This is a genomic window from Xanthobacter sp. ZOL 2024 (genome assembly GCF_052932325.1).
Map to the genome: position 1 here is coordinate 4,020,056 of NZ_CM128808.1, position 453,979 is coordinate 4,474,034.

Annotated in this window: 407 protein-coding genes, 10 tRNA genes and 3 pseudogenes (1 of these 420 only partly in view); 202 read left to right on the forward strand and 218 right to left on the reverse strand. The window is 67.6% G+C overall.

Annotated elements, in window-relative coordinates; genetic code table 11:
* Positions 1-629, reverse strand: partial view of a UPF0280 family protein gene (locus tag ACU4E7_RS18420; RefSeq protein ID WP_447021665.1) — the 5' portion only. It extends 307 nt beyond the left edge of the window; the window shows 629 of its 936 coding nt (coding positions 1-629); it begins with the start codon at positions 627-629; its stop codon lies beyond the left edge, outside the window.
* 47 nt (positions 630-676) lie between these two features.
* Positions 677-2,173 (reverse strand): 6-hydroxynicotinate reductase, encoded by a 1,497-nt coding sequence (locus tag ACU4E7_RS18425; RefSeq protein WP_447019743.1) that lies wholly within the window; start codon positions 2,171-2,173, stop codon positions 677-679.
* 308 nt (positions 2,174-2,481) lie between these two features.
* Here ACU4E7_RS18425 and ACU4E7_RS18430 point away from each other — a divergent pair, with 308 nt between their 5' ends.
* From ACU4E7_RS18430 to ACU4E7_RS18455, 6 genes are all read left to right on the forward strand, one after another.
* The gene (locus tag ACU4E7_RS18430) at positions 2,482-3,018 is read left to right on the forward strand and encodes a (2Fe-2S)-binding protein (RefSeq protein WP_447019744.1); all 537 of its coding nucleotides are present in this window, start codon (positions 2,482-2,484) and stop codon (positions 3,016-3,018) included.
* On the forward strand, positions 3,011-6,565 hold the full coding sequence (locus ACU4E7_RS18435) for a molybdopterin cofactor-binding domain-containing protein (protein WP_447019745.1): 3,555 nt from the start codon (positions 3,011-3,013) through the stop codon (positions 6,563-6,565). Before ACU4E7_RS18430 ends, ACU4E7_RS18435 begins: the two co-directional genes overlap by 8 nt.
* 175 nt (positions 6,566-6,740) lie before the next feature.
* Complete coding sequence (gene fdxA / locus ACU4E7_RS18440; protein ID WP_238122541.1) at positions 6,741-7,070, forward strand: ferredoxin FdxA; 330 nt, start codon at positions 6,741-6,743, stop codon at positions 7,068-7,070.
* A gap of 25 nt (positions 7,071-7,095) precedes the next feature.
* Positions 7,096-7,869 (forward strand): ferredoxin--NADP reductase, encoded by a 774-nt coding sequence (locus tag ACU4E7_RS18445; protein WP_447019746.1) that lies wholly within the window; start codon positions 7,096-7,098, stop codon positions 7,867-7,869.
* Positions 7,870-7,986: 117 nt separating this feature from the next.
* Positions 7,987-9,186: an amidohydrolase family protein gene (locus ACU4E7_RS18450; RefSeq protein WP_238122539.1), complete on the forward strand. Its 1,200-nt coding sequence runs from the start codon at positions 7,987-7,989 to the stop codon at positions 9,184-9,186.
* A 161-nt stretch (positions 9,187-9,347) separates the two neighbouring features.
* Positions 9,348-9,424, forward strand: a tRNA-Pro gene (locus ACU4E7_RS18455).
* A 122-nt stretch (positions 9,425-9,546) separates the two neighbouring features.
* Here ACU4E7_RS18455 and ACU4E7_RS18460 read toward each other — a convergent pair.
* Positions 9,547-13,413: an SIR2 family protein gene (locus ACU4E7_RS18460; protein WP_447019747.1), complete on the reverse strand. Its 3,867-nt coding sequence runs from the start codon at positions 13,411-13,413 to the stop codon at positions 9,547-9,549.
* 129 nt (positions 13,414-13,542) lie between these two features.
* On the opposite strand from ACU4E7_RS18460, the gene ACU4E7_RS18465 reads away from it, so the two are divergent.
* Positions 13,543-14,157, forward strand: coding sequence for a recombinase family protein (locus ACU4E7_RS18465; protein ID WP_447019748.1), 615 nt, complete (start codon positions 13,543-13,545; stop codon positions 14,155-14,157).
* Positions 14,158-14,224: 67 nt separating this feature from the next.
* Here the strand turns inward: ACU4E7_RS18465 and ACU4E7_RS18470 are convergent, their stop codons facing one another.
* From ACU4E7_RS18470 to ACU4E7_RS18500, 7 genes are all read right to left on the reverse strand, one after another.
* The gene (locus ACU4E7_RS18470) at positions 14,225-14,521 is read right to left on the reverse strand and encodes a HigA family addiction module antitoxin (RefSeq protein WP_447019749.1); all 297 of its coding nucleotides are present in this window, start codon (positions 14,519-14,521) and stop codon (positions 14,225-14,227) included.
* Between the two features lie 11 nt (positions 14,522-14,532).
* Positions 14,533-14,814: a type II toxin-antitoxin system RelE/ParE family toxin gene (locus ACU4E7_RS18475; protein WP_447019750.1), complete on the reverse strand. Its 282-nt coding sequence runs from the start codon at positions 14,812-14,814 to the stop codon at positions 14,533-14,535.
* A 143-nt stretch (positions 14,815-14,957) separates the two neighbouring features.
* The gene (locus ACU4E7_RS18480; RefSeq protein WP_447019751.1) at positions 14,958-15,539 is read right to left on the reverse strand and encodes a hypothetical protein; all 582 of its coding nucleotides are present in this window, start codon (positions 15,537-15,539) and stop codon (positions 14,958-14,960) included.
* Positions 15,536-15,745, reverse strand: a complete 210-nt coding sequence (locus ACU4E7_RS18485; RefSeq protein WP_447019752.1) for a hypothetical protein — start codon at positions 15,743-15,745, stop codon at positions 15,536-15,538. Before ACU4E7_RS18485 ends, ACU4E7_RS18480 begins: the two co-directional genes overlap by 4 nt.
* Positions 15,742-16,044, reverse strand: a complete 303-nt coding sequence (locus tag ACU4E7_RS18490) for a hypothetical protein (protein WP_447019753.1) — start codon at positions 16,042-16,044, stop codon at positions 15,742-15,744. The genes ACU4E7_RS18485 and ACU4E7_RS18490 overlap by 4 nt, the downstream gene beginning before the upstream one ends.
* Positions 16,045-16,092: 48 nt before the next feature.
* Complete coding sequence (locus tag ACU4E7_RS18495) at positions 16,093-16,353, reverse strand: hypothetical protein (RefSeq protein WP_447019754.1); 261 nt, start codon at positions 16,351-16,353, stop codon at positions 16,093-16,095.
* Positions 16,354-16,404: 51 nt separating this feature from the next.
* Positions 16,405-16,767, reverse strand: a complete 363-nt coding sequence (locus ACU4E7_RS18500) for a hypothetical protein (protein ID WP_447021701.1) — start codon at positions 16,765-16,767, stop codon at positions 16,405-16,407.
* Between the two features lie 82 nt (positions 16,768-16,849).
* Here ACU4E7_RS18500 and ACU4E7_RS18505 point away from each other — a divergent pair, with 82 nt between their 5' ends.
* The 10 genes from ACU4E7_RS18505 to ACU4E7_RS18550 all read left to right on the forward strand — a co-directional run bounded on the left by ACU4E7_RS18505 (position 16,850) and on the right by ACU4E7_RS18550 (position 26,094).
* On the forward strand, positions 16,850-17,119 hold the full coding sequence (locus ACU4E7_RS18505; RefSeq protein ID WP_447021666.1) for a helix-turn-helix domain-containing protein: 270 nt from the start codon (positions 16,850-16,852) through the stop codon (positions 17,117-17,119).
* Positions 17,116-17,445 (forward strand): type II toxin-antitoxin system HicB family antitoxin, encoded by a 330-nt coding sequence (locus tag ACU4E7_RS18510; protein ID WP_447019755.1) that lies wholly within the window; start codon positions 17,116-17,118, stop codon positions 17,443-17,445. The genes ACU4E7_RS18505 and ACU4E7_RS18510 overlap by 4 nt, the downstream gene beginning before the upstream one ends.
* Positions 17,445-18,611, forward strand: coding sequence for a hypothetical protein (locus tag ACU4E7_RS18515; protein ID WP_447019756.1), 1,167 nt, complete (start codon positions 17,445-17,447; stop codon positions 18,609-18,611). Before ACU4E7_RS18510 ends, ACU4E7_RS18515 begins: the two co-directional genes overlap by 1 nt.
* Before the next feature lie 216 nt (positions 18,612-18,827).
* Positions 18,828-19,088, forward strand: a complete 261-nt coding sequence (locus tag ACU4E7_RS18520; protein WP_447019757.1) for a helix-turn-helix transcriptional regulator — start codon at positions 18,828-18,830, stop codon at positions 19,086-19,088.
* An 86-nt stretch (positions 19,089-19,174) separates the two neighbouring features.
* Positions 19,175-19,825 carry a hypothetical protein gene (locus tag ACU4E7_RS18525; RefSeq protein WP_447019758.1) on the forward strand — a complete coding sequence of 217 codons (651 nt, stop codon included), beginning with the start codon at positions 19,175-19,177 and terminating at the stop codon, positions 19,823-19,825.
* Between the two features lie 65 nt (positions 19,826-19,890).
* Positions 19,891-20,229, forward strand: coding sequence for a hypothetical protein (locus ACU4E7_RS18530; RefSeq protein WP_447019759.1), 339 nt, complete (start codon positions 19,891-19,893; stop codon positions 20,227-20,229).
* A gap of 115 nt (positions 20,230-20,344) precedes the next feature.
* Positions 20,345-22,435, forward strand: coding sequence for a phage tail tape measure protein (locus ACU4E7_RS18535; protein WP_447019760.1), 2,091 nt, complete (start codon positions 20,345-20,347; stop codon positions 22,433-22,435).
* Between the two features lie 16 nt (positions 22,436-22,451).
* Positions 22,452-24,191 carry a hypothetical protein gene (locus tag ACU4E7_RS18540; protein WP_447019761.1) on the forward strand — a complete coding sequence of 580 codons (1,740 nt, stop codon included), beginning with the start codon at positions 22,452-22,454 and terminating at the stop codon, positions 24,189-24,191.
* Between the two features lie 1,253 nt (positions 24,192-25,444).
* Positions 25,445-25,801, forward strand: coding sequence for a type II toxin-antitoxin system RelE/ParE family toxin (locus ACU4E7_RS18545; RefSeq protein WP_447019762.1), 357 nt, complete (start codon positions 25,445-25,447; stop codon positions 25,799-25,801).
* A complete protein-coding gene (locus ACU4E7_RS18550; protein ID WP_447019763.1) occupies positions 25,798-26,094 on the forward strand; it encodes a helix-turn-helix domain-containing protein in 297 nt (98 codons plus the stop codon). Before ACU4E7_RS18545 ends, ACU4E7_RS18550 begins: the two co-directional genes overlap by 4 nt.
* A gap of 46 nt (positions 26,095-26,140) precedes the next feature.
* Here ACU4E7_RS18550 and ACU4E7_RS18555 read toward each other — a convergent pair whose 3' ends face one another.
* Both ACU4E7_RS18555 and ACU4E7_RS18560 read right to left on the reverse strand, forming a co-directional pair.
* Positions 26,141-27,523, reverse strand: a complete 1,383-nt coding sequence (locus ACU4E7_RS18555) for an integrase arm-type DNA-binding domain-containing protein (RefSeq protein WP_447019764.1) — start codon at positions 27,521-27,523, stop codon at positions 26,141-26,143.
* A 258-nt stretch (positions 27,524-27,781) separates the two neighbouring features.
* Positions 27,782-28,699 carry a LysR family transcriptional regulator gene (locus tag ACU4E7_RS18560; RefSeq protein WP_238122538.1) on the reverse strand — a complete coding sequence of 306 codons (918 nt, stop codon included), beginning with the start codon at positions 28,697-28,699 and terminating at the stop codon, positions 27,782-27,784.
* Positions 28,700-28,921: 222 nt separating this feature from the next.
* Between ACU4E7_RS18560 and ACU4E7_RS18565 the strand changes: the two genes are divergently transcribed.
* From ACU4E7_RS18565 to ACU4E7_RS18575, 3 genes are all read left to right on the forward strand, one after another.
* Complete coding sequence (locus ACU4E7_RS18565) at positions 28,922-29,224, forward strand: DUF485 domain-containing protein (RefSeq protein WP_447019765.1); 303 nt, start codon at positions 28,922-28,924, stop codon at positions 29,222-29,224.
* Positions 29,221-30,723, forward strand: a complete 1,503-nt coding sequence (locus ACU4E7_RS18570; RefSeq protein WP_337927143.1) for a sodium:solute symporter family transporter — start codon at positions 29,221-29,223, stop codon at positions 30,721-30,723. The genes ACU4E7_RS18565 and ACU4E7_RS18570 overlap by 4 nt, the downstream gene beginning before the upstream one ends.
* Before the next feature lie 92 nt (positions 30,724-30,815).
* Positions 30,816-32,306, forward strand: a complete 1,491-nt coding sequence (locus ACU4E7_RS18575) for a CoA transferase (protein ID WP_447019766.1) — start codon at positions 30,816-30,818, stop codon at positions 32,304-32,306.
* Positions 32,307-32,507: 201 nt separating this feature from the next.
* On the opposite strand, the gene ACU4E7_RS18580 is transcribed toward ACU4E7_RS18575, so the two are convergent.
* Complete coding sequence (locus ACU4E7_RS18580) at positions 32,508-33,902, reverse strand: LLM class flavin-dependent oxidoreductase (protein ID WP_447019767.1); 1,395 nt, start codon at positions 33,900-33,902, stop codon at positions 32,508-32,510.
* Positions 33,903-34,052: 150 nt separating this feature from the next.
* Here ACU4E7_RS18580 and ACU4E7_RS18585 point away from each other — a divergent pair, with 150 nt between their 5' ends.
* From ACU4E7_RS18585 to ACU4E7_RS18700, 24 genes are all read left to right on the forward strand, one after another.
* Positions 34,053-34,712, forward strand: a complete 660-nt coding sequence (locus ACU4E7_RS18585; protein ID WP_238122534.1) for a cysteine dioxygenase family protein — start codon at positions 34,053-34,055, stop codon at positions 34,710-34,712.
* Positions 34,709-36,343, forward strand: coding sequence for a rhodanese-like domain-containing protein (locus tag ACU4E7_RS18590; RefSeq protein WP_447019768.1), 1,635 nt, complete (start codon positions 34,709-34,711; stop codon positions 36,341-36,343). The genes ACU4E7_RS18585 and ACU4E7_RS18590 overlap by 4 nt, the downstream gene beginning before the upstream one ends.
* 240 nt (positions 36,344-36,583) lie before the next feature.
* The gene (locus ACU4E7_RS18595; RefSeq protein WP_447019769.1) at positions 36,584-37,579 is read left to right on the forward strand and encodes a Bug family tripartite tricarboxylate transporter substrate binding protein; all 996 of its coding nucleotides are present in this window, start codon (positions 36,584-36,586) and stop codon (positions 37,577-37,579) included.
* Positions 37,576-38,073, forward strand: a complete 498-nt coding sequence (locus ACU4E7_RS18600) for a tripartite tricarboxylate transporter TctB family protein (protein WP_447019770.1) — start codon at positions 37,576-37,578, stop codon at positions 38,071-38,073. Before ACU4E7_RS18595 ends, ACU4E7_RS18600 begins: the two co-directional genes overlap by 4 nt.
* Before the next feature lie 71 nt (positions 38,074-38,144).
* The gene (locus ACU4E7_RS18605) at positions 38,145-39,632 is read left to right on the forward strand and encodes a tripartite tricarboxylate transporter permease (protein WP_447019771.1); all 1,488 of its coding nucleotides are present in this window, start codon (positions 38,145-38,147) and stop codon (positions 39,630-39,632) included.
* Between the two features lie 14 nt (positions 39,633-39,646).
* Positions 39,647-41,008, forward strand: coding sequence for an MmgE/PrpD family protein (locus ACU4E7_RS18610; protein ID WP_447019772.1), 1,362 nt, complete (start codon positions 39,647-39,649; stop codon positions 41,006-41,008).
* A gap of 23 nt (positions 41,009-41,031) precedes the next feature.
* Entirely contained in the window at positions 41,032-42,375 is a 1,344-nt protein-coding gene (locus ACU4E7_RS18615; RefSeq protein WP_447019773.1) for an LLM class flavin-dependent oxidoreductase, read from the forward strand.
* Between the two features lie 587 nt (positions 42,376-42,962).
* Complete coding sequence (locus ACU4E7_RS18620) at positions 42,963-44,015, forward strand: ABC transporter substrate-binding protein (protein WP_273546315.1); 1,053 nt, start codon at positions 42,963-42,965, stop codon at positions 44,013-44,015.
* Positions 44,016-44,026: 11 nt separating this feature from the next.
* Positions 44,027-45,055 (forward strand): ABC transporter permease, encoded by a 1,029-nt coding sequence (locus ACU4E7_RS18625; RefSeq protein WP_447019774.1) that lies wholly within the window; start codon positions 44,027-44,029, stop codon positions 45,053-45,055.
* Positions 45,049-45,852 (forward strand): ABC transporter ATP-binding protein, encoded by an 804-nt coding sequence (locus tag ACU4E7_RS18630; protein ID WP_447019775.1) that lies wholly within the window; start codon positions 45,049-45,051, stop codon positions 45,850-45,852. Before ACU4E7_RS18625 ends, ACU4E7_RS18630 begins: the two co-directional genes overlap by 7 nt.
* A 98-nt stretch (positions 45,853-45,950) precedes the next feature.
* The gene (locus ACU4E7_RS18635; RefSeq protein ID WP_447019776.1) at positions 45,951-47,060 is read left to right on the forward strand and encodes an ABC transporter substrate-binding protein; all 1,110 of its coding nucleotides are present in this window, start codon (positions 45,951-45,953) and stop codon (positions 47,058-47,060) included.
* Positions 47,061-47,257: 197 nt separating this feature from the next.
* On the forward strand, positions 47,258-48,601 hold the full coding sequence (locus ACU4E7_RS18640; RefSeq protein ID WP_447019777.1) for an LLM class flavin-dependent oxidoreductase: 1,344 nt from the start codon (positions 47,258-47,260) through the stop codon (positions 48,599-48,601).
* A gap of 281 nt (positions 48,602-48,882) precedes the next feature.
* Positions 48,883-50,118: an acyl-CoA dehydrogenase gene (locus ACU4E7_RS18645; protein ID WP_447019778.1), complete on the forward strand. Its 1,236-nt coding sequence runs from the start codon at positions 48,883-48,885 to the stop codon at positions 50,116-50,118.
* A gap of 77 nt (positions 50,119-50,195) precedes the next feature.
* Positions 50,196-51,836, forward strand: a complete 1,641-nt coding sequence (locus ACU4E7_RS18650) for an ABC transporter substrate-binding protein (protein WP_447019779.1) — start codon at positions 50,196-50,198, stop codon at positions 51,834-51,836.
* Positions 51,837-51,839: 3 nt separating this feature from the next.
* Positions 51,840-52,844 (forward strand): ABC transporter permease, encoded by a 1,005-nt coding sequence (locus ACU4E7_RS18655; protein WP_447019780.1) that lies wholly within the window; start codon positions 51,840-51,842, stop codon positions 52,842-52,844.
* Positions 52,841-53,746 carry an ABC transporter permease gene (locus tag ACU4E7_RS18660; RefSeq protein WP_238122519.1) on the forward strand — a complete coding sequence of 302 codons (906 nt, stop codon included), beginning with the start codon at positions 52,841-52,843 and terminating at the stop codon, positions 53,744-53,746. Before ACU4E7_RS18655 ends, ACU4E7_RS18660 begins: the two co-directional genes overlap by 4 nt.
* Complete coding sequence (locus tag ACU4E7_RS18665; RefSeq protein ID WP_238122518.1) at positions 53,743-54,735, forward strand: ABC transporter ATP-binding protein; 993 nt, start codon at positions 53,743-53,745, stop codon at positions 54,733-54,735. The genes ACU4E7_RS18660 and ACU4E7_RS18665 overlap by 4 nt, the downstream gene beginning before the upstream one ends.
* Positions 54,732-55,742 carry an ABC transporter ATP-binding protein gene (locus ACU4E7_RS18670; protein WP_238122517.1) on the forward strand — a complete coding sequence of 337 codons (1,011 nt, stop codon included), beginning with the start codon at positions 54,732-54,734 and terminating at the stop codon, positions 55,740-55,742. The genes ACU4E7_RS18665 and ACU4E7_RS18670 overlap by 4 nt, the downstream gene beginning before the upstream one ends.
* Before the next feature lie 94 nt (positions 55,743-55,836).
* Complete coding sequence (locus tag ACU4E7_RS18675; protein WP_238122516.1) at positions 55,837-56,988, forward strand: LLM class flavin-dependent oxidoreductase; 1,152 nt, start codon at positions 55,837-55,839, stop codon at positions 56,986-56,988.
* Between the two features lie 48 nt (positions 56,989-57,036).
* Positions 57,037-58,644 carry an ABC transporter substrate-binding protein gene (locus ACU4E7_RS18680; RefSeq protein WP_447019781.1) on the forward strand — a complete coding sequence of 536 codons (1,608 nt, stop codon included), beginning with the start codon at positions 57,037-57,039 and terminating at the stop codon, positions 58,642-58,644.
* Positions 58,645-58,909: 265 nt separating this feature from the next.
* Positions 58,910-59,797 (forward strand): ABC transporter permease, encoded by an 888-nt coding sequence (locus ACU4E7_RS18685; RefSeq protein ID WP_238122514.1) that lies wholly within the window; start codon positions 58,910-58,912, stop codon positions 59,795-59,797.
* Between the two features lie 43 nt (positions 59,798-59,840).
* On the forward strand, positions 59,841-60,584 hold the full coding sequence (locus ACU4E7_RS18690; RefSeq protein ID WP_443267083.1) for an ABC transporter ATP-binding protein: 744 nt from the start codon (positions 59,841-59,843) through the stop codon (positions 60,582-60,584).
* A 23-nt stretch (positions 60,585-60,607) separates the two neighbouring features.
* Positions 60,608-61,612: a PhnD/SsuA/transferrin family substrate-binding protein gene (locus ACU4E7_RS18695; RefSeq protein WP_238122513.1), complete on the forward strand. Its 1,005-nt coding sequence runs from the start codon at positions 60,608-60,610 to the stop codon at positions 61,610-61,612.
* A 33-nt stretch (positions 61,613-61,645) separates the two neighbouring features.
* On the forward strand, positions 61,646-63,121 hold the full coding sequence (locus ACU4E7_RS18700; protein ID WP_447019782.1) for an FAD/NAD(P)-binding protein: 1,476 nt from the start codon (positions 61,646-61,648) through the stop codon (positions 63,119-63,121).
* A gap of 92 nt (positions 63,122-63,213) precedes the next feature.
* On the opposite strand, the gene ACU4E7_RS18705 is transcribed toward ACU4E7_RS18700, so the two are convergent.
* Positions 63,214-64,875 (reverse strand): rhodanese-like domain-containing protein, encoded by a 1,662-nt coding sequence (locus tag ACU4E7_RS18705; protein WP_447019783.1) that lies wholly within the window; start codon positions 64,873-64,875, stop codon positions 63,214-63,216.
* A 168-nt stretch (positions 64,876-65,043) separates the two neighbouring features.
* Here ACU4E7_RS18705 and cysE point away from each other — a divergent pair, with 168 nt between their 5' ends.
* From cysE to ACU4E7_RS18755, 10 genes are all read left to right on the forward strand, one after another.
* Positions 65,044-65,883, forward strand: a complete 840-nt coding sequence (cysE, locus tag ACU4E7_RS18710) for a serine O-acetyltransferase (RefSeq protein ID WP_447021667.1) — start codon at positions 65,044-65,046, stop codon at positions 65,881-65,883.
* A 36-nt stretch (positions 65,884-65,919) separates the two neighbouring features.
* Entirely contained in the window at positions 65,920-67,314 is a 1,395-nt protein-coding gene (locus ACU4E7_RS18715) for a family 2B encapsulin nanocompartment shell protein (RefSeq protein ID WP_447019784.1), read from the forward strand.
* Complete coding sequence (locus ACU4E7_RS18720) at positions 67,301-68,998, forward strand: SufS family cysteine desulfurase (protein ID WP_447019785.1); 1,698 nt, start codon at positions 67,301-67,303, stop codon at positions 68,996-68,998. Before ACU4E7_RS18715 ends, ACU4E7_RS18720 begins: the two co-directional genes overlap by 14 nt.
* A 12-nt stretch (positions 68,999-69,010) precedes the next feature.
* Complete coding sequence (locus tag ACU4E7_RS18725) at positions 69,011-69,553, forward strand: rhodanese-like domain-containing protein (protein WP_447019786.1); 543 nt, start codon at positions 69,011-69,013, stop codon at positions 69,551-69,553.
* Between the two features lie 169 nt (positions 69,554-69,722).
* On the forward strand, positions 69,723-70,304 hold the full coding sequence (locus ACU4E7_RS18730) for a thermostable hemolysin (protein ID WP_447019787.1): 582 nt from the start codon (positions 69,723-69,725) through the stop codon (positions 70,302-70,304).
* A complete protein-coding gene (locus ACU4E7_RS18735; protein WP_447019788.1) occupies positions 70,288-71,736 on the forward strand; it encodes an AMP-binding protein in 1,449 nt (482 codons plus the stop codon). Before ACU4E7_RS18730 ends, ACU4E7_RS18735 begins: the two co-directional genes overlap by 17 nt.
* Positions 71,737-71,764: 28 nt before the next feature.
* A complete protein-coding gene (locus ACU4E7_RS18740; protein ID WP_447019789.1) occupies positions 71,765-72,475 on the forward strand; it encodes a TenA family transcriptional regulator in 711 nt (236 codons plus the stop codon).
* Positions 72,465-73,250 (forward strand): SDR family NAD(P)-dependent oxidoreductase, encoded by a 786-nt coding sequence (locus ACU4E7_RS18745; protein ID WP_447019790.1) that lies wholly within the window; start codon positions 72,465-72,467, stop codon positions 73,248-73,250. Before ACU4E7_RS18740 ends, ACU4E7_RS18745 begins: the two co-directional genes overlap by 11 nt.
* A 56-nt stretch (positions 73,251-73,306) precedes the next feature.
* Complete coding sequence (locus ACU4E7_RS18750) at positions 73,307-74,005, forward strand: tetratricopeptide repeat protein (RefSeq protein WP_447019791.1); 699 nt, start codon at positions 73,307-73,309, stop codon at positions 74,003-74,005.
* A complete protein-coding gene (locus ACU4E7_RS18755; protein WP_447019792.1) occupies positions 74,005-74,673 on the forward strand; it encodes a class I SAM-dependent methyltransferase in 669 nt (222 codons plus the stop codon). The genes ACU4E7_RS18750 and ACU4E7_RS18755 overlap by 1 nt, the downstream gene beginning before the upstream one ends.
* Before the next feature lie 75 nt (positions 74,674-74,748).
* Here ACU4E7_RS18755 and ACU4E7_RS18760 read toward each other — a convergent pair whose 3' ends face one another.
* Together ACU4E7_RS18760 and ACU4E7_RS18765 are read right to left on the reverse strand one after the other, a co-directional pair.
* Positions 74,749-76,110: a HAMP domain-containing sensor histidine kinase gene (locus ACU4E7_RS18760; protein ID WP_447019793.1), complete on the reverse strand. Its 1,362-nt coding sequence runs from the start codon at positions 76,108-76,110 to the stop codon at positions 74,749-74,751.
* Positions 76,107-76,784 carry a response regulator transcription factor gene (locus ACU4E7_RS18765; RefSeq protein ID WP_447019794.1) on the reverse strand — a complete coding sequence of 226 codons (678 nt, stop codon included), beginning with the start codon at positions 76,782-76,784 and terminating at the stop codon, positions 76,107-76,109. Before ACU4E7_RS18765 ends, ACU4E7_RS18760 begins: the two co-directional genes overlap by 4 nt.
* Before the next feature lie 162 nt (positions 76,785-76,946).
* Here ACU4E7_RS18765 and ACU4E7_RS18770 point away from each other — a divergent pair, with 162 nt between their 5' ends.
* The 3 genes from ACU4E7_RS18770 (at position 76,947) to ACU4E7_RS18780 (ending at position 79,431) form a co-directional block, all read left to right on the forward strand.
* Complete coding sequence (locus tag ACU4E7_RS18770) at positions 76,947-77,252, forward strand: ETC complex I subunit (protein ID WP_238122499.1); 306 nt, start codon at positions 76,947-76,949, stop codon at positions 77,250-77,252.
* A gap of 17 nt (positions 77,253-77,269) precedes the next feature.
* Positions 77,270-77,346, forward strand: a tRNA-Arg gene (locus ACU4E7_RS18775).
* 864 nt (positions 77,347-78,210) lie between these two features.
* Positions 78,211-79,431: a hypothetical protein gene (locus tag ACU4E7_RS18780; RefSeq protein ID WP_447019795.1), complete on the forward strand. Its 1,221-nt coding sequence runs from the start codon at positions 78,211-78,213 to the stop codon at positions 79,429-79,431.
* Between the two features lie 827 nt (positions 79,432-80,258).
* Here ACU4E7_RS18780 and ACU4E7_RS18785 read toward each other — a convergent pair.
* The gene (locus ACU4E7_RS18785) at positions 80,259-80,720 is read right to left on the reverse strand and encodes an Lrp/AsnC family transcriptional regulator (protein ID WP_447019796.1); all 462 of its coding nucleotides are present in this window, start codon (positions 80,718-80,720) and stop codon (positions 80,259-80,261) included.
* A gap of 145 nt (positions 80,721-80,865) precedes the next feature.
* On the opposite strand from ACU4E7_RS18785, the gene ACU4E7_RS18790 reads away from it, so the two are divergent.
* A complete protein-coding gene (locus ACU4E7_RS18790) occupies positions 80,866-82,131 on the forward strand; it encodes a D-amino acid dehydrogenase (RefSeq protein WP_447019797.1) in 1,266 nt (421 codons plus the stop codon).
* A gap of 28 nt (positions 82,132-82,159) precedes the next feature.
* Here the strand turns inward: ACU4E7_RS18790 and ACU4E7_RS18795 are convergent, their stop codons facing one another.
* Positions 82,160-82,966: a hypothetical protein gene (locus tag ACU4E7_RS18795; protein WP_447019798.1), complete on the reverse strand. Its 807-nt coding sequence runs from the start codon at positions 82,964-82,966 to the stop codon at positions 82,160-82,162.
* Between the two features lie 187 nt (positions 82,967-83,153).
* Complete coding sequence (gene nifH / locus ACU4E7_RS18800) at positions 83,154-84,032, reverse strand: nitrogenase iron protein (RefSeq protein ID WP_447019799.1); 879 nt, start codon at positions 84,030-84,032, stop codon at positions 83,154-83,156.
* Between the two features lie 610 nt (positions 84,033-84,642).
* Here nifH and ACU4E7_RS18805 point away from each other — a divergent pair.
* On the forward strand, positions 84,643-85,440 hold the full coding sequence (locus ACU4E7_RS18805; RefSeq protein WP_238122494.1) for a TOBE domain-containing protein: 798 nt from the start codon (positions 84,643-84,645) through the stop codon (positions 85,438-85,440).
* Positions 85,441-85,667: 227 nt separating this feature from the next.
* Here ACU4E7_RS18805 and ACU4E7_RS18810 read toward each other — a convergent pair whose 3' ends face one another.
* Entirely contained in the window at positions 85,668-85,928 is a 261-nt protein-coding gene (locus tag ACU4E7_RS18810; RefSeq protein ID WP_447019800.1) for a hypothetical protein, read from the reverse strand.
* A gap of 246 nt (positions 85,929-86,174) precedes the next feature.
* Here ACU4E7_RS18810 and ACU4E7_RS18815 point away from each other — a divergent pair, with 246 nt between their 5' ends.
* The gene (locus tag ACU4E7_RS18815; protein ID WP_447019801.1) at positions 86,175-87,398 is read left to right on the forward strand and encodes a hypothetical protein; all 1,224 of its coding nucleotides are present in this window, start codon (positions 86,175-86,177) and stop codon (positions 87,396-87,398) included.
* 16 nt (positions 87,399-87,414) lie between these two features.
* On the opposite strand, the gene ACU4E7_RS18820 is transcribed toward ACU4E7_RS18815, so the two are convergent.
* The 12 genes from ACU4E7_RS18820 to ACU4E7_RS18875 form a co-directional block, all read right to left on the reverse strand.
* Positions 87,415-88,290 carry a FecR family protein gene (locus ACU4E7_RS18820; protein ID WP_447019802.1) on the reverse strand — a complete coding sequence of 292 codons (876 nt, stop codon included), beginning with the start codon at positions 88,288-88,290 and terminating at the stop codon, positions 87,415-87,417.
* A 12-nt stretch (positions 88,291-88,302) separates the two neighbouring features.
* Positions 88,303-89,694 (reverse strand): tetratricopeptide repeat protein, encoded by a 1,392-nt coding sequence (locus ACU4E7_RS18825; RefSeq protein ID WP_447019803.1) that lies wholly within the window; start codon positions 89,692-89,694, stop codon positions 88,303-88,305.
* Positions 89,695-89,910: 216 nt separating this feature from the next.
* Positions 89,911-90,696: an SGNH/GDSL hydrolase family protein gene (locus tag ACU4E7_RS18830; protein ID WP_447019804.1), complete on the reverse strand. Its 786-nt coding sequence runs from the start codon at positions 90,694-90,696 to the stop codon at positions 89,911-89,913.
* A 342-nt stretch (positions 90,697-91,038) separates the two neighbouring features.
* Positions 91,039-91,115: transfer RNA gene (locus ACU4E7_RS18835), tRNA-Asp, on the reverse strand.
* A gap of 268 nt (positions 91,116-91,383) precedes the next feature.
* Positions 91,384-91,459 (reverse strand) — tRNA-Val (locus ACU4E7_RS18840).
* A 345-nt stretch (positions 91,460-91,804) separates the two neighbouring features.
* The gene (locus ACU4E7_RS18845) at positions 91,805-92,083 is read right to left on the reverse strand and encodes an HU family DNA-binding protein (RefSeq protein ID WP_238122488.1); all 279 of its coding nucleotides are present in this window, start codon (positions 92,081-92,083) and stop codon (positions 91,805-91,807) included.
* 211 nt (positions 92,084-92,294) lie between these two features.
* Complete coding sequence (gene lon / locus ACU4E7_RS18850; RefSeq protein ID WP_447019805.1) at positions 92,295-94,712, reverse strand: endopeptidase La; 2,418 nt, start codon at positions 94,710-94,712, stop codon at positions 92,295-92,297.
* Positions 94,713-94,724: 12 nt separating this feature from the next.
* Positions 94,725-94,865, reverse strand: a complete 141-nt coding sequence (locus ACU4E7_RS18855) for a hypothetical protein (RefSeq protein WP_238122486.1) — start codon at positions 94,863-94,865, stop codon at positions 94,725-94,727.
* 136 nt (positions 94,866-95,001) lie between these two features.
* Positions 95,002-96,270: an ATP-dependent Clp protease ATP-binding subunit ClpX gene (clpX, locus tag ACU4E7_RS18860; RefSeq protein WP_238122485.1), complete on the reverse strand. Its 1,269-nt coding sequence runs from the start codon at positions 96,268-96,270 to the stop codon at positions 95,002-95,004.
* Between the two features lie 419 nt (positions 96,271-96,689).
* Positions 96,690-97,325 (reverse strand): ATP-dependent Clp protease proteolytic subunit, encoded by a 636-nt coding sequence (locus ACU4E7_RS18865; protein WP_238122484.1) that lies wholly within the window; start codon positions 97,323-97,325, stop codon positions 96,690-96,692.
* A gap of 126 nt (positions 97,326-97,451) precedes the next feature.
* Entirely contained in the window at positions 97,452-98,804 is a 1,353-nt protein-coding gene (gene tig, locus ACU4E7_RS18870; protein WP_447019806.1) for a trigger factor, read from the reverse strand.
* 204 nt (positions 98,805-99,008) lie between these two features.
* A tRNA-Leu gene (locus ACU4E7_RS18875) sits at positions 99,009-99,093 on the reverse strand.
* Between the two features lie 347 nt (positions 99,094-99,440).
* Here ACU4E7_RS18875 and ACU4E7_RS18880 point away from each other — a divergent pair.
* Positions 99,441-100,652 carry a multicopper oxidase family protein gene (locus tag ACU4E7_RS18880; RefSeq protein WP_238122482.1) on the forward strand — a complete coding sequence of 404 codons (1,212 nt, stop codon included), beginning with the start codon at positions 99,441-99,443 and terminating at the stop codon, positions 100,650-100,652.
* 15 nt (positions 100,653-100,667) lie between these two features.
* On the opposite strand, the gene ACU4E7_RS18885 is transcribed toward ACU4E7_RS18880, so the two are convergent.
* Positions 100,668-102,128 (reverse strand): NAD(P)H-hydrate dehydratase, encoded by a 1,461-nt coding sequence (locus ACU4E7_RS18885; protein WP_447021668.1) that lies wholly within the window; start codon positions 102,126-102,128, stop codon positions 100,668-100,670.
* A 251-nt stretch (positions 102,129-102,379) separates the two neighbouring features.
* On the opposite strand from ACU4E7_RS18885, the gene ACU4E7_RS18890 reads away from it, so the two are divergent.
* The 3 genes from ACU4E7_RS18890 (at position 102,380) to ACU4E7_RS18900 (ending at position 104,530) form a co-directional block, all read left to right on the forward strand.
* Positions 102,380-102,718: a P-II family nitrogen regulator gene (locus ACU4E7_RS18890; RefSeq protein WP_238122481.1), complete on the forward strand. Its 339-nt coding sequence runs from the start codon at positions 102,380-102,382 to the stop codon at positions 102,716-102,718.
* A gap of 48 nt (positions 102,719-102,766) precedes the next feature.
* Positions 102,767-104,182: a type I glutamate--ammonia ligase gene (gene glnA / locus ACU4E7_RS18895; RefSeq protein WP_238122480.1), complete on the forward strand. Its 1,416-nt coding sequence runs from the start codon at positions 102,767-102,769 to the stop codon at positions 104,180-104,182.
* 273 nt (positions 104,183-104,455) lie between these two features.
* Positions 104,456-104,530 (forward strand) — tRNA-Glu (locus ACU4E7_RS18900).
* 341 nt (positions 104,531-104,871) lie between these two features.
* On the opposite strand, the gene glsA is transcribed toward ACU4E7_RS18900, so the two are convergent.
* The 7 genes from glsA to ACU4E7_RS18935 form a co-directional block, all read right to left on the reverse strand.
* The gene (glsA, locus tag ACU4E7_RS18905; RefSeq protein WP_238122872.1) at positions 104,872-105,819 is read right to left on the reverse strand and encodes a glutaminase A; all 948 of its coding nucleotides are present in this window, start codon (positions 105,817-105,819) and stop codon (positions 104,872-104,874) included.
* Positions 105,820-105,897: 78 nt separating this feature from the next.
* Positions 105,898-107,424 (reverse strand): glutamate:gamma-aminobutyrate antiporter, encoded by a 1,527-nt coding sequence (gene gadC / locus ACU4E7_RS18910; protein ID WP_447019807.1) that lies wholly within the window; start codon positions 107,422-107,424, stop codon positions 105,898-105,900.
* Positions 107,425-107,616: 192 nt separating this feature from the next.
* Positions 107,617-109,023, reverse strand: coding sequence for a glutamate decarboxylase (locus ACU4E7_RS18915; protein WP_443267817.1), 1,407 nt, complete (start codon positions 109,021-109,023; stop codon positions 107,617-107,619).
* Between the two features lie 482 nt (positions 109,024-109,505).
* A complete protein-coding gene (locus tag ACU4E7_RS18920; protein ID WP_238122874.1) occupies positions 109,506-111,050 on the reverse strand; it encodes a TolC family protein in 1,545 nt (514 codons plus the stop codon).
* Positions 111,051-111,055: 5 nt separating this feature from the next.
* Entirely contained in the window at positions 111,056-112,942 is a 1,887-nt protein-coding gene (locus tag ACU4E7_RS18925) for an FUSC family protein (protein WP_447019808.1), read from the reverse strand.
* The gene (gene mdtN, locus ACU4E7_RS18930; RefSeq protein ID WP_238122876.1) at positions 112,926-113,975 is read right to left on the reverse strand and encodes a multidrug transporter subunit MdtN; all 1,050 of its coding nucleotides are present in this window, start codon (positions 113,973-113,975) and stop codon (positions 112,926-112,928) included. The genes ACU4E7_RS18925 and mdtN overlap by 17 nt, the downstream gene beginning before the upstream one ends.
* A 3-nt stretch (positions 113,976-113,978) precedes the next feature.
* Entirely contained in the window at positions 113,979-114,272 is a 294-nt protein-coding gene (locus ACU4E7_RS18935; RefSeq protein WP_447019809.1) for a YtcA family lipoprotein, read from the reverse strand.
* Between the two features lie 495 nt (positions 114,273-114,767).
* On the opposite strand from ACU4E7_RS18935, the gene ACU4E7_RS18940 reads away from it, so the two are divergent.
* The 4 genes from ACU4E7_RS18940 (at position 114,768) to ACU4E7_RS18955 (ending at position 119,114) form a co-directional block, all read left to right on the forward strand.
* A complete protein-coding gene (locus tag ACU4E7_RS18940; RefSeq protein WP_238122878.1) occupies positions 114,768-115,877 on the forward strand; it encodes a linear amide C-N hydrolase in 1,110 nt (369 codons plus the stop codon).
* Positions 115,878-115,952: 75 nt separating this feature from the next.
* On the forward strand, positions 115,953-116,813 hold the full coding sequence (locus ACU4E7_RS18945) for a hypothetical protein (RefSeq protein ID WP_447019810.1): 861 nt from the start codon (positions 115,953-115,955) through the stop codon (positions 116,811-116,813).
* A gap of 117 nt (positions 116,814-116,930) precedes the next feature.
* A complete protein-coding gene (locus ACU4E7_RS18950; protein ID WP_447019811.1) occupies positions 116,931-117,803 on the forward strand; it encodes a polyphosphate kinase 2 family protein in 873 nt (290 codons plus the stop codon).
* A gap of 63 nt (positions 117,804-117,866) precedes the next feature.
* Entirely contained in the window at positions 117,867-119,114 is a 1,248-nt protein-coding gene (locus ACU4E7_RS18955) for an ArsB/NhaD family transporter (RefSeq protein ID WP_238122881.1), read from the forward strand.
* Here ACU4E7_RS18955 and ACU4E7_RS18960 read toward each other — a convergent pair.
* Both ACU4E7_RS18960 and ACU4E7_RS18965 read right to left on the reverse strand, forming a co-directional pair.
* Positions 119,108-120,760 (reverse strand): long-chain-fatty-acid--CoA ligase, encoded by a 1,653-nt coding sequence (locus tag ACU4E7_RS18960; RefSeq protein ID WP_238122882.1) that lies wholly within the window; start codon positions 120,758-120,760, stop codon positions 119,108-119,110. The two genes, ACU4E7_RS18955 and ACU4E7_RS18960, sit on opposite strands and share 7 nt — an antisense overlap.
* 194 nt (positions 120,761-120,954) lie before the next feature.
* Positions 120,955-122,268, reverse strand: a complete 1,314-nt coding sequence (locus ACU4E7_RS18965) for an OmpP1/FadL family transporter (RefSeq protein WP_447019812.1) — start codon at positions 122,266-122,268, stop codon at positions 120,955-120,957.
* 445 nt (positions 122,269-122,713) lie between these two features.
* Here ACU4E7_RS18965 and ACU4E7_RS18970 point away from each other — a divergent pair, with 445 nt between their 5' ends.
* The 5 genes from ACU4E7_RS18970 (at position 122,714) to ACU4E7_RS18990 (ending at position 129,032) form a co-directional block, all read left to right on the forward strand.
* Positions 122,714-123,151, forward strand: a complete 438-nt coding sequence (locus tag ACU4E7_RS18970; protein ID WP_447019813.1) for a MerR family transcriptional regulator — start codon at positions 122,714-122,716, stop codon at positions 123,149-123,151.
* Between the two features lie 101 nt (positions 123,152-123,252).
* Positions 123,253-124,398, forward strand: coding sequence for a thiolase family protein (locus tag ACU4E7_RS18975; protein ID WP_447019814.1), 1,146 nt, complete (start codon positions 123,253-123,255; stop codon positions 124,396-124,398).
* Between the two features lie 11 nt (positions 124,399-124,409).
* Positions 124,410-126,740, forward strand: a complete 2,331-nt coding sequence (locus tag ACU4E7_RS18980; RefSeq protein ID WP_447019815.1) for an FAD-dependent oxidoreductase — start codon at positions 124,410-124,412, stop codon at positions 126,738-126,740.
* Between the two features lie 131 nt (positions 126,741-126,871).
* Complete coding sequence (locus ACU4E7_RS18985) at positions 126,872-128,662, forward strand: acyl-CoA dehydrogenase C-terminal domain-containing protein (protein WP_447019816.1); 1,791 nt, start codon at positions 126,872-126,874, stop codon at positions 128,660-128,662.
* Between the two features lie 58 nt (positions 128,663-128,720).
* Positions 128,721-129,032: an SCP2 sterol-binding domain-containing protein gene (locus ACU4E7_RS18990; protein WP_238122888.1), complete on the forward strand. Its 312-nt coding sequence runs from the start codon at positions 128,721-128,723 to the stop codon at positions 129,030-129,032.
* Between the two features lie 82 nt (positions 129,033-129,114).
* On the opposite strand, the gene ACU4E7_RS18995 is transcribed toward ACU4E7_RS18990, so the two are convergent.
* Positions 129,115-131,163 carry an acyltransferase family protein gene (locus ACU4E7_RS18995; RefSeq protein ID WP_447019817.1) on the reverse strand — a complete coding sequence of 683 codons (2,049 nt, stop codon included), beginning with the start codon at positions 131,161-131,163 and terminating at the stop codon, positions 129,115-129,117.
* Positions 131,164-131,358: 195 nt separating this feature from the next.
* A complete protein-coding gene (locus ACU4E7_RS19000; RefSeq protein ID WP_238122890.1) occupies positions 131,359-131,595 on the reverse strand; it encodes an Lrp/AsnC ligand binding domain-containing protein in 237 nt (78 codons plus the stop codon).
* A gap of 137 nt (positions 131,596-131,732) precedes the next feature.
* On the opposite strand from ACU4E7_RS19000, the gene thiD reads away from it, so the two are divergent.
* Both thiD and ACU4E7_RS19010 read left to right on the forward strand, forming a co-directional pair.
* Complete coding sequence (gene thiD / locus ACU4E7_RS19005; RefSeq protein ID WP_238122891.1) at positions 131,733-132,548, forward strand: bifunctional hydroxymethylpyrimidine kinase/phosphomethylpyrimidine kinase; 816 nt, start codon at positions 131,733-131,735, stop codon at positions 132,546-132,548.
* 111 nt (positions 132,549-132,659) lie between these two features.
* A complete protein-coding gene (locus tag ACU4E7_RS19010) occupies positions 132,660-133,274 on the forward strand; it encodes a helix-turn-helix domain-containing protein (protein WP_447019818.1) in 615 nt (204 codons plus the stop codon).
* A 10-nt stretch (positions 133,275-133,284) separates the two neighbouring features.
* Here ACU4E7_RS19010 and ACU4E7_RS19015 read toward each other — a convergent pair whose 3' ends face one another.
* Positions 133,285-133,725, reverse strand: coding sequence for a DUF1489 family protein (locus ACU4E7_RS19015; RefSeq protein ID WP_447019819.1), 441 nt, complete (start codon positions 133,723-133,725; stop codon positions 133,285-133,287).
* Positions 133,726-133,897: 172 nt separating this feature from the next.
* Here ACU4E7_RS19015 and ACU4E7_RS19020 point away from each other — a divergent pair, with 172 nt between their 5' ends.
* Together ACU4E7_RS19020 and ACU4E7_RS19025 are read left to right on the forward strand one after the other, a co-directional pair.
* Positions 133,898-134,122: a hypothetical protein gene (locus ACU4E7_RS19020; RefSeq protein ID WP_447019820.1), complete on the forward strand. Its 225-nt coding sequence runs from the start codon at positions 133,898-133,900 to the stop codon at positions 134,120-134,122.
* Between the two features lie 222 nt (positions 134,123-134,344).
* A complete protein-coding gene (locus ACU4E7_RS19025) occupies positions 134,345-134,659 on the forward strand; it encodes a DUF3253 domain-containing protein (RefSeq protein ID WP_447019821.1) in 315 nt (104 codons plus the stop codon).
* A gap of 3 nt (positions 134,660-134,662) precedes the next feature.
* On the opposite strand, the gene ACU4E7_RS19030 is transcribed toward ACU4E7_RS19025, so the two are convergent.
* The 6 genes from ACU4E7_RS19030 to ACU4E7_RS19055 all read right to left on the reverse strand — a co-directional run bounded on the left by ACU4E7_RS19030 (position 134,663) and on the right by ACU4E7_RS19055 (position 140,363).
* Positions 134,663-135,466, reverse strand: coding sequence for a YdcF family protein (locus ACU4E7_RS19030; protein ID WP_238122895.1), 804 nt, complete (start codon positions 135,464-135,466; stop codon positions 134,663-134,665).
* Between the two features lie 109 nt (positions 135,467-135,575).
* Positions 135,576-136,748 (reverse strand): isovaleryl-CoA dehydrogenase, encoded by a 1,173-nt coding sequence (locus ACU4E7_RS19035; RefSeq protein ID WP_238122896.1) that lies wholly within the window; start codon positions 136,746-136,748, stop codon positions 135,576-135,578.
* Positions 136,749-136,874: 126 nt separating this feature from the next.
* Positions 136,875-138,026: a tRNA guanosine(34) transglycosylase Tgt gene (gene tgt / locus ACU4E7_RS19040; protein ID WP_447019822.1), complete on the reverse strand. Its 1,152-nt coding sequence runs from the start codon at positions 138,024-138,026 to the stop codon at positions 136,875-136,877.
* Positions 138,023-139,096, reverse strand: a complete 1,074-nt coding sequence (gene queA, locus ACU4E7_RS19045; RefSeq protein ID WP_447019823.1) for a tRNA preQ1(34) S-adenosylmethionine ribosyltransferase-isomerase QueA — start codon at positions 139,094-139,096, stop codon at positions 138,023-138,025. The genes tgt and queA overlap by 4 nt, the downstream gene beginning before the upstream one ends.
* Before the next feature lie 69 nt (positions 139,097-139,165).
* Positions 139,166-139,768 carry an exopolysaccharide biosynthesis protein gene (locus tag ACU4E7_RS19050; protein WP_238122899.1) on the reverse strand — a complete coding sequence of 201 codons (603 nt, stop codon included), beginning with the start codon at positions 139,766-139,768 and terminating at the stop codon, positions 139,166-139,168.
* A gap of 289 nt (positions 139,769-140,057) precedes the next feature.
* Entirely contained in the window at positions 140,058-140,363 is a 306-nt protein-coding gene (locus ACU4E7_RS19055; protein WP_238122900.1) for an usg protein, read from the reverse strand.
* A 419-nt stretch (positions 140,364-140,782) separates the two neighbouring features.
* Here ACU4E7_RS19055 and groES point away from each other — a divergent pair, with 419 nt between their 5' ends.
* The 7 genes from groES (at position 140,783) to rpmG (ending at position 148,341) form a co-directional block, all read left to right on the forward strand.
* On the forward strand, positions 140,783-141,097 hold the full coding sequence (gene groES / locus ACU4E7_RS19060; protein WP_238123141.1) for a co-chaperone GroES: 315 nt from the start codon (positions 140,783-140,785) through the stop codon (positions 141,095-141,097).
* 61 nt (positions 141,098-141,158) lie between these two features.
* Positions 141,159-142,790, forward strand: a complete 1,632-nt coding sequence (gene groL / locus ACU4E7_RS19065) for a chaperonin GroEL (RefSeq protein ID WP_447019824.1) — start codon at positions 141,159-141,161, stop codon at positions 142,788-142,790.
* Between the two features lie 494 nt (positions 142,791-143,284).
* Positions 143,285-145,591 (forward strand): ribonuclease R, encoded by a 2,307-nt coding sequence (gene rnr, locus ACU4E7_RS19070; RefSeq protein WP_447021669.1) that lies wholly within the window; start codon positions 143,285-143,287, stop codon positions 145,589-145,591.
* Positions 145,592-145,598: 7 nt separating this feature from the next.
* Entirely contained in the window at positions 145,599-146,096 is a 498-nt protein-coding gene (locus ACU4E7_RS19075; RefSeq protein WP_447019825.1) for a DUF983 domain-containing protein, read from the forward strand.
* Position 146,097: 1 nt separating this feature from the next.
* Positions 146,098-146,832 carry an NUDIX hydrolase gene (locus ACU4E7_RS19080; RefSeq protein WP_238122903.1) on the forward strand — a complete coding sequence of 245 codons (735 nt, stop codon included), beginning with the start codon at positions 146,098-146,100 and terminating at the stop codon, positions 146,830-146,832.
* 47 nt (positions 146,833-146,879) lie between these two features.
* Positions 146,880-148,040: an MFS transporter gene (locus tag ACU4E7_RS19085; protein WP_238122904.1), complete on the forward strand. Its 1,161-nt coding sequence runs from the start codon at positions 146,880-146,882 to the stop codon at positions 148,038-148,040.
* 133 nt (positions 148,041-148,173) lie between these two features.
* The gene (rpmG, locus tag ACU4E7_RS19090) at positions 148,174-148,341 is read left to right on the forward strand and encodes a 50S ribosomal protein L33 (protein ID WP_238122905.1); all 168 of its coding nucleotides are present in this window, start codon (positions 148,174-148,176) and stop codon (positions 148,339-148,341) included.
* Positions 148,342-148,441: 100 nt separating this feature from the next.
* Here rpmG and ACU4E7_RS19095 read toward each other — a convergent pair whose 3' ends face one another.
* Positions 148,442-148,813: a gamma-butyrobetaine hydroxylase-like domain-containing protein gene (locus ACU4E7_RS19095; protein WP_447019826.1), complete on the reverse strand. Its 372-nt coding sequence runs from the start codon at positions 148,811-148,813 to the stop codon at positions 148,442-148,444.
* A gap of 195 nt (positions 148,814-149,008) precedes the next feature.
* Between ACU4E7_RS19095 and moaA the strand changes: the two genes are divergently transcribed.
* Both moaA and ACU4E7_RS19105 read left to right on the forward strand, forming a co-directional pair.
* A complete protein-coding gene (gene moaA / locus ACU4E7_RS19100; RefSeq protein WP_447019827.1) occupies positions 149,009-150,064 on the forward strand; it encodes a GTP 3',8-cyclase MoaA in 1,056 nt (351 codons plus the stop codon).
* 274 nt (positions 150,065-150,338) lie between these two features.
* Positions 150,339-151,316, forward strand: a complete 978-nt coding sequence (locus ACU4E7_RS19105) for a DMT family transporter (protein WP_238122908.1) — start codon at positions 150,339-150,341, stop codon at positions 151,314-151,316.
* A 601-nt stretch (positions 151,317-151,917) separates the two neighbouring features.
* On the opposite strand, the gene ACU4E7_RS19110 is transcribed toward ACU4E7_RS19105, so the two are convergent.
* Positions 151,918-152,286 (reverse strand): response regulator, encoded by a 369-nt coding sequence (locus ACU4E7_RS19110; RefSeq protein ID WP_238122909.1) that lies wholly within the window; start codon positions 152,284-152,286, stop codon positions 151,918-151,920.
* A gap of 87 nt (positions 152,287-152,373) precedes the next feature.
* Here ACU4E7_RS19110 and ACU4E7_RS19115 point away from each other — a divergent pair, with 87 nt between their 5' ends.
* From ACU4E7_RS19115 to purB, 3 genes are all read left to right on the forward strand, one after another.
* Positions 152,374-152,697: a DUF3572 domain-containing protein gene (locus tag ACU4E7_RS19115; protein ID WP_447019828.1), complete on the forward strand. Its 324-nt coding sequence runs from the start codon at positions 152,374-152,376 to the stop codon at positions 152,695-152,697.
* A 20-nt stretch (positions 152,698-152,717) separates the two neighbouring features.
* Positions 152,718-154,013, forward strand: a complete 1,296-nt coding sequence (locus ACU4E7_RS19120) for a DNA polymerase IV (RefSeq protein WP_447019829.1) — start codon at positions 152,718-152,720, stop codon at positions 154,011-154,013.
* 125 nt (positions 154,014-154,138) lie between these two features.
* A complete protein-coding gene (gene purB / locus ACU4E7_RS19125; protein WP_447019830.1) occupies positions 154,139-155,446 on the forward strand; it encodes an adenylosuccinate lyase in 1,308 nt (435 codons plus the stop codon).
* 73 nt (positions 155,447-155,519) lie between these two features.
* On the opposite strand, the gene ACU4E7_RS19130 is transcribed toward purB, so the two are convergent.
* The 8 genes from ACU4E7_RS19130 to purC all read right to left on the reverse strand — a co-directional run bounded on the left by ACU4E7_RS19130 (position 155,520) and on the right by purC (position 161,017).
* A complete protein-coding gene (locus ACU4E7_RS19130) occupies positions 155,520-155,819 on the reverse strand; it encodes a hypothetical protein (protein WP_447019831.1) in 300 nt (99 codons plus the stop codon).
* A 10-nt stretch (positions 155,820-155,829) separates the two neighbouring features.
* Positions 155,830-156,168 (reverse strand): Grx4 family monothiol glutaredoxin, encoded by a 339-nt coding sequence (gene grxD, locus ACU4E7_RS19135; RefSeq protein ID WP_238122914.1) that lies wholly within the window; start codon positions 156,166-156,168, stop codon positions 155,830-155,832.
* 146 nt (positions 156,169-156,314) lie between these two features.
* Positions 156,315-156,548 (reverse strand): BolA family protein, encoded by a 234-nt coding sequence (locus ACU4E7_RS19140; protein ID WP_238122915.1) that lies wholly within the window; start codon positions 156,546-156,548, stop codon positions 156,315-156,317.
* A gap of 39 nt (positions 156,549-156,587) precedes the next feature.
* Positions 156,588-158,783 (reverse strand): phosphoribosylformylglycinamidine synthase subunit PurL, encoded by a 2,196-nt coding sequence (gene purL / locus ACU4E7_RS19145; protein WP_447021670.1) that lies wholly within the window; start codon positions 158,781-158,783, stop codon positions 156,588-156,590.
* Positions 158,784-158,829: 46 nt separating this feature from the next.
* Positions 158,830-159,528, reverse strand: coding sequence for a phosphoribosylformylglycinamidine synthase subunit PurQ (purQ, locus tag ACU4E7_RS19150; protein ID WP_238122917.1), 699 nt, complete (start codon positions 159,526-159,528; stop codon positions 158,830-158,832).
* A gap of 6 nt (positions 159,529-159,534) precedes the next feature.
* The gene (locus ACU4E7_RS19155; protein WP_447019832.1) at positions 159,535-159,762 is read right to left on the reverse strand and encodes a hypothetical protein; all 228 of its coding nucleotides are present in this window, start codon (positions 159,760-159,762) and stop codon (positions 159,535-159,537) included.
* A 41-nt stretch (positions 159,763-159,803) separates the two neighbouring features.
* Positions 159,804-160,043: a phosphoribosylformylglycinamidine synthase subunit PurS gene (gene purS / locus ACU4E7_RS19160; protein ID WP_238122919.1), complete on the reverse strand. Its 240-nt coding sequence runs from the start codon at positions 160,041-160,043 to the stop codon at positions 159,804-159,806.
* A gap of 179 nt (positions 160,044-160,222) precedes the next feature.
* Positions 160,223-161,017: a phosphoribosylaminoimidazolesuccinocarboxamide synthase gene (gene purC / locus ACU4E7_RS19165; protein ID WP_238122920.1), complete on the reverse strand. Its 795-nt coding sequence runs from the start codon at positions 161,015-161,017 to the stop codon at positions 160,223-160,225.
* A 432-nt stretch (positions 161,018-161,449) separates the two neighbouring features.
* On the opposite strand from purC, the gene ACU4E7_RS19170 reads away from it, so the two are divergent.
* Complete coding sequence (locus ACU4E7_RS19170) at positions 161,450-161,773, forward strand: DUF1476 domain-containing protein (RefSeq protein ID WP_238122921.1); 324 nt, start codon at positions 161,450-161,452, stop codon at positions 161,771-161,773.
* 100 nt (positions 161,774-161,873) lie between these two features.
* Here ACU4E7_RS19170 and rpsD read toward each other — a convergent pair whose 3' ends face one another.
* Positions 161,874-162,491, reverse strand: coding sequence for a 30S ribosomal protein S4 (gene rpsD, locus ACU4E7_RS19175; protein WP_447019833.1), 618 nt, complete (start codon positions 162,489-162,491; stop codon positions 161,874-161,876).
* A 356-nt stretch (positions 162,492-162,847) separates the two neighbouring features.
* On the opposite strand from rpsD, the gene ACU4E7_RS19180 reads away from it, so the two are divergent.
* On the forward strand, positions 162,848-163,558 hold the full coding sequence (locus tag ACU4E7_RS19180; protein WP_447019834.1) for a type 1 glutamine amidotransferase: 711 nt from the start codon (positions 162,848-162,850) through the stop codon (positions 163,556-163,558).
* A gap of 6 nt (positions 163,559-163,564) precedes the next feature.
* On the opposite strand, the gene ACU4E7_RS19185 is transcribed toward ACU4E7_RS19180, so the two are convergent.
* The 3 genes from ACU4E7_RS19185 to ACU4E7_RS19195 all read right to left on the reverse strand — a co-directional run bounded on the left by ACU4E7_RS19185 (position 163,565) and on the right by ACU4E7_RS19195 (position 166,089).
* Positions 163,565-164,809 carry a lytic murein transglycosylase gene (locus tag ACU4E7_RS19185; RefSeq protein ID WP_447019835.1) on the reverse strand — a complete coding sequence of 415 codons (1,245 nt, stop codon included), beginning with the start codon at positions 164,807-164,809 and terminating at the stop codon, positions 163,565-163,567.
* 17 nt (positions 164,810-164,826) lie between these two features.
* Positions 164,827-165,699 (reverse strand): glutamate racemase, encoded by an 873-nt coding sequence (gene murI / locus ACU4E7_RS19190; RefSeq protein WP_238122925.1) that lies wholly within the window; start codon positions 165,697-165,699, stop codon positions 164,827-164,829.
* Between the two features lie 69 nt (positions 165,700-165,768).
* Positions 165,769-166,089 (reverse strand): 2Fe-2S iron-sulfur cluster-binding protein, encoded by a 321-nt coding sequence (locus ACU4E7_RS19195; RefSeq protein ID WP_238122926.1) that lies wholly within the window; start codon positions 166,087-166,089, stop codon positions 165,769-165,771.
* Between the two features lie 362 nt (positions 166,090-166,451).
* Here ACU4E7_RS19195 and ACU4E7_RS19200 point away from each other — a divergent pair, with 362 nt between their 5' ends.
* Positions 166,452-170,756: an apolipoprotein A-IV repeat region-like domain-containing protein gene (locus ACU4E7_RS19200; RefSeq protein ID WP_447019836.1), complete on the forward strand. Its 4,305-nt coding sequence runs from the start codon at positions 166,452-166,454 to the stop codon at positions 170,754-170,756.
* 163 nt (positions 170,757-170,919) lie between these two features.
* A complete protein-coding gene (locus ACU4E7_RS19205; RefSeq protein ID WP_238122928.1) occupies positions 170,920-171,693 on the forward strand; it encodes a hypothetical protein in 774 nt (257 codons plus the stop codon).
* A gap of 225 nt (positions 171,694-171,918) precedes the next feature.
* On the opposite strand, the gene ACU4E7_RS19210 is transcribed toward ACU4E7_RS19205, so the two are convergent.
* The 4 genes from ACU4E7_RS19210 to ACU4E7_RS19225 are packed head-to-tail and all read right to left on the reverse strand — an operon-like array spanning position 171,919 to position 175,533.
* Entirely contained in the window at positions 171,919-172,608 is a 690-nt protein-coding gene (locus tag ACU4E7_RS19210) for an ABC-type transport auxiliary lipoprotein family protein (protein WP_238122929.1), read from the reverse strand.
* Between the two features lie 8 nt (positions 172,609-172,616).
* On the reverse strand, positions 172,617-173,540 hold the full coding sequence (locus tag ACU4E7_RS19215) for an MlaD family protein (RefSeq protein WP_238122930.1): 924 nt from the start codon (positions 173,538-173,540) through the stop codon (positions 172,617-172,619).
* Between the two features lie 45 nt (positions 173,541-173,585).
* Positions 173,586-174,395 carry an ABC transporter ATP-binding protein gene (locus tag ACU4E7_RS19220; RefSeq protein WP_238122931.1) on the reverse strand — a complete coding sequence of 270 codons (810 nt, stop codon included), beginning with the start codon at positions 174,393-174,395 and terminating at the stop codon, positions 173,586-173,588.
* Positions 174,396-174,405: 10 nt separating this feature from the next.
* Entirely contained in the window at positions 174,406-175,533 is a 1,128-nt protein-coding gene (locus ACU4E7_RS19225) for an ABC transporter permease (RefSeq protein WP_238122932.1), read from the reverse strand.
* Between the two features lie 346 nt (positions 175,534-175,879).
* On the opposite strand from ACU4E7_RS19225, the gene dgcA reads away from it, so the two are divergent.
* A complete protein-coding gene (gene dgcA, locus ACU4E7_RS19230; protein WP_447019837.1) occupies positions 175,880-176,872 on the forward strand; it encodes an N-acetyl-D-Glu racemase DgcA in 993 nt (330 codons plus the stop codon).
* Here the strand turns inward: dgcA and ACU4E7_RS19235 are convergent.
* From ACU4E7_RS19235 to ACU4E7_RS19250, 4 genes are read right to left on the reverse strand one after another with little or no spacing between them, the layout of a single operon-like run.
* Positions 176,824-178,047 carry an MFS transporter gene (locus tag ACU4E7_RS19235; protein WP_447019838.1) on the reverse strand — a complete coding sequence of 408 codons (1,224 nt, stop codon included), beginning with the start codon at positions 178,045-178,047 and terminating at the stop codon, positions 176,824-176,826. The two genes, dgcA and ACU4E7_RS19235, sit on opposite strands and share 49 nt — an antisense overlap.
* Before the next feature lie 32 nt (positions 178,048-178,079).
* On the reverse strand, positions 178,080-179,063 hold the full coding sequence (locus tag ACU4E7_RS19240) for a threonine/serine dehydratase (RefSeq protein WP_238122935.1): 984 nt from the start codon (positions 179,061-179,063) through the stop codon (positions 178,080-178,082).
* On the reverse strand, positions 179,060-180,127 hold the full coding sequence (locus ACU4E7_RS19245) for a glycosyltransferase family 4 protein (RefSeq protein WP_273546341.1): 1,068 nt from the start codon (positions 180,125-180,127) through the stop codon (positions 179,060-179,062). Before ACU4E7_RS19245 ends, ACU4E7_RS19240 begins: the two co-directional genes overlap by 4 nt.
* A complete protein-coding gene (locus tag ACU4E7_RS19250) occupies positions 180,127-180,936 on the reverse strand; it encodes a UDP-2,3-diacylglucosamine diphosphatase (RefSeq protein WP_238122936.1) in 810 nt (269 codons plus the stop codon). The genes ACU4E7_RS19245 and ACU4E7_RS19250 overlap by 1 nt, the downstream gene beginning before the upstream one ends.
* 536 nt (positions 180,937-181,472) lie before the next feature.
* Here ACU4E7_RS19250 and ACU4E7_RS19255 point away from each other — a divergent pair.
* On the forward strand, positions 181,473-182,321 hold the full coding sequence (locus ACU4E7_RS19255; protein ID WP_447019839.1) for a fumarylacetoacetate hydrolase family protein: 849 nt from the start codon (positions 181,473-181,475) through the stop codon (positions 182,319-182,321).
* 56 nt (positions 182,322-182,377) lie between these two features.
* On the opposite strand, the gene ACU4E7_RS19260 is transcribed toward ACU4E7_RS19255, so the two are convergent.
* From ACU4E7_RS19260 to ACU4E7_RS19270, 3 genes are all read right to left on the reverse strand, one after another.
* Positions 182,378-183,499, reverse strand: coding sequence for a carboxylate-amine ligase (locus ACU4E7_RS19260; RefSeq protein WP_238122938.1), 1,122 nt, complete (start codon positions 183,497-183,499; stop codon positions 182,378-182,380).
* Between the two features lie 257 nt (positions 183,500-183,756).
* Complete coding sequence (locus ACU4E7_RS19265; RefSeq protein WP_238122939.1) at positions 183,757-184,488, reverse strand: 16S rRNA (uracil(1498)-N(3))-methyltransferase; 732 nt, start codon at positions 184,486-184,488, stop codon at positions 183,757-183,759.
* Between the two features lie 478 nt (positions 184,489-184,966).
* Positions 184,967-186,082: a polysaccharide deacetylase family protein gene (locus tag ACU4E7_RS19270; protein ID WP_447019840.1), complete on the reverse strand. Its 1,116-nt coding sequence runs from the start codon at positions 186,080-186,082 to the stop codon at positions 184,967-184,969.
* A 342-nt stretch (positions 186,083-186,424) separates the two neighbouring features.
* Between ACU4E7_RS19270 and ACU4E7_RS19275 the strand changes: the two genes are divergently transcribed.
* Positions 186,425-187,318, forward strand: coding sequence for a tRNA nucleotidyltransferase (locus ACU4E7_RS19275; protein ID WP_238122941.1), 894 nt, complete (start codon positions 186,425-186,427; stop codon positions 187,316-187,318).
* 42 nt (positions 187,319-187,360) lie between these two features.
* Here the strand turns inward: ACU4E7_RS19275 and ACU4E7_RS19280 are convergent, their stop codons facing one another.
* The 3 genes from ACU4E7_RS19280 to ACU4E7_RS19290 form a co-directional block, all read right to left on the reverse strand.
* Positions 187,361-188,644, reverse strand: a complete 1,284-nt coding sequence (locus ACU4E7_RS19280; RefSeq protein WP_447019841.1) for a hypothetical protein — start codon at positions 188,642-188,644, stop codon at positions 187,361-187,363.
* Between the two features lie 60 nt (positions 188,645-188,704).
* The gene (locus ACU4E7_RS19285) at positions 188,705-189,496 is read right to left on the reverse strand and encodes an ATP-binding cassette domain-containing protein (RefSeq protein WP_447019842.1); all 792 of its coding nucleotides are present in this window, start codon (positions 189,494-189,496) and stop codon (positions 188,705-188,707) included.
* A 76-nt stretch (positions 189,497-189,572) separates the two neighbouring features.
* A complete protein-coding gene (locus ACU4E7_RS19290) occupies positions 189,573-190,406 on the reverse strand; it encodes an ABC transporter permease (RefSeq protein WP_447019843.1) in 834 nt (277 codons plus the stop codon).
* 807 nt (positions 190,407-191,213) lie between these two features.
* On the opposite strand from ACU4E7_RS19290, the gene ACU4E7_RS19295 reads away from it, so the two are divergent.
* The 14 genes from ACU4E7_RS19295 (at position 191,214) to ACU4E7_RS19360 (ending at position 206,697) form a co-directional block, all read left to right on the forward strand.
* Positions 191,214-191,522, forward strand: a complete 309-nt coding sequence (locus tag ACU4E7_RS19295; protein WP_238122945.1) for a DUF485 domain-containing protein — start codon at positions 191,214-191,216, stop codon at positions 191,520-191,522.
* On the forward strand, positions 191,522-193,252 hold the full coding sequence (locus ACU4E7_RS19300; protein WP_238122946.1) for a cation acetate symporter: 1,731 nt from the start codon (positions 191,522-191,524) through the stop codon (positions 193,250-193,252). Before ACU4E7_RS19295 ends, ACU4E7_RS19300 begins: the two co-directional genes overlap by 1 nt.
* Positions 193,253-193,384: 132 nt before the next feature.
* Complete coding sequence (locus ACU4E7_RS19305) at positions 193,385-194,773, forward strand: putative nucleotidyltransferase substrate binding domain-containing protein (protein WP_447019844.1); 1,389 nt, start codon at positions 193,385-193,387, stop codon at positions 194,771-194,773.
* Complete coding sequence (locus ACU4E7_RS19310; protein WP_447019845.1) at positions 194,770-195,132, forward strand: hypothetical protein; 363 nt, start codon at positions 194,770-194,772, stop codon at positions 195,130-195,132. The genes ACU4E7_RS19305 and ACU4E7_RS19310 overlap by 4 nt, the downstream gene beginning before the upstream one ends.
* Positions 195,129-197,804 carry a sodium:solute symporter family transporter gene (locus ACU4E7_RS19315; protein ID WP_447019846.1) on the forward strand — a complete coding sequence of 892 codons (2,676 nt, stop codon included), beginning with the start codon at positions 195,129-195,131 and terminating at the stop codon, positions 197,802-197,804. The genes ACU4E7_RS19310 and ACU4E7_RS19315 overlap by 4 nt, the downstream gene beginning before the upstream one ends.
* A gap of 12 nt (positions 197,805-197,816) precedes the next feature.
* Entirely contained in the window at positions 197,817-198,245 is a 429-nt protein-coding gene (locus tag ACU4E7_RS19320) for a response regulator transcription factor (RefSeq protein WP_447019847.1), read from the forward strand.
* On the forward strand, positions 198,242-200,398 hold the full coding sequence (locus ACU4E7_RS19325; RefSeq protein ID WP_447019848.1) for an exonuclease domain-containing protein: 2,157 nt from the start codon (positions 198,242-198,244) through the stop codon (positions 200,396-200,398). The genes ACU4E7_RS19320 and ACU4E7_RS19325 overlap by 4 nt, the downstream gene beginning before the upstream one ends.
* Before the next feature lie 289 nt (positions 200,399-200,687).
* A complete protein-coding gene (locus tag ACU4E7_RS19330) occupies positions 200,688-201,560 on the forward strand; it encodes a branched-chain amino acid ABC transporter permease (protein ID WP_238122952.1) in 873 nt (290 codons plus the stop codon).
* Positions 201,560-202,408: a branched-chain amino acid ABC transporter permease gene (locus tag ACU4E7_RS19335; protein ID WP_447019849.1), complete on the forward strand. Its 849-nt coding sequence runs from the start codon at positions 201,560-201,562 to the stop codon at positions 202,406-202,408. Before ACU4E7_RS19330 ends, ACU4E7_RS19335 begins: the two co-directional genes overlap by 1 nt.
* Entirely contained in the window at positions 202,408-203,166 is a 759-nt protein-coding gene (locus ACU4E7_RS19340) for an ABC transporter ATP-binding protein (protein ID WP_238122954.1), read from the forward strand. The genes ACU4E7_RS19335 and ACU4E7_RS19340 overlap by 1 nt, the downstream gene beginning before the upstream one ends.
* Before the next feature lies 1 nt (position 203,167).
* Entirely contained in the window at positions 203,168-203,896 is a 729-nt protein-coding gene (locus ACU4E7_RS19345; protein ID WP_238122955.1) for an ABC transporter ATP-binding protein, read from the forward strand.
* A 75-nt stretch (positions 203,897-203,971) separates the two neighbouring features.
* The gene (locus ACU4E7_RS19350) at positions 203,972-205,141 is read left to right on the forward strand and encodes an ABC transporter substrate-binding protein (RefSeq protein ID WP_447019850.1); all 1,170 of its coding nucleotides are present in this window, start codon (positions 203,972-203,974) and stop codon (positions 205,139-205,141) included.
* Between the two features lie 96 nt (positions 205,142-205,237).
* Positions 205,238-205,924: a DUF2848 domain-containing protein gene (locus ACU4E7_RS19355; protein WP_238122957.1), complete on the forward strand. Its 687-nt coding sequence runs from the start codon at positions 205,238-205,240 to the stop codon at positions 205,922-205,924.
* 68 nt (positions 205,925-205,992) lie between these two features.
* Complete coding sequence (locus ACU4E7_RS19360; RefSeq protein WP_238122958.1) at positions 205,993-206,697, forward strand: GntR family transcriptional regulator; 705 nt, start codon at positions 205,993-205,995, stop codon at positions 206,695-206,697.
* Positions 206,698-206,752: 55 nt separating this feature from the next.
* On the opposite strand, the gene ACU4E7_RS19365 is transcribed toward ACU4E7_RS19360, so the two are convergent.
* From ACU4E7_RS19365 to ACU4E7_RS19410, 10 genes are all read right to left on the reverse strand, one after another.
* The gene (locus ACU4E7_RS19365) at positions 206,753-208,141 is read right to left on the reverse strand and encodes an amidase (protein WP_447019851.1); all 1,389 of its coding nucleotides are present in this window, start codon (positions 208,139-208,141) and stop codon (positions 206,753-206,755) included.
* A gap of 63 nt (positions 208,142-208,204) precedes the next feature.
* The gene (locus ACU4E7_RS19370) at positions 208,205-208,585 is read right to left on the reverse strand and encodes a cupin domain-containing protein (protein ID WP_238122960.1); all 381 of its coding nucleotides are present in this window, start codon (positions 208,583-208,585) and stop codon (positions 208,205-208,207) included.
* Positions 208,586-208,620: 35 nt separating this feature from the next.
* Entirely contained in the window at positions 208,621-210,105 is a 1,485-nt protein-coding gene (locus tag ACU4E7_RS19375) for a 4-hydroxyphenylacetate 3-hydroxylase family protein (protein ID WP_447019852.1), read from the reverse strand.
* Positions 210,106-210,180: 75 nt separating this feature from the next.
* Entirely contained in the window at positions 210,181-210,693 is a 513-nt protein-coding gene (locus ACU4E7_RS19380) for a flavin reductase family protein (protein ID WP_447019853.1), read from the reverse strand.
* A gap of 229 nt (positions 210,694-210,922) precedes the next feature.
* On the reverse strand, positions 210,923-211,759 hold the full coding sequence (locus ACU4E7_RS19385; protein ID WP_447019854.1) for a hypothetical protein: 837 nt from the start codon (positions 211,757-211,759) through the stop codon (positions 210,923-210,925).
* Between the two features lie 3 nt (positions 211,760-211,762).
* Entirely contained in the window at positions 211,763-213,184 is a 1,422-nt protein-coding gene (locus tag ACU4E7_RS19390; RefSeq protein ID WP_447019855.1) for a hypothetical protein, read from the reverse strand.
* 4 nt (positions 213,185-213,188) lie between these two features.
* Entirely contained in the window at positions 213,189-215,582 is a 2,394-nt protein-coding gene (locus ACU4E7_RS19395) for a hypothetical protein (RefSeq protein WP_447019856.1), read from the reverse strand.
* The gene (locus ACU4E7_RS19400; RefSeq protein ID WP_447019857.1) at positions 215,563-218,346 is read right to left on the reverse strand and encodes a hypothetical protein; all 2,784 of its coding nucleotides are present in this window, start codon (positions 218,344-218,346) and stop codon (positions 215,563-215,565) included. The genes ACU4E7_RS19395 and ACU4E7_RS19400 overlap by 20 nt, the downstream gene beginning before the upstream one ends.
* Positions 218,339-219,535 (reverse strand): S1 family peptidase, encoded by a 1,197-nt coding sequence (locus tag ACU4E7_RS19405; RefSeq protein ID WP_238122967.1) that lies wholly within the window; start codon positions 219,533-219,535, stop codon positions 218,339-218,341. Before ACU4E7_RS19405 ends, ACU4E7_RS19400 begins: the two co-directional genes overlap by 8 nt.
* Positions 219,532-220,629 carry a hypothetical protein gene (locus ACU4E7_RS19410; protein ID WP_447019858.1) on the reverse strand — a complete coding sequence of 366 codons (1,098 nt, stop codon included), beginning with the start codon at positions 220,627-220,629 and terminating at the stop codon, positions 219,532-219,534. Before ACU4E7_RS19410 ends, ACU4E7_RS19405 begins: the two co-directional genes overlap by 4 nt.
* 164 nt (positions 220,630-220,793) lie before the next feature.
* Between ACU4E7_RS19410 and ACU4E7_RS19415 the strand changes: the two genes are divergently transcribed.
* The 3 genes from ACU4E7_RS19415 to ACU4E7_RS19425 all read left to right on the forward strand — a co-directional run bounded on the left by ACU4E7_RS19415 (position 220,794) and on the right by ACU4E7_RS19425 (position 224,274).
* The gene (locus ACU4E7_RS19415; RefSeq protein ID WP_238122969.1) at positions 220,794-221,432 is read left to right on the forward strand and encodes a hypothetical protein; all 639 of its coding nucleotides are present in this window, start codon (positions 220,794-220,796) and stop codon (positions 221,430-221,432) included.
* Entirely contained in the window at positions 221,432-222,034 is a 603-nt protein-coding gene (locus tag ACU4E7_RS19420) for a hypothetical protein (protein ID WP_238122970.1), read from the forward strand. Before ACU4E7_RS19415 ends, ACU4E7_RS19420 begins: the two co-directional genes overlap by 1 nt.
* Positions 222,035-223,011: 977 nt before the next feature.
* Positions 223,012-224,274, forward strand: a complete 1,263-nt coding sequence (locus ACU4E7_RS19425; protein WP_238122971.1) for a hypothetical protein — start codon at positions 223,012-223,014, stop codon at positions 224,272-224,274.
* A 74-nt stretch (positions 224,275-224,348) separates the two neighbouring features.
* Here ACU4E7_RS19425 and ACU4E7_RS19430 read toward each other — a convergent pair whose 3' ends face one another.
* Positions 224,349-224,741 carry a c-type cytochrome gene (locus ACU4E7_RS19430; protein ID WP_238122972.1) on the reverse strand — a complete coding sequence of 131 codons (393 nt, stop codon included), beginning with the start codon at positions 224,739-224,741 and terminating at the stop codon, positions 224,349-224,351.
* 213 nt (positions 224,742-224,954) lie between these two features.
* Between ACU4E7_RS19430 and ACU4E7_RS19435 the strand changes: the two genes are divergently transcribed.
* Genes ACU4E7_RS19435 through ACU4E7_RS19455 form a run of 5 tightly spaced genes read left to right on the forward strand, consistent with a single transcriptional unit; the run spans position 224,955 to position 228,889 of the window.
* Positions 224,955-225,590 carry an amino acid kinase family protein gene (locus ACU4E7_RS19435; protein WP_447019859.1) on the forward strand — a complete coding sequence of 212 codons (636 nt, stop codon included), beginning with the start codon at positions 224,955-224,957 and terminating at the stop codon, positions 225,588-225,590.
* A 16-nt stretch (positions 225,591-225,606) separates the two neighbouring features.
* Positions 225,607-226,179 (forward strand): flavoprotein, encoded by a 573-nt coding sequence (locus tag ACU4E7_RS19440; RefSeq protein ID WP_447019860.1) that lies wholly within the window; start codon positions 225,607-225,609, stop codon positions 226,177-226,179.
* Between the two features lie 4 nt (positions 226,180-226,183).
* Entirely contained in the window at positions 226,184-227,605 is a 1,422-nt protein-coding gene (locus ACU4E7_RS19445; protein ID WP_447019861.1) for a DUF6513 domain-containing protein, read from the forward strand.
* Position 227,606: 1 nt separating this feature from the next.
* Entirely contained in the window at positions 227,607-228,167 is a 561-nt protein-coding gene (locus ACU4E7_RS19450) for a DUF447 domain-containing protein (protein ID WP_238122976.1), read from the forward strand.
* Positions 228,164-228,889, forward strand: a complete 726-nt coding sequence (locus ACU4E7_RS19455) for a (5-formylfuran-3-yl)methyl phosphate synthase (RefSeq protein WP_447019862.1) — start codon at positions 228,164-228,166, stop codon at positions 228,887-228,889. The genes ACU4E7_RS19450 and ACU4E7_RS19455 overlap by 4 nt, the downstream gene beginning before the upstream one ends.
* 9 nt (positions 228,890-228,898) lie before the next feature.
* Here the strand turns inward: ACU4E7_RS19455 and ACU4E7_RS19460 are convergent, their stop codons facing one another.
* The 5 genes from ACU4E7_RS19460 to mgtE all read right to left on the reverse strand — a co-directional run bounded on the left by ACU4E7_RS19460 (position 228,899) and on the right by mgtE (position 235,506).
* Positions 228,899-229,972 carry an NAD(P)H-dependent flavin oxidoreductase gene (locus ACU4E7_RS19460; RefSeq protein ID WP_447019863.1) on the reverse strand — a complete coding sequence of 358 codons (1,074 nt, stop codon included), beginning with the start codon at positions 229,970-229,972 and terminating at the stop codon, positions 228,899-228,901.
* A 229-nt stretch (positions 229,973-230,201) separates the two neighbouring features.
* The gene (locus ACU4E7_RS19465) at positions 230,202-230,582 is read right to left on the reverse strand and encodes a 4a-hydroxytetrahydrobiopterin dehydratase (protein ID WP_238122979.1); all 381 of its coding nucleotides are present in this window, start codon (positions 230,580-230,582) and stop codon (positions 230,202-230,204) included.
* 35 nt (positions 230,583-230,617) lie between these two features.
* Positions 230,618-231,490, reverse strand: coding sequence for a bifunctional methylenetetrahydrofolate dehydrogenase/methenyltetrahydrofolate cyclohydrolase FolD (gene folD, locus ACU4E7_RS19470; protein ID WP_447019864.1), 873 nt, complete (start codon positions 231,488-231,490; stop codon positions 230,618-230,620).
* Positions 231,491-231,808: 318 nt separating this feature from the next.
* Positions 231,809-233,935: a putative bifunctional diguanylate cyclase/phosphodiesterase gene (locus tag ACU4E7_RS19475; protein WP_447019865.1), complete on the reverse strand. Its 2,127-nt coding sequence runs from the start codon at positions 233,933-233,935 to the stop codon at positions 231,809-231,811.
* 155 nt (positions 233,936-234,090) lie between these two features.
* Positions 234,091-235,506 carry a magnesium transporter gene (gene mgtE / locus ACU4E7_RS19480; protein ID WP_238122982.1) on the reverse strand — a complete coding sequence of 472 codons (1,416 nt, stop codon included), beginning with the start codon at positions 235,504-235,506 and terminating at the stop codon, positions 234,091-234,093.
* Between the two features lie 248 nt (positions 235,507-235,754).
* On the opposite strand from mgtE, the gene ACU4E7_RS19485 reads away from it, so the two are divergent.
* A complete protein-coding gene (locus tag ACU4E7_RS19485) occupies positions 235,755-236,600 on the forward strand; it encodes a polysaccharide deacetylase family protein (protein ID WP_447019866.1) in 846 nt (281 codons plus the stop codon).
* Positions 236,601-236,695: 95 nt separating this feature from the next.
* On the opposite strand, the gene ACU4E7_RS19490 is transcribed toward ACU4E7_RS19485, so the two are convergent.
* Positions 236,696-236,780, reverse strand: a tRNA-Leu gene (locus ACU4E7_RS19490).
* 221 nt (positions 236,781-237,001) lie between these two features.
* Here ACU4E7_RS19490 and lipB point away from each other — a divergent pair.
* Positions 237,002-237,733, forward strand: a complete 732-nt coding sequence (lipB, locus tag ACU4E7_RS19495; RefSeq protein ID WP_447021671.1) for a lipoyl(octanoyl) transferase LipB — start codon at positions 237,002-237,004, stop codon at positions 237,731-237,733.
* A 442-nt stretch (positions 237,734-238,175) separates the two neighbouring features.
* Here lipB and gatB read toward each other — a convergent pair whose 3' ends face one another.
* Positions 238,176-239,669, reverse strand: coding sequence for an Asp-tRNA(Asn)/Glu-tRNA(Gln) amidotransferase subunit GatB (gene gatB, locus ACU4E7_RS19500; protein ID WP_447019867.1), 1,494 nt, complete (start codon positions 239,667-239,669; stop codon positions 238,176-238,178).
* Between the two features lie 493 nt (positions 239,670-240,162).
* Between gatB and ACU4E7_RS19505 the strand changes: the two genes are divergently transcribed.
* Entirely contained in the window at positions 240,163-241,473 is a 1,311-nt protein-coding gene (locus tag ACU4E7_RS19505; protein WP_447019868.1) for a capsule biosynthesis protein, read from the forward strand.
* Positions 241,470-242,255, forward strand: a complete 786-nt coding sequence (locus tag ACU4E7_RS19510; RefSeq protein WP_447019869.1) for an SDR family NAD(P)-dependent oxidoreductase — start codon at positions 241,470-241,472, stop codon at positions 242,253-242,255. The genes ACU4E7_RS19505 and ACU4E7_RS19510 overlap by 4 nt, the downstream gene beginning before the upstream one ends.
* Before the next feature lie 22 nt (positions 242,256-242,277).
* On the opposite strand, the gene oxyR is transcribed toward ACU4E7_RS19510, so the two are convergent.
* The 7 genes from oxyR to ACU4E7_RS19545 all read right to left on the reverse strand — a co-directional run bounded on the left by oxyR (position 242,278) and on the right by ACU4E7_RS19545 (position 250,679).
* On the reverse strand, positions 242,278-243,186 hold the full coding sequence (gene oxyR, locus ACU4E7_RS19515) for a DNA-binding transcriptional regulator OxyR (protein ID WP_447019870.1): 909 nt from the start codon (positions 243,184-243,186) through the stop codon (positions 242,278-242,280).
* Positions 243,187-243,246: 60 nt separating this feature from the next.
* Entirely contained in the window at positions 243,247-244,824 is a 1,578-nt protein-coding gene (gene ahpF / locus ACU4E7_RS19520; protein ID WP_447019871.1) for an alkyl hydroperoxide reductase subunit F, read from the reverse strand.
* A gap of 102 nt (positions 244,825-244,926) precedes the next feature.
* Entirely contained in the window at positions 244,927-245,490 is a 564-nt protein-coding gene (gene ahpC, locus ACU4E7_RS19525) for an alkyl hydroperoxide reductase subunit C (RefSeq protein ID WP_238122988.1), read from the reverse strand.
* A 327-nt stretch (positions 245,491-245,817) separates the two neighbouring features.
* Positions 245,818-246,747: a DMT family transporter gene (locus ACU4E7_RS19530; protein WP_447019872.1), complete on the reverse strand. Its 930-nt coding sequence runs from the start codon at positions 246,745-246,747 to the stop codon at positions 245,818-245,820.
* 260 nt (positions 246,748-247,007) lie between these two features.
* On the reverse strand, positions 247,008-248,378 hold the full coding sequence (locus ACU4E7_RS19535) for a glutamate--cysteine ligase (RefSeq protein WP_447019873.1): 1,371 nt from the start codon (positions 248,376-248,378) through the stop codon (positions 247,008-247,010).
* 137 nt (positions 248,379-248,515) lie between these two features.
* Positions 248,516-249,514, reverse strand: coding sequence for an AI-2E family transporter (locus ACU4E7_RS19540; RefSeq protein WP_238122991.1), 999 nt, complete (start codon positions 249,512-249,514; stop codon positions 248,516-248,518).
* Between the two features lie 145 nt (positions 249,515-249,659).
* Complete coding sequence (locus tag ACU4E7_RS19545; RefSeq protein ID WP_238122992.1) at positions 249,660-250,679, reverse strand: LysR family transcriptional regulator; 1,020 nt, start codon at positions 250,677-250,679, stop codon at positions 249,660-249,662.
* Positions 250,680-250,918: 239 nt separating this feature from the next.
* On the opposite strand from ACU4E7_RS19545, the gene ACU4E7_RS19550 reads away from it, so the two are divergent.
* From ACU4E7_RS19550 to guaD, 4 genes are all read left to right on the forward strand, one after another.
* Positions 250,919-251,752: an FAD binding domain-containing protein gene (locus ACU4E7_RS19550; RefSeq protein WP_447019874.1), complete on the forward strand. Its 834-nt coding sequence runs from the start codon at positions 250,919-250,921 to the stop codon at positions 251,750-251,752.
* The gene (locus ACU4E7_RS19555; protein ID WP_447019875.1) at positions 251,749-254,478 is read left to right on the forward strand and encodes a molybdopterin-dependent oxidoreductase; all 2,730 of its coding nucleotides are present in this window, start codon (positions 251,749-251,751) and stop codon (positions 254,476-254,478) included. The genes ACU4E7_RS19550 and ACU4E7_RS19555 overlap by 4 nt, the downstream gene beginning before the upstream one ends.
* A gap of 78 nt (positions 254,479-254,556) precedes the next feature.
* Positions 254,557-255,855, forward strand: coding sequence for an NCS2 family permease (locus ACU4E7_RS19560; protein ID WP_447019876.1), 1,299 nt, complete (start codon positions 254,557-254,559; stop codon positions 255,853-255,855).
* Between the two features lie 71 nt (positions 255,856-255,926).
* Positions 255,927-257,264 (forward strand): guanine deaminase, encoded by a 1,338-nt coding sequence (gene guaD, locus ACU4E7_RS19565; RefSeq protein ID WP_447019877.1) that lies wholly within the window; start codon positions 255,927-255,929, stop codon positions 257,262-257,264.
* On the opposite strand, the gene ACU4E7_RS19570 is transcribed toward guaD, so the two are convergent.
* From ACU4E7_RS19570 to ACU4E7_RS19585, 4 genes are all read right to left on the reverse strand, one after another.
* The gene (locus ACU4E7_RS19570) at positions 257,261-258,883 is read right to left on the reverse strand and encodes an ABC-F family ATP-binding cassette domain-containing protein (RefSeq protein ID WP_238122997.1); all 1,623 of its coding nucleotides are present in this window, start codon (positions 258,881-258,883) and stop codon (positions 257,261-257,263) included. The two genes, guaD and ACU4E7_RS19570, sit on opposite strands and share 4 nt — an antisense overlap.
* 105 nt (positions 258,884-258,988) lie before the next feature.
* Complete coding sequence (locus tag ACU4E7_RS19575) at positions 258,989-259,528, reverse strand: DUF924 family protein (RefSeq protein ID WP_447019878.1); 540 nt, start codon at positions 259,526-259,528, stop codon at positions 258,989-258,991.
* On the reverse strand, positions 259,525-261,360 hold the full coding sequence (locus ACU4E7_RS19580; RefSeq protein WP_447019879.1) for a monovalent cation:proton antiporter-2 (CPA2) family protein: 1,836 nt from the start codon (positions 261,358-261,360) through the stop codon (positions 259,525-259,527). Before ACU4E7_RS19580 ends, ACU4E7_RS19575 begins: the two co-directional genes overlap by 4 nt.
* 299 nt (positions 261,361-261,659) lie before the next feature.
* The gene (locus ACU4E7_RS19585; RefSeq protein WP_238123000.1) at positions 261,660-262,433 is read right to left on the reverse strand and encodes an SDR family oxidoreductase; all 774 of its coding nucleotides are present in this window, start codon (positions 262,431-262,433) and stop codon (positions 261,660-261,662) included.
* Between the two features lie 135 nt (positions 262,434-262,568).
* Between ACU4E7_RS19585 and ACU4E7_RS19590 the strand changes: the two genes are divergently transcribed.
* Positions 262,569-263,468: a LysR family transcriptional regulator gene (locus tag ACU4E7_RS19590; RefSeq protein WP_238123001.1), complete on the forward strand. Its 900-nt coding sequence runs from the start codon at positions 262,569-262,571 to the stop codon at positions 263,466-263,468.
* 28 nt (positions 263,469-263,496) lie between these two features.
* Here ACU4E7_RS19590 and ACU4E7_RS19595 read toward each other — a convergent pair whose 3' ends face one another.
* Both ACU4E7_RS19595 and ACU4E7_RS19600 read right to left on the reverse strand, forming a co-directional pair.
* Positions 263,497-264,549: a helix-turn-helix domain-containing protein gene (locus tag ACU4E7_RS19595; RefSeq protein WP_447019880.1), complete on the reverse strand. Its 1,053-nt coding sequence runs from the start codon at positions 264,547-264,549 to the stop codon at positions 263,497-263,499.
* Between the two features lie 26 nt (positions 264,550-264,575).
* Positions 264,576-264,827 carry a hypothetical protein gene (locus ACU4E7_RS19600; RefSeq protein WP_447019881.1) on the reverse strand — a complete coding sequence of 84 codons (252 nt, stop codon included), beginning with the start codon at positions 264,825-264,827 and terminating at the stop codon, positions 264,576-264,578.
* A 66-nt stretch (positions 264,828-264,893) separates the two neighbouring features.
* On the opposite strand from ACU4E7_RS19600, the gene ACU4E7_RS19605 reads away from it, so the two are divergent.
* The gene (locus ACU4E7_RS19605; protein ID WP_447019882.1) at positions 264,894-266,528 is read left to right on the forward strand and encodes an arylsulfatase; all 1,635 of its coding nucleotides are present in this window, start codon (positions 264,894-264,896) and stop codon (positions 266,526-266,528) included.
* A 75-nt stretch (positions 266,529-266,603) separates the two neighbouring features.
* On the opposite strand, the gene ACU4E7_RS19610 is transcribed toward ACU4E7_RS19605, so the two are convergent.
* Entirely contained in the window at positions 266,604-267,743 is a 1,140-nt protein-coding gene (locus ACU4E7_RS19610; RefSeq protein ID WP_447019883.1) for a helix-turn-helix transcriptional regulator, read from the reverse strand.
* A 343-nt stretch (positions 267,744-268,086) separates the two neighbouring features.
* Positions 268,087-269,007, reverse strand: a complete 921-nt coding sequence (locus ACU4E7_RS19615; RefSeq protein WP_238123005.1) for a LysR family transcriptional regulator — start codon at positions 269,005-269,007, stop codon at positions 268,087-268,089.
* Positions 269,008-269,164: 157 nt separating this feature from the next.
* Between ACU4E7_RS19615 and ACU4E7_RS19620 the strand changes: the two genes are divergently transcribed.
* The 7 genes from ACU4E7_RS19620 (at position 269,165) to ACU4E7_RS19650 (ending at position 274,528) form a co-directional block, all read left to right on the forward strand.
* Positions 269,165-270,181 (forward strand): ABC transporter substrate-binding protein, encoded by a 1,017-nt coding sequence (locus ACU4E7_RS19620; RefSeq protein ID WP_447019884.1) that lies wholly within the window; start codon positions 269,165-269,167, stop codon positions 270,179-270,181.
* The gene (rutB, locus tag ACU4E7_RS19625) at positions 270,178-270,903 is read left to right on the forward strand and encodes a pyrimidine utilization protein B (protein ID WP_447019885.1); all 726 of its coding nucleotides are present in this window, start codon (positions 270,178-270,180) and stop codon (positions 270,901-270,903) included. The genes ACU4E7_RS19620 and rutB overlap by 4 nt, the downstream gene beginning before the upstream one ends.
* 15 nt (positions 270,904-270,918) lie before the next feature.
* The gene (gene rutC / locus ACU4E7_RS19630; protein ID WP_447019886.1) at positions 270,919-271,305 is read left to right on the forward strand and encodes a pyrimidine utilization protein C; all 387 of its coding nucleotides are present in this window, start codon (positions 270,919-270,921) and stop codon (positions 271,303-271,305) included.
* A gap of 36 nt (positions 271,306-271,341) precedes the next feature.
* Entirely contained in the window at positions 271,342-272,133 is a 792-nt protein-coding gene (locus ACU4E7_RS19635; protein ID WP_273546342.1) for an ABC transporter permease, read from the forward strand.
* A 25-nt stretch (positions 272,134-272,158) separates the two neighbouring features.
* Complete coding sequence (rutD, locus tag ACU4E7_RS19640) at positions 272,159-272,956, forward strand: pyrimidine utilization protein D (RefSeq protein WP_447019887.1); 798 nt, start codon at positions 272,159-272,161, stop codon at positions 272,954-272,956.
* Positions 272,953-273,738 (forward strand): ABC transporter ATP-binding protein, encoded by a 786-nt coding sequence (locus ACU4E7_RS19645; protein ID WP_447019888.1) that lies wholly within the window; start codon positions 272,953-272,955, stop codon positions 273,736-273,738. The genes rutD and ACU4E7_RS19645 overlap by 4 nt, the downstream gene beginning before the upstream one ends.
* A gap of 118 nt (positions 273,739-273,856) precedes the next feature.
* Positions 273,857-274,528: a VIT1/CCC1 transporter family protein gene (locus ACU4E7_RS19650; RefSeq protein ID WP_238123012.1), complete on the forward strand. Its 672-nt coding sequence runs from the start codon at positions 273,857-273,859 to the stop codon at positions 274,526-274,528.
* Positions 274,529-274,589: 61 nt separating this feature from the next.
* Here ACU4E7_RS19650 and ACU4E7_RS19655 read toward each other — a convergent pair whose 3' ends face one another.
* Positions 274,590-275,606, reverse strand: a complete 1,017-nt coding sequence (locus ACU4E7_RS19655; protein ID WP_447019889.1) for an HAD family hydrolase — start codon at positions 275,604-275,606, stop codon at positions 274,590-274,592.
* Positions 275,607-276,371: 765 nt separating this feature from the next.
* On the opposite strand from ACU4E7_RS19655, the gene ACU4E7_RS19660 reads away from it, so the two are divergent.
* The 11 genes from ACU4E7_RS19660 (at position 276,372) to ACU4E7_RS19710 (ending at position 286,972) form a co-directional block, all read left to right on the forward strand.
* On the forward strand, positions 276,372-277,325 hold the full coding sequence (locus ACU4E7_RS19660) for a glycine reductase (protein WP_447019890.1): 954 nt from the start codon (positions 276,372-276,374) through the stop codon (positions 277,323-277,325).
* Between the two features lies 1 nt (position 277,326).
* Entirely contained in the window at positions 277,327-278,520 is a 1,194-nt protein-coding gene (locus ACU4E7_RS19665; protein ID WP_238123015.1) for a CaiB/BaiF CoA transferase family protein, read from the forward strand.
* 78 nt (positions 278,521-278,598) lie between these two features.
* A complete protein-coding gene (locus tag ACU4E7_RS19670; RefSeq protein ID WP_447019891.1) occupies positions 278,599-279,621 on the forward strand; it encodes an ABC transporter substrate-binding protein in 1,023 nt (340 codons plus the stop codon).
* Positions 279,622-279,631: 10 nt separating this feature from the next.
* Positions 279,632-280,414, forward strand: coding sequence for an ABC transporter ATP-binding protein (locus ACU4E7_RS19675; protein WP_238123017.1), 783 nt, complete (start codon positions 279,632-279,634; stop codon positions 280,412-280,414).
* Entirely contained in the window at positions 280,407-281,270 is an 864-nt protein-coding gene (locus tag ACU4E7_RS19680; RefSeq protein WP_238123018.1) for an ABC transporter permease, read from the forward strand. The genes ACU4E7_RS19675 and ACU4E7_RS19680 overlap by 8 nt, the downstream gene beginning before the upstream one ends.
* 129 nt (positions 281,271-281,399) lie before the next feature.
* Positions 281,400-282,206: an IclR family transcriptional regulator gene (locus ACU4E7_RS19685; RefSeq protein WP_447019892.1), complete on the forward strand. Its 807-nt coding sequence runs from the start codon at positions 281,400-281,402 to the stop codon at positions 282,204-282,206.
* Positions 282,207-282,267: 61 nt separating this feature from the next.
* On the forward strand, positions 282,268-283,455 hold the full coding sequence (locus ACU4E7_RS19690; protein ID WP_447019893.1) for a CaiB/BaiF CoA transferase family protein: 1,188 nt from the start codon (positions 282,268-282,270) through the stop codon (positions 283,453-283,455).
* The gene (locus ACU4E7_RS19695; protein ID WP_238123021.1) at positions 283,452-284,081 is read left to right on the forward strand and encodes a cysteine dioxygenase family protein; all 630 of its coding nucleotides are present in this window, start codon (positions 283,452-283,454) and stop codon (positions 284,079-284,081) included. Before ACU4E7_RS19690 ends, ACU4E7_RS19695 begins: the two co-directional genes overlap by 4 nt.
* A gap of 7 nt (positions 284,082-284,088) precedes the next feature.
* On the forward strand, positions 284,089-284,856 hold the full coding sequence (locus tag ACU4E7_RS19700) for an enoyl-CoA hydratase/isomerase family protein (RefSeq protein WP_238123022.1): 768 nt from the start codon (positions 284,089-284,091) through the stop codon (positions 284,854-284,856).
* A gap of 254 nt (positions 284,857-285,110) precedes the next feature.
* The gene (locus tag ACU4E7_RS19705; protein ID WP_238123023.1) at positions 285,111-285,464 is read left to right on the forward strand and encodes a hypothetical protein; all 354 of its coding nucleotides are present in this window, start codon (positions 285,111-285,113) and stop codon (positions 285,462-285,464) included.
* Positions 285,461-286,972 (forward strand): sodium:solute symporter family protein, encoded by a 1,512-nt coding sequence (locus tag ACU4E7_RS19710; RefSeq protein WP_238123024.1) that lies wholly within the window; start codon positions 285,461-285,463, stop codon positions 286,970-286,972. The genes ACU4E7_RS19705 and ACU4E7_RS19710 overlap by 4 nt, the downstream gene beginning before the upstream one ends.
* Before the next feature lie 33 nt (positions 286,973-287,005).
* On the opposite strand, the gene ACU4E7_RS19715 is transcribed toward ACU4E7_RS19710, so the two are convergent.
* Positions 287,006-287,959, reverse strand: coding sequence for a LysR family transcriptional regulator (locus ACU4E7_RS19715; RefSeq protein ID WP_447019894.1), 954 nt, complete (start codon positions 287,957-287,959; stop codon positions 287,006-287,008).
* A gap of 137 nt (positions 287,960-288,096) precedes the next feature.
* Here ACU4E7_RS19715 and ACU4E7_RS19720 point away from each other — a divergent pair, with 137 nt between their 5' ends.
* The 4 genes and pseudogenes from ACU4E7_RS19720 to ACU4E7_RS19735 form a co-directional block, all read left to right on the forward strand.
* On the forward strand, positions 288,097-289,161 hold the full coding sequence (locus tag ACU4E7_RS19720) for a carbon-nitrogen hydrolase family protein (RefSeq protein ID WP_447019895.1): 1,065 nt from the start codon (positions 288,097-288,099) through the stop codon (positions 289,159-289,161).
* 260 nt (positions 289,162-289,421) lie between these two features.
* Positions 289,422-289,496 (forward strand) — tRNA-Gly (locus tag ACU4E7_RS19725).
* A 123-nt stretch (positions 289,497-289,619) separates the two neighbouring features.
* Positions 289,620-289,724: pseudogene (locus ACU4E7_RS19730) on the forward strand (IS481 family transposase); the annotation flags it as partial.
* 69 nt (positions 289,725-289,793) lie between these two features.
* Positions 289,794-290,980: pseudogene (locus ACU4E7_RS19735) on the forward strand (IS3 family transposase); the annotation flags it as partial.
* 182 nt (positions 290,981-291,162) lie between these two features.
* Here ACU4E7_RS19735 and rplQ read toward each other — a convergent pair.
* From rplQ to fumC, 36 genes are all read right to left on the reverse strand, one after another.
* Positions 291,163-291,588 (reverse strand): 50S ribosomal protein L17, encoded by a 426-nt coding sequence (rplQ, locus tag ACU4E7_RS19740; protein ID WP_447019896.1) that lies wholly within the window; start codon positions 291,586-291,588, stop codon positions 291,163-291,165.
* Between the two features lie 72 nt (positions 291,589-291,660).
* The gene (locus ACU4E7_RS19745; protein WP_238121435.1) at positions 291,661-292,683 is read right to left on the reverse strand and encodes a DNA-directed RNA polymerase subunit alpha; all 1,023 of its coding nucleotides are present in this window, start codon (positions 292,681-292,683) and stop codon (positions 291,661-291,663) included.
* A gap of 137 nt (positions 292,684-292,820) precedes the next feature.
* Positions 292,821-293,210 carry a 30S ribosomal protein S11 gene (gene rpsK / locus ACU4E7_RS19750; protein WP_234050032.1) on the reverse strand — a complete coding sequence of 130 codons (390 nt, stop codon included), beginning with the start codon at positions 293,208-293,210 and terminating at the stop codon, positions 292,821-292,823.
* A gap of 121 nt (positions 293,211-293,331) precedes the next feature.
* Positions 293,332-293,700 carry a 30S ribosomal protein S13 gene (gene rpsM, locus ACU4E7_RS19755; RefSeq protein ID WP_447021672.1) on the reverse strand — a complete coding sequence of 123 codons (369 nt, stop codon included), beginning with the start codon at positions 293,698-293,700 and terminating at the stop codon, positions 293,332-293,334.
* Between the two features lie 329 nt (positions 293,701-294,029).
* Positions 294,030-294,617, reverse strand: coding sequence for an adenylate kinase (locus ACU4E7_RS19760; protein WP_447019897.1), 588 nt, complete (start codon positions 294,615-294,617; stop codon positions 294,030-294,032).
* Positions 294,617-295,951: a preprotein translocase subunit SecY gene (gene secY / locus ACU4E7_RS19765; protein WP_447019898.1), complete on the reverse strand. Its 1,335-nt coding sequence runs from the start codon at positions 295,949-295,951 to the stop codon at positions 294,617-294,619. Before secY ends, ACU4E7_RS19760 begins: the two co-directional genes overlap by 1 nt.
* 248 nt (positions 295,952-296,199) lie before the next feature.
* Positions 296,200-296,685, reverse strand: a complete 486-nt coding sequence (gene rplO, locus ACU4E7_RS19770) for a 50S ribosomal protein L15 (RefSeq protein WP_238121352.1) — start codon at positions 296,683-296,685, stop codon at positions 296,200-296,202.
* 11 nt (positions 296,686-296,696) lie between these two features.
* Entirely contained in the window at positions 296,697-296,885 is a 189-nt protein-coding gene (gene rpmD, locus ACU4E7_RS19775) for a 50S ribosomal protein L30 (protein ID WP_238121351.1), read from the reverse strand.
* A 30-nt stretch (positions 296,886-296,915) separates the two neighbouring features.
* Entirely contained in the window at positions 296,916-297,473 is a 558-nt protein-coding gene (gene rpsE, locus ACU4E7_RS19780; RefSeq protein ID WP_238121350.1) for a 30S ribosomal protein S5, read from the reverse strand.
* 17 nt (positions 297,474-297,490) lie between these two features.
* Complete coding sequence (gene rplR / locus ACU4E7_RS19785) at positions 297,491-297,853, reverse strand: 50S ribosomal protein L18 (protein ID WP_238121349.1); 363 nt, start codon at positions 297,851-297,853, stop codon at positions 297,491-297,493.
* 12 nt (positions 297,854-297,865) lie between these two features.
* The gene (rplF, locus tag ACU4E7_RS19790; protein WP_238121348.1) at positions 297,866-298,399 is read right to left on the reverse strand and encodes a 50S ribosomal protein L6; all 534 of its coding nucleotides are present in this window, start codon (positions 298,397-298,399) and stop codon (positions 297,866-297,868) included.
* 16 nt (positions 298,400-298,415) lie between these two features.
* On the reverse strand, positions 298,416-298,814 hold the full coding sequence (gene rpsH / locus ACU4E7_RS19795) for a 30S ribosomal protein S8 (protein WP_238121347.1): 399 nt from the start codon (positions 298,812-298,814) through the stop codon (positions 298,416-298,418).
* 10 nt (positions 298,815-298,824) lie between these two features.
* Positions 298,825-299,130, reverse strand: a complete 306-nt coding sequence (rpsN, locus tag ACU4E7_RS19800; RefSeq protein ID WP_238121346.1) for a 30S ribosomal protein S14 — start codon at positions 299,128-299,130, stop codon at positions 298,825-298,827.
* A 141-nt stretch (positions 299,131-299,271) separates the two neighbouring features.
* Positions 299,272-299,826: a 50S ribosomal protein L5 gene (gene rplE / locus ACU4E7_RS19805; RefSeq protein WP_238121345.1), complete on the reverse strand. Its 555-nt coding sequence runs from the start codon at positions 299,824-299,826 to the stop codon at positions 299,272-299,274.
* Positions 299,819-300,136, reverse strand: coding sequence for a 50S ribosomal protein L24 (rplX, locus tag ACU4E7_RS19810; RefSeq protein ID WP_238121344.1), 318 nt, complete (start codon positions 300,134-300,136; stop codon positions 299,819-299,821). The genes rplE and rplX overlap by 8 nt, the downstream gene beginning before the upstream one ends.
* Complete coding sequence (rplN, locus tag ACU4E7_RS19815; RefSeq protein WP_138398138.1) at positions 300,136-300,504, reverse strand: 50S ribosomal protein L14; 369 nt, start codon at positions 300,502-300,504, stop codon at positions 300,136-300,138. Before rplN ends, rplX begins: the two co-directional genes overlap by 1 nt.
* 203 nt (positions 300,505-300,707) lie before the next feature.
* Positions 300,708-300,956, reverse strand: coding sequence for a 30S ribosomal protein S17 (rpsQ, locus tag ACU4E7_RS19820; protein ID WP_238121343.1), 249 nt, complete (start codon positions 300,954-300,956; stop codon positions 300,708-300,710).
* 7 nt (positions 300,957-300,963) lie between these two features.
* Positions 300,964-301,176 carry a 50S ribosomal protein L29 gene (gene rpmC, locus ACU4E7_RS19825; RefSeq protein ID WP_238121342.1) on the reverse strand — a complete coding sequence of 71 codons (213 nt, stop codon included), beginning with the start codon at positions 301,174-301,176 and terminating at the stop codon, positions 300,964-300,966.
* Positions 301,177-301,186: 10 nt separating this feature from the next.
* Positions 301,187-301,600, reverse strand: a complete 414-nt coding sequence (rplP, locus tag ACU4E7_RS19830; protein ID WP_238121341.1) for a 50S ribosomal protein L16 — start codon at positions 301,598-301,600, stop codon at positions 301,187-301,189.
* Positions 301,601-301,629: 29 nt separating this feature from the next.
* On the reverse strand, positions 301,630-302,373 hold the full coding sequence (gene rpsC / locus ACU4E7_RS19835; RefSeq protein WP_238121340.1) for a 30S ribosomal protein S3: 744 nt from the start codon (positions 302,371-302,373) through the stop codon (positions 301,630-301,632).
* Entirely contained in the window at positions 302,373-302,753 is a 381-nt protein-coding gene (rplV, locus tag ACU4E7_RS19840) for a 50S ribosomal protein L22 (protein ID WP_238121339.1), read from the reverse strand. The genes rpsC and rplV overlap by 1 nt, the downstream gene beginning before the upstream one ends.
* Positions 302,754-302,759: 6 nt before the next feature.
* Positions 302,760-303,038 carry a 30S ribosomal protein S19 gene (gene rpsS / locus ACU4E7_RS19845; protein ID WP_238121338.1) on the reverse strand — a complete coding sequence of 93 codons (279 nt, stop codon included), beginning with the start codon at positions 303,036-303,038 and terminating at the stop codon, positions 302,760-302,762.
* Positions 303,039-303,049: 11 nt separating this feature from the next.
* On the reverse strand, positions 303,050-303,883 hold the full coding sequence (rplB, locus tag ACU4E7_RS19850) for a 50S ribosomal protein L2 (RefSeq protein WP_238121337.1): 834 nt from the start codon (positions 303,881-303,883) through the stop codon (positions 303,050-303,052).
* Between the two features lie 25 nt (positions 303,884-303,908).
* Positions 303,909-304,214: a 50S ribosomal protein L23 gene (locus ACU4E7_RS19855; RefSeq protein ID WP_238121336.1), complete on the reverse strand. Its 306-nt coding sequence runs from the start codon at positions 304,212-304,214 to the stop codon at positions 303,909-303,911.
* Entirely contained in the window at positions 304,211-304,831 is a 621-nt protein-coding gene (gene rplD, locus ACU4E7_RS19860) for a 50S ribosomal protein L4 (RefSeq protein WP_238121335.1), read from the reverse strand. The genes ACU4E7_RS19855 and rplD overlap by 4 nt, the downstream gene beginning before the upstream one ends.
* Positions 304,831-305,562 (reverse strand): 50S ribosomal protein L3, encoded by a 732-nt coding sequence (gene rplC / locus ACU4E7_RS19865; RefSeq protein ID WP_238121334.1) that lies wholly within the window; start codon positions 305,560-305,562, stop codon positions 304,831-304,833. The genes rplD and rplC overlap by 1 nt, the downstream gene beginning before the upstream one ends.
* Before the next feature lie 23 nt (positions 305,563-305,585).
* Positions 305,586-305,894, reverse strand: a complete 309-nt coding sequence (rpsJ, locus tag ACU4E7_RS19870) for a 30S ribosomal protein S10 (RefSeq protein WP_012113701.1) — start codon at positions 305,892-305,894, stop codon at positions 305,586-305,588.
* 83 nt (positions 305,895-305,977) lie between these two features.
* Positions 305,978-307,168, reverse strand: a complete 1,191-nt coding sequence (gene tuf, locus ACU4E7_RS19875; RefSeq protein WP_238121333.1) for an elongation factor Tu — start codon at positions 307,166-307,168, stop codon at positions 305,978-305,980.
* 75 nt (positions 307,169-307,243) lie between these two features.
* Positions 307,244-309,319 carry an elongation factor G gene (gene fusA / locus ACU4E7_RS19880; RefSeq protein WP_447019899.1) on the reverse strand — a complete coding sequence of 692 codons (2,076 nt, stop codon included), beginning with the start codon at positions 309,317-309,319 and terminating at the stop codon, positions 307,244-307,246.
* Positions 309,320-309,337: 18 nt separating this feature from the next.
* A complete protein-coding gene (gene rpsG, locus ACU4E7_RS19885) occupies positions 309,338-309,808 on the reverse strand; it encodes a 30S ribosomal protein S7 (protein ID WP_238121331.1) in 471 nt (156 codons plus the stop codon).
* Positions 309,809-309,833: 25 nt separating this feature from the next.
* Entirely contained in the window at positions 309,834-310,205 is a 372-nt protein-coding gene (gene rpsL, locus ACU4E7_RS19890; RefSeq protein WP_012113697.1) for a 30S ribosomal protein S12, read from the reverse strand.
* Positions 310,206-310,784: 579 nt separating this feature from the next.
* Positions 310,785-311,768, reverse strand: a complete 984-nt coding sequence (locus ACU4E7_RS19895) for a malate dehydrogenase (RefSeq protein WP_238121330.1) — start codon at positions 311,766-311,768, stop codon at positions 310,785-310,787.
* A gap of 234 nt (positions 311,769-312,002) precedes the next feature.
* The gene (locus ACU4E7_RS19900) at positions 312,003-312,662 is read right to left on the reverse strand and encodes a TPM domain-containing protein (RefSeq protein ID WP_238121329.1); all 660 of its coding nucleotides are present in this window, start codon (positions 312,660-312,662) and stop codon (positions 312,003-312,005) included.
* Between the two features lie 188 nt (positions 312,663-312,850).
* Entirely contained in the window at positions 312,851-313,684 is an 834-nt protein-coding gene (locus ACU4E7_RS19905) for a TPM domain-containing protein (RefSeq protein WP_447019900.1), read from the reverse strand.
* 10 nt (positions 313,685-313,694) lie between these two features.
* Complete coding sequence (locus ACU4E7_RS19910; RefSeq protein WP_443266667.1) at positions 313,695-314,309, reverse strand: LemA family protein; 615 nt, start codon at positions 314,307-314,309, stop codon at positions 313,695-313,697.
* Between the two features lie 211 nt (positions 314,310-314,520).
* Positions 314,521-315,909 (reverse strand): class II fumarate hydratase, encoded by a 1,389-nt coding sequence (gene fumC, locus ACU4E7_RS19915; RefSeq protein WP_447019901.1) that lies wholly within the window; start codon positions 315,907-315,909, stop codon positions 314,521-314,523.
* Positions 315,910-316,238: 329 nt separating this feature from the next.
* Here fumC and ACU4E7_RS19920 point away from each other — a divergent pair, with 329 nt between their 5' ends.
* The 6 genes from ACU4E7_RS19920 to ACU4E7_RS19945 all read left to right on the forward strand — a co-directional run bounded on the left by ACU4E7_RS19920 (position 316,239) and on the right by ACU4E7_RS19945 (position 320,952).
* Positions 316,239-316,430, forward strand: a complete 192-nt coding sequence (locus tag ACU4E7_RS19920) for a DUF4169 family protein (protein WP_238121432.1) — start codon at positions 316,239-316,241, stop codon at positions 316,428-316,430.
* Positions 316,411-316,689, forward strand: a complete 279-nt coding sequence (locus tag ACU4E7_RS19925; protein ID WP_238121326.1) for a ribbon-helix-helix domain-containing protein — start codon at positions 316,411-316,413, stop codon at positions 316,687-316,689. Before ACU4E7_RS19920 ends, ACU4E7_RS19925 begins: the two co-directional genes overlap by 20 nt.
* Positions 316,690-316,927: 238 nt before the next feature.
* Positions 316,928-318,064 (forward strand): FtsH protease activity modulator HflK, encoded by a 1,137-nt coding sequence (gene hflK / locus ACU4E7_RS19930; RefSeq protein ID WP_238121325.1) that lies wholly within the window; start codon positions 316,928-316,930, stop codon positions 318,062-318,064.
* Positions 318,061-318,960 (forward strand): protease modulator HflC, encoded by a 900-nt coding sequence (gene hflC / locus ACU4E7_RS19935; protein ID WP_238121324.1) that lies wholly within the window; start codon positions 318,061-318,063, stop codon positions 318,958-318,960. The genes hflK and hflC overlap by 4 nt, the downstream gene beginning before the upstream one ends.
* A gap of 18 nt (positions 318,961-318,978) precedes the next feature.
* Entirely contained in the window at positions 318,979-319,173 is a 195-nt protein-coding gene (locus ACU4E7_RS19940) for a DUF2065 domain-containing protein (protein ID WP_238121323.1), read from the forward strand.
* Between the two features lie 285 nt (positions 319,174-319,458).
* Positions 319,459-320,952, forward strand: a complete 1,494-nt coding sequence (locus ACU4E7_RS19945) for a Do family serine endopeptidase (protein WP_238121322.1) — start codon at positions 319,459-319,461, stop codon at positions 320,950-320,952.
* A gap of 20 nt (positions 320,953-320,972) precedes the next feature.
* On the opposite strand, the gene serB is transcribed toward ACU4E7_RS19945, so the two are convergent.
* On the reverse strand, positions 320,973-321,872 hold the full coding sequence (serB, locus tag ACU4E7_RS19950; RefSeq protein WP_447019902.1) for a phosphoserine phosphatase SerB: 900 nt from the start codon (positions 321,870-321,872) through the stop codon (positions 320,973-320,975).
* Here serB and miaA point away from each other — a divergent pair.
* Positions 321,871-322,821 carry a tRNA (adenosine(37)-N6)-dimethylallyltransferase MiaA gene (miaA, locus tag ACU4E7_RS19955; RefSeq protein ID WP_447019903.1) on the forward strand — a complete coding sequence of 317 codons (951 nt, stop codon included), beginning with the start codon at positions 321,871-321,873 and terminating at the stop codon, positions 322,819-322,821. The genes serB and miaA overlap by 2 nt on opposite strands.
* Here the strand turns inward: miaA and ACU4E7_RS19960 are convergent.
* The 3 genes from ACU4E7_RS19960 to ACU4E7_RS19970 form a co-directional block, all read right to left on the reverse strand.
* On the reverse strand, positions 322,806-323,672 hold the full coding sequence (locus tag ACU4E7_RS19960) for a sulfite oxidase heme-binding subunit YedZ (protein ID WP_447019904.1): 867 nt from the start codon (positions 323,670-323,672) through the stop codon (positions 322,806-322,808). The genes miaA and ACU4E7_RS19960 overlap by 16 nt on opposite strands.
* 113 nt (positions 323,673-323,785) lie before the next feature.
* Entirely contained in the window at positions 323,786-324,862 is a 1,077-nt protein-coding gene (locus tag ACU4E7_RS19965; RefSeq protein ID WP_447019905.1) for a tellurite resistance TerB family protein, read from the reverse strand.
* 81 nt (positions 324,863-324,943) lie between these two features.
* Entirely contained in the window at positions 324,944-325,738 is a 795-nt protein-coding gene (locus tag ACU4E7_RS19970) for a thymidylate synthase (RefSeq protein WP_238121317.1), read from the reverse strand.
* A 187-nt stretch (positions 325,739-325,925) separates the two neighbouring features.
* On the opposite strand from ACU4E7_RS19970, the gene ACU4E7_RS19975 reads away from it, so the two are divergent.
* Positions 325,926-326,002 (forward strand) — tRNA-His (locus tag ACU4E7_RS19975).
* Positions 326,003-326,152: 150 nt separating this feature from the next.
* A complete protein-coding gene (locus ACU4E7_RS19980; protein WP_447019906.1) occupies positions 326,153-332,179 on the forward strand; it encodes a DUF3320 domain-containing protein in 6,027 nt (2,008 codons plus the stop codon).
* A 22-nt stretch (positions 332,180-332,201) separates the two neighbouring features.
* Here the strand turns inward: ACU4E7_RS19980 and ACU4E7_RS19985 are convergent, their stop codons facing one another.
* Complete coding sequence (locus tag ACU4E7_RS19985) at positions 332,202-332,831, reverse strand: TetR/AcrR family transcriptional regulator (RefSeq protein WP_238121315.1); 630 nt, start codon at positions 332,829-332,831, stop codon at positions 332,202-332,204.
* A 299-nt stretch (positions 332,832-333,130) separates the two neighbouring features.
* Between ACU4E7_RS19985 and ACU4E7_RS19990 the strand changes: the two genes are divergently transcribed.
* Both ACU4E7_RS19990 and ACU4E7_RS19995 read left to right on the forward strand, forming a co-directional pair.
* Complete coding sequence (locus tag ACU4E7_RS19990; RefSeq protein ID WP_447019907.1) at positions 333,131-334,894, forward strand: acyl-CoA dehydrogenase C-terminal domain-containing protein; 1,764 nt, start codon at positions 333,131-333,133, stop codon at positions 334,892-334,894.
* A gap of 49 nt (positions 334,895-334,943) precedes the next feature.
* Complete coding sequence (locus ACU4E7_RS19995) at positions 334,944-336,596, forward strand: long-chain-fatty-acid--CoA ligase (RefSeq protein ID WP_447021673.1); 1,653 nt, start codon at positions 334,944-334,946, stop codon at positions 336,594-336,596.
* 263 nt (positions 336,597-336,859) lie between these two features.
* On the opposite strand, the gene ACU4E7_RS20000 is transcribed toward ACU4E7_RS19995, so the two are convergent.
* Positions 336,860-338,302: a hypothetical protein gene (locus tag ACU4E7_RS20000; protein ID WP_238121313.1), complete on the reverse strand. Its 1,443-nt coding sequence runs from the start codon at positions 338,300-338,302 to the stop codon at positions 336,860-336,862.
* A gap of 268 nt (positions 338,303-338,570) precedes the next feature.
* On the opposite strand from ACU4E7_RS20000, the gene ACU4E7_RS20005 reads away from it, so the two are divergent.
* A complete protein-coding gene (locus ACU4E7_RS20005; protein WP_447019908.1) occupies positions 338,571-341,267 on the forward strand; it encodes a hypothetical protein in 2,697 nt (898 codons plus the stop codon).
* Here ACU4E7_RS20005 and yidD read toward each other — a convergent pair.
* Both yidD and ACU4E7_RS20015 read right to left on the reverse strand, forming a co-directional pair.
* Positions 341,212-341,634, reverse strand: coding sequence for a membrane protein insertion efficiency factor YidD (gene yidD / locus ACU4E7_RS20010; RefSeq protein WP_447019909.1), 423 nt, complete (start codon positions 341,632-341,634; stop codon positions 341,212-341,214). The genes ACU4E7_RS20005 and yidD overlap by 56 nt on opposite strands.
* A 2-nt stretch (positions 341,635-341,636) precedes the next feature.
* Positions 341,637-342,095: an iron-sulfur cluster assembly scaffold protein gene (locus ACU4E7_RS20015; RefSeq protein ID WP_238121311.1), complete on the reverse strand. Its 459-nt coding sequence runs from the start codon at positions 342,093-342,095 to the stop codon at positions 341,637-341,639.
* A 484-nt stretch (positions 342,096-342,579) separates the two neighbouring features.
* Between ACU4E7_RS20015 and folE the strand changes: the two genes are divergently transcribed.
* The 6 genes from folE (at position 342,580) to ACU4E7_RS20045 (ending at position 349,529) form a co-directional block, all read left to right on the forward strand.
* Positions 342,580-343,299, forward strand: coding sequence for a GTP cyclohydrolase I FolE (folE, locus tag ACU4E7_RS20020; protein ID WP_238121310.1), 720 nt, complete (start codon positions 342,580-342,582; stop codon positions 343,297-343,299).
* Between the two features lie 135 nt (positions 343,300-343,434).
* A complete protein-coding gene (gene hisI, locus ACU4E7_RS20025; RefSeq protein ID WP_238121309.1) occupies positions 343,435-343,911 on the forward strand; it encodes a phosphoribosyl-AMP cyclohydrolase in 477 nt (158 codons plus the stop codon).
* A 578-nt stretch (positions 343,912-344,489) separates the two neighbouring features.
* Positions 344,490-345,584, forward strand: coding sequence for a patatin-like phospholipase family protein (locus tag ACU4E7_RS20030; RefSeq protein WP_238121308.1), 1,095 nt, complete (start codon positions 344,490-344,492; stop codon positions 345,582-345,584).
* A 115-nt stretch (positions 345,585-345,699) separates the two neighbouring features.
* On the forward strand, positions 345,700-346,329 hold the full coding sequence (locus ACU4E7_RS20035) for a flavin reductase family protein (RefSeq protein ID WP_238121307.1): 630 nt from the start codon (positions 345,700-345,702) through the stop codon (positions 346,327-346,329).
* Between the two features lie 282 nt (positions 346,330-346,611).
* Positions 346,612-346,953, forward strand: a complete 342-nt coding sequence (locus ACU4E7_RS20040; RefSeq protein ID WP_447019910.1) for a hypothetical protein — start codon at positions 346,612-346,614, stop codon at positions 346,951-346,953.
* Positions 346,872-349,529 (forward strand): HD domain-containing phosphohydrolase, encoded by a 2,658-nt coding sequence (locus ACU4E7_RS20045; RefSeq protein ID WP_447019911.1) that lies wholly within the window; start codon positions 346,872-346,874, stop codon positions 349,527-349,529. Before ACU4E7_RS20040 ends, ACU4E7_RS20045 begins: the two co-directional genes overlap by 82 nt.
* A gap of 6 nt (positions 349,530-349,535) precedes the next feature.
* Here ACU4E7_RS20045 and ACU4E7_RS20050 read toward each other — a convergent pair whose 3' ends face one another.
* Positions 349,536-350,318, reverse strand: coding sequence for an NAD kinase (locus tag ACU4E7_RS20050; protein WP_238121305.1), 783 nt, complete (start codon positions 350,316-350,318; stop codon positions 349,536-349,538).
* 197 nt (positions 350,319-350,515) lie between these two features.
* On the opposite strand from ACU4E7_RS20050, the gene cutA reads away from it, so the two are divergent.
* A complete protein-coding gene (gene cutA, locus ACU4E7_RS20055) occupies positions 350,516-350,878 on the forward strand; it encodes a divalent-cation tolerance protein CutA (RefSeq protein WP_238121304.1) in 363 nt (120 codons plus the stop codon).
* Positions 350,879-351,446: 568 nt separating this feature from the next.
* Here cutA and ACU4E7_RS20060 read toward each other — a convergent pair.
* Positions 351,447-352,454, reverse strand: a complete 1,008-nt coding sequence (locus tag ACU4E7_RS20060; protein WP_447019912.1) for an MBL fold metallo-hydrolase — start codon at positions 352,452-352,454, stop codon at positions 351,447-351,449.
* 270 nt (positions 352,455-352,724) lie between these two features.
* On the opposite strand from ACU4E7_RS20060, the gene ACU4E7_RS20065 reads away from it, so the two are divergent.
* Complete coding sequence (locus tag ACU4E7_RS20065) at positions 352,725-354,665, forward strand: autotransporter outer membrane beta-barrel domain-containing protein (RefSeq protein WP_447019913.1); 1,941 nt, start codon at positions 352,725-352,727, stop codon at positions 354,663-354,665.
* A 75-nt stretch (positions 354,666-354,740) separates the two neighbouring features.
* Here ACU4E7_RS20065 and ACU4E7_RS20070 read toward each other — a convergent pair whose 3' ends face one another.
* Complete coding sequence (locus tag ACU4E7_RS20070) at positions 354,741-355,751, reverse strand: amino acid ABC transporter substrate-binding protein (RefSeq protein WP_447019914.1); 1,011 nt, start codon at positions 355,749-355,751, stop codon at positions 354,741-354,743.
* A gap of 46 nt (positions 355,752-355,797) precedes the next feature.
* Complete coding sequence (locus ACU4E7_RS20075) at positions 355,798-356,430, reverse strand: L,D-transpeptidase (protein WP_447019915.1); 633 nt, start codon at positions 356,428-356,430, stop codon at positions 355,798-355,800.
* A gap of 381 nt (positions 356,431-356,811) precedes the next feature.
* Between ACU4E7_RS20075 and thrS the strand changes: the two genes are divergently transcribed.
* On the forward strand, positions 356,812-358,785 hold the full coding sequence (gene thrS, locus ACU4E7_RS20080) for a threonine--tRNA ligase (protein WP_238121299.1): 1,974 nt from the start codon (positions 356,812-356,814) through the stop codon (positions 358,783-358,785).
* A 222-nt stretch (positions 358,786-359,007) separates the two neighbouring features.
* On the forward strand, positions 359,008-359,877 hold the full coding sequence (locus ACU4E7_RS20085; protein ID WP_447019916.1) for an outer membrane protein: 870 nt from the start codon (positions 359,008-359,010) through the stop codon (positions 359,875-359,877).
* Between the two features lie 20 nt (positions 359,878-359,897).
* Here the strand turns inward: ACU4E7_RS20085 and ACU4E7_RS20090 are convergent, their stop codons facing one another.
* The gene (locus ACU4E7_RS20090) at positions 359,898-360,266 is read right to left on the reverse strand and encodes a c-type cytochrome (protein ID WP_238121297.1); all 369 of its coding nucleotides are present in this window, start codon (positions 360,264-360,266) and stop codon (positions 359,898-359,900) included.
* 96 nt (positions 360,267-360,362) lie between these two features.
* Positions 360,363-361,445 carry a hypothetical protein gene (locus ACU4E7_RS20095; RefSeq protein ID WP_447019917.1) on the reverse strand — a complete coding sequence of 361 codons (1,083 nt, stop codon included), beginning with the start codon at positions 361,443-361,445 and terminating at the stop codon, positions 360,363-360,365.
* A gap of 193 nt (positions 361,446-361,638) precedes the next feature.
* On the opposite strand from ACU4E7_RS20095, the gene ACU4E7_RS20100 reads away from it, so the two are divergent.
* Positions 361,639-362,202 carry a nitroreductase family protein gene (locus ACU4E7_RS20100; protein ID WP_238121295.1) on the forward strand — a complete coding sequence of 188 codons (564 nt, stop codon included), beginning with the start codon at positions 361,639-361,641 and terminating at the stop codon, positions 362,200-362,202.
* A 9-nt stretch (positions 362,203-362,211) separates the two neighbouring features.
* Here the strand turns inward: ACU4E7_RS20100 and ACU4E7_RS20105 are convergent, their stop codons facing one another.
* Complete coding sequence (locus ACU4E7_RS20105; protein WP_238121294.1) at positions 362,212-362,805, reverse strand: DNA-3-methyladenine glycosylase I; 594 nt, start codon at positions 362,803-362,805, stop codon at positions 362,212-362,214.
* 13 nt (positions 362,806-362,818) lie between these two features.
* The gene (gene ygfZ, locus ACU4E7_RS20110) at positions 362,819-363,703 is read right to left on the reverse strand and encodes a CAF17-like 4Fe-4S cluster assembly/insertion protein YgfZ (RefSeq protein WP_447019918.1); all 885 of its coding nucleotides are present in this window, start codon (positions 363,701-363,703) and stop codon (positions 362,819-362,821) included.
* 172 nt (positions 363,704-363,875) lie between these two features.
* Between ygfZ and ACU4E7_RS20115 the strand changes: the two genes are divergently transcribed.
* The 3 genes from ACU4E7_RS20115 to folK all read left to right on the forward strand — a co-directional run bounded on the left by ACU4E7_RS20115 (position 363,876) and on the right by folK (position 366,225).
* A complete protein-coding gene (locus ACU4E7_RS20115) occupies positions 363,876-364,697 on the forward strand; it encodes a bestrophin-like domain (RefSeq protein WP_238121292.1) in 822 nt (273 codons plus the stop codon).
* 140 nt (positions 364,698-364,837) lie between these two features.
* Complete coding sequence (gene folP, locus ACU4E7_RS20120) at positions 364,838-365,674, forward strand: dihydropteroate synthase (RefSeq protein ID WP_238121291.1); 837 nt, start codon at positions 364,838-364,840, stop codon at positions 365,672-365,674.
* A 56-nt stretch (positions 365,675-365,730) separates the two neighbouring features.
* The gene (gene folK, locus ACU4E7_RS20125) at positions 365,731-366,225 is read left to right on the forward strand and encodes a 2-amino-4-hydroxy-6-hydroxymethyldihydropteridine diphosphokinase (protein ID WP_447019919.1); all 495 of its coding nucleotides are present in this window, start codon (positions 365,731-365,733) and stop codon (positions 366,223-366,225) included.
* A 213-nt stretch (positions 366,226-366,438) separates the two neighbouring features.
* On the opposite strand, the gene ACU4E7_RS20130 is transcribed toward folK, so the two are convergent.
* Complete coding sequence (locus tag ACU4E7_RS20130) at positions 366,439-366,645, reverse strand: CsbD family protein (protein WP_238121289.1); 207 nt, start codon at positions 366,643-366,645, stop codon at positions 366,439-366,441.
* Positions 366,646-366,783: 138 nt separating this feature from the next.
* Between ACU4E7_RS20130 and meaB the strand changes: the two genes are divergently transcribed.
* The 8 genes and pseudogenes from meaB to ACU4E7_RS20170 all read left to right on the forward strand — a co-directional run bounded on the left by meaB (position 366,784) and on the right by ACU4E7_RS20170 (position 374,440).
* A complete protein-coding gene (gene meaB, locus ACU4E7_RS20135; RefSeq protein WP_447019920.1) occupies positions 366,784-367,773 on the forward strand; it encodes a methylmalonyl Co-A mutase-associated GTPase MeaB in 990 nt (329 codons plus the stop codon).
* Between the two features lie 30 nt (positions 367,774-367,803).
* A pseudogene (locus ACU4E7_RS20140) lies at positions 367,804-368,073 on the forward strand (pyroglutamyl-peptidase I family protein); the annotation flags it as partial.
* 16 nt (positions 368,074-368,089) lie between these two features.
* The gene (locus tag ACU4E7_RS20145) at positions 368,090-368,395 is read left to right on the forward strand and encodes a hypothetical protein (RefSeq protein ID WP_447021702.1); all 306 of its coding nucleotides are present in this window, start codon (positions 368,090-368,092) and stop codon (positions 368,393-368,395) included.
* Between the two features lie 141 nt (positions 368,396-368,536).
* Positions 368,537-369,463, forward strand: a complete 927-nt coding sequence (locus ACU4E7_RS20150; protein WP_238121286.1) for a sulfite exporter TauE/SafE family protein — start codon at positions 368,537-368,539, stop codon at positions 369,461-369,463.
* On the forward strand, positions 369,460-370,302 hold the full coding sequence (locus ACU4E7_RS20155) for a TIGR02186 family protein (RefSeq protein WP_447019921.1): 843 nt from the start codon (positions 369,460-369,462) through the stop codon (positions 370,300-370,302). The genes ACU4E7_RS20150 and ACU4E7_RS20155 overlap by 4 nt, the downstream gene beginning before the upstream one ends.
* Before the next feature lie 418 nt (positions 370,303-370,720).
* Positions 370,721-371,503, forward strand: a complete 783-nt coding sequence (locus ACU4E7_RS20160) for an enoyl-CoA hydratase-related protein (protein WP_238121284.1) — start codon at positions 370,721-370,723, stop codon at positions 371,501-371,503.
* Positions 371,504-371,590: 87 nt separating this feature from the next.
* Positions 371,591-371,665: transfer RNA gene (locus tag ACU4E7_RS20165), tRNA-Gln, on the forward strand.
* 363 nt (positions 371,666-372,028) lie between these two features.
* Positions 372,029-374,440, forward strand: coding sequence for a diguanylate cyclase domain-containing protein (locus ACU4E7_RS20170; protein WP_447019922.1), 2,412 nt, complete (start codon positions 372,029-372,031; stop codon positions 374,438-374,440).
* A 33-nt stretch (positions 374,441-374,473) separates the two neighbouring features.
* Here ACU4E7_RS20170 and pap read toward each other — a convergent pair whose 3' ends face one another.
* The 4 genes from pap to ACU4E7_RS20190 form a co-directional block, all read right to left on the reverse strand.
* Positions 374,474-375,970, reverse strand: a complete 1,497-nt coding sequence (gene pap / locus ACU4E7_RS20175) for a polyphosphate:AMP phosphotransferase (protein WP_238121282.1) — start codon at positions 375,968-375,970, stop codon at positions 374,474-374,476.
* A 61-nt stretch (positions 375,971-376,031) separates the two neighbouring features.
* Positions 376,032-376,481, reverse strand: coding sequence for a MaoC family dehydratase (locus ACU4E7_RS20180; protein ID WP_238121281.1), 450 nt, complete (start codon positions 376,479-376,481; stop codon positions 376,032-376,034).
* A 94-nt stretch (positions 376,482-376,575) separates the two neighbouring features.
* Positions 376,576-377,535, reverse strand: coding sequence for a DnaJ C-terminal domain-containing protein (locus tag ACU4E7_RS20185; protein WP_238121280.1), 960 nt, complete (start codon positions 377,533-377,535; stop codon positions 376,576-376,578).
* A gap of 110 nt (positions 377,536-377,645) precedes the next feature.
* Positions 377,646-378,047: an RT0821/Lpp0805 family surface protein gene (locus ACU4E7_RS20190; RefSeq protein ID WP_447019923.1), complete on the reverse strand. Its 402-nt coding sequence runs from the start codon at positions 378,045-378,047 to the stop codon at positions 377,646-377,648.
* A gap of 111 nt (positions 378,048-378,158) precedes the next feature.
* On the opposite strand from ACU4E7_RS20190, the gene pdxH reads away from it, so the two are divergent.
* Complete coding sequence (gene pdxH, locus ACU4E7_RS20195; protein WP_238121278.1) at positions 378,159-378,800, forward strand: pyridoxamine 5'-phosphate oxidase; 642 nt, start codon at positions 378,159-378,161, stop codon at positions 378,798-378,800.
* A 439-nt stretch (positions 378,801-379,239) separates the two neighbouring features.
* On the forward strand, positions 379,240-381,036 hold the full coding sequence (locus tag ACU4E7_RS20200; RefSeq protein ID WP_447019924.1) for a diguanylate cyclase: 1,797 nt from the start codon (positions 379,240-379,242) through the stop codon (positions 381,034-381,036).
* Positions 381,037-381,385: 349 nt separating this feature from the next.
* Here ACU4E7_RS20200 and ACU4E7_RS20205 read toward each other — a convergent pair whose 3' ends face one another.
* The 4 genes from ACU4E7_RS20205 to ACU4E7_RS20220 all read right to left on the reverse strand — a co-directional run bounded on the left by ACU4E7_RS20205 (position 381,386) and on the right by ACU4E7_RS20220 (position 386,605).
* A complete protein-coding gene (locus tag ACU4E7_RS20205; protein ID WP_238121276.1) occupies positions 381,386-382,300 on the reverse strand; it encodes a c-type cytochrome in 915 nt (304 codons plus the stop codon).
* Positions 382,293-383,639, reverse strand: coding sequence for a cytochrome c (locus tag ACU4E7_RS20210; protein WP_238121275.1), 1,347 nt, complete (start codon positions 383,637-383,639; stop codon positions 382,293-382,295). Before ACU4E7_RS20210 ends, ACU4E7_RS20205 begins: the two co-directional genes overlap by 8 nt.
* 259 nt (positions 383,640-383,898) lie before the next feature.
* On the reverse strand, positions 383,899-384,687 hold the full coding sequence (locus ACU4E7_RS20215; RefSeq protein ID WP_447019925.1) for an alpha/beta hydrolase: 789 nt from the start codon (positions 384,685-384,687) through the stop codon (positions 383,899-383,901).
* A gap of 121 nt (positions 384,688-384,808) precedes the next feature.
* Positions 384,809-386,605, reverse strand: coding sequence for an acyl-CoA dehydrogenase (locus tag ACU4E7_RS20220; RefSeq protein WP_447019926.1), 1,797 nt, complete (start codon positions 386,603-386,605; stop codon positions 384,809-384,811).
* A gap of 172 nt (positions 386,606-386,777) precedes the next feature.
* Here ACU4E7_RS20220 and ACU4E7_RS20225 point away from each other — a divergent pair, with 172 nt between their 5' ends.
* The 3 genes from ACU4E7_RS20225 (at position 386,778) to ACU4E7_RS20235 (ending at position 389,287) form a co-directional block, all read left to right on the forward strand.
* Positions 386,778-387,794 carry an L-threonylcarbamoyladenylate synthase gene (locus tag ACU4E7_RS20225; RefSeq protein WP_447019927.1) on the forward strand — a complete coding sequence of 339 codons (1,017 nt, stop codon included), beginning with the start codon at positions 386,778-386,780 and terminating at the stop codon, positions 387,792-387,794.
* Positions 387,791-388,240: a GNAT family acetyltransferase gene (locus ACU4E7_RS20230; protein ID WP_238121271.1), complete on the forward strand. Its 450-nt coding sequence runs from the start codon at positions 387,791-387,793 to the stop codon at positions 388,238-388,240. Before ACU4E7_RS20225 ends, ACU4E7_RS20230 begins: the two co-directional genes overlap by 4 nt.
* A gap of 117 nt (positions 388,241-388,357) precedes the next feature.
* Positions 388,358-389,287: a histone deacetylase family protein gene (locus ACU4E7_RS20235; protein ID WP_238121270.1), complete on the forward strand. Its 930-nt coding sequence runs from the start codon at positions 388,358-388,360 to the stop codon at positions 389,285-389,287.
* 41 nt (positions 389,288-389,328) lie between these two features.
* On the opposite strand, the gene ACU4E7_RS20240 is transcribed toward ACU4E7_RS20235, so the two are convergent.
* On the reverse strand, positions 389,329-390,027 hold the full coding sequence (locus ACU4E7_RS20240; protein ID WP_447019928.1) for a TIGR00266 family protein: 699 nt from the start codon (positions 390,025-390,027) through the stop codon (positions 389,329-389,331).
* Positions 390,028-390,275: 248 nt separating this feature from the next.
* Here ACU4E7_RS20240 and ACU4E7_RS20245 point away from each other — a divergent pair, with 248 nt between their 5' ends.
* From ACU4E7_RS20245 to ACU4E7_RS20255, 3 genes are all read left to right on the forward strand, one after another.
* Entirely contained in the window at positions 390,276-391,430 is a 1,155-nt protein-coding gene (locus ACU4E7_RS20245) for a hypothetical protein (RefSeq protein ID WP_447019929.1), read from the forward strand.
* A gap of 108 nt (positions 391,431-391,538) precedes the next feature.
* Complete coding sequence (locus tag ACU4E7_RS20250; RefSeq protein WP_447019930.1) at positions 391,539-393,035, forward strand: protein adenylyltransferase SelO; 1,497 nt, start codon at positions 391,539-391,541, stop codon at positions 393,033-393,035.
* Positions 393,036-393,125: 90 nt separating this feature from the next.
* The gene (locus ACU4E7_RS20255; RefSeq protein ID WP_447019931.1) at positions 393,126-393,875 is read left to right on the forward strand and encodes a carbonic anhydrase; all 750 of its coding nucleotides are present in this window, start codon (positions 393,126-393,128) and stop codon (positions 393,873-393,875) included.
* Between the two features lie 95 nt (positions 393,876-393,970).
* Here ACU4E7_RS20255 and rpsA read toward each other — a convergent pair whose 3' ends face one another.
* Positions 393,971-395,674: a 30S ribosomal protein S1 gene (rpsA, locus tag ACU4E7_RS20260; RefSeq protein ID WP_238121266.1), complete on the reverse strand. Its 1,704-nt coding sequence runs from the start codon at positions 395,672-395,674 to the stop codon at positions 393,971-393,973.
* A gap of 682 nt (positions 395,675-396,356) precedes the next feature.
* On the opposite strand from rpsA, the gene ACU4E7_RS20265 reads away from it, so the two are divergent.
* Positions 396,357-396,776, forward strand: coding sequence for a hypothetical protein (locus tag ACU4E7_RS20265; RefSeq protein WP_238121265.1), 420 nt, complete (start codon positions 396,357-396,359; stop codon positions 396,774-396,776).
* Positions 396,777-396,817: 41 nt separating this feature from the next.
* The gene (locus tag ACU4E7_RS20270) at positions 396,818-397,423 is read left to right on the forward strand and encodes an OmpA family protein (RefSeq protein ID WP_447019932.1); all 606 of its coding nucleotides are present in this window, start codon (positions 396,818-396,820) and stop codon (positions 397,421-397,423) included.
* 519 nt (positions 397,424-397,942) lie between these two features.
* Here the strand turns inward: ACU4E7_RS20270 and ACU4E7_RS20275 are convergent.
* The 3 genes from ACU4E7_RS20275 to glmU all read right to left on the reverse strand — a co-directional run bounded on the left by ACU4E7_RS20275 (position 397,943) and on the right by glmU (position 402,556).
* On the reverse strand, positions 397,943-399,085 hold the full coding sequence (locus ACU4E7_RS20275) for a diguanylate cyclase (RefSeq protein WP_447019933.1): 1,143 nt from the start codon (positions 399,083-399,085) through the stop codon (positions 397,943-397,945).
* A 132-nt stretch (positions 399,086-399,217) separates the two neighbouring features.
* Positions 399,218-401,041, reverse strand: a complete 1,824-nt coding sequence (glmS, locus tag ACU4E7_RS20280) for a glutamine--fructose-6-phosphate transaminase (isomerizing) (RefSeq protein ID WP_447019934.1) — start codon at positions 401,039-401,041, stop codon at positions 399,218-399,220.
* 168 nt (positions 401,042-401,209) lie between these two features.
* Positions 401,210-402,556 carry a bifunctional UDP-N-acetylglucosamine diphosphorylase/glucosamine-1-phosphate N-acetyltransferase GlmU gene (gene glmU / locus ACU4E7_RS20285; RefSeq protein ID WP_447019935.1) on the reverse strand — a complete coding sequence of 449 codons (1,347 nt, stop codon included), beginning with the start codon at positions 402,554-402,556 and terminating at the stop codon, positions 401,210-401,212.
* A gap of 178 nt (positions 402,557-402,734) precedes the next feature.
* Between glmU and ACU4E7_RS20290 the strand changes: the two genes are divergently transcribed.
* Complete coding sequence (locus tag ACU4E7_RS20290) at positions 402,735-403,133, forward strand: hypothetical protein (RefSeq protein WP_238121260.1); 399 nt, start codon at positions 402,735-402,737, stop codon at positions 403,131-403,133.
* Here ACU4E7_RS20290 and ACU4E7_RS20295 read toward each other — a convergent pair.
* On the reverse strand, positions 403,093-404,718 hold the full coding sequence (locus ACU4E7_RS20295; RefSeq protein ID WP_447019936.1) for a glycoside hydrolase family 17 protein: 1,626 nt from the start codon (positions 404,716-404,718) through the stop codon (positions 403,093-403,095). The two genes, ACU4E7_RS20290 and ACU4E7_RS20295, sit on opposite strands and share 41 nt — an antisense overlap.
* A gap of 270 nt (positions 404,719-404,988) precedes the next feature.
* On the opposite strand from ACU4E7_RS20295, the gene ACU4E7_RS20300 reads away from it, so the two are divergent.
* The 4 genes from ACU4E7_RS20300 to gltA all read left to right on the forward strand — a co-directional run bounded on the left by ACU4E7_RS20300 (position 404,989) and on the right by gltA (position 410,620).
* A complete protein-coding gene (locus tag ACU4E7_RS20300) occupies positions 404,989-405,468 on the forward strand; it encodes a hypothetical protein (protein WP_238121258.1) in 480 nt (159 codons plus the stop codon).
* Between the two features lie 300 nt (positions 405,469-405,768).
* The gene (locus ACU4E7_RS20305; protein ID WP_447019937.1) at positions 405,769-408,414 is read left to right on the forward strand and encodes a glycosyltransferase; all 2,646 of its coding nucleotides are present in this window, start codon (positions 405,769-405,771) and stop codon (positions 408,412-408,414) included.
* Positions 408,415-408,541: 127 nt separating this feature from the next.
* Positions 408,542-409,207: a molybdenum cofactor guanylyltransferase MobA gene (gene mobA, locus ACU4E7_RS20310; RefSeq protein ID WP_447021674.1), complete on the forward strand. Its 666-nt coding sequence runs from the start codon at positions 408,542-408,544 to the stop codon at positions 409,205-409,207.
* A gap of 102 nt (positions 409,208-409,309) precedes the next feature.
* Positions 409,310-410,620, forward strand: a complete 1,311-nt coding sequence (gene gltA, locus ACU4E7_RS20315; RefSeq protein WP_238121255.1) for a citrate synthase — start codon at positions 409,310-409,312, stop codon at positions 410,618-410,620.
* 257 nt (positions 410,621-410,877) lie between these two features.
* Here gltA and lpxB read toward each other — a convergent pair whose 3' ends face one another.
* From lpxB to dnaE, 15 genes are all read right to left on the reverse strand, one after another.
* Positions 410,878-412,095, reverse strand: coding sequence for a lipid-A-disaccharide synthase (gene lpxB, locus ACU4E7_RS20320; RefSeq protein ID WP_447019938.1), 1,218 nt, complete (start codon positions 412,093-412,095; stop codon positions 410,878-410,880).
* Positions 412,092-412,949, reverse strand: a complete 858-nt coding sequence (locus ACU4E7_RS20325; protein WP_238121254.1) for an LpxI family protein — start codon at positions 412,947-412,949, stop codon at positions 412,092-412,094. The genes lpxB and ACU4E7_RS20325 overlap by 4 nt, the downstream gene beginning before the upstream one ends.
* Positions 412,950-413,002: 53 nt before the next feature.
* Positions 413,003-413,809 carry an acyl-ACP--UDP-N-acetylglucosamine O-acyltransferase gene (lpxA, locus tag ACU4E7_RS20330; protein WP_447019939.1) on the reverse strand — a complete coding sequence of 269 codons (807 nt, stop codon included), beginning with the start codon at positions 413,807-413,809 and terminating at the stop codon, positions 413,003-413,005.
* A 2-nt stretch (positions 413,810-413,811) separates the two neighbouring features.
* Positions 413,812-414,297, reverse strand: a complete 486-nt coding sequence (fabZ, locus tag ACU4E7_RS20335) for a 3-hydroxyacyl-ACP dehydratase FabZ (RefSeq protein WP_238121252.1) — start codon at positions 414,295-414,297, stop codon at positions 413,812-413,814.
* Positions 414,294-415,379, reverse strand: a complete 1,086-nt coding sequence (lpxD, locus tag ACU4E7_RS20340) for a UDP-3-O-(3-hydroxymyristoyl)glucosamine N-acyltransferase (protein WP_238121251.1) — start codon at positions 415,377-415,379, stop codon at positions 414,294-414,296. Before lpxD ends, fabZ begins: the two co-directional genes overlap by 4 nt.
* 76 nt (positions 415,380-415,455) lie before the next feature.
* Entirely contained in the window at positions 415,456-417,981 is a 2,526-nt protein-coding gene (gene bamA / locus ACU4E7_RS20345) for an outer membrane protein assembly factor BamA (protein ID WP_238121250.1), read from the reverse strand.
* Between the two features lie 186 nt (positions 417,982-418,167).
* Positions 418,168-419,325, reverse strand: a complete 1,158-nt coding sequence (gene rseP, locus ACU4E7_RS20350; RefSeq protein WP_238121249.1) for an RIP metalloprotease RseP — start codon at positions 419,323-419,325, stop codon at positions 418,168-418,170.
* Between the two features lie 52 nt (positions 419,326-419,377).
* Positions 419,378-420,595 (reverse strand): 1-deoxy-D-xylulose-5-phosphate reductoisomerase, encoded by a 1,218-nt coding sequence (dxr, locus tag ACU4E7_RS20355; RefSeq protein ID WP_447019940.1) that lies wholly within the window; start codon positions 420,593-420,595, stop codon positions 419,378-419,380.
* Positions 420,596-420,650: 55 nt separating this feature from the next.
* The gene (locus ACU4E7_RS20360; protein ID WP_447019941.1) at positions 420,651-421,466 is read right to left on the reverse strand and encodes a phosphatidate cytidylyltransferase; all 816 of its coding nucleotides are present in this window, start codon (positions 421,464-421,466) and stop codon (positions 420,651-420,653) included.
* Positions 421,466-422,230 (reverse strand): isoprenyl transferase, encoded by a 765-nt coding sequence (locus tag ACU4E7_RS20365; protein ID WP_447019942.1) that lies wholly within the window; start codon positions 422,228-422,230, stop codon positions 421,466-421,468. The genes ACU4E7_RS20360 and ACU4E7_RS20365 overlap by 1 nt, the downstream gene beginning before the upstream one ends.
* A gap of 44 nt (positions 422,231-422,274) precedes the next feature.
* Positions 422,275-422,838, reverse strand: coding sequence for a ribosome recycling factor (gene frr, locus ACU4E7_RS20370; protein ID WP_238121247.1), 564 nt, complete (start codon positions 422,836-422,838; stop codon positions 422,275-422,277).
* Between the two features lie 129 nt (positions 422,839-422,967).
* Complete coding sequence (gene pyrH / locus ACU4E7_RS20375; RefSeq protein ID WP_447019943.1) at positions 422,968-423,741, reverse strand: UMP kinase; 774 nt, start codon at positions 423,739-423,741, stop codon at positions 422,968-422,970.
* A 19-nt stretch (positions 423,742-423,760) separates the two neighbouring features.
* Positions 423,761-424,684, reverse strand: coding sequence for a translation elongation factor Ts (tsf, locus tag ACU4E7_RS20380; RefSeq protein WP_238121246.1), 924 nt, complete (start codon positions 424,682-424,684; stop codon positions 423,761-423,763).
* A 109-nt stretch (positions 424,685-424,793) separates the two neighbouring features.
* Positions 424,794-425,798 carry a 30S ribosomal protein S2 gene (locus ACU4E7_RS20385; protein WP_447019944.1) on the reverse strand — a complete coding sequence of 335 codons (1,005 nt, stop codon included), beginning with the start codon at positions 425,796-425,798 and terminating at the stop codon, positions 424,794-424,796.
* A gap of 221 nt (positions 425,799-426,019) precedes the next feature.
* Positions 426,020-429,481 carry a DNA polymerase III subunit alpha gene (dnaE, locus tag ACU4E7_RS20390; RefSeq protein WP_447021675.1) on the reverse strand — a complete coding sequence of 1,154 codons (3,462 nt, stop codon included), beginning with the start codon at positions 429,479-429,481 and terminating at the stop codon, positions 426,020-426,022.
* Positions 429,482-429,737: 256 nt separating this feature from the next.
* Between dnaE and ACU4E7_RS20395 the strand changes: the two genes are divergently transcribed.
* From ACU4E7_RS20395 to ACU4E7_RS20405, 3 genes are all read left to right on the forward strand, one after another.
* Positions 429,738-430,523 carry a hypothetical protein gene (locus tag ACU4E7_RS20395; protein ID WP_238121243.1) on the forward strand — a complete coding sequence of 262 codons (786 nt, stop codon included), beginning with the start codon at positions 429,738-429,740 and terminating at the stop codon, positions 430,521-430,523.
* Positions 430,524-430,689: 166 nt separating this feature from the next.
* On the forward strand, positions 430,690-431,424 hold the full coding sequence (locus ACU4E7_RS20400) for a hypothetical protein (protein WP_447019945.1): 735 nt from the start codon (positions 430,690-430,692) through the stop codon (positions 431,422-431,424).
* Positions 431,425-431,505: 81 nt separating this feature from the next.
* On the forward strand, positions 431,506-431,940 hold the full coding sequence (locus ACU4E7_RS20405; protein WP_238121241.1) for an EamA family transporter: 435 nt from the start codon (positions 431,506-431,508) through the stop codon (positions 431,938-431,940).
* 27 nt (positions 431,941-431,967) lie between these two features.
* On the opposite strand, the gene thiL is transcribed toward ACU4E7_RS20405, so the two are convergent.
* The 22 genes from thiL to ACU4E7_RS20515 all read right to left on the reverse strand — a co-directional run bounded on the left by thiL (position 431,968) and on the right by ACU4E7_RS20515 (position 453,853).
* The gene (gene thiL / locus ACU4E7_RS20410; RefSeq protein WP_447019946.1) at positions 431,968-432,978 is read right to left on the reverse strand and encodes a thiamine-phosphate kinase; all 1,011 of its coding nucleotides are present in this window, start codon (positions 432,976-432,978) and stop codon (positions 431,968-431,970) included.
* 1 nt (position 432,979) lies between these two features.
* Complete coding sequence (gene nusB, locus ACU4E7_RS20415) at positions 432,980-433,459, reverse strand: transcription antitermination factor NusB (protein ID WP_447019947.1); 480 nt, start codon at positions 433,457-433,459, stop codon at positions 432,980-432,982.
* Entirely contained in the window at positions 433,456-433,947 is a 492-nt protein-coding gene (gene ribH, locus ACU4E7_RS20420) for a 6,7-dimethyl-8-ribityllumazine synthase (protein ID WP_238121238.1), read from the reverse strand. Before ribH ends, nusB begins: the two co-directional genes overlap by 4 nt.
* 123 nt (positions 433,948-434,070) lie before the next feature.
* Entirely contained in the window at positions 434,071-434,682 is a 612-nt protein-coding gene (locus ACU4E7_RS20425; RefSeq protein ID WP_447019948.1) for a riboflavin synthase, read from the reverse strand.
* Between the two features lies 1 nt (position 434,683).
* Complete coding sequence (gene ribD / locus ACU4E7_RS20430; protein WP_238121236.1) at positions 434,684-435,835, reverse strand: bifunctional diaminohydroxyphosphoribosylaminopyrimidine deaminase/5-amino-6-(5-phosphoribosylamino)uracil reductase RibD; 1,152 nt, start codon at positions 435,833-435,835, stop codon at positions 434,684-434,686.
* Entirely contained in the window at positions 435,832-436,347 is a 516-nt protein-coding gene (nrdR, locus tag ACU4E7_RS20435; RefSeq protein ID WP_238121235.1) for a transcriptional regulator NrdR, read from the reverse strand. The genes ribD and nrdR overlap by 4 nt, the downstream gene beginning before the upstream one ends.
* 27 nt (positions 436,348-436,374) lie before the next feature.
* A complete protein-coding gene (glyA, locus tag ACU4E7_RS20440; protein ID WP_447019949.1) occupies positions 436,375-437,688 on the reverse strand; it encodes a serine hydroxymethyltransferase in 1,314 nt (437 codons plus the stop codon).
* Between the two features lie 256 nt (positions 437,689-437,944).
* Positions 437,945-438,796: a TonB family protein gene (locus ACU4E7_RS20445; RefSeq protein ID WP_447019950.1), complete on the reverse strand. Its 852-nt coding sequence runs from the start codon at positions 438,794-438,796 to the stop codon at positions 437,945-437,947.
* Complete coding sequence (exbD, locus tag ACU4E7_RS20450) at positions 438,793-439,302, reverse strand: TonB system transport protein ExbD (protein WP_238121232.1); 510 nt, start codon at positions 439,300-439,302, stop codon at positions 438,793-438,795. The genes ACU4E7_RS20445 and exbD overlap by 4 nt, the downstream gene beginning before the upstream one ends.
* Positions 439,303-439,325: 23 nt before the next feature.
* On the reverse strand, positions 439,326-440,417 hold the full coding sequence (gene exbB, locus ACU4E7_RS20455) for a tonB-system energizer ExbB (protein WP_447019951.1): 1,092 nt from the start codon (positions 440,415-440,417) through the stop codon (positions 439,326-439,328).
* A 225-nt stretch (positions 440,418-440,642) separates the two neighbouring features.
* Positions 440,643-441,374: an ABC transporter ATP-binding protein gene (locus ACU4E7_RS20460; protein WP_238121230.1), complete on the reverse strand. Its 732-nt coding sequence runs from the start codon at positions 441,372-441,374 to the stop codon at positions 440,643-440,645.
* The gene (locus ACU4E7_RS20465; RefSeq protein WP_238121229.1) at positions 441,374-442,672 is read right to left on the reverse strand and encodes a lipoprotein-releasing ABC transporter permease subunit; all 1,299 of its coding nucleotides are present in this window, start codon (positions 442,670-442,672) and stop codon (positions 441,374-441,376) included. The genes ACU4E7_RS20460 and ACU4E7_RS20465 overlap by 1 nt, the downstream gene beginning before the upstream one ends.
* On the reverse strand, positions 442,669-443,991 hold the full coding sequence (gene proS, locus ACU4E7_RS20470; RefSeq protein ID WP_238121228.1) for a proline--tRNA ligase: 1,323 nt from the start codon (positions 443,989-443,991) through the stop codon (positions 442,669-442,671). Before proS ends, ACU4E7_RS20465 begins: the two co-directional genes overlap by 4 nt.
* Before the next feature lie 691 nt (positions 443,992-444,682).
* Positions 444,683-444,955: a DUF1467 family protein gene (locus tag ACU4E7_RS20475; RefSeq protein WP_447019952.1), complete on the reverse strand. Its 273-nt coding sequence runs from the start codon at positions 444,953-444,955 to the stop codon at positions 444,683-444,685.
* Positions 444,956-444,965: 10 nt separating this feature from the next.
* Positions 444,966-445,370, reverse strand: a complete 405-nt coding sequence (gene mce, locus ACU4E7_RS20480) for a methylmalonyl-CoA epimerase (protein WP_238121226.1) — start codon at positions 445,368-445,370, stop codon at positions 444,966-444,968.
* Between the two features lie 54 nt (positions 445,371-445,424).
* Complete coding sequence (locus ACU4E7_RS20485) at positions 445,425-447,095, reverse strand: ribonuclease J (protein WP_447019953.1); 1,671 nt, start codon at positions 447,093-447,095, stop codon at positions 445,425-445,427.
* A 159-nt stretch (positions 447,096-447,254) separates the two neighbouring features.
* Complete coding sequence (locus ACU4E7_RS20490) at positions 447,255-448,022, reverse strand: biotin--[acetyl-CoA-carboxylase] ligase (protein WP_238121224.1); 768 nt, start codon at positions 448,020-448,022, stop codon at positions 447,255-447,257.
* Positions 448,023-448,025: 3 nt separating this feature from the next.
* Complete coding sequence (nuoN, locus tag ACU4E7_RS20495; protein WP_447019954.1) at positions 448,026-449,456, reverse strand: NADH-quinone oxidoreductase subunit NuoN; 1,431 nt, start codon at positions 449,454-449,456, stop codon at positions 448,026-448,028.
* A gap of 13 nt (positions 449,457-449,469) precedes the next feature.
* On the reverse strand, positions 449,470-450,981 hold the full coding sequence (locus ACU4E7_RS20500) for an NADH-quinone oxidoreductase subunit M (protein WP_447019955.1): 1,512 nt from the start codon (positions 450,979-450,981) through the stop codon (positions 449,470-449,472).
* Between the two features lie 5 nt (positions 450,982-450,986).
* Positions 450,987-452,912 carry an NADH-quinone oxidoreductase subunit L gene (nuoL, locus tag ACU4E7_RS20505; protein ID WP_238121221.1) on the reverse strand — a complete coding sequence of 642 codons (1,926 nt, stop codon included), beginning with the start codon at positions 452,910-452,912 and terminating at the stop codon, positions 450,987-450,989.
* A 4-nt stretch (positions 452,913-452,916) separates the two neighbouring features.
* Entirely contained in the window at positions 452,917-453,225 is a 309-nt protein-coding gene (nuoK, locus tag ACU4E7_RS20510; RefSeq protein WP_234052269.1) for an NADH-quinone oxidoreductase subunit NuoK, read from the reverse strand.
* A 10-nt stretch (positions 453,226-453,235) separates the two neighbouring features.
* Positions 453,236-453,853 carry an NADH-quinone oxidoreductase subunit J gene (locus ACU4E7_RS20515; RefSeq protein WP_238121220.1) on the reverse strand — a complete coding sequence of 206 codons (618 nt, stop codon included), beginning with the start codon at positions 453,851-453,853 and terminating at the stop codon, positions 453,236-453,238.
* Positions 453,854-453,979 lie beyond the last annotated feature (126 nt).

Here is a 453,979-nt window from a genome sequence, read left to right on the forward strand (position 1 = left end):
GGATGACCCGGTAGATTGACCGCATTGGCGATGATGGTCGCCGCGGCATCGGCGGCCGCGGCGGTCGGCGCCAACACCGTCACCGCATCGGCGATGCCGAGCGAGAAGGACCGGCCACGCCAGCCGCTGGTGGCAATGCCGCGCACCGGCGACGCCTCCACGATGCGCGCCGTGCCGATCAGCCGGGGCTGATCGGGCCGATCCACCAGCCCCACCACATAATCCGAGCCAGGGGCCAGATAGAGCGCGATGTCGCCGCCATTGTTGACGAAGGCGCGGGTGATGCCAGGCCGCACCAGCGCTGCCAGCACCTCCTCGGCTACCGCGCCGGCCACCGCCGCCATGGGGGTGATGAAGGCGGCGCGGGCCAGAGGCGAGACCGCCGCCCACATGCGCTGCGCCGCCGGATCCCGCAGCGGGCATGGCCCGGGATAGGCCGGCCGCCGCAGCAGCGGCAGCTCCTCGCACAAGCCGTCGAGCAACCCCGCCAGGCGCCCGGCAGCGGCCCGATAGCCCGCCGCCACAGCCTCCGGGGCCCCGTTGGCCTCGATGATGAGGTCGATGGGGCCATCCTGGAGATGCAGCCGGCGACCGTCGGGCAGCATCGCCACATGTGGCGCGCGCGGCACCAGCGGTACGGCGGCAATGGACGGAAGCGGCAGGGCCATGACAGCGATCAACCGTTGTTGCGGTGGGCGGGACGCCACGCCAGGGGCCAGGGATTGTCCTGCATCGGCGCCAACTCGCGCAGGCCCTCATGGCCCGCCAGTGACGACACGGGACGCACCGCATCCATGTGACCACCCAGTGCCGCGTAGTCCTCCAGCGTCAGGGTGAACTCGATGGGTGCCACCAGCGCCGGGGTCGGCACATAGCCGAACGCATTCTCCGGCACCCGCGTCACATCCACCATGAAGGTGATGCCGCCACCCGGCCACACATAGACCGGCGCGCCGCCACAGGTGACATTGGTGATGGCCTCCTTCACCGAGCGGGTGAGGCGGACGGGATTCTCCGTCACGCCCGCCCGCAGCGAGCCGCCGGCACCCGCCATGAACAGCACCGAGCACAGGGCCGGTTCGCAATTCTCGCGGATCCGCTCCACCGAGGGGGCCAGATCATCGGGAATCGGCGTTTCGACCGGGACCAGATCCTCGTTCAGCACGTAATAACCGTAGTGCTCACCAGTGGTGGACACCAGCAGCATGCGCAGGCCGGGCCATGCCACTTTCGGATCGAACGGGCCGAGGATGGACAGGGGATCGGAAATATTGGTGCCGCCCCAACCCGAGCCCGGCTCGGCCACCTGGAAATAGCGACCGGGCGTGGAGCGCCGGCCCTTCATCTTGATGCCGGTGTCGCGGATCCCCAGAAGCTTGCCCGCCTGATGCTCGGAGAGCACGCCGGTGATGTGGTCATCCACCACCACCACCTCGTCGGCGTGGCCGAACCACTGCTTGGCGAACATGCCGATGGTGGCGGAGCCGCAGCCCACCCGCATGCGCTCTTCCTGCACCCCGTTGACGATGGGCGCCTTGCCGGCCTGAACAACCAGCGTGGAGCCGCCATCGATGGTCAGCTCCACGGCCTTGCCGTTGGACAGGTCGAGCACCGCCTCGCAGGCGACGCGCCCTTCCTTCTTCGAACCGCCGGTGAGATGGTGCACACCGCCCAGGGACAGCATCTGCGAGCCGTATTCGCTGGTGGTCACATGGCCGATGGCCTCTCCCGCCACCCGGACCGTCGCCTGCTCGGGGCCGATGAAGCGATCGGTATCGATCTTCACCTTCACGCCGCCGTAGCTGAACACGCCCTCGGTGACGACGGTGACCATATCGACCCCGTTCACCTCCGCCGAAACGATGAACGGCGCCGGCTTGTAATCGGGATAGGTGGTGCCCGAACCCACCGCGGTCACGAACTTCTCGGCGTCGGACAGCAGCCGACCGTCCCAGTCGCCATCACGATGGAAGGGCACCACGGCGCCGCCGTGGGCGAGGGTCCGGTCCAGCACCACATGGGGATCCACCCGCACCAGCTCGCCATTGTTGTTGGCATAGCGATCGCAGGCGCCCGTCATACCCGGCTTGATGTAGCACATCACCGGACAGGCATCGCACCGGATCTTCTCGTCACCCGTGGGTCGCGCCCCGGCCGTCGTTTCGTTACCCATGTGGCCCTCTGCTTAGAGCACGCGACAGCGGCCTTCTCGGCGTCCCGATGGCCCAGCGCAGTTCATATGTATACTAATGAAATCTGAGGCCGCCATCCTGTCAAGCACAAGGAATAGGCACGCTGCCTTAAAGGGCATCTTTGCCCTCACCGCCCTTGACGGCATTCATTGGTATAGAAACAATCTAGACGAACGATCGCCCTGCGCAAGCCATCGAGGGGCACTTATGAATCTGAAGAAAACCGCTGCACTGCAATGTTTTGCGTGCGTTGCGGCAAACCGCATGCAAGCGGCGGAGCGGGATCGAGATGTCACTGCCTGAACATGCAGCGCCGGTGTCTTTCGAGGTCAACGGCGTCGCCCACAGCTTCGATCTGCCCCGCGAGACACGGCTCATCTATGTGCTGCGCAACGACCTGCAGCTCAACGGCCCCAAGTTCGGCTGCGGGCTGGGCGAGTGCGGCGCCTGCACGGTGCTGGTGGACGGCGTGGCCGCCCGCGCCTGCGTGCTCACTTTAAAGAGCGTCGAGGGGCGCAAGGTCACCACCCTGGAGGGCCTCGGGACCCTCGATCTGCCGCATCCGGTGCAGGCCGCCTTCATCACCGCCCAGGCCGCGCAATGCGGCTATTGCCTCAATGGCATGATCATGACCGCCGCCGCCTTCCTCTCGCGCCATCCCGCCCCCACCCTCGACGAGGCCCGCGAGGCGCTGCGCTACAATCTGTGCCGTTGCGGCACCCATGTGGAGATCCTCCGCGCTGTGATGCTGGCGGCGCAGGCCATGGGCGCCGGCTCCACCGCCGCGGGCGCCGCGACCACCCTTGAAGGCGCCGACCATGACTGAGCCGACCCCCACGCCCTCCGCCCTTCTCGAACGCACCGGCACCCTGGCGATTCTGCGCCCGTCCCAGCATGTGCGCGGGCTGGTGCCCACCGCCCCGCCCCCGGAGGGCGCGCTGGACCTGTTCCTGTTCCTGGACGACGCCGGCGCGGTGATGGCCTTCAACGGCCATGTGGACCTCGGCACCGGCATCCGCACCGCCCTCGCGCAGATCGTGGCGGAAGAGCTGGACCTGCCGCTGGCGGCCGTCACCATGGTTCTCGGCCACACCGGCGGCACCCCGAATCAGGGTGCCACCATCGCCAGCGACAGCATTCAGGTCTCCGCCATTCCGCTGCGCCGCGCCGCCGCGCAGGCCCGCCATCACCTGGTGGCGCTGGCCGCCGCGGCCCTGGGCGTGCCGGCGGACGAGCTGATCGTCAGCGATGGCGTGGTGCATCCGCGCGCCAGCGGCAGCAACGCCGGCATCTCCTATGCCACCCTCCTCGCTGGCCGGCAGGACCGGCTGATGCTGGAGGACAGCGTCGCCCTGAAGCCCGCCGGCGATTATCGCATCGTCGGTCAGCGGGTGCCGCGGGTGGACATTCCCGCCAAGGCCACCGGCGCTTTCGTCTATGTGCACGACGTGCGCGTGCCCGGCATGCTGCACGGCCGCGTGGTGCGCCCGCCTTATGCCGGCGTCGACGCGGGCGACTTCATCGGCCACAGCCTCATCAAGGTGGATGAAGCCTCCGTCGCCCACATTCCCGGCCTGGTGGCGGTGGTCACCATGGGCGATTTCATCGGCGTGGTGGCGGAACGCGAGGAGCAGGCGGCGGAAGCCGCGCGCTGCCTCAAGGTGGAGTGGAAAGCGCCGCCGCCCTTGCCGGAGCTGAAGGACCTCGCCCATGCCCTGCGCGCCAATCCCAGCACCACCCGCGTCCTCGCCGACCAGGGCGATGCCGATGCCGCCCGCGCCGCCGCCGCCATTCCCATGGACCGCACCTATGTGTGGCCCTACCAGATGCACGGCTCCATCGGCCCGTCCTGCGCGGTGGCGGAGGTGCGGGACGGACAGGCCACCATCTGGTCCGGCACCCAGAATCCCTTCCCCCTGCGCCTCGACATCTCCATTCTTTTGGGGATCGAAGAGGCCGACATCGAGATCCTGCGGTTCGAGGCCGCCGGCTGCTATGGGCGCAACTGCGCCGACGATGTGGCGGCCGATGCGGCTTTGCTGTCACGCGCGGTGGGCCGCCCGGTTCGGGTGCAGCTGACGCGCGAGCAGGAACATGCCTGGGAGCCCAAGGGCGCGGCCCAGCTGATGGAGGTAAAGGGCGGGCTGAATGCGGACGGTACCCCGGCCGCCTACGATTTCGCCACCTCCTATCCCTCCAATGCGGCCACCACGCTGGCGCTGCTGCTCACGGGACGGGTGCCGGCGAACAATCCCGTGTTCGAGATGGGCGACCGCACGGCGATCCCGCCCTATGCCTATGACAATCTGCGGGTGAAGGTGCACGACATGGCGCCCATCGTCCGCGCGGCGTGGCTGCGTGGCGTCTCGGCCCTGCCCAATTCCTTCGCCCATGAGAGCTATATCGACGAGCTGGCCGCCGCCGCCGGTGTCGATCCGGTGGAGTATCGCCTGCGCTACTTGCACGATCCCCGCGCGGTGGATCTGGTGAAGGAAGTGGCCGCCCGCGCCGGCTGGGAGCATCACACCGCTCCCCGGCAGGAAGTCGTGGACGGCGACGTGGTGCGCGGCCAGGGCTTCGCCTATGCCCTTTACGTGCACTCCAAATTCCCCGGCTATGGCGCGGCCTGGTCGGCTTGGGTGGCCGATGTGGAGGTGAACAAGCGCACCGGCGACGTGGCGGTGAAGCGGGTGGTGGTGGGCCAGGATTCCGGCCTCATGATCAACCCCGCCGGTATCGAGCACCAGATCCACGGCAACGTCATCCAGGCCACCAGCCGGGCGCTGAAGGAAGAAGTGAGCTTCACCGAGACCGCGGTGGCAGACAAGGAATGGGGCGCCTACCCCATCCTCACCTTCCCGGAAGTGCCGGTGATCAACGTGGTGCTGATGCCGAGGCCGGACGATCCGCCCCTCGGCAGCGGCGAATCCGCGTCCGTGCCCTCCGCCGCCGCCATCGCCAACGCCATCTTCGACGCCACCGGCGTGCGCCTGCGCGAACCGCCCTTCACGCCAGAGCGGGTGCGCGCGGCATTGGGCAATCCGCTGCCGCCCGAGCCGCCGGCCCCGCCCGCCAAGAAGCGCCCCTGGTTCGCGCTGGCGGGTGCGGCCCTTGCCGGCGCCTTGGGCATGGCGGCGGTGGCGCTGCCGATCCGCGGTGCCATCGCCCCCATCACGCGCCCCGATCCATCCTCCTTTTCCGCTGACATGATCGCCCGCGGCCGCCAGCTGGCGGCGCTGGGGGATTGCGCGGTGTGCCACACGGTGCCCGGCGGCGCGGTGAACGCGGGCGGCCGCGCCCTGGAGACCCCATACGGCACGGTCTATTCCACCAATCTCACGCCCGATCCTGAGACCGGCATTGGCCGCTGGTCCTATGCGGCGTTCGAGCGGGCCATGCGTGAAGGCATCTCGCGGGATGGCCGGCACCTTTATCCAGCCTTCCCCTACACCTCCTTCACCCGCACCTCGGATACCGACCTGCAGGCGCTCTATGCCTTCCTGATGTCGCAGGCGCCGGTGGTGGCGCCGACCCCCGAGGCCAAGATGGCCTTTCCCTTCAACATCCGCCCGCTGATGGCCGGCTGGAACACCCTGTTTCTGCGTCCCGGCCAGATGCAGGCGGACCCGGCCCGCACGCCGCAATGGAATCGCGGCGCCTATCTCGTTGAGAGCCTCGGCCATTGCGGCGCCTGCCACACCCCGCGCAACCTGCTGGGCGCGGAAAAAGCCGGCGCCGCCTATCTCGCCGGGGGCATGGTGGACGGCTGGGAGGCTCCGGCCCTCACGGCGCTGTCCAAGGCGCCGATTCCCTGGACCGAGGCGGAGCTCTTCTCCTATCTGCGCACCGGCTTTTCGCGCTTCCATGGCACCGCCGCCGGCCCAATGGCGCCGGTGGTGGAGGAATTGGCCGCCCTGCCCGATGCGGACATCCGGGCCATGGCGACCTATCTCGCCTCCTTCTCCGGCCCCGTTCCCGCCGACCCGGTCGCGCAGGCGGCGGCGCTGCAGGCGGAGGCCACCGCGTCCCTGCGCCCCCTCGATTCGCTCGGCGGCCGGCTTTATGAGGGTGCCTGTGCCGCCTGTCATGCGGAGAGCGGGCCGACCCTGTTCGGCGTGCGCCCAGCCCTCGCCCTCAACACCAATGTGCACGCGGCACGCCCCGACAACCTGATCCGCGTGATCCTGGATGGCATCCCCAAGCCCGCCGCCCGGGACCTGGGCGACATGCCCGGCTTCCGCGACAGCTTCGATGACGGCCAGGTGGCGGCGCTGGTGCGCTATCTGCGGGCCAAGTTCGCGCCGAACGCGCCCGCGTGGAGCGGTGTCGACGAAGCGGTGGCCCTGGCCCGCGCCAATCCCGGCAGCCATTAACCCCTTTGAGCAGGGCGCGACGCCGCCCTGCTCAAATCATCGGCACCATTGCTCGAAAACTCCGCACGCCGAAGCCTTGTGCGTCATTGACAGCGCCGGTCGCCGATTTTATTTTCATTTGTACACAAACAAAAAGACGAGGCCGTCTGACGGCCCTGCCGAGCGAGATCCTTCCATGGCCTATGTGGTGACCGAGAATTGCATCCGCTGCCGCTACACCGACTGTGTCGCCGTGTGCCCGGTGGATTGCTTCTATGCCGGCGAGAACATGCTGGTGATCAATCCCGACGAGTGCATCGACTGCGGCGTGTGCGAGCCGGAATGCCCGGCGGAGGCCATTGTCGCCGACAGCGATCCGCGAGCGGCCACATGGACCGAGCTGAACGCCACCTATGCCACCCAGTGGCCCAACATTACCGAGAAGACCGACGCCCCCGCCGATGCCGACGACTGGAACGGCAAGGACGGCAAGCGCGATCTGCTCTCGTCCGCCCCCGCCGCCTGATCGACGACCTATCCGGAGCCCTCCCGTGAGCAATCTGATGGAAGAGCGCGTGCTCAGCGTGCGCCACTGGACCGACCGCCTGTTCTCCTTCACCACCACCCGTGACGCCGGCTTCCGCTTCCGCAACGGCGAATTCACCATGATCGGCATCAAGGTGGATGGCCGGCCGCTGATGCGGGCCTATTCGGTGGTGAGCCCGAACTATGAAGAGACCCTGGAGTTCTACTCCATCAAGGTGCCGGATGGCCCCCTCACCTCCCGCCTCCAGCACCTGAAGGAAGGCGACCCCGTCATCGTCGGCCGCAAGGCCACGGGCACCCTGGTCATCGACAATCTGCGCCCGGGCGAGAACCTCTATCTGCTGGGCACCGGCACCGGCCTTGCCCCGTTCCTCTCCATCATTCGTGATCCGGAAACCTACGAGCACTTCAACAAAGTGGTGCTCGTGCACGGCTGCCGGCAGGTGGGCGAGCTCGCCTATGGCGAGGAGATGGTGAACGCTCTCAAGACCCATGAATTCCTGGGCGACGAGGTGAACGCCAAGCTGATCTATTATCCAACCGTCACCCGCGAGGAGTTCCGCAACCAGGGCCGCATCACCGATCTGATGGACAGCGGCAAGCTCTATGCGGACATCGGCCTGCCGCCCATGGACAAGTCCCGCGACCGGGTGATGCTGTGCGGCTCGCCGCAGATGATGGTGGATCTCAAGAGCCGTCTGGTCGGCCTCGGCTTCGAGGAAGGCAACCACGGCGAGGCCGGCGACTTCGTGCTCGAGAAAGCATTCGCCGAGCGCTGAAAAAATTACCCCCGGCGCGGTTTTCAAGGATCGCGCCGGGGCTTACCATTCATATGCTTACAAATAAACGGCCGGGGCTCCCCGTGTCTCCGACCGTCGCTTCCGGAGACTTCGCACATGGCTCACGACGCACCGGCAGGCCCCAAGGGCCCCACCAAGCTCGTCATCCGCAATATCGGCCTTCTGATCAGCGGCGCCCTTGAAAACCCGATCCTCGATGCCGACACCATTGTCGCCGAGAACGGCCGCATCACCGCCATCGGCCGCCTGAAGGACGTGGATGTCGAGGGTGCCACCACCACGGTGGATGCCAATGGCGCCGCCGTCACCCCCGGCCTCATCGACAGCCATGTGCACCCGGTGGCCGGCGACTGGACGCCCCGGCAGAGCCAGATGAACTGGATCGATTCCTCGCTCCATGGCGGCGTCACCACCATGATCTCCGCTGGCGAGGTCCACTATCCGGGCCGTCCGCGCGATGTCATCGGCATCAAGGCGCTGGCCATTACCGCCCAGCGCACCTTCTCCTCGTTCCGCCCCGGTGGCGTGAAGCTCCACGCCGGCGCGCCGGTGATCGAGCATGAGATGGAAGAGAACGACTTCAAGGAGCTGGCCGCCGCCGGCGTGACGCTCCTGGGCGAGATCGGCCTCGGTGGCGTGAAGGATGGCCCCACCGCCAACAAGATGGTCAATTGGGCCCGCAAATACGGCATCCAGTCCACCATCCACACCGGCGGCCCCTCCGTCCCCGGTTCGGGCCTCATCGACAAGGATGTGGTGCTGGAAACCGATGCCGACGTGGTGGGCCACATCAACGGCGGCCACACGGCGCTGCCCGATGGCCAGATCCGCTGCATCTGCGAAGGCTGCAAGCGCGGCCTGGAGCTGGTGCACAACGGCAATGAGCGGGCCGCCCTGTTCACCCTGCGCACGGCGCGGGAGATGGGCGAATTGCACCGGGTGATCCTCGGCACCGATGGGCCTGCCGGCTCGGGCGTCCAGCCCCTCGGCATCCTGCGCATGGTGTCGCTGCTCTCCTCCATGGGTGACCTGCCGGCGGAAGTGGCCTTCTGCCTCGCCACTGGCAACACCGCCCGCATGCGCAAGCTGGATTGCGGCCTGATCGAAGTGGGCCGCACCGCCGATTTCGTCATCATGGACACCGCCCAGAACTCCGCGAGCGCGAATCTGCTGGAGAGCGTGCAGCTCGGCGACCTGCCCGGCGTCGGCATGACCATCATCGACGGCATCGTGCGGACCGAGCGCTCCCGCAACACCCCTCCGGCGACCCGCCTTCCGTTCGTGGTCAAGGCCTGAACAGGCCTTCAATCCATCAAATGAAGGGGCGCCGCTGATGCAAGGTGGCGCCTCTTTTCTTTTGAGCACCCGTCCCGTGGTGCAGGTCCGGAACAAGAGAACCCGCCCCCTTGCGCCGACGGGGGAACGGATGCCATAACGGCGCGGCGTAAAGCGTGTGTCGGAGCATAGCGCAGCCTGGTAGCGCATCTGCTTTGGGAGCAGAGGGTCGCAGGTTCAAATCCTGCTGCTCCGACCATTTAAGTTATTGATTTTATGAATTTTTTCAGAAATTCGCGAAGCAATAACGGATCTTCAGATGATGCCGTGTCGCCACGGTGTCGCCACCGAAGCCAAAATAGATTTTCGTCGGTGGGATAGCTATCGGTTCTGTTCGCGGCGGAGGAGCTCCGCGAGCCTCGAATCTCCGCTCACCTCAGGCCGTGCGCTAAGCGCGTCGAGAGTGCGTCGCGTCTGGTACGGCCACTGCCATGGATCGTCCGGAAGGGCCTTCCACAGCAGGTCGAGAAGCTGGAGGGGGTGTCTGTTGGCAACCCCCTGTTCGACGTCGATGAATGGGGCCATATGCAGCGAGCCTCCGACGATCGGACCGAACAGCGGAAGGATCAGTCCGACGATCTCCGGGAATCGGTCCGGCACACCCAGCGCGAGGTTCACGAGACTGGCGGAGGTGCGCGGGGTGCGGATGGCACGCTGGCGCGGCCACACATTCGTCAGGAATGGAACAATCCGTTCGCCCCATCTGGAGCTTGGCTCCTTGGACCACTCCTCCAGATACCTAAGCATCTGGGCCCGCAGTTCGTCCTCGGCGTGTATCAGGACCTCGCGCATCTCGACGTCCGGAATGAGCGCGTCGCTCGCCGACGGATCGTCGCCGCCAGCCCAGCCCACCAGAAGCATGCCCGCCAACTTGTTAGCGTGCTTCCTTCGGTTAGCGCTGGACCGCGCGAGCGAGATGAACGCCGGCTTCAATCTTTTGTATAATGGGAACTGCGGCGGTTGCGCGGCCCAAAAGTAGCCGTCCCAGAAGGCCTGCGCATCGGGACCGTCGCCATCCGCAACGGCGAGCACGCGACTCTCTGACCATTCGGGATCGACATGGTAGAGCCAGTTCAGGTGAAACGAAATCATCGCTATGGCGTGTCGGCAGGCATCGCCGGGAAGCGCCAGAAGCTGGTCGAGCCGTTGCTTCCATTCCTGCGGGAGGCCCTGACCACCCTTCAGGTCGGCCTTCGTCGGGTCTTCGAACAGTGCGTCAACCAAACGGCCAGCTGGTTGGTTGAGGGCATCGTCGACCCAGCTCTGATCAGGCCGCCTGAAGCGCTTCTTCGGAGGATGGGCGGCCAGAGCTGCGGTAAGGGTGTCCCATATGGTTTGAAACGCCTTGGGCTGCTCGACGATGAGCGTCTCTGCTCGGTCACGCGTCCACTCGCTGATCGGGTGCCGAAGCTCCGCCACGTGCTCTGGCGCTAGCCGCGCTAGCCTCGCCACGATGGCCTGGAGCAGCCTCTTCTTGACCGGGACCTTGCTCGTCGCACGAAGGAGCGCGACCCACTCGCGTTCCGGAAACTCGCCCTTGCGGGCTGCGTCGGTCAGGACCGCCAGAGCGAAAACGGGACGCCTCTCCGCGAGCCCGAGGAAGGGTTCGTGGTTGACGCAGGCCTCGAAGTCGCGGCCAGCCGCATCTCTGGCACCGGCCAGAACGCGGCCGACAGGCAGTCCCTCGACCTTCGCGGGGTCCGTATCGGTCAGGATGCTCCTGACCTGGCCGACGCGTGGCTGGGCAGTGTGGCTCGCGAACCTCGGCTCCCATTCGGGCGCAATCTGCCGGAGCGTCGCCATCTCTTGTTCAAGGTCGAATCCGAACGCCACGCCGCGCTCGCTCAGCCACTGAAGCCTGTTGAGACGGTAGTGCGCGTTTATTGCGGCCAGGTCGTTGCGCGGCTCTGGCCATGGGAGCGAGCCTGTCAGCAGCCGCTGTTCCAGCCGTCCGCGATCGGCCTCGCTCAACTCAGACCACCGGTCGCAGATGGCGTACAACAGGTCGCGCTCTTGCCGCTCAGTCCAGAACGTCTCCTCGTCGAGCGAAAGGAAGACGGCGGCCGCCTGGTCGGGGTTGAGGATCGCGGGGTGGCCGGCTACCCAGATGCGTAGGCGGCTGAACACTTGGTTGTCGTTCGATGGCCAGCGGTCGAACTCGGCTTTGGCCGCGACGGGATCTGCGTGCGCCAGCCTCGTCATCATGTTGAGGAAGGTGGCAAGGAGGCCGGTCACCTGGAAGCCGTCCTCATCGGGCGGCTTCCCGTCCTCGGGTCGAGTGGTATCCAAGTAAATGAGATCGTGTCCGCTGATCTCCCGATTCAGAGCGATCGCGTGCTCAAGTTGCCCTCGAAGGAGAGTGAGAGCGTAGGGAAGGTGCTCCGGCGGAATGACCAGCGGCGCGTGCGGACGCGGATACTCGACGTGCGGTCGCAGGATACTTTCGGCCGAAATATCCTCCTGGCCGGGTGGGAGCGGCGTTCTGAAGGGAGGGGTGACGACGAGCACCGGCCGATACATGTCGATCGTCGCCCTGACCGTCTCGGTCGACCAACCCGACTGCGCAACAATCGCCTCCAACTCGTATCGTCGGATGTTCGGGTCGAGCCTCTTCTCGCGCCATGCCGCGATGAGCAGCCGCCACCCCTTTAGGACGCTGGCGGGAAATCGATCCGCCTGGTTGAGCAGCTCCCACTCGAGCTGCCCGATGATGTCCGGGTGCATGTTCGCCTGGTGCGCGGCCCACCAGATCGCCGCAGGCTGATGGGCCACGCGGACCAGATAGCTGCCGAGGTGCGAAAGTCGTATCGGCAGCTTCGAGGCCATGGCCGCATCCGAGCCCCGCAGGCGGCCGGTCGCCTCAAAGGGCAGGCGCTCGCGGTCCGCTTCTGTCGAGGCGAAGAGGTCCAATGCGTCATTCGGCACCTCACGGCGTGTGAAGTGGTCGTCCGGATCTGTCGGCAGCGGCGGACTGTCGGAGTCCAGTCCGAGCGCGTCAAACGGATCGACACGCTCGCTCGTGTCCTCGTAGGGATCAATGGGGCCCGGTGCGGTGTAGCGCATTTGCGGGTCGAACACGCTCAGCCATTCCGCCGGAAGGGGGTTGCCCTTGTTGGCGAGGCGCCGTGCTCCGTCACGCGTGGCCGCCAGGTGGGCGACGATTCCGCGCTCGTGGGGGAGAAGAGCTGCCGGCCCGTCGGCAGCCCTGGCTATTATGCCGTCGTGCCAGGCATCCAAATCTCTTGCGCGCGCGGCCCAGGCGCGAAGCGTTTCCCAGAGCGCTGCGTGCCTGTTGGCGCTGTTGTAGGGGATCGGCTGGACGCCCTTGTGCTTCCACTGCGCCGCTGCTTGATCGACGCTGCCCGCGTGAAAAGCGTAGAGGTCATTGCGCGGTTCATCGCTTCGGCTCAGCGCTTCGAGAAGATACTGGACCGGTGGATCGTCAGCCGAATATCCGACGAAGACGATCTTGAATCGCTGGAGGAGCAACTGGATGTAGCGCGTGGCCCAACCGTCGGCGAGATAGGCACGTCCGAAGTCCGCACTAGAGAGAACGAACTCGTCGTCGCAGGCGCGCTCGTAGCCGGCATCCACGCGGCCATGGATATGGATGACGCCCCTGAAGTCCTTCGGGCGACGGGGATCTGGTAGATGCGGCGGATTGGACGAGTCGATTCCGTGGTCACAGTCCTCGAAGAGCTGGTCGAAGTTGGTGGTAATCAACCTAGGTACGCCGCTTGCGTCGCGCGACAAGTCAAGCAGAACGCGGTGAGCGCCTAATCCGTAGCCTCTCGGTGGTCTGAGGGCAGTGGCTACCGCCTCGCGAACCTCCGCGGGATAGAACTCCTGCTCGAGCAGGCCGAAGATCCGATCGGCAGCGACGGCTCCCTTGAGCTTGGTGAGATTCGCGAATTCCTGGCTTGCATTGAAGAGGCACCGGGCGGGGCTATCCAGCGCTGAGCCTAGCGAAGCCAGCACCCTGCCCGCGAGAGCGGTGAAGTCGGGCAGGTGGGCCTCGGCCAGCGAGACACCCGCGCCGCAGAAGAACAGTACTTGTCCCGCGTCGCGGGCGGTCAGCAATTCGTCGGGGATCTCGGGGCCATCGGCAATGAATCTCATCATTGCACTGTAGGGGGCAATTGGGGCGAGCGGGAAGTTCCCATCTGATGGAAGGAGGGGAACTGTCATCCTCCGCGCCAGTATCTTTAGAGCATACCCTAACTGCACCAGCCAAAAGCCGGTTCAAAATTGCCATATTGACCATTCAAAATGAACTGATAAAGTGAAACCATCCTAAGTGAACTGAGGTGGTTTCCGATGCTCGCGCGTTGCTATCTCCGGGCTTCCACCGATGAGCAGGACGCGACGCGCGCCAGAGCGCAGGTGGAGGCCTTCGCGGCCGAGCGCGGCCTCACCATCGCGGGCACCTATGTGGAGAATGAGAGCGGGGCCAAGCTTGCCCGTCCCGAGCTGTTCCGCCTGTTGGCCGACAGCCGCCCGGGCGACGTGCTGCTGATCGAGCAGGTGGACCGGCTCTCGCGCCTCACCTCTACCGATTGGCAGAAGCTGCGAGGCGAGCTTGACGCACGCCAGGTCCGTGTCGTCGCCCTCGATCTGCCCACGTCATGGATGCTCGCCACCCCCGCGGATGAATTCACGGGCCGCATGTTCGCCGCCGTCAATGCCATGATGCTCGACGTTCTCGCCGCCGTGGCCCGCAAGGATTATGAGGACCGCCGGCGTCGGCAGGCCCAGGGGCAAGCAAAAGCCAAAGCTGACGGGCGATACCGCGGCCGGATCGAGAACACCGCGCGCAATGACGGGATCGCGGCCATGTTGCGGGCGGGCGCCTCCTGGACCAGCATACAGGCCGCCACCGGGTGCAGCCGGGCGACTGTCGCAAAGATCGCGAAACGGCTGCTGCCCGCCTGAGGATGCCCCCTGCCCGTCTATCGGCCGCGGAAGCGCTCGTCTCGTTTGGCCCCTTGCAGCCGGGGCCTCACGCCGCGGCCTGGTGCGGCTTGATCGTCGCGAGGCTGGGAATGTTCGGAGCCGTCGTCACCAGATCATATGCGGCCTGAAGGTTCATCCAGAATTCGGGGCCCGTGCCAAGATAGCGCCCGAGACGCAAGGCCGTGTCCGCCGTCACCGGCGCTTCCTCGCGGGCGAGGCGCTCAATGCGGGTGCGCGGCACACCCACCGCCTTTGCCACGCCATAGGGCGTGAGGCCGAGCGGCGCCAGGAACTCTTCGCGCAGAATCTCACCGGGATGAATGGCAGGGCTGGGGCCGATCATGGCATCACTCCTCAGTGGTAATCAGTGATTTCGACATCGGCGGCATGGCCGTCGCGCCAGACGAAACACACGCGGAACTGATCATTCACGCGAATGGAATGCTGCCCCGCGCGGTCGCCCTTCAGCGCCTCCAGGCGGTTGGCGGGCGGGGCACGCAAGGCGTCGAGGGTGACGGCCGCGTTGATCATCGCGAGCTTCCGCTGGGCAATCCGCACCAGCTCAGAAGGAAAGCCTTTTCCGACAGTGCCGGCCCACACCGCTGCGGTGATCTTGTCCTTGAAATTGAGGATCATCGGCAGTCCCGTTCGACGCCCGAAACGTATCGCACGAAGATACGATCCGCAAGCAAAAAGTATCGCGACGCGATACGCATAATGAAAAACCACCGCCCTGGCACGGGGCGGTGGTTTGGTCACGTGGCCGGCTGCAGCGGCGCTTAGATGCTCGGCGCGGCCAGGGCAAGGATGTCGGCCAGCAGGGCGTCAACGTGGCGGGGCTCCATTTCGTCGAAGGCATCGCGCTGGCGGTGGAGGGTGTGCGCCTTGGCGGCAAGATCGGCGAGGCTGCGCGCCGGCGTGGTCAGCAGGCGTTCTTCCAGCAACTCCAGCGCATCGTCGGCCGCATCCTGCTCGGCTTCGGCAGCGGCAAGGCCTGAGGCCTCGCGCTGGCGCGCCTCCGCAGCCTCAGCCGCTTCGATGGCGGCGAGCCGGGCACGGGCCCACCCCGCCTGCTTGGGGGTGCACGGGTGCTCGCGCAACATGTGCCGAAGCAGCGTTGGGTTGGTGGTGACCAGCGCGCCGCCGCCCTGCAGGCGCAGGGTGGTGCGGAACTGCGGCGGGCAAAGGCCCTCGGCAACTTCGTCGAGGCTCAGGGTTTCCGGAGATCTGCTCACCGCGCAGTTGAAGGAGGGGTGCAGCGCCAGCACCGCATTGAGCGTTTCGCGCGCCGCCGTCGCTCGGGTGAGGAGCGCCTGGCGTTGGCGCCAGAGGACGGCGATCGGGGTTGGTGCGCAGGTCATGGGGCAGTCCTTTGCAGGCGGGCCTCGGCGAGCAGGATCTCGCGCAGCTGGGCGAGGTGGCGGGAAGTGTCCTGCGCCACCTCGGCGAAGGCGGCCCCATAGGAGGGATCCGCCATGCGCTTCAGGCCTTCGGCCATCATCTCGATGCCGGTCAGCCGGTCGCCGATGGCGAGGAGGAGGGTGAAGGCGTTGGGCTCGCTGTTCATTTCGCGTCTCCCGGGGGGGTGTCGTTGAGAAAGTCCTCGTCGGTGCCGAATTCGCGGTGGGCGGCGCGGATGATGCCCGTCAGGCGGTCTTCGGCGCTCATGATCAAGGCGCGGAGGGATTTGGGGTCGATGTGGTTGGTCAAGGAGTCCGCCCCGGCCAGCAGGTCATCGATGGCGCCGAGATGAGCGCGAAGCCAATCGAGCTCCATCACGAGGTCTTCGCCCTCCTTCCTGGCCGCAAAGTCTTGGGTGATCTGGCAGCGGCCCGCACTCGGGCGCACCTCGGCTTTGGCAGGCATGTGCTTTCCTTCTGAGATGAGGGGCGCGCCACGGCGCGCGGTGGGGGATCAGTCCGCGTGCTCGCGGTGGGCGGCGCGGATGATGCCCGTCAGGCGGTCTTCGGCGCTCTGGATCAGGGCGCGGATGGATTTCGGGTTGATGTGGTGGGGCAGAGAGTCCGCCCCGGCCAAGAGGTCATCGATGGCGTTGAGATGGGCGCGGAGCCAATCCAACTCGGTGATCATGTCTTCGTCGCCCTGCTCCGCGGTGAAGTCTTCGGTGAACTGGCAGTGGCCCTCGCGCGGGCGTGCTTCGGCTTTCGCAGACATTGCGTTTCTCCTTCGGTGGTGATGGGCGCGCCATGGCGGTGCGGCGGGGAATCAGGCGGCGAGTTCGCGAGCCAGCAGGGCTTCGAGGTTGGCAACGCGCATGATGTCCTTCGACCGATAGCGGGCAGTGGCCCAGTCCCGCGGGGTGCCGGCGCGGCTGTAGCGGGCCGCGTTGGCACGGGCCACCTTGAGGGCGGAGTCGAGCCGCGCGATCACCTCGCTGCGCGGCATGCCGCGCATGAGGATGGCGCCGCTCCGCATCAGAGCGTCCCAGCTGTTCACCGGGGCGTTTTTCGCCTCGGTCCAGGCCTGGCGCAGGGCAGCGCCGAAGGCCGGCCGGCTGAAGCGCTGCATAGAGAGGCGGAAGATGGTCCAGGCCCGCTTCATCACGCTGCTCCGATCGATCTTGGCCATCTCTCGCCTCCCCCTCAACCTTGTGTTAATAGTATCTGGTTATCCGATTAAGTCAATCTCAATCGAACAAGGTTGTTCCAAAATGTTACTCACGGCAGAGCAAAGCCGCGCCGCCCGCGCCCTGTTGGGGTGGTCACAGGATGAATTGGCCGGGCGGGCAGCAGTGGCGAAGCCGACCATCGCCAGCTTTGAGGCGGGGCGGCGCCAGCCCTATGCGCGAACGCTGGCCGACATTCGGAAAGCATTGGAAGGCGCAGGCGTGTCCTTCATCGCCGCCGGCGAATCCTCCGCGACGGGCGGCCCGGGGGTGCGCTTGGAGGTTATCCCCACCGATGAAGGCGCAGCGTCATGAGCCACCTCATCGGCGCACGCCCGCGCTATTTCGCCCGGCTGGAGCGTGAAGGGCCCTGGTGGTGCGCTGAATTCAGGGACTGTCCCGGCTGCCTGACCTTCGGCCGTGGCCGCACCGAGGCGCTGCGGAAGGCGGCTGACGCGCTCGCGACGTGGTGCGCTGGCATGCCGCCGCGCCGCCTGCCGCGCCCGTCCGGCCCCCGCCCCGGCGAAGTGCTGGTCCAGGCCCGCTTTAGCCGGTCACCGCACCCGCTGGAATACTGGGGCGGCACCCGCTTTCTCGCCCCGCTCGCCGCGCACTGGGCAATGATCGGGCGGGGGCGGTGATGAGCAAGATGAAGCGCCGCGAAATGCGCGATTCGGATCTGGATTTTCTCAGGCATGGGGCAACGGGTGATCTGCCCAATTGCTCGCGGGAGATGGAAGCACGGATTCAGGCTGGGGAGTTGGAGCGCAAACCTTGGTCGGAACCGGTGGAGCGGCTTCCGATTGATGATGTGTTGGCGGGTCTGATTGACCGCAGGGACGCGCGCGGACGCGCGCTTCACCCGCGTATCACGAGGGAATCGGCAGGCGACAGGTGCCCTTTTGCGCTGGCGCGGTGGTTCATCCCTTTCGCGGTTAATTCCGGCAACATGCGGTATCGCATGGTGGCGGCGTTGGCCAAAGAGCGCGCCACCATAGAGAGACGGCTGAAGGATGTGGCGGCGGCGCGCGAGGCCTTGGCGGCGATCGCGTTATGGGATGAGGAGAGCGCCGCGCGAGATGATCAAATTGACGTGCAGGGTTACTTTCGCGGGGATCGGGCCATATGGAGGCAAGACAAGCGCAGTGAAGATAAGGGCCTCGAACGCGCGCAACATTATGATGACGCACACACACGGGCGGTTGGCGGGTTGCAGGATCTGCGTATTGTTGCCGCTATTCTTAAAGAGCGGCATGGTGAATTGGAGTCCCCAAGGGGTGCCCCCCACCTGATTTGGCGCCGAGAGTTCATTGAGGGAATGGGCTTTCTCTGGCGCCGTCTCACAGGGTCCAATCCGCCGCGCAGTGATCACTTCTATGAGTTCGTGGCATCAGCGTTTCATTCAATCGGAGGCGCGCAAGATCTGGAATGGCATCGCGCGGTGCGGACCACCCTCGCGGAAATTGATGAGCGGCCAGCGGGTGAAGGCATAGGCGCGGAGTTCGAGCGGGCTTTGAGCGAGAGCGAGCTGAGCACCGCGCGCGCGGGCAGCGGAAGTGGTGGAATGCTGATCCCTCGCTCATCAAAGGTCGGGAGGCGGATGCCGCCGGCTGCCGCCACGGCGCCTGCGCCCGCGCGGGCTCTCAATGGGGTGAGCGTAGCGCAGCTTGATGCGGTGGTGACGTATCTGGCCGCCAAGGGTCAGCAGGCGGAATTTGAGCGGCTCGCAGCGCTTGTTGATGATGCAAAGGTCATGGAACGCTTGAAGAAGCGCATGGCTGCGGCGCAGGCCACGAAAAAAATCTAAGGACGCTGGGGACACTTCAGCCGCTTCCGCCGCGCGGAAAGTGTACCGAGCGCCCAGGCTACGGACACTTTGCCCCCTCCACACAGTCCCAAAGTGTCCGGCTGACACTTTGCGGCCGATTTCGCGCGCGGAAGTGTCCGTTACAAGCCGCTGAAAACACGCTGTCCTGATGGCTCCTAGGGCCTGCTGTTGGCAGGCCGGATAAGGATCTATCCGATGATGCAAACAACGTCCTGCGGCGCCGCGACGCCGGCTCATGTGGAAGCGATGATCGACACGGCCGCTGCGGCCGCGCTTCTCGGCCTCGCGCCCATCACTCTCTGTAAAATGCGCGTGCGCGGCGATGGTCCCGCCTACGTCCAGCTCGGCCGAGCGGTGCGCTACCGCCCCTCGGTACTTATGGAATGGGCCGACTCGCGCAAACGCACCTCCACCAGCGCCGCAACCATCGCGGCCGAAGCTGGGGAGCGCGCGTGATGAAATCGCCCCCCTCACCGTTCATTCTGACCGAAGACGAAGGTGCTCTGTTCCTGCGGCTTCTTTCGGGCGCGGATCGTGGTCGCGTGACCGTGACCGAGCTCCTGGCGCAGGCGCTCACGAAGGCCATTTTCCCGATGGCAGCTGAATATCTCGCGGCCCTCGCGCCGATGACGCGCCTTGGCGGCGGCCTCGTCTCTCTCGCCGGCCCGTCGGAAGCGGCGTGCTGGCCGGCTGGTGCGGAGCAAACCGCAGATCTGCGCTTCGCCCCGGGCGAGGTCAGGGTAGATGCACTGACCGGCACATGGGAGGACGGAAACGGTCGTCAGGCTGCCTTCGCCTGGGCAGAGGCGGTGGCCGGACGGCTTTGGCGCCGGCCGGATGACCCCTGCGGCCCGCAGGATGCGTTTCGCCGGCTCCTCGCCCTGCTGGGCGCGGCAATCCTCCTCACACGGATGCGCGAGCGCGGCTACCCGCTCCCGGCGATAGCGTCCCCGCCCATGGCTGCGGAGTTGCCCCCGGAAGCCGCCACCACCGAAGAGGTGGTGAGTGTTCCGGTGGTGGTGCTCGGCGGACTGGTGACCACCGCCCGGGCGCTGGAAGCGCTGGTGCGCGATCTCAAGCGCTCAGAAGCCGTCGAATTCTCGGGGGTTAGCCTGTCCGAGGTCCAGGATTCCGCCGCCGTCTTTGCCGCCTATGGCGAGGCCGCCCTGGCGGCGCTTAAGCCCCGCAACTGAGCCGGGTACGCGCCCCGGCGCGGGCTCCCATCAATCCCCTCTTCCTCCACCCCAAAGGAACCCCCATGTCCGAAACCATCACCATCACCCTGCGCCGCTGCATCGTCACCCATTCCGGTCAAGTCGATAGGCTGACCGTGCGCGAACCCCGAGGCGAAGAGCTCTTTCGCTACGGCGAGCCCTTCTCAGTGGCGAAAGGCGAAAATGGCGTCCTGATGAGCGCGGAGAATGACGAGACCATCAAGAAATACGTCGACGCCTGCGTTGTTGATGTTGATCCGATACATCTCGCCCAGCTCTGCCTCGCTGATGCGATCGCGCTGAAGGAAGCGGTGCTCGGTTTTTTTACCGCTGCCCGCCTGTCCAACTCCTCCAAATCTGCGACACCCTCGTCTTCGACCTGAAGATTGTGGACGCTCACACCTGCGGAAAACTCACCTTCAGTGAAATCATCTTTTGGACGATCCGCGCGGGCAACCGCGCGAAGCTGATTGAAGCCGCGAGACGGAGATCCGGACGATGAGAACCATCGAGGCGCGGGCGATTATTTCCGCCAAAGACAATACCGGCCAGGTCTTCGAAAGCATCGCCGGCAAGATTCGCAAGCTTGAACAAGCCACCCGCTCCGCCTCGGGCGGCGCGGGCAAGGCCCTGGGCCAGGTGGCCGGGCCGCTCGCGAAGATCGACCACGCGGTTCACAAGATCTCTGGTGCGGTGGGGGCGAGCTATGCCGTCCACCGCACCGCCCGGGCAGTGGAAAACGTCGCAGAGCTCTACAAAACCTATGATGACCTGGTCCGCTATCAGCGCGCCATCCTCGGGATTACGGAAGAGCAACAGAAATCCTTGATCAAGCAAGCCACCAGCGGCGAAATCAAGGGATTCAACGACATCGAAATCCTGCACGCGCAGACGGATCTGGCTCAACGTGGCCTGCCGGCCGACGCCATCGCCGCCATCACGGACGCCTCGGCCAAGTTCGCCTTGGCGCTGGGCACCGACCTGCCCACCGCCGCCAAAACGCTGGAAGGCATTCTGTTTTCCACCGGAAAGGACCTGAAGGACACCTCGGCCGCGGTGGAGGCTGCAAACAAAGCGGCCTCCTACGCCACCAAGCTCGCAAAAATTAGCGGGCTCAATGAAGAAGACGTGCGGCAGTTCTTCAAATATGGTGGCGCGCCGGGCTCCGTTGCAGGGTTTTCCGATGAAACACTGGGCGCGATGGCCGCGATCCTGCGCAAGTCGAATATTCGCGGCGACGAATCCGGCGTTGCGGTTCGGGCTTTCGCGGGAAAGCTGGTGTCGCCCACCAAGAAAGGTATCGAAGCGCTCGGCGCCCTGGGGTTAAACTATGGCGATTACACCAAAATGCCCGGCGCGCTCTCCGCGGAGAACCTGAGCGGCTCGGTCGCCCGGAACCTGGGAAAAAAGCTCTCAGCCGACCAGATTGCGGCCCTGAAGACCCGGCTCGAAGACCCTGAGGTTGTGGGCGATCAAGGCGCTTTCACAGATGCGGTGGTGGACATCGTGGGCCAAAGCTTTGCCAAAGCCAAGAACGGCGAGCTGAAGGCGGTCGATTCCAAAGCAATCGCCAAGGTGGCCGGCGGCTTTTATAAGCTGGCGGTGGAGAGCGTCGATGTTGAGAAGCTGCTGCGCGATATTCTCGCCGCCAATCCCACACTGGCGCAGGCGAATGCTCTCTTCACGGACCGGCAGGGTGCGCGCTTTTCCATCCTCGCCAAGGGCGGCCTGCCCCTCTTCAACGACTATGTGCAAAAGCTGCTGACCGCCGGCGGCGACTTCCATTCGAAAATCGCGGAGGAGCGCACCGCCGGCTTTTCCGGCGCCATGCAGCAAGCCGAAGCGGCAGTGCTCAACTTTACCACCGCAGTGGGGCGCGCCTGGGATCCTCAGATGACGGCGGCGGTCAGCACGTTTGGCGGCGCGCTTCAGCACCTCTCCGAGCTTGATCCCACCATTCTGAAAATCGGCACCGCCGCCACCGCCGCGGTGGCCGGCCTGGTGGCCTTCGAGATCGCCGCCAAGGCCGGCGCCGCCGCCATGGGCCTGGTTCGTCTCGCTTCGCTCGGGGCCGCCGGTGCGGGAGCCGCCGCCGGCGTGGGCGCCGCCGCGGCGGGTGCCGGCGCGGTGGCCGGTGGAGCCGGTGCGGCTGCCGCCGGCGCGGCCGGCGTGGGGGCTGTGGCCACCGGCGGCCTCGTCCTCGGGGCGGCTGCAGCCGGCTATCTCGGGTACCTCGCGTACAACGCTTTCGGCGACGCCTTCAAAGACAGTGAACCCAGCAAAGCGGCTGCGGATGCGCTGAATTCCTTCGCGCCGCCCCCCAACGCCCCGGGGCGGCCCGCCCTCCCTGGCGGTGGGGCTGGCCTCACCGGCCCGGGCCTGACTGACCTCGGCGGCGGAAACTACAAAATCGAGTCGGAAGTCACGGGCCGCGCCGATGTGAATGTGACCGTCCGGGTCGAGCCCTCGGCCCTGCTCGAGGCAACGATGAAAAGGGCCGAAGGGGTGCTGCGGATCCAAAGCGCCGCGCCCACGGGCCGCTCGATGCCGGAAGCGGCGCCTACCACCAGCACCGTGACCGGCCCCTGAGGAAGCGCGAACAACCATGACCGAAGACAAAAAGGCGCCCCCATCGACCGTCGCCGCCCACATTGCCGCCATTGTCACCGGGACCGCCGCCGGTGACGATGCCACCCCACCGCCCAACGACCTTCCCACCATCGATAGCCCGCCGCTCGCTGCGGATGCCGCGGAAGGCGACGCCGGCCAGCCGCTGGGCGACGATGCCCCCGCCACCACATCGCCCGCCAGCGCCCCGCGCAAGCGCCGCGGGCGGCCCCGGCGGCGGCGAGAAGGCGATGCCGAGGGCGAGGCGGGCGGCGAAGAAGATGCCGCCCCCCGCAAAGCGCCCCGGCGGCGCTCCACCGCGGCCGACACCATCGGCGAAATCGCCGAAGGCGCGGAATTCTGGCGCGCGCCCAGCGGCGACGGCCACGCCACCATCGACGTGAACGGCCACCGCGAGAACTGGCCCCTGGAAAGCCGCGGCTTCGAACGCTGGCTCGCCTCCCGAATTTTCGACGTCACAGGCGTGGCGCCCACCTCCAGCGCCCTCAAGGATATTGCCCGGCTGTGCGATGTGCTCGCCCAGCGGGGCCCGACACATCAAATTTACCGCCGCGTGGCGCGCGTGGGCGATCGCATCTTCATTGACCTATGTGACGATGCATGGCGCGCGGTGGAGGTGACCGCGCAGGAATGGCGCGTCATCGACGCCTGCCCAGCCAAGTTCCTCCGCTCGGCCGGCATGCTGCCGCTGCCCGAGCCGGAGGCATCGGATAGCGGTCTGAGCGAGCTACGGGGGCTGGTCAACGCCGATGGCGAGGACAATTACATCCTGACGGTAAGTTGGTTGGTGGGTGCGCTCTCTGGCGAAGGCCCCTTCCCGATCGCCGTTCTCTCGGGCGAGGCGGGCACTGGCAAAAGCCGGCTCGCGGTGCGCATGCGCTCCCTGGTTGATCCCTTTGTGGCCGCCATGCGCTCGCCCCCGAAAGACCTGCGCGACCTGTTCGCCGGCGCGGCGAACGAGTTTGTCGTGGTCCTCGACAACATCTCGTCCATGCAGGCCGAGCTTTCCGACGAACTGTGCCGCATCGCGTCCGGATCTGCCTCTGCCGCCCGCGCCCTCCACACGAACACAGAACAGGTTTTCCTGACCGGAGCCCGCCCCATCATCTTGAACGGCATCGGCGGGCACTTCGGCGCCCAGGCGGACCTCATGTCGCGCGCCCTGGCAATCCGCCTCGCGCCCATTCCCGAAACGGCCCGCCGCACCGACCGAGAGATGGACGCGGAGTTCGCCGCTGCGCAGCCGCGCATCATCGCCGCGCTGCTGGACGCCGTGTCCGCCGCCCTGCGCAACGCCCCCACCACCACCCTGGCCAGGCTCCCACGCATGGCCGATTTCGCCCTGTGGATGACGGCCGCCGAGCCGGGCCTGGGCTGGGAACGGGGGACCTTCGTGCAGGCGCTGGAATCCGGCCGGGAAGAGACCATGGAAGCGGCCTATGACGCTGACATCGTCGCCAAGGCCATCGTCGCGTGGATCGAGGATGAACACCCGACCAGCGGGTGGGAAGGCACCCCCTCCCAGCTCCACGAGATCCTCACCCGCCGCACGCCCGAGGAGGTCCGCCGCTCCCGGTCATGGCCGGCCACGGCCATGGGGCTCGGCACGCGGGTGGATCGGGTTGCCGACCTGCTGCGCTGGAAGGGGCTCACCTTCGTCCGCCGCCGGGGCGAGCGGCGCACCTTGATCATCGCGCCATCGTATCCCCAGCGGTGACCGCCTTTCCTTCCGCGCCCGGCACCCTCTGCCTTCCATTCCGGGGGCCGACGGCGGACGTTCTCACCCCCCGCTGAGGGGGGGGCAGCGCGGCCACACTGTGCCCCCATCGCCACGCCTACCCCCCTATCTAGGGACCGTACACGCATCGGCCCCCCGCACGGGGCCGCAGCCTCCCGAGATGTCGCCAGTGGGTGCACACGCACGCGGTACACGCATCACGCATTTTCAAGCATTTATCCCGTGCCGCACACGTGTGCGCGCGCCCTGGTTGCACGCGCGCGCGGCCAGCCGAGGCCGGCGCCCTCAGCGCGCCCGGGTCCTTCCGAACACCCCCACCCTGCGCGGGCCCGCGGCTCCCGAGCATTCGGCAGTCCGACGCGCAGGGGATCACGGTTGACCTGGTTGACGATCCGCAGCGCCAGTTGACGGGGTGATTTTGTGCGCCAAAAAATCGAATTAAATGGCTCGAAAATGCGATTCTGCGCGCCCGAAAATCGGCGTAAGGGGCCAAATCCCACACTATTACACCTCAGACGAGGTGTTCACGACGGCTCCCGTCGGCAGCACGACGGCTTCGCAATCCCCCGCAACGCCTTCAAATATAAGGCGTCACGACGCCTCGACGCTTTCGACGGCTCTATTTTACGTGCGCGAATTTAGAAAAAAGGAAAAGAAAAAGGTGTCGCAGGCCGGCGAGTGGAGAGGCGCACATGGATATGTGAAAAAATGGGCTATATAAGAAGCCGTCGAAGGCGTCGAAAGCGACTTTGTTGTTATATATCATGTACTTATGGGAATTTTCTGGCCGTCGTGCCGCCGACGGGAGCCGTCGGGAGTCCACCATAAGCGGTGCTATGGTATAGTTTTTAGGGCTTCAGCGGCCCATTTTCACACATCAAACACAATACTAACACTTTGTTGCCACATTTGGCGGCAGGCCTGGCCATCGGCCTTTTCCGCCCCCCTGCGCGCTCTTGGACCTGCCGTGCGGTGGGGGCCGTGGCACCCCACCGCACGGCGCAAAGCCTCCACCCCACGCCCCTCAAGCGCCGCTCGCGCTCGCGGAGTGCAACCCATTGGTGCCTTGGGCGCCGGCGCCCCTTCCTCTGGGGCCTTGCGTCATTCTCCGCCGTCTCGCGCGAAGAGCGACAGGAGGGAGGCGGGGTGAAAAAGGTTGCTCTGCAAGTGGGATTGCAGAGGGAGCGGCTTGGAAGGATATAGTTAAACTGCTATACTGCAGGAACAGGAGCATGAGCGCGTTGAAGGCGGTGGAGTGGATCGGGTCTTCCCTGGCCGACCTTCGGACGTTTCCGGAAGATGTGCGCCGTGGCTTCGGGCAGGCGCTTTTCGAGGCGCAACAGGGTGGAAAGCACCCCGCGGCGAAGCCCCTCAAGGGGTTCAACGGCGCGGGCGTTCTGGAGATTGTCGAAAACCATGAAGGCGACACATATCGTGCCGTCTACACCGTGAAGCTGGCGGGCGTGGTGTATGTGCTGCACGCCTTCCAAAAGAAATCGAAGCGCGGCATCGCCACGCCTCAGCACGAAATCGACCTGATCCGCCAACGCCTGCGCATGGCGGAGGAACTGCATGGGGCCAAACCATGAGCGATAACGTCTTTGCCGATCTCGGCTTTGCCCATCCGGAGGAAGAGCAACTCAAGGCGCAGATCGTGCTCAAGCTGCGAGAGGCCATCAAGCGGCGCCGGCTCACCCAGGCTGCCGCGGCGGATGTCCTCGGCATCGCCCAGCCCGATGTCAGCCGGCTGGTGAACGGCCGGGTGCTGGGCTACTCGCTCGAGCGGATGCTCGGCTTTCTCGTAGCGCTCGGGCATGACGTCGAGATCCGCACCAAGCGCAAGCCGGCAAGCCGGCCCGGACGGATCACCTTGGCGGCCTGAGAGCTCCGTGGGCGGCCCTCGGACGCCCTCGGCGCTCTTCGACCGGCTACACCTTCCGCCCGCCGCCGTGTAGCGGCACCACCGCGCCTGAGGGCTTCTCAGGCGCCTCGCCCATGGCCTCGGCAAGGCGCGCACCGATGGTCTCAGAGGCCCGCCGCAGGGGATCGTCGGCAAGGTGAGCGTAGCGCTGGGTCGTGGCCGCCTGGGTGTGGCCCAAGAGGCGCCCAATCATCGGCAGCCCCAGGCCGGCGCCGGCGCCCACGCTGGCGTGGGTGTGCCGCAGATCATGCAGGCGCACATTGGTGCGCTCTTCCATCACCGGCTGCCCCTTGCGATCGAGCACCGGCTGGCCATCGGCGCCGCGCTTCTCCACCAGCGCCGTGAACCCGGCCCGCCGCGCCACCAGCGCCCACGGCTTCTTGAGGTCCGAGCGCGGCTTCTTCGGATCGTCGCCGGCGATCACATAGTCACCCAGGCGCGGGAGCTCGGCCAGGATGGTGGCTGCCGGCGCGTTGAGGATGATGGTTTTTCGCCCGGTCTTCGAATCGGGTAGCAGCAACAGGCCCCGCTCGAGGTCAACCTCGCTCCACTTGAGGTGGAGAATCTCCCGCAGCCGGGCCCCGGTGAAGATGAGCAACCGAAGCGCGGCGGCGGCGTGGGGGTGAATCCGCGTGCGCCGGTTTTCTTCACGCGGCAGGTGTTTCACCTGCTTGCCGGGGTTCGGTGGGTTCCATGGGATACCGTCGGTCTCGGCCTCGCGGATCGCTGCGCCCAAGCGCTCCAGTTGATCGCTGGTAAGGTAGGTTTCGCGTTGCCGTTCACGGAACCGATCAATGCCCCCGCAAGGGTTCGTTTGCTCCGGAACCTCGCCCGATTTCTCCGCCCAGCTGTAAAGGGAAGAGAGCGCCGCGATCGCTCGATTGGCGGCAGTTTGCGCGTTCACCCCGATCTTGCGGTGAAGTCGGGCAACGTCTGCCCGTGTGATGGTGTGCGCCTTCCTTTTGCCAAGCACAGGAAGGATGTGGCGTCTGAGGGCCAGCTCGTATGCGATTACGGTCTTGGCTTTGCGTTTCGGCTCGACCTCTTCAGCCAGCCAGCGGGCAGCAACCTCTTCCAGCATCGGCGCCGCGCGGTCATGGGCGCGGTCTCCCGCGGGATCTTGGCCACATCGTACAGCCGCAAGCGCATCTCGCGCCATGTTGCGGGCCTGCTCCGGCGTGATCTCGCCATAGGTCCCGAGCTTCATTCGCCGCTTGGCAGTTCCGCGGCCACCACCGCCAGGCCGGTATTCGACGATGAAGGTCTTGGCTCCGGTGGGCGTCACCCGCAGGCCAAAGCCCTTAACCTCCGCGTCATAGAAAACGCGCGGCCTATCTGCGACGGACAGGCCATCCACGACCCGTTTTGAAAGGCGAAATCCATCAGCCATCCCCGTTTGCTCCGAATTTTTTGTCGCCACCCTGTCGCCACCGTGGATGAAAATGCAGGATAAGCACGGAAACGGTAATATACAAACTTTCGTTTAAAATGAATGGCTTATATATTTTGCTACACCTATAGATATTCCCGGAAAACTGGTATTTTCGGATTTGGGAGCAGAGGGTCGCAGGTTCAAATCCTGCTGCTCCGACCATTTCAGCCCCTTGGCACTCAATCCAAATTTGCCCCGCCGGTGCGCTTGTGAGCATCAGGATTGGCCCGTCGCTCCGACTTGACCTGCGGACGGGAAAGGCGCGCCGCCCATGGCCAACTGCGCGACATCCAGAAAGGCAGTGAGGGCAGGGGATACATAGACCTGCGCCCGGCGGATGAAGAGCGTCTCCACCTTCCCCTCCTCCTCCGGCAGGGACAGGATGGATAAGGCGTGACTGCGCGCGTGGGATGCGACGAGATCCACCGGCAGCAATGTCAGCCCCATGCCCGCGGAGACGCAGGCGAGAATGGCATCGAGGCTGCCATATTCCAGCGTCCGCCCCACCGCGATGTTCCGGCGCGCAAGCAGCTGTTCCAGGCGCTGACGATAGGAGCAGCCCCGCCGGAAAACGAAAATGTTGGCTTGTCCACGCTCAACGAAGGGGTCCAGCGAGCGCACGTCCGGCCCGGCCAGCACCGCGAGTTCTTCCAGGAATGCGCGGCGCGCCACAAGGCGGGGATGCGCCACCGGCCCACAGACATAAGCGCCCTCCAGCTCCTGTTGCAGCACCTGCTCCGTCAGCTCGGCCGAAGTACCGGTGCGCAGAGTCAGATCCACATCGGGATGCAGGCTGGAGAAGTTCACCAGGCGTTCGCTGAGGCGCAGCGCCATCGTGGTCTCCATGGCGCCGATCTGAAGGGGGCCGCGCGGTCGGTCGGACGCTGTCACCGACATCCGCGCTTCACGCAACAGCCGGCTCACTTCGGCGGCGAACGGCAGCAGTCTCTCGCCCGCCGCCGTAAGCTTCACACCGCGCGAATGCCGCTCAAACAAGATGACACCAAGGTCCGCCTCAAGCTTCTTGATGCGATTAGTGACATTGGATTGGGCGGTGTTCAGGCGCGTCGCCGCGCCGCCGATCGACGCCTCCCGGCTCACCGCGATGAAGAATTCGAGATCGGCACTCTGCATCAGACATCTCATTTTCAGATGACTACGATCGCATCAAACCATTTTTGGAATACAGAAGCCACTGCTAGCCTCGATAATGATCAGGGCAGCACTCTGATCAGAAATGAGGCAGCCACCGGCCGGACCCGTTCCCAACCGTGACGCCGCATTCCGTGACACGCCTGCGCCCCGCTTGGGAGGACGGGGCCATGCGCGTCAGCCTTCCAAGACGGGAACAAAAACATGACCCTCCAGCCCCATCCGCCACACCCCTCCTCAGGGGGCAGCGGCCGCCTGGGCCTTGCGGCCACCGCAATCCTCGCCGGCGTCTATCTCACTTTCACGGCGCTTGGCGCCTTTGCGCCGCAACTTCTGGCCGCGCCCATCCAACCGGGCGGCATCTTCACCTGGGCCTTCGCACTGGGCCTCGGGGTGATCGGTCTCGGTTTCGTGCTCACGGCCATCTACGCCGTGATTGCCAACCGGCGCGAAAGCGTCGCGCTCGCCGCCCGCGCCCTGGTCCCGGCAGAAGGGGGCGCGCGATGAATATGATCGCCATCTCCTGCTTCCTCGCCATCGTTGCGCTGTCGCTGGCCATTACCTGGTGGGCCGCGCGCAACACGAAGGGAACCAACGATTTTTATGCCGCAGGCGGCAATGTCACGAGCCTGCAGAACGGCCTCGCCCTGGCTGGCGACGCCTTGTCCGCAGGCGCTTTTCTGGGTCTCACCGGCCTCATCTTCGCCAACGGGTTCGATGGCTACATCTTTGCCATCGGCTATTCCACCGGCATGCCCATCGTGGTGTTCCTGCTGGCGGAACGGCTGCGTCAGATGGGCAAGTTCACCTTCTCGGACGTGGTGAGCGTCCATCTCGACGAAACACCGATGCGCATCTTCGGCGCAGCGGCCTCTCTGGTGGTGATTGCGTTCTACCTGGTCGCCCAGATCGTCGGCGCCGGCGCCCTCATCGAGCTGTTGTTCGGCATCGATTTCAAGGTCGCAGTGGCGCTCGTTGGGGGGCTCATGATCTGCTACGTCATGTTCGGCGGCATGATGGCCACCACCTGGGTGCAGATCGTCAAGGCCTGCCTCATGCTGGCCGGCGGCGCGCTGATCGCCGTGCTGGTGCTGCAGCGGTTCGGCTTCGATCTCGCGGCCCTGCTCTACGGGGCGGCGTCGGTCCGCCCCAACGGCGCCGACCTGCTTGCCCCGCAGGCGGCGGCACGGTCCCCTTTCTCTGCTTTGTCTCTGGCCCTTGCGCTCATGTTCGGAACGGCTGGCCTGCCGCACATCCTGATGCGCTTTTTCACGGTCCCGGATGCGCGGGCCGCGCGCAATTCGGTGGTGTGGGGCACGGCCTTCATCAGCACCTTCTACGCCGCCACAGCCATCTTCGGCTTTGGCGCCATCGTGATCCTGTCGGGCGACGCCACGGCCGTCGGTGCCGGCGGCAAGGTGATCGGCGGCATCAACATGGTGGCCATCCATCTGGCCCGCGTGCTCGGTGGAGACATCATGCTGGGCCTCGTCTCCGCGGTCGCCTTCGCCACCATTCTCGCGGTGGTGGCCGGGCTGACCCTGGCCGGGGCCTCCGCCGTCAGCCACGACCTTTATGCCCGCGTGGTGCTGAAGGGCCATGTGGATGAGGCGCGGGAACTGAAGATCTCACGCATGGCCACGGTGGCGCTCGGGATGCTCGCCATCGCCCTTGGCATCGCCTTCCAGGGGCAGAACGTCGCCTACATGATCTCGTTGGCCTTTGCCATCGCCTGTTCCTCCACCTTCCCGGTGCTGGTGCTCTCCATCTACTGGCGTGGATTGACGACGCGCGGCGCCATCGCCGGTGGCAGCATCGGCCTTCTTGCAGCGCTCGGGCTCACCGTCCTTGGGCCATCCATGTGGGTGAAGGTGTTCGGCTTCGCCGCTCCGGTGGTCAGCCTCGATCCGCCCACGCTCATCTCCATGCCGCTGGCGTTCCTCACCTGCTGGTTGGTTTCGATGACGCAGCGGCGTGGCGCGCAGATGTTGCCTGGCGTGGCCTGATCAACGCGGCCGGGGGCGCCATGTCCCCGGCCCCCTCCGCCCATGGCGGGAGCGGTCGCTCGCCGTCGCGCCCCGCTTGAAGAGACTTTGGAATGCCCATGACCACCATCGATCCACAAACCCTCAACACCTTCCGGGAACTGATGGACATCCGCTCCGGGACAGCACTGCCCGCCGATGAGGTGACCCTCACCGGTAGCGACCCTTTCTACCGGACGCCGTTCCGCATCGGCGAAGTGACGGCGGCGGTACTCGCCGCGCGCGGGGTGGCCGCCAATGACCTGTGGGCGATGCGCACCGGGCGCCGCCAGAAGATCTCCGTGGATGCCCGCGCCGCCGCGGCCACGTCCCTCTCCGGCGGCGAGGAGACCCTGCTGAAGGGCGAAGATGGGCTTTACCATTCCATTCCCACCTCAGCGGCCATGAAGCACATGGTGGCGCTGACCCAACCCTGGGCCACCGCCGACGGCGGCTGGGTGCTGCCGCATACCAACCTGCCCCATCTGGAACGCCGCGTGCTTCACGTGCTCGCCTGCAACAGCACGGTGGAGGATGTAGCGGCCGCGGTAGGACGCTGGGACGCCGACGCGCTGGAGAACGCCCTTGCTGACGCCCGCGCGTGCGGCGGCAAAGTCCGCACCCCCGAGGAATGGCTCGCCCATCCGCACGGCGCCTATCTCGCCGCGCGCCCGGTGGTGGAGATCACCAAGGTGGCAGACAGCGCGCCGGAGCCGCTGCCGAAAGGTGGCAAGGCGCCGTTGTCTGGTCTGCGGGTGCTCGACCTCACCCGCATCCTCGCCGGCCCCACGGCGGGCCTCAGCCTGGTCGAGCATGGTGCCGAGGTGCTCATGGTGACGGCGCCAGAGTTGCCCCAGGTCCCCGCCTTCGTGCGCGATACGAGCCATGGCAAGCGCAGCACCTTCCTCAACTTCACCCGTCCGGAGGAGGCAGATCGTCTGCGCGAGCTGGTTGAGATCGCCGACGTGTTCATCGACGGCTACCGGCCGGGCCGACTTGCCGCCTATGGGTTCGGCGCCGAGCAGCTCAGGGCCCTGCGACCCGGCTTGATCCATGTTTCCGTGAACTGCTTCGGCTCCGGTGGACCCTTCGCCGATCGGGCGGGATGGGACCAGGTGGCGCAGGCGGTTACCGGCATCTGCCATACCCAGGGCGAGCTGAACGGGTCCGGACGCCCAGAGCTGACCCCGGTCTTCATGTGTGACTTCATCACCGGTTTTCTCGGCGCCTATGGCGCCATGCTGGCGCTGGCCCGCCGGGCGCGTGAGGGCGGCAGCTACCGGGTTCAGGTCTCCCTGTGCCAGTCGGCCATGCTTCTGCAACGCGAAGGACTGATCTCGGACTTCGCCGACGCCCCCGGCCACCTCTCGCCGGAGGAGTTCGAGGCGCTCTCGGTCCGTGTCGACGGCACCTGCTACGGCGATTTGAAAACCCTCGCCCCCGTGCTGCGGATGTCAGACACGCCCTGCACCTGGCCGCGCCCCACCCCCGCCCTCGGCAGCGATCGGCCCGAATGGCAGCACCGGGTTACGCCGGCGCCTAAAGCCGCAGGTGCAGTCCGCTAGGCGCACAGCCACCCCTGTGACTTGCCCTCGGCGCGTCATAGGGGCGTCGATCCTACAGGGATGCGCGGCGTGTGCCCACCTGGCTTCAGTGCAGCGAGGTGAGGTGATGGCCCGGCCCTCCTTCGCCTGCAGATGGACGCGTTCACACACCCAGCGGACCGTGATGAAGCCCGCACACGCTTAGGCAGGAGGGGACGACCGTCACGCCCCCACTGCGGCCTCGCCACGAGAAAATTGGACGCCATCTGCCCTCGGTGGACACGGGGATTCGGATGGAGAGGGCGAAATCGGCACCGGTGGAAGACCATAGCGGGCGCGCAGGGTCTCCTCCTCATATTCCTCGCGGAACAGCCCACGGCGTCGCAGCAGCGGAAGTACATTGTCCGCGAAGCGGTCGAACTGGTCCGGCAGCACCGGCGGCATGATGTTGAAACCGTCGGCGGCCCCACCCTCGAACCAATCGATCATCAGGTCGGCGATCTGCTCAGGCGTGCCCGCCATGGTGAAATGACCACGGGCGCCGGCAAGGCTCGCCAGCAATTGTCGCAAGGTGGGCCGGGTGGCGGCCACATGGGCGACGATGGCTTCCGCCCGGCTGCGCGAGGCCTCCACCGCCTTGGGATCGGGCAGATCATCCACGGTCAGCGGGTGATCCAGAGGCAGATGGGAAAAGTCATGGCCGCCGAAGCGGTTCTTCAGGCGCTCCAGGCCAACGCTGGGGTGGGCGAGCGCGTTCAGCTCTTCGAGCACACGGCGGGCTTCCGCCTCAGTGGAGCCGATCGCGGCCGAGAGACCGGGCAGCACCACGATCTGCTCCGGCGGGCGACCGAAGGCGCCGGCCTGCTTCTTCAGGTCCCCATAGAAAGCGGTGGCGCTCTGCTTGCTCAGATGGGCGGTGAAGACCGCATCCGCATGGCGGGCGGCGAACCGGCGCCCATCTTCAGATGAGCCGGCCTGCACCAGCAGCGGCCGGCCTTGCGGCGAGCGGGGCACGTTGAGGGGCCCTTCCACGTCGAAATGCGGACCGTGATGGGCGATGGCACGCACCCCATCGCGCCGCGCATAGATGCCACCGGCACGATCGTCCCGCACCGCATCAGGCGCCCAGCTGTTCCATAGCGCGCGGGCCACGGCAACGAACTCATCGGCCCGCGCATAGCGCTCCGCCTGCGTGTCCTGGCCCGTGCGGCCGAAGTTCGCGGCGGCGGCCGCCATCCAGGAGGTGACGATGTTCCAGCCCACCCGGCCGCCGCTCAGGTGATCGAGGGAGGCGAACTGGCGGGCGAGATTGAACGGCTCGCCATAGCTGGTGGAGGCGGTGGCGATGAGGCCGATGTGGCGGGTGGAGGCCGCCAGCGCCGCGATCAGCGTCAGCGGCTCCAGCTCCCCGCGCGCGGCATGGTCCAGATCATCCGCCAGCGCCAGGTGATCGGCGAAGAAAATGGAATCAAGTTTGGCCGCCTCCGCCTTCAGCGCCAGCTCGCGATAATAGGCGAGGTCGGTCAGCGCGCGCGGCGTCGCCGCAGGATGCCGCCAGGCCGCCTCGTGGTGGCCCCGGCCATTGATGAACAGATTGAGGTGCAGCTTTCGGGTCATGGCCTGCATCAGAAATGCACGTGGGGGAACGCTGAGCTGCGCCACGAGGCTTGTGGTCCGCTCCGCTTCGCATTAAGTACACTATATCGATTAATTTATGGAAGTTAAATCGAGATCCGGTCGCCAACGATCGTTAGGATGCAAGAAGCCATGTCCACGCAGCCCTCCGCCCTTCGTGAGCCGTCGCGCTCCACCCCCATCGAATCATTGAGCCCGCTACGGGATTTCGTGGTGGCATTTGGACGGCTGCTCGATGCCCAGCCCGACGAACCGTGCATCCTGCGCGAAGGCGGCGCGCTGCTCACCACTTTGGTGGCGAATGACAGCTGGCTGCCGCAGGCCTATGCCCAGCCCCATCCGAATTACTACCAGCAATATCTGCTGCATGCGGATTCCACGGAGCGCTTCAGCGTGGTGAGCTTCGTGTGGGGTCCCGGGCAGGCGACGCCCATTCATGACCACACGGTCTGGGGTCTCATCGGCATGCTGCGCGGCGCCGAATATAACCAGCCCTACGCCCTCGATGCCGCCGGCCGGCCCCTGCCCCAGGGCGCGCCGAGCCGGCTGGAACCGGGCACAGTGGAAGCGGTTTCCCCCACCATCGGCGACCTGCATCGGGTGAGCAACGCTTTCGCCGATCAGGTCTCCATCTCCATTCACGTCTATGGCGCCAACATCGGCGGCGTGCATCGCCACACCTACCCCGAGCAGGGCGCGCCCAAGCCTTTCGTTTCGGGCTACAGCAACACCACGTTGCCCAACCTGTGGGATCGCTCCAAGGACGGGCTCAAGGATCGCGTGCCGGCATGACCTTTCAAGACACCGCCATCTTCCCCGTTCTGTCGTTCGCCGAAGTGCGCGCGCGGCTGCTGGCCCGCCAGGAAACCGCGCTGCTCGACGTGCGCGAGGAAGCCCCCTTCGCCGAGGCCCATCCCCTGTGGGCCGCCAACCTGCCCCTGTCGCGGCTCGAGCTCGACGCCTGGCGACGCATTCCGCGTCGCGACACGGTGCTGGTGCTCTATGGCGACCACGACGGAGAGGACATCGCGCCCCGCGCCGCCCGACGCCTCGCCGCGCTTGGCTATACGGCGGTCCATCTGCTGGAAGGCGGCCTGGAGGGCTGGCGCGCCGGCGGCGGCGAGTTGTTTCGTGATGTGAACGTGCCGTCCAAATCGTTCGGCGAGTTGGTGGAGCATGAGCGGGCCACGCCCTCGCTGCCGGCCGAGGAACTGGCACAGCTGATCGCCGATCAGGCCGACGTTGTGGTGCTGGATGCCCGGCGCTTCGATGAATATCGCACCATGAGCATCCCCACCGCCACCTCGGTGCCGGGCGCCGAACTGGTGCTGCGGGCGCGGGCGCTGGCGCCGGATCCGCACACCCGGATCATTGTCAATTGCGCCGGTCGCACCCGCTCCATCATCGGCACCCAATCCCTGGTGAATGCGGGCCTGCCCAATCCCATCGCGGCACTGCGCAACGGCACCATCGGCTGGCTGCTGGCCGGCCAGACCCTCGACCACGGCGCCGATCGCCGGCCGCCGGAGGCACCCCCCGCCGCCCGCGCCCAGGCCCAGGCCGACGCGCGCGCGGTGGCCGAACGCGCTGGCGTGCGCCCCCTGCCCTATCCCGAACTTGTGGCATTGGACGCGCCCGATCGCACCACCTATCGGCTCGATGTGCGCACGCCCGAAGAATATGCGACAGGCCATCTCCCCGGCTTCCTTAGCGCCCCCGGCGGCCAATTGGTGCAGGAGACAGACCACCACGCCCCGGTGCGAGGCGCCCGCTTCGTGCTGGATGATGACGATGGCGTGCGCGCCCGCATGAGCGGCTCCTGGCTCGCGCAGATGGGCTGGGAGGTGCATGTGCTCGAAGGGGTGACGGCCGACGCCCGCAGCGCCACCGGCGACGCGCCCGTCAATCGCCCGCCTCTGCCCGAGGTGCCTCTGATCACCGCCGAAACGCTGGCCGCCCGGCTCGCAGCCGCCGAGGGTGATCCGGCTGCGCTCCAGGTGATCGACGTCAATCCCGGCATCGACTATGTGCGCGGGCACATTCCCGGCGCTTGGTATGCCATCCGCGCCCAGCTCCCGGCGGCGCTCAAGGCGGTGCCCCGCGCCCGGCATTATGTGGTCACCTGCGGCCGCGGCATCCTGGCGCGTTTGGCCGCGGCAGACCTGATCGCGCTCCTCGGACAGGAGGCCGAAAAGGAGGCCGCAGTGTCGGTGCTGGAGGGCGGCAATGCGGCCTGGGTCGCGGCGGGGCAGCCGCTGGAGAGCGGCGAGACCCGGCTCGCCGTGCCGCGCACCGATCGCTATCGCCGGCCCTATGAGGGCACCGATGCGCCGCGCGCCGCCATGCAGGCCTATCTCGATTGGGAATTCGGCCTGGTGGACCAGCTGGCCCGGGATGGCACCCACCATTTCCGGGTGATCTGACCTCCACACCGCATCGCCTGCGACACCTGAGCATGCGTCGCAAGCCGTCGCTCGGGGCGCCGGTCCGAGCGCTCCCTGTGACGCGTCTCGCCGTGTGCACGGCGCGTCCCCGTGCGCCCTGACACCCTGCCACCTGACATCTCGACAGCGCTCCGCGCCGCCGCCGAGCGCTGGGGAAAGTGCGCTTGACTTCATTCTATATTTGATCAATCAGTTTAGTGTGTTTTAGAGAGATCCACCATGCTCCTTACCCGTCGCGGCGTCCTCAAGGGCGCCTTCGCCGCCACGTCTGCCCTGGCTCTGCCGGCCCTGCTGTCGCGCCCGGCGGGCGCCGCCGGCGACTATCCGACAAAGCCCATCACCCTGCTCTGCCACACCGCTCCCGGCTCGGCGGCGGATGTCTATGCCCGCGAACTGGCCCATGCCATCGAGCCGGTCCTGGGCCAGCCGGTGGTGGTGGTGAACCGGGTGGGCGGCAACGGCATGGTGCAGATGGCGGCGCTGCAGGCGGCCCCGGCGGATGGCTACACCCTCGGCATCAACACCCTTTCCCATCTGTCGATTCTGCGGACGGGCGGCAAGGACGTCTACACCCTCGACAGCTTCTCCTGGATCGCGCGGGCGCAACTGGAAGGCTTCTTCACCGTGGTGCGGGCCGACTCGCCCTGTAAGACGCTGCCGGAATTCGTCGATCACGCGAAAAACGCGAAGACGCTGGTGAATATCGGCGGCCAGGGCGCGCCCGGCTCGGCCCATAATATCCATTTTCACCTGCTAGCTGACGCTGCGGGATTCAAGTTTAACTGGATTCCCTTCCCCGGTGGCATCGAACATCTGACGGCCCTGTTGGGCGGCACCCTCGATGCCACCAGCAACAACCCGCAGACCATTGTCCAGTTCGCCGAGGCCAACCGGGTGCGGCCCCTGGGCGTGGCCAGCGAGACCCGGCTCGACGCCTTCCCCAAGGTGCCCACCTATATCGAGTCGGGCTATGCGGTGGACCCGGCCTGGAACCAGATCCGCGGCATCATCGGCCGCAAGGGCCTGTCGACGGAGATCCAGCAGAAGCTGGCGGACGCCGTGGCCAAGGGCACCCAGTCCGACGGCTGGAAGAGCTATATGAAGAACGCCAGCCTGACGGAAGGCTTCCTCGGCCCCGAGGACTACACCGCCTTCATCGTCAAGCAGGACGCGCTGACCTATGCGTGGCTGAAGAAGCTCGGCCTCGCGGCATGACCACGACGAACGCCAACACGCCAGACCCCGCGCCGCGCCCGCTGCTCTCGGCTCGCGGCGCACGCATCAGTGCCGGACTTGCGGCCGCCGGGATCGCGAGCTGGTTCCTCTGGCAGAGCCTGCTGCTGCAGGGGGCGGCCGGCAGCGATGCGGTCGGCTCCGGTGCCTTTCCCGGCCTGGTGGCGGCGCTGATGCTGCTTGCCGCTGTGGCGCTGATCCTCGGCATCGGCGAAACGACGGCCAGCGACGATGCGGAGGCCGAGGAGGGCGTCTCCATTGACCATCCCGGGGCGGTGCTGGCCCTGTTCCTGGCGGTGGTGGCGCTGGTGCTCTCGTTCGATCGGCTGCCGGTTTATCTCGCCATCGCCGGCTTCACCTTCATTGTCCAGTTCGCCTTGGGCGAGCGCCGGTGGGCGCTTCTGATCGGCGGCAGCATCGCCCTGGCTGCTTTGGTCTGGCTGCTGTTCGCGCAGCTGTTGCGCGTGCCGCTCTGAGCGCCCGCAAGGCGCGCCCCTCTCCCGCCGGAGCACGACCTCTGGCCTGATGTTCCGCGAAAGAAGACGCCGTGTTCGAACAGCTCGCCCTCGCCGCCGGCCATGTGCTCCAGCTTGGCCCCCTGCTCGCCATCCTCATCGGCACCGTCATCGGCTATGCCATCGGCGCCATGCCGGGGGTCGGGCCGCTGCTCACCATCGCCCTCTTGATCCCCTTCACCTACGGCATGGACCCGTCCACCGCCGTCGTCGGCCTGATCGCGCTCTATGTGGCGGCCGAATATGGCGGCGCCATCACCGCCATCCTCCTCAACACGCCGGGCGAAGCGGCCGCGGTGGCCACCTCGTGGGATGGCTATCCCATGGCGCGCAAGGGCGAGGCGGCCAAGGCGCTGCACATCTCCATGATCGCCTCCGGCATCGGCGCGCTGATCAGCGCCGTGCTGCTGATCTTCACCGCCGTGCCGCTGGCGGAACTGGCGGTGCAGTTCGGGCCCAGCGAGTATTTTGCCCTCGCGCTGCTCGGCCTCACCCTGGCCGTGGGGCTCGGCCGCGCCGGCGCCGCCCGGGGCATCATCGCCGTGACGCTGGGATTGCTGCTCGCCACCGTCGGTGTCGATCCCATCTCCGGCGTGCCGCGCTTCTCGCCCACGCCCGGGCTTTACGACGGCATTCCCCTGGTGGCGGCCCTGACCGGACTCTACGCTTTGTCCGAAGCGCTGCTGCTGGCGGAAGAAGCCCGCCGACCGGCGCCGCGGCCGGCACCGTTCGGCTCGCTGCTGCATTTCCCCCTATCGCTCTACCGCGGGCTGATGGGCACCATCCTGCGCTCGTCGGTCATCGGCTTTGTGGTGGGGGTCATCCCCGGTGCCGGCGCGGTGATCGCCTCGCTGGTCGCCTATAACGAAGCGGTGCGCACCTCGCCGGAGCCGGCGAGCTTCGGCAAGGGCAATCCCCACGGCGTCGCCGCCGCCGAAGCGGCCAACAACGCCGCCGTGCCCGGGGCGCTGGCGCCGCTGCTGGCCCTCGGCATTCCCGGCTCGTCCACCGCCGCGGTGCTGGCCGGCGCGCTGATGATCCAGGGCATCCAGCCAGGGCCGCTGCTGTTCGCCAAGCACCCGGAAATTCCCTACGCGGTGTTCGCCTCGCTCATCATCTCGGTGCCCATCATGGTCATCACCGGCCTTGCCGGCGCGCGGCTGTGGGCGCGGGTGATCGAGGTGCCCAAGCCCCTCTTGGCGGCAGGCATCGCCGTCACCTGCCTGGTGGGGGCCTATTCCACCACCAACGATGCCTATCCGGTCTATGTGACCCTGGCGTTCGGCCTCATCGGCTGGGGCTTGCGCAAATGGGGTATCCCGCTCGGGCCCCTGGTGCTCGCCTTCGTGCTTGGCGACATGCTGGAGATCAATTTCCACCGGGCGCTGATGGTCGCCCAGGGCGATCTGTCCATCTACCTCCACCGGCCCATCACCCTGGTGCTGCTGGCGCTGGTGGTGGTCTCCCTCGGCCTTGCCCTGGCGCGCCGCCATCGCGCCAAAGCCGCCCTCGCCGATTGAGCCGGAGGCCTATCATGCCCCTGACCGCACACTTCGCCCGTCACATCTCCGAAGCCCGGCCGGAGAGCGCGCCGGAGGCGCTCGCCGCCGCCCGCGACGGGGTGCTCGATTTTCTCGCCTGCGCCTTCGCCGGGGCTGAAGATCCCTCCACCAGCCAGCTCCGGCGGGTGCTGGCCCCGGCGGCGGGCGCGCCGGTGGCGCAGCTCATCGGCCGGCCGCAGCGGGTGGATCTTTACACGGCGGCCCTCATCAACGGCCATGCCGGCCATGCCCTCGATTATGACGACGTGCACGCCAGCGTGCGCGGCCACCCCAGCACCGTGATCCTGCCGGCGCTGCTGGCCCTTGCCGAGGCGCGTGGGGCAAGCGCCCGCGCCCTGCTCAGCGCTTATGTGGTGGGGGTGGAGGCCATGGCCCGGCTGGGCCTCGCCCTCGGCAGCCGCCACTATGAGCTCGGCTTCCATTCCACCGCCACCCTGGGCACCATCGGAGCCGCGGCGGCCGCCGCCCATCTGCTCGGGCTCGATGCCGCCGCCACGGCCAATGCGCTGGGGCTCGCCGCCACCCAGTCCGCCGGCCTGCGACTGCAGTTCGGCACCGATGCCAAGCCGCTGCACGCGGGCCTCGCGGCGCGCTCCGGCCTCCTTGCCGCGAGCCTTGCCGAAGCGGGCCTTGCCGGCTCATCCGCCTTCGCCGATGGCCCCATCGGCTTCCTGGCGGCCTACGGCGCGGGCGCCGAGGCGCCGGAACGGCTGGTGGAGGGCTTTGGCGCACCCTGGCAGATCGTGGCGCCCGGCCTGATCTTCAAGGAATTCGCCTGCTGCACCGGAACCCATTGCGCCGCCGAGGCGACCCTGGCGCTGCGGACCGAACACGCCATCGATCCGGCCCAGGTGACGGCGGTGACGGTGACCTTCCCACCCGGCGGCGACGCGCCCCTGGTGGTGCAGCGGCCCGCCACCGGCACCGAGGGCCGTTTCAGCGTGGAATATGTGGTGGCCCGCGCCCTCATCGACGGCCGCCTGCCGGTGGACGCCTTCGACGAGCGGCCGGTGGAGGCAGATGCGGCGCGCCTGCTCACCAAGGTGCGCCGCCGCACCGATGCGGCCGCCCTGCCCATGCGCAATGACGCGCACACCCGCTTTTCGGTGGTGGAGATCACCTTGGCCGATGGTCGCAGCGTTTCCCAGCGGGTCGCCAAGGTCCGCGGCGCCTCCGATCTCAGGGCCAAGTTCCTCGATGCCGCCGGCCCGGTGCCGGCCCGCCAGGCGCTGCCCGACCTCATCGCCCGGATGGAGAGCGCGGCCGATCTCGCCGCCCTGTTCACCGGCCTTGCTTCTGCCCCCTCGTCCTCGCGCCGCACCGCCGCGGCCTGATTGATCGCAAAAGGACTTTCCCCATGGCGGACGCTCCCCGACATCTCCACCTCGGCCTGTTCCTGCAGGGCGCCGGGCACCATGTGGCCGGCTGGCGCCTCCCCGATGCCCAATCCGGCTCGGAGAATTTCGCGCTGCTGCAGCAGGTCGCCCGCACCGCCGAGCGCGGCAAGTTCGACATGGTGTTCCTGGCCGATGGCCTGTCCACCACCACCGACGCGCACCCCTCCATGGTGGTGCGGCTGGAGCCGCTGACCCTGCTGTCGGCCCTGGCCCTATCCACCAGCCGCATCGGCCTGGTGGCGACGGCGTCCACCACCTATGGCGAGCCGTTCCACACCGCCCGGGTGTTCGCCTCCCTGGACCATATTTCCGGTGGCCGGGCGGGTTGGAACGTGGTGACCACCTCCTACGCCCGGTCCGCCGCCAATTTCGGCCGCGCCCACCCCTCCCATGCGGAGCGCTACGCCATTGCCGGCGAATATGTGGACGTGGTGAAGGGCCTGTGGGACAGCTTCGAGACCGGCGCCGTGGTCGCCGACAAGGCGAGCGGCGTCTATGTGGATCCGGAACGGGTGCATGTGCTCGAACACGAGGGCGCCTATTTCTCAGTGAAGGGCCCGCTCAATTCCTCCCGCAGCCCCCAGGGCCAGCCGGTGATCATCCAGGCCGGCTCGTCCGATCCCGGCCAGGAGCTGGCCGCCCGCACCGCCGACGTGGTGTTCACGGCGCAGACCGACGTTTCTGAAGCCCGCACTTTCTATCGGGGGCTGAAGGACCGCCTCGCCCGCCATGGTCGCCGGCCCGAGAGCCTCGCCATCATGCCGGGCCTGTTCCCGGTGATCGGCCGCACGCCGCAGGAGGCGCGGGAGAAGCTCGACCTGCTGCAGAGCTGGACCGATCCCACCTCCGCCTATCCGCTGCTCAACGAGCGCCTGGGCGCGGATGTCTCCGGCTATCCCCTCGATGGGCCTTTGCCGGACTTGCCGGACAGCGACCAGATCAAGAGCCGGGCGCGGCTGCTGATCGAGCTGGCGCGGCGCGACAAGCTGACGATCCGCGATCTGCTGAATCGCGTGGGCGCGGCCCGCGGCCATTGGATGGTGGTGGGCACCCCGGTGGATGTGGCGGATGCTGTGGAAGCCTGGTTCAAGGCCGGCGCCGCCGACGGATTCAATGTGATGCCGCCCTATTTCCCCGGCGGTCTCGACGATTTCGTCGATCACGTGGTGCCCATCCTGCAGGAGCGGAACCTGTTCCGCACCGATTACGAGGGCTCTACCCTGCGCGCGCATCTGGGCCTTGCGGCGCCGGAGAACCGCTACACCGCCGCCCGCACGCCCGCGCCCACCAGCGCAGCCTCCTGAGGCCGCCGCGACAGCGAACCCGGCCGCGCCTTGCGCGGCTGGTCCCGGCGGTCGGCCGACAGGTGCCAAGTGGCCCGCCAAGCGCTGCCCCATGCTGGCATCGACCAAGCTGGGGCCGCCTCCTGCCGCAATAGTCCCACATCGCCCGCGCGTCCCCGTCTCTGCGGCCCCATATGCGTCGGCCGCACTTACCGGCCTGCGCCGATCCGGCCCGACCGCCGCTCAACAGACGTGCCCCACTGACAGGGCCACAAAAGGCACGCTGACAGCCTCCCGCACGACCCAGCCGGCAATCCCAGCCCCTCTCCCGCATCGCCCCGACGAACCGGAGGCCAGCCGCTGGCTTCGGGCTGTGCCCGCGCACCGTCGCAACTGCTGCGCCAAACACCACTGGACAAAGGTCGATGAGATCATCGCTTGACTCATAGTTTATTATTTCAATAAATTTTGTAAACTAATAACGCACCGTGGAGATGTCCGTGCCCCGACCTCCCGTCCCACCCAACGGCCGACCACCACAGGCGGTCGCCACGTCCACCCCCACCAGCCGGCGGGCGCTGCTGCGTCTTGGCCTGGGTCTCGGCGCCATGACCGCCTTGGGCGGCGCTGGTGGCCACGTGCTCGCGGCCAATCTTTTGCGCGCACCGGCAGCCATCCGGCCCGCCATCGATGCCCAGTTCCCGCTTTGCCGCACCGCCGCCGACGGCACCACGCCGACTGGCCCGCTGCGGCCGCTGAAGCTTGCCTGGACGGCGAGCGGCATCTGCACCGCCGCCGCGCCTGTGGCGAAGGAAACCGGCATTTTCGCCCGCCACGGCCTCGACGTGGATTTCGTCAATTTCGGCGCCTCCACCGAAATGCTGCTGGAGGCACTCGCCACCGGCAAGGCGGACGCCGGCCTCGGCATGGCCCTGCGCTGGCTGAAGCCACTGGAGCAGGGCTTCGACGTGAAGATCACCGCCGGCCTCCATGGCGGCTGCATGCGGCTTCTGGGTGCGCCGCAGGCGGGGGTGAGCGATCTGCAATCCCTGCGCGGCAAGACCATCGCCATCGCCGATCAAGCCGGGCCGGCCAAGAACTTCTTCTCCATCTACCTCGCCGAGCGCGGCATCGACCCGTTCAAAGAGGTGGAGTGGCGCCAATATCCCGGCGAGGCGCTCACCCTGGCGGTGGACAAGGGCGAGGCGCAGGCCATCGCCCATTGGGACCCCTTGACCTGGCTGTTCCTCAAGGAGCGGCAGGCGGGTGGCGAGAGCGCGCGCTTCGTGGAGATCGCCTCCAATCTCTCAGAGAAATATGCCACCCGATCGTGCTGCATCATCGGCGTCAACGGCAGCCTGATCCGCAATGACAAGCCGGTGGCCACCGCCCTCACCCGCGCCATCCTGGAAGGCGGCCATGTGGTCCACCAGGACCCGCGGCGGGCCGCCGAGATCTTCTCGGCGTATGGCGGCAAGGGCTCGGTGGACGAACTCGCCGAGATGCTGCGCAGCCACACCCACAATCACGCCCCCGTCGGCCCTGCCCTGAAGCAGGAGATCGCCCTCTACGCCGAGGAATTGAAGGTGGTCCAGGTGTTCCGCCCCACCACCAACACCCAGCGCTTCGCCGAAAAAGTCTATGCGGACGTGCTGAGCTGAGGAGACATGTGATGACCGACCAGCTCGTCGAAACCGCCGCCGGCCGCGCCGTCGCGGCCACGCGGCCACCACGGGCGCAGCGCATTGGCGCGCGGCCCGGGATCTGGGCCACCGGCCTTCTCGCCGGCGCCGTCTGGCTCGCCACCGGCGCCTATTCCGGCCTGGTGCCGGATGCGGACGATTTCCCCTACACCTTCGATTTCGCCGTTGGCCTCAGCGTCATCGGTGCCATCCTCCTCGGCCTCGCGCTGCTCGGTCCGACAGCCCGCATCCCCCTGCGCACCCTGCGCTATTGGGGGCCCTGGCTGGTGGTGGTGCCGCTCGGCCTTCTGGCGTGGGAGATCGTCACCGCCAAACTGGAGCTGCTGCCCCGCCCCTTCTTCGTACCGCCGCAGGCACTGGTGGAAGTCTATTTCGATGATTGGGAAAAGCTCGGCCTCAGCACCGTTGCCTCGCTGAAGCTGCTGGCCTGGGGCTATGGCATCGGCGCCGTGGTCGGGGTGGCGCTGGGCGTCGCCATCGGCTGGTGGCGGGCGGCCGGCTACTGGGCCCACCCGGTGCTGCGTTTCATCGGCCCGCTACCCGCCACCGCGTGGCTGCCTGTGGCCTTCTTCCTGTTCCCCTCCAGCTGGAGCGCCAGCGTGTTCCTGCTGGCCCTGGCCACCGGATTTCCGGTGACCATCCTCACCTGGTCGGGCATCGCCAGCGTCAACAAGGACTATTACGACATCGCCCGCACCCTCGGCGGCAACCAGCGCTTCCTGGTGCTGAAGGTGGCCATTCCCGCCGCCCTGCCCCACGTGTTCGTGGGCCTGTTCATGGGCCTCGGCACCTCGTTCGCGGTGCTGGTGGTGGCCGAGATGCTGGGCGTGAAGGCCGGCCTTGGCTGGTACCTGCAATGGGCCCAGGGCTGGGCCGCCTACGCCAACATGTATGCCGCGCTGATCGTGCTGGCGCTCATGTGCTCCGGCCTCGTCACCCTGCTGTTCCGCGTCCGTGACCACGTCCTCGCCTGGCAGAAGGAGCTCGTGCGGTGGTGACCGAAACCCTTTCCCGCGACATTCCAGCGGTATCTGCGGCCTCCGGCATCCGGCTCACGGTGGAAAACGTGAGCCATGCCTTCACCCTCAAGGATGCGCCCCTGCCGGTGCTGAGCCAGGTGAGCTTCACCGCCGAGCCGGGGGAGTTCGTGGCGCTGCTCGGCCCCTCCGGCTGCGGCAAGTCCACCCTGCTGCGCCTGGTGGCGGGGCTTGAGCAGGCCACCGAGGGCCGGGTAGATGCCGAAGGCGCGCCCATCCGCACGCCTGATCCCTCCCGCATCCTGGTGTTCCAGGACCCCACCCTCTACCCCTGGCGGACCGTGGGGGACAATGTGGCCCTCGGCCTGGAAGCCCGCGGCATCCTGCGGCGCGAGCGGGCACGGGTGGGCAAGGCGCTGTCGCTGGTGGGGCTGGCGAGCTTTGCGGGCGCCTATCCCCGGCAGCTCTCCGGCGGCATGGCGCAGCGCGTGGCCCTCGCCCGAGCCCTGGTCAACGACCCGCGCCTGCTGCTGCTGGACGAGCCTTTGGGCAAGCTCGACTCCCTCACCCGCATCACCATGCAGGCTGAGCTGCTGAAGCTCTGGGAGGACGCCCGCTTCACCGCGCTCCTGGTGACCCACGACGTGGAGGAAGCCCTGTTCCTGGCGGAGCGGGTCATCGTCTTCTCCGAGCGCCCGGCCCGCATCAAGGCCGATGTGAAGGTGGACGTGCCCTACCCGCGCCATCGCGGCGACCCGCGGCTGGCGGAACTGCGCCATCACCTGCTCGGCCTGCTCGGCCTCGACGCCGCTTGGTGAGGCGCCGCCCACGCGCTCGCCCCCAGCCCACGCGCGCCGCGGCCCCCGACGGCCCCGGCGCGCTGCCCGTTTGCCCCTCCCTCACCCAGGAGCCCCTGATGTCCCGTGATACCGAAGATCGTTCCACCTCCCGCCGCGCCCTGCTGCGCTATGGCCTTGCCGCCGGTGCCGCCACCGCCCTCGGTGGGCTCGGCGGCCGCGGGCTGGCAGCCAATCTGATGGGCGCGCCCGGCGCCATCGGCACCGCGGTCAATGCTGAGTTTCCGCTCTGCCTCACCGCCGCCGACGGCGCCGCCCCCACCGGGCCGCTGCGGCCGCTGAAACTCGCCTGGAATGCCAGCGCCATCTGCACCGCGGCGGCGCCAGTGGCCAAGGAGACCGGCATTTTCGCCCGCCATGGGCTCGACGTGGATTTCGTCAATTTCGGCAGTTCCACCGAGCAATTGCTGGAAGCCATCGCCACCGGCAAGGCGGATGCCGGCATCGGCATGGCGCTGCGCTGGCTGAAGCCCCTGGAGCAGGGCTTCGACGTGAAGATCACCGCCGGTGTCCATGGCGGCTGCCTGCGGCTGCTGGGTGATGCCGGCGCCGGCGTCACCAGCGTGGCGGCGCTGAAGGGCAAGACCATCGCGGTCTCCGATCAGGCCTCGCCGGGCAAGAACTTCTTCTCCATTTATCTCGCCGAACTGGGCATCGACCCGGTGAAGGACGTGGAGTGGCGGCAGTATCCGCTGGAGGCGCTGCCTTTGGCGATCCAGAAGGGCGAGGCCCAGGCGCTGGCCGATGCCGACCCGCGCACCTGGATCTGGATCAAGGAATCCAACGGCAAGCTGGTGGAAATCGCCACCAACCTCTCCGGCAAATATGCCGACCGCACCTGCTGCATCATCGGCGTGCGGGGCAGCCTGGTGCGCGATGAACGGCCGGTCGCCACCGCCCTCACCCGCGCCATCCTGGAAGGCGCGCACAAGGTCGGCGCCGACCCCGAACTCGCGTCGCGGGTGTTCGCGGGTTACGGCGGCAAGGGCTCGGTGGATGATCTGGTGGCCATGCTGAACAGCCAGGATCATCACCACAGCCCCATCAACACCGCCCTGAAGCAGCAGCTCGCCCTCTATGCCGACGAACTGAAGCTGGTGCAGGTAATGAAGCCCACCACCAACAGCCAGCGCTTTGCCGAGAAGATCTATGTGGATGTGTTGAGCTAAGCCCCGGCCATCACGCAGGTGCGACGGCGAGCGGCATCGGGCACCGCTCGCCGCATAAATTTATATAATTTCGATTGATTAAGTGGATATATATTCTAAGCTGACTTTGACCGATCGTCAGTCGTTGCCCGACCTCTCCGGGGATCTCCCGCACGGAGCCGAAGCACGGGCCAGGCTTCAAGCCGAGGAGCAAGACCATGAGCAGGCGCGAGCTGCATCTCAATGTGAACACCCTCAACTCCGGCTTCTACGGCTCAGCGTGGCGCACGCCCGGCGCGGATCCGGCTGCGTTCATCGATGTCCGCCATTATGTGCGGGTAGCGCAGGTCGCCGAGCGGGGCACCTTCGATGCCATCTTTCTCGCCGATGTGCCGAGCTTCGCCGACCGGCCCGAGCATCGCCCCTTCCAGGCCCTGGAACCGACGATTGTGCTCGCTCACGTGGCCGCCGCCACCGAGCACCTGGGGCTGATCGGCACCGCTTCCACCAGCTACAATCACCCCTACAATCTGGCCCGACGCTTTGCCTCCCTGGATCTCGCCAGCGGTGGCCGGGTGGGCTGGAACATCGTCACCACGGCCGATCCCGCGGCCTCGCGCAATTTCGGCGCCGATGCGCTGGAGGCCCATGCCACCCGCTACGAGCGGGCGGCCGAATTCGCCCAGGTGGTGACCGCGCTGTGGGACAGTTGGGAAGACGACGCGCTGGTGGCCGACAAGGCCAGTGGCCGCTTCATCGATACCGCCAAGGTCCACGCCATCCACCATTCCGGACGCTATTTCCGGGTGGAGGGCCCGCTGAACGTGCCACGCTCCAGCCAGGGACGCCCGGTGCTGGTGCAAGCTGGTGGCTCCGCCGACGGACAGGCGCTCGCCGCCCGCACCGCCGAGGCCATCTTCAGCGTGGCCCATTCCAAAGCCGACGCGCTGGCCTTCGCCCAGGCGATCCGCAGTCAGGCACGCGCCTTCGGGCGCAGCGGAGACGATATCGTCATCCTCCCGGGCCTCGGCACCATCATCGGCTCCACCGAGGCGGAAGCCCGGCGCCGCGAGGAGGAACTCTGGGAGCTGATGCCCGGCGACTATGGCCTGCGCCGGGTGGCGGGCATTCTTCGCGTGGATCCCGCCAGCCTTGATCTCGACAGCCCCCTGCCCGACGTCCCCCGCCCGAGCGATGGCATGCAGACCTTCTTCGATGCCCTGGTGAGCGCCGCCCGCCGGGACAAGCTGACGGTTCGCCAGCTCATCCGCCAGTTCGGCGGCAGCACCGGCCATCGGGTGGTGGTGGGCACGCCCGAGCAGATCGCCGATGATATCGAGGACTGGTTCCGCACCGGCGCGGCGGACGGCTTCAACCTGATGCCGGACGTGCTGCCCGATGGGCTCGAGGTGTTCGTGGATCATGTGGTGCCGCTGCTCCGCCGGCGCGGCATCTTCCGCACCCACTACCAGGGCCGGACCCTACGCGGCCATTTCGGCCTCGAAGTGCCACAGAGCCGCTTCGCTGCCAGCACCTGCACACCCGCCGCAGCGAACGCCTGAAAGCGGCCTGTCGCGCCTCACCTCAACGGGACCGGTCGCCGCCTGGAGCCTCACGCACCAAGCCAGCGGGGGGCTCATATTTATTGCCAGAACAGCGTTTTGGCCTGCCTCGCGACCCAACCTCGCGAACCAGAGGATTGGACGATTTATTTATTTGACTTAATCCATCTATTTAATGATTAATGGCGTTACACCGACGCGCGCCAGGAGCGGCGACGCTGCTTTCGACGCCAATCCCGCGTCACACGAGATCCCCCACGACATCGCCCGCGAGAACACCCATGAATGAAATCGTTTCCGCCGCACGGACGGCCCCTTCGGCACCCCTTCGTCCTCAGTCTCCGGCGCTCGATGCGCTGATCGAGGTCATCGCCGAAGGCGCGCTGAAGCGTGAGGCCGAGCGCATCCTGCCCCACGAGCCGCTGGCCCTGGTTCGCCAGGCCCGGCTCGGGGCCCTGCGGCTACCGGTGGACGCCGGCGGCGCGGGAGCATCATTCCGCGAGCTGTTTCAGGTGGTGCTGAAGCTCGCCGCCGCCGATCCCAACGTCACCCACATCCTGCGCAACCACTTCACCTTCGTGGAGCGCTACGCCCGCACCCCGAAGAATGAGGCGGAGGCGCGCTGGCGCGAGGCGGTGGCGGGGGGCGCCATCGTCGGCCTCGCCAATACGGAGAGCAACGCCAAGGTGGTGGGCGGCTCCCCCTTCGCCACCGTGCTGGAGCCCGATGGCGATGGCTGGCGCATCACCGGCCGCAAATACTACTCCACCGGCACCCTGTTCTCCGATTTCGTGCTGGTGCGCGTCGCCACCCCGGACGGGCGCAACGCCTCGCTGGTGCTGCCGGTGAAGCGTGAGGGAATCGAGCTGGTGGACGACTGGGATGGCATCGGCCAGCGCCTCACCGGCTCCGGCACCACCGTGTTCAACAATGTGCGGGTGGAGCCCGACGAGGTGGTGGTCGACGCCGACGGCATCGGCTACGGCGCCTATTACACCAGCACCCTGCCCCAACTGTTCCTCACCACAGTGAACGCCGGCATTCTGCGCGCGGTGCTGAAGGACGCCACCGCCCTCCTGAAGAGCCGCACCCACACCTTCTTCTTCGCCCCGGCCCCGGTGCCCACCGAAGACCCCATCCTGCAGCAGACCATCGGCGAGCTTTCGGCCTATGCCTTCACCGCCGAAACCCTGATCCTGGCCGCCGCCGATGCCCTCGATGTGGCCGACCGCCAACGCAGCGCCGGCGCCAGCGAAGAGGATCTGCGCGAGGCCGGTCACGAAGCCGCCGTACGGGCCGCGCGCGCCAAGGTCATCATCGACGACTTGGTGCTGCGCGCCGGCGGCCAGCTGTTCGATGTGGGAGGCGCCTCGGCGGCCCATCGCGACGCCAATCTGGACCGCCACTGGCGCAACGCCCGCACCATCGCCTCGCACAATCCGCGCGCCTACAAGGCCCGCCTGCTCGGCAAGCTGGAAATCGACGGCACGCCGCTGCCCTCCGCCAGCTTCTTCTGAGCCGCCCGCACCCCACATGCGCCGGCCAGGGCCGTTCTCGGCCGGCACCTCCTCATTCGTATCGAGCCTCCCGCGTCATGCCCCATTTCCCGTCCCGCCTGCCTGCCCTCTCCCGCCGCACGCTGTTGTCCGGCGCCGCCGCAACCTTGCTGGTGCCGGCCACCGCCCGCCTTGGCGCTGCCGCGACGACCTCCAGCGAAGCCCCCGCGCCGAAGGCCGGCGGAACACTGGTGGCGGTGCTCGATCCCGAGCCCGCGGGCCTGGTGGCCGGCATCACCATCTCGGCCCCGGCGGTGGCAGTGTCCTCAAACATCTTCGACGGCCTCGTGGATTATGACGAGGGTTTCAAGCTCCGGCCGGCGCTGGCGAAATCGTGGGAGACTTCGGCCGACGGCACCACCATCACCTTCCGCCTGCGCGATGACGTGACCTGGCACGACGGCACGCCTTTCACAGCGGCGGATGTCCAATATTCCCTGATGGAGGTGACGAAGAAGACCCATCCACGCGGGAATGCGGTGTTCGCCAACCTCACCGCCGTGGAGACGCCGGATCCCTATACGGCCGTATTCCGGTTTTCCCGACCCTCTCCGGTGGTTTGGTCCGCCTTCAACGGCACCGAAACCCAGATCCTGCCCAAGCATCTCTACGAGGGCACCAACCCGCTCACCAACCCGTGGAATTCCAAGCCCATCGGTACCGGCGCCTTCATCTTCAAGGAATGGGTGAAGGGCGACCGGATCGTGCTGGAGCGCAACCCCAATTATTGGGACAAGGGCCGGCCCTATCTCGATCGGGTGGTGTTCCGCATCATCCGCGATCCCGCCTCCCGCGCCACCGCCCTGGAGACAGGGGAGGCCCAATACATTCCGCTCAATCCGGTGCCGCTCGCCGACGTGGCCCGCATCCGCGCCTCCAAGGATCTGGTGGTCGAAACCCGCGGCTTTGAAGGCCCGGCGCAGATGTATTTCTTTGACTTCAACCTGCGCCGCGAGCCGTTTGGCGATATTCGCGTGCGCCAGGCTTTTGCCCACGCGCTCAACCCGCAGGCGCTGGCGGATACGGTGTTCTACGGCCTCGCCAAGCCGGCCACCGGGCCGGTGCCGAGCTATCAGACCCAATTCTATACCGCCGACGTGCCGCAATACGACTACAGCCTCGCCAAGGCCGAGGCGCTTTTGGACGAGGCCGGGCTACGCAAGGGGCCGGACGGCGTGCGCCTGCGCATCGATCACATCCCCTCCGCTTATGGCGAGGACTATCGGCGCGCCGGCGAATACTTCAAGCAGGCACTGAAGCGCATCGGCATCGAAGTCACCCTGCGCAATTACGATCTGCCGAGTTATGTGAAGGTGGTTTTCACCGATTACGACTTCGATACCCATAGCGCCTGGTATTCCGCCTATCCCGATCCGCAGATCGGCGTTCAGCGCCGCTATTGGAGCCAGGCCATCAAGAAGGGCACGCCTTCTTCCAACGCCTCCGGCGTCGCTGATCCCGAGATCGATGCGGTCATCGCCCGCATCCAGACCGAAGGCAATGTGGAGGCGCGCAATGCCCAGATCCGCGAGCTGCAGCGCCTTGCCCAGGCGAAGCTGCCTTCGGTGAACCTGCTGGAACTCAGCTTCTTCCGCGTCTATTCGCGCCGGCTCGCCGGCATCGAATATGGCCCGTTCGCCGGCTACCAGTCCCTGAAGACCGTGTGGCTGGAGAGCTGACCCATGCCCCGGATCGCCCTTTGCCTGCCCGATGGACGGGTGCTGCGCTATCTCGGCCTGAGGGTGGTGCAGGTGGTGCCCACCATTCTCGCCATCGTGGTGCTGAATTTCTTCTTCCTGCGCCTCGCCCCCGGCGACCTCGCCGAGGTAATGGCGGGGGAGGCGGGCTCGGCGACGCCGGAATACATGGCGCTGCTGCGCCAGCAGTTCGGCATCGACGAGTCGCTGCCGGCGCAGTTCGCGAAATACATGGGGCAGCTGCTGCAGCTGAACCTCGGCTATTCCTTCCGCAACTCCATGCCGGTGCTGGAGCTGATCTTGTCGCGCGCGCCCAACACCGCCCTGCTCATGCTCTCCAGCCTGCTGGTGGCGCTTTTGCTTGGCATGCTGTTCGGCGCCATCAGCGCCCATTGGCGGGGGCGCTGGCCGGACGGCATCCTCTCCGCCCTCACCACGGTCGGCTTTGCCACGCCATTGTTCTGGGTGGGGCTGATGCTGATCGTGCTGTTCTCGGTGGAGCTGCGCTGGCTGCCGGCCGGCGGCATGTCCGACCTGCAGAACGTCCACACCGGCCTTGCCGCCGTGGGCGACGTGGCGCGGCACATGGTGCTGCCGGTGCTGTCGCTCGCCTTCTTCTACATCGCCATCTACACCCGCCTGACCCGCTCGGCGATGCTGGAGGTGCAGGAGCTGGACTTCGTGCGCACCGCCCGCGCCAAGGGCATCGCACCTCTACCCATCGCCGTGCGCCACGTGCTGCGCAACGCGCTGTTGCCCATCGTCACCATGACCGGCCTGCAGCTCGGCGCGCTGCTGTCGGGCTCGGTGGTGATTGAGACCGTGTTCGCCTGGCCCGGCATGGGGCGACTGGCCTTCGATGCCGTGTTCCAGCGCGACATCAATCTGCTGCTCGGCGTGCTGTTCTTCTCCTCGTTCCTGGTGATCGTGTCCAACCTCGCGACCGATCTCGTCTATGCCCTGCTCGACCCGAGGATCGACATCCGATGAGCCTCGACGCCACTTCAGCGCCACTGGCGCTGGCCCCCGCGCGGTCGCGCCGCAGCTGGCGGCTCAACCCCTCCTCCTTCACCGCCCGCTTCCTGCGCAGCCGCACTGCGCTCATCGGCACCACCGGCCTCCTCCTGGTCTCCCTGGCAGCGGTGTTCGCCGGCGTGCTGTTTCCCGGCGACCCCCTCGACATGGTGGCGCGGCCCTTCATCTGGCCCTTCACCACCTGGACCTATCCGCTGGGCACCGACATGCTCGGCCGCGACATCCTGGTGGGTCTCGTCTATGCCGCCCGCGTTTCGCTGGCGGTGGGGCTTGCGGCGGCGGCGCTGGCGGTGGGGCTGGGCGTTCTGTTCGGCGCCCTCTCCGGCTATTTCGGCGGCTGGGTGGACCAGGTGCTCACCCGCATCACCGAAGTGTTCCAGACCATGCCCTCGCTGGTGTTCGTGGTGGTGGTCGTGGCCATCCTCAGCCCCTCCATCACCTCCATCGTGCTCGGCATCGCCATCACCTCGTGGCCGCAGATCGCCCGGCTGGTGCGGGCCGAGACCCTGCGCCTGCGTGATGCCGAATTCGTGCAGGCGGCGCGGGTGATGGGCATGGGCCACGGCCGCATCATCCTCACCCACATCCTGCCCAACGCCATCTCCCCGGTGATCGTGGCCGGCTCCATCCTCGTCGCCCACGCCATCCTCACCGAGGCGGCGCTGTCGTTCCTCGGCCTAGGCGACCCCAACCTGATCTCCTGGGGGTCCATGATCGGCTCCGGTCGCGAGGTGCTGCGCACCGCCTGGTACATGACGGCGCTGCCCGGCATCGCCATCTCCATCACCGTCATGGCCCTCAACCTCCTGGGCAATGGGCTCAATGATGTTCTCAACCCGCGGGTGGCGCTGACATGAGCCCCGCCCTCCTCGATGTAGCCGACCTCACGGTGCGCTTCCGCACCCCGAGCGGCCGGCTGACGGCGGTGGACCGCCTCTCGTTCCAGGTGGCCGCGGGCGAAACCCTCGCCATCGTCGGCGAAAGCGGCTGCGGCAAGTCGGTGACCGCCATGGCCCTGCTGCGGCTGCTGAAGGCACCGCCGGCGGAGATTTCCGGCACCCATGTGCGGTTCGACGGCACCGACCTGTTGCCCCTCAGCGAGCGGGCCATGCGGGATCTGCGCGGCAACCGCATCGCCATGATCTTCCAGGACCCGCTTTCGGCGCTGAACCCAGTGCAGACCGTCGGCACCCAGATCATCGAGAGCCTCAAGCGCCATACCGCCCTGCGCGGCGCCGCTTTGCGGTCCCGCGCGGTGGAGCTTCTGGACCTGGTGCGCATTCCCGAGCCGCAGCGGCGGGTGGATGACTTTCCCCACCGCTTCTCCGGCGGCATGCGCCAGCGGGTGATGATCGCCATCGCCATCGCCGCCCGTCCGGCCCTCTTGATCGCCGACGAGCCGACCACCGCCCTCGACGTGACAGTGCAGGCGCAGATCCTGAAGCTGCTGGTGTCGCTGCAGCGGGAATTCGGCATGAGCCTGGTGCTCATCAGCCACGATCTCGGGGTGGTGGCGGAAACTGCCGACCGGGTGCTGGTGATGTATGCGGGGCGCAAGGTGGAAGAGCGGCCGGTGGCCGACCTGTTCGCCCGCCCGCTCCACCCCTACACCCGCGCCCTCATGCGGGCGCGGCCGACGCCCGGTGTCACCCGGGCATTTCTCGATGAGATTCCCGGCATCGTGCCCTCCCTCGCCGATCTCCCCGCGGGCTGCGCCTTCGCGCCCCGCTGCGGCTTCGCCATCGATGCCTGCCGGCTGCGCCCGCCGCCGCTGGAGCCTCTGGCGGGAGCCGGAGCCGTCGCCTGCATCCGCACCCACCACGCCCCTGTGGAGGAGCCCGCATGAGCGCGCCCGCCCTCGCCATCACCGACCTCGTGGTCACCTACGCCACCGCGCGCGGCCGCCTCACCGCCGTGGACGGCCTTTCCCTCACCATCGCGCCGGGTGAAACCCTTGGGCTGGTGGGCGAAAGCGGCTGCGGCAAGTCCTCCCTCGGCAAGGCCGTGGTGCAGCTGGTGGAGCCGCACTCGGGCGCACTCGCCGTGGATGGGCAGGACCTCACCACTCTCTCCGCCCGCGCGCGCCGCGCCCTGCGGCCGAAGGTGCAGATGGTGTTCCAGGACCCCATGGGCGCCCTCGATCCGCGCCAGCGGGCACTCACCATCCTGGAAACGCCACTGAAGCTCAACGGCGTTCGGGACAAGGCCGAGCGCCGCGCCCGGGTGCTGGCGCTGATGGAGGAGGTGGGCCTACGGCCGGAGCTGGTGGACCGGCTGCCCCATGAATTCTCCGGCGGCCAGCGCCAGCGGCTCGGTATCGCCCGGGCGCTGGCCCTCAAGCCCTCGGTGATCGTCTGCGACGAGCCGGTTTCCGCGCTCGACGTGTCGCTGCAGGCGCAGGTGCTGAACCTGCTGCGCCGGGTACAACGCACCACCGGCGTCGCCTACCTCTTCATCAGCCACGACCTCTCGGTGGTGGAGCACATCGCCGATCGCGTCGCCATCATGTATCTGGGCAAACTGGTGGAAATCGCCCCCCGCGACCGGCTCTGGCGAGCCCCCGCCCACCCCTATACCCGGGCGCTGATGGATGCGCTGCCGCGCATGGACCCGGCCCATAGCCGCATCGCCGACAAAGAGGTGATCGGCGGCGATCTGCCGAGCCCCTTCACGCCGCCGCAGGGCTGCCGCTTCCACACCCGCTGCCCGCTGGCGGTGGCGCGCTGCGCCGCCGAGGCGCCAGCGCTGAGACCCATTGCCGACGGCCATTTCGCCGCCTGCCATTTCGCGACGCCGGCGACGCCACAGCCCGCCCCCGCCGCGCCCCAGCGCCATCTCGTGACACCCGCCTGAGCGCGCCACGCCCCGCTGCCGACCGCATCTGCCTGCCCCCATTGCCTGCCCCGCCCGGCGCAGCCTCGTGCCCGCCGATCCGGAGACCCGACCCATGAATGCACGCATCACCCTGTCCCCCGCCGATTATCCCGACAGCCCCCTGTCGCAGGCATTGAAGCAGCCCCTGCTGCTCGGCCTGTTCCTACCCATCCAGAACGGCGGCTGGTCGCCCTCGACCCTGCCGCGCACCACCGACTGGACCTTCGACTACAACAAGGCCCTCACCCTCAAGGCCGAGGAGTTGGGCTTCGACCTCGCCTTCGGCCTCGCCCAATGGGTGGGCAAGAACGGCTATGGCGGCGCCCTCAAGTATCGCGAGCAGACCATCGACCCGTTCGTCACCGTGGCGGCGCTCTCCTCGGTCACCTCGCGCATCCTGCTCATCTCCACCATCCATGTGCTGTACGGGCCGTGGCATCCGCTGCACCTCGCCAAATTCTCGGCGACGCTGGACCACATCTCCGGCGGGCGGTTCGGCATCAACATGGTCACCGGCTATGCCCCGCGCGAACCGCGCATGTTCGGCATTCCCCACATCGAGCATGACGCCCGCTATGCCCGCGCCGACGAATTCATCGGCATGGTGGAGCGGCTGTGGGCCTCCAGCGAGAATGTCACCATCGACGGCCAGTATTGGAAGCTGGAGGAGGCCTTCGTCTCACCCCGCCCGAAATATGGCCGGCCGATCCTGGTCAATGCCACCGGCTCGGCGGCGGGCTTTGCCTATGCCGCCCAGCATTCGGATCTCGTCTTCATCACCAGCCCGGCGGGCGCCGAGATCGAGGCAGCGCTGGCAGCCCTGCCGGCGCATGTGGGCGCCCTGAAGGCCAAGGCGCGGGAGGTGGGCCGCGAGGTCAGGGCCATCATCAACCCCATGATCGTCTGCCGCCCCACCGAGCAGGAGGCGCGCGAATATCACGCCGCCATCCTCGCCCATGCGGATACCGAGGCGCTGCAGGGCTTCCTCGACCACCATGCCGCCGGCGACAGCCAGGCCTGGCGCAACCACAAAGGCGAGCACCGCATTCTGGGCGGCAACATCCAGATTATCGGCTCGCCGGAGCAGGTGGCGGACAAGCTCATCCGGCTGAAGCAGGCGGGCGTGGACGGCGTGCAGCTCGCCTTCTTCGATTTCCAGCCCGACCTCGATTATTTCGGCACGGCGGTCCTGCCCCTGCTGAAGCAAGCCGGCCTGCGGCTCTGATCCCTCCCACAACACGCACAGCACGACACGAACCGCAAAGGCTGCCCCATGTTCAATCGACGCGATCTCCTCCGCCTCGCCGCCGCCGGCGTCTCGCTAGCCACCATGCCCGTGGCCCGCGCCGCCGACGGCACGCCCGTGCGCGGCGGGCATCTGGTGAGCATCGTCGTGCCCGAGCCGCAAAACCTCGGCATCGCGGTTTCGAACCCCACCATCGTCATCGCGGCGAACATCTTCGATGGCCTTGTGACCTATGACGAGACCGGGACGCCCCAGCCCCGCCTCGCCGAGCGGTTCGAGCAATCCCCCGACGGTCTCACCCTCACCTTCCACCTGCGCCACGGCGTAACCTGGCACGATGGCGCGCCCTTCACCGCCGCCGACGTGAAATATTCCATCCTGGACGTGGTGAAGAAGACCCACCCGCGCGGGCGCGGCACCTATCAACATCTCGAGGACATCGAGACGCCGGACGATCACACGGTGGTGTTGAAGCTGGCGAAGCCCTCCCCGGTGATCTGGGCGGCGCTTTCGGCCAACGAAACCCAGATCTTCCCCAAGCATCTCTATGAAGGCACCGACCCACTCACCAATCCGTGGAACGTCAAGCCCATCGGCACCGGTGCCTTCATCTTTAAGGAGTGGGTGCGCGGCAGCCACATCACATTGGAGCGGAACCCCAATTATTGGGATGCCGGCAAGCCCTATCTCGATCGCATCACCTTCAAGGTGGTGCCCGATGCCGGCACCCGCGCCGCCGCGCTGGAGACCGGCGAGGTGCAGTACATTCCCCTGAGCCCGGTGCCCCTGTCCGATGTGGAGCGGCTGGCGAAGCGTGGTGACGTGGTGGTGGAAACGCGGGGCTGGGAGGCGGTGTCGCCGATCTTCTTCTTCGACTTCAACCTTCGCCGCAAGCCGTTCGACGACATCCGGGTGCGGCGCGCCATCGCCTATGCCATCGACCGGCGCGCCCTCGCCCGCAACGTCTGGTACGATTTCGCGGTGCCGGCCACGAGCCCGGTGCCGGCGAGCCAGAAGCAATTCTACGCGCCGGACCTGCCGCAATATGAATACGACCCCAAGAAGGCGGAGGCGCTGCTGGACGAGGCGGGGTTGAAGCGCGGCCCGGACGGCGTGCGCCTGCGCTTCACCCACCTCAACCATACCTATGGCGACGACTTCAAGCGCTCGGGCGAATTCATCCGCCAGCAGTTGAAGCGTGTCGGCGTCGAGGTGGAGCTCATCAATTACGACCTGCCCACCTTCCTGCGCAAAGCCTATACGGACTACGATTTCGACACGCTGAACGTGTTCTATGCCGCCTTCTCCGATCCTCAGCTCGGCGTGCAACGGCGCTTCTGGAGCCGCAACATCCAGCCCGGCTCGCCCTGGAGCAATGCTTCCGGCTATTCCAACCCGGAGTTCGACGCGGTGGTGGAAGAAGCCGCGGTGGAAGCGGACGTGGCCAAGCGCAAGGCGCTTCTGGCGCGCCTGCAGTTGATCGCCCAGACCGATATTCCCTCCATCTCCCTGCTGGAGCTGAAGCAGTTCCGCGTCTGGTCGAGCCGGCTGAAGGGCGTGGATGTGAGCCCGGTCGGCGTCTACGGCAGCCTCGGCTCCGCCTGGCTCGAACCGGTGCCGAGCACCAGGGGCTGAGCCCCCGTCGCGGGCGGGCCCGGCGGTTCAACCCAGCCGCCGGGCCTTGCACGCCCGGTGCCGCTTCGGAGCGCTTGCCCGCTTCATGACGACCGCACGGGCCCGAATGACAGCCCGCACGACTTCCACGCACCATCACCCAACCTTCGCCCATCTCTTTTGTGGCAACGCTCAAATTTTAATTGAGTTATTTTATCGATTTTATTAAATTAAGAGGATCGACACCTCAGCAGGGCGCTCCGCCCCGCCTCTGAGAGAGGATCCCTTGCCCCTGCATCCGTCCCAGCTTGCGTCCGCTGCCGCGGCCGTTTCCCCCTCCACCGCACCGCCGCTGGTGCTGGTGGATCTCAGCCGCCCGGCCCGGCCGAACCGGGCCCGCTCGGGCCTCACCAAGACTCTGCGCCTGCTGCTGCGCGCTTTGGTGCCGGCGGTGCTTCTAGTGGTGTGGCAGGGGGTGTGCGCGCTGCATCTGGTGAGCCCGGAAACCCTGCCCTCTCCGGCCGACATCATCGCCGCCTTCGCCGAGCTGATCCGCACCGGCGAGCTACAGAGCGCCATTCCCGCTTCCCTGGGGCGGGCGCTGGTGGGCCTGGCGCTGGGCGCCACCACCGGCCTCATCCTCGGCCTGTGCGCCGGCCTGTGGCGGCTCGGCGAGGAATTGTCCGACGCGGCGCTGCAGATGCTGCGCACCATCCCCTTCATCGCCATGATTCCGCTGTTCATCATCTGGTTCGGCATCGGCGAGCAGGCGAAGATCGCGCTCATCTTCGGCGCCACCATCTTCCCCGTCTATCTCAACACCTATGCCGGCGTGCGCGGCGTGGACGCCAAGCTGGTGGAGGCGGCGCAGGTGTTCGGCCTCTCGCCCCGGCTGATCGCGCAGCGGGTCATCATCCCCACCGCCCTGCCCTCCATCCTGGTAGGCCTGCGCTATGCCGCCGGCGTGGCACTGCTGGCGCTGGTGGCCGCCGAGCAGATCAACGCGCGCTCCGGCATCGGCTTCATCCTCATTAACGCCAACCAGAACCAGCGCACCGACATCATCATCGCCGGCATCATCGTCTACGCGCTGCTCGGCATTCTCATCGATCTCGCCATGCGCGTGGTGGAACGCCTCGCTCTGCCCTGGAGGCCCAGCCTTGTCCCTGCATAGCTCGTCCCTGCATCACCCCGCGCCGGTGCGCGCCACCTCCTACATCCCCGCTCCCGATCCGTTCGCGGATAACCCGGTGGCGGTCCATCTCGCCGGCGTGCGGCGGGTGTTCAACGGCCGCGCGGTGCTCGACGGCATCGATCTTGACGTGCGGCGCGGCGAGTTCATCTCCCTGCTCGGGCCCTCCGGCACCGGCAAGACCACCCTGCTGCGCATTCTCGCCGGGCTCGACGGCGCCGATGGCGGCCGGGTGCAGGTGGCCGCCGCCCGCTCGGTGGTGTTCCAGGAGCCGCGCCTCGTCCCCGCCAAACGGGTGTGGCAGAACGTGCTGCTCGGCGCGCCACAGACCGCCGCCACCCGCACCGCTGCCGCCCGGGCTTTGGAAGAGGTGGGCCTCGGCCGCCACACGGACGCCTGGCCGCGCACCCTCTCCGGCGGCGAGGCGCAGCGGGTGGCGCTGGCCCGGGCGCTGGCCCGCGAGCCTCACCTCCTGCTGCTGGACGAGCCGTTCGCCGCCCTCGATGCCCTCACCCGCATCCGCATGCATGATCTGGTCGCCCAGCTGTGGCGGCGCCATCTGCCGGCGGTGGTGCTCGTCACCCACGACGTGGACGAGGCCATCCTCCTGTCCGATCGGGTCATCGTGCTGGCCGGCGGCAAGGTGCGCTTCGACGCGCGGCTCGATCTCGCCCGCCCCCGCCAGCGCGGCGACGACGCCTTCGTGGCCCTGCGCGCCCGCCTGCTCGCCGAGCTGGGCGTCGCCCCCTCCATCCCCCACCACGCCTGACCCTCTTCTGCGGAGCCCTCACCGTGACCTTGCCCGTTCTATCCCGCCGCCTGATCCTCGCCGCCGGCCTCGTGTTGTCTGCCACCCCCGCCTTCGCGGCGGAGGAGAAAGTGAAGCTCTTGGTCGGCTACCAGGATCTCACCGTGCCCAGCACCGTAGAGGCGTCCAAGGTGCTGGAAGGCGCGCCCTATGAGGTGCAATGGGTGATCCTGCCCGGCCCGGCGGCGCAATTGTCGGCGCTCTATTCGAAGAATATCGATGTGGGTCATATGGGCGACACCTCGCTCATCATCGAGCAGGGCAAGGCCAAGGAAGACTGGGACCCGGCGCGGCCGCCGCTGCAGATCGTCGCCGGCTGGCGCGCCACCGATGCCAAATATCCGCCCATCGTCACCGTGGCCCGCGCGGATGCCGGCATCAATACTTTGGCGGACCTGCGCGGCAAGACCTGGGCCTATAATTTCGGCGGGTTCAACTATCTCCAATACGTTCTCTCCGGCATCAAGGCGGGGCTGACGCCGAAGGATTACGAGCCGGTGCAGCTCGGCGATCAGAACGCCTCGGCCGCCGCCTTCAACTCCGGCCGGGCGCAGGCCTATTCCGGCTCCATCGCCCCGGTGGCGGAAGGCATCGAGAGGGGCAGCGCCAAGGTCATCGTCACCAGCGACGCCCTCGACATTCCCGCCCTCAACGTCTTCACCGCCCGCGGCGATGTGCTCAAGGACCCGGCCAAGGCCGCCGCTCTGGCCGATTTCCTGGCCCGCGTGCGCAGCCATTGGACCTGGTATGCCAACAATCTCGATACGGTGGAAAAGCTCTATGTGGAGAAGGTGAAGCAGACGCCCACCCGCGCCAAGCTCACCACCGCCTATCAGAACGCCACCTTCCAGCCGCTGGATGACAAGCTGGTGGAACGTGAGCAGAAGATCGCCGACATCCTGTTCGAGGCCGGTGCGATCCCCAAGAAGATCGACGTCAGCGTCGAGTTCAACCGCGCCTTCAACACCGCCACGGTCGGCGGCAACTGAGTCGGGGCGCTCGTTCAACAGGAGGATCACGCCATGACTCTTTCGTCCCCGGCAATCCCTCTGCCGGCCGCCGACACCGCCGCGCTGGCGCGCCTCGCCGCCGAGGTGCGCCAGGATCTGGAGCGCATCGGCGAGACCGGGGCCGACTGGGTGCCCGCGCCCGACGGCATCGATCACAACGTGGTGGTGGTGGGCGCCGGGCAGAGCGGCCTTGCCATCGCCCTCGGCCTCAGGCGTGCCGGCATCGGCCGTGTGGAGGTGGTGGATCAGGCCCTGGCGGGAGCGGAAGGCATCTGGCGCGGCCCCGCCCGCATGAACGTGCTGCGCACCCCCAAGGTGCCGCCGGGCCCGGAGCTGGGATTGCCCAGCCTCTCATTCCAGGCCTGGTTCGAGGCCGCCTACGGCCGCGAGGCCTATGCCGCGCTGCCGGCGATCCCGCGCACCCTCTGGGCGGACTATATCGACTGGTTCCGCACCGCCGCCGACATCCCCGTCCGCAACGGCGTACGCCTGGAGCGGGTAGAGCCGCAGGCGGGGCACCTCAACCTCCATTTCAGTGCCGGCGAGGCGCCCTTCACCCACACCGCCCGCAAGCTGGTACTGGCCACCGGCATTGCCGGCTCCGGCGGCCCGTTCATTCCGGAGGTGGTGCGCCAAGGCCTGCCGGCCACCCTCTATGCCCACACGCACGCCTTCGATCCCGCCGCCCTCAAGGGCCGCACGGTGGCGATCCTGGGCTCGGCGGCCTCGGCGTTCGATGCGGCGGGCGCGACGTTGGAGGCCGGCGCACGGGCGGTGCACCTGTTCGCCCGCGGCGACGATCTCGCCCGCGGCTCGGCCATGAAACCTTTCTCCTTCTTCGGCGCCTGGGAGCATTTCTACGCGCTACCCGATGCCGACCGCTGGCAGGTGATGCGCCATTTCCGGCGGCGCGCCGCGTTCCCGCCGGTGCCCGCGGTGAAGCGAGCGACAGCCTTCGCCAATTTTCACATTCATCTTGACGCCGATTGGGGGCGCACCGCGCCCCACGACAGCGGCGTGCGCATCACGCTGCGCTCTGGCGAGACCTTCGATGCGGACCATGTGCTGCTCGGCACCGGGTATCTGGCCGATCCGCGCCTCACCCCCGCCTTCGCCGATTTCGCCACGGACATCGCCCGTTGGTCCGATGTGGTGCCGAGCGCCAGCACCGACGATGAGGCGCTCGCCGCCGCCCCCTATCTCGGCGCCGGTTTCGAGCTGGTGGCACGGCCGGGGCAGAACGCGCCGTTCATCGCCGACATCCATTTCATGGCCTTTTCGGCCATGACCTCCACCGGCCGGCCGGTGGGCGACATCGCCAGCCTGCGCCACAATGTGCCGCGCGTAGTGGCCGCCATCGGCCGCGATCTCTTCCTGAAGGATCGGGCGCTGCATCTCGGCCGGTTCCTGGCGCCCGTGGCGGACACCGATCTGCCGCGCGACGCCTATGCGGCCGCGCTGGCCGCGCCCGCGGAAGCGGCGGAATAAACCGGCCTGGGCGGAGCGAACCAGTCCCCGCCTGTTCCTTCGCCCACGCCAAAGCGGCGGGCCGGCCCCCAGGACCGGCCCGCCGTCTCATGTCAGCCCCACACCTTGAAGGAGACCGTGTCGTCGGCCTCGATCTGGCGCAGCAGGTCCACCTCCCAATCCAGATAGCGCTGGAACGCGGCATGACGGTCGCCGTCTTCCTGATAGGGGGAGCGCCAGACGTCATCGGCCGTGTGGAGCAGGCGCGAAAGGCTGCTTTCCAGCGGCAGACCCGCCGCCTGCCAGCCCAGCGTGCCGCCATCGAGCACCCACACCTCGCGGCCGGCGCCGGCGAGGTCCGCCACCGCCAGCGCCGCCAGCCGGCCATCGGCGGAGGTAAGCACCAGCGGACGCGGCGGCAGATCGGCGATGCCCACAGGAAGGCGGGAGCGGACGGCGAAATGCGCCCCGGGCACATGGCCGCGCTCGTAAGCCAGGCTGGAGTCGAGATCGAGCACCACCACCGCATCCTGCGCCAGCAATTGCTGCAGCCGCTCCGGGGTCAGCCGGGGCACCGTGGGCAGAGGCCCCAGCACCGGAGGGGCATCGGGCCCGCGGTCGAGGCCGGACGCCCGCGGATCGAGGGTGGTGACGAACACCTCGCCGATGCCGAGCTGGATCAGCCAGGACGCGGTGATGGCGGCGCGCACCCTGTCGGCATCGTCCACGAGCACGATGCGGGCATTGCGGGTGCCGATCCAGCGATCGGTGGCCTGCACCAATTGGCCGCCTTCCGCCCACCGGCTGTCGGGCAGGTGGCCCGCCTCATATTCCGCGCGGGTCCGCACATCCAGAAGGTAGAGGCTGCGGGCCTCCCGCTCCGCCGCCAGCCGAGCGAGGCCTGCGGCGTCCAAGTGGCGGATGCCGAAGCGCGCGGCAAGCCGCGCCACTGTGGCGCGTGCCTTCTCCAGGGCGTCGCCTTCAGGCGCCGGAGCGGGGCGCTGGGCGCCATGGGCGAGGCCATAACCCTCGAACAGCCAGGCCATGGTGCCGTTTTCCAGGGCCACCACCGGGTTGGGCAGGCCGGCATTGATGAGGGCCTGGGCGCCGATGATAGAGCGGGTGCGCCCAGCGCAATTGACCACCACGAGCGTGTCGTCGGAGCCGACCAGCCCATGCACGCGATAGGGCAGCTCGGCATTGGGCACCGCATGGGCGCCGGGAATGCTGAAGGCCTCGAACTCCTCCAGCGTGCGCCCGTCCAGCACCACCAGATCCTCGCCCCGGTCGATCCGGGCTTTCAGATCCCGCGCCGAGAGGTGCGGGGTGCCGTAAGCGTGCTCCACGAACTCGCCGAAGGCCTTGGAGAATACGTTGGCGCCGGTGTAGAGCGCACCGCCCGATTCGGCCCAGGCGGCGGTGCCCCCGTCGAGCACCGTGACATCCCGATAGCCGGCGGCCTGGAGCCAGTGGGCCGCCCGCGCCGCCAGCGTGCCCTCGCCGTCGTCCACCACCACCACCGGCGCATCGAAGCGCGGCAGCAGGGCGCCGGCGCGCAGCTCGATCTGGCTCAAGGGCAGCGGCACCGATTGCAGGATGTGGCCGGAGCCGGAGCGCACGCCCTCCTCCCGCACATCGACAACGGCGATCTCGCCCGATTCCAACAACAGCTGGCGCAAGGCCGCGGGAGTGATGCGCGCCACCACCTCGGCGCCGGACAGGCGGTCGGCAAAGGCGGATGGGTGGGTCGAAAAAGCAGCAGGGACGGCGCTCATAGCAGAAGCTCCTGTGGGGGATGGCGCATGGTCTTCGCTTCGATTTATTATTTCAATTGATTTTATTGACTAATGCAAAAGCGACTGCTTACCTAAGCCTCCGATCGCCGCCGCACCGGGTTGCCGCGCCCGGAGCCCGCATCGCCGGAGAGTGAAATGAACTTTGCCATGCCCCATGGACCTGGGACGACATCCGGGAGCGGAACCGGCGGTGGCGAGCAATTGCTCTGGTCGCGCCTGCGCCGCGAGGCGCGGCTGGCGGTGGACGAGGAGCCACTGCTGGCCGGCGTGCTGCAGGCCACGATCCTCGATCAACCCGATCTCGCCCACGCCTTCGCCTATCGGCTGGCCAACCGCCTCGGCGGCGGCGACCTGAGCCGGCTGGCGGTGCGCGACATCTTCGCCGCGGCGCTCGCGGCGCGGCCTTCCCTGCGCATCGCCTTCGCCGCCGATCTCGCCGCCATCTATGATCGCGACCCAACCTGCCGGCGCTATCTGGACCCCTTCCTCTACTACAAGGGCCTGGCGGCGCTCGAAGCCTACCGCATCGCCCATTGGCTCTGGGCGGATGGGCGAACAACCCTGGCCCTGCACTTCCAAAGCCGGATCTCGGAAGCGTTCCAGGCCGACATCCACCCCGCCGCCCGTATCGGCACCGGCGTGTTCATCGATCACGCCACCGCGGTGGTGATTGGCGAGACCGCCGTGGTCGCCGACGACGTGTCCATCCTCCAGTCGGTCACCCTCGGCGGCAACGGCAAGGACCGGGGCGACCGGCACCCCAAGATCGGCCGCGGCGTGCTGCTCTCCGTGGGCGCCAAGGTGCTCGGCAACATCCGCGTGGGCGAAGGCGCGCGGGTCGCTGCCGCCGCCGTGGTGCTGCACGACGTGCCCGATTTCGCCACTGTCGCCGGCGTGCCCGCCAAGGTGATCGGCCAGGCGCCCGCGACAGGCCCGTCCCAGTCCCCCGCCTTCACCATGGATCAGATGTTCGGCGACGGCATCTGATCCCCCAACGACCCAGCCACCACACAAGGCCCCATCATGAGCGCCCAAAGATTGAGTGTCAGCGCGGCCGCCGCCCGGAATCTGGCGACCGCGAGCGTAACCGTCGTCCAGAATTCAGAAAATACGCCGCGTTGGCTGCATCGCCTTCTGCCCTGGGTGGACGTCGCCGGCGGCGTCTATCGCGTCAACCGCCGTTCGGTGCTGGTGCCGAAGCCGGGCCGGGTGGCGGTGGCCGACACCGATGGCGCGACCCGCATCGTGCCGGAGAGCCTCGCCGCCATTCCCCTGCTGAGCGATCTCGACGCGGATGCCGCCCGCACCCTCGCCGCGGCCTTCACCGTGAGCCGCCACGGCGCCGGCGAGGTCATCGCCGCGCCTGCGGCAGATGGCCAGAAACTGCTGGTGGTGGCCGATGGCACCCTTGAATATTTCGTCACCGGCCCGTTCGGCGGCCTGTTGCGCCAGGGACTCGCCACCCGCGGCGACTATTTCGGCGATCATGCCCTGGTGGGTGAAAAGCGCCATGTGCCGGGCATCAAGGCCCTTTCCGACGTGACCCTGCTGAGCCTCGATGTGGCCACCCTCGCCGGCCTCAACGCGGTGCGCGATGCCATCGCCGCCACCGCCACCCGGCTGAAAGCCCTGGAGGCCGTGACCAACCCCTATGGCGAGCCGCGCATCAAGCTGCTCTCCGGCCACACCGGTGAGCCCGAGCTGCCCACCACCTTCGTGGATTATGAGGAGCGTCCGCGCGAATATCACCTCTCCACCATCCAGACCGTGCTGCACACCCACACCCGCATTACCGATCTTTATTCCAACGAGATCGACCAGCTGCGCGAGCAGATCCGCCTCACCGTGGATGCGGTGAAGGAGCGGGAGGAATGGGAGCTCATCAACAATCCCGATTTCGGCCTGCTGGCAGAGGTGGCGCCGCGCTTCCGCATTCCCACCCGTTCCGGCCCGCCGACCCCCGACGATCTCGATGAATTGCTGACCCTGGTGTGGAAGCGCCCCGCGTTCTTCGTGGCCCATCCGCGCACCATCGCCGCTTTCGGCCGCGAGGCGACCCGGCGCGGTGTGCCGCCGGTGGTCATCCATCTCTATGGCTCGCCGTTCCTGACCTGGCGCGGGGTGCCGCTGGTGCCCTCCGACAAGCTGCCCATCACCGTCGATCCCGCCAGCGGCATCGCCTCCTCCTCCATCCTGCTGCTGCGGGTGGGCGAGGCGGAACAGGGCGTGGTGGGGCTGCAGAAGGCCGGCGTCACCGGCGAGGTGGAGCCGGGCCTGTCGGTGCGCTATTCGGGCACCAACGAGCACTCCATCGCCTCCCACCTGGTCACCCGCTACTTCTCGGCGGCGGTGCTGATCGAGGATGCCATCGCCCGTCTCGATAACGTGCTCATCGGCCGCTACCATGACTACGCCTGAGGCCCCCGCGAACCGGTCCGGCGCCGCTGAGGCGCCGCTCACCGCCGATCCGTTCCACACCACCCTCATCACCCGCCTCGCCAACGCCCTCTACCGCGAGGGCGAAGGCGGACAGGCCGCCGGACCGCTCTGGGAAGATCAAAGTCTCCCCAGCACCCCGGATCTGCGCACGGCGGCGGTGCCCGGCGTCACCGGCCGGGTGCTGGCAACCGATCCATCGGCACACAGCCGCGATCACACGGCACCGGTGCATCCGGTGGCGGAGCCCTTGGCGCTGACGCCGGCGCCAACTCCACCGGTGCCGGCCTCACCGGCATCCTGGCGCCGGATCTCAGTGGTGGACACGCCGGCGGGCATCGGCCGCGATGATCCCTTCGCCACGCCCGATTTTTATTTCCTCACCCCCGGCACCTCGCGCACGGCGCCGGGCCGCGCAACCGCCGCCCGGGTCGGCCCCACGGGCACGCCGCTGGGCTTCGACCCTTACGTGGTGCGGCGGGATTTTCCCGCCCTCCACCAGAAGGTGAACGGGCACCCGCTGGTGTGGCTGGACAATGCCGCCACCACCCACAAGCCGCAGAGCGTCATCGACGCAACGTCGGATTTCTACGCCCACGACAATTCCAACATCCACCGCGCCGCCCACACCCTGGCGGCCCGCTCCACCGACCTGTTCGAAGGCGCGCGGGACAAGCTCGCCCGCTTCATCAACGCCGCCAGCGCACGGGAGATCATCTTCGTGCGCGGCACCACTGAGGCCATCAATCTGGTGGCCAACACCTTCGGCCGCAGCCAGATCGGCGCCGGCGACGAGATCATCGTCAGCGCCATCGAGCACCACGCCAATATCGTGCCCTGGCAGCTCCTGGCCCAGGCCACTGGCGCGGTGCTCAAGGTGGCGCCGGTGAACGACCGGGGCGAGATGATCCTGGAGCAGTTCGCCGCCCTGCTCACCGGCCGCACCAAGCTGGTGTCGGTGACCCACGTGGCCAATGCCCTGGGCACCGTGCTGCCGGTGGCGGAGATCATCGCCATCGCCCACGCCCATGGGGTTCCAGTGCTGCTGGATGCAGCCCAGTCCTCGCCCCACATGCCGCTCGACGTGCGGGCGCTCGACGCCGACTTCCTGGTTCTGTCCGGCCACAAGATCTTCGGCCCCACCGGCATCGGCATCCTCTACGGCAAGGCCGAGATCCTGGAAAATCTGCCGCCGTGGCAGGGCGGCGGGCACATGATCCGCGACGTCACCTTCGCCCGCACCGCATTCCAGGGGCTGCCCGAGCGGTTCGAGGCCGGCACGCCGGACATTGCCGGCGCGGTGGGTCTCGGGACGGCGGTGGATTATCTCCAAAGGACCGGCCTACCCGCCATTGCAGCCTATGAGCACGCGTTGCTTGACTATGCCACGGCGGGGCTTGAGGAGGTGCGCGGCCTCACCCTGATCGGCACCGCCCGCCACAAGGCGAGCGTGCTCTCCTTCGTGATCCGCGACAAGGATCCCCAAGACGTGGCAAAATTCCTTGATCGCCGCGGCATCGCCGTACGGTCGGGGCATCATTGCGCGCAGCCGGCCCTGCGCCGGTTCGGCGTGGAGGCGACGGTGCGTGCCTCCCTCGCTTTCTACAACACCCGCGAGGACGTGGATGCCCTGGTGGCGGGCCTCCACGCCTTGCCGAAGAGCTGAACAGGAGGCCCCATGGCCGAGATCATCTCCATCGCCGCATTGCGCAGCCGGCTTGAGAGCGAACCGGACCTCGTGCTCATCGACGTACGCACCCCGGCGGAATATGCGCAAGTGCATATTCCGCAAGCCTTGAGTGCTCCCCTCAGCGGGCTCGCCCCCGAGGCGCTGGCCGTGAGCGGCCGCGCCCCGCGCGACCGGCGCATCCATGTCATCTGCCGCACTCAGAACCGCTCGAAGCTCGGCGCCGCCGCCTTCGAGAAGGCCGGATTTCCCGACGTGACGGTGGTGGAAGGCGGTACGGCCGGCTGGGAGGCCGCCGGCTTTCCGGTGACGCGCGGCGCGGTGGCGGTGATTTCGCTGGAACGGCAAGTACGTATCGCCGCCGGCAGTTTGGTCGTTCTGGGCGTGCTGCTGGCCGTTCTGGTGCATCCCGCCTTCATTGTGCTGTCGGGCTTCGTCGGTGCCGGGCTGGTGTTCGCCGGCATCACCGATATCTGTGGTCTCGGCCTGCTGCTGGCCCGAGCACCGTGGAACCAGCGCGTGGAGAAGGCTTGATCGTCAATACTTTACACATTTCCGACCGGCCGTCTGACGGACCAATCCGGTGAGCTTTGCCGCAAATTCGCCGGGGTTTCTCCGCCGACTTTCCTTGACCCTGTAAGTCTGGCGTAAGCTGAGCCGACGACTTTCCACTCGACCTTCCAAGGCAGGATGAGTGGAGCGGATGTCTCAGCTGATCATCGAGCCCGGCGATGCCGAGCGGAGCGACGTCGAAGCGTTCATTCAGAACGTTTACCAGCGGCAATACGGGGCCCGGATCCAGGCTTTCGCCAGTCGTCTGATCTGCCGTTTCAGCCCCCGCGGCGACCTTCTGTGCGCCGCCGGATTGCGTCTTGCCGGGGATGGCTTTTTCTCCGAGCAATATCTCGGCGCGCCCATCGAGGCGCTGCTGACAGCCCGCGAGGGCCGAACGGTGCGGCGCGAGGAGGTGCTGGAAGTCACCACCCTCGCCGGTCGCTCGCCGCGAGACATCCGCCCCTTCGTCGACGACATCATCGGCTTCGGCGCCGACCACGGAATCGGCTGGGGCTTCTTCACCCTCACCCACCGCCTCAGCCTGCTGCTCGCCCACCGCGGCCTTGCCCCCATCCCCCTCGCCGAGGCCGACCCCGGCCGGGTGGCCGATGCCGCCACCTGGGGACGGTATTATGCCACGTCCCCGAAGGTCTACGCCGTGCGCGGGGCTCCGCTGCTGCGCAGCCGCGTTCCGACAAGCCGGGAGGCGGGGCATGCGGACCTTCTTTGAGCAGGTTCTCGCGAACGCCCATGCGGCGCCGGAGCGCCCCTTGTTCAGCGATGCGGCGGGCACCCTCACCCGCCGCGGGCTGCTGGTGGAGGCGGGGCGGCTCGCCGCTCAGTTTCCCGCATCGGCGCGGGTGGTGGGCCTTTTGCTGCCGAACGGGCGGGAATGGGCGGTGGCGGCGTTTGCCTGCCTGATGTCCGGCCGGATCGCCGTGCCGCTGCCGCCCTTCTTCAGCCCCGCCCAGCTGGCCCATGTGATCGGCGATGCGGGGATCGATCTGGTGCTGACCACCGCCGGCGCCCCGGCCCTGCCCGGCCTTCCCTGCCTGTCGGTCCGGCTAGGTGATGGCGAGGGGCCGTGGCCCAGCTATCGCGAGGGATTTGGCGCCATCATCTACACCTCCGGCTCCACCGGCCGCCCCAAGGGGGTGCGCCATGAGAGCGGCCAGCTCGGCTGGTCGGCGGCGGCGCTCGCCAGCGCCATCGGCGCCACGGCAGAGGATTCCTATCTTTCGGTGCTGCCGCTGGCCCTTTTGCTGGAAGCGCTGTGCGCCGTGCTGGTGCCGGCCCTGGTGGGCGGGCGGACGTATTTCGACACAGCGCTCGCCGATGCCGTGGGGCGCGGCCAGCCCACGGGCCTTGCCGCCACCTATGCCCGTCATCAGCCCACCGTCGGCGTGCTGGTGCCCGAGCTGCTGCGCCTGTGGGTGGGCGAGCTTGCCGCCACCGGCCGCAAGGCCCCCGAGAGCCTGCGCTTTGTCGCGGTGGGCGGCGCGCCGGTGCCGGCGGGAGTGGCGGCTGCCGCCTGGCAGCTGGGCATTCCGGTGCATGAGGGCTACGGCCTTTCGGAATGCTGCGCCGTGGTGGCCCTGAACCGGCCCGGTGCCCGGGTCGCGGGCACCGTGGGCGCGCCGCTGCCGGGGCTCGCGATCTCCCTCGCCGCCGATGGCGAAATCCTGGTGGACGGCCCCTCGGCGACCGATGGCTATCTCGGCGGCCCACCGGCGCGCCGCCCCTGGGCCACCGGTGATCTCGGCGTCTTCGATGACGCCGGCCGGCTGCGGGTGCTGGGCCGCAAGGACAATGTGATCGTCACCGTGCTGGGCCGCAACGTGAGTGCCGAATGGGTGGAGACCACCCTTCTGGACGATCCCGACATCGCCGCCTGCGCGGTGGTGGAGGCGCAGGGCGCGGTGGCGGCGCTGATCCTGCCCACGGCCCGGGCGGAAACCGCCCTCACCACGGACCCCGCCCGCCTCGTCGCCCAGGTAGCGGCGCGCTGCGCCGGCCTGCCGGCCTATGCGCGCCCGGTCCGGATCGAAGCCATGACCCGCGCCGAGGCCCTGGCGCTCCAGCTCCTCACCGGCAACGGCCGCATGCGCCGGCAGGCGGTGCGGGCCCATTTCGCCGCCGCCACATCCGCCGGCGCCGCCTGACCCCCATTCAAGACGAAAGGTCCCCCACGTGACCCAGACCACCCCAACCGCACATTCCTCAGTGCGCGCCTCGCGCTTCTATGAGCGCCTGACTCACGAGACCACCGCCGAGCGTGAGCGCTTCCTGGCCATTCCACTGGTGCAGCAGGCGCTGCGCAGCGGCGCCCCCAAGGTGCTCTATGTGGCGTTCCTCGCCGAGGCCTACCACCATGTGAAGCACACCTTTCCGCTGCTGGCCCTGGCCGCATCCCGCACCGGCGACGAGCGCTATCAGGATGCGCTGATGGCCTACATGCAGGAGGAGCGCGGCCACGAGAAATGGATTCTCGATGACATCCGCGCCATGGGGGGCGATGCGGACGCGGTGCGGCGCGGCACGCCCGGCGCCGCCTGCCGCATCATGGTGGCGTTCGCCTATCACGCCATTGAGCATGTGAGCCCCTATGCCATGCTCGGCAGCGTGCATGTGCTGGAAGGCATGTCGGTGCTGCTGGCCGACCGGCTGGCCGATACCCTCAAGCACAGTCTCGGCACAAAGGGTGAAGCCGGCTTCACCTATCTGCGCACCCACGGCAGCCTCGACCAGGACCATGTGGCCTTCTTCCGCAATCTGGCGGACGGCATCGACGCGGCCGCGACCCAGGACCTGATCATCGATCACGCCAAGCTGTTCTACCGGCTCTATGGCGACATCTTCCGCGATCTCGGCGCCGGCGCGGAGCTGCATCATGCCGCGTGAGACTCCCGCCGCACGGCACGTGCTCATCACCGGCGGCGGCTCCGGCATCGGTCGGGCGCTGGCCCGGGAGGCGGCGCGCCGCGGCTTCAAGGTGGCCCTGTGTGGCCGCCGGGCCAAGGCCTTGGCGGAAACCGCCGCCGGCCTGCCCGCGTCCGCCGAGCCGCTCATCATTCCCTGCGATCTCACCTCCCCCGCCGATCGCCAGAAGCTGGTGGCGCGGCTCGGCGCCGCCTGGCCGGGGCTCGATGTCCTCATCAACAATGCGGGCGTGGTGGAGGGCGGCGATGTCTCGGCCCTCGATGACGCGGCGCTGGAAGCCACCTTCCGCACCAATGTGGTGGCGCCCATGGCGCTGACGCGGGACCTGCTGCCGCTTCTGGAAGCCGCCCGCCCGTCGCGGGTGGTGAATGTGGGCTCGGTGTTCGGCGACATCGCCTATCCCGGCTTTGCCGCCTATTCCGCCTCCAAATTCGCCTTGCGCGGCTTCTCCAGCGCCTTGCGGCGGGAATGGGCGGGGCGGGGCATCGGCGTCACCTATGTGGCACCGCGGGCCACCCGCACCGCGGCCGCGTCGGCCTTCGACGACCTCATCGCCACAACCGGCATGGCCCTCGATGCTCCGGAAGCGGTGGCCGGCCACATCTGGCGCGCCATCGCGGCGAGCCGCGACAGCGCCTATCCCGCTGGGCCCGAGCGGCTGTTCGTGCTGGTGCAGCGCCTCGCCCCCAAGCTCATCGACCGCGCCCTGACGCGCACCACCACACGGGCCGCCTGAAGGCGCCTTCCCCCTCTCGCGCCCTGCCGGGCGCCCCCATTCAAAAAGGACACCCCATGCGCCACTCCCCCAAGCTGCTGCTGCGCGCCGCATTGCTCGCCACCGTCGCGCTGGCGGCGAGCCCCCTCGCTTGGTCGCCCGTAGCTTTTGCAGCCCCGCCTGCCGGCACCGAAGATGCCCTCGCCGCCCAGGTGCGGCAGATGCAGATCAAATGGGAAACCATCAAGTTCACGGTGCCGGAAGGCGACCGCCAGACCGAACAGATGAACGCTCTGGGCGCCGAAGCGGACACCATGGCGGAGAAGAATCCAGATCGGGTGGAAGCGCTGATCTGGGATGGCATCATCACCTCGGAGCGGGCCTCCATGGTCAACCCCATCTCCGCTTTGTCGCTGGCGACGCGGGCCCGCGACACTCTGGAGAAGGCCTATCGCATGAGTCCCACCGCCCTTGATGGCGGCGCGCCCACCAGCCTTGGCGTGCTCTATTATCGGGTGCCCGGCTTCCCGGTGGCATTCGGCGACAAGAAGAAGGCCCGGCACCTGTTGGAACAGGCCACCGCCGCCGCGCCCAACGGCCTCGACGCCTGGTATTTCTATGGCGACTTCCTGATGGACCAGGGCGAATACGCCAAGGCTCACGAGGCCTTCACCCATGCGCTGGCCATCGCACCCAACCCGCAGCGCCCGTTGTGGGACAAGAACCGCCGCCTGGTGATCCAGGAGAAGCTCGAAAAGATCCAGGCCAAGATGTGATGAGTGCCGTGACCGAAACATCCCCCGCGGCCGAGCGGCGGCTGTGGCATCGGCTCGGGTGCCAGCTCGCCCATCCCGAGGGCACCACGGGCCGGGTGATGGGCCACCTGATGGCGCGCCTGAACCGGGAGCCCAACCGCCACGCCATCAAGGCGCTGCGCCTGGAGCCGGATGATGACGTGCTGGAAGTGGGCTTTGGCCCTGGCGAGGCCCTGGCGCAGATCGCTCGCCGGGTCACGCGGGGCCGCATCTGCGGCCTCGATGGCTCGCCCACCATGCTGGAGCAGGCCGGGCACCGCAACGCCAGGATGATCGACGCCGGCCGCATGGAGCTGCGCTGCGGCGACATGCGCCGCCTGCCCTGGGCCGATGCCAGCTTCAGCAAGCTGCTGGCGGTGAATGTGGCCTATTTCTTCGATCCGGAAGGGTTGGCGGCGGCCGAGCTGCATCGGGTGCTGCGCCCCGGCGGCCTCCTCGCCCTTTACGTGACGGAGCGGGCCACCATGGCCCATTGGCCGTTCGCCGGGCCGGACACCCACACCACCTATGACGGCGCGGACCTCGAACGGGTGCTGCGCGCCAGCGGCTTTCGCGCGCAAAACCTCCAGGTGCGCCCCCTGGCGCTGCCCTTCGGCATCGCCGGCCTCGTCGTCACCGCAGCGGCCTGAGCGTCCATCGGACGGGCCCCGCCTTCCCCCGCTTCCGCCGTGCCCCCGCCGCGGCGAGAGGCGCGCCGCTCCCCGTCAGCCCGCGCTGACGGCGGGCGGCGCGAGGGGCGGAAAGCGCATTTCCGCACTGCCCCCACCCCTCTCCCCATTGGACAGGACCAGTTCGCCCCCATGCACCAGCATGGTGCGCTCGACGATGGCAAGGCCGAGACCCACACCTTCCCGCCGATCACTGCGCACCAGCCCGCGCCGGCGATGCTCCGCATCCAGCACATCGGCGGGAAAGCCGGGGCCTTGATCGACAACGCGGATCGCGGGGGTATCGGTGACGACCACTAAGATCAGGCCACCCTCCGGCGAATGCTCCAGCGCATTGTCGATGAGATTGCGCAGGGCACGGAACACATCGTCGCGGCCGCCCGCCACCAGCACCGGCACCGGGCCGGCCTCCACCTCGATCAGGCGATGGCGGGCGATGATCTGCGGCGCCAGGAACGCGGCGGCCTCGCGCGCGGCGACGGCCAGATCCACCACATCCCCCGGCTCGATGCGGAAGCGGCCGAGCCGGACCCGATCCAGAAGCTGCTCCACCAGCCGCTCCATGCCCGCCAGCTCCCGCTCCAGCACCCGCGCGAACGGTGCATCGGTGGCGGCGAGCTGCGCCTTCATCACCGCTAGCGGGGTGCGGAGCTCATGGGCCATGTCACCGACGAATTCTTCCTGCGCGCGGTAGCCCTCCCGCAGCCGGCCCAGCGCCTGGTTCACCGCCCGCACCAGGGCCAGTACGTCATCCGGCAGGCCCTGCTCGCTCAGGGTCACCGAGACCCCGCCGGGCTGGATCCGCTCCGCCTGTTGGGCCGTCTGCGCCAATGGTCGCAAGGCGATGCGCGCCACCAGGAGGTTGGTGCCGAGCATGATCAGCATGAAGGGAATCCACAGCCAGGCGATGTCCTGCAGAAACTCCTCCAGCACCGAATCGAACACCACGTCGCTGCTGGGGAACACCACCTGCACATAGGCCGGGGGCTGCAAGCCCGGCACCTGGAGCGACAGCCCATAGAGCGCCTCGGCCGAACCGCCCTGGGGCAGCTCGAAATAGCGCTCCGCCTCATCGGCCACCGGCACCAGCGCATCCTTCATGTCCGGCGAGCCGGCGATGCGCTCGCCGGAGGCACCGAGGACGATGAAATGCCCCCCTTCCTGGGCGATGCGATGCACGGTGGAGGTGCGGATGGGGCCGAAGGTGCCGGTGGCGTCCGGCCGCACATCCTTGGCGATGCTCATGGCGAAGGAATGCAAGGTGCCTTCCCGGAACCGCGTGTTGATGGCATCGAAGCGCACATAGAGGAACAGGGCGGCGACGCACACCGCCAGCACGCTCACCACCACCATGCCCAGCATGAGCCGGCCGAACAGGCCGCGGACCGCCCGCCTCACGGCGCGATCCTCGCCAAGAGATAGCCGATGCCGCGCAGGGTGTGGATCTCCACATCAGCCCCCACGCCCGACAATTTCTTGCGCAGGCGGTGGATCAGCACCTCGATGGCATTGGAGCTCACCTCCTCGCCATGTCCGTACAGCGCCTCCTCCAGCGCCGCCTTGGAGACCACCACGCCGCTGCGGCGCAGCAGCAGCTCCAGCGCGCCCACCTCGCGCCGGCTGAGATCGAGGCCCGTGCCGGCCACCGTGGCGCGGCGGGCGGCGGTGTCGAGCTCCACATTGCCGTCCTTGAGGGCAAGGCCGGCCGGCGCCCCCGGCCGGCGCAGCAACGCCCTGAGCCGCGCCACCAGCTCATCCATGTTGAAGGGCTTGCGCATGTAGTCGTCGGCGCCGCCATTGAGGCCGGCGATGACGGAAGCGGCATCATCGCGGGCGGTCAGCACCAGAACCGGCGTGCCGAGCCCGCGGCGGCGGATGAGGGCCAGCACCTCCATGCCGTCGAGGTCGGGCAGGCCGAGGTCGAGGATGATGGCATCGTAGCCCGTGGCCCGCAGCGCCACCTCCGCATCCCCCGCCGCGCCCACCGGGTCCACCGCGAATCCGGCGGCGCGCAGGGCGCTGGTGGTGAGCGCATTGAGGCGCGTGTTGTCTTCAACGAGCAGAATGCGCATGGGCCGCCCCGCACAGGAGCGGCCACTTAAGGCACCAATTATGGCGCAAAAGCCAGCCATGGCGCTCCTGTGCGCCTTCTGTTGTCAGGCGTCGCCGCTCTCACTATAGATCGCAGCGGATGAGACGGGCGCGACCCTGTCGCGCGAAGCAGGCTGGAAACCATGGTGGCACGCATCTACAAGCCGACCCGCAATGCCATGCAGTCGGGCGTGGCGAAGACCAAGCATTGGGTGCTCGAGTTCGAGCCCGAGCAGCCGCGGACCGTGGAGCCGCTGATGGGCTACACCTCCTCCGGCGACATGCGCAGCCAGCTGCGCCTCTCGTTCGAGAGCAAGGAAGAGGCGATCGCCTACGCCGAGCGCGAAGGCATTCCCTACCAGGTGTTCGAGCCCCACGAGACGAGCCGCAAGAAGATCGCCTATTCGGACAATTTCGCGTTCCGCCGCATGGGCGCCTGGACCCACTGAGCGGCAGCCTCGCCTCCGGCCCCGTAGCTCAGCTGGATAGAGCAAGTGCCTTCTAAGCACTAGGTCGCAGGTTCGAGCCCTGCCGGGGTCGCCATCATTCGCGGGCGGTCATAGTGGCCTGTGACCGCGCGCTGCGAGCTTCCTGCGCACAGACGCCCCGGAATCGCGCGAGGCGTAGGCGTGGTTCTCGTCGTCTGGCGGCCGCGAGCCAGGACTCAGCCGATGCCGCCCCCGGTCGAGCAAGCCGCTGGCGGTTACCGGATGGCGTGCCTCGCGAGCCGAAAGGCCCACATTCCTTGCCGCAGAAAGCCTCTTCGGCTCTTGGCCTCCTTCTTGGCTTCTTGGACCATTTGGTGAGACGGTTCCGAGACTGCCGATGGCCCGATGAAGGGCGAGGCAGACGCGCCCCAATAGACAGGCTGGACAGCACCATGCCAGCATAATGTGTGAGTTGAGGGCACGACATGAAGACCATGCTTTTGGCGATGGCTGCCGGCGAACCCCGCCCTCCGGCGCGCGGCGGGGACGCACCACAACATTCTCCCTTTGGGCAGCGATCGCCCTCGGCACCGATAGCCCAGCCATGATACACGCGGCCGCGCCAGCGGCGTTCGCCAGGGGACAGGTACGCGCATCGCGCTATTCCCTGGGCACCAGCTCGCCGCCCGATGCGCGCCCCTTCGCCCACGTGAGCCCCTCGCCTGGAGGCCCCTGTGGACCGGTCACCGGATCCTGACACTGTGCTCAAGCCGACACACCACCGAGCTGATCGCCCCAACCGCGCGCTTGTGGCGCACCATTTACGGTTGATTGAGACGACATGGCGAGCCTCTCATCATGAGAACAGATAATGGCAACGAGGGCACCGCGCCCGCCACACCGCGCAGCCAGCCATTCGGAGAGACCTGATTTCTTGACCTGGAGCGGATCGACACCCATCAGAGTCTAAGGTGAAATAATGACGCTTATATTTGATGGCGACGACATTTCGGCCTCTTTTATCGACAGAGGCAGCGACACAGTTGTTTTTAGTTTTTCCGGATACAAGGCCCACGAACAAAAAGACGCTCGTTACGGATACTCCGCCCTGGGAAAATATGGCATATCGGCTGTATTCTTCGTGGCCAAGAAGGACCATTGGTGGCAAACGCCCGAGATGGAGCCTGCCATTGCCGCGGCAATAGACGCCACCCGTGGGTTCACAAAGCGCTTCACGTTTGGACAGAGCATGGGTGGCTTTGGCGCGGTCATGTTCGCGAAGCGACTTGGAAGCAGCTATTTCGCGACAGCGCCGCAACTCACCGTTTCTGAAAACACCGCACCGCTGCATCCCGTTTGGGCGGACTGTATCGCGAGGCAGGATATCGTTTACGACGACATCAAAGGCGAAGCGAGTGCAAGCTCAGGACTAATTATTTTTGACCCAAGGGACCGGCGCGACGCCTGCCATGCCGCCCTTTTAGACGACGTGAACGGAACTCACAACACGCTGGCATGCCCCTTTTCTTCACACTATATTCCGAAGTCGTTACTTGAGATGGGCCTCCTGTCAGATATAACGGAAAAAATATTTAGAGACGAGCTCACCGTCACGAAAGCTCGGAAGGCGATTAGAGATAACCGCCTTCACTCTGAGACATATTTTTATAATATATTGCAAAATATTGAAAAGCGCAGGACACATGGCGCACTCAATGCATTTTACAGGTATGTATTCCATAAATCGTTACATATTGACACATCTCTTCTTCAAAAAAGCCATATCAGATCGTTTATATATTCAAAGGCAGTGTCGTCCATTTGGCCACTTGGAGCGCAAGAGACACCCGGCATTGTCTCTTTCATTCCGTACCACGATATATTGCATATGCCAGGCCGCACCTCCGGTTACATATCGATTGGATCGGATCCACAATTCATGGTGCGCACAAAAGACCGGGGCCGACTTGTCATCAACTGGCTATCGTCGGAGTCTGGAATCGCGCAGATTTTCTGGACGCAGGCGGCTCTCGGCGTCGAACGCTTTCAGCAATCTCACGTCACTTCATTCAAAGTGACACCTGGGATAAATTCTATAGAATTTAACATGATAAACCACAAAGCAGATTGTTTACTTAGATTCGATCCTCTCAACAGAGAAGCGATCATTGAAATCGAGAGCCTGGCGGTTCTGGCATAGCAATCTGCCATGCAAACGCAGAACGGCGCGTCGATTCGCCGGGGGCCGATTTCGTCTGCGGCGCGACATCTTATCTTGCGGCCCGCAGAAAAGGACCATCCAACGGCGGATTGAACCGGTGATTCGCGCCTCGCGACAGCGCCTGATGCACCTTCGGTTCAGCGCCGCGGGAAAGCGTGACCGGAGACACCGCTCACGGCTGGCGCTTCAAAGATGGCCAGAACATCCACTTGGATCGCGCAGCTACCCCCCACAATGGAGGTCTGCACGCTTGCCAAAAGGAGCCCACACGACACGGCGGCTCGGCATCGCCATGATCGCGCCGGCGGGGTCCTCGGGTAATCGAGGCTACCGAGCGGGGGCGCCGAGATGTCGCGACGACGGTCCTGGGCCTATTTGGCGCGAGAGCGGACATTGCCGCCCCGCCCAATCGGCGTCTAGAGCGCCATGGTCGCCTTCATTCTGAACTCGTCGCTCAACGCGTCTGCCGGCATCAGGAACGTGATCGGCGCACATCGCGGATGCACGAGCGCGTAAGCCCGTTCCCCCAATCGGCGGCGACCGCGTCCGAACGATGGTACGATCTCAGCGTGCCGTCGGTCTCTTTGGGTCTGCGCAGGACAGCGCGGCAAGTCCCGCCCCTATTTGGCACGAGAAAACCATGTTGATCCTCCGACCATCCCGTTGCGGTTCAGGCAGACCCCGCAATTGACCCAGGACCGCCGCTCGTGAAATGGCCGCGGCGAACTTGGGGCTGTCCGAGCCGGGGCGCGCCAGACCGGTGGCTTCCCACACGGCCGCGGTGTGGCCGACGTCACGCGGAGACCTCAGAGCCCGGCCGGCCTGCTGCTCACCACGGTGCGGATGGCGAAGGACGACTGGATGCGTGCCACGCCCGGCAGGCGGGAGAGCACCTCCTTGTGCAGCCGTTCGTAATCAGCCGCGTTGCGAACCTCGATCTTCAGCAGATAGTCGGCCATTCCGGTCATCAGATAGCAGTCCGTCACCTCCGGGCAGCGCCGGGCCGCCGCCTCGAAGCGGTTCAGGAACTCCTCGGTCTGCCGATCGAGGGTGATCTGGGTGAGCACCACCAGCCGGTCATCGGGCCCCGGCCGGCTGATCAGCGCCGTGTAGCCGCGAATGACGCCGGACCGCTCCAGCTGCCGCATGCGCCGCAGGCACGCCGAGGGCGACAGGCCGACCGCCGCCGCCAGATCCGCATTGGAGATCCGCCCATCGCCACGCAAAACCTGAAGAATGCGCGTGTCCACGTCGTCGAGACTGGTCATGGCAGAATCTTTCGCTGCAGCGCAGAAAATTGCAGCTCATGGTGCGCTTGAGCAGATAGTGGCAGCGATTCGCCGGAAATGTCTTCGCCACAGACGTACACTTGTCCTTGTCCCGGAGGCAGAGGGCCGAGGGCGGGAGGCGGACATGCGCATTCTCATTCTCGGAAGCGGCGTGGTGGGGGTGGCCTCGGCCTATTATCTCGCCAAGGCCGGCCATCAGGTCACGGTGCTCGATCGTCAGCCCGGCGCCGGGCTGGAAACGTCGTTCGCCAATGCGGGCCAGGTGTCCCCCGGCTATTCGGCGCCGTGGGCCGGCCCCGGCATTCCGCTCAAGGCCGTCAAGTGGCTGATGATGCATCACCGGCCACTGGTGGTGTGGCCGAGCCTTGATCCCAAGCTCTATTTCTGGCTCGCCAGCATGCTGGCCAATTGCACCGAAGAGGCTTACCGCCGCAACAAGGCGCGCATGGTGCGCCTGGCCGAGTTCAGCCGCGACGCGCTCAAGGCGCTGCGGGCGGAAACCGGCATCACCTATGACGACCGCGCCAAGGGCACCCTGCAGTTGTTCCGCACCCAGAAGCAGCTGGACCACGTGGGTGCCGACACGGTGGTGCTCGATGCCCACGCCGTGGCCTATGAGGTGCTCGATCGGGCCGGCTGCATCGCCGCGGAACCGGCCTTGGCCCGGGTGAAGGAGAAGTTCGTGGGTGGCCTGCGGCTGCCCGGCGACGAGACCGGCGATGCCCACCTCTTCACCCAGCGGCTGGCAGCGCTGGCCGCCGGCATGGGCGTCACCTTCCGCTATGGCCAGACCATCGAGGCCCTACGGCACGAGGGCGGGCGCATCACCGGCGTAACCCTGAAGGGGGGCGAGGTGGCCACCGCCGACCTCTATGTGGTGGCCATGGGCAGCTATTCCCCGGCGCTGGTGGCGCCGCTGGGCATCCGCCTGCCCATCTATCCGGTGAAGGGCTATTCGCTCACCTTGCCCATCACCGATCCGCAGGCCGCGCCCGAATCCACGGTGATGGACGAAACCTACAAGGTGGCCATCACCCGGCTCGGTGATCGGATCCGCGTGGGTGGCACCGCCGAGCTGGCGGGCTTCGACCTGCGGCTGCGGGACCCGCGCCGGCAGACCCTGGCCTTCTCCGTGAGTGATCTGTTCCCCGATGGCGGCGATCTCGACAAGGCCAGCTTCTGGACCGGCCTGCGGCCCATGACCCCCGATGGCACCCCCATCGTCGGCCCCACCCCCTTTGCCAACCTGTTCACCAACACCGGCCATGGCACTCTGGGCTGGACCATGGCCTGCGGCTCTGGAAAGGTGCTGGCCGATCTCATCGGCGGGGGCGCGCCGGATATCGCCGCCGACGATTTCGCCTTGTCGCGCTACGCGGCCGCCGCCTGAGCGGGCACCGCCCGGTCAAGTCCGCCCCTCAGGCCGACCTCCAGCGGGTCGGCAGCGGGTCCAGCCCGTCCCGCTCCAGGCCGAGGGCGAATTCCACCGCCCGCGCGATCATCGCGTCGGTCTTGTCGATACCGCTCACCTGCACCTGCGCGCCGCCCATGATCTCGGCTACCGGCTGGCCGGCGCGCACCGCCACTCCCGGCCGCAACAGGCCGCGCAGCCGCCCCTCCATGGGGGCCGCGAGCAGGGTGGTGCCCACCAGTCCCAGCATGTCGCCGGCGGGGACCGTCTCGCCGATGCGGCGCATGGAGTGGAACACCCCGTCAACCGGCGCCGCCACCAGATCCTGCGCGCGGCCATGCCGGCGCGGGCCGCCCTGCGCCGGGCCAGCCCGCAGCACGGCGCCGGGATCGGCCCCGCCCACTTCCATCACCAGGTCGCAATCGGTTCCCGCGCAGCCGCCCGGCCCCAGTACCAGCACCAGCTCCATGGCCAAGCCGGCCCGATCCGCCCCCGGCCCGCGCGCATCCACCAGCGCATCCCAGGGCCAACGAGCGACATCCGCCAGCCGTGGCAGGGTCAAAAGCGGAATGAACATGCCGCTCCGCAGGCCGGCCAACAGCTCTCCATCGTTGCCCACCCGCCGCGCCTCGACACCGCCCAGGGTGGCGCTGCCGTCGAACCAAGCATCGCCATAGGCCATGCGGCGGCGCAGCAGGGCGGGCGGTCCTCGCTCATGCAGAGCCACCGCATAGCCCGACAGCAGCAGGGTGCGCGCCACCGCCGATGCCATCTCATCCACCCCGCAGACGAGGACGCTGCCCTTGTCCCCCATTCGGCGCCCTCCCCTGTGATCCGACAGCAGCTTCACCGCCGCTCCGGCATTGTCGGCTGTTCCCCACACATGGCGCTCGGCGCCGCGACGGCCGCGCGCAAGCAAGCCGCCGCCCCGACCTTCCCCCTCCGGAGGCCGGGACGACGGATGCCCCCCAGACGACGCCGCAATGCGGCGCCGGGATGGATCAGGCGGTGAGCTCGGCGGCGGTCTTGCCCACCTGGCTCTCGTCCACGGCCTTCATGATGCCGTGCTCCATGAGCAGGTCTTCCAGCTCGTCCATGGTGATCGGTGTGGGGATGATGCCGTTGCCCACATTGGCGTGCACCTTGGTCGCCAGGTTGCGATAGTGCTGCGCCTGCTGGGACTCCGGCGCATACTCCACCACGGTCATGCGGCGCAGCTCAGCGTGCTGCACGATGTTGTCGCGCGGCACGAAGTAGATCAGCTGGGTGCCGAGCTTCTTCGCCAGGGACTCCGCCAGTTCATACTCCTTGTCGGTCTGGCGCTCGTTGCACACCAGCCCGCCCAGGCGCACGCCGCCGGAGTTCGCATACTTCAGAATGCCCTTGGAGATGTTGTTGGCCGCATACATGGCCATCATCTCGCCGGACATGACGATGTAGATTTCCTGGGCCTTGTTCTCGCGGATGGGCATGGCGAAGCCGCCGCACACCACGTCGCCCAGCACGTCGTAGGACACGTAGTCGATGTCCTCGTAGGCGCCGTTCTCCTCCAGGAAGTTGATGGAGGTGATCACGCCGCGGCCGGCGCAGCCCACGCCCGGCTCCGGACCGCCGGACTCAACGCACTTGATGTCCTCGAAGCCGATCTTCATCACGTCTTCGAGCTCGAGGTCTTCCACCGAGCCGGCGTTGGCCGCCAGCGACAGGATGGTGTCCTGGGCCTTGGCGTGCAGGATCAGGCGGGTGGAGTCCGCCTTCGGGTCGCAACCCACGATGAGGATCTTGTGACCCATCTGCGCGAGCGCAGCCAGGGTGTTCTGGGAGGTGGTGGACTTGCCGATACCACCCTTGCCGTAAAACGCGATCTGCCTCAGGCCCATGCTGATCTCCTGAATGAGAGCACCCGCCGCGGCCGACCAGGCTGGCCGAACCCTCAAGCGCATGACACGACGAAATGCTGCAGAGGACTTGAGCAAGACCAGTGCCAACAACAGTTGTACTGCGACCCGACGGGCGCTGTAAGGGAGATGGGGCCGGACGCCCAACCACGCCGCACTAATTTCTACCGATTTTTCATCATGCTATGATGCACGATCGCGGATCAGCTGCCGGGCGATAGGTCATCGCTATGATTTATCATTATATGACGATGGTCGGTCGGCGCCGCAGCGCCACCACCGTTGGTGCTGCGCCCACAGCCGGCAACTGCTGCGGTTTTCCTTTATTTCTCTGCCACCTGGATCCTGGCCGCGCAGCCACCCAAGAGATCGCGACACAATGGCCTGCCACGGCGCGCTCTGTTGCAAAGCACACAGGGATGTCACAAACACCACAGCTTCCCCTGCCTTGAGGGCGCCGCCCGCAGATCTTGGCGCGCGCACCTTATGTATGCCGATTATATGGCGTGCTCCATGCATGCCGGTGCCGGGTGGTTATGATAGACAGGAAGCCAGACGTCGCCGCAGCGCAGCGACAGCCGGGGGGTGAGGAATGGGCGCATCGACCCGCATCGACGCCATGCTGGCGTTGCGCAGTGAGGGCCGCTTTCTGGTGGGGCGCGATCGCATCGCCATTCTGGAGGCGGTGGCCCAGCACGGCAGCATCACCGAGGCGGCCAAGGCTTTGGGCTTCAGCTATAAGACCGCATGGGATGCGGTGGCCGCCATCAACAACCTCATGCCCCGCCCAGTGCTGATCACCCGGGCCGGCGGCAAGCGCGGCGGCGGCGCCACCCTCACCGAGGAAGGCCATCGGCTCATCGCCGCATTCCGGCGCCTCGAAGACAAACTGGCCCGCATCTCCACCCTCATTGCCGAGGAGGGGCTGGACAGCCACACGGATTTGCTGTTCTGGAGCGTGGCCATGAAGACCAGCGCGAGAAACGTCTTTCATTGCACCGTGCGGGAGGTGCGCCGGGCGCCGGTGAATGTGGAGGTGGTGCTTCAGGTTTCCGAGGCCCATTCCATCGTCGCCGTCATCACCAATGAGAGCGCCGATGACCTCGGCATCACGGTGGGGCGGGAAGCCGTCGCCCTGGTGAAGGCCTCGTTCGTAATGCTCGCCCGCCCCGAGCCGCACCTGCGCCTGTCCACCAGCAACGTCATTCAGGGCAAGGTGCTGGAGCGGATCGACGGCGGCGTGAACAGCGAGATCGTCATCGATCTCGGCGGCGGCAAGACCCTCACCTCCATTATCACCCGCTCGGGCGCCGATGCCATGGGCCTGAAAGCCGGCGAAGACGTCTGCGCCTTCTTCAACACCTCCCAGGTCATCCTCGCGGTGGATTGAGAGCCGCCTGCCCCGCCAGGACACGCGCGGCGCAGCACCTTGCAAAAGCTGGAGCGGCGGGCCGCGCAAACGCGACCCGCCGCTCATCCGAGACCGTCTGTGCCGGCTGCACCTGCCTTTCGCGGAGCGGCGGACGCCCTGGAGCCGGAGAGCAAGGATAGCTCCAGACCCTCACGCCGCACGCGAAACAGCGGCCGCCGGAACGGGCGACCCGGTTTCCAGGCTGATCAGGCGGCGAGGCCCGCCGTCAGCTGAGCGAAGGTCGGGCGCGGGATACGGAAGAAACCACGGCCGTTGGCCAGGGTCTGATAGTGTTCCGGCACGCCCATATAAAGCAGATTGAACCAGTCCCGATCGGTCATGGCCTCCGGTCGCCCGTCGATGGTGAAGATCTCGGCGCTGGGCCAGAAGCGAACGTGGATGAGAACTTCACTGGGCTCTTCGACAAAAGCAGTCGTCGGCTCGACAATCTTCGCAAGCGCCGTCATCGACAGTCTCCGGATCGCGGTGTCACGGGGATGGGGCAATGGAAGTGTCATATATTTTCTTTACATAACGGGTCAAGGCACGAAAAGCGGCACGCTGCTTTTTTCAGCTTTCGCGACGCCATGTATAGGAAGTGCATGCAAGGCGCGTCTAAAGCGGTTGTTCATGCGGCACTGAAAACGCTCCTGTCGGCTTGAAGGACGTCAAATTCTGCGGAAAGCTGCGGCATTTCCGGTGCACCGACGCTCATGCCCTCTTCGTCCGCCCGCCCACCCGTCGACGCCCCCATCGGCGCCCGCCCGCGCCGTGTGATGCTGGCCTGGGAACAGGGGCGCGGCTTCGGCCACACCACGCGCCTGCGGGTGCTGGCGGACCCCCTGATGGCCCGGGGCATCGAGGTGGTGGCGGTGGTGCGCGATCTCACCCTTGCCCGCCCCCTGCGCGATGCCGGGGTACGGCTGATCGAGGGCCCGCCTTGGGCGCCACCGGCCCCGCAGCCGGGCGATGACGTGCCCGCCTCCGCCACCATCACCGACGCCCTCGCCGCCTTCGGCCTGCGCGACCCGGACAGCGTGCGGCCGGTGCTGGCGCACTGGCGCGCCCTTCTCACCGCTGAGCGGCCGGACCTGGTGGTCTGCGATTATGCGCCCCTCGCCACCTGCGCCGCGCGGGGCTTCGCCCCCATCCTGCAGACCGGATCGGCGGTGTTCATGCCCCCGGCGCATCTGGAGCGCATGCCGCTGCTGCACGACTTCGCCCCGCCCCGCCAGGGGGACGCGGCCCTGTGCGACACCCTCAACCGCTGCCTGCGTGCCGAGGGGCTGCCGCTGCTGGATCGCATCGGTGACCTGTTCGGCGGCACGGCCTGCTTTGTCGCCTCCTTCCCGCTGCTCGATCCGTATGTCGACCTGCGCGGGCGCGATGCGGACGGCCCCCTGCTCACCGGCAACTGGCAGCCGCAGCAGCCCACGGCCTCGGGCATCTTCGCCTATCTGCATCCGGACGTGGCGGGGCTGCCGCAGGTCCTCGCCATGCTGCGCGCGCTCGGGCCGCGGCTGGAGATCCATATCCCCCTGGTGCCGGCCCCGTTGCGGGCGGCGCTGGAAGAGGCGGGCGCCCGGGTGCATGTCCAGCCGGTGGCCATCGGCCCGACCCTGGCCCGGGCGCGGATGATCCTGCATCAGGGCAATGCGGGGGTGGCCACCGATGCGCTGCTGGCGGGCATTCCCCAGTTCTCCATGGGCCAGCACATCGAGCATCACCTGAACGGCTCGGCCCTCACCGCCGCCGGCGTGGGGCGGCACGTCAATCTGTTCGATCCCGCCTGCCACATCAGTGCGGACGATGTGCTGGCGGTGCTGCACGACGACGACATGGCGCTGCTCGCCGGCGCCGCGGCGACCATGCACCGGCCCCTGCTGGACCCCTCCCCCCGCGCCCGGCTGCTGGCCACCTGCCTCGCGCTGCTGTGAGCACGGCGCCGCGGCGTCAATAGCCGTAGGGCGGTGGGATCTGCTGCTCGATGGGGTGGAGCACGTCATCCTGCCCCTGCTGCGAGGCCTGCTCGGCGATGAGATCCGCCTCGCCCTGCAGCCGCGTGTTGGAGGAGCGGCAGGTGGCCACCGCCAGATCCAGCGTCGTCTGTCCCTGCGCCGGGCGCGAGCAGGGATGGGCAGCCGCGGCGGTGACCGGCATGTCCGGCGGCGGCGCCTGCCGGCGCCCGCCGGTCTGGCCCGGACGGCTGCGGGTTTCCGCCAGCAGCGCGTCCATCTCCGCCTGCGGCACCCGCGCCGGAGCGGAAATGCCCTGTCCACTCACATCCACCATGAAACCGGGCCGGCGCAAGGTCACGCTCTCGCCGCCGGGGCCCACCACGTCCAATTGGCCGAACTGCAGCACCGCGCGGGTGACGCCGTCGCGATGGGCGAAGGTGGCGACGCCGCCCCGGATGCCGATGGTGGCAACCGGCGTGCGCACGCTCGCCGCCCCGCCATGGCTCGCCTGGCCGCCGACGAAGCGCAGCGTGCCCTTGGCGAGGTCCACCGCCATGGAGCCGGCATCGCGGGCGGGATCGAACACGAACTGGTCGATCACCAGATCGGACCGCGGGCCGATGTTGAGGGTGGTCTTGTCGAGAAACACCACCTGAACCGTGCCGCTCTCGGAGGTCTGCACCCGCTCGTTGCGAATGATGGGCGAACCGAGCTGGAGCGTGCGGGCGCCGGATGCACCGACGCCGGTGGAGCGGGGGTTGACGGCGGCGGCGGTGCCGACGGTCTGCTGCGCCAGCGCGGCATCACTCGCCGCCACCAGGGCCAGGGAAGCGACCGACGCCAAAAGACGGGCGGGTGTGCTGATGGGCATGATCGACGCTCCTCAGAACCGCACGTTCGGGCCAACCGAAATGCTGAAATTGTTGAACTGATAGTTCGGCAAGGCGGAATCCGACCACGTGTACTGCACCTGGGTCAGCACGCCGAACAGTTCGTGCACCGGCACATCGAGGGCGAGGCCCACGCGATACTGGTCATCGGTGCGGGTGATGAAGCGGGAGACGAACGGGTTCGCCGCGTCGAAATCGTAGCGGGAATAGCCGATGCTCGGAATGGCGAGCCAGCGCTTGACGCCCCAAAGGCCCTCGAACTCGATGGGCAGCGCCAGATCCACCGCGAAATTGTCGTAGCCATACCAGGGCACGTCGGCGCTGGCGTCGTTATAGGCGAGGCGCATGCGCCAGCGCACGCTGTCGGTGAGGGCACCGAACAGATTGGCGCCCAGGGTCCACATCTCCCCACTCTGCAGCCCGGCGGTGGGATAATCGGCCGTGTCGTTGTAATTGCGCTGGCGCAGTTCCACGAATGGCTCGATGCCCAGCGGCGCATAGGCCGGCCCCGGCTGCAGGGTGCCGAAATGGAACGGCAGCAGCAGCGAGGCGCCCACGCCATAGGTGCCGAGATAGCTCGCCCCGCCCAGGCTGACCCCGCCCAGAATGCCGTAGGCCCGCACCGAGGAGCCGGGCAACGCATCCGGCAGCAGAGCGAAGCGCGGGCCGGAATTGAACTCGACGAAGCCCAGGTTCAGCCGCTCCAGATCGAACTGCTGAGAATAATAGAGATTGAGATTGCTTTCCCAGACATCACCCCTCTGGGTGCCGAAATCATAGACGTGGCGCACGGTGGCGAGACCGAACACGCTGCCATCTGCCTTGGCGGCATAGCTGGGCGGCAGCAGCGCCGCCACGTCATCGCCGATGACGATGCGGCTGGAGGGGCCATAACTGGCGTTGGACTGGTAACGCACCCCCGCCTGCGCGTAGAGGCTCCACTGGTTCGGCGCGAGCCGGCGCTCGATCTCGGTGAGATAGGCCGCCACATTCTCCCGCTCGCTGGCGCTGAGCTGCCCGGAGGCGGCCAGTGGGGCGAAATAGCTGCGGGCGGTCTCATAGGAGCCGAGCCGGTAATAGAGCCGCGCCAGCTGCAGGCGCACCTGCACCAGCTGCGGATCGAAATCCACCACGCGCTCATAAATGCCGATGGCGGCTTCATAATCGCCGCGCGCCACCGCCTGCTCGGCGGCGGCGTAGGCGAGCCGCACATCGCCGGGGTTGCGCATGGAGCGCTGATAGAGCGCCTGTGCATCCTCTCCGGCGCCATCGGCCGTGGCCGGCTGCGCATGCGCGCCCGCGCCCAGCGCGCAGCCCAGCGCCAGTGCACCCATTCCACCGGCGCGCCGCAGCCAGCCGCGCGCCCTCTTTCCCGAGACCAGCATAGCGATTTTCCAGCTAGTGCTGGCAAGGCCCCGCCCCTTGCCTTCCCTTTTCTTTTAACATTCGGAAACAAAAAAGGGGATTCCGTAGAGGAACAGAGGGCGCCAAACGGCACTCTTTGCCTGCCTGATCCGCATTTTTGTCACACTGCGCTGTGTTCGACGCCAGAATGCTACCACTGAAGCGGTAGTATTCGGCAGACAACCGGAAGGTTGAGATCAACGGATCTCGCGCGGAGGCGGCAAAGGCAGAGGCGCCGCGGTCCCAGGGCCGGGGGACTGGCCGGCCCGTGCCCCGTCCACCGCCTCCAGAACCGCCTCGGACGCCAGTTGCGCCAGACACGCATAGCCGGCATCGTTCATGTGGAAGCCATCCCAGGCAAACAGGGCGCGAAAGCCCTTGGGGTCGGCCGCCGCCCACGCCTTCATCATCCGGTAGCGCCCCAGCACGGTGATGCCGCGCGCCTGCGCGGCGCTGTTCACGGCCGCCACGAACTGCTCGTAGCGCGGCACGCTGAGGATGGCGCGGAAATACTGCTGGTCCACCACCATCACCGCCACATCGGCCGCCTGGGCCGCTGCCAGGCCGTCGGTCACCATGGTCGCCAGCCGCTCCGGCGTGCCGCCGAAGATCACGTCATTGGTGCCCACCTGCCAGATCACCAGATCCGGTGCCTCCGGCGCCTGCAGGAAGGCCTGCAGCCGCTTCAGCGTGGCCGGAGAGCTTTCTCCCGAGACCCCGGCGTTCGTCACCTCCACGCGCCCCTCGCCCAGCGCCGCGCCAAGCCGATCGGCCAATTGGGCGGGAAAGGTGAGATTCGGCCGGGACGCCCCGACACCGGCCGTGCTGGAGGAGCCAATGGCCAGAATGCGCAGCGGCAGCCCCGCCCGCAGCCGCTCCACGGCACCGGCCCGCAGCACTAAAGGCGGCTCCGGCCGCGCCTCCGGCGGACAGGCCCGCGCCGGCGCAGCCACCAGAAGAGCCGCCACCAGAAGAGCCGCCACGAGACCCCGTGCGCCGACTCCGCGTGCGGCAAGCTTCCGTGCTGCAAGTCGCCATGCAGGAAACTGCTTTGCCGGAAGCGCGGCGACCGCGACCCGCCACCGGCCCGGCGTCGCCGCCGGGATCGGATCGGCGCGCATTGCCTGGGCGCCGCTGCCGTCGGCGCCCCCGCGCCCACACTGCCATTTCATGAAGCTTCGCCCACCCTGCCCGCGCCCGGCCGCCACACGCCGGCGCCTGAGCGCGCATCGGCGCATTAACATAGGCAACGCCCCCGGCTCAAGGCGAACCCCTTGATTGGGCGGGTCATTCAGACACTTTTCGGATTTTCGCGACGGAGAAGATGGCGGGAGTGACGGGGCTCGAACCCGCGACCTCCGGCGTGACAGGCCGGCGCTCTAACCAACTGAGCTACACCCCCGAACCGGTGCGACACTGTCCGTCGCGCCGTCGAGGACCGCTTGATAGGTTAGGTGCCCTCGTTTCGTCAAGCGAGCGCCTGCGTTTTTGTGACAAGGGTGTGGATAGCTTTCCCCCTTTGGCCGGAAAATCCGCGCGGCGCCTCGGTTCCCGCGGCGGATCCAGCCTGCTGCACCGCAGGCGTGCGGCGTCCGCTGCCCAGCGTGAGGCGGCGACCCGACTGCAGGACTCGCCGCACATGATTCTGAAAGTAATGAGAAATGGGGGACTGGTGGGCGGTGACGGGCTCGAACCGCCGACCCTCTCGGTGTAAACGAGATGCTCTACCAACTGAGCTAACCGCCCGGATGCGGAGGCCTGTGCCGCGCGCCGATCGCTGCGGGCGAGGCCCGGCTGCCGGTGAAAGCCATATAAGCCGCGCCAGCCGGCGCGTAAACCTCAGCAAGGGGAACCTCGGGCCCCACCGGGCCATCTCCGTGACCGACCTCGGCCGCGCAGCACGCCCCGACAGGCGGCGCACAGCTCAGCAGGTGCAGCGCAGAGCCCCCACAGCCGCGAACGCCATCCAGCGCCCCCGAAACACAAAGGGCGCGCCACCACGGCGCGCCCCTTTCATCCCTGAACGACGCACCTCGAAAGATGCGCCCGCAGGATCTGGCCGCGCGGCAAGCGGCGCGGCCAGCCGAACGATCACTCGTTGACGGCTTCCTTGAGGCTCTTGCCGGGGGTGAACTTCGGCGCCTTGGAGGCGTTGATCTTCACCGGCTTGCCGGTGCGCGGGTTGCGGCCTTCGCGGGCGGCGCGGGTGACCACCGAGAAGCTGCCGAAACCGATCAGCTTGACTTCCTCGCCCTGCTGGAGCGCCTTGGCGATGATGTCGAAGGTGGCGTCCACAGCCGCAGCCGCAGCCGTCTTCGTCAGCTTGGCCTCTTCAGCCACCGCAGCGATCAATTCGTTCTTGGTGGTCATCTGACCATTCCCTTCCGTTGTCAAAACGCGAATCGTGAGGGGCGCGGCCCCTGCCGATCGGCGCGAGCATCACGGAAAATATGGCATTTGCAAGCGCGATCGGGGCCAAACCCGCACCAATGCACGATTTCTCAGTGTGCGAGCGCAAAAAAATGACGGGCGGCGCACAGGGTGCGCCGCCCGTCGATTTTGGCTAAGTGGTTGAAACTGCTCAGTGAGCAACCACGCCGGAGGCATCTTCGCCCGCCACCGGCGCATTCACCGGCTTCTCTTCCCAGGTGATGGGCTCCGGAGGCCGCACCAGGGCGTTGGCGAGCACTTCATCCATCCGCGAGACCGGCACGATCTCCAACGCATTCTTCACGTTGGCGGGCAGGTCCGCGAGGTCCTTGGCGTTCTCCTCGGGGATCAGCACCTTCTTGATGCCGCCCCGCAGCGCCGCCAGGAGCTTCTCCTTGAGGCCGCCGATGGGCAGCACCCGGCCGCGCAGGGTGATCTCGCCCGTCATGGCCACGTCACGCCGCACGGGAATGCCGGTCATCACCGAGACGATGGCGGTGGCCATGGCCACGCCCGCCGACGGGCCATCCTTCGGGGTCGCCCCTTCGGGAACGTGCACGTGGATGTCGCGGCGCTCGAACAGCGGCGGCTCGATGCCGAAGTCCACCGCCCGCGAGCGGACATAGGACGCCGCCGCCGAGATGCTCTCCTTCATCACGTCACGCAGGTTGCCGGTGACCGTCATCTTGCCCTTGCCGGGCATCATGAGGCCCTCGATGGTCAGCAGCTCGCCGCCCACCTCGGTCCAGGCGAGGCCGGTGACCACCCCCACCTGATCCTCGGTCTCCATCTCGCCGTAGCGATAGCGCGGCGCGCCGAGGAAATCCTCGAGGTTCTTGGCCGTGACCTTCACCGACTTCTTCTTGGAGAGCATCAGCTCCTTCACCGCCTTGCGGGCGAGCGTGGAGATTTCGCGCTCCAGGTTTCGCACGCCCGCCTCGCGGGTGTAGCGCCGGATCAGGGTCATCAGGGCCGCGTCGTCGATGGACCATTCCTTCGCCGCCAGGCCGTGCTTCTGCAAGGCGTTGGGGATCAGATGCTTGCGCGCGATCTCGGCCTTCTCGTCCTCGGTGTAACCGGCGATGCGGATCACCTCCATGCGGTCCAGCAGGGCCGGCGGGATGTTCAGCGTGTTCGCCGTCGTCACGAACATCACGTTCGAGAGGTCGTAATCCACCTCCAGATAGTGGTCCGCGAAGGTCTTGTTCTGCTCGGGGTCGAGCACCTCAAGCAGGGCCGAGGACGGGTCGCCCCGGAAATCGGCCCCCATCTTGTCGATCTCATCCAACAGGAACAGCGGGTTGGCCTTTTTGGCCTTGCGCATGGACTGGATGATCTTGCCCGGCATGGAGCCGATATAGGTCCGCCGGTGGCCACGGATCTCCGCCTCGTCGCGCACACCGCCGAGGGCGACACGCACGAACTCACGGCCCGTCGCCTTGGCGATGGACTTGCCGAGCGAGGTCTTGCCGACACCGGGCGGGCCGACAAGGCACAGGATGGGACCCGTGAGCTTGTTGGCGCGGCTCTGCACGGCGAGATACTCGACGATGCGCTCCTTGACCTTGTCCAGGCCATAGTGATCGGCGTCCAGCACCTCCTGGGCGTAGTTCAGATCCTTCTTGATCTTGCTCTTCACGCCCCACGGGATGGACAGGAGCCAATCCAGATAGTTGCGCACCACGGTGGCTTCCGCCGACATGGGCGACATCTGGCGCAGCTTCTTGAGCTCGTGGGTGGCCTTCTCACGCGCCTCCTTGGTGAGCTTGGTCCGCTTGATGCGGTCTTCCAGCTCCTGGAGGTCGTCCTTGCCGTCCTCGTCGCCCAGCTCCTTCTGGATCGCCTTCATCTGCTCGTTGAGGTAGTACTCGCGCTGGGTCTTCTCCATCTGCCGCTTCACGCGGGAGCGGATGCGCTTTTCCACCTGCAGCACGGAGATCTCACTCTCCATGAGGCCGAGCACCTTCTCCAGCCGGTCGGACACCTTCACGGTCTCCAGCACCCCCTGCTTTTCGGGGATCTTCACGGCCAGATGCGAGGCGATGGTGTCGGCGAGCTTCGAGTGATCCTCGATCTGGCCGACCACGCCCACCACCTCGGGCGAGACCTTCTTGTTCAGCTTCACATAATTCTCGAACTCGGTGATCACCGAGCGCGCCAGGGCCTCGGCCTCCACCTGATCGCCGGAGGCATCCTCCAGCATCATCGCCTCGGCCTCGTAGAGATCGGTGCGATCGGTGTAGCGCGAGACCTGGGCGCGGGAGACGCCCTCCACCAGCACCTTCACGGTGCCATCCGGCAGCTTCAGCAGCTGCAGCACGGTGGCCAGCGTGCCGACGCCATAAATGGCCTCGGGCGCCGGATCGTCATCGGAGGCATTTTCCTGAGTGGCCAGGAGAATGTAGGTGTCGCCGCGCATCACCTCTTCGAGGGCGCGGATAGACTTCTCGCGACCCACGAACAGGGGAACAATCATATGGGGAAACACCACGATGTCCCGCAGCGGGAGCACCGGGTAGGTTTGCGACACACCGGCAACGAGCGGGGGGCGCGGCTTCTGGCTCGTCATGACCCAATCCTTTCAAATCGCACACGCGAAGACGCTGCCGCGCGCGTGCGCAGCCGGATACCGGAACGGCTTTTCAATGCTGAAGCGGCGGAAGCCGCAGAGGGCATGAGGTCCGAGCACGGAGACCGGAGCTTTCCCGATGAAGATGGACATGCCGCCAGCCCGTTTCAAGGGCTGGAGGGAACACCCGCGAAGAACCACACGGGGTGAGGGACGAACGGCCTTAAAATCAAAGAGCAGGGTGTCCCCCGCGCGGACGGCGCGGGGGAAGCGTTTGGAAATGTCGCCGTCAGGCACTGGCGCCCGCGTCACCGACGCGGTCCGCATAGATGTAGAGCGGCCGGGCGTTCTGCTCGACGACCTCGCGGGAGATCACCACTTCCTCCACACCCTCGAGCCCAGGCAGGTCGAACATGGTGTCGAGCAGGATGCCTTCCATGATGGAGCGCAGGCCGCGGGCGCCGGTCTTGCGCTCGATGGCCTTGCGGGCGATGGCGCCCAGCGCCTCCTCGTGGATGGTGAGATCCACATTCTCCATCTCGAACAGCCGCTGATACTGCTTCACCAGCGCGTTCTTCGGCTCGGACAGGATCTTCTTCAGCGCTTCCTCGTCCAGGTCCCCCAGCGTCGCCAGAACCGGCAGACGGCCGATGAACTCGGGGATGAGGCCATACTTCAGCAGATCCTCGGGCTCCACCTCGCGGAACACCTCACCGGGGCGACGATCCTCGGGCGGGGCCACCTTGGCGGCGAAGCCGATGGAGGTCGAACCCTTGGAGCGCGACGAGATGATCTTGTCGAGCCCGGCAAAGGCGCCGCCGCAGATGAACAGGATGTTGGTGGTATCCACCTGCAGGAACTCCTGCTGGGGATGCTTCCGGCCGCCCTGGGGGGGGACCGAGGCCACCGTACCTTCCATGATCTTCAGCAGGGCCTGCTGCACGCCCTCACCCGACACGTCGCGGGTGATGGACGGATTGTCGGATTTGCGACTGATCTTGTCGATCTCGTCGATGTAGACGATGCCGCGCTGCGCCCGCTCCACATTGTAGTCGGCCGCCTGCAGCAGCTTGAGGATGATGTTTTCCACATCCTCACCCACATAGCCGGCTTCCGTCAGGGTCGTGGCGTCGGCCATGGTGAACGGCACATCGAGGATCCGCGCCAGGGTCTGCGCCAGCAGGGTCTTGCCCGAGCCGGTGGGGCCGATGAGCAGGATGTTCGACTTGGCGAGTTCCACATCCCCATGCTTGGTGGCGTGGTTCAGGCGCTTGTAGTGGTTGTGCACCGCCACCGAGAGGACCTTCTTCGCGTGGTCCTGGCCGATGACATAGTCATCGAGGACCTTGCGGATCTCCTTCGGGGTCGGGATGCCATCCCGCGACTTCACCAGAGAGGACTTGGACTCTTCCCGGATGATGTCCATGCACAGCTCGACGCACTCGTCGCAGATGAACACGGTCGGTCCGGCGATGAGCTTCCTGACCTCATGCTGGCTTTTGCCGCAGAACGAGCAATAAAGCGTGTTCTTGCTGTCGCTGCCGCCGGTCTTGCTCATCTTCGTCTCCTACGATCTTCCGATACGGACACAAAGCGCGCCTGTGTCGTACAGATCACCAGTGGGGGGTTGGGCGAAGCAAGAACCTCGCCAACCCCGATATGGGCATTGGCCATTGATCAGCCAACCACCCTCCGGCGACACGATCAAGGCGGAAGATTGATTTTCCCCGCCACGTCCCAGGACCTGGTTAAAGGCGATCCCGAAACGCGATCCTCACCGTGTCACCGACCGGCCATCGACTGCCCGGTTTCCACAGGCGGGCGACGGCGCCGCCCCGTGGAGACCTGAAACGCAACGGCCCCCGCCTTGTGGCGAGGGCCGACACGCGGCATCCGATGCCGGCTTACTGACATGCAAGCGCGATCCTGCACCGCACGCAAGAGGAACGATGCGTAATCGCAGCCGCGAAGACAGCCTCAGGCCACCTTCGCCGCGTCGTCGCCGGGGCGCTTGTCGATCACCGAATCGATCAGGCCGAACTCCTTGGCGGCTTCCGCCGTCATGAAGTTGTCGCGCTCCAGCGCGTCCTCGATCACCTGGAAATCGCGCCCGGTGTGCTTCACGTAGATTTCATTGAGGCGCTTCTTCAGGCTCAGGATCTCCTGGGCGTGAAGCATGATGTCCGTGACCTGGCCCTGGAAGCCGCCAGACGGCTGATGCACCATGATTCGCGCGTTCGGCAGAGCGAAGCGCATGTCCTTCTCACCCGCCGTCAGCAGCAGCGAGCCCATGGACGCCGCCTGGCCGATGCACAGGGTCGACACCGCCGGCTTGATGAACTGCATGGTGTCGTAGATGGCGAGGCCCGACGTCACCACTCCCCCGGGGGAGTTGATGTACATCGAGATTTCCTTCTTGGGATTGTCCGCCTCCAGGAACAACAGCTGCGCCACCGCCAGGGTGGACATGCCATCTTCCACCGGGCCGGTGAGGAAGATGATGCGTTCCTTCAAAAGGCGCGAATAAATGTCATAGGAACGTTCGCCACGGTTGGTCTGCTCGACCACCATGGGAATGAGGTAATTCATATAAGTATCAACGGGATCACGCATCTTTTGTCCTCGGGCGCGGTTGGTCCGGAAGGGCACTTCCGGCGCGCAATCATGCTCTGGCGCTAGCGGTGGCGCACCAAGGCGCGCCACCCGGGTTCATGGTGAGGACAAAAGCCGCCTGATCCCTCAGGCCGCCTTGTCCTCATCCTCCGCCTTGTACAGCTCCTCCTTGGTGACCGGCTTTTCGGTCACCTGGGCGAGCTCCAGGAGGAAATCGATGACCTTCTCCTCAAACAGGGGCGCACGCACGGAAGCCAGCGCCTGCGGATTGCGGCGATAGAACTCCCACACCTGCTGCTCCTGGCCGGGAAACTGGCGCGCCCGTTCCACCACGGCGCGGGACACCTCGTCATCGGCAACCTGGATATTGTTCCGCTCGCCGATTTCCGCAAGGACCAGACCAAGGCGCACACGCCGTTCGGCGATCTTGCGATAGTCGGCGCGGGCCTCCTCCTCGGTGGTGCCTTCGTCGGCGAACGAGTGCTTCTGGCTGGCCAGATCCTGCTGGACCTGGTTCCACACACCCTCGAACTCCTGGTCGAGCAGGCCTTCCGGCACGTCGAACTTGTGCATGGTGTCGAGGGCGTCCAGCAGCGCGCGCTTCACCTTCTGGCGGGCGACGCCGGCATGCTCCGCACCGATGCGCTCACGCACCATGCCCTTGAGCTTCTCCAGGTCTTCCATGCCAAGGGTCTTGGCGAACGCGTCATCGATGGAAACCGCGCCGGGGGCCGCCACCGCCTTGCAGGTCACCTCGAATGAGGCGGCCTTGCCGGCCAGTTCGGCCGCGCCGTAATCCTCGGGGAAGGACACGGACAGGGTGCGATTCTCGCCAGCGGAAATGCCCACCAGCTGCTCTTCAAAGCCAGGAATGAAGCCCTTGGAGCCCAGCACCACGTCGATGTCGGTGCCTTCACCGCCTTCAAACTTCTCACCGTCCACATAGCCTGTGAAGTCGATGGTCACGCGGTCGCCGGTCTCGGCGGCACCGGTCTTCGGCTCGAACGGGCGGTTGGAATCGGCGATGCGCTGGATGGTCTCGTCCACCTCGGCGTCGGAGACTTCGAGCACCGGCTTCTCGACGGCAATCTCCTTGAAATTGCCCAGCTCGATCTTGGGCAGGATCTCCAGCGCCAGATCGTAAACGAGGTCCTTGCCGCCATCCAGCAGGCCCTGGCCCTGGGCGTCGTCTTCAGGCAGGGTCACCTTCGGCTGCAGGGCGAGACGGAAGCCGCGCTCCTCGACGATCTTGCCGTTGCTCTCGTTGACGGTCTGCTCGATCACCTCGCTCATGACCGACTTGCCGTACACGCGCTTGAGATGCGCCGCCGGCACCTTGCCCGGGCGGAAGCCGTTCAGCTTCACCTGGCCCTTGAGCTCGTTCAGGCGCGCCTCGGCCTTGGCGTCCAGGTCCGCGGCGGGAACCACCACGCGGAACGCGCGCTTGAGGCCTTCGGCTTGGGTCTCGGTCACCTGCATCGTCTTGCCTTCACATCCTTGCCGCCGCTGACGGGCGGAACCTGAAATCCATGGGCTCCTCGGGTATCGCGCGCGAGGATCTACGACCTTCCGGAGAAGACCGGGCCGACCGGGCCCCAGATCGAGGCCCATCAGCCGACCGCCCTTCGTCACCGCCGCCAAGGCAGCGTGCGCGAACGGGAACGACCCTGGCGCACCGGCATCTGGTGCGGGCGGAGGGTTTCGAACCCCCACGACTTGCGTCACGGGAACCTAAATCCCGCGCGTCTACCAGTTCCGCCACGCCCGCTTGCCGCAACCTGCGCCATTCGGCACCGGCTGACACCTTTGGCGCATTCCACGCCGCGCTGGCCGCCCCGAAAAGGCGGCCACACCCATAGGAGGCTCGACCGGGCGCGCAAGCGCCGGTCGGGCCGCGGCTTATATCATGGTCTACGCGGCGCGCAGCAATAAAATGCGGGCGCCGACGCCGCGCCGGGTCGCGCGCGTGCGGCCGCGTACTGCTTCTGCGGTGGTTGTGCCTTGCCCTTTGCTGCGGCCCGGCCCAAGCTCCCATCGGGCCGCGTGGCACCGCGGCCCAGCGGCGGCCCGAACCGTCGCCGCGCCTGAAGGCCACGGCCCTTTGGAGAACCCCGCGTGACGACGCACACCTTCTCCCGCAGACTGCTGCTGAAGGGCGCGGGCGCCCTCGCCTGCACCAGCTCGCTCGCCCCCCTCGGCACCGCCGCCGCGCAGACCACGGCGGTGCCGCTGAATGCCGCGTCCGCGCAACGGCCCGAGCTGGCGGGCCAGGGGCCCCTCGCCCTCTTCAACGATGCCCTGCCCGGCCCCCTGCTGCGGGTGAGGAAAGGCGATCCCCTGGCGGTGCAGCTGCAGAATGGCCTCGACGCGCCGCTCTCCCTGGTGTGGCATGGCGTACGCACCACCAAGGGCGCCGCGCCGACGGCGGCGGTTTCGCCCGGCGCCCAGCAGCAGCTGACCCTGGTTCCCCGCGATGCCGGCACCTACTGGTACCATGCAGCCGCGCCGGCGCAGGCACATCGCGCCCTGGCGGGCCCGCTGGTGGTGCTGGAACCGGGCGCCCCGGCCTATGATTCGGACCACGTCCTGTTCATCCAGGGCTTTCCGCCGGCCAGCGGTCTGCCACTGTTTCCGGTGAATGGGGCCATCTCGCCCACCTTCGAGGGCCCGGCGGACGGCCGCACGCGGCTGCGCCTCATCAATGCGACACCGCTGTTCCTGCCGCTGCGGGTGGATGCCCCTGCCGCCTATGTGATCGCGGTCGATGGGCAGCCGGCCGAGCCGTTCGCCCCCAAGGACAATCGCCTGCAGCTTGCCCCCGGCGGCCGGATCGATCTCGCGGTGAGCCTCGGCGATGCCAATCCCGCCCGGTTGCTCCTGGACACGGCCGCCGAGCCGGTGCAGCTCGCCATCGTCAGCCCCGTCGGCGCCGGCGGCACACCTGCCGATGGTCCGCCCCCGCCCCTGCCGGCCAACGACCTGCCGAAGACGCTGCCGTTTGCCAATGCCGCGCGGTTCACACTGAAGATCGGCGGGGCAACGGCCGCGCCGATCGGCCCTGTGAAGGCGGGCCAGGTGGTGGTGCTCACCCTGGATAATGCCCTCGACACGCCGGTGGCGGTGCGCATCGATGGGCATCCCGTGCGCCTGCTCGATGCGGTTTACGACGGCTGGAGCCCCTGGTGGCACGACACCGTGCCGGTCGCGGCCAAGAGCACCCGCCGCATCGCCTTCCTGGCGGACACCGCCGGCCAATGGGCCATCGTCGCCCAGCGTGGCGGCGACGGCGCCACGCTGACGACGACCACCTATCAGGTCACGGCCTGAGGCCGCCGGTCTCGGTCAGACCACCCCGTGGGCTTCGTAAAGGCGGGTGTAGACCACGCGCAGAGCCTCGGGCAGATCATCGGCGATCAGCCCCGGCCCCGCGACGCGCGCAGCCTCGCCGTGGATCCACACCGCCGCCGCAGCGGCTTCGAACGCCGGCATGCCCTGGCAGAGCAGGCCGGTGACGAAGCCAGCCAGCACATCGCCCGCGCCTGCGGTCGCGAGATAAGGCGGCGCATTCTCGGCGATGGCGGCGCGCCCATCCGGCGCCGCCACCACCGTATCGGCCCCCTTGAGCACGATGACCGCGCCGAGCTGCGCCGCGGCGGCCCGCGCCCGGGCGAGCTTGCCCGGCAGCGCCAGCAGGGCCTCCCCCTCGAACAGGCGCGCGAACTCGCCGTCGTGCGGCGTCACGATCATCGCCTGCGCCGTCGTCGCCAGGGCCGCCAGGGCCCACGGCGCGCCCGCATAGGAGGTCAGCGCATCCGCATCCAGAACGAGCCGGCGTCCGGGCGCGGCGATCTCCACCTTGCGCCGGGTCTCCGGCCCCACGCCCAGCCCCGGCCCGAGCAGCACCGTGTGAAGCCGGCTGTCGGCGAGCAGGTCGGCGAGCCCCGCGGCATCCTCCATGGGCCGCGACATGATGGCGGCGTAGGATGCCGCCTGCAGGGGCAGCACCTCACGCGGGCAGGCGATGGTGACCAGCCCCGCCCCCGCCCGCAGGGCGCCGCGGGCCGCGAGCCGGGCGGCGCCGGAGGTCCAGGCCGGCCCACTTACCACTACGGCATGCCCGCGGCTGTATTTGTGCCCGCCCGCCTGGGGCACGGGAAAGACCTCGTCCCAGAGCTGCGGGGCATTCACCGCCGTGGGTGGACGAATCTCGTTCAGCACCGCCTCCGGAATGCCGATGTCGGCCACCCGCACCTTGCCGCACAGGCTCCGTCCCGGCTCCAGCAGATGCCCCGGCTTGCGGCGGAAGAAGGTCACTGTGTCCTCGGCCGGCGCGACGGCGCCACGGATCTGGCCGGTGGCGCCATCGAGGCCCGAGGGCAGGTCCACCGCGACGATGGGCCGGCCCGACACCGCCATGCGCTCCACCAGCGCCCGCGCCGTGCCATCCAGATCGCGCGCCAGGCCGGCGCCGAACAGCGCGTCCACCAGAACGTCGGCTGCGGCGAGGTCCGCTCCTTCCGCCGGCTCCACCGGCCCGCTCCATTGGCCAGCGACCACTGCCGCGTCGCCCCGCAGCGCCGTCCGGGGACCCAGCAGCGCCACCCGCACCCGATAGCCCCGCTGACTGAGGATGCGGGCGGCGACGAAGCCATCGCCCCCGTTGTTTCCCGGCCCACACAAGACCAGTATGCGAGCATCCAGCGTGCGCCTGGCCACCACGTCGGCCACCGCCCGCCCGGCGCTCTCCATCAACCGCAGGGACGGCACGCCCATGGCCACCGCCGCGCGATCGGCGCGGCCCATTTCCTGTGGATCAAGAAGCGCGCACACCCCTGCCCCCTCTCGGCAATGCCTAGTTCGTGCACATTGTTGCCGAAGGTCGCACGAATTTTCTGCCTTTTCTGTAGGCATATTGAACGTTTTTAGTGCACATAAGAGCTCAATCTTCGCCCTGGGATGGCATGTCCCCTAGAATGGGCGGGTGGCACACATCCTGCTTAACAGTGGCCGGCTCAACCATGCGGCGGAGGGTTGAGCTAGGGGAGACGGAGCGCATGAAGAAGATCGAGGCGATTATCAAACCCTTCAAGCTCGATGAGGTGAAAGAGGCATTGCAGGACGTGGGCCTGCAGGGCATCACCGTCACCGAAGCCAAGGGGTTTGGGCGGCAGAAGGGCCACACGGAGCTTTATCGCGGTGCCGAGTACGTGGTGGATTTCCTGCCCAAGGTAAAGATCGAGGTCGTGCTCGCCGACGAAATGGTCGATAAGGCGGTCGATGCCATCCGCCGTGCGGCGCAGACCGGACGGATCGGCGACGGCAAGATCTTCGTGTCATCCGTCGAGGAAGCGATCCGCATCCGCACCGGCGAGACCGGCCTCGACGCGATCTGACCGCTCCGAGAAAAATCCAAAGTTTTCCGCAGAAAGGTAGACATTCACATGACGACCAAGACGGCCAAGGACGTCCTCGACCTCATCAAGAGCGAGGATGTGAAGTACGTCGACCTGCGCTTCACCGATCCGCGTGGCAAGTGGCAGCACGTCACCTTCGACATCTGCATGGTGGACGAAGAGTTCCTCACCGAGGGCACGGCGTTCGACGGCTCCTCGATCGCCGGTTGGAAGGCCATCAACGAGTCCGACATGCTGCTCATGCCGGACCCGACCACCTGCTGCATCGACCCCTTCTTCTCCGAGACGACCCTGTCGATCGTCTGCGACGTGCTGGAGCCCACCACCGGCCAGCCCTATGGCCGTGACCCGCGCTCCATCGCCCGCAAGGCCGAGGCCTATGCCCAGTCGACCGGCATCGGCGACACCGTGTTCTTCGGCCCCGAGGCCGAGTTCTTCATCTTCGACGACGTCCGCTTCAAGGCCGATCCCTACAACACCGGCTTTAAGCTCGACTCGGTGGAGCTGCCCACCAACGCCGACACCGAATATGAGGGCGGCAACCTCGGTCACCGCGTGAAGACCAAGGGCGGCTACTTCCCGGTTCCCCCGATCGACAGCGCTCAGGACATGCGTTCCGAGATGCTGGCCTCCATGGCCAAGATGGGCGTGACGGTCGAGAAGCACCACCACGAGGTGGCTTCCGCGCAGCACGAGCTGGGCATGAAGTTCGCCACCCTGGTGAGCATGGCCGACCAGATGCAGGTCTATAAGTACTGCATCCATCAGGTCGCCAACATCTATGGCAAGACTGCCACCTTCATGCCGAAGCCGGTGTTCGGCGACAACGGCTCGGGCATGCACGTCCACCAGTCCATCTGGAAGGAAGGCAAGCCGCTCTTCGCCGGCGACAAGTATGCGGACCTGTCCCAGGAATGCCTGTGGTACATCGGCGGCGTCATCAAGCACGCCAAGTCCATCAACGCCTTCACCAACCCGCTGACCAACTCCTACAAGCGTCTGGTCCCGGGCTATGAAGCTCCGGTGCTGCTGGCCTACTCGGCCCGCAACCGCTCGGCCTCCTGCCGCATCCCCTACACCAACAACCCGAAGGCCAAGCGCGTCGAGGTCCGCTTCCCCGACCCGGGCGCGAACCCCTACCTCGCCTTCGCCGCTCTGTTCATGGCCGGCATGGACGGCATCCTGAACCGGATCGACCCCGGCCAGGCCATGGACAAGGACCTCTACGATCTGCCCCCGGCGGAGCTCAAGGAGATCCCGACCGTGTGCGGCTCGCTGCGTGAGGCCCTCGCCTCGCTCGCCGCCGACCACGAGTACCTGCTGAAGGGCGATGTCTTCCAGAAGGACTTCATCGAATCCTACATCGATCTGAAGATGGCCGAAGTGATGCGTTTTGAAATGACGCCCCACCCGGTCGAATTCGAGATGTACTACTCGGTTTGAGGCCTGCGCCTCTTCGGTGCCCCGTCCGCGGGGCACCGGCTGATGTGCACGTTATCCTGCAGACTTGGGCGTCCCTGGTGGGCGCCCATTTTCTTTTTCGCGCCCCCTTATCTGTTGCCCACGCGCGGCCACGCACTGCGCCCCGCAAGCACCCTGGACCTCCCTCTCAGCACCCGCACAGAGACCCGGTGAAGGGCCGCTCGCATGCCTTTGGAAAACTCCATTGAGGTGCTTGCAGAGGCGAAGCCCCCCCCCTATAAGCGCAATGCGTCAGCGCCCTTCGTCTATCGGTTAGGACGCCACCCTTTCACGGTGGAGAGAGGAGTTCGATTCTCCTAGGGCGCGCCAATTCCGCACCTGATCGCGAACGCCCGAATGGGCAGGTTCGGCGGCCTGTGCGGCACTCTCCAGAACCATCGGTGATCCGGGAGCCCCCATCAGGCGCGGGGCGAATGCGGACGCTTCGATCACCCACACGGATGTGTCGCGCAGGCATGTGGGCCCCCATGCGGCACCATGGCGCCCAGCTTGAATCTGGCTGCGGCAGATCGAGCCACGGGAACCTATCTGGTTCGTCGCCCCATCGGCGCAAAACGCCCTGCCTTCCGCCCTTCCAGATGCAAAACGGCCTGGCGGACGCGCGTCCGCCAGGCCGTTTCTTTTGGCTGCGCGCCAGATCGGCGCCGGGTTCAGGCGGCCGGCGTCTTGCGGGGCGCGAACAGGTTGTGGCCGAGATGCTGGGCCACCGTGGCCACGGCCACCTGACCGCGCACGCTGTTGCCGGCGTCGTCCAGCGGAGGCGAGAAGGCGGCGATGGCCAGCACCCCGGGGACCACGGCCAGAATGCCGCCCCCCACGCCGCTCTTGCCCGGCAGGCCCACCGTGTAGGCCCAGTCACCGGAAGCGGTGTAAAAGCCTTCCATCATCATCTCGGCCAGGATCTCGGGAACCTTCTCCTCGCCGATGACCCGCTGCTTGGTGACGGGATTGACGCCCCCCGCCGCCAGGGTCGCGCCCATGGTGGCAAGGTCCACCGCCGACACCAGCGTCGAGCATTGGCGGGTGTAGACATCCACCGCCCGCATGGGATCGCTGTAGCAGGTGCCCGCACTGTAGAGCAGCCAGGCGATGGCGCGGTTGTGGAAGTTGGTGCTCTGCTCGGAGGTGTTGACCTCCGGGCTCAGGGCGATGCTCCGGCCGGCGAACCGGCTCTGCGCATCGAGAATGGCCGCCCAACAGGCATCGGCGGTCTCGCCCGGCACCAAGCTGGCGGTGGCGATGGCGCCCGCGTTCACCAGCGGGGAAAGCGGCTTGCCATTGTGCAGCTCCAGCGCCACCACCGAATTGAAGGGCAGGCCCGTGGGGTCCGCCCCCACCTTCTCATGCACCGCCGCCGCGCCCAGGGTCTCCATCACCAGCGCCAAGGTGAAGACCTTGGAGATGGATTCGATGGCGAAGCCGTAATCCGCATCACCGAGCTTGTGCACGGCGCCTTCGGCGGTGACGACGGCAACGCCAAGGAGATCGGACGGGACGGAGGCGAGGAAGGGAATGTAGTCGGCATTCTTGCCGCCGCTGGTGGCCTTCGCGGCGGCATAGCCGGCGGCCATGGCCGCTTCGATGTCAGATGATGACATGGGATGGTCCTGTTCTCGGGAGGACGGGCGGATGCAATGCACCCGCCCGGAGCGTCGCAAGCCGGATCGGTCCGGCGCTCACTTGTCGCGCGGCACCAGGATATGGGTCGGCCGCGCGCGGGGGTGCACGAAGAAGTGGCCTTCGGGCGCGTTGTGCGACTTGATGTGAACGAGATCGGCCTGGGGCGTCTTCCCCTTCTTCGTGTGCACGGCATAGACGATGAACGGAATGACCAGGACGATCAGGAAGCTCGCCACCAGCAGCCCCACATAGATCTCGTCGGCATCACCACCCGGCAGGCCGCTCGGCGGCACGAAGGAGATGACGAACGCCATGGCCGAGATGATGAAGCCCACCGCCGCCACCAGCACGCGGAAGCCGGTGCTGCCCGGCAGGCGATAGCCGCGCTTCTTCTCCGGGTGCTTCAGGGTGAGGTTGATGTAGGCGAGGAACAGCAGGAAGTAGGTGATGAGGTAGAGCACGACGGTGAGCGACATGGCGATCAGGAACGACATGTTGCTGCCCGACATGTTGGTGAACACGATGATGGCCAGCGTGGTGATGCACAGCTGGAAGATCACCAGCGGCACCGGCACGCCATTCTTGTTCACCTTGGCCGCCACCGTCGGCAGGATGCCGTGCTGGGCGGTCACATACATGCCGCGCGAGGGGCCCACGATCCAGGCGGCGATTTCCGCCAGAACGCCCAGAACCAGCAGGGCCGCCACCACACGCACCACCCACTCAAAGCCGGGGCCATGGGCGCTGATAAGGGCCTGGAAGGTCTGCACCACGCCGGCCGACAGGTTGATCTGATCCAGCGGCACCACCGAGGCCACCGCCAGACCGCCGATGGAGCTCAGCACGATGGCCGCGATCATCAGCAGGAACATGGCAATGGGATAATCCCGGCCGGGGTTCGCCATCTCGTTCACGTGGGTGGCCGAGGCCTCCACGCCCATGTAGGACAGGATGAAGGCGACGAACACCACCAGCGTCCCGATCTTGGTGAAGTCGGGGAAGAAGGTCGTGGCATCCATCACGATCTCGAGCTTAGCGCCGCTGGCCAGATGCCACACCGCCAGCACCACCAGCAGCAGCGCCGGCACCAGAATGCCGGCGAAGAAGCCGAGCTTGGCGATCTGCGCGGTGTATTTGGTGCCGCCGAACTGCGTGAAGGCGAGCACCCACAGCAGCACGATGGCAGCAATGGTCTTCACCACCGGGTCATTGTTCAGCGCTGGCCAGTTGAGGATGTAGGAGAGCGCGCCCAGAACGAAGTAGAGCATCGGCAGAAAGCCGATGGCGATCTCCAGATAGGTGAAGGAGATGGCCGCAAAGCCCCAGCGCTCACCCAGGGTATTGGACACCCAGGCGAACACACCACCTTCCTCCCAGCCTTCCACGGTGGCCATTTCCGCCGCGCAGAGCGCCACCGGAATGAACCACAAGATGCCCGCCAAAAGCAGGAAAAACACCAGGCTGAAGCCCGATGTCGCGAAGGTGGGATACTCATAGACCGCCATCACCATGGAGGCGGTGATGGCGAAGAAGCCAAGAAGTGTGAGTTGCTTTACCGGTGCGGTTGCGGCGCTGGTCGCCATGCTGAATGCCCCTGTCTTGCCACGGCCCGCGGGCCTATCCCGGACGGAAATGCCCGCCCCCAATCAAAGTGCGCAAGGCATATGGCGCACGGCCGGTGGCGCCTCAGCTCCACCCACCCGCGCGCCAAAGGCGGGCCGAAGCCCGCCCGGCCACCGCGAGCACGCCTGGTGCGTGCCCGCGGCCGGCTCGTGTCAGTTGTGGTTGAACCCGCTGGCCTCAGCCGACGTCAGCGGCTTCGTCACCGGATGCTTAGCGAAATAGTCCAACGACCGCTTGATGTCGTCGAGCAGCAGGCTGGCGAGATCGCGGCTGACGCCGTGACGCACCAGGATCCGCTGAATCACCAGATCCTCGCGATTGGCCGGCATGGAATAGGCCGGCACCTGCCAGCCGCGGCTGCGCAGCCGGTCGGCCAAGTCATAGAGGGTGTAGCCTCCGATGCCCGCCTTATCCTTCAGCTTCCAGCACAGGGCGGGAATGCCGGCCTGGCTGTCGCCGTCGAACAGGATCTCGAACGGCCCGAGGGCGCCGATCTCGCGGGAAAGATACTGCGCGGTCTCGTAGCAGGCGTTCTGGATCTTCGCGTAGCCTTCGCGGCCGAGCCGCAGGAAGTTGTAGTATTGGGCAATCACCTGCCCGCCCGGACGCGAGAAGTTCAGCGCGAAGGTGGGCATGTTGCCGCCCAGATAGTTCACGTTGAACACCAGCTCCTCGGGCAGGTCGGACGCCTGCCGCCACACCACCCAGCCCACACCCAGGGGCGCGAGGCCGAACTTGTGGCCGGAGGAGTTGACCGATTTCACCCGCGGCAGCCGGAAGTCCCACGCCAGATCCGGCGCACAGAAGGGCGCGAGGAAGCCGCCAGAGGCGCCGTCCACATGGATCGGGATATCGAGGCCCGTGTCCTTCTGCAGCTGATCCAGCGCATCGCTCACCGCCTTCACCGGCTCGTACTGGCAGGTGAAGGTGACGCCGAGGGTGGGCACCACGCCGATGGTGTTCTCGTCCACCCGCTTGAGCACTTCCTCGGCATTCATGATGAGCCGATCGCCCTCGAGCGGGATCTCGCGCAGCTCGACGTCGAAGTACCGCGCGAACTTGTGCCAGCAGATCTGCACCGGGCCACAGATGAGGTTCGGCTTATCCGTCGGCTTGCCGGCCGCAGCGCGCTTCTTGCGCCACTGCCACTTGAGCGCCAGACCGCCCAGCATGGCGGCCTCGGACGACCCCACGGTGGAACAGCCGATGGTCTTGTGGGGCTCGGGCGAGTTCCACAGATCGGCGAGCATGTGGACACAGCGTTCTTCGATCTCCGCGGTCTGCGGATACTCGTCCTTGTCGATCATGTTCTTGTCGATGGACAAGGCCATGAGGTCGCGGATTTCTTCATCGACCCAGGTCTGGCAGAAGGTCGCCAGATTCTGACGCGAATTGCCATCCAGCATCAACTCGTCGCGCACTGCAGTGAAGACGTGCCGCGGCTCCTTCTCCACCGCCGGGAACTCGAATTTCGGCAGCTTGCCGAGCAGATCGCTGGATGAATAGACATCATCCAGAAGATCGTCACGCAGATTGGTTTTGGACGGGTCCGAAGTCAAAGCTTGGCCTCCCTTTCAAGTCAGAGCACACTACACCTCAAGCCGTGGACACCTTTGTCCGTCGGCTTGATCTTACGGGGCCACCAAGCCCCGAAACTCCTTGCTCCGCTCGCGACGCTTCCCGCGTGGGACAACCACCGTTCGACCGAACTTGCGCACGTCCACCTCTCGACGAGGTGTCGCGCCGGTGAACCAGGTCCCTGCAACCTCATCGGCTGCCCCAACCAGAAACCGTCACCTGAGAACAGCATCTCACATTGCTATGCAACAACAAGAATAAAATGGATTAGACCGTGACAACGGTGTGGCGGTTTGGTGGCACACCGTCTGACATTGAAGGGCCCCCTTCCGCAGGCGCTTCGCACCATGGCCCGCCTGCTCCCGATAGGAAATATCCTATTTGGGAGGTCCCCGCGCATAAGTCGGCATAATAGAGAGATTATTAGGTTACCGGCGCGCCGCGCTCCTCCGTGCGCTCCCGGTCAGCGGGCAATGAGCGCCGCTGGAGTCTCGGAGGAGGTCATCGCCCCGAGCACAAAGGCGAGATTCGCCGCGGCCACCAACGCCGCAGCATGGGCGTCGGACTGGGCTTGGCGCGCCGTGAGCAGCCCGCTGTCGGCGGCGGTGGCGACGGTAATGTTGCCCACCCCGTTGCGATAAGCTTCCAGCGCTGCGTCATAAGTGACCGCCGCCGCGCTGGCGAGGGCGGTGGCGGCCTGGTAGGAGGCGAGCGCCGAGCGCAGGGTGTGGGCGCTCACCACGATCTCCCGCGCAGCTGCATCGCGCACCTGCTGGAAGGTGGCGGCGCTGGCAGCGCTGAGCGATTCCGCATTCTTCAGCTGTGCCGCCCGCAGCCCGCCGTCGTAGATCGGCATGGTGGCGCCCACCATCACCCCCGAGGCCGAGGATTGCTGGCCGATGGTGGGCAGGCCCGTGGCGCTGAGATTGGTGTTGCCAGTGGCGGCCACCGCCCCCAGGAACACCTTGGGCAGGAACTCCACCTGGGCGGCGGTGATGCCCGCCTGGGTCGCCTTCAGGGCTTGGAAGCTCGCCAGCACGTCGGGACGCTGCGCCAGCGCCGCCTTGATCATCCTCTCGGTCGGCGCACCCACGCTCTCCGGCAGGCGGCGGCCATTGGCCTCGCGCACCTTCAGCGCCGTCAGGGGCGAGATCCCCATGGCGCCGAGAAGCGCCTGATACGCATCGCGCTCGCCGCCCTGCGCCTGCACCAGGCCGAACCGCGCCTGCGCCACCTGCTGGCGGGCCTGCGCCACGTCGACGCTGGTGCCGAGGCCCTTCTGCATGCGCTCCTGCGCGGCATCCTCGATCTTGCGGCTGTTGCCGAGGTTCTGCTCGGCGAGGGTCACCCGGCTGCGCGCCGCTCCATGGAGGAAGTAGGCGCGCGTCACGTCGTAGATGATCTTCTGATGCACGCCGTTGAACAGAAGATTGGCCCCCGTGGCATTATGCTGCGCCGCTTCATGCAGCGCGCCCCGCTGGCCGAAGTCGAACACCAGCCATTGCAGTGCGATCTGCGGGGAAATGCCATCGATGGACGTGCTCACCTGATTGATGTTGCCAATGGAGACCGGCAGGGGTGAGGACAGCTTCTGGTAGCCACCGATCACATTGGCGCTGATGAGGGGAAGATAGGTGGCGGCCACCATGCCCGACGCCAGCGCCATCTGGCGCGCCTGCTGCCAGGCCACCCGGGTTGCCGGATTCTGGGTCTGGGCAATGTCGATCAGCTCGGCGAGGCCATAGGTCTTGTTCGGCTCGATCGGCGCCGGGGCCTGCAGGGCGACCACCTCCGGATCCGCCGGCACGCTGAACACCGGCTTGCGCGGCCCGTCCGCCACCGCAGCCTCGGGGGCGGCATTGGCGCTGGTGCTCGCCTCGGGCGTCCACGGCTGAGACGGATCGGCGGGCGCGCTGTCGAGAGCGCTCACGGCGCAGCCCGCCAGCAGCGCCGATGCCAGCAGCACCGGCAGCAGCCGGGCCATCCGTGGGAAAAGCGGCAGCTTCATCGCCATCACCCCGCCGCCAGGGTTTGGATGCGCCGGGCGCGCGCCAGCACGGACCCCTCGTCGTCGGCCTCCCCCGCCCCGCCGGACGCCGGCCCGCCGGGCGCGCCGTCCAGGGTGGCTGCGGCGGCGGCCAGCCGACGGGCCGTTTCGCTGGAGGCTTCGGGCGCGAAGATCAGCTGCGGCAGCAACGCGCGCACCTCCCGCACCAGCAATTCCAGCCGAGCGATGCCGAACCGCGACGGCAACAGCGCCTTTGGCTCGAACGGCAGCAGCCGCAATTGCTCCTTCGCCTTTTCAACCTCGGTCTCCACCAGCGCCGCTTCACTGGTGGCGGCCAGCCGCGCCGCCGGGTCCATGCCGGCCAGGCGGCCGGCGGCGGCGAGCGCGCGCGCCAGCCGCTCGTGCACGTCGCGCACCGCGCTCTTCGGCCAGATTCCGGTGAAGATCAGATACACGACCACATTCCCCAGCAGGATGCCGACGATGCGGTCACGCCCCGAATCCATGTCGAGGCTGGGAGCAAAGCCGCTGATGATGGTGAGCAGAAACGCCAGGCCGACCTGGACACCGGCATAGGAAATCCGCTCGTTGCCCGCCGACACCCAGGAGCCGACCAGCACGCCGCAGAACACCAGCCCCATCAATCCCCCCACCGAGGACAGGTGGGGAATGACGAACAGGATGGCGCCGAAGCCCAACGCCGCCCCCACCAGGCAGCCACTGATACGCAGCACCAGCTTGTGCACCGTCTCGCCGGTGGTGCCGAGCGCCGCCACGTAGCAGGTGACCATGGCGGTGTGGATGCCCTGCCAGTTGATCAGCGAATAGATGATGTAGCAGGTCAGCGCCGCCGCCGTCGTCTTCAGCGCAAAGCGCTGGTAGTCCGGATTGGTGAGCGCATCCGAGGCGAAGAACGGCGGCTTCGCCGGCGGCGTGCGGGTGCCCCCATCGGCCTGCGCCAACCCCGCCAGCGACCGGCGGATGGTGCCCTCCGGCTCCGCGAGGGGTGTGCCGTCAGCCTCCGAAGGCATCGGTGGGCGGCCCCCGGCCGCCACCGCAGCGGCCGCCTCGCGGCAGCGGCCGGCGAGGGAGCCACGCACCTGGGTCGCCGCCGTGGCCGGCAAGGCGGCGACCGCCAGCAGCAGCTGATAGCTGGTGGTCAGCGCTCCCTGCAGCCAGTCGCAATCCGCCGTCGGCGCGGTGTGAAACACCCGGGCCAGCATCAATTGCTGATCGCCGCCCCCATTGCCGTCGGCCAGAGCTGAACGCAGCTTAGTCTCCGCGGCGAGGTCGGGATGATCGAGAGCCGCGGCAGCCGTCTGTAGCCGCGTGCTGATCGTGGCGCGCAGCAGACGATGGGGCGAGGTCCCCAGCACCATGTTGAACACGATCATCAGCGCCATGGGCATGACCGCCATCTGCCAGGCATAGAGCAGGCCACGGGTGGCGATCTCTCCGGCCGGCAGATCATCCACCAGGGTTAGGATGAAGGCGATGACGAGGGCGATGATGGAGCCGATCTCGCCCAGTTGCGAGGCCGCCCCAAGATAGACGAAGACGAAGGAGGTGCCGGCAATGACCGCGATGCGCAGCAGTGGATAGTTCGCCGTCACCTGGATCACCGGCGCCATGGCCAGCACCACGATGCTGGCGAGGATGATGAGGCCGATGCCCTGCCCCACGCATTCGGCGCCATCGGGGCGGGCGAGATAGATGACGAGATAGCAGCCGATGGCCGCTTCCGGCACCTTGTAGAGCATGGCCACGCCCGCCACCAGCGCGCACAGCAGCGCCACCCGCCACGCCTGCCCGAACCGGCCGGGAAACGGCAGCAGATCCAGCCATGCCTGGTGAGCGACCGCCGGCCAGGGCGACTTAGCAGCTGCTGCCATGGTGCACCGTCGCGGTGGCGGAGGCGCCCACCCGCATCAGAGCCGGTGGCGGATCCAGGAGGCGGATCCGCACCGGGAAGCGCTGGGCGATGCGCACCCAATCCAGCGTCTTGGGCACGATGGGCATCTTGCGCGGCAGATTGATCAGTTCCTCAGATGCCACACCCCAGCCGATGCCTTCCACCCGGCCGCGCAGGGCCAGGGTGCGGTCCGCCAGGGCGAAGACGGTGGCGCAATTGCCCACGGCGATGCCGGGCAGCTCGGTCTCCAGAAACGCCGCCGAGGCGAACCATGCCTCGGAATTGATGAGGGTGAAGATGGATTGCCCGGGCAGCACATACTCACCCGGACCGGTGGAGAGGCCCACCACCTTGCCGTCGAACGGCGCCCGCACCTCGGTGTCCGCCAGCGCCCGCTCGGCCAGGGCCAGTGCGGCGCGGCGCGCATCCACCAGTGCCTTGGCCGCGGCGGCATCGCTCACCAGCACATCGGCGGCCGATTGCTGCTCCAGCGCCTGCTTGAGGCTGATTTCCGCATCGCGCTTGGCGGTGGCGGCATCATCCACCTGCTGGGCGCTGACATAGCCTTTCGGCCGCAATGCCTCCAGGCGGGCCAGGGTCTGCGTCGCCAGCGCCAGGTTGGAGCGGGCCCGCGTCACCTGCTCGCGGGCGATGATCGCATTGGATTGGGCCGCCGACACCGCCCGTTGGCGATCGGCATAGGCGGCCTCGGCGATCTGCAGATCGGCCCGCGCCTGATCCACCTGCAGGCGGTACACCGTGGGATCGAGGGCCAGCAGCAGCTCCCCCTTGCGCGCGGTCCCGTTGTCCACCACCCCCACGGAAGCGATGCGCCCGGGAACGGCCGCCGCCACGTTCACCACCTCGGCGGTGAGGACCGCATCCTGTGACAACGGGTTGAGCGCCGCATTGTGGAAATAACGCCAGCCAAACGCGGCCGCCGCCACCAGCACGACCACGCTGACGAGGATGCCGAGGGAGCGCCGGGAATGGGCTTTGGCCGCGTCGTTCACGCTCTACCGTCCGAAGCTGAGAAGGGACACCAGGAAGCCCAGCCCTGCCGCCAAAGCGATATAGATGGGCAAGCGCGTGGGCAGGGCATCGTCGATGCCGAGGCGGATGAACACGAAGCGCAGCACCACCGCGCCCAGGATTCCGGCGACCGCGCAGGCGAGCCACGAGGGAAAATAAGCCCCGAACATGGACAGGGACGGCGCCCCCAGCGGCGCGCAGGCCGACAGCATGCCACCGAGCAGCACCGCGCCGGCAACACCGCGCCATCTCCGGACCCCGCCCGGCTCACGCCCCATCAACACCTTGCGCAGCCCCCACATGCGAATGGATGACGTCGCCGGAACGCCCTGCCCCGGCGCTGCCAAGACCGAGAGCAGCCCCTGACATGATCGCAGATGACAGCTTGCACCCGACGCCAAGCATTAACAAAGGCCTAACGGCGCAGGCCCCAAAAATCAAATGGCGCCCGCGCGCCAGCCGCGCCGCGACGCCCAGTCGGCGCCTGATGTGGATAGCGGCTGACGGCGCCGTGGAATATCTCCCAAATGGGAGAGGGTTGGCGAGAAGGCACCGCGATCCCAACCGCTTCGCGCGGCATCACAAAAGTCCGATCAGTCGCCAGCGCCCGGTGGCGCGTGCCCCTAATGTCTTGCAGCCTTTTCGCCGGGTCGGAAGTGTGCGACGAAGCAGCAGCGGGGCACCATCTGGCCTTTGGTGGTCGGCCCCCCCGAATCTCCTGTCGCGTCGCCTCACTTGGCACCATTCGCGCATCGCTGGAAAGGAATGCTGAAATGTGCACGTCGCTCGCCTACCGGGACGCGGCCGAACGGGTCTATTTCGGCCGGACCATGGAGCTGACGGTCGATCTGCCCTACCAGCTCGTCTATCTGCCGGCCGGCATCACCAACACCTCGCAGATCGACGGCCACGCGCCGCTCACCTATACCGCCAAGTACCCCTTCATCTCGGTCGCCATGCCGGCGCGTGTGCCCACCGCCGCTGCCCCCATGGAACTGAAAGATCTCAAGGCTTTGGAGGGTCTGAACGACCAGGGCCTCACCTTCAGCCTGCTCGCCTACCCCGGCGCCGCCGGCGCGCAGCGTGCGGTCGAGATGACCAAGGCGGTGCTGTCCGCAAGCGATCTCGGCAGCTGGATCCTCGGCCAGTTCGCCACCGTCGCCGAAGTGAAGGCCGCCATGGCCGCCCAGCCGATTCTGCTGGAGCCGCTGGCGATCCTGGGCGGCTCCGTTTCGCCCTTCCATTATGTGGCGCATGACCCCAGCGGCGCGGCCCTGGTGATCGAGTTCAGCGCCGGCAAGCTCAATCTCTACGACAACCCGGTGGGGGTGATGACCAATGGCCCCGAATTCCCCTGGCACCTGACCAATCTCGACAACTACACCTTCCTCAGCAACGTGGATAAGTCGCAGACCACGTTCGGGAGCTACAAAGCGTCCCAGCCCGATTCCGGCATCGCCACGGCGGGCCTGCCGAGCTCGAACACCTCGGTGGGTCGCTTCGTGCGCGCCGCCTATTACACGAAGTTTGCCGAACGCGCGGCGACACCTGATGCGGCTGTGCAGACCCTCGCCCACGTGATGAACAATTTCGATCGTCCGCGGGGCATCACCATCGATTATCCCGGCGAGGACAGCAGCCAGCTGGAAGTCAAGGGCCTGCCGGAATCCGGCAGCCAGCCCTACGCCACCGAATACACCTGCTGGACCGTGCTCGGCGATCTCGACCGCAAGGTCTTTTATTTCCGCGATTATCTCGCCTTGAGCTATTCCCGGTTCGAGCTTGAAGCGCTCGCCACCGTCACCGAGCCCAAGGTCCTGGCGGCGCGCAAGCTGGATGTGGCCGCAACTGATGGCACCGCGCAGCTCATCAGCGCCGCCTAGTGTCGCGGTGCCTTGCAGGGCGAGCCCGGGCTCGCCCTGTGGCGCCTGGCACCCGAAACGCGCCGGAGGCTCCTGATGACGGCCCCACCTTCCCCGTTTCACCGGCTGCACATCCATGTCGCCGGCCCGTGGCCGTTCATCACCTTTCGCAGCTACACCCTGGCGGGACGTCATTTCATCTGGCGGGCCCGCGATCACCGGAAGGGGCTGGAGCGCTGGGCCCGCGGCCTCGAGCACCTGCCGGTGCCCCTGTGGCAGACCCGTGGCTACAACTGGCTGACCGGTCTCGCCTTCGCCATCGGCGCCTTGCTGTTCATGGCGGGCGCCCTGCTCTCCCTGGTGCCGCCGCACGCCCTCCCGGTTCCGAGCCGGGACGTGGGCATCATCTTCTTCCTGGGCTCCCTGCCCTTCACCTTCGCCGCCTATCTGCAGCTGTTTCAGGCCGCCAATGCCAGCGTCTTCTCGGTGAAGCCGCAGGACGCGCCACATCAGCGCGTCATGGTGATCGGCTGGCAGCCGCACAGCGCCGGCTGGCTCAGCACCTTCGCCCAGTTCCTCGGCACGCTGGCGTTCAACCTCAACACCTGGAACGCGCTGCATACCGCCAACACCTGGCGAGCCCAGGACATCTGGGTCTGGACCCCGGACATGGTGGGCTCGCTTCTGTTCCTCATTTCCGGCTACCTCGCCTACCTGGAGGTGAGTGGCGGCTATTGGAGCTGGAAGCCCGCCGAGCTGTCCTGGCAGATCGTGTTCGTGAACCTGATGGGCTGCATCGCTTTCATGACCGGGGCGGTGCTGAGTTTCTCACCGGAGCGGCCAGATGCGAGCTGGATTGGCGTCGTTGGCAACACCCACCTGTTCGCCGGCTCGCTGTGTTTCTTCGTCGGAGCGCTGCTCACCATGCGCGAGGCCAGGACAGCCGCCTCCGCATGAGGAAGCGCGTGATGCATCGGTCATTGCGCGGTCATGGAGCCGGCATTAGCCTACCGCGTCAGCCAGCGCCCCCACACCACGATCAACGGACCCCCGGAGCAGAGCGGAACAACGGGCATGGACCTGCGCAAACGGCTTGTCGTCGAACCCGGCAGCCGGATCACATTGAGCGACGTGGATGCCGCCTTTCATGGCAGCTACAGGTCCAGCGCCGATGCAAAGGCGGATCTGGAGGCTCAGGCGACGCGGCTCGGGTCGTTGCAGCAGAAGCTCTATGGCGAGAAGAAGCATGCCCTGCTGATCATCCTGCAGGGGATCGATGCGGCCGGCAAGGATGGCACCTGCTGGCACGTGATGGCCGCCATGAACCCCCAGGGCTGCACGGTGAAGAGCTTCAAGCAGCCCACCGAGGAAGAACTGCTGCATGACTTTCTCTGGCGCGTGCATCCCCACACGCCCGGGCTCGGCCAGGTGGCGGTGTTCAACCGCTCTCATTACGAGGATGTGCTGGTGGTGCGGGTGCACGATCTCGTGCCCGCCGCGGTGTGGTCGAAGCGCTACGAACTGATCAACGATTTCGAGAAGATGCTGACCCAGAAGGGCGTGACCATCCTCAAGTTCTTCCTCTACATCACGCCGGAAGAGCAACTGGAGCGGTTTCGCCAGCGGCTCGAGGATCCTGCGCGGCAATGGAAGATCAGCGAATCCGACTACAAGGAACGCGCCTTCTGGGACCAGTACACCGCCGCCTATGAGGACATGCTGGCGAAATGCTCCACCCCCCACGCGCCCTGGTATGTCATTCCCGCCAACCACAAATGGTTCCGCAATCTCGCCGTTTCCCAGATCATCGAGAAGACTCTCGATGAGATGAACCTCCAGCTGCCCGCGCCCAGCGTCGACATCGCGCACATCCGCCGCGTCTACCACGCGGCCGTGGTGGCGGATCCGGCAGCCACTGATGCCGATCCCTCCCGCCTGAAGGGGTAATCTCCGCCTGGCGGGCCCCGCCCCGCTCCCGCCCCCGCCGAACCGCATGTGACCCGAAGCCTCATGGATCTGACCCTTCTTATCTTCTTCCTCGTTTATGTGGTCATGGCGGTCGGCAAGCTGCCCGGCTTCATGGTGGACCGCACGGGCGCGGCCGTGATCGGCGCATTGGCCATGATGGCGGTCGGCTCGATCACCGCCAAAGGCGCCTGGGACGCCATCGATTACCGCAGCATGGGCCTGATGTTCGGCCTCATGGTGGTCTCCGCCGCCTTCGTGGTCTCCGGCTTCTACGGCTGGACCGCGCGGCGCATCGCCACCCTGCCGCTCAGCGCACCGGCCCTGCTTGCGGTGCTGATCTTCGTGGGAGCGGTGCTGTCGTCCGTCCTCACCAACGACGTGGTGGTGGTGGCGATGACCCCGCTGCTGGTCTCCGCCACCCTGGCGCGCGGGCTCAATCCGGTGCCATTCCTGCTGGCGTTCTGCTTCGCCGCCAACATCGGCGCATCGAGCACTCTGATCGGCAGCCCGCGCAACATGATCCTCGCGCAGGAGCTGGGCCTGTCCTTCAACGGCTTTCTGAAAGTCACCGCGCTGCCGGTGCTGATCTGCCTGCCGCTGGTATGGGGGGTGATCGCCCTGCTCTACCGTCGCCGCTGGGCCCTGGCGGCCCCCGCCGGCGGGCCGGCACCGGCGCATCCTGCGGCCGCCCAGACGCCGGCGCTTGATGTCTGGGAGACGGTGAAGGCGGGCCTCGTCACGATCGCCGTGGTGGTGGCGTTCGTCGCCAGCGATTGGCCGCGCGACATCATCGCCCTCACAGCCGCTGGCGTGCTGCTCATCAACCGCACCATCTCGTCGCGCGACATGCTCGGGCACGTGGACGGCAACCTGCTGCTGTTCATCATGGGGCTGTTCGTGGTGAATGCCGCCATGGCGGCCACCGGCTTGCCGCAGACATTGCTGTCGGACCTGCGCGGAGCGGGCATCGACCTCGCTGATCCGCTGGCCCTGTATCTGGTGGGCGGCGGGCTCAGCAACATTGTCGGCAACAGCCCGGCGGTGATGCTTCTGGTGCCCTTCCTCAGCCTCGGTGGCAGCAGCGACGCGCTCGGCGCCGCGCTGGGGCTCGGCATTGGCCTATCGAGCAACCTGATCGTGTTCGGCAGCCTGGCCGGCATCATCGTGGTGGAGCAGGCGGCCGCCTGCGGCGTCAAGATCAGCTTCAGCGAGTTCTCGCGGGCCGGCGTGCCGGTGACCGTCGCCAGCATGATCCTGGCCGCCGGATGGATCCTGCTGATGGCCTACTGACCCGGCGTGCGCGCCCGCTCCTCTTCCACCAGTTCCTTCTTGGAAAGCTTGCCAACCACGCTCTTCGGCAGGCTGTCGCGGATCTCGATCTCGCGCGGCATCTCGATCTTGGAGATCTGGGCGGAGAGGAATTCCATGAGGTCCGCCGGGCTGACCTGCGCGCCCTCGCGCAGGGTGACGAACGCCTTCGGGGCCTGGCCGCGATAGCTGTCGGGAATGCCGATGGCCACCGCCTCCGCCACCGCCGGGTGCAGGTAGAGCGCCTCCTCGATAACCCGCGGGTAGACATTGTAGCCGCCGCACAGGATCACGTCCTTGATGCGGTCCACCAGGAACAGGTAGCCGTCGGCATCGAGGTAGCCCACATCGCCGGTGCGCAGGGCCCCGTTGAGGAAGGCGTCGGCGGTCTCCAGCGGCCGATTGTAGTAGCCGCGCATCACCTGCGGGCCGCGCACGCACACTTCCCCCTTCTCCCCCATCGGACACAGCCGCTGCGGATCCGCGAGATCGTGAATCTCGATCATCGTCTCCGGCAATGCGGTGCCCACCGAGCCGTCCTTCACCAGGCCCAGCGGCGGATTGGCGCTGACCACCGGCGATGTCTCGCTGAGCCCATAGCCTTCCACCAGCTTGCAGCCGGTGAGGACCTCGAAGCGCTCGCGCACCTCCTTCGGCAGTGGAGCGCCACCGGAAATGCACAGGGTGAGCGCCGTCAGGTCCCGCCGCTCGATGCCCGGCGCGCCGTTGATGGCGGCATAGATGGTGGGCACGCCGGGGAACATGGTGGGCTTTTCCGCCTCGATGAGATCCAGCACGTCGCCCAAGGCGAAGCGCGGCACCAGCACGATCTCGGCCCCCAGGCAGATGGGAATGATCATCACCGTCTGCATGGCGAAGACGTGGAACAGCGGCAGCACGCCGAGCACCTTGGAGACGCCGATGCGCTCGCAATCCGCATGCCGCAGCACCTGACGGGCATTGGCGGAGACATTGGCATGGGTCAGCATGGCGCCCTTGGGCACGCCGGTGGTGCCGCCGGTATATTGCAGCACGGCGATATCGTTGACGGGATCGATCCGCACCGACTTCGGTGTGGCGCCATGGGCCAGCAGCCGATCGAACGGCAGATGCAGACCATCGCCGAGATCAAACACCGCGTGGTCCTTGCGCTTGAAGAGGCTGAACAGGATGCCCTTCACGGTGGGCAGCACACCGGCCATCGGGCACACGACGATGCGGCGCAGGCCCGCCTCATGGGCCACTGCGGCGACCCGGGCATGGATGATCTTCAGGTCCGGCACCACCATCATCGTCGTGCCGGAATCGCGGATCTGGTGGCGCAGCTCGCGCTCCACATAGAGCGGGCTGAAATTCACCACCGTGCCGCCCGCCTTCATCACGGCAAAGAAGAAGATCACCGAATAGGGCGTGTTGGGCAGGCACAGGCCCACCTTGCTGCCGGGGCCGACGCCCTCCGCCTGCAGGCCCGCGGCCACCTGGTCCACCAGCCGCCCCAAATCCCCGTAGGTCCATTTGCGACCGAAGAAATTGAGCGCGGGGCGCGTCGCGAAGGCGGCGACGCTGGCCTCAAGCAGCTCCGGCACCGGAACGGGCACGATGGCGCCCCCATCGAGACGATCGAGCATAGGCGTTCTCCCCGAGAGCCGGAAGGGATGGCGGCAACCCCTGGCTGGAGCAGCGCCACACCGCGGCCGACCCGCTATATCTGTTGTCCTGCGGTCTCCGCGTCTGTGCGCGGTTTTTCGGCGGTGGTCACGGCAGCGGCGCGGGCGCGGGGCGTCTTAAGGCCAAGGCCCGAGCCGCCCGCCCCCACGAACCGTCAGCGGATGGCGGCCGGGGCCAGCTCGCCGAACTTATAACGCAGGCCCACCGACACGAGATCCACGTAGCCGCTGTTGACCTCGCCGATCAGCACGCCGCGCAGCGCGTTGCCCGGCTGGGTGGGCAGTTGCTCGATGGGGCTCGATTCCCCCCAGATGTGGCTGTAGGCGAAGTCCATGGAAAGTTGCTCGGTCACGGCGTAGGTGAAGCCGCCGGACAGCCACAGCCGGTTGGTGTCGGGCAGCCGCGGCGAACGCGTCTCATCCGGCACCGGGGTCAGCTCATAGGCAAGGCCGGCCCGCAGGGTGAGCTTGGGATCCCACTTGTATTCGGCGCCACCGGCGAAGAACCAGCCGTCCTTCCAGGCGAGATCGAGCACGCTGGCCACGGCGGTGGGGGTGCGCACCACCAGTTCATCGACAGAGGACCAGTTGGTCCATTCCACGGTGCCGAGCAGGGTCCACTCCGGACTGACCTGCGAGCGCACCGAGGCGGTCACCTGCGCGGGAAGGGTGATGCCTGCCGACGCCGCATAGCGGGCCAGCTGCGCCTGCTGGAAGAACAGATCCAGCGTGCCTTCCAGGTTCTGGTCCATGGCCGACTTGTAGCCGATGCCAATGGTGGTCCCCTTCCAGGGGGTCAGGAGCACGCCGAGATTGATGCCGAAGCCGAGGTCGTCACCATTGACCTGGGCGTAAAGATTATTGGTCGGCGGCACGATGCCGGTGAATGTGGCGTTGGAGAGCCGGGCATCCATGTAGTTGATGCTGAACCCGCCGCCGAGGGTGAGCCAGTCATTCACCTTGTAGGCCATGGAGGCCTGGAAGTTGATGTCGAAGATCCGGCTATAGCAGCCATAGTAACGGCCCGACCAATTGCAGGGAGCGTCCGAGACGAGGCCGAACGGCACCGTCAACCCGAAGCCGATGGCGATTTTGTCCCAGGCGTAGGAAGCGAACACCGTGGGCAGCAGCGCGTCGTCGATGATGTCGCCGACGCCGTTGTTGCCGAGGTTGGCACCGGTCAGCGGCGCGCTCGCCTGGAACACATCGATGGACGCATGGGGCATGATGTAGGTGAAATTTGATTCGAGGCTGAGACCGGGCGTGAAATTGATGGCCGCCGGGTTCCAGAACATGCCGGCCAGGCCCTCGCCCCCCGCGGCGGTCCCGGCAAAGGACGTCCCCTGGAAGTAGGAGCTTTGCTCCCGCAGGCCGAAGCCGCCCGCATGGGCCTGCGCCGCAGCAGTGCAGACAACCAATGGCAGAACAAGACTTCCGGCGCGCCGGGCAATGACGTTGGTCCTGGACATGGGGCCCCCTCGCTTGGCGTTTCCTCGGGCATGGCACGCTGCGGTGCACTATAGGTTTTTAAGATGCCCTATACGTCACCCAGCATGCCTAAACGAATGCCTGCGTCAACACTGGAAATGCTACCCCGAGGGGCTGACGGAGCGAAAGCCCGGGAGTGTTGTACCGATACCACGATACAGCCGAGAGGCGAGCCCAATTATACCCTGAACTCCACGCATCTGTAGCGATGCGGCAGGGCATTGGTCAGTATCACTGAAATATATGATGACATGATGATTACAGCACATCGCAAATGCGCTGTCCGGCGAGACATGGAGTCTTTTGCAGCGCACAAAACAGCAGGTCTTCCGCGGCCCACGCGCACAAGAAAATGAAATGCGGGGTCTTGCGCCATGAGGCAAAGCATGTATCGTCGGTGCCATCAGATGACGTATAGGTGAAGATGTGGCATCCAAAGGCAAGAGCAGCAGCGGTGGCGGCCTGACCGACACCTTCTTCACCGTGACGGAGCTTGCCCGCGATCTCGCGGTGACGCCGCGCACCATCCGCTTTTATGAGGACAAGGGTCTCATCACCCCGCGGCGGGCGGGCACCATGCGGGTCTACACCAAGCGGGACCGGGCACGGATGGTGCTCATCCTGCGCGGCAAGCGGCTCGGCTTTTCCCTGCGGGAAATCAAGGAATACCTTGATCTCTACGACATGGACCCGACCCAGTCCGAGCAGATGCGGATGCTGCTCAAGAAGGTGCAGACCCGCCTGGACAGCCTGGAAGACCAGCGCATCGCCCTGGAAGAGACCATCGCGGAGCTGAAGGAAATCGAGGAGCAGACCCTCGCCGGCCTCGACACCACCAGCACCGACAAGAAGGCCGCCGGCTGAAGCGGAACCAGGCGCCGCCCACGGCGTCGTCAACGTGGGCGAGATTCAAATCCAAGCAGACAAGAACGTCAATCAGACAAGAACGCAGGCAGGAACGCCCCATGCAGAATGTCGTGATCGCGGGTTACGCCCGCTCGCCCTTTACTTTGGCCAAGAAAGGCGACCTTGCGCGCCTGCGTCCCGATGATCTCGCCGCCCAAGTGGTGGCCGAGCTGGTGGCGCGCACCAAGGTGAAGGTGGAGGACATCGAGGACCTCATCGTCGGCTGTGCCTTTCCCGAGGCCGAGCAGGGCTTCAACATTGCCCGCCTCATCGGCATGATCGCCGGCCTGCCCCAGTCGGTGGCTGGCACCACGGTGAACCGCTTCTGCGGCTCCTCCATGCAATCGGTCCACATGGCCGCCGGGCAAATCCAGCTCGGAGCGGGTGACGCCTTCATCTGCGCCGGCATCGAAAGCATGAGCCGGGTGCCCATGACGGGCTTCAACCCCATGCCGAACGCCGCCCTCTACGCCCAGATGCCCGCCGCCTACATGGGCATGGGCGAGACCGCCGAGAACGTCGCCGCCAAGTGGCAGATTACCCGCGCCGACCAGGACGCCTTCGCGCTCAAGAGCCAGCAGAAAGCCACCAAGGCCGAGGCGGAAGGCCGGTTCAAGGCCGAGATCGTACCGGTGCATGTGAACGGCAAGGTGAATAAGACGGTAGACACCGACGGCTGCATTCGCCGCGACGCCACGCTGGAGGCCCTCGCCAGCCTGAAGCCGGCCTTCGACGAGAACGGCACGGTGACCGCCGGCACCTCCTCCCCCCTCACCGATGGCGCCTCCGCGGTTTTGGTGTGCTCGGAGGCCTATGCGGAAAAGAACGGTCTTGAGCCCCTGGCGCGGCTGAAGAGCGTGGCGGTGGCCGGCTGCGCGCCGGAGATCATGGGCATCGGCCCGGTGGCCGCCACCCGCAAGGCGCTCACCCGCGCCGGCCTTTCCATCTCCGACATCAACGTGGTGGAGCTCAACGAGGCGTTCGCCTCCCAGGCGCTGGCCTGCCAGAAGGATCTCGGCATCGCTGACGAGACCCTGAACCTGGATGGCGGGGCCATCGCCCTCGGCCATCCGCTCGGCGCCACCGGCGCCCGCATCGTCGGCAAGGCGGCGGCACTGCTGAAGCGCGAAGGCGGCAAATATGCCCTCGCCACCCAATGCATCGGCGGCGGCCAGGGCATCGCCACCATCCTCGAGCGCGTCTGAGGGAGGCGCGTATGGGCTTCGAGATCAAGAAGGTCGCCGTCATCGGCGCCGGCGTTATGGGTGCGGGCATTGCCGCCCACGTGGCCAATGCGGGCATCGAGGTGCTGCTCCTGGACATCGTCCCGGAGGGCGCCAGCAACCGCAACGCCATCGCCGAAAAGGCCATCGAAAAGCTGCTGAAGGCGGATCCCGCCGCCTTCATGTCCAAGAAGGCCGCGCGCCTCGTCACCGCCGGCAATATCGAGGACAATCTCGCCGATCTCGCCAGCTGCGACTGGATCGTCGAGGCGGTCATCGAGCGGCTGGACATCAAGCAGGCGCTGTATGCCAAGATCGAGGCGGCCCGCCGGCCCGGCTCCGCGGTGTCGTCCAACACCTCCACCATCCCGCTGGGCGATCTGACCGCCGGGCTGCCGGAGAGCTTCCGCCGCGACTTCCTCATCACCCACTTCTTCAACCCGCCGCGCTACATGCGGCTGCTGGAGATCGTGGCGGGGACTGAGACCAACCCGGACACGGTCGCCGCCGTCGCCCGCTTCGCCGATGTGAAGCTCGGCAAGACGGTGGTGACCTGCAAGGACACCCCCGGCTTCATCGCCAACCGGCTCGGCACTTACTGGCTGCAGCTGGCGGTGGGCGAGGCTTTTGCCCTCGGCCTGCGGATCGAGGATGCCGATGCCGTCATGGGCCGCCCGTTCGGCTTTCCCAAGACCGGGGTGTTCGGCCTCATCGATCTGGTGGGGCTCGACCTGATGCCCCACGTCCAGGGCTCCCTGAAGCGCGCGCTGCCGGCCACCGACCCGTTCCACGCCACCCTGCGGGACGAGCCCTTGATCGAGAAGATGATCGCCACCGGCTACACCGGCCGCAAGGGCAAGGGCGGCTTCTATCGGCTCAACCGCGAGAACGGCCAGAAGCTGAAGGAGGCCATCGACCTTTCCACCGGCGACTACCGGCCCCAGGGCAAGGCGAGCGTCGTCGAGCTGGAGGATGGCGGCGGCAGAGACCTTGCCGCGCTCATGGCGGCGCCCGGCTCCGGCGGTCGCTATGCCCGCGCGGTCATGGCCCGCACCCTCGCCTATGCGGCGCGGCTGGTGCCGGAGGCGGCGGACGACATCGTTGCCATCGATGATGCCATGCGCCTCGGCTATAATTGGAAGCTGGGCCCGTTCGAGCTGATCGACAAGATCGGCGCCGCTCGCCTCATTGCCATGCTGCAAGCCGATGGCGTGGAAGTTCCGCCCCTGCTCGCGCTGGCGGCGCAGCAGCCGTTCTACCGGGTGGAGGCGGGCACGCGGCAATATCTCGGCAGCGACGGCGCCTATCATGACATCGTCCGCGCCGACGGGGTGCTGCTGCTGGCCGACATCAAGCTGAAGACCCAGCCGCTGCTCAAGAACGGCTCCGCCGCTCTGTGGGACATCGGCGACGGCGTGGTCTGCCTGGAGTTCACCTCCAAGAGCAACTCTCTGGATGAGGGCATCATCACCCTGCTCTCCAAGGCGCTGAAGCTGGTGAAGGAGAAGTACAAGGCGCTCGTCATCTATAACGAGGGCTCGAACTTCTCGGTGGGCGCGAATCTCGGCCTCGCGCTCTTCGCCTGCAACATCGGCGCCTTCGGCGAGGTGGAGAAGCTGGTGGCCACCGGCCAGAAAGCCTACCAGGATATGAAATACGCCCCCTTCCCGGTGGTGGCGGCCCCCTCGGGCCTGGCGCTGGGCGGCGGCTGCGAGATCCTGCTGCATGCGAGCGCCGTGCAGGCCCATGCGGAAAGCTACATCGGCCTTGTCGAATGCGGCGTGGGCGTGCTGCCGGCCTGGGGTGGCTGCACCGCCATGCTGGAGCGCTGGCAGACCGACAAGATGTTCCCCAAGGGCCCCATGCCGGCGCCGTCCAAGGTGTTCGAGACGGTCTCCACCGCCACGGTGGCGAAATCCGCCGCCGAGGCGAAGGAGCTGAAGTTCCTGCGGGAGAGCGACGGCATCACCATGAACCGCGACCGCCTGCTGGCGGACGCCAAGGCCCGGGCCCTCGCCATGGCGGAGACCTACGCGCCGCCCAAGCCCATCGACCTCACCCTGCCCGGCCCGTCCGGCAAGGTGGCCATGGAAATGGCGGTGGAGGGCTTCGCCAGGCGCGGCATGGCCACCCGGCATGACAAGATGGTCTCCGCCGCTTTGGCCGAGGTGCTCACCGGGGGTGATGCGGACCACATCGAGCCGGTGTCGCAGGCGCGCCTGCTGGAGCTGGAGCGGGAGGGCTTCATGAAGCTCATTCGCACCAACGCCACCCTCGACCGCATCGAGCACGTGCTCGAAACCGGGCGCCCGCTGCGCAACTGACGCAGCGCCGGCAAGGCCCGAGAACACGCCCTCTCCCCGCGTGGGAGAGGGCCCAAGAGATGAGCCACCGCGCGGCCGGCCACGGGTCAGGCAGACGCGCGCAGAGACCAAGATATTCGGGAGCCAACGCCATGCAGGTCTACACGCCACCGCTCCGCGACATGCGCTTCGTGCTGCACGAATTGCACGGCAGCGACGCCCTTTCCGCCCTGGACGGGTTCGAAGAGGTGACGCCCGATCTCATCGATGCGGTACTGGACGAAGCCGGCAAGCTCGTCACCGAGGTGCTCGCCCCCCTCAACCAGAGCGCCGACCAGGAAGGGTGCGCCTACGAAAACGGCGTGGTGCGGACCCCCGCCGGCTTCAAGGCCGCCTATGCCACCTTCATCGAGGGCGGCTGGAACGGCATCGCCTGTGATCCGAAATACGGCGGCCAGGGGCTGCCGGCTTCGGTGAACAAGCTGGTGGAAGAGATGCTGTGCTCGGGCAATCTCGCCTTCGGCATCTGCCCCGGCCTCACCCACGGCGCCTATCAGGCGCTGAAGGCCTATGCCTCCGAGGAGCTGAAGGACCGCTTCCTGCCCAAGATGGTGGCGGGCACCTGGTCCGGCTCCATGTGCCTCACCGAGCCCCAGTGCGGCACCGATCTTGGCCTCGTGCGCACCCGCGCCGTGCCGCAGGCGGATGGCAGCTACAAGATCACCGGCAATAAGATCTTCATTTCCGCCGGCGAGCAGGACCTGACCGAGAACATCATCCACCTGGTGCTGGCGCGGCTGCCGGATGCGCCCAAGGGCATCAAGGGCATCTCCCTGTTCCTGGTGCCCAAGTTCCTGCCCAAGGACGACGGCAGCGTCGGCGCCCGCAACGGGGTGCTGTGCACCGGCATCGAGCACAAGATGGGCATCCACGGCTCATCCACCTGCCAGATGTCGTTCGATGACGCCACCGGCTGGCTGGTGGGCGAGCCCCACAAGGGCATGCGCGCCATGTTCGCCATGATGAACTCGGAGCGCCTGTCGGTGGGCACCCAGGGCCTCGGCCTCGGCGAGGCCGCCTATCAGGGTGCCGTCGCCTATGCCAAGGAACGGCTGCAGGGCCGCGCCCTCTCCCGCCCCAAGCACCCGGACAAGCCCGCCGATCCCATCATCGTGCACCCGGATGTGCGACGCACCCTGATGACCATCCGCGCCTATAACGAAGGCTGCCGGGCGCTGGGCGGCTGGGTGGCCCGGGAGCTGGACGTGATGGAGCACAGCGCCGACCCGGAAGAACGCCGGCAGGCGGAGGACTTCACCGCCCTCATGACCCCCATCGTCAAGGCGCTGTTCACCGATCTCGGCTTCGAAAACAGCTCCCGGGCCATGCAGGTCTATGGCGGCCACGGCTACATCCGCGACCACGGCATGGAGCAATATGTGCGCGATGCCCGCATCGCCATGATCTATGAGGGCACCAATGGGGTGCAGGCGCTGGACCTGGTGGGCCGCAAGCTGCCGGCGCACATGGGGCGCTACCTGCGCTCCTTCTTCCATCCGGTACTGGCGTATATGGACGCCAAGCTGGACGACGAGAACCTCGCCCCGCTCATCGGCCCGCTGAGCAAGGCATTTGGCGCCCTGCAGCTCGCCACCGCCCATATCGCAGAAAAGGGCCTCAAGGACCCGGAAGAGGCCGGCGCCGCCGCCACCGAATATCTGCGCCTGTTCGGCCTCGTGGCCCTTGGCTACATGTGGGTGCGCATGGCCGATGTGGCCTGGCAGAAGAAGCCCACCGCCAACGGTGAGGCGGCCTTCTACGATGCCAAGATCACCACCGCCCGCTTCTATATGGAGAAGCTCCTGCCCGAGGTGGCGGCCCTGTGGGGCTCCATCAAGGCCGGCAAGGCGGCCATGATGGCCCTCGAAGAAGCCCAGTTCTGATCCCCGCTGCCCGGGTCACGCGGCCCGGGCCGGCCCTGTCCACGAAAAGAGACCGAACATGGCGGACATCCCCACCCTCATCGAGGCCATGCAGGAGCGGGCCGAGAGCCTCTCGACCCTGGGCTACAAGGTACGCTTCGACCTGACCGACGCGGGTGAAAGCATCCTGCTGGACGCCACCTCCGGCGCTGCCGACCTCAGCCAAGGCGCTGGCGAGGCGGATGCGGTGCTGAAGCTCTCCAGCGATACCCTGGAGAAGCTGGTGCGCGGCCGCATCGGCCCCATGCTGGCCTTCTCCACCGGACGCTTGAAGGTGGAAGGCTCGCAGGGCGTCGCCCTCAAGCTGGCGAGCCTTCTCAACGGCGATTGAGATCGCGGACCCCACTCCGCCCGAAAATGAAAAGGCCGCGGCAGATGCCGCGGCCTTTTCATTTGGTCGCCGGTGCGGCGGCTCAATGCAGGCTGGCGCTGGCCTTATCGCCGGTGCCGAGCAGCTGGCGCAGCAGCTTCTGCATGGCCTCGCTCTTCACCGCATGCCGCGCGCCCAGGGGCGAGAGGTGGTTGTCGTCCACGTAATAGAAGTCGTCGCCATCGGCGGCGATGCACTTCTCGTCGTTGCAAAACACGTCGGAGAGCAGGAATACCGAGGCGCCGGGATGGTTGGCGGCCGCTTGCGTCAGCGTCGCGTTGGCCGGCCCCACCGACAGCATGGCCCGCGCCCGGCCGACCACCGTGCACGACTGGGACTCCTCGCCCTTTTCTTCCCGCTTGATCACGCATTGGTTGGGAGACTGGGCGAATTCCGGGGTCTGGCCCACCAGCAGCACCTTGATGCCCATCTTGGTGAGTTCCTCCACGGTGCGATCCACCGTGTGGTTGAACACCCGGGTGCTGTTCTGGCGCGAGCGCACCTCGCCATCGGGCAGATCATCGCTGACCAGCCAGAACGACTCGCCGGAATTCACCGTCCACAAGGACCAGCGGCCCACCAGCACCACCACCTTGGGGTGGATCTTGCGGATCTCGTCCATGACCGCATTGTTGAAATCGGTGCACAGATGGCCGGGATGCAGCTTGCGCAGAGGCCGGCCGCCGATCAGCGGCGGGCAGCCCGGCATGGTCTGCAGGCGCGCGGTGTAGCCCATTTCCGAAATGGCCTGGCCGAGCCCCCGGAAGGCGGCGCCGGCATGGGAATCGCCCCACACCACCACGTCATACCGGCCCTTGGCCGCGTCGGGACCGATGGCGCAATCGGAAATGCGGCTCATCTTGTCCGGCGACCAGCTCTTGGGAGAGGCGTTGCAGAGGTTGCGGCCATTGGCACGGGCCGTGGCGATGGCCTCTTCGGCTGCCGCCGCGCGCGGCGAGATGGCGCGCAGACCGCCGCCGGCATAGTCGATGACCTTCACCGCGCCGAAGGTGGCCAGAATGGCGAGGGCGCCGGCGCCAATCCGCGCCCAGCGCACGCCGCGCAAGATGGTGGCGCGGCGCAGCGGCGTCTCGATATATTTGAGAGAGAGGCCGGAGATCACCCCCGACAGCAGGATCACGCCACCCGCCTGCCAATAGGTCAGGTGGCTGCCCTTGAAATCGGCGCCCAGCACCAGCAGCGGCCAGTGCCACAGATAAAGCGAATAGGAGATACGCCCCACATAAACGAACCACGGATGGCTGAGCACCCGCGTGACGGCCCCTTCCGGCGCCTGCTTGCCGGCATAGATGAGGGCGGCCGCCCCCAGCACCGGCGGCAGCGCGGCAAGGCCCGGAAATGGCGTGTCACGGCTGTAGAGGAACACCGGTGCCATGATGGCGACCACACCGGCAAGGCCGATCCAGCCCGCCACCCGAGCCGACACGCGCGGCCAGGCGACCAGCGCCAGAAGGCTGCCCACGAACAGTTCCCAGGCACGGCTGGTGAGGAAGAAGAAGGCTTCCGAGGGCGCCTCGCGCACTGCCCACTGGGCATAGACCAGCGAGGCGATGGTGAGCGCCGCGATCACCCCGGCGGCCACGGTGCGCTTGCCGTAGCGCAGCAGCACGAACAGGGTGACCGGGAACAGAATGTAATACTGCTCCTCCACCGCCAGCGACCACAGGTGCAGCAGCGGCACCTCGTCGGCGCGCGGACCGAAATAGTCCAGCACGCTCTCGAAATGGATGTTGGCGAAGAACAGGGCCGATGGCACCAGCGATTGCGCATAGGCCAGCATCTGCCGCGGGGTCAGCACCACCGCCGCCAGCAGCGTCACCACGGCGAGCATGGTGAAGAGCGCGGGGAAGATGCGCCGCACCCGGTGGTCGTAGAAGTCCACCAGCGAGAAGCGATGGGCGGACACGTCCCGGTAGAGGATGGAGGTGATCAGAAAGCCGGAGATGACGAAGAAAACGTCCACCCCGACAAAGCCGCCGGTGAAGCCTGGAATATGGCCATGGAAAAGAACCACGCTACCGACAGCGATGGCCCGCAAGCCATCAATATCGGCCCTATAGGCCAAACTCATACCGTGCCCTCTGCTCTCGCGCGCCGCCCACGGCGCGAGTTCTCGCTGATGGGCACATAACGCGGGACGGGCTCCTCCGCAAATCACGTCCCGCCTAGGGGCTGTAATGCGGGTGCAGACGTCACATCCAGGCAACACAGCCGCGACGCGGACATTTCAAGGCGCGAACCGCCCCGGCAAGCAGCGGCCGCGGCTTCAAAAGGCCTTGAAGGTGATGATCGTACGGGTGTCCTGGATGCCGGGAATGGTCTGCACCTTCTGATTCACGAACTGGCCGATGTCGACGCCCGGCTCCACATAGAACTTCACCAGCAGGTCGAAATCACCGGCGGTGGAATAGACCTCCGAGGCGATCTCCGCATCGGCGATGGCGTCCGCCACCTCGTACGACCGACCGAGCTGACATTTGATCTGAACGAAAAACGGGATCACGGCTCACTCCGCAGGAACTGCGCCGCCAAGGTGGACAAAAGCCGGCCGCGGCGCAAGCACGGTGACCGTGCCGTTCACCCCCTGGCAGGGATGCGCTAAGACGTGTTCCGTTTCGAGCCAGCCATAAGGAACCGGCCTTGCCCTCTCGCCCGCCGCCCATCGCCCTCACCATTGCCGGGTCTGATTCCAGCGGCGGCGCCGGCATCCAGGCGGATCTCAAGACCTTTTCGGCGCTCGGCGTCTATGGCGCCAGCGTTATCGCCGCCCTGACGGCGCAGAACACCCAGGGTGTCACCGCCATTCACGATGTGCCCGACGCCTTCATCACCGCCCAGATGGACGCGGTGTTCGCCGACCTGAAGGTGGCGGCGGTGAAGATCGGCATGCTCTCCCGTCCCGGCGCCATCCGGGCCGTCGCGGCGGGGCTCGTGCGCCACGCGCCACCGGCGGTGGTGCTGGATCCGGTGATGGTGGCGGCGTCCGGCGCACGCCTGCTCAGCGACGACGCCCTCTCCACCCTGCGAGAGGAACTGCTGCCGCTGGCCGACGTCATCACGCCCAACCTGCCGGAGGCCGCCACCCTGCTCGGCACCGACCCCGCCGCCGACGAAGCCCAGATGGAGGACCAGGGCCGCCGCCTGATCGCGCTCGGTGCCAAGGCGGTGCTGATGAAGGGGGGCCATGGCAGCGGCAGCGAAAGTGTGGATCTGCTGGTGACGCCCGAAGACACCACGCGCTTTGCGGCGCCGCGTCACGCCACCCGCAACACCCACGGCACCGGCTGCACCCTCTCATCCGCCATCGCCGCCGGTCTCGCCGGCGGCACCGACCTGCCGACCGCCATCGCCCGCGCCAAGTCCTATATCACCGGCGCCATCGCCGCCGCCGACACCCTCGAAGTCGGCTCCGGGCACGGCCCCGTGCACCATTTCTTCGCCCTCTGGAGACAGTGACGCGATTTCTCTGTGCTTCCGGTGCAATGACGCGCGCAGCCCTTGCCGCCAGCGGATTAGACGCTATCGTCCGGGATTGCGAACGTTTGTTCGGAGGAAAGGATCGCGCGCATGGCAGTGAGAGAGCGGGGGAGCGGCACGCTCGAAACCGGAGCGCAGGCGATCACCGGCCAGCTGGGCAAGACCATCCAGCGGCTGCGCAAGGCCTATAATCTGTCGCTTTCGGATCTCGCCGAGCAGTCCGGCGTGGCCAAGTCCATCATCAGCCAGATCGAGCGCAACGAGACCAACCCGACGCTCGCCACCGTGTGGCGCCTGTCGCAGGCCCTCGACATGTCCGTGGAGCGGGTGCTCGCCTCCAGCGATGATGCGCCGTTCGTGGAAAAGCTCACCCGCGCCGACACCCCCATGCTGGTGTCCGAGGACGGGCTGTGCCGCCTGTCCATCATCGGCTGGATCAAGACTGTCGAGTGGCTGCAATATTATGACTTCCAGGCCGAACCCGGCGGCGAGCTCGATTCCGATGGCCACCAGCGCGGCTCGGTGGAATGCCTCACGGTGGTGGCGGGCAGCCTGGAGGTCGAGGTCGCCGGCGTGATCGAGACAGTGAAGGAAGGCGAAACCGTGCGCTACCGCTGCGATCGGCGCCACATCATCCGCAATCGCGGGCCGGGCCCGGCCCATGCTTTCATGGTCTGCCTGCTCAAGGCGGCGGTGCTGGACTGAAGGACTAGCGCTAAAGCAGGCCCAGCTGCTCCAGCTCGCGGCGCATCTCCTCCGGCATGTCCGGTGCCACTTCTTCCCGGCCGGCGCCCAGATCCTGGGGCGCCTCGGCGGCTTTCAGATAGCGCCAGCCCTGGAACGGCCGCGAGGGACGCGGGCGCACCGCCACCACGTCTGGATCAAGCACCAGCGCGCAGCGGCGGATGCCTTCGCCATCGGTGAACGGGCGAATATCGAGCAGGCGCTGGCGGGCCGCCAGCTCACCGCGAATGACCCAATAGAGCGAGCCGCCGTCCAGCAGCTCATCCTTGCGATTGGGCACCATGCGGGTGACGTGCTGCTGCTCGAACGCCCGCCCGGCGCGCACGGCCATGGCCTGCTGCTCGCCGATCCAGGCCCGCAGATCATCAATCGACGTGGCGCCGACACAAAGCTTGAGAAGATGGAGAGTCATTGGAGAGGGCCGCAAGGGAGAAGGCCAAACGTCATGGCCCCTCTTAGGGCGCCACCGCGGCGAACGAAAGGCGGGGCCTGCTTCGCCGCGGTGCCTGTGCGCAAGATCTCTGAGCAACCGCTCTGCGCGAGATCTCTGTGCAATCGCGCCGGGCCGAAGGAGGCCCGGCTGCGTGACGTTTCAGAACCGAGCGCGGCAGGCTCGCCGCGGCCCGGCAGGGTGGTCAGTTCGCCAGCAGCGCGGCGGTCTGGAAACCGCCGAAGAGATAGACCACCACGACACCTACGACGAAAACGGTGAGCGCGGTGCGCGCAACACCCCAGCAAGAGCGAGCTTCAGTGATGTGCATGATGCGATTCAGGGGCTCTTCTTCCTCAAAGGCGCGGCCCAGGCGTAGGGGCGAGGCACCGCGACACCTCTGCCCTTAGGATTTTCTCAACCCCAAAACAAGGGGTGTCATGAAGCGTCACATTCCACCCTTAATGCAGCCACATTCGCCGAGAGCCCGAGTCGGCGGGCGTAACATTCTGTTACGAAATGTTTTTCGGCAGGATCGCATCCACAGACCGATGTGCTGCGGCGCATTATCAAATTTTCCGTTTTCCCCTACTAAGGGGCCATGACCAGCCATCACTCCGGCGCCACGAGCGCTGATTCCCACCCTTCGGCCGTCCCCGGCCTGGATCCTGAAGCCGTCGAGCGCGCCATCCTGGCGCTGGCGGGGGCCTGCGGCCCGGGCAGAACCATCGCGCCCATGGATGTGGCCTTGGCGGTGCTGCCGGGCGAGCAGTGGCAGCGCGCCCTGCCCCAGGTGCGCCGCAGCGCGCTGGCTCTGGTGGCCCGTGGCGAGCTGCTGATCTATCGAAAGGGCAAGGTCATCGACCCGTCCGAGCTGCGCGGCGTCTATCGGCTGGGTGTGCCACACAACGAGTGAGGCTCACGGCCCTGGGAAAAGGGTCCGGGTCTTGCCGCTGAGGTAATAGGCGACGAGGCCCACCCATTCCTTCACCCCCACGTCGGTGAAATCGAGCCCGCTGGCGGCGCGGGAAAAGGTATCGTCCAGAGCGTCGGGCCCGACAGTGCGGTAGTCCACCGGATAAGCCACCACCGGAAAGCCCACCGCGCGAAAGCAGCCCATGGCGCGTGGCATGTGAAAGGCGCTGGTCACCAGCAACCAGCGCTCACCCGGCTTCGGCTTCACCAGCTCAGCGGCAAAGGCCGCGTTCTCGGCGGTGTTGCGGGAGAGCTCCTCGAACTCGACCCGCTCCGGCGCGATGCCCAGCACGTTGAGGCTCTGCCGCATCATGGCGGCTTCCTTGCCCCTGCCATCGGGGAACAGGGCGCCGCTGCCGCCAACGAACACCAGACGCGCCTGCGGATAGCGGCGGGCCAGATCGGCGAACGCGATCACCCGCTCGCCGGCCTCGGAAAAGGCGGGCTGGCCGCGCGCCAATCCAATGTCCGGCAGCTCGGCGCCGCCCAGCAGCAGCACCCCGGTAATCGGCTGGCCGTCATCATGAAACTGGGGAAAGCGTTCCTCCAGGGGCGACATGATGAAGTTGGCCACGGGCGAGAAGCCGAACACCAGCAGGCCCAGCGTCGCCAGAAGCAGCAGCCCGCGCCCCACCCGTCTGAGGCCGACGAGAATCAGCAGCAGCGACAGCACCACCGCCAGCACCAGCGCATTGGAAGGCGCTGCAAGGAACCACAGGGTCTTCGACAAGGTGAAAAACGAATCCATGCCCGCGCCCCCGCCGCCCCGAGGCCGATCCCCGAACGCGCGACACGGAGGCTAACGGAGCGTCCGGCCCTTTAGAAGACCGGACGCTGGCGGCATGGCGCCCGGCCCCTCAGGCCGTCTTCTCGTACAGCTGGCGGCCGATGAGCATGCGGCGGATCTCGCTGGTGCCGGCGCCGATCTCGTAGAGCTTGGCGTCGCGCAGCAGCCGGCCGGTGGGATAATCATTGATATAGCCGTTGCCGCCCAGGGTCTGGATGGCTTCCAGCGCCATCCAGGTGGCCTTTTCGGCGGCATAGAGAATGGCGCCGGCCGCGTCCTCGCGGGTGGTGGCGCCGCGGTCGCAGGCCTTGGCCACCGCATAGACGTAGGCGCGGGTGGCGTTCATGGTCACATACATGTCGGCGATCTTGCCCTGCATCAGCTGGAAGGTGCCGATAGGCGCACCGAACTGCTTGCGCTCGTGGACATAGGGCATCACCACATCCATGCAGGCCTGCATGATGCCAATGGGGCCGGCGGCGAGCACCGCGCGTTCATAGTCGAGGCCGCTCATGAGCACGTTGACGCCCTTGCCCACGGCGCCGAGCACGTTCTCTTCCGGCACTTCGCAATCCTCGAACACCAGCTCGCCGGTGTCGGAACCGCGCATGCCGAGCTTGTCCAGCTTCTGGGCGGTGGAGAAGCCCTTGAAGCCCTTTTCGACGATGAACGCCGTCATGCCGCGGGTGCCCGCAGCCGGGTCGGTCTTGGCATAGACCACCAGGGTCTCGGCGATGGGACCGTTGGTGATCCACATCTTCGAGCCGTTGAGAATGTAGCGGTCGCCCTTCTTCTCGGCCCGGGTGCGCATGGACACCACGTCCGAGCCGGCGCCGGGCTCCGACATGGCGAGCGCGCCCACGTGCTCGCCGGAGATGAGCTTAGGCAGATAGGTGCGCTTCTGCTCGGCCGAGCCGTTGCGGCGGATCTGGTTGATGCAGAGGTTGGAATGGGCGCCATAGGACAGGCCCACGGACGCGGAGGCGCGGGAGATCTCCTCCACCGCGATCACGTGCTCCAGATAGCCGAGGCCCGAGCCGCCATATTCCTCCTCCACCGTGATTCCATGCAGGCCGAGTGCGCCGAGCTTGGGCCACAGGTCCCGCGGGAACTGGTTGGTACGGTCGATCTCGGCGGCGCGGGGGGCGATCTCCGCATCGGAGAAGGCCCGCACGGTGTCGCGCAGCATGTCGGCGGTTTCGCCGAGATCGAAATCGAATCCGGCGGGACTGTTCGGCAGCATCGGTTTCCTCCCTCGCCTCCCCCTTGTTCTTCCGCGTTTGGCGGTGGGAAGCGCGACTAGAATAAAACGGTTGTCCGTTTATTCAATGGGAGAAACGTTGGAGCACACCGGCACAACCTGCGGAGCTTATCCCTCCCAGGCCGGCAGATCGCCCCTGGCCCAGCCCTCCTTCACCCCGGCCACATAATCGTCATAGCGGCCGTCGGCGATGGCGGCGCGGGCGCCGGCCATGAGGTGCTGGTAATAATGGGTGTTGGCCCACGACAGCAGCATGGAGCCGAGCATTTCCTCGCTGCGCACCAGATGGTGGAGATAGGCGCGGGAGTAATCCCGCAGCGCCGGGCAGTCGCTCTCCTCGTCCAGGGGGCGCGGGTCCTCGGCGTGGCGGGCGTTCTTGAGGTTGATGCGGCCGAAGCGCGTGAATGCCAATGCGTGGCGGCCGGAGCGGGTGGGCATCACGCAATCGAACATGTCGATGCCGCGCTTCACCGCTTCCAGAAGGTCGTCCGGCGTGCCCACCCCCATGAGATAGCGGGGCTTGGTGATGGGCAGGTGCGGCTCCACCGTCTCGATCATGGCCAGCATCACATCCTGCGGCTCGCCCACGGCAAGGCCACCGATGGAATAGCCGGGGAAGTCCATCGCCGCGAGCTCGCAGGCGGATTCCACCCGCAGCTGCGGCACCGCCCCGCCCTGCACGATGCCAAACAAAGCGCGGCCCTTGGGCTGCGCCTCGAACGCGCGCTTCGAGCGTTCCGCCCAGCGCAGCGAGAGCCGCATGGCCCGCGCCGCCTCCTCGTCCGAACACGGCAGGCGCACGCATTCGTCGAGTTGCATCTGAATGTCGGCCCCCAGCAGCCCCTGGATCTCCACCGAGCGCTCGGGGCTCATGTGATAGGTGGCGCCATCCACGTGGGAGCGGAAGCTCACCCCCTCCTCGCTCATCTTCCGAAGACCGGACAAAGACATGACCTGGAAGCCGCCGGAATCGGTGAGGATCGGCCCGCCCCAGCCCATGAAGCGGTGCAGGCCGCCGAGCTTCGCCACCCGTTCCGCGCCGGGCCGCAGCATCAGGTGATAGGTGTTGGCCAGCACCACCTCCGCCCCGGTCGCGCGCACCTGGTTGAAATAGAGCCCCTTCACCGTCGCCACCGTGCCCACCGGCATGAAGGCAGGAGTGTGGATGGCCCCGCGCGGCGTCAGCACGAAGCCGGTGCGGGCCGCGCCATCAGTGGCGGTGAGCGAGAAGGAGAAGCTATCGGTGGGCGTATAGGTCATGGGGCCGCTTTTGGCAGAAGCAGGCAGGCATCGCCATAGGAATAGAAGCGGTATCCCGTCTCGATGGCATGGGCATAAGCCCGCTTCTGCACCTCGTGCCCCACCACCGCCGCCACCAGCATCACCAGGGTGGAGCGCGGCAGGTGAAAGTTGGTCACCATGGCGTCCACCGCCCGCAGCCGATAGCCGGGAGTGATGAAGATGTCGGTTTCGCCGATGAACGGACGCACCACCCCATTCTCGTCGGCCGCGCTTTCCACCAGCCGCGTGGGCGTGGACCCCACCGTCACGATGCGCCCGCCGCGCGCCCGTGCCGCGTTGAGCGTGGCGGCCGTTTCCGGAGAAACCTCGCCCCATTCCGCATGCATGCGGTGGTCCCTTGTGTCCTCGGCCTTCACCGGCAGGAAGGTGCCCGGCCCCACATGCAGGGTCACCGTCACCACCTCCACCCCGCGGGCCTTCACCGCCGCCATCAGCGCCGGGGTGAAATGCAGGCTGGCGGTGGGTGCCGCCACCGAGCCATCCACCCGCGCGAACAGGGTCTGGTAATCGCTGCGGTCGTGCTCGTCCTCCGCCCGGCGGGCAGCGATATAGGGGGGAATGGGCATGTGCCCCACCCCGGCCACCGCCACATCCAGCGCCGTGCCGGACACAGCAAAGCCGAGGTCCACCTCGCCCTCCCGCTTGTCGAGCACCGTGGCATCCAGGGTGGAGCCGTCACGGCCGATGAAATGGATCACGTCCCCCGGGCGCAGACGCTTGGCGGGCTTGGCGAAGGCGGTCCAGCTGGCGGCATCCCGCCGCTTGACCAACGTCGCCTCGATCTGAACCGTGCTGCCGTCGGGACGACTGCGGGTGCCGGCGAGCGCCGCGGGGATGACCCGGGTGTCGTTCACCACCAGCACATCACCGGCATTGAGGAAGGACGGCAGATCGCCCACCCGCGCGTCGCTCAGCTCGGGCGCGCCCCCGGGGCGCACCACCAGCAGGCGCGCGGCTTCCCGCGGTTCCGCCGGCCTCAGAGCAATCCGTTCAGGCGGCAGATCGAAATCGAAGGCATCAACACGCATGGTTCAGGGACAGACACGGCAAGGCCGGGGCCCGCGCGATCCGCGCGGAACTGCCCGGCGGGAAAGGGATCAGAAGATGGCGATGGCGCCCTGCCAGATGGCCCAGCTCATGAGGCCGGTGATGACGAGGCCGAGCACGGTGGCACCGAAGCCGGCCAGGATCACCAGCCCGTCGCGTTCCACCAGCCCCAGCCCGAACACGCACACCGCGAAGCCCGGGGGCAGATTGCCGAGGAAGGGAATGGGCAGCAGCAGAATGAAGCCCAGCAGCACCACCGTCGCTCCCACCACGCGGCGCGCGGTCGGACCGGCGAACGCTTCGTAACGCGGCCGGGAGAAGGACTCGAACCGCTCGATATAAGGCCGCGAGCGGTTGACGATGGTCTCCAGCATCGAGCGGGAGAAGGTGCGCTTGGCGATCTTCTCCGGCAGCCACAGCTCCTGCCGGCCCATGGCCATCTGCAGGCCGATGAGGCCGAGGATGATGCCGCAGATGACCGGAATGCCCGGCGGCATGGGGATGCAGTTGGGAATGCCGAAGATGAGGAACAGGATGCCGAAGGCGCGGTTGCGCAGCGCATTCACCAGGTCGCCGATCGCGACCTTCTCCCCCTCCTGCGCGGACAAGACCGCGGCGAGCAGTTCCGATGTTCTGGGGGCTCGGTGATCCAATGCTGCCTCTTTGACGGCGCCGGGAAGGGGCGACGTGTTCCGCTGGGTCGCGCCCTACTTAGCACCGAGAAAGCGGCGGTGTGAGGGCATTGTGGGCGACCCGCCGCCACACCCCTCCGCCACACCCTTGGCAGCCGCATGGATATAGGAAGATCACGGGTCAGCGTGCGCGCCCAACCCCCGCCGGGCGCGCACGCTTCTCGCCGCACGCTCATTCTAAGACGAATAGCGCAGGAAGCGAGGTCCCATCGCCCGGCATCCGCAACAGGCCGGCGGGCCCCGGCTCGCCCTAATGCAGCACGAACAGCCCGTCGACCGCACGCAGTTCCGCTGGCTTGATCAGGCCGCAATGGACCACGCGCACGGAATGCAGTGGCCCTTCAATCTCCCGCTGCCAGAATTCCAGGAAGCGGTTCAGCTCAGGAAATTTGGGGCACAGATCGTAGTCCTGCCAAAGGAAGGTCTGCAGCAGGACCGGATGATCGGGCATGCGGTAGAGGATTTCAGCAGTGGCGAGGCCATAGCCCTCCAGCTGCAGCCTGAAATCCTCGCTCACGCCACCTTGCTCCAAACGGGATGCAACCTGGGATGCCATCGGCAAGACCTCCGTTCGCAACGTCGCCTGAATGCGGGCTTCGGGCCGGTCCGGTGCGCGGGGCAGCGAACCTTGGGAAGCCTGCCGATCCAGTGTCGGCTCACAAGCTTGCGCGAGCCAAGGTCAAAGAATGGTTTCCTTCTGCAAAAACAAGGTGCTAGCAGCGATAAGCCGGGACTGCTGACAAGCCAGCGTCACCACAGCCCTGAACCCACCGCCCGATGTCCGGCAACAGGTCAGCCTCGTTAACCCATTTGCAGCGCAGCATTTTTGTCGGAATTAGCACTCACTTATAAAGAGTGCCAAAAAAGTGCATCGTCCCCCTTGCGGCTGCGCTGGCGGGGCCCTAGATGCCCGCAGAGCCGGACGGATCCGGCTTCCGTGACTGTGAAATCAGCAACCAACTGGAGGTTTCCCCCATGGGTTTCCGCCCTCTGCACGACCGCGTTGTGGTCAAGCGCATCGAAGCCGAGCAGAAGTCCGCCGGCGGGATCATCATTCCCGACACGGCCAAGGAAAAGCCCCAGCAGGGTGAAGTCGTTGCCGTGGGCCCCGGCGCCCGCAACGAGAAGGGCGAACTGGTCGCCCTCGACGTCAAGGCCGGCGACGTGGTGCTGTTCGGCAAGTGGTCGGGCACCGAAGTGAAGATCGACGGCCAGGATCTGCTCATCATGAAAGAGAGCGACATCCTCGGCGTGATCGAAGGCGCGGCCGGCGCCAAGCAGGCGGCCTGAGCGCGGCGCCTCACCTCACCGAAACCTGGAACATTCGTCCCAAGCTGAAGGAGCACGGCACATGGCTGCCAAGGACGTGAAATTCTCCGTCGATGCGCGTGACAAGGTCCTGCGCGGCGTCGATATCCTCGCCAACGCCGTCAAGGTGACCCTCGGCCCCAAGGGCCGCAACGTGGTCATCGAGAAAGCGTTCGGCGCCCCCCGCATCACCAAGGACGGCGTCTCCGTCGCCAAGGAGATCGAGCTGGAGGACCGCTTCGAGAACCTCGGCGCCCAGCTGGTGCGTGAAGTCGCCTCGAAGACCAATGACCTGGCCGGCGACGGCACCACCACCGCCACCGTGCTGGCCCAGGCCATCGTCAAGGAAGGCGCCAAGGCGGTGGCCGCTGGCATGAACCCGATGGATCTGAAGCGCGGCATCGATGTCGCCGTGGATGCCATCATCAAGGACCTGGCGGCCAAGTCCAAGGCCGTGACCTCCAACGAGGAGATCGCCCAGGTCGGCACCATCTCCGCCAACGGCGACGAGGAAGTCGGCAAGTTCCTGGCGGAAGCCATGAAGAAGGTCGGCAACGAAGGCGTCATCACCGTCGAGGAAGCCAAGTCCTTCGAGACCGAGCTCGACGTGGTCGAGGGCATGCAGTTCGACCGCGGTTATCTCTCCCCCTATTTCGTCACCAACGCCGAGAAGATGCGCGTTGAGTTCGAGGATCCTTACATCCTCATCAACGAGAAGAAGCTGACCGGCCTGCAGGAGCTGCTGCCGGTGCTCGAGGCCGTGGTGCAGTCGGGCAAGCCGCTGCTGATCATCGCCGAGGACGTGGAAGGCGAGGCGCTGGCCACCCTGGTGGTCAACAAGCTGCGCGGCGGCCTCAAGGTCGCGGCGGTGAAGGCCCCGGGCTTCGGCGATCGCCGCAAGGCCATGCTGGAGGATATCGCCATCCTCACCGGCGGCACCGTGATTTCCGAGGATGTGGGCATCAAGCTCGACAGCGTGAACCTTTCCATGCTCGGCCGCGCCAAGAAGGTGGTGATCGAGAAGGAGAACACCACCATCGTCGACGGCGCCGGTGAGAAGGCCGACATCGAGGCCCGCGTGGCCCAGATCCGCGCCCAGATCGAGACCACCACCTCCGACTATGACCGCGAGAAGGCCCAGGAGCGTCTCGCCAAGCTCGCCGGCGGCGTGGCCGTGGTGCGCGTCGGTGGCGCCACCGAGGTGGAAGTCAAGGAGAAGAAGGACCGCGTGGACGACGCCCTGCATGCCACCCGCGCCGCGGTGGAAGAAGGCGTGCTGCCCGGCGGCGGCGTGGCCCTGCTGCGCTCGGTGAAGGTGCTGGACGGCCTGAAGGTCGACCATGCCGACCAGAAGACCGGCATTGAGATCGTCCGCAAGGCGATCCAGGCGCCTGCCCGCCAGATCGCCCAGAACGCCGGCGACGACGGCTCGCTGGTGGTCGGCAAGGTGCTGGAGACCGACGACTACGCCTTCGGCTACAACGCGCAGACCGGGCAGTTCGTGGACATGGTGAAGGCCGGCATCATCGACCCCACCAAGGTGGTGCGCACCGCCCTGCAGGACGCCGCCTCGGTGGCCGGCCTGCTCATCACCACCGAAGCCCTGGTGGCCGAGGCACCGAAGAAGAACGCCCCCGCGGCCCCGGCCATGCCGGGCGGCGGCATGGACTTCTGAGGACAGACCACGCCCTGGCGCCGCCCGGCAACTTTTTCGCAAAAGGCAAACCGAAGGGTTTGCTCGGGCGGCGGCATGGACTTCTGAGGACAGACCACGCCCTGGCGCCGCCCGGCAACTTTTTCGCAAAAGGCAAACCGGTAGGTTTGCTCGGGCGGCCAGGGTAGAGAAGACGACGTGAGCGGCCGGGCCTTGCGCCCGGCCGTTTCTATTTTACGACGCCCAACCACCCACGCGCTGTGCGGGTAGATCATCCGGTGAACCACCGGCGCGCGACACCACAACCTGAAACCATGCTGGCCCTGCGACCCGGTTCCGGGTAGCGTCGGGCAACCGCACGGAACCCGATCACCTTGGCCAAGCCTCCTTCAAAATCCGCCAGTTCCTCCCGCAAAGCGCCGCCGCGCACCAAGTCGCGCGCCAGCCGCAAGGCCGCTGCGGCCGGGCATGCCCACGCCGAAGCACTCATCGTGGCGCCCCGGGCCACGGGCGAGATGCCGTCCAAGAAGGAGGTGCTCGCCTTCATCGCCAGCCAGAGCGGCACCGTGGGCAAGCGGGAGATCGCCCGCGCGTTCGGCCTCTCGGCGGCGCAGAAGGTGGAACTGAAGGCGCTGCTGCGGGATCTGTCCGACGACGGCACCGTGGATCGCCGCCGCCGCAGGCTGCACGTGCCCGGCGCCCTGCCCGGCGTGCTGGTGGCGGACATCGTGAGCCGGGACGGCGATGGCGAGCTGATCGCCGTGCCGGTGGAATGGGACGGCGAGGAGCAGGGCGAGGCGCCCCGCATCCTGGTGCAGACCCCCCGTCGCGTCAGCCGCGCCCGCGGCCCGGCGCCCGGGCTCACGGACCGGGTGCTGCTGCGCATCGTCGACGGCACCGGCGAACCGGGCGTGCCGTTCACCGGCCGCGTCATCAAGGTGCTGGAGAAGGCCCGCAAGCAGACGCTGGGCATCTTCCACCCCCTGCCCCATGGTGGCGGGCGCATCGTGCCCATCGACAAGAAAGCCCATGGCCGCGAGTTGCAGGTGCCCCCAGGCGCCGAGCACGAGGCGGAAGATGGCGATCTCGTTTCCGTGGAGCTGATGCGCCAGCGGGTGTTCGGCCTGCCCACGGCGCGGGTGAAGGACCGGCTGGGCTCGCTCCGCAGCGAGAAGGCGGTGAGCCTCATCGCCTTGCACGCCCACAACATTCCCAATGTGTTCCCGGAAGCGGTGATCCAGGAGGCCGAGGCGGCCAAGACCGTGACCGTGCGCGGCCGCGAGGACTGGCGCGCTTTGCCCCTCGTCACCATCGACCCGCCCGACGCCAAGGACCATGACGACGCCGTGCACGCGGCCACGGACGAAGACCCGGACAATGAGGGCGGCTTCGTCGTCACCGTCGCCATCGCCGATGTTGCCGCTTACGTGCGGCCAGGCACGCCGCTGGACCGCGAGGCGCTGATCCGCGGCAATTCGGTCTATTTCCCCGATCGGGTGGTGCCCATGCTGCCCGAGCGCATCTCCAACGATCTGTGCTCGCTGCGGCCGGATGTGGACCGGCCAGCCCTGGCGGTGCGCCTCGTCATCGGCAAGGACGGGCGCAAGCGGCACCACACGTTCCACCGCATCATGATGCGCTCGGCCGGCAAGCTCGCCTATGCCCAGGCCCAGGCGGCCATGGATGGCACGCCCGACGAGCTGACCGGCCCGTTGCTCGATCCCGTGTTGAAGCCGCTTTATGAGGCCTATGCGGCAGTGAAGCGGGCGCGCGACAATCGCCAGCCTTTGGAGCTGGACCTGCCCGAGCGCAAGATCCTGCTGAAGCCCGACGGCACCGTCGACAAAGTGGTGGTGCCGCAGCGCCTCGACGCCCACAAGCTGATCGAGGAATTCATGATCCTCGCCAATGTGGCCGCCGCCGAGACCCTGGAAGACAAGCGCACCCCGCTCATCTACCGGGTGCATGACGGCCCCTCGCTGGAAAAGCTCTCGGCGCTCCGGGACTTCCTGAAGACCCTCGACATCGCTTTGCCGAAGATCGACGCGGTGCGTCCCTCCCACCTCAACCGCATTCTGGCGCAGGTGGTGGGCACGGACGTGGCGCCGCTGGTCAATCAGGTGATCCTGCGCAGCCAGAGCCAGGCGGAATATGCCTCGGAGAATTACGGGCATTTCGGCCTGAACCTGCGCCGCTATGCGCACTTCACCTCGCCCATCCGCCGCTATGCCGATCTGGTGGTGCATCGCGGGCTAATCCGTGCCTTGAATGCCGGCGCGGATGGCCTGCCGGAGGAGGCGACACCGGAGAGCCTGGGCGAGATCGCCGCCGCCATTTCCGTCACCGAGCGCCGCGCCATGGCGGCGGAGCGGGAGACGGTGGATCGCCTCATCGCCCACCATCTGGCCGATCAGATCGGCGCCGAATTCCACGGCCGCGTCACCGGCGCCACCAAGGCCGGCCTGTTCGTGGCCCTCGACGACACCGGTGCCGACGGCTTCATTCCCGCCGCCACCCTGGGGGCGGACTATTACCGCTTCGATGAGGTGCGGCAGGCACTGGTGGGCGAGCGCACCGGCGAGATGCACCGCATCGGCGACCGGGTGGAGGTGCGGCTGGTGGAGGCGGCGCCGGTGGCCGGCGCACTTCGGTTTGAGCTTCTCTCCGAAGGCTCCTATGTAAAAGGTCCGCGTGGCCGGCCCGGGCCGCAGCGGCGTTCCTCGGGAACGAAAACCGCCCCCGGTCGCGCTCCCTCGCGGAGCGGGCCGCGGGGCGCAACGGGTGGGAGGTGCACCGGCGGCAGCCGGAAAGGAAAAGGATGACCCGTCCATGACCATGACGGAAACCGAGCGGGCGCTGCCACCCGCGACACCCGCCTCTCCGGCGGTGGACCGCCGCCCGCGCTCGGTGGCCGAGGCGCTCATGCGCGGCGGCCATTGCCGCTGCCCCGCCTGCGGCACCGGCGCACTGTTCGAGCGCTACCTGAAGGTGACGCCCTTCTGCGGCCACTGCGGCGAGGCGCTCTACCACCAGCGGGCCGATGACGCGCCGCCGTATATGGTCATCCTGGTGGTGGGCCACATCGTTGTGCCACTGCTGGTGCTGGTGGAAGAGGTGTTCCGTCCGCCGGTCTGGGGGCACCTTGCCCTATGGCTGCCTTTGACCCTGGTGCTGAGCCTGGTTCTGCTGCCGCCGGTGAAGGCGATGCTGGTGAATCTGCAATGGGCGCTGCGCATGCATGGCTTCGATCCCGCCAGCCCCGAGCGCGAGGCGCCGCCTCCCGGCGCACCTTCACCCGCTTCCGTTTCCCGTACTGCGATGCCCTGACATGACCGATTTCGCCACGCGCCTCACCAATGCCGAGCGTCGCCAGGATTGGCCGAACCAGCGCCCCAAGGACGCGGCGACCATCATTCTGCTGGATCGCAAGGGCAAGGAGCCCCGCGTTCTGATGGGGCGGCGCCACCCCAACATGAAGTTTCTGCCCGGTGTCTACGTCTTTCCGGGCGGGCGCCTCGAGCGATTCGACAAGACCATGCCGGTGTTCGGCGTGGTGGATCCGGACAGCGAGCGCCGGCTGATGGCCGGGTTTCAGCGCCCCACCGTAGTGCGCGCGCGCGGCCTCGCGGCCGCCGCCATTCGCGAGCTCTATGAGGAAACCGGCCTCTTGCTGGGCACCAAGGACCTCGGCGCGCCAGAGGTGCCGTGCGACGACTGGAAGGCGTTCGCCGAACGGGGCATCTTCCCCAATCTGGAGGCGCTGACCTACGTGGCGCGGGCCATCACCCCGCCGCGGCGCCCCAAGCGTTTCGACACCCGCTTCTTCGCGGCCGATGCCAATGCGGTCTGCGACGAGGAGCCCGGCAAGGTGGGGGAGAACGCCGAGTTCATCGACCTGCGCTGGCTCACCTTCGATGAAACCAAGGCGCTGGAGCTGCCCACCGTGACCCGCGTGGTCATCGAGGAGCTCGCCGCCCGGATCGAAGCCGGCTTCCACAACCGCCTGCCGGTGCCGTCCTACGCCATGCGCAACGGACGCTTCCAACGTACCCTGCTTGATTGACCGGATTCCCCGACCCCATGCACGCTCCGCAGGAGCCGGCCATTGAGATGAGCCGGACCGCCTCCATTGCCGCCGCCATCTCCGCCATCGCGGTGGTGGGGGTGGGCATCAGCCTTTCGATTCCGCTGCTCGCCCTTGAGCTGGAAAGCCGAGGTGTCTCGCGCACCCTGATCGGCATCAACACCGCCGTGGCCGGCGTGGCGACGGTCGCCACCGCCCCCTTCGTGCCGCTGCTGGTGCGGCGGATGGGCGTGCGGCTGCTGCTCACCTTGTCCATCGCCATCACCGCCGCCACCCTGCTGGCGTTCAAGGCGATTCCCTCCTTCCCCGTGTGGTTCCCGCTGCGCTTCGTGTTCGGCGCCACGCTGTGCATCCTGTTCGCGGTGAGCGAGTTCTGGATCAATGCGGTGGCGCCACCGGGACGGCGCGGCCTCATCATGGGCATCTATGCCACCGCCCTCTCCATCGGCGCGGCGCTCGGGCCCATCATCCTCAGTGTCACCGGCACAACCGGATGGCCGCCTTATGTGGCTGGCGCGGTGGTGCTGTGCCTGGGCGCCATCCCGATTCTTTTGGCCAACGGCATGGCACCGAAAATCCAGGATGGCGAACACCATGGGGTGATGGCCTTTCTGCGCAAATCGCCCACGGCCCTGCTGGCGGCCCTGGTGTTCGGCGCCATCGAAACCTCGGTGATGAGCTTCCTGCCGCTCTATGGCGTACGGCTGGGCCTGCCTGATTCCGGCGCCTCCCTGCTGCTGACGGTGGCGGTGCTCGGCAATGTGGCTTTCCAGATTCCCCTCGGCCTCGTCAGCGATCGGGTGGACCGGCGCCTGGTGCTGCTCACCTGCGCCACTGTCGGCGCCATCGGTGCCGGGGTGCTGCCGCTCATGTCGGTGGGCGGTTGGGATTTCCTCGTCACGGTGTTCATCGCCACCGGCATCGCCGGCTCGCTCTACACGGTGGGGCTCGCCCATCTGGGCGCGCGATTCCATGGGGCAGCGCTGGCCGCCGCCAATGCGGCGTTCGTGATGCTCTATTCGGTCGGCCTCATCATCGGCCCGCCGCTGGCCGGCGCCGGCATGGATGCCTACGACCCTTATGGTTTCGCTTACGTGATCGCCGCCATGCTGGGCGGCTATGCGGTGGTCGTCGCCATTCGTTATGGCGTCGCCCGCGCGGCGGGGGCAACTGCGGGCAGGCCTTGACATTCAAGGGCGGTTGAGAGAGTTTCCGCCCCCACGAGCCGCCTGTCCGGCAGCGCGTTCGACTTTCTTTTCGCCGTTGACCGGCAACGCCGTAACGGCCCGCGCGCCACAAGCGGCACCCAGGGATCAAGACATGGCCAAGGCTGCAACCATCAAGATCAAGCTCCTGTCCACCGCCGACACGGGCTCCTTCTACGTGACCAAGAAGAACTCCCGCACCAAGACCGACAAGATCGTGCTCAAGAAGTACGATCCGGTGGCGCGCAAGCACGTGGAATTCCGCGAGACGAAGATCAAGTGAGTCTGCGGCGGCGCACCTGCGCCGCGCGACTCTGATCGGCCAAGGGCGCCCCTCGGGCGCCCTTTTTGCTGTTCGCGGCAGGCCGACCGCACGGGTGCCCTCAATCCCGCGTGAGGCCCTGCTTCTCCAGCGCGCCCACATAGGCGGCGAGCATGGCCTCCTGCTCCCGGCCATAGCGGTACAGGAGCTCCCAGGGGTAGATGCCAGTGGCATGGCCATCGTCGAAGGTCAGGCGAATGGCGTAATTACCCACCATCTCCACCGCCGTGATGCGCACGGCGCGCTTGCCTGGCACGGTGATTTTCTCGCTCGGATTATGCCCCTGCACCTCCGCCGAGGGGCTTTCGACCCGCAGCAGCTCGGCCGGAATCGTGAAGGCGGCGCCATCGTCGAAGGCCAGCCGCAGGGTGCGCTTGTCCTCGCCCAGGCGGATCTCCGTGGGCCAGGCGGCCGGGGTCGTCTCCACGGTCATCGCATTGTCCTTTCCGGCCGCTGCGGCCGCTGCAGGAGGACGGCCACGCGAATGTGCGCCGCCCCACCTGTTCATCATTCCATGGCATACGATATAAGACCTCAAAGGTCGAAGTCCGCAGCGTCGGGGCGCCAGGCGCGCCTCGCGCGCAGCGGGTCGTGCACGATGCGGGATGGATGCGACGGAGTGGTTGCGGTGAGTGGCGCGTTACGGGATCTGATCGACCGGCCGAATGCGGCGGCCGCCCAGGCTGCCGGCCCCTTGGTGGACACCTTTGGGCGCGCTGTGAACTATCTGCGCGTCTCGGTCACCGACCGCTGCGATTTCCGCTGCGTCTACTGCATGTCGGAGCACATGACCTTCCTGCCCAAACCGGAGCTGCTGAACCTGGAGGAACTGGACCGGCTGTGCTCGGCCTTCGTCATGCGCGGGGTGCGCAAGCTGCGGTTCACCGGCGGCGAGCCGCTGGTGCGGCGGGATGTGATGACCCTGTTCCGCGCCCTCTCCCGGCACCTGGAGAGCGGGCGGCTGGACGAGGTGACCCTGACCACCAATGGCTCGCAGCTCGCCCGCTATGCCGCCGACCTCGCCGCCTGCGGCGTGCGGCGCGTGAATGTCTCCCTGGATACGCTGGACGCCGCCAAGTTTCGCGCCGTGACCCGCTGGGGCGACCTGGACCGGGTGCTGGCCGGCATTGCCGCGGCCAAGGCGGCCGGTCTTCATGTGAAGGTCAACGCGGTCGCCCTCAAGGGCGTAAATGCGCATGAGATCAGCGGCCTGATGGAATGGGCCCATGGCGAGGGGCATGACCTGTCGCTCATCGAGGTGATGCCGCTGGGCGACACCGGCGAGGATCGCCTGGATCAATATGTGCCGCTCACCACGGTGCGGGCCGAGCTCGCCGAGCGCTATACCCTCACGGAGAGCAGCCACCGCACCGGGGGCCCGGCGCGCTATGTGGACGTGAAGGAGACTGGCGGCCGGCTGGGCTTCATCACCCCGCTCACCCATAATTTCTGCGAGGGCTGCAATCGGGTGCGTGTGACCTGCACGGGCACCTTGTTCATGTGTCTCGGCCAGGAAGACGCGGCCGACCTGCGCGCCCCGCTGCGGGCCTCCGCCGACGATGCTTTGCTGCAGGCGGCCATCGATGCGGCGATCCTGCGCAAGCCCAAGGGCCACGATTTCGTCATCGACCGCACCCATCGCCAGCCAGCGCTGCAGCGGCACATGAGTGCCACCGGCGGCTGATCCGCCTGCCCAATTGCGGCGAAGACATGGCATGGGCATGCGCGCCATGCACGTCGGTGCCTGCAGGGCCTCGAATTCGGCACGGCGAAGCCGCGGGCGAATAAGCTAAATCTTACCAAACGACAGCTATCCCTGTGCAGACGGCCCGGCGCCGCCTGGGGTTCACGGCCATGCGCCCATCACGGCGCGCGCCAGGCTCCGCAGCCGGGGCAGACCCAGCCGGCCGCCCGCCGGACGAAGCAGCATGCCGGCACCCGCCGGACAAGGACCCAAGATGACCACCCCGGCTCAGACCAGCGCCAACCTCACGAATTCGGGCTTGAAGGGCGTTCTCGCCATGGCGGTGGCCATGGGTCTTTTCATCACCAACGACACCTGCCTCAAGCTGGCGGTGGGCACCCTGCCCCTCGGCGAGGCCATCTTCCTGCGCACCGCCGTTTCCGCCGTGCTGCTGCTGGCGCTGGTGGCCCGCTCCGGCGATCTGCCGGCCTTGCCACTGGCGGCGCACCCCCGGGTGCTCGGCCGCTCGATCCTCGATTCCCTCACCACCTTCCTTTATGTGGCGGCGCTGGCGGTGATGCCCATCGCCTCCAGCACCACCATCTACATGGCCGCGCCCCTGCTCACGACCGCCCTGGCGGTGCCCATGCTGGGCGAGAAGGTGAGTCTGCGCGGCTGGTGCGCCATCGTCATCGGCTTCAGCGGCGCCGTCATCGTCACCCGGCCGGATCCGGCCACCTTCTCCCTCATAGCCCTTCTGCCGCTCATCGCCGCCTTCTGCAGCTCGGTGCGCGATGTGATGACCCGTGGCATCGGCCTGGAGATTCCCGGACCCGTGGTGAGCGCCTCCGCCGTGCTGGTGCTGCTGGTGTGTTCCGGCGCCTTCGCCATCTGGGAGCCCTGGCATCTGCCGGCTCTGCGGACGGTGCTTTATCTCCTGCTGGCCGGCACCGCCTTCGCCGGGGGCACCCTGCTACTGGTGTACGCCTTCCGCCACGCGCCCGTCGCGTCCATCTCGCCGCTGCGCTACCTCATGGTCTTCGGCGCGCTGCTCTCGGGCTATCTGGTGTTCGGCGATGTGCCGGATGCGTGGACCAGCGTCGGCATCGTGCTGGTGGTGGGCGCCGGCCTCTATGCCATTCGCCAGGAACAGGTGCGGGCCCGCAATGCCCGCCGGGCGGCGGCCTGCGTCGCCGCCGGCGGCAGCGCCATGGCCCATGCGGCCGCGGCCTGCGCGGCACCGAAGGACTGAGGCAGGGACCGCCCAAGGCAAGCCGGCGACCACGACGGACGAGACCGCTACGGCGGTCGACTGGCCCGGCGCCGACGCTCCGAATCGGCGCCGCCGCGCCTATGCGCCGGTCTTCACCACACCTGGACTTGCGCGCGCAGCGCCCGGCCACCGACCGGACAGCATCAGCCAGCCTTCTGCCCGCCCTGGACGAGGCTTTGCGTGGGACGAGGCTTTCAGTGGGACCTTCGGCCCGCTTTTGGAGGGGTGCGCCAGTTGAGGGGTGCGCCAGGCGGCGCATGCACGGCAGCGGCATGAACCGGGCAGAGGATAGGCTGGCCGGTGGGGAGCGCGCGGGGAGGCCTCCCGTCATCGCTCACCCACCGGCCAAACCCCACGGACCCAGGAGATGCGGCGGACCTGAGCACTCCGTAGGGTTGTCTCGAAATCTCTCGGCCCGCCGTCGCGGCCGCAACGCCGGTGGTGCGCCACCGTTCGCGGTTCATCGCAGCAGAGCGGTCAGAAGCCTGCAGCCGCGCCGCCGACTGCATCATTTAAAAAGTGTAGCGCAACCCCAGAAAAAGGGAAAGCTGCCGAATTCGGGCCGGGTTACAGGGCCCGCTCACGTTCCGGCGAAGTGGCGCACGGTTTCCAGGAACTTCGCCACCGAGATCGGCTTGGACAGGTAGGCCTCGCAGCCCCCCGCGCGGATGCGCTCCTCGTCGCCCTTCATGGCGAATGCCGTGACGGCCACCACGGGAATCGCCTTCAGCTCCGGATCCGCCTTCAGCTTGCGGGTCACGTCGAGCCCGGAGATTTCCGGCAGCTGAATGTCCATGATGATGAGATCGGGGCGATTGGCCCGCGCCAGCTCCACCGCTTCCACGCCGGTGCGGGTCTCCACGGTACGGTAGCCATGGGCCTCCAGCAGGTCGTGGAAGAGCTTCATGTTCAGCTCGTTGTCCTCCACGATCATGACCGTCTTCGACATGGGTCCTATCCCCGCTCCGTGCTTCGCAGCCCGCCGCGAACGTGCTGGAATGGGCACAGCTAGAACCCATTCCTTGCGGAAGCGCAAATGCCCATTCAAGAAAAGCCCAAAGGCCTGGACGCTCAACGGGCCGCGGCCCAGGAGGTGGCGGTGAGCGCCCTCTCCTTCATCGCCGCGGACGGGGAGCGCCTGGTGCGATTCCTCGGCGAAACCGGCCTCAGCCCCGCCAGCCTGCGCGAGGCCGCCGGCAAATCCGGCTTCGGCGCCGGGGTGCTCGCCTTCCTGCTTTCCGATGAAGCCATGCTGCTGGCCTTCGCCGCCGACCAGAAGCTCGATCCCAAGCATGTGGTGGCCGCCCACGACATTCTTGCCCCGCCGTTCGATCCCGACGCGCCGGTGCGTCGGCTCTAGGCCCTGCCCGGAGCGTGGCCATGGCTGCCGCCCTGCCCCCCGGCTTCTGCCGCGACTGCCTCGCCGATGCGGCGAGCGGGCCGCGCTGTGCCGCCTGTGGCAGCCCGCGACTGGTGCGCCACGGAGAGATCGACCACCTCAGCATGGCCCATGTGGACTGCGACGCCTTCTTCGCCGCAGTGGAAAAGCGCGATAACCCCGCCCTCGCCGATGTGCCCCTCATCATCGGCGGCGGCAAGCGCGGGGTGGTCTCCACCGCCTGCTACATCGCCCGCATCAGCGGGGTGCGCTCGGCCATGCCCATGTTCAAGGCCAAGGCGCTGTGCCCGGATGCGGTGATCCTGCCCCCCAACATGGAGAAATACCGCATCGCGGGGCGTCAGGTGCGGGCCATGATGCAGGCACTGACGCCCCTGGTGGAGCCCCTCTCCATCGACGAGGCCTTTCTCGATCTCTCCGGCACCACGGCCCTGCACGGGCTCAGCCCGGCCCGCACCCTGGCCCGCTTCGCGCGCGAGGTGGAACAGCAGGTGGGAATCACGGTTTCGGTGGGCCTTGCCCCCAACAAATTCCTGGCCAAGACCGCCTCGGACCTCGATAAGCCCCGCGGCTTCTCCGTGCTCGGCGCCGCCGAGGCGCCCGCCTTCCTGGCGCCACGGCCGGTCACCTTCATCTGGGGCGTCGGCGCCGCCTTCGGCAGCCGCCTCAACCGCGATGGCTTCCACACCATCGGCGATCTGCAGCGGGCCGACGCCGCGGAGCTGGCGCGCCGCTACGGCGCGGAGGGGCTGCGGCTGGCCCGCCTCGCCCACGGCATCGACACGCGCCAGGTGGAGCCGCACCGGGAGGCCAAGAGCGTCTCCGCCGAAACCACCTTCGACACCGACATTGCCGCCCTGCGGCCTTTGGAGCAGTCGCTTTATGGCCTGTCGGAAGAGGTGAGCGCGCGGCTCAAGAAGGCCGGCATCGCCGGGCGCACGGTGACGCTGAAGCTCAAGACCGGCGATTTCCGCCTGCGCACCCGCTCGCGCACTCTCGAGACCCCCACCTGCCTCGCCGGGCGCATCTATGCCCACGCCCAGGAGCTGTTGCAGAAGGAGGTGGATGGCAGCCGCTTCCGCCTCATCGGCGTCGGCGTCTCGGAGCTGTGCCCCGCCAGCGAGGCGGATCCGGCCGACCTCGTGGATACGGGCACCGAGCGCCTCAAGGCGGCGGAGAGCGCCATGGACGCACTCACCGCGAAATTCGGACGCGGTGCCGTCTCGCGCGGGCTGATGCTCGGCAGCGACCACGGCGGCCGCCGGAAGGGACGCTAGGCCGCCGTGGGGCCGCCATTCGCCATCTGCCGGCGCGCGGCGGGAGCGAATGCGCGCGTCGCCCTACTCTTTCCGGCGCTGATCTGCTAGAGCGCACCCTTGATCAAGACATGACGAGTGCTGCGATGATCCCCCGTTATAGCCGGCCGGAAATGGCCGCCATCTGGTCCCCCGAAGCCCGCTTTCGCATCTGGTTCGAGATCGAGGCTCATGCCGCCGACGCGCTGGCCGAGCTGGGCGTGGTGCCCAAGGAGGCCGCGGCCAAGATCTGGGAGCTCGGCGGCAAGGCCGAGTTCAACATCGACCGTATCGACGCCATCGAACGGGACGTGAAGCACGATGTCATCGCCTTCCTCACCCATCTGGCCGAGTTCATCGGCCCCGAGGCGCGCTTCGTCCACCAGGGCATGACCTCGTCCGACGTGCTGGATACCTGCCTCGCGGTGCAGCTCACCCGCGCCGCCGACCTGCTCATCGCCGATGTGGACAAGCTCCTGGCGGTGCTGGAGCGGCGCGCGTTCGAGTTCAAGCTCACCCCCACGGTGGGCCGCTCCCACGGCATCCATGCCGAGCCCACCACCTTCGGCGTGAAGCTCGCCATCGCCAGCGCTGAGTTCCAGCGCGCCCGCGCCCGCCTCGCGGCGGCCCGCGAGGAAATCGCCACCTGCGCCATCTCCGGCGCGGTGGGCACCTTCGCCCATGTGGATCCCCGGGTGGAAGAGCATGTGGCCGCCAAGATGGGCCTGAAGGTGGAGACCGTTTCCACCCAGGTTATCCCCCGCGACCGCCACGCCATGTTCTTTGCCACCTTGGGCGTGGTCGCCTCCTCCGTGGAGCGGCTCGCCACCGAGGTGCGCCACCTGCAGCGCACCGAGGTGCTGGAGGCCGAGGAATATTTCTCGCCGGAGCAGAAGGGCTCCTCGGCGATGCCGCACAAGCGCAATCCGGTGCTCACCGAGAACCTCACGGGCCTTGCCCGCATGGTGCGCGCCTATGTGACGCCGGCGCTGGAAGACGTGGCCCTGTGGCACGAGCGGGACATCTCCCACTCCTCCGTGGAGCGCATGATCGGCCCCGATGCCACCGTGACCCTGGACTTCGCTCTGGCGCGCCTCACCGGCGTCATGGACAAGCTGGTGGTCCACACCGACAACATGCAGAAGAACATGGACAAGCTGGGTGGCCTCATCCACTCCCAGCGGGTGCTCCTCGCCCTCACCCAGAAGGGCGCCAGCCGCGAGGACGCCTATCGCCTCGTGCAGCGCAACGCCATGAAGGTCTGGCGCGGCGAAGGCGACTTCCGCACCTTCCTCCTCAATGATGCGGACGTGCGCAAATTCCTTGCCGAAGACGACATCAACGAAAAGTTCGATCTCGGCTACCACTTCAAGAATGTGGACACCATCTTCAAGCGGGTGTTCGGCCACGCCTGAGCGGTTCCGCGCACAAATGAAAAGGCCCGCCGGATGGCGGGCCTTTTTTAGTCTGCGGACACCAGCGGCTGGCTCAGAAGGTGGTCATGATCCAGCCCACCAGCAGCGCCACCACCGGCAACCAGGTCATGGCGAGGGCCAGATCGACCCGGCCGCGGCGCCACATCAGCAGCCCCAACAGCGGCGAGAGGATGCACACCGCCAGGGTCAGCGACCAGCCGACGACCGCCGACATCTCGCCCCCGGCGCCTTCCGGCCCACCGAAGACGAACCCGGAAATCGCCAGCAGCAGCACCACAAGCGCCGCATCGGCCAGGAGCCCGAGGCCAACCACCACCTTCGAAGCGCGCGTGGGCGCCGGAACAGCAGTCACGATGGGCCGATCAGCCGATGGCCTTGTCGCGGATCGCGACGCCCTTCTCTTCCAGCATGGGGATGAGTTCACCCGACTGGAACATCTCGCGGACGATGTCGCAGCCGCCCATGAACTCGCCCTTGATGTAGAGCTGCGGAATGGTCGGCCAGTTCGAGTATTCCTTGATGCCCTGGCGGATCATGTCGTTCTCGAGCACGTTCACGCCCTTGAAGGGTACGCCCACGTGATCGAGAATCTGCACCACCTGACCCGAGAAACCGCACTGCGGGAACTGCGGGGTGCCCTTCATGAAGAGCACCACGTCGCTCGACTTGATGATGCCTTCGATGTCTTCGCGAATGCTCATGGGATCAAATCCAATCTCGCGGACCGAATGAGCCGGCCCTCTCAGCTAAAGATCGACCCTCACCGCGGAAAGTTCAAGGCCGCTTGTGCAGCGCGGCGCACGCGCGGCCGCGCACCGCCCTCCGCGGTGTCGGGCGCATCGTGGCCTCAGGCCGGCGCCGAAGTGTGGAGGGCGAGCGCGTGGAGCACGCCGCCCATGTTCCCCTTCAACGCCGCATAGACCATCTGGTGCTGCTGCAGCCGGCTCTTGCCGCGAAACGCCTCGGAGACGATTCGCGCGGCATAGTGGTCGCCGTCACCGGCGAGATCCTCGATCACCACAGAGGCATCCGGAAACGCCGCCTTGATGAGCTGCTCGATATCACTGGCGGGCATGGGCATGGCCGGTGGATCCTCCGCGGAAGTGAGGGGTGCGCCCGTTCAGGACGCACCCATGTAGATGGGCAGCCAGGTCTCGTGGCGATCGCGAAGCGCCTCGACCATGATCGAGCGGTCGTCCGGCAGGATCAAGCGATCGCCGCCGGTCTTGCCGATCTTCAGCACCGGCACGCCCGCTGCCTGGGCATGGCGCACCACCTCGGCGGTCTGGCCCGACGGCACCGTGACCACGTAGCGGGCCTGGTCCTCGCCGAACCACCAGGCGTTGGCATCCATGCCTTCGGGCGGCGCTTCCAGCGTGGCGCCCAGATGCCCGGCCATGGCCATCTCCGCCACGGCCACCAGCAGGCCGCCATCGGAAATGTCGTGCACGGCGGTGGCGATTCCGTCGCGGATGAGGGCCCGCACGAAGTCGCCGTTACGCTTCTCGGCCACCAGATCCACCGGCGGCGGCGCGCCTTCTTCCCGCTCACACACGGTGGCGAGGAAGGACGAGGCGCCGAGCCAGCCCTCGGTCTTGCCGATCAGCAGGATCGGCTCGCCGGAGGCCTTGAAATCCAGCGTCATGGTCTCCGCAAGATTGTCGATGAGGCCGACGCCGCCGATGGACGGGGTCGGCAGGATGCCCTGGCCATTGGTCTCGTTGTAGAGGCTCACATTGCCCGACACGACCGGGAAATCGAGCGCCTCGCAGGCCGCGCCGATGCCTTTCACGCAGGCCACGAACTGGCCCATGATCTCCGGCTTCTCGGGATTGCCGAAATTCAGGTTGTCGGTCACCGCGATGGGGGTGGCACCGACCGCGGTGAGATTGCGCCACGCCTCGGCCACCGCCTGCTTGCCGCCCTCGAACGGACCCGCCTCGCAATAGCGCGGCGTCACGTCGGTGGTCATGGCCAGCGCCTTGGGGCCGTCCTCCACCCGCACCACGGCGGCATCGCCACCGGGGCGCTGCACGGTGTTGCCGAGAATGAGGTGGTCGTATTGCTCCCACACCCAGCGCTTGGAGCACAGGTCCGGCGAAGCGATGAGACGCTCCAGGGCGTCCGCCACCGACAGCGGGCTGCGCACATCCTCCGGCTTGATGACGGGGCGCTCGGCCGGCTCCACGTACGGCCGGCGGTATTCCGGCGCCTCGTCGCCCAGCTCCTTGATGGGCAGATCGGCTTCCACCAGACCCTTGTGCTTCACCACGAAGCGCAGCGTGTCGGTGGTGCGGCCGACGATGGCGAAGTCGAGGCCCCACTTCTTGAAGATGGCCTCGGCCTCTTCTTCCTTGCCGTCGGCAATCACCATGAGCATGCGCTCCTGGCTTTCCGAGAGCATCATCTCATAGGCGCTCATGCCGGTTTCGCGGCACGGCACGGCGTCGAGGTCGAGCTCCACGCCCAGGTCTCCCTTGGCGCCCATCTCCACCGCTGAGCAGGTGAGGCCGGCGGCACCCATGTCCTGGATCGCCACCACGCAGCCCTTCTGCATGATCTCCAGGCAGGCTTCCAGCAGCAGCTTCTCGGCGAAGGGGTCGCCCACCTGCACGGTGGGGCGCTTCTCCTCGGCATCGGCGCCGAACTCGGCGGACGCCATGGTGGCGCCGTGGATGCCATCGCGGCCGGTCTTGGAGCCGAGATAGACGATGGCGCGGCCGACGCCGGTGGCGGCGGCGTAGAAGATCTCGTTGGTGTTGGCGAGACCGACCGCCATGGCGTTGACGAGAATGTTGCCGTTATAGCGCTTGTGGAATCCCACCGAGCCACCCACCGTGGGCACGCCGAAGGAATTGCCATAGCCGCCGATGCCGGCCACCACGCCGGCCAAAAGGCGCCGGGTGCGGGTGTTGTGGCAATCGCCGAAGCGCAGCAGGTTCAAGGCCGCGATGGGCCGCGCCCCCATGGTGAACACATCGCGCAGAATACCCCCCACGCCCGTGCCCGCGCCCTGGTAGGGCTCGATGAAGGACGGATGGTTGTGGCTCTCCATCTTGAAGACCACGGCCTGCCCATCGCCGATATCCACCACACCGGCATTCTCGCCGGGGCCCTGGATCACCCGCGGACCGGTGGTGGGCAGGGTGCGCAGCCAGGCCTTGGAGGATTTGTACGAGCAGTGCTCGTTCCACATGGCGGAGACGATGCCGAGCTCCGTGATGGACGGCTCGCGGCCGATGAGCTTGACGAAGTGATCGTACTCCTCCGGCTTCAGGCCGTGCTCGGCCACCAGTTCCGGAGTGATGCGGGGCATGTTGGGAAGAAGGGTCACAGCGTGTCGATCCGAATTGGGGCGCGTTTCACGCCGCCTTCAAGGCGCCGGCGAGGCTCTCGAACAGGCCACGCCCGTCGGTGGGGCCGATTTCCGGCTCGATATAGTCTTCCGGGTGCGGCATCATGCCGAGCACGTTGAACTTCTCGGAATAGATGCCGGCAATGCCGTTGATGGAGCCGTTGGGCCCATCGGTCTCGTCGATCTGGCCATCCGCACGGGCATAGCGGAACGCCACGCGCCCCTCATGCTCCAGCTGGGCGATGGTGGCGTCATCCGCCGTGTAATTGCCTTCGCCGTGCGCCACCGGAATGCGGATCAGGTCGCCCTTGCGATAGGCCTTGGTGTAGGCCGTATCGGCCCGTTCCACCCGCAGCAGCACCTCGCGGCAGACGAAGCGCAGGCGCGCATTGCGCACCAGCACGCCCGGCAGCAACCCGGCCTCGCACAGGATCTGGAAGCCGTTGCAGATGCCCAGCACCAGGCCACCCTTGGCGGCATGGGCCCGCACCGCAGTCATGATATTGGCGCGGGCGGCGATGGCGCCGCAGCGCAGATAGTCGCCATAGGAGAAGCCCCCCGGCAACACCACCAGATCGGTGCCCGCCGGCAGCTCATGCTCCGCGTGCCAGACGATGTTCGGCTTGGCGCCGGCGACGAGCTTGAGGGCACGCGCGGCATCCCGCTCACGATTGGAGCCGGGAAAGAGGATGACGGCAGGTTTCATGATCTCTCAATGGGCGTCGGCAAGATCGAGCCGGGGTTCGATGCGTTCAAGGCGCGCATCCTGGCGGGCAAGCACGCCGTAGACAGTGTTCATATTCTGCTGGAGACCAGCGAGATGGGTGCTGATGGCCGAAATCTCCCGCCGGACACCATCCAGCTTGAGGGTCATCGGGTCGAACCGGCCTCGCATCGACTTCGGGACCTCGTGAATCAGTTCGCTCGCGACCTCAGCCATGGCGTCCCCTCGGCGGCACCGGCAGACAGCTTAGCACACCCTCAGGCGAACTCGATTCGGTAGGTTTCGATCACCGTGTTGGCCAACAGCTTCTCGCAGGCTTCCTTGAGGGCGGCCTCGGCGGTGGCCTGGTCGTTGCCGGCCAGCTCGACGTCGAACACCTTGCCCTGGCGCACGCTCTGCACGCCGTTCACGCCCAGGGAGCGCAGCGCGCCCTCGATGGCCTTGCCTTGCGGATCCAACACAGCGGACTTCAATGTGACAATGACGCGGGCCTTCATGACACCTTCTCGCGTTGGCATTCGCCTGGATCTGCCCCGCGCCTGTCGCGCGGGCAACGGGCTCAGTCAGCGGACCTGCAGACCACCGTTCAATGCAAACGGGGGCCTGTCGGGCCCCCGCCTAGCACTTTTCACTGTTCCGGCTCAACGCCTGCCGGCGTCAATCCAGACCTGCGCGATCACTTGACCAGCACCGGACCCTTGCCCTGGCTGGGTTCCGGCTCAATCAGGATGCCGAGCCGGCGCGCCACTTCGGTATAGGCCTCCACGAGGCCGCCCATGTCGCGACGGAACCGGTCCTTGTCCATCTTGTCGTTGGACTTGATGTCCCACAGCCGGCACGAATCGGGGCTGATCTCGTCGGCCACGACGATCCGCATCATGTCGTTTTCCCACAGGCGGCCGCATTCCATCTTGAAGTCCACAAGACGGATGCCGACGCCGAGGAACAGGCCGGTCAGGAAGTCGTTGACGCGGATCGCCAGGGCGATGATGTCGTCGATCTCCTGGGTGGTGGCCCAGCCGAACGCCGTGATGTGCTCTTCCGACACCATCGGGTCGTTGAGCGCGTCGTTCTTGTAATAGAACTCGATGATCGAGCGCGGCAGCGGCGTGCCTTCCTCGATGCCGAGGCGAGTCGACAGCGAGCCGGCCGCCACATTGCGGATCACGACTTCGAGCGGAATGATCTCCACCTCGCGGATCAACTGCTCGCGCATGTTGAGCCGGCGGATGAAGTGAGTCGGAACGCCAATGTCGTTCAACCGGGAGAAGACATACTCCGAAATCCGGTTGTTGAGCACGCCCTTGCCATCGATGACATCGTGCTTTTTGGCGTTGAAGGCGGTCGCGTCATCCTTGAAGTGCTGGATGAGGGTGCCGGGCTCAGGACCTTCATAGAGGACCTTCGCCTTGCCTTCGTATATGCGGCGGCGGCGCGACATGGGGGTATACCGTCGATTGAGGAAATCCATGGGTGTGCCAAGGCTCCGTTCTGGTGACGCTCCTCGGCGGGGCGCGGGTGGCTGTTGAGCAGTTCACGCCGAGCCCGAGCGGACACTAGCCGATCACGGCCCCGGATACAACGCGACTGCGTCAATGAGGCATTGGTTGCACGCCGAGCCGGCAAATCCCCATCCGGACACCTCACCTGCCCTTCCGACAGGGTGCGCGTAGCGGGCCGCGCGGCGAGTCGCCATCCGCGCGACGTCAGCCGCCCGTCAGAAGCCGCGACAGAAGCCGCGACATGGGGCAGCATCGTGGTGTGCGATGCCTCACTGCCGTTGATCTAGGCGGAGGCGCCCTATATTCAAGGCACGCGCGCGATGTGGCGGGCCCTGCCCCAGCGTCGCGCAAACCAATCCCGGTCACGAGCCGGTCACGACATCGTCAGGAAGAGGGCAGCCATGACCACGTTCGACAAGCGCGAAGAAGGCTTCGAGGGGCGCTTCGCGCTGGACGAGGAGACCCGCTTCAAGGCTCTCGCTCGCCGCAACAAGAAGCTCGGCCTCTGGGCGGCCGAGAAGCTGGGCCTCGAGGGTGAGGCTGCGGCGGCCTACGCCAAGGAAGTGGTCATCTCCGACCTCGAAGAGGCCGGTGACGAGGACGTCTTCCGCAAGCTGCGGACCGACTTCGACGCCAAGGGCGTCGCGATCTCCGATCACCAGATTCGCCGGACCATGGAAGAGCTGCTGGCCGTCGCCTCCCAGGAGATGAAGTCCGGGAGCTGAACGCCCAGCGCTGGCGGGAGCGGCCAAGGCTCTCCCGCTCGCCACACAGCGGGCAATAAAAAAGGCCGCCTCCCGGCGGCCTTTTTCGTGTCGCGCAAGATCAGCGCGAATAGAACTCGACCACGAGGTTCGGTTCCATCTGAACCGGATAGGGCACCTCGTTGAGCTCCGGCACGCGCGAGAAGCGTGCGACCAGCTTGCCGGCGTCCAGCTCGATATAGTCGGGAACGTCGCGCTCGCCGAGCTGCTGGGCTTCCAGCACCAGGGTCATCTGGCGAGAGGCTTCCTTGACCTCCACCACATCGCCCACCTTCACCTGATAGGAGGGGATGTTCACACGCTTGCCGTTCACCTTCACGTGACCGTGAGACACGAACTGGCGGGCGGCGAAGATGGTGGGCACGAACTTGGCGCGATACACCACGGCATCCAGGCGGCGCTCAAGGAGGCCGATCAGGTTGGCGCCGGTGTCGCCCTTCATGCGGGAGGCTTCCACGTAGATGGCGTGGAACTGCTTCTCACCCACGGAGCCGTAATAGCCCTTCAGCTTCTGCTTGGCGCGCAGCTGCACGCCGAAGTCGGACAGCTTGCCCTTGCGGCGCTGACCGTGCTGGCCGGGACCGTATTCGCGACGGTTCACCGGGCTCTTGGAGCGGCCCCAGATGTTCTCGCCCATACGGCGATCGATCTTGTGCTTGGCCGCAATGCGCTTGCTCATGTAACGCGGATCCTTGTTTTGTTCGTGCTGGGATCGCGCCCCTCCTCTGTGGAAGCGGCCCGCCAACGGCGCGCCGGATTTCCACTGACAGGCCCAAGCAGCGCGCTGCCGCTCGAAGCCACGGGTGCGTGAAACGCCAATGTGAAAAACCTCGTGGACCGTCGCCGATCCGCAAGGTAGCGGCCTCATAAGCGTTCACGGCATGTGAGTCAACGTGCGCGGGGCTTCGCGCGCTTATGTCTCGGGGCCCTGCCCCCGCTTTGGCCTTGTCGCGGCCGGCCCAGGGCTTAGCTTCTCCACCGTTCCCAAAGCCCCCGCGATGCCATCCTCGGCGTCGTGCCGTTGGAGCCTGCCCCATGAAGATCCTGGTCTTTCAGCACGTGGCCGTCGAGCATCCCGGCCGCTTCCGCGATTTCCTGAAGGCCGACGGCATCCAATGGCATCCGGTGGAGCTGGATGCGGGCGAGCCCATTCCCCCGCTCGATGATTATGACGCGCTCATGGTGTTCGGTGGCCCCATGGACGTATGGCAGGAGGCCGAAAACCCCTGGCTGGTGCCGGAAAAGGCCGCCATCCGTCAATGGGTGGCGAAGGACCGGCCCTATCTCGGCGTCTGCCTCGGCCATCAGCTGCTGGCCGATGCCCTGGGCGGCCAGGTGGGCCTCATGGCCAAGCCCGAGGTGGGGGTGACCGAGGTGACCCTGACCGAAGCCGGCCGCGCCGCGCCCCTGTTCACCGGCCTCGGCCCCACCTTCCCCACCCTGCAGTGGCATGGCGCGGCGGTGCTGGCGCTGCCGCCCGGCGCCACGGTGCTGGCCGAGAACGCCCATTGCCCCATCCAGGCCATCCAGGTGGGGCAGCGCGCCTTCGGCATCCAGTATCACGTGGAGCTGACCGACGACACGGTGCCCGAATGGGGCGTCATCCCGGAATACCGCTCAGCCCTGGAAGCCATCACCGGCCCCGGCGGCCAGCAGGCCCTCGAAACGGTGACGCGGGAGAAGATGCCGGCGTTCGCCGCCGCGGCGAGGCAGCTCTATGCCAACTTCAAGGGTGTGATCGGCTGAGCCCCCTCACCGCCCCTGGCGCAGGGCGGTGAGTACCTGCAGTGAGGCATAGCCGTCGTCAGGGGTGATGCCGGCCCGCTGCTGGAAGGCGCGGACCGCACGCATGGTGGCGGTCCCCACGCGGCCATCGGTGCCGCCGGTGCTGAAACCGGCGGCAGTGAGGCGCTGCTGCACCTCCTGAACCTCGGCCAGGGTCAGCGCCCGCTCGCCGCCGGGCCAGGGGGTCACGAAGGGCCCCTCCCCCATGATCTGGTCGCCCAAATGCACCACGGCCAGCGCGTAGTTGGACGAGGGGTTGTAGGAGCGCACCGCATAGAAATTGTGGAACAGCAGCAGCGCCGGCCCGCCCGGTCCCCCGGGCAGCCACAGCCGCGCCGGCTCGTCATAGCCCGCCAGGGAGCGGCCATCGATGGTCTGCACCCCCATGTCCCCCCATTGGGAGAGCAGCCGCTTGGTCTTGTTGTCGGCAAGGTCGGTATTGAAGGCGCCGGGCAGCCGTGCTTCCACGCCCCACGGCTCGCCGCGGCGATATTTGCCGCGTTTCACCAGATAGTTGGCGGTTCCCGCCAGGGCATCATCAGGGCGTCCGAAGGGGGAAATGCGGCCGTCGCCGTCGAAATCCACCCCCATGTTCAGCCACACCTCGGGCATCCATTGGGTATGGCCCATGGCGCCGGCCCAAGAGCCGGTCATCTCCCGCGGTGTACCCCAGCCCCGCTGGACGATCACCAGCGCGTTGAGAAGCTCGGTTTCCCAATAGCGCCGGCGCCGGGGCTCGCCCCAGGCCAGGGCGGCGAGGGAGGGAAACACCGGCTTCATGTGCGCCGGGTTGCTCAGCACGTCGCCGAACGCGCTCTCCATGCCCCAGTAGCCGAGCATCACCCGCCGATCGACCCCGAACGTCTCCTCGATCCGGCTGAACAGCCCGGCATATTGGCGGGCGCGCTCCTGGCCGGTGGCGACGCGCCAGTCGGAGACCCGGCGATTGAGATATTGCCAAGTCTGCTCCGTGAACTCCGGCTGCGCCCGATCCTGCGCATAAACGCTGGTGTCCGGCTTCAAGCCGGCGAACACCGCATCATAAGTGGCATCGGAAATGCCGCGGGCGCGGGCCTTGGCGCGGAACTGCTGCACCCAGGCGGGAAACGGCTTGGCCGCCTTCTGCGCCAGCGCCGCCTGCGGCCACGCGGCGGCGGCGGCCAGCCCCAGAAGACCGAACGAGACGGCGCGGCGGTCGACCCGAACGGCCATGCAATTCTCCTATCTGTTCAACTGGCCACCGCCAGCGGCGGGGCGAGGATTTCCGGCGGGCGCACCTGCCGCGCGGCCACCCGGCTCACCTGCGCCGCATCGAGCGGGCGGGCGGTGGAGATGAGCCGCACCGGCGCGGCAGGGCCCTCACCCGCGTCGGCGGGGCCCAACAGCTGCACCACGCGCCGGGCGATGGCGGGGGCGGGATCCACCCAGTCCACCGGCCACGGCGCCAATCGGCGCAGCCGGTGCAGCAGCAGGGGATAGTGGGTGCAGGCCAGCACCACCGTATCGGTGCGGCGGCCGTCTTCAGCCACGAAGCAGGGGGCGATTTCCGCCTGGATCACTGCGTCCGGTACCGGCCGGCCCGCAAGCTCGGCCTCGGCAATCTCGGCCAGATGCACGCTCGGCACCAGGGTGACCTCGCAATGGGCGGCGAATTCGCGAATGAGGCCGGCGGTATAGTCCCGGCGCACGGTGCCCGGTGTTGCGAGAATGCTCACCCGTCCGCTCCGCGAGCCTGCACAGGCCGGCTTCACCGCCGGAACGGTACCGACGAACGGCAGGGCATGGCGCGCCCGCAGGCTCGGCAGAACCACGGTGGAGGCGGTGTTGCAGGCAATCACCACCAGTTGCGGCCGGGTCAAGGCGATCAGGCGGTCGACCACGCCATCGACCCGCGCCACCAGCGCCGCGTCGCTCAGGCCGCCATAGGGAAAGCCGGCGTCATCGGCGGCGTAGACAAAGGACGCGTCAGGGCGCGCGCGCGCCACCTCGCGGAATACCGACAGACCACCGACGCCGGAATCGAACACGAGGATGGTCGGCGCCGGGTGGGAAACAGGCGACACAGCAGCGACTCTCTCTGCACAAGCAGTGACAATGGTCATCGCTTATCCTCAACGGCGCGGGCGACAGTGTGGCGCCGGCTCCGTAAAGGAAAGGTATCGCTCGCCCGCTCAGCCCTGGTTTTCAGGGGTGTGGAGCACCAGCCCGTCGAGCTCGGCGGTCAGCTTGATCTGGCAGGACAGCCGCGACGTGGGCCGCACGTCGGAGGCGAAATCCAGCATGCCCTCCTCCATCTCGGAGGGCGCGCCCACCTTCTCCGCCCAGGCCGCGTCCACATAGACGTGGCAGGTGGCGCAGGCACAGGCGCCGCCGCATTCGGCGACGATCCCCGGCACGCCATTGCGCACCGCCGCTTCCATGGCTGTCGCGCCTTCCGGGCTCTCGACCGAATGGCGGGTTCCGTTGAATTCCACAAAGGTGATCGCGACCATGAATTTGCCGTACCAGCGCCCGATGGATTGAAAACCTTCCAGGGAAGGCAGTTGGCGCCCTATAGCCCCAAGCGGCGGCGGATGCCAGCCTCGCCGGCGGACGCGGCGTTAACGATATCTTCATTCTCAGCCCACCGGCTGGTTCAAAGCCATTCCGCCCCCCGTTAGGATAAGGATCCGTAAACCATCTTCCGCCGGCCTGTCCGGACGGCAAGACGTGTTTGCGCGGCCTTCCGCCTCGGCGGCCGGCCGGGGCCTCGGCCCGCTGAGACGAGTAGCGTGTGAGTATCGGGATTGCGGCACCGGGCAGGACGAGCCACGGCCCTCTCGAAGGCAAAGGCGACGGCGACATGAAGACTCCGATGAAGATTCAGGATCCGACCGAGGCCGCCCTCTCGGCGATTCAGGAGGCGCTGACGCTGGAGCTGGACGGGGCGCAGGCCGCCGCGGCACAGAAGGAGGCGGCCGCCGAACGGCCGGCCGAGCCGCACCCGGAGCGCGGCGCGCTGGTGGAGCCGGCGGCGCTGCCCGATCATCCCATTCCTCCACCCGACCGGCCGCTGCCCAACGCCGGCACCCGCGCCATCGGCCGGCGCGCGCCGCGCACCGACGACCCCCGCCGCGAGGGTGCCGCCCGCCCCCGTCCCGAAACGCGCGAGCGCCGCGCCGCCAATGATGACCGGCAGACCGTCGGCCAGATGGTGACGCAGCTGCGCAGCCCGGCCACCACGGCACCCTACTGGTGGGCCGCCGGCGCTTCGGTGCTGTGGATCGTCATCGGCATCGCCCTGGCCTTCGCCTATCACCGCGGCCTGATGGCCAGTTCCGAGGGCATGCAGTCGCTGGCCAATTCGCCGGCCCTGCTCGGTGTGTTCGCCTCCATTCTGGTGCCGCCGGTGGCCTTCTTCGGCATGGCGGCGGTGATGCGCCGCTCGCAGGAGCTGCAGGGCATCGCCCGGTCCATGACCGAGGTGGCGCTACGCCTGGCGCAGCCGGAATCCATCGCCACCGAAAGCGTGGTGAGCGTCGGCCAGGCGGTACGCCGCGAGGTGGCGGCCATGGGCGACGGCGTCGACCGCGCCGTGGCGCGCGCCGGCGAGCTGGAAGCCATGGTACGCACCGAGGTGTCGCTGCTGGAGCGCGCCTATGAGGAAAACGAGATCCGCATCCGCAACCTGATCGACGAGCTGCAGGCGGAGCGCCACAACATCCAGCTGGAAACCGAGCGGCTGCGTGAAGGCATCGCCGGCGCCGAAACCGTGCTGTCCGAAGAGGTGAAGGACGTCTCCGGCCGCATCCATGAGACCATGCTGGAGGCCAGCGAGCGCGTCACCGAGATCCTGGGTCAGAAGGGCGAGCACATCACCTCCGCCCTTGCCCGGGTCGGTGATTCCATGATCGACAGCCTCACCGCCAAGGGTGCCGAGCTGATCGACCGGCTCCAGCTCACCGGCTCGGAGATCCGCCAGGACCTCTCCAATTCCGGCGACGTGCTGGTGCAGACCCTGAAGTCGCGCACCGACGACCTCGCCACCAACCTGCTGTCCACCACCTCCGACGTGGCGGTGCTGATCGATCGCTGGGGTGAAGACGTCAACGTCAACATCGAGCGGCTTAAGAAGAATATCGACGACACCCTGGCCGAGAACGGCGGCCGGCTCACCGACGAGATCGCCACCCGCATCGGCGAGGCCGGCGAGGCCTTCCGCTCGGCCACCGAATCCATCGTCGCCGATTTCGGTGCCCGTGGCGCCGAGATGGTGGAGCAGCTGGAAAAGAGCGGCGAGAGCATCAGCGCCACCCTCGCCACCCGCGGCGCCGAGCTGGCCGAGCGGATCGAGACCACCAGCGATCGCATCTATGACGCCGTCGCCGTGCGCGGCGAGACCCTACCCCAGCGCCTTGCTGAGACCGGAGAGCGCATCACCGGCTCGCTCGATCGTTCCGGCACGCAGATCACCTCGGCGCTGGTGGAGAAGGGCAACGAGATCGCCACGGCCCTCACCGCCGCCAGCTCCGACATGACCGAGCGCCTCTCGGTGGTGGGCACCGAGGTCACCAAGGCCATCGGCGCCCGCGGCAGCCGTGTCACCGACAGCTTCCGCGAGACCGCCGACACCCTGGCCGCCACCATCGGCACCAAGGGCGACGCCATCAAGGAGATGCTCAACACCCGCCTCAAGGCGATCGAGGAAACTATCACCGTGCAGGGCGCCGAGCTGGCCGAGCGCCTGCACCACGACGGCACCACCTTCGCCCGCACGGTGCAGGACGGGGTGAAGGCCTTCGACACCACCGTGAAGGTCCACGCCCCCGAGCTGATGGACCAGATCAACCACCGCGTGAACGCGGTGAACGAGAACCTGCGCGTCACCGTCGCCAGCCTCGATGAGCGCCTCGCCTCCACCACGTCCAACGTGGCGAGCACCATGGATCAGCGCATCGCCCGCATCGAGCAGACCCTCGACCAGCGCGCCCAGAGCCTGACCGAGACCCTCGCCAGCCGCACCGTGAACCTCGCCCGCACCCTGGCCGATGGCACCCGCGGCGCCACCGAGGCCCTCGACAAGTCGGTGGAGACCCTCGACGCGTTCTTCGCCAGCCGCAACAAGGTGCTGGGTGATGTGCTGCTGGAGCGGGCCGACGGCGTGCAGCGCACCCTCACCAGCCGCGCCCAGGAGATCGCCGGCGTGCTCGACGGCCGCGTCGCCCGCATCGAAGAGCTGGTGCTCGGCCGCCTCGATGGTGTCGCCACCGCCCTGGAGGCGCGCGGCAGCGCCATGGCTGACACCCTGGTCGGCCGCCTGGAGCAGGTCAACGGCGCCCTCAAGACCAGCGCCGCCGACGTGGAGCGCGCGCTGACCGACCTGTCCCTCAACGTGGGCCAGAACCTCACCAGCCACGCCGAGACGGTGGCCGACGCCCTCGGCAGCCGACTGAACGAGATCGCCCACCTCATCGACGACAAGAACGGCTCGTTCCTGCTGGCGCTGGAGCGCACCAGCCAGCGCGCCGTTTCGGAAATCACCGCCACCAACACTGCCCTCAAGGGCGATGTGCAGGCCATCATCGAGCGCCTGGGCGAGGCCAACTCCACCTTCCAGCACGCCATGAACAGCGCCGTGACCAATCTCGGCGACTTCTCCGGCACCTTCGCCCAGCAGGTGGACAGCTTCAGCGCCACCGTGGGCGGCATCGGCCAGACCGCCGAGAGCGCCGCCCAGCGGCTGGATGGCCAGATCCGCGCCCTGCGCGACCTGTCCGGCGGCGCCCTGTCGGAAATCACCACCCTCACCGAGCGCCTGGAGCAGCAGAGCCGCCTGCTGGCCGATGCCTCCCAGTCCCTCGGCGCCACCCACGAGCGGGTGGAAGCGACCCTGCAGGCGCGGCGCTCGGGCATGGAGGAGCTCACCAGCGCCCTCAACGCCCGCGTCGCCGACATGGATGGCCGCCTGCAGCACTTCCACGCCATGCTGGAAGACAGCTTCAAGACCGCCCAGGGCCGCGCCCGGCAGATCGCCGGCGTGGTGGCAGAGGCCACCTCCGGCTCGGCCAAGGTGCTGGAAAGCCAGTTCGAGGCCATGCGCAGTGCCGCCGACGCGGAGCGCGAGCGCACCGCCGCCGCCCTGCGCCAGACCTACGAGGCCGCGCTGGGCGACGTGCACCGCCTGTTCGGCGAGACCGGGGCCCAGTTCACCGAGGCCGCCCGCGAGCTCAAGCGCACCACCGAAGAGGTGCAGCGCGCCATCGAGCTGGCCCGTGCCGAGATGAAGCGCGGCATCCTCGAACTGCCGGCGGAGACCGAGGCCAGCGCCGCCACCATGCGCCGTGCGGTGGCCGAGCAGATCAAGGCCCTGGCCGAGCTCAACGAGATCGTGGCCCGCCAAGGTCAGGCGTTCGACGTGGTGGAGGCGGGCGCCCGCGCCACCGCGCAGGACCTCGGCCGCGCCTCCGTGGCCCGCGAACTGTCGGCCGTGCCCCCCCAGACCGGCAATCCCCAGCCGAGCCGCTCGGAGCGCCCCGCCCCGGTGGCCCGCCCCGTGGCACCCGCCAAGGCCGAGGTGAAGAGCGAAGCCCGCGGTGACGACAAAGGGGCGCTGCTGACCGAGCTGCTGGCTCGGGCCTCTGACGATCTGCAGCAGGAGCCGGTGGCCAAGACCCGCCAGGAGTCTCGTCACGAGCCGCGTCACGAGCCGCGTCCTGCCCCGCGCGCCCCGACCAAGGCCACCAGCCCGTCGCCCGTCGTCGCACAGGCGAAACCGGCGGATGCCAAGAGCGCCCCGAGCCGTGAGGTGGAGGGTCGCGGTGAAGGCAAAGCGGCGCCCGGGCCCGATTCCCTGGAGAGCCTGACCGCCGACATCGGCCGGCTGATGGATGGCCCGGCCACCGCCGAGTGCTGGAACCGCTACCTGAAGGGCGAGCGCGCCTCCTTCACCCGGCGCATCTACACCCTGCAGGGCCTCCAGACCTTCGAGAGCCTGCGCCGGCGCTATCGCAGCGACGCCACCTTCCGCACCACGGTGGACCGCTACCTTGGCGAGTTCGACCGGCTGCTGGAGCAGGTGGGCGCGGGCGAGCGCGGCGACGAGCTGACCCGCACCTATCTCGGGTCCGACACCGGCAAGGTCTACACCATGCTGGCCCATCTTGCGGGGCGCTTCGAGTAGGCCCGCACACCGACATCCTTCGCGCCCGGAGGGCCTCCCTCCGGGCGCGATGCCATCGTCATGTCATCAGGGTGCATCTTATTCCTATGACGGCCACGTCCTGTGAAAAGCACATGGCCCCGTCATCCGCATTCATCAGACCCAGTGGGGGAGCCTTCCGATCATGAAGACCTACATCTGCGCCGCTTATGCCGGCGGCCAGGGCAAGACCACGCTGGCCCAGATGGTGTTTTCGGCCCTGCGCAAGCGGGAACTCTCCTACCGGCTGGTGGCCGCGGACTTCACCGATGGCACCGGCCATTCCAAGATCGGCAAGTTCTTCCCCACCAAGGTTCTGGAACTGGGCATCGGCTCCACCCTCGCCTCGTCCAAGACCGAAAATGACGCCAACGCGCCGCTGCGCTACTGGGATCGCTTCGGCGGCCTGCTGCTCACCGGCGGCGCGGTGCTGGATCTCGGTGCCAACGTGGTGCCGCAGCTGGTGCAGTGGGCCCATCACCGGCGCGTCGCCCACATCATGCAGCAGCGCAATTCGCCGGAGATCGACCTGTTGGTGATCACCAAGCCGGAAACCCATTCCATCGACAATGTCTCGACCCTGATCGAGGACGTGGTGGTGGGCGGGGCCCTGCCGGTGAACAATATCGTCGTGGTGCAGAACGAGGTGGGCGGCACCTTCGAGGGTCAGGACCTTGCCCGCATCGAGAAGGCCGGGGCGGGCCGCCACCTCAGCTTCATCACCATCCCGCGCTGCACCTCGGAGCTCTGGCCTCACCTGGAGCGCACCTATACGCCGGTGGAAGAGGCCCTTTCCGCGACCGAGAACGATCTCTCGGAGAAGTTCGGGATCGAGATCTGGTCGGCCTATGCGGGCCTGATGGATCTGCGCACCTGGGCCGAGGGGGTCTATGCGGAGCTGAACAAAGTCGGCATCTGAGCCGGCCAGACCGCGCCAGTCGCACCCACAAGCCCAACCCCGTCCGCCCCGCGCGGGCGGGGTTTTTGTTGGCGGGGCAAAAGTGCCGAGATGCGAGTGCGGAGATGCGCGCGCATAGCGGATGCGGGCAAGCGGAAGGCCGGCTGTGGGCACCCACCCGGGCGGCCGGGCGCGGAAAGAGGCCGCACGGACAGCGCGGCGTCGTTCAAATCAGAACGTGTCAGATCAGAATTTGGCGGAAGCCCAGCGCACCAGGGCCGTCAGCACCTGGTTGGAGGCCTGATCCAGCGCCGCCGTGGCTGCCGCCCCGGAGGAGCCCGATGCCGGCGCCTGGCCGCGGAACACCTGGGCGGCGACGATACGCCCATCGGCATTGCCAATCACCTTGGCGGAAAGCTCCACCACCGCCACCGGCCCCTCGGGGGTCACCCTGAGGCCGAACATGCGAATGTCGGTGACGAGCTGATATTGCGCCACCACCCCGTCGCCGGGCCGCGCCACGCGCTTCAGCTTGCTGGCATTCTCGAAGGCCTGGATGATGCGGGCCTGCAACAGCGAGGGCAGGCTGTCGCCCCATTGGGCATCCCCCAGATACGCGAGCTGCCCCGGGGTCGGCTCCACGACGATCTTGTCGGTGTTGAGCACGGCCAGCGCGGTCGGCGTGGTCACCACCAGCTGGGCGCTGCCGCTGCCGCCTGCGGTGAAACCGCTCGGCGCGCTCAGGTCGAAGGTGGGCACCGGGGTCGAACACCCGGCCAGCAGCAGGCCGAACCCGAGAATGACGGCCCCCGCCAGGGCGCGCGAGGATCCAAGAGCGGCGCGGACCGCCCCTGCCCCGACGCTGCGACGCCCCCGGCCGGCTGGCCGCGCCACGCGGCCCGCATCAGCGAAGGGGGTACGGATGGGCTCCATCATGGGCATACTCATCGCCTATAGGTCGGCACGTTGGTGTTGCCGCCGAAGATGAATTGCTGCGGATTGCGCTCCAGGCTGCGCAGCACCCGCTCGATTTCGGAAAGGGTCCGCCGGCCATCCACCGCCAGCGCCTCGTATTGGCGCAGGCCGGGACCCGTGAAACGGCTGATCTCGGTGGTGAGCACGGCGGTGCGCTTGTCCAGATTGTCGGCGAGCTCGCGCACCGATGTGGCGGCCTGCGTCGCCTGGTTGAGCAGGCCGTCCTTGTCCTCGGCCGCCTTCTGCAGGCTGGCCACCACCGAATCCACCTTGCCGGCCACGGTATTGAGCTGGGTCACCAGCGCTTCCGACTGCTCGATCAGCGTTGCGACATCGCCGGAGCGGTCGGCGATGGCCTTGGAGAAGGTGTCCACGTTCTTGATAATGGAGGCGATCTCATCCGGATTGATGGCCTGCAGCACCACCTCGATCTTGCGCGCCACGCCCTGGGCCGAATTGACCAGGCCCGCCATGCCCATGCCGCCATCGGCCGGAATGCGCGGGTAGCCGTCGGGGCCGATGGGCAGTGGCGCGGCGCCGGGCTGGCCGCCGCGAATGCCCACGGCGACAATGCCGGTGATGCCCTGGGATTCCAGCCCGGCCCGCGCGTCGGACAGTACCGGGACGTTCTTGTCCACCCCCACCAGCACCTTCACCTGTCCGGGCTCGTTGGGCACCAGGTTGAGGCTCAGAACCTGGCCCACCGGGATGCCATTGAACAGCACCGAATTGCCCTGCCGCAGCCCCGAAACCGAGCCATCGAAGATGATCTCATAGGTTCTGCGGGCGCTGGAATCCTCGGGTCCGGCGAACCAGTAGACGAAGCCGAACACCGCCGCGATAACGGCGAGCGTGAATGCTCCGATCAAAGTGTAGTTGGCCCGTGTTTCCATGCCCTGCTCTCGGTTGCCCTGCCCGCTCCGCTCGCTCTGCCGCTCTCACCCGCGCCCGCGCTGCACCGCCCGTGCCCGCGCGCCATGGAAATAGGCGCGCAACCACGGATGCTGTGCCTGCATCATGGTTTCGATGGTGCCCTGCGCGATCACTTTCCCCTCTGCCAGGGCCGCGATGCGATCGCAGACCGTATGCAGGCTATCCAGATCGTGGGTTACCATGAAAACCGTGAGCCCCAAAGTCTGCTGCAGGGTGCGGATGAGCTCGTCGAATTCGCCCGCGCCGATGGGATCGAGGCCCGATGTGGGCTCGTCCAGAAACAGGATCTCCGGATCGAGGGCGAGGGAGCGCGCCAGCGCCGCGCGCTTCACCATGCCGCCGGAGAGCTCGGACGGCAGCTTCTCGGCCACGTCCGGCTTCAAGCCCACCATCTCGATCTTGGTGAAAGCGATGTCGTCCAGCAGCCGCTGCGACAGCTTCAGGTTCTCCCGCAGCGGGAACTGAATGTTCTGCTTCACCGTGAGCGAGGAAAACAGCGCCCCCTGCTGGAACAGCACGCCCCAGCGCCGTTCCAGCGCCGAACGCTCGCGCTCGCTGAGGTCGTCCAGATTCTCCCCGAACACCTCCACCAGCCCCTCGCGCTTGGGCACCAGGCCGAGGATGGTGCGGGTGAGCACCGATTTGCCGCCGCCGGAGGTGCCGACGAAACCGAGGATCTCGCCGCGATACACGTCGAGATCCAGATGGTTGAGAATGATCTTCTCGCCGAAGCCCACGACGATGTCGCGCACGCGGATGATGGCGTCCTTGCCATTGGCGGCGCCGGGCAGCGGGGTCTGGGATTGGGTCTCCATCTCCCCCGCCTCACATGTTGATGGCTGCGAAGAACATGGCGAACAGCCCGTCCATCACGATCACGAGGAAGATGGCCTTCACCACCGATGCGGTGGTGTGCTCACCCAGAGATTCCGCGCTGCCGCCCACCCGCATGCCTTCCAGGCAGGCCACCACGCCGATGGTCGCCGCCATGAACGGCGCCTTGATCATGCCCACGTTGAACTGGTCGAGATCGATGGCGCCCTTCAGCCGCTGCAGGAACACGTCCGGCGTGATGCCCCCATAGCCCCAGGAGACCAGCCCCGCCCCCAGCAGCGCCGACATGGAGCCGATGAAGGTCAGCATGGGCAGCGAGATGATGAGCGCCAGCACCCGCGGCACCACCAGCACCTCGATGGGATCGAAGCCCATCACCCGCAGGGCGTCCATTTCCTCGCGCATGCGCATGGAGCCCAGCTCGGCGGTGTAGGCGCTGCCCGAGCGGCCGGCGATCATGATGGAGACGATCAGCACCCCCAGCTCACGCAGCACCAGCACGCCGACCATGTCCACCACATAGATGTCGGCACCGAAGCGGCGGAAATTGAAGATGCCCTGCTGCGCCAGGATGCAGCCGATGAGGAAGGTGATGAGCACGATGATGGGCACCGCGCGAAAACCCACCCGGTCGATCTGGTTCACCATGGCGGTGAAGCGGAACTTGCGCGGCCGCAGCAGCACCCGCCACATGGCGGCGATGGTGGCGCCGATGAAGTTCAGGAGCGCCAGCGCGTCCTTCCCCGAATCCACCACCGAATGCCCGAAATGCTCAACGATGGCCTCGCGGCGCCGCGGCGGCGGCCGCTCGCCATGGTCGGCCCCAGCCAGTTCGTCGATCAGGATCTTGTAGCGCGGCGCCACCCCCTGCACCTGGGTCGCGACCCCCTGGTCGCTCCAGGACCGGCGCAGCCGGTCGAACAGCAGCGCGCCGAAGGTGTCCATACGCTCGACGCCGGCGAGGTCGAAATCCACCGCCGCGGGCTTGCCATAGGTGGCAACGGTCTCGTTGACCACCTGCTCGAGCTCGGCAGCGTGCTCGGAGGTCCACGCACCCCGCCCCGCCACCGTCAGGCGATCATCCTGGGTATGCACGGAGATCAACGAGGTATGCGGCAACGCGACGTCTCCCGGAACCCTGCCTGTGCGCCGATGCGCCGAGATCAGTGGCGGCCGCCCCGAACGCCGCAGCAGCCCGAGTGCCGCAGCACCTCAAATGTCGCATCAGTGAGACGTGCCCTGCGCCGCTCGCCCCCCGGCGGATCCGCGCCACGCCTCCCCTGAACAATGCCGAATCTGATAACGATTCGAGACCTGAAAGCCACTATCTCCGGCCTCCTTACCACATCACCGGCGCCCACCGCTGCGGGCACCGCCTGTTCAAGAGGCGATTTTCGGAGATGTCGGCATTTGAGGCACACTTTGAGGCCCATTTTGAGGCCCAACTGCAACCACAGGCCCATCCATGTCGCCCGCCGCCCACCCGGCCCTTTCGGTCGAGATCGCCCGTTTCCCCATCGCCGGCACGTTCACCATCGCCCGCGGCTCCAAGACCGAGGCGGTGGTGGTGGAAGCCCGCCTGTCTGCCGATGGCCTGACCGGGCGCGGCGAGTGCGTGCCCTATGCTCGCTACGGCGAGACGGTCGAGGGGGTGGCGGAAACCCTGCGTGCCCTCGCCCCGGAGATCGCCGCCGGGCTGGACCGGCGGGCCCTGCAGCAGCGCCTGCCCGCGGGCGCCGCCCGCAACGCCCTCGACTGCGCCTTCTGGGATCTGGAGGCCAAGCGGAGCGGGCTGCGCGCTGCCAGCGCCGCCGGCCTCCCGCCGCTGCGGCCGCTGACCACCGCCTTCACCCTGAGCCTCGACACGCCCGCCGCCATGGCGGCGGCCGCCGCCATGGCCAACCGGCCCCTGCTCAAGCTCAAGCTGGGCGCCCCGGGCGATCCGGAGCGGCTGGCGGCGGTGCGCGCCGCCGCCCCGCAGGCGCGGCTGATCGTCGATGCCAACGAGGGCTGGCGCGCCACCGACCTGCCCGCCCTCATGGCCGCCTGCGCGGCAGTCGGGGTGGAGCTGGTGGAGCAGCCCTTGCCGGCGGATGACGATGGCGCGTTGGCGCACATGCCCCATCAGGTTCCCATCTGCGCCGACGAGAGCGTGCACGATCGCCAGGGGCTCGCCGCGCTGCGTGATCGCTATGACGCCGTCAACATCAAGCTCGACAAAACCGGCGGCCTCACCGAGGCATTGGCACTGGCCGAGGCGGCGGAAGCCCTCGACTTCCAACTCATGGTGGGCTGCATGCTGGCAAGCTCCCTGGCCATGGCTCCGGCGCTGCTGGTGGCCCAGCGCGCCGCCGTGGTGGACCTGGACGGGCCGCTGCTGCTGGCGCGCGACCGCACGCCCCACCTCACCTATCTGGGCGCCGAGGTGTTTCCCCCCGCGCCGGACCTGTGGGGATAAGCCGCCGGCGCCCCGCCACCAAGCGCCAGAGCCAGCACCGCCCCGGCCACCCCAAGCCCCGCCGAGGCGACGAAGGCCGAGGCGCCCAGCGCCACCCACAGCGGCCCAGAAGCCATGCTGGCGGCGGACATGACGAGATTCACCGTCCACGCCGCCAGGGATTGCCCCGCCCCCGAACGCTGCTCGCTGACGCCACGGGCCACCAGTTCCACCATGCCGAGATAGGTGGCGCCAAAGGTGAGCCCATGCAGCAGTTGCAGCCCGAAGAGCAGCCACAGGGGCGGATCGAACGCCATGGCCCCGAAGCGCAGCAGCGCCGCCACGCCCCCCAGGGCGATCAGCCGATGCGGCCCCATGGCCCCCATGAGCCGGGTGCCGAAGCGAAAAACGCCGATCTCCGCCGCCACGCCGGTGGCCCACAACAGACCGATGGTGGTGAGCGACCAGCCCAGCGCGCGCCAATGCAGGGAGGCGAAGGCATAGAGCAGCGCGTGGCTCGCCTGCACCAGGGCCACGGCCAAAATCCCCGCCACGAGCCAGCGCGGCAGCCGCGCCGCGGGCCCCGCGCCGGCCGGGGCCGGCGTCGGCGCCGGCAGTTCCGGCAGCAGGAGGGTGACGAGGAAATAGCTCACCGCCCCGAGCACCATCCACACGACCACCGAGCCGGGGCCCGTCAGGGTGATCACCGCGCCGCCGGCCACATTGGCCGCCAGAAAGGCCGCCGAGCCCCACTGGCGCGCGCGCCCATAATCGGCCCGCCCAGCCAGCGCCTGGCGCGAGGCGTAGGAATCCAGCAGCGCGAAGCTCGGGTTCCAGCTCAGGGCGATCACCCCGCAAACCACGAAGATCAGCCACGGATCGACGCTGAAGGCCAGCAAGGTGAGGCTCACGCACGTCATGGCCGCGAGCGCGGTCAAGGTGGCGCGCGGCCGTCCCAGCCGGTCGGACAGCAGACCGAGCACGGGGGTGGCGAACAGGCGCGTCACCAAAGGCACGGCAATGGCGATGCCGATTTCCTGCGGCCCCAGGCCGCGATGCTGCAGCCACAGGGGCAGGTAGGGCACCTGGATGCCGAGCGGCAGATAGAAGGTGGCGAACGCCGCGCCCAGGGTGAGCTTCAACGCGCCGCCCGGCGGGGGATCCGCACAGCGTTGTCCCGCCGGAGCCTCAGACATGCATGCGCCCACCCGTCACCGCGCCCAGCGCGTCACGCCGCCAGACACCGCATGAAAGTGGCGACATCCACATTGCCCCCCGACAGCACGATGACCACCGTGCCGCTGGCCTTCAGCCGGCCTTCCAGCAGCGCCGCCAGCGCCACCGCGCCGCCCGGCTCCACCACCAGCTTCAATTCGCGGAAGGCGTAAGCGACGGCCCGTGCCACTTCCGTGTCATCGGCCGCCGCTGCTTCCCCCACCAGTTCGCGGGTGATGGGAAAGGTCACCGCTCCCGGCGTGGGCGCCAGCAGCGCATCGCAAAACGAGCCGGTGGCCTGCGCATTGCGCTCGCGCTGGCCGCTGCGAAACGAGGCGGCGTGATCCTCGAAGCCGGTGGGCTCGCAGGCGACGATGCGGGCGGTGGGCACGCGGGTGCGGACCGCCAGCGCCAGCCCCGCTACCAGGCCGCCGCCGGAGGTGTTGGCGGCGACGAGATCGGGGGTGAGCCCCAGTGCCGCCAGGTCTTCCAGAATCTCCAGCCCCACCGTGCCCTGCCCGGCGATCACATCCGGATCGTCATAGGGCGGCACCAGCACCGCACCGCGTTCCGCCGCGATGGCGGCGGCGATGGCGTCACGATCATCCCGGGTGCGGTCGTAATCCACCACCTCGGCCCCCAGGGCCAGGGTGCGCTCCCGCTTCAGGGCCGGGGCATCGCTGGGCATCACGATCACCGCCGGCATGCCCAGCAGCGCCGCCGCCGCAGCCACCCCCTGAGCATGATTGCCGGACGAGCAGGCCACGACGCCGGCGGCCCGCCGGTCCTCGGCAATCTGCGAGATTCGGTTATAGGCGCCGCGAAACTTGAAGGAGCCGGTCCGCTGCAGCGTTTCCGGCTTCAGGAACACGCGCGCACCGCAGTGATCGCTGAGCACCGGTGAGAACACCAGCGGTGTACGCACGGCCACCCCCTTGAGGCGCTGGGCGGCGGCATCCACGTCGGCGGCGATGGGAAGGATCGGCGAAGGATTCATGATCCGGAAGCTACCCGACGGCGCAGGCGAAGGCGATAGCGCCGCGCGATGGGGCCGATATCGTGTGCCACCAGCACATTATCGAGGAATTGACGGGCGCTCTCCCGCCAGGTGTAGTGCTCGCCGAAGCGGCGGGCCGCGGCGGGGGACAGTTCCAGCGCCCTGAGGCAGGCGGTGCGCAGGTCCTCGTCCAGCACGCCCACCGGCTCGGTGGCGTCCGCCAGCACGTCGGAAGGGCCGGTAACAGGATACGCCGCAACCGGCAGGCCGCTGGCCAGCGCCTCCAGCAGCACGATGCCGAAGGTGTCCGTGCGGCTGGGGAAGCAGAACACGTCGCAGGCGGAATAGACCTGGGCCAGATCCTCGCCCTCCTTGGGGCCGAGGAAATGGACATCCGGATAGCGGGCCTGCAGGCTCTCCAGCGCCGGCCCGCCGCCCACCACCACCTTGGAGCCGGGCAGATCGAGATCGAGGAAGGCCTCGATATTCTTTTCCACCGCCACCCGCCCGACGAACAGGAAGGCCGGCCGGGGAATGTTCAAGGTCGCCTCGGGCCGCGGCCGAAACAGGTCGGCGTCCACCCCGCGCGACCAGCGCATCAGCCGCTTGAAGCCGCGCGCCGCCAGATCCCGCTCCAGCGAGGCGGTGGAGACCATGACGCCACCGGCGGCATTGTGGAACGAGCGCAGCCAGGCATAGGTCCAGCGCTCGGGCACCGGTGCGCGGGCCGAGAGATATTCCGGGAACTTGGTGTGGTAGGAGGTGGTGAAGGTGCGCCGGCTGGCGATGCACGCCCGCCGCACCAGCATGCCGATGGGCCCCTCGGTGGCAATATGCACGAAATCCGGCTGCATGGCCTCGATCCGCCGCATGATCATGCGCGGGGTGGCCAGCGCCAGGCGAATCTCGCTGTAGGACGGCATGGGTAGGGTGCGGAACTCCTGCGGCGACAGGAACTCCAGATGGGCGCCGAGATGCTCGGCCTCGCGGGCGGTGTACTCCAGCGAGCGCACCACGCCGTTGATCTGCGGATGCCAGGCATCCGTCGCAATGAGAACGCGCATCAGGCGGCCGCCTGGGCCCCTTCCACCAGGTCCGAATCCTTGCTCGGCAGGGTTTTCAGATTGCGGGTCCAGCAGATGATCTCCATGCGGCCGTCGTCGTGCTCGGCGATGGCTGTGCAGCTCTCCACCCAATCGCCGCAGTTCACATAGCGCACCCCGAACTGGTCGTGAATAACCGCGTGGTGGATGTGGCCGCAAATCACCCCATCCACCTCATTGCGCTTGGCCTCGTCGGCCACCGCCTCCTCGAACTTGCCGATGTAGTTGACGGCGTTCTTCACCTTCAGCTTGGCCCACTGGCTGAGCGACCAATAGGTGAGCCCCAGCTTGCGCCGCACGCGGTTGACGTAGGTGTTGGTGGTGAGCGCCGCCGAATAGGCCCAGTCGCCGAGGAAGGCGAGCCACCTGGCGTGGCGCACCACCACGTCGAACACGTCGCCATGAATCACCAGGTATCGCTTGCCGTCCGCCGCCTCGTGAATGGCGGTCTCCACCACCTCGATACCACCGAAATGGGTGCCGTAATAATCGCGCAGGAATTCGTCGTGATTGCCCGGCAGGTAGACGATGCGGGTGCCCTTGCGGCCCTTGCGCAGCAGCTTCTGCACCACGTCATTGTGCTTCTGCGGCCAGTACCAGGAGGAGCGCAGCCGCCAGCCGTCGACGATGTCACCCACCAGATAGATCACATCCGCATCGTGATACTTGAGGAAATCGAGGAGAAGCTCGGCCTGGCACCCCTTGGTGCCGAGATGGACATCCGACAGGAAGAGAGCGCGATAGCGTCGCGCATCCGCAGTGTCGCTCACGCCATGACCTCCGCACGTTGAACCTGATCCACGCTGCACCTGATCATCGTTGCACTCGATCATCGTGCACCCCCACCAGCGGTGCCCACACGCCACGGCGTTGTCGTCGCGCTCCGCGCGCCGCCCCGAAGGAGACTGCGTGGGAGTTATCCGGAGTCCTGTTTCCCTTTTATGACGCACGCGCGAAAAACGGAAGCAGCCCCGGCTGATTTTTGGCCATGCCTTGTTTTAATGCAGTAGTTCTTGCCGTCACTTGGAAGACGGCTAAGTGTCCACACACCAACATACCGGCACGCTGCGGCACTGATGCTATGATCTCAACCGATTATTACCATCCACCCCGCCACATCGCGCGCGCCGCGCGCCACCGCGCGACGAGGTCTAGACGGTGCCTCGCCATCACCCTCAATGCCCTAGAGGAAGGCGCCATCTACACTCGCGGCTCGGCCGCAGGCTCCGGCCATTGACCGCGGGCAGCACGCACGGCAGCGTGCAGCCCGCGCGCGACGCGCTGCGGAGCCAGAGGAGGCACGGGCATGAAATTGGTACGCTTCGGAGCACCGGGGGAGGAACGTCCCGGGCTGGTGGATGCCCAAGGCCTGATCCGCGACCTGTCGGCGGTAATCAAGGATTTCGACGGCGCCGCGCTGGCGCCCGCGGCCCTGGCGCGTGTCGCCGCCCTCGACCCCGCCGGCCTGCCGCTCGCCCCGGCGGGCGCGCGACTCGGCCCCTGCGTGCCGCGCCCCGGCAATTTCATCGCCATCGGCCTCAATTTCGCGGACCACGCCGCCGAGACCAACATGGCGATTCCCACTGAGCCGGTGGTGTTCAACAAGGCGCCCAACTGCATCTGCGGACCCCATGACGATGTCATGATCCCCAAGGGCGCCACCAAGCTCGACTGGGAAGTGGAGCTCGCCTTCGTCATCGGCACCCGGGCGCGCTATGTGGAGGAGAAGGACGCGCTGGCCCATATCGCCGGCTTCTGCCTGTGCAACGACGTCTCCGAGCGGGCGTTCCAGATGGAGCGGGCCGGGCAATGGACCAAGGGCAAGGGCTGCGAGACCTTCGGCCCCCTCGGCCCCTGGCTGGTGACCCCGGACGAGATGGGAGACCTCGACGCCCTGCCCATGTGGCTCGACGTCAACGGCACCCGCATGCAGGACGGCTCCACCCGGACCATGATCTTCCGGATCCCCTTCCTGGTGCACTATCTCAGCCAGTTCATGGTGCTCGACCCCGGTGATGTCATCACCACGGGCACGCCGCCCGGCGTCGGCCTGGGCCACAAGCCGCCGCTCTTCCTCAAGGCGGGCGATGTCATGCGGCTGGGCATCGACGGGCTCGGCGAGCAGCGCCAGACGGTGGTGCCCTTCCAGCCGTAACCGCCGCCCTCCGCCGCCATCGCCCCCGAGGCGCGATGGCGGCGCCGCGCGCCGGCTCACTGCACCGTGGTGTGCGCCAGCCAGCTCTTTACCGCCCGCAGCGCCTCGCCCCGGTTGCCGGTGCGATGCTGGGCCTCCTGGAACACCGCCAGCTGCACATCGGCGCTGGTGCCGCCTTCGGCGATGGCGCGGGCGTGCAGCACCGGATCGAGGCAGCCCAGTTCCTCGGCATCGCTGGCCACCAGATTGACCAGCCCCTCCACGCAATCGCGCACCGAGACCGCCCGGCGCTGCGCCAGATCCACGAACGAACCGTGCACCCCGTAGCGCTGGGCCCGCCACTTGTTCTCCCCGGCGATGGCGCGATCGACGCTGCTCACCTCGCGATTGTGCTGCGGATTGCGCACCAGGAATCGCACCAGGGCCCGATACAGGGCCGCGATAGCGATGCTGTCGGCCACCCGGGTGCAGCTGTCCGGCGCGCGCAGCTCCAGGGTCGGCAGCTTGCGGGAGGGGCGCACGCTCCACCACACATAGCTCGAATCCTCGATGGCCCGCGCCTCCACCAAGGCCCCCACATAGCGCTCATAAGCGGCGTGGTCCTCGAACATCTCCGGCAGGCCGGTGCGCGGCAGCTCGTCGTAGGCGGCGAGCCGGTAGCCCATCAGCCCGGTGTGCTTGGAGCCCCAGAAGGGCGAAGAGGTGGCGAGGGCGATGAAATGGGGGATGTAGGGCACCAGGCGCCGCATCACATCCACCCGCTGGTCCGGGTCCGGCAGTTCCACATGCACGTGGAGGCCGCACACCATGTTGCGCTCGCCCAGCATCTTCAGATCGTTCATCAGGCCGCCGTAGCGCTGGGCCCGGTTCGCCCGGGCACCCTCCCAGCTGGCGGTGGGGTGGGTGCCTGCCGCCATCACCGCCAGGCCATGGCGTTCCGCCACCCGGCCGGCGCTGTGGCGCAGCTCCTGCAGCTCATCCAGTGCGGCCTGCGCATCGGTGGCCGGCTGTGTCGCCACCTCGATCTGCGATTGCAGCATCTCACCCGTAACGGCCGCGCCCAGCTCCTCGCGCAGATGATCGTGGAAGCCGGTGGGCATCCGCCGCTGGATCGCCATGGACTCCCCATCGACGACGAAGAACTCCTCTTCGATTCCGAATCGGTAGCACTCCGACATTCCAGCCTCCAATATTTTTATGAAACACCCCAGCGAACATCCCATCAGTAACGCAGGATGGCGTAACACTGGAGCAAAATCGGTCGAAAATGGGGCGATCAAAAAATAACATCAACAGCGATGCGCGCACAAGATCTTACCGCAGCGCACGCAAAAAGATGCAGAACAGCAAATTCTGTTACGACTTATTCAAAATAAATATTTTCGTGTAGAAAACAGTCAAAGACGCTGGTTTTCACCCAAAAGCGGCAAGGTGCTTATATGGCGCCTCGCGCCGCCTCCACCAAGGCGAGCGCCGCCACGGCCGCCGTGTCGGCCCGCAAAATCCGTGGCCCGAGCGAGAGGGTGACCGCCCGCGGCAGCAGGCGCGCCCGCTCCTCCGGCGCGAAACCCCCTTCCGGGCCGATGAGCACGCTCACCGGGCCGGCGGGCGCGGCCCGCAGGGCGGCGATGGGATCGGACGTGACCGCCGCCTCATCGCAGAACACCAGCACCCGATCCGCCGGCAAGGTCTCAAGCCACGCCTCAAGGGATCGCGGCGCAGCCACCTCCGGCACGCTGAGGATGCCGCACTGCTCCGCCGCCTCAACGGCGTTCGCCGCCATTCGTTCCAGGTTCACCCGCGAGACCTGGGTGTAGCGCGTGATCACCGGAGAGAGCAGGCCCGCGCCCATCTCCACCGCCTTCTGCACCATGTAGTCCAGCCGTGCATGCTTCAGCGGCGCGAAGGCATATTCCACCGTGAGCGGCGCCGGCTGGGGCCGCAGCAGCCGCTCCACCTCCAGGCGCACCTCCTTCTTGCCCCCCGCGCTGCGCCGCGCCAGCCATTCCCCATCCCGGCCGTTGAACAGCAAAAGCGCACCGCCAACCGGCAGGCGGATGACGTTGCCCACGTAATGCGCCGGTTCCGGCGCCAGGGTGAGGGCGACACCTGCCGCCAGATCATCGGGCACATGAAGGCGCTGGGTGCGAAAATCATAATCGGGCATGAGGTGTCCTTTCCGCTCCCGCCCTGAGCACGCCCCACGGCGGATGGCAAGGCCCACCTGTCGGCGGCACCGGCAGCCGCTGAGGCACGCCCTGGGGCAGAGGCACGCCCTGGGGGCAGAGGCACGTCCGGGGGAAAGAACACGGCGCCCACGGCGACGCGGCACGCCGGCACATGCCAGGGCCGAAACTGGAGGACATGGCGCACTGCGGGCGCCAGGGACCGAGCCCCGCCCCACAGTGCGCCATAGAGGGGCAGCTCGCCCCAGCCGTTCCCCTCTGCCGCCTGACCGGCCCCACCACAATACCACGATGAAGACGCGGTGCATCCCTCGAAATGGGGATGACCCGCCCCCGGGACTGCGGCAGCGCAGACGCGCGCCCTGCCCGGCCAAGATGCACACGCCTACAGGCCGCGCACACGCTGGCGACGTGTGCGCGGCCTGTCGGTCGAAACTGCAACCCGAAAGCGGATGAAGCTCAGTAGAGGCTGCTGCGGGTGACCGGCTGCGGGGCTGGCTTCGGCCGCGCGACTGCCGGCTTGGCGGTCACCGGCTTGCCCGTCGCCGAGGCGGGTTTGGCGGCGGAGCCGGGCTTCTTCGGCTTCGGCGCCCCCGAGGCGAGCTGCGCCACCCGCTCCGGCATGGGCTTGTTCATGGCGATGAGCTGGGACACGGTGACGAAGTGATAGCCCTTGGCCTGCAGCGCATCCAGCACCCGGGGCACGGCCGCCACGGTGGTCGCGTGAATGTCGTGCATGAGGATGATGCCGCCCGGACGGGTCTGGGCCATCACCTTGTCATAGATGGCCTGAGCGTCCCGGTTCTTCCAATCCAGCGAGTCGGCGGACCAGTAGACCATGGCCAGGCCGAACTTGTTCTCGATGTGCCGGCGCAGCCCCTGCGACATGGCCCCATAAGGCGGACGCAGATAGACGGGCGCCGCCCCGGTGGCCGCGCGGATGGCGTCGGAGGTCATCTGGATCTGGCGATCCGCCTCCGCCTCGCTCACCTTCGGAAGCTGCGGGTGGTTCCAGGAATGGTTGCCGATCTCGTGGCCCGCCGCCGCCATCTGACGCAGCAGCTCGGGATTCTCGCTGGCGCGCGTGCCGACCACGAAGAAGGTCGCCTTCACGCCCCGCGCCGCCAGAATTTTCATCAACTTCGGCGTGGTTTCCGGATTGGGGCCATCGTCGAACGTGATGGCGATATAGGGACCGTCCACATTGACCGAGGTGTAGGCCGGAAAGCGGAAGCCCCTGGTGGGGGCGATCGCCGGCGCCTGCATGGGCGCGCTGGCACTCTCCTCCGGCGCCTGTCCCGCCACCGCCGCCGCGGCAGCCGCGGCCGCAGTCACCGAAGACGCGCTCGTCGATGATCCCTGCGCGGACGACGCACTCGCCGGCGCCACCCGCGCCGGAGCTGCGGCGGCCTGGGCCACGACCCGCGGCGCGGCGGAGGTCGCGCGCGCTCCCAGGCCGTCCGCCGCCGGGGCGACGACAGGCGTGGAGGCGACAGCGGGGACCGAAGCCGACGATTGCATCTGACTATAGGCGAGGCCGACGCCCAGGATACCCGACGCAAGAAACGTCGACACGGCCCAAAAAGTTCTCACAGCGCCCGCTTTCCAAACTGATCGTGGGGACGATACGCCACTTTCAGACGCTCTCTATGGACAAATTATGAAGCGCACCCAATCTTCCCGCGCATGTGGCAGCCGGAACACGTTGGCAGTGCGGCACTTAACGACCGCAGAGCGGCGCCGGGCCTGCAGTTCGCAGGGGCCCCGCCCCGATCAAGCACAACCCACATGGGAGCCCTGCACAAAGCGCGCAGCCTGCGCCAGCGTGCCATGACGGGGAGACCCCACCCCTTTGGCCACCCTTCGCCTGCCCTGGCCGCCCTTGCGCCTCCCCCCACTCGGTGTTCCACTTCGGTCATGGAACATGATCGTCCGCTCCTCCCGCCCGATCTGGTGCAGGTGCATCCAGGTCTGGGCATTCTGCGTCTCGCGGCCCTCCTTGCGGAGGGCGGCGCCGCCGACGACGACACGCTCGATCTCATGTTCGAGCAGATGGAAATCGGCGCCTTCGACGGGCTCGCTCCTGCGGAGATGTGGCCCGAGCTGGCTCGGGGACTGATGGCGACGGAGCCCGGCACCATGATCCGTGCCCTCCACGACTGCGGCGTGCTGGAGATCATCCTGCCGGAGGTGGACACCTTGTTCGGCGTGCCGCAGATCTCCGATGATCCTGGCGAGGTGGATCTCGGCGAATTGCTCATCAACGCCTTGAACGAAGCCGCGCGCCGCGAGGCGCCACTGGCGGTGCGGGTGGCCCTGCTCACCATGAACGTGGGCAAATCCGACTCCCCGCGCGAGCACCTGCCCGCCCATTACCGCCACATGGAGCGCGGCGCGCCGCGTATCACGGCCATCTGCGCGCGCTTCACCCTGCCGGTGGAATGCCGCGAGCTGGCGCTTCTGGCGCTGCACGAATGCGAGCGGGTGCACCGCACCTCGCAGGTGCGGGCCGGGCCGGTGGCGGCCATGCTGGCGCGCATCGGCGCATTCGAGCAGCCGGCGCGTTTCGAGGCGCTGATGAGCGTTTGTACCTGCGACTATTTCGGCCATGGCGGGCGCCAGGAGGCCGCGTACCCGAAAGCCGCCCTGCTGCATCGCGCCTTGGCCGCCTGCGCCGGCGTCAGCCCCGACCTCGGCCGCGAGGCCCGCCAGGAGGCTCAGGCCCGCGCGATCGCCGCCGCTTTCCGCTCGGAACGCTGGAGCAGCACCGACGACGTGGCCTCCGACGACACGCCCCCCGACGACGCCTGACCCCGCGGGCGCCGCCAGACGGCACCCGCGACCTTCAAGGCCTTACACGCTGTGATCGCGGATGGAGGCGAGGATCAGCCGCGCGATGAGCCACGCGAGGAACGTCACCGCAGCGACACCGAGCAGGATGCGCAGCCGATGGGGCAGCGTGGACTCGATCGGCACCGTCGGTGAAACCACGTTCACCACATAGATTTTCTGGTGCTCCGACTGCAGCACGGCGGTCTGCACCATGGCGGCCGCGGAATTGTACTTCTGCTGCGCCAATTGCATGTTGATGTTCAAGAGCTTGAACTGGCTGATAAGGGGCGCCAGCGCATCGGTGCGGCCGGTCAGACGGTTCTGCTCGGTGCGGATCTGCGATTCCAGCGACGCCAGCATGTTGCGGATTTCCACCGCGCGCGGGGACTCGGGAGACGAATTGCTGGTGAGCGCTCCCAGTTCCGCCCGCTTCACCGCCACCTGCTCGCGCAGGGAGGAGATGATCTGGCCGAAGCTCGCGGCCTCCTCGCTCGGATCGAGCATGCCGTTCTTGATCTGAAGATCGGTCAGCGCCAGCATCGCCATGCGCAGGCCGTCCTCCGCCTCCGTCAGCTGGATCTGCGCCAGCCGGATGGTGTCCGAGCGCGCGCGCTCGTTGAACTGGTTCACCATCTTTTCGCTGACGCGCGCCAGCTCCTTGGCCATGGCGAACGCCGTTTCCGGATCGTAGGCGTCGGTGGTCAGGGTGATCTGCCCTTCGATATCCGAATAGGACACCGAAATGTGCTGCAGATAATTGCGGTAGCGCTCCTCATACTGCGCTTCCGGCGACAGCCTGTGGAACCAGTCGAGCTTGCCGGAGGTGAACCGCTTGCTGAGATCGAGGCTCTTCTCAAGCTCATCAAACGCTTCGCGCGAACGGATGAAGTTCACCACGGCGAAGGATTCGTCGATCGCGCGCTCGGCCACCGTCTGGCCCGAGCTGCTCAGCGCCGCCGCCATGCCCTGCATGGAGCCGCCGGCATTGGCGACATTGTTGGCCGGGTTGCGGATCGCCAGAACCGTATCCACCTGATAACCATCGGGGGCGATCAGATAGAGGTAAGTCGCGGCCGTCAAAATCGGCAGAGCGAGAAATAGGCGATTGAAGAGCTTGATATTGCTCTGCCAGAACTCGCGGATCGCCAGCCGCTGACGCAGCGGCAGCTGCTCCTCGCGCTGCGCAGCGAAATCGTCCCCCGGGACCTTCAGCCAGCTGAAGATCGACTTGACGTTGCTCTCCTCATGCGGGACCTCGCGGTCGTGCGTGGGCAGCGGCGTCGCCTTGCGCGGGCGCAGATTCAAGGGGCTATTCAATCGAAACCTCTTTGCGCTCTAATACTCATTCTGGTCCGTCCGGGCCGATCAATCAAGCACCTTGGCGCGATCGCCTGTCTTGAAGGCTTGGATCGCGTCATGCTTGTTGGCGAAGGTCCGGAGCGTTCCTCCCTCGAGGAGGTGAATGTCGTCACACAGCTCTCGATAGGCGATGATATTCTTGGTGACGATAATGAGACTGTGCGTGGACTTCCTCTCCACGAACAGCTCCTTGAAATGATCACGAAAGTGCTTCGACCCTCCGGTCAGAAGATCATCGGCGATATAGCAGTCGAAATCCAAGGCGTAACATAGGCTTGCCGTGCCCCGGATGACCAGATCGGCAGGCACCTCCGACAGCGGTCGGTCGAGATCCTGACTGCGGATCTTTCCGATTTCCTTAACGGCCTCCAGCATGTCCGGTGCCCAGGCACCATAGAGGCCGGACACGATGCGCACATTCTTCCGGAGGGTCAGCTCCCGCCGGAAGATGTCGCGCGCGCCGGTGGGCCACGAGACGCTCATGCCGCGCACGATCCGTCCGGCATCGGCCCGCATGTTGCCGGTCAGCAACTGCACCAGGGTGGATTTGCCGCTGCCCGACGCGCCCAGCACGCCCACCACCCGGCCGCGCGGAAAGATGGCATTCATATCCTGCAGCACAGGAACGCGCTTGCCGCTCAGCCCCAGCGCCTTGGAAACACCGTGAAACTCGATGGACCCTTGGCCACGCAGAAGGTCGCGCGAACGCACCGGCAGCGGCACGACACCCGTGCCGGCGTCATCGTTGGCCGTCCGGCCGAGCCGGAAGTCCCCGATTCCAAACCGCGGCAGCGGCATGCGCCGACCCGGCAGATTGCGCCAAAGCGACCTCATCATCCTGTCTCCCACCCCACCTGTCGACCAACCTCGGGCGCTACACCATATTCTCCGTGAACGGGTCCGTCTCTTCCTGCGGCCGCTGGGTCTGCTCCTGTGCTTTGGCGCGCACCACCCGTTCCAGCATCAAGCCCAGCGCCAAGGTCACGAACACCACCGTCAACAGGAACTGCCAATCCCCAAGGGCCGTCTGGTAAGCCGCAAAATAGGCGTCACGCAGCAGCTCCATGAAATGGAACAGGGGGTTCGCCGCAAAGAACCACCGCCCCATGTAGGGCACTTCCGGCCACAGGAACATGATGCCACTCAGCCACATGGCCATGTGGAGCAGGCCGCCCACCACCACCTTCAGCGGCGGCGCATAAAGATAGATTGCACCCAGGCACAGACCGAACCCGAACGCCCAGATCCCCATCAGCAGACACAGCGCCAAAACCAGCTCCGGCCGCTCCAGACCCGGGGAGAGGCCAGCCAGATACACCGTCGCGAACGCGGCCGCGCCGATGCAGGTATAGATAAAGACATTAACCGCCGCGCGGGCCACCAGCACATCCAGGGAGGTGATCCGCGGATTATTGCGGAATGTCGCCTTCGCCGACTGCAAATTGGAAACCTGCCCCACCGTGGTGCGGAACAGCCAAAAAGTAATCAGCCCCGACAGCAAGAAAGGGGCAAGCGGCATGCCGTGATGGGTTGGCCGACCTGTCATCACGCGCAGCAGCAACATGCCACCAGCGATGAAAATCAGACCGCCCAGCTCCTCGATCAGGCCCAGGGTGCGGCGTGACGAACGCAGGGCGAACGTGGCGCTCAGCACCGCCCCCAGGCTGCGCACCTGGTTCTTCGTGGCTGCGACGAGGATATTGTCCACCCGAAAAGGCTCCTGAACAGGCTTTGGCGCATCACCGGCCACAGCCGACGACGAAGGACCTCAGGCTAGAGCCATAGGGTTAACAGCGTCACCTCGCCCCAGCACATCCCCCCGCTCCTAGCGCAGGGGCCGGTCGAAAACATGACGCAAATGTGGCGCGGACAGATGGCGACGCCCGCGCCCTGCCCGGCATCTGCTGGACGATAGTATGAATAGCCTTCCGCGTGGTTGTCGCATAGGTTGATCTTCGGAAGTGATCGGAACCGTGAGAATCGTCACCGGTGGTGCCCGCGACAATGCTGTCGCAGCCACACGCAAGGCGGCCCGAGGTCCGGCAGTTCCAGGGTGTTCTCGTGGACGGCAGGGGAGGTGCCGAAGCGTGGACCAGGATTCACATGTCAATTGAACCCGTCCCTTCACCGGGAGCGTGTGCCTGCTAGCCCGCCTGCAACGCGGCTGGAAGCGGGACGCGAGCCTTCCCTTGTGAGGTGAAGACGGACCCGCGGTTGCCCACCCCCGGTGCGATGGGTGCGGAACCGCGGTCGCGAGAGGCACGAACCTGCGTGCGGCATGGCCGGCGCGGGCGGGGGAAGTGTGTGTCTGCTGTGGTCGGTCTCGTGTGGACCTCGCGCGTCGCGTGTGGGGCGCGTGGACCTTGAGATGAGCCAGGGCCTTGAGATGACACGCGCGCCGCCGGGCGGGTCGGGGCATCCGAACGCCGCTGAACACGGCATCTCCGCGGCTCCGCGGAGCACGGGGAAAAGAATGGGCCCGCGAATGGGTCGCGAGAAGAGGAGGGACAGTCCAATGGACAATTCACTGGCCGACCGCATTGCGGCCAATCCAGACTATCAGCGCCTGAAATCCACCCGATCACGCTTCGGCTGGATTCTCACCATCGCCATGCTGATCGTTTATTATGGCTTTATCGTGCTGATCGCCTTCGACAAGCAGGTGCTCGCCGCCCGCATCGGCGCCGGGGTGATGACCTGGGGCATTCCGATCGGCTTCGGCGTCATCGTCTTCACCATCCTGATCACCGCTGTCTATGTCCGCCGCGCCAACGGCGAGTTCGACACGCTGTCCGAGAAGATCAAGGCGGAGGTGCTGAAGTGATGACCGCCCGCAACCTGCTGGCCCGCGCCAGCGCCACCATCACCCTCGCCCTGCTCTCCGCTCCGGCCTTCGCCGCCGGCGGCGATCTCGGCGCCACCGAAAAGCAGGCCACCAACTGGACCGCGATCATCATGTTCGCGGTGTTCGTGGTAGGCACCTTGTTCATCACCAAATGGGCGGCTGCCCGCACCAAGTCGGCGGCGGACTTCTACACCGCCGGCGGCGGCATCACCGGCTTCCAGAACGGTCTCGCCATCGCCGGCGACTATATGTCTGCAGCCTCCTTCCTCGGCATTTCCGCCGCGGTGATGACCAATGGTTATGACGGCCTGATCTATTCCATCGGCTTCCTGGTGGGCTGGCCCATCCTAACCTTCCTGATGGCGGAACGCCTGCGCAACCTCGGCAAGTTCACCTTCGCCGACGTGGCGGCCTTCCGCTTCGCCCAGACCCCGGTGCGCGTGTTCGCCGCCTCGGGCACCCTGGTGGTGGTGGCCTTCTACCTGATCGCCCAGATGGTGGGCGCCGGCCAGCTCATCAAGCTGCTGTTCGGCCTCGACTACTGGATCGCGGTGGTGATCGTCGGCATCCTGATGATGATCTATGTGCTGTTCGGCGGCATGACGGCCACCACCTGGGTGCAGATCATCAAGGCCTGCCTGCTGCTGGGCGGCGCCACCTTCATGGCGGTGATGGTGATGCTGGCCTATGGCTTCAGCCCTGAGAAGCTGTTCGCCGCTGCGGTGCAGGTGAAGACCCAGATCGCCGCCGCCAAGCCGGGCACCACGCCCGAGGCCGCAGCGGCCGCCGGCCAATCCATCATGGGCCCCGGCAACTTCATCAAGGATCCGATCTCGGCCATCTCCTTCGGCATGGCGCTGATGTTCGGCACCGCCGGCCTGCCGCATATCCTGATGCGCTTCTTCACCGTGCCGAGCGCCAAGGAAGCGCGTAAGTCGGTGATGTGGGCCACCGCCTGGATCGGCTATTTCTACCTGCTCACCTTCATCATCGGCTTCGGCGCTATCACCTTCGTGCTGACCAATCCCGAGTTCCTCACCGGTCCCGGCGGCGGTCTCATCGGCGGCGCCAACATGGCGGCGGTGCACCTGGCCCATGCGGTGGGTGGCAACGTGTTCCTCGGCTTCATCTCGGCGGTGGCGTTCGCGACCATCCTCGCGGTGGTGGCGGGTCTCACCCTGTCCGGCGCCTCGGCGGTGTCCCACGACCTCTATTCGACGGTGTTGAAGGGCGGCAAGGCCGACAGCAAGTCGGAGCTCAAGGTCTCCCGCGTCACCACGGTTTGCCTCGGCATCATCGCGGTGCTGCTGGGCATCGCCTTCGAGAAGCAGAACATCGCCTTCATGGTGTCCCTGGCCTTCGCGGTGGCGGCCTCGGCCAACTTCCCGGTGCTGTTCATGTCGGTGCTGTGGAAGGACTGCACCACCAAGGGCGCGGTGATCGGCGGGTTCCTGGGGCTCGCCTCCTCGGTGATCCTCACCATCCTGTCGCCTTCGGTGTGGGAAGCCACCCTCGGCAATCCGGCAGGCTCGGCGCCGTTCCCCTACACCTCGCCGGCCCTGTTCTCGATGATCCTCGGCTTTGCCGGCATCTGGCTGTTCTCGAAGATCGACAACAGCGCCCGTGCCCGCATCGACCGGGCCGGCTTCGAGGCACAGGAAGTGCGCTCGGAAACCGGCATCGGCGCGGCGGAAGCCTCGGCCCACTGAGGCGTCATGCCTGAGCCGGGTTCACCCTCGGCGGACGGATCGGGACTTCAGGGAGCCCCGATCCTCGCCGAGCCGTCCGACACCGGACGGCTCAGCTCCCGGCGCCACGCGCGCCGGGAGTTTGTTTCGTTGATGACCGCCCATGTGCGCGATGCCCATGTGCGCAAGCCGCTGTTCGTGGATGGCGAGACCGATATCGTCAGCCTCTGCCGCAGCCTTTCCGCCCACGGCCTGACCGATGCCCTGGTGCGCGACGGCGAACGCATCGGCGTGTTCACCACCACCAATCTGCGCGATGCGCTGCTGCGGGATACTCCGCCGACCCAGACGGAAGTGCGCGCGGTGGCCACCTTCTCCCCCTGGGCGGTGGACCTCGACGACGAGCTTTACGAGGCCATGCTGCTGATGCTGCGCCACCGCATCCACCGGGTGGTGGTGCGCGAGGGCGATGCCATCGTCGGCCTGCTCAGCCAGATCGACCTCATGGCCTTCATGGCCAACCATTCCCATCTCATCGCCCTGGAGATCTCCGAGGCGCCGGACCGGGCCGCGCTCAAGGCGGCGGCGCGGCAGATCGATGCGCTGATCGCCATGCTGCACGAAGATGGCGTGCGGGTGGAGGTGATCGGTCGGCTGGTGGGCGAGCTCAACCGCCAGCTGTTCCAGCGCCTGTGGGAGCTGGTGGCGCCGGAGCCGCTGCGCGCCCACGCCTGCCTGCTGGTGATGGGCAGCGAGGGCCGCGGCGAGCAGGTGATCAAGACCGACCAGGACAATGCCCTGATCCTGCGGGACGGCTTCTGGTGCGACGACATCGCCACCATCACCGGCGCCTTTACCGAGGCGCTGATCGACTTCGGCTATCCCCCCTGCCCCGGCGGCATCATGCTGAGCCGCCCCCTGTGGTGCCAGCCTTTGTCGGGCTTCAAGGACACCTTGCGGCAATGGCTGTTCGGCGGCATCGCCGATGGGCCGATGAATCTCGCCATCTTCCTCGATGCCACCGCCGTGGCGGGAGATGCCCAGCTGCTGGAGGCGGCCCGTGCGCACTTGGACTGGCTGCTGCAGGATGATGCCAGCTATCTCGCCCGCTTCGCCCAAGCGGTGGACCAGTTCAGCGAGGGTGGCGGCTGGTGGTCGCGCCTGCCCGGCCTGCGGGGCCGCTCGGCCGCGGAGATCGATCTGAAGAAGCTCGGGGTGTTTCCCATCGTCCATGGGGTGCGGGCACTGGCGCTCGAATATCGCCTGCGCGCGGTCAGCACCACCGCCCGCCTCAAGGCGCTGGCAGCGGAGGGCCACCTGGAACCGGAGATGGCCCGCGACCTCACCGATGCCCTGCACCGGCTGATGGATCTCAAGCTGAGCAACAATCTGCGGCAGATGGCCGAGGGACGGGCACCGGGCAACACCATTCCCCTGAGCGCGCTCGGCACCCTCGATCGGCAGGCGCTCAAGGATTCCCTGGCCATCGTGCGCGGCTTCAAGCAGTGGCTGTCGCGCCACTACCGGTTCGACGCCCTATGAGCGCGCGCGGGCGACATGGCGGCGAGGGGCCGCGCACCGATGTGCTGGTGGCGCTGTTCGCCGCCGGCGTTCTGGCGTTCAACTTTCCCCTGCTCTCTTTGTGGAGCGGCGCGCGGACGGTGTTTGGCCTGCCGTTGCTGCCGGTGGCCCTGTTCGCCATCTGGGCCGTCCTCATCGCCGTGCTGGCCTGGGTGAGCGAGACCGGCGGCGGGCGCCGGCACGGCGCGCCGGCATCAGCGGCCCCGCGGACCTGGCCGGAGGGCGCCGCCACGGACGCGCTGGCGACGGAGGGCAGCGGCGTGCCAGCCAGCGGCCACCGCCCGGAAGACCCGTCGGCGGCACGACCGGGGCGGCCATGATTCCGGCCGCCGTCGTCCTCAGCCTGTCCATCGGCTACCTGGGCCTGCTGTTCGCCATCGCCGCTTTGGCGGACCGGCGGGCGGCGCAAGGCCGCTCGATGATCGCCAACCCCTGGGTCTATGCCCTCTCGCTGGCGGTCTATTGCACGGCCTGGACCTATTTCGGCAGCGTCGGGCGGGCGGCGGCGGGGGGCATCTGGTTCCTGCCCATCTATCTGGGGCCGACGCTGGCCATGCTGCTGGCATGGATCGTGGTGCGGAAGATGATCCGCATCGCCCATACCTACCGCATCACCTCCATCGCCGATTTCATCGCCAGCCGCTATGGCAAGAGCCCCCTGTTGGCGGCACTGGTCACCCTGATCACCGTGGTGGGGATCGTGCCGTACATCGCGGTGCAGATCAAAGCCATCTCCGCCGGCTACCAGATCCTGACCGCCGACGGCCGCGAGGGGTGGGACGGCACGCTGGTGGTGACGCTGGCCCTCGCCGGCTTCACCATCGCCTTCGGCACCCGCCACCTGGACAGCGCCGAGCGCCACGAGGGCATGGTGGCGGCCATCGCCTTTGAATCCGTGGTGAAGCTGGCGGCCTTCCTGGCGGTCGGCCTGTTCGTCACCTTTGGCCTGTTCAGCGGCCCGGCCGACATCTGGGCCCGGGCGCAGGCCCAGCCCGAGCTGGCGCGGCTGTTCTCCGCTGCACCCGGCCAGTTCGATTCGGTGCAGTGGTTCGCCCTTACCGTGCTGGCGCTGCTCTCCGTGCTGATGCTGCCGCGCCAGTTCCAGATGATGGTGGTGGAATGCACCGATGAGCGGCATGTGAAGCGGGCGGCGTGGGTGTTCCCCGCCTATCTGCTGCTCATCAACCTGTTCGTGCTGCCGGTGGCCCTGGGCGGGTTGCTGCTGCTGGACCCCGGCCGGTTCGATCCGGAAAGCTACATTCTCGCCTTGCCCCTCGCCGAGGGCGCCCCGGCGCTGGCGCTGTTTGCCTATGTGGGCGGCCTTTCGGCGGCCACCGGCATGCTGATCGTCGAAACCGTGGCGGTCTCCACCATGGTCTGCAACGATCTGGTGATGCCCACCCTGCTGCGGCGCGCTTCCATCCGCGCCCGCCAGGGGGGCGACCTCACCCGGCTGCTGCTCAACATCCGCCGCGCCGCCATCGTCGGCGTGCTGCTGCTCGGCTATCTGTATTTCCAGGTCGCGGGCGAAGCCTATGCGCTGGTGTCCATCGGCCTCATCAGCTTTGCCGCGGTGGCCCAGTTCGCGCCCACCCTGCTGGGCGGGCTCTACTGGCGCGGCGCCACCCGGGCCGGCGCCTTCGCCGGGCTCATCGGCGGCTTCCTCATCTGGGCCTACACCCTGATGCTGCCCTCGGTGGCGAAATCCGGCTGGATCGCCGACGATTTCGTGCGCGAGGGGCCGTTCGGCCTGGCGCTGCTGGCGCCGGAGCGGTTGTTCGGCCTCGCCAGCCTCGACAATCTCACCCACGCCTTGTTCTGGAGCCTGCTCGTCAACATCGCCCTTTATGTGGGCGCCTCCCTGTGGCGCGCGCCCTCCGGGCGGGAGGCGAGCCAGGCGCATCTGTTCGTGGACGTGTTCAGCCGGCCGGCGGAGGCGGGTGCGCCGGTGTTCTGGCGTGGCGCGGCGCGGCTCGACGACCTGATGGGGCTGGCCACCCGTCTTCTGGGGCCCGAGCGGGCCCGCGCCCTGTTCGAGGCCCAGGCCCGCGAGCGCGGCCTCGCCGACATCCAGGCCCTCACCCCCGATGCCCGCCTGGTGGACCAGGTGGAGCGGGGCCTCGCCGGGGCGGTGGGCAGCGCCTCGGCGCGGGTGCTTGTGGCCTCGGTGGTGGAAGAGGAGCCCCTGGCCATGGAGGATGTGCTGCAGATCCTGGACGAGGCCTCCCAGGTGCGTAGCTATGCCCGCGCCCTGGAGACCACCAGCGCCGAGCTGCGGGCCGCCAATGCGCAACTGAAAACCTTGGACCAGTTGAAGGACGATTTCGTCTCGTCCGTCACCCACGAGCTGCGCACCCCGCTCACCTCCATCCGCGCCTTCTCCGAGCTGATGCTCGATGCCCCTGACCTCGATGTGGCGCAGCAACGGGAGTTCCTCGGCATCATCGTCACCGAGAGCGAGCGGCTGGGGCGGCTGGTGAACCAGGTACTGGACCTGGCCAAGCTGGAATCGGGCCTCGCCGACTGGCACACGGAGGATGTGGACCTCGCCGCCACCATCCGCGCCGCCATCGCCGCCACCTCCGAGCTGTTCCGCGCCCGCGGGGCGCAGGTGCTGCCCCACCTGCCGGAACGCGCGCCCCTGGTGCGGGCCGACAGGGACCGGCTGACGCAGGTGCTCATCAACCTCCTGTCCAACGCCGCCAAATTCGTGCCCGAGGGGGCCGGCCGGGTGGATGTGCGGCTGACGGTGGAGCCCGACGCGGTGGTGGTGGCGGTGTCCGACAACGGTCCGGGGGTACCGCTGGCCGAGCAGGCCACCATATTCGAGAAGTTCCGCCAGGGCGGTGATGCGCTCTCGCGGCCATCGGGAACCGGACTTGGGCTTCCGATCAGCCGCCAGATCGTGGATCATCTGGGGGGACACATGTGGCTGGTGTCACAACCGGGTGGCGGCGCGACCTTCGCGTTTCGACTGCCCCTCCAGCCCTGAGGAGGAAACGCCATGGAACTGCTGCGCGCCGCCGAAGCCGGCCCCTCACCCAAGGTGCTGATCGCCGATGACGAGCCCAACATCGTCGTTTCGCTGGAATTCATGATGAAGCGCGAGGGCTTCCAGGTGCTGGTGGCGCGCGACGGCCCGCAGGCGCTGGAGACCATCCGCCGCGAACACCCGCGCCTGGTGCTGCTGGACGCCACCATGCCCGGCATGACCGGGTTCGACGTGTGCGAGGCGGTGCGGGCCGATGCCGGCACCCGCCACACCCGCATCCTCATGCTCACCGCCAAGGGCCGGGAAACCGACATGGCCCGCGGCGTCGGCGCCGGGGCCGATGCTTATGTCACCAAGCCCTTCTCCACCCGCGAGCTGGTGCAGAAGGTGAAGGACATGATGGCCGGTGACGGCCCCGGGCGCGAGGATCCCGCCGCATGAAGCTCGACCGCGCGCGGCTGCTCGCCATGCTGGCGCCGGGGCTCGCCCTGGCGCTGTGGCTGCTGCTCGGCGCCGCGGCCTTCCACGCCACCCTCGCCCCACCGGTGGCGGCGGCGCTGGGCGCCCTCCTCGCGCCGCTGGCCGAAAGCCATGGCATGCTGCTGGTGGGCTGGTGGCTGACGGCGGCGGCCGCCGGCGCCTGGCTGGTGCACCGGCTCGCCGACGTCTATGTGGCCGCCCCGGCCCGGCTGGCGGAAGGCGCCCGGGTGCTGGTGGAGGATGATGGCGCGCCGCCGGTGATCGGCGCCGGCAGCAGCGCCAATGGCGCGCTGGCGGAAGCCCTCAACGCGCTGTGCGCCCAGCGCCGCACCCTCAAGCAGGACATGGCGCGGCTGGTGGAAGAGGCGAGCCGCACGGTGGCCCAGCAACGCGACCAGCTCGGCGCCCTGCTGGCGGAGCTGCAGCAGAGCGTGGTGGTCTGCAATCTCGAAGGGCGGATCCTGCTCTACAACGCCCGCGCCCGGGCGCTGTGCCAGCGGCTCTCGCGCGCCCCGGGGGCCACCGCCGGCGCCGAGCTCATCGGCCTTGGCCGCTCCATCCATGGGGTGATCGACCCGGCATTGATCAGCCACGCCCGCGAGGGCCTCGACCGGCGCATCGCCCGGGGCGAGCCGACCCCGGCGGCGCGTTTCGTCACCCACACGCCCTCCGGCCACCTGCTGAAAGTGAGCCTCGCGCCGGTACGTTCCGCCCAGCCCGACGCACCGGCGACCGGCTTCGTCCTGCTGCTGGACGACATCACCGAGGATGACGAGGCCGAGGCGCACCAGAGTCAGCGCTGGCTGGCCCTGACCGAGGCCGGCCGCTCGGCCCTCGCCAACATTCAGGCGGCCCTCGACATGCTCGACTATCCCGATCTGGAACCGCCGGACCGGGAGCGCTTCCACCAGGTGGTGCGTGATGAGGTGGTGACCCTGGGGGATCGTTTGTCGGCGCTGGCCGCCGACGCCGCCGAGACCCGCACCCGCTGGCCGCTGGAGGAGATGCACGGGGTGGACCTGATCGCCGCCGCCGCCCACGCCATCGGCGCGGAAACCCAGCAGGCGGTGGCCACCCAGGCCGTGGATGCGGCCCTGTGGCTGCGCGTCGACAGCTTCGCGCTGATTGCCGCGCTGGTGTTCCTGGCCCGCCTCACGGCCACCGGCCGGCCTGGTGGCAGCGTCGAGCTGCGGCTGTCACGGGCGGATGGGCGCGCCCACCTGGATCTCTTGTTCGCCGGCGGCGCGGTGGTCTCCACCGGCTGGCAGAACGCCCCCCTGGGTGGCAGCGCGGGAGCCGCCTGCGGCACGGTGCGCGAGGTGGTGGAGCGGCACGGCGGCGAAGTCTGGCTGGAGCATGAGCGCCAGGGCGCGGCGGCACCGCGCGCCCTGTTCCGCTTTCTGCTGCCCCTGGCCGCGGGCGGTGCAGAACCGGCGCCCATAGCCCTGGAAAGCCGGCCGGAATTCTATGATTTCGACCTGTTCGCGGCCGGCGACGGCGGCCACGCCCAGGACGCCCGGACGCTGGAGAGCCTCGCCTACACGGTGTTCGACACCGAGACCACCGGCCTCGACCCCGCCGGCGGCGACGAGATCATCCAGATCGGCGCCACCCGCATCGTCAATGGCAAGCTGCTGCGCTCGGAGTGTTTCGACCAATTGGTGGACCCGCGCCGCTCCATCCCCGAGGCGGGCATCGCCATCCACGGCATCCGCCCGGCCATGGTGCGGGGCCAGCCCACCATCGCCGAAGCGCTGCCAGCGTTCCACGCCTTCGTCTCCGACACGGTGCTGGTGGGCCATAATGTGGCGTTCGACCTGCGCTTCCTGAAGCTCAAGGAGGAAGCGACGGGCATCCGCTTTGAACAGCCGGTGCTCGACACCCTGCTGCTGGCGAGCGTGACCCATCCCAATGCCGAGAGCCAGAGCCTCGATGCCATCGCCGCCCGGCTCGGCGTCACCGTCAGCGGCCGCCACACCGCGCTCGGCGATGCGCTGGTGTGCGCGCAGGTGTTTCTCAAGCTGCTGCCACTGCTGCGCCAGCAGGGCATCCACACCCTGGGCGATGCCCGCGCCGCTTCCGAGGCCTCCTATTATGCCCGGCTGCGCTATTGACCGGCCCCACGCCTCGGAAGGCGCCTAACAATTAGGCACAGGGGCGCTCGCCACACATGCATTCAACCGGCTCAGCGTCCCGCTGCGATGACCAATTTCCTTTTTGAGAAAAGCTGATAGCGACGCTGGCGCAGTTGCATACCATTCTGACATACGTCTGAAATCCGCCTGAAATTTCACCTTGAAGACATCAGAAATTTAGCTTTGTCTATTATCTAATTCCGGAACGGGAGCGAACCCTCGCCCACGGGCCGGAGCCGGACTGCATCACGCACGCACCCGAGGTTCCATGCTCGCGCAGCAGATCGTCAACGGCCTCATGCTCGGGGCCATCTACATGCTGATGGCGGTGGCGTTCACCCTCGCCATCGGCGTGCTGAACTTCCTGAACTTCTCCCTGCCGGGCCTGTTCATGCTGGGCGGCATGCTGGCCTACGGCTTCATCACGCTCGGCTTTCCCGTCATCTTCGCCTTCGCCGCCGCGCTGGCCGCCGCCGCGCTGGTGTCGCTGCTGGTGGAGCGCTTCGCCTACCGGCCCATGCAGGGGGGCGATCCGGAAGTGCCGCTGGTGTCCTCCCTCGGCTTCCTGGTGCTGCTCGAAAACCTGATGCTGATCTATTTCGGCTCCGATCAGCAGGCCTTCCCGGCCCTGGTGCCGGACCTGAACCTGCGGTTCGGCGGCCTCGTCATCGGCATCGCGCAACTGGGCTCGCTGGTGCTCTCGGTGCTGCTGGTGCTGTGGCTGTCCTGGTTCCTCTCCTCCACCTCCACCGGCCGCTGCATCCGCACGGTCGCCGAAAGCCGCGATACGGCGGTGCTGATGGGCATCGACACCGGACGCCTGGTGCCGCTGCTGTTCATCGCCTCGGCGCTGCTGGCGGCAATCGCCGGCCTGCTGTTCGCTGTGAACTATCAGCAGGTTTCCCCCTTCATGGGCGAAGGCGTCGGCTTCAAGGGGGTCGCCGCCATGATCGTCGGCGGCATGGGCTCCATCTGGGGCGCGGTGCTGGGCGGGCTGCTGATCGGCCTCGCCGAGGTGCTCTCCATCACCTTCATCGGCGCCGACGTGGTCAACATCACCGTCTATGGGCTGCTGCTCTTGATCCTCATTGTCCGTCCGCAGGGCCTCATCGGTCGCCCCGCCACCCGGGAGAAGCTGTGATGAGCGGTTATCTCACCGGCGTTCTCGTCGTCCTCGCCTTCAACGTCATGGCGGCCTATGCGGTGTATCTGCCGCTCGCCGCCGGCCAGCTCAACCTCGGCATCGCTGGCTTCATGGCCATCGGCGCCTATGCCTCCGCCTTCCTCACCAATGAATATGCCTGGCCCATGTGGGCGGCCATTCCGGTGGGCTCGGCGCTGGCCGGCCTCACCGGGCTCGTCATCGGCATTCCGGTGCTGCGCACCCATGGCATCTATCTCGCCATGGCCACCTTCGCCCTCGGCCAGGTGATCTCCGCCATCTTCCTCAATCTCGAAGTGGTGGGCGGCGCCGCCGGCTATCCGGTCAGCGATTATGTGGGGCCGAACGGCGTCTTCCTCGCCGCCGCCGGGGTGGTGGTGCTGATGCTCTACCTCTCCCGCACCCGCTTTGCCCTCTATCTCACCGCGGTGAAGAGCGACCCCACGGTGGCGGACCTGCTGGGCGTCTCGGTGCGCGGCATCCAGGTGGCGGCCTTCGCTCTGGGCGCGGCAGTGGCGGGCTTCGGCGGCGCCTTCTACGCCCACCATTACAATTTCGTGGAAGCCCAGCACTTCAACGTGCTGCTCTCGGTGTTCACGGTGCTCTACGTGCTGTTCGGCGGCACCCAGACCGTGTGGGGCCCGCTGGTGGGCGCCGCCTTCTTCACCCTGGCGCCGGAGCTGCTGCGCGCCTCCGACCAGTGGCGCTACGCTTTGTTCGCCATCTTCATCATCGTGTTCATGGCGATCCGCCCGGAAGGGCTCGTCACCACCTCCCTGCTGCGGTTCCGCCGGCGCAAAAGCGCTGATGGCGCGGAGGCCGCGTGATGACCGCAGCGCTCTCCATCCAGGGGCTCACCAAGTCCTTCGCCGGCGTCAGGGCCATCCGCGATCTCTCGTTCGAAGTGCCGAAGGGGGTGACGACCGCCCTCATCGGCCCCAACGGGGCGGGCAAGACCACCGTGTTCAACCTGGTCAGCGGCGTCTATGGCGTCGATGCCGGCACCATCACGGTGAACGGGGTGGACGTGACCCACATGCCCTCGCGCAAGCGCATCGGCACCGGCATCGCCCGCTCGTTCCAGAACATCCGCCTCATGGCGCACCTCACGGTGCTGGAGAACATGCTGGTGGGCCAGCATGTGCGCAACGCCTCCCTCGGCGCCCTGCTCACCCCCTACCGGCTGTTCCCCAACCATCGCTGGAAGGTGGAAGCGCGGGAAGCGCTGGCGGAAAGCGGGCTCGAGGCCTGGGCCGACGAGACCGTGGGCGCCCTGCCCTATGGCGTTAGGAAGCGCATCGACCTGGTGCGCGCGACGCTGGCCGGCGCCAGCCTGCTGATGCTCGACGAGCCCGCCGCGGGCCTCAACCCGTCCGAGACCAATGCCTTGCGCGAGCATCTGAAAGTGCTGATGGGCAAGGGCATTACCCTGCTGGTGGTGGAGCACGACATGCACTTCGTGAACAGCATCTGCCAGAACGTGGTGGTGCTGAATTTCGGCGAGAAGATCGCGGAAGGCCCGCTCTCCAAGGTCCGGCAGGATCAGAAGGTGCGCGAAGCCTATATCGGCTCGGAGGAGGCGTGACATGGCGCTGCTCGACGTCTCCGGCATCTCCGTCTCCTACGGCCGCGTGAACGCCCTCACCGACGTTTCGCTGCAGGTGAACGAGGGAGAGATCGTGACCGTGCTGGGCGCCAATGGCGCCGGCAAGTCCACTTTGCTGAAAGCGGTTCTCGGCGCGGTGCCGGTGAAGGGCGGCGGCATCACCTTCGCCGACACCGACATCACCCACGCCGCGCCCCATAAGCGCATCGGCGAAGGTCTAGTGCTGGTGCCCGAGGGGCGACGCATCCTCATCTCGCTGACGGTGGAGGAGAATCTGCGGCTCGGCGCCCACATGCGCCGCGACGGCACCGCCATCGCCCGCGAGATGGATGCCATCTACGCCCGCTTCTCCAACCTCGCCGAGCGGCGGAACATGCTGGCCTCCTGCCTCTCCGGTGGCGAGCAGCAGATGCTGGCCATCGGCCGCGCCATGATGGCCAAGCCCCGGCTGATGATGTTGGACGAGCCCTCCCTCGGCCTCTCGCCGCTGTTCGTCTCCAAGCTGTTCGACCTCATCCGCGAGCTGAACCACGACGGCCTCGCCGTGCTGCTGGTGGAGCAGAACACCGGCAAGGCGCTCTCGGTGGCCCATCGCGCCACGGTGCTGGAGCTGGGCCGGGTGACCATGGCGGGCGACCCCAAGGCGCTCGCCGCCGACCCCGCCCTGCAGGCCGCCTATCTCGGCACCGGCGAGGCGAGCCCCGCCTGAACCCCTGTCGTTCCGGCCGGGCCACACCCGGGCGGCACGGCCCAATGCTCGACAATCTTCCAGAGGAGTTGGGACATGAAGAAGCAGGTCCTGTTGGGTGCCACCATGCTGGCGGCGCTGTTGACCGCCGGCGGCGCGCGGGCCGAGGACGAACTGGTCCTCGGCTACATGATGGCCAAGAGCGGCCCTTATGTGAGCCTTGCCAACACCAATGAAATCGCCGTCGACATGGCGGTCGAGGAGATCAACGCCAAGGGCGGCATCAACGGCCGGAAGATCAAGGTGGTGAAGTTCGACACCGCCGGCGATCCCAAGCAGGCCACCACCGCCGTGCGCTCGTTCGCCAAGGATGCCGGCGCCCTGGCCGTGATCGGCCCGTTCTCCTCCTCCGAGGTGCGCACCACCTTCCCGGTGGGTGAGCGCGAGGGCATTTCGCAGATGTCCATGGCCTCCTCCGCCCCCGGCCTCACCAAGGGCTTCACCTACGGCTTCCGCAACACCACCGACGAAGGCAAGGTGATCGACCAGGTTCTGGCGGCCATCAAGGACAAGAAGCTGCCCATGGCCTCGGGCGCCGCCGCTTATGCCACCGACGACGTGGTGTCCAAGTCCGTCGGCACCAAGGTGGTTCCGGCCGAGTTCGAGAAGTACGGGATTCCCCTGAAGGGCTCTGTGGACTTCCAGCTGGCCGCCTTCGACCTGTCGCCCCAGGTGGCGCAGCTGAAGCAGATCAACCCCGACATCGTCGGCCTCGGCTCGCCGCCGGAAGGTGCCATCAACCTCGCCAAGGAGCTGAAGCGCCAGGGTGTCTCCACCCGCATCATCGGCGGCACCAACATGGCCGATCCCGAGCTGCCCAAGCGCATGGACGGCGCCGGCGAGACGCTGACCATCGGCACCACCTTCTTCGGCGAAGCCAATGACAAGACCAAGGCCTTCGCCGACGCCTTCGCCAAGCGCACCAAGGCCGCCGGCCTGCGCACGGACCCCAACCAGATGGACGCCTCGGTCTATGACATCGTCTATCTCTACGCCGAGGCCATGAAGCGCGCCGGCGTGACCGGCGACAAGGCCAAGGTGGCCGAAGAGCGCACCGCCATCCGCGATCAGCTGTCCAAGCTGAAGGATTATCCGGCGATGGAAGGCTCCATCTCCTTCACCGACGGCGATGCCGTGAAGCCGGTCTATGTGATCGAGGTGAAGGACGGCAAGTGGACCTTGCTCGACACGCGCCTGCCGAACTGAATTTGGCAGCGCCAGGGACCGGCGCCCCATTCTGCCCCTGACCTGGGGCGCCGGTTCCCCCTGTGACTTCATAGACGACCAGTTCGAGGAACTCTGATGTCGGGCACTGCCCTCACCTTCACCATCCACGCCGACGGTCGCAGCATCGAAGAGACGCTGCTGATCCGCACCGCTGTCATCGCCGGCTGGACCGGTCGCGACAAGGCCGCGCTGGAAAAGCACATCGCCGAGTTGGAAGCCCTCGGTGTACCGCGCCCGGCCTCCACCCCCATCTATTACCGGGTCGCGGCCGCCCGCCTCACCAGCGCCGAGGCCATCGAATGCACCGGCACGGACTCCTCCGGCGAAGTGGAGTTCGTGGTGGTGGCCGCCAATGGCCGGCGCTATCTCGGGGTCGGGTCCGACCACACCGATCGCAAGGTGGAGACCTACAACGTCACCGTCTCCAAGCAGCTGTGCGACAAGCCCATCGCCCCCGAGCTGTGGGACCTGGAAGAGGTGCTGCCCCATTGGGACCAGCTGGTGCTGCGTTCCTATGCGGTGTTCGAGAGTGGCCGCGCGCTCTACCAGGAAGGCACCGTGACCGCCATGCTGCCGCCCCTGGAGCTGCTGGCCGGCTACTCCGAGCCCTTCGAGGCCGGCGCGGTGATGTATTGCGGCACCCTCGCCGCCCACGGCGGCATCCGTCCCGCCCTGCGCTTTGAATATGAGCTGGAAGACCCGGTGCTCGGCCGCACCATCCGCCACGGTTATGACGTGGCGACGCTGCCGGTGGCAGGGTAAGGCTTACACGTCAACGGCATGCCGCCCAGACCCTGGGCGGCCATCCACGGCCCGGAGGGGCGAGCAAGATGCAGATCGAAAGTCCGGAGCGCCCGTTCGCCGCCACCGAAGAGGGGCTGAGCCTCACCGAGGCGCCGGCCCCGGTGCGCTCGCTGCGGGACGAGGCCTACGATCTCATCAAGGCGCGCATCATCATGTGCGTGTTCCGTCCCGGCGAGGTGTTGAGCGAGGCGGCGGTGTCCGCCTCGCTCAACATCGGCCGCACGCCGGTGCGCCAGGCATTCGACCGGCTGATGCGGGACGGGCTGGTGGAGGTGCTGCCCCGCAAGGGCATCGTGGTGCGCCCCATCACCCAGGATGAGGTGCGCGACATGGTGGACGTGCGCCTGCTCAATGAGTGTTTCTGCGCGCGCCTCGCCGCTGAGCGGGCCGAGCCCAGCCACCTGGTGGCGCTCTCCACCAACGTCGCCCTGGGCGCCGAAGCCGCCGCGGAGCGGGATGTGGCCACCCTGATGGCGCTCGACCGCGAATTCCACGCCATCGTCTCCGCCGCCGCCGGCAATCCGGTGCTGGCCGAGATCCTGCGCAACCTGCATGAGAAGGCACAGCGGGTGTGGTTCGTCTCCCTGCGCGCCCCCGAGCATCACCGCCGGGTGGTGGAGGAGCACGCCGCCATCGTCGAGGCCCTGCGCGCCCATGATCCCGATGCGGCGGAAGCCGCGGTGCGCGCCCACATCCGCTCTTTCGCCGACAATCTGAACCGCCAGCTCTGATCCGGCGCACGCACGCGGCGGCACAGGCCCGGGCCAGAGCCCGGGCCTTTTTGCATCAGGCCTTCAGCAACGCCTCGACGCCCGCCGCCAGGGCCAGCAGCTCGCCATCGCGGCCACCGGCCGCCGCCAACATCAGCCCCACCGGCGCCCCACCGGGGCCGGCCAACGGCAGCGACACGGCGCAGCCGTCGATCATGTTGATGAGGGTGGGGTTGCGCAGGGCCGCGAGATTGGCCTTGCCATAGGCCGCGTCATCGGTCGCGAGATCGGCGATGCGTGGCGGCAGAATGGGCGAGGTGGGCAGCACCAGCGCGTCGAACGGCGCGAGCCGCGCCATGGCCTGCGCCACCAGCGCGTTGCGGGCCGCCACCAGGTCGAGATAATCCGCCGCCGACTGCTCGGCACCACGGCCGATGCGCACCGCCACCCGCGGATCATAGGCCCCCGCCTTCTCGGCCAGAAGCTGGCGATGCACCGCATAGCTCTCGGCGGCGGTGAAGCCGCCCTTGGCATTCATGGGCGCCACATCGGCAAATTCCGGAAACGGCGCGGAGGTCACCACCGCGCCCGCCGCCGTCAGCCGGGCAAGCGCCGCCTCGAAGGTCGCGGCCACGTCCGGCTCCAGGCCGTCGAGGGCGACGGTGGTTGGCACCAGCAGCCGCAGGCCGGCCACCGGGCGGGCCACCAGTTCCGCCGCCTCATCGCCGGCGAGAATGGCATCGAGGCTGGCGCAGCAGGCCACCGAACGGGCCAGCGGGCCGACGCTGTCGAGGCTGCCAGAAAGCGGAAACGCGCCCTCCTTCGGCACCCGGCGGGCGGTGGGCTTGAAGCCGGTGATGCCGCAGAAGGCGGCCGGGATGCGGCAGGAGCCGCCGGTGTCGGTGCCCAGCGCCGCATGGGCCATGCCATCGGCCACCGCCACCGCCCCGCCCGAGGTGGAACCGCCCGAGACGCGGCCCACGGCGCGCTCGAACGGCGCGCGGGGATGGCCATAATGGGGGTTCATGCCAAGGCCCGAATAGGCAAACTCGGTCATGGTGTTGCGGCCGATGACCACGAACCCGGCCCGGCGCAGGCGGGCCACGGCCGGGGCGTCCCTGGTGGCGGGCGGCGCATCGGCCAGCACCTTGGAGCCGGCGGCGGTCACCTCGCCGGCCACGTCGAACAGATCCTTCACGCCGATGGGAATGCCGGCGAAGGCGGAAGGCGCGGCGCCGGCCCGGCGCAGGCCGTCCTGGGCATCGGCAGCGGCCAGCGCCGCTTCGGCGTCCACCTTCACGAAGGCGCGGGCACCCTCGCCGGTGGGATCAGAGATGCGCGCGAGGCAGGCTTCGGTCAAGGCGCGGGAGGTGGTGCGGCCGGCGGCGAGATCGGCGGCGAGATCCGCCAGGGTCGGGCCGCTCAGGGGAGCGAGCAATGGCGAGGAAACGGGAGATTGGGACATAGGCCACCACATGCAAAGGCCCGCCCCGTGGGAACGGAGCGGGCGCCATGGAGGATCAGACGATCAAACCGGATCGTAATAGTGGATTTCGAGCAGCATGCAGCCCTTTTCAGACTTGAACGGGCCATGGAAGGCGCCCGGGGGCCGCACCGCATAGGTGAAGGGCTGGAACGCCTCGCCACCCTGGCCCTTGTCGTCATTGCCCACCGTCAGATCACCGGAGAACAGGAACACCTCTTCCCAGTAATCGTGCACGAACGGGGCCGTGGTGTACTCACCCGGCTGGAACCGCAGGATGCGGGTGCGCGAGCCGGTCTTGGCGGTCTCGTCGAGCGCACCGGACAGGATCTTCTGCTGGATACCCGGCGGGTAGCCCGGGGGCACCTCCCAGCCGGTGGAGAGATCGACGGCACGAAACTCGTCGTGAATCTTGGGGTTGGCCATGCGGGGCAGTCCTCTTCTGGAATGGTGCTGTGTCGTCACTCGGCGGCGCGGGCGGGGGCTTCCTTGACCTCGTCGGAGAGCTGGTAGCTGTCCAGCATGCGGTCGAGCAGGTTGCCGGCGCCGGCCCAGTCATAGGTGCGGAAGGAATGGCCCTTCACCACGAAGCTCGCGCCCGCATAGAACATCTCGTACTGGGCGTGGCGGGAGGCGAATTCGGAGCCCACCGCATCCCACGCCAGCTTGTAGAACTTCACCTTGTCCTCGGCATTGGCGGCCGGAGACTGCTGGGTCTTGCGGATCAGCTCGGCCAGTTCGGGATTCTCGAAATCATGCACCGAGGAGGGCAGCATGATCATGCCGCCGCCAGCCAGTTCGCGCAGGGTGGTGATGACCTTGCCGTAGAGCTGCTGGGCCAGGGTCTGCGCGGCATAGAGGGTGTGGCGGTCGGGCACGAAATAGGGGCCGTAATGGGTGCCCTTGGCCTCCATGGCGGCGACGAAGGCATCCACCATGCCGGCCTCGGCGGCCAGCTGCCCCAGGGTCTCGCGCACCTGCGGAAAACCGATGATGCCGTTCATGTCGGCGATGCGGCGGGCGATGCCGAGCAGGAAACGCATCTTCACCGAGAGACGGATCTGCGCCTGGTAGTTCTGGTAGACGTGGGCCGGAGTGGCGTGGAACTGGTTCAGCGTCATGGCGCGGTCGTCCACCACGAACACCCGATCCCACGGCACCTTCACGTCGTCGAAATAAAGCACCGCGTCGTTCTCGTCGAAGCGCGACGACAGCGGGTTGTCGAACACCGAGGGGGCGCCCGCCTCATAGGACTTGCGCGAGAGGATCTTCAGACCCTTGGCATTCATGGGAATGGCGAAGGAGAGCGCGTATTTCTCATCGCCCTCCGGCAGCGGCTGGATGCAGGTGACGAACACCTCATTGGCCATGATGCCGCCGGTGGCCAGCATCTTGGCGCCGCGCACGGTGATGCCCTCGGCATCGCGATCGACGATGGCGGTGGAGAGGAAGGGATCCTTCTGGTCCGCCGCGCTCTTGGAGCGGTCCGCCTGCGGGTTGATGATCACATAGGTCAGGTAGAGGTCATTGTCGCGGGCATAGCGGTAATAGTCCGCCAGGGCGCCGGCGCGGGCCTTGTCATAGGCCTCGAACTTGTCGAGCCCCATGTACATGCCGGCGATGCAGGAGGCCACATGGTCCGGCGCGCGGCCGAGGAAGCCGCCGTGCAGTTCGGTCCACGCCTCCAGGCCCTTGCGGCGGGTCACCAGCTCGTCATAGCTGGTGGGCAGCTGCCAGATGCGGTTGGCGCGGGTGCCGGTATCGGTGGCGAACGTCATCAGCTCGCGGTTTTCCGGCGCGCTCTGGAAATCGAACATGCGCGCCACCGAGGCGACGGCGCGGCCAAAAGCGGCATCGGTGGTCACGTCCTGAACCACCTTGCCGTCGAGATACACCTGCCGGCCATCCTTGAGGCTCTTGGTGTGTTCGGCTCCGGTCTTGATCATCTGGAAGGTCCTTTGTTGTCCGGTTCGGCGCGCGGGCGGAAGCGTCTCACGACGCCAAAGCGTGCTCGAAGCGTCTCACGACGCCAGGGCGTGGTAGCGGCCGCGGAAGAAGATGAGGGGCGCGCCCGGGTTCGGCGTCGACACGCGCAGCACCCGGACGATGAAGATCTCGTGGTCGCCGCCGTCGTGGCGGGCATAGGGCACGCATTCGAGATGGGCGATGGCGTCCTTCAGCAGCGGCACGCCATTGAGGCCCTCGTGGTGCTCCACGGCGGCCCATTTGTCCTCCAGCGCCCGGGCGAAGCGGTTGGAAAGCTCCTCCTGCCCGTGGCCCAGCACATTGATGCCGAAGCCGGTGGCCGCACGCAGCGCCGGCAAGGAGAGCGCCCGCCGGTCCACCGAGAACAGCACCAGGGGCGGATCGAGCGAGACGGAGTTGAAGGAGCTCATGGTCATGCCCACCCGCTCGGGCCCGGTGCCCGGCGCGGTGATGACCGCCACCCCGGTGGCGAACTGCCCCAGGGCCTGGCGAAAGGTGCGCGACTCGAGCGGCGGAAGATCCGCCGCGGACAGATCCGGTGACGACATGACGGCCACTCTCTGGAACAGGTGTTATTAGCTTTGTTAGAAAGCTAATTCACGCTCCGACTTCCGTCAAGCGCCGCGCCGTCGACTTTGGTCGAACCCGGCCGCGGATCGCGGCGCCCCAGCCCCTGGCGCCACGGGATCAGCGCGCGCTGGCCGTAACGGCGCACGGGAGCTGCCGGAGCGTGGCGACGATCAGGAGAGGATGTGGGAGAGGGGCGGCCTTGCCGCGCTAGAGCCGGTCCAGGGCGGCGGCCAGTACCCGCGGATCGCAGCGGGATTCGTCATTGCGGCGCAGGATGACCCGGATCATGTCGTCCTGGGGTCGCACACCCTCCATGCGCAGCGCGCGCTTCTCCGCGGCCGCGGCCACCGCGCCGGCGACGATGTCGTCGATCTTGCGTCCGCCGTCCGCCTCATAGGCGAAGCGCGCCAGCGGGGCGGCGCGGCGCCCGCCCACCGGCTCCATCAGCACGCAGGCCACCGGCAGTGGCGTGGCGGCGAAGGCGTCCAGCAGGCCCTCGCCCCAGCCCATGCTGCGGGCCATGGCATCGGCCAAGGGTTCGGCGCTGCGCGGATCGAGGGAGGCGGAGACCTCGAACACCACCTCATTGGCGCCGAGCTGCCGCGCCTGCGCGCTCGCCCCCTTCAGCCGGTCGCGGATCTCCCTCATGACGCTCGCCGCCATGCGCCCATCGGCCGCCAGGAAGGCGCCGGCGCGTTCCTGGGTCAGGGTCACCACCACCTGCGGCCGGGCGGCGCGGTCCACCGTCACGGCCGCCGCCGGCGGGGCGGCGGGCAGCGGGGCCGCGGGCGGCGTGGGGGGACGCTCGGCCAATTCCTGCCGCAGCGCATCGCGCTCCGCCCGCAATTGCTCGTACTGGGCCTTGGTGTAGTCGAGATCGAGGGCGGTGGTGGCCACCACCTGCCGCGCCTCCGCGTCGCGCACATGGCTGCCGGCGCCGAAGATGGCGAGCAGCAGCACCGACATGGCGAACAGCGAGAACACCAGATCGGTGGCCGGCGTGTAATCGTCCGCCGGCTCCGCCTCCCACGCCCGCCGCGCCATGGCTCAGCCCCCCATCCAGGCGAGCAGCCGCCCGCCGAGGCCGCTCGCGCTCGCCACCACCACGAGCGCAGCCGCCCCGGCCACGAGGCCGACCGCCAGCAGCCAGAAGCCGAGCCGCCGGGTCACCGCGTCCTGGCGGTCCACGCTCGCCTCCATACGCTCGGCAAGGGTGGCATCGCGCCCGGCCTTGAACTCGCCCACCAGATGCCCGTCGAGATCCTTCACCGCCTGCAGCAGCGTCTCGGCAAACCGCTGCTGCGCCGCCGCCATGCTGGCGCCGAATGCCCCCAATGCGTCCGCGGCCTGGGCCAGCGCGCCGGCCGCCGCCTCCTGCCGGCGGACCGCATCAGCGAGCCGGGCGCTCACCTCGTCCATGCGCTCCGCCGGGCCGGAGAGCAGCGCCCCCATGTGGGTGGTCGCCTGCTCCACCACCCGGGCGCCGTCGCGGATGTCATCGGCGGTGTCGAGGATGGCCTGGCGATGATCCTTCAGACTCACTTCCAGCTTCTTCAGGTCGTCGTCGCGCATGGCGAGCCGGCAGATGGCCTGATACTCGCTGCCCACCTGATACAGGGTGTCCACCAGCCGGTTCTCGGCGGACCGGAGCGCCCCGGCGATGACCTGGAACACGATGGCCGCGCCCAGGCCGGCGATGGACGAGGAAAAGGCGAGGCCCAGGGACAGCACCACCGCACGGATGGAGTTGCGGATGTCGCTGGCCCCCAGCACGTCGCCGGACATCATGCCCGACACCCCCTGCAGCGACGCCACGATGCCCACGAAGGTCACGAGGATGCCCAGCCGCACCCCCAGCTGCTGGGCATCGCGGATGCCGGCGGAGCCGCTGAGCAACTGGTCGCTCACCCGCTCGGTGACCACCGCCAGCGGATCGAAGCGATGGCGCTCCGCGTCGTCGCGGATGATCTCCTGCATGCGATGGGTGGCGGTCTCGGCGAGGGGCACCCCCCTGAGCGCCGCCACCGGCGCCAGCAGGGTCTTGCGCCGGGGCCCGAACACATCGGCGTGGAACACCTCCTGATGGGCGGGAAAGGTCTCATGGAGCTTGTCGGCGAACTGCCCCAGCACATCGGCCTCGCGCTGCAGGCGCCCCACCCCGCTCAGCAGGTGCCAGCTGCCGTAAGCCCAGACGATGAGATAGATGGCGGCAGCGATGGCGAGCTTCCACGACGAGACTTCACCCAGGGTCGCCTGCAGCAGCCCCGGGGCGGCCAGCGCCAGCACGATCAGCCCCACCGCCACGCCGGCGCCCGCCAGGGCCAGCAGCGCGGCGGCGCTGATGAGCTCGAACCGGAAGCGCAGAAGGCCCAGCAGCCCCTCGCGCGTGAGCCCCCATTGAACGGAAAAACGGGCCCGACGCCGCTTGCCCCAGCGCTGTTCGGAATCCGCCGCGATCACGTCGACCATGGCCTCAGTTCCCCTCATCCACGGCATCGCTCGCCGCGTCCCCTTGCGGCGGCGTGACGATGACGTCGTCATCCTCGGCCGCGCTGAGAACGGCGCGCGGGGCGCTGCCGGCCTGGATGACGCGCTGCCCCTCCGAGAGCTGGCGGGTGATGGCGGCCTCGAGCTGGCGCTTGACGGCGTCATATGCCCGCCGGTCCGCCTCTACATTGGCATCATCGACGGTCGCGGCGCCGAACTGGCGGGCAAGCCGGGCCCCCAGCTGCGCCAGCTGCGCGCGCAGGGTCCCCACCTCGTCGTTGAACACCTGGATCTCCAGTTCCTGCAGCATTTCCAGCTGGCCCGCCGCGCGGCCGGTTGCGAGCTCCGCCACGCCATTGCGCTTCAGCGCCGCGGTCTGGGCCTGGGAATGACCCACCCGGGCGGTCTCCAAGGTCACCCTGAGGCCGTAGATCTCGCGCAGGCGCTGGGCGAGATAGGCTTCCAGCGCGCTGTACACCCCGTCATCGCCGGAGCGGCCAAGGGCCAGACGCTGTAGGGTCTCCGGCTGGTAATCGAGCAGGAACTCCTCCGTGGCGTCCTTGACCGATCGCTCCACCTCCGGCCGCGCGAGCCGCGCCGAGCCATTGCGGACAATCTGCGAATACTCGCCCGGCTCCAGCCCCTCCACCCGCAGACGCACATTGACCGGCACTAGCTGCGCCAGACTGCCGAGCCCATGGGGCACCACCTCGGCGGCCACGGAGATGGGGTCCAGCGCCACCGCCAGCCGGTGGAAATGCCCGACCCCGCTGTCCACCTTGCGGAAGGTGACCCGCACGGTTTCCGGCTTCAGCCGCGCGGTGAGCGCCGTTTCAGCGGCGGCAGCGAGGCGGGCGCCGATCATCGGCCCGCCGTCGCTGGGGCGCACCACGGCGCCGCCCCCCTCCTCGAACGCCGGCGCCTCCCAGGAGAGGAAATAATCGCCGGGGTTCACCTGGTTCATGGCTTGGTCGATGGCGTTGAGGGTCAAGGTGCCGATCAGCTCCCGGATACAATCCGAATAATTGCGGATTGCCTGCCCTGCCGGCGCCGACAGGCGCACCTCGTCGATCACCCGGCGCAGGGTGGCGAAGCGGATGTCCACGCTTACCCCCAGGCGACCCGACACCAGCGGGTCCCGGGTGCGGAAATCGTGCTCCCCCAGATCCACCGGCACGGTGGACAGCCAGATGTTCTCGGGAATGAGCGGCTGCACCAGGAACGGCATGATCTTCTGGCCGGTTTCCCGCGCCCGCTGGTGCAGCTGGTTCTCCAGATGCTGGCTCACCGCCGCCTGCTCGGCCACGTTCATGTCCTCGAAGTCGCGGGCGTGCATGGCGATGGCCAGGGCCTGCTCGGCCTCCTTGCGCAGCCAGTCCGCCCGGCTGCCGAGCTTCAGGGCGTGATAGAGGCCGGTGCCCTCGCGCATGAGGGTCAAGGTGGCCTCCACCCGAAAGCGGATCTGCCGGCCACCGCGCCCGTTCCAGACCAGATCGCAATTCACCTGCTCGGTCCGCTCGTGGAGCGGCTCCACCGGCTCCATCAGCACCTCGCGCACCCGGAACCCGGAGAGCTGGAGGGCATCGGTCAGGGTCTGCTGCAGCGCCACCTGCACCTTCGGCTTGTCGTACCAGACATCGTAAAGGGAGATGTCGGCCGGAAAATTGCTGCCGAGGCAGGCGCGCAGCCGCTGCTCCCGCTCGCGCCGATCCCGCGGCAGCGGCCGCTCGGTGGCGGATCCGGAGGGATCGAGCACCACCTGCAGACGCACCAGCGCCGACCAGTTGGGCGCGTCGAGGGTGCGCATCTCCTGGCGGATGTCCACCCGCCGCTCGTCACGGATCTCACCGGGGTCGGGGGAGTTGAAATAGATCTTCACCTCGAGCGCGCTGGCGCGGGCGATGCGCTCGGCCACCTTGCGCTGCCATTCCTCCGGCTCGGCGCCGATCTCCGCAAGCAGCCCCTCCGGCCCCTTGATGGCGCGCTCGCGCACCTCGTCGGCGAGCGCCCGCTCGACGATCTCGCGCAGGCGATCCCCCGGCGTCTGCATCGGCGCGGCGAGGGCGCGGACGATGTCGGCGGCCGGCCGCGATCGGGCGATGACGGAGAGGCGATAGCCCACCTCAACCTTCTCCGTGGTGGAGAAGATGCGCAGGGTCTGGCCCTGGTCATAGATGTCGACGGGGGTGTCGGTGACCACCCGGAAGATCAGCGTCCGCCGCAGCCCCAGCAGCCCGCCGGCGCGGCCCGGCCGGGGAATGACCTCCCCGGTCTTCGCGTTCAGATGCACATGGACGAGACCAGGGAGATTGGACTCATTGTCCACCTGGGCGATGATCGCGTCGATGGGATGGGCGAACTCACGGGGCGTGGCGGTCATCGGCGGCTGCCTGTCTGGGAGATGATATCAAGGCGGGAATGTTCGGCGGTTCGAAGCGCGCCGCCAGCGGACGCAGGCGGGCGCAGCGTTGCCTGTGGTAGAGCGCGGTGCGGACCATGCCGGCCCGCTCGAACTCGGCGAGAAGGCGGCCCGCGCCGGCCTGCAGCGCCCGGAAGGCCTGATGAATGGCCGCCAGCCGGGGCGCATCGAGCCCACCCACCAGACGATCCAGCACCGCCACGAAGCAGCGATCCTCCGCCCCGCCGGCGGCCAGCGGCGCGGCCGGCCACATGCGCAGCCGCCAGAACGCCAGCACCGCGGCCGGGTAGAGGTCGAGCAGCGGCAGCACCGACGCGCTCCGCGCCGGCGCGCCCACCGCCGCCAGCAGCGCCGTTGCCAGCTCCCGCTCGGGATCGCTGCCGGCGAAATTGGCGCGGCGCAGCTGATAGGCGCCGATCACCTCATCCCAGAACACGTGCCGCAGCCGCGCCTCGCCGCCGCGCAGGCGAACGCTCTCGTCGCTGGCGATGTCGTCATAGACGGCGTGGAAGCAGTCCCGCAGCCGCGCCGCCACATGGTCCAGCGGCACCAGCGCCGGGCTTTCGTCATAGCGGCCGGCCAGCGCCGTGATGTGGGACAGCCAGACCCGCGGCGGGCGGGCCATGAGCCGGCGCAGCAGCGCGCCGGCGCCGTCCCCATCCTCACAGAAGAAGCGGCGCGCCAGCACCGGCGCCGACGGCCGTGGCGCATCGAGATCACGCGGGCGCCAGGGAATCTCGGCGTTGGACAGATGATCATCGAGATAATGGGCCAGCGCCACCGCCGCCGGCGGCGCCTCCGGCAGCTGCGCCACCTGCCACACGCCATCGGCCCAGCGCTCCACCGGCGCCGCCAGATGGCCCGGACGGGATCCGGCGACCTGCAGCACATCGTTGAGCAGTTCCCGCAGCTCGCGCAGCGCCGCGCTGAACGCATCCCGGGTCACGCTGGAGAAGCGGCGCAGGGTCAGCTCCCCCACCACCCGCGCCGGCGGTTCCGGCTCGAACACCAGGAGATAGCCGAGCAGGATCCACAGCGCGTCGTCCTGCTCCGGCGCCCGCGGCCCGGCCATGCGGGCCAAGAGATCGAGAAACGAAGCCAGGAAGCCATCGGGTTCGGCGAGCCCCGTGCAGAAGCGCAGCAGCAGCACGCGCAGATGCAGGGCCCAGTCGTAGCCGTCTCCCGGGTCCTGCATGCCACCGAAAGCGGTGATCAGCTCCGCCGGCTGGACGAAGCCGGCATCGTAGAGGCTGCGCAGCAGATCCACGAACAGCAGCCGCAGCTTGAGGTTCGGCTCATCGGGCAGAATGCGGGTGACGGGCTCGGCCGGCTGGGCGCGGCCCAGCAGCCGGTCGGCGAAGGCCGCCATGCTCCACCCGTCGGCCAGCACCCGGGCCGGCACATCCACCTGCGCCAGCTGGGCGCCCGCCACCAGCCCTCCCTCGCCATTGCGACGCAGGCCGATGGTGCGTGGCAGATCGACCGCCAGGGCCTGGAACAGATCGGCCCAGCCGGGCGGCTGCGGCCGCGCCCGATACAAGCGCACCGCGTCTTCGCAGGCGTGGGCATGGGCTTGTGCCATCTCCGGCGGCAGCAGCGCCAGCGGCACCCGCCCTTCCGGCAACAGCCGTCGGGTCGCCTCGCGCAGCTCCGGCTCGGTGATGCGGCGGGCGAGCGCGAACACGGTGAGCGCCGTGCGCCCGATCTCGCCGCGCGTCTCGGGCTTTGAAAACTCCGCCATGATCGCGCGGATCAAGGCCTCGCCCTCCTCGCCCAGGGCGGAGCCCGTGGCGGCTGCGGCAATCGCCTCACGCACCTTTGCGACAAAGGCCTCGTGGCGCGGCAGCAGGTGTGGCACGCCATCGGCGAAACTCAATTCCTCCGCGCTCAAACGGTGGTGAAGCTGGCGTTCGTGGCTGAGTTCGAAGCCCGTGAGCAGGCATTCGGCGGCGTTCAGCTCGCCGCCCAGCTTGTGCCGAAGCGCCGCCGTGTCGAGCCCGTTGGCCCGCCCCACGCCCTCCAGCCAGGCCGCCGTCCAGGGCAGCCGCAGCGCCGTCGGGCACATCTCGAGCACATCGAGACCCATGTGCGGCGGCAGGCAGAGCACCTGCAGATACCGCGCCCCGACCCGCTCCAGCACCGGATCGAGCGCCTCCGTGCGTCCCCCCGGTCCCGCGCCGAGCACGTCGGCGAGATCGAACGGGGAGGCCCCGAGGTCGATCACGTCGACAAACAGATGCTCCGCTGCCGCGTCCCCGTCCCGCGCGGCATCGGGCTCGAGCACCTGGAGGATCGCCTGTTCCAGATCGCCGCCCGCGCCCGACCCATCGCTCCGCAGCCACAGCCGCGCGGGGGTGGCGGCCGCCAGCCGCGGCATCTGCGGCCCCATGCAGGGGCGGGTGACCACCGTCAGCACCCGTCCTTCCGCCACCGCCAGCTGCGTTGCGAAGAGCGCCATCGTCTGCGCCACGGACCAATCCACCACGGCGGTGGGGAAGCCCGGGTCGCGCACCGGCACGAAGCGGCCCAATCCCGGCTCGTCCAGCAGGCCCGGCTGCTCCGAGCGCCGCAGGAAGTCGCTTTCCGCGGCGGCGGGCTGATCCTTGGGGCGCTGCAGGGCATCGGCGCGCGGCGCGCCGGGCGGCCCCGGTGCGCCGTCGCAGGCGGTTGCTGCGGGGTGGGCCGGCATCTCAGGCGGCACGGCGTCGTTGAGCTCTTCAGGCATCGAACGCCAGCCGCATCACGGCGGGCCGGCCGGCCCGCTGGGTCACCGGCCGCACGGCGCCGTCGCCCAGGTTCTCACACAGCTGCATCCCAGGCCCCCCGCCCTCGCCTTCGGAACCGCGCTCCAGCCACTCGAGGCAGCCCTCCGGCGCCGGCCGCGGCGCGGCCACATCGCCGAACAGCCGCAAATCGGGCGGCAACCCGGCCAGCCGGTAGCGCGGCGCGGCGCCGAGCCGCGCCTCGAACGCCAGCAGTTCGGCGCTGGTGGGCAGGCGCAGAGGCCGGCCAAACGCCACCGAAAGCGTCTCCAGGCGGCGGTGCACCGCGGCCGCGTCGGGCAGATGGTCGGCCAGCTTCAGCCGGCCCCAGCCGTCGGACGCGAGCGGCAGGACGCCCACATAAGCGTGGCGCCCCGGGCGCGGCTCCACATGCCAAAAAGGCGGCTGATCGACCGCGCCGGGCCACGGGACATCCGGCTTCAGCCCCCGCCGCCCCACCGCCGCGCGCCAGGTGCCGCGCCAGCTTTCGGGACAGACGGCGGCATCGTGCAGCACCGGCAGATGCTGGATGAGGAAATCGACCAGGCTGTCGCGGGCGATGATCTTGCCCCACGCGACCCCGTCGCCACCGAGCCGGGACAGGCCGACCAGCAACGGCGCTCCGTCTTCGTCCTCGGCGAACACCGGTCCGCCGCTGAAGCCCCCGGGAGCCCCGAACGGCGCGACCAACTGTTCGTCGCGCCCCTCGGTGCGCTGGACCGTGAACAGATCCATGTCGCCACGGTGGCTGGTGGGGTGCAGGTCCGAGGTGGCGGTGCCAAGCGCCACCACCACTTGCTTCTGCACGCTCCGAGGCACGCCCGGCGGCAGCTCCATCCAGCGCTCGAACGGCTGCTCCAGCCGCAGCAGCACCAGATCGCGCGCCACGTCCTCGCTCTCCGGCACCACCCGTGCGGGCAGCCGCCGGGCGCCCTCGCCTGTACGCAGTTCCACCGTCAGATCGTCCAGGGCGATGCCGCTCTTCTCGCCCGCCGCCAGGCTGAGCACGTGGCGGCAGGTGACGGCATAGCGGTCGCCGACCAGCAGCGCGGTGCCCCAGCTCTCCTTTCCCCGCGGTGGCCGCACATGCACCCCGGCCACGTTCGGTGGCCGCCAGGCCTCGTCGCAGACCCGCGCGATGAAGCCGCTCATCCCGCCAGCCCTTCTTCCTCCGTGGCCTCCGGCGCGGCGAGAAGCGTATCGCGCTCCTCGTCGATCTCCACTTTCAGCCAATCGGGAATGAGGCGGTCGTCGAAGCGGTGGACCGCGGCCAGCAGGTGGGTGTTGAAGAGGTCCAGCACATAACGCGCCACCGGCTTGCCGAGGCGCGCATCGACTTGGCGGCCGGCGCCGGCCATCGCCTGATAGATCGCAAGCTCGATGTGGTCAGTGGCGCGGGACGCCACCTCCAGCGGCACGCGGATGCTCTCCGTCGTGCCCGGAATGCGCAATTGGTAGCGTCCATCGCCCAGCGCCTCGAACGCCTGCGCCACCGCCGGAGCGGTGTAGAGATCGGCGCGCAGGCGCGGCACGTCCGCCACCACCGCCATGGCATAATGCCCGTCGCGCCGCTGGCGCGCGCCCGGCTTGGGAGCACCGGACTTCGGCGCACGCCGGCCGGCGGCGGCGGCGCGCTGGGCGGCCCGTTCCTCCGCCTCCAGGAAGGCATCGCCGTCGGCGTCGTCATAATCCCAGAAGGCCCCGCTTTCGTGGGAAGCGACGCAGGCGCTCAAGGCCCGCTCGCTCATGAACAGGTTGGTGACGAGGCGATGCAGCCCGTGCACCGCCTCCACGTCGCTCAGCGCAGCGCGCGCCGCCGCCGATGCCGGCAGCGGCGGCAAGGCGAGCGCCTCGAACACGAAATCCTCGATCGCCTCCGCATAGCCCTGCACTGCGGCAGTCTGGAACCGGCGCTGAGCCGGCGGCAGGTTGGCCACCACCAGCGTGTGGCCGCGCTTCAGATCGTGGCGCTTGGCATCCGCCAGCTGCACCACGAATTCCTGGCGCCGCAGATTCACCCGACGGCGGGCGCCGGTGATGGGATCCTGCCGCAGGAAATCCCGATCGAGCGTGCGGCATTCCGCTGGAATCTCCGGGCCGAAACACCACACGCCCTGCTGTTGGACGAAGCTGGTCAAGGTGACCGGATTGACCATGCTATTGGCGCCGATCGGCACCGCCTGCCACGGGACCTGCACCGAACTCTGCTCCTCGAACGCCTCGCCCCCAACCTCGAACACACCCATCGCCGCCCTCACCGACCACCCAGGATCGAACATTTATTGAAATACACTTAAAGATTGTGCAAGATTAAACTTGCAGCATTGGGGTTGCAGAACAGGCTCTGGGGGCATTCATGAGTGTGGGGATTTCGCGATCCGCGCGGGGGATCGCCGGGGGGACCATGGTGTTGAGCGCGCTGGTTTTGACGCCGCTGCTGGCCACCGGCGCGCGGGCCGACGACCAGGCGCGCCGCGGCTCCGGTGATTACGAGCGCACCGTCACCGAAGGGGTGATGACGGGGGCCATGACCGGCTGTGCCGGCGGCCTTCTCGGCGGGCTGCTGAGCGGCAATGCGCAAAATGCCCTGACCGGGTGTCTGGTGGGCGGCGGCACCGGCATGGTGGCTGGCGGCATCGCCGGAAATGAGGTGGCCGAGCGGAAGCGCAACTATGCGGACGCGGAGGACAATCTCGATGGCCAGATCGCCACGGCCCGTCGCAACTCCGTGCGCCTGAAGAAGCTGGTGGCGAGCGTGGATGCCCTCACCGAACGCCGGCGCTCCGAGCTCGCCGCCCTGGAGCAGGTGCAGGGCGATACCGAGGCCCAGAGCCGCCTCAAGGCGGCGTTGACGGCCGACCTCGCCGATGTGGATCAAGCCCTGGCCCTCGCCCGCAAATCCCAGAAGGACCTCGCCGGCGCCGTGCGTCAGTACCGCGGCACGCCCGCCGGCCGTGAGCTGAACGGCCCGGTGGCGGCGGCCGGCAAGTCCATCCAGACGCTGGCGACCCGCCGGCAGGAGCTGCAGAAGATGCGGGCTGAGCTGTGATGCGGCGCGTTGCCCTGGCCCTGCTGCTGTCACCCCTGGTGATGGGGGCCTGCGAAGGGGTGAGCAGTGATCCCCGCCAGGGCGGCTTCGCCGGCGGGGTCTGCGGCCTGTCCACCGGCGCCTACCAGCGCCGGCTGGATGCCCGGCAGCGGGAGCTGGACGGCCTCGATGCCATCAATCGGCGCCTGGAATCCCGCGCCGCCAGCGGCCAGCGCGAGGCCGCCGGCCTCACCGCCCGCATCGCCCAGCAGAAGCGCCAGCTGGCCGCCGCACAGGCGGAGCTGGCGCAGCTCCGCGTCGAGGTGACGGCGCTGCAGCAGCTCGGCACCTATCGCCGCGCCGAGCTTGAGGCTGCCCGCCGCGAGGTGGCGGCGCTGGCCGATGAATTCGACCGCCTCTCCGCCGCCCACACCCATGCCGAACTGGCGGTGCGCGCCATGGAATCCGGCGTGCGACAGGCGCAGGCGCCGAACAGGGCCGAGGGGCAGGTGGGCGATGTGGACGCCAAGACCCTGACGGCCCAAACCCTGACCGCCCAGGAGCAGAGCACCAAGCGCCTGCGCGCCCGCATGGACCGGGTGCGGCGCGATCTCGACCTCTGATCCCCCGGGCGGAGGGGCGTGAGGCGCCGCTCGGGATAATCGGACAGGTTCGGCGGCGCGCGCGCCCGGCGAAGGGCCCGTTGCCGCCGCAGGGCGAATTCGGTGCCGGGAGCAACGGATCAGAGCGCCGCGGACCGGCCTGCGCCGTCCCGCCTGTCCCTGCCCAGACGCCACTGCTGGCCGCGCGGTACGCCACCCGCATCCCGCCCCGATGCGCGTCCCCCTGCCCCAGCTTGGAGCCAACGGTGGGCCGGCATGCGGTCGCCCTCCGTGGTTTCAGAGAGAACGACCGTGGGCGCAGGCCCGATCAGGTCCGGAGCCGATCCGCCGCCCTCCCGTGATGCGCGCCCGGCTTCTGCACCGACAACGACGCCCCTGCATGGGGACCCAACGCCATCCACTCCCGCAGTTGAGCCCCGCGCCTCAGGGCAGCGGCCCTCCTCATCGGACCTCCCCGACGCCCAGCCCTGCCCATCGTCGGTTCCGCCGACCGGCTGCGGGGCCGTGTGCCCCCATCGATGGCGTCTACAGCCAGCGCCCGGACCCGCGCCCCCGCGACCCGGGGCCTCCGACGTCTGCGCCGATCCCCACCCCACCGCCAATCACCCTTGAACCGGGGCCCACCGCAATGCCGAGGCCGCCGGCGGAACCGTTGGCTGCGGCCCGTGCCCAGCTGAAGGCGTCACGCTCAACGCGCACCGCGCCAACTCCCCCTCGGGCCTGATCGGGCCCGCACGGGGGTACCGCAGCGCCCCGATGTCCCCGCCTTCCGGGGAAACTCAAGCCTCAGCGGACCAGCCAAACAGGAGGTTCGCATGGCCCACACGTCCTTCTCCCACGAGAACCACAACGACGATCGTCTCCTCCAGCAGCCGCGCGCGCTCCGGCGCCTCGGCCGGCTGCTGAAGTCGCTCACCCGCCACCCCGCCGTCCGGGGAAACTCAAGCCTCTGCGAGCCAGCCCAACAGGAGGTTCGCATGGCCCAACTCCTCTTCCCCCACGACTACCAGGACGACGCGCGTCTCAACCGCATCTTCAGTGACCGGGCACGCCTGCCCCGGTTCCTTCGCGGACTACACGAGCGGCTCACCGGCCTGCCCGATCCGCGCCAGCCGGCGCGCGCCACCACACCGCTGAGGGTACTGGCCGCCGACATCGGCTGGCTCGCCGGCTTCTCGGCCACGGCCGCCGCCGGCGCCGCCATCGCCCATGCCGATCCTCTGAGTGTCACCGGTCCGTTGGCCGCCCTCATCTCGGCCTATGCGAGCCTCGGGGTCGTCGGCCGGTTGCGGCGGCTGGTGGTCGGGCACGCCCATGAGGCGGCGCACGGCGTCATCGCCGCCTTCTATCGCGAGCGGGGCGTGGCGAAGGCCCGCGCCCGGTCGCTCAACGAATGGGTGTTGGACATCGGCACCGCCCTCACCCTCACCCGCAACGGGCTCGACTATCGCCGCAGCCATGGTCCCCACCATGACACGGACAAGCTCGGCACCCTCCGGGACCCGGACGGCATGGACCTGCACAGCTGGCGCCTGTGGCGCGGGCTGGGCATCCGCTCGCTCCGCCTGGAACTGCTGCTGACCGCCCTCGACCCGTTTTGGCACGCCGGGATGATCTGGGCGCGGCTGAAATCCAACTTCGCCACGGGACGGCGCTCCCGCCGCCTCATGGCCCTGCCGCCGCTGCTGCTGGTGGTGGCCAGCGCTGCGGTGCTGCCGCTGCCAGTGTGGCTGATGGCCATCGGCCTGCCCTGGACCGTGGGCTACAACATCGCGGCCCTGCTGCAGGTGGTCACCGAGCATCCCTATGCGCAATCCGGCGCGGCCAACGACCATGCCGCCCACGCCGCCCGCAACTGGGACCGGGTGCCGGTGGATCCGCTGCCGGCGTCAGACCTCACCGGCTTTGCCAAGGCCAGGGCCTGGACGGTGTTCACCGCCCGCCTGCTGGCGCTCCACATCCCGGCCCGGCTGGCGGTTCTGGACAGCTCCATGATCGCCCACGCCTGGCACCACATGGCGTGGCCCACCGGCCACCGCTTCTTCGACTGGTGGGAGACCCCGCGCCGGGAGCTGGAGGCGCGCCGGGCCGGCACCCTGCCGCGGGCCGCGGCGACCCGGGTGCTGTTCGGCCTGGGCGAGGCCATCGCCCTGCAGGCGGTACAGTTCGCAAAGGCGCAGGCGGCCGAAGCGGCGACGACCGATGCCGAACCCGGAGAGCAGGACGGTTCGGGCATTTGAGCCGTCGCCGGGCCTTCCGGGTGAGACGCGCCAGAAAATCAGCGGCCGGCGGGATCACCCGCCGGCCGCATGCGTCACTTCTTGTTGCCCTCGGCGTCGAACTGGGAGAGGAACGCGATCAGGTTGGCGCGCTCCTCGTCATTCTTCACACCGGCGAAGGCCATCTTGCCCTTGGGGGCCAGCACCTTTGGATTGGTGAGGTAATTGTTGAGGGTCTCCAGGTCCCACACCTTGCCGGCGGCGGCGCCGTCCTTGATGTCCTGGGAATAGGCATAGCCCTCCATATGCGCCCATTTGGCGCCGACAATGCCGTTGAGCGGCGGGCCCACCTTGGTCTTGGCGCCGGGGCCGATGGCATGGCACGCCATGCATTTCTTGAAGACGGTCTCGCCCTTGGCGGCATCCGGTTCCGCGAACGCCGTCCCGGCGGTGGCCAACAGCAGCATCGAGGCCAATACGAGTCGCATGAGGCACTCCCTTTTCCGCGCGCGATGCTCCATCACACCGCACTATCCCTTCTTGCCGCTGCCGACGGACGGCCCCGGCCGCGCAAAACAGCCCGCTCGTAGCGAAAAGCGTGCCATCATGAGGGCTTTCCTCACCCGACTCCGCGCTGGCGCGGGCGCGAGATAAACCCCGTTTTTCATTATCATAGCTTCATGCTGGAACCGGATGCGACCTTGAGCCCCTCACCCACCCCGCCCCTGCTGGTGGTGAAACTGGGGGGCAGCCTGATGCGACATGCGCCACCGCGCGCCCTGTTGGCGCGTTTGGCGCCACTCAGCGGGGTGGTGCTGGTGCCCGGCGGCGGCGCTCTTGCCGATGGCGTGCGCACGGTGCAGCCCCAGTGGGGGCTCGGCGAAGGGGCCGCCCACCGCATGGCGGTGCTGGCCATGGAGCAGATGGCCCATGCTCTGGCCGATCTCGCGCCCGCCCTGCGCCCCGCCCGCACCCTGGCCGGCCTCGCCGCCGCCGGGCCGAGCGCGGCGTTATGGTTTCCCGCGGCAGTGCTGGTGGGCCATCCCGACATCGCCGAGAGCTGGGACATCACCTCCGACAGCCTCGCCTTATGGCTGGCGCGGCAATTGGGCGCCCCGCGCCTGCTGCTGGTGAAGGCGCCGGGAGCCGCCATCCCGCCCGCCGGCGCCGCCACGGATCTTGCCGGCTGGAGCGCCACCGGCCTCGTGGATGCGGCCTTTGCGGGCATGGCATCGGGCTACGAAGGCGATATTGTGCTTGCCGCCGCGGACGATGCGTCCACCCTCGACACCGTCCTTGCCCCTTATGAAGCGGCGGGCAGGACCCACGAACCGTGAAGGGCGAAGGCCCCCCATGAGCAAAGTGACCCCTCCCCGCTGGGCCTGGGCCCTGACGGGTTCCGGCCATTTCTTCACCGAGAGCATGGAGATCATCCGCGACCTGGGAGAGGTGGATCTCTTCATCTCCGCCGCCGCCGCCGAGGTGCTGCGCATGTACCGGCAAGACAAGGAGCCGCTGCCGGAGAGCGTCAACATCTATCGTGACGACAGCGCCTCCTCCGCCTCCATCGGCCGCTTCTACCATGGGGAATACCACACGCTGGTGGTCTCCCCCGCCACCTCCAACACGGTGGCGAAGGCGGTCTATGGCATTTCCGACTCCCTGGTCACCAATTGCTTTGCCCAGGCCGGCAAGTGCCGGGTGCCGTGCATCGTGTTCGCCTGCGACAGCGCGCCGGAGCTGATCACCATGGCCCCCGAAGGGCCGGTGCCGGTCTATCCGCGCCGGATCGACCTGGAGAACACGCAAAAGCTCAAGGATTTCGAGGCCACCGCCGTGGCCGAGAGCCTCAGCGAGCTGAAGATCCTCATCGCCCGCCGCCGCGCCGAGCTCGTCGCCGCCGGCCTCGCACCCGCTGCGGGGTGAGGCCATGGCCGAGCGGGTTGCGCTCATCACCGGCTCCCTCGCCGAGCCCCGCATCGCCCGCATCGCCGCGGCGATCGCCGACGAGGCACTGCATCCGGTGGTCATCAACATCGGCGTGAAGGTGGCAGCGCTGATGACCGCCGAGATCGTCGAACGCCGCCTGAAGCTGCCCGAGGACATCGACCGCGTGGTCATGCCCGGCCGCTTCCGGGGCGATCTCGACCGGCTGGCCGCGCGCTTCGGCATTCCCTTCGCCCGGGGTCCGGAAGAGGCGGCGGACCTGCCGGACTATTTCGGCAAAGGCAAGGGCGCGGCCGATCTCTCCCGCCAGGAGGTGCTGCTGTTCGCCGAGATCGTCGATGCCACCCGCCTGTCGGTGGACGACCTTCTGGCGCGTGCGCGCCGCCTGCGCGCCGACGGCGCCGACGTGATCGACCTCGGCGCTTTGCCGGACGAGCCGTTTCCGCACCTGGAGGAGAGCATCGCCGCCCTGAAGGGCGACGGCTTCAAGGTGAGCGTGGACAGTTTCGACACCGCCGAGCTGGCCCGCGCCACCCGGGCGGGGGCGGACTTTCTGCTCAGCCTCAACGAGACCAATCTCGACATCGCCCGGGAAGGCCCCGCCGTTCCGGTGCTGGTGCCGGCGACCCAGGGGGATCTCGCCTCGCTGATCCGCGCGGTGGAGGCCTGCGAGGCCCGGGCGCAGAGCTTTCTGGCCGATCCGATCCTCGACCCCATCCATTTCGGCTTCACCGCCTCCCTGCTGCGCTATGCGGAGCTGCGGCGGCTGAAGCCGGATATTCCCATTCTCATGGGCATCGGCAACGTCACCGAGCTGACCGATGCCGACACCACCGGCATCAACGCCCTGCTCATGGGGGTGATTTCGGAACTCCATCTCAATGCGGTGCTGGCGGTGCAGGTGAGCCCCCATTGCCGCACCGCCGTGCGCGAGTTCGACCGGGCCCGGCGCGAGTTCTTCGCCGCCCGCGAGGCCCGCTCTTTGCCCCAGGGCTTCGGCGGCGGACTGATGGCGCTGCGCGACCGCAAGCCCTTCACCACCACCCCGGCCGAGGTGGAGCGCCTCGCCAGCGAGGTGACCGACCGGGCCTTCCGCATCGAGGTGAGCGAACAGGGCATCCACGCCTACAATCGCGAGGGGCACCATGTGGCGGAAGAGCCCTTCGGCCTGTTCCCCCACCTCAAGGTGGAGAACGACGGCGCCCATGCCTTCTATCTCGGGGTCGAGACCGCGCGGGCGGAAATCGCCTTCCAGCTGGGCAAACGCTACGCCCAGGACGAGCCCCTGCACTGGGGCGTCGCCGGGGAGACCGGCGGGCGGGCGGATGCGGCCCATCAATTGACATTCAAGGCGGCCGGCTCAACCCTGCCGGCCAAGCAAAACGCCGATCAGAAAGGCGAATAAAGTGATCCGGGAGACCATCGTCACCACCGCCTCGCCGGCGGGCGTGGCCCATATCGCCCCCATGGGCGCGACGCTCACGGCGGGCGGCTATCTGCTGCTGCCGTTCCGCCCCTCGCGCACCCTCGACAACCTCCTGGCCAGCGGCGCGGGCGTGCTCAATTTCACCGATGATGCCCGCGTCTTCGCCGGCTGCGTCACCGGCCGGCGCCGCGATTGGCCCACCCTGCCCGCCGGCGCCAGCGTGCGCCTCGCCGACACCCTCGCCCATGCGGAGTTCGTGGTGGAGAAGGTGGAGGACGACCCCGTGCGCCCCCGCTTCCACTGCCGGGTGGTGAACAGCGAGAGCCACGGCCTGTTCCAGGGCCTCAACCGGGCGGTGGCGGCGGTGGTGGAAGGGGCGGTGCTGGTGTCGCGCCTGCATCTGCTGCCCGCCGACGAGGTGGCGCGGGAGATGGCGCGTCTCGCCATCGCCGTGGAAAAAACCGCCGGCCCGGCTGAGCAGGAGGCCTGGGGCTGGCTGGTGGACACGGTGGCCGCGCACCGGGCGCAGGTGGCATCATGAGCGCGGATGTCACCCGGCCCCCCGGCTTCCTCGCCTCGGTCGCCACCCTGAGCGAGATGGAAACGGTGCTGGCGTTCGGCGTCGACATCGTCGATCTCAAGGACCCGGCTGAGGGCGCGCTCGGCGCCTGGGCGCCGGACGAGCTGGAAGAAGCGGTGGCCCGCTGGCTCGCCTCCGGCACCCGCGCCAATCTCAGCGCCACCGTGGGCGATGTGCCGCTGGAGCCCGAAGCGCTGGTCGCCGCCGCCCGCCGCACCGCCGCCACCGGCGTGCCACTGGTGAAGATCGGCTTTCCCACGCCCACCGCGGCCACCCTGGCGCCGTGCCTGGAGGCGCTCGCCCCTCTTGCCCGCCAGCGCCGGCTCATCGCCGTGCTGTTCGCTGATCAGAAGCCGGACATCGGCCTCGTCCCGGCGTTCGCGGCGGCGGGCTTTGCCGGCGTGATGCTGGACACCGCCGACAAGGCCGCCGGCAGCCTGCGCGTCCATCTCGACGAGGCCACCCTCACCCGCTTCGTGGCGGCGGCGCGGGCGCAGCGGCTGATGACCGGCCTCGCCGGCTCCCTGACGCTCGCCGACGTCGCGCCCCTGGCGGCGCTTCACCCCGATTATCTGGGCTTTCGCGGCGCCCTGTGCGCCACAGGCCGCACCGGCGCGCTTGATCCCGAACGCCTCGCCGCGGTCGGCGCGGCCCTCAAAGGCGGCAGCGCAGCCGCCGCCTGAGGCCGCCCCTCAGCGCACCGCCAAAGCGGCGCGGACGGAAGCGTATTCCCGCATCAGCAGGTCGCACAGTTCGGCGGCCGGCAGGGCACGGGCGAGGGGCGCCCCCTGCCCCGCCCATTGGGCGCCGAAGCTGGCATCGCCCGCCGCCTTGGCCGCCGCGTTGAGGGCCTTGCCGGCGTCATAGGCCACCGGATAGGCGGCACGCGGCGTATCGAGGCTGGCCGCGAGCGCGGTGAAGCCGTTGGCGAGGCAGCGGGCCGGACGGCCGGAGATGGCGTCGGTCATCACCGTGTGGAAGGCGGCCGGGCTCGCCAAAGCGGCGCGATGGCCGGCATCCGCAGCGCTTTCCGGACAGGCGATGAAGGCGGTGCCCAATTGCACCAGCTCGGCTCCGGCGGCGAACGCCGCGGCGATGCCGCCGCCGGTCATGATGCCACCGGCGGCGATGACCGGAATGGACAGGTTGCGCGCCAGCACCTGCACCAGGGCCAAGGTGGAGAGGCGATCATCGGCGCCGGCCGGATCGAAGAGGCCGCGATGGCCGCCGGCCTCATAGCCCTGCGCCACCACCCCATCCATGCCGGCGGCGGCCACCGCCCGCGCCTCGTCGAGGCTGGTCGCGCTCGCCAGCAGCACCACGCCCTCCGCCTTCAGGCGCGTCACCAGATCGGCCGGCGGCAGGCCGAAATGGAAGCTCACCACCGCCGGGCGCTCGGCCACCAGCATCTCGGCCATCTCCGGATCCGCATTGAGGCTGCGGTAGATCTCATGGATCTCGGCGGGCGGGGGGGCGCCGAACCGGGCGAAGGCGGGCGCGAGCGCGGCCAGCCACGCCGCCTCGCGGGCGGCGTCCCGCACCGCCGGGGTGTGGCAGAACAAATTGACGTTGAACGGCTTGTTGATCAGCGCCCGGGTCGCGGCGATCATCTTGCGCCCCGCCTGCGCATCCACCGCGCCCAAGGCGATGGAGCCGAGCCCACCGGCCGCCGTCACCGCCGCCGCCAGCGCCGGCGTGGACGTGCCCGCCATGGGCGCCTGAATGATCGGAATCTCCATCTGGAGGCGGTGCATCAGCGCGCTCATGGCAGATCTCCCAGCTTTGTCGTTGGCGCCTTCATAGGCCCTGCCGACCGCCCGGGTCCAGCCGCGCGCCCGCCCATCCCAGGATGCGGCACCAGGGCACGCGCCGTCAGGATGGCTGCCACCACACGCCGGCGGTCATCGCCGACGGGGCCCGCTTCAGGGCTCCCGAAAGATGCAGCCGCCCTCTTGGAGCCGATCGCTGAACCCGAGGCACTCCGCGCGCCGGCGCTCAATCGTACTTGATGTAGGCGAAGCGCAGGTCGTGGGCGGGGGTGCCTTCCAAGGGCGCATCCTCCGCCGCGCCGGGCTGCCACATCACCACCTCCTCGATCTTTTGAGCGAGGGCGAAGTCGCGCACGGTGATGCCCTTGGCATCGTGGGACTGGAGGCGCACCTCCACCCAGGCATAAGAGGCGGTGAGGTCCGGATGGTGCCACGCCGCCTCAGCGAGGTGGCCCACCGTGTTGATCACCATCAGCGTGCCCTTCCAGCTGTTGGTGCGGTAGGTGCGGCGAATCCAGCCATCCTCATAGCGCCAGTGGGGCAGCTCGGCCGCAAGCCGGGCCTCGATCTCAGCGGTCGAAAAGGTCTGCTTGCGGTCGATGCTCATGGGTGCGCTCCCGGGTTGGGCGGAATGCCCGCCCCTCACAGCCCCTTCTGGCGGCGGGTGGCGGTGAGGGTGTTCTGCAAGAGGCAGGCGATGGTCATGGGGCCGACGCCGCCGGGCACGGGCGTGATGAGGCCGGCGATGCCCTGGGCCTCGGCGAAGGCCACGTCGCCCACCAGCTTCGTCTTGCCGTCATCCTTGGCGATGCGGTTGATGCCCACGTCGATCACCGTGGCACCGGGCTTGATCCAATCGCCGCGGATCATCTCCGGCCGGCCCACCGCCGCCACCAGAATGTCCGCCTCCCGGCATTCGGCGGCGAGGTCGCGGGTGCGCGAATGGGCCATGGTGACGGTGCAGTCTTCCTTCAGCAGCAGCTGCGCCGCCGGCTTGCCGACGATGTTGGAGCGCCCCACCACCACCGCCTTCAGGCCCGAAAGGTTGCCCACATAATGCTTGAGCAGCATGACGCAGCCGAGCGGCGTGCACGGCACCAGCGCGTCGAGGCCCACCGCCAGGCGGCCGGCATTGACGATGTGGAAGCCGTCCACGTCCTTGGCCGGGTCGATGGCGGCGATCACCTTGGCGGCGTCGATCTGCGCCGGCAGCGGCAACTGCACAAGAATGCCGTTCACCGCCGGATCGGCATTAAGCTTGTTCACCAGCGCCAGCACCTCATGTTCCGAGGTCTCCGCCGGCAGGCGATACTCGAACGAGGCCATGCCCACTTCCGTGGTCTGCGCCGCCTTGTTGCGCACATAGACTTGGCTCGCGGGGTCCTCGCCCACCAGCACCACGGCCAGGCCCGGCTTCACACCATGGGCGCGGCTGAGCTCGACCACCTCTTCCGCGAGGCGGGCCCGCAGATTGGCGGCAAAGGCTTTTCCATCGATAATCTTGGTTTCGATCACGGAAGACGGTCCCGTTGCTTGCGCCGCCGAGGCGCGGACAACCGAAGAGCCGGCGGGATGAGGCCCCCGCCGAACCCAGGAAGGATGGATCACGCGCCCGCTGCGATTGCAGGCGGGCTCCCAATCCGAGGCTCGCGGGTGTTGTTGGCCGCGCCGCGGCCAAGCGCAATACAAAACCACGCGCAGGCGTCGCAATGCAGCTCGCGCCCCAGCGCGCGAGACTCATTATATGGCAAAAATATTTCTCTTAAAGAAAAATATCAGGATGGGAACGCAACGCTCGGACCGCGCTGAAACGGGCCCCGGCGCGCGAAACGCTCACCTGTCCGCGCCTCCCAGGCCCGGCGCGCCGAGATGCAGGGCCTGCTCGCCATCCCCATGGCGCTGCCGTTCCAGCAGCGCCACGGCCGCGGCCAAAGGCAGCGGCGGCGCGAACAGATAGCCCTGGGCCTGATGGGAACCGAACGCCCGCAGGAATCGCAGCTGCTCGCGGGTTTCCACCCCCTCCGCCGTCAGGGTGATGCCCAGCGCCCGGCCGAGCCGCACCGTGTATTCGACGATGGAGGCGGCATCCCGCTGCCGGCCGAGGTTCATGATGAAGGAGCGGTCGATCTTGATCTTGGTGATGGGATAGCGCCGCACATGGACCAGCGAGGCATAGCCGGTGCCGAAATCGTCGAGGGCGAAGCGCACGCCCTTTTCCCGCAGCTGCATGAGCACGTCCTGGGCACCGGGCCCGAGATCGATGATGGCGCTTTCCGTCAGCTCCAGCTCCAGCCGCGCCGGATCAAAACCGGTCTCGCGCAGGGTGGCGAGCACATTGTCGACGATGCCGCCGCTGCGCAGGTTATAGGGGGAGAGATTGACCGCCAAAGTCACCCCCGGCAGGGCCTTGGCGTCGGCGCAGGCTGTGCGCAGCACGAAGGCATCCAGCCGGCTGATCAGCCGCGAGCGTTCGGCAATGGGCACGAACTCGCTGGGCAGAATGCGCCCGCGGATGGGGTGATCCCACCGGACCAGCGCCTCGAAGCCGACGATGCGCTCGCTCTCCACATCCACCTGCGGCTGGTAGAGCACCGTGAGCTCGCCATGGTCCAGCGCTTCGGACAGCTCCTTTTCCACCTGGCGCCGGCGAATCTGCGCCTGCTCCATGTGCGGCTCGAACTGCCGGAACACCCCGCCGCCCTCGGCCTTAGCGCGGTAAAGGGCGATATCGGCCAGCCGCATCAGCTCCGCCGCGCTCTCGCCATCGGCGGGCGCGCGCGCGGCGCCGATGGAGGCGGTCACCCGCAGATCCTGGTTTTCCACCGCAACCGGGATCTCGATGACCCCATAAAGGCTCGCAACGAGGCTTTTCAGGTCCTCGTCGCTCTCATAGCGGGCGAACAGAACGAACTCGTCGCCCCCCACCCGGCCGGCGCAGCCGCGCAGACCGAGACAGCTCTTCAGCCGCCGGCCCACCACCCGCAGCAGTTCGTCGCCCACCGCGTGGCCATGGGTGTCGTTGATGATCTTGAAGCCGTCGAGGTCCACATACATCACCGCCAGAGGTCCGACCTGGGCCGGCGGCGCCAGAATCGCCTCCAGCTCAGCGATGAAATGGCGCCGGTTGGCAAGGCCCGTCAGTTGGTCCTCATTGGCCAGATCGCGCGCCAGGGCCTCGCTGGAAGTGAGCGCGCCGGCCAGGCGTCGGGCCCGAACCATCAGGGCGAAGAAGATGGCGCACAGCGCCGCCGCCACGCTGGCCAGCGCCGGCATGGCGCGGGCCAGCAGCCCACCGCCCGGCTGCGCGCCGTGCCAGGTGACCGCCACCTTCCCGCCATCATAGAGATTGGGCAGCAGCAGCGCCTTTTCGTGGCTCTCCACTTCGGCCGCTTTCAAGCCGACATTCTGCACTTCATTAACCCGGAACACGTCGTCCAGCGCCGGCTCGTCCATGACGTCGGCGGCAAGAACGATAAAGGTGGCCGGCTTGCCGGTGGCCGGATCCGTATGCTTGAGGGTCCGCGCCAGCAGCAGCACGCTCTTGCCGCCGCCCACCACCAGCCCCTTGCGCTCGTTCTGGCTGCGCGCCAGCAGACGCAGCAAGGCCGGCCGCAGCGCCTCGAACGTGTCGGTATCCCCCAGCCGGCCATTTTCCGAGGCATAGAGCAGATTGCCCGCGCCATCGGTGACATAGGCATATTCGAGGTCGAAATCCTGCGTCAGCCGGGCGCCCAGGCGACCATGCACATCCTGGAGATCACCGCGAATGACCGCATCGAGGTCGCGCTCCGGCCGCACCGATTCCAGCGCCCGCTCCATGAAACGCTCGTGGACCTGGAACGCCTGCGCCAGCGCGCCCTTCTCCCGCGCGAGGGTGCGCGCATCCTCGCCGCGGGCAGCCAGCAGCAGGATCAGCGCGCCCGCGCCCAACAGGACGACCAGCGCCGCCAGCCCGAACATGAACGAACGCTGTGTACGCGCAGGAATGATCCGGCTCCTTTAAAGCCGCCCAGTATCGCGTGGGGAACGCGACCAAGCCGCAGGTCTGTGCGACTTATGTCGAACAGATCAGGTTTGCGCGCAAGGCATCCTTCCCCAGCAGCTGTGAAAAGCGACTAACCGCCCGCAAACCACCAGGTGGCAAGACCCAGAAACGCCAGGAAGCCAACGCAGTCAGTAACCATAGTCACGAAAACTCCGGAGGCTACCGCCGGATCGAGTTTCAGGCGGGAAATACCCAGCGGTATCAAAATGCCAAACAGGCCCGCCGCCGCCATATTCATGACCAGCGCCGCCGAAATCACGAAGCCCAGGTGCACATTGGCAAACCACAGCGCCGCGATGCCGCCGAGCAGGCAGGCCAGAGCCACCCCGTTGAACAGCCCCACCAGCAACTCGCGGGAGACAATGCGGCGGGCATTGTGGGTGGACAGATCCTTGGTCGCCAGCGCCCGCACCGCCACCGTCATGGTCTGGGTGCCGGCATTGCCGCCCATGGAGGCGACAATGGGCATCAGCACTGCCAGCGCCACCATCTTCTCGATGGTGCCCTCAAACAGAGAGATGATGGAGGCGGACACGAACGCCGTTCCCAGATTCACCACCAGCCACGGCAACCGGCTCCGGGCCGTGTAGGCAACGGTATCAGACAGCTCCTCATCACTGCCCACGCCGGCGAGGGCGCGCAGGTCCTCGTCGGCCTCCTCCTGGATGACGTCGACCATGTCGTCGATGGTCATCACGCCGACGAGGCGGCCCGCGTCGTCCACCACCGGGGCCGAAACCAGGTTGTAGTGCTCGAACCGACGCGCCACCTCTTCCTGGTCCTCGGCCGCCTTCATCACCTGCATCTGGTCGGACTTCACCGCCGTCAGCAGCACGTGTCGGCGGGTGCGCAGCAGCCGGTCGAGGGGCACAGCGCCGATCAGCCGGTAGCCCGGATCCACCACAAAGATCTCATGGAAGGTGTCCGGCAGGTTGGGGGTTTCGCGCATGTAGTCGATGGCCCGGCCTACCGTCCAGAACGGCGGCACGGCGATGAACTCGGTCTGCATACGCCGCCCGGCGCTGTCCTCGGGATAGTCGAGGGAGCGCTGCAGCGCCACCCGCTCGGGCGCCGGCATATGCTCGAGGATGGCGGCAACATCCTCTTCCGACAGGTCTTCCAGAATGTAGACCGCGTCGTCGGAATCGAGCCCCCGCATGCCCTGCGCCACGGTCTGCGGCGACAGGCCGTGCAGGATCTGGACGCGCACCGTCTCGTCGAGCTCAGTCAGGGCGGTGAAGTCGAAGGCCGGGCCCAGCAGCTCGATCAGCCGGCGGCGTTCATCCCCTTCCAGCGCTTCCAGAAGGTCGCCCATATCGGCTTCGTGGACGTCCTGGGTGAGGACCTTCAGCCGGTCCACATCCCGTTCGCCGATAGCCGCCGAAACGGCTTCGCGGAACGCTTCCGCGATGTTGCCGGCCTCATCCCGCACCACCGGCAGATCATCGGCGCGCTCGGCGTCGGCGAGATGAAGATCCTCGCTCATGGCTGCTCCCGGTTCGGTCGAGATTGGCTGAAGGGGCCCGTCCGCAGCACGGCCGGAAAAGGCCGGCAGGCACTGCGCGAACGCGCCTGCTCTGGCTCTAGAGGGCCATTGCCGCGAAGGGAAGCGGCAAAACGGGCGAGAATGGAAAGGCGTTGCAACAAAGCGGGACCGAGACTCCCGCGCAACACCTTCATTTCGCCCCGCCTCCCGCTTATGCCAGCGCCGCAATCGCGGTGCGGAGAGCCAGCATGAGTGGGATGACACAACATTGGCCGATGCCGGCCACGGCCTGCCGGCGGCCCCACATCCTGGCCAACGCCCCTCTCCTGGCGGCCCTCGCGATGGCCGCCGGCCTGTGGCTGAGCCCGACCCTCGCCCGCGCTGCCGAGGACTGCCCGGCCGGCGCGCTGGGAACGGCCCGCGTGCTGGAGATCGACCCCAAAGGAGTGCGGGTGGGCACCAAGTCGTTCACCGGCACCCTGCCTTTGCAGCCCAAGGAAGTGGTGCTCACCTTCGACGATGGCCCCTGGCCCACCACCACAGCGGCGATTCTCGACGCGCTGAAGGCCGAATGCGTCCGCGCCACCTTCTTCCTCATCGGCCAGAATGCGAAGGCGCGCCCGGCCTTGGTGCGGCGGGAGCTGGCCGAGGGCCACACGCTCGCCCACCATTCCATGACCCATCCGGCGGCAACCCTCGCCAAGCTGCCGTTCGACGCGGCGGTAGCGGACATCAAGAAGGGAATCGCCGCCGACGACGAGGCCGCCTACGGCCGCGCCGCAGGCGCGCCGCGGGTGCCGTTCTTCCGTTTTCCCGGATTCGCCGCGACGCCCGAGCTCCTGGCCTATCTCGACCAGCACGGCATCGCCGTGTTCGGCGCCGATTTCTGGGCCAGCGATTGGAATAAGATGACGCCGGAGCAGGAACTGGAGCTGGTGCTGAAGCGGCTCGATGCGACGGGCGGCGGCATCGTGCTGTTCCACGATACCAAGGCGCAGACCGCGGCCATGATTCCCGCCTTCCTGCGCGCCCTGAAGGATCGCGGCTACAGCATCGTCCACATAGTGCCGAAGGCCTCCGCCCAAGCGGGCTGAGGGCCGGCACCACGTGCCGCAGACGAAACCAGAAACGAAAAAAGGCGGCCGAGGCCGCCCTGTTTCATCTCCGGCTCAGCCGGAAGGCCATTTCCTGGTGCGGACGAGAGGACTCGAACCTCCACGGGTCTCCCCACTAGCACCTCAAGCTAGCGCGTCTACCAATTCCGCCACGACCGCAGTCAGGGATGGCACCGCCGGGGCCCATGGTGTGGACCGCTTCCGGCGGGGCCCATCGTCTAACAGATCGACTCGGGCGCCACAAGAGCGTCATGCGCCCCATTTCAGAAACCGCCCCGGCCTGTGGATGACGGCCGCGCCAGGTGTGGTGACAGCTCTCCGGAATGCCGCGGCCAACAGGCTCTGGACCTGCCGCAGGAATGGTTTATGCCATGCCGATCATGACCACGCTTCCTTCGCCCGCGGCGGTGCCGTTACCGCGCGCCAGCCTCAACACCACCTTCCGCCCGCAGGACCCGGCCGCGCCGCCGGTGGAATGGATGGTCAGCGACCGGCAGGTTCCTTATCCCGAGGCCCTGGCCGCCATGGAGGCGCGGGTGGCCGCCATCGCCGATGGCGCGGCGGGCGAGGCGGTCTGGCTGCTGGAGCATCCACCGCTCTACACCGCCGGCACCAGCGCGCGACCGGAAGACCTGGTGGAGCGCCGCTTTCCGGTCTACGAAGCCGGCCGCGGCGGCCAGTTCACCTATCATGGCCCCGGCCAGCGGGTGGCCTATGTGATGCTCGACCTGCATCGCCGCGCGCCCGATGTGCGCCGCTATGTCAGCGCCCTCGAAGCCTGGCTTATCGGCACCTTGTCCGCCTTCAACGTCACCGGCGAGCGGCGGGAAGAGCGGGTCGGCGTGTGGGTGCGTCGACATGGGGACGAGGACAAGATCGCCGCCATCGGCATCCGCGTGCGCCGCTGGGTGACGTTCCACGGCATCTCCTTGAACGTGGAACCGGATCTCAGCCATTTCGGCGGCATCGTGCCCTGCGGCGTGCGCGAGCACGGGGTGACCAGCCTGGCCGATATGGGCATCCCGGTGAGCATGCCAGAGGTGGATGCCGTGCTGCGGGTGGCCTTCGAGGAAATCTTCGGCCCCACCCAATTGGCCTCTCCTCTGGTGTGAGCGTAGGGGCGTCGCCCGTGCCCCCGCTGGGGCAGTGGTGCCAATCTTGCGCCGCTGGCAGCCCCGCCATCGCCTCACGGTCCCAAACGCCTGCCATCGCCCCTTGCATCCCCGTCGCCCTCCGGCTTGACCGGAGGGCCCATCGCTCCGTCGGCGCCGGCCCTGAGGGTGGAAATGGGTGCTCCGGTCAAGCCGGAGCACGACGGCGATGAGGTGGCGAGGGAGCGGAGGGTGATGGGCGCAATATTGCCAACCTCCGTCGCCCTCCGGCTTGACCGGAGGGCCCATCGCACCGCCAAGCGCCGGCCCTGAGGGTGGAAATGGGTGCTCCGGTCAAGCCGGAGCACGACGGCGGTGAGGTGGCGAGGGAACGGAGGGTGATGCGGGTGGTCAGCGGGATAACCGGCGCATGCCGGCGATCTCTGCCAGCCGAACGCCGGCCTCAGATGCCCAGCTTCGCCTTCAGGATCTCGTTCAGCGCCTGGGGGTTGGCTTTGCCCCCGGAGGCCTTCATGGCCTGGCCGACGAACCAGCCCAGCATGGTGGGCTTGGCCTGAACCTGGGCCACCTTATCCGGATTCTTGGCGATGATCTCGTCCACCACCTTCTCGATGGCGCCGGTATCCGTCACCTGCTTCATGCCCCGCGCTTCAACCACCACCTTGGGGTCGCCGCCTTCGGTATAGATGATCTCGAACAGGTCCTTGGCGATCTTGGACGAGATGGTGCCCTCGGCGATCAGGTCGAGGATGGCGCCGATCTGCTCCGGCGTCACCGGCGAGGTGGTGACGTCCTTGCCGTCCTTGTTCAGCCGGCCGAACACTTCGTTGATGACGAAATTGGCCGCCGCCTTGCCATCGCGCCCGCTGCCATCGCGCCCCTTGGCCACCTTCTCGAAGAAATCGGCGGTGTCGCGCTCGGCGACCAGCACGCCGGCGTCATAGGCCGAGAGGCCGTAATCGGCGATGAAGCGGGCCTTCTTCTCGTCGGGCAGTTCAGGCAGATCCTGCTTCAGCCCCTCGACGAACTCGGCCTTGATGTCGAGCGGCAGCAGGTCCGGATCAGGGAAATAGCGGTAGTCGTGCGCCTCTTCCTTGGAGCGCATGGACCGCGTCTCGCCCTTGTTGGGGTCGAACAGGCGGGTTTCCTGGTCGATGGCGCCGCCATCTTCCAGAATCTCGATCTGGCGGCGGGCCTCCACCTCGATGGCCTGGCCGATGAAGCGGATGGAGTTGACGTTCTTGATCTCACAGCGGGTGCCCAGCGGCCCGCCCGGGCGACGCACGGAAACGTTCACGTCGGCCCGCAGATTGCCCTTCTCCATGTCGCCGTCGCAGGTGCCAAGGTAGCGCAGGATGGTGCGCAGCTTGGTCACATAGGCCTTGGCCTCATCCGAGGAGCGCAGATCGGGCCGCGACACGATCTCCATCAGCGCCACGCCGGACCGGTTGAGGTCGACAAAGCTCTGGGTGGGGGAGAGATCATGGATGGACTTGCCGGCGTCCTGCTCCAAGTGCAGGCGTTCGATGCCCACCGCGATGGCCTCGCCGTCGGGCAGGTCCACGGTCACCTCACCCTCGCCGACGATGGGGTATTTGAACTGGCTGATCTGATAGCCCTGCGGCAGATCCGGGTAGAAATAGTTCTTCCGGTCGAACACCGAATGCAGGTTGATCTGCGCCTTGAGGCCAAGGCCGGTGCGCACCGCCTGGGCCACGCACTCCTTGTTGATCACCGGCAGCATGCCCGGCATGGCGGCATCCACCAGCGAGACATGGTCGTTGGGCTCGCCACCGAAAGCGGTGGAGGCGCCGGAAAAGAGCTTGGCATTGGAAGCGACCTGGGCATGCACCTCCATGCCGATCACCACCTCCCAGTCGCCGGTGGCGCCATGGATGAGCTTCTTGGCGTCGGCGGGCCGCGTATGAACCGTCATCGTCGTCCTAATCCGTAGTGCGGCAGTGCCGCATGATGCTGCGGTTTCCACTACTCCCCCAGTCGCCGTGCTGGCAACCACTGCCGGCACGCGCAGCCTGCGGGAAGAGCTCAAGCACTCTGTTTCCATATGGGCGCCCAGCACGGGATTGCGAGCCCGTCCGTGCCGCCCTGTCCTCGGGGTCCGTCGCGACACCCGGGTGCGCGGACGGCCCGCGCGCCATGCGCCGCAAGACGGGCAGCTCACCGGAAAAATGCTGCAACATCACATTCGTGCCGTCACCCAGCGGCAGTATCCGCCTTGATTCACAAGGCGCCTGGGCAAAGCCGGGCGGCCGGTAGCGGAGCCCTCCTTTTTCATCCATGTCGTTCATTTCTGGAAGACACAACTCAAGAAGGAGGCTAGGACGGCCGCTTCAAGACATCACCTCAGGTGACCTGCGATTCCCCGCGCCGATAGAATGCGGTTGGGGACGGGATGGAACGGACCAGAAATGACGCAGGAGGAGCACACGGCGCGGTCGGCGCAGGGCGCGAGCCCCACCGCACGGCCCGAGGCGCGCGTGGTGCTGATGCTACAGGGGGCGGCATCCCGCTTTCATGGCGCGCTCGGCAAGGCGCTGGCGCAGCGGGGCGCGGAGGTCCTCAAGATCAATCTGTGCGCGGCGGAATGGGCCTTCTGGCCCGGCCGCGCCCGCAGCTATCGCGGCCGGCCGGACGCGTGGCCCTCCCATATCCAACGGCAGATGCGCGATCTCGGCGTGACTGACCTGGTGCTGTTCGGCGATTGCCGCTTCTATCACGCGGAAGCCATCAAGGCCGCGCGGCCGCTCGGCATTCGCCTGCATCTGTTCGAGGAAGGTTATCTGCGGCCCAATTGGATCACGCTGGAGCATTCCGGCGTGAACGCCCATTCGGACCTGCCGCGCGATCCCGAGGCGATCCGCGCGGAGGCGGACCGCCTGGGCCCGGAGCCCGAGCCCCTGCCCTTCAGCGACCGGTTCGCCCTGCGCGCCCTGTGGGACGTGGCATGGAACACCAACCTGCTGGCCGGCTGGCCGCTCTATCCCCACTACCGCCGCCACACCGTCATCCACCCCATCGTCGAATATGCCGGCTGGCTGCGCCAGTTCGCCCGCACCGGCGCCATGGGCCGCCATGATGCCGCCGCGCGCGCCGCCCTCACGGCCTCCGGCGCGCCTTATTACGTGCTGCCACTGCAGTTGGACGGTGATTTCCAGATCCGTGTGCATTCCAACTTCCGCGACATGGGCGAAGCCACGGAGCTGGTATTCGCCTCGTTCGCCCGGTCGGCGCCGCCCGACAGCCGCCTGCTGGTGAAGCGCCACCCCTTCGACGTGACGCTGCACGACCGTCAGCGCGAGATCCTGGCCCTGGCGGCCCGCCACGGCCTTGCCGAGCGGCTGACCTTCATTGAAACTGGCGACATCCAGCCGCTGATCGCCGGCTCCGCCGGTGTCCTGGTGGTGAACTCCACATCGGCTGGCATCGCGCTGGAGGCGGGCATTCCCGTGAAGGTTCTGGGCCGTGCGACCTACGACATTCCCGGCCTCGCCTTCCAGGGGCCCCTCGACGCCTTCTGGACCGAGGCCACCGCGCCCGATGCCGCCCTCTGGCAGGCCTATCGCCGGGTGGTGATCGCCCGCACCCAGGTCAACGGCGGCTTCTTCTCCCACGACGGCATCGCCCACGCCGTCGCCGAGAGCGCCCGGCGCATCTGGTCGACCCCCGCGCCGAAGGGCAGAGCTCAGTCATCCCAGCCGCTCGGTGGAACCCAGCCATGAGCAGCGGCCGCGCGCCGGGCCATGTGGTCATCACCGGCGCCTCCAGCGGGCTCGGCGCCGCCCTTGCCCGCCGCTATGCGGCGCCCGGCGTGCTGCTGCTGCTGCTGGCCCGCGACGCCGCGCGCCTGCAGCAGGTGGCCGCCGACTGCACCGCACGCGGCAGTGAGGTTGCCTGGCACAGTTGCGATGTGCGTGACGCAGCGGCCCTCGGTGCCCTGCTCCGGACCGCCGATGCCGCCAGCCCGGTGGATCTCGTGATCGCCAATGCGGGAATCGAGGCCAGCCTCGGGCCGGGTGGCGCGCCAGAGCCCTTGGCGGCAGTGCAGGCACAAATCGACGTCAATCTGGCCGGCGCGCTGGGCTGCATTCTGCCACTGCTGCCGGCCATGCAGGCGCGCCGCCGGGGCGGGCTCGTGCTCATTTCCTCCCTCGCCGCGCTGGAGCCCCTGGCGGACCAGCCGACCTATTGCGCCACCAAGGCAGCCCTTCTGACCTGGGGAGAGGCCGCCCGGCCCTGGCTCAAACGCTTCGGCATCCAGGTGACGGTGGCCTGCCCGGGCTTCATCGCCACCGGCATGAGCACCCGCTATACCGGCTGGCGCCCGTTCGAGTGGAGCGCCGACAAGGCCGCCGGAACGATCGCCGCGGCGGTGGCGAAGGGCCGGTCCCGCATCAGCTTTCCCTGGCCGCTGGTGGCGCTGATCCACCTCGGCAAGCTGGCGCCCCGCCCCCTGCGCGAATGGGTCCGCGACCTGCTGTTCAAGGTGGACGTGGCATCCTGAAGCCGCGCCCCTCGCCCACCTACTAGGCGGCGCGCTTCAACAGCTGCGGCGCCAGGCGCCGGCACACCTCGGCGACCTGCAGGAGCAGTGGCGCCATGGCCGAGGTCTTGCGCCAGAGCAGGCCGATCTGGCGACTGGGATGGGAATCGACGAAATCCAGAAGGTGGATGTTCTCGGTGACCTGAGGCTGCCCCTTGATGGCCAGCATCGGCAGCAGGGTGATGCCGGCCCCGGCCACCACCATCTGCCGCAGCGTTTCCAGGCTGGTGGCGCGAAATTCCGTGTTCTCCCGCGCCCCCGACAGGCGGCACACGTCCAGGGCCTGATCCCGCAGGCAATGGCCGTCCTCCAGCAGCATCAGATTGTGCTGGCCCAATTCGTCGAGATGCAGCGTATCGCGCTTGGCCAGGGCATGGTCGCCCGGCACCGCCAGCAGGAAGGGTTCCTCGAACAGGAACTCCGCGTGCAGATGGGGTTCGTGCACCGGCAAGGCGAGAAAGGCGGCGTCCAGGGTGCCGGCGGCGAGACGGGCGATCAGATCGGCGCTCTTCTCCTCGAACAGCAGCAATTCCAGCTGCGGGAAGCGCGCCCGGATCATGGGCACCACATGGGGCAGAAGATAAGGCCCAAGGGTGGGAAACACGCCGAGCCGCAGGGTGCCGCCCTCGGCCGCGCCGCTGCGGCGGGCGGCCTCCTTCATCTCATCCACTTCGTTGAGAATACGCCGGGCCCGTTCCACGGCATCGCGACCGGCTGGAGTGAGCATCACCTTGCGCGGCGCCCGCTCCACCAGCGCGACACCCAGCTCGTCCTCAAGCTTGCGGAGCTGCATGGAAAGCGTGGGCTGGCTGACATGGCACGCCTCCGCCGCCCGCCGGAAATTCCGGTGGTCGGCCAGCGCGATCAGATATTGCAGCTCACGCAGGGTCATATGCGGTCAGCGCGGGGTGGTGAAGTGCCGGCCCCCGTTACAACGGGCGCCGGCACAAGTTCACGCCGCCTTGGTCTCCGCCTTGGGGGCGGAGGTGCGGATCAGGTGGTCGAACGCGGCGAGGGAAGCCTTCGCCCCTTCGCCCATGGCGATGATGATCTGCTTGTAGGGCACGGTGGTGCAGTCGCCGGCGGCGAACACGCCGGGCACCGAGGTCTGGCCGCGATCGTCCACCAGGATCTCGCCGCGGGGCGAAAGATCCACTGCGCCCTTCAGCCATTCGGTGTTGGGCAACAGGCCGATCTGCACGAAGATGCCTTCCAGCTCCAGCTTGTGGGTCTCGCCCGTGGTGCGGTCCTCATAGACAAGGCCGTTCACCTTGGACCCGTCGCCGGTCACCTCCGTGGTCTTGGCGGAGACCTTGATGTCCACGTTGGGCAGGCTCTTCAGCTTGCGCTGCAGCACCTCATCGGCGCGAAGCTTGGAATCGAACTCAAACAGCGTGACATGGGCCACCACGCCGGCGAGGTCGATGGCCGCCTCGACACCGGAATTGCCGCCGCCGATCACCGCCACGCGCTTGCCCTTGAACAGCGGGCCGTCGCAATGGGGGCAATAGGCCACGCCCTTGGTGCGATAGGTGTCCTCGCCAGGCACTCCCATCTGCCGCCAGCGGGCGCCGGTGGAGAGGATGACGCTCTTCGCCTTGAGGCTCGCGCCATTGGCGAGCTCGATGGCGATCAGATCCTCGCCGGGCACCAGCTTGACGCCCTTCTGCAGGTTCATGATCTCCACGTCATACTCACGCACATGCTGTTCCAGCGCGGCGGCGAGCTTCGGCCCCTCGGTGTAGGGCACGGAGATGAAGTTCTCGATGGCCATGGTGTCCAGCACCTGGCCGCCGAACCGGTCGGCGGCAACGCCGGTGCGGATGCCCTTGCGGGCGGCATAGATGGCGGCCGCGGCGCCGGCCGGGCCACCGCCCACCACCAGCACGTCGAACGGATCGAGGGTGGCGAGGCGCTTGGCCTCCCGCTCCACCGCGCCGGTGTCGAGCTTGGCGACGATCTCCTCGACGCCCATGCGGCCCTGGCCGAACACTTCGCCGTTCAGATAGATGGTCGGCACCGACATGACCTGGCGCGCGTCCACCTCGGTCTGGAACAGGGCGCCGTCGATGGCCACGTGCTGCACCTTGGGGTTCAGCACGGCCATGAGGTTCAGTGCCTGCACCACGTCCGGGCAGTTCTGGCAGGACTGGGAGAAATAGGTCTCGAACTTGAAGTCGCCGTCGAGGCCCTTGATCTGGTCGATGATCGCCTGCTCGACCTTGGGCGGATAGCCGCCGGTCTGCAGCAGCGCCAGCACCAGCGAGGTGAATTCGTGGCCCATGGGCAGGCCGGCGAAGGTCAGGTGGATGTCCTGGCCGGGGCTGCTGAGGGCGAAGGACGGCACGCGCGCATCGGCGCCGCGCACCTCTTTCAGGGAAATCTTGTCGGAGAGCGGAACGATGTCGTTCAACAGGTCCATCATCTCCTTGGACCTGGCGCCGTCGTCCACGTAAGCGGTGATCTCGATCGGCCGGACCACCCGCTCCAGATAGGCCTTGAGTTGGGCTTTCATCGTCTCGTCAAGCACGGGCAATCCTCCGGAATGGGGGTGAAGGGCTCCCGCGCGCCGGGCGCGGCGGGGGGCGCGGCCCTCCCCTGGAGGGGAAGGCCGCAGGGTCGGATGTTCGGATCAGATCTTGCCGACGAGATCGAGGGAGGGGGCCAGGGTCTTCTCACCCTCGTGCCACTTGGCCGGGCACACCTCGCCGGGGTGGGCCGCCACATACTGCGCGGCCTTCACCTTGCGCAGCAGGTCGGCGGCGTCACGGCCGATGCCCTCGGCGGTGATCTCGACGGCCTGGATCACACCATCGGGATCGACGATGAAGGTGCCGCGATCAGCCAGGCCCTGGCCGGGACGCAGGACCTCGAAATTGGTCGAGATCTCGTGGTTGGGATCGCCGAGCATGGTGTACTTGATCTTGGCGATGGTGTCGGAGGTGTCGTGCCAGGCCTTGTGGGTGAAGTGGGTGTCGGTGGACACCGAGTAGATCTCCACGCCGAGCTTCTGGAACTCCGCATAATGGTCGGCCACGTCGCCGAGCTCGGTGGGGCAGACGAAGGTGAAGTCGGCCGGGTAGAAGAAGAACACGGCCCACTTGCCCGCGAGGTCGGCGTCGCTCACCTCGATGAACTTGCCATCCTTGAAAGCCTGGGTCTTGAAAGGCTTGATCTTGGTATTCACGAGAGACATGACAATTCCCTGAGTCAGGTTGCGGTGCAGAAGGGCCGAAGCCTTCGCGAAGCAACATATGGTGACGATCGGGATAAATGAAATAGATAAATTCGTCATATTTGATAGTCTGGACCTATCAAATTAACCCCAACCCTCTGATATTCCAGCATCCACGTCGGTGCACCGGCGATCATGAGCCGGCGTCTTGCCACATCGCTGCTGTGCGGCAGAACGGCGCAGAGCAATGCGCGCCGTTCTGCCGTGAAATGTCATGTATGCAAGCCCGGTCCGTTGCCCGCGAATGCGCCAGTCGCAATGACCGGAGACGAACGGGATACCGCCTGCTCAACCGGCGCGGGGGCGCCGCCCGCGGGGCAACAGCACCAGCAGGGCGCCGGCCAGCACCAAGGCGATTCCCGCCGCCGCGCTGAGGGTCCAGTGGAACGCCTCGAACACCGTGGACAGCGCCAGCGCCACCAGCGGAAACAAGACGGTGGTGTAGCCCGCCCGGCTGGGGCCGATGCGGCGGATCAGCACCAGATAGGCGGCGAAGCCCACCAGGGTCTGCGCCAGCACCAGATAGGTGAGCGAGCCGAGGTAGCGCACGTTCCACTCCACGATGAAGGGCTCGCCCCGCGCCACCGCCAGCGCCGCCATGATGATGCAGCCATAGACGAAGCCCCACGCATTCATGGACGCCAGCGGACAGCCGCGTCGCGCCGCCACCCCCGACAGCAGGCTGCCCACCGAGAACGACAGCGTGCCCACCAGGCTCAGCATGAGGCCGGTGCCGAGCCCGCCGGCCCCTTCCCCGGCGCCGATGGACGGACCGAACACCAGCGCCAGTCCGACCACCCCCGCCAGCGCCCCCAGGGCGACCCGCGGATGCAGCGGCACCTTGAAGAAGACGGCCGACAACAGCGGGATGAACACCGCCGCCAAGGCGAACACCACCGAGAGCAGCCCCGACGGCAGGTAGTAGCCGGCATGGTAGAAGGTGACGAAGTTCACCGAGAACAGGCTGGCCCCCATGGCCAGGAACAGCAAATGGTCTCGCCAGGGAAAGCGGATGCGGCCACGGGTGATCAGCAGCACCGCGAACATCACCGCTGAGGCCACCAGAAAGCGCCAGACCCCCGACACCTCCGGCGCCACCACGCCCAGCTGCAGGCGCAGCGGCAGCCACCCCGTGCCGAAGATGAGCACGGTCACGACATAAAGCAGGAGCTCCGCGGCACCGAGCGGCGCATCCTGCGGTGAGCGGGCGGATGACATGAGGCAACTCCCAGATGGAGGCGGCGCTGCGCCCCCACGCGCGGACACGCCCGCCCCGGACCGGCGCGGACGCTCCATCGTTTACGCAAAAGACCTGTGAGGCTGCCGCGGCGGCCGTCCCTGCCGGCCCGCAACCGTCGGCATGAAACCGCGCCCCCAGCGGCGCGGAGGGACAATCGTCGAAACGAGGACCAGCAAAGCCGAAAACGGTTGAATGCCACCATGCTAACTGCGCATGGCAGAGCCGCGATCACGGCAGATCAGTAGGCCAGCTCCGAAAAGATGGGCTCCACCGAACCTGCCCAATCACCATTGAAATGCTCGAGCCAGACCTCCGCCGGCGAACGACCGGAGAAGACGGCTTCCTCAAGCGGCTGGAGGAAGCGGGTTTCATCGCGCCCCTGGCGATCGTAGAAGCCGCGCCGCTTCAGCCCCGCCTCGGCCAGCACCAGGGCCTGGCGCGCGACCTCGCGCAGCTTCTGGCCGCGAATCTCCGCGTGGAGGCCCAGCCGTGGCACGTCATCGCGCAGCTGCTGGCGCTCGTCCTCCGTCCAGTCCTTCACCAGATTCCATGCAGCATCGAGGCTCTGCTGGTCGTAGAGCAGGCCAACCCAGAAGGCCGGCAGGGCGCACAGCTTGGCCCAAGGGCCGGCATCGGCGCCGCGCATCTCCAGGAAGCGCTTCAGGCGCACTTCCGGGAAGATGGTGGAGAGGTGGTTGATCCAGTCGGCGAGCGTCGCGCTCTCCCCCGGCAGCGCCGGATGCCGGCCGGCCAGAAGATCCCGGAAGGAGGAGCCGGCCACGTCGATGTAGCGGTCGCCACGCTTCACGAAATACATAGGCACATCAAGCGCATAGTCCACGTACCGCTCGAAGCCGAACCCGTCCTCGAAGGCGAACGGCAGCATGCCGGACCGGGCCGCGTCCGTATCGCGCCAGATTTCCGAGCGGAACGAGAGGAAGCCGTTGGGCCGGCCCTCGGTAAAGGGGGAGTTGGCGAACAGCGCGGTGGCCACCGGCTGCAATGCCAGGCCCACCCGCATCTTCTTCACCATGTCCGCCTCGCTGGAGAAGTCGAGGTTGGCCTGCACGGTACAGGTGCGGAACATCATGTCGAGGCCCAGCTTGCCCACCTTGGGCATGTAGTTGGACATGATCTTGTAGCGGCCCTTGGGCATCACCGGGGTCTCGGAGCGGCTCCATTTGGGGCTCATGCCGATGCCGAGGAAGCCGATGCCCAGCGGCTCCGCCACTTCCCGCACCTGGGCGAGATGGGCGTTGAGCTCCGCACAGGTCTCGTGGATGGTGGAGACCGGCGCGCCGGACAGCTCGAACTGTCCGCCCGGCTCCAACGAGATGGCGCCGCCGCCGGTGACGTCGGCAAGGCCAATGATCACGTCGCCTTCCATGATCGGCTCCCAGCCGAGCAGCAGGCGCATGCCTTCCAGCAACTTGCGGATGCCTTTGGGCCCCTCGTAGGGCACCGGCTCATGGCGGGCGAGGGTGAAGGGGATCTTCTCGTGCTCGGTGCCGATACGGAAGGCGCTTTCCCGTTTGCACCCCTTTTCAATCCAGGCAACCAATTCGTCGCGCGCGGAAATGGGGGTCGCGTCGGTGGTATCGCGGGCCATACGGGCAATCTCTTCAAAGCAACGGGCGCGCGACCATACACGCCCGCCTCGCCAAGGCAAACGGTGCGGTTTCCTTGGCCCTGCCCGGTGCCTTCGATGGCGTCTCCACGGGCGTCGCGGCGCGCGAGGCCGCCCCCTCAGCCGGCGATGGGCCCCTCGTGCTTGCGCACGGCGGAGAAGGCCAGAACGGTCAGCGGCGTCGCCAGCAGAATGCCCAGCGGGCCCAGCAGGCTGCCGAACACCACCACCGAGAACAGGGTGACCGCCGGCGGCAGCGACACCATGCGCTGTTGCAGCAGCGGGGTGATGAGATTGCTCTCGGTTTGCTGCACCACCACGAACACGAGCAGCGTCCACAAGGCCGAATCGACCCCGAGGGTCAGCGCGATCAGCAGCGCGGGAACCGCAGCCACCACCGGCCCCACCATGGGCACGAACTCCGCCAGGCAGGCAAACAGCGCCAGCGCCAGGGACGATGGAATGCCCAGAATCGTGAGGCCGATGAAGGTGAGCGCCCCCACCACGATCATGGAGATGACCTGCGCCTTCAGGAAGCCGCGCAGGTCGGCCGCGATGATGCCGAGGCGCCGCGCCACCGCGGGGCGTTCCGCCTCGACCCACAAGCCGAGGAAGAGATTGCGGTACAGCTTCGGCTCCACCGCGAAATAGAGCCCGCCGACCACCACCAGGAACAGGCCAAGCAGCAATTGGAACACGTTGCTGGTGAGGCTCTGCATCACCAGCAGAATGGTGTCGCTGGACGGCGCCGCCGCCTCCACCCGCTGCAGCAGGTCCGGCATCACCCCCTTCAGATGGAAACGTTGCTGGAACACCTCCCACGCCCCGGGCAGATCCTGCAGGAGCTCGGCCACCTGAACCTGCACGGTGGAGCCGAACAGATAGCCGGCCAGCATCAACCCGCACAGCAGCAGCAGCGCCACCGGGAACACCGCATATTGCTCCTGCAGGCGCGTGACCCGCGCGAAGGGAACGGCCATGGCATGCAGCGCAACCGCCACCAGGATGGCCGCGAACACCATGAGGAACACATCCACCACCTGCCAGGCCAGATAGAGCGTTCCCGCCACCACCACCGCGATCGCGACCCTGCGCACCACGCTCCAATCCGACGGCATCTACAGTCCCTTCCCCATGTCCGGCGCGCCCCTGCCGCCCCGGTCTTCACCAGAACTATAGCGGCAAATCTTACCGCTGCGGCAGGCCTCACAGCCACCGGCGGACGCTATCCCCGGCAAACCGCGACGCCAGCGCCAGCGGCCATCAGCGCGCGGCGTCGTGCGGCAGCGCGCCGGGCAGCGCGATGGTCTCGAAATACTGCTTGGCATATTCGTAGAAGACGGCAGAGGCGAAGTGCAGGCCCGCCCCGGCCCGCACCATGAGCCCGAAGCGGTTGCTCGGCAGCCCCGCGTCGGCCAGCGGCCGGAACAGCAGCTCGCCCCGGCGGATCTCGTTCTCCGCGCCCAGTGGCGTCATCACCGAGGCGTAATGGCCGCGCAGCGCCAATTCCACCAGCATGCGGATGGAATCCACCTCCACCAGTGGCCGCCGCACCGGCGCCAGTTGATCCAGGAACGGCTCGATGACGGTGCGGATGGAAATCTCCGGCTTGCCCACCGCCAAAGGGTGCGGCAGGCAGGCGGCAAGCGTCAGTTCCGGCAGTTGCGCCAAGGCATGGTCCGGCCGCATGACGATGCCGATGGGCAGATCCCGCCGCACCGCGATATCGATGCGCCGGGGCGCGCCGGCGACGAAGCCGAAGCCCACGTCGATCCGCTCATCCAGCAGCCGCGCCATCACCTCGGCAGAAGAGACGACTGCCACATCCAGCGACAGGCGCGGATAGCGCCGGCCGAACACGTCCAAGAGCGGCGGCAGCACCGAGAGGCCAATGCTCTCGGCGGCGCCGATCCGCACCGTTCCGGTGCGCAGGCCGCGCAGCATGTCGAGCTCGGACACCGCCGCCTCCAGCGGCCCGGTGAGGCGGCGGCTGTGGCGATAGAGGATCTCGCCGGCCGGCGCCAGCTTCAGCCGCCGCCCTTCCCGCTGGAACAGCGCGAGCCCCAGGGCGTCCTCCAGCTGCGCGACCTGCCGCGTCACCGCCGAGGAGGCCACATTGAGCCGCCGCGCCGCCTCACGCACCGAGAGGTGCTCGGCCACCGCATTGAAATAGATGAGGGAGGGCTGGTGGAACACCCGGGCCAGCAGCGCCGGCGACAGGGCCTGCTCCCGCGGCCGGGCGGGCTTTGCCCCTGCCCGCGCGCCCTCTGCGGCGTCCCCCATGCCCCAAGCTCCCCGGGCAGCCCGTGCCCGCGCCATCCGCGCGGGAGGGGTGCTGCCGAAATGGCAGCGTAGCGTTCTGCAATCGGAAATATCAAGCACCACCGAATTGCGTCATCTTGGCTTACCGATACGCCGCCGCATCGTCCCGCGCCGCCCCTGGCGCCGCCGATTGTTGCGGCGTTTGAAGTGGTTGGCGCACCACGGCCGGGGCCGGCGGGTGGGTTTCGGGGGGGGGCAAGATGGATCTCAACACGGTCACCGCTCTGGCGCGGCCGCGCAGCCGCGCGGAGCTGCCGCCCCCCGAGGCCGGCGACGCCTTCGTCGCCGGCGGCACGTGGCTGTTTTCCGAGCCCCAGCGCCAGCTCAGCCGGCTGGTGGATCTTTCCGGCTTCGATTGGGCGCCGCTGAACGCCGACGACACCGGCCTCACCCTCGCCGCCACCTGCACGGTGGCCACCCTCGACGGCTTCGAGGCGCCGGCGGCATGGCGGGCGGCACCGCTCATCGGCCAGTGCTGCCGGGCCTTCCTCGCCTCGTTCAAGATCTGGAACATGGCGACAGTGGGCGGCAACATCTGCATGTCGCTGCCCGCCGGGCCCATGACCTCCCTCACCACCGCCCTGGAAGGCACCTGCCACATCTGGACCGCGGACGGCGGCGAACGGCAGCTGCCGGTGGTGGAGTTCGTGCGCGGCCCCCTCGACAACGCCCTCCGGCCCGGCGAGGTGCTGCGCGCCATCACCCTGCCCGCCCGCACCCTGCGCCGGCGTGCCGCCTTCCGCCGCGCCTCGCTATTCCCTCTCGGCCGGTCCGGCGTGCTGCTGATCGGCACCCATGACGCCGCGCCCGAGGCAGCGCAGGCCTTCACCCTCACCATCACCGCCGCGACGGTGCGGCCGGTGCAGTTCACCTTCCCCGCCCTGCCGCCGGCGGCGGAGCTGGCGGCGTACGTCGCGGCGCTCCCGGACGCGCTCTATTACGATGATGCCCATGGCCGCCCCGACTGGCGCCGGCACATGACGCAGCTGTTCGCCGCCGAGATCCACACCGAACTGGCGGAGGGGCGGCCATGAGCTTTCTTGTCAATGGCGAAACCTTCACCGCAAGCCCCCGCCCCGGCCAGTGCCTGCGCACCTTCCTGCGCGATCTCGGCTGGTTCGGCGTGAAGAAGGGGTGCGATGCGGGGGATTGCGGCGCCTGCACCGTGCATGTGGACGGCCGGCCGGTGCACAGCTGCCTTTTCCCGGCCTATCGGGCGGAGGGACACGCCGTCACCACCATCGAGGGCCTCGCGGGGGCGGACGGGCTCCATCCCATGCAGCAGGCCTTCATGGATGCCCAGGGCTTCCAATGCGGCTTCTGCACCGCCGGCATGGTGATGACCGCCGCCAGCCTCGACCAGGCCCAAAAGCGCGACCTGCCCGCCGCCCTCAAGGGCAATCTGTGCCGCTGCACGGGCTATCGCGCCATTGCCGATGCCATCGCCGGCATCCGCCATGTGGAGCCAAACGGCGGCTGCGGCCATAACGCCCCGGCCCCGGCGGCGGCGGATATCGTCACCGGCCGCGCCCGCTTCACCATGGATGTGGCGCCCGAAGGCGCGCTTTCCGGCCTGCTGCACATGAAGCTGCTGCACGCGCCTCTGGCCTCCGCCCGCATCGTCTCCATGGACACCACGGCGGCGCGCGCCGTGCCCGGCGTGGTGGCGGTGCTGACCGCCGCCGATGCGCCGGCGCACCTTTATTCCTCCGCCCGCCACCATCACCCCACCGACGATGTGGATGATACCCGGGTGCTCGACACCGTCGTGCGGTTCGCCGGCCAGCGCATCGCCGCCGTGGTGGCGGAAACCGAAGCCGCCGCCGAGGACGCCCGCGACCGGATCGAGGTGATCTACGAACCCCTGCCCGCGGTGTTCGATCCCGAGGCGGCCATGATGCCCGGCGCGCCGCAGCTGCACGACAAGGGCGACGCCTCCCGCATCGCCAATGCCGCCCGCAACATCGTGGCCGAGGTGCATGGGGACGTGGGGGATGTGGGCCAGGGTTTTGCTGATGCGGACGTGGTGCACGAAGGCACCTATGAGACCCAGCGGGTGCAGCATGCGCACCTCGAAACCCACGGCGCCATCGGCTGGCGCGGTGCCGACGGCCGGCTGAACCTGCGCTCCAGCACCCAGACCCCGTTCCTCACCCGCGACGCCCTCGCCACTTTGCTCGACCTGCCGCGCGAACAGGTGCGGGTGTTCTGCGAGCGGGTGGGCGGCGGCTTCGGCGGCAAGCAGGAGATGATCACCGAGGACATCGTTGCCCTCGCCGTGCTGAAGACGGGACGCCCGGTGAAGCTGGAATTCACCCGGCCGGAGCAATTTTCCGCCTCCACCACCCGCCACCCCATGCGCGTGCGGGTGAAGCTGGGGGCGCGGCGGGACGGCCGGCTCACCGCCATGGAGATGCACGTGGTGTCGGACACCGGCGCCTATGGCAACCATGCCGGCGGCGTGCTGTTCCACGGCGCCAACGAGTGCCTCGCCCTCTATCGCTGCGCCAACAAGAAGGTGGACGGCTATGCGGTCTACACCAACAACCCGCCGAGCGGCGCCTTCCGCGGCTATGGCCTGAGCCAGACCATCTTCGCGGTGGAATCGGCCATGGACGAACTGGGCCGGGCCCTGGGCATCGACCCGTTCGCCCTGCGCCGGCTCAATGTCATCCGCCCCGGCGACCCCATGGTCGCCTATGACGAACACCCCCACGACGTGGAATATGGCAGCTACGGCCTCGACCGCTGCCTCGACCATGTGGAAGCGGAGCTCAGCGCTGATGCCGGGGAGCCGGCACCGGAAGGCTGGCTGGTGGGCTCAGGCATGGCCGCCGCCATGATCGACACCATTCCCCCGCGCGGCCACCAGTCCCACGCCGCCCTGCGGCTTCTGGCCAACGGCACCTATGAACTGAAGGTGGGCACGGCCGAATTCGGCAACGGCACCACCACGGTGCATCTGCAGATCGCCGCCACGGTGCTGAACACCACGCCCGATCGCATCCATATCCACCAGTCGGACACCGACCACGTGGCCCACGACACCGGCGCCTATGGCTCCACCGGCACCGTGGTGGCGGGCCTTGCCACCCAGCGCGCCGCCGAGGCGCTGACCGAGACCATGCTCGCGGCCGCCGCCGCGCGGCGCGGCCTGAGCGCGGACCAGTGCCGGCTGGAGGGTGACGCCGTGCTTTGCGACGATACCCGGCTGCCGCTCACGGAGCTGGCGGCCCTCGGCCTTGCGGCGCAGGGGCGCGCCGATGGCTCGCCCCGCTCCATCGCCTTCAATGTGCAGGGCTTCCGGGTGGCGGTGCATCCCTCCACCGGGGAAATCCGCATCCTGCGCTCCATCCATGCCGCCGATGCCGGCGTGGTGGTGAACCCCATGCAGTGCCGCGGCCAGGTGGAAGGCGGCGTCGCCCAGGCCCTGGGGGCCGCTTTGTGCGAGCGCTCGGTGGTGGATGCCGAGGGGCGCATCGCCAATCCCACCTTCCGCGGCTACCACATCCCGGCCTTCGCCGATGTGCCGCGCACCGAGGTGTTCTTCGCCGAAACCACCGACCGCATCGGCCCGCTCGGCGCCAAATCCATGAGCGAGAGCCCCTATAATCCGGTGGCTCCCGCCCTCGCCAATGCCATTCGCGATGCCACCGGGGTGAGGCTCACCGCCACGCCCTTCGTGGCCGACAGGCTCTATCGCGCGGTCATGGATGCCGCGGCCCAGCGCCCCGCGCCCAACCCTTCAACCTGCCCATAACCCAACAAGCTCCGACCGCCGCGCGGCAGCCCCGCGCGTGCGCAGCGGGGTCCATCCTTCCAGCCGAGGAACCGGACGATGTTAGAGCGCTTATTTGCCCTGAAAGAACACGGCACGAACGTACGCACGGAGATCCTGGCCGGTGTCACCACCTTCGTGACCATGGCCTATATCATCTTCATCAACCCCATCATTCTGGGGGATGCGGGCATGCCCCACGGGGCGGTGTTCGTCGCCACCTGCATCGTGGCGGCGGTGGGCACCCTCATCATGGGCCTTTACGCCAATTATCCCATCGCCCTCGCCCCGGGCATGGGGCTCAACGCCTATTTCGCTTATGTGGTGGTGCTCGGCATGGGCTACACATGGCAGGCGGCGCTGGGCGCGGTGTTCATCTCCGGCTCGCTGTTCCTGCTGGTGACGCTGCTGAAGCTGCGCGACATCATCGTCAACGGCATTCCCCACTCGCTGCGCATCGCCATCACCGTGGGCATCGGCCTGTTCCTGGCCATCATCTCCCTGAAGAGCGCCGGCATCATCAAGGGCGACAAGGCCACCCTCGTCACCCTCGGCGACCTCCACAAGCCGGAAGTGGTGCTCTCGGTCATCGGCTTCCTCATCGTCGCCGTGCTGTCCGTGCGCAAGGTGAAGGGCGCGCTTCTCATCGGCATCCTGGCGGTGACGGTGATGAGCTTCCTGTTCGCCGGCAACACCTTCAAGGGCATCGTCTCCATGCCGCCCTCCATCGAGCCGACCCTGTTCGCGCTCGACATCACCGGCGCGCTCTCCGGCGGCTTCCTCAATGTGGTGCTGGTGTTCTTTTTGGTGGAGCTGTTCGACGCCACCGGCACGCTCATGGGCGTCGCCCGCCGTGCCGGCCTTCTGACGCCCGAGCGCCAGGGCCGGCTCAGCCGCGCCCTGATGGCCGACAGCGGCGCCATCTTCCTCGGCTCCCTGCTCGGCACCTCCAGCACCACCGCCTATCTCGAAAGCGCCGCCGGCGTGCAGGAGGGCGGTCGCACCGGCCTCACCGCGGTGACGGTGGCGGTGCTGTTCCTCGCGGCCCTGTTCATCTCGCCGCTGGCGGGCGCGGTGCCGGCCTATGCCACCGCCCCGGCCCTGTTCTACGTGGCCTGCCTGATGCTGCGCGACCTGGTGGAGCTGGACTGGGAGGACACCACCGAGGTGATCCCCGCCTGCGTGACGGCGCTGCTGATGCCCTTCACCTATTCCATCGCCAACGGCGTCTCGTTCGGCTTCATCACCTATGCGGCGCTGAAGCTGCTGACCGGCCGGGCCAAACAGGTGCACCCGGTGGTGTGGATCATCGCCGCCGTCTTCCTGTTCAAATTCATCCACGACACCGCCAGCCACTGAGCCCGCGCAGCGAACCTTGCGGCGCCGGCTTTCGCGCCGGCGCCGGCCCCGAAAGTGCCCCGGAGAGCGTCATGTCTGCCCCCCAAATGTCGGCCCTGCGCGGGCCGGCGGTGTCCCTGCGGGACAACCCCTTCGCCGCGGATCCGGCGCGCTGCCTCGACTATCTGGACGACGCGCTGATCCTCATGGAGGGCGGCGTCATCCGCGCCATCGGCCCCTATCAGGAGCTGGCCGGGCGCCTGCCCGCCGGCGTCACGCCCGATCACTACCCGGACGCGCTGTTGTGCCCGGGCTTCATCGACACCCATGTGCATTATCCCCAGCTGCAGATGATCGGCGCCTATGGCGAGCAGCTGCTGGAATGGCTTAACCGCTACACCTTCCCCACCGAGCAGCAGTTCGCCGACACCGCCCATGCGGACAAGGTCGCGGCCCTGTTCCTCAAGGAGCTGCTGCGGGCCGGAACCACCACCGCGCTGGTCTATTGCACGGTCCATCCCGCCTCGGTGGAGGCGTTCTTTGCGCAGTCCGAGCGGCTCGGCACCCGCATGATCGCCGGCAAGGTGCTGATGGACCGCAATGCGCCGCCCGCTTTGTGCGACACCGCCGAGCGCGGCTATCGGGAGAGCAAGGCGCTCATTCAGCGCTGGCACGGGCGCGGTCGCCAGCTCTATTGCGTGACGCCCCGCTTCGCCCCCACCAGCACCGAAGCCCAGCTGGAGGCCGCCGGCACCCTGCTCGCCGAGCATGAAGGTGTGTTCCTGCAGACCCATCTGTGTGAAAACAAAAACGAAATGGCCTGGGTACGGGAGCTGTTCCCGGACCGCGCCAGCTATCTCGATGTCTATGCCCATGCCGGGCTGGTGCGGCCGCGCGCGGTGTTCGGCCATGGGGTGCACCTCAACGAGCACGATTTCTGCACCTGCCACGGGGCGGATGCCGCCATCGCCCACTGCCCCACCTCCAACCTGTTCCTGGGCAGCGGCCTGTTTCCCCTGTTCGATGCGGTGGACCCGCGCCGACCGGTGCGGGTGGGGCTCGGCACCGACGTAGGCGCCGGCACCAGCCTGTCCCAATTGCAGAGCCTCAACGAGGCCTACAAGGTGGCCGCCCTGAGCGGCCACAAGCTCAATGCGGTGCAGGGCCTCTATCTCGCCACCCTGGGCGGGGCGCGGGCGCTGCACCTGGACGACCGGCTCGGCCGCCTCGCCCCCGCCTATGAGGCGGACATCTGCGTGCTCGATCCGAAAGCAACGCCGCTCATGGCCTTCCGCACCGGCTATTGCAGCTCCATCGAGGAACTGCTGTTCGCGCTGATGACCCTGGGCGACGACCGCGCCATTCGCGCCACCTATGTGGCCGGGCGCCGGGTGCACGACCGGGATGAGGACGTCCGGGAGCGCCCTTAGCTCCTGAGGCCAGGCGCCTCCTGGCCGGTGCGGGCCACATATTCAGTGTAGCCGCCGGGATATTGGTGGATGCCCTCCGGCGTCAGTTCCAGCACCCGGTTGGAGAGGGCGGCGAGGAAGTGCCGGTCGTGGGACACGAACAGCATGGTGCCCTCGTAATTGGCCAGTGCCGCGATCAGCATGTCCTTGGTGGCCATGTCGAGATGGTTGGTGGGCTCGTCCAGAACCAGGAAGTTCGGCGGGTCATAGAGCATCTTGGCCATCACCAGCCGCGCCTTCTCGCCGCCGGAGAGCACCCGGCAGCGCTTGTCCTGGTCGTCACCGGAAAAGCCGAAGCAGCCGGCGAGGCTGCGCAGCGAGCCCTGGGCGGCCTGGGGAAAGGCGTCCTCCAGAGTCTCGAACACGGTGCGCTCGCCCTCCAACACCTCCATGGCATGCTGGGCGAAATAGGCCATCTTCACGCTGCCGCCGAGGTTCACGGTGCCCGCGTCGGGTGGCGTGGTGCCGGTAACGAGCTTGAGCAAAGTGGACTTGCCGGCGCCGTTGATGCCCATCACCGCCCAGCGCTCACGCCGGCGCACGTGGAAATCGAGCCCCTCATAGATGCGCCGGGCGCCATAGCTCTTGTCCACCGCCTTGAGGCTCACCACGTCCTCGCCGGAGCGGGGCGCGGGCTGGAACTCGAACGCCACCACCTGCCGGCGGCGAGGTGGCTCCACCCGGTCGATCTTGTCGAGCTTCTTCACCCGGCTCTGCACCTGCGCCGCATGGGAGGCGCGCGCCTTGAACCGCTCGATGAAGGCGATCTCCTTGGCCAGCATGGCCTGCTGGCGCTCGAACTGGGCCTGCTGCTGCTTGTCGGCCAGCGCCCGCTGCTGGGCATAGAATTCGTAATTGCCCGCATAGCTGGTGAGGGTGCCGGCATCGATCTCGATCACCTTGCCGACGATGCGGTTCATGAACGCGCGATCGTGGGAGGTGAGCATCAGGGCACCGGAGAAATTCTTGAGGAAGGCCTCCAGCCAGATGATGCTTTCGAGATCGAGATGGTTGGAGGGCTCGTCCAGCAGCATCACGTCGGGCCGCATGAGCAGGATGCGGGCGAGGGCCACGCGCATCTTCCAGCCGCCGGAGAGCCGACCCACGTCGCCTTCGATCATCTCCGGGCTGAAGCCGAGGCCGGCCAGAACCTCGCTGGCGCGCCCCTCCAGGGAATAGCCGTCCAGTTCCTCGAACCGTGCCTGCACCTCGCCATAGCGCTCGATGATGGCGTCCATCTCGTCGGCCCGCTCGGGATCGACCATGGCCTGTTCCAGCTCGCGCAGCTCGGCGGCGATGACGCTGACCGGGCCGGCGCCGTCCATCACCTCGGCCAGCACCGAGCGGCCGGACATCTCGCCCACGTCCTGGCTGAAATAGCCGATGGTGGTGCCGCGATCGATGGAGACCTGGCCCTCGTCTGGCGTCTCCTCGCCGGTGATGAGGCGGAACAGGGTGCTCTTGCCGGCGCCGTTGGGGCCCACGAGGCCGATCTTCTCGCCGTTGAGGAGACTGGCGGAGGCCTCGATGAAGACGATCTGCTTGCCGTTCTGCTTGCCGATGGAGTCGAGCCGGATCATAAGCGCGGGAAATCCTGAATGATGCTGCGCCGCGCTTAGGCCATTTGACCGCCCGGGGGAAGTGCGCAGTCTGCAGAGCCGGGACCCACTTCGCTCGAAAATGCTCTAGCCGGCAAAGCCCCCCTCGGCCAGGAAGCGCGCCTCCTCCGCCGTGGTCTCGCGCCCCAGCAGGGGATTGCGATGGGGGAAGCGGCCGAAGCGCAGCACGATGTCCCGGTGGTCGATGGCATGGGCGAGCCAGGGCTCGCCGAGCTGCAGATTGAGCGCCACCGACAGCTCCTGGTCCGCCAGATCCTCCGCATGGGCGAAGGGCAGGCAGAAGAATACCCGCAAGCCCTCCTCCACCTGAGCCATATGGCCGGCCGCCAGCGCCGCCCGCGCGAAGCTGCGGGCCAGGGGATCGGTGGCATACATGTGGCCCGTGCCGCGAAAGGCGTTGCGGGGAAACTGGTCGGTGAGGATGAGGAGGGCCAGCGCCCCCTCCGCCGTTTCCATCCAATCGTCGTGCAGGCGCGCTGCCACCGCCATGTGGCGATCCAGGAACATCTCGCGGAACTGCCGGTCGAAATGCGGATCGTGGGAGAACCAATGGCCGGCGGCACCGGCGGCGCGCCAGAAGTCGAGCAGCGAGGCGATGGCGGTCATGCCGGAGTTCCCGGACGCGGCGCATTGCCATGGATCAGCTCGCGACCGGCATAAAGGCCCTCGGTTTCCTCCAGGGCCAGCCGCTCCCCATCACGCCGCCGCACATCCTCCATCACATGCATGCGTTCCTCCTCGCTGACCCCCATGAGCTCCAGCGCCTTCTCGCCGAGCATCAAGGCGGACTCGAACGTCTCGCGGATCTGGAACTCCACCCCGGCGTGGATCAGCGCAATGGCGTGCTCGCGATCGGCGGCGCGGGCCAGCACCGGCACCAGGGGGAATTCCGCCTTGGCGAGCTCAGCCACCTTCAGGCTCGCCTCCCGATCGTTCAGCGCGATGATGATCAGCCGCGCGGTGCCGGCCCCGGCGGCGTGCAGGATATCGAGGCGGGCGCCGTCGCCATAATAGACCTTGAAGCCGAAGTCTCGGGCATCGCGAATGGCGTCGGTATTGGTCTCGATGATGGAGACCGAGCAGGCATTGCCCAAAAGCGGCTGGCTGACGATTTGCCCGAACCGGCCGAAGCCGATCAGCAGCACGCTGGCGGAAAGGTCCTCCACCGCCTCCACCCCTTCCATGGAGGGGGCCGGCTTTGGCATCAGCCGATCGTGCAGCACGATCAGGATGGGGGTCAGCGCCATGGAGACGATGATGGTGGCGGTGAGCAGCGCATTGGCCCGCGCGTCGATGATGCCCACGGCGCTGGCGGAGGCGTAGAGCACAAAGGCGAATTCGCCGCCCTGAGCCATCAGCACCGCCCGCTCGATGGCCTCCCGGTTGGAGGCCAGAAACAGCCGGGCGATGGCATAGATGCCGATCATCTTCAGCACCATGTAGGCGATGACCGATACCGCGATCAGGCGCCAGCTCTGCGCGATCACCGCCAGATCGAGGGCCATGCCCACGCCGAGGAAGAACAGGCCCAGGAGGATGCCGCGGAACGGCTCGATATCCGCCTCCAGCTGATGGCGGAACGAGGATTCCGAGAGCAGCACACCGGCCAGGAACGCCCCCATGGCCATGGAGAGGCCGCCGAGCTGCATGGCCAGCGCCGCGCCCAGCACCACGAACAGCGCCGCCGCCGTCATCACCTCCCGCGCCTTGGCCTTGCCAAGCAGGCGGAATAGGGGATCGAGCAGATAGCGGCCGGCCAGCACCAGGGCGAGGATGGAGGCGAGGCCAATGCCCACCGAGGTGAGCCGGTCGGCCAGCGTGGTGTTCTCCCCGCCCGGGGCCAGGAACGCCACCAGCGCCAGCAGCGGCACGATGGCGAGATCTTCCAGGAGCAGAATGGCGACGATGCGCCGGCCCTTGGGCAGGCCGATGGCGCGCCGCTCCTCCAGCATCTGCATGACGATGGCGGTGGAGGTCAGCACGAAGCCGGTGCCGGCCACGAAGCTCTGCGGCACCGGATAGCCCAGCGCCAGCCCCACCAAGGTGAGCAAGGCGATGCAGGCCAGCACCTGGGCGAGGCCGAGGCCGAAGATCTCACCGCGCATGGCCCACAGGCGCGAGGGCTGCATCTCGAGGCCGATGATGAACAGGAACATCACCACGCCCAGCTCGGCCACGTGCAGAATGGACTGGGCATTGGAGAACAGGCCGAGGCCGAACGGGCCGATGACGAGGCCGGCGGCGAGATAGCCCAGCACCGACCCGAGGCCGAGGCGCTTGAACAGCGGCACCGCCACCACCGCCGCCCCCAGCAGCACCACCGCGGGAACAAGATCGAAACCGCCATGGCTGGCCGCTTCCGCGGCATGGTTCGCGAGGTCGCTCGCAATGTTGCCCGCAACTTGGCTCGCAACTTGGCTGGCAGCTTCGGCGGACATGACCCATCCCATCCAGAATCACCGCGGCAGCAGGCACACGACAGCGGTCTCACGCCAGTATCGCCAAGCGACGCCGGTTTCCATAGCCCTCAGGCTGTGGCGGTCACACGCCCTTGAAGGCCACGCTACGGGCCCTCCCCCACGCCGGCCCGCCGGGTGTCATCGACGGATTGGCGCGGAGGGAGGGTGCGGGGAAGGCGGCGCGGCAACACCGCCTCACCCGCCCGGACACCGCACAGGGCGGCGCCCGGCCGATTCCAGCCGGTGCAAATGCCGGTCATCGGCACCGGTCATTCCACTCACTTGGTGGTGTAGCCGCCGTTGACCAGGATGGTCTGGCCGGTCATCCACCAGCCGTCGGACACCAGGAGGCGGATCCAGGGCACGATGTCCTCGATGTCGGTGAGGCCGGTCTTGGAGACAGCGGAAAGCGCCGCGGCGGTCTTGTGGTAGGCAACCGCATCCGCCCCCTCCGCCGGATAGAAGAAGGGCGTGTCCATGGGCCCGGGACCGATGGCGGTCACCGAGATGCCGCGGGCCCCGAACTCCTTCGACGCCGCGCGGGTGAAATGCTCCACCGGCGCCTTGGTGCCCGCATAGCTCGCATAGAAGGGCGTGAAGGCACCAAGGAGGGAGGTGACCAGGGTCACGATCTTCCCATTGTCGTTGAGATGGCGGCCCGCTTCCTTCAGGAAGAAGAAGGCGGCCTTGGCATTCACCGCGCTCATCTCGTCATATTCGGCTTCGCTGATCTCCAGGATCGGCTTCTTCAGCACCTTGCCGACGGTGTTGATGGCGATATCCGGCCGGCCCACGGCGGCGACCACATCGGCGAACAGCTTCTCCATGGCACCGGCGGTGGTGAGATCGGCCTGAAAGGCCACCGCCTGCGCCCCTGCAACCTTCAGCGCAGCCACGGTGGCGTCCGCCTGCGGCTTGGCGGCAGCGCTGTTGTAGTGGATCGCCACCGCCTTGGCGCCGTGGGCGGCGAGATCGAGGGCGATCAGCCCGCCAAGGTTCTTCGCCCCGCCCGTCACAAGAGCCGTCTTGCCCGTGATGGAATGATCAACCATGGCCCGATCCCTTCTGGTGCCCAGCGACCACCCCGCGGGATCGCTTTGTCCATGGCAGGCTATCGTCTACATTTCTCAGATAAACTCCGCGCCAATGACCACACTTGTTAGAAAATACGAACAATAAGGGGCACCATGGATCGCATCGAGCTGTTCCGCATTTTCGGTCGCGTGGTGGAATGCGCGAGCTTCACGCGGGCAGCCGACAGCCTGGGCCTGCCGCGCTCGTCCGTCTCGGCGGCGGTGCAGGAGCTGGAGAACCGCGTGGGCGTACGCCTGCTCAACCGCACCACCCGAAAAGTCTCTCCCACCCACGACGGGTCCGCTTTCTATGAACGCTGCCAGCGCCTGGTGGCCGATGTCGAGGAGGCCGAAGGGCTGTTCCGCCACAACCCGGGGCAGCCGACGGGCAAGCTCAAGGTGGATGTGCCGGGCCGCATCGGCCGGCTCATCGTCGCCCCCGCTTTGCCGGCCTTTCTCGCGCGCTATCCCGGCATCCAGATCGACCTCGGCGTGAGCGACCGCGCCATCGACCTCATCGCCGACAGTGTCGACTGCGCGTTGCGGGTGGGGCCGCTCACCGATTCCGGGCTCATCGCCCGCCCCCTGGGCGAGCTGGCGCTGATCAATGTGGCGAGCCCGGCCTACCTCGCCTCTCATGGCACCCCGCAAATGCCATCGGACCTCCCCCAGCACCTCGCCGTCAATTACACGTCCCCCTCCACCGGCCGCGTGGCCGACTGGGAATGGGAAGATGCCGATGGTTTTCACACCTTGCAGCTGCCCGCGCGGGTGAGCGTGAACAGCGCCGAAGCCTCCATCGCCTGCTGTCTGGCCGGATTGGGGCTCATTCAGATTCCAGCCTACGACGTGCGCCACCACCTGGCAGAGGGCGAACTGGTTGAGGTGCTCCCGCGCTTTCGCGCCGCGCCCATGCCCATGGCCCTGCTCTATCCGCACCGCCAGCACCTGTCGGCGCGGCTGAAAGTGTTCATCGACTGGCTGGAACAACGCATGAGGCAAGCCCTGGCGTGAGCAGGCCGGACGAGTTGGCTGCCAGGCCTCAGGCCTCCAGGGGTTGGCCGGCGAGCGAGCGGGCAACCAGCATCCGCCGGAAGGCCGAGGGGGACATGCCGGTCCAGCGGCTGAAGGCCCGCGTGAAGTTGCTGTGGTCCTCGTAACCAAGACCCAGGGCGATCTCCAGCACCGGCAGATCGGTTTCCGTCAGCAGCGCCACCGCCCGCTCGTGGCGCACCGAATCGAGGATCTCGCGGTAATTGAACCCCTTGTTTCGCAGGCGGCGCTGCAGCCCCTGCACACTCAGCCCCACCAACTGGGCGGCGCCGTCGATGTCGCAGCGCCCATCGAGCAGCCGCAGGGCGATGGCCGCCGACAGCGCCCGCGCCGGCTCCGGCGCATCCTTCAAGGCGATGTCGGCGGCCACGTCGCGGAGGGTGAGCACCCGGCATCCCAGCGGCACGCACCGATCCCGGCTCAGGGAGAGCACATCGGCGCCGAACGCGATACCCGATCCGCGCCCGCCGAAATGCACCGGCACCTGCAGCCAGTCCTCCATGAGCGCCGCATCGGGATCCCGCGGATAGTTGATCTCCACCCAGTCGGGCAGCCAGTCCTTACCCAGATAGTGCCGCATCATCATGATCATCGGCGGCACCAGGTGATCGGAATGCTGGATGTGCGGCACCCCGAGGTCCGGCACCACGAAGCGCAGCACCCGCCGATCCCGCTCGGCCGCAAGCTCCATCACCCCGCCGCTGACATCGGCCCAGCAGTGGGTGACCACCCGCTGCAGCGCCTCGCCCAGGGTCGGCGCCTGCGTGCAATACTCGACCCACAGCCCGTAGGCCCGGTGGGTCATCTGCGCCCCCACATCGAGACCCAGCGTGCGCTGGCCCAACTGCCGACCGCTGCGGGTGAACAGATTCATCATAGAAAGCAGCGGAATAGGCGTTGTCGGCGCATCCCGCAGGGCAATCGGCAGGCTTTCACGCTCGAACACATCGAGCATGGTTTTCTCCCCCGCCCGCTCTTCCAGCAGCTGCGGCAGAGCCCCGAAGCCGCCGGCGCGCACGATGGGGATGACAGACAGGCGCATGGCCCTATTAGCCCTTGAGATTGACGTCAAATGACAAGCGAAAGCGCATCATGTTGCTCATTCTGCAGCCCCGCGCAAGCGATCATCATGGCTAGCCTTTTTCTCCGGAGACCGAGTTGCAGAAGTTGCACGACATTGGCAAGCTCTCGACGTCGATCGCAAGGACCTAACTCCGGAGCTTTTTTCGCGCCCAAGCGCGATGTTCTGCAGCGCCAAGACTCGGACACACGTGCTGCCAGATTTTCCGCCGCGATCGCAACGGCAGCGACGGATTTCATCAGCGCGTCATGAGCAGCGCCCGCGCCCACCCCCGGGCCGGGCGAGCCCCACAAGGAGTGACGAAGATGAAGCGCCTCGTGCTCGCGACCCTGGTCGCGGCAGCATTCAGCAGCCCGGGCCTCGCCCAGACTGACCCCAAGCAACCCAACATTCTCCTGATCGTTTCGGACGACACGGGCTACGGCGATCTCGGGGCCTATCTCGGCGGCGAAGAGCGCGGCATGCCGACCCCGAACCTTGATGCCCTCGCCAGCGAAGGCATGCTGTTCACCTCCTTCTATGGCCAGCCCAGCTGCACCCCCGGCCGCGCGGCCATGCAGACCGGCCGCATCCCGAACCGCTCCGGCATGACCACCGTGGCCTTCCAGGGCCAGGGCGGCGGCCTGCCGCACGCGGAGTGGACCCTGGCCTCGGTGCTGAAGCAGGCCGGCTACAACACTTACTTCACCGGCAAGTGGCACCTGGGCGAAGCCGATTACGCGCTGCCCAACGCCCAGGGCTATGACGTGATGAAGTACACCTTCCTCTACCACCTGAACGCCTACACCTACGGCGATCCCAACTGGTTCCCCGACATGAGCCCCGAGGATCGGGCCATGTTCCAGCGGGTCACCAAGGGGGCCCTTTCGGGCAAGGCGGGCGAGGCCCCCAAGCAGGACTTCTCCGTCAACGGCGAATATGTGAACACGCCGGAAAAGGGCGTGGTCGGCATTCCGTTCCTGGATGAGTATGTGGAGAAGGCGGCGCTCGAGTTCCTCGACGATGCGGCCAAGACCAAGAAGCCCTTCTTCATCAACGTCAACTTCATGAAGAACCACCAGCCGAACATGCCGGCCCCGGAGTTCATTCATAAGTCCCCGTCCAAGAGCAAGTATTCCGACTCGGTGCTGGAGCTCGACACCCGCATCGGCCGCGTGCTCAAGAAGCTCGATGACCTCGGGCTGAGCGAGAACACCATCGTGTTCTACACGGTGGACAATGGCGCCTGGCAGGATGTTTACCCCGACTCGGGATACACGCCCTTCCGCGGCACCAAGGGGACGGATCGCGAGGGCGGTAGCCGTGTCCCGGCCATCGTGCGCTGGCCCGGCCACGTGAAGCCCGCCACCCGGAGCGCGGCGATCGTCGGCGGCCTCGATCTCATGAAGACCTTCGCCACCGCCGCCGGCCTCAAGGATCTGCCCAAGGAGGATCGCGACGGCAAGCCGATCATCTTCGACAGCTTCGACATGACCCCGGTGTGGACCGGCAAGGGCGAGCCCACCCGCACCTCCTGGTTCTACTTCACCGAGAACGAGCTGACCCCCGGCGCCGCGCGCCTCGGCCACCTCAAGGCGGTGTTCAACCTGCGTGGTGACGACGGCGCCCCTACCGGCGGCCTTGCTGTCGACACCAACAAGGGCTGGAAGGGTGAAGAGAAGTATGTGGCAACCGTGCCGCAGGTCTTCGATCTGCGCCAGGACCCGCAGGAGCGCTACGACATCTTCATGAACAACTTCACCGAGCGGACCTGGGCGCTGGTGTCCATCAACAAGGCCGTGGCCGAGCTGATGAAGACCTACATCGCCTATCCGCCGCGCAAGCTGCAGAGCGAGGTCTACACCGGCCCCATCACCATCTCGCGCTATGAGATGTTCCAGAACGTGCGCGAGCAGCTGAAAGGCCAGGGCTTCAGCATCGGCCTGCCCACGGGCAACTGATCACCCGCGAGGCTCACCATCTGCGGCAGCCGGCCCACCAGGGCCGGCTGTCTTGCATTTGGCAGGCCTGTGGTGTCAGCGCCGCAGCGCCGACACCTTGGTCACCAGCTCCGCCTGGCGATGCACATCCAGCTTCTGGAAAACGCGCTTCAGCACCACCCGCGCGGTGCCCTCGGTAATGCCGAGCCGCTCCGCCGCCTGCTTCACCTTCAGCCCCGCGCACAGCAGCGATGTCAGCCGCGCCTCGCCTAGGGAGAGGCCGAAGATGGAGCGAATGACCGACGGATCGATCACCGCCCCCTGCTCCAGGGGCTGCGCCAGCACCAGCACATGGGGCTTCGGCCGCGCAAGGCCGAGATGATCGCTGGAGGCCCCCACCACGGGCATTGCCCACACCGCCAGGCGGCTGGTGCCGCTGCGGTCCGACACGGTGGTCGGCCGCGGCGCGCGTGCGCCCACACCCGAACCTGCACCCACGCCCGCATCTGCCCCCCCATGGGCCACATGGGCATCGCGCACGGTGGCGGCAAACGCCGCGTGCTCGTCGGAGGAGGCCGGCTGCAGCGGCCCGCCGTCGCTGGTGAAATAGCGCCCCACCAGGTCTTGCGCCGGGCGATTCATCAGCACCGGGCGCTGCTGGTCATCCAGAATGAAAGCGGCCCGGTCCATGGAGTCCAGAGCGGTGCCGAGGGATTGGCTCACCGTCTCCGAGGTGGCGAGCCGCGAGGAGATGCGCAGGGATTGCTCCACGTGATGAGACAGCGATCCGAGCCGATCCATGGCCGGGCGATCGAACGGCCCGGCCGCCTTGGCCCGCTGGACCACCAGCCCCGCCGGGGCGCCCAGCTCGGAATGGATGACCGCCACCATCTGCCAGCCGAGGCCGACTCGCGGCAGAAAATCCGTATAGAAGGGGGCGCTCTCCAGCGTCGTGTCGGCGATCACATCGTGGTCGCAATAGACGTCGCCCACCGTGAACGGCAGCTCCACCGCCGCATTGAGCCAGGGATTGTGCTCCCACCAGCGTTCCGACCGATAAAGCTGCACCGCTTCCGCGAGCTCCGGGGAATGCTCGATCACCCGCCATCCCTGGCTTTCGCGGACATAGAGCAGCGCCCCGGTGGCCGCGAACACGCCCGCGACACCGGCAAGCGCCTGGGACCATAGGGCCGGGCGCAGGGTGGCTTCATAGATGCGATAGACCGCGTCATTCACGCTCGGCAGCTGTCCGCCACTATCCAAGTCACCGTCCCCTATGGCGCAACACACCCGAACACCGCCCCGCCGGACACCGATCGGCGGGGGTTCGGCCCCATCCATAATATGCCGTCGCAGCGGCCGTAAAGCACCGCCAGCGCTCAGGAACCCAGCGCCCGCAAACGTCTCCCGTTTGGGAGATAGCGAGGACCCGGCCGGTTTGCGAGATTGGCACGGGTCGGGGCGGTGAGCAGACCGGCGCGGTCCATCGTCGCTCGGGGGGTCGGGCGATGGACACTGAGCCGCGCTCGGTCTGCTCGTCGGCAGAGCGCCGCCCATATCACGACGCTCCCGGCGCGCCTCAGGGATTGATCGAGCGCACGTTGCGGAAATCCTCCCGCGCCGCGCCGGCCAGTATAGCCCGGTGGAAGGAGCGCCCCGCCGGCGAGAGATCGCGGCCCGCCCGCTTGATCAGGAACAATTGGCGCTCCACCTGCGGCTCCACCAGGGGCCGGAAGGTGAGCACCGGGTGATCCGGCCGGGGCCAGGCGAGGCTCGGCAGCGGCGCCACGCCCACCCCCGCCTCCACCATGGCCAGCAGCGTGGCCGGATGCTCCGCCTCATGGTGCGGGGCGGTCGCAACCGGCAGGCCGCGCTCCATCTCCAGGCGGATGCCGGTGCCGGGCGCCATGGCCACCACCCCGGCGGCCGAGGCCTCAGCCCAGGTGACTTCCCCCCTGTCCGCCAGGGGATGATCGCGGCGCATCACCAAGGCGAACACGTCGGTGAGCAGGAAGCTGCTGTCGAGCTCGGGGTCGTCCCCCGGCACGTTGGCGACGCCCAGTTCCGCATCGCCGCTGCGCAAGCCCGCGATGATCTGGTGTCGCGGCGCCTCCTTCACGGTGACGCTCACCATGGGGTGCGCCGCCTGGAACTGGGCCAGCACCGACGGCAGCAGCCGCAGCGCCACCGAGGGCACGCAGGTGACCGACACCTGGCCGCGCCGATGCTCCTTGAGGTCCTTCAAGTCCTGCAATTGGTGATCGAGATCGGCCAGCACCCGCTGGATGCCGGGCAGGAAGTCCCGCCCCGCGGCGCTCAGCTGCACACTGCGGGTGGTGCGGTCCAGGAGCCGCAGGCCGAGGTCCCCCTCCAGTTGCTGCACCGCCTGGCTGAGGGCCGATTGCGACAGGCCGAGGCTCCGCGCCGCCCGGCTGAAACTGCCGGTCTGGGCCACGGCCACGAAGGCGCGCAATTGGCGCAGGTTCATATTCATCTGCATTGCTAATGAATATATCCATTTTTCCCGGCTTGTTAATAAGCGTCGCGAATGCCAGGATTTTGGTCGTGATCAACGAATGTGCACATTTCGCCTCCGCGGATGATGCACCGGATGGCGCGGCTCACGTGCCACCACTTCCTTCCGAGAGGCCCTCCCGATGCTGATGGATCGGCGTTCGCTGCTGAAATTCTCCCTCGCCGGCGCTGCCGCGGGCGCCTTCGGCCTGCCGGGCCTCGCCCGCGCCGCCGGCACACCCGTGGTCATCGCCGAGGCGCTGCGCCTCGGCATGTATGCAACGCTTTATGTGGCCGCCGACAAAGGCCTGTTCGCCAAGCACGGGCTGGCCGCGGACATCTCCACCGCCGGCGGCATCGCCCTGCCCGCGCCCATGGTGCTCTCGGGCCGCGCCCAGTTCGGCGTCACCAGCCCCGGCATGTCGGTGAATGCGGCCCGCGAGGGCGGCAAGATGAAGAACATCGCCAAGATCGTCGGCGGCGTCTCCATGTGGGCCATGGCGCGCCCCGACAGCCCCATCAAGAGCATCGACGACCTGCGCGGCAAGACCATCGCCACCCTGAAGTTCCCCTCCTCCACCATTCAGGTGCCCACCTTCGCCATGAAGACTGTGGGCAAGTTCGATCCCAAGGAGGCCGGCGTCACCTTCCTGGAGCTGCCGGCCGGTGCCCAGGCGGCGGCGGTGAAGGACGGCCGCGCCGACGTGGCCACCGCCTTTGAATGGGACATCTCCATCGGCGCCGAGCAGTTCGGCCTGAAGCCGGTGCTCTCGTTCGGCGACATCATCGGCCCGCTGTGCTTCACCACCGCCATGGCGAGCGAGGACTATATCGCCAAGAACCCGGCCACCGTGCAGGCCTTCTGCAATGCCCTCGCCGAGGCGCAGAAGATGATGCACCAGGACAATGCCGTCTTCACCCAGGTGGCTGAAAAGTACTTCCCCAAGGTGTCGCCGGCGGTGATCGCCAACGCCACCAAGAACTTCTTTGGCTCGCGCACCGCCATTCCCCAGAACCCCACCATTTCCGAAGAGGAATGGACCCGCGCCATGGCGCTGGAGCAGGGTGGCGGCTCCATCAAGGAGCCCCTGCCCTATGCCCAGATGGTGGACAATTCCTTCGCCCTGAAGGCGGCGAAGGACTTTGGAGTTGCCGGATGACCGTCGAGACCACCTACCCCACCACGCGCCAGCGCGTGGTGCTGCCTGCCCGCCCCGAGCCGCTGTCGCTGGCGGTGGAGGAAACCGCCGTCGTGGTGGTGGACATGCAGAATGCCTATGCCTCCCCCGGCGGCTATCTCGACCTTGCCGGCTTCGACATCTCCGGTGCCAAGGCCGCCATCTCGGCCATCGCCGAGACGGTGGAGGTGGCGCGCAAGGCCGGCGTCACCGTGGTGTTCTTCCAGAACGGCTGGGACAAGGATTATGTGGAGGCCGGCGGCCCCGGCTCGCCCAACTGGCACAAGTCCAACGCCTTGAAGACCATGCGGGCGCGGCCGGAGCTGGACGGCAAGCTGCTCGCCAAGGGCGGCTGGGATTATGCCCTCGTCGACGCGCTGACGCCCCAGCCCGGTGACATCGTGGTGCAGAAGCCGCGCTATTCGGCCTTCTTCAATTCGCAGTTCGACACGCTGATGCGGGCCCGGGGCATTCGCAACCTGGTGTTCTGCGGCATCGCCACCAATGTCTGCGTGGAATCCACCCTGCGGGACGGCTTCCATCTCGAATATTTCGGCATCCTGCTTGAGGATGCGACCCATCAGGCCGGGCCCGAATACGTGCAGCAGGCCACCATCTACAATGTGGAGACCTTCTTCGGCTGGGTCTCCAACGTCGCCGAATTCCGTCGCGCCTTCGCGCAGATTCCCCCTCAGGACCGCTGAACCGAGGCCCTCGCCATGACCACTCGCGCCATCATCCCCGCCGGCTCCGGCGCCCCGCTCGCCCCCTATTCCCCCGGCATGCAGGCGGACAACACCATCTACGTGTCCGGCACCCTGGCCTTCGACGCCAGCAACAATGTGGTGCATCTGGGCGATGCCGCGGCCCAGACCCGGCATGTGCTGGAGACCATCAAATCGGTGCTGGAAGCGGCCGGCTCCAGCATGGCCGATGTCACTTTCAACCACATCTTCCTCACCGACTGGGCCCATTACGCCGCCATCAACACCGTCTATGCGGAATATTTCCCGGGCGAGAAGCCGGCCCGCTATTGCGTGCAGGTGGGCCTGGTGAAGCCCGGCGCGCTGGTGGAGATCGCCTCCATCGCCCACAAGCGGGGCTGAGCGGTGACCTTGGCCTCCGCCCCGACATCCCCACAGATGCAGCCGCGCGCCGCTGGCCGGCGGAGCGGCTGGCAGGTGCGGCTGCCCTCGGCGCCGCGGGTGGCGCTCTATCAGCTGGCGCTGCTAGTGGGCCTCCTGGCCGCCTGGGAAGCGGCCGTCAGCCTGGATTGGCTGCCGGTCTACCTCTATGGCCGGCCGAGCGGCGTGTTCGCCAAGGGCTGGCAATTGCTGCTCTCCGGCGAGCTGCTGCGGGACGCCGGCCTCACCGCCTGGGAGGCGGTCTCGGGCTTCGTCATCGGCACCGTGCTGGGCAGCGCCGCCGGCCTGCTGCTGTGGCTGTTTCCCACCGGAGCGGCGGTGCTGCGGCCCTACATGATCGCCCTCAACGGCCTGCCGAAGATCGCGCTGGCGCCGCTGATCATCGTCTGGTTCGGCATCGGCCTCGGCTCCAAGATCGCCATTGCCGCCATCATCACCTTCATCGTCGCCCTCATCACCGCCCAGCAGGGCGCCAAGGAGGTGGATTCCGACCTGGTGAAGCTGATGCGCTCGCTCGGGGCGAGCCGCCTGCGCACCTGGCGCACGGTGATCGTGCCCGGCGCCATGCCGTGGATCGTCTCCGCCTTCCGGCTCAACGTGGGCTTCGCGCTGATCGGCGCCGTGGTGGGCGAATACATCGCCTCCAAGGAGGGCCTCGGCTACATGATCTACTATGCCGGCGTCCTTTACGATCTCAACGCCGTGTGGGTGGGCATCGCCGCGCTGATGGCCGTCGCCCTCGCCATGTATGGCGCCATCGACTGGCTCGAACGGCGCCTCCTCGCCTGATCCCTTTCGCAAACGAAGACGATCCATGCCCTACGCGCACGGCGGCGACGCCGATCTCTATTATGAAGTCCATGGCAGCGGCACGCCCATCCTGCTCTCGGCCGGCATGGGCGGCGGCGGCGGCTTCTGGGGCCCGCAGGTGGAGGCCCTCGCCGACAGCCACCAGGTCATCGTCTACGACCACGCCGGCACCGGCCGCAGCGGCCGCGACATCGGCCCCCGCTCCATCGCCGCGATGGCCGACGACATGGCCCGGGTGCTCGATGCCGCCGGCGTGGACGACGCCCACGTGGCCGGCCACGCCATTGGCGGCATCATCGGCATGGAACTGGCGCTGTCGGCGCCCGAGCGGGTGCGCAGCCTCACCGTGGTGAACGGCTGGGCGCGGGCCGACGATTTCATCCGCCGCTGCTTCGAGGTCAGAAAGCGCATCCTGCTCGCCTCCGGCCCGGCCGCCTATGTGCGGGCCCAGCCGCTGTTCCTCTATCCGCCGCGCTGGATCGCCGAGAACACCGCCACCCTCGATGCCGAGGAAGAGCGCATGGTGGCGCACTTCCCGCACACCGACACCATGCTGAACCGCATCGAGACCTTTCTCGCCTTCGATGGGCGCGAGCGCCTCGCCGACATCCGCGTGCCGACCCTGCTGGCGGCGGCGCGGGACGATGCGCTGGTGCCCTCCTATCTCTCCGAGCAGCTGGCCGCCGGCATTCCTGATGCGCGAGTGGCGGCGGTGGACTGGGGCGCCCACGCCTTCACCGCCGTGACCCCCGATGCCTTCAATGCCATGCTGCTCGACTTCTGCGCGGAGACCGACCGATGAGCGAGACCCGGACCGTGGTGCTGCGCGCCACCGATGTGGGCGTCACCTTTCCCGGCGCCAAGGGCCCGGTGGAGGCCATCCGCAAGGTGGATTTCGAGCTCTATGAGGGCGAGACCCTGGCCATCGTCGGCCCCTCGGGCTGCGGCAAATCCACCTTGTTCAACGCCATTTCCGGCCTCCTGAAGCCCACCCGTGGCCATATCGAGGTGGATGGGGTGACCGTGGAGGATGCCACCGGCCATGTGGGCTACATGCTGCAGAAGGACCTGCTGCTGCCCTGGCGCACGGTGATGGAAAACGTGGTGCTGGGCCTTGAGGTGCGGGGCGTGGCGAAGGCGCGCGCCGAGGCCATCGCCCAGGAGCTCATCACCGCCTATGGCCTTGCCGGCTTCGAGCATGCCAAGCCCGCCACCCTGTCGGGCGGCATGCGCCAGCGGGTGGCCATCATGCGCACGCTGGCGTTCGATCCCAAGGTGATCCTGCTTGACGAACCCTTCTCCGCGCTGGATTTCCAGACCCGCCTGCTGCTCCAGGCGGATGTGGCGCGGATCATCACCGAGCGCGGCAAGAGCGCCATTCTCGTCACCCACGACATCGGCGAGGCCATCGCCATGGCCGATCGGGTGCTGGTCCTGAGCCTGCGCCCCTCCGTGGTGCGCGCGGTGCACGAGATCGCCCTGCCGAAGACCGAGCGGGACCCGGTGGCGCTGCGCGCCCATCCCGAGTTCAACGCCTTGTTCTCCCGCATCTGGGCGGATCTGGAGATCCCCAAGGCGGCCTGAGGGCAGCGCCCCCTGCACTCTCACGCGCGTGACATCGGCGGGGCCGCCCATGATATGCTGGAGCGCCCTGCCAGTCTTCGCCAGCCCGGCCGAAAGAGGGGGCTGAAAGGATCCGCGCATGTCGGCCGCCGCCCGCCTCCTCGCCTCGCTGAAAGCCTCCATCGGCGATGTGGTGTTCGGGATGGAAGACGGCACCGTCTCTATCTTCGGCCTGGTGTTCGGCGTCGCCATCAGCACCGATGATCCCCACACCGTGCTCATCGCCGGCGCCACCGGCGCCGCCGCGGCGGCGGTGTCCATGATGGCCGGCAGCTATCTCGATGCCGAATCCGTCCGCGATGCCCGGCGCGCGCGCCAGCAGGGCGCCATGGACCCGGCGCTTGCGCGCACCGAAACGCAGGCCATCACCGCCGCCCTGAGCCGGGGCGGCATGGCGCCGGCCGATGTGGAAACGGTGGCGCAGGCCCTGGGGCGCGCCCCGCGGGCGGCCGCCGGCCTGCGCACCGAGCTGGATGATGCCGCAGACGGCGCCAGCCCCACCTCGCACGCCTTCTGGATGTTCGTTTCCGATCTGTTTGCCGGCTTCACCCCGGTGCTGCCGTTCGCCGTGCTGCCCATGGACAGCGCGCGCATCGTGTCCATCGTGCTCACCACCATCCTTCTGGTGGCCCTGGGCATTGGTCGCGGGCTGGTGGCCCGGCGACCGGTGGTGCGTGCCACGCTGGAAACCCTCAGCATCGCCGCCTCGGCCGCCCTTGCCGGCATCGTCGTCGGCCACCTTCTGTCATGAGAGCGCGCCGCCGGCGCCGCGGCCATGGGGGTCACGGCGCCGGAGACGGGACAGGCTGGTGTTACTGGGGCGGAAAAACCGTGGCCCAGTCGTCCTTCATGTGAATGACGTGCCAGCCGCTCTTGTCCGCTTCGTCCATGAGCGCGGGCGAGAAGGTGCCGAACGGCGTATTCGGCAGGCCACCGGCCGGCCCATAGGCATATTCGCGCACCGGATCGTCGTGATAGACCAGCATCATCAGGCGGGCGCCCGGGCCGGCGGCGGTCCACTGCAGCATCTGCTCATCGCCGTTCGAATTGCCGAAGGCCGCGATCGGCCGCAGCCCGATATGCGAATTGATGCCCACGGGCTTGCCCTCCTTGTCGTCGATGAAGGCGATCTCCGCCAGACGCAGCAGCTCGGGCTTGCCGTCCACAGTCTTGTACTCGGTCTTCACGGAAGACCCCACCACGTTCTGCGGCGGAATGTTATAGACCCGCGCGGTCCACGGCCGCATGAACTCGATGCCGCCACCGGACACGATGAAGGTTTTGAAATCGTTCTGCTGCAGATATTTGATCACCTCCAGCATCGGCTGGTAGACGAGCTCGGTATAGGGGCGCTGAAAGCGCGGATGCTTGGCCTCGGCGATCCAGCCGCTGACGATCTTCTCGAACGCCTCAGTGCTCATGCCCGCATGGGTCACCGCCACGATCTTCATCAGCCCGCCGACTCCGCTTTCACCCAGAGTCTTCATGTCGCCTTCGAGCGCTGCCTTGAAAGGCTGCGTGGTCTTCCATTCGGGATGCTGCGGGGCGAGCACCTTCAGCCGATCGAGAGCGAACGCCAGCTGGGTGTACATGGGATGCTCGACCCACAGCGTGCCGTCGTTGTCGAAGGTGGCGATCCGCTCGGCCGGCGGCACATAGTCCTTGCCGGCCTTGTCGGTCACCTTCTCCACGAAGGAGATGATGGCGCTCTTGTTGGCCCCCTCGTTCCACGACGGCAGCGGATCGTCTTTCGCCATGGCGGAAAAGGCGACCGCGACACTCGCCACGGCCGCGACGGCCCACCGCGTCAACCCCAAGGATACACGCATCACTGCCCCTCCTGATGCACCGGGGTCATGTCCCGGTCCTCTGTGATCGCGCGGCGCCGAAACCGCCGCACCTTCCCTGGCGCGGCCGCGCCAGCGCAGCGCCCGCGGCCGGCCGAACCCGCACCTCCATCAAGCCAGGATTCGAGCGCCCCGTCGCCCCCAACGGCAACCGCAGGTTCTGATGCCGGTGAAAAACGCGCCACAGGCGTCGGAGACTACCTCTCTCGACCGCAGCACACCCCGGCTGATGCCGGATGGACGGTACGGCAGGCGGCAGATCCCCACTTGTCATTTGGCGTCGAATGCGCGCGCCGTTACCGGGACACCTGCCAGCCTGGAAACGTCAAAATATTACGTCTGTATTACTTACCATTGCGGCGCTTTACTGCACCGCAGCAGCAGCCACAGCGCATTGCCCGGCAATGAAAACATGAATGTGCAATGCAAAAAGCACAGGCGTGCGCCGTTACCGTGTTGACCACCCTTGTCATGGATAGTACATTTTAGAAACAACGTTCCGCAATATAGAACACAAAAAGCTGGACACCAGCCAAGCTCACCTGGAACGGGAGGAAAAATTGAAGCACGCAGCCTCTTTGCCGCGCCTGCGCGGCCACGGCCGTCGCCGCACGCCTCGATCCATCCCGACACCGCGCGACTGAGCGATCGCGCGCTGCCACGCTCCGTCATGCGGAGTGGATGAAAGACAAACCGGCGTCCAGCGGCGTCGGATCGGTTTCCATTTATCGAGGATGAGGTAAAGGCATGTCATCCGACATCGAAAATACTTTGGGCTTTGCGCCGGCATTCGACAGCCCGGTGCCCTATATGCAGCGGACCCGCGACTGGTATCTCGCCCTGGGCTACGACAATCCCTACCTCTGGGCCCACTATATCGACACGCCGTTCCAGCCCCTGCGCAAGCCGCTGGCGGAAAGCCGCGTCACCCTGATCACCACCGCCGCGCCCTACCAGCCCGACAAGGGCCCCCAGGGCCCCGGCGCCCCCTACAATTCGGCAGCGAAGTTCTACCAGGTCTATTCCGGCGCCACCGATGCCGAGCACGACCTGCGCATCTCCCACGTGGGCATCGACCGCAAGCACACCAGCATGGAAGACGCGCACAGCTGGTTTCCGCTGGCCGCCCTGCGCGCGGCGGTGGCCAAGGGCCGCATCGGCGCGCTGACGGCCCGCTTCCATGGCGCCCCGACCAATCGCAGCCAGCAGCACACGCTGGAGGTGGATTGCCCGGAGATTCTCGCGCGCTGCCGGGAGGATGGCGCCGACGCCGCGCTGCTGGTGCCCAACTGCCCCATCTGCCACCAGACCCTGAGCCTCATCGCCCGCCACCTGGAAGCCGCCGGCATCGCCACGGTGGTGATGGGCTGCGCCAAGGACATCGTGGAGCATTGCGGCGTGCCGCGGCTGATGTTCTCCGACTTCCCGCTGGGCAACGGAGCCGGCCGGCCGCACGATCCGGACAGCCAGGCGCAGACCCTGGAGTTGGCCCTGCGCACGCTCGAATCCGCCCCCGGCCCGCGCACCACGGTGCAGTCGCCCCTGCGCTGGAGCGCGTCGCCCGACTGGAAGCTGGATTACTGCAACCTCGCCCGGCGCACCCCGGAAGAGATCGCCGCCCTGCGCGCCGAGGCCGACAAGGCCAAGGACGTCGCCCGACAGATCCGCGAAACCACCCTCACCATCAAGGGAGCCGCCTGACATGACCCGTCCCTTTGAAGGTGTGCGCATCCTCGATTTCACGCGCTTCTTCGCTGGCCCCTTCGGCACCTATCAATTCGCCTTACTGGGCGCCGACGTGATCAAGATCGAGCCCATCGAGGGCGAGGAGAACCGGCGCGCCCAGCTCAGCCAGGAATGGGCCGACCGCAACATGGCCCCCGCCTTCGTGGCGGTGAACGCCAACAAGCGCTGCATGACCCTCGACCTGCGCAAGCCCGAGGCCCGGGAGATCATCCTGCGCCTGGCCGCCGAGGCCGATGTGGTGTGGGAGAACTTCCGCCCCGGCGTCATGGATCGCTTCGGCCTCGGCTATGAGGAACTCAGCAAGATCAACCCGCAGCTGATCTATTGCGCGGTCTCCGGCTTCGGCCAGAGCGGCCCGGAGAGCGGCGCGCCGGCGTTCGACGGCAAGGTGCAGGCCATGTCCGGCATCATGTCCATCACCGGCAACCCCTCCGACGGGCCCATGCGGGCGGGCTTTGCGGTGTGCGATCTCATCGGCGGCATCACCGCCGCCTTTGCGGTGTCGAGCGCCCTTTATCAGCGCACCCATACCGGCAAGGGGCAGTTCGTCGACGTCGCCATGCTGGATTCCACCCTCAACGTGCTGGCTCAGCACGTGACCGAATACACCATGACCGGCTATGTCCAGCGCCAGTACGGCAACCTCTCCGTCACCCGCAAGGTGACCGCCGACCGCTTCCGCTGTGGCAACGGGCATATCGTGCTGGCGGTGCTGCTGGAGAAGCAGTTCGCCAACCTCATGCGGGCCCTCGGCCGGGAGGACGCCTTGGCCGATCCCCGCTTCAAGGACTGGCCCACGCGCACCCGCCATGCCGCCGAGCTGCGCGACATCATCGAGGACGCCATGCGCGATGGCGATCCCCAGGGCTGGGAACAGAGGCTCACGGCCGCCGACGTGCCGTGCGCCACCATCCACAGCCTGGACGACATCCTCAACCACCCCCAGGTGCACCACCGCGAGCAGTTGCAGACGGTGCCCTCCGCCTACGGCCCGCTGACCCTGGTGGGCCCCGGCTTCCGCCTGGCCCATGGCAGTGGACGGGTGGAGCGCGCCCCCGGCCAGGTGGGCGAGCACACCGACGAGATCCTCGCCGAATACGGCTTCGCCCCCACCGACATCGCCCGCTGGCGCGAAGCGCGGGTGATCTGAGGCGGGGCGCCCCGGCGCCCCACCCATCCAGTCCAACCAAAAGATACGCCAATAAAAACGATTACCGGAGGAAACGAGATGCAGTTCCGCACCAAGATCTGCCGCCGAACGTTATTGTCCGCCATGGTGGCCGGCGTCACGCTCGCCACCGCTCCGGCCTTCGCGGAGGTCAAGCAGATCAATATCGCCAACCAATATTCCATGGCGCATCTGCCCCTCATGGTGATGAAGGACCAGGGCTTCGTGGAAAAGCGGCTGAAGGCGCAGGGGCTCGACGACACCACCGTCAACTGGCTCAACCTCGCCGGCTCGTCCGCCATGATGGACGGGCTGCTGTCCGGTGGCCTGCAGGTAGCCAGCACCGGCACCAGCGGCTTCGCCATTCTGTGGGATCGCACCCGCGGCCAGGTGAAGGCCATCGGCGCCCAGACCTACATGCCCACCATCCTGGTGACCCGCGATCCGGACGTGAAGAGCCCCAAGGACCTCACCGACAAGAACCGCATCGCGGTGCCGGCGGTGGGCACCTCGCCGCAGGCCATCTTCCTCAAGATGGCGGCGCTGGAACTCTACGGCAAAGACAAGGTCAACCATTTCGACAAGATGACCGTCACCATGGCGCATCCGGATGCCTATGCGGCCATGCTGTCCGGCGCCGGCGGCGTCGACACCCACTTCTCGCCCCCGCCTTTCCCCCAGTGGGAGATGGAGCGCGTGCCCGGCGCCCGCATCATCCTCAACAGCGACGACCTCACCGGCGGCCCGGCCACCACCACGGTGGTGATGGCCAACGAAAAGTTCCGCGCCGACAGCCCCAAGGCCTTCGCCGCCGTGTCCGCCGGCCTGCGCGACGCGATCGACTATATCAACGCCCACCCGAAGGAAGCAGCGGAGATCTACCTGCGCGCGCTCAAGAACACCAAGGATTCGGTGGAAGAGACCGCCGCCCTCATCACCGCCCCGGGCACCACCTTCACCTATGTTCCCAAGAATACGGTGAAGCTGTTCGACGCCATGTATGACGTCGGCGTGCTGAAGCGGAAGCCCAACGACTGGAAGGAGCTGTTCTTCCCCGAGCTCCACGACGTGAATGGCAATTGAGGAGGGGCGCATGAACACCCCTGCCCTCCTCGAGGTGAAAGACGTCACCCTTCAATACAAGACCCGCGACCACCTGGTGACCGCCACCTATCGGGTCAGCTTCGAGATCCACAAAAGCGACCGCTTCGTGCTGCTCGGGCCGTCGGGGTGCGGCAAGTCCACCCTGCTCAAGGCGGTGGGCGGCTACATGGCGCCGGTAGAGGGCGAGATCCGCCTCAACGGCACCGCCATCAACCGGCCCGGCCCCGACCGGATGATGGTGTTCCAGGAGTTCGACCAGTTGCTGCCCTGGAAGACGGTGAAGGAGAACGTCATGTTCGCCCTCACCTCGTCCGGACGGCTGGGGCGGGCCGAGGCCACTGAGCGGGCCATGGCCTATATCGAGAAGGTTCGCCTCACCAAGTTCGCCGACAGCTACCCCCATATGCTGTCCGGCGGCATGAAGCAGCGGGTGGCCATCGCCCGCGGCATGGCGATGGAGCCGGACATCCTGCTGATGGACGAGCCCTTCGCCGCGCTCGACGCGCTCACCCGCACCAAGATGCAGGACGAGTTGCTGCAGCTGTGGGAGGACACCCGCTTCACGGTGCTGTTCGTCACCCACTCGATCCCCGAGGCGATCAAGGTGGGGAACCGGATTCTCCTGCTGTCGCCCCATCCCGGGCGGGTGCGCGCCGAGATGGACAGCACCGGGGTGGACGAAATGGAGCCCGCCCTGGGCATCCCCATGTCCGAGCATATCCACTCCATGCTGATGTCCGAGGAGTTGGTCACGGAGGAAGAAAATGTCTGACGTCGCCCGCCTGTCGCGCACCGTGAGCGTGCCCCGCCCCAAGGACTTCACCGTCGTCGAGAAGCCGCTGACCCTCGGCGAGCGGCTGTGGTCGTCTGGCGCCTTCCGCAAGAGCCTGGTGCTGCTGGGCCTCGCCCTGCTGTGGCAGGGCTACGCGCAATGGCTCGACAACCCCCTGCTGTTCCCCACCTTCGTGGAAACGGTGCAGGCCCTGGTGCAGGGCATCATCGGCGGCGATCTCATCAGCGCCGTGTGGGTCTCCATGCAGCTGCTGCTGGTGGGCTACGCGGTGGGCCTGGTGCTGGCGGCGCTGCTGGCGGTGCTCGCCATCACCACACGGCTCGGCAACGACGTGCTGGAAACCATGACCGCCATGTTCAGCCCATTGCCGGCCATCGCGCTGCTGCCGCTGGCGCTCATCTGGTTCGGCCTCGGCGTCGGCTCCATCGTCTTCGTGCTGATCCACTCGGTGCTGTGGCCGGTGGCGCTCAACACCCACACCGGCTTCAGGGCGGTGTCCAACACCCTGCGCATGGTGGGGCGCAACTACGGCCTGCGGGGGCTGCCCTATGTGGCGCTGATCCTCATCCCCGCCGCCTTCCCCAGCATTCTCACCGGCCTCAAGATCGGCTGGGCATTCGCCTGGCGCACCCTGATCGCGGCCGAGCTGGTGTTCGGCGTCACCACCGGCGGCGGCGGGCTCGGCTGGTACATCTACCAGAACAAGAACACGCTGGAGATTCCCCAGGTTTTCGCCGGCCTTCTGGCGGTGATCCTGGTGGGCCTGCTGGTGGACAACCTCATCTTCCGCGTCATCGAGAACCGTACCGTGCGCCGGTGGGGCATGCAGCATTGACCCGACCACGACCGGAGGACGTAATGACGCCCTTCGGCACGCGCCGTGACGCCCGGCGCATCAGGCAGTGAACTCCGGCGGCCCAGGCGGCGCCCGCGCCGCCGGGCCTCAGGAAAAGTGGGAGGCATCGTGAACAATACACTGGTGAAAGGCATGGCTCTTCTGGAGGTCCTCGCCCGCAGCGAGCGGGCTCTGGGCGTCTCCGAGCTCGCCGCGCGAGTGGAGATCGGCAAGAGCAATGCGCATCGCCTGCTGCAGGCGCTGACCGAGCTCGGCTATGTGCGCCGCGCCAGCGATGCCGGCACCTATCAGGCCTCGATCCGGCTGTGGGAGCTGGGCATGGCGCTGTTCGCGCAGATCGACCTGCGGGCCATGGCCGCCCCGGCCATGGAGCGCCTGCTGCTCGCCACCCGCGAAACCGTGCACCTCTCCACGCTCGACATGGACGACGTGGTCTATCTGGCCAAGCTGGACAGTCCCCAGCCGGTGCGCGCCTATAGCCAGGTGGGCGGCCGCGCGCCCGCCTATTGCGTGGCCACCGGCAAGGCCATGCTGTCGGCGCGCAGCGACATCCTGCTGCAGGACCTCGCCCAGCACCTCGAAAGCCATTCCCCCCGCACCATCACCGATCCCCAGGACTTCCTGCGGGAGATCGCCCGCATCCGCACCCAGGGCTATGCCGAGAACCGGGGGGAGTGGCGGGAGAGCGTGTGCGGCGTCGCCGCCCCCATCCGCGATCCCGCGGGCCAGGTGGTGGCCGCCATCGGCGTGTCCGGCCCCTCGGACCGTGTGCGGCCCGCCCATTTCAAGGCGCTGGGCCGCGAGGTGCTGCAGGCGGCCGCGGAGGTAGAGCGGGCGCTCGCCGAAGGCGGCACCGCCACCCGCATGACGCCGCTCCAGCCCAACCTCTCCGATACCCCCTGCGCGGCCCGCTGAGCGCCCCCAGATGAGCGGCTCCATTGTGCCGCACGCCCCTTTCACACCACGAGGCAAACCCATGCGCGATATGTCCCCGTCTCGATCTTCCGGCCCGCTGGCGGGCATCCGGGTGGTCGAATTCTGCCAGGTCGCGGCCGGCCCCTTCTGCGGCATGCTGCTGGCCGACTACGGTGCGCAGGTGATCAAGATCGAGCCGCGCGAAGGGGATGGCCTGCGCGCCTGGCCGCCGATCCGCGGCGGCTTCTCGGAGAATTTCGCCTCCCTCAACCGGGGCAAGAAATCCATCGCCCTCGACCTGAAGTCCCCCGACGACCGGGAACTCGCCCGCGCCCTGGTGCTCGATGCCGACGTGCTGGTGGAAAACAACCGGCCGGGGGTGATGGAGCGGCTGGGGCTCGGCTGGAGCTGGGCGCGCAGCGCCAAGCCCTCGCTCGTCTATTGCTCCATCTCTGCCTATGGGCAGAGCGGCCCGCGGGCCCGCGAAGGCGGCTTCGATCTCACCATCCAGGCGGCGGCCGGAGTGATGAGCGTGACCGGAGAGCCGGACGGTGCGCCCTTGAAGTGCGGGGTTCCGGTCTCCGATTTCACCGCCGGCCTCTATGCCGCCTTCTCCATCAGCGCCATGCTGGCGCGGGTGAAGGCGGGCGGCCCCGGCGGGCATATCGACGTGCCCATGTTCTCCACCACCCTGGCCATCGGCGCCCTGCAGACCAGCGAGTATTTCGGCACCGGCCGCAACCCGCGCAAGCTGGGCTCCGCCCACCCCCGCAACGCGCCCTACGAGGCCTTCCGCGCGCGGGACGGCTGGTTCGCCCTGGCCGCCGGCAACAACCGCCTGTGGCAGGCGGTGTGCGAGGTGGCCGGCACCCAGGAGCTGTTCGAGGATCCCCGCTTCGCCACCAACACCCTGCGCGCCAGCAACCAGGCGGAGCTCAAGGGCCTTCTGGAAGCTAAATTCGCCGACGCCGATGCCGGCACCTGGCTGCGGCGGTTTGCGGAAGCCGGCGTTCCAAGCGCCCCCATCAACGATTTTGCATCGGCCCTCTCCGACCCCCAGGCCGAGCATCTCGAGTTGGTGCAGGCAATGCAGATGCCCGGCGGCACGGCCACGCAGACCGTCACCTGCCCCATCTGGCTCGATGGCGCACCGGTGCCCGTGAACACCCGCTCGCCCGCGCTCAACGAACACGAAGAAGAACTGCGCACGGCCTTCGGCCGGCGCGAACCGGAGGAAATGACAGGATGAACGCCCAAACCCGTTCCGCAGCCGCCTCCATCACGCCCCTGCGGCAGTTCGTGGTGGAGATGACCCGCCTCGTGGAGGCCACCGACGACGAACAACGCCTGCTCGGCGAGGGGCGCCCGCTGCTCGCCCGCCTGGTTTCGCGCGACGACTGGCTGCCGGACGCCTTCGCCCAGCCGCATCCGGACTTCTACCAGCAGTATCTGCTGCATGCGGACCCGTTCGAGCGGTTCTGCGTGGTGAGCTTCGTGTGGGGGCCGGGGCAGAAGACCCCCATTCACGACCACACGGTGTGGGGGCTCGTGGGCATCCTGCGTGGCGCCGAACGCGCGGTGCGCTACGGCCGCGATGAACACGGGGCGCTGGTGGCTGAGGGCGAAGACATCCTGCCCACCGGGGCCGTGGAGGCCGTCTCCCCCGACATCGGCGACATCCACGCGGTGGAGAATGCGGTGGCGGACCGCCCCTCCATCTCCATTCATGTCTATGGCGGCAACATCGGCGCCATCCGTCGCAGCGTGTTCGATCCCCAGACCGGGGAGCGCCGCCCCTTCGTTTCCGGCTATTCCTCACCGGCGGTGCCCAATCTGTGGGATCGCTCGGCCGAGGTGCGCGCGGCCACATGCTGAGGTTCAGATGACCATCGCCCAGGATGACCCCTGCCGGCTGACGATCGGCGACGGCTTTGCCGTGCTGAGCCTCAACCGCCCCGCCCGCGGCAATGCGCTCGCCACCGACATGGTGGAGCGCGCGCTGGCCGCGCTCGATGCCGCTGTCGCCGATCCGCAGGTGCATTCGCTGGTGCTGTGCGGCGTCGGGCGCCACTTCTGCACCGGCTTCGATCTCTCCACCCTGGCGGAGGAGAGCGACGCCACGCTGCTGGCCCGGCTGGTGCGCATCGAGACCCTGCTGGATGCCCTGTGGCGGCTGCCACTGCGCACCATCGCCATCGGCCAGGGGCGGGTCACCGGTGCGGGTGCCGACCTGTTCGTAGCCTGCGACCACCGCCTGCTCGCCGCCGACGCCAGCCTGGCCTTTCCCGGCGCCCGTTTCGGCATCGTGCTCGGCACCCGGCGGCTCGCCGCGCGGATCGGCGGCGATCGCGCCCTCGGCGTGGTGTCCGGCGGGCGCACCCTGGCCGCCGGCGCGGCGCTCGCCGCCGGGCTGGCGTCCGCGCCCCTGCCGGAAGGGCTCGATCCGCTGCGCGACACGCCGTGGCTCACCCTGGGCCCCCCGGTGGTGGATCGCACCACCTTCGCCCATCTGCGCCAGGCCCTGGATGACCATGCCGGCGACGGGGACCTCGCCGCTTTGGTGCGCTCCGCCGCCCGCCCCGGGCTGAAGGCGCGCATCACCGCCTATCGCGCCAGCCTCACGGCCAACCGCCCCGCGCCGCAGGCCTGATCCCCCCGCCACGTCCGGGCGCCCCTGTCCGCCAGGGGCGCCCGTTCTGCTGCAGTGGCATGCCCTTACCCCCAAACGCATAATTCTTGTGCACGCATCAGATCCATGCACATGGCTGTGCATGATTTCCTGATGCACGTGCTGCCAGCCTCTGGAAATCTGCACGCACGTGAAGGGAAACGATGCCCAACCAGCGGCGTAGCCGAGTTCAATGGCCGCCCCCTTCGCGCCCGCACTCAGAACCGGAGGGGTTCATGACCACTGAGCTCACCGGGGCCGGCGCCCCGACCAGACACAGGCCCAACGTCGCCTCACCTCACATGCCCCACCTCGGCATCATCCCGCGCAGCACGGCCGGGCGGCTGTTCCTGGGCTGGGCGGCGCTGAACATGCTGCTGGCGCTGATGCCGGTGTTCGGCGTGTTCGGCAACGGCAACCAGATCGTCGGCGGCATCCTGCCCCTGACGGTTCTGTATTCCTACGCCATCTTCACGCTGAACTGCGTCTTCGGCCTCGCCTATTTCTTCGCGCGCGGGCGCGCCTGGGCCAAAACCCATACCCATCACGAGCGCGCGGGCGCCAACGAGCAGGCCGGGGGCGCACGATGAACACCACCCTCACCATCGCCGGCATCGCCATCTACATGGTGGCCATGTTCCTCATCGGCTGGGCCGCCTACCGGCGCAACAAGGCCAATGACGCGGACGACTGGTTCGTCATGGGGCGCAGCGCCAACCTGTTCATGTTGGTGGGCACCCTGTTCGCCACATGGTTCAGCACCTTCGCCTTTCTCGGCGGGCCCGGCACCTTCTACCTCACCGGCGTGAACTGGCTGCTGTTCGGCTTCTTCAATTCCATGGGCCCGGTGCTGGTGATGATCTTCGGCCCGCGCATCTGGACCCTGGGCAAGCGCTTCGGCTTCATCACCCCGGCCGACCTGCTCGCCTCCTATTATGATGACAGCCGCCGGCTGCGCCTGCTCACCGGCCTCGTGTGCATCGCCGTGCTGTTTCCCTACGCGGCGATCCAGCTCTCCGGCATCTCGGTGGCGCTGAACTCCATCTCCCACGGCCTCATCTCCTACGAGACCGGCATCATCGGCCTTGCCGTGTGCGTGGGCGTCTATGCCATCTTCGGCGGCAGCCGCGCGGTGGTGTGGACCGACGCGGTGCAGGGCATCATCTTCGCCGCTTTGCTGATCGGCGGCGCCATCGCCGTGGTGCACTGGTCCGGCGGCTGGCAGACGGGGTGGTCCAATGCGGTGGCGGCGGCGCCGGACAAGTTCATGTTCGGCGAGAACACCAAGCAGGGCACCTACATCACCCTGCTGATCCTGTGGACCTTCGGCTGGATCCTCACCCCCCACCTGTGGCAGCGCCTCTACATGGCGGAGAGCCCGCGGACCCTGCTGCTCGGCTCGGTGATCACCTCGTTCCTGGCCTTGTTCGTGGTGACCTTTTCCGGCGCCGTCATCGGCATGCTCGCCATCGGCATGAACGTGGCGCCCACCGGCTCCATCGTCTCCGACGCGCTGGTGCCGATGATCTTCGCCAAATACCTGCCGATCTTCGGCGTGGTGCTGGTGATCGCGGTGTTCGCGGCGGGCATGTCCACCCTCGACAGCCAGATCATCTCCGCCTCCTCGAACTTCACGCAGGACCTTTATGGCGCCATGCCGAAGCTCGATCAGAGCCGCAAGATGAAGGCCTCCCGCTATTTCGAGATCGCCTTCGTGGTGGCGGTGGTGCTGTTCTCGCTCTCCGAGGCGGGGCGCCAGTTGCTGATCCCGCTCGCCTCCATCGGCGTCGGCATGGCGCTGGTGTTCCTCATGCCGCTGATCGGCGCGCTGTTCTGGCCCCGGGCGAGCGAGCCGGCCGCCTTCTGGTCCATGCTGTGCGGCTGGGGCGTGATGATGGCGATGCAGTTCAAGCTGTTCGCTCTGCCCGGCTCCATCGGCCCGGCCCTGTGGGGGCTCATCGTCTCCGTGGTGCTGTTCTACGGCATTTCCTTCGCCACCGCCCCGGTGTCCCTGCGCAAGCGCCAGCAGTTCCAGGACGACATGCTGGATGTCTTCCCCGAGACCCGCGTCGCCCAGGGCAAGGAAGCCTCGCTCTGACCCCCGCGCCGCCGGGGTGGGCCGGAAACGGACCTACTCCGGCGGCAGGGCCCGCGCGCCCGGCCGCGTCACGGCCGGGCCATGGCCCAGAAGGTAGTCCCGATCCGCCCGCAGCAGCCGCGCCAGATAGCGCTCCACCGCCCGGATCCGCCCGGCCCCGCGAAGATCATTATGAACCGTCAGCCAGACTTCACGCCGGACATCGGTCACCCCATCGAGCACCCGCAGCAGCCGGGTCTCCTGCTCCACCGCGAAATAGGGCAGCAGCACCAGGCCCATGCCGCCCACGGCGCAGCCCATCTGGGCAATCATGGACGAGGACGTCACGGCGATGCGCGGCGCGTTGATCACGTCGTCGAGCCAGCGCACGGGGTCGATATGGATGAGGTCGCGGACATAATCGACGAACACGTGCTCCGACAGATCGGCGAGGCTGTGGGGCGTGCCGTGGCGCTCCAGATATTCCGGCGCCGCGAACAGCCCCAGGCCGAACTCCCCCACCTTCTTGGAGGTGACGCTCTTCGCGTCAGCGCGGAAGAACGACAGGAACAGATCCGCCTCCCGGCGCGACACCTGCACATGCTGCGGCGAAGTGATGATCTCCAGGGTGATGCCCGGATAAAGCTCGGACAGCGCCAGCAGCCGGCGCGACAGGTAGAGCGAGGCGATGCCTTCCATCATCGCGATCCGCACCACCCCTCCGATCTCTGCATCGCGGCCGGCCAGATGCGTCTCCATGCCGATGATGCTGTGCTCCACCGCTTCCGCCCGCTCCAGCACCTCCTGGCCGAGGCGGGTGAGCGAGAGCCCGTTGGACTGACGCTCGAACAGGCTGGCACCGATGACATATTCCAGCTGGCTGACGCGCCGGCTGATGGTGGAATGATCCATGCCCAGCTGGCGGGCGGCTCGGGAGATGGCGCCCGACCGGGCGACGATCAGGAAGATGCGCAGGTCGTCCCAGTTCAGATTGTTCAATCCCGCCATCGCCGCGCCTCGCCCTTCTCCGTCCGTGGGCCCGATGCCCGACAGCGGATCGTCATGAGCCGGGCGCGAGTTGAGACAAGTCTTGCGCCCCGCGCAACCCGTTCAACCCGAGATTAAGGAACAGGAGGATCGCCCCCTTGCCCCAGCCCGCCCCCTGCCGCGTCGCGGCCGCCCATGCCGCTCCCGTCTTCCACGACCGCGCCGCCACCACCCGCAAGGCGGCGGCGCTCATCGCCACGGCGGCGGAGGGCGGCGCGAGCCTCGTGGCGTTTCCGGAAAGCTATATTCCCGGCTTTCCCATCTGGGCGGCGCTCTGGGCGCCCATCCACAATCACGACCTGTTCGAGCAATTTGTAGAGGCCTCCATCTATGTGGACGGTCCGGAGATCGCCGAGCTGCGCGCCGCCGCCCGGCGCCACCACATCAGCGTGTGGATCGGCTTTTCCGAGCGCAATCCGGCCAGCGTCGGCGGCATCTGGAACAGCGCGCTGCTGATCGGCAGCGATGGCGAAATCCTCATTCATCACCGCAAGCTGGTGCCCACCTTCTTCGAGAAGATGGTGTGGGCGCCGGGCGACGGCGCCGGCCTGGTGGTGGCGCAGACCCCCGCCGGGCGCGTCGGCGGGCTCATCTGTGGCGAGAACACCAACCCCCTCGCCCGCTTCACCCTGATGGCCCAGCGCGAGGAGGTGCACATTTCCTGCTGGCCGCCCATCTGGCCGACGCGCCCGCCATCGGACACCCGCAATTTCGACAATCTCGCCGCCAATCGCATCCGCGCCAGCGCCCATTGCTTCGAGGCGAAGGCTTTCGGCATCGTGTGCGCGGCGGTGCTCGATGAGGCCGGCAAGGCGATGCTAGTGGCCCGCGATCCTGCTGTCCGCGACATGCTGGAGCGCTCCCCCCAGGCCGAATCCTTCTTCCTGGATCCCACCGGCACCCCGGTGGGCGACAGCGCGCGCATGGAGGAAAAGGTGATCTTCGCCGATTTCGACCTTGCCGCCTGCGTGGAGCCCAAGCAGTTCCACGACCTCACCGGCTATTATAACCGCTTCGACGTGTTCGAGCTCTCCGTGGACCGACGCCGGCAGGTGCCGGTGCGCTTCCGCGCCGGTGAGGAGGCACGCCCGGAACGCCCCCGCATGCGCGTGGAGACCACGCCCCTGCGCTGGCGCACGGAGCAGACCGTCGGGTCTGAGTGACGGACGCGGCGACGAAGAAGTCGACCGCCGCGATTCGCGCCCCGCCGGCCATGGCCCCCATGGCCGGCGGGGCGGCAGGGACTGGCGCTCCGGAGATCGAAAATCCCCGTCATGCCGGCCTGCCGCGCCGGTCCCTGCACACGCCATCCACAGGCCGCAGCACGGGCGCCCGCCAAATTCGCCGCGGCCATTGCAATTTTCCACGGCACCTGCCATAGGAGCGCACCGCCGGCGACGAACCACGACGCTGTGCATTGGATGCGGGTGTAGCTCAGGGGTAGAGCACAACCTTGCCAAGGTTGGGGTCGAGGGTTCGAATCCCTTCGCCCGCTCCAGTTTCTCTCAAAAAATCAGATCAATAGCAGGCGCCTTCCGGGGCGTTTTCTGCTTACTGGCCACGGCTGTTTGATCGCGGCATTTGATCGAGCACTCTTTTCGCCGGCATGGAAGGATGCGCTATGGGCCAGGTTCTGCATGGGTGCGCCACAACGACAGAGGCGGTCCGTCGAGCGATACAAGATAGTCAAGAGAGCTTGAGGGCTCTGGCGACGCGCTATGGCATCTAACGTTACGTTACTCCTCCTGGTTCATCCAGTTTGAAGTTCGTTCTGGCCCATTGCGAAGACCAGGACATGAAGCGCAGTCGTTTTTCGGAAGAGCAGATCATCGGGATCCTGAAGGAGCACGAGACCGGGATCCCGGTTGCGGAGCTATGCCGCAAGCATGGGGTCAGCGACGCCAGCATCTATAAGTGGAAGAGCCGCTTCGGCGGCATGGAGGTGTCTGAGGCCAAGCGGCTGCGGGCGTTGGAGGACGAGAATGCCAAGCTCAAGCGCATGCTCGCCGACGCGATGCTCGACAATGTCGCCCTGAAGGACCTCTTGGGAAAGAAGTGGTGACGCCCGCGGCCAAGCGGAAAGCCATCGGCCATCTCATGGGGCACCACGGGATGAGCGAACGGCGGGCGTGTAAAGCCACCGGCTTCTGCCGCATGACCATGAGATACGAAGCAAAGCGGGTCGACGATGGAGCCCTGCGCGAGCGCATGAAGGCCCTCGCCCATGAGCGACGGCGCTTCGGCTATCGGCGCCTGCATGTGCTGCTCAAGCGGGAGGGCTTCAGGGTCAACCACAAGCGCCTGTTCCGGCTCTATCGAGAGGAGCGCCTGAAGGTGCGGCGCCGTGGTGGCCGCAAGCGGGCCATCGGGACGCGGGCGCCCATGACGATCCCGATGCGGCCGAACGCGCGCTGGTCGCTCGACTTCGTGTCGGACCAGCTCACCTGCGGCCGCCGCTTCCGCATTCTCACCGTCGTGGATGACTGCACCCGGGAATGCCTCACCCTGGTTGCGGATACATCGCTGTCCGGTGGGCGTGTCGCACGGGAGCTGGATCGTCTTGTAGCCGAGCGCGGCAGGCCAGACATGATCGTCAGCGACAACGGCAGCGAGTTCACCTCCAATGCCATCCTGGCCTGGGCGGATGCGGCAAAGGTCGAGTGGCACTACATCGCCCCGGGCAAGCCCATGCAGAACGGCTTCATCGAGAGCTTCAACGGCCGCCTGCGCGACGAGCTTCTCAACGAGACGCTGTTCTCGGCACTCAGCCAGGCCCGCTCGACCCTGGGCAGGTGGCGCTCCGACTACAATGGATCACGCCCGCACTCCGCCCTCGGCTGGCAGACCCCGTCCGCTTTCGCCGCCACCTTCCACCCGCGACGGGATCAGCCGCTGCGCCAGGCGAAAAGCTCCGCGCCAGATCCCGCCACTCACCCGGCCGACAAGGCCAAACCCAACCGCCAGAACGAACTCACCGCTGGATGGAACTTGGGGGCAACGTCAACTCCCTCATGCAAGGTCGCGCGCTCCCGGAAGTGCGAGCTCCCCCCGTCGCGCGCGCCACAGCCAGGCCCCACCTCGGCATAAACGCACTGCCTTCCGCCAAACAAAAAAGGGCGGCCACGGGGCCGCCCTTTTCGATCTCATGAAGCGATGGCTGAAGCTCAGGCGGCCTCAGCCTCGCTGGCTTCGGCGGCGGCGCGCGCACGGTCGGCGGCGCCCTTGGCCTCCACGTCACGATCAACGAACTCGATCACGGCCACAGCGGTGTTGTCGCCATAGCGGAAGCCCGCCTTGATGATGCGGGTGTAACCACCCGGACGGCCGGCATAGCGGGGGGCCAGAACCTCAAACAGCTTCTTCACCACGGTCAGGTCGCGCAGCTCGGCGATGGCCTGACGACGGGCGTGCAGATCGCCGCGACGGGCCAGGGTCACCAGCTTCTCGACCACGGGACGCAGGTCCTTGGCCTTGGGCAGGGTGGTGACGATCTGCTCATGGGTGATGAGGGCACCGGCGAGGTTGGAGAACATCGCCTTGCGATGCTCCGCGGTGCGGTTGAATTTGCGATAAACCTTGCCGTGACGCATGACGGCGAACTCCTGAAAGCTGACGGCGGCGAGCCGAAGGGTTGCGCGGCTCGAGCCGCTGTTGGGTTCAGATCAGTAGTGTTCCTCGAAGCGCTTGGCCAGCTCTTCGATATTCTCCGGCGGCCAGCCGGGCACTTCCATGCCCAGGTGCAGGCCAAGCGAAGCAAGCACTTCCTTGATCTCATTGAGCGACTTGCGGCCAAAGTTCGGAGTCCGGAGCATTTCCGTCTCGCTCTTCTGGATCAGGTCGCCGATGTAGACGATATTGTCGTTCTTCAGGCAGTTCGCCGAACGGACGGAGAGTTCGAGCTCGTCCACCTTCTTCAGCAGTGCCGGAGAGAACGGCAGCGTCTGGATTGCGGCAGCCTCGCTCTCGCGCTTGGGCTCCTCGAAGTTCACGAAGATCTCAAGCTGGTCCTGCAGGATACGGGCCGAATAGGCGAGCGCGTCCTCAGGGGAGATCGAACCATCGGTCTCGATCTGCAGCGTGAGCTTATCGTAATCGAGGATCTGCCCGGCGCGGGTGTTCTCCACCTTGTAGGAGACCTTCCGAACCGGCGAGTAGAGGCTATCGATCGGAATGAGGCCGATCGGCGCATCCTCGGGACGGTTGCGATCCGCCGGCACATAGCCCTTGCCGGTGTCGACCGTGAACTCGACGCGCAGCTCCGCGCCTTCGTCCAGGGTGCACAGCACCAGTTCCGGGTTCAGCACCTGGATATCGCCGACCGTCTGAATGTCGCCGGCATAGAGCACGCCGGGACCGGTCTTCTTCGCCACCATCCGCTTCGGGCCATCGCCCTGCATCTTGATGGCGATGTCCTTCACGTTGAGGATGATGTCCGTCACATCCTCACGCACGCCCGGAATGGACGAGAACTCGTGCAGCACGCCGTCGATGTGGATCGACGTCACCGCCGCCCCCTGGAGCGACGACAGCAGAATACGGCGCAGCGCATTGCCCAGCGTCATGCCGAAGCCACGCTCCAGCGGCTCCGCCACCACCGTGGCGAGGCGCTGGGGATCGCTGCCCGCAGTCACGTGCAGCTTCTCGGGCTTGATCAGCTCTTGCCAGTTCTTCTGAATCACTTGCATCACCTTGCTTTCTCGCCAGGCCGTCACTGCTGCCGGGGTATCGACCTCATCCGGAGGTGCTGGCCCGTCCCGATCGCGGGGAGGAGAAACCGGGCAAACGATCCGCAGGACGCGTGTCCCACGGGGTCAAGAGCGGATCAGACGCGACGACGCTTACGCGGGCGGCAACCGTTGTGCGGGATCGGCGTCACATCGCGGATGGAGGTGACGAGGAAACCGGCTGCCTGCAGCGCGCGCAGAGCCGACTCACGTCCCGAACCGGGACCCGACACCTCGACCTCAAGGGTGCGCATGCCATGCTCGGCGGCCTTGCGCGCCGCATCCTCAGCCGCAACCTGGGCAGCATACGGAGTGGACTTGCGCGAGCCCTTGAAGCCCATGGCACCGGCCGACGACCACGAGATGGTGTTGCCCTGCGCGTCGGTGATGGTGATCATGGTGTTGTTGAACGAGGCGTTCACGTGAGCCACGCCGGACGCGATGTTCTTGCGCTCGCGACGACGAACGCGGGTAGCTTCCTTGGCCATACTCTTTTCGATCCTTCAAGCGCGCCCGTAATCCCAGGCGCTCGGGATGGCCCCTTGCGGGACCGGGAGGAACCGGAAGGGGCGGCAGCGCCACCCCTTCCTCAAGCCGCCAGGCGGCCGATCACTTCTTCTTGCCGGCGATGGCCTTGGCCGGACCCTTGCGGGTGCGGGCATTGGTGTGGGTCCGCTGACCACGCACGGGCAGGCCGCGACGATGCCGCAGACCGCGATAGCAGCCGAGGTCCATCAGCCGCTTGATGTTCATGGCGACTTCCCGACGCAGGTCGCCTTCCACGATGTAGTCGCGGTCGATGGTTTCGCGGATCTGCAGCACTTCCTGGTCGGTCAGCTGATTCACGCGGCGCTCGGCCGGGATGCCTACCTTTTCCACGATCTCCTGCGCCTTCTTGGCACCGATTCCGTGGATATACTGAAGTCCGATGACCACGCGCTTGTTGGTCGGGATGTTGACGCCTGCAATACGAGCCACTGCTCTCTCCATGTGTCGCGCGGCGAAGCCGTCGGCGCGCATTGGCCATTCGCGTCCGGTGGAGGCCGGCCCTTGCGAATGAAAAAACGCTTAAGGAAGCGACAAAGGCGCCCATCCTCCCCGGGCTCTTCCGACCGGGGCGAACGGCACCTAATTCCGAAGCGAGGGAATGCCCATAGCGGGGATTCCCTGTCTCGTCAACCCAGAGCGCGACGCTTTGCCGCACACTCTCTGCCTAACCCCCTCAACAGAGCGACCGCAAGAGCAAAGAAGGCCACCGCGCCCAGTTGGACGTGGCGGCCTGTCTCAACGCACTCGCGCGCTACGGCTCAGGCCGCCTGCTTCAGCACACCGGCGATCGCCTCCGTGACCGCATCGATGGGCATCATGCCATCAATCTGCTTGAGCTGGCCGCGCGCCTTGTAATACGGCGCCACGACGGCGGTATCACGATTGTAGGCGGCAAGGCGGCTCTTGAAGACGTCCGGGTCGTCATCCTTGCGCACAGCCTCGCCCTTTGCCTGGGCCTCGGCGGCACGATTGAGGATGCGGTTCACCAGCTTCTCCTGGTCGACCACCAGTTCGATGACCGCGTCCAGCTTGATTCCCTTGTCCGCCAGCATCCGGTCGAGCGCCTCAGCCTGCGCCACGGTGCGGGGGAAGCCATCGAGAATGAAGCCGTTCTTCGCGTCTGGCTGGGCCAGGCGATCGGCGATGATGCCGATAACGATCTCGTCGGAAACCAGTCCGCCGGCCTCCATGACCTCTTTCGCCTTCAGCCCGATGGGCGTCTGCGCTGCAACCGCGGCGCGCAGCATGTCACCCGTGGACAGCTGAACGATGCCATGGCGCGACACCAGCCGCTGCGCCTGCGTCCCCTTCCCCGCCCCGGGCGGCCCAAGCAGTACCAGCCTCATCACTTTCTCCTCCCCCCACGCAGCTTCGCCTTCTTGACCAGTCCTTCGTACTGGTGGGCGAGCAGGTGGCCTTGAATTTGGGACACAGTGTCCATCGTGACGCTGACCACAATCAAGAGCGACGTTCCACCGAAATAGAACGGAACAGCCGCGTAGGAAATCAGCAGTTCGGGGAAGAGGCAAACCGCCGCGATGTAGGCCGCACCCACCACCGTGATGCGGGTGAGCACATAGTCAATATACTCCGCCGTCCGCTCACCGGGGCGAATGCCTGGGATGAAGCCGCCATGCTTCTTCAGATTGTCGGCCGTCTCCACCGGATTGAACACGATGGCCGTGTAGAAGAAGCAGAAGAACACGATCAGAGCCACATAAAGCGCCATATAGAGCGGACGACCGTGGCCGAGGAAGGTCGTGATGGTCTGCAGCCACTCCGGCCCACTGCCCTGCGTGAAGCTGGCAATCGTGGTCGGAATCAGCAGCAGCGAGGAGGCGAAGATCGGCGGAATGACGCCGGAGGTGTTGAGCTTGAGCGGCAGATGCGACGACTGCCCCTCATAGATTCGATTCCCCACCTGGCGCTTGGGATACTGAATCAGCAGCCGGCGCTGGGCCCGCTCCATGAAGACGATGAAGGCGATCACCACCACCACCATCAGCAGCACGCCGAGAATTGCCACCGTGGAGATGGCCCCCTCACGCCCGAGCTCCAGCGTGCGCACGAACGCGCCCGGCAGCTCAGCGACGATGCCGCCGAAAATGATGAGGGAGGTGCCGTTGCCGATGCCGCGCGAGGTGATCTGCTCACCCAGCCACATCAGGAACATGGTGCCACCGGTGAGGGTGATCACGGTGCTGATCCGGAAGAACCAGCCGGGATCCGCCACCACGCTGCCGGAGCCCTCAAGGCCGACGGCGATACCGTACGCTTGGAACAGCGCCAGGACGACGGTGAGGTACCGGGTATACTGGTTGAGCTGCTTGCGACCCGCCTCGCCTTCCTTCTTCAGCGCCTCCAGCGTGGGTGACACGCTGGTGAGAAGCTGAATGATGATGGAGGCCGAAATGTACGGCATGATGTTCAGGGCGAAAATGGCCATCCGCTCGACGGCGCCGCCCGAGAACATGTTGAAGAGGCCAATGATCCCGTTCTGCGCGTTCTTGAACACGTCGGCCAGGGCATCAGGATTGATGCCCGGCATCGGGATATAGGTGCCAAGCCGATAAATGATGAGCGCGCCAAGCGTGAACCAGATGCGCTTCTTCAGCTCCTCGGCCTTGCCGAGAGCACCAAAATTGAGGTTCGCCGCGAGTTGTTCCGCCGCCGAGACCATGCCTTGCTCCGCTGGACGCCGCCCGGTTATGGGCAGCCCTGATATATGGGCGGGATCTGCGGTGCCAAGGCGGCGCCGACACATCGCCGCAGAACGCACATACCCGGCGCGAGGCCGGGTTGCCAAGGGGCCATTCGGATCTTGCCGCGGGCACCGTCACGCTCAACGCCAGTTGCGCACCCTCGATACCAGCTGCGAACCCGCCCCGCCACGCGAAACGGCCGGGCGCTGGGCCCGGCCGCAATTCGTCACACCGCTTCGGCGGCAACCGTCGGCGGAGCAAGAAGGATCACCTTCCCGCCCAGGCCCTCCACCGCCGCAACCACCGACTTGGTGGCATAAGCGACTTCGAGGGTCACCGCGGCCTTCAGCTCACCGCCGCCCAGCACCCGCACGCCCGCCTTGGGACGACGCAGCACATTGGCGGCGACCAGCGCCGACACGGTGATCGGCTGGCCAGCCTCGAGCTTGCCAGCATCAAGCGCCTCCTGGATACGGCCCAGGGACACTTCGTTGTAGTCCACGCGGAAGATATTGTGGAAGCCACGCTTCGGCAGGCGCCGATGCAGCGGCATCTGACCGCCTTCGAACCCCTTCACGGCGACGCCGGTGCGGGACTTCTGGCCCTTCACGCCGCGACCGCCAGTCTTGCCCTTGCCGGAGCCGATGCCGCGACCCACGCGGATCCGGCTCTTGCGGGCACCGGGATTGTCCCGGATCTCATCGAGCTTCATGGTTCAGCTCCTCACTCCCCCTCGACCACGCGGACGAGGTGGGCGACCTTCGCGATCATGCCGCGAACGGCCGGCGTATCCTGGAGAGTGGAGCGGCGATGCCGCTTGTTCAGCCCAAGACCCTTGAGGGTCGCTTCCTGGACGAACGGGCGACGGATCGGCGAACCGATCTGCTCCACGGTGATGGTCTTGTCGCTCATGGCGCGCTCCTAATCGTCGGTTCGCGCCGCTCAGTCGGTCGCTTCCGCGTCTTCGACGCGGCGGCGGGACTGAAGCTGCGAGACCTTGAGGCCACGGCGCGCGGCAACCGAGCGCGGGCTGTCCTGGTTCTTCAGCGCGTCGAAGGTGGCGCGGATCATGTTGTAGGGGTTGGAAGACCCGAAGGACTTCGCCACCACGTCATGCATGCCGAGCGTCTCGAAGACGGCGCGCATCGGGCCGCCGGCGATGATGCCGGTACCGGCGGGGGCGGCGCGAAGCACCACCTTGCCGGCGCCGTGGTGGCCATGCACGTCATGGTGCAGCGTCCGGCCTTCCCGCAGCGGCACGCGGATCAGAGCCCGCTTGGCGCTTTCGGTCGCCTTGCGGATCGCCTCCGGCACCTCGCGGGCCTTGCCGTGGCCGAAGCCGACGCGACCCTTCTGATCACCCACCACAACCAGGGCGGCGAAGCCGAAACGACGGCCGCCCTTCACCACCTTGGCGACGCGATTGATGTGGACCAGCTTGTCCACAAACGTGTTGTCGCGATCTTCGCGCTCCTGGCGCTGTTCCCGTTCACGGGCCATTGCTCAACGTCCTCGCGTCAGAACTGAAGGCCGCCCTCGCGGGCCGCTTCAGCGAGCGCCTTGACGCGCCCATGATAGATGTATGCGCCACGGTCGAACACGACCGTAGACACGCCCTTCGCCAGCGCCCGCTCGGCCACCAGCTTGCCAATGGTCTTGGCCGCATCGGTGTCCGCGCCGGTCTTGAGCGAGGAGCGCAGCTCCTTCTCCAGGCTCGACGCGGAAGCGAGGGTTTCCCCCTTCGCGTCGTCGATGACCTGCGCATAGATGTGCTGCGACGTGCGATGCACCGACAGGCGCGGGCGTCCGTTCGCGGCAACACGAATGGCGCGGCGCACCTTGGCCTTGCGGCGCGCCAGCGCCTCCAAATCCTTAGCCATGGTCCGCCTCCGTTACTTCTTCTTGCCTTCCTTACGGAAGATGAATTCGCCCGCGTACTTCACACCCTTGCCCTTATAGGGCTCGGGGCCGCGGAACTCACGGATTTCAGCCGCCACCTGGCCGACCTGCTGCCGGTTGATACCGGAGACGATCACCTCAGTGGGTTTCGGCGTGACGATCTGGATGCCTTCCGGGATCGCGTAGAGCACGTCGTGGCTGTAGCCCAGCGACAGGTTGAGGGTCTTGCCCTGCACGGCGGCCTTGTAGCCGACGCCGGTGATCTCGAGCTTTTTCTCGAAGCCCTTGGTCACACCCTCGACCAGGTTCGCCACCAGCGTGCGGGACATGCCCCACATAGCCTTGTGGCGGTTGGACTCGCCGGTCATGGAAAGCAGGATCTCGGATCCCTCGAGCTTGGCGGCAATTTCTTCCACCAAGGTCAGCTCGAGGGCGCCCTTCGGACCCTTCACCTTCACCGTCTGCCCGCTCAGCGAGGCCGTGACGCCCGCCGGAATGGCGACGGGAAGCTTGCCGATCTTCGACATTCTATCCTCCTTCGCCTCAGAAGACGGTGCAGAGCACTTCGCCACCAACGTTCTTGTCGCGGGCTTCGTGGTCGGCCATCACGCCCTGCGGCGTGGAGACGACGGCGATGCCGAGACCGTTGGCAACTCGGGGCAGGTTCTTCACCGAAGCATAAACGCGCCGGCCGGGCTTCGAGACACGGGCGATCTCGCGGATCACCGGAACGCCATCGAAATACTTGAGCTCGATCTCGAACTCGCTGCGGCCATTGCCCTGGTCCGTGGTGGTGTAACCGCGGATATAGCCCTCATCGCGCAGCACATCGAGCACCGAGGCACGAAGACGCGAGCCGGGGCTCTGGGTCTTGTCCTTGCGGCGCATCTGCGCGTTGCGGATACGGGTGATCAGATCGCCGATGGGATCATTCACAGACATGCGATCCTCCTCACCAGCTCGACTTCACGAGACCAGGAATCATGCCCTGGTTGCCGAGCTCACGCAGTGCCACACGGCTCATCTTGAGCTTCCGATAGAACGCACGGGGACGACCCGTGACCTCGCAACGATTGCGGATCCGGATCTTCGCGCCGTTGCGCGGCATCTGCGCCAGCTTCAAGGACGCCTGGAAGCGCTCCTCGATCGGCAGCGTCTTGTCGTTCACGATCGCCTTCAGACGCGCGCGCTTCGCCGCCTGGCTGGCTGCCAGCTTGCGGCGGCGCTCGTTCGTCTCGACCGCGCTCTTCTTCGCCATCTCTTGCTCCTGTTCTCCGCGTTTGAGGGCGCGTTCTCACCCCCTCACGGCCGGAAAAGCACTCGAAACAGTCACTCGGTCGCCGCACCCCTTACGGAGACGGCGAGGGGCGCACCGAATCGAAGCGCCCCTTCTAATCGATCACTGGCGGAAGGGGAAGTTAAAGGCCTTGAGCAGCGCCCGGGCCTCGTCGTCCGTCTTCGCCGTGGTGCACACGATGATGTCCATGCCCCAGATCTGCTCGACGCGGTCGTAGTTGATCTCGGGGAACACAATGTGCTCCTTGATGCCCATGGCGTAGTTGCCACGGCCATCGAAGCTCTTGGGGTTGAGCCCGCGGAAATCGCGAACACGCGGCAGAGCCATGGTCACGAGCCGGTCGAGGAACTCATACATGCGCACCTTGCGGAGGGTCACCTTGGTGCCCACCGGCTGGTTCTCGCGCAGCTTGAAGTTCGAGATCGCCTTGCGGGCGCGAGTGAGCACCGGCTTCTGGCCGGCGATCAGCGCGAGATCCGCGGCGGCGGTCGTCGCCTTCTTGGTGTCGGCGGTGGCTTCGCCCACGCCCATGTTGATGACGATCTTCTCGATCGTCGGCACTTCCATGGGGTTCTTGTAGCCGAACTGCTCGATCAGCTTCGGCCGCACCACGGTGTCGTAATGGGCGCGGAGCCGCGGGGTATACGCCTCAGCCATCGATTTTCTCCCCGGAGCGCTTGGCCACGCGGACCTTGTTCCCGTCCTCCAGCACCTGGAAACCGACGCGGGTGGGCTTGCCATCCTTAGGATCGGCCACCGCGATGTTCGACAGGTGGATGGGGGCCTCCTTGGAGATGATCCCACCTTCCTGGTTCGCGGTCTGGCGCTGGTGGCGCTTGACGACGTTCACGCCGCGCACCAGCGCGCGCTCGTCCTTCGGCATGACCTGGATAACCTCGCCGGTGCGACCCTTGTCGCGGCCAGCGAGGACGACGACCTTGTCGCCCTTCTTGATCTTCGCGGCCATCACAGCACCTCCGGCGCCAGCGAGATGATCTTCATGTGGTTCTTGGAGCGCAGCTCGCGCGGAACCGGTCCGAAGATACGGGTGCCGACGGGCTCCTTGTTGTTGTTGATCAGCACGGCCGCATTGCGGTCGAAACGGATCACGGAGCCGTCAACGCGACGAATGTCCTTGGCGGTGCGAACCACCACGGCCTTCATCACATCGCCCTTCTTCACGCGGCCCCGCGGAATGGCTTCCTTGACCGACACCACGATGATGTCGCCCACGTGAGCGTACTTCCGCTTCGAGCCGCCAAGCACCTTGATGCACATGACACGACGCGCACCGGAATTGTCCGCCACGTCGAGATTGGTCTGCATCTGGATCATGACGCACCTGTTCTCGTCATCCGGCGCCACCGGATGACCGGCTTTGCCTTAATCCTCACTCCCCGTGCCCGCTCATCGAACACGAGGTCGCCGCGATGCGGTCTCCTCTCGCCGGCCGGTTTCCCGGAACACGACAACGGACCCAGCGTCGGGGCACCTTCCCTCACCCGGATGACTCACCCGGGTGAGAAGCCTTGAAGCTCTCAGACCTCAGCCCGCTTCTCGCCCTGGACCACGATCCAGTTCTTCAGCTTGGAGAGCGGCCGATGCTCCTCGATCCAAACCGTATCGCCCACCTTCCAGGCATTCGCCTCGTCATGGGCATGATACTTCTTGGACCGCCGAACGGTCTTCTTGAGCAGCGGGTGGGTGAAGCGCCGCTCCACCCGGACCACCACGGTCTTGTCGGTCTTGTCGCTCACCACGACGCCCTGGAGCACGCGCTTCGGCATCGCTTCCTCACTTCGCCTTCTGCGCCGGCGCACCGGCACGCTTCTGGTTCTGCACGGTGATGATCCGCGCGATATCGCGACGAATCACCTTGGACCGCGCAGTGTTCTCCAGCTGACCCGTCGCCTTCTGGAAGCGCAGGTTGAACTGTTCCTTCTTCAGCTTCAGCAGCTCATCGGCGAGCTGATCGGGGCTGAGGGCCCGAACGTCCTCGGCTTTCATGAGCCTCTCCTCACTCGGCGATGCGCTGGATGAAGCGCGTCTTGATCGGCAGCTTCGCGGCGGCGAGGGTCAACGCCTCGCGGGCGAGCTCCACACTCACGCCGTCGATCTCGAACATGATGCGACCGGGCTTGATCTTGGCCGCCCAGTACTCCGGCGCGCCCTTGCCCTTACCCATACGCACTTCGGTGGGCTTGGACGAGACGGGCACATCGGGGAACACGCGGATCCACACACGGCCGGCACGCTTCATGTGACGGGTCATGGCACGACGGGCCGCCTCGATCTGGCGGGCCGTCACGCGCTCCGGCTCCATGGCCTTGAGGCCAAACTCGCCGAAGTTCAGGTCCGTACCGCCCTTCGCGACGCCGTGAATGCGTCCCTTGAACTGCTTACGGAACTTGGTGCGCTTGGGTTGCAGCATGGCTTAATCGCCTTCTTTCTCGCCGGCCGTCAGGCGCGCTCGCCGCGGTCACCGCGGTCACGATCGCCCCGCTCGCGCCGCTGGGGACGCGAAGAAGGCCCGGCTTCCTGCTCGGCCTGGCGCTTATCCTGCGCCATCGGATCGTGCTCGAGGATCTCGCCCTTGAAGATCCACACCTTGACACCGCAGGTGCCGTAGGTGGTGAAGGCGGTCGCCGTGCCATAATCCACGTCAGCGCGCAAGGTGTGCAGCGGCACGCGACCTTCGCGATACCACTCCAGGCGCGCGATCTCAGCCCCGCCCAGACGGCCGGAACAGTTGATACGAATGCCTTCCGCGCCCAGACGCATCGCCGACTGCACGGCGCGCTTCATGGCGCGGCGGAATGCCACACGGCGCTCCAGCTGCTGGGCGATGGAGTCGGCCACCAGCTTCGCGTCGATCTCAGGCTTCCGAATCTCGACGATGTTGATGAAGACTTCCGAGGTGGTCATCTCGGAAACCTTGCGGCGCAGCTTTTCGATGTCCGCGCCCTTCTTACCGATCACCACACCCGGGCGGGCCGAGTAGATGGTGACACGGCACTTCTTGTGCGGACGCTCGATCACGACCTTGGCCACGGCCGCCTGCTTGAGCTGCTTCAGCAGCATCTCGCGGATCTTGATGTCTTCGTGCAGCAGCTTGCCGTACTCGCCCTTGTTGGCGAACCAGCGGCTGTCCCACGTGCGGTTGATGCCGAGCCGGAGCCCGACCGGATTGACCTTCTGACCCATCAGGCCCGCTCCTCGACTTCCCGCACCACGATGGTGATGTGGGAGAAGGGCTTCTCGATCCGCGAGGCGCGACCGCGCGCCCGCGGCGAGAACCGCTTCATCACCAGACCCTTACCCACATGCGCCTCGGCGACGATCAGATCGTCCACGTCGAGCTCGTGGTTGTTCTCGGCGTTGGCGATCGCGCTCTCGAGGCACTTCTTCACATCACGGGCGATCCGCTTGTGAGAGAACTCGAGATCGGCGAGCGCCGTCGCCACCTTCTTGCCGCGGATCAGGCCCGCGACCAGATTCAGCTTCTGAGGCGACACACGCAGATTACGCGCAACCGCCTTGGCTTCGTTGTCCGCGAGCGCGCGGGGCTTTGCCTGCTTACCCATGACCGATCACCGCCGCTTCGACTTCTTGTCGGCCGCGTGTCCGTAGTAGGTCCGCGTAGGGGCGAACTCACCGAACTTGTGACCGATCATGTCTTCGGTGACCGACACGGGCACATGCTTCTGCCCGTTATAGACGCCGAAGGTGAGCCCCACGAACTGGGGCAGGATGGTGGAGCGACGGCTCCAGATCTTGAGCACGTCCCTGCGACCCGAACCCTGAGCGGCTTCCGCCTTCTTCAGGAGGTAGCCGTCGACGAACGGGCCCTTCCAAACCGACCGTGTCATCTGTCAGGCCCTCACTTCTTCCGCTTGTGGCGGCTGGACACGATGAACTTGTCCGTCGCCTTGTTGCTGCGGGTCTTCTTGCCCTTGGTGGGAATGCCCCAGGGCGTGACCGGATGCCGGCCACCCGAGGTGCGGCCTTCGCCGCCGCCGTGCGGATGGTCAACCGGGTTCATGACGACGCCGCGGTTATGCGGGCGCTGGCCAAGCCACCGGTTCCGCCCGGCCTTGCCGAGCGAGATGTTCATATGGTCCGGGTTGGACACCGCCCCGACCGTCGCATAGCAGGCGCCATGCACCAGGCGCTGCTCGCCCGAGTTCAGACGAAGGATGACATAACCCTCGTCGCGACCCACGATCTGCGCGTAGCTGCCGGCAGAGCGGGCGATCTGGCCGCCCTTACCCTGCTTCAGCTCCACGTTGTGCACGATGGTGCCCACCGGCAGCGAAGACAGCGGACCGGCATTGCCGGGCTTCACGTCCACCTGCGAACCAGCGATCACCTGATCGCCAACCGCCAGACGCTGCGGCGCCAGGATGTAGGCAAGCTCACCGTCCTCATACTTGATGAGGGCGATGAAGGCGGTGCGGTTGGGATCGTACTCGATCCGCTCCACGCTCGCGGCAACATCACGCTTGGTGCGCTTGAAGTCCACCAGACGGTAGGTCTGCTTATGGCCGCCGCCGCGGAAGCGGACGGTGATGCGGCCATTGTTGTTACGGCCGCCCGAAGAGCTCTTGCCCTCGGTCAGCGTCTTCACCGGCTTGCCCTTGTAGAGGCCGGAGCGGTCCACGATCACGAGCTGGCGAAGGCTCGGCGTGACCGGCTTGAAATGCTTCAGCGCCATGGTCTTATCCCGTTCCCCTCGGCTCTCAGAGGCCCGTGGTGATGTCGATCTTCTGGCCCTCTTCGAGGGTCACGACAGCCTTCTTGACGTCGCTCTGGACGCCCTTGCGGCCGCGGAAGATCTTCACCTTGCCCTTACGGACCAGCGTGTTGACGCTCTTGACCTTCACGTCGAAGAGCTTCTCCACCGCTTCCTTGATCGCCGGCTTGGTGGCGGTCTTGGCCACGTTGAAGACGACCTTGCTCTGCTCGCTCGCGGTGGTAGCCTTTTCAGTGATCACCGGCGAGACGATGACGTCGTAATGACGCGGCTCGATGTTGCGCGTGCTCATTTGAAGCGCGCCTCCAGCGCGTCCACGGCGGCCTTGGTCAGAACCAGCTTGTCGCGGCGCAGGATGTCATAGACGTTGATGCCCTGCACGGGCAGCACGTCCACATAAGGCAGGTTGCGGGCGGCAAGCGCCACGTTCTGCTCCACCTCAGTGCCATCGACGATGAGCACCGACGCCCAGCCCAGCTGCGCGAAACGGTCCTTCAAAGCCTTGGTCTTCGGATCGGTGAGCGACACTTTGTCGAGCACCACGATCTGCTCCGCCTTCAGCTTGGACGACAGAGCATGCTTGAGCGCCAGCGCGCGCACCTTCTTCGGCAGATCGAACGCATGGGAGCGCACGACCGGACCGAAGGCGCGACCGCCGCCACGGAACTGAGGCGCAGACGCCGCGCCATGGCGGGCATTACCGGTGCCCTTCTGCTTGTACATTTTCTTGGACGTCCGGTTGATCTCCGAACGTCCCTTGGTGCGGTGCGTGCCGGCCTGACGGCGGGCCAGCTGCCAGGTCACCATGCGGTGCAGGATGTCCGCGCGGGGCTCGAGACCGAAGATCTCGTCCGCCAGAGTCACCGAGCCCGCGTCAGCGCCGTCGAGCGTCTTGACGGTGAATTCCATCACGCGCCCTCCCCATTGGTGGCTTCGACCGCCGGCGCCTCAGCGGCAGCCTCGGAACCGAGCTTGAACGCACCCGGCTTCGGGGCATCAGCCGGCAACTTCTTCTTCACCGCATCACGCACGGTGATCCAGCCACCGGCGTGCCCGGGCACGGCACCCTCGACCGCGATCAGGCCACGCTCCACGTCGGTCATCACGACCTTCAGGTTCTGCGTGGTGACGGTCACGTCGCCCATATGGCCCGGCATCTTCTTGTTCTTGAAGGTCTTACCAGGGTCCTGACGACCACCGGTCGAACCGATCGAACGATGCGAGATGGACACGCCGTGAGAGGCGCGCAGGCCGCCGAAGTTGTGACGCTTCATACCGCCGGCAAAACCCTTACCAACGGTGGTGCCGGTCACGTCCACATACTGGCCCACCACGAAGTGGTCGACGGTGATCTCGGCACCCACCGGGATCAGAGCCTCTTCCGGGACCCGGAACTCGGCCATCTTCCGCTTGGGCTCAACCTGAGCCACCGCGAAATGGCCGCGCTCGGCGCGGGTCACGTTCTTCGGCTTGCGACGGCCAGCACCAAGCTGGACCGCAACGTAGCCATTCTTATCGAGCGTACGGTGGGCAACCACCTGGCAGCTCTCGACTTTCAGCACAGTGACCGGCACGTGCTCACCAGCATCGGTAAAGATGCGGGTCATGCCGACCTTCTGGGCGATGACGCCTGACCGCATGGTCGTGTCTCCTCGCCTCTCGTTCAGAGCTTGATTTCGACGTCAACGCCGGCGGCGAGGTCGAGCTTCATCAGCGCGTCCACCGTCTGGGGCGTCGGATCGACGATATCGAGCAACCGCTTGTGAGTACGCATCTCGAACTGCTCGCGCGACTTCTTGTCGATGTGCGGAGAGCGATTCACGGTGAACTTCTCGATCCGCGTGGGCAGCGGGATCGGGCCGCGCACCTGCGCACCCGTGCGCTTGGCCGTGGCGACGATCTCACGCGTCGACGCATCGAGGATGCGGTGATCGAACGCCTTCAGGCGAATTCGAATGTTCTGGCCGTTCATGGCTCAAAGGCTCCGGGAATGAAGGGCACGCGCACCGCGCTGACCGCGCCGGGCGGCGTGCCCCCGTTTCTTTTCGTTACGGATCACTCGATGATGGACGCGACCACGCCGGCGCCGACGGTACGACCGCCTTCACGGATGGCGAAGCGCAGCTTCTCTTCCATGGCGATCGGCACGATCAGCGCCACGTCCATGGACACGTTATCGCCGGGCATCACCATCTCGGTGCCTTCCGGCAGGGTGCACACGCCGGTCACGTCCGTGGTGCGGAAGTAGAACTGCGGGCGGTAGTTGGTGAAGAACGGCGTGTGACGCCCGCCCTCTTCCTTGGTCAGGATGTAGGCTTCGGCCTTGAACTTGGTGTGGGGCTTCACCGAGCCGGGCTTGCACACCACCTGGCCACGCTCCACGTCCTCGCGCTTGGTACCACGCAGCAGGATGCCGACGTTGTCACCGGCCTGCCCCTGGTCGAGCAGCTTGCGGAACATCTCGACGCCGGTCACCGTGGTCTTCACGGTGGGACGGATGCCGACGATTTCCACTTCCTCGCCGACCTTGATGATGCCGCGCTCCACGCGACCAGTCACCACGGTGCCACGGCCCGAGATCGAGAACACGTCCTCGATGGGCATCAGGAACGGCAGGTCCACCGGGCGCTCCGGCTGCGGGATGTAGGCGTCGACCGCCTCCATCAGCTTGAGCACTGCATCGCGGCCGAGGGCCGGATCACCGTTCTCAAGCGCCACCAGCGCGGAACCACGAATGATCGGGATATCATCGCCGGGGAAGTCGTACTTGGAGAGGAGCTCGCGCACCTCCATCTCGACCAGCTCCAGCAGCTCCGGATCGTCGACCATGTCGCACTTGTTCAGGAACACCACCAGGGCCGGCACGCCGACCTGACGGGCGAGCAGGATGTGCTCGCGGGTCTGCGGCATGGGGCCGTCGGCGGCGGACACCACCAGGATCGCGCCGTCCATCTGCGCCGCGCCGGTGATCATGTTCTTCACATAGTCGGCGTGCCCGGGGCAGTCGACGTGCGCGTAGTGGCGGTTCTGGGTCTCATACTCCACGTGGGCGGTGGAGATGGTGATGCCGCGGGCCTTCTCTTCCGGCGCCTTGTCGATCTGGTCGTAGGCGGTGAAGGTGGCGCCGCCGGTCTCGGCCAGAACCTTGGTGATCGCAGCGGTCAGCGAGGTCTTGCCATGGTCGACGTGACCAATGGTGCCGATGTTGCAGTGCGGCTTCGACCGATTAAACTTTTCTTTGGCCATGGGACGCTCCGTCGGGTCTCTCTGGCGTGATCTCTAGGGTGAATGGGGCTCAGGCCCACGCTGACGCGTAAAGCGTCAGGCGTACTTGGCCTGAACCTCCTGAGCGACGTTCGACGGCACCTGTTCGTAGTGGTCGAACTGCATGGTGAAGGTGGCACGGCCCTGGCTGAACGACCGCAGGGTGTTCACGTAGCCGAACATGTTCGCCAGCGGCACCATCGCGTTGATCACGTTGGCGTTGCCGCGCATGTCCTGGCCCTGGATCTGACCCCGGCGAGAGTTCAGGTCGCCGATCACCGAGCCGGTGTAGTCCTCGGGAGTGACCACCTCGACCTTCATGATCGGCTCCAGCAGCACCGAGCCGCCCTTCTGCAGGGCTTCGCGGAAACCGGCGCGGGACGCGATCTCGAACGCCAGAGCGGACGAGTCCACTTCGTGGAAGGCGCCGTCGATGAGCTGCACCTTCACATCCACCACCGGGAAGCCCGCCAGCACACCGGCGCCGAGCACGCTCTCGAGGCCCTTCTGGACACCCGGGATGTACTCCTTCGGCACCGCGCCGCCGACGATCACGCTCTCGAACTCGAAGCCCTTGCCGGCCTCGTTCGGCTCCACCACGAACTTCACCCGCGCGAACTGGCCGGTACCACCGGTCTGCTTCTTGTGGGTGTAGTCCACCTCGGTCTTCTTCGTGAGGGTCTCACGATAGGCAACCTGCGGGGCGCCGATGTTGGCGTCGACCTTGTAGGTCCGCTTCAGGATGTCGACCTTGATGTCGAGATGAAGCTCGCCCATCCCCTTGAGGATGGTCTGGCCGCTCTCGTGATCGGTCGCCACGCGGAAGGACGGATCCTCGGCAGCCAGCTTCGACAGGGCAATGCCCAGCTTCTCCTGGTCGGCCTTGGACTTCGGCTCGATGGCGATCTCGATGACGGGTTCGGGGAACTCCATCTTCTCGAGGATCACCGGCTTCTCGGTCGAGCACAGCGTGTCACCGGTGCGGACTTCCTTGAGGCCGGCGAGGGCGACGATGTCACCCGCATAGGCTTCCTTGATGTCCTCACGGTTATTGGCATGCATGAGCAGCATCCGACCCACGCGCTCGCGCTTGTCGCGGGTCGAGTTCAAAAGGCTCATGCCGGTTTCCATCACGCCCGAATAGACGCGGCAGAAGGTGATGGTGCCCACGAAGGGGTCATCCATGATCTTGAACGCCAGCACCGACAGGGGCTCGGAGTCCGACGGCTTGCGGTCGGTCTCTTCCTCGGTCTTGAAGTCGATGCCCTTGATGGCGCCGCGATCCACCGGAGACGGCAGGAAGTCCACAACGGCGTCGAGCAGGGGCTGAACACCCTTGTTCTTGAAGGCCGAGCCGCAGAACACGGGGTTGAACTTCCGACCGATGACCGCGAGACGGATCAGGCGCTTCAGGGTCGCTTCGTCCGGCTCGGTGCCGTCGAGATAAGCGGCCATGGCATCGTCGTCGAGCTCGACGGCGGCCTCAACCAGCTTATTGCGATACTCGGCAGCCTTGTCGGCGAGCTCGGCCGGGATCTCTTCGTCGTGGAACTTGGCGCCAAGCGCCTCGTCTTCCCACACCACGGCCTTCATGCGAACGAGGTCGATGATGCCCTTGAAGTTGCTCTCGGAACCGATCGGCAGCTGGCAGCACACCGGGTTGCCGGCGACGCGATCCACGATCATCTCGACGCAGCGGTAGAAGTCAGCGCCGATCTTGTCCATCTTGTTGACGAACACGATGCGCGGCACGTTGTACTTGTCCGCCTGGCGCCACACCGTCTCGGTCTGCGGCTCCACACCCTGGTTGCCGTCGAGCACGCACACGGCGCCGTCCAGCACACGCAGGGAGCGCTCCACCTCGATGGTGAAGTCCACGTGCCCGGGGGTGTCGATGATGTTCAGGCGCTTGCCCTGCCAGAAAGCGGTCGTCGCGGCAGACGTGATGGTGATGCCGCGCTCCTGCTCCTGAGTCATCCAGTCCATGGTGGCAGCGCCATCATGGACTTCGCCGATCTTGTGGCTCTTGCCGGTGTAGTAGAGGATCCGCTCAGTGGTCGTGGTCTTGCCGGCATCAATGTGAGCCATGATGCCGAAGTTACGGTAGTCCTCGATCGCGTGAGTACGGGGCATGGAAGTCGTCCTCTCCGATCACCAGCGGTAATGCGAGAACGCCCGGTTGGCTTCAGCCATGCGGTGCGTGTCTTCGCGTTTCTTCACGGCAGCGCCGCGGTTGTTGGCAGCATCGAGCAGCTCGGCGGACAGACGCTCCACCATGGTCTTCTCGTTGCGGGCCCGGGCCGAGGCGATCAGCCAGCGGATGGCCAGGGTCTGGCGCCGCTCGTTCCGCACTTCCACGGGCACCTGATAGGTGGCACCACCCACGCGGCGGGAGCGAACCTCCACCGCCGGCGCAACGTTCTCGAGCGCCTGGATGAAGACTTCCACCGGATCGTGCTTGGCCTTGGCCTCGACAACGTCGAGAGCGCCATACACGATGGTCTCAGCCACCGACTTCTTGCCGTCGCGCATGACGGAATTCATGAAGCGCGACAGGGTGGTGGAGCCATACTTCGCGTCCGGAATGACTTCGCGGCGCTCGGCCTTGTGACGACGTGACATCGTTCAGTTCCTCACTTCAGCCGGATCACTTCGGCCGCTTCGCGCCGTACTTCGAACGGCGCTGCTTGCGGTTCTTGACGCCCTGCGTATCGAGCACGCCGCGCAGGATGTGGTAACGCACACCGGGAAGATCCTTCACGCGGCCGCCGCGGATCATCACCACGGAGTGCTCCTGAAGGTTGTGGCCTTCACCCGGGATATAGCCGATCACTTCGTAGCTGTTGGTGAGCCGCACCTTGGCGACCTTACGCAGAGCCGAGTTCGGCTTCTTCGGGGTCGTCGTGTAGACGCGGGTGCACACGCCGCGCTTCTGGGGGCTCGCCTGGAGCGCCGGCGCCTTGTCCCGCGCCTTCTGCGCTTCCCGCGGCTTACGGATCAGCTGGTTGATCGTCGGCATGTACGCCTTCGCCTCGTCCTGACCTGCGGCCTCGACCGCACTTTTAAGTTCGACGACCCTGCTGGGCCGCCACGGCTGGCCACCTTGCGGCGACCTTACGAAATTCCCTCCGACCGCCGGCTCAGGGCCGGCTGGCCGCACCACGAACAGAAAAGGCGCCGTCCGCCACCGCCAAACGAGCGGCGAACACGCCTTGTTCGCGACAGAGGATCACAACGTACAATCCCCGAAGGGTGACGCTGCGATCATGCACCTGAAGTTATCGCAGTGCTGTTCCTGGCAGCGATGCGGTGTCGGGAGGGGCGCGGACCTCAGGAAGCGGTGACGCTTTGACCGGGGTCGACTGCTGCGCCTCTCGCGGTGACACCAACCGCCTGCCGCGAAAGTGGGCTGCTTCTAGCTGCAGAGTCGCCGTGCGTCAAGGCTTCGCAGGCTGTCGCGCGGAGAAAAGGCCCGCCCGACATGAAAAATCTCGCGCGCCACCCCGGCGAAAGCGGTGCCAATGCAAGAATTCGTTAACCATAAGAAAAGGGCGCGGCACCAAAGTACCGCGCCCCGGAACTCACAAAACCGTGAGGATCAGCCCAGCAGGCCGGCGACGCCGTCCCGCTCCTCGAGCAGCTCCTTGAGGGTCACCTCGAACTTGGCCTTGGAGAAATCGTCCATGGGCAGGCCCTTGACGACGTCGTAATCGCCATTGGCGCACACCGCCGGCACGCCGAACACGATGCCTTCCGGCACGCCATAGGAGCCGTCGGAGGCGACGCCCATGGAAACCCAGCCACCATTGGTGCCGTGGATCCAGTCATGCATGTGGTCGATGGCCGCATTGGCTGCGGAGGCGGCCGAGGACAGGCCACGGGCCTCGATGATGGCGGCGCCGCGCTTGCCCACGGTGGGGATCAGCGTGTCGCGATACCAAGCCTCGTCGCCCACCAGCTCCGGCAGCGGCTTGCCGTTGACGGTGGCGAAGCGATAATCGGCATACATGGTCGGGGAGTGGTTGCCCCACACCGCGAGCTTCTCGATGTCCTGGCTCAGCACGCCGGCCTTCTTCGCGAACTGCGAGAGGGCGCGGTTGTGGTCGAGCCGCAGCATGGCCGTGATGTTGCGCGCCGGCAGGTCCGGCGCGGACTTGGCGGTGATGTAGGCGTTGGTGTTGGCCGGGTTGCCCACCACCAGCACCTTCACGTCGCGCTTGGCGACCTCGTTCAGGGCCTTGCCCTGCACCTTGAAGATCTCGGCGTTGGCGGACAGGAGGTCGGCGCGTTCCATGCCCTTCGAGCGCGGGCGCGCGCCCACCAGGATGGCGGCGTCGATGTCCTTGAAGGCGACCTTGGGGTCATCGGTGATGACGACGCCGGCAAGGTTCGGGAACGCGCAATCCTCAAGCTCCATCACAACGCCACCGACGGCGCCCTGGGCCTGGGGCAGGTCGAGGAGCTGCAGAATAACCGGCTGATCCTTGCCGTACATGTCGCCATTGGCGATGCGGAACAGAAGGGAATAGCAAATCTGACCGGCGGCGCCCGTGACGGCGACGCGAACGGCGGGTTTGGTCATGAGAAAATGCCCTTTGCCTTGAGTGAGCCCCGAAGGCTCGGGCGCGCAATCTATGCTGCGAAGTTCGAATTGGAAAGCCGCTCAGGGCACGAACTGCACCGCTGAAGGTCAAACCTTGGTCTGTGGTGCCGAGCATGGCAACACGTGCGCCAAGGCGCGCGGACGGCCCCCTGCGCGCCCCCGCGGCAGCCCACCCAGAATCGATCCGGAGAGAAAGACGGCGATGCCGTGCCGTCAGACGATCACCACCCGATTGTCGAGCTCGTCGGTGTCACCGGGCTGGGGCGGAAGCTCGGAGGCGAGTAGCTCGCCCGCCTTCTGGACGCCCGCCACCAGGCCATCGGCCAGATGGCCCTGCCGCGCCGTGCGCGCCACCGTATCGCAGATCTCGGCCCAGGCGACGGCACCCAGTGGCCCGTGCACCCCTTCATCCGCGACCACCTCGATGAGATGCTCACGCGCGGCGGCAAAGATCAGAATGCCGGTGCGGCCGCGGGTCTGAGAGACGCCGTGGGACAGGAACGCCTCGATGGCGGCCGAACGGGCGGCGGCCTTCAGGGCCAGCCGCGGCACCGCCCGTTCCGGCATGCCCGGCAGCATCAGCAGACCGGCCACCACCATGAAAATAATCGCCTGGATCTGCAGCAACGACAGCGCGGCCATGGGCCACAGCAGCACCGCGAGCCACGGCAGCACCAGAGCCGCCAGCGCCGCCCACATCACGGAGAAGAAGGGATGCTGCACCAGTGGTGCACGGGCCACCACCACCCGGATCTCCGCCGATGTCCGGCTCTCCGCCGCAGCAACGGCATCGGCGATGCGCCGGATGGTTTCCGGGGGCAGGCCGACATTGCTCGCGGTCGGCTCCTGCGATGCCGTAGCGATATAAGTCATCTCCAACCTCCACCACCGAGGGCCTGGAGAGCAGTGTCCAGACCCGAGCGCCCGCATCCGATCCGCAGGAACGGGCGCGCCTGTGCGACAGCATACAGGGCTTTGCCCAGCGTCGGCAGCCGCACTCTTGTCAGAAGAGCGCGAGCCTTGCCACCCCTGAGCGCGAAAAAACAGGTCTCATGACACCGTCACCAGCTGCCGGACGCGCCGCCGCCACCGGAGGATCCCCCGCCTCCGGACCAGCCCCCCGATCCGCCGGACCAGCCGCCGCTCGAGCGGCTCCAGTCCCAGGTGGTGATGGGGCCGGCGGCGACGCCCCCTGCGCGCCGGCGCCGCCCGGCCCGGCCGCCACCGGAGCCGCCGCCGCGGGTCACGCGCCAGATCACATAAGCCCAGAAGGCCAGCATCAGCACCAGGAAGATCAGATCTTCCCAGTCCTCGGCCGTCATGCCCGGAGTTTCGGCCTCCCGCGCCCGGGCGCGGGCCTCCTCGGGATCGAGGTTGAGAATCTCAAGGATCGCCTGTGCACCTTTCAAGATGCCAGCGGACATGTCGCCGGCCTTGAAGGCGGGGATAATGGCGTTGCGGATGATGGCGCTCGCCACGGCGTCGGTCAGGATTCCCTCAAGGCCATAGCCCACCTCGATCCGCACCTTGCGCTCCTGGGGCGCCACCAGCAGCAGCACCCCATTGTTCGCCTTGGCCTGCCCGAGGCGCCACGCCCGAAACAGCGCGTTCGCATACTCCTCGATGGACTGGCCTTCCAGCGAGGGGACCGTCGCCACCACGAACTGGTCGCTCGCCTTCGCCTCCTGCGCCGCCAGCAGGCCGTCGAGCTCAGCGCGGGTGGAGGGATCGAGCACATGGGCGGCATCCACCACCCGCCCCGACAGATCCGGAAAGGTCAGCGCCCACGCCAGGGTGAGGGCGCCCAGCAAGGCCAGCAGGCTGGCGCCGAAGCCCACGCTCCAGCGTGCGCCACGCCATACGCGGCGGCGCGGCGCGCTGCCCCTTGCCATCATCTGCCCGTCCTCAGTTGAACTTCACCTTGGGCACCTGCATCTGCTCCTCGGAGATGGTGAAGGTCTCCATGGGCTTGTTGGCGCGGTAGAGCGTCGCCGCCCAGAGCAGCCCCGGGAAGGTCCGCAGCTCGGTGTTATAGGCCTGCACCGCGCGGATATAGTCGCGCCGGGCGACGGCGATCCGGTTCTCCGTGCCTTCGATCTGCGATTGCAGGGCCAGGAAGTTCTGGTTCGACTTCAGGTCCGGATAGGCTTCCGACACCGCGATCAGCCGCCCGAGCGCCCGCGACAGACCCGACTGCGCGTCCTGGAACTGCTTGAACTTTTCCGGATCGGTGATGGTCGAGGCATCGACTGTGATGGCGGTGGCCTTAGCCCGCGCTTCCACCACGGCGGTCAGAACGTCCCGCTCCTGGGCGGCATAGCCCTTCACCGTCTCCACCAAATTGGGAATGAGATCGGCGCGCCGCTGATACTGGTTCAACACCTCGCTCCAGGCGGCCTTGGCCTGCTCCTCGGAGGTGGGAATGGCATTGACGCCGCACCCTGCCAGCAGCAGCGACACCATCACCACGAACAAGGGAGCACGCACTCCCGCGAAGCGCGCCGCGAAGGTTTGCGACATTCCCCCCTCCATCCTCAATCTGACTCGCGCACCTTATAGCATAGCCGCGCCGCTGCAGCGCCCGTGGGGAAGCCCCCTGCCCGCCCCTGCCCGCCCCTGCTCCGCCCCGGCGCAAAACGAAACTGCCGCCGTCTCCGGACGGAAACGGCGGCAGCATCAGTGATGGCGCCCGGGCGGGCCGAGGGTGGCACACGCCCGGCCGACAGGGGCATCAGGCCGGCGAAATCATCTTCTCGGGACGAACGATGGCGTCGAATTCCTCGTTCGTCACATAGCCGCCACCCACCGCCTCGTCGCGCAGGGTGGTGCCGTTCTTGTGGGCGGTCTTGGCAATCTTGGCGGCTGCGTCATAGCCGATCTTCGGCGCCAGCGCCGTCACCAGCATCAAGGAACGCTCCAGGCCAGCCTTGATGTTGTCTTCCCGCGGCTCGATGCCCACCACGCAATTGTCGGTGAAGCTCACCGCAGCGTCCGCCATCAGCCGCACCGACTGCAGGAAGTTGTAGGCCATCACCGGGTTATACACGTTGAGCTCGAAGTGGCCCTGGCTATCGGCGAAGGTCAGCGTGGCGTTGTTGCCGAAGATCTGCGCGCAAACCTGGGTCATGGCCTCGCACTGCGTAGGATTGACCTTGCCCGGCATGATGGAGGAGCCGGGCTCGTTCTCCGGCAACGCCAGCTCGCCGAGGCCGGCGCGCGGTCCCGAGCCCAGCAGGCGGATGTCGTTGGCGATCTTGAACAGCGACGCCGCCACCGTGTTGATGGCCCCGTGCGAGAACACCATCGCGTCGTGGGCGGCCAGCGCCTCGAACTTGTTGGGGGCGGAGGTGAACGGCAGACCGGTGATGGCGGCGATCTTCTCGGCCACCTTCTCGGCGAAGCCGATGGGCGCGTTGAGGCCGGTGCCGACGGCGGTGCCGCCCTGCGCCAGCTGCATCAGCGCCGGCAGGGTCTGCTCGATGCGGGAGATGCCGTTGGCCACCTGCTGGGCATAGCTGGAGAATTCCTGGCCGAGGGTGAGCGGGGTGGCGTCCTGGGTGTGGGTGCGGCCGATCTTGATGATATGCGCCCAGGCCTTGGCCTTGGCGTCCAGGGCCGCATGCAGGTGCTTCAGGCCGGGAATGAGCCGCTGAACGATCTCCTCCGCGCACGCCACGTGCATGGCGGTGGGATAGGTGTCGTTGGACGACTGGCTCATGTTCACGTGGTCATTGGGATGAACCGGCTTCTTCGAGCCCTTTTCCCCGCCGAGCATCTCGATGGCCCGGTTGGAGATGACCTCGTTGGCATTCATGTTGGACTGCGTGCCCGAACCGGTCTGCCAGACCGCCAGCGGGAAGTGGTCGTCCAGCTTACCGTCGATGACTTCCTGCGCCGCGGCGACCACCGCGTCGGCCAGCTTGGGATCCAGCCGACCCAGGTCGCGGTTGGCTTCGGCGGCCGCGCGCTTGATGATGCCGAGGGCCCGAACGATCGGCAGCGGCTGCTTTTCCCAACCGATCTTGAAGTTGCCCAGCGAGCGCTGCGCCTGTGCGCCCCAATACCGATCGGCGGAAACTTCGATGGGACCGAAGGTGTCGGTCTCGGTACGCGTTGTCATGCGTCTGCCCTCTCTTCTTGATCGCGCGGCGGCGCGCTCATAGCACAGGTGAGGGGCCCACGGGGAGAGATCCGCGCGGCACGGGACGGCCAAGGGGCCGAGGCAGCGGCGCGGGACCATCCGTGGACATCAACTAAATTAATTCCAAAACGGTAGCGGGCGGAGGATTCACCCCTTCATTTTCGCCATATCTTCACCATCACTGCAGAGGTAATCTAGTCTCTGTAGAGATGGTCGTCAGAGGCAGGACGTCGACCATCTTGTAAACACATAGCGGTCGGCTTTGGGGGAGCCTGCCGTTCCAATGAGGTCAAGCGTTGGGCGACCTATTGAACCTTCATCGCGAACGCAAGGCGCGAGCGCGCCGCGCGGCGCAGGCGCAGGCAGAGGAGAACCGCGTTCGATTCGGACGCTCCAAAGCCGAGCGTGTGGCCGTCGCGACCGAGCTCGAGCGGCAGCGGACCCGCCATGACGGTCACGCCCTGACCGAGAGGGAAGAACATGAAAAGCCCCGTGGTTAAGAGGTCCATCGTCATCGCGGGCCACAAGACCAGTGTGAGCCTCGAAGACGCGTTCTGGGAGGCCCTGAAGGAGATCGCGGCGAGCCGACGGCTGACGCTGTCCGACTTGGTTGCAACCATCGATTCCGCGCGGACGCAGGGCAACCTGTCCTCGGCCATCCGCCTGTTCGTGCTCGACCATTATCGCGGCGCGGCGCAGAACACCCCCGCGGTCGGCAGCACCGAGCGACTGGGTGTCACCAGCCCTCCCGTTGCGTAATGCACAACGAGTTCCTATCTGCGTCCTGCATGGACCGTGCGTCGCGTTGAAACGCGGCGCACGGTTTCCTATAACCGCATCCCTTGGCGGGACGGCGCAGCCGCCTGCGGATTCGCCTCATGTCGGCCGGCCAGCTCCGCCGACGGGGCGGGTTTGACCCTCGGCCAGGTGTGGTGCTCGGGCGAGACACGATGAGACGCGGGCGCCGTTCAGTGGCACCGCCGACGGGAGACGACGGATGTCGTGGAAGAATCAGAGTGGCGGCCCATGGGGAAGCGGGCCGCGCGGCCCTTGGGGTTCTGGGCCGCAATCCTCGGGACCCACGCCTCCGGACATTGAAGACCTGATCCGCCGCAGCCAGGACCGGCTGCGCACGATGATGCCCGATGCCTTCGGCTTCAAGGGCGTCATTCTGCTGGTGGCCCTGGTGATTGCCGGCTGGCTACTGTCCGGCTTCTATCGGGTGGAACCCGATGAGCAGGGCGTGGTGCTGCGCTTCGGCAAGTTCGTGGCCATCACCCAGCCGGGCCTGAATTACCATTGGCCCTACCCCGTCGAGACCGTGCTCACCCCCAAGGTGACCCGCGTCAACCGCATCGACATCGGCATGCGGGTGGGTGACGACCTCCGGCGCTCCGCCGCCGTCATGCGCGACGTACCGGAAGAGAGCCTGATGCTCACCGGCGACGAGAACATCGTCGACGTGGATTTCTCGGTGTTCTGGGTCATCTCCAATGCCGAGAAGTACCTGTTCAACGTGCAGAATCCCGAGGGCACCATCAAGGCGGTGGCGGAAAGCGCCATGCGCGAGGTGATCGGCCGCACCGACATCCAGCCGATCCTCACCGGCGCCCGGCAGAATATCGAGACCGGCGTGCAGGAGCTGATGCAGCACACCCTCGACCAGTATGGAGCCGGCGTGCGCGTCACCCAGGTGCAGTTGCAGAAGGTGGACCCGCCGGCGCAGGTCATCGATGCCTTCCGCGACGTGCAGGCCGCCCGCGCCGACGCCGAGCGTGCCCAGAACGAAGCCCAGACCTACGCCAACCGGGTGCTGCCCGAGGCGCGCGGTGAGGCTTCCCGGGTGGAGAATGCCGCCCAGGCCTATCGTGAGCGCACCGTGGTGGAGGCCCGCGGCCAGGCCGCCCGCTTCCTCAAGGTCTTTGAGGAATATCAGAAGGCCAAGGACGTGACGCGCGAACGCATGTATCTGGAGACCATGGAGCGCGTGCTCGGCGGCGTGGACAAGGTGCTGGTGGATCCCAGCGCCGCGCGTGGCGCCAACGGCGGTGGCGTGATCCCGGTTCTGCCGCTGGGTGATGCGCTGCGTCGCCCCACTGCCCCCACCGCTCAGCCCCAGGGAGCCGCCCGATGAAAAGCCCGATTGTGGGAGGCGTCCTCGCCCTTCTCGCGGTGATCGCCCTGGTGGTGGTCTATTCTTCCGCCTTCATCGTCTATCAGACCCAGCAGGCGCTGGTGCTGCGCTTCGGCGAGCCGCTGGAGCCGGTCACCACCCCCGGCCTGCACTGGAAGGCGCCCTTCATCGACACCGTGGTCTATCTCGACAATCGCATCCTGGATCTGGAGAACCCCTCCCAGGAAGTGATTGCGTCGGACCAGAAGCGTATCGTGGTGGATGCGTTCGCCCGCTACCGCATCACCAACCCGCTGCGCTTCTATCAGGCCGCGGGCACGGTGGAGGCGGCCAATTCCCGGCTGGCGACGGTGCTCAACTCGTCGCTGCGCCGGGTGCTGGGCGAGAACGCCTTCATCGCCGTGGTGCGTGACCAGCGCGAGAACCTGATGCGGCAGATCGGCGAACAGGTGAACCGCGAGGCCGCGGCCTTCGGCATCACCGTGGTGGACGTGCGGATCCGTCGCGCCGACCTGCCCGAGGCCAACAGCCAGGCGGTGTTCCAGCGCATGCAGACCGAACGCCAGCGTGAGGCTGCCGAGATTCGCGCCCAGGGCAATGAGGCCGCGCAGCGGCTGCGGGCCCGGGCCGATCGCGAGGCGGCCATCGTGGTGGCGGAAGCCAACTCCAAGGGCGACCAGCTGCGCGGTGAAGGCGATGCGGAACGCAACCGCATCTTCGCTGACGCCTTCGGCCGCGATCCGGACTTCTTCACCTTCTACCGCTCCATGCAGGCTTATGAGGCCAGCATGAAGAGCGGCGACACACGGCTGGTGGTGAGCCCGGACTCGAGCTTCTTCCGCTACTTCCGCGACCCCTTCGGCGGCACCCCAGCGGCGCCGGCCAAGGCCAACTGAGGCCCGGACGGGGGCGGCATGACTGATTTTCTCGCCGCCCTCGGGCTGATGCTGGCCCTCGAAGGTCTCAGCCTTGCCGCCTTCCCCAATGCGTGGCGCCGTGCTGTCGAAGCGGTGCTCCACGCGCCGGAAACCCCCATGCGCGTCGCCGGCCTTGCCGTCGGTGCGCTGGGCGTGGTGCTGGTGTTCGTGGTGCGCGTGCTGCTGCACTGACGGGCCCCAGCCTCCTCCCCTCTTCTCCCCCGCACCGTTCCGCAGGGGCGCAAACGCGGCCCCCTTGGCGGCACAGCGCGCCGCGCCGGCCATCCATCCTTCCGCCGCCGGCTTCACGCGCCGCGCGGGTCCACGGCCCCGCACCGAACGGCGCCCGCCCGTACACGGTGCGACGACAGCAGTTCACCCGGTCCGGGGGATGTGAACGCGCCCGGCGCTTTACCCCTTGCGCCCTTCGCTCCGGCGGCGCAGCCTTCCGCCATCGCTGTTTCGTCGAGGAGACCGATGTCCCCATCCGCTCGCCCCGTTCCCGGTCGTTCCCGCGTGCTTTACCGGCGGCTTGCCGCTCTGGCGCTGGCGCTGGCCATCATCGGCTCTCCCTTCGTCGCCGGCCCGCTGGCGGCCGCCTCGGGCAAGGGGCCGGACACCGTGGCCGACGTGGCCGAGAAGGTGATGGATGCCGTGGTGAACATCTCCACCTCGCAGACCGTTGCCGCCGCCCGCAGCGTCCCCACGCCGCAGCTGCCGCCGGGCTCGCCATTCGAGGACTTCTTCGACGAGTTCTTCAAGCACCGTCAGGATGAGGAGGGGCAGAACCGCTCCCGCCGGGTGTCGTCGCTGGGGTCGGGCTTCGTCATCGACCCGTCCGGCTTCATCGTGACCAACAATCACGTCATCGCCGATGCCGACGAGATTTACGCCAATTTCAACGATGGCACGAAGCTCAAGGCCGAGCTGATCGGCCGCGACACCAAGACCGACATCGCCCTGCTGAAGGTGACGCCCGAGAAGCCGCTGACCGCGGTGAAGTTCGGTGATTCCGAGAAGCTGCGGGTGGGCGATTGGGTGATGGCCATCGGCAACCCGTTCGGCCTCGGCGGCACGTTGACCGTGGGTGTCGTGTCAGCCCGCAATCGGGACATCAATTCCGGCCCCTACGACAATTTCATTCAGACCGATGCCGCCATCAACCGCGGCAATTCCGGCGGGCCGCTGTTCAACATGGCCGGCGACGTGGTGGGGGTGAACACCGCCATCATCTCCCCCTCCGGTGGCTCCATCGGCATTGGCTTCGCCGTTCCCGCCTCCACCGTGCAGCCTGTGGTGGCGCAGTTGCAGCAGTTCAAGGAAGTCCGGCGCGGCTGGATCGGCGTGCGGATCCAGACCGTGACCGACGACCTCGCCGAGAGCCTCGGCATGGGCAAGCCGCGCGGCGCCCTGGTGGGGGTGGTCAACGACGGCAGCCCGGCGCAGAAGGCCGGCCTTAAGCCCGGCGACGTGATCGTGAAATTCGACGGTCGCGACGTGAAGACCGTGCGCGATCTCACACGCACAGTGGCCGACACCATGGCTGACCGAGAGGTGGATGTGGTGGTGGTGCGCCAGGGCAAGGAGGACACCTTGCGCCTCAAAGTGGCGCGTATGCCTGATGAGGACAAGGCAGAGCCCGGCCAGGGGGCGGACGACCCCAAGGCCGCCCCGCGCAAGACGCTGGGCCTGGAGCTCTCGCCCATCACCGAGGACCTGCGCCGTCGCTACAACATCAAGAGCAGCATCACCGGCGCCGTCATCACCAGCGTGGAGAGCGGCACCGATGCCGCCGACAAGGGCCTGAAGGCCGGTCTGGTCATCGTCCAGGTGGGCCAGGAGGCCGTGTCGAGCCCGGCCGATGTGCAGAAGCAGATCGACGCCCTGCGCAAGCAGAAGAAGAAGTCCGCCCTGTTCCTGGTGTCCGATGGCCAGGGCGAGCAGCAGTTCGTCACCGTCCCTCTCGATTGAGAGGGACGGTCGGAGACAGCTCAGGCGCTGCGGATATCGTCGCGGGTATAGCCCTGCATATAGAGCAGCGCGGTGAGGTCGCCGTGGTCAATGCGGGCGTGCGCGGCCGCAGCCACCTGCGGCTTGGCGTGGAAGGCGACACCGAGGCCGGCTTCCGCCAGCATCGCGAGGTCATTGGCCCCGTCACCCACGGCCAGGGTCTCGGACGGCGCCAGATGCAGCCGGTCGCGCAGTTCCACCAGGGCGGCGAACTTGGCGTCGCGGCCCAGGATCGGTTCCGCCACGGCGCCCACCAGCTCGCCGCCCTCCACCAGCAAGGTGTTGGCGCGGTGTTCGTCGAAGCCGATCTGTTCGGCGATGGTCGAGGTGAACAGGGTGAAGCCGCCGGAAACCAGCGCGGCATACGCGCCATTGGCGCGCATGGTCGACACCAGCTCGACCCCACCCGGGGTGAGGCGGATACGATCGCGCAAAACCTCTCCCACCACATTCGCCGAGAGGCCACGCAGCAACGCCACGCGCTCGCGCAGAGCGGATTCGAATTCGATTTCGCCCCGCATGGCCCGCTCGGTGATGGCGGCGACATGCAGCTTCAGGCCGGCCATGTCCGCCAGTTCGTCGATGCACTCCTGCAGGATCATGGTGGAATCCATGTCCGCCACCAGCAGACGCTTGCGCCGGCCGGCTTCGAGCTGCACCACCACGTCGATGGGCGCACCCTTCAGAGCCGCGCGCACGGCATCGGCGATGGCGTGGGCGTTGGCGCCCAGCGTCGGCGCGAAGTGAATGTCGACAGCCACATCGTGCTCGAGAACCACGGGCTCCTGGGCATGGGGCAGAACGGCACGGGCTTCATGGATTGCCTCGCGCGTCAAAGCCGGGGCAGATGGATTCGAGATCAGCGTTGCAACGTAGGCCATGGACAAACCGGACAGAGAACAAGGAAAGGCGGCGGTGGTTCTGATTGCCGGACCCACCGCCAGCGGCAAGTCGGCACTCGCCCTCGCGCTCGCCGAGCGCACGGGTGGTATGGTCCTTAATGCAGATTCCATGCAAGTCTATGGTGATCTTGCGGTGCTGACGGCGCGACCGAGCGACGCGGACCTCCTGCGCGCGCCCCATCTGCTTTATGGCTATGTGGACGGCGCCGCCGATTACTCGGTGGGGCATTGGCTGCACGATGCCACCGCAGCCATTGAAGCGGCCCATGCGCAGGGGCGCCTGCCCATTGTCGTGGGCGGCACCGGGCTCTATTTCCGCGCGCTGACCCAAGGGCTCGTGCAAGTTCCGCCGATTCCAGAGGACATCCGGGCGCAGGTGCGGGAGGCGGCCGCACCGGCCAGCAACACGGACCTGCATGCGCGTCTGGCGATGGTCGATCCGACAGCGGCGGTGCGCATCGGCACCAACGATCGCCAGCGGATCCTGCGGGCGCTGGAGGTGGAAGCCGCCACCGGGCGCCCCCTGTCCGCCTGGCAGCACGACACACCGGCTGCGCCCCTGCGCCGGGATACGCTGGTGCGGCTGGTGCTGGACGTGGAGCCAGAGGTGTTGCGGGGGCGGATCGACGCGCGCTTCCTCACCATGATGGAGGCGGGGGCCCTCCAAGAGGTGGCGGCGCTGGCGGCGCGCGGCCTGCCCGCCGACCGCACCATTCTGAAGGCCCACGGCGCGCCCGCCCTCACCCGCCATCTGCGCGGCGAGATCAACCGGGACGAGGCCGTTGCCGAGGGCCAGAACGACACCCGCCGCTATGCCAAGCGCCAGCGCACCTTCTTCCGCCACCAGATGGCGGACTGGCCGCGCGCACGGCCCGAAGCGGCGCTGGAGGTGCTGATCCGGGACCTGGCCCGTCAGCGCCCGGCCTGAAGCCCGCCGGCCGGCCGCCGGCCGGACCGGGCTGGTGTGCCGCGCACCGCCGCCAACGCCGCCAGGGCGAGGCCACCCGCCAGCACCCACCACACCGGCCGAGGCCCCAGATCGAGGGACAAATTGGCGGCCGCCACCAGCCAGGGGTCGACCCGCGTGCCCACCCCATACCAAACCACTTCCAGCCCCCCGGTGAGTCCGGCGCCCACCACAGCCAGCCCGGCGAGACGCAGCGGGGTCACGCGGCCGGCGAGGCGCGCAGCAATCCGGTAGAGAAACAGCAGCACCAGGGCCCCGGTCATCAGCACGGGTTCGGTGACATCGAGCTTGGATTGAATGAAGAAGTGCAGGGTGGCGAGCACGGCAATGAGATACACGGCCTGGTGCAGCCGCGCCCAGCGCCGCGCCCCAAGCCGCCGGATGGCGCCGTCATAGGAGGTGGCGCCCAGCACCAGCAGCAGCGCCACCGCCAGCATGCCGATGGCGAGATAGGTCCGCAGCACGATCTCCTGCGCCGCCCGCAGCGCCCCCTGATCCACGATGAACAACGCCAGATGCGCCACTGCATAGGCCAACGCCGCCAGCCCGAGGGTGCGCCGGGCGAAGAACAGCTTGGGCCATTGCAGCACCAGCCGCAGCGGCGTCACGGCCAGGCTCAGAACCAGAAAGCGCAAGGCCCACAGGCCCGTGAAATGGATCGCCTCAGTCCAGGGCCGCGCGCCGAGATCGCCGCCGAGGGCCACCGCGGCCAGCCACACCGCCGGGCTCACCGCCAACAGCAGCGCCCCGGTCTTCTCCGCGCTGAACGCGCCGGACCGCTCATGAAACAGCCGCAGAGAAGACACCCGCATGCCCTTCGCCTCGCAACATCACCGATGGCGCGCGCCATCGGGCGCGCTTGATGATGTTTACGAGGGGATGGCGGCCAGCGTTACGCCGGCCCGCGCACGAGTGCGTGAGCGCTTCAGGCGTTCAGGTCCGCATCCACCTGCGCCTTCAGGCTGGGATCAATGCCGAGGGCGCCGGCGAGCTGGCTCAGATAGGCCCGTTCCACCGCACTGTCGGGCCGGATGGCCATGGCCGATGCCGCATAGAGCTGCAAGGCGGCCTCCGGGGTGGTCGCGGCATCCACAACCCGCTGCGGATCCACCGGCGTCGTCAGATAGTGGATGAGCGCCTGCTGATCGGGGCTGCCGGCCCCCATGCGGGCGATGCCGCCGGTGATGCGGTTCAGTTCGTCCTGATCGAGCTGACCATCGGCCTGGGCCGCCGCCGCCATGGCCAGCAGCAGCGCCTGCGAGAAGGCCTCCGGCCCGCCGGGGGCGGCCACCGGTGAGAAGGCGCTGGAGGTCTCATCCACGAAATTCGCGCGGCCCCCCTGCCCCGCCTGCCATTTGCGGAAGGCGTTGAAGGCCAGCATTCCGATCACCGCCAGGCCGCCATACTTGAGCAGGTCCGAACCACCGCTGGGCGCGCGGCCGTCCGGCGTCGGCGTGGGCGCTGGCTGCGGAATGGAGGGTGAGGACGGCTGGGAGGACGGCACCGAAGCGGGCACAGATCCCGCGCCGCCCAAAGCATCCTGCGCGAAATCACCCAGTCCCCCGCCGCCACTGCGGCTGCCACCTGACGCCGCGCCGCCACCGAGGATCTGGCCGAGCACGTCGTTCAGGCCACCGGGGAGCCCGCCCTCCGATCCGCCAGAGGGGGCACTGGAGCCGCGGCCGCCCCCGAGGATGCCGCCAAGAAGATCGCCGAGCCCCCCCGGCAAACCCGCCGGCGTGCCACCGGAGGCCGCGCCGCCGGTGTTGCCTCCGCGCGAAGGCGAGGTGCCGCCGAGCACCTGCCCCAACACCTCGCCGAGAATGGAATCGAGGCCGCCGGACGGGGCGGGCGCGCTGCCGCCACGGCCAGCACCGCCGAGGACGTCCTGCAGAATATCCCCCAGGCCGCCGGCGCCGCCAGAGGCGCTCCCACCGCGCACGCTGCCATTGCGCAGGGCGGCGCCCAGCAATTCACCCAAGAGGCTGCCAGCGTCTGCCATCGGTTTGTCCTCCATCAAAACGGCCGCCTACTCTTAACCCGAGCATCGCGCGACGCAATGCGATCGCCGGATGCACCCGCCTCACACCGCGACGGGCGCCTTGATGTGGGGGTGCGGATCGTATCCCTCGAAGGCGACATCCGCATATTGAAAGCCGAACAGGTCGGTCACGGCGGGGTTGAGCAGCAGCCGCGGCAGCGGTCGCGGGCTGCGCGCCAGCTGCTCGCGCGCCTGGTCCAGATGGTTGAGATAGAGGTGGGCATCCCCCAGCGTGTGGATGAAATCGCCGGGCGCAAGGCCGGTCACCTGCGCCACCATGTGGGTCAGCAGGGCATAGGACGCGATATTGAACGGCACCCCCAGGAACACGTCAGCCGAACGCTGATAGAGCTGGCAGGAGAGCTTGCCCTCGGCGACCGCGAACTGGAACAGGCAGTGGCAGGGCGGCAGCGCCATCTTCGGCACATCGGCCGGATTCCAGGCGGTGACGATGAGCCGGCGCGAATCGGGGTTGCGGCGAATATCGGCGACCACCTGCGCAATCTGGTCGATGGCCGGCCCATCCGGATTGGGCCAGGAGCGCCACTGGTGGCCATAGACCGGGCCCAGCTCGCCCGCGGCGTCCGCCCACTCGTCCCAGATGCTGACGCCGTTGTCCTTGAGGTAGCGGATGTTGGTGTCGCCAGCGAGGAACCACAGCAGCTCATGGACGATGGATTTCAGATGCAGCTTCTTGGTGGTGACCAGCGGGAAGCCGGCACCGAGATCAAACCGCATCTGGTGGCCGAACACGCTGAGGGTGCCGGTGCCGGTGCGGTCGTCCTTGCGCGCGCCTTCGCGCAGGATGCGGTCGATGAGGTCGAGATACGGCTGCATGGCGGCTCCAGCGGGCACCCGGCCCGGCCCCCTGTTTAGGGCACCGACACCGGCTCGCCAACGGTTGCGCGCCACCCCGCCATTGGGTGTGGACGACCCTTTGCAGAAGGCGTCCTGCCCTCTTGCAATCGGCGAACGCCCCGCGTAGGTTCCGCGCTCACTTCGGCGCCGCAGTGCCGAATGTCATGCAGGTGTAGCTCAGTTGGTTAGAGCGCCGGTCTGTGGAACCGGAGGTCGGTGGTTCGAGCCCACCCACCTGTACCACGTCAGATCCCCATCCCCTGTAGAACGTGACGCCGCGAGGCGGCGGCCAGCGTTGCCCATTCTCGCAACCCGAGGATGTTGCGCCGACCACTGGGTTGCACCGGCCACTTCCCACCCGTAGTCTCGCGCCTCCGAAACGGGGCGGGCACCATGGCGATCGAGGATGGCGGAACTGAGAGCGGGCTGACGCAGGACCAGGGCGCTCATTCACCCGATCGGCCGCCCACCGAGGCGTGGATGATTGCGGATATCGCATCCGCCTTCACCTTTGCTTCGCACCAGAACGCCGTGCCGGTGCTGCGCGCCCTCACCATCACCAATCTGACCCCGCGCGACCTCACAAACTGCCGGCTCGACGTGTCGGCGCAGCCGCCCTTCCTGCGGCCACGCAGCTGGACCATCGACCGGCTGGCCGCCGGTGACGACCTGACCCTCGGCGACCGCCGCCTCGACCTTGATCCGGGCTATCTGGCGGGCCTCAATGAAGCGGAGCGCGGCGAGATCAGCTTCGTGCTGCGGCAAGGGGATGCCATCCTGGCGCAGACCCGCAGTGCGGTGCGACTGCTGGCCCGCGACGAATGGGGCGGCGTCGGCGACATGGCGCAGCTGCTTCCCGCCTTCGTCATGCCCAATGACCCGGCGGTTCAGACGCTGCTGCGCGCCGCCTCCGACCGGCTCGCCGCCCGCCAGTGCGAACCGGGCATGGATGGCTACCAGAGCGCCGATCCGCGGCGGGTCCGGCTGCTGGTGGCGGCGCTCTATAGCGCCATCGCCGCCCAGAACACCTTTTATGCGGAGCCGCCCGCGAGCTTCGAGGAGCGGGGCCAGAAGATTCGCGGACCATCCACCATTGCGAAGGTGGGCCTCGCCACCTGCCTCGACAGTACGCTGCTGTTCGCCGCCGCCTTCGAGGCAGCCGGGCTCAACCCGGTGTTGCTGATGTTCGATGGCCATGCCGCGGTGGGCGTGTGGCTGGTGAAGCGGACGCTGCCGGATGCGATTACCGGCGATCCCAGCGAGGTGCGCAAGGCGCTGGCGGCCGGCGAGATGATGGTGCTTGAGACCACCGCCATCACCCGCCGCCCGGTGGCATCGCTGGAGCAGGCCCAGAGCGCCCTGCTGCCCCGCCTCTCCGAGGAGCAGGAGGCTGCGTTTCACCTCGCCATCGATGTGCGGCGCCTGCGCGATGGCGGCATCGCGCCCCTCGCCACCCATGGCGAGGGCATTGATAGCGGGGGCATCGCAGGCCCCCACACCGGCGGCGTCGGTGGTCCCGGCCTTCCCGTGCTCGACGGCTGGCCCGACGGCCCGGTTCGGCCCGAGCCGCAGCCGCTGGAGCCGAAGCCGCGCACGGCCCAGGATCGCATCGCCCGCTGGCAGAAGAAGCTGCTCGATCTGACGCTCCGCAACCGCCTTCTGAACTTCCGGGATGGCAAGAAGACCGTCCCGTTCTTATGCACCGATGTCGCCTATCTGGAAGACCGGCTCGCCGCCGGGGCCGGCATCCGGATCCTCTCGCTGCCCCAGCAGAATCCCCTGGGCGAGCGCGATGCACAGACCTATCGCGACATGCGCGGCGAGGATGTGCACCGCCGCTTTGCCGCCGAGGCGCTGGAGCGCGACGAACTGCCCTCCCCGCTCGCCGCGCGGGAGCTGGAAGGCCGCCTGATCGACCTGTATCGCGAGGTGCGCAATGACCTCGCCGAGGGCGGCACCAACACGCTGTTCCTGGCCGTCGGCTTCCTGCGCTGGCGGCGCCCGGGGGAACAGCGCACCTATCGTGCCCCGCTGCTGCTGGTGCCGGTCAAGCTGGAGCGCACGGCCGCCACGTCGCGCTTCACCCTGCGCTTCCATGAGGACGACCCGCGCTTCAACGCCACGCTGCTCCGCTTCCTCGAAGAGGAGTTCGAGCTGTCTCTGCCACAGCTCGAAGGCGACCTGCCCACCGACGACTCCGGCGTGGACGTGCCGCGCCTGCTGGCCGAGGTGCGCCGCGCGGTGCGTGACGTGCCCGGCATGGAGGTGGTGGACGAGACCGCGCTCGCCACTTTCTCCTTCGCCAAATATCTGATGTGGAAGGATCTGGTGGATCGCACCGACCTGCTGCGCCAGAACCGGGTGGTGCGCCACCTCATCGACACGCCCGATGCCCCCTTCCCCGGGCTCGAGGCACCGCCGCCGGAGGCCCGCGACCTCGACCGGCTCTATGCGCCATCCGACATCGTCAACCTGCTGCCGGCGGACTCGTCGCAGAGCGTCGCCAGCCTCATGGCCGCCCAGGGCCATGATATGGTGCTCATCGGCCCGCCCGGCACGGGCAAGAGCCAGACCATCGCCAACATGATCGCCCACTGCCTTTCAGTGGGGAAGACGGTGCTGTTCGTGGCCGAGAAGGCGGCGGCGCTGAGCGTGGTCTATCGCCGGCTCCGGGAGCACGGCCTGGCGCCCCACTGCCTGGAGCTCCATTCCAGCAAGACCGACCGCAAGAGCTTCCTCGCCCAGCTGAAAGCCTCCTGGGAGCATGGCGGCGCGGTGGATGAAAGCGCCTGGCTGAGCGCCAACCATGACCTTGGCCTGCGACGCGATGAACTGAATGCCTATGTGGAGGCCCTGCACCGGGCGCATGCCAACGGGCTCACTCTCTATCAGGCCCTCGGCCGGGTGCTGCGGGACCAAGGTGAGGCCGCCCCGGCCCTCGCCTTCGCCGGCCCGGATGCGCACGATGCCGCCAGCCTCAAGGCGCTGGAGGAGCTGGCGGAAGCACTGGGCCGCACCTTCGCCGCCGTGGGCACCCGTCCAGCCCTCGGTGTGGTCCAGGCGACGGACTGGTCGAATGCCTGGCAGCAACAGCTGCTTGCGGCGGCCCTGGCGCTGAAAAGCGCGGCCGAGACCTTGGCCACCGCCCAGGCCCGCTTCCGCTCCGCCCTTGGCCTTGCGAGCGATGGGACGGCACGGCTGGCCGACATCAGCCGGTTTGCCGCGCTGGCCGAAGCGCTGGCGGCGTGCGCCCATGCCGACCACAGCATCGCGTTCGATCCGGATTTCGACGCGTTGCCCTCGGCCCTGCAGCAGCTCGCCGCCACACTCACGCGCCTGCGGGCCGTCGAAGGGCAGGTCGCCGGGCGCTTCACCCGCGCCGAGGTGCCGCGCATCCCGCTCGACGAGATCGAACCCGAGTGGCGCCGGGCGTCGGCCGCGTTCTGGCCCTTGCGGCTGCTGCGGCAATCCCAGATTCGCAACCTCCTTGCCACCTATGCCGCCTCCGGCAAACCCGAACCTCGCGACATGCTCCCCCTGCTCCGGCAAATGCAGGCGCTGATCACCGAGGTGGAGGCCAGCCCCCTGGCGGTGAGGCCGGTGGGCTTTGCGGGCGCCGACACCAATGTGGAGTCCATCGCCGCCCTGCTGCGGCGCGCCCAGGCGCTGCGGCAGGCGGTCTTCGCCCTGCCCCTGTCCGATGCGGAGGTGGACACGGCGGGCCATGCCTTCACGGCGATGATCACCACCGGCGCCGATCCCTCCGGCGTCGCGGCCGCCGGCCAGACCCTGACCGCGGCACTCGCCGCGTTCAACGCCCGCGCGGAGGCCTTCGCCGGCGTGGCAGAATGCCCGCTCTCCACGCTGCTGGCCGGGGACGCACCGGCCGGCATCGCCCGTGCCATGGCTGAGCTTGTGGAGGCGCGAACCGCCCTCGCCGACTGGACCAGCTGGCAGGGCGTGCGCCGCCTGGCGCTCGCCCACGGGCTGGCCCCCCTGGTCGAGGCCCTGGAAACCGGGCTGCAGGACCCGGCCACCACAGCCAACGCCTTCCGCCTCGCCTATGCGCGCTGGTGGCTGCCACTCGCCATGGACGCCGACCCGACATTGCGTCGCTTCCGGCGCTATCAGCACGAGCACACCATCGCCGACTTCCGCCGGCTGGATGATCTCGCGCGCAGCCATGCGGCGGATCACGTCCGCCGGCGCATCGCCCATCAGTTGCCTGCGGTGCAGAGCGTGCCACGCAACTCCGAGCTGGGGCTGTTGCGCCACCAGATGGAGTTGCAGCGCCCGAGCAAGTCGATACGCGACATGATCGGCGCCATGCCCCAGAATTTCAGCAAGCTGGCGCCATGCATGCTGATGTCGCCTTTATCCATCGCCCAATACCTGCCGGCCGGCCATGCCTTGTTCGATGTGGTGATCTTCGACGAGGCCTCGCAGATCACCACCTGGGACGCGGTTGGCGCCATCGCCCGTGGCCGGCAGACCGTCATTGTCGGCGACCCCAAGCAGCTGCCACCCACCAATTTCTTCGGCCGCAACGATGATGGCGAGGACATCGAGGAGGCCCAGCGCGATCTTGAAAGCATTCTTGATGAAGCACGGGCATCCGGTCTGCCGATGCGGCAACTGAACTGGCACTACCGCAGCCGCCACGAGGCGCTCATCGCCTTTTCCAATCAGCATTACTACGGCAACCGGCTCATCACCTTCCCCTCGCCGGAGGTGGAAGACCGGGCGGTCCGCCTCCACGCCGTCGCCGACGGGATCTATGACCGTGGCAAGAGCCGCACCAACCTCATCGAGGCCCGAGCCCTGGTCGAAGCCGCGGTGGCCCGCATGCGCACGTGGGCAAGCTGGCCAGACAAGGCGCGGCCGACCCTCGGCATCATCACTTTCAATGCCCAGCAGCAGGCCTTGATCCAGGACCTTCTCGATGCGGCACGGGCCGAGGCACCGGAGATCGAATGGTTCTTCTCCGACGAGCGGTTTGAACCGACCATCGTGAAGAATCTTGAGAATGTGCAGGGCGATGAGCGGGACGTCATGTTCTTCTCCATCACCTTCACGAAGGACGCCGCCGGCGTGCGCCGCATGGACTTCGGCGCCCTGAACCGGGATGGCGGCGAGCGCCGGCTCAACGTGGCCATCACCCGCGCGCGCCAGGAGCTGGTGGTGTTCTCGGGCACCCGCGCCGACGACATCGACGTGGCCCGCACCAAGGGTCTGGGTGTCCACCACCTGAGGACCTTCCTGGACTTCGCAGCACGCGGCGCGGTGGCCCTCGCCGGCCAGGACCGGGGATCGCTGGGCGGTCCCGACTCACCCTTCGAGGAAGCGGTGGCGGATGCCCTTACCGCCCGCGGCTGGCAGCTGGTGCCGCAGGTCGGCGTCTCGGCATTCCGCATCGACCTCGGCGTGAGGCATCCCGACAAGGCGGGCACCTATCTCGCTGGCATCGAATGCGACGGCGCCACGTACCACCGCTCCACCACCGCCCGCGATCGCGACAGGGTGCGCGAGGATGTGCTGCGCGGCCTTGGCTGGGAGATCCTGCGCGTGTGGTCCACCGATTGGTGGCTGAACCGGGAGGAGGCCGTCAACCGGCTCGATGCCGCCCTGGTCGATCTCGTCACGAACAGCCGCGCGGCGCAGCCGGAGGCCGCGGAGCCCGCCCACTGGAACCTGGGCGAAACCGTCGATCCCGCGTCGGACGAGGCGCTTCCACCGGGCGCTCCAACATCGCCGGAAACGCCCCCCGCCACCGATGAGGAGGACACGCTCGGGGAGGTGGTGCCGCTGGCCAGCGAACCGCTGCGCGGTGCCACCTCAGCATTTTCGGGGCCCCCTCTGCAAGACGTCTCCGCGGTGACCGGTTCGCCTGGCACGCCCGCGTATCAAGTGGCGGATCTGTCCGGCTTTTCGGCCGATCCGGAGCGGTTCTTCGAGGACGACTACGCCCCTCGGCTCGCCGCGATGGTCGAAGCGGTGATCGCCGCGGAGGCGCCCGTGCGGGAGGATGTGCTGGCACAGCGCATCGCCCGGACGCATGGCTGGCTGCGCACCGGCAAGCGGATCAAGGCGCAGATCGCGCTCCATCTCGGGCCCTACGAGCGCACCCGCGAACCCGGCGGCGATTTCCTTTGGCGTGTCGGCAGCATAAGCCCGCGCGTGGCCTTCCGGGCACCGGCGACCAGTGCGGCGCGGCGCAGCCTGGATGAGATTCCCGAGGCGGAGCTGCTGTTTGTGGCCTGTTCGGAAGTCCGCCTTGCGGACGAGAGCGATCCGCCCCTGACCCTGGCCCGCCGGCTGGGCATCGACCGGCTGACCGCCGCGAACCGGCTGCGCCTGCAGGAGATCCTCGCGCGCGCCACCGACATGCCCGACGCCGACATACCCGACGCGGCGGGCTGAGGGGCACGCTCACCCCCGCCGGTCAGCCGCGCCTGGAGGGGGTCTTTGCGGGGCCAGGCCGCGCGCGGGTCTCCGCCGTCACCTCACGGCGGAAGATGGCGACGATCTGCCGCCCGATCTCCTCCGGCGACAGGCGGCCCGGGCGATACCACAGGCCCACGTTGTTGAGCAGCGTCAGCAGCAGCAGGCGGTAGATGGAGCGGTCGATTCCAGCCTCCAAGGGCAGGTCGGCCACCAGCCCCACGAAGATCTGCTCGAAGGCGTCGCGCTTGGCGATCAGCTGCTCCTGCACCGGGCGGGGTACCGCCTGAAAATCCCCCATGAGGGGCATGGTGATGGAGTGCGGGTCCAACTGGATGCCGAGCATGGTCACGCAGGCCGCTTCCAGCCGCGCCCAGGGGTCCGTCTGCTCGTCGATGGCGGCGCGGATGTGATCCTCCGCCACCTGCAGAGCCGTGTCGTGGATCTTGATAAATAAGGCTTCTTTGGACTTGATATAGTGGTAGAGCGAGCCGCCGAGCAGGCCCACCCGCTCACCGATGTCGCGCACGGAAGTGGCCGCGTAGCCGCGCTCGGCGAACAGGCTGGCGGCGGCTTCCAGGATTTCCCGATGCCGGTCGCTGATCTCGCCCGAGAACAGGTCACGGCCCACCGTGGTCCGTGCTGGCGGCTGGGCGGCTGGTGCCGTCGCCGCGTTCCGGCCGGCACCCGCTGATCGCGTCCTCTGCCTCACCTCAAGCCCTTCTCTCATCCTTGCCGCCGGTCACACCGGCTCGCGAAACGCTCTTCATAGCAGACTCTTACCGTACCGCGCCGCCCTCTGCGAAACCTTTATCCGCCGGCCTTCGCTGTTCTGCCAGGGTCTCAGGCCTTCGACCAAGGGCGGGGCTGGCGCGTCGCACCGCGGGAGTGTAACAATCGTTTGGTACATGCGTTTGCCGGGAGAGTGTGATGGCCGCTTATGTTCCCCCCACCGAAGATGTGGCGTTCCTGCTCGGCCAGGTCTTTCCGTTCGACCGGGAGATGGCGGCCCTGCCCGCCTATGCCGAGGTCAATGCCGAGCTCGCGGTGAGCGTGCTCGAGGAGGGGGGAAAGTTCTGCGCCGAGGTGCTCGAACCCCTCAACCGTCCGGCCGACGAGGAGGGCTGCCGCCTCGGGGAGGGCCGCGTGACCACGCCGAAGGGCATCGCCGCCGCCTATCGGGCATTCGCGGACGCCGGCTGGTGCGGATTGTCGGGCGATCCCGAACATGGCGGCCAGGGCCTGCCGCGGGTGCTGCAGATCCTGCTCGACGAGATGGTGTCCTCGGCCAACCTCTCCTTCGGCCTCTTCCCCGGTCTCACCCGGGGGGCGGTGGAGGCCATCGGCCATCATGCCAGCGCCGCGCTCAAGGCGACCTACCTGCCCAAGATGATCTCCGGCGAATGGACCGGCGCCATGGCCCTCACCGAGGCCCAGGCCGGCACCGATCTCGGCCTGCTCTCCACCAAGGCGGTGCCCAATGCCGATGGCAGCTATGCCATCACCGGCACCAAGATCTTCATCTCCTCCGGCGACCAGGATTTCGGCGGCAACATCATCCATTTGGTGCTGGCGCGGCTGCCCGATGCGCCCAAGGGGGTGAAGGGCATCAGCCTGTTCCTGTGCCCCAAGTTCCTGGTGCGGGAGGATGGCACCCTCGGCGCCCGCAACGGCATGAGCGTGGGGGCGCTGGAGCATAAGATGGGCATCCATGGCCAGCCCACCTGCGTGATGAATTATGACGGCGCCACCGGCTGGCTGGTGGGCGAGGCGGGGCGCGGGCTCAACGCCATGTTCACCATGATGAATGCCGAGCGCCTGTTCGTCGGCATCCAGGGCCTGGGCATCGCCGAGGCGGCCAACCAGAAGGCGGTGGCCTATGCCAAGGATCGCCGCCAGGGCCACGGCGCCGATGGCACCCCCGGCCCGGTGGCCATCATCGCCCATCCGGATGTGCGCAAGATGCTGCTGACCGGCCGCGCCTTCGCCGATGCGGCGCGGGCGCTGGCGGTGTGGACGGCGCTGCAGATGGATATCGCCAGCCACAGTCCCGATGCCGCGGCCCGGGCGGAGGCCGATGGCCTGGTGGCGCTGATGACGCCGGTGGTGAAGGCGGCCTTCACCGATTTCGGCTTCGAGACCGCGGTGGCCGCCCAGCAGGTGCTGGGCGGGCATGGCTATATCCGCGAATGGGGCATGGAACAGTATGTGCGCGATGCCCGCATCGCCCAGATCTATGAAGGCACCAACGGCGTGCAGGCCATGGATCTGGTGGGCCGCAAGCTGGCCATGGAGGGCGGCCGCCTGCCGGCGCGCTTCTTCGCTCTGGTGAAGGCGGACCTTGATGCCGCCCGGCCGGTGGCGGGCGCGGCACTGGTGGAGCCGGTGGCCGAGGCCCTGGCCCGGCTGGAGGGCGCCACCGCCCGCCTCGCCGCCCAAGGCGGGGCCATCGAGGCGGGGGCCGCCGCCACCGATTACCTGCGCCTGTTCGCTCTGGTGAGCTTCGGCTGGATGTGGGTGCGCATGGCCGCCGCGGCCGTTGCGCTGGGCGAAGGCGCCTCCCCCACCGCGCGGCGCAAGCCGGCGCTGGCGCAATTTTTCGTGGAACGGATGCTACCCCACACCCTGGGGCTGGACGCTGCCCTGGCCCATGGCGCACCCTCATTAATGGCATTGGAGGCGGACGCCTTCTGAGCGGGTTCAACCCGCCGCCCCAACAACAAGTGGTTCAAGGAGGAAAATGATGCTCGGTTCGATGATGGATGTTCCGCTGCTGCTGTCCTCGGTGCTGCGCCACGCGGCGGCCTACCACGGCGATGGCGAAGTGGTTTCGGCCACGGTGGAAGGCGGCATCCACCGCTACACCTATGCCGATCTCGACGCCCGCAGCCAGCAGCTCGCCAATGCCCTGGCCCGGCTCGGCCTGAAGAATGGCGACCGGGTGGGTACCCTCGCCTGGAACGGCTATCGGCACCTGGAGCTCTATTACGGCGTCTCCGGCTCGGGCCTGGTGTGCCACACCATCAACCCGCGCCTGTTCCGCGAGCAGATCGCCTTCATCATCGAGCATGCAGGCGACAGCGCCCTGTTCTTCGATCTCACCTTCCTGCCCATCGTCGAAGAACTGGCGGAGCAGCTGAAGGGCTTGAAGGCCGTGGTGGCGATGACGGACGCCGCCCATATGCCGGCGCAGTCCGCTTTGCCCAACCTCAAGTGCTACGAGACCCTCATCGCCGACGAGCCGGCCCAGTTCGACTGGCCGGTGTTCGATGAAAACACCGCCTCGGGCCTGTGCTACACCTCCGGCACCACGGGCGAGCCCAAGGGCGTGCTCTACAGCCACCGCTCCAGCGTGCTGCACGCCATGGCCATCTCCATGCCGGATGTGCTGAGCCTGTCGGCGGCCGATACGGTGGCGCCCATCGTGCCCATGTTCCATGTGAACGCCTGGGGCATGCCCTATGCGGCGCCCATGGTGGGCGCCAAGCTGGTGCTGCCGGGGCCGAAGCTGGATGGCGCCAGCCTCCATGCCCTGTTCGAGGCGGAAGGCGTCACCGTCACCGCCGGCGTGCCCACCGTATGGATGGGCCTTCTCGACTGGATGGACACCCACGGCCGCACCTTCTCGGCGCTCAAGCGGGTCATCATCGGCGGCTCGGCCACCCCACCCATCATGATCAGCCGGTTCCACAACATGGGAGTGAAGGTGCGCCATGCCTGGGGCATGACGGAGACGAGCCCGGTGGGCCTTGCTGCCGCCCTCAAGCCCAAGCATGAGGCGCTCGATCCCGAGGCCAGGATGGCGCTGGAGTGCAAGCAGGGCCGCCCGGTGTTCGGCATGGAATTCCGCGTGGCCGGCGCCGATGGCAAGCCGGTGCCGCGCGATGGCAAGAGCTTCGGCTCCATGATGGTGCGCGGCCCCTGGGTGGCCGGCGCCTATTTCAACATGCCGTCGAGCCCGGCCCATGAGGAGATGCCCGGCTGGTTCGATACGGGCGACGTGGTGACCATGGATGGCGAAGGCTTCATCCAGATCGTCGATCGCACCAAGGACGTGGTGAAATCCGGCGGCGAATGGATTTCTTCCATCGACCTGGAAAACATCGCCCAGGCCCATCCGGCCATCCAGGAAGCCGCCATCGTCGCCAAGCCCGATGCCCGCTGGGGCGAACGGCCGGTTCTGGTGGCGGTGCTCAAAGCCGGCACCCGCCTCACCCGCGAGGAGATGCAGGCCTTCTATGCCGGCAAGATCTCCAAATGGAGCATTCCGGATGACCTCTTGATCGTGCCGGAGCTGCCCCACACGGCCACCGGCAAGCTCTCCAAGAAGGCCATCCGCGCCATCCTCCTGGAGCAATTGGCCCACAGCGGGCCGGATGACGCCATCGCCAGCTGAGGCGCCGCCGATCCAGCCTCGCCCGGGGCCTGCCGCATCAGCGTCGGCGGGCCCCGGATGCGCCGGGCGCATTCAGTGCCCTCTGTGCCGCGAGAGGGACCGCCACGGGGCGAGGGAGCTGCGCCATCCGAGGCGCGCGGCCCTGGGCGTCACAGGGGGCACGGCGCGAGCCACGGCGCGGGCGCTAAATGTCGAGGGGTCCACCGCTTCTTCGCGCAAGACGAACGCCGGCGCATGTCGAGAGCGGGCGTGAAATCACTATGCTAGCGCCCACCTGCCGGTGCGGCGGGGCTGCCGGAGCGGCCATCGTTGACCAGCGGGCGATCCGCCTGGGGCAGTTGGAAGCGCTGGGCAACGAGCCGCCCCATCATGTCCGCATCCGGATTGTCCGGGCCATAGGGGCCGTGCGGCTCGCCCACGTCCCACAGCAGGGAATAAAGCCAGATGCCGCCGGCGCCGAGCCGGATGGCGGCATTGATGTAATCGAGGCAATCGGTGAGCGAGCGCTTCACATCCCCATGCCAGGGCGGCCCGGAGCGCAGCCCAAGGAACACCGAAGCCGATGGGAAATGGTAGCGATAGGCTTCCAGCGCCCGCACCGGGTCATAGCCCGGCTTCTCGTCGAACGACATGATGTTGATGACATCGATGGCGTCCCGCAGCTTGGGATCGCGCGCCAGGGCGGCCGCATAGCCGTGGTTCCAGCCCACCGGCCGCTCCTGGGCATAGGGGCCGAAATAGGCGCCGGTGTTGTAGGCATCGAAGGCCAGCCGGTATCTGGGCCGCGGAAACTTCTCCCGGAAGGTCCGCACCACCCGCGCCAGCTCGCCATCGGTGTAGCACCACACGTCGCCATCGGGCTTGATCCGGCAATGCTTGTCCGAGGATGAGGCGGCGGCGACGCACTCATAGTCCACATCGATATCGCGGATGCCCATATGGTCCACGAACGTGCGCAGGGCGCGAAAGTGGCCGGAATCCATGCCTGCCCAACCGTCGGGATTATAGGGCTCGAAGCCGAGCTTGCCGCCCTGCTGGATGGCCAGCGCCACCCGGATATGCGGCTGGCGCAGCCGCAGCAGATCCAGCGCGGTCTTCAGCTGATGGCCGGTGCCGTCGAACTGCAGCCCGGTGGTGAGAAAGACGTCGTCGTCCAGGGATTCATAGATCACCTGCGGCCGCGCGAAGCACAAGGTGACGGTGGACACGTAGGCCGGAAGATTGGTGAGATAGAGATGCTCGGGATAATTGGGGGTGCGGTTCTCGAACCAGGAATCCCAATGCACGTGGAATTCCTGCCCGCGCGGCTGGGCCACCGAGACCGTGCCGCCCAGCGTCAACCCCACGCTGCCGGCGGCCCCCGCGAGCCGGCCGGAGGTGATGTCCACCACCTGGCCGTAGGCGAGGCGCCCCGGATCAAGCCGCAGGTCCGTCCCCACCGCGCCGGTGAGCGCCAGCGCGCCATCGGCGGACACGAGGCGGAAGCTCTCCGCCACCCCATCCTGACGCACGGTGCCGAACCACAGGCCGCTCACCTCCGCGCCGGTGGCGCTGGCCCGGAACGGCTGCAACGGCAGGCGCACCCGCGCCATCAGCGGCGCGCCGGCTGCGGCCGGCCCGAGCAGGTCGAGGGTGCCGAGCGCCAGGCGCCGCGCCAGCGCGGCAGCGTCCTCGTTCCGTCCGGCTCCGGTGACGGCGATGGTCACGATTCGCCTCCCTTCCTCGCGCCCCACGGGGCAATGCCGCAGCATAGCCCAAGGGCGCCAGGGCGCGCGCGCCCTTGAGCATCTCCTCGATACCCCACAAAATACCTCCGCGCACCCTGTGGGGCCGGTCCTGCCGCACCGGGGTCCCGTCACGGCTCACAGGACCCTTGCACCGACGAGAACCGGCTCGCGCCGCAACATGGCATGTGTTAGCCATGAACTACAGCTAAGACGTGTATCGGCACAGAACGGAAGGGACGTTCCGGCCATGAGCGCGAACACCACCACGGCGCCAGCCCCACCGGCCGGACCAGACGCCCCATCGGACGCCTCTGGACAGCGGCACCAGCGGGCCCCGCGCCTGCAGCGGCTGCGGGCCTTCTGGTCCCGGATGCTGGACCTGGGCCTTGTGTTGTGGGTTCTGCGGGTGCCGGCCATCAGCGTCGTCATTGGCGCCGTGCTGATGGCGGGCGTGACCCAGGCCCAGGATACCCTGGTGGACGTGGCCATGTCCGGCGCCCGCCTCGCCGACGAAGCGAAACTGTGTGGCGGCATTCTTGCCCTGGCGGCCACGACCTTCGTGCTGTGGGCCATGCCGGTGCATTATGCCGGCCGGCTGCTGCTGGAAACCGATGCCGGCATCGCCCGCATGCGGCGCCGCCGGGACCAGGCCCTCGCGGCACCGGCGCAGGCCGCAGAGCCCGGCGCCGGGCTCCATCACTGCGACCCGATCACCGCCGCCATGCTGCGCTGGTTTCCCCGCGTGCTCGGGGCGCTCACCTTTCTCACCCTGGCCTGGGGCGCCCGCGCCGCCATCGCCAACCTGCCGGTGCTGGCCGATGCCGGCGTGGTGACGGCCGCCAGCCACCAGCTCAACCTCACCGCCCTGGTGATGGCGGGAATGGTGCCGGTATTCCTGCTCTACACGGTGGTGCGCAGCCGACTGGTGCGGTTCAGCGCCTTCGCCACGTTCGATGCCGCCCTCGGCCGCCGGCTCTCCGGGGTGTTCCGCCGCCTCGGCATGGCGCCCCGCACGAACGAGGGGGTGGATGACGCCCACGGCGACCTGTTCGCCACCGGGCGCGTGGCTCTGTTCGCTTACGGGCTCGGTGTCGTCGCCCTGTTGATCATCTATCCGCTGGATCTGGCGGCATTCCTGCCGCTGGCGTTCGCCGTGCCGCTGATCCTGGGCGGCTGGGTGCCCCCCGCCGCCTTCCTCTCCGCCCTCGGTCGGCGGTTGAAGGCGCCGCTGCTCGGCGGGCTTCTGGTGGCGAGCAGCATCGGCGTCTATCTGTTCGGCGACAATCACGACATGCGGCTGGTGCCGGTGGCGACGCCGGTGGAGCGGCCGACCCTGCAGGCGGCCCTGGCGGCCTGGCGCGCGGCCAATGATTGCGCGCCGGCCTCCGCCAGCTGTCCGCGCCCGGTGATCATCGCCGCCGCCGGCGGCGCCAGCCGCGCCGGCTTCTTCACCGCCAGCGTGATCGGCCATTTCCTCGACGAAGACCGCCACCAGGATGGCCACACCTTCATCCGCTCCAACGGCTCCAAGCTGGTGCTGAAGGCGGGCGACAATGCCCGCTTCCCCATCGAACGGCTGCGGCGGCTTCAGAGCCCGGATGTCGCCCCAGCCGATCCCGTTCCCTTGGCGGGCGATCTGGCCACGCGCCTGTTCGCCATCTCCGGCGTCTCCGGCGGCTCGCTGGGGGCCGTCGTCGCCGCGGCCGCCCTCGACGCCGCCGCCACCGGCCAGCCCCCGTGCGCGGCGCGGGCGCCGCGCTTCTGGTTCAGCGACGATCGGGTGCGCACCTGGCAGGACTGCCTGGAGGCCCTGACCAGCGGCGACTATCTCACCGCCAGCTTCTTCGGCCTCGCCTTCTACGACCAGGTGCAGTTGCTTCCCCTTGATCGGGCCGGCCTGCTGGAAAAGGGCTGGGAAGCGCGCTTCCTGCAGGCCATCGGCCCCGGCGCCGGCGAGGACCCTGCCGCCGGGCGCGGCCGGCTGGCGCTGCCGTTCCTGCAGCCCATCGCCCGCGGCGCCGACCACTGGGTGCCGCTGCTGGTGCTGAACGGCACCTCCGTCGCCACCGGCCAGCGCATCGTCACCACCGACCTTGCGCCGCTCTATGTGGCGCCGGGCGCCTGCCCCACCGGCGCTACCGACGCCCAGGGCCTGTGCCCCATCTTCGCCCAGAGCATCGACCTGCACGCGGTGATCGGATCGGAGTTCGACATCGCCATGTCCACCGCCGCCACCAACTCGGCCCGCTTCCCCATCATCTCCCCGCCGGGCACCCTGCGCCGTGCCAATGGCCGCATCCAGGACCGGATCGTCGACGGCGGCTATTTCGAGAATTACGGGGTCCAGAGCGCGCTGGAGCTGGCGCAGGCGGTGGTGGCGGTGGACCCCACCCTCGCGCCCTTCATCCTCGTCATCTCCAATGATCCCCAGAGCACGCTGACCGGCGCCCTGAACGGCGAAGGCACCCTGCGGCCGGAGGCGGACGAGCGGCTGTGGCTCGCCGAGGCCACCGGACCCATCGGCGCCATCGGCGCGGTGCGCTCGGCCCGCGGGCGCCTCGCCCTCGCCGAGGCCGACCGCTGGCTCCGGGCCACCTTCGAGCCCGATTGTCCGGCAAGCCTCGCCCACATCAAGGTGTGGCCGGAAGCCCGCACCGATGGCCGCTGCCCCCTCAATGACCGCCCGCTGGATGTCGATGGCAAGCCCCGCGCGGTAGCGGAGATCCGCGCGGTCTCCATGAGCTGGTGGCTCTCCAAGCCGGTGCAGATGAACCTGCGGGAGCAGCTGCAGATCAACGACGGCGGCTGCTCCAACGACACCGCGGTGCGCGCCGTGTGGCGGGCGCTCGCCACGCCGTCGGATCAGTGCACCGGCATCGGCGCCGTGCTCAATGCTCCGCGTCCGGCCCGCGCGCCGGCTCCGGCGGATCCGCCTCGGCCGTGAAGCGCCAGCGGCCATAGCGCCAAGGGCGCGACCAGGAGGCATCCGCCGGGGTGCATTCGGGCACCGGATCGAAGCCATGCCCGCCCCACGGATGGCAGCGGCACAGCCGGGCGGTGGCCATGAACAGGCCGGGCCAGGCGCCGTGCCGGGAAATGGCCTCGTCCGCATATTCCGAGCAGGTGGGCAGGTAGCGGCACTGCCGGCCCATGAAGGAGGACAGGGTGTAGCGATAGATCAGGATCGGCACCCGCAGCACCAGCCGCGGCACCCGCCCAAAAGCACGCCCGATGGGGCGCAAGTGCCCCCGGGCCGCGACCGGCGACCAGGGCAGATCGTCGGTGATCCCGCGGTTTGGATCGGCAGGCAAGGCTATTCCGCCGCGTTGGCGGCCGCCGCCGCGCGGGCGGCCTCGATCTGGTCGATGCAGTCGACCACCGCATCAAAGGTGAGCAGGGTGGAAGCGTGGCGCGCCTTATACTCACGCACCGGCTCCAGCACCTTGAACGCCTCGAACGCGCCGGTGGGCGGCGGGCCGTTCTCCTTCAGCATACGCCACACGGTGTCGCGCAGCGCCCGCAGATCGGCGGCGGTGGCGCCCACCACATGACGGGCCATCAGCGAGGAGGAGGCCTGGCCGAGCGCGCAGGCGCGCACCTCATGGGCAAAATCGGTAACGGTGTCGCCCTCCATGGCAAGGTCCACCGTCACTGTGGAGCCGCACAGGCGCGAATGGGCCTTGGCCGTGGCCTGCGGCGCCGCAAGCCGACCGAGCCGCGGAATCTCGGCCGCCAGGGACAGGATGCGCGTGTTGTAGATGTCGTTGATCATGGGCTGTGATCCACCGGCCAAGCCGGCCTGTCCTCGTCAATCGCACCAAAGCCGCGTGCGGGGCTGCTTTCGCCATCTTGCGCCGTGCAAGGCGCATCAGCCAAAGCACGTCGCCATTGTCGCCGGCACCGCACGTCTTATATAGCGCAAGACGCAACGCTGGTAAGGGGCGCAGGGTGCCGGTGATGGCGCCACGCGCGGGGGCGCATGCCGGTGCCGGTGCCGCTGCCGGTGCTCTTGCATGGGAGCGGCGGCGGCCGCATGATGAAAGGGTTGTCCGGACCTTTTTCCGGGCGACGGACGGACGGCAAGGCCACCGCCGCAGAACCGGCGGGGCGCGGAACGGGAAGAGACCGCGCGTGCGAAGCCGACGACCGGTGACACTCCCGCCACAGCATGGGCTGCCGGCGGGTCGAACGGGGTTGGTGACGACGCGGGACGGCTCGGACGGGTCGGCGCGGAGCGTCACCCGACGGAGTACGTCATGGACGCGGTGGTAAAGTTGTTCCAGGCGCAGGCCGAGCACGAGGAGCGCGAGCGCCGCGAGCGGGCTCGCAAGGAAACCCAAAAGGCCGCGAAGGCGGTTGCGGCGGATGCCCGCCGCCACCTGCCGGCCCTGGCCGACGGCAGCGCGCGGCCCACCCGGGCCGAGGCGGAAGATGCCGTGCGCACCCTGCTCGCCTACATGGGCGAAGACCCCGCCCGCGAGGGCCTGCTCGACACCCCCCAGCGGGTGATCAAGGCCTATGACGAGCTGTTCTCCGGCTATCAGGAGGACGTGGACGAGCAACTCGGCCGCACCTTCGGCGAGATCGGCACCTTCGACGACCTGGTGCTGGTGCGCGACATTCCCTTCCACTCCCATTGCGAGCACCACATGGTGCCGTTCTTCGGCAAGGCCCATGTGGCCTATTTCCCGGTGGAGCGGGTGGTCGGCCTGTCGAAGATCGCGCGGGTGGTGGACATCTATGCCCGCCGCCTGCAGACCCAGGAGCATCTCACCTCGCAGATCGTCACCGCCCTCGACGAGGGCCTGCGCCCGCGCGGCGTGGCGGTGATGATCGAGGCCGAGCACATGTGCATGTCCATGCGCGGCATCACCAAGGCCGGGGTCAGCACCCTCACCAGCCAGTTCACCGGCGTGTTCCGTGATGATCCGGCCGAGCAGGTGCGCTTCATGACCCTGCTGCGCCGCCAGGGCTGAACGGCCGGAACGGGAGAGGCCACGTGGCCCACCGTTCCCGACACGCCGTGCTGGAGCCGTATCGTCGCCGAAAAGGTCGCGTGCCGACGGCGCGGCCGTTCGCGCGCCCCGCCGCAGATTGGAAGAAGAGACATCATGACCGCCGCCCCCTCGCCGTTCGCCGCCCCCGCCACCGGCGCAGAGCTGGAGGAAGGCACCACGCTGGCCCCGCGCTTCGATGCCGCCGGCCTCATCACCTGCGTCGCTGTGGATGCGCAGACCGGCGAGGTGCTGATGCTCGCCCACATGAATGCGCAGGCCCTGGCCCTGACCATGGAGACCGGCGAGGCACACTATTTCAGCCGCTCCCGCGGCAAGCTCTGGAAGAAGGGCGAGAGTTCCGGCCACACCCAGAAGGTGAGCGAGATCCGCATTGATTGCGATCAGGACGCGGTGGTCATCAAGGTGACCATGGGCGGCACCGGCGCCGCCTGCCACACCGGCCGGCGCTCCTGCTTCTACCGTACGGTTCCCCTGGGCGCCGCCCCCGGGCCCGACACCCGCCTCGGCTTCACCGGCGACACCCCGCGCTTCGATCCCGCCACGGTCTACGGCAAGCCCCACGACCATTGAGCCGGCCGGGGCCGCGCCCGCCCCCTCGACCGTCCGCGCCCACCGCGGAACGCGGGCCGGGGCCAGGCTCGGGCCGTGGACCTGCGCGCGGGCAAGCCCGCGCCACCCTCACCGGCGGGCGCGCCGGCCAGAGCCCTATCCGGTCGCTCCCGATCTTCCCATCGCCGTTCTCGGCGGCGACCTCTCGGTGGACCTCCGCGCCCGCCCCTTCGCACCGCGAGGGTGGCATCGCGGTTCAGCAGGCTCCGGGCGGCGATGGCGGCAACGGCACTCGATCCCGGCCAGCGCAGCGCCCCATCCTCCTGGCCCCGGCGCCGCGCACCGGCCCAACATGCCTGGCTCATCCGCGCGCCTTCCTCTCCCGTTCCTCGCGCCCGAGCCGCCGCGCCAGGCCTCCTTTGGCCACCGCCACCACGACAGGGTGCGGCAAGGCTCCGGTGCGACACTGCCCATAGCCACCATTCCGACACCTCCGGATGGTAGAGGTGCGGTATGGGAACGCCCGCCGGAACCGGCGGGCCGCTGGGGGCATTGGTCCTGAAGCCAAGGTCTGGCTTGAGGTGCATTGTGAGGTCGGCATGTTCCAGGCGTTTCATCGGGGATCTTTCCCCTCGCTCAACCTTCGCGGCACGCCCCACCCCGAGGCGCCGCCGGACGAGCCCGCGAACGCCGCCCCCGAAGCGCAAACTTCGGATCCCGCACCTCACCCCGATCTCGATGCCGGTCCGCCCCGGTCCCCGGCGCGCGATCCGCGTCCGGCGCTCGGCCTCGCCCTGGGCGGGGGGGCGGCCCGCGGCTTCGCCCATATCGGCATGCTGCGGGTTCTGGAACGCGAGGGCATCCGCCCGGGGGTGGTCACCGGCACCTCCATCGGCGCGGTGGTCGGAGGCCTGTGGGCCGCCGGCCGTCTCGACGAGCTGGAGGAATGGGCGCGCGGGCTCACCAAGCGCAACGTTCTCGGCTTTCTCGATTTCGCCCTGGGCGGCGCCGGTCTCATCGGCGGCCGCCGGCTGAGCGATCTTATGCGGCGCAAGATGGGGGAGATGAATATCGAGGACCTGCCCCTCGCCTTCGGCGCCATCGCCACCGAGCTGGGCACCGGCCATGAGATCTGGCTGACCCGGGGCGATCTGGTGGAAGCCCTGCGCGCCTCCTACGCGCTGCCGGGCATCTTCACGCCGGTGAAGGTGGGCGGGCGCTGGCTGATGGACGGCGCGCTGGTCAATCCGGTGCCGGTGTCGCCGGCGCGGGCCCTGGGCGCCCGCGTCGTGCTGGCGGTGAACCTCAATTCCGAAGTGTTCGGACGCGGCACCGTGATCCACGACCACGGCGGCGTGGTCGGTCATGTGACCGATGCCGCGCTGACCGGCAAGAAGCAGGGCTTCGCCGCGCGGCTCAGCCCCAACCGGTTGCGCCGCCATTTCTTCGCCGCCTCGGACGATGACGGGCCGCGCGGCCTGTCGAGCGTGATGATCGACGCCTTCAACATCACCCAGGATCGCATCTCCCGCTCGCGGCTGGCGGGCGATCCGCCCGACGTCACGGTGTCGCCGAAGCTCGGGAGCATCGGCCTGTTCGACTTCCACAAGGCGGACGAGGCCATTGCCGCCGGCGCCGAGGCGGCCGAGCGCAGCCTGGAGGACATCCGCGCGGCGCTCGCCGTGTTCGCCTGAACCGCCCGGACGAAGGATGACGGACGCCGCGAACGCGGCTATCAGGGGCAGGCTCCCTCGTGCCCCACGTTCGCGCGCCCCCGGGCGCCGCCGCTGTCCGGAGACGTCCCGCGCCATGTTCTACGAACCCGCGAAGAAGAATCACGGCCTGCGCCATTCGCCGCTGAAGGCCATCGTCGCGCCCCGGCCCATCGGCTGGATTTCCTCCATGTCCAGCACCGGCACGGTGAATCTCGCCCCCTATTCCTTCTTCAACATGATCTGCGAGACGCCGCCGCTGCTCATGTTCTCCTCCAACGGCCGCAAGGACACCGTCACCAATATCGAGGCGACCGGCGAATTCGTCTGCAACCTCGCCACCCTCGATCTCATCGAGGAGGTGAACCTGTCCTCGGTGCCGGCGGGTCCGGACCAGAGCGAGTTCGAGCTGCTCGGCATTGAAAGCGCGCCCTCGTCCCTGGTCAAGCCGCCGCGGGTCGCCGCCAGCCCCTGCGCCCTCGAATGCGTCTATGTGGAAACCATCCGCCCGCGCGACAAAAGCGGCCAGGAATGCAGCTTCCATATGGTGATCGGCGAGGTGGTGGGGGTCTATATCGCCGACGCCGCGCTGGTGGACGGGCGCGTGGACGACGCCAAGCTGCACGCCCTCGCCCGCTGCGGCTATCTTGATTACGCGCCGGTGGATCGCCTGGTGGAACGGCCCCGCCCGCCCTCGCTCGACCAGCTGCCCAAGCGCGGCGGCTGATGCCTTAACGCCAATCGAGCTAAAAACCGCCATAAAAAAGAAGGCGGAAACCCTTGCGCTGGTCCCATGACTGCATCAGCTTGGATGCATCATTCGAGTCCAACATCGTGCCGGAACGGTATGTGCTGACCATCCTGGCCGGTCATCGGTGCGGGCCGCGCCCGGCGGGTTCTAAGCCCTCCGCGAGCCCCGCGCCGGCAAGACCGGCCAGAGCAATCCACGCCCCCGACGGCCGAGCACGTGACTCGTCCTACATCTCCCGGGCGGCATGGAACAACGGCGATGGAGCGCACTCCGAACCAAGGGTGGCGATGGACCCGGCCGTCCTTCCGCCTGCCGCTGCTCATCGCTGCCGCGGTGGGTGCCGCGACCCTGATGACCTCCGCCGTCCTGATGTGGCAGGGCTGGCAGGCCGCGCGCGCGGCGCTGTTCTCCTCCGCGCAGGAAACCAGCATCTACATGGGGCGCCTGATCGACGAGAAGGCCCAAGGTCTGCTCGCGTCCGCCCCACCTTCACGCTTGATCACCTCGCCCACGACCCGGTGGTCACCGCCGCCACCCTCGACCAGCGCCTGCAGCGCCTCGCCGCCTTCGCCGACACGCTCCAGAAGATCCCCTTCCTGACCTCCGCTTATGTGGGCTACGACAATGGGGAGTTCCTGCTGCTGCGGCCGCTGCGCACGCCCGACGCCCGCCAGGCCTTCGCGCCCCCCGCCGATGCCGCCTTCCTGGTGCAAAGCATCACCCGCGACGGGCAGGGGCAGCCGGTGAACGAATGGCGCTTCTATACCGAAGCGCTGCAGCTCGTCGAAACCCGCCCGCAACCGCCCACCGGCTTCGATCCGCGCACCCGCCCCTGGTATCGGGACGCCAGGATGACCCCCGGCCGGCACCTCACCCTGCCCTATGTCTTCTTCACCACAGGTCAGGTCGGCGTCACCCTCAGCCAGCATCCGCACGGGGATGCGGTGGTGGCCATCGACATGGAGCTGTCGGAGCTGAGCGCCTATCTGGCCGGCCAGCGCATGACGCCGCGCACGGAAATCGCCCTCATCAACAGCGACGGCACCCTGCTGGCCTATCCGGACGATGAGCAGCTGATCGCAACCGATGGCGCCGGGCCGCATCTGCGCGCGCTGCCGGATCTGGCGATCCCAGCGCTCACCCGCCTTGCGTCACCTCGCGTGACAACGGGGCGTGCCACCACCTTCGAGGTCGGTGACGAGACCTGGTTCGGCATCAAGCTGAAGATGGGCGCCACCGACGCCAACGTGATCGACCTGCTGATCGCCATTCCCGAGACCGATCTGCTGCGGCCGATCCGCGAGGGCCTCAACCGGCAGATGGGCGTGGCCGGCGGCTTCGCCGCGCTGCTGCTGGTGGTCGGCTGGGTCGGCGCCACCCGGCTCGGCAAAGACCTCAGCGACCTTTCCCTGCGGGCCCAGCGCCTACAGCAGTTCGACTTCAGCCGACCCTTGAAGAGCCTCAGCCTCATCAGCGAGGTGCGACAGCTGGAAACGGTGCTCAATGAGGTGTGCACCACCGTCGAGAACTTCCTGACAACCATCGACATCATGGGCTCGGAAAGCCGGCTCGAGCGGATGATCGGCCAGGTGCTGCACAAGGTGGTGGCCGCCAGCGGCTGTACCTTCGGCGCCGTCTACCTGCTCAATTCCAGCGGCGACATGCTGGAGCTCACCGCCCTCGCCCAGGACGCCAGGGCGGACCAGACGGACGAGGCAGCGCATACACCGCCTGTCATTCCCGATCCGCAGCTGCCGCTCTCCGCCATCGCGCCGGGCCATCCGCCCATCGGCGAGCTGCCGCCGGGCACCACCCAGGTGGTGCTGCCGCTGCTGGATCGCAACCAGCGCCCCCTCGGCCTGCTGCTGCTCGACCATCCGGTGAACAGCAACTATGCCGGCCGCAACTTCCAGACTTTCATCGAGCGCCTGTCCGGCGCCCTGTCCACCGCCATCGAGACCCGCCGGCTGATGGAGGCGCAGAAGGACCTGCTGGATGGCTTCATTCAGCTCATCGCCGACGCCATCGACGCCAAGAGCCCCTATACCGGCGGCCACTGCCGGCGGGTGCCGCAGCTCGCCACCATGCTCGCCGACCGCATGAGCCGCGAGCGCAGCGGGCCCTATGCCGATTTCAATCTCGACGAAGAGCAGCGCTATGCCTTCCATCTGGGCGCCTGGCTGCACGATTGCGGCAAGGTGACGAGCCCCGAGCACGTGATCGACAAGGCCACCAAGCTGGAGACCATCCACAACCGCATCCACGAGGTGCGCACGCGCTTCGAGGTGCTGTGGCGCGATGCGGAGATCGCCCACCTCCAGCGCCACGCCGCCGGGGCGGATCCGGCCACATCCGCACGCGAGCGCGATGCGGTGCAGGCGCGCCTCGCCGACGATTTCGCCTTTGTCGCCCAGTGCAATGTGGGCGGCGAGTTCATGACCGACGCCGCCATTGCCCGCCTCCACGCCATCGCGGCCCAGACCTGGACCCGCCACCTCAGCGACCGGCTCGGCCTGTCACGGGCGGAGGAGGCCCGCCTCGCGACGGTTCCGGAGGCGCCGCTGCCGGCCAGCGAGCCGCTGCTGGCGGACCGGCCCGAGCACCAGGTGCCGTGGGGCCCCCACCGCCCGCCGGTGACCAAGGACGATCCGGCCAACACTTATGGCTTCGACATGGTCTTGCCCGCCCTCACCCAGAATGCCGGCGAGCTGCACAACCTCGCCATCCGCCGCGGCACGCTGAATGACGAGGAGCGCTTCAAGGTCAACGACCATATCGTGCAGACCTATGTCATGCTGCAGAGCCTGCCGTGGCCCGATGGCCTGAAGCGGGTGCCCGAGATCGCCGCCACCCATCACGAGCGGCTGGACGGCAAGGGCTATCCCCGCCACCTCGGCGCCGCCGACCTCACCACCGAGGACCGTGTGATGGCGCTGGCCGACGTGTTCGAGGCGCTCACCGCCGCCGACCGGCCCTACAAACCCGCAAAAACCCTCTCGGACTCCCTGCGCATCATGGCGGGGATGGCGCGCGAGGGGCATCTCGACCCGGTGCTGTTCCGCTATTTCCTGGAAAGCCGGCTGTGGGAGACCTACGCCACCCGCTTCCTGCGGCCCGAGCAGATGGACGTCGCCGACGTGACGCCGTTTCTCGACCCGCCCGCCAAGGCGGGCTGAGACACCTCAATAGACGAACTGCTCGCGCAGAATGCGCTCCTCAAGCCCGTGGTCGGGATCGAACAGCATGTCGATGGCGGAGGAGCGATCGAGCCGGGCCGAGACGGCGATGATGTCGCGTACCTCGTAATGGTCCGCCACCGCGCTCACCGGCCGCTTGTCCGCCTCCAGCACGGCGATGTCGATGCGGGCCTTGTCCGGCACCAGCGCACCGCGCCAGCGCCGCGGCCGGAACGGCGAGATGGGGGTGATGGCGAGCAGCGCCGTGCCCAGCGGCAGGATCGGCCCGTGGGCGGACAGGTTGTATGCGGTGGAGCCGGCCGGCGTCGCCACGATGATGCCGTCGCAGATGAGCTGGTCGAGCCGCACCTTGCCGTCGATGGAGACCCGGAGCTTGGCCGCCTGATAGGTCTGCCGCAGCAGCGACACCTCGTTGATGGCGGGCGCCTTGAAGCGGGTGCCGTGCTTGTCCACCACCTCCATCAGCAGCGGATAGATCTTCACGTGCTGGGCGGCGGCGAGCCGCTCCACCAGCCCATCCTCGCGGAAGGTGTTCATGAGGAAGCCCACCGAGCCACGGTGCATGCCATAGATGGGCAGGCCACGGTCACGGAAGCGATGCAGGGTCTGCAGCATCAACCCATCGCCACCGAGGGCGACGATGACATCGGCGTCATCCTCGGAGACCGCCCCGTAGCGCGCGATCAGGCGCTCACGGGCGGCGTCGGATTCCGGCGTCTGGCTGGAGACGAAGGCGATCCTCTTGAAGGCACCAGGGACATCGATCATGGATCGGACGTTCACAAACGGCGGCGCGGGGCCGCGACAGAGGGCAAGATCGCTGTTCCCCCTCTAATCCTCCCCTTCCGTCTTGTCGAGCCGGGCGCGTGCGGACCCGGGGCGCGCCGCCATGCGATGACAGCGACGCTCCCTTTCGGCATGCTCCGGCAGGGCGACAGCAGCGGAACCGCGACAGGGAGGCAGAAATGGCGCGACATGATCCCGACCCCAACGAGGCGGCCGGCCCGGCGGTGCTGATCTACACCACCTTCCCCGCGCTCCAGCCGGCGCAGGAAACGGCGCGCCTGCTGGTGGAGCGGCGGCTGGTGGCCTGCGCCAACATCCTGCCCGGCATGATCAGCATCTACCGCTGGGCGGGCGAGCTGGAACAGGCCGAAGAGGTGGTGCTGCTGCTCAAGACCACCGCCGCGCGGGCGCAGGCCGTGGTCGCCGAGGTGCGCGCCTTCCACCCCTATGAGCAGCCGGCTGTTCTCACCCTGCCGGTGAGCGGCGGTGACGCCGGCTATCTGGCCTGGATCGCCGCCGAAACCAGGCCAGACGCGGAGTAAGCCGGCCTCGGGTCAATCGCAGGCAAATGATACCAAAGACATCGCCCCGCCCACCCCTCGCCCCGCCACCACCGCAAAGCCCTCTCCCGCCTGCGGGGGAGGGTTGGGAGGGGGAATGGCGCGACGCCTCCCCCTGGCCACACACCATCCAAGCGCCGAACACTCCCCGCACCGCACGACGCGACACCGGCGTCGGGCCCCCTCCCCAGCCCTCCCCCGCAAGCGGGAGAGGGAGCAGCGACGGCACAGTCAGGGAGGACACTGAAACGCCCGGCGCACCAGGGCAGCACGACCCCTCGCCCCGTCACCGCCACAAAGCCCTCTCCCGCTTGCGGGGGAGGGTTGGGAGGGGGAATGGCGCGACGCCTCCCCCCGGCCACACGCCATCCAAGCGCCGAACACTCCCCGCACCGCACGACGCGACACCGGCGTCCGGCCCCCTCCCCAGCCCTCCCCAGCCCTCCCCCGCAAGCGGGAGAGGGAGCAGCGACGGCACGGTCCGGGAGGACATCGACACGCGCGGTAGGTCAGGGCAGAACCCTTGCCGCTCAGCGGAAGCGTGATCGGGCTACAGCACCGGCTGCCACAGCACCGGTACATAGCGGAAGCCATCGCCCTCCTTGGCGAGATAGGCGGCGCCCGGGAAGGGGAAGTGATAGCCGGCCACCTTCATCTTGTCCGCCGAGAGGCGGTCATAGACCTTCCGGCGCGCGGCGGCGGCCTTGTCGCCGTCCATGTCGAAGGTGACCTGCCAATCGGGATGGCGCACGAACAGGGCCGGAATGTTGGTCACGTCCGACTGGATGAACAGCGCGTCGTTGCCCGAGGCGAGCTGGAAGGAGGTGTGGCCGGGCGTATGACCCGGGGTGCCGACCGAGGTGAGGCCCGGCGCCAGTTCCTTGTCCCAGGCATAGCGCTCCACCTTGCCCTCGAACGGCTTGAACACCCGTCGGGCGTTCTGGAAGCCGCCCTTGAGACCGTCCGGCGCGCGGCTCATCTCGCCATCGTCCATCCAGAACGCCCATTCGGCTTCCGGCACCATCACCTGCGCCTTCGGAAAGGCGGGGGTGCCCTCCGCCGTCACCAGGCCGTTGATATGGTCGCCATGGAAATGGGAAATCACCACCTGGTCGATGCTGGCCGGGTCCACGCCGAGGGAGGCAAGGGTGCCCTGCAGCAGCCCCACCGGCCCCTTGGCCGGGCCATTGCCCGTGTCCACCAGCACCCGCCGATCGCCGATGTCGAGCAGCAGCACGGTGAAGGGAATGGAGAGCTGGTCGGCGGGCAGGAAGGCCTCGGAGAGCGCGGCATTGACCTCCGCCTTGGGGGCGTTACGCACGAATCCATCCGGCATGGGAAAGGTGCGCATGCCGTCGCTGATGGCCGTGACGATCACATCGCCCACCTTGTAGCGGTAGGCGCTCGGCACCTGCCCCGCCGCCGGCGCGGCGGCCTGTGACGGAGCTTGGGCAGCGGCCGGCGTGGCGCTGAGAACGGCGGGCAGCGCCCCCGACAGGGCACCGGCGGTGGCTCCAGCGGTGCCGGCAAGCAGCGTGCGGCGCGACAGATCGGTCATCGGTATCCTCTTCGCCCTGTGAACGAACCCGCCGGATCAGCGCCGGCGGCCGCAGCCTAGCCATCGGGCGCCACCCGGTCGATGCCGCTTGGGAAGCCATGCGCTCACATGCCCGCGAGCAGCGCCAAACATGACCAAAATGCGGCATTCTTCCCCAGGGTCGGGACCGGCATGCTCAGACCTCACACCAGCACGGATGGGAGACCCATGAGCAGCATCGGGGGCGGTTGTCGCAAGGGCCGGCACAGGATCGGGCGGCGGATGTTGCGGATGGCGGGGCCGCTCGCGGGCGCGCTCATCAGCGCAAGCGCCGCCCAGGCGCAGTCGCAATGGGACAGCGTGATCACCAATTCCAACTGGTACGTCTCGGTGCCGCAGATGCTGGCCTATGGCTCCTCCAGCACCAGCTTCGCCGATCCCTTCCCAGTGGGCGACCAGACCCTGTGGGCGCTGGGCACGTCCACCGATGGCGTGTTCAGCGGCACCTCATCCGCCGAGCTGGCGGTGGGCCCCGTCACCACCACCTCCTCTATGTCGATCCAGGGCTATGTGTCGCCGTCCGGCCAGATCACCATGCTGTTCACGGATCCGGACACCGGCCTCGTCACCGTCGGCCTCGGCATGATGCGCGAGGTGGATGGGGTGACCACCATGGAAATGCAGATGATCACCGGCACCAGCCTGCTGGTGACCCACTGGGCCTATATGCTGCCCTATGACCCGGCCACCTTCACTCCGCCCTCGGCCCAGGTGGTGCCCAGCAACGCCTCGCCCCAATGGGCCTGGACCGAAGGCACACCCTGGCGGGTGATCAGCACGGCCCTGTTCGGCACCACCGCGCCGGGCCGCTTCGTGATCACCGATTACAAGAGCGGCTATTTCTGGGGCCAGGGCATCGGCCCCGACGGCACGCGCTTCACGCTGATCGGCTCCATTACACCCGAAGGCAAGGTGCTGTTCTCCGCTTTGCCCAGCGATGGTCCCCAGCTCACCAACCTTTATGGCGATGTCAGCGGCACCGCCGCCGGGGCGGCCATGCTGCTGGGGGAATATGATTCCACCGGCACCTTCACCGGCGATTTCGCCCTGACCACCCTGGTACAGCCCTATGCGCTGACCCTGCGGGCGCAGGGCAACCCCGCTCCCCTCGGCGCTGCCCAGGTGCTCTATGGCATCGACGGCACCCTGTCCGGCCTGTTCGGCCCGCTGGCCCCGGCTCTCGGCGTGCTCGACGGCCTCACCGGCCCGGCCCTGTCCGCGGCCCTGAGCCAGACCCTGCCGACGCTCGCCGGCAATGCCGCCCGCGCCACCTACGACACCCAGCGGGGGCTCCAGCAGATCGTCGCCGGGCGCCTCGCCACCCGCACCAGCGGACCGGGCGATGACACCCAGGTGTGGCTGCAGCCGTTCGGCGGCTTCGGCAGCCAGTCCACCCAGTCGGGCTATGCGGGCTACAGCGCCTCGGGCGGCGGCGTGGTGGCCGGTGTCGATCGCGCGGTCAGCGGCGACCTCACCCTCGGCGCCCTGTTCGCCTATGCAGACACGTCGCTGACCGGCACCGCCATCGGCGCCCCCAGCAGCCTGGATGTGTCCAGCTATGTGCTGGGCGCCTACGGCAGCTATGCCCTGCGGCCGGGCCTTGCCCTCGATCTCGCCCTCGACGGCGCGCTCAACACCAATGGCGCCCAGCGCGCTCTGGGTTTCATGGGCACCACCGCCCGGGCCGACTATGACAGCACCACGCTCCACGCCGGCGCCGCCCTGCGCCAGAGCGTGGCGCTGGCGACCAACCTCACCGTGGAACCCAGCCTGCGCGTCGATTACGGGCGGGTCGATGCCGGCGCCTACACGGAGACGGGCGCCGGGGCGCTGAACCTCCTCGTCGACAGCCAGAGCTATCAGGAGCTGATGCTGGGCGCCGGCCTGCGCGGCACCTATCGCCTCGCCGCGCCGGTGAGCCTCACCGGCTATGTGGGCGCGGGCTACAATGTGCTGGACACCGGCGCCTCCATCAGCGCCGCGTTTCTCGGCGGCGGAACGCCGTTCCTGACGCCGGGGGCCGACCTTTCGCCCTGGCTGTTCACCGCCGGCGCCGCTCTGGTCGGCACCAAGGTGGGCGGGCTGGACCTCAAGATGAGCTACGATCTGCAGGTGAGCCCTTCCGGCCTCGTCAACCAGATGGGCGCTTTGAGCCTGCGTCTCGCCCTCTGAGGGGGAGACGACCAGCAAAAAGGCCGGGCGCCCCACGGCACCCGGCCTTTTCTTGATCCGTGCGGAGACGTCAGATCAGCGGATCGGCGGAGCGTAGAGGATGCCGCCCATGCTCCACAGCTGGTTTATGCCGCGCGGGATGCCCAGCTTGGAGGCGGCGCCCACGTTGCGCTCGAAGCTCTCGCCGTAATTGCCCACGGTCTTCACCGCCAGCACCACGAAATCGTTGGGCAGGCCCAGCGACGCGCCATTGTCGCCCTCGACGCCCAGCAGGTGCTTCACGTCCGGCTTCTGGGACTTCAGCGCCTCGTCCAGATTGGCGGAGGTGACGCCCAGTTCCTCGGCATTGATGAGGCCGTAGAGCACCCACTTCACCGCGTTGAACCACTGGTCGTCGCCCTGGCGCACCACCGGACCGAGCGGCTCCTTGGAGATGACGTCGGGCAGCACGATGTGATCGGCCGGCTTCTTCATGTTGAGGCGCAGGGCGTAGAGCTGCGAGACGTCCGTGGTGAGAACGTCGCACTTGCCCTCTTCATAGGCCTTCACCATGTCGGCGGAGTTGGGCACCGTGACCAGCTCCAGCGTCATGCCGTTGGTCTTGAAATAGTCCTCGGTGGCGGCGGCGGCGGTGGTGCCGGTCTGCACGCACACCTTGGACTTATCCAGCTCCAGCGCCGAGGTGAGGTTGCGCGACGCCGGGACCAGGAAACCCTGGCCGTCATAATAGGAAATGCCGGTGAACAGCAGGCCGAGCTTGCCTTCCCGGTCCAGGGTCCAGGTGGAGTTGCGCGAGAGCAGGTCCACCTCGCCCTTCTGCAGAGCGGGGAAGCGCTCGTCGGCGGAGAGGGGAACGAACTTCACCTTCTCGCCATCGCCCAGCACGGCGGCAGCCACGGCGCGGCACAGGTCCACGTCGAAGCCGGTCCAGCGCCCGGAGGCGTCGGGCGCCGAGAAGCCGGGCAGGCCCTTCGACACGCCGCAGACGAGTTCGCCACGGTCCTTCACGGTCTTCAAGGTCTGCGCATGCACGCCCGTGGACACGAGCGCGGCGGCAGCGGCCAGAAGGGCCAGGATCCTCTTCATGAAAGCCCCCGGTTCAGGAGAAAGGATGAAAGAAACAGCGCCACCCTCAGAGGGTGGCCTGCTGACGCACGATGACCTTGGTGCCCACCGGAACCCGCTGATACAGGTCCATGATGTCGGAGTTCACCAGGCGGAAGCAGCCCGACGATACGGCGTAGCCGATGGTCTGCGGCTGGTTGGTGCCGTGGATGCGGTAGACGGTGCCACCGATATACAGCGCGCGGGCGCCCATGGGGTTGCCCGGGCCACCGGCCATGAAGCGCGGCAGGTAGGGCTGGCGCTGGATCATCTCCGCCGGCGGCCGCCAATCGGGCCATTCCGCCTTGCGCACGATGGTCTTGAGCCCCGACCACTGGAAGCCGTCACGACCGACGCCGATGCCGTAGCGCATGGCGCGGTTGTTGCCTTCCACGAGGTACAGGAAGCGCTCGTTGGTGTTGATGATGATGGTGCCCGGCGGCTCGGTGGTGCGGAAATACACCGGCTGGCGACGGAACGCGGGATCGAGCTGCGCCTCGTCTTCCTCGGACGCCACGAGGCCCGGCTGATCGCCGATATCCATGGTGGCGCCGGGGGCGCCGCGCTGGCCCGTCTGCGCCTGGCTCACGCCGGCGCCCGCCAGAAGGCCGACCTGAATCAGGGCGGCGAAGGTCAAGGTCTTGAACGTCGTGGAAATCATTCCCGCCTCATCTTTCGCGTCCCTTCGGGAGCGGTTGTTGTTGCCGGAGAGGGCTTAAGCGCGACTTAACGCTGCGATTGTTCCTCTCCGCCCGTCCCCTCATGCGCCACGTCGCCGGTTTCCTCCAACAAGGTAAACCAGCCGGCAGACTCCACAACCCCACCCCCGATTAGCTGACCCGGGACGGCGGGGAAAGGGGGAGCCCCCAGCGCCGATGCCGCGTTTTGATCACAACTCCTTCATCCGTGCTTGGCCGGCGACGTCAGAGCGCGCCGCCGCGCTCTCTGGACGCGCCGCCCCCTTCCCGCCTAAAAGATGCGCCCCATATGGGAACTTGAGCCTACCTGCGTGGTCCGCAGGAGTGGGCAGGAGGACGTATTGATGATTTCCTTGACCTTCCCCGACGGCGCCAAGCGCGACTACGCCGAGGGAACCTCCGGCGCCGATATCGCCGCCGCCATCTCCAAATCCCTGGCCAAGAAAGCGGTCGCCGTCACCCTCGACGGTGAGCTGACCGACCTTGCCGCCCCCATCAGCCGCGACGCGAAGATCGAGATCGTCACTCGCGACGACCCGCGCGCGCTGGAGCTGATCCGCCACGATTGCTCCCATGTGATGGCCGAGGCGGTGCAGGCCCTGTGGCCGGGCACCCAGGTCACCATCGGCCCGGTGATCGAGAACGGCTTCTATTACGATTTCGCGCGCAACGAGCCCTTCACCACCGAGGACCTGCCGGTCATCGAGAAGAAGATGCACGAGATCATCGCCAGGGACCGCCCCTTCACCAAGGAGGTGTGGACGCGCGACGAGGCCAAGCGCGTGTTCGCCAACATGGGCGAGAACTACAAGGTCGAGCTGGTGGATGCCATTCCCGCCGACCAGGATGTGAAGATCTACAAGCAGGGCGAGTGGTTCGACCTGTGCCGCGGCCCGCATCTGCCCTCCACCGGCAAGATCGGCAACGCCTTCAAGCTCATGAAGGTGGCCGGCGCCTATTGGCGCGGCGACAGTAACAATCCCATGCTGACGCGCATCTACGGCACCGCCTGGCACGACGAGAAGGAACTTGCCGCCTACCTCCACCGCCTGGAAGAGGCGGAGAAGCGCGACCACCGCCGCCTTGGCCGGGAGATGGACCTGTTCCACTTCCAGGAGGAGGGCCCCGGCACCGTCTTCTGGCACCCCAAAGGCTGGACCCTGTTCCAGGAACTGGTGGCCTACATGCGCCGGCGCCTCAAGGCCGACTACCAGGAGGTCAACGCCCCGCAGGTGCTGGACGCCGAGCTGTGGCAGACCTCCGGCCACTGGGGCTGGTACAAGGAGAACATGTTCAAGGTGCAGTCCGCGGGCGATGAGACCAAGGACGAGCGCGTCTTTGCCCTGAAGCCCATGAACTGCCCCGGCCATGTGCAGATCTTCAAGCACGGGCTGAAGAGCTATCGCGACCTGCCCATGCGCCTCGCCGAGTTCGGCGCAGTGCACCGCTACGAGCCCTCGGGCGCGCTGCATGGGCTGATGCGCGTGCGCGGCTTCACCCAGGACGACGCCCACATCTTCTGCACCGAGGAGCAGATGGCGGCCGAGTGCCTCAAGATCAATGACCTGATCTTGTCCACCTATGCCGACTTCGGCTTCGACGAGATCATCGTCAAGCTCTCCACCCGGCCCGAGAAGCGGGTCGGCTCCGATGCGGTGTGGGACCACGCCGAAGAGGTGATGACCCGGGTTCTGAAGCAGATCGAGGAGGCCTCCGGCGGGCGCATCAAGACCGGCATCCTGCCGGGCGAAGGCGCCTTCTACGGGCCGAAGTTCGAATACACCCTGCGCGATGCCATCGGCCGTGAGTGGCAGTGCGGCACCACCCAGGTGGACTTCAATCTGCCCGAGCGGTTCGGCGCCTTCTATGTGGATGCCGACGGGCTGAAGAAGACGCCGGTGATGATCCACCGCGCCATCTGCGGTTCCATGGAGCGCTTCACCGGCATCCTCATCGAGCATTTCGCGGGCCACTTCCCGCTGTGGCTGGCGCCCACCCAGGTGGTGGTCGCCACCATCACCTCGGACGCGGACGATTATGCCGCCGAGGTGGTGGCCAAGCTCAAGGCGGCAGGCCTTCGGGCCGAGGTCGATCTGCGCAACGAGAAGATCAACCTCAAGGTGCGCGAGCACTCGCTAGCCAAGGTGCCGGTGCTGCTAGTGGCGGGCAAGAAGGAGGCGGCCGAAGGCACGCTCTCCATCCGCCGCCTCGGCTCCAACGCCCAGGAGAGCGGCAGCCTCGACCAGGTGATCGCCGCTCTGGTGGACGAAGCGGTGCCGCCGGACCTGAAGCGCAAGGCTCTTGCCGCCGCGGCCTGACCGCCGGCGGCCCCAAGATGAACCCCGGAGCCCCCAGGCTCCGGGGTTTTCTTTTGCCCTGGCGAAAATTGGCCCTGCCACTTCAGGATGTTGCCACAACCGTGGAGACCGTCCCAACTTTGGCCTGGGCGGGTGGGATTTGCAGAGATTCGGAAGGCCGGCGAGCGAGATCATCGCCCGTCCGAGACCGGTTTGATCTCCCCGGCTCAGCCCTGGGGGATCATGATGCGTGCGGCGATGGGGTTGGCCCTGGTGGCCGGTACAGTGACGATGGCGGGCTCCGCTTGGGCGCAGACGAGCCCGGATGGCGTTCCCCATAAGGGAATTTTCGCCGGCGCGGGCGCGGCGCTCAACTTCTCCACCTTCCCCAACCAGGATGTGTTTGGCCAAGGCCTGTCGCAGATCTACCAGGGCAGCGATTTCATCGCCCGCGGCGAAGCGGGCGGCTCCACCTCTCCCTATCTCTCGTTCCAGTTCGACATCGCACCGGTGTTGCAGCTCGGCTATTTCGAGCGCTTCTCTGGAACGTCCTGGCTGTGGGGCGCCAAGTTCACCTACAATTACCTGAACTCAGCTTCGACGCAGAACAACTTCCTCATTCCTCAGGCCGGCTATTATGGCGGAACGGTCAGCGGCGCCATGGACGGCAACGTCTATGCCCATAGCTACACCATGACCGCGACCAATCAGTTCGCCCTGGTGCCGTTTCTCGGCTACAGCTTCGACAAGAGCTTCATCTATGCGGGTGCAGGCCCCACCCTCACCCAGGTCAAATCGGACCTGAATGGCCTGATCGGCTTCGCGGCCTTGTTCGGCGAGCATCTGGACCTCACCGGTGCCCCCCGCAGCTTCTCCAGCACCAACTGGGTGTGGGGCGCAACACTGTCCACCGGCGTGACTTATTTCTTCGCCAAAGACTGGTTCATCGACCTCAATTATACTTATACGATGTCGACCACGAAAACGAACACCTTCGCCAGCCCGTTCAACACCACCCATAACGGCTACACCTTCTCTGGCGTAGCACTGGGCACGTATTCGGGCACCACCAACGTGCAGGCCGTGATGGTGTCCATCAACAAAGTATTCTGAGATCGTGGGGCCCTTATGCCCTACTTCTTCAAGCTCTCGAAATAGGCCGCGAGATCGCGGGCTTCGGCACGGCTGAGGGAGACCTGAGGCATCTGCGGATGCGGGCTCAGGAGGCGGAAGGCAAGCCAGGGCGCGCTGAGCTCCGCGTTACCGGCGGCAATGGCGGTGAAGGATGGGGCATCGCTCTGGGCCGTCTTCTGATTTGCGTCCACCACATGACAGCTGGCGCACCAGCGGTTCGCCAGCGCCTGGCCGGCCGCGGCATCGGCGGGCTCCGCCGCGTGGGCGGCGACGCCACCCGACAGAACAAGCCCCAGAGCAAGGGCGCACGCCAGGCGCCCGGCCCGAGCCTGCGGCGCACGAATGGAACGAAGCGGGGAAGAACTCACGGCCTGGCCTCTTTCGGCTGGGGAGAGTGATGATGCATCGGCGTGTCGCTCACGTGGGGCCGGCGCGGCGCCCGCCTGAGCAGTGGGTGATCCCTCCTATTGGATCACCACATCGAGTTCCTGGTCCTTGCCCGCCTCGACCTTGAAGTCGCGGCTGAAATTCTTGCCGTTGTGACGACCGATGGCGGTGTAATCCCCCTCCGACAAGACGAAGGTGGGAAAGGCGCCGATGGATTCCTTGATGGTGTCCCCGCCGGGGGTGATGACCGTCCACTGGGTGTCGGGCTGTGCCTCGCTGCCCTTCTCCTTCACCAGCTTCAGGCTGATCTGGGCGGCCCGGTGGTGCATGGTGGCATCGGTGAGCTTGCCCGGCACCACGTTCACGTCGGCCCGCACCACCGCGTTGGCATCACCATAGGTGGAGACCACGTGATAGGTCCCCTCCGGCAGAATCACCACCTCACCCGCATTGGCGCCGCGATAATAGGGCTGGCTGGAGGTGCGCCCCTGGAGAAACGAGCCCTCGAAAATATCGAAGGTCAGCTTTTGCGGGGAAATGGCCTTGTTCTCCACATCCGCCTGCAGACGCAGCCCGCCGGCCGGCAGCGAGAACGCCTCCCGTCGAGACGCGGGTCCCACGGTGATGCGCTGCGCGGTGTTGGCCAGCCCGTACGACAGATGCACGATGTAGCCACCGGGCGTGAGGAAGAAGACCGGCGCGGCCTCGGCACTCTCGGCCACCAGAGGAAAGGCGCCCGTAGTGCCCTCGGGCTGGTCGGCGAACACCCGCCAGATGAGCCCGCGCGGCACGGTGGCGCCATCTTCGCCATAGCGCGCGAACACGCCGAGGGCGACCTTGCCCGCCGGCGCCGTGGGCAGCACCGCATGGGGCTCACGCGGGGCCACCGCGCCCGGTGCCAGCAAGGCCGAGCGCGGCGCGCCCGGTGCCGATGGTGCGGCGAACGGCCCGGCCTGTGGCGGCGTCGCCGACGAGCCCAGGAACTGGAGGCTCTGCGCCGAGGCAAGCGGCGCGGCCATCATCGCCGAAAGGGTGCCCGCGGACAGGGCCAGAGCCACCAGCCCGGCGCGAAGACGCCGCCGGCCGGAACGGACATGGTGGCCGGGGCGGGTCATGAGGCGCGGGGCGAGGCGCGCAATCCGGTGAAGCAGGACGGTCATGGTTCTGAGGTGCACAAAATTCAGGGCGGTTTCAAGTCGTCGGCACACCGCATCGACCCTGCCCCTGCGCGAGGGGGCCACGCGGCCCCGGCGGGTTCAAACCCACCGGTAATGCCCCTATAGATCACCAGTGCTTTCCCTGTCCTTTCCGACCCGGCATTCGCCGCGCGTCCCATTCCTTTGAAGGCTTGCCATGCCCGACGCTCTCGACCTGCTGCGCACGCGCCGTTCCTCCCGCATCATGGACCTCGCGGAGCCTGCCCCCACCGCTGCCGATCTCGACACCATCCTCACCATCGCCGCCCGGGTGCCGGACCATGGCAAGCTTGCCCCCTGGCGCTTCATCGTGTTCGAGGGCGAGGGCCGCGCCCGCGCCGGCGAGGCTTTCGCCAAGGTGCTGGCGGCCAAGGATCCGGAAGCGAGCGAGAAGCGGCTGGAGGAGGAGCGCCACCGCTTCCTCAGGGTGCCGCTGGTGGTGGCGGTGGTCTCCAGCGCCGCGCCCCATGTGAAGATCCCCGAATGGGAGCAGCTCCTGTCCGCCGCCGCCTGCTGCCAGAACATGCTGCTGGCCGCCCTGGCGCTAGGCTATGGCGCCACCTGGATCAGCGAATGGCCGACCTATGATGCCAACGCCCGCGCGGCTCTGGGCCTTGCCGCGCATGAGCGCATCGCCGGCTTCATCTATATGGGCACCCCCGCCCAGAAGATGGAGGACCGCCCGCGGCCGGACCTCGGGCAGATCGTCACCCGGTTCTGAGGCGCTCCTTCAGTCCCGCCGCGCGCAATGGCAGTCGGCCAGGTGGTCATCCACCAGGCCGCACGCCTGCATGGCGGCATAGACGATGGTGGGGCCGCAGAATTTGAAGCCCAGGCCCTTCAGGCGCTTGGACAGGGCCTGCGAGGCCGGCGTCTGCGCCGGCACGTCGGCGATGCGGCGGGGGTGGTTCACCTGAACCCGGCCATCCACCGCCTCCCACATGAGATCGGCAAAGGCGATGCCTTTCTCCTGAAGGTCGAGATAGGCGCGGGCGGAGAGCACCGCCCCTTCGATCTTGGCGCGGTTGCGCACGATGCCGGCATCCTGCATGAGCGCTTCCACCTTCGCCGCATCATAGCGGGCAATGCGCTCCGGCTCGAAGCCATCGAAGGCGCGGCGGAAATTGTCCCGCTTGCGCAGAATGGTGATCCAGGCGAGGCCGGCCTGGAACCCATCCAGCAGCACTTTCTCGAACAGCGCCCGGCTGTCATGCTCGGGCACGCCCCATTCGGTGTCGTGATAGGCCATGTAGAGCGGGTCGGTCCCACACCACGGACAACGCAAGCGTCCATCCGCGTGCTGCAACGCCTCACCACCGCTCATAAAGATCCTCCTGTCAGGGCGCCTTGGATGCCTTGAATTTCTGGTCGAGGGCGCTGACCTTGCGCTCCCATTCGAGCGAGAAGTCCGCCCAGGCCGGCGGTTTCAGCTCCACCTCGACCCCGCCGGCGGTGAGGGGCACGCCCTCGGCGCGGGCATCGGTGACCCGGTCGAGCCGGGCGGTGACGATGGCATGGCCGCCGTCCGCCGACATTACCCGGCCGATGGCCTTGTCGCCGGCCATGATCTCGGTGCCGACTTCCGCCACGCCGGGAAACTCGGCTTCCACCAGGCGGTTGCGGGCGGTGGTGCGGTGCTCCATGCGGCTCACCACTTCCTGGCCCACATAGCAGCCCTTCTTGAAATCCACCCCGCCCAGCTGGTCCATGTCGGCCTCATGGGGGAAGGTCTCGCCATAAGCGAAATCGGGTCCGCCCTTGGGAATGCCGAAGGCGATGCGGTGGGCCTCATAGGCCGCCGCATCGGCGGGCAGCGCCTCCGCCACGGCGCGCGGCACCACCACACGCTGGCCGAGGGCGGCGAGGCGCGGATCGGTGAAAGCCACGCCCTCGGGCGCCACCGCGTCACCGAACACGGCGACCACGGCGCTGTCGTCGGCGGTCTCGAACGCCACCTTGGCCCGCAGGCGATGGAAGGTGAGGCGCTTCAACAGGTCTTCGACCCGCTCGGCCGGCGCGTCGAACAGGAAGCTCTCCTCGCCATCGCGATAGAGCAGGAAATCGGAGATGATCTTGCCCTGGGGGAACAGCAGCGCCCCGTAGCGGGCTTCGCCCGCGGACATGGTGGCGACGTTGCAGGTGATGACGCCGTGGAGAAACTTGGCGGCCTCGGGGCCGCTGGCACGAATGAGCGCACGATCGGTCAAATGAACGACGGGCATGGGGCCGTCCTTTCTGAAAGAATGACCAAGATGTAAGCCGAGCCTTCCCGCCCCTCAAGCCCGCCGGCGCACAGCGGGCACCGCAAGCGGTTGCGGGCGAGCGACCGGTCGCGCACCATGACACCAGCGAGGGCGCCCGCCGGCGGTGCGGGGCGAGGGTAAGGATTTTCGCATGATCTCCTGGGCAGTGGCGCCGCTGGCGTTCGTGGCGATGTTCACCGGCGCGTTCCTGGCCATGGCGCTGGCCCGTTCGGCACCGGAGGACTTCCTCTCGGACAACACCCGCGACACCCTCAAGGTGACCGTGGGGCTCACCGCGGCCATGACCTCGCTCATCCTCGGCTTCATGACCACCTCCATGCGCAACAGCTATGCGGCGACCGAGGAGGACGTGCAGCAATATGCGGTGAGCGTGCTCGCAACCGACCTGGAACTGCGGCACTTCGGCGCCGCCGCCTGCCCCGCCCGGCAGGAGCTCGGGCGCTATGTGCGCCTGCTGCGCAGCGAAACCTGGGGTCGCGGCAAAGCTCCCGCACCCCCGGCCGGTGCGGCCAGCGGGATTGGCGGACAAAGCGAGGCAACCGCGCAATTGCTGCGTCTCGACGAGGCGGTGCGCGTGCTGGTACCTGCCACCGACGATCAGAGGGCGAGCCGCAGCGCCGCCATCGACGGCATCAAGAGCCTTCTGAACCAGCGCTGGAAACTCAGCCGCGATGCGCAAAGCAGCATTCCCCGCCTGTTCGTGGTGGTGGTGATCTGCTGGCTCGCCCTCATCTTTTTCAGCTTCGGCTGGTTCGCCCCGCGCAACGTGCCCGGAATCACGGCACTGGTGCTCTCCTCCATCTCCATCGCCGCCGCCCTGTTCCTGGTGGTGGAGATGGGTGAGCCCTTCTCCGGCCCCATGCAGATCGCCGCCACGCCGCTGGTGGACGTCATGCACACCATGGAAAGCCACCCCTGCCCCGGCACGACCGCACCCGCCCCTGCCGGCTGACCGCGACCCCGCCGGGCAACTGGACTTGCAGCGCACGTGCGCCGGACTTGCGCCGGACTTGCGCCAGACTTACGCCAGACTTACTTGCGCCGGCCCCCTCCAGGGGTTTCAGTGGGCGCGACCTTTGCAGCGATCCGGCCATGACACACGCTCTTCCCCGCACCCTTCTCGCCCGTGACCGCGCCATTCCATTGGGCCCGCGCACCCTCATCATGGGCATCCTCAACGTCACGCCCGATTCGTTTTCCGACGGCGGCCGCAGCGCCCAGGTGGACGACGCGCTGGTCAACGCCCGCCGCATGGTGGAAGAGGGCGCGGACATCCTCGACATTGGCGGCGAATCCACCCGACCCGGCCACACGCCGGTTTCGGCGGACGAGGAATGGGCCCGCATCGCCCCGGTGCTGGAGGCGCTGGCGCCGGAAAATGCCGCACCGGTTTCGGTGGATACCTACAAGGCCAATGTGGCCGCCAAGGCCCTCGCGGCCGGCGCCCACATCGTCAACGACATCTGGGGCTTCGCCTTCGATCCCGACATGGCGCGGGTGGTGGCGGATTACGGCGCCGCCGCCGTCATCATGCACAATCGCGCGCAGGTGGATGAGGGCATCGACATCATCGCCGACATGCTGGACTTCTTCGCCCGCGCCCTGGACAAGGCCGATGCGGCGGGGGTGAGCCGCGACCGGCTGGTGCTCGACCCCGGCGTGGGCTTCGGCAAGACCTTCCCGCAGAACCTCGCCGCCGTGCGCCGGCTCGGCGAATTGCGGGTGCTGGGCCTGCCGCTGCTGCTGGGCACCTCCCGCAAATCGCTGATCGGCAAGGTGATCGACACCACGCCGGCGCAGCGCCTGCCGGGCACCATCGCCTCCAACGTCATCGGCATCATGGCCGGGGTGGAGATCATCCGCGTGCACGACGTGGCCGAGCATGTGCAGGCGGCACGGGTGGCCGAGGCCATCCGGGACGTGCCATGACAACCGCTGACGTGACAACCGCTGACGTGACAACCGCTGACGTGACAAGCGCTGACGTGACAAGCGCTGACAGGACCACCGCTTACCTGTGCCTCGGATCCAACGTGGGCGACCGCACGGCGACGCTCGCCCTGGCACTGGGCGTGCTGGCGCGGGCCGGCCTCACCATCCGCGCCCGCTCCTCGCTTTATGAAACCCCGCCCTGGGGGCCCATTCCGCAGGGGCCCTATCTCAACCAGGTGGTGGAGGTGGAAAGCCCGGTTCCCGCGCGCAGCCTGCTGTTCCTCAGCCTGCTGGTGGAGCGCATGCTGGGCCGCGACCGCAGCCGCGAGGTGCGCTTCGGCCCGCGCCGCATCGACATCGACATTCTGCTGTTCGGCGCGGCGCAGGTGGACGAGCCGGATCTGGAAATCCCCCACCCCCGGCTGCTGGAGCGCGCCTTCGCGCTCGTGCCGCTGGTGGAGATCGCCCCGGCCATCACCATCGGCGGGCAGAGCGCGGCGGCCGCCCTCGCCGGGCTCGACCGCAGCGGCATCCGCGCCGTGGCATAACGCACCGTGGCATAAAAAGCCCCCACGCCGACCAGCGGCGCGGGGGTTGGAGGCACACGATGTCAGGCCCTGAGGGTCACGCGCCTGACAACCAGTGCAATGGAAAGCGTCTCATGCCGCCGGCCTCGGTCTTCGACCGGTCTCAAACTGGCTCTCTCAAGCGCTGCACGGGCTTGGCGAAAGATCCATGAGCCGCGCTCATGGATCTTTGCATCAGTGCGGGCGCATGTTGGCGGTGAAGGTGTCCACCTGCCGTTTCACCTCGTCCTTGGCATAGCCGTAGCGCTGCTGCAGCTTGCCCTCCAGCGCTTCCCGATGGCCGGCGATCTCGGTCAGATCATCGTCGGTCAGCTTGCCCCACTGGGCCTTCACATTGCCGGTGAACTGCTTCCAGTTGCCTTCGATGCGATCCCAATTCATGGCTCACCTCCGTTCGCGTTGATGACACCTTCTCAACGCCCTCCCCCCGGATGGGTTCCCCTTTTTGGGAATCCCCGGTACGGACAAGGTCTGCGCGCGGCGGCGTGAACTGCGCGGATAAGCTGAGGACGAGGCGTGATGACAGCAGCGCGGACCGAGGATGACGCCAAGCTCGCCGAAGGCGTTGTGAAGGGCGAGCGCGCCGCGCTGGCGCGGGCCATCACCCTGGTGGAATCCCGCCGCGCCGACCATCGCGCCCGCGCCCAGGCCCTGCTGCAGGGCCTGCTGCCGCGCACGGGCGGCGCCTTCCGCGTGGGCATCACCGGCGTACCCGGGGTGGGCAAATCCACCACCATCGATGCGCTGGGCACCTATCTCACCGGCCTTGGCCACAAGGTGGCGGTGCTGGCGGTGGACCCCTCGTCCAGCCGCACCGGTGGATCCATTCTCGGCGACAAGACGCGCATGGCGCGCCTGTCAGTGGATCCGCGCGCCTTCATCCGTCCCTCGCCCTCCAGCGGCACCTTGGGCGGCATCGCCGCCAAGACCCGCGAGACCATGCTCTTGTGCGAGGCCGCCGGCTTCGACGTGGTGCTGGTGGAAACCGTGGGCGTCGGCCAGTCGGAAACCGCGGTGGCCGACCTCACCGACACCTTCCTGGTGCTGATGCTGCCCGGCGCCGGCGACGAACTGCAGGGCATCAAGAAAGGCGTGCTGGAGCTCGCTGACATCGTCGCAGTGAACAAGGCTGATGGCGACAACATCCCCCGCGCCCGCGCCGCCGCCAGCGAATATCGCGCCGCCTTGCACCTTCTGGGGGCCCGGCAGGCCCATTGGTCGCCTCCGGTGCTCACCTATTCGGCTCTGACCGGCGACGGCATCGCCGAGGTGTGGGGCCAGGTGGAGCTGCACCGGCAGAAATGCGAGGCCGCCGGCACCTTCGCCGCCACCCGCCAGGCCCAGCAGGTGCGCTGGATGTGGACCCTGCTCAACGAGCGGCTGGCGGAAAAAGTGACCACCGACCCGGCGGTCAAGGCCCGCCTGCCGGCGCTGGAGCAGGAGGTGGCGGCCGGCACCCTGGGCCCCGCCCTCGCCGCCGCCGAGATCGCCCACCTCATCGGCCTGTAACTCCGCCGGTCGCTTGCCGGAGGCGCCGCCATGACCCGCCGCCTGCTCATCTGCGCCTTCGGCCCGTTTCCGGGGGTCGCGGCCAATCCCGCCGAGGCCATCGCCCGGGCCCTGGGGCGACGGCGCTGGCCGGGCGACATTGCGGTGGCGGTGGAGATCCTGCCCACCCGCTGGGCGGTGCTGCGTCGCCTGCCGGCGCTGCTCGGCCGTCACGCCCCCGACGGCGTGCTGCTGCTGGGCGTCGCCGCCCGCCGCCGTGCGCTGTGCGTGGAAACGCGAGCCGTGAACCGCGCCACCGATCGTCCCGACGCCATCCGTGCCCACCCCGATCACCACCAGCTGGTGGCCGGCGGGCCAGCTGTGCGCCGCACCACCCGCCCGGCCCCGGCCCCTGCTGGCCGCCGCCCGCGCCGCCTTCACCCCCGCCCGCCTGTCGCGCGATGCCGGGCGCTACCTGTGCAACGCCAGCTATTTCATTGCTCTCGAAAGCCTGCCCGCCGTGCCGGTGGTGTTCGTGCATGTGCCGGGTCTGCCCCGCGGCAGCCCGCGGCCACCGGCGGGGCTGACGCGGGCCTGCGCGGGAGTGGTGACGGCGCTTGCGGCGCAAGCCCGGCGATCGTGAGGCCGCGTCGCGCGTGGCGGTGATGTTTGCGATTTTCTCGCCGCGATGGGCCCGTCGTCCTTCTCATCGCCGCAGCGATGGCTTAAAGCCCGGCACAGGTCAGGATCCACGCGCCGATTCCCAGCCAAGACAGGCAGCCCCGTGACCATTTACCTGCCCATCGCCGAATTGCCGGTGGCCATCTTTTCCGTGTTCGCCATGGGGCTCGCGGTGGGCTTCATCTCCGGCATGTTCGGCGTGGGCGGCGGCTTCCTGATGACCCCGCTGCTGATCTTCACCGGCGTGCCGCCGACGGTGGCGGTGGCCAGCGTCTCGCCCTACATGGCCGCCTCGTCCTTTTCCGGTGCCCTCTCCTATCTGCGCAAGGGCATGGTGGACCTGCCATTGGCGGGGGTGCTGCTGATCGGCGGCCTGGTGGGCACCCTGGCCGGCGTGCTGCTGTTCCTCTGGCTGCGCATCATTGGCCAGGTGGATCTGGCCATCCGCCTCGCCTACACGGTGCTCCTGGGCACCATCGGCACCATGATGCTGGTGGAAAGCGTGCGCGCCATCCGCCGGACCCGCCGCGGCGCCGCGCCGGTGGTGCGGCGGCCGGGCACTCACGCCTGGTTCATGCGGCTGCCGCTGAAGATGCGCTTCCGCCGCTCCCGCATCTATGTCTCGGCCATTCCGGTGGTCGGCATCGGCTTCATGATCGGTTTGCTGGGCGCGGTGCTGGGCGTCGGCGGCGGCTTCATCCTGGTGCCCGCGCTCATCTATCTGCTGCGGGTGCCCACCACCACGTCGGTCGGCACCTCGCTGGTTTTGACCCTCGTCACCATGGCGGCCGCCACCGTGCTCCACGCCGAGGCCAATGGCACCGTGGATGCGGTGCTCGCCTTCGTACTGATGATCGGCGGCACCATGGGGGCCCAGTTCGGCGCCCGCACCGGCCAGACCATGCGGCCGGAGAATCTGCGCTTCCTGCTGGGGCTGCTGGTGCTGGCGGTCGGGCTGCGGGTGGCGGTGGATCTGGTGCGCCACCCCTCCGACCTCTATGTGCTCACCACCATCGAGGTGCGGCGATGACCCCGCCCGTCCGCGCCGCGGCCGCTGGGCGCCGCTCCGGCCGGATGCGCGGGCTGTGGACGGCCGCCCTCGCCGCCGCCAGCCTCGCACTGGCCCTGCCGGCCGGCGGAGCGGAGCCCGAGCGCGATCGGCTGGTGGTGTCCATTTCCGAGCCGGTGGTGCGCATCACCTCCACCTTCAGCGGGGCCAGCCTGGTGGTGTTCGGCGTGGCTGAGGTGGCAGGCGCCGACACGGGCCCAGACGCGCGCCCCCCCGACATCGTGGTGACGGTGCGCGGTCCACAGGCCAGCTACGTGGCCTGGCGCAAGTCCCGCGTGGCGGGCCTGTGGGTGAACAGCGACAGCCGCACCTTCATCGACGTGCCCGCCTTCCTCTCCGTGCAGTCGAACCGCCCGGTGGAGGACATGGCGAGCCCGGAGGTGCTGCGGACCGAGCAGATCGGCCTGTCGCGCAATGTGCTGCTACAGCGCGTCGGCCCCGATTTCGCCGACGTGGTGCCCACCGACTCCTTCCGCCAGGCCTTTCTGCGCATCCAGGGCTCGGAGGATCTTTACGAGGAGAATCCGCGCGGCGTGACCTTCCTCGCGCCCCGGGTGTTTCGCACCGAATTCGACATTCCCGGCCGCGCGCCCATCGGCCGCTACGACGTTTCTGTCAAACTCTTGCGCAACGGACAAGTTACCGCGCAATCGACTGAGCATTTCGAGATTATAAAGAGTGGATTTGAGCAAAATATCGCCATTTTCTCTCAAAATGACGCGCTTCTTTACGGGATTGCAGTTGCCATTGGTAGCCTGATAATCGGATTTATCGGAAACTTCCTTTTTAGACGCGAATAAACCGAACATTTTCCAAAACTCGAATGCGAAAAATACCGACTAGAGACATTCCAACATCATTATTCCATTACCCATTGGCAGGACCACATGGGTTACCTGTGCTTTTTTGCTTGAAGTTCCTGAGATGACGCGCCAAAGAGGGCGCGAAACGATGCGATGCGATGCCTCCGGCACATGCGCTTCGGGTGCCAAGCCCTGACCGGCGCCCGTTGGGACGGGACGGAGCCTTCCGGCTCCGTCCCGCTTCCCGTCGCATCATTCTCGCTCCGCGGCGGTGGCCCCCATAGCCTTCCGCGGTCTTTTCGGGCATAGCTGCCAGCGACTGGAGCGTGACCGTCGGTCCTTCACCGATTGGCCGGCGCCACGCCAGAGGCAGCCCGCGCCAGCCGCGCCGGGCCGCGCAAGGATGGAGGCGGGTTTGGCAGGCAGCATCGCAATTACCGTTGAAAACGGCATCGCGCATCTGGTCCTCTCCAATCCCGAGCGCCGCAACGCCATCTCTTCCGCCATGTGGCAGAGCCTCGCGCGGTTCGCCCATGACGCGGAGCGCCGCACCGACATCCGCGTGGCCGTGCTGCGCGGCGAGGGCGACCGGGCCTTCTCCGGCGGCGCCGACATCTCCGATTTCGATTCCGCCCGCTCCGACGCCTCCGGCGCCCAGGGCTACGACGAACTGGTGGAAGCCGCCTGCTCGGCCATCGAGGGGCTTGCCTGCCCGACCCTGGCGCTGATCCATGGCGCCTGCGTGGGCGCCGGTGCCGCGCTGGCGGCAAGCTGCGATCTGCGCCTCGCCGCGGATGATGCCTTCTTCGCCATTCCCGCCGCCCGCCTGGGCCTCGGCTATGATCCGCGGGGCATGGGCCGGCTGCTGCGCGTGTTCGGCAGCCAGGGCACCCGCCACCTGTTCTTCACCGCCGACCGTCTGAGTGTGGCGCGCGCCTATGAGATCGGCGCCGTGGACGTCATGGCCGCCGCCGCCGACATCGATGCCACCGCCGCGCGCCTCGCCCAGCGCATGGCCGAGAACGCCCCGCTCACCCTGAAGGCGGCCAAGCTGTCGATTCGCGCGGCCGAGAGCGGTGCCGGAGCGCTGCTCGCGGAGGCCCGGCGCGCCACCACCAGCGCCAATGCCAGTGCCGATTATCGCGAAGGCCGCCTCGCCTTCGCCGAGAAGCGGGCGCCGCGCTTCTCGGGGGCCTGAACGGGCCCTCACCTTCTGTTGAAGACCTCTCCAGCGGGATTGGACAGGAGCTATGCGGGACGATATGGTCCGCGCCCGCATCGCCGGTGGGGCGTAGCCAAGAGGTAAGGCAGCGGATTTTGATTCCGCCATTCCCTGGTTCGAATCCAGGCGCCCCAGCCACCACCGCGACCCACCCGCATCTCGTGCCCCCTCGAGTACCGTCAGGCGCCAGCCACGACACACGAAGTCGCACCCCGCTGCCCTTCCGGCAGCTCTGCGGGCCCTTTAAAGATCAAACTGGAACGAAATAGAAAGCCTCCCCTATTGGCAGGCCGTATGGCTCGATTATGATCGCGAAAGTAGCAACGGCCCGCACGAATGATCCGCCTCCCCCACATAAGAACGGAAAGCAAACTGGGCCTTGCGGCGGGTCTTATCGCGCTTTTGTTCTTGAGTTATTGGATTCATTTGGAGCGTTCGTTCCAAGAGGACAGGGAAGGCACGCGCGCAGCGGGCGAGTTGCGCGCAGAACAACTTTCGGAGGTGGTCCGCCAATCCTTCGACGCGACCTTCCACACCATCTCCTTTGTCCTGGAAGAGATCGTCGAGGACCACCTCGGCCACCTGGACGACTTTGATACCTCCGCGCGACGCGCGCTCGGCCTGCTTCCGCTGCAGGCACCAATCTCGGTGGGGCTTTACGATATTCATGGTGTCGCGGTGGTTTCGGCTCCGGCGGGTGCGCCGCGCGACATCGCCACCTCCTCCTATTTCCGCAAGCTGAAGGCGGCCCGAGGGGAGCTGGCGGCAATGGTGGTGGGCGAGCCGGAGCGGCAGCCCGGCACGGATGCCTGGGAGCTCCCGTTTGCCCGCGGCATCTGGCGCGCCGGGCAGCTGGCGGGCGTGCTGGTGATCCGCATGCCGCTCAGTTATTTCTCATCCAAACTGGATCAGATCGGCCTGGGCAGCGGTGACGTCGCGCAGCTGCTGAGCCTGCCCAGCGGCCTCATCCTCATCAGCAGTTCCCAGGGCCTCTCCCGCGTCGGCGCCCAGGCACCGGCGCATCGCCCGTTCTTGACCGATGACAGTCCCGACAGCGGCACGCGGGTAGTACCGAGCGAGGATGGCCGGGATCAGCGCATCATCGCCTGGGCGCGCATGCCGCTCTATCAGGCGGCGGTGGTGGTGGACCTCTCCGAGACCACCCTGCTGGCCAGCATCGACGACAATATCGCCGCCGACCGCCGCTATTTCCTCGTCAATACGATCCTGATCCTGGGCCTGCTGGCGGTGGTGGCGACGCTGGTGTTGCGGGCGATGCGCCAGCGCCAGGCGTTGTCGGCGCAGGAAGCCATGTATCATGGCCTGTTCGAGCAGAACCGCTCCATCAAGCTGATTTCCGATCCGGTGACCCGCCAGATCCTGGCCGCTAACCAAGCGGCATGCACCTTTTATGGCTACAGCCGCGAGCAGCTGCTGCGCATGAAGATCACGCAGATCAACTGCCTGCCGCCGGACGAGGTGCAGGCCTGCATGAACGAGGCGCTGAAGGCCAACAAGCCCTTCTTCCTGTTTCCCCACCGCCTGGCCTCCGGCGAGATCCGCAAGGTGGAGGTGTATTCCGGCCCCGTGACGCTGAGCGGCCGGACCGTTCTTTACTCCATCATCCACGACGTCACCGACCGGTTCGAGCTCGAGGAGCGCCTCAAGGCCAATGAGCAGCGCTACCGCACCATGTTCGAGGTGATGCCCGCCGGCATCGTCATGGTGAACGGCAAGGGGGAGATCGACGCCTTCAATTCCGCGGCGCTGGAGATCCTGCTTGCCGACGCGCAATCCCTGCAGCGTCGCGAGAAGCCCCTGTTCGACCCGTCCGGGCGCCGGATCGACGTCAGCGAGCGGCCAAGCATGCGGGCGCTCTCCACGGACCTCAACCACGAGCTGTTCTATGTGGATGGCGATGAGGGCCAACGCATCTGGGCCACTTTCAACTCCCGCCGCCTGCCCCCGAAGGCGGATGGCACCTCACAGGGCGCGGTGATCGCCTTCTCCAACATCACCGAGATCATGCGGCAGGAAGAAAAGCTGCTGGTCAGCCAGCTGGTGTTCGATTCCACCACCGAGGGCATCATGGTGACGGACCCCGCCGGCCGGCTGATGGCGGTGAACCGCGCCTTCACCCAGATCACCGGCTACACCGCCGCCGAGGCGCTGGGGCGGCATGCCTCATTCCTCTCCTCCGGCGCCCATGACGAAGCCTTCTTCCGCGCCTTCTATGAAAGCCTCAACTCCAAACTGTCGTGGGAAGGGGAGATCATCAACCGCCACAAGGACGGCCACGATTTCGTGGAGCGGCTGGTGATCAATGCCGTGGTCCGCGGCAATGGCCTGCGATCGGGCTATGTCGCCATCTTCTCCGACATCACCGCCCGCAAGGAGAAGGAAAAGGAGCTGTGGCGGCAGGCCAATTTCGATGCGCTCACCAGCCTGCCGAACCGCACCCTGTTCCTCGATCGCGTCGAACAGTCCCTGGCCCAGGCCGCCCGTCGGCGCCAGCCGGTGGGGGTGCTGTTCATCGACCTCGACCGCTTCAAGCCGGTCAACGACCGCTATGGCCACGCGGTGGGTGATGACCTCCTGAAGGCAGTGGCCTTGCGCATCACCTCCTGCCTGCGGGGGGAGGACACGGTGGGCCGGCTCGGCGGCGATGAATTCGTGGCGCTGTTGCCCATCATCACCGATCAGGCGAGCGCGGTGGCGGTGGCGGACAAGGTCCTCACCGCGCTGCACGAGCCGTTCCTGATCGGCGGCCGCATCATCTCCATCGGCGCCTGCGTGGGCGTGGCGGTGGCGGAGAATGGGGTGGGCACCGCGGCCGATCTGCTCAAGAGCGCGGATGGCGCCATGTATCAGGCCAAAGAGGCCGGCCGCGGCCGGGTCGCCATCGCCGCGTGAAGCGGTGGCGCGACGGGACGGAGGTCACCGGGCTCAGTCGGCGGCCAAAGCGGCGTCCAGACGGTCAGCGATGGTGCGCAGCACCTTGACCCGGGCGAACCTCTTGTCCTCCGCTTCCACCAGGGTCCATGGGGCAAGGTCCGTGGAGGTGCGGTCGACCATCTCGGTCACCGCCGCCTCGTAGAGCGGCCACTTCTCGCGGTTGCGCCAATCCTCCGGGGTCAATTTGAAGCGCTTGTAGGGGATCGTCTCGCGCGCCGCGAAGCGCCGCATCTGCTCATCCTCGCTGATGGCTAGCCAGAACTTCACCACCACGATGCCGCTGCGGTCGAGCTGCGCCTCGAAATCATTGATCTCGCCATAGGCCCGCCCCCACTGGTCCGGCGTCACCAGATCCTCCACCCGCTCCACCAGCACCCGGCCATACCAGGAGCGGTCGAAGATGGCGATGCGCCCCTGCGGCGGCACGTGGCGCCAGAAGCGCCACAGATAGGGGCGCGCGCGCTCCTCGTCGCTGGGCGCCGAGATGGGGTAGACGCGAAAGTGCCGCGGATCGAGCGCCTCGCGCAGGCGCATGATGGTGGAGCTTTTGCCGGCCGCGTCGCTGCCCTCGAACGCCACCACCAGCCCGCGCCCGGCGAAGGCCGGCGACGTGGTGGCGCGGGTGATGCGCGACTGCTCATGGGCGAGTTGCGCCTCGTAGTCCGGCTTCTCCAGCTTGCGGGTCAGGTCGAGGGTGGACAGGATGGAGAAGGCCGGCAGCGTCTTCGGCACCTGGGTCGGGCTGGGCGGCTGGTGGACGCCGCCATTGGCGCCGTTGGCGGTCATGGCGCGCAGCTTCTCCAGCAGCACGCTGCCGATCATCGCATCGCGATAGTCGGCGTCACTGGCGGGCACCACGTGCCAGGGCGCGAAATCGGTGGAGGTGATGCGGGCCACATCCTCGGCGGCCCGGGCCAGGCGCTCGCGCTCCTTGGCGGTGTCGAGCTCCTCCCACTCGCGCACCACCGGGCGCCGATAAGGGCCCTCGCTGAGCGCTTTCAGCCGCCGGCGCGCCTCGGCGGCGTCGAGATAGAGCCACAGCTTGAGCACGCACACACCCTCGGCGTGCAGCATGGCCTCCAGCCGACGCACGTCTTCCAGCGCCGCCACGAAGGCGCCGCGGCCAAGCCGGCCCAACACCCGGTCACACAGCGGCTTGTGATACCAGGAGCCCAGCATCATGCCGATCTCGCCAGAGGGCGGCAGCCCCCGCCAGTACTTCCACATGGGCGGGTGGCCATCGTCCTCCCGGCAGGGGCGTTCATAGGTCAGCGTCTGCAGCTTGCGCACATCGAGCCAACCGTAAAGGCGATTGAGCACGGCACCCTTGCCGGCCCCATCGGGGCCGTGGATGAGCACCACCAAGCTGCGCTTCTTCTGGTCGATCAGCTGGAACTGCACATTGAGCAGATCCTCGCGCAGGCTCGGCTCCAGCGCCTTGAAGGCCGCCTTGTCCAGCTTGTGCTCCACCTTCGCGGAATCGAACATGTGCGTTCCCTCTGCCACCCGTCCCCGCGACACGGGGCGCGGGCTCCAATGGCGGTCAGACCTAAGCGTTGCTCTTCGGTGTCTTCACCGACGGCACCTTGATCCAGGCTTCGCCGTCGAGCACGACCTCGCCCTTCACCGAGCAGATGCAGGACAGGCGGGCGCGCAGACGCTCGGGAATGAGCTCCACCACCCGCACCTCCACATCCACCGTGTCGTCGATGCGCACCGGCGCGCGGAAGTTCAAGGTCTGGGAGATATAGACTGCCCCGGGCCCCGGCAGGCGGGTGCCCAGCACCGCCGAGATCAGGCTGGCGGTATAGAGCCCATGGGCGATGCGCCCGCCGAAGGGGGTCTTGGCCGCGAAATGCTGCGACAGGTGGATGGGATTGCGATCACCGGTCAGCTCGGCAAAGCCCACGATGTCGGACGACGACACCGTTTTGGACATGCGCTCCGTGCGCCCGACGGTGAGATCCTCAAAATAGAGATTCTGCAGTTCAAGAAACATGGGCGCCCCATTGTTCGGGATTGGGGCGCGGACTGTAGTGCGCCCGCGCCGCCGTGGAAAGCGCCCCCATGGCCCGCCGCCGGGCCGGGTTCCCTCAGGCCTTGTCGTCGGCCGTCTGCAGCTTCTTCATCAGCTCCTCGAGCTGCGGATCATGGCTCGCCGGCAGCACAAGATTGGTCCGCACCAGCAGGTCGCCATGGCCGCCGGCCGCCGTGGGCAGCCCCTTGCCGCGCAGGCGGAAGGTGCGCCCGCCGGAGGTCCAGGCCGGAATCTTCAGCTCCACGCTGCCCGACAGGGTGGGCACGCGGACCTTGGCGCCCAGCACCGCGTCCGCCAGGGGCACGTCCACATCCTGCCGCAGATCGTCGCCGTCGCGGGTGAAGGTCGCGTGCGGCGCATAGGCGATGGTGACGTAGGCATCCCCGGCCGGACCACCCATGGGGCTCGGCTCGCCCTGCCCCTTGAGGCGCATGCGATGGCCTTCCCGGGTGCCGGCGGCGATCTTGAGGTCGAGCTGTTTGCCGTTGGGCAGGCCCACCCGCTTGCTGGCGCCGTGGGTCGCTTCCTCGAAGCTCACCGGCAGGGTGATCTCGGTATCGGCGCCCGGCTGCGGCGCGAAGCCGCCGCCGGCGCTGCGCCGCTGCCGGCCGAAGCCGAAGATGTCGCCGATATCCTCGAAGCCGCTCCCCTGGGCGCCGCGCCGCCCCGTGCGGCGCGCGCCCTCCGGGCCAAAGGAGAAGCTCTCGAAAATCGTATCGCCGTCGAAACCGGAAAAGCCGCCCGGCCCCTGCCGCCGGCCGCCACCGAACCCCGAGAATTCCGGCGCCCGCGGCTTGCCTTCCGCGTCGATCTCGCCGCGGTCGTACTGGCCGCGCTTCTCCTTGTCGGCCAGGATCTCGTGGGCGGTGTTCAGCTCCGCGAACTTGTCCTGCGCCTTGGGGTCGTCGACATTGGCATCAGGGTGCAGCTTTTTCGCCAGCCGCCGATAGGCGCGCTTGATCTCGGCTTCGTCGGCGGTCTTGGAGACGCCGAGGACGTCGTATGGATCACGCATGAAATCTCACCTCGCCGGCCGGCGCTCAAGCGGCCAGCCGCGTTCAAGATGTGGGTCCATGGCGCGGAAAATGCAACGGGGTCATGGCCCGGTTCGCGCAACAATCGACGTCACGCGCTGCCCAGCACCCGCACCTGATTGAGCACCGTGCCGCCTTCGGCGCGGCAGGCCTCGCCCTGCACCCAGCGATCGGTGGTTTTGCCATCCACCACCGCGATCATGAAGTCGCGGCACCCGCCGGCGCGCGCGGTGCCGATCGGCGTCGCGGTGCCGCGTACCCCGGTCTGCGCATTCTCCCACGGCACGCTGATGTCACGCTCGCCGGACGCCAGGGCCTGATCCAGGGCGAGCTTGGCCTGCTGCCAATCACCAGCGGCGATTCCCCGCGGCGCCGACCCGCGCGGCTCACGCAGGCTCGCCGCCCGCGGGGTAATGGAGCCGGTGGTCAGATCATCGTCACCGAGCGGTGCCGTGCTACAGGCGCCGCAGGACAGGGCCGCGGCGAGCAGCATCGCGCCAACGCCGATGCGGAGGACTTCGCGAACACACGCAGTGCCCCTATAAGGAAGCGGCCCTCCGAATGGCGGGGCGACCGGGATTCGGCGAGACACGAGGGGCTCCACATGACGACGGACACCACCATGGAACCCCAGAACCCCTTAACAACTGGTGATTTTACCGACGCTGACGAGCCTTTCCGGCTGTTCGCGTCCTGGTTCGCCGATGCCGAGAAGAGCGAGATCAACGACCCCAACGCCATGGCGCTCGCCACCGTCGACCCCGACGGGCTGCCGGACGTGCGCATGGTGCTGCTCAAGCATGCCGATGCCGACGGCTTCGTCTTTTATACGAACACGGAAAGCGCCAAAGGGCAGGAGCTGGCCGCCACCCCCAAGGCGGCGCTGGTGATGCACTGGAAGTCCCTGCATCGCCAGGTGCGCGCACGCGGCCCGGTGGAGCGGGTGAGCGACGCCGAGGCCGACGCCTATTTCGCCAGCCGGGCCCGCCTCTCGCAGATCGGCGCCTGGGCCAGCCGGCAGTCGCGGCCGCTGGAAGGCCGCTTCGCGCTCGAGGCGGCGGTGGCCGCCACCACCGCGAAATACGCCCTCGGCAGCGTGCCGCGCCCCCCCCATTGGACCGGCTTCCGCATCCGCCCGGTGCAGATCGAATTCTGGCACGATCGCCCGTTCCGGCTGCACGACCGCATCGTCTTCCGCCGTGCCGCAGCGGGGGAGCGCTGGAGCAAGACCCGCCTGTATCCCTGAACCACAACCGTCGCGGATAGCCCCGAGGCTTTGCATTGGCAACGGTTCGTGGCAACAATGGTCCTAACCAGGGTGGAGCAACGCAACTTTGACGAGCTCTTGACCATCGCCGTTTCCGCGCACGAGCAGGTGATGCCTTCGGCATTGGCACCTGCACGCGGCGCCCGGGCCGGCGGCGAGCAGCAGGGCCGTCGAGGAACACAGGCGCAAAGAAGACGTGGTCATGCGCCCTAACGAACCGAGGCCGATGGCATTCAGCGCAGCGCGACCGGCATCCGCGCCGGACGGCGTTGCAAGGGCCCCTGTGGCCGGCGGCGCCTCCGGGAGCGCGCCTGCGGGCGCATCCGGGACGGGCGGCGCATCGACCGGCCCGCAACGCCCAATGCCTGCTGACGTCGTGCCCGCGGCGCCAGCAGCGTCAAGCGCGGGCCCTGCTCCGTTGTCCCCCGTTCCCTCGGGACCGTTGCAGGTGGTGCTGTTCAGCGCCTTCTACGCGCTGCTGCTGCTGGCGCTGCTGAGCGCAACCCGCAATGGCGGACAAGATCCCCTGATCTGGCCCGCCAATGCGGTGGCGGTGGGAACCTACCTTCTGTTCGTCGGCCGACGGCTGGGCTGGTCCACCCTCGCCGTGGTCCTGGCCACCGGCCTCGTGCACCAGTTGCTGGGCGACAGCATCGTCATGACCCTCGCCGCCGCCGCGGCCGCCGGCTTTTCCTTCGGCCTCACCGCCTGGTGGTGCGAGAGCGTGGGGCTCGATGCCAACGCCCGCCTGGACGTGCCTGAGATGGCGGGTCTCATTCCCATCGCGGTGGTCACCACCGTTCCGGGCGCCCTGGTGGCCGGCGTCGTCTCGGCCTGGACCCGGAACGCCGAGGTGGGGCTGACGGTGCTGCAATACTGGAGCTCCAGCACCGCCGCCATTCTGCTGCTGCTGCCGCCCCTGCTGCTGGCCCCCGCCCCCGTCGCGCACACGCGCCGCCGGTATTTCCGGCTGGAGATGGCAATAGCGAGCCTCGCGCTCGCGACCCTCATCGCCGTGCTCGCGATGACCCAAAGCAGCCTGCCTCTCGACGCCACCACCTGTGTGCTGCTGTGGTTCGCGTTTCGCCTGGGCCTGCGGCCCACGGCGCTGGCGGTGGCGGCGCTGGCCATCAGCCTCGCGGTGTTTCGGCTGATGCATCTCGGCCTGCCGGCCCTCGCCAACGACCTGCTCGGCTTGGTCCAGCTGCAGGTGCGCCTGGTGTTGACCGCCTGCCCCGCCCTGCTGATCGCCGCCATCACCGCGCGCAGCGCCCAGCAGCAGGAGGCTCTTGAAGAAAACCAGCGCCGGCTCTCCTACGCGCTGGAAGGCGCCAATGACGGCATCTGGGATTGGCATATTCCCAGCGACGCCATCTTTTTCAGCGCCCGGGCCTATCGCATGCTCGGTTACACGCCTCTTGACGACGCCCCCACCCTGTCGCGCTTCCGCGAGCTCATTCATCCTGAGGATCTGCCGATCGCGGTGCAGGCGTTCCGCGACCATGCGGAAGGCCGCCACAGCCTCTACCAATGCGAGCTGCGCGGCCGGCACCGCAATGGCGCCCACGTCTGGCTGCTTGCCCGCGGCAAGATCGTCGAGCGCAACGAGCAGGGCCAGCCGGTCCGCATCGTCGGCACCATCACCGACGTGTCACAGAAGAAGCACCTGGAAGCCGCTCTGGAGCACGCCGCCAGCCACGATCCCCTGACCGGGCTCGCCAACCGCTCCACCTTCGATCGCGCCATGGAGCAGGCGCGCCGACGCCTCGCCCGTGACGACCTGCCGTTCGCGGTGCTGCTGGTGGATCTCGACCATTTCAAGCGCATCAACGACGTGCACGGCCACATCGCCGGCGACCTGCTGCTGACCACCATCGCCCGCCGCCTGCAATCGGCGCTGCGCGCGGGAGACATGGCGGCGCGGTTCGGCGGCGACGAATTCGCCGTGGTGGCCACCGGCAAGACGGCGGAGGAATTCGCCGCGCTGGCCGATCGCCTGCACGCCCACCTGTCGCGGCCGGTGGAGAGCGAAGGCCTGGTGCTGCCGGCGTCCATCTCCATCGGCATGGCGGTGGCCACCCAGTCCATGGTGGACCTGGTGGCGCTGGTGGCGGAAGCCGATGCCGCCCTCTACATGGCCAAGGATGCCGGCCGCAACACCTGGCGCGCCCTGGGCATGCTGGGCGAGGGCAAGGGCAGCGACAAGGTCGCCTGACCCCTATGCGCCAGTTGCACCACACATGCCGCGCACCGCCCCGTGCGCCCCGTCGCCGCTGCGGGCCCGCCTCTGGTCTGCGGCACGGGCTTGTGCCGCTGACACACCCGGCCCCACCGCTGCCGGCCATGCACCAAAGGCACCTTGCACCGCTCCAACACGGCACAGCTCCAGCATGACGGCCCCAGGGACCGACGCCTGCGAGTAGGGCCTGCCTTGAGAAGGCTGGGCTTGAGAAGGCCGAGCTTGAGAAGGCTGGGCTTGGGATACGCGCCTCTGAACACACCGACGGCGCGGTCCCCTCTCATAGGGCCGCGCCGTCGGCTGCGTTTCTCAGCTTTGCGCACGCTCAGTAGCGGGCGTCCTTGGGCTTCTTGCCGTTGGCCCAGTCATTGACCTTGCCGGCGAAGTCGGGACGCGGCTGGTGGGTGAAGAACTCGGCCACGTCCACCGCATCCTGGTCGTTCAGCACGCCGCCCTGCCCCACCGGATGGTCGAGGTTCACGCTGACCGGCATGTTGAACTTGATGAAGGCGGCCGCCTTGTACAGGCGGGCCATGCCGGCGCCGATGTTGAAGGATTCATCCCCCCACAAAGGCGGGAAGATGAAGGTGCCATCGGCCCCCTTCATGCCCTCGCCATTGGCGCCATGGCAGGTGGCGCAGTGCTGGGCATAGAGCTTCTCACCCCGCACCGGATCCGGCACCAGCTTCATGTCGATGGGGCCGGCGCCGACCACTTTCACCCGCTGGCCCTTCGGCACGCCATTCCGCAGCCAGTCCATATAGGCGATCATGGCCGACATCTCGCGGGAGTCCGGATCGAGCGGCTTGCCGTTCATGGAGCGCTGGAAGCAGCCGTTGATGCGCTCCTTCAGGCTCACCACCCGGCCGGCCCGCGGGTTGAACTGCGGGAAGTCGTTGACGGTGTTGATATAGGGCGCGCCGTTGTCCACCTTGCCTTCGCCCAGGTGGCAGCTGTTGCAATTGAGCTTGTCGCCCACGTTGTTTGGCAGCAGGCGGGCAGTCTCGTTCAGAAGCCGCTTGCCGTAGAGCACCAGCTCGGCATTGGGCAGGGAGGGAATGGAGGTGTCATCGGGGAGCCGATAGACGCCGACCTGCTTTCCCTCCTTGTCCACCACGGGAAAGGTCTTCTCGGGAGGCGCATTGAGCGGCGTGCCCCCGGCCCCGATTGCGAAGGCGCCGGCACCGGCCACCACCGCAACGCCGAGGATGATCCCGGCGATCTTGAGCGACTTAGCCATTGTGAGCCTCGGGCACGTAGTTGACGGGCTTGTCCTTGATGATCTTCCGCATCCGCGCCACCTCGTCCTCGGTGATGGCCTCGGCATGGTTGCCCCAGCTGTTCCGGATGAAGGTGAGGATCTGCGCCACGTCATGGTTGGAGAGGTTGGCGAAGCCCGGCATGGTGAAGGTCATCACGTCGTGGGGCGTCTTGGCCATGGTGCCGCCGGTCAAGGTGAACTGGATCAGCGAGGAGGGATCCTCCGCGAACACGATCGAATTGTCCTTGAGCGCCGGGAAGATGCGCGGCGCGCCGCGCCCATCCATGCGGTGGCAGGCCGCGCAGTGGGCCACATAGGCGGCGGCACCGGGGGCACCGTAATCGCCGGCCAGGAGCTTGGCGGTGGTGGTGTCGGCCTCAGGCTTCCAAGCCACCTCATGCCCGGGACGGGGCGGCAGCTGCTTCAGATATTTGGCAACAGCGGTCAGGTCCGCCTTTGTGAGGTGCTGGGTGCTATGCCCCACCACATCGGCCATAGAGCCGAACGCCGCGGTGCGGTCGGTACGGCCGGTGCCCAGGAAGTCCACCAGTTCCTCGGTGGTCCAGGTGGACAGGCCGCGGGCCTCATTGCGCAGGTTCTTGGCGTACCAGCCTTCGAGCACCGAGCCCGACAGATAGGTGCCGGCCGGATCGTTGGCGAGGGCCTTTTCCTGGAAGGCGATGCCGCGCGGCGTGTGGCAGGCGCCGCAATGGGCGAGGCCCTCCACCAGATAGGCGCCGCGCACCAGCTCGGGATCGGCACCCGCCTGGGCGACGAAGGTGCGGGGCTGGGCGAACAGCAGCTGCCACCAGGAGAGCGGCCAGCGCATGGACATGGGCCACGGCATGGTGGTGGGCTTGTTGTCCTGCGCCACCGCCTTCACGTCGCTCATGAAGTAAGCGTAGAGCGCCTTGATGTCGTCGTCCTTGACCACGACGTAGGACACATAGGGCATGGCCGGATAAAGGGCGGTGCCATCGGGGCGGATGCCGCGCCGGACAGCACGCTCGAAATCCCCATAGGAATAGGCGCCGATGCCGGTCTTGGAATCGGGCGTCACATTGGTGGAATAGATGGTGCCGAGCGGCGTCTGCATGCCGAGGCCGCCGGCAAACGGCTTGCCTCCCGGCGCAGTGTGGCAGGCGACACAGTCGGCCGCATGGGCCACATAGGCGCCACGGGCGATCAGTTGGGGATCATGTATGTCAACTTGCGCGTCGTGCTTGGGAGCGAACCAGTAAGGGGTCGAAAGCGCGACGGCGTAAGCGGCTCCGAGAGCCACCAAGCCGCATACGATGATGACGGCAAGCTTTTTCATGCGTTCACCATTCGTCAGACGGCGGCAGAATTACACTTATTCAAATATGAGCATTGAGACAGGTCAACGGGTGTGACCTACAGATAACGGCCTTATAATACCATTATGTGCGCGCAACATATTGATGTATAAGAAATTTTAAAATTTGACCATAATACGGCGACAACGCGGCCAGATGGCGGCGGAAAGCCGCAGGGCGGTCGCCGCGCCGCCGGCGATCAAAGGAGCGAGGCCGAAGGCACGGCGCATCTGCGAACCGCTAGGGGGCGCGGGGCGCCTGCAGATTGCGGTCGATCCAATCGCCGATGGCCCCGATCACCTGCCCTTCCATGCCCCAGTAGCCATGGGGGGAGAGGGAACCACAGGCCCGCTTGCCGCGGCGTCCGCCCGAGACGTTCAGCACCTGCACATGGGGAGCCCGCGTGAAGGCGGCCGCGATGCGCGGCGCGTCCTCGGGCGCGGCCACCGGGCAGGCATCCGCCGCATTGGCCACCACCAGGACCGGTACGGCGACGCCATCGGGATGGGCGTCGAACACGGTCTCGCCGCTGCCGCCGCGGCGCGACACCGTTTCGGTCAGCACCACGCCCGCCACCAGATCCGTCGGCGTATCGGCGGCCGCATTCACGGCGGCGATAGCACCCTGGCTGGTGCCCACCACGAACAGCGGCAGCTTGAAACGGTCATGGACGAAAGTGATGAGGCGCCGTGCCGCCGCGCCGAAAGCCGCCGTGCTCCGGGCGCCGCGCAGGCTCGCCGAGGTGGGCGCATCGGCGATCACCACCGCGAAGCCCAGCGCCACCCAATCGGCACGGGTGCGCACCAAGACGTTGGCGCCGTGGGCGAAATGGCCGTCATTCCCGAGCCCCAGCTGGCCGCTGCCGCCGGGAAACATCACCAGAACCGCGCGCGGCTCAGGCGGGGTGAGCACCAGCACCCGCTGGTGCACGCCATCCTCCAGCGCCAGCTGGCACAGCTGTGGCGCGCCGATGGGCCCGGCCACCGGCGCGCAGCGTGTCGGAACCTCGTCCGCGACGGCAGGAATCACTAGGGCAGGAATCACTAGGGCAGGAATCATGACAGCGGGAATCATTCCGGACACCCGCAAGCCCACGCCGGCGACCAGCCAGATCCCGGCGGCGACGCCGAAGCGCCGCCGCTGGACGCGCTCAGTCGAGGCCGAGCACGCTCTGCGACTCGAGCACGCTGGCATGGCCATGCTCCACCACGTCTTCCAGGCCCTTGGCCTGCGGGCACAGATTCTCGGCGAAGAAGCGGGCAACCGCGATGCGGGCCGCAAGGCGCGGATCGGTGCCGCCGGCCGAGCGCTCCCGGTGGGCGGCGAGCGCCGCCTTGGCGAGATAGGCACCACCGGCCGCCCGGGCGAACAGGCGCAGGTAGGGGGTGGCCCCCGCCAGCACCTTGGCATTCTCCTCGCCCAGCCGATCGAGCATGATGCGGGTGGCGCGGCCCAGCGAATCCACCGCCTCCGCCAGCTTCTCGCCCATGCGGCCGAACTCCGGCAGCTCCAGCGCATGCGCCTCGTCGGCAATGTCGCGATAATCGCCGATGAGGGTCGTCACCACGTCGCCCCCCTCCTGCGACAGCTTGCGGGTGACGAGGTCGATGGCCTGGATGCCGTTGGTGCCCTCATAGATGGCGAAGATGCGGGCATCCCGATAATGCTGGGCGGCGCCGGTCTCCTCGATGAAGCCCATGCCGCCGTGCACCTGCACGCCCATGGAGGCCACCTCGATGCCGATGTCGGTGGAGAAGGCCTTGGCCACGGGGGTCAAGAGGCTCGCCTCGGCCAGGGCGGTGGCCCGCCCCATGGGATCGGCCAGCCGGCGCGAGCGGTCGAGGGCGTCGGCGGTCATCAGGCAGATAGCGCGGGCGGCATCGGTCTCGGCCCGCATGGTCAGCAGCATGCGCTTGACGTCCGGATGATCGATGATGGGCGCCATGCCCTCGCCCTTGTAGTCCGGCGACTTGCCCTGGCGGCGCTCCTTGGCATAGGCGAACGCCCGCTGGGTGGCCCGCTCGGCGATGGCGACCCCCTGGATGCCCACCGCCAGGCGGGCATTGTTCATCATGGTGAACATGCAGGCGAGGCCGCGATTCTCCTCGCCCACCAGGTAGCCCACCGCCCCTTCGCCCTTGTCGCCGAAGGTCATGGTGCAGGTGGGCGAGCCATGCAGGCCCAGCTTGTGCTCGATGCCGGTGCAAGACACATCATTGCGGGCACCGAGGCTGCCGTCCGCATTCACCAGATATTTGGGCGCCACGAACAGGGAGATGCCCTTGGTGCCGGCGGGGGCATCGGGCAGGCGCGCCAGCACCAGGTGGACGATGTTCTCGGCGATGTCGTGCTCGCCATAGGTGATGAAGATCTTGGTGCCGAAGATGCGGTAGCTGCCATCGGCCTGCTTCACCGCCTTGGCGCGCAGGGCGCCGAGATCGGAGCCGGCCTGCGGCTCGGTGAGGTTCATGGTGCCGGTCCACACGCCGGCCACCATCTTCTCCAGATAGGTCTTGCGCTGTTCGGCGGTGCCGTGGGCGGTCAGGGCCTCGATGGCCCCCATGGTGAGCACGCCGCCGATGCCGAACGAGGGCGAGGCGGTGTTCCAGAATTCCGTCAGCGCCGAGGTGACGGTGGTCGGCAGATGCTGGCCACCGAACTCCTCCTCGGCTGTCACCGCGCTCCACCCGGCTTCCGCCCACGCCGTATAGGCCGCCTTCCAGCCGGTGGGGGTGGTGACCGACCCGTCCTTCAGGCTGCAGCCTTCCTTGTCGGCCACCCGGTCCAAGGGCTCGATGGCAGTGGCGGCGAACTTGCCCGCCTCCTCCAGCACCGCATCCACCACATCGAAGGAGAGATCGATGAGGCCCTGCTCCATCAACATGGGCAAAGCGGTGCAGGTCTTCAGGAAGAAGGACACATCCTCGACCGGTGCACGATAGGCCATCACACTCTCCTCGACAGGCGCAGGCGCGGGGCGCGTCGCGCGGCTTGACCGAACCACCGGCCCGCGCTCTAAGCGCAGGCGCCGGCCGGCCCCAATTCGCGGCGATACAACCGGTTCGTCAAGACGCACGTGCTGACCCATTGGTCGCAGGTGCTGTTTCATGAAGGCCAGAATGACCCACGCTTCCGCGGCCCGCCCCACCCGCCAGCTTCCCGCCGATGCCGCAGGCGTCGCCGCGGCGGCCGCATGCCTCGCGGCGGGCGGGCTGGTGGCGTTCCCCACCGAGACCGTCTACGGGCTCGGCGCCGATGCCGCCAATCCCCAGGCGGTGGCCGCCCTTTATGCGGCCAAGGGGCGACCCGCCTTCAACCCGCTCATCTCCCATTTGCCAACCGCGGCCGCGGCCATGGCGTTCGGCGCGTTCAACACCACCGCCCGGCGCCTCGCCGAAGCCTTCTGGCCGGGACCGCTGACGCTGGTGGTGCCCTACACCGGCGGTGACAAGGTGTGCGATCTCGCCCGCGCCGGGCTCGATACCGTGGCGCTGCGAGTGCCCTCTCATCCGCTGGCGCAGGCGCTGCTCACCGCCTTCGGCGGGCCGGTGGTGGCGCCCAGCGCCAACCGCTCCGGCCACGTCTCTCCCACCACCGCCGCCCATGTGATGGGCGATCTCGCCGGCCTCATCGACCTGGTGCTGGATGGCGGCCCCACTGCGGTGGGGGTGGAATCCACCATCCTCGACGTCACTACGCCCACACCGCACCTGCTGCGCCCCGGTGGCGTCACCCGCGAGGCCATCGAGGCGCTGCTCGGCGCCCCCCTCGCCACCGCCTGCAGCGAAGATGCCGCCCGCCCGGCCTCCCCTGGGCGGCTCGCCTCCCATTATGCGCCGCGCGCCCGCGTGCGGCTTGAGGCCCAGTGCGTCGCCCCCGGCGAGGCGCTTCTGACCTTCGCCGGCGCCCGCCCGCCGGGCAGCGAGAATGCCGCCGTGGTGGAGGATCTCAGCCCCGCCGGCGATCTCACGCAGGCGGCGGCCCACCTTTACGGCGCGCTGCGCCGCCTCGACGCCTCCGGCGTCCCCGCCATCGCCGTGGTGCCACTGCCGCGCACGGGCCTTGGGGAAGCCATGGCCGATCGTCTGAACCGGGCCGCCGCGCCCCGCCCCTCCAGCACCGAGTCTCCGTCATGACCACCCATGCCCTCGCCACCGCGCCGGATTTCACCCCCACCGTCGGCCATGCCGAGGACGGCGACACCGCCGCTCTGGTGCGTCTGTGGCAGGAGGCCGGGCTGACCCGGCCGTGGAACGACCCCCAGGCCGACATCGCTTTGGCCCGGCGCGGGCCCCACTCCACCATTCTGGTGGCGAGGCACGAAGACGCCGTCATCGGCTCGGTGATGGTGGGCCACGACGGGCATCGCGGCTGGATCTATTATCTTGCGGTGGATGGCACCCACCGGGGCCGGGGCCTTGGCCGGGCGCTGAGCCGCGCCGCCGAGGATTGGCTGAAAGCCCGCGCCGTGCCCAAGCTGATGCTGATGGTGCGGCCGGAGAATACGGCAGTCCGCGCCTTCTATGAGCGCGAGGGCTTTATCGAGGAGCCCCGCGTGATCTTCTCCAAGCGCCTCGACTGAAGGCCGCACCACGAGAAATAGAGGCGGCATCATTGAGCCGCCTCAAGGCTGTGCCGGCGGCCAAGGAGTATGCTATTCGTCAAAGAAAAATAGCATCTCAGGGAGGCCGGCCTTTTCATGACCACGCTGCTCGTCACCCATCCGTCGGGCTTCAATCATCTGACGCCGCTCGGCCACCCCGAGCGGGCCGATCGCCTGCGCGTGTTGGACCGGATCTTCGAGCAGGAGAAGTTCTCCCTGCTGGCCCGCGACAGCGCCCCCCGCGGCGAGCGCGACGACATCATCCGCGTGCATCCGGCCGACTTCTTCGACGCCATGGGCGGCGCCTGCCCCAAGGAAGGGCTGGTGCGCATCGATTCCGACACGGTCATGTCGCCGGGCAGCTGGGAAGCGGCGCTGCGCGCCGTGGGCGGCGCCTGCTTCGCCGTGGACGAGGTGATGGAAGGCAAGGTTTCCAACGCCTTCGTGGCCATGCGCCCGCCCGGCCACCATTGCGAGGCGCGCAAGCCCATGGGCTTCTGCCTGCTCAACCAGGTGGCGGTGGCCGCCCGCCATGCCCAGGCGAAATTCAATGCGGAGCGCGTCGCCATCGTCGATTTCGACGTGCACCACGGCAACGGCACCCAGCAGATCTTCTGGGACGACAACAGCGTGATGTATTGCTCCACCCACGAGATGCCGCTGTTTCCCGGCACCGGCGAGGTGGGCGAGACCGGCACCGCCGACACCATCGTCAACGCGCCCCTGCGGGCGGGCGACGACGGCACCCAGTTCAAAGAGGCCATGGAAACCCGCGTGCTGCCCCGGCTGGAGGCGTTCCGCCCGGATCTCATCCTCATCTCCGCCGGCTTCGACGGCCATGTGCGCGACCCCATGGCCTCGCTGCGGCTGGTGGAAACCGACTTCACCTGGGTCACCCGCCGGCTGGTGGACGTAGCGGACCGGGTGTGCGGCGGCCGCGTGGTCTCCCTGCTGGAAGGCGGCTATGACCTGGAAGGCCTCGCCGCCTCCGCCTCGGCGCACGTTTCCGCGCTCATGCGGGGCTGAACGCTGGCGCGCGGCAAGCTGGCGCGAGCCGCCCCGCGCGTTCAGTGCTGGCCGCCGGTGGGCAGGTAGGGGGCAAGGACGTGGGCGAGCTTGGCGGGGGTCAGGCTCTGCAGCCACACCTTGCCGGGCCCCCGGAGCCGGGCGAGAAACAGGCCGTCGCCGCCGAACAGCACGTTCTTCACCCCGGCGATGGTGGTAATCTCGAGCGCCACGCTTTCCTCGAACATGCCCACATGGCCGGGATGGGCCAGCAGCTCCTGACCCGGCTGCAGCGTGTAGCTGACGATCTCGCCGCCCAGCTCCACGAAGGCGCTGCCCTGGCCGGTGACATGCTGCAGCACGAACCCGTTGCCGCCAAACACGCCGGCCCCGAGCGACTGCTGCACGCCGATGGCCAGCGACAGCCCCATTTCCCCCGCCAGAAAACCATGGCGATGGATGAGGAAGCCCGCGCCGGGCGTCACCTTGGCCTCGATGATGTTGCCGGGCACGGTGGCCGCGAACGCCAGCAGCGCCTCGCCGCCTTGGGCGGTGAACTCGGTCATGAACAGCCCGCCGCCGGATATGGCCCGGCCGATGGCCGAGAACAGCCCGCCGGCCCCGCCGGTGGCCGCGGTGGTGTTCAGCGCCACATTGGGCGTCATCCACGACAGGCGGTCGGGCTCCGCCAGCACGGTTTCTCCGGGCTCCAGGGTGAAGGTGAGGACAGGCAGGGTGGTTCCGGTGATCTCGCTGCGCATAAGCGTCACTCGCGGATGGAAGGCCTGCCCCAGACAAGCAGCCCGGCGCCGCTGCCGCAACGGCCTTGCGGGTGTCGAGCGCCGTTTATGGATCCCACTCCGCGCATGCGCGCCCCTTGAAGGCACGCCTTGGCCTCGGAATGGCGAGCCACCGCAGCGCCCAAGGGCATCGACGTCCGGCCGCGCAGGCGCCATTGTGGGCACGACCTTCCCCACGCGCGATGCGCTGCAGGCCGACGAGACCCACCATGCCGCCCGCCGCATCGCTCGTTGCCGTTCGCGCCCTCCTCGATGCGCTGGGCCAGGCGACCGACCGCTTCGCCCGCGCCCGACAGCGCCGCCTGGGCTCGGATGGCGCCGCCCGTGCGCCCGCGGCGCCGACAATCATCGCCGGCGCCGCCCTGTTGATCGCCACCACCGTGGCCAGCGCGCAGACGGTCGGGCCCGTCACCCTGCCCTATCTCAATGCCCCGGCGCCGGGCGCCCCCATCACCGCGCCGCCCACCCTGGGGATCTCCATCGGCGGCGCCATGCACCGGGCGGTGATGGATACCGGCTCCACCGGTGTCATCATCTCCGCCAGCTCTATCGCGCACCTGGATCAATTGCCGGATCTCGGCCCCGGCAGCCTCACCTATTCCTCCTCGGGCCGCATCATGCGCGGGCGCTATGTGGTGGCGCCGGTCACCGTGCACGGGGCGGACGGGCGGCGCGTCACCACCCGGCCGCTGCCGGTGCTGGCGGTGAGCCGCATCGATTGCCTGAAGACGGCGCGGAACTGCACGCCGCGGGACAAGCCGCGTGGGGTGGCCATGCTCGGCATCGGTTTCGCCCGCGAACGGGACCACCAGCCCCAGGGCACGCCGGAGAAGAACCCTTTCCTGAACCTCCCCAACATGGCACCGGGTGCGCTACGCCGCGGCTATGTGGTGAGCCGCCAGGGGGTTCAGGTGGGATTGACCGGTGCGGAAGAGGGCTTCACCCGGATCTCTCTCGCCCGCTCCGACATCGCCGATGAATGGGCGCCCCTTCCCGCCTGCCTCTCTCTGGCCGGGCGCCAGCCGCCCGCGTGCGGCACGCTGCTGATGGATACGGGCGTCACCCGCATGTACCTTACCGTGCCGGAGAGCCAATCCGCCGGCCTGCTGGCGGGCGGCGGCGCCGACGCCCGCCTCGCCCCCGGCACGCCGGTACAGGTGTTGCCGCCGAGCGGCGCGGCCGGGCCGCGCTATGGCTTCACGGCGGGCGATGCCGCCGATCCGCTGGCGCCCGCGGAGATCGTGGTCTCGCGGCGCGCCCGTCGCGCTCCGTTCATCAACACCACGGTGCGGTTCCTCAACGGCTTCGACTATCTTTATGATGCCGATGCCGGCGTCGTCGGCCTGCGCCCGCTCAGGCCGTGAGGCACCCGGCTGGACAGGGGGCGCGGAAGCGCGCACCCTTTTGCCGTTGAGATCCCGCCCTTTGAGATCCCGGGCCTGCCCCTTTTCGCCCGGGGGAAAGCTCTTGTGATGACCGCGATTGCCGACACCCGCCCGCTGCAGATCCCGTTCGACAATTCCTATGCCCGGCTGCCGGAGGGCTTCTTCGCCCCCAGCCGGCCGACCCCGGTGGCCAAACCCGGGCTCATCAAGATCAATGCCGCCCTCGCCACCGAGCTGGGGCTCGATCCGCAGGCGCTGGCGACGCCGGAAGCGGTCGCCATGTTCGCCGGCGTCGACGTACCGGAGGGCGCCGAGCCCATCGCGCTGGCCTATGCCGGCCACCAGTTCGGCCAGTTCGTGCCGCAGCTCGGCGACGGGCGGGCGGTGCTGCTGGGCGAGGTGATCGACCAGGCCGGCCGGCGCCGCGACATCCAGCTCAAGGGCTCCGGCCCCACCGCCTTCTCCCGCCGTGGCGACGGGCGCGCGGCGCTCGGCCCGGTGCTGCGCGAATATCTCATCTCCGAAGCCATGGCGGCGCTGGGCGTGCCCACCACCCGCACGCTCGCCGCCGTGACCACCGGCGAGCCGGTGTGGCGGGAGCGGGCGCTGCCGGGGGCGGTACTGGCGCGGGTCGCGGCGAGCCACATCCGCATCGGCACCTTCCAGTATTTCGCCGCCCGCAAGGACACGGACGCGCTGAAGGCCCTCGCCGATTATGCCCTCGCCCGCCACTATCCCGAGGCCGCCGGCGCGGCGCGGCCCTATGCGGCGCTGCTGGAGGGAGTGATGGCCCGCCAGGCCGCCCTGGTGGCGCGCTGGCAGCTCATCGGCTTCATCCACGGGGTGATGAACACCGACAACATGTCCATCTCCGGCGAGACCATCGATTATGGCCCCTGCGCCTTCATGGATGGCTATGACGCCACCACGGTGTTCAGCTCCATCGATCACATGGGCCGCTACGCCTATGGCAACCAGCCGCAGATCGCCCATTGGAACCTCGCCCGCCTCGCCGAGTGCCTCATTCCCCTGTTGAATGACGACCGCGCGGCGGCGGTGGACGAGGCCAATGCCCTGCTCGCCACCTTCCCCGATCGCTTCAAGGCCGCCTACCATGCCGGGCTGCTGGCCAAGATCGGCCTCGCCGACGGCAACGCGGACGACCTCGAGCTCGCGTTCGAACTCCTGGCCCTGATGGCGGATGCCAAGGCCGACTTCACCCTCACCTTCCGCCGGCTCGGTGCCGCCTCCGAAAGCGCAGACAACCTGGCCGCCGTGCGCGACCTGTTCCTGGATCGCGAGGCGTTCGACGCGTGGGCGGCGCGCTGGCGCCTGCGCATCGCCGCCGGTGGACGGACGGGCAGCGCGGCCCGCGCCGACATGGAGCGGGTGAACCCCCTCTTCATTCCCCGCAACCATCTGGTGGAATGGGCGCTGGCGGCTGCTGTCGAGGAAGGTGATACCGCCCCGTTCGAGGAATTGCTTGGCCTGTTCTCCCATCCCTTTGATGATCAGCCGCGTTTTGCCAGCTATGCAGCGCTGCCGCCGCAGATGAGCGACTACCAGACCTTTTGCGGCACCTGACGCAAGCTTGCGGCAAGCTTGTCGCGCGATCGGAACTGTCCTCTACTGTGACGAGCGACGTCTATCGCCAATAAGCTTGAAGGAAACGCCATGCTGGGTCGTCGGACTTTACTGAAGGCTCTTGCCTTGTGCCCGCTCTGCGCCCCCCTCGCCAAGGCGGGCGAAGGGGTCCACTGGTCCTATGAGGGCCACGGCGGCCCGCAGGAGTGGGGCAGCCTGGAACAGGGCTTCGCCGCCTGCTCCATGGGCAGCCAGCAATCCCCCGTCAATCTCGACGGCGCCGTCGCCGCCGAAAGCGCGCGACCGAAGCTCGCCTGGTCCCCCGGCACGTTCCGGGTGACCAACAACGGCCACACCATCCAGGCCGATGCCGTGGACGGCGATGCCACCGCCAGCCTCAACGGCAAAACCTATGTGCTGAAGCAGTTTCACTTCCACACCCCCAGTGAGCACACGCTGGTGGGGGCCCACAAGGCCATGGAAGCCCATTTCGTCCATGCCGCGAGCGATGGCGGCCTGCTGGTGATCGGCGTGTTCATGCAGGCTGGGCGACCCAATACCACCTTCTCCGAGGTGATAGCCGCGGCCCCCCGCGCCACCGGCAGCGCCGACAAGCCGCTGAAGCTGGACCCCGGCGCGCTGCTGCCGGCGGTGCCGAGCACCTACCGTTACGAAGGCTCCCTCACCACGCCGCCCTGCTCGGAGGTGGTGGACTGGAACGTGTTCGCCACACCCATCGATGTGGCCCAGGCCGACATCGACACGTTCCGCGGCCTGTTCGCCATGAACGCCCGACCGGTGCAGGCCATCAACCGCCGCTTCCTGCTGCGGCTGAACTGACCCTCGCACCTCCCCTAAGCGAAGGCACCAAAAAAAGGGCCGGCTTGCGCCGGCCCTTCTCATGTCTGGCCTTGAAGGCCTGAACCCGAAAGGGCTCAGTCTTCCTTGGTCTCTTCGGCGCGCTGCTTGAGAGCGGCGCCCAGGATGTCGCCGAGCGAAGCGCCGGAGTCCTGCGAACCGTACTGGGCCACGGCCTCCTTCTCCTCGGCGATTTCCATCGCCTTGACGGAGACCTGCACCTTGCGCGCCTTGCGGTCGAACAGGGTGACGCGGGCATCCAGCTTGTCGCCCACCGAGAAGCGCTCGGGACGCTGGTCGTTGCGGTCGCGGGCGAGCTCCGAACGCTTGATGAAGGCCGACAGGTCGGTGCCGGTGAGCTTCACCTCGATGCCGCCGTCCTTCACGTCGCTGACTTCGCAGGTCACGACAGCACCCTTGCGGACATCGCCAGCCTCGGCGAAGGGATCGCCGGCAAGCTGCTTGATGCCGAGGGAGATGCGCTCCTTCTCGACGTCCACGTCGAGCACCACGGCCTTGACCATGTCGCCCTTGCGGTATTCGTCGATGACCTGCTCGCCGGGACGGTTCCAGTCGAGATCGGACAGGTGGACCATGCCGTCCACGTCGCCGTCGAGACCCAGGAACAGGCCGAACTCGGTCTTGTTCTTGACCTCGCCCTCGACCACCGCGCCGGGCGCATACTTCTCGGCGAAGGCCTCCCAGGGGTTCTGGAGGGTCTGCTTGAGGCCGAGGGAGATGCGGCGCTTGGCGCTATCCACCTCAAGCACCTGCACTTCCACTTCCTGCGAGGTGGAAACGATCTTGCCGGGGTGAACGTTCTTCTTGGTCCACGACATTTCGGACACGTGGATGAGGCCCTCGATGCCGGGCTCCAGCTCCACGAACGCGCCGTAGTCGGTGATGTTGGTGACGCGACCCTTGAAGCGGGCCTCCACCGGATACTTGGCCTCGATGCCTTCCCAGGGATCGCCCAGGAGCTGCTTCATGCCGAGCGAGATGCGGTGGGTCTCGTGATTGATCTTGATGATCTTCACCTTGACCGTCTGGCCGATGGACAGCACCTCGGTCGGGTGGTTCACGCGGCGCCAGGCGATGTCGGTGACATGCAGCAGGCCGTCGATGCCGCCCAGATCAACGAACGCACCGTAATCGGTGATGTTCTTGACCACGCCCTCGATGGCCTGACCCTCTTCGAGGTTCTGCACCAGCTCGTGACGCTGCTCGGCGCGGGTCTCTTCCAGCACGGTGCGGCGGGAGACGACGATGTTGCCGCGGCGGCGATCCATCTTGAGGATCTGGAAGGGCTGCTGATTGTGCATCAGCGGGGCCACGTCGCGGATCGGGCGGATGTCGACCTGCGAGCGCGGCAGGAACGCCACGGCGCCGTCGAGATCCACGGTGAAGCCACCCTTCACCTGGTTGAAGATCACGCCGAAGACCTTCTCGTTGGCGGTGAACGCCTTCTCGAGCTTGACCCAGCTCTCCTCGCGGCGCGCCTTGTCGCGCGAGAGGACGGCCTCGCCCATGGCGTTCTCGACACGCTCGAGATACACCTCGACCTCGTCGCCCACCTGAATGGCGTTCTCGCGGCCCGGGCCAGCGAACTCGCGCAGGGCCACGCGGCCCTCGGTCTTCAGACCGATGTCGATGATCGCCAGATCCTTCTCGATGGCGACCACGATGCCCTTGACGACCGTACCTTCGGCGGGCTCGGCGCGGCCGAAGCTCTCGTCAAGGAGGGCGGCAAAATCTTCACGGGTGGTTTCTACGGCGGACATTCAGTCTCCGAACTTCTCTGCGCCGGCGTCTCGTGTTGCGAAACCCCGAACCGCTCGGGATGTCCCGGCGCCCCTCCCTCAAGAGGAAACACCGAGACGGCCACCGATGTTCCATCGGCGGGCCGGCGCGAATAGCCGAGCGGCACGGGCTGAATTGGAATGTCTCGAGGCGTGGCTACAAGCGAATGCCAGGACGGGCTGCCTCCAGTATTCCGACGCGCGTATCCCGCAGGCGCCGTGCCCGTCCAGACGGCCTCCACCTTTGGGAGAGCAAGCCTCGAACGCCGCTCAGATAGCGCAAGAGCAGTGCAAATGCAAGGCTCCGCAGCCCAATGGGCGCCCCCAATTGGCCGCCTCAAGGGCCTTTCGCCGGCCTCTCGTCCGCGGTGGCCCCGCCGACGGCGTGCCGCGCCTGCCGGATTCAGCCGCAATGATGCGCCGCAGCTTGCGTCTTGCCCATGAGGACGATAGGCAGGCAGGGAAACAAGCTTGGCCGCCAGCGGTGCGCCCCTCCGCCGCCGCATGATGCAGAAAGAGCCAGCTTTGGAACATCAGGGGCCCTCCCGCGGCCCCGGCCCCTCTTACCGCGGCGCCGCCACTGCGGCGCGGCGGCTCCAGCGCCGGAGCGCCGTCGGTGCGCACGATGAAGATCCAAGGCTCAACAGGGGATGGGAGCTGTAACATGACAGGCATTCGAATTCTGCTGGCGGCATTGCTGCTGGCGGTGTCCACGGCGGGCGCGAGCGCGCAAACCATGAGCTACGCGCAGGCCGGCGCCCTTCTCGCCAAGAGCTGCGGGCCGGACATCACCAAATTCTGCCCCAAGGTCAATCTGGGCGGCGGCGCCCTGCGGGCCTGCATGGAAGGCAAGATTTCCCAGGTCAGCGCCCGCTGCAAATCCGACTATGTCATGGCCATGGCGTCCATCGCCAAGCGCCAGCAGGCGCAGCAGTCCATCTACAAGCTCTGCAATGCGGATGCCGCCCGGCTCTGTCAGGGCATGGTGCCGGGTGACGGCAACCTGCTCTCCTGCCTGCTAGAGGCGAGCAAGGTGGTCAGCGCCCCCTGCAACCAGGCCATCACCGACGCCGGCTATCGCTGAGCCAACCCGCCACTCCGAACGATCAAGGAAGGACGACACCCATGACGTCGCCTCTCATCCGCATGGCGCTGGTGGCCACGCTGGCGCTCGCCGCCACCCCCGCCCTGGCCCAGACCGCGCTGTCCGATGGCCAGATTCTGCAGGGCCTCCAGGGCCTGACCGACAACGCACCGCCGATCTCCGCAGAGCAGATGCGCAAGCTGGTGCAGCAGCACATGACGCAGTATCCCGGCGAGCAGCTCACCCGCCCGTCGCTGGCGCTGCACCTGGATAAGCTGCCGCAGATCAACGTGCAGATTCAGTTCCGCCTGAATTCGGCAATCATCGAGCCGTCCTCCTACGGGACCATCGGTGCCATCGCCGATGCCATGCACAACCCCGTTCTGCTCGGCTACAAATTCATCATCACCGGCAATACGGATGTCACCGGCCCGCGCGAGTACAACCTCAAGCTCAGCCAGGAGCGCGCGGACGCGGTGAAGGAAGCCCTCTCGACCACCTTCAATGTGGACCCGCGCCGCCTGGAGGCGGTGGGCCTGGGCGAGGAAGTGCTGCTCGATCCGAAGAACCCCACCGGCGCCGTCAATCGACGGGTGCAGATCTTCACCGTCGGCCGCATGGGCCCGACGCCGCAGCCCCTGCGCTGAGGCCCGGCCCGCAGCTCGGCACGACATGAGGCGCCTGCAGCGCGCCCGACACCGCAGCATGACCGCCGTCCAGGCTCCCGCCCGGACGGCGGTTTTTTATTGTGGAGGTCGGCACCGGAACCCCCGGTGTGAGAGGGGGCCATTCGAGCCAGCGCGGCCCCAACGGCCGGCGCCATCCATGGCCTTCGGGACGCGCCGCGAAGCCGCCTCCTGATCCGCCCCGCGCGCGTCGCTCCGCCTTGCCCTTCGGCACAGGTCGCCATCGGCATGCGAGGCGAGGCAGCCCCCCCCCCCTGAGGCCGACGACCGCGCCCACGCCGCGCGGTAGCCCGTGCCCTGCGCAGCAGCTTCGCCGCCCGAAACGCCAGACTGTCGCCAACCGCCGAGCCCCGGGGCGACGGCAACCTCATCCAGGAGCCTCGCATCTGCCGGAAAAAGGGCTTGAGGCAGCCTCTTAAAGCACTTTATGAAGCATGGTTAATGTATTGATTTTTCGCAATAATCCGCCATCTCTTAAAGTTAAGACTTAACTTTAAGAGATGGGCGCATCTCCTCGCTTCGCACGCAATTGCGCCCTGCCCTCTTAGCCGCATAGAGCGCGCGATCGGCGCGTTCCAGGGCGCGGCTCAGATCATAGGGCGCGGGCAGCGCGGCCACGCCGATGCTGACGCTCAGCGCCGGAAGGCCCGGCTCCGCGCAATCCAGAGTGGCCAGCCGCAGGGCTTCCGCATGCAGCAGCGCGGCATCCATGGGCGTGCGGTCCAGCACCACCACGAATTCCTCGCCGCCCAGTCGCGCCACCAGGGCCGATTGGGGCACCGAGCGGCGCAGCAGCGCGCCGAATGCCCGCAGCGCCGCATCGCCCGCCGCATGGCCGAAAGTATCGTTGACCGCCTTGAAGTGATCGAGATCCAGCATCAGCACCGCTGCCGGACGGCCGTGCTCGCGCGCCTCCGTCAACAGCCGCTCGGCGCGCAGCGTGAAGCCGCGCCGGTTGGCCACCGCCGTCAGCGGGTCGGTTTCGGCGACCGCCTCACTCTCGCGGATCACCTGCTGCAGCGCCTTGATCAGCAGCACCAGGCCGGTAGCCACGAGCAGAATGCCGGAGCTCACCTGCGAAACCAGCGCATAGGTGGTGCCGATGTAGTCGGTGGGCAGGCTGCCGGTGCCGAGCCGCCAGGCCACCACCGCTTTGGCGGGGAAATGCGCCGCCAGCAGCGCAAAGGCCAGGGCCAGCATCAGGTCACTGATCTGGCGCGGGCTGGCCCGCAGCACCACCCAGACGCAGGCGGCCATGGCTGCGGCGAACGGGGCCTGATAGGCGAGCTCATAGACAAGCTGCCCCCGTCCGAGCGTCGGGAGAACCGGCCCGAGGATCACGGTGCCGAGGGCAAGCGCCCCCACCAGCCGCCAGGGGGGCCGTGTCCGATAGAATACCGCCAGCGCCGGCACCATCGCCAGCAGCGCAGCGGCGAAGCTGAAGAACACCAGGCCGCCGAAGAACACCGTCCAGCCACTGTAGGCGAGGCCGAGCTGGGCCATGGGTGTCAGCATGCCGATGGCATAGCTCACGGCGAACCAGATCGGCGCCCGGCTGCCGCGATTGAGCAGGGCAATGGCCACGTAGCTCGCCGCGAACAGCCCGGCGACGGCCATATTCATGACTAGGGTAAAGCCCGCCGGTTGCATCCGTCCTCTCCTCGCGAGGCCGCCGAACACAGCATTCTTTCCGTCCGGACGCTAGCGGTTGCCGGAGGATACAACCCACGCGGAGGTATCACCGCGCGGTTGGGCTCACTCCACGGTCACCGATTTGGCGAGATTGCGCGGTTGATCCACATCGGTGCCCATGATGACCGCCGTGTGATAGGCGATCAGCTGCACCGGAATGGCATAGACCAGGGGCGCCACCGTCGAGGGCATGTCGGGCAGAATCAGCTTCTCCGCCGCGTCCACATGGGCCGCCTCGGCGCCCTTGGGATCGGTGACGAGGATGATGCGCCCCCCGCGCGCGGCCACCTCCTCCATGTTGGAGACGGTCTTGTCGAAGATCCGGTCATGCGGGGCGATCACCACCACCGGCATGGTCTCGTCGATCAGCGCAATGGGCCCATGCTTGAGCTCGCCGCCGGCATAGCCCTCGGCGTGGATGTAGGAGATCTCCTTGAGCTTCAAGGCGCCTTCCAGGGCCAGCGGGTAATTGGTGCCGCGGCCGAGGTAGAGCACATCCTGCGCCTTGGCCAGGGTGCGGGCCAGCACCTCGATGTCGGGCGCGAGCTTCAGCGCCTCGGTCATCAGCCGGGGCACTTCCATGAAGGCCCGCACCAGGCGGCGCTCGTCATCTTCCGCCAAACGTCCGGCGGCGCGGCCGAACGCCACCGCCAGGCAGGCCAGGGTGGCCAACTGGCAGGTGAAGGCCTTGGTGGAGGCCACGCCGATCTCCGGCCCCGCCAGGGTGGGCAGCACCATGTCCGCCTCACGGGCAATGGTGGACGTGGCCACGTTCACCACCGCCACCACCTTCTGCCCGCAGGACTTGGCGTAGCGCAGCGAGGCCAAAGTGTCGGCGGTCTCGCCGGACTGGGAGATGACGATGGTCACGCCCCCCGGCTCCAGCGGCGTCTCGCGATAGCGGAACTCGGAGGCGATGTCAGTGGACACCGGAATGCGCGCGAACCGCTCGAACCAGTATTCCGCCACCGCCCCGGCATAAAGCGCGGTGCCGCAGGCGGTGATGGAGATGTGGCGCACCTCGTTGAGGTCGAACGGCAGATCGGGAATAGCGATGCGTTCGGCGCCGAGGTCCAGATAATGGCCGAAGGTGTGGGAGATCACCTCCGGCTGCTCATAGATCTCCTTGGCCATGAAGTGCCGGTGGTTGCCCTTGTCCACCAGCATGGCGCCGGCCGGCACCCGCTGGATGGCCCGTTCCACCACCGCGCCGTTCTCGTCGCGGATGGTGACGCCCTCGCGGGTGAGCACCGCCCAGTCGCCTTCTTCCAGATAGGTGACGAGATCGGTCAGCCCGCCGAGGGCGATGGCGTCCGAGCCCAGGAACATCTCGCCCCGGCCGTAGCCGATGGCCAGCGGCGAGCCGCGGCGGGCGGCGATGATGAGATTCTCCTCGCCATCGAACAGGAAGGCCAGGGCGAAGGCGCCCTTGAGGCGGGGCAGCACCTCGCCCACCGCCGAGACCGGATCGCGGCCGGCGAGCAGCTGGCGATCCACCAGTTGGGCCACCACCTCGGTATCGGTATCGCTCTTGAAGCTCACCCCGAGATCGAGCAGGTCCTGCTTCAGCTCGCGGAAATTCTCGATGATGCCGTTGTGCACCACCGCCACCCGCTTGGTGGCGTGGGGATGGGCATTGCGCTCGGAGGGCTTGCCGTGGGTGGCCCACCGCGTGTGGCCGATGCCGATATGCCCGTGCAAAGGGTGCCGATCGAGCTTGCTCTCGAGATGGCGCAGCTTGCCTTCGGCCCGGCAGACCTCCAGCCGCCCCTTCTCCAGGGTGGCGATGCCGGCGGAATCATAGCCCCGGTATTCCAGCCGCCGCAGGGCATCCACCAGATGTTCCGCCACCGCGCTCTTGCCGAGAATGCCGACGATTCCACACATGCCGTGACGCTCCGATGATCCCTGTGCCTGCCTCTGCGCGACCGTGGCGCGCCGGTCCCAAGGGACTCAGCCTGCACGGATTGTCTGAACGTTCCTACCTTGGCTTGGGGAATAGGGCAGAATCACATCCCCTTTCCGATCATGTCGGAACAGCTTCTCTCGTCGTCCTCATTCCTTGCCTTTGGCCTTGCGGGCGCGGAAGGCGCTGGCCCAGCCCTCCTTCACCAGCTGGCGGCTGCGGGCGAGCGCCAGGGCATCGTCGGGCACGTTGTCGGTCACCACCGCCCCGGTGCCCACGAACGCCCCCTTGCCGATGGTGACCGGCGCCACCAGAGCCGAATTGACGCCGATGAAGGCGTTCTCGCCGATCTCCGTGCGGTATTTGCCGAAGCCGTCGTAATTGCAGGTGATGGTGCCGGCGCCGAGGTTGGCGTTGGCCCCCACATGGGCGTCGCCCACATAGGACAGGTGGTTGATCTTGGCGCCCTTTTCAACGTGGGCGGCCTTGGTCTCCACGAAATTGCCGATGCGGACCCCGTTTTCCAGCCGCGTGCCGGGACGCAGGCGGGCGAACGGGCCGATCTGCGCCCCCGCCTCCACCACCGCGCCTTCCAGATGGCAGAAGGCGTGAATCACCACGTCGTCGCCGACGCTGACCCCGGGCCCGAACACCACGTTGGGTTCCACCACCACGTCGCGACCCAGCCGGGTGTCCGCCGACAGGAACACCGTTTCCGGCGCCACCAGGGTCGCACCGGCGGCCATGGCCGCGGCCCGCAGGCGGCGCTGCAGAATCGCTTCCGCCTCGGCAAGCTGCAGGCGGCTGTTGACGCCGGCCACCTCCTCCACGTCCGCCTCGGTGGCAACCACCGCCAGGCCTTCGGCCCGGGCCAGCTCCACCGCGTCGGTCAGGTAGTATTCGCCCTTGGCATTGGCATTGCCGATGCGGTCCAGCAGCGCCAGGGCATGCGCCCCCGACAGCGCCATGAGACCGGCGTTGCAGAAGCCCACCGCCTTCTCGGTGGCGGTGGCGTCCTTCTCCTCGCGGATGGCCACCAACGCCTCCCCCGCGGTGATCAGGCGGCCATAACCGGTGGGATCGTCCGGGCGGAAACCAAGCACCGCCACCGCCGCCCCCTGGGCCAAAGGCGCGCGCAGCCGCTCCAGGGTCTGCGGGCGGATCAGCGGCGTATCGGCATAGAGCACCAGCACGTCGTCCACGCCCGCCTCCAGGGCGGCGCGGGCCGCCAGCACCGCATGGGCGGTGCCGAGCCGGTCGCGCTGCACGAACACCTGGGCATCGGGCACCACCCGGTGCGCCTCCGCCGCCACGTCGTCGCGATCGGGACCGATCACCACGGCGGTGCGGGTGGCGCCGGCGGCACGGGTGGTCTCCAGAACATGGTGGAGCATGGTGCGCCCGGCCACCTTGTGCAGCACCTTCGGCAGGCGCGAGGCCATGCGCGTGCCCTCACCGGCGGCCAGCACCACGACCAGTAGGCTCCGTTCACTCATCACACATCCTCCTGACGGCGCTTCCCCTTATCGTGCCCGGCCCGCCATCGCAAAATCCGTCTGTGCCGCGAACCGGTGGCGGTTCTGCCGCCACCTTGCCGCTGGACGCGGCGCGCCCCACCTCTTAAAGCAGCGCCCCACCACTCCCGCTCCAGGCCCCGCGCGCAAAGGTGCGTCCATGATCGACATCCCCTATGCCGACCGGCCCCTGTTCCGGCCCGGTCCCAAGAGCCTCAACTGGCTGATTCCCCTGGGCATGGGCGCGGTCGGCTGGGCGCTCTACATGCGTTACATGGTGGTGGAGCCGGCGCTGGTCGGCCTCGCCTGCGAGGCGGGGCTGGAAAGCATGGGCTGCTACGGCCGCGCCGCGGTGCTCACCCTGTCCTTGTGGAACGTGTTTGGCATTCTCGCCCTGGGCGGCGCCGTCATCCAGCTCCTTGCCCCGTCGCTGGCGGCGTTCGCCATGACGCTGGTGTTCGCCGCCTTCGCCCTGGTGTTTCACAACGAGATCGCCGGGGCGCTGGCGGCCATGCTCCTCATCCTTTCCTTCGCACGGCCTGGACCCGCCACAGCGTGAAGGCCAGCACCAGGCACAGCGCACCGAACCAGGCCGCCTGCCAATTGGCGAGGCTCTCGTTGAGCGGCACATAGATGCCGCCGATCAGCAGCACCCAGGCGGCGACGGTCTCGCCCAGGCCTGAGCCCTCCCGCTCCGCCCGCCGCACCAACAGCGGCGCGAACAAAGCGGCGACGATGCCGGTCAGCGGAAACACCGGAAAATCCTTGTAGCGCGGATCGAACACCAGTTCGAAGGCGACTGCGCCCGCGGCCACCACGCCCAGCAGCAGCAGCAGCGCGGCGAGAATCGCCATGGGCGTCGAACGGGCCCTGAGCCGTCCATCCAGCGCCACCGAGAACGGAGCGAGGCCCTGGCCGGAGGCGATGACCGCCGGCATGCCCACCACCGCCGCCAGCGCGAGCGCCAGCAGCGCGCCGTTGCGCAGCCAGCCCACCAGGCCCAGGCTTTCCAGCGGCAGGGCGGAGATGGCCGCGCCCAATGTCGCGCCGCCGAACAGCGCCACCAGGGACACCGCGCCCCACTCCGCCGGGGTCACGCCCTCCTCGCGGCTGCGTCCGGCCCGCCACGCCGCCCCGAACGCGCTGGCCACCGCCAGCACGCCGACCACGATATGCATGCGCCATCCGGGAAAATCCTCCACCGGCTGGCCCCATTCAAACTTGGGCGCGCGGGTGCCGGCATCGATGAGGCCCCAATGGCCGCCCACGGTGCCCTCGCTGCGGCGCTTCCAGGGCTGGTCGAACGCCTCGATGACATTGACCCGATAGCCGCGCTTCTTGGCGAGGCTCACCACGTCGTGCATCACCCGGGCCTGATTGGAGGGGGACGGCAGCGCCTCCTCGCGCATGCGGCCGGCGCTGGGCCAGCCGGTTTCGCCGATCAGGATCTCCTTGCCGGGAAAGGCCTCGGCCATGCGCTGGCGAATCTCATCCACATGGGGCCCCGCCTCCGCCGCCGACACCGGCAGATCCTCCCAATAGGGCAGGATATGGACGGTGACGAAATCCACGTTCTCGGTGAGTCCCTTGTTGCGCTCCCAGAATTCCCAGACGTCCGCATAGGTCACCGGCACGTCGCCCACCTGGGACTTCACCCAGCGCAGGGTGGTGCCGAGATCGGTGGCCGACATCTCGCCGCGCAGCAGCACCTCATTGCCGACCACCACGGCCTTAACCACGTCGCGGTTTTCCTGTGCGAGACGCACGCCGGTGTCGAGCTCAATGCGATTGCGGTCCACATCGGGGCCGAGCCACACGCCGAGCAACATGGAAAGCCCGTGCTTGCGGGCGATGTCCGGGGCTTTGTCGAGCCCCATCTCGATGGAATAGGTGCGCACGCACGAGGTGATCTTGGCGAGCTGCGCGAAATCCTCGTCGATCTGCGCCTCGGGGATGACGAGGCCCTTCTGGAACGGCGACTGGCCATCACGGAACGGAGCATAGGAGACGCACGGCAGCTTCTCTCCAGCCGCCAGCGGCGAGGGCGGCATCGCCACGGGCCGGCCGAGCCAAACCCACAGGCCAGCAACGAGAGCGGCAACAACAAGGGCGAGGACCAGCGGGAGCCGCACGAAGGACGACATCGGAACTCCAAAGCCAAGCAAGACAGAGCCTGCCCCCTTACGGCGCCGCGGGACAGTGGCGAGCGGAGAGTAGCAAGGCGGGCTGTGGCGGCACATAGAGCCTCCCGGCGGCCCTGTGAAGTCACCTCGCCGCGAGAGAGCAGCAGCCCGGCGCGCGGCGATCGTTCGCCATTAACGCAGGCCCGCGCCGTCATGCTGACAAATTCGCTGCCTTCACCTAACGTGTCGCCGCGGATCGCTCCGCCCCTCCCTTTGAAGAACATGGCTCTCATGCAACGCTTTAAACTCCAGGCCCTGGCGGGCGCTCTCGCCATCGCGTGCAGCACCCTTGTCGCGCCCCTGCCGGCAGCGGCCCAGTCCCAGCCCAACGATCAGAAGCCGGCGCAGGAGACCCCGCAGACCCCCGAGCAGAAGGCCGCGCAGGAAGCGCAGCGCCGCTCCATCGAGGAGTTCAACGAGGCGGCCAAGCTCCCGGGCACCGCCGGCCTGCCGGAGTGCGTCTGGACGGGGCGGCGGATTGCCGCACTGCTGTGGAACGACGACATCGACACCGCCCGTCGTCACCAGGAGATCTACGAACGCTTCGGCTGCCCCACCGAGCACCTCAAGCTCGCCTTCCGCTGCCTGGTGCGCCAGGGCAAGATTGATCCCAAGGCGCGCGAACGGGTCGACGCGCGTGTGCATCAGTGCTGGATCAACCCGGATTACATCGCCGCCCCGCCGCCGGCACCGGCGCCCGCGCAACAATAAGATCATGGACGGGTCATCGACCTGACGCAGCGGCGTCCCATGCCCGCCATGATCAGGATTTAACTCCAAAGGTGAGCATGTTAGTTTCTCGATGCATCGCAGCGTACGGCTTGGCCTGAGCTGCGGTGCCGACCGTGGGGCAGGTCGAAAGGGTGCTCCGGATCCAGATTTTCCAGAACCTTTCGCTACAGTTGAGCGTTCCTGGTTCAGATATCCCAGATTTGGGTGGGCATCGCCATGCGTCCCGGTCTTGCTGCTGCGGCAGCGGTCATCGCGATTGTGACTTCGATCCACGCCGCGATGTGGATTTCCCTGCGTCCCGAGGTCAGCGCTCCGAACGTCACGGATCGCTTCCAAAGCCTGTCGTTCGCCCCCTTCAGCCGGAGCATGAGCCCGGAAGGCGAGGCGCCGACAAACGCAGCGCAGATCCGTTCCGACATGAAGGTGGTGGCGCCCTACACCCGGGGCGTGCGGACCTATTCGTCCACCAACGGCAAGGAGCTGATCGCGCCCATCGCCGGCGAGGAGGGCATCAAGGTCACCGCTGGCGCGTGGCTGAACCGCGACAAGGATAAGCAGACCGGCGCCGTCATCGAGAAGGCCAAGGACGGCAACGACCGCGAGATCGCGGGCGTGATCGAGGTGGCCAAGAAGAACCGCAACGTGCAGGCGGTGGTGGTCGGCAACGAAACCCTGCTGCGTGACGACATGGACGACCGCGAGCTCGCCGAGCTCATCCGCCAGGTGAAGCGGCAGGTGAACGTGCCGGTGACCACCGGCGAAATCTGGAACACCTGGCTCGACCACCCGGAAGTGGCCGCCTCCGCGGACTTCATCCTCGCCCACATCCTGCCCTATTGGGAGGACGTGCCGGCCGACAAGGTGGTGGACTTCACCATCAACGCTTACAACCGCCTGCGCGCGGCCTACCCCGGCAAGCGCATCGTCATCGGCGAGTTCGGCTGGCCCTCGCACGGCTTCAACCGCGGCGCCAGCGTGCCCGACCCCATCGAGCAGGCCAAGATCATCCGCGATTTCGTGGCGCGGGCGGACGCGCTCGGCATCGAGTACAACATCATCGAGGCGTTCGACCTGCCCAAGAAGCAGAACGAAGGCTCGGTGGGCCAGTACTGGGGTGTGTTCGATGCCGACCGGAACCTGAAGTTCCCCCTCACCGGCCCCATCGTTGAGCACAGCTACGCCCCCACCGCCATCCTGGCCCTGCTGCTGGGCGTGCTGTTCACTCTGCCGCTGCTGCGCATGCGCGACCTCACCATGTCCCAGGGCCTGGTGCTGGCCGGCGCGGCCAACGGCGTCGCCGCCTGGCTGGCGACGGTGGTGGACTATTGGATGAACCACTATGTGACCGGCGGCGACTACGTCACCCTGGCGCTCAGCGTGGTGATGCTGGTGCCCCTGGTGTTCGTGCTGCTCTACCGGGTGGAGGAGATGGCCGCCATCGCGTTCGGCAACGGCCCCCATCGCCTGGTGGAATCGCTGAAACCCGCCACCCCGTCCCGCTTCCCCAAGGTCTCCATCCATGTGCCCGCCTATCGCGAGCCGCCGGAGATGCTGATCGAGACCATCGACGCCTTGGCGAAGCTGGAATATCCGAACTTCGAAGCGATCATCATCATCAACAACACGCCCGACCCGGCGATGGTGGAGCCGGTGCGCGCGCACTGCGCCAAGCTGGGTGACCGCTTCAAGTTCATCAATGCGGAGAAGGTGGCCGGCTTCAAGGCCGGTGCCCTGCGCATCGCCCTGGATCACACCGCCTCCGACGCCGAGATCATCGGTGTCATCGACGCCGACTATGTGGTGACGCCAGACTGGCTGAAGGACCTCGTGCCCGTGTTCGAGGACCCCACCGTGGGTCTCGTCCAGGCGCCGCAGGACCATCGCGACGCCGGCCTCAGCCCCCTGCACGAAGCGATGAATGCCGAATATGCCGGCTTCTTCGACATCGGCATGGTCCAGCGCAACGAGGACGACGCCATCGTGGTGCATGGCACTATGTGCCTGATCCGCCGCGCCGCCATGGTGGAAGCCGGCAACTGGTCGTCGGACACCATCTGCGAGGATACCGATCTCGGCCTCTCCATCGCCGAGAACGGCTGGAAGACCCATTACACCCGCAAGCGCTACGGCTACGGCCTGCTGCCCGACAATTTCGAGGCCTTCAAGAAACAGCGCCACCGCTGGGCCTATGGCGGCTTCCAGATCATCAAGAAGCATTGGCGGCGGTTCCTGCCCGGCCGCTCGCGCCTGACCACGGCCCAGAAGCGCCACTTCGTGCTGGGCTGGATCTCCTGGCTGGGCTCGGAATCGGTGGGCGCCGCCATGGCGTTGGCGTCCCTCGCCTTCGTGCCGTTCGTGCTGCTGTTCGGCGTCTCGGTGCCGGCCTATGTGCTCACCCTGCCCATCCTCATGACCTTCCTGGTCTATCTGCTGCACTTCGTCAGCCTCTACCGGCTGCGGGTGGAAACCACGCCCCTGCGCATGCTCGGCGCCGCAGTGGCGGCGAGCGCGGTGCAGTACACGGTGGCCAAGGCGGTGCTGGACGGCTTCCGCTACAAGGATCTGGCCTTCGCCCGCACCGCCAAGGGCAAGAACTGGCTCGCCGGCGCGGCCCGCCACTTCCCGGCCCTGCCCGAGGCGACCCTCGGCGGCCTGCTGCTGCTGGCCGGCATCGCGCTCATCGTGCTGAACAACATGCCCGGCGTGGCGCTGACCAAGAACGACTGGCGGCATATCCGCGAGATCAATCTCTACGGTATCGCCCTGATGGTGCAGAGCCTGCCGTTCGCGGCGGCGGCGCTGATCGGCTGGTTCGAGAACTCGCGGCTGAACGACTTTGCGCTGTGGCGGGCAATCATCGCCAAGGTGGCGCCGCTGCTGCCGCGTCGACTCACCTCGAGCCGCCCCCCGGCGCTGGTGGATTGACGCGCGCCCTCCCCCGCGCGCCACACGCCCAGCCGCGCGGCTGGCGATCTTCCGCTTTCAGTGATGCGACGCCCGGCCCCACGGCCGGGCGTTTGCTTTTGCGCTCGGGCGATGCACCATGAGATCCATGCCCCTCCCGTACGGCCTCATCCTCGCTGGCGGCCATGGGCGCCGCATGGCGACCAGCACCGCGGCTCCGCTGCCCAAGCGGCTGATGCCCAAGCCGTTGGTGCCCAAGCCGCTGGTGCCCAAGCCGCTGGTGCCCCTCGCCGGCCGCCCGCTCATTGCCCACGTGCTGGCGCGCGTCGCACCGCAGGTGGCGGGCCTTGCCATCAATACCAACGATCCCGCTGAACTGTATGCCGGCTTCGGCCTGCCCCTGGTGCCCGACACGCTGGCCGGGCGGCCCGGCCCCCTGGCTGGAGTTCTGGCGGGGTTGGAGTGGCTGGCCCGGCAATCGCCCGAGACCCCGCTGCTGACGGTTCCCGCAGACACACCATTTCTGCCCGGCGATCTGGTCTCCCGACTCATACATCGGTATACCGGCAGCGCAGGGGTGGTCTGCGCGGCTTCGGCCGGACAGCGCCATCACGTCATCGCGCTATGGCCGCCAGGGGCCCGCGAACCGCTGGCCGAGGCTCTTGCTGCAGGGCAGCGGAAAGTCGGGCTTCTCCTCGAGACCCTTGGCGCCGTAACAGAAAACTGGGAGACGGCAGACGGTGATCCGTTCTTCAACGTGAACACGCCGGAAGACCTTACCGTTGCTGAATTTCGCCTCTCTGCCCTGCAATGAAGCATGGTCATGCTTGCGGCAGGATTGGGGAGGGTTTAGGACTGCGCTGCGGCGGCTTCGCGCCAGCGAAGGCGCCCAGTCCGCCCAAAGGATGAGGGATCCATGGACGCCACCAACAACACCGGGGCCAAATCCGCCAAGCTGAGCTTGGGCGAGCAGAGCTGGGACCTGCCGATCCGCGGGGGAACCATCGGGCCTGACGTGGTCGACATCTCGAAGCTCTATGGCCAGACCGGGATGTTCACCTACGACCCCGGCTTCACTTCGACGGCCTCTTGCGAAAGTAAGATTACCTATATCGACGGCGACGAGGGCGTTCTGCTCTATCGCGGCTATCCCATCGAGCAGCTCGCCGAGGACGGCGACTTCCTGGAGACCTGCTATCTCCTGCTCTACGGGGAGCTTCCCACCGCCGCCCAGAAGGCGGAATTCGACCATTCCGTGACTCATCACACGATGATTCACGATCAGATGACCCGTTTCTTCAACGGTTTCCGCCGCGACGCCCACCCGATGGCCATCATGGTGGCTTCGGTCGGCGCTCTGTCGGCCTTCTATCACGACTCGACCGACATTTCTGACCCGACCCAGCGCCTCATCGCATCCATCCGCATGATCGCGAAGATGCCGACGCTGGCGGCCATGGCCTACAAATATTCCGTTGGCCAGCCCTTCGTTTATCCAAAGAATAGCTTGGATTATACGTCCAACTTCCTGAACATGTGCTTCGCGGTTCCCTGCGAAGAATACAAGGTGAGCCCCACGCTCTCCCGCGCCCTGGATAAGATTTTCATTCTGCATGCCGATCACGAGCAGAATGCATCCACCTCCACGGTGCGCCTCGCCGGCTCCTCGGGCGCCAACCCGTTCGCCTGCATCGCGGCCGGCGTCGCCTGCCTCTGGGGTCCCGCCCATGGCGGCGCCAACGAGGCGGCCCTGAAGATGCTCGCGGAAATCGGTTCCGTGGACCGCATCCCCGAGTATATCGCCCGCGCCAAGGACAAGAACGATCCGTTCCGTCTCATGGGCTTCGGTCACCGGGTCTATAAGAACTACGACCCGCGCGCCAAGATCATGCAGAAGACCTGCCACGAAGTGCTGACCGAGCTGGGCATCAAGGATGACCCGCTGCTCGACGTGGCCGTGGAGCTGGAGCGCATTGCCCTTCACGATGAATACTTCATCGAGAAGAAGCTCTATCCGAACATCGACTTCTATTCGGGCATCACCCTGAAGGCGATGGGCTTCCCCACCACCATGTTCACCGTGCTGTTCGCTCTCGCCCGCACCGTGGGCTGGATCGGCCAGTGGAAGGAGATGATCGAGGATCCGAGCCAGCGCATTGGCCGTCCCCGTCAGCTCTACACCGGCGCCGATCGTCGCGACTACATCCCCATGTCGCAGCGCAAGTGAGCCGCGGACAGACGACACGATATCGGCCCGCATGGCGGCTTCCCCGCCGCGGCGCCTGAGACCAACAGGGCGAAACCGCAAGGTTTCGCCCTGTTTTCATTCGCCCTGTTTTCATAGGCCCCTGCCGCGCCCACTGGCGGCGCACGCCGTTGCCAGTGGGCGCGCGACACATGGCGCGGTCCCCGCGGCCTCGCGGCCCGCAGACCAGCAGAATGCAGATGTGAGGGAGAGCGGTGCGCGCCGCAGCGGCGCACGGATCACGCTCCGGGCAGCGCCGCCGGTCGGCCGCTCCGGGCCAAACGCAGCACGACCTCGGCAGCCCGGGCGCTGGGGCTGGGGCCACGGATGGCGAAGATGTCGTCGAGCCGGCCGAAGCCATCCTCCTGCAGCTGGCGACGCGGGCTGTCCTCCAGCATCTCGCCCAGGGCCGTAGCGAGCACCTGCGGGTTACAGAACTCCTGCAGGAATTCCGGCACCACGTCTGCGCCCACCACCAGATTGGCGAGGATCACCGTCGTGCCCTTCAGCACGCGCCGGCCGATCTGCGCCTCCAGCCAGCCCACACGATAGGCGGCCACATGGGGCACGCCGGCCAGGGCGAGTTCCAGGGTGACCGTCCCCGAGGCGGCGAGCGCCGCCCGCGCCGTGCGGAAGGCCGCATATTTCTCCTCGGGCGTGGTGACGATGCGCGGCTTGACCGGCCACGATGCGACCGTCTCTTCCACCAGCCCCTTCAGCCGCGGCAGGGTGGGTAGAACGAGATCCAGCGGGCGCTGCGCCGCCACCATCGCCAGCGCCGCCCCAAAGTCCGCCCCAAGGCGGGAGATCTCGCGCCGCCGGCTGCCCGGCAGCACCAGCACGCGGGCAGGCTCCGCCCGGCGGCGCTCGGCCTCGGCTGCTGAGGGGCGCAGCTCATCCAGGTGTTCCAGCAATGGATGACCCACGTAGAAGGTGGGTGGCCCGCCCAGGCGCCGATGCACCTCCGGCTCGAACGGCAGCAGCGCCAGCAGCGCGTCCACATAGGGCCGCATGGCCGCTGCGCGTCCCTCCCGCCAGATCCACACGGTGGGCGAGACATATTTCACGATGGGAATGCGCGGATTGGCCGCCCGCACCCGGGCCGCCACGCGGTGGGTGAAATCCGGTGCATCCACCAGCACCAGCACATCCGGCGGATCCTTGAGGATCGCCGCCACGGTCTGCCGCAGCCGGCGCAGGATGATGGGCAGCTTGCCAATCACCGCCGTCACGCCGATGGCGGTGAGGTCCTCCATGGGATAGAGGCTTTCCAGCCCTGCGGCGGCCATCCGGGCGCCGCCAACCCCACGAAAATGGAGCGGGGAGCCAGCCGCCTGGGCCAGCGCCTCCATCAGCGCGCCGCCCAATTGGTCGCCGGATTCTTCCCCCGCCACCACGAAGATGCGCAGCGGCGCCGCGCGCGGCGCCTGCGGGGCCGCCCCCTCGCCGGTCGTCACGCGAGCGCTCCAGGGGCACCGTGGCCCACACCGACGACAAACAGGCCGGCCGCATCGGCAGCGGCCACCAGCGCCTGGGTCTCGGGCACGATGGCCCCGCCCGCCTCGAAGGCGATGCCGCGCAGCCCCACCTCGTGGGCGCGCGCCACCGTGGCCGGCCCCAGGGAGGGCAGATCGATCCGACGATCCTGCTCGGGCTTGGGCGCCTTCACCAGCACGCCATGGCCGGCACTCACCCGCAGCCGCCCGCTGCGCCGCAGCTCGCCATAGCGCGCCAGCATCTGATCGGTGCCTTCGGCCGCCTCCACGGCGGCCACCCAGCCATCCACCACGATCACCCCCTGCCCCACATCGTAGGGTCCGAGGGCGCGGATGACGTCGAGGCCGCGCGCCACATCTGCGCGGTCCTGGGGGCTCGGCGTCACGCCGCCCAGCACCCCTTCCGGCAGCAGGAGGCCGGGCGCCACCTCATGGGCACCGGACAAAGTGAAGCCCTGTTCCGCCACCAATTGCAGCACGCCGGAAAGCAGATGATTGTCGCCACCACGGAACAGGCCGGCAATGCGCGGCAGCAATCGCAGCATCGTCCAATCGAGGCCGAGATCGCGCAGCCGCGGCCGCGTGAGCCCGCCCACCATGACCACCTGCTGGATGCCCCGCGCCTTCGCTTTCGACGCGACCGAACCCAAAGAGCCGAGGCGGAACCAATGGTGCTCGTAGCGTTCCAATGCGGGATCGGCAAAGCCCTGGATGAGGAAGAGCACCACCTCGCGGCCCTGCGCCCGCACCGATTCGGCCACCGCCGCCGGGAAGGCGCCGCTTCCCGCGACGATACCCAAGGGTCGCTCGTCCATGGTCTCCATCCCGGCAGACGCGGATGCGCGCCCCATTGGATCCGGCTCGCGGCTCACGCCTCGCTGCTCACGCCTCGCGAGGGATGGCACAGCGCGCGATTGCGATCCGCGTCGATAAAGGCCATCACCTGCGCCGCGAAGGGCGAGGTTTCCACCTTCTCGCGCACCTGCGCCAGGCGCTGGTCGAAGGTGCCTTCGCCGAAGAATAGATCGCGGTAGATCGCCCGCGCCTCGTGCAGCTGGGTCTTGGTGAAGCCGCGCCGCCGCATGCCGATGACGTTGAGCCCCACCAGCTTGCCGGCCTGGCCCAGCACGTTGCCGTAGGGGATCACGTCCTCGCGCACCCCGGTCAGACCGGAGATCATGCATTGCGCGCCGATGCGGGTGAACTGGTGCACCGCGCACAAGCCGCCGAGAAAGGTGAACTCGCCCACCGAGACGTGGCCCGCGAGCGTCGCGTTATTGGCGAAGATGACCTGATCACCGACGATGCAGTCGTGCCCCACGTGGGCGCCCACCATCATCATCACGCCATTGCCGATGCGGGTTTCGCCGCGGCCATTGGCGGTACCGATATTGGCGGTGGTGTGCTCGCGCAGCTGGCACTTCTCGCCGATGAAGAGTTTGGTGCGCTCGCCCTTGTAGTGCACCGACTGTGGCGGCGTGCCCACGGAGGCGAAGGGATAGATCTCGGTACCGGCACCCACCGTGGTGTCGCCCTGGATATTCACGTGGGCGTGCAGCTTGACCCCCTCGTGCAGCACCACATGCGGACCGACAATGCAGTAAGGGCCGATGACCACGTCATCAGCAAGCCCCGCCACGTTTTCAACACGGGCGGTGGGGTCGATTTTCGGCACGCTCAATTCTCCACGATCATGGCGCCGACCTTGGCTTCGGCCACCAGTTCGCCCCGCACCCGAGCCTCGCCCCGATACCACCACATATTCCGCCGCCGGGAGATGCGCGTCATGTGGTATTCCAGCACGTCGCCTGGCACCACCGGACGACGGAACTTGGCTTCGTCGATGGTCATGAAATACACGAGCGAGGGCTGCTGCTTGTCCTTGCCGAGCACGCAGACCACGCCCGCCGTCTGGGCCATGCCCTCGATGATGAGCACGCCGGGCATGACCGGATTGCCGGGAAAGTGGCCCTGAAAATGGGGCTCGTTCGCCGTCACGTTCTTGATGCCGACGCAGGAGGCATCACCGTCGATGCGCTCCACCCGGTCCACCATCAGGAACGGATAGCGATGGGGCAGGCACGACAGCACCTTCTGGATGTCCGCGCTCTCCAGCACCTTCTCGTCGCCGGTGGCCACCTGCGAGGGAACCGTCTCGCTCATGCCTTGTCCTCTTCCTTTCCTTCGCCGTGCGCGCCACGGGCCGCCAGCCGCTTCAGCGTGGTGACCTCGCGGAACCACTCGCGCACGGGCTTTGCCGGCGAACCGCCCCAGCGCACGCCGGGCGGAACATCGCTGTTCACATTGCTTGAGGCCGCGATCTGCGCGCCATCACCGATGGTGACGTGCCCCACCACGCCCACCTGGCCCCCGAGCATCACGAAATCGCCGAGGCGGGTGGAGCCGGAAATGCCGGTCTGCGACACCACGATGCAGTGGCGACCGATCACCACGTTGTGGGCGATCTGCACCAGGTTGTCGATCTTCGTGCCTTCGCCGATGACGGTATCGGAGAGTGCGCCGCGATCCACCGTGGTGTTGGCACCGATCTCCACGTCATCCTGCAGCACCACACGGCCGAGCTGGGGCACCTTGAGATGGCCGCGCGGGCTCGGCTGGTAGCCAAAGCCATCGGAGCCGATCCGCACGCCGCCGTGCAGGATCACGTTATTGCCGACCAGCGCATGGATGACACTGACGCCAGGACCAATGGAGCAGTTGCGGCCGATGCGCACGTTGGGGCCGATGATGGCGCCGGCACAGATCACCGTTCCCCCACCGATCTCTGCACCGGGACCGACCACCGCGCCCGGATCCACCGTGACCCCGTGCTCGAGCCGCGCCGAAGGATGCACCTGCGCACCGGGCGCGACGCCTTCCTGCCCGAAGATGGATAGGGGCCGCAGCGCTGCGGGAAAGAGCGTGCGGATCACCGTCAGGAATGCGGCAGCCGGACGGGGGGCGATCAGCAGCGGCAAAGCCCCTTCAGCCTTGGCGGCGAAGCGCTCGGAGGTGATGCAGGCCCCTGCCCGGCTGCTGGCCATCTTGTCCGCGAACTGCGGCGTGTCGCAGAAGGCGAGTTCGTCGGGACCCGCGGTCTCCAGCGTGGCGACGCCGCGCAGCAGCCGCGTGCCGGCCCCCTCCACGTCTTCCCCGTCCTTTGGACGCAGCTGCGCCCCGCACAGGGTTGCAATGGCCGCCAGGGTGAGGGGCTCCGGCAGCGGGAAGAATACAGGCTCGCTCATAGCTAGACATGATCAGGCGCCGGACAGCGTCGGCTTTCGCCTCGGCCCTCCGGCGCCTGCCTTTAGGAGAGAGATGTCAGAACCGGGTGCCGCCCGAGAAGCGGAATTCCTGGATGTCGTCGTAGCTGGCCTTCGACATGGCCCAGGCATAGTCGAACCGCAGCGGACCGAAGGGCGACTGCCAGATGAGGCTGGCGCCGATGGACGACCGCACCACATTCTCATCGGCGACGCAGACGTTACCGACAGGGTTCTTCGTGTTGTAGCCGGTGCTGGCGCAGTTCACGAGGTTCGAGTTGCCGTAGAAGTTGTTGGTGTTCCAGCCGGGCACACCCGAAAAGGTGGTCGGGCCATTGTAGTCATAGACCGAGCCGGCATCGGCAAACACCGCCATCTTCAGACCGATGTCCTTCGGCAGGAAGGCCAGCGGAAACTGCACTTCCGCCGACAGACCCCAGTAGAGCGTGCCGCCCAGGGCCGTCGAATTGTTCTGAAGGCAGTTGTAGTAAGCGGCGGTCGCAACGTTCGCCGTGCCATTGGCGGCACGGGTCGCGCAGGGCGCCACGTCACGGGGACCGATACCGGACGGGGCGAAGCCACGCACCAGGTTGGGACCCATGAAGAAGTTGTCGGTGATGTTCAGGTCGTCATCACCCCAGGAGCTCACATAGCCCGCCTGACCATGCAGCAACAGCACCGCGTCGCCGTACATCAGGGGGGTGTAGTGACGGATGTCGGTGGTGGTGCGGATGAAGTTCACATCGCCGCCGAGACCCGCCAGATCCTGCTTGAGCTCTGCATACAGGCCCTGGGTGGCGTTCTGGCTGTTATCGAGACCGTTGAACGACAGGGTGTAGCCGAGCGCCGACGTGATGGTCGACCCCTGCGCCACCGCCTCGCGCACCGCCCACGAGGTGGTGCTCTGGCAATACTGCTGCAGCTCGTAGGTGTTGTAGGTGTCGATATCGCAGGTGGACAGATCACGCTGGTAGAGGTTGTAGCGCAGGGCCAGCGTCACCTCGTCGGTGATCGGCAGACCGAACCGCAGACCGCCACCCACCGTGTTGGTGGCATAGCTGGTGTAGCTGGTCGCCTGCGTCTCCTTCCAGTAGAGATCGAAGCCGGCGGCCAGACGGTAGCCCAGGAAGTAAGGCTCGGTGAAGGAGAACTCGGCACCCTGGGCATTCTGACCCCAGGAGCCCGACACCTTCACATACTGCCCCCGACCCAGGAAGTTCTTCTCGCCCAGGGAGATCTCACCAATGATGCCGTCCGAGGTGGAGTAGCCGCCGGAGATGGCGAACTCACCCGTGGGCTGATCCTCGACCGTCACCACCAGAATGACGCGATCGGGGGCCGAGCCGGGCTCGGTGGAGATCTTCACGGTCTTGAAGTAGCCGAGGTTGCGCAGACGCCGCTCCGCCCGATCCACCAGGACGCGGTTGTAGGCATCGCCTTCGCCCAGATCGAACTCACGCCGGATCACCCAATCGCGGGTACGGGTGTTCCCGCGGATCTCGATCCGCTCCACATACACCCGCGGCCCCTCTTCGACCACGAAGAGCACGTTGATCCGCTTGGCCTCGAAGTCGCGATCGCCACGCGGACGCACCTGGGCGAAGGCATAGCCGTTCTTCGACACCTCGATGGTGATGTTCTCGACAGACTTCTCCACCATGTCGGCGTTGTAGGTCTGCCCCTCGACGGCCCGCACCACCCCCTTGAGGGATTCCGGGGTCACGTCGCGGATATTGGAGACCACATCCACCTTGCCGAACTTGTAGGGCTCGCCCTCATCCAGCGTGAAGGTGATGATGTAGCCATTGCCGGCCGGATCCAGCTCCGCCGTCGCCGACAGGATGCGGAAATCGGCGTAGCCATTCTTCAGATAGAAGCGGCGCAGCAGCTCCTGATCGGAATTCACCCGATCCGGATCGTACACGTCCGTGGACTTCAGGAACGACAGCCAGTTGGTGGTGGTGGTCGAGATGACGTCCTTCAGCTTCCAGTCGGAAAACGCCTTATTGCCGACGAACTTGATGTCCTTGACGCCGACCTTCTCACCCTCAGTGACCTCGAACACCAGATCCACACGGCCGTTACCGCGATCAATGGTGACCGGGTTCACCCGGACGTTCATGCGGCCCGAGCGCTGGTACACATCGATGATGCGCTGCGTGTCGGCCTGCACGGTGGCCTTGGACAGGGTGCCCCGCGGCTTGGACTGAACCTCGCCCGCCAGCACCTCATCCTTGATCTTCTTGTTGCCCTCGAAGGCGACCTTGTTGATCACCTCATTCTCGGACACCCGCACGATGATGCGGCCACCCGACTGGCTGACCTGCACATCGGAGAACAGGCCGGTCGCATAGAGCGCCTTCCAGGCCTCGTCGACCTTGGCGGCCGTGTAAGGCCCCTTGCCGAAGTAGGAGCGGATCGTCTCCGCGTCCACACGGCGGTTTCCTTCGACCACGATGGAGCTCGATTGAGCTGCGGCCGGGCTTGCCACGACAAGGGAACCAGCCCCCGCCGACACCGCCACACATGCGGCAATGCCTACTGCGGCGGCCAGCTTTCTCAACACCCGGAGCGGAGCAGTCATGTGGCACGCAACCTTAAGAAATGTCGACGATCACGAACCCGTGCGGGGACCCGCAACGGATTCTCACCCTGTGGAGCCGCTTTTACAGGCTTTTGATCGCGCTGCAAACCGAGCGCACCATCCTGCCCGCCTTTTTGCCGAGACCGTTGCGCTGCCGCCACGACCCCTAGCACCCCCACAAAGCCCTTACATTGCAGCAATATGCAGGACATCGTTCCAGGTCGCGAAGATCATCAGCATCAGCACCAGTGCCAGCCCGATCCGGAACCCGATGTCCTGGGTGCGCGCGCTCAGCGGGCGCCCCCTCACCGCCTCGAAAGCGTAGAACAGAAGATGCCCCCCATCCAACATCGGGATGGGAAAGAGGTTAAGAAGACCAATAGAAACGGACAGCACCGCCGCCAGCGACAGCAGCGCGCCGATTCCATACGTGGCCACCTGCCCGGAAACCTGGGCGATGCGGATCGGCCCGCCGAGCTGGTCCGCTGATTCCCGGCCGACGATGAGCCCGCCCAGATAGTCGAAGGTGCGGGTGACCACGAACCAGGTCTCCTGCACCCCCATGCCCACCGCCTCCACCGGCCCATAGCGGCGGGTGGTGATGTCGCCCTGGGCCAGCGATCGCGAGATTCCCAACAGCCCCGTGCGATGCACGTTGCCGAAGCCGTCCTTCACTTCCTTCAGCTCGGGGGTCGCCGTCAGCCCCACCTCGGCGCCGCCGCGCTCCACCCGGAAGGCCAGAGGCTGCCCGGCATTGATGCCGACGATGCGCTGCATGTCCGCGAAGCTCTCCACCGGCGAGCCGTCGATGGACAGCACCAGGTCCCCCGGCTTGAAGCCGGCCCGCTCGGCGGCACTGCCGACACTCACCTGGTCCACCCGCGGCGCCGTCTCCTGGCGCCCGAACACCATGAAGACCAGGGAGAAGATGACGATAGCGAGAATGAAATTGGCGATGGGCCCCGCGGCGACGATCGCTGCCCGCCACTTCAGGGGCTGGAAGAAGAAGCTCTCCCGCCGCTCCGCCGCGCTCATGTGGTTGAGCTGGGCCTGATCGGGCACCGAGGCGGCATCCTCATCGCCGAAAAATTTCACATAGCCGCCGAGCGGAATGGCCGAGAGCCGCCAGCGGGTGCCGTGCCGGTCATAGAACCCGGCGATCTCCGGGCCGAAGCCCAGCGAGAAGGTGACCACCCGCACGCCGGCCCGCCGCGCCACCCAGAAATGCCCAAGCTCGTGAAAGAACACCACAAGGGTGAGCACGAAGAGAAAGGGAATGATGTAGCCCAGCAGCGACGTGCCAAAACCGGTGAGACTGGCTCCCAAAGCCGAAACTGCGTCCATCGTCCCTCGTCCTTGCGCCGGAACCGGCGTCGCGCCGCCCGTACTTTGCCTCTTAGGATGCCTTTGCGGCAAACTTAGGCAAGAGCGCCGCGCTCAGCCGTCGCGCCTCCTGATCCACAGCCAGGGCCTCCTCGACGCTGGCGGGTGCCGCGCCGGCGCTGACCCGCGCCAGGGTCTCCTCCACCAGATCGGTGATTCCGTAGAAGCTGATGCGCCCTTCGAGGAAGGCGGCCACCGCCACCTCATTGGCACCGTTGAGCAGGGTCGGCGCCGCCCCGCCCGCCGCCATGGCGGCCCGGGCGAGCCGCAAAGCGGGAAAACGCACCTCGTCCGGCGCCTCGAACGTCAACTGGCCGCAGCGCACCAGATCGAGCCGCCGGCTGGAGATGGACAGGCGCTGCGGATAGGCCAGGCAGTGGGCGATGGGCACGCACATATCGGGCACCGCAAGCCCTGCCACCACCATCCCATCCACGAACGACACCAGGCCGTGCACCACGGATTCGGGATGCACCACCGCATCGAGCTGCTCCGGCGCCAGGGCGAACAGATGGCGGGCCTCGATCAGTTCCAGCCCCTTGTTCATCAAGGTCGCCGAATCGATGGTGATCTTCGCGCCCATGGACCAGTTGGGATGCTTGAGCGCATCGGCACGGGTCGCCCGGGCAATCTCGTCCCGGTTCTTCAGGCGGAACGGCCCGCCCGATGCCGTAAGGGTCACCCGCTCCACCGCCACGTCCGGCGCCGCCGACAGGGCCTGGAAAATGGCATTGTGCTCGCTGTCCATGGGCAGCAGCTCGGTGCCGCGCCGCGCCGCTTCCGCCATGAAGAAGTCGCCCGCCGCCACCAGGCATTCCTTATTGGCAAGGGCCATGCGCCGCCCCGCCCCCAGTGCCGCCACCGAGGGAGCGAGCCCGGCGACGCCGACGATGGCGCTCACCACCAGATCGGTCTCGCGGGCGGCCGCCTCGCACACCGCCGAAGGTCCCGCCCCGCAGGCGATGCCGGTGCCCGCCAACGCTTCCGCCAATTCCGCGCCGGCGGCGGGATCCGCCACCGCTGCGAACCGCGCGTTCAGCCGCACCGCCATTTCGGCCAACGCCCGCGCCTGGCGCCCACCGGCCACCGCTTCCACGGTGAACCGCCCGGGCGCATCCGCCAGCACCTTCGCGACGCTGTGCCCGATGGAGCCGGTTGCCCCGAGAATCGACAGCCGCTGCGGCGCGCCGTCGGGTCGTGGCCCCGGCGCCGACCGGAGCGGTGTCGTCATCGCCGACGTCTTCATGGCCGACGTTCTTATGGCCGGTGTCTTCATGACGCAGGTCCTACCACATCAGCAGGCCGGCGGCAGGATCGATGGCCATCCGCAATTCGGCCAGCACAAGCGCCACCAGCGCAGCGGCTGCGAATCCATCCAGCCGATCCAGAAGGCCGCCATGACCGGGAATGAGACGGCTCGCGTCCTTCACGCCACAGCGCCGCTTTACCGCCGATTCGGCGAGGTCGCCGGCCTGGCTCACCATGCTGAGGCCCGCCGCCACCAGCACCAGCGGCAGCAGATTTCCGACGCCGCCGATGGCCGCCACCGCCAGCCCGGCCGCCACCGCCGCCAGCACGCCACCGATGGCGCCAGACCAGGTCTTGTTGGGTGAGACCTGCGGCCACAGCTTGGGGCCTCCCAGAAGGCGGCCGGAGAAATAGGCAAAGATGTCGGTGGCCCATACCACTGCGTAGAGAAACAGCACCGCCAGCAGGCCCAGGGGCCCCTGCCCCCGCAGCGCGATCACCGGCAGCGCCGCCGCTCCCGCCACCAGCAGTCCGGACAGGCTCCACACGCTCTGACGCGGCACCACCAGGGCGGCCCCGGCCGCGCCGATCAGCAGCAGGCTCAGCGCATAATGGCGATCGGACAGCATCAGCAGCGCGCCGGCCCCGCACAGGGTCACCGCGCACAGGGTGAACCAAGCGGCCCGCTGGCCCAGCCGCGAGATCTCCCCCCACTCGTGCAGTATGGCGAGCCCCGCCAGCAGCCACAAAGCGGCAAACGCCCAGCCGCCGAGCACGGTGATGCCCAGCACCAGAGGCACCAGAACCAAAGCCGAAACCGTGCGATTCTTCAGATCGCCGCCAATGGCCCGCATCAGCGCGCCGCCGATGGGGTCACGCCACCGAACCGGCGCTCGCGGCGGGCAAATTCCGTCACCGCAGCAATCAGCGCCGCCTTGTCGAAATCCGGCCAGTAGATGGGCAGGAAGACGAATTCCGCATACGCCGCCTGCCACAACAGGAAATTGGACAGGCGCTGCTCGCCCGACGTGCGCACGATGAGGTCGGGGTCGGGAATGCCCGCCGTCTCCAGCCGCGCGGCGATCATCTCCGGCGTCACATCCTCGGGCCGGATCCGCCCGGCCACCGCGTCGGCGGCGATGGCGGCGGCGGCGGCGGCAATCTCCTGGCGTCCGCCATAGTTGAAGGCGACGATGAGGGTGAGGCCCGTATTGTTGCGGGTGAGGGCCTCCGCCTCGCTCAGCAGCGCGCAGATCTCCTTGGCAAGCCCCGCCCGCTGGCCGATGACGCGCACCCGCACATTAGAGGCGTGCAGATCAGCCAGATCGTTACGGATAAAGAACTTCAGCAACCCCATCAGCTCGCTCACCTCAGTGAGCGGCCGTGACCAGTTCTCGTGCGAGAAGCTGTAGATGGTCAGGTAGCGGATGCCGAGCTCGCGCGCCGCATGCACGCACCGCCGCAGGGCCTCCACCCCACGCCGATGGCCCTCCACCCGCGGCAGCTTGCGCGCGGTGGCCCAGCGCCCATTGCCGTCCATGATGATACCCACATGGGTGGGCACCATCGCCGGCGTCCCGCTGGGGGCGCCCTCGTCGCCGGCGGCGGGCAAGGTCATGGCATGCTCGGGGCTCAACGCGTGGCGCTCCTTTCACCCGCAGCTCAGACCGAGAGAATTTCCTTCTCCTTGACGGCCACCACCTGATCCACCTCGGCGATGGCCTCATCGGTGGCCTTCTGCACATCCTTGGAGAGCCGCTCCAGGTCATCGGAGCTCATCTCGGCGTCCTTTTCCAGCTTCTTGAGCTGGTCCATGCCGTCCCGGCGCACGTGACGCACCGAAACCCGCGCGGCCTCGGCATATTTGTGCGCCACCTTCACCAGCTCCTGACGGCGCTCCTGGTTCAGCTCGGGAATGCGCAGCCGCAGCACCTGGCCCTCGGTGGCCGGGTTCAGGCCGAGGTTGCTGTTCAGGATCGCCTTTTCCACCGCGCCAACCATGCCGCGATCCCACACCTGCACCTGCAGCATGCGCGATTCCGGCACCGACACCGTGGCCACCTGGTTGAGCGGCATCTTGGAGCCGTAAGCCTCCACGGTGATGGGCTCCACCAGGCTGGCGGAGGCCCGCCCCGTGCGCAGCCCGCCGAGCTCATCCTTGAGCACGCCGATGGCGCCCTGCATGCGGCGCTTGATGTCGGCGATATCGAAGGAACCGGTGCTCATGGCATTCCCCTGTGCAGTCACGTCTCGGCGCGGACGGCCGAACCTTTTATCCTTTCGTCGCCCCGAGGGCGACGGCGAAGTTCATAAATCGGCGCCGGATCCAGGCGCCACCGGCCGCCGTTCAGCAGCTCACGGCGCCACCACCGTCACCCGCCCCGTGCCGGTCGCCGCGGCGGCGATGGCGCCGGGCTCACGGATCGAGAACACGATGATGGGCAACGCCGCTTCCCGCGCCAGCGCGAAAGCCGCGGCGTCCATCACCTTCAGGTCATGGGCCAGGGCCTCGTCGTGGGTGAGGCGCTCATAGCGGGTGGCGGTGGGATCCACCTTCGGGTCGGCGGTATAGACGCCATCCACGTTGGTGGCCTTCAACACCGCGTCGCAATCGAGCTCTGCCGCGCGCAGCACGGCGCCGGTATCGGTGGTGAAATACGGATTGCCGGTGCCGCCGGCCAGCAGGACGATGCGGCCGCGCCGCAGGTGCCGCATGGCGGGCTGGCGCGCATAGGGCTCGCACACCGTCGGCATGGGAATGGCCGACAGGGTGCGCGCGGGGGCGCCGGCCTTCTCGATGGCCTGCTCCAGCGCCAGCCCGTTCATCACGGTGGCGAGCATGCCCATGTGGTCGGCCGTCGCGCGGTCGAGATCCTCGCCGGCCACCCGCGCCCCGCGCAGGATGTTGCCGCCGCCGACCACGACCGCCACTTCGCAGCCCAACGCCCGGGCCGCGACCAGGTCGCGGGCGATGCCCGCGACCGTTGGAGGATGGAGGCCGAAGGGCTCCGGCCCCATCAGCGCCTCACCGGAAACCTTCACCAGGATCCGTGGATACGGCAGACCCGGCGCCCCATAGGGCACCACCGGATCGGGAACATCCGAATCGTCGGAGATGGAGACCGGCATTGGCGCAACCTCCCACCGGTCAGGACTGACCGGCGGCCGCAGCCACCTCGGCCGCGAAGTCGCTCTCTTCCTTCTCGATGCCCTCGCCGAGGGCATAGCGCACGAAGCCGGTGAGCTTGACCGGAGCGCCGACCTGGCCTTCGGCCTCCTTCAGCACCTGGGCCACGGACTTGGAGCCGTCGTGGACGAACGCCTGATCGAGCAGGGTGTTCTCCTTGAAGAAGCTCTTCATGCCGCTCTCGGCGATCTTGTCCTGCACGTTGGCGGGCTTGCCCTGGTGCTTCTCGAGCAGGATCGCCTTCTCACGGGCGATGGTCTCCTCGGGAATGCCGGAGGCGTCGAGCGCCAGCGGGTTGAGCGCCGCCACGTGCATGGCGATCTGACGGCCGAGCGCCGACAGCTTCTCCACGTCGCCGGTGGACTCGAGCGCCACCAGCACGCCGATGCGGCCCTGGCCCTCGACCACCTGGCCGTGCACATAGGTGGCCACCACGCCCGCCGACACGGTCAGCTTGGCGGCCCGGCGCAGGGTCATGTTCTCGCCGATGGTGGCGATGAGCGCCGTCAGCTTGTCGGCGACGGTGACGTCCTCACCGGGGAACTTGGCGGAAGCCACCGCCTCCAGGGTACCCTCGGTGTTGAGGGCGACCTTCGCCACCTCGCGCACGAACGCCTGGAAATCGGTGTTGCGGGCGACGAAGTCGGTTTCCGCATTCACTTCCACGGCGGCGGCATGGTGACCGGCGGACTCGACGGACACCAAGCCCTCGGCGGCCACGCGGCCGGCCTTCTTGGCGGCCTTGGCGAGACCCTTCTTGCGCAGCCAGTCGATGGCGGCCTCGACGTCGCCGCTCGTCTCGGTGAGCGCGGACTTGCAGTCCATCATGCCTGCGCCGGTCTTGTCGCGCAGTTCCTTCACCAGCCCGGCGGTGATCGCAGCCATGTTCAATCCCTTCTTCTCGCGCCACGGCCGGCCAGGGTTGTCCCGAGCCGGCCGTCGGGGACGCTCCGCGCCCCCATTACCTACATTTCCTATCAGCCCTGCGACGAGATCATTCGACCTCGGCCGACATCTCCTTGGCCTGGGCCACCCAGCCGTCCACGCGGCCCGGCAGACCCACCTCTTCGCCGATGCGGGCGGCATCGACCGAATCGAGGCCGGCGACCTGCCAGAAGTGGAAGACGCCCAGGTCGTTCAGCTTCTGCTCGATCTCAGGGCTCACGCCGGTGAGCTTCTTGAGATCGTCAGCCACGCCACGGGGGCCGGACAGGGGCTCGAAAGCGATCCAGGTGCCGCCCACGGCCGGCAGCTCTTCCACCAGCGGCGCCTCTTCGGCGCCCACGTCGAAGCCGAGATCGCTCTGGCTGCGGCCAATGCCGTCGATGGCGGCACGGGCGATCAGATCGCAATAGAGCTGGATGGCGCGGCCGGCGTCGTCGTTGCCGGGCACCGGGAAGGCGATGCCGTCCGGATCGCAATTGGTGTCGAGGATGGCCGCCACCGGAATGCCGAGGCGCTGAGCCTCCTTCACGGCGATGTCTTCCTTGTTGGTGTCGATCACGAACAGGAGGTCGGGCAGGCCGCCCATGTCACGGATACCGCCGAGGGCCTTCTCCAGCTTCTCCTTTTCACGGGAGAGCGTGAGACGCTCCTTCTTGGTGTAGCCGGAGCCCTGCTCGGGACCCGCCAGCATCTCCTCCAGCTTCTTCAGCCGGGCGATGGAGTTGGAGATGGTCTTCCAGTTGGTGAGCATGCCGCCGAGCCAGCGGTGGTTCACGAAATACTGGGCGGAACGGTGGGCCGCATCGGCGACCGCGTCCTGCGCCTGGCGCTTGGTGCCGACCAGCAGCACGCGGCCGCCCTGGGCCACGGTGTCGGACACCGCCTGCAGCGCGCGATGCAGCGCCGGCACGGTCTGCGACAGGTCGAGAATGTGGATGTTGTTGCGAACGCCGAAGATGTACGGAGCCATCTTGGGGTTCCAACGGTGGGACTGATGCCCAAAGTGCACGCCAGCTTCCAGCAGCTGACGCATCGAATAATCGGGGAGCGCCATTGTCTTAATCTCCGGTTGAACCTCCGCGGACGTACCCTCGATCCGTCAGGAACCAAGGGCACCGGATGGCCATGGGGCCGAATGTCCGCGTGCGGGATGGCGGCGCATATACGCGAAGGGGCCGTCGGAGGCAAGGGGGCAGCACCACCGCAGCGCGGAACGGACCCGGCTCGCAAAACCCGCCACTAGCGGGCGCCCATACCTGCAGGCGCCGCAGCGCCTTAAGCCGCCTCCACCGCGACCACGCCGGGAATCGCCTTGAGGGCCCCGGCGATCTGTGGAGAGACGGGGAATTTGCCGTCGAGGCGCACTTCCACCTCCGCCTTGCCGTCGTCCATGAGCAGGACGAGACTCACCTCGCCGTCGCGCTTGGTCTGGCCGATTCCCGCTTCCAGGCGGCGGGCGATGCCCTCCAGCGGCTCGGGCGAGCGCACGAAGATGCGCAGCGCCCGGTGGGTGCGGGACGTCACCTCGTCGAGCCGTTCGCAGGAATTGATGCGCACCCGCACATCCTCGCCATTGAGCTCCGCCGCCACCATCATCAGCAGCGGCGTGCCGGGCTCCAGCAGGTCGCGATAGTGGGCCAGCGCCTCCGAGAAGATCACCGCCTCGAAGGTGCCCGAGGGATCCGACAAGCCGATGATGCCCATGCGCGTGCCGGACTTGGTGCGCTTCTCCTGCCGCGAAACCACGGTGGCCGCGAGCCGTCCGGCCGCGGCGCCGGCCCGCACCGCGCGGGAGAATTCGGCGAAGCTCTGCACCCGCATCTTCTTCAGCGCGGCGGCATAATCATCCAGCGGATGGCCGGTGAGGAAGAAGCCCACCGCATCATATTCCCGCTTGAGCCGCTCCGCCGGCAGCCAGGGGGCGGCATCGGGAATCGGCAGCTTGGCCGCCACCGGGCCGGAGCCGAACATGTCGTTCTGGCCGGAGGCGGCATTCGCCTCCACCCGCTGGGCCTCGGCCACGATGGGATCGATGGCCGCGAAGGCGCGGGCGCGGTTCTTCTCCAGCTCATCGAAGCAGCCGGCCGCCATCAAGCTTTCCAGCGTGCGCTTGTTGACCATTTTCACCGGCAGACGGCTGGCGAAATCGGCGAGGCTCTTGAAGGGCCTGCCCTTGCGCGCCTCGACCAGCGCATCGACCGCGGCGCCGCCGACCCCCTTGATGGCGGCCATGGCATAAATGATCTCGCCATTCTCCACCGCGAACTCGCGGAACGAGCGGTTGATGGAGGGTGGCAGCACCTTGATGCCGAGCCGCTGCGCCTCCTGGCGGAACTCCGCCAGCTTATCGGTGTTGCCCATATCCATGGTCATGGATGCGGCGAGGAATTCCGTCGCGTAGTTCGCCTTCAGCCAGGCGGTCTGGTAGGCCACCAGCGCATAGGCCGCGGCGTGGGACTTGTTGAAGCCGTAGTCGGCGAACTTGGCCAGAACGTCGAAGATCTGGTCCGCCATCTCCTTTTCCACGCCACCGGCCATAGCCCCCTCGACGAAGCGGGCGCGCTGCTTGTCCATTTCGGCGCGGATCTTCTTGCCCATGGCGCGGCGCAGCAGGTCGGCTTCACCGAGCGAATAGCCCGAGAGCGCCTGGGCGATCTGCATCACCTGCTCCTGGTAGATGATGACGCCGAAGGTCTCCTTCAGATAGGGCTCGAGCTTGGGGTGAATATAGTCCGGCTGGGCGCGGCCGTGCTTGCAGTCGCAATAGACCGGGATGTTGGCCATGGGGCCCGGCCGGTAGAGCGCCACCAGGGCGACGATGTCCTCAATGCGGTCGGCCTTCATGTCCACCAGGGCGCGGCGCATGCCCGCGCTTTCCACCTGGAACACGCCCACCGTCTCGCCCTTGGCCAGCATGGCGTAGGTCTTGGGGTCGTCCAGCGGGATCTTCGAGATGTCGAGATCGATGCCCCGCTGGCGCACCAGCTTCACCGCCTTGTCGATGGTGGTCAGCGTCTTCAAGCCGAGGAAGTCGAACTTCACCAGGCCCGCCTGCTCCACCCACTTCATATTGTACTGGGTGACCGGCATATCGGACTTGGGGTCTCGATAGAGCGGCACCAGCTCGTGCAGCTTGCGATCACCGATCACGATACCGGCGGCGTGGGTGGAGGCGTGGCGGTTCAGCCCCTCCAGCTTCACGGCGATGTCGAAGGCGCGCTTCACCACCTCCTCGTCGTCGCGCGCCGCCTGCAGGCGCGGCTCGTCCTCGATGGCCTGCTTCAGGGTCACCGGGTGGGCGGGGTTCTGCGGCACCAGCTTGCAGAGCTTGTCCACCTGGCCATAGGGCATTTCCAGCACCCGGCCCACATCGCGCAGCACGCCGCGCGCCTGCAGGGTGCCGAAGGTGATGATCTGCGCCACCTGGGCCCGGCCGTAGCGCTCCTGCACATAATGGATCACCTCGTCGCGGCGCTCCTGGCAGAAGTCCACGTCGAAGTCGGGCATGGAGACGCGCTCGGGATTCAGGAAGCGCTCGAACAGCAGATGGAAGCGCAGCGGATCAAGGTCGGTGATCTGCAGCGAATAGGCCACCAGCGAGCCGGCGCCCGAACCACGCCCCGGCCCCACCGGAATGCCGTGGGCCTTGGCCCATTTGATGAAGTCCGACACGATCAGGAAGTAGCCGGGGAACTTCATGCGGTTGATGATGGAGAGCTCATAGGTGAGCCGCTCCTCATAGGCCGCCACGTCCAGTCCCTCGGCCGGCCCGTGCTTGGCGAGCCGCTGGGCGAGGCCCTCCTTCGCCTGGCGCTCCAGCTCGGCCGCCTCCGCCGCTTCCGCGTCCTGCCCCGCCTCGCTTTCGGCAGCGGTGGTGAACCGCGGCAGGATGGGCTTCACGGTGCGCACCCGGTAGCCGCAGCGCTTGGCGATCTCCACCGAATGGGCGGTGGCCTCCGGCAGATCGGCGAACAGCTCCAGCATTTCCGCCCGGGTCTTGAAGCGGTGCTCGGGGGTCAGCCGGCGGCGCTCGCCATCGGCGATGATCTTGCCTTCCGCGAGGGCGATCAGCGCGTCGTGGGCCTCGTAGTCCGATTGCGCGGCGAAGAACGGCTCGTTGGCGGCCACCAGGGGAATGCCCTTGGCATACGCAAGGTCGATCAGTCCCGGCTCCACCAGCCGCTCGGCATCGGTGCCGTGGCGCTGAAGCTCCAGATAGAGCCGATCGCCGAAGATGTCGGCGAGCTTGTCCAACCGGTCGGCGGCGAAATCCTCATGGCCACCGGCCAGCGCCAGATCGAGGGGGCCGGCCGGCCCGCCCGTGAGCGCGATCAGGCCGCTGGAGGCGTCCGCCAGCCAATCCAGCAGAATGCGCGGCTCCTCGTCGCTCGGCGTCTCCAGATAGGAGCGGGAGACCAGCGCCATGAGATTGCGCCAGCCATCCTCCCGCTGGGCCAGCAGCACGATTCGCGGCTTGCGGGGGCGGATGACGCCCCGCTGGCCGGGCGGCTCCGGCAGGTCGAGCGCCAGCGAGACGCCGGGGATGGGCTGGATACCGGCACCGGACATCTTCTCCGAAAACTCCAGCGCACCGAACAGGTTGCCGGTATCGGTCAAGGCGATGGCGGGCTGGCCGTCCGCCTTGAGGAAGTCGGCCAGCTTGCCCACCGTCAACGCCCCTTCCAGCAGCGAATATGCGGAATGGACATGCAGATGCACGAAGCCGGGATCGGACATGGCGTGGCGGACCCAAAGTCGGATGAAGACGCCCGCAGCGGGCAAAGCGGGAGAAGACACCTGCCGCCCCCTCTTGGTCAATGCCGCCTTGGTCAATGCCGCCTTGGTCAATGCCGCCTTGGTCAATGCCACTGCCGGCCGTTGCGCCAATGCCGGCACACATGCACGCAACCGGCGCTTGGCGAGGACTCCCGACCTCTGCTAAGGCATGCCCATAGGGGAATGCTGCCGAAGGGAAGGTGGCAGCGGACACGGGATGCGACAGCTCTTCATCCATATCGGCACGCACAAGACCGGCACCACCTCGATCCAGTGGTACCTGAACCGCCACGCGCGCAAGCTGCGCGCCTACGGCACCTATGTGCCGCAGGCGGGGTGCCCCTCCTCCCGCTCGTCCGGACACCACAACATCGCCTGGACGCTGCTCGGCAACAGCCGCGCCAATCCAAGCTGGGGTGGCGTCAGGGAGCTGGTCGACGAGCTCAACCGCGCCAATCCCGTGCAGGGGGTGATTTCCGCCGAGGATCTGGAATTCCTGGTGGACCGGCCCGACGAGATCGCCGCGCTGGAAGCGGAACTGCGCGCCGGTGGCTGGGCACCCGTCTACCTCTTGTACCTGCGCGCCCCGGGCCCCTACGCGATTTCGCTCTACCAGGAATTCGCCAATCAGAACATCGACGTCGGGTTCGACGAATACCTGAACCGCGTGCTCGCCGACGGCTATTATGAACCCCCGGGCAATTGCACCCTGTTCGTGGATTTCAATGCCTTCGTCACCCAATGGCGAGCCGCAAGCCAGGGGGATTTAAGAATATATTCCTATGACGCCGCGACCAAGGGCCGTGGCGTGATCCCCACCTTCATCTCCAGCCTGGGGCTGCCCGCCCGGCTCGCCGAGCTGCGGCAGCGGCGCATCAATGTGGCCAAGTCGGCGGTGACCGACGAGATGCGCGCCGGTGCCCGGCTGATCGACGACAAGTTCGGCGAGGCCTATCGCCGCCAGATCAGCGCCGCCCTCAACGTGGCGGCCCACAGCTTCTAGACGGCCCTCACCGCCGGCACCGCGAACGTGTATATGACGGCATCCAACGAATAAGATTGGCCCATGCCGCCGCTGTATATTCACATCGGAACCCATAAGACCGGCACCACGTCGATCCAGGTGTTTCTGAAGCAATATGAAGATCGCCTGGCCCGGCGGAGCATTCATGTCCCCGTTGCCGGCCGCGTGTCCCCCCGGATCTGCGGGGCAGCATAATATCGCCTGGTCGCTGCGGGCCGATCCGCGTTCCGAGGACCGCTACGGCACGCTCACGGATCTGACGCGCGAGCTGGCCGGGGTCCGCGCCCGCTGCGCCGTGCTGTCCTCCGAAGATTTCGAGTATCTGGTGGACCGACCCGAGCTTCTATCCAGGTTCGAGACGCAGATTCGTGCCAGCGGCTGGAGCCCGCACTACATTCTGTTCCTGCGCAACACACGCGATTACGCGATCTCGCTCTATCACGAGCTGCAGAAACATGGCGACACGGACGATTTCGTCACCTTCACCACCGAGATCCTGGAACACGGCTATCGCCGCTCGCATGGGGACTGGGTGTTCTATTTCGACTATCCCGCCTTCGTCGCGCGCTGGCGGGCCGCAGCAACGGGGCCGATGACGATCCTGTCCTACGATGCCGCCTGTCAGGGCATTGGGGTCATCGAAACCTTGCTGGACATCCTGGGGGCCCCGCCGGCCCTCGCCCGCGCGGCCGCGCCTGGCGCAAAGCCCTGGCGGCACCTGCTGGGACGGCTGGGCCTCGATCGCGCCCGCCCGCAGCCGCCTGCCCGCCTGAACACCAACGCGCGCACCGCCTCGGCGGACATGCTGGCGCTCGCCGACCATATCGCCGCCGCCTATCCGCTGCCCGAGCAGCTGTTGTCGCCGGCCCCGCGCCCGTGAGGCACGCCGCCGGGCGCTCCGGAGCGCCCGGCATCGGCTATGATCGGCCGAGTCCGCGTCCACCGCTCCCGGAGATCCGCGATGTCCTCCCTCACCACCTCCTGGCTGTTCTGGGCGCTGCTCTCGGCCGGGTTCGCGGCGCTCACTGCGATTTTCGCCAAGGTTGGCGTCGCCGACATCCCCTCCGACCTCGCCACCCTCATCCGCACGGTGATCATCCTGGCGCTGGTGGCGGCGATCGCCTTCGCCGGCGGCCAATGGCGTGCGCCCGGCACCATCACCGGCCGCACCTGGCTGTTCCTGCTGCTGTCGGGTCTCGCCACCGGCGCGTCGTGGCTCTGCTATTTCCGTGCCCTGAAGATGGGCGCCGCTGCACAGGTGGCACCGGTCGACAAGCTGAGCGTGGTGCTGGTGGCCCTGTTCGGCGTGCTGTTCCTCGGCGAACGCCTTTCCGCCGTTGCCAGCCTGGGCGTGCTGCTCATCGGCACCGGATCGGTGCTGGTGGCCCTCGGCTAGAGGCCCACGGCGTGGCCAGGCGGGTGATCAGAAGTGGCTGTAGCTGGTGCGCTCCAGCACCAGCAGATGGCCGCCGGCGTCGCGCACATCGAGCCCGCCTTCGGCTCGGGTCTCGCCGATGACGGCAAGGGGCACCCCGGCCGACGCGGCCACAGCGATAAAAGCGTGCAGGCGCTCATGGGGCACGCAGGCGACAATCTCGTAATCATCCCCGCCGGTCAGCGCGTCGCGCGCCAGCGCTGGTTCCGCCCGCACCGCGGCCGCAGCCGCAGCCGACAGCGGTACCCGATGGGCCTCGATATGCCCGCCACACCCGGACACAGCCAACATTTTAGCCAGATCCCCCACCAGCCCGTCAGAGACATCCATGGCCGCCGCCGCATGGGCGCGCAGCGCCGGCGCCAGACCCAGGCGCGGCTGGGGATGCAGATACCGATCGAGCAGATGGGCGCGCAGGTCGCTGGAGAGCGCAGCGAAGGCTGACCGCTCCGGGTTCTGCCGCAAGGCGAGGCCCAGCGCCGCATCGCCAATGGTGCCCGACACCACGATGGCCTGGCCGGGCGCTGCGCCGGTGCGCGGCACGAAGCTGCCCTTGGGCACGCAGCCGATGGCGGTGATGGAAAGCGTCAGCGGACCGGTGGTGGAGACGGTATCGCCGCCCAGCAAGGGGCATGCGAAGGCGCGGGCGTCGGCGCCGAGGGCCGAGACAAAGGCCGTCATCCACGCCTCGCGGCCAACATCGTCACGCGGCAGCGCCAGCGCCAGCAACACCCCCAGCGGGCGGGCGCCCTTGGCGGCCAGATCAGAGAGATTCACGCGCAGGGCCTTGCGCGCGATGCTGGCCGGAGAATCGTCGGGAAAGAAATGCACCCCCGCCACCAGCGCGTCCTTGGTCAGAACCAGGTCGCAGCCCTCGGGCGGGGAGAGCAGCGCGGCGTCATCCAGCAGGCCGCGCGCCTCCGGGGCGTCGGCGATGGGGCGCAGGAAGCGGCTGATGACATCATCCTCGCCGGTGCCGCGCGCCCCGCCGGCGGTCATCTCAGGCCCCCGGACCGTTGAATTCGGCGGCGCGCAGATCGTGCGCGAGATTGTCGAGCACCGCGTTGACCATGCCGGTCTCGTCCCGGTCGAGGAAGGCGCCAGCGACGTTCACATATTCGGCGATGACCACCCGCGCCGGCACGTCGCTGCGCGCCAGAAGCTCATAGGCCCCCGCCCGCAGCACCGCCCGCAGCACCGCTTCCACCCGCCGCAGCGGCCAGCCGCGCGACAGGGCCTTGTCCACCATCGGGTCGATCACCCGCTGCTGCTCCAGAACCCCTTCGACCACCGCGCGGAACAGCTTCACGTCGGCATCGGGCATCTGCGTGCCCTCCACCTCCTGGCCGAGCCAGTGGCTCTCGAACTCCGCGAAGATGTCGTTGAGCGGGGTCTGGGCAAGGTCCATCTGATAGAGCGCCTGCACAGCCCCCAGGCGGGCCGCGCTCTTCTTCATGGGTTTGGCCGGCGCCTCGGTCATTGCTCAAGCCCTCGCTTGAGCCGCAGCAGCGACAAGGCCGCGGCGGCGGCACCGCCCCCCTTGTCCCCCTCGCTCACCCGCGCGCGCTCCCAGGCCTGCGCCTCGGTATCCACGGTGAGGATGCCGTTGCCGATGGGCAGGGCGTGGCCGATGCCCAGATCCATGAGGCCGCGCGCCGATTCGCCGGCGACGATCTCGAAATGATAGGTCTCGCCGCGGATCACCACGCCAAGCCCCACCACCGCATCCACCGCATCGCCGGACATCTCCGCCGCGTCGAGGGCGATTTCCGCCGCCACCGGAATCTCCAGGGCGCCGGGCACGGTAATCACCACCACCTCGACACCCGCGGCCTCCAGCACCGCGCGGGCGCCGGCCAGAAGCTCGTCGGCCAGCGCCTCATAATAGCGCGCCTCGACGATGAGCACCCGCGCGCCCTCCAGCAGCTCATTGGCTTCCTGTGAGCCTTCTCTGCGCGTCGTCACCATGGGACCGTCTCCGAAACTGAGGCGCGAGGCGTACAAGAGCGCGATGCGCCGCGCAAGCACGCCGCGTGTACCGGAACTGCAGAGCACCTGCCCGCCCGCCGAATGCGCCGGGCCGACAGCCCGTCAGGCGCGCGGGAACTCGGCGAGTCGCGCCGCGTAGCGGGCCATGACATCCACCTCGAAATTGACGAGGTCGCCCGCGCCCACGCCGCCCCAGGTGGTGACCGCCAGGGTGTGGGGAATGAGCAGGCAGGAGAAGGTGTTGCCCTCCACCGTATTGACCGTGAGGGAGGTGCCATCGAGGGCCACAGAGCCCTTCACCGCCACGAAGCGCGCCAGCCCCTGGGGCACCTCGAACAGGAAGCGGGTGGTCTCGCCCAGATCTTCCCGCTTCAGCACCTTGGCGGTGGAATCCACATGGCCGGACACCATGTGGCCTCCCAGCTCATCGCCAAGTTTCAGCGAGCGTTCAAGATTGATGCGCCGCCCGGCTTGCCATGCGGCGACGGTCGTGATGGCCAGGGTCTCGGGCCCGGCATCCACGGTGAAGCGCGCCCTGCGCGGGCCGTCCGCCGCCACCGACGTCACTGTCATGCACACGCCGGAACAGGCGATGGAGGCGCCGAGCGCGATGCCGGACGCCTCGTAATCGGTGGCGATGGTGAGGGTCTTCACCTCGCCATGGGGCACGGCGGCGAGAACCTCGCCCATGTCGGTGACAATGCCGGTGAACATTCTAGCGCCTCCACAACCGCACGAGATGATCGGGGCCCAGATCCTCGTGCTCCACCTCGACGAAGCCCACCGGCGCGAACAGCCGCGCCAGCGGCCGCCCGGCCAGCGCCGGCACCGCATCGGCGCCCAGCACCACCGGACTGGTGAAGGCGGCCACCTCGTCCACCAGGCCAGCGTCAAGGAAGGCGGCGGCGGTGGTCGGACCACCTTCCACCATCACCCGGGTGAGGCCCAGCATGCCGAGCAATTTCAGCACGGCGGGCAGATAGAGCCGCCCCTCGGGGCCGCCGCGGGGCACGCGCAGCACCTCCACGCCGCGCTCCACCAGCGCCGCCTCGAGATCCGCCGGTGCATCTTCAGCGGTGACCACCCACACCGGAACCTCGCAGGCGGTGCGCACCAAAGCGGAATCGAGGGGCAACGACAACGCGCTGTCGAGCACGATGCGCAGCGGCGAGCGCTTCTCATAGCCTTCGAGACGGGTGGTCAGCATGGGGTCATCGGCCTTCACCGTGCCCACACCCACGAGAATCGCATCCGCATGGGCCCGCATGAGATGGGCGCGGGCGCGCGCCTCCGGTCCCGTCACCACCGCCGGGCGCGGACCCGGGAGGGCCGCCTTGCCATCGGCGGAAACCGCCAGCTTCAACAGCACATGGGGCCGCCCCTCGGTGACCCGTCGGATGTGGCCGGCGTGATCGGCGAGCGCCTGCTCGGCCCCCACCCCCACGGTGACCCAGATGCCGGCGGCACGCAGGCGCGCCACGCCGCGGCCCTTCACCCGGTGGTCGGGATCCTCGATGGCCGCCACCACCCGACGGACGCCGGCGGCGATCACCGCATCGGCGCACGGCGGCGTGCGGCCATGGTGGGAACACGGCTCCAGGGTGACATAGAGGGTGGCGCCGCGGGCGCCCTCCCCGGCCTGCGCCAGAGCCTGCGGCTCCGCATGGGGCCGGCCAGCGGCGGCCGTGGCGGCGGCACCGATCACCTCGGGTCCGTTCCGACCATGCCGCACCACCACCGCCCCCACCGATGGATTGGGCCAGGTGCGGCCAAGACCGGTCTGCCCCACGGCCAGAGCCTCGGCCATAAAGCGCTCGTCCTCCTCCGGGGAGGAGACCTGCTGCAGCGGCACCATCTCGCTGGTCATTCTCCCGCGCGCGGCGGCTTGCGCCCGCCGTCCTCAGCGGCGCTCCCCTCGACCGGCGTGCCGTCCGAAGAGAGCTCCGCCAGCGCGTGCTCGAAATCCTTCGCCTCGCGGAAGTCGCGATAGACCGAGGCGAAGCGCACATAGGCCACGTCATCGATCTGCTTCAGCCCTTCCATCACCAGCTCGCCGATGGTGTGGGAGGGGATGTCGGTGTCGCCCAGGCTTTCCAGCTGGCGCACCACGCCGGTGATCATGCGCTCCACCCGCTCGGGATCCACCGGGCGCTTGCGCAGCGCCACCTGGACCGAGCGGGCGAGCTTGTCGCGATCGAACGGCACCCGCCGGCCGGCGCGCTTCACAATCATGAGCTCGCGCAGTTGCACGCGCTCAAAGGTGGTGAAGCGCCCGCCGCAATCGGGGCAGATGCGCCGGCGGCGAATGGCGGTGTTGTCCTCGGTGGGACGGGAGTCCTTCACCTGGGTGTCGAGGCTCCCGCAATAGGGGCACCGCATCAGTCAACCGCCTCCGGCGCACACGTCTCAGGGGTAGATGGGGAAGCGCTTGAGCAGCGCGGAGACCTTCTCGCGCACTGCCGCTTCCACCAGCGAATCCTCGTCCGCCCCCTTCTGCGACAGCACGTCCAGCACCTCGGCGATGAAATTGCCGATCTGCTGGAACTCCGCCACGCCGAAGCCGCGGGTGGTGCCCGCCGGGGTGCCGAGACGCACGCCCGAGGTCACGAACGGCTTCTCGGGATCGAACGGGATGCCGTTCTTGTTGCAGGTGATGTGGGCCCGGCCCAGGGCCGCTTCCGACACCTTGCCGGTGAGCTTCTTCGGCCGCAGGTCCACCAGCATCAGATGGGTGTCGGTGCCGCCGGAGACGATGGCGAAGCCGTGGCCCTTAAGGGTTTCGGCCAGGGCCTTGGCATTCTCCACCACGTTCTTCGCATAGAGCTTGAACTCGGGACGCAGCGCCTCGCCGAACGCCACCGCCTTGGCGGCGATGACATGCATCAGCGGGCCGCCCTGGATGCCGGGGAAGATGGCCGAATTGATCTTCTTGGCCAGATCCCCGTCATTGGTGAGAATCATGCCGCCGCGCGGGCCGCGCAGGGTCTTGTGGGTGGTGGTGGTCACCACATGGGCATGGGGGAACGGGCTGGGATGCGCCCCGCCGGCCACCAGGCCCGCGAAATGCGCCATGTCCACCATCAGCAGCGCGCCCACGCTGTCGGCGATCTCGCGCATCTTGGGGAAGTCGATGATGCGCGGATAGGCCGAGCCGCCGGCAACGATCAGCTTCGGCTTGTGCTGGTCGGCGAGGCGAGCGACCTCCTCATAATCGATATACTGGTCCTCCTGGCGCACCGTGTAGGGCACCGCCTTGAACCACTTGCCGGACATGTTGACGGCCGAGCCGTGGGTGAGATGGCCACCGGCGGCGAGGTTCAGGCCGAGGAAGGTGTCGCCCGGCTGCATGGTGGCAAAGAACACGCCCTGGTTCGCCTGGCTGCCGGAATTGGGCTGCACATTGGCGAAGTCGCAGCCGAACAGCTTCTTGGCACGCTCGATGGCGAGGTTCTCGGCCACGTCCACGAACTGGCAGCCGCCGTAATAGCGCTTGCCGGGATAGCCTTCCGCATACTTGTTGGTGAGCACCGAACCCTGCGCCTCGAGGACGGCGCGCGACACGATGTTCTCGGAAGCGATGAGCTCGATCTCGTCGCGCTGACGCCCCAGTTCCGCATTCACCGCAGCCGTGATCTCCGGATCGGTCTCCGCGAGAGTGGCGGTGAAGAAGCGGTTGATTTCCTCCGTGACGGAGGCGGGGTTCGCGTCCTGCGAGGCCATGGCAGGTCTCCAAATCCAAACAAGCTGGGCGCCACCTGGCGCCGCAATCGGAAGCTGGTCGCTTATCATAGGGCCGCCGCCAAGTCCAAAGGCGTAAGGGCCCATCGGCCGAGATGTCCGCGCATCGGGCCTGCGGTGCGCGCATGCGGCGCATCCGGCGGGGCGCCTCCGCGTCAACATGCACACGGGCGACCTGAGGGCCGCCCGTATCGAAATGTCACATGGTCTGTTCGCCGGGTCCGTGGCGCGGGGCCGCTCAGCGCCGGGTGAAGTTCACCGGAACGGAGAAGGTCGCGCCGTTTCCATCCGGTGGCCGCGGGAACGGCGAGGCCCGCTGAACGGTCGCCACCGCCTCGGCATCGAGCACCGAGGACCCGGACGAACGCACCAGCCGCGCCGACGTCACCCGGCCCGAACCATCCAGCGAGAAGCGCACGGTCGGCCGCCCCGAGAGACTCTGCGCACCCGGCGGGTAGCGCTTGAAGCGGTTGAGATGGGCCGAAACCATAGACGCCCAGGACGCCCGCGCCTGCGAATTGCTGGCGCTGATGCCCGGTGAGGGCGCCGCCGTCGTGCGGGAGGGCGCGGCCTCCGAGCGGGGCGCGGCGGCCGTGGTCGGCGCCGCCGGGCGGCGCGACGGCTTGGCCTTCTTCTTCTCCGGCTTCTTTTCCGGATCGGGCTTGCGCTTCTCCTCCTCCTTGATCTCGGGCTTGGGCTGCGGCATCGGCAGCGTCACCTCGGAGATCATGGGTGCCGGCGGCAGCTCCGGAAGCTTGTCCAGCGCCTGCTCGAGCAGTGGCTCGGGCGGCGGCGGCGTGCTGTCCTCCACGACATCCGGCGCATCGTCCTGGGTGGGCTCGGGCGCCTGCACCATCTGCGGCCCCGGCGCCACGTCCTCCACCTGCGAGGGCGCGCTCACCGGCATGGGCGCAAGCTCGATCATCACCGCCGCCGGCGGCGCCGAGGCGGCTTCCACCTTGCGCCAGAACAGCGCGCCATAGACGAAGGCCGTGTGCACCAGCACGATCAGCAGTCCCGCCGCCGCCCAGCGCAGGAGGGAGTCACGCAGATGGTGGCGGTCGAAATCGTGCCAATGGACTGCGCTCACTGGGCCGCCCCCGCGGACGGCGCCGCCGCGGATGGCGCACCGACGGCGGGCAAGGCGCCTGTGGCGGGTGCGGCCGGCGCCCCGCCGGCGGAGGCCCCATCCAGGCCCACCAGCGCGACCTTGAGATAGCCCGCCGAACGCAGGGCGTTCATGAGCTCCATCACCGCGCCATAATCCACCGTCTTGTCGGCCCGGACGAACACCCGCTGCTCGCGATCGGCGCCGGTCGCCTCATCGAGCGCCGCCCGCAGCCCGGCGCGGCTGACGGGATCATCGCCCAGGGCCAACGACAGGTCACTCTTCAACGAGAGGAACAGGGGCTTGTCCGGCCGCGGCTGCTGCTGCGCATTCGAGGTGGGCAGGTCCACCTTCACGTCCACGGTGGCCAGCGGCGCCGCGACCATGAAGATGATGAGCAGCACCAGCATCACATCGATGAACGGCGTGACGTTGATTTCGTGATTCTCGGGGAGGTCGTCCCCCCCGTGATAGAGGTTGGCTGCCATGGGTCGCGCCCTCTATCCGCCGCTCACTCGGCCGCCGCGCGCAGGCTCGGCCCGCGCTTACCCTGGGCAGCGCGATCGAGATCCCGCGACAGGTGCCGCATCACCTCCGAGGACGTATCGGCAAGCCGGGCCTTATAGGCGGCGATGGCACGCGCGAACACGTTGTAGATGATGACGGCTGGAATCGCCGCCACCAGACCGATGGCGGTGGCCAGCAGCGCCTCGGCGATGCCGGGCGCCACCACCGCGAGATTGGTGGTGTGCGCCTTCGAGATGCCGATGAAGCTGTTCATGATGCCCCAGACGGTGCCGAACAGGCCCACGAACGGAGCGGTGGCGCCGATGGTGGCGAGAACGCCGGTGCCCACGGACATCTGCCGCCCGGCTGCCGCCTCGATGCGGCTGAGGGAGATGGCGACGCGCTCCTTGATGCCCTCCGCCGGCAGACCGGACGAGGTTTCCCATTCGGAGACGGCCGCGCGCACCGTGGCCGGGCCCGGGCCGCGCCCCTGGGGCATGGCCCGTTCGGCGGCCGCGAGGGTCGGTGCCGCGCGCAGCGCCTTGAGGGTGCGATTGACCTGACGGCGGGCGAACAGCAGTTCGATCGACTTGGCGAACCACACGGTCCACGTCACCACGGAGGCAAAGGCCAGGCCGATCATCACCGCTTTGACCACCATGTCGGCGGCCATGAACATGCCCCAGGGCGACAGGTCATGGGGCAGCAGCGAGGGCCCTGACGCAGGGGCCGGAGCGGCCGCATCCTGCGGCGACACCACTTCGGTCGGCGCAGCGGCCGCGCCCTCGGCGCCGGGCGTCGTTGCGGCAGGCGTCGTTGCGGCAGGCACCCCCGGCACGCCAGCAGGTGCTGGAGGCGTGACCGCGGCCGGATCCGCTGCGGCGGGGCGCGGCGTCGCGCCCGGCGCATCGGCGGTAGCCGGTACGGCAGCAGCAGGCGTGAGGCTGGCCGGTGCGGCGCCCTGAGGGGCGGCCGCGCTCGAAGGCGTGGACGACTGCGCCGCCGGCGCAGCGGCTGTCTGTTCGTTCTGAGCCAGTGCCGGTCCAGCGACGCCGCAGATCACCGTGAGAAACGCCGCACCGAAAACAGAACGCATGAAAGACGCCGTCTGAGACAGCGGGGCACAACAGCAATAGGGCATCGCGCGTCACCGGAATTGCAAAAAAACGGAGGTCGCTGGCGATCCCGCACTCGGGAAATGGCTCGCGCTCGCATCTATAGCGCCATTTGCTGCGTTCGCTAACCCCCCAACAGGCCCGAGAGGGGCGCCGGACCGCACATTATGGAAATACCAGTCAACAGCGCCTCTGGACGGCGCGTCTCAGGCCAGCTCCACCAGCTTGCCATCGCGCAGCGTCACACGGCGATCCATGCGGGCAGCCAGATCGAGATTGTGGGTGGCGATCAGGGCGGCGACGCCGGTGGCATGCACCAGCTCCGTCAGGGCGTCGAACACATGGTCCGAGGTTTTCGGGTCGAGATTGCCGGTGGGCTCGTCGGCCAGGAGAAGCCGAGGCGCATTGGCAAGGGCGCGAGCAATGGCCACCCGCTGCTGCTCGCCGCCGGAGAGTTCCGCCGGCCGGTGGCTCAGCCGCTCGGCAAGGCCGAGATAACTGAGCAGGTCGCGGGCGCGGGCGTTGGCCTCCTTATGGGAGAGGCCGCGGATCATCTGCGGCATGGCCACGTTCTCGAGGGCGGTGAACTCCCCCAGCAGATGATGGAACTGATAGATGAAGCCGATATGCAGCCGCCGCATGCGGGTGCGGTCCGCATCCGCGAGCCGGGCGGTGGGCTTGCCGTCGATGAAGACTTCGCCGGCGTCCGACTGCTCCAGCAGGCCGGCAATGTGCAGCAGCGTGGATTTCCCGGAGCCCGAGGGCGCCACCAGCGCCACCGACTGGCCGGGGGCGATGGCAAGATCCACCCCGCGCAGGATTTCCAGCGCGCTGTCGCCCTCCGTATAGCGGCGCACCACGCCGGCGAGAGCGAGGGCGTATTGCGGACGCGGCGGCGTGCCGGGCGAACCGGGGCGACGGCGGGCGGGCTGATCCATCACTCGTATCTCAGGGCTTCCACCGGATCGAGCCGGGCGGCCCGCCAGGAGGGATAAAGGGTGGCGAGCAGCGACAGCACCAGGGCCATCACCACCACCGTGGTGGTCTCACCCACGTTCATGTCGGCCGGCAGCTTGGAGAGGTAATAGAGCTCCGGCGAGAACAGCTCGGTGGAGGTCAGCCAGGAAATGAACTGGCGGATGCTCTCGATGTTGAGGCAGACGATGACGCCCAGCAGCAGCCCCACCAGCGTGCCCACCACGCCGATGGAGGCGCCGGTGATGAGGAACACCCGCATCACCGCACCCCGCGTCGCCCCCATGGTGCGCAGAATGGCGATGTCGTGGCCCTTGTCCTTCACCAGCATGATGAGGCCGGACACGATGTTCAGCGCCGCCACCAGTACGATGAGGGTGAGGATGAGGAACATCACGTTCCGCTCCACCTGCAGCGCGTTGAAGAAGGTGGCGTTGCGCTTGCGCCAGTCCACCAGATAGACGGGCCGCTCCGCCGCCGCCTGGATGGCGCCGCGCAGTTCCTCCACATCATCCGGCTTGTCGATATAAACTTCGACGGCGTTCACGTCGCCGTTGCGGTTGAAATAGGCCTGGGCTTCCTTCAGCGGCATGAAGACGAAGGCGCTGTCGTATTCCGACATGCCCACCTCGAAAATGGCTGCCACCTTGTAGACCTTGATGCGCGGCGAGGTCCCCATGGGCGTCACCGCGCCCCGCGGCGCCACCAGGGTGATGTTGTCGCCCGCCCGCAGCGACAATTGGTCGGCGAGGCGCTTGCCGATGGCGAGCCCCTGCCCCGTGTCGAAGCTCTCCAGCGTGCCCGAGCGCACATTGTGCGCCACCGACGGCAGGCCCCTGAGGTTCTTTTCGCTGAGCCCGCGCACCAGGACGCCGGAGGCGCCGAACTGGGAGGAGGCCAGCGCCTGGCCTTCCACCAGCGGCACCGCCAGGCGCACCCCGTTGAGATTGGCGATGCGCTCGGCCACCGCGTCATAATCCGTCAGCGGGGTTTCCAGCGGCTGCACCAGCACGTGGCCGTTGAGGCCGAGGATCTTGCCCAGCAGCTCCTGGCGGAAACCGTTCATCACCGCCATGACGATGATGAGGGTGGCAACCCCCAGCATGATTCCAAGGAAGGAAAACCCGGCGATGACCGAGATGAAGCCTTCCTTGCGCCGCGCCCTCAGATAGCGCAGCGACAGCATCCACTCGAACGCCGCGAACGGCCGTGTTCCCGTGGGTTCCTCGCTGCGCGGTGCCGAGGACGCTTTTGCGCTCATGCCTTCAGCCTCTCCAGAATGTCCTTCGGCGCGATCAGCTCGCGGGCCCCGTCCACACGGCGCTTCAATTCCACCTTGCCATCGGCCAGGCCCTTCGGCCCCACCAGGATCTGCCAGGGCAGGCCGATGAGGTCGGCGGTGGCGAACTTGGCCCCCGCGCGCTCCTCCGTGTCGTCATAGAGCACGTCATAGCCGGCGGCGGTCAATTCCGCGTAAAGGGCCTCGCAGGCCGTGTCCGTGCTGCTGTCGCCCACCTTCAGATTGAGGATGCCCACCTGGAACGGCGCCACCGCCTCCGGCCAGATGATTCCCGCATCATCATGGGAGGCTTCGATCATGGCCGCCACGAGGCGCGAGGGGCCGATGCCGTAGGAGCCCATGTGCACCGTGTGGGCATTGCCATCCGGCCCCTGCACGGTCACGCCGAACGGCTCGGAATATTTGGTGCCGAAATAAAAGATGTGGCCCACCTCGATGCCGCGCGCCGCCGTGCGCTTGTCGGCGGGAATGGCGTTGTAGGCGGCTTCGTCGTGCTTCTCGGAGGTGGCGGCATAAAGCGCGGTGAACTGGTCGAACACCTGCTGCAGGCCGGCGCGGTCGTCGAAATCCACATCGGCCGGGGGCGGCGCCATGTTCAGATAGTCGCCGTGGCAGAACACCTCGCTCTCGCCGGTGGAGGCGAGAATGATGAACTCGTGCGAGAGATTGCCGCCGATGGGGCCGGTATCCGCCACCATGGGAATGGCCTTGAGGCCCATGCGCGCGAAGGTGCGCAGGTAAGCCACGAACATCTTGTTGTAGGAGTGGCGCGCGCCGGCGGCGTCGAGATCGAAGGAATAGGCATCCTTCATCAGGAACTCGCGGGAGCGGTAGACACCGAAGCGCGGACGCACCTCGTCCCGGAACTTCCACTGAATATGGTAGAGGTTCAGCGGCAGCGCCTTATAGGACTTCACATAGGCGCGGACGATGTCGGTGATCATCTCTTCATTGGTGGGGCCGAATAGCATCTCGCGATCGTGCCGGTCCCGAATTCGTAGCATCTCCTTGCCATAATCGTCGTAGCGCCCACTCTCGCGCCACAGGTCAGCGCTCTGGATCGTGGGCATCAGCATCTCGATGGCGCCAGACCGGTTCTGCTCCTCGCGGATGATGTTGCAGATCTTGTTGAGCACACGGTGGCCGAGGGGCAGCCAGGCGAAGATTCCGGCCGCTTCCTGGCGGATCATGCCCGCACGCAGCATCAGCCGGTGGGAGACGATATCCGCCTCCCGCGGCACTTCACGCAGAATCGGCAGAAAATAACGGGAAAGGCGCATCGCAAGGCTCGACGGCTGGGGGGATCGAAAGGAGTGTGGGGAGTGAAAGCGGAAGCGTCGGCAAAACACAAGCCCGCTGAACCGACCCCCCTATCGAAATACCATGGTGCAGCGCAATGCGCATCTTATTGCGGCGCAAGGATGACAAACGACAGATTCTTGTTCTAGTTTGTCTGCGCACAAGAAAGGGGATCGTCGCTGACCCACTCGCATGGGTAGCGAACGCGGTCCGGGTCTCGGGAGGAATCGAAAACAAAAGCCGGCCGGCGGCCGCTCTTCTTGAGCGCATACGGAATCGGCATCACGGATTGGCCGTGTCTCGGCACAGTGGGCGATAGACCCGCGTGGGGCACGAAAGCCGTGGAATGAAAAAAGGCGAGGTCACCGGACCTCGCCTTTTCTTTTTGTCAAATCAATGCATTACAGGGCTCGGCAGGGCAATGACGACGCCCTGTCCACGCCGCGGCCCTTCCAATCTTGGCCCTGCTGCAGAGGGGACTTGGCCCCCGCTGCGGGCCACCCGCAGCCATCACCCACCGTCTTGGCGCTCCAGCAAATGCGCAACCCACACCACGCCAGGAGCGCCCCTGAGAGCGCCCCTGACGATGCGGCATGCAACCTCATTTTTATATCAATGTATTGATTTATCTGTCCCAGTGAGTCGGCAGCCGACTCACTGGGACCGGTCGCCTCACTGCGAGGACGTATCGAACGGCATGGGCAGATCCTCCAGGGCGATCACGCCGCTGGTGAGGAGATAGACCACGCCAGCGGTCACCAAAGCGGCGATCACCGTGGTGGCGAGCATCTTGCGCCAGAGCATCGGCCGCTGCGGCGCGCCGGGATCACTACCCGGCACCGGCACCGCCGCATCGAGCTGGGATCGCACGCCCCACGGCAGAACCGCGAACAGCGTGACCCACCACACGATGAAATAGATGGCGACGACGGCTGCGACCGACATCGCCGCGCCCTCACGCCTGCTCGAGTTCGACAAGGGTGCCGTTGAAGTCCTTCGGATGAAGGAACAGCACCGGCTTGCCATGGGCGCCGATCTTCGGCTCACCGGAGCCGAGCACCCGCGCCCCCTTGGCCTTCAGCTGATCGCGGGCGGAGATGATGTCGTCCACCTCGTAGCAGAGGTGGTGAATGCCGCCGTCCGGATTGCGCTCCAGGAACTTGGCGATGGGCGAGTCCGCCCCCAGGGGCTCCAGGAATTCGATCTTCGTATTGGGCAGGGTCACGAACACCGTGGTCACGCCATGCTCGGCCTGCGGCACCGCGGCGGACACCTCCGCCCCCAAGGTATCGCGATAAAGCGCAGACGCGGCCGCGATGTCGCGCACCGCGATGGCCACATGGTTCAGCCGTCCGATCATGCTTCCCTCATTGTCTTGCGCCTGCGGGTTGTCGCTGGCGCCGCGTTCCACCCATCACACTTCGAGAACGTGCACGTGGCAAACGGGCTTTTTGCCCCACACAGCGTTCACGGCCGCGCGCACGGCCCGTTCCAGCGTGTCAGCCAGCGCATCGGGATCGCGCCGGCGGGCCTTCGGCAGGCCATCCAGCGTCGCCACCACCGTGTCGAGCACACGGTCCAGCATGTCCACATTGCCCTCCCCGCGCTCGGGAACACCGGTGAGTTCCACCGAGGGATCCCCCGCCAGGGTGCCATGCTTGTCCACCGCCACGGCCACCGAGATGGCCCCCACGTAGCTGAGCTTGCGGCGCTCCGGCAGGGTGCGCCCGCCTTCCGCCAGCAGCAGCCGGGCATCCTTGTAGAGCCGCCCGAATGGCACCTCGCCCACCCGCTCCGCCGGACCGGGGGCCAGACGCAGCACCTGCCCGTCATAGCAATTCACCACCTCGGGCACGCCGAGCCCGCGGGCCAGCTGGGCATGCTCATGCAGGTGCAGCGGCTCGCCGTGCACCGGCACCGCCAGCTGTGGCCGCACCAGCGCATACATCTGCTCCAACTCCCCTCGCCGGGGATGGCCGGACACGTGCACCAGCCCGTTGCGATCGGTCATCACTTCGATGCCGCTCTTCACCAGGGCATTGATGATGGTGTTCACCACCTTCTCATTGCCGGGAATGGTGCGCGAGGAGAACACCACGAGATCGCCGGGCGACAGCGCGATCTCCGGATGGTCGTCATCGGCGATGCGCTTGAGCGCGGCCCGCGGCTCGCCCTGGCTGCCGGTGAGGATAGCCACCACCCGCTCCCGGGGCAGGTAGCCATAGGCCTCGGCGCTGCGGAACGGGGGAATACCGTCGAGCATGCCCTGCTCGCGGGCGACACCGATCACCCGCTCCAGGGCCCGGCCCACCACCACCACCTCGCGGCCGGCGGCCATCGCCGCCTCGGCGATGCCGCGCACGCGGGCGACATTGGAGGAGAAGGTGGTGAAGGCCACCCGGTGCTTGGCCTTGGCGACGATCTCCTTGAGCGAAGCCGCCACATCCTGCTCGGAGGGGGAGACCCCGTCGCGGATGGCGTTGGTGGAATCGCACACCAGCGCCCGCACCCCCTCATCGCCGAGCGCCGAGAGGCGCGCCACGTCGGTGGGCCGTCCCACCACGGGATTGGGATCGAGCTTCCAGTCGCCCGTGTGCACCACCAGCCCGGCGGCGCTGCGAATGGCGAGGGCATGGCTATCGGGAATCGAGTGCGCCACCGGCACGAATTCCACCTCGAACGGGCCGAGGTCCACGCTCTCGCCCGAACGAACCACGTTGATCGGCAGCGCCGACGGTGCCCCCGGCTCCCCTGCCCGCTTCGCCTCCAGCAGCCCGGCGGTGAAGGGGGTGGTGTAGATGGGGCACTTCAGCCGCGGCCAAAGGTCGAGCACGGCGCCGATGTGGTCTTCGTGGCCGTGGGTGATGACCATGCCGACAATGTTGGTCTTTTCCGCTTCCAGGAAGCGGATGTCGGGCAAAACGAGGTCCACGCCCGGCGCCTCGTCGCCGGCGAAGCTCATGCCGAAATCGACGATCAGCCACTGTCGCGCCTTCCGCGGCCCAATGCCGTAGAGCGCGAGGTTCATGCCGATTTCGCCCACGCCCCCTAAGGGCGCGAACACGAGTTCTTCCGTCACTGCCATCGGCTGATCACTTCCAACACAAACGCTCACCGCGCCGTGGGAGAAGGCGGACGCCGCATGAGCTTGAAATAAATGCCTCGAACCGTCGCCACCGCCGCCCCTCGCGCTGCGCGACCGTCTTCGCCATCCCCTCCCGCACTCGAAAGAAGCCGGCCGGAGCTAGTCCGGCACGCGCAATGACACGTCGCCGGCGGTGATGATCTCCGCCACGCCATCGCGACGGCGTAGCATCATCGCGCCGCGCGCGTCGATATTCTCAAAACGGCCGATCACTTCCCGCTCGCCAACCTTGACGCTCACCTGGTCGCCCATCCCCAGGGCATGGCGCATCCAGTCGGAGCGGATGCCGGCAAAGCCGTTGCCACCATGCCACTGGTTGAGGCGGACCGCCATGGCGAGGTCCAGGGCCTCCAGCAGCCGGTCGGGGGCGGTCGGCGCACCGGCCTCCTCCAGGCTGGTCGCCTTGTAGGGCAGATCATCCGGGTGATGCAGGCAATTGATTCCGAAACCGATCACCGCCGCCGGCCGATTGGCTGCGTCGGTGCCGCCCTCCACCAGGATGCCGGCGAGTTTGCCGCCCTCCAGCAGCAGGTCGTTGGGCCATTTGAGCTTCAGCTGCTCTGCGGCCACCTGCGGGGCGGCCGAAAGCACCGCATCACGTGCGGCGAGCCCAGCCACGAAGCACAGCTGCGCCAGATTGGCGAGCGGCGCCGGATTGGGCAGCACCAGCGTTGCGAACAGGTTGCCGAGCTCGGAGGTCCAAGGACGCCCGCGCCGGCCGCGCCCGCCGGTCTGGATATCTGCGACCAGCCAAACGGGCATGGTCTCGCCACGCGCCAAGCGGGCGAGACCCTCCGCATTGGTGGAGCCGATCTCCGTGAACCGGATGATGGGAACCGTGGAACCCTGAAATTCGTATTGAGCCATAGATCAGAAGAGCGACCGGGCGGCGGCCCCCGCCGCCTCAATGAGAGGAGCGGGATAAACGAAATAGAAGATCGTGAAAAGCCCGCTGAGCCCCAACACCGCCTTCAGCTCGGTCGGCATGGGGTCGAACGCCTCCGCCGGCTCGTCGAAATACATGATCTTGACGACCCGCAGGTAGTAGTACGCACCCACCACCGACGCCAGCACACCGATCACCGAAAGGCCATAGAGGCCCGCCTGGATGGCGGCGACGAACACGTAATATTTCGCCAGGAAGCCGGCCAGGGGCGGAATGCCCGCCAGCGAGAACATGAGCGCGCCGAGCATCAGCGCCATCAACGGATTGTTGCGGGCGAGACCGGCGAGGTCGTCGATATTCTCCACCGCCCGGCCCTGCCGGCGCATGGTGAGCACGCAGGCGAACGAACCGAGCGTCATGGCCACATAGATGGTCATGTACACCAGCACGCCGCGCACACCCTCGGCCGTGCCGGCGGCGAGGCCCACCAGGGCGAAGCCCATGTGGCCAATGGAGGAGTAGGCGAGCAGGCGCTTGATGTTGCGCTGGCCGATGGCGGCGAACGAGCCCAGCACCATGGAGGCGATGGAGACGAAGGCCACGATCTGCTGCCACTGATGGCCGATATGCGGGAACGCTTCCGCCACCACGCGGATGAAGATGGCCATGCCCGCCACCTTCGGCGCGGTGGCGAAGAAGGTGGTGACCGGGGTGGGCGCGCCTTCGTACACATCCGGCGTCCACATGTGGAACGGCACCGCCGAAATCTTGAAGCACAGGCCGGCCAAAACGAACACCAGCCCGAAGATGAGGCCGATGGACGGGGAGGTCACGACGCTGGCGATCACGTTGAAGTTCACCGAGCCCGTGAAGCCGTACAGCAGCGACGAGCCATAAAGCAGCATGCCCGAGGAGAGCGAGCCCAGCACGAAATACTTCAGGCCCGCCTCGGTGGAGCGCACCGAGTCGCGGTTGATGGCCGCCACCACATAGAGCGAAAGGCTCATCAGCTCGAGGCCGAGATAAAGGGCGATCAGATCGCCCGCCGACACCAGCATGCACATGCCGAGGGTCGAGATGACGAACAGCACTGCATATTCGAACCGCGCCAGCTTCTCACGGTTCTGCCAGTCCACCGCCATCACCAGCGAGATGGTGGCGCCGAAGATGGCCAACAGCTTCATGAAGCGGCTGAACGGATCGGACACGAAGGCGCCGTGGAAGGCCACCACGTCGCCGCCGGGGCCCAGGAGCACCAGGATGCCCGCCGCAGCCAGCACCGCGATGGCGAGGCCGGTGACGAAATTGGCGGCCCCCTCCCCGCGGAACGCGCCGATGAGGATCAGCACGATAGCGGAGACGGCAAGCACCAGTTCGGGCAGGACAGCGCCGAGCGGAGGCAGGAGCTGCGTCATAGCGACCTCGAAATCAGAAGCTGAGGAGGAGCGCGGTCTTCACCGCACCCGCCACCTGATCGGTGCGCGCGACGACCGCGTTCACCGCATGGGATGTCATGTTGAGAATGGGGGCCGGCCACACGCCGAACAGGATGGTGATGATCACCAGCGGCGTCAGGATCGCCATTTCCCGCGGCGAAAGGTCCAGGATGTTCTTCAGGCTCTCCTTCTCCAGCTTGCCGAAGATGACCCGCCAGTAGAGGTAGAGGGCATAGGCCGCCGAGAGGATCACGCCCGTGGCGGCGAAGAAGGCCACCCAGGTGTTGCGCTCGAACGCCGCCAGCATGGTGAGGAACTCGCCCACGAACCCGGAGGTGCCCGGCAGGCCGATGTTGGCCATGGTGAACACCATCATGAAGGTCGCGTAGAGCGGCATGCGCTTCACGAGCCCGCCGTAAGCGGCGATCTCGCGGGTGTGCATACGGTCATAGATGACGCCCACGCACAGGAACAGCGCGCCCGACACGAAGCCGTGCGAGATCATGAGGAACATGGCGCCCTGCAGGCCCTGCTCGTTCATGGTGAAGATGCCCATGGTCACGAAGCCCATGTGGGCGATGGACGAATAGGCGATCAGCTTCTTGATGTCTTCCTGCACCAGCGCCACCAGCGAGGTGTAGATCACCGCCACCACCGACAGGGTGAACACCATGGGCGCGAAATAGGCGCTCGCCTCCGGGAACATGGGCAGCGAGTAACGGATGAAGCCGTAGCCGCCCATCTTCAGAAGCACGCCAGCCAGGATGACCGAACCGGCGGTGGGCGCTTCCACGTGGGCATCGGGCAGCCAGGTGTGCACCGGCCACATGGGCATCTTCACCGCGAACGAGGCGAAGAATGCGAGCCAGAGCCAAGTCTGCATGCTCGGCGGGAAACCGTGCTGCAGCAGGGTGGGCACATCGGTGGTGCCGGCCTGCCAGTAGATGGCCATGATGGCCAGCATCATCAGCACCGAACCCGCCAGGGTGTACAGGAAGAACTTGAAGGCCGCATAGATGCGCCGCGGACCACCCCAGATGCCGATGATGAGGAACATCGGGATCAGGCCACCTTCAAAGAAGAAGTAGAACAGCACCAGATCGAGCGAGGTGAAGGTGCCGATCATCATGGTCTCAAGGACCATGAAGGCGATCATGTATTCCTTCACCCGCTTATGCACGCTCTCCCAGGAGGCCAGGATGGCGAACGGCATGAGGAAGGTGGTGAGGATCACGAACGGCAGGGAGATGCCATCGACGCCCATGTGGTAGGCGGCGATATCGCCGAGCCAGGCCGACTTCTCCACGAACTGGAAGCCGGGCGCCGCCGCATCGAAGCCCGGCAGCAGCAGCAGCGACACCACGAAGGTGACGAGCGTCGTCCACAGCGCCACCCAGCGGGCATTGCGCGCCGCCACCTCATCGTCGCCGCGCACCACGAGGATGAACAGGGCGCCGACCAGGGGGAGGAAGGTGACGACCGAAAGGATAGGCCAGTCTGTCATCGTCGTCACACTCCGGCGAACATGAACCAGGTGAGAAGGGCCGCGACGCCGATCAGCATCACGAAGGCATAATGGTAGAGATACCCGGTCTGCAGCCGCACCACGCGGCCGGTGACGTCGAGCACCCGGGCCGACACGCCATCGGGGCCGAAGCCGTCGATGATGGTGCCGTCGCCCCGCTTCCACAGCAGCCTGCCGAGCCACAAGGCGGGCCGCACGAACAGGACGTTATAGAGCTCGTCGAAGTACCACTTGTTCAGCAGGAACCGGTAGAGCGCGTCCTGGGACTGGGCGAGGGCCACCGGCACCTTCGGGTTCACGATGTAGAACCAATAGGCCACCAGGAAGCCCAGGACCATCATCGCCGTCGGCGCCAGAACGATCATCTCCGGGATCTCATGCATGGCATGGAGAATGTGGTTCTCCGCCCCCATGTAGATGGACGCCCGGAAGAACTCGTGCACGTCCGAGCCCACGAACACGTTGTAGAGGGCATAACCGGAAATCAGCGCGCTCAGCCCCAGCACCGCCAGCGGCAGCGTCATCACCGGCGGCGATTCATGGGCGTGGTCGTAGAGGTGGTGATCCCGCGGCTTGCCGTGGAAGGTCATGAACACCAGGCGCCAGGAATAGAAGGAGGTCAGCGCCGCGGCGATCACCGTCATGGCCCAGCCATAGAGCGCGAAGGCATTGTGGCTGGCATAGGCCGCCTCGATGATCGCGTCCTTGGAGTAGTAGCCGGCGGTGAAGGGGAAGCCGGTGATCGCCAGGGTGCCGATCAGCATCATGGCATAGGTGAAGGGCACCTTCTTATAGAGCCCCCCCATCTGCCGCATGTCCTGCTCGTGATGCGCGGCGTGGATGACCGAGCCGGCGCACAGGAACAGCAAAGCCTTGAAGCCCGCGTGGGTGAGCAGGTGGAACATGCCCACCGTATAGGCCCCCGCCCCCATGGCCACGAACATGTAGCCGAGCTGGGAACAGGTGGAATAGGCGATCACCTTCTTGATGTCGTTCTGCACCAGCGCCACGGTGGCGGCGAAGAAGGCGGTGGTGGCGCCCACGAGCATCACCACATTCAGCGCCGTCTGCGACAGCTCGAACACCGGCGACATCCGGGCCACCATGAACACGCCCGCGGTCACCATGGTGGCGGCGTGGATGAGGGCCGACACGGGCGTCGGACCTTCCATGGCATCCGGCAGCCAGGTGTGCAGCAGGAGCTGGGCCGACTTGCCCATGGCGCCGACGAACAGCAGCAGCGCGATGACGGTGGGTGCGTCCCAATTCTGGCCAAGGAAGTTGATGGTCTTGCCGGTAAGACCGGGCGCCGCCGCGAACACCTGATCGAACGCCAGCGAGCCGGTCATCACGAACAGCGCGAACATGCCCAGCATGAAGCCGAAGTCACCCACGCGGTTGACCACGAAGGCCTTCATGGCCGCCGCGTTGGCCGACGGCTTCTCATACCAGAAGCCGATCAAAAGGTAGGACGCGAGACCGACACCCTCCCAGCCGAAGAACATCTGCACCAGATTGTCGGCCGTCACCAGCATGAGCATGGCGAAGGTGAACAGGGAGAGATAGGCAAAGAAGCGCGGACGGCTCGGATCCTCATGCATGTAGCCGATCGAATACAGATGCACGAGGCTCGACACGGTGGTCACCACGATCAGCATCACCGCGGTGAGGCTGTCGATGCGCAGCGCCCAGTCGATCTTGAGATCGCCCACGCTCATCCACTGCAGCACCTGCACCCGCGCCGTCTCGCCGTCGAAGCCGACGTGGACGAAGGTGATCCAGGAGAACAGGCACGAGATGAACAGGAAGGTGGTGGTCACCACCTCGCTGGCGCGGGCGCCGATAGCACGGCCGAACAGGCCCGCAATGAGAAAGCCGACGAGGGGGAGGAAGACAATCGCCTGATACATGGCCTCAACCCTTCATGGCGTTGATGTCCTCGACGGCGATCGAACCGCGGTTGCGGTAGAACACCACGAGGATGGCGAGGCCGATGGCCGCTTCGGCTGCCGCGACGGTGAGGACCAGAAGCGCGAACACCTGACCCGTCAGGTTCCCGAGAAAGGCCGAGAACGACACCAGATTGATGTTCACCGACAGCAGGATCAGCTCGATCGACATCAGAATGACGATCACGTTCTTCCGGTTGAGGAAGATGCCGAGCGTGCCCAGCGTGAACAGGATTGCCGCCACCGTGAGGTAGTGGGAGAGACCGATTTCCATGGCTGCCCCCTCAAAGTCCCTGGCCGGGACGCACCTTGACCACCTTCATGGCAGCCTCGGGCGTGCGCGCCACCTGAGCCGAGATATTCTGGCGCTTCACATTGGCCTTGTGGCGGAGCGTGAGCACGATGGCGCCGATCATCGCCACCAGCAGCACGAAGCCGGCCGCCTGGAAGAAGTAGATGTAGTCCGTGTACAGCACCTGGGCGATCGCCTTGACGTTGGACACGTCCGACCCCGCCGGCGCGGCCGCAGCCGACACCGCGGCGGAGATGCCCGGGCCCGTGGCCCAGGCGCCCACCACCAGCACCAGCTCGGCGAGGAAGATGATGCCGACCAGCAGGCCGATGGGCAGATACTGCAGGAAGCCCTGGCGCAGCTCGACGAAATCCACGTCCAGCATCATCACCACGAACAGGAACAGCACCGCCACCGCGCCCACATAGACCACCACCAGGATCAGGGCGAGGAACTCGGCGCCGATCAGGAGGAACAGCGCCGCCGCATTCACGAAGGCGAGAATGAGGAACAGAACCGACTGCACCGGGTTGCGCGAGGAGATGACCATGACGGCCGATCCCACCAGCACGAACGCGAAGAGATAGAAAAACGCTGCCGCGACACTCATGCGGAGAGCCCCCCTCTGCGCGCCCGTTCCGCGCTCGATTGCGCCACGCCGAGATGGCCGGCACCCCATCCCGGGGCCCGCATCCCGCGGTCGATGCGTCGATAGATCTGACCCATCCCACAAGTC

What these genes read in the sequence shown, in the direction of transcription:
- ACU4E7_RS18425 (WP_447019743.1), bottom strand. Translation starts at nt 2,173, where the DNA reads ATGGGTAACGAAACGACGGCCGGGGCGCGACCCACGGGTGACGAGAAG.
- ACU4E7_RS18430 (WP_447019744.1), top strand. Translation starts at nt 2,482, where the DNA reads ATGTCACTGCCTGAACATGCAGCGCCGGTGTCTTTCGAGGTCAACGGC.
- ACU4E7_RS18435 (WP_447019745.1), top strand. Translation starts at nt 3,011, where the DNA reads ATGACTGAGCCGACCCCCACGCCCTCCGCCCTTCTCGAACGCACCGGC.
- fdxA (WP_238122541.1), top strand. Translation starts at nt 6,741, where the DNA reads ATGGCCTATGTGGTGACCGAGAATTGCATCCGCTGCCGCTACACCGAC.
- ACU4E7_RS18450 (WP_238122539.1), top strand. Translation starts at nt 7,987, where the DNA reads ATGGCTCACGACGCACCGGCAGGCCCCAAGGGCCCCACCAAGCTCGTC.
- ACU4E7_RS18460 (WP_447019747.1), bottom strand. Translation starts at nt 13,413, where the DNA reads ATGACAGTTCCCCTCCTTCCATCAGATGGGAACTTCCCGCTCGCCCCA.
- ACU4E7_RS18465 (WP_447019748.1), top strand. Translation starts at nt 13,543, where the DNA reads ATGCTCGCGCGTTGCTATCTCCGGGCTTCCACCGATGAGCAGGACGCG.
- ACU4E7_RS18470 (WP_447019749.1), bottom strand. Translation starts at nt 14,521, where the DNA reads ATGATCGGCCCCAGCCCTGCCATTCATCCCGGTGAGATTCTGCGCGAA.
- ACU4E7_RS18475 (WP_447019750.1), bottom strand. Translation starts at nt 14,814, where the DNA reads ATGATCCTCAATTTCAAGGACAAGATCACCGCAGCGGTGTGGGCCGGC.
- ACU4E7_RS18480 (WP_447019751.1), bottom strand. Translation starts at nt 15,539, where the DNA reads ATGACCTGCGCACCAACCCCGATCGCCGTCCTCTGGCGCCAACGCCAG.
- ACU4E7_RS18485 (WP_447019752.1), bottom strand. Translation starts at nt 15,745, where the DNA reads ATGAACAGCGAGCCCAACGCCTTCACCCTCCTCCTCGCCATCGGCGAC.
- ACU4E7_RS18490 (WP_447019753.1), bottom strand. Translation starts at nt 16,044, where the DNA reads ATGCCTGCCAAAGCCGAGGTGCGCCCGAGTGCGGGCCGCTGCCAGATC.
- ACU4E7_RS18495 (WP_447019754.1), bottom strand. Translation starts at nt 16,353, where the DNA reads ATGTCTGCGAAAGCCGAAGCACGCCCGCGCGAGGGCCACTGCCAGTTC.
- ACU4E7_RS18500 (WP_447021701.1), bottom strand. Translation starts at nt 16,767, where the DNA reads ATGGCCAAGATCGATCGGAGCAGCGTGATGAAGCGGGCCTGGACCATC.
- ACU4E7_RS18505 (WP_447021666.1), top strand. Translation starts at nt 16,850, where the DNA reads ATGTTACTCACGGCAGAGCAAAGCCGCGCCGCCCGCGCCCTGTTGGGG.
- ACU4E7_RS18510 (WP_447019755.1), top strand. Translation starts at nt 17,116, where the DNA reads ATGAGCCACCTCATCGGCGCACGCCCGCGCTATTTCGCCCGGCTGGAG.
- ACU4E7_RS18515 (WP_447019756.1), top strand. Translation starts at nt 17,445, where the DNA reads ATGAGCAAGATGAAGCGCCGCGAAATGCGCGATTCGGATCTGGATTTT.
- ACU4E7_RS18520 (WP_447019757.1), top strand. Translation starts at nt 18,828, where the DNA reads ATGATGCAAACAACGTCCTGCGGCGCCGCGACGCCGGCTCATGTGGAA.
- ACU4E7_RS18530 (WP_447019759.1), top strand. Translation starts at nt 19,891, where the DNA reads ATGTCCGAAACCATCACCATCACCCTGCGCCGCTGCATCGTCACCCAT.
- ACU4E7_RS18535 (WP_447019760.1), top strand. Translation starts at nt 20,345, where the DNA reads ATGAGAACCATCGAGGCGCGGGCGATTATTTCCGCCAAAGACAATACC.
- ACU4E7_RS18540 (WP_447019761.1), top strand. Translation starts at nt 22,452, where the DNA reads ATGACCGAAGACAAAAAGGCGCCCCCATCGACCGTCGCCGCCCACATT.
- ACU4E7_RS18545 (WP_447019762.1), top strand. Translation starts at nt 25,445, where the DNA reads ATGAGCGCGTTGAAGGCGGTGGAGTGGATCGGGTCTTCCCTGGCCGAC.
- ACU4E7_RS18550 (WP_447019763.1), top strand. Translation starts at nt 25,798, where the DNA reads ATGAGCGATAACGTCTTTGCCGATCTCGGCTTTGCCCATCCGGAGGAA.
- ACU4E7_RS18555 (WP_447019764.1), bottom strand. Translation starts at nt 27,523, where the DNA reads ATGGCTGATGGATTTCGCCTTTCAAAACGGGTCGTGGATGGCCTGTCC.
- ACU4E7_RS18560 (WP_238122538.1), bottom strand. Translation starts at nt 28,699, where the DNA reads ATGCAGAGTGCCGATCTCGAATTCTTCATCGCGGTGAGCCGGGAGGCG.
- ACU4E7_RS18565 (WP_447019765.1), top strand. Translation starts at nt 28,922, where the DNA reads ATGACCCTCCAGCCCCATCCGCCACACCCCTCCTCAGGGGGCAGCGGC.
- ACU4E7_RS18570 (WP_337927143.1), top strand. Translation starts at nt 29,221, where the DNA reads ATGAATATGATCGCCATCTCCTGCTTCCTCGCCATCGTTGCGCTGTCG.
- ACU4E7_RS18575 (WP_447019766.1), top strand. Translation starts at nt 30,816, where the DNA reads ATGCCCATGACCACCATCGATCCACAAACCCTCAACACCTTCCGGGAA.
- ACU4E7_RS18580 (WP_447019767.1), bottom strand. Translation starts at nt 33,902, where the DNA reads ATGACCCGAAAGCTGCACCTCAATCTGTTCATCAATGGCCGGGGCCAC.
- ACU4E7_RS18585 (WP_238122534.1), top strand. Translation starts at nt 34,053, where the DNA reads ATGTCCACGCAGCCCTCCGCCCTTCGTGAGCCGTCGCGCTCCACCCCC.
- ACU4E7_RS18590 (WP_447019768.1), top strand. Translation starts at nt 34,709, where the DNA reads ATGACCTTTCAAGACACCGCCATCTTCCCCGTTCTGTCGTTCGCCGAA.
- ACU4E7_RS18595 (WP_447019769.1), top strand. Translation starts at nt 36,584, where the DNA reads ATGCTCCTTACCCGTCGCGGCGTCCTCAAGGGCGCCTTCGCCGCCACG.
- ACU4E7_RS18600 (WP_447019770.1), top strand. Translation starts at nt 37,576, where the DNA reads ATGACCACGACGAACGCCAACACGCCAGACCCCGCGCCGCGCCCGCTG.
- ACU4E7_RS18610 (WP_447019772.1), top strand. Translation starts at nt 39,647, where the DNA reads ATGCCCCTGACCGCACACTTCGCCCGTCACATCTCCGAAGCCCGGCCG.
- ACU4E7_RS18615 (WP_447019773.1), top strand. Translation starts at nt 41,032, where the DNA reads ATGGCGGACGCTCCCCGACATCTCCACCTCGGCCTGTTCCTGCAGGGC.
- ACU4E7_RS18620 (WP_273546315.1), top strand. Translation starts at nt 42,963, where the DNA reads ATGACCGCCTTGGGCGGCGCTGGTGGCCACGTGCTCGCGGCCAATCTT.
- ACU4E7_RS18625 (WP_447019774.1), top strand. Translation starts at nt 44,027, where the DNA reads ATGACCGACCAGCTCGTCGAAACCGCCGCCGGCCGCGCCGTCGCGGCC.
- ACU4E7_RS18635 (WP_447019776.1), top strand. Translation starts at nt 45,951, where the DNA reads ATGTCCCGTGATACCGAAGATCGTTCCACCTCCCGCCGCGCCCTGCTG.
- ACU4E7_RS18640 (WP_447019777.1), top strand. Translation starts at nt 47,258, where the DNA reads ATGAGCAGGCGCGAGCTGCATCTCAATGTGAACACCCTCAACTCCGGC.
- ACU4E7_RS18645 (WP_447019778.1), top strand. Translation starts at nt 48,883, where the DNA reads ATGAATGAAATCGTTTCCGCCGCACGGACGGCCCCTTCGGCACCCCTT.
- ACU4E7_RS18650 (WP_447019779.1), top strand. Translation starts at nt 50,196, where the DNA reads ATGCCCCATTTCCCGTCCCGCCTGCCTGCCCTCTCCCGCCGCACGCTG.
- ACU4E7_RS18655 (WP_447019780.1), top strand. Translation starts at nt 51,840, where the DNA reads ATGCCCCGGATCGCCCTTTGCCTGCCCGATGGACGGGTGCTGCGCTAT.
- ACU4E7_RS18660 (WP_238122519.1), top strand. Translation starts at nt 52,841, where the DNA reads ATGAGCCTCGACGCCACTTCAGCGCCACTGGCGCTGGCCCCCGCGCGG.
- ACU4E7_RS18665 (WP_238122518.1), top strand. Translation starts at nt 53,743, where the DNA reads ATGAGCCCCGCCCTCCTCGATGTAGCCGACCTCACGGTGCGCTTCCGC.
- ACU4E7_RS18670 (WP_238122517.1), top strand. Translation starts at nt 54,732, where the DNA reads ATGAGCGCGCCCGCCCTCGCCATCACCGACCTCGTGGTCACCTACGCC.
- ACU4E7_RS18675 (WP_238122516.1), top strand. Translation starts at nt 55,837, where the DNA reads ATGAATGCACGCATCACCCTGTCCCCCGCCGATTATCCCGACAGCCCC.
- ACU4E7_RS18680 (WP_447019781.1), top strand. Translation starts at nt 57,037, where the DNA reads ATGTTCAATCGACGCGATCTCCTCCGCCTCGCCGCCGCCGGCGTCTCG.
- ACU4E7_RS18700 (WP_447019782.1), top strand. Translation starts at nt 61,646, where the DNA reads ATGACTCTTTCGTCCCCGGCAATCCCTCTGCCGGCCGCCGACACCGCC.
- ACU4E7_RS18705 (WP_447019783.1), bottom strand. Translation starts at nt 64,875, where the DNA reads ATGAGCGCCGTCCCTGCTGCTTTTTCGACCCACCCATCCGCCTTTGCC.
- cysE (WP_447021667.1), top strand. Translation starts at nt 65,044, where the DNA reads ATGCCCCATGGACCTGGGACGACATCCGGGAGCGGAACCGGCGGTGGC.
- ACU4E7_RS18715 (WP_447019784.1), top strand. Translation starts at nt 65,920, where the DNA reads ATGAGCGCCCAAAGATTGAGTGTCAGCGCGGCCGCCGCCCGGAATCTG.
- ACU4E7_RS18720 (WP_447019785.1), top strand. Translation starts at nt 67,301, where the DNA reads ATGACTACGCCTGAGGCCCCCGCGAACCGGTCCGGCGCCGCTGAGGCG.
- ACU4E7_RS18725 (WP_447019786.1), top strand. Translation starts at nt 69,011, where the DNA reads ATGGCCGAGATCATCTCCATCGCCGCATTGCGCAGCCGGCTTGAGAGC.
- ACU4E7_RS18730 (WP_447019787.1), top strand. Translation starts at nt 69,723, where the DNA reads ATGTCTCAGCTGATCATCGAGCCCGGCGATGCCGAGCGGAGCGACGTC.
- ACU4E7_RS18735 (WP_447019788.1), top strand. Translation starts at nt 70,288, where the DNA reads ATGCGGACCTTCTTTGAGCAGGTTCTCGCGAACGCCCATGCGGCGCCG.
- ACU4E7_RS18745 (WP_447019790.1), top strand. Translation starts at nt 72,465, where the DNA reads ATGCCGCGTGAGACTCCCGCCGCACGGCACGTGCTCATCACCGGCGGC.
- ACU4E7_RS18750 (WP_447019791.1), top strand. Translation starts at nt 73,307, where the DNA reads ATGCGCCACTCCCCCAAGCTGCTGCTGCGCGCCGCATTGCTCGCCACC.
- ACU4E7_RS18755 (WP_447019792.1), top strand. Translation starts at nt 74,005, where the DNA reads ATGAGTGCCGTGACCGAAACATCCCCCGCGGCCGAGCGGCGGCTGTGG.
- ACU4E7_RS18765 (WP_447019794.1), bottom strand. Translation starts at nt 76,784, where the DNA reads ATGCGCATTCTGCTCGTTGAAGACAACACGCGCCTCAATGCGCTCACC.
- ACU4E7_RS18770 (WP_238122499.1), top strand. Translation starts at nt 76,947, where the DNA reads ATGGTGGCACGCATCTACAAGCCGACCCGCAATGCCATGCAGTCGGGC.
- ACU4E7_RS18780 (WP_447019795.1), top strand. Translation starts at nt 78,211, where the DNA reads ATGACGCTTATATTTGATGGCGACGACATTTCGGCCTCTTTTATCGAC.
- ACU4E7_RS18785 (WP_447019796.1), bottom strand. Translation starts at nt 80,720, where the DNA reads ATGACCAGTCTCGACGACGTGGACACGCGCATTCTTCAGGTTTTGCGT.
- ACU4E7_RS18790 (WP_447019797.1), top strand. Translation starts at nt 80,866, where the DNA reads ATGCGCATTCTCATTCTCGGAAGCGGCGTGGTGGGGGTGGCCTCGGCC.
- ACU4E7_RS18795 (WP_447019798.1), bottom strand. Translation starts at nt 82,966, where the DNA reads ATGGGGGACAAGGGCAGCGTCCTCGTCTGCGGGGTGGATGAGATGGCA.
- nifH (WP_447019799.1), bottom strand. Translation starts at nt 84,032, where the DNA reads ATGGGCCTGAGGCAGATCGCGTTTTACGGCAAGGGTGGTATCGGCAAG.
- ACU4E7_RS18805 (WP_238122494.1), top strand. Translation starts at nt 84,643, where the DNA reads ATGGGCGCATCGACCCGCATCGACGCCATGCTGGCGTTGCGCAGTGAG.
- ACU4E7_RS18810 (WP_447019800.1), bottom strand. Translation starts at nt 85,928, where the DNA reads ATGACGGCGCTTGCGAAGATTGTCGAGCCGACGACTGCTTTTGTCGAA.
- ACU4E7_RS18815 (WP_447019801.1), top strand. Translation starts at nt 86,175, where the DNA reads ATGCCCTCTTCGTCCGCCCGCCCACCCGTCGACGCCCCCATCGGCGCC.
- ACU4E7_RS18820 (WP_447019802.1), bottom strand. Translation starts at nt 88,290, where the DNA reads ATGCCCATCAGCACACCCGCCCGTCTTTTGGCGTCGGTCGCTTCCCTG.
- ACU4E7_RS18825 (WP_447019803.1), bottom strand. Translation starts at nt 89,694, where the DNA reads ATGCTGGTCTCGGGAAAGAGGGCGCGCGGCTGGCTGCGGCGCGCCGGT.
- ACU4E7_RS18845 (WP_238122488.1), bottom strand. Translation starts at nt 92,083, where the DNA reads ATGACCACCAAGAACGAATTGATCGCTGCGGTGGCTGAAGAGGCCAAG.
- lon (WP_447019805.1), bottom strand. Translation starts at nt 94,712, where the DNA reads ATGACGAGCCAGAAGCCGCGCCCCCCGCTCGTTGCCGGTGTGTCGCAA.
- ACU4E7_RS18855 (WP_238122486.1), bottom strand. Translation starts at nt 94,865, where the DNA reads ATGTCCATCTTCATCGGGAAAGCTCCGGTCTCCGTGCTCGGACCTCAT.
- clpX (WP_238122485.1), bottom strand. Translation starts at nt 96,270, where the DNA reads ATGAGCAAGACCGGCGGCAGCGACAGCAAGAACACGCTTTATTGCTCG.
- ACU4E7_RS18865 (WP_238122484.1), bottom strand. Translation starts at nt 97,325, where the DNA reads ATGCGTGATCCCGTTGATACTTATATGAATTACCTCATTCCCATGGTG.
- tig (WP_447019806.1), bottom strand. Translation starts at nt 98,804, where the DNA reads ATGCAGGTGACCGAGACCCAAGCCGAAGGCCTCAAGCGCGCGTTCCGC.
- ACU4E7_RS18885 (WP_447021668.1), bottom strand. Translation starts at nt 102,128, where the DNA reads ATGGGCCGCGCCGATCGCGCGGCGGTGGCCATGGGCGTGCCGTCCCTG.
- ACU4E7_RS18890 (WP_238122481.1), top strand. Translation starts at nt 102,380, where the DNA reads ATGAAGAAGATCGAGGCGATTATCAAACCCTTCAAGCTCGATGAGGTG.
- glnA (WP_238122480.1), top strand. Translation starts at nt 102,767, where the DNA reads ATGACGACCAAGACGGCCAAGGACGTCCTCGACCTCATCAAGAGCGAG.
- glsA (WP_238122872.1), bottom strand. Translation starts at nt 105,819, where the DNA reads ATGTCATCATCTGACATCGAAGCGGCCATGGCCGCCGGCTATGCCGCC.
- gadC (WP_447019807.1), bottom strand. Translation starts at nt 107,424, where the DNA reads ATGGCGACCAGCGCCGCAACCGCACCGGTAAAGCAACTCACACTTCTT.
- ACU4E7_RS18920 (WP_238122874.1), bottom strand. Translation starts at nt 111,050, where the DNA reads ATGAAGCTGCCGCTTTTCCCACGGATGGCCCGGCTGCTGCCGGTGCTG.
- ACU4E7_RS18925 (WP_447019808.1), bottom strand. Translation starts at nt 112,942, where the DNA reads ATGGCAGCAGCTGCTAAGTCGCCCTGGCCGGCGGTCGCTCACCAGGCA.
- ACU4E7_RS18935 (WP_447019809.1), bottom strand. Translation starts at nt 114,272, where the DNA reads ATGGGGCGTGAGCCGGGCGGGGTCCGGAGATGGCGCGGTGTTGCCGGC.
- ACU4E7_RS18940 (WP_238122878.1), top strand. Translation starts at nt 114,768, where the DNA reads ATGTGCACGTCGCTCGCCTACCGGGACGCGGCCGAACGGGTCTATTTC.
- ACU4E7_RS18945 (WP_447019810.1), top strand. Translation starts at nt 115,953, where the DNA reads ATGACGGCCCCACCTTCCCCGTTTCACCGGCTGCACATCCATGTCGCC.
- ACU4E7_RS18950 (WP_447019811.1), top strand. Translation starts at nt 116,931, where the DNA reads ATGGACCTGCGCAAACGGCTTGTCGTCGAACCCGGCAGCCGGATCACA.
- ACU4E7_RS18955 (WP_238122881.1), top strand. Translation starts at nt 117,867, where the DNA reads ATGGATCTGACCCTTCTTATCTTCTTCCTCGTTTATGTGGTCATGGCG.
- ACU4E7_RS18960 (WP_238122882.1), bottom strand. Translation starts at nt 120,760, where the DNA reads ATGCTCGATCGTCTCGATGGGGGCGCCATCGTGCCCGTTCCGGTGCCG.
- ACU4E7_RS18965 (WP_447019812.1), bottom strand. Translation starts at nt 122,268, where the DNA reads ATGTCCAGGACCAACGTCATTGCCCGGCGCGCCGGAAGTCTTGTTCTG.
- ACU4E7_RS18975 (WP_447019814.1), top strand. Translation starts at nt 123,253, where the DNA reads ATGCAGAATGTCGTGATCGCGGGTTACGCCCGCTCGCCCTTTACTTTG.
- ACU4E7_RS18980 (WP_447019815.1), top strand. Translation starts at nt 124,410, where the DNA reads ATGGGCTTCGAGATCAAGAAGGTCGCCGTCATCGGCGCCGGCGTTATG.
- ACU4E7_RS18985 (WP_447019816.1), top strand. Translation starts at nt 126,872, where the DNA reads ATGCAGGTCTACACGCCACCGCTCCGCGACATGCGCTTCGTGCTGCAC.
- ACU4E7_RS18990 (WP_238122888.1), top strand. Translation starts at nt 128,721, where the DNA reads ATGGCGGACATCCCCACCCTCATCGAGGCCATGCAGGAGCGGGCCGAG.
- ACU4E7_RS18995 (WP_447019817.1), bottom strand. Translation starts at nt 131,163, where the DNA reads ATGAGTTTGGCCTATAGGGCCGATATTGATGGCTTGCGGGCCATCGCT.
- ACU4E7_RS19010 (WP_447019818.1), top strand. Translation starts at nt 132,660, where the DNA reads ATGGCAGTGAGAGAGCGGGGGAGCGGCACGCTCGAAACCGGAGCGCAG.
- ACU4E7_RS19015 (WP_447019819.1), bottom strand. Translation starts at nt 133,725, where the DNA reads ATGACTCTCCATCTTCTCAAGCTTTGTGTCGGCGCCACGTCGATTGAT.
- ACU4E7_RS19025 (WP_447019821.1), top strand. Translation starts at nt 134,345, where the DNA reads ATGACCAGCCATCACTCCGGCGCCACGAGCGCTGATTCCCACCCTTCG.
- ACU4E7_RS19030 (WP_238122895.1), bottom strand. Translation starts at nt 135,466, where the DNA reads ATGGATTCGTTTTTCACCTTGTCGAAGACCCTGTGGTTCCTTGCAGCG.
- ACU4E7_RS19035 (WP_238122896.1), bottom strand. Translation starts at nt 136,748, where the DNA reads ATGCTGCCGAACAGTCCCGCCGGATTCGATTTCGATCTCGGCGAAACC.
- tgt (WP_447019822.1), bottom strand. Translation starts at nt 138,026, where the DNA reads ATGACCTATACGCCCACCGATAGCTTCTCCTTCTCGCTCACCGCCACT.
- queA (WP_447019823.1), bottom strand. Translation starts at nt 139,096, where the DNA reads ATGCGTGTTGATGCCTTCGATTTCGATCTGCCGCCTGAACGGATTGCT.
- ACU4E7_RS19055 (WP_238122900.1), bottom strand. Translation starts at nt 140,363, where the DNA reads ATGGCATCCCAGGTTGCATCCCGTTTGGAGCAAGGTGGCGTGAGCGAG.
- groES (WP_238123141.1), top strand. Translation starts at nt 140,783, where the DNA reads ATGGGTTTCCGCCCTCTGCACGACCGCGTTGTGGTCAAGCGCATCGAA.
- groL (WP_447019824.1), top strand. Translation starts at nt 141,159, where the DNA reads ATGGCTGCCAAGGACGTGAAATTCTCCGTCGATGCGCGTGACAAGGTC.
- rnr (WP_447021669.1), top strand. Translation starts at nt 143,285, where the DNA reads ATGCCGTCCAAGAAGGAGGTGCTCGCCTTCATCGCCAGCCAGAGCGGC.
- ACU4E7_RS19075 (WP_447019825.1), top strand. Translation starts at nt 145,599, where the DNA reads ATGACCATGACGGAAACCGAGCGGGCGCTGCCACCCGCGACACCCGCC.
- ACU4E7_RS19080 (WP_238122903.1), top strand. Translation starts at nt 146,098, where the DNA reads ATGACCGATTTCGCCACGCGCCTCACCAATGCCGAGCGTCGCCAGGAT.
- ACU4E7_RS19085 (WP_238122904.1), top strand. Translation starts at nt 146,880, where the DNA reads ATGAGCCGGACCGCCTCCATTGCCGCCGCCATCTCCGCCATCGCGGTG.
- rpmG (WP_238122905.1), top strand. Translation starts at nt 148,174, where the DNA reads ATGGCCAAGGCTGCAACCATCAAGATCAAGCTCCTGTCCACCGCCGAC.
- ACU4E7_RS19095 (WP_447019826.1), bottom strand. Translation starts at nt 148,813, where the DNA reads ATGACCGTGGAGACGACCCCGGCCGCCTGGCCCACGGAGATCCGCCTG.
- ACU4E7_RS19105 (WP_238122908.1), top strand. Translation starts at nt 150,339, where the DNA reads ATGACCACCCCGGCTCAGACCAGCGCCAACCTCACGAATTCGGGCTTG.
- ACU4E7_RS19110 (WP_238122909.1), bottom strand. Translation starts at nt 152,286, where the DNA reads ATGTCGAAGACGGTCATGATCGTGGAGGACAACGAGCTGAACATGAAG.
- ACU4E7_RS19115 (WP_447019828.1), top strand. Translation starts at nt 152,374, where the DNA reads ATGCCCATTCAAGAAAAGCCCAAAGGCCTGGACGCTCAACGGGCCGCG.
- ACU4E7_RS19120 (WP_447019829.1), top strand. Translation starts at nt 152,718, where the DNA reads ATGGCTGCCGCCCTGCCCCCCGGCTTCTGCCGCGACTGCCTCGCCGAT.
- purB (WP_447019830.1), top strand. Translation starts at nt 154,139, where the DNA reads ATGATCCCCCGTTATAGCCGGCCGGAAATGGCCGCCATCTGGTCCCCC.
- grxD (WP_238122914.1), bottom strand. Translation starts at nt 156,168, where the DNA reads ATGAGCATTCGCGAAGACATCGAAGGCATCATCAAGTCGAGCGACGTG.
- ACU4E7_RS19140 (WP_238122915.1), bottom strand. Translation starts at nt 156,548, where the DNA reads ATGCCCATGCCCGCCAGTGATATCGAGCAGCTCATCAAGGCGGCGTTT.
- purL (WP_447021670.1), bottom strand. Translation starts at nt 158,783, where the DNA reads ATGCCCCGCATCACTCCGGAACTGGTGGCCGAGCACGGCCTGAAGCCG.
- purQ (WP_238122917.1), bottom strand. Translation starts at nt 159,528, where the DNA reads ATGAAACCTGCCGTCATCCTCTTTCCCGGCTCCAATCGTGAGCGGGAT.
- ACU4E7_RS19155 (WP_447019832.1), bottom strand. Translation starts at nt 159,762, where the DNA reads ATGGCTGAGGTCGCGAGCGAACTGATTCACGAGGTCCCGAAGTCGATG.
- purS (WP_238122919.1), bottom strand. Translation starts at nt 160,043, where the DNA reads ATGAAGGCCCGCGTCATTGTCACATTGAAGTCCGCTGTGTTGGATCCG.
- purC (WP_238122920.1), bottom strand. Translation starts at nt 161,017, where the DNA reads ATGGATTTCCTCAATCGACGGTATACCCCCATGTCGCGCCGCCGCCGC.
- ACU4E7_RS19170 (WP_238122921.1), top strand. Translation starts at nt 161,450, where the DNA reads ATGACCACGTTCGACAAGCGCGAAGAAGGCTTCGAGGGGCGCTTCGCG.
- rpsD (WP_447019833.1), bottom strand. Translation starts at nt 162,491, where the DNA reads ATGAGCAAGCGCATTGCGGCCAAGCACAAGATCGATCGCCGTATGGGC.
- ACU4E7_RS19180 (WP_447019834.1), top strand. Translation starts at nt 162,848, where the DNA reads ATGAAGATCCTGGTCTTTCAGCACGTGGCCGTCGAGCATCCCGGCCGC.
- ACU4E7_RS19185 (WP_447019835.1), bottom strand. Translation starts at nt 164,809, where the DNA reads ATGGCCGTTCGGGTCGACCGCCGCGCCGTCTCGTTCGGTCTTCTGGGG.
- murI (WP_238122925.1), bottom strand. Translation starts at nt 165,699, where the DNA reads ATGACCATTGTCACTGCTTGTGCAGAGAGAGTCGCTGCTGTGTCGCCT.
- ACU4E7_RS19195 (WP_238122926.1), bottom strand. Translation starts at nt 166,089, where the DNA reads ATGGTCGCGATCACCTTTGTGGAATTCAACGGAACCCGCCATTCGGTC.
- ACU4E7_RS19200 (WP_447019836.1), top strand. Translation starts at nt 166,452, where the DNA reads ATGAAGATTCAGGATCCGACCGAGGCCGCCCTCTCGGCGATTCAGGAG.
- ACU4E7_RS19205 (WP_238122928.1), top strand. Translation starts at nt 170,920, where the DNA reads ATGAAGACCTACATCTGCGCCGCTTATGCCGGCGGCCAGGGCAAGACC.
- ACU4E7_RS19210 (WP_238122929.1), bottom strand. Translation starts at nt 172,608, where the DNA reads ATGATGGAGCCCATCCGTACCCCCTTCGCTGATGCGGGCCGCGTGGCG.
- ACU4E7_RS19215 (WP_238122930.1), bottom strand. Translation starts at nt 173,540, where the DNA reads ATGGAAACACGGGCCAACTACACTTTGATCGGAGCATTCACGCTCGCC.
- ACU4E7_RS19220 (WP_238122931.1), bottom strand. Translation starts at nt 174,395, where the DNA reads ATGGAGACCCAATCCCAGACCCCGCTGCCCGGCGCCGCCAATGGCAAG.
- dgcA (WP_447019837.1), top strand. Translation starts at nt 175,880, where the DNA reads ATGTCGCCCGCCGCCCACCCGGCCCTTTCGGTCGAGATCGCCCGTTTC.
- ACU4E7_RS19235 (WP_447019838.1), bottom strand. Translation starts at nt 178,047, where the DNA reads ATGTCTGAGGCTCCGGCGGGACAACGCTGTGCGGATCCCCCGCCGGGC.
- ACU4E7_RS19240 (WP_238122935.1), bottom strand. Translation starts at nt 179,063, where the DNA reads ATGAATCCTTCGCCGATCCTTCCCATCGCCGCCGACGTGGATGCCGCC.
- ACU4E7_RS19245 (WP_273546341.1), bottom strand. Translation starts at nt 180,127, where the DNA reads ATGCGCGTTCTCATTGCGACGGATGCCTGGCATCCGCAGATCAACGGC.
- ACU4E7_RS19255 (WP_447019839.1), top strand. Translation starts at nt 181,473, where the DNA reads ATGAAATTGGTACGCTTCGGAGCACCGGGGGAGGAACGTCCCGGGCTG.
- ACU4E7_RS19260 (WP_238122938.1), bottom strand. Translation starts at nt 183,499, where the DNA reads ATGTCGGAGTGCTACCGATTCGGAATCGAAGAGGAGTTCTTCGTCGTC.
- ACU4E7_RS19265 (WP_238122939.1), bottom strand. Translation starts at nt 184,488, where the DNA reads ATGCCCGATTATGATTTTCGCACCCAGCGCCTTCATGTGCCCGATGAT.
- ACU4E7_RS19275 (WP_238122941.1), top strand. Translation starts at nt 186,425, where the DNA reads ATGGAACATGATCGTCCGCTCCTCCCGCCCGATCTGGTGCAGGTGCAT.
- ACU4E7_RS19285 (WP_447019842.1), bottom strand. Translation starts at nt 189,496, where the DNA reads ATGCCGCTGCCGCGGTTTGGAATCGGGGACTTCCGGCTCGGCCGGACG.
- ACU4E7_RS19295 (WP_238122945.1), top strand. Translation starts at nt 191,214, where the DNA reads ATGGACAATTCACTGGCCGACCGCATTGCGGCCAATCCAGACTATCAG.
- ACU4E7_RS19300 (WP_238122946.1), top strand. Translation starts at nt 191,522, where the DNA reads ATGACCGCCCGCAACCTGCTGGCCCGCGCCAGCGCCACCATCACCCTC.
- ACU4E7_RS19305 (WP_447019844.1), top strand. Translation starts at nt 193,385, where the DNA reads ATGACCGCCCATGTGCGCGATGCCCATGTGCGCAAGCCGCTGTTCGTG.
- ACU4E7_RS19310 (WP_447019845.1), top strand. Translation starts at nt 194,770, where the DNA reads ATGAGCGCGCGCGGGCGACATGGCGGCGAGGGGCCGCGCACCGATGTG.
- ACU4E7_RS19315 (WP_447019846.1), top strand. Translation starts at nt 195,129, where the DNA reads ATGATTCCGGCCGCCGTCGTCCTCAGCCTGTCCATCGGCTACCTGGGC.
- ACU4E7_RS19320 (WP_447019847.1), top strand. Translation starts at nt 197,817, where the DNA reads ATGGAACTGCTGCGCGCCGCCGAAGCCGGCCCCTCACCCAAGGTGCTG.
- ACU4E7_RS19325 (WP_447019848.1), top strand. Translation starts at nt 198,242, where the DNA reads ATGAAGCTCGACCGCGCGCGGCTGCTCGCCATGCTGGCGCCGGGGCTC.
- ACU4E7_RS19330 (WP_238122952.1), top strand. Translation starts at nt 200,688, where the DNA reads ATGCTCGCGCAGCAGATCGTCAACGGCCTCATGCTCGGGGCCATCTAC.
- ACU4E7_RS19335 (WP_447019849.1), top strand. Translation starts at nt 201,560, where the DNA reads ATGAGCGGTTATCTCACCGGCGTTCTCGTCGTCCTCGCCTTCAACGTC.
- ACU4E7_RS19340 (WP_238122954.1), top strand. Translation starts at nt 202,408, where the DNA reads ATGACCGCAGCGCTCTCCATCCAGGGGCTCACCAAGTCCTTCGCCGGC.
- ACU4E7_RS19345 (WP_238122955.1), top strand. Translation starts at nt 203,168, where the DNA reads ATGGCGCTGCTCGACGTCTCCGGCATCTCCGTCTCCTACGGCCGCGTG.
- ACU4E7_RS19350 (WP_447019850.1), top strand. Translation starts at nt 203,972, where the DNA reads ATGAAGAAGCAGGTCCTGTTGGGTGCCACCATGCTGGCGGCGCTGTTG.
- ACU4E7_RS19355 (WP_238122957.1), top strand. Translation starts at nt 205,238, where the DNA reads ATGTCGGGCACTGCCCTCACCTTCACCATCCACGCCGACGGTCGCAGC.
- ACU4E7_RS19360 (WP_238122958.1), top strand. Translation starts at nt 205,993, where the DNA reads ATGCAGATCGAAAGTCCGGAGCGCCCGTTCGCCGCCACCGAAGAGGGG.
- ACU4E7_RS19365 (WP_447019851.1), bottom strand. Translation starts at nt 208,141, where the DNA reads ATGTCCCAATCTCCCGTTTCCTCGCCATTGCTCGCTCCCCTGAGCGGC.
- ACU4E7_RS19370 (WP_238122960.1), bottom strand. Translation starts at nt 208,585, where the DNA reads ATGGCCAACCCCAAGATTCACGACGAGTTTCGTGCCGTCGATCTCTCC.
- ACU4E7_RS19375 (WP_447019852.1), bottom strand. Translation starts at nt 210,105, where the DNA reads ATGATCAAGACCGGAGCCGAACACACCAAGAGCCTCAAGGATGGCCGG.
- ACU4E7_RS19380 (WP_447019853.1), bottom strand. Translation starts at nt 210,693, where the DNA reads ATGTCGTCACCGGATCTGTCCGCGGCGGATCTTCCGCCGCTCGAGTCG.
- ACU4E7_RS19385 (WP_447019854.1), bottom strand. Translation starts at nt 211,759, where the DNA reads ATGGCGCGGCGGGCGTGGGAGGCGGAGCCGGCGGACGATTACACGCCG.
- ACU4E7_RS19390 (WP_447019855.1), bottom strand. Translation starts at nt 213,184, where the DNA reads ATGGTCGACGTGATCGCGGCGGATTCCGAACAGCGCTGGGGCAAGCGG.
- ACU4E7_RS19395 (WP_447019856.1), bottom strand. Translation starts at nt 215,582, where the DNA reads ATGACCGCCACGCCCCGTGAGTTCGCCCATCCCATCGACGCGATCATC.
- ACU4E7_RS19400 (WP_447019857.1), bottom strand. Translation starts at nt 218,346, where the DNA reads ATGCCTGAAGAGCTCAACGACGCCGTGCCGCCTGAGATGCCGGCCCAC.
- ACU4E7_RS19405 (WP_238122967.1), bottom strand. Translation starts at nt 219,535, where the DNA reads ATGAGCGGCTTCATCGCGCGGGTCTGCGACGAGGCCTGGCGGCCACCG.
- ACU4E7_RS19410 (WP_447019858.1), bottom strand. Translation starts at nt 220,629, where the DNA reads ATGGGTGTGTTCGAGGTTGGGGGCGAGGCGTTCGAGGAGCAGAGTTCG.
- ACU4E7_RS19420 (WP_238122970.1), top strand. Translation starts at nt 221,432, where the DNA reads ATGCGGCGCGTTGCCCTGGCCCTGCTGCTGTCACCCCTGGTGATGGGG.
- ACU4E7_RS19425 (WP_238122971.1), top strand. Translation starts at nt 223,012, where the DNA reads ATGGCCCAACTCCTCTTCCCCCACGACTACCAGGACGACGCGCGTCTC.
- ACU4E7_RS19430 (WP_238122972.1), bottom strand. Translation starts at nt 224,741, where the DNA reads ATGCGACTCGTATTGGCCTCGATGCTGCTGTTGGCCACCGCCGGGACG.
- ACU4E7_RS19440 (WP_447019860.1), top strand. Translation starts at nt 225,607, where the DNA reads ATGAGCAAAGTGACCCCTCCCCGCTGGGCCTGGGCCCTGACGGGTTCC.
- ACU4E7_RS19445 (WP_447019861.1), top strand. Translation starts at nt 226,184, where the DNA reads ATGGCCGAGCGGGTTGCGCTCATCACCGGCTCCCTCGCCGAGCCCCGC.
- ACU4E7_RS19455 (WP_447019862.1), top strand. Translation starts at nt 228,164, where the DNA reads ATGAGCGCGGATGTCACCCGGCCCCCCGGCTTCCTCGCCTCGGTCGCC.
- ACU4E7_RS19460 (WP_447019863.1), bottom strand. Translation starts at nt 229,972, where the DNA reads ATGAGCGCGCTGATGCACCGCCTCCAGATGGAGATTCCGATCATTCAG.
- ACU4E7_RS19465 (WP_238122979.1), bottom strand. Translation starts at nt 230,582, where the DNA reads ATGAGCATCGACCGCAAGCAGACCTTTTCGACCGCTGAGATCGAGGCC.
- ACU4E7_RS19475 (WP_447019865.1), bottom strand. Translation starts at nt 233,935, where the DNA reads ATGTTCGGGCTGGCGGCGCTGGTCGTCCTGTTGGGCGCGGGCGCGCTG.
- mgtE (WP_238122982.1), bottom strand. Translation starts at nt 235,506, where the DNA reads ATGAGCGAGGATCTTCATCTCGCCGACGCCGAGCGCGCCGATGATCTG.
- ACU4E7_RS19485 (WP_447019866.1), top strand. Translation starts at nt 235,755, where the DNA reads ATGAGTGGGATGACACAACATTGGCCGATGCCGGCCACGGCCTGCCGG.
- lipB (WP_447021671.1), top strand. Translation starts at nt 237,002, where the DNA reads ATGACCACGCTTCCTTCGCCCGCGGCGGTGCCGTTACCGCGCGCCAGC.
- gatB (WP_447019867.1), bottom strand. Translation starts at nt 239,669, where the DNA reads ATGACGGTTCATACGCGGCCCGCCGACGCCAAGAAGCTCATCCATGGC.
- ACU4E7_RS19505 (WP_447019868.1), top strand. Translation starts at nt 240,163, where the DNA reads ATGACGCAGGAGGAGCACACGGCGCGGTCGGCGCAGGGCGCGAGCCCC.
- ACU4E7_RS19510 (WP_447019869.1), top strand. Translation starts at nt 241,470, where the DNA reads ATGAGCAGCGGCCGCGCGCCGGGCCATGTGGTCATCACCGGCGCCTCC.
- oxyR (WP_447019870.1), bottom strand. Translation starts at nt 243,186, where the DNA reads ATGACCCTGCGTGAGCTGCAATATCTGATCGCGCTGGCCGACCACCGG.
- ahpC (WP_238122988.1), bottom strand. Translation starts at nt 245,490, where the DNA reads ATGTCTCTCGTGAATACCAAGATCAAGCCTTTCAAGACCCAGGCTTTC.
- ACU4E7_RS19530 (WP_447019872.1), bottom strand. Translation starts at nt 246,747, where the DNA reads ATGTCATCCGCCCGCTCACCGCAGGATGCGCCGCTCGGTGCCGCGGAG.
- ACU4E7_RS19535 (WP_447019873.1), bottom strand. Translation starts at nt 248,378, where the DNA reads ATGGCCCGCGATACCACCGACGCGACCCCCATTTCCGCGCGCGACGAA.
- ACU4E7_RS19540 (WP_238122991.1), bottom strand. Translation starts at nt 249,514, where the DNA reads ATGCCGTCGGATTGGAGCGTGGTGCGCAGGGTCGCGATCGCGGTGGTG.
- ACU4E7_RS19545 (WP_238122992.1), bottom strand. Translation starts at nt 250,679, where the DNA reads ATGGGGGACGCCGCAGAGGGCGCGCGGGCAGGGGCAAAGCCCGCCCGG.
- ACU4E7_RS19550 (WP_447019874.1), top strand. Translation starts at nt 250,919, where the DNA reads ATGGATCTCAACACGGTCACCGCTCTGGCGCGGCCGCGCAGCCGCGCG.
- ACU4E7_RS19555 (WP_447019875.1), top strand. Translation starts at nt 251,749, where the DNA reads ATGAGCTTTCTTGTCAATGGCGAAACCTTCACCGCAAGCCCCCGCCCC.
- ACU4E7_RS19560 (WP_447019876.1), top strand. Translation starts at nt 254,557, where the DNA reads ATGTTAGAGCGCTTATTTGCCCTGAAAGAACACGGCACGAACGTACGC.
- guaD (WP_447019877.1), top strand. Translation starts at nt 255,927, where the DNA reads ATGTCTGCCCCCCAAATGTCGGCCCTGCGCGGGCCGGCGGTGTCCCTG.
- ACU4E7_RS19570 (WP_238122997.1), bottom strand. Translation starts at nt 258,883, where the DNA reads ATGATCCGGCTCGACTCCATCGGCAAGCAGAACGGCAAGCAGATCGTC.
- ACU4E7_RS19575 (WP_447019878.1), bottom strand. Translation starts at nt 259,528, where the DNA reads ATGACCGCCATCGCCTCGCTGCTCGACTTCTGGCGCGCCGCCGGTGCC.
- ACU4E7_RS19580 (WP_447019879.1), bottom strand. Translation starts at nt 261,360, where the DNA reads ATGTCCGCCGAAGCTGCCAGCCAAGTTGCGAGCCAAGTTGCGGGCAAC.
- ACU4E7_RS19585 (WP_238123000.1), bottom strand. Translation starts at nt 262,433, where the DNA reads ATGGTTGATCATTCCATCACGGGCAAGACGGCTCTTGTGACGGGCGGG.
- ACU4E7_RS19590 (WP_238123001.1), top strand. Translation starts at nt 262,569, where the DNA reads ATGGATCGCATCGAGCTGTTCCGCATTTTCGGTCGCGTGGTGGAATGC.
- ACU4E7_RS19595 (WP_447019880.1), bottom strand. Translation starts at nt 264,549, where the DNA reads ATGCGCCTGTCTGTCATCCCCATCGTGCGCGCCGGCGGCTTCGGGGCT.
- ACU4E7_RS19600 (WP_447019881.1), bottom strand. Translation starts at nt 264,827, where the DNA reads ATGAAATCCGTCGCTGCCGTTGCGATCGCGGCGGAAAATCTGGCAGCA.
- ACU4E7_RS19605 (WP_447019882.1), top strand. Translation starts at nt 264,894, where the DNA reads ATGAAGCGCCTCGTGCTCGCGACCCTGGTCGCGGCAGCATTCAGCAGC.
- ACU4E7_RS19615 (WP_238123005.1), bottom strand. Translation starts at nt 269,007, where the DNA reads ATGCAGATGAATATGAACCTGCGCCAATTGCGCGCCTTCGTGGCCGTG.
- ACU4E7_RS19620 (WP_447019884.1), top strand. Translation starts at nt 269,165, where the DNA reads ATGCTGATGGATCGGCGTTCGCTGCTGAAATTCTCCCTCGCCGGCGCT.
- rutB (WP_447019885.1), top strand. Translation starts at nt 270,178, where the DNA reads ATGACCGTCGAGACCACCTACCCCACCACGCGCCAGCGCGTGGTGCTG.
- rutC (WP_447019886.1), top strand. Translation starts at nt 270,919, where the DNA reads ATGACCACTCGCGCCATCATCCCCGCCGGCTCCGGCGCCCCGCTCGCC.
- ACU4E7_RS19635 (WP_273546342.1), top strand. Translation starts at nt 271,342, where the DNA reads ATGCAGCCGCGCGCCGCTGGCCGGCGGAGCGGCTGGCAGGTGCGGCTG.
- rutD (WP_447019887.1), top strand. Translation starts at nt 272,159, where the DNA reads ATGCCCTACGCGCACGGCGGCGACGCCGATCTCTATTATGAAGTCCAT.
- ACU4E7_RS19645 (WP_447019888.1), top strand. Translation starts at nt 272,953, where the DNA reads ATGAGCGAGACCCGGACCGTGGTGCTGCGCGCCACCGATGTGGGCGTC.
- ACU4E7_RS19650 (WP_238123012.1), top strand. Translation starts at nt 273,857, where the DNA reads ATGTCGGCCGCCGCCCGCCTCCTCGCCTCGCTGAAAGCCTCCATCGGC.
- ACU4E7_RS19655 (WP_447019889.1), bottom strand. Translation starts at nt 275,606, where the DNA reads ATGCGTGTATCCTTGGGGTTGACGCGGTGGGCCGTCGCGGCCGTGGCG.
- ACU4E7_RS19660 (WP_447019890.1), top strand. Translation starts at nt 276,372, where the DNA reads ATGTCATCCGACATCGAAAATACTTTGGGCTTTGCGCCGGCATTCGAC.
- ACU4E7_RS19665 (WP_238123015.1), top strand. Translation starts at nt 277,327, where the DNA reads ATGACCCGTCCCTTTGAAGGTGTGCGCATCCTCGATTTCACGCGCTTC.
- ACU4E7_RS19670 (WP_447019891.1), top strand. Translation starts at nt 278,599, where the DNA reads ATGCAGTTCCGCACCAAGATCTGCCGCCGAACGTTATTGTCCGCCATG.
- ACU4E7_RS19675 (WP_238123017.1), top strand. Translation starts at nt 279,632, where the DNA reads ATGAACACCCCTGCCCTCCTCGAGGTGAAAGACGTCACCCTTCAATAC.
- ACU4E7_RS19680 (WP_238123018.1), top strand. Translation starts at nt 280,407, where the DNA reads ATGTCTGACGTCGCCCGCCTGTCGCGCACCGTGAGCGTGCCCCGCCCC.
- ACU4E7_RS19690 (WP_447019893.1), top strand. Translation starts at nt 282,268, where the DNA reads ATGCGCGATATGTCCCCGTCTCGATCTTCCGGCCCGCTGGCGGGCATC.
- ACU4E7_RS19695 (WP_238123021.1), top strand. Translation starts at nt 283,452, where the DNA reads ATGAACGCCCAAACCCGTTCCGCAGCCGCCTCCATCACGCCCCTGCGG.
- ACU4E7_RS19700 (WP_238123022.1), top strand. Translation starts at nt 284,089, where the DNA reads ATGACCATCGCCCAGGATGACCCCTGCCGGCTGACGATCGGCGACGGC.
- ACU4E7_RS19705 (WP_238123023.1), top strand. Translation starts at nt 285,111, where the DNA reads ATGACCACTGAGCTCACCGGGGCCGGCGCCCCGACCAGACACAGGCCC.
- ACU4E7_RS19710 (WP_238123024.1), top strand. Translation starts at nt 285,461, where the DNA reads ATGAACACCACCCTCACCATCGCCGGCATCGCCATCTACATGGTGGCC.
- ACU4E7_RS19715 (WP_447019894.1), bottom strand. Translation starts at nt 287,959, where the DNA reads ATGGCGGGATTGAACAATCTGAACTGGGACGACCTGCGCATCTTCCTG.
- rplQ (WP_447019896.1), bottom strand. Translation starts at nt 291,588, where the DNA reads ATGCGTCACGGCAAGGTTTATCGCAAATTCAACCGCACCGCGGAGCAT.
- ACU4E7_RS19745 (WP_238121435.1), bottom strand. Translation starts at nt 292,683, where the DNA reads ATGCAAGTGATTCAGAAGAACTGGCAAGAGCTGATCAAGCCCGAGAAG.
- rpsK (WP_234050032.1), bottom strand. Translation starts at nt 293,210, where the DNA reads ATGGCCAAGGAAGCTACCCGCGTTCGTCGTCGCGAGCGCAAGAACATC.
- ACU4E7_RS19760 (WP_447019897.1), bottom strand. Translation starts at nt 294,617, where the DNA reads ATGAGGCTGGTACTGCTTGGGCCGCCCGGGGCGGGGAAGGGGACGCAG.
- secY (WP_447019898.1), bottom strand. Translation starts at nt 295,951, where the DNA reads ATGGTCTCGGCGGCGGAACAACTCGCGGCGAACCTCAATTTTGGTGCT.
- rplO (WP_238121352.1), bottom strand. Translation starts at nt 296,685, where the DNA reads ATGAAGCTCGATGAGATCCGGGACAATCCCGGTGCCCGCAAGAGCCGG.
- rpmD (WP_238121351.1), bottom strand. Translation starts at nt 296,885, where the DNA reads ATGAGCGACAAGACCATCACCGTGGAGCAGATCGGTTCGCCGATCCGT.
- rpsE (WP_238121350.1), bottom strand. Translation starts at nt 297,473, where the DNA reads ATGGCCCGTGAACGGGAACAGCGCCAGGAGCGCGAAGATCGCGACAAC.
- rplR (WP_238121349.1), bottom strand. Translation starts at nt 297,853, where the DNA reads ATGGCTAAGGATTTGGAGGCGCTGGCGCGCCGCAAGGCCAAGGTGCGC.
- rplF (WP_238121348.1), bottom strand. Translation starts at nt 298,399, where the DNA reads ATGTCGAAGATCGGCAAGCTTCCCGTCGCCATTCCGGCGGGCGTCACG.
- rpsH (WP_238121347.1), bottom strand. Translation starts at nt 298,814, where the DNA reads ATGTCTGTGAATGATCCCATCGGCGATCTGATCACCCGTATCCGCAAC.
- rpsN (WP_238121346.1), bottom strand. Translation starts at nt 299,130, where the DNA reads ATGGCGAAGAAGAGCGCGGTCGAGACGAACGAGCGCCGCCGCAAGCTG.
- rplE (WP_238121345.1), bottom strand. Translation starts at nt 299,826, where the DNA reads ATGGCTGAGGCGTATACCCCGCGGCTCCGCGCCCATTACGACACCGTG.
- rplX (WP_238121344.1), bottom strand. Translation starts at nt 300,136, where the DNA reads ATGGCCGCGAAGATCAAGAAGGGCGACAAGGTCGTCGTCCTCGCTGGC.
- rplN (WP_138398138.1), bottom strand. Translation starts at nt 300,504, where the DNA reads ATGATCCAGATGCAGACCAATCTCGACGTGGCGGACAATTCCGGTGCG.
- rpsQ (WP_238121343.1), bottom strand. Translation starts at nt 300,956, where the DNA reads ATGCCGAAGCGCGTGCTCCAGGGCGTCGTGGTGAGCGACAAGACCGAC.
- rpmC (WP_238121342.1), bottom strand. Translation starts at nt 301,176, where the DNA reads ATGAAAGCCGAGGACGTTCGGGCCCTCAGCCCCGATCAGCTCGCCGAT.
- rplP (WP_238121341.1), bottom strand. Translation starts at nt 301,600, where the DNA reads ATGCTGCAACCCAAGCGCACCAAGTTCCGTAAGCAGTTCAAGGGACGC.
- rpsC (WP_238121340.1), bottom strand. Translation starts at nt 302,373, where the DNA reads ATGGGTCAGAAGGTCAATCCGGTCGGGCTCCGGCTCGGCATCAACCGC.
- rplV (WP_238121339.1), bottom strand. Translation starts at nt 302,753, where the DNA reads ATGGGTAAGCAGGCAAAGCCCCGCGCGCTCGCGGACAACGAAGCCAAG.
- rpsS (WP_238121338.1), bottom strand. Translation starts at nt 303,038, where the DNA reads ATGACACGGTCGGTTTGGAAGGGCCCGTTCGTCGACGGCTACCTCCTG.
- rplB (WP_238121337.1), bottom strand. Translation starts at nt 303,883, where the DNA reads ATGGCGCTGAAGCATTTCAAGCCGGTCACGCCGAGCCTTCGCCAGCTC.
- ACU4E7_RS19855 (WP_238121336.1), bottom strand. Translation starts at nt 304,214, where the DNA reads ATGAGCACGCGCAACATCGAGCCGCGTCATTACGACGTCATCGTCTCG.
- rplD (WP_238121335.1), bottom strand. Translation starts at nt 304,831, where the DNA reads ATGGAATTCACCGTCAAGACGCTCGACGGCGCTGACGCGGGCTCGGTG.
- rplC (WP_238121334.1), bottom strand. Translation starts at nt 305,562, where the DNA reads ATGCGGTCAGGCGTCATCGCCCAGAAGGTCGGCATGACCCGCATCTTT.
- rpsJ (WP_012113701.1), bottom strand. Translation starts at nt 305,894, where the DNA reads ATGAACGGCCAGAACATTCGAATTCGCCTGAAGGCGTTCGATCACCGC.
- tuf (WP_238121333.1), bottom strand. Translation starts at nt 307,168, where the DNA reads ATGGCCAAAGAAAAGTTTAATCGGTCGAAGCCGCACTGCAACATCGGC.
- fusA (WP_447019899.1), bottom strand. Translation starts at nt 309,319, where the DNA reads ATGCCCCGTACTCACGCGATCGAGGACTACCGTAACTTCGGCATCATG.
- rpsG (WP_238121331.1), bottom strand. Translation starts at nt 309,808, where the DNA reads ATGTCACGTCGTCACAAGGCCGAGCGCCGCGAAGTCATTCCGGACGCG.
- rpsL (WP_012113697.1), bottom strand. Translation starts at nt 310,205, where the DNA reads ATGCCGACGATCAACCAGCTGATCCGTAAGCCGCGGGAAGCGCAGAAG.
- ACU4E7_RS19895 (WP_238121330.1), bottom strand. Translation starts at nt 311,768, where the DNA reads ATGACCAAACCCGCCGTTCGCGTCGCCGTCACGGGCGCCGCCGGTCAG.
- ACU4E7_RS19900 (WP_238121329.1), bottom strand. Translation starts at nt 312,662, where the DNA reads ATGACTTATATCGCTACGGCATCGCAGGAGCCGACCGCGAGCAATGTC.
- ACU4E7_RS19905 (WP_447019900.1), bottom strand. Translation starts at nt 313,684, where the DNA reads ATGATGGCAAGGGGCAGCGCGCCGCGCCGCCGCGTATGGCGTGGCGCA.
- ACU4E7_RS19910 (WP_443266667.1), bottom strand. Translation starts at nt 314,309, where the DNA reads ATGTCGCAAACCTTCGCGGCGCGCTTCGCGGGAGTGCGTGCTCCCTTG.
- fumC (WP_447019901.1), bottom strand. Translation starts at nt 315,909, where the DNA reads ATGACAACGCGTACCGAGACCGACACCTTCGGTCCCATCGAAGTTTCC.
- ACU4E7_RS19925 (WP_238121326.1), top strand. Translation starts at nt 316,411, where the DNA reads ATGAAAAGCCCCGTGGTTAAGAGGTCCATCGTCATCGCGGGCCACAAG.
- hflK (WP_238121325.1), top strand. Translation starts at nt 316,928, where the DNA reads ATGTCGTGGAAGAATCAGAGTGGCGGCCCATGGGGAAGCGGGCCGCGC.
- hflC (WP_238121324.1), top strand. Translation starts at nt 318,061, where the DNA reads ATGAAAAGCCCGATTGTGGGAGGCGTCCTCGCCCTTCTCGCGGTGATC.
- ACU4E7_RS19940 (WP_238121323.1), top strand. Translation starts at nt 318,979, where the DNA reads ATGACTGATTTTCTCGCCGCCCTCGGGCTGATGCTGGCCCTCGAAGGT.
- ACU4E7_RS19945 (WP_238121322.1), top strand. Translation starts at nt 319,459, where the DNA reads ATGTCCCCATCCGCTCGCCCCGTTCCCGGTCGTTCCCGCGTGCTTTAC.
- miaA (WP_447019903.1), top strand. Translation starts at nt 321,871, where the DNA reads ATGGACAAACCGGACAGAGAACAAGGAAAGGCGGCGGTGGTTCTGATT.
- serB (WP_447019902.1), bottom strand. Translation starts at nt 321,872, where the DNA reads ATGGCCTACGTTGCAACGCTGATCTCGAATCCATCTGCCCCGGCTTTG.
- ACU4E7_RS19960 (WP_447019904.1), bottom strand. Translation starts at nt 323,672, where the DNA reads ATGCGGGTGTCTTCTCTGCGGCTGTTTCATGAGCGGTCCGGCGCGTTC.
- ACU4E7_RS19965 (WP_447019905.1), bottom strand. Translation starts at nt 324,862, where the DNA reads ATGGCAGACGCTGGCAGCCTCTTGGGTGAATTGCTGGGCGCCGCCCTG.
- ACU4E7_RS19970 (WP_238121317.1), bottom strand. Translation starts at nt 325,738, where the DNA reads ATGCAGCCGTATCTCGACCTCATCGACCGCATCCTGCGCGAAGGCGCG.
- ACU4E7_RS19980 (WP_447019906.1), top strand. Translation starts at nt 326,153, where the DNA reads ATGGCGATCGAGGATGGCGGAACTGAGAGCGGGCTGACGCAGGACCAG.
- ACU4E7_RS19990 (WP_447019907.1), top strand. Translation starts at nt 333,131, where the DNA reads ATGGCCGCTTATGTTCCCCCCACCGAAGATGTGGCGTTCCTGCTCGGC.
- ACU4E7_RS19995 (WP_447021673.1), top strand. Translation starts at nt 334,944, where the DNA reads ATGCTCGGTTCGATGATGGATGTTCCGCTGCTGCTGTCCTCGGTGCTG.
- ACU4E7_RS20005 (WP_447019908.1), top strand. Translation starts at nt 338,571, where the DNA reads ATGAGCGCGAACACCACCACGGCGCCAGCCCCACCGGCCGGACCAGAC.
- ACU4E7_RS20015 (WP_238121311.1), bottom strand. Translation starts at nt 342,095, where the DNA reads ATGATCAACGACATCTACAACACGCGCATCCTGTCCCTGGCGGCCGAG.
- folE (WP_238121310.1), top strand. Translation starts at nt 342,580, where the DNA reads ATGGACGCGGTGGTAAAGTTGTTCCAGGCGCAGGCCGAGCACGAGGAG.
- hisI (WP_238121309.1), top strand. Translation starts at nt 343,435, where the DNA reads ATGACCGCCGCCCCCTCGCCGTTCGCCGCCCCCGCCACCGGCGCAGAG.
- ACU4E7_RS20030 (WP_238121308.1), top strand. Translation starts at nt 344,490, where the DNA reads ATGTTCCAGGCGTTTCATCGGGGATCTTTCCCCTCGCTCAACCTTCGC.
- ACU4E7_RS20035 (WP_238121307.1), top strand. Translation starts at nt 345,700, where the DNA reads ATGTTCTACGAACCCGCGAAGAAGAATCACGGCCTGCGCCATTCGCCG.
- ACU4E7_RS20040 (WP_447019910.1), top strand. Translation starts at nt 346,612, where the DNA reads ATGGAGCGCACTCCGAACCAAGGGTGGCGATGGACCCGGCCGTCCTTC.
- ACU4E7_RS20050 (WP_238121305.1), bottom strand. Translation starts at nt 350,318, where the DNA reads ATGATCGATGTCCCTGGTGCCTTCAAGAGGATCGCCTTCGTCTCCAGC.
- cutA (WP_238121304.1), top strand. Translation starts at nt 350,516, where the DNA reads ATGGCGCGACATGATCCCGACCCCAACGAGGCGGCCGGCCCGGCGGTG.
- ACU4E7_RS20060 (WP_447019912.1), bottom strand. Translation starts at nt 352,454, where the DNA reads ATGACCGATCTGTCGCGCCGCACGCTGCTTGCCGGCACCGCTGGAGCC.
- ACU4E7_RS20065 (WP_447019913.1), top strand. Translation starts at nt 352,725, where the DNA reads ATGGCGGGGCCGCTCGCGGGCGCGCTCATCAGCGCAAGCGCCGCCCAG.
- ACU4E7_RS20070 (WP_447019914.1), bottom strand. Translation starts at nt 355,751, where the DNA reads ATGAAGAGGATCCTGGCCCTTCTGGCCGCTGCCGCCGCGCTCGTGTCC.
- ACU4E7_RS20075 (WP_447019915.1), bottom strand. Translation starts at nt 356,430, where the DNA reads ATGATTTCCACGACGTTCAAGACCTTGACCTTCGCCGCCCTGATTCAG.
- thrS (WP_238121299.1), top strand. Translation starts at nt 356,812, where the DNA reads ATGATTTCCTTGACCTTCCCCGACGGCGCCAAGCGCGACTACGCCGAG.
- ACU4E7_RS20085 (WP_447019916.1), top strand. Translation starts at nt 359,008, where the DNA reads ATGATGCGTGCGGCGATGGGGTTGGCCCTGGTGGCCGGTACAGTGACG.
- ACU4E7_RS20095 (WP_447019917.1), bottom strand. Translation starts at nt 361,445, where the DNA reads ATGACCGTCCTGCTTCACCGGATTGCGCGCCTCGCCCCGCGCCTCATG.
- ACU4E7_RS20100 (WP_238121295.1), top strand. Translation starts at nt 361,639, where the DNA reads ATGCCCGACGCTCTCGACCTGCTGCGCACGCGCCGTTCCTCCCGCATC.
- ACU4E7_RS20105 (WP_238121294.1), bottom strand. Translation starts at nt 362,805, where the DNA reads ATGAGCGGTGGTGAGGCGTTGCAGCACGCGGATGGACGCTTGCGTTGT.
- ygfZ (WP_447019918.1), bottom strand. Translation starts at nt 363,703, where the DNA reads ATGCCCGTCGTTCATTTGACCGATCGTGCGCTCATTCGTGCCAGCGGC.
- ACU4E7_RS20115 (WP_238121292.1), top strand. Translation starts at nt 363,876, where the DNA reads ATGATCTCCTGGGCAGTGGCGCCGCTGGCGTTCGTGGCGATGTTCACC.
- folP (WP_238121291.1), top strand. Translation starts at nt 364,838, where the DNA reads ATGACACACGCTCTTCCCCGCACCCTTCTCGCCCGTGACCGCGCCATT.
- ACU4E7_RS20130 (WP_238121289.1), bottom strand. Translation starts at nt 366,645, where the DNA reads ATGAATTGGGATCGCATCGAAGGCAACTGGAAGCAGTTCACCGGCAAT.
- meaB (WP_447019920.1), top strand. Translation starts at nt 366,784, where the DNA reads ATGACAGCAGCGCGGACCGAGGATGACGCCAAGCTCGCCGAAGGCGTT.
- ACU4E7_RS20155 (WP_447019921.1), top strand. Translation starts at nt 369,460, where the DNA reads ATGACCCCGCCCGTCCGCGCCGCGGCCGCTGGGCGCCGCTCCGGCCGG.
- pap (WP_238121282.1), bottom strand. Translation starts at nt 375,970, where the DNA reads ATGTTCGATTCCGCGAAGGTGGAGCACAAGCTGGACAAGGCGGCCTTC.
- ACU4E7_RS20180 (WP_238121281.1), bottom strand. Translation starts at nt 376,481, where the DNA reads ATGTTTCTTGAACTGCAGAATCTCTATTTTGAGGATCTCACCGTCGGG.
- ACU4E7_RS20185 (WP_238121280.1), bottom strand. Translation starts at nt 377,535, where the DNA reads ATGCGTGATCCATACGACGTCCTCGGCGTCTCCAAGACCGCCGACGAA.
- ACU4E7_RS20190 (WP_447019923.1), bottom strand. Translation starts at nt 378,047, where the DNA reads ATGCTGCTCGCCGCGGCCCTGTCCTGCGGCGCCTGTAGCACGGCACCG.
- pdxH (WP_238121278.1), top strand. Translation starts at nt 378,159, where the DNA reads ATGACGACGGACACCACCATGGAACCCCAGAACCCCTTAACAACTGGT.
- ACU4E7_RS20205 (WP_238121276.1), bottom strand. Translation starts at nt 382,300, where the DNA reads ATGGCTAAGTCGCTCAAGATCGCCGGGATCATCCTCGGCGTTGCGGTG.
- ACU4E7_RS20210 (WP_238121275.1), bottom strand. Translation starts at nt 383,639, where the DNA reads ATGAAAAAGCTTGCCGTCATCATCGTATGCGGCTTGGTGGCTCTCGGA.
- ACU4E7_RS20220 (WP_447019926.1), bottom strand. Translation starts at nt 386,605, where the DNA reads ATGGCCTATCGTGCACCGGTCGAGGATGTGTCCTTCTTCCTGAAGACC.
- ACU4E7_RS20225 (WP_447019927.1), top strand. Translation starts at nt 386,778, where the DNA reads ATGACCCACGCTTCCGCGGCCCGCCCCACCCGCCAGCTTCCCGCCGAT.
- ACU4E7_RS20230 (WP_238121271.1), top strand. Translation starts at nt 387,791, where the DNA reads ATGACCACCCATGCCCTCGCCACCGCGCCGGATTTCACCCCCACCGTC.
- ACU4E7_RS20235 (WP_238121270.1), top strand. Translation starts at nt 388,358, where the DNA reads ATGACCACGCTGCTCGTCACCCATCCGTCGGGCTTCAATCATCTGACG.
- ACU4E7_RS20240 (WP_447019928.1), bottom strand. Translation starts at nt 390,027, where the DNA reads ATGCGCAGCGAGATCACCGGAACCACCCTGCCTGTCCTCACCTTCACC.
- ACU4E7_RS20245 (WP_447019929.1), top strand. Translation starts at nt 390,276, where the DNA reads ATGCCGCCCGCCGCATCGCTCGTTGCCGTTCGCGCCCTCCTCGATGCG.
- ACU4E7_RS20250 (WP_447019930.1), top strand. Translation starts at nt 391,539, where the DNA reads ATGACCGCGATTGCCGACACCCGCCCGCTGCAGATCCCGTTCGACAAT.
- ACU4E7_RS20255 (WP_447019931.1), top strand. Translation starts at nt 393,126, where the DNA reads ATGCTGGGTCGTCGGACTTTACTGAAGGCTCTTGCCTTGTGCCCGCTC.
- rpsA (WP_238121266.1), bottom strand. Translation starts at nt 395,674, where the DNA reads ATGTCCGCCGTAGAAACCACCCGTGAAGATTTTGCCGCCCTCCTTGAC.
- ACU4E7_RS20265 (WP_238121265.1), top strand. Translation starts at nt 396,357, where the DNA reads ATGACAGGCATTCGAATTCTGCTGGCGGCATTGCTGCTGGCGGTGTCC.
- ACU4E7_RS20270 (WP_447019932.1), top strand. Translation starts at nt 396,818, where the DNA reads ATGACGTCGCCTCTCATCCGCATGGCGCTGGTGGCCACGCTGGCGCTC.
- ACU4E7_RS20275 (WP_447019933.1), bottom strand. Translation starts at nt 399,085, where the DNA reads ATGAATATGGCCGTCGCCGGGCTGTTCGCGGCGAGCTACGTGGCCATT.
- glmS (WP_447019934.1), bottom strand. Translation starts at nt 401,041, where the DNA reads ATGTGTGGAATCGTCGGCATTCTCGGCAAGAGCGCGGTGGCGGAACAT.
- glmU (WP_447019935.1), bottom strand. Translation starts at nt 402,556, where the DNA reads ATGAGTGAACGGAGCCTACTGGTCGTGGTGCTGGCCGCCGGTGAGGGC.
- ACU4E7_RS20290 (WP_238121260.1), top strand. Translation starts at nt 402,735, where the DNA reads ATGATCGACATCCCCTATGCCGACCGGCCCCTGTTCCGGCCCGGTCCC.
- ACU4E7_RS20295 (WP_447019936.1), bottom strand. Translation starts at nt 404,718, where the DNA reads ATGTCGTCCTTCGTGCGGCTCCCGCTGGTCCTCGCCCTTGTTGTTGCC.
- ACU4E7_RS20300 (WP_238121258.1), top strand. Translation starts at nt 404,989, where the DNA reads ATGCAACGCTTTAAACTCCAGGCCCTGGCGGGCGCTCTCGCCATCGCG.
- ACU4E7_RS20305 (WP_447019937.1), top strand. Translation starts at nt 405,769, where the DNA reads ATGTGGATTTCCCTGCGTCCCGAGGTCAGCGCTCCGAACGTCACGGAT.
- mobA (WP_447021674.1), top strand. Translation starts at nt 408,542, where the DNA reads ATGCCCCTCCCGTACGGCCTCATCCTCGCTGGCGGCCATGGGCGCCGC.
- gltA (WP_238121255.1), top strand. Translation starts at nt 409,310, where the DNA reads ATGGACGCCACCAACAACACCGGGGCCAAATCCGCCAAGCTGAGCTTG.
- ACU4E7_RS20325 (WP_238121254.1), bottom strand. Translation starts at nt 412,949, where the DNA reads ATGGACGAGCGACCCTTGGGTATCGTCGCGGGAAGCGGCGCCTTCCCG.
- fabZ (WP_238121252.1), bottom strand. Translation starts at nt 414,297, where the DNA reads ATGAGCGAGACGGTTCCCTCGCAGGTGGCCACCGGCGACGAGAAGGTG.
- lpxD (WP_238121251.1), bottom strand. Translation starts at nt 415,379, where the DNA reads ATGAGCGAGCCTGTATTCTTCCCGCTGCCGGAGCCCCTCACCCTGGCG.
- bamA (WP_238121250.1), bottom strand. Translation starts at nt 417,981, where the DNA reads ATGACTGCTCCGCTCCGGGTGTTGAGAAAGCTGGCCGCCGCAGTAGGC.
- rseP (WP_238121249.1), bottom strand. Translation starts at nt 419,325, where the DNA reads ATGGACGCAGTTTCGGCTTTGGGAGCCAGTCTCACCGGTTTTGGCACG.
- dxr (WP_447019940.1), bottom strand. Translation starts at nt 420,595, where the DNA reads ATGACGACACCGCTCCGGTCGGCGCCGGGGCCACGACCCGACGGCGCG.
- ACU4E7_RS20360 (WP_447019941.1), bottom strand. Translation starts at nt 421,466, where the DNA reads ATGCGGGCCATTGGCGGCGATCTGAAGAATCGCACGGTTTCGGCTTTG.
- ACU4E7_RS20365 (WP_447019942.1), bottom strand. Translation starts at nt 422,230, where the DNA reads ATGACCTTGCCCGCCGCCGGCGACGAGGGCGCCCCCAGCGGGACGCCG.
- frr (WP_238121247.1), bottom strand. Translation starts at nt 422,838, where the DNA reads ATGAGCACCGGTTCCTTCGATATCGCCGACATCAAGCGCCGCATGCAG.
- pyrH (WP_447019943.1), bottom strand. Translation starts at nt 423,741, where the DNA reads ATGCCGGTCTCCATCTCCGACGATTCGGATGTTCCCGATCCGGTGGTG.
- tsf (WP_238121246.1), bottom strand. Translation starts at nt 424,684, where the DNA reads ATGGCTGCGATCACCGCCGGGCTGGTGAAGGAACTGCGCGACAAGACC.
- ACU4E7_RS20385 (WP_447019944.1), bottom strand. Translation starts at nt 425,798, where the DNA reads ATGGCGCTCCCCGATTATTCGATGCGTCAGCTGCTGGAAGCTGGCGTG.
- dnaE (WP_447021675.1), bottom strand. Translation starts at nt 429,481, where the DNA reads ATGTCCGATCCCGGCTTCGTGCATCTGCATGTCCATTCCGCATATTCG.
- ACU4E7_RS20395 (WP_238121243.1), top strand. Translation starts at nt 429,738, where the DNA reads ATGCGACAGCTCTTCATCCATATCGGCACGCACAAGACCGGCACCACC.
- ACU4E7_RS20400 (WP_447019945.1), top strand. Translation starts at nt 430,690, where the DNA reads ATGTCCCCGTTGCCGGCCGCGTGTCCCCCCGGATCTGCGGGGCAGCAT.
- ACU4E7_RS20405 (WP_238121241.1), top strand. Translation starts at nt 431,506, where the DNA reads ATGTCCTCCCTCACCACCTCCTGGCTGTTCTGGGCGCTGCTCTCGGCC.
- thiL (WP_447019946.1), bottom strand. Translation starts at nt 432,978, where the DNA reads ATGACCGCCGGCGGGGCGCGCGGCACCGGCGAGGATGATGTCATCAGC.
- nusB (WP_447019947.1), bottom strand. Translation starts at nt 433,459, where the DNA reads ATGACCGAGGCGCCGGCCAAACCCATGAAGAAGAGCGCGGCCCGCCTG.
- ribH (WP_238121238.1), bottom strand. Translation starts at nt 433,947, where the DNA reads ATGGTGACGACGCGCAGAGAAGGCTCACAGGAAGCCAATGAGCTGCTG.
- ACU4E7_RS20425 (WP_447019948.1), bottom strand. Translation starts at nt 434,682, where the DNA reads ATGTTCACCGGCATTGTCACCGACATGGGCGAGGTTCTCGCCGCCGTG.
- ribD (WP_238121236.1), bottom strand. Translation starts at nt 435,835, where the DNA reads ATGACCAGCGAGATGGTGCCGCTGCAGCAGGTCTCCTCCCCGGAGGAG.
- nrdR (WP_238121235.1), bottom strand. Translation starts at nt 436,347, where the DNA reads ATGCGGTGCCCCTATTGCGGGAGCCTCGACACCCAGGTGAAGGACTCC.
- glyA (WP_447019949.1), bottom strand. Translation starts at nt 437,688, where the DNA reads ATGGCCTCGCAGGACGCGAACCCCGCCTCCGTCACGGAGGAAATCAAC.
- exbD (WP_238121232.1), bottom strand. Translation starts at nt 439,302, where the DNA reads ATGGCAGCCAACCTCTATCACGGGGGGGACGACCTCCCCGAGAATCAC.
- exbB (WP_447019951.1), bottom strand. Translation starts at nt 440,417, where the DNA reads ATGCGTTCTGTTTTCGGTGCGGCGTTTCTCACGGTGATCTGCGGCGTC.
- ACU4E7_RS20460 (WP_238121230.1), bottom strand. Translation starts at nt 441,374, where the DNA reads ATGGATCAGCCCGCCCGCCGTCGCCCCGGTTCGCCCGGCACGCCGCCG.
- ACU4E7_RS20465 (WP_238121229.1), bottom strand. Translation starts at nt 442,672, where the DNA reads ATGAGCGCAAAAGCGTCCTCGGCACCGCGCAGCGAGGAACCCACGGGA.
- proS (WP_238121228.1), bottom strand. Translation starts at nt 443,991, where the DNA reads ATGCGCCTTTCCCGTTATTTTCTGCCGATTCTGCGTGAAGTGCCGCGG.
- ACU4E7_RS20475 (WP_447019952.1), bottom strand. Translation starts at nt 444,955, where the DNA reads ATGTCGGTCGCAGCCGTCGTCGCCATCTATTTCATCGTGTGGTGGGTC.
- mce (WP_238121226.1), bottom strand. Translation starts at nt 445,370, where the DNA reads ATGATCGGACGGCTGAACCATGTGGCCATCGCGGTGCGCGACATCGCG.
- ACU4E7_RS20485 (WP_447019953.1), bottom strand. Translation starts at nt 447,095, where the DNA reads ATGGCAGTGACGGAAGAACTCGTGTTCGCGCCCTTAGGGGGCGTGGGC.
- ACU4E7_RS20490 (WP_238121224.1), bottom strand. Translation starts at nt 448,022, where the DNA reads ATGGCTCAATACGAATTTCAGGGTTCCACGGTTCCCATCATCCGGTTC.
- nuoN (WP_447019954.1), bottom strand. Translation starts at nt 449,456, where the DNA reads ATGACGCAGCTCCTGCCTCCGCTCGGCGCTGTCCTGCCCGAACTGGTG.
- ACU4E7_RS20500 (WP_447019955.1), bottom strand. Translation starts at nt 450,981, where the DNA reads ATGACAGACTGGCCTATCCTTTCGGTCGTCACCTTCCTCCCCCTGGTC.
- nuoL (WP_238121221.1), bottom strand. Translation starts at nt 452,912, where the DNA reads ATGTATCAGGCGATTGTCTTCCTCCCCCTCGTCGGCTTTCTCATTGCG.
- nuoK (WP_234052269.1), bottom strand. Translation starts at nt 453,225, where the DNA reads ATGGAAATCGGTCTCTCCCACTACCTCACGGTGGCGGCAATCCTGTTC.
- ACU4E7_RS20515 (WP_238121220.1), bottom strand. Translation starts at nt 453,853, where the DNA reads ATGAGTGTCGCGGCAGCGTTTTTCTATCTCTTCGCGTTCGTGCTGGTG.